At 72.6% G+C, this 461373-nt stretch carries 379 protein-coding genes, 9 tRNA genes and 4 pseudogenes (1 of these 392 only partly in view); 185 read left to right on the top strand and 207 right to left on the bottom strand.

Going from position 1 to position 461373, the window contains the following annotated elements; genetic code table 11:
• Positions 1-15 precede the first annotated feature (15 nt).
• The 5 genes from ACF1AL_RS02485 to ACF1AL_RS02465 all read right to left on the bottom strand — a co-directional run bounded on the left by ACF1AL_RS02485 (position 16) and on the right by ACF1AL_RS02465 (position 6649).
• Positions 16-1281: an NAD(P)/FAD-dependent oxidoreductase gene (locus ACF1AL_RS02485; RefSeq protein ID WP_391695014.1), complete on the bottom strand. Its 1266-nt coding sequence runs from the start codon at positions 1279-1281 to the stop codon at positions 16-18.
• Positions 1282-1425: 144 nt separating this feature from the next.
• Positions 1426-2682, bottom strand: a complete 1257-nt coding sequence (locus ACF1AL_RS02480) for a deoxyguanosinetriphosphate triphosphohydrolase (RefSeq protein WP_386419344.1) — start codon at positions 2680-2682, stop codon at positions 1426-1428.
• Positions 2683-2806: 124 nt separating this feature from the next.
• A complete protein-coding gene (gene acs, locus ACF1AL_RS02475) occupies positions 2807-4837 on the bottom strand; it encodes an acetate--CoA ligase (RefSeq protein ID WP_391819161.1) in 2031 nt (676 codons plus the stop codon).
• Positions 4834-5481 carry an acetate uptake transporter gene (locus ACF1AL_RS02470; RefSeq protein ID WP_384209043.1) on the bottom strand — a complete coding sequence of 216 codons (648 nt, stop codon included), beginning with the start codon at positions 5479-5481 and terminating at the stop codon, positions 4834-4836. Before ACF1AL_RS02470 ends, acs begins: the two co-directional genes overlap by 4 nt.
• 319 nt (positions 5482-5800) lie before the next feature.
• Complete coding sequence (locus ACF1AL_RS02465) at positions 5801-6649, bottom strand: sirohydrochlorin chelatase (protein WP_391695004.1); 849 nt, start codon at positions 6647-6649, stop codon at positions 5801-5803.
• A 161-nt stretch (positions 6650-6810) separates the two neighbouring features.
• Here ACF1AL_RS02465 and ACF1AL_RS02460 point away from each other — a divergent pair, with 161 nt between their 5' ends.
• The gene (locus ACF1AL_RS02460) at positions 6811-7491 is read left to right on the top strand and encodes a vancomycin high temperature exclusion protein (protein ID WP_391825358.1); all 681 of its coding nucleotides are present in this window, start codon (positions 6811-6813) and stop codon (positions 7489-7491) included.
• A 560-nt stretch (positions 7492-8051) separates the two neighbouring features.
• Complete coding sequence (locus ACF1AL_RS02455; RefSeq protein ID WP_391825357.1) at positions 8052-10292, top strand: molybdopterin oxidoreductase family protein; 2241 nt, start codon at positions 8052-8054, stop codon at positions 10290-10292.
• Here ACF1AL_RS02455 and ACF1AL_RS02450 read toward each other — a convergent pair.
• Complete coding sequence (locus ACF1AL_RS02450; RefSeq protein WP_391779918.1) at positions 10279-10710, bottom strand: gamma-glutamylcyclotransferase family protein; 432 nt, start codon at positions 10708-10710, stop codon at positions 10279-10281. The two genes, ACF1AL_RS02455 and ACF1AL_RS02450, sit on opposite strands and share 14 nt — an antisense overlap.
• Before the next feature lie 130 nt (positions 10711-10840).
• On the opposite strand from ACF1AL_RS02450, the gene ACF1AL_RS02445 reads away from it, so the two are divergent.
• Positions 10841-12514, top strand: coding sequence for a M4 family metallopeptidase (locus ACF1AL_RS02445; protein WP_366834647.1), 1674 nt, complete (start codon positions 10841-10843; stop codon positions 12512-12514).
• Positions 12515-12623: 109 nt separating this feature from the next.
• Here ACF1AL_RS02445 and ACF1AL_RS02440 read toward each other — a convergent pair whose 3' ends face one another.
• Both ACF1AL_RS02440 and ACF1AL_RS02435 read right to left on the bottom strand, forming a co-directional pair.
• Positions 12624-13766 (bottom strand): phosphatidylserine/phosphatidylglycerophosphate/cardiolipin synthase family protein, encoded by a 1143-nt coding sequence (locus ACF1AL_RS02440; protein WP_384209030.1) that lies wholly within the window; start codon positions 13764-13766, stop codon positions 12624-12626.
• Between the two features lie 131 nt (positions 13767-13897).
• Positions 13898-14266, bottom strand: coding sequence for a hypothetical protein (locus ACF1AL_RS02435; protein ID WP_391825356.1), 369 nt, complete (start codon positions 14264-14266; stop codon positions 13898-13900).
• A 240-nt stretch (positions 14267-14506) separates the two neighbouring features.
• Between ACF1AL_RS02435 and ACF1AL_RS02430 the strand changes: the two genes are divergently transcribed.
• Together ACF1AL_RS02430 and ACF1AL_RS02425 are read left to right on the top strand one after the other, a co-directional pair.
• Positions 14507-15028, top strand: a complete 522-nt coding sequence (locus tag ACF1AL_RS02430; protein WP_366834644.1) for a hypothetical protein — start codon at positions 14507-14509, stop codon at positions 15026-15028.
• Between the two features lie 116 nt (positions 15029-15144).
• Positions 15145-15768, top strand: a complete 624-nt coding sequence (locus tag ACF1AL_RS02425; protein ID WP_391659413.1) for a class F sortase — start codon at positions 15145-15147, stop codon at positions 15766-15768.
• Here the strand turns inward: ACF1AL_RS02425 and ACF1AL_RS02420 are convergent.
• On the bottom strand, positions 15673-16098 hold the full coding sequence (locus ACF1AL_RS02420; protein WP_366834642.1) for a helix-turn-helix domain-containing protein: 426 nt from the start codon (positions 16096-16098) through the stop codon (positions 15673-15675). The two genes, ACF1AL_RS02425 and ACF1AL_RS02420, sit on opposite strands and share 96 nt — an antisense overlap.
• A 98-nt stretch (positions 16099-16196) precedes the next feature.
• Here ACF1AL_RS02420 and ACF1AL_RS02415 point away from each other — a divergent pair, with 98 nt between their 5' ends.
• The gene (locus tag ACF1AL_RS02415; RefSeq protein ID WP_391694983.1) at positions 16197-17075 is read left to right on the top strand and encodes an NAD(P)-dependent oxidoreductase; all 879 of its coding nucleotides are present in this window, start codon (positions 16197-16199) and stop codon (positions 17073-17075) included.
• A 117-nt stretch (positions 17076-17192) separates the two neighbouring features.
• On the opposite strand, the gene nirD is transcribed toward ACF1AL_RS02415, so the two are convergent.
• The 8 genes from nirD to ACF1AL_RS02375 all read right to left on the bottom strand — a co-directional run bounded on the left by nirD (position 17193) and on the right by ACF1AL_RS02375 (position 30220).
• On the bottom strand, positions 17193-17543 hold the full coding sequence (nirD, locus tag ACF1AL_RS02410) for a nitrite reductase small subunit NirD (protein ID WP_391694980.1): 351 nt from the start codon (positions 17541-17543) through the stop codon (positions 17193-17195).
• On the bottom strand, positions 17540-20179 hold the full coding sequence (gene nirB, locus ACF1AL_RS02405) for a nitrite reductase large subunit NirB (protein WP_391694977.1): 2640 nt from the start codon (positions 20177-20179) through the stop codon (positions 17540-17542). Before nirB ends, nirD begins: the two co-directional genes overlap by 4 nt.
• Entirely contained in the window at positions 20180-21385 is a 1206-nt protein-coding gene (locus ACF1AL_RS02400; RefSeq protein ID WP_391694974.1) for an NAD(P)/FAD-dependent oxidoreductase, read from the bottom strand.
• A gap of 514 nt (positions 21386-21899) precedes the next feature.
• Positions 21900-24194 carry an FtsX-like permease family protein gene (locus ACF1AL_RS02395; protein WP_391825355.1) on the bottom strand — a complete coding sequence of 765 codons (2295 nt, stop codon included), beginning with the start codon at positions 24192-24194 and terminating at the stop codon, positions 21900-21902.
• On the bottom strand, positions 24191-24844 hold the full coding sequence (locus ACF1AL_RS02390) for an ABC transporter ATP-binding protein (protein WP_391695245.1): 654 nt from the start codon (positions 24842-24844) through the stop codon (positions 24191-24193). Before ACF1AL_RS02390 ends, ACF1AL_RS02395 begins: the two co-directional genes overlap by 4 nt.
• Positions 24845-24939: 95 nt before the next feature.
• A complete protein-coding gene (locus tag ACF1AL_RS02385) occupies positions 24940-25359 on the bottom strand; it encodes a hypothetical protein (RefSeq protein WP_391694969.1) in 420 nt (139 codons plus the stop codon).
• Positions 25360-25756: 397 nt separating this feature from the next.
• A complete protein-coding gene (ppdK, locus tag ACF1AL_RS02380; protein ID WP_391825354.1) occupies positions 25757-28504 on the bottom strand; it encodes a pyruvate, phosphate dikinase in 2748 nt (915 codons plus the stop codon).
• Positions 28505-28987: 483 nt separating this feature from the next.
• Positions 28988-30220: an ROK family protein gene (locus ACF1AL_RS02375; RefSeq protein WP_366834712.1), complete on the bottom strand. Its 1233-nt coding sequence runs from the start codon at positions 30218-30220 to the stop codon at positions 28988-28990.
• A 119-nt stretch (positions 30221-30339) separates the two neighbouring features.
• Here ACF1AL_RS02375 and ACF1AL_RS02370 point away from each other — a divergent pair, with 119 nt between their 5' ends.
• The 3 genes from ACF1AL_RS02370 (at position 30340) to ACF1AL_RS02360 (ending at position 36007) form a co-directional block, all read left to right on the top strand.
• A complete protein-coding gene (locus ACF1AL_RS02370; RefSeq protein ID WP_391825353.1) occupies positions 30340-31863 on the top strand; it encodes a hypothetical protein in 1524 nt (507 codons plus the stop codon).
• Between the two features lie 18 nt (positions 31864-31881).
• Entirely contained in the window at positions 31882-33819 is a 1938-nt protein-coding gene (locus ACF1AL_RS02365) for a glycogen debranching N-terminal domain-containing protein (protein ID WP_391825352.1), read from the top strand.
• A gap of 418 nt (positions 33820-34237) precedes the next feature.
• Positions 34238-36007, top strand: coding sequence for a CDP-alcohol phosphatidyltransferase (locus tag ACF1AL_RS02360; RefSeq protein ID WP_391779912.1), 1770 nt, complete (start codon positions 34238-34240; stop codon positions 36005-36007).
• Between the two features lie 10 nt (positions 36008-36017).
• Here the strand turns inward: ACF1AL_RS02360 and dusB are convergent, their stop codons facing one another.
• Entirely contained in the window at positions 36018-37172 is a 1155-nt protein-coding gene (gene dusB, locus ACF1AL_RS02355) for a tRNA dihydrouridine synthase DusB (protein WP_391779911.1), read from the bottom strand.
• Between the two features lie 81 nt (positions 37173-37253).
• Between dusB and ACF1AL_RS02350 the strand changes: the two genes are divergently transcribed.
• On the top strand, positions 37254-38705 hold the full coding sequence (locus ACF1AL_RS02350; RefSeq protein ID WP_391659424.1) for an MFS transporter: 1452 nt from the start codon (positions 37254-37256) through the stop codon (positions 38703-38705).
• On the opposite strand, the gene ACF1AL_RS02345 is transcribed toward ACF1AL_RS02350, so the two are convergent.
• Complete coding sequence (locus ACF1AL_RS02345; RefSeq protein WP_391779910.1) at positions 38702-39613, bottom strand: helix-turn-helix transcriptional regulator; 912 nt, start codon at positions 39611-39613, stop codon at positions 38702-38704. The genes ACF1AL_RS02350 and ACF1AL_RS02345 overlap by 4 nt on opposite strands.
• A 101-nt stretch (positions 39614-39714) precedes the next feature.
• Between ACF1AL_RS02345 and ACF1AL_RS02340 the strand changes: the two genes are divergently transcribed.
• Positions 39715-41145: an MFS transporter gene (locus ACF1AL_RS02340; RefSeq protein WP_366834624.1), complete on the top strand. Its 1431-nt coding sequence runs from the start codon at positions 39715-39717 to the stop codon at positions 41143-41145.
• 102 nt (positions 41146-41247) lie between these two features.
• Positions 41248-42378 carry a serine hydrolase domain-containing protein gene (locus ACF1AL_RS02335; RefSeq protein WP_391779909.1) on the top strand — a complete coding sequence of 377 codons (1131 nt, stop codon included), beginning with the start codon at positions 41248-41250 and terminating at the stop codon, positions 42376-42378.
• Positions 42379-42478: 100 nt separating this feature from the next.
• On the opposite strand, the gene ACF1AL_RS02330 is transcribed toward ACF1AL_RS02335, so the two are convergent.
• Positions 42479-43069 (bottom strand): TetR/AcrR family transcriptional regulator, encoded by a 591-nt coding sequence (locus ACF1AL_RS02330; protein WP_384208993.1) that lies wholly within the window; start codon positions 43067-43069, stop codon positions 42479-42481.
• Between the two features lie 26 nt (positions 43070-43095).
• Positions 43096-44118: an aldo/keto reductase gene (locus ACF1AL_RS02325; RefSeq protein ID WP_391694938.1), complete on the bottom strand. Its 1023-nt coding sequence runs from the start codon at positions 44116-44118 to the stop codon at positions 43096-43098.
• 278 nt (positions 44119-44396) lie between these two features.
• Here ACF1AL_RS02325 and ACF1AL_RS02320 point away from each other — a divergent pair, with 278 nt between their 5' ends.
• Complete coding sequence (locus ACF1AL_RS02320; RefSeq protein ID WP_391825351.1) at positions 44397-44846, top strand: hypothetical protein; 450 nt, start codon at positions 44397-44399, stop codon at positions 44844-44846.
• Positions 44847-44937: 91 nt separating this feature from the next.
• Here the strand turns inward: ACF1AL_RS02320 and ACF1AL_RS02315 are convergent, their stop codons facing one another.
• Positions 44938-46320, bottom strand: coding sequence for a glycine--tRNA ligase (locus tag ACF1AL_RS02315; protein WP_391825350.1), 1383 nt, complete (start codon positions 46318-46320; stop codon positions 44938-44940).
• 185 nt (positions 46321-46505) lie between these two features.
• Between ACF1AL_RS02315 and ACF1AL_RS02310 the strand changes: the two genes are divergently transcribed.
• From ACF1AL_RS02310 to ACF1AL_RS02290, 5 genes are all read left to right on the top strand, one after another.
• Entirely contained in the window at positions 46506-47465 is a 960-nt protein-coding gene (locus ACF1AL_RS02310; protein ID WP_386419327.1) for a metal ABC transporter substrate-binding protein, read from the top strand.
• 20 nt (positions 47466-47485) lie between these two features.
• The gene (locus ACF1AL_RS02305; RefSeq protein ID WP_391779904.1) at positions 47486-48253 is read left to right on the top strand and encodes a metal ABC transporter ATP-binding protein; all 768 of its coding nucleotides are present in this window, start codon (positions 47486-47488) and stop codon (positions 48251-48253) included.
• Entirely contained in the window at positions 48253-49149 is an 897-nt protein-coding gene (locus ACF1AL_RS02300; RefSeq protein WP_366834616.1) for a metal ABC transporter permease, read from the top strand. Before ACF1AL_RS02305 ends, ACF1AL_RS02300 begins: the two co-directional genes overlap by 1 nt.
• Positions 49150-49213: 64 nt before the next feature.
• Positions 49214-49624, top strand: coding sequence for a transcriptional repressor (locus tag ACF1AL_RS02295; RefSeq protein ID WP_366834615.1), 411 nt, complete (start codon positions 49214-49216; stop codon positions 49622-49624).
• 172 nt (positions 49625-49796) lie between these two features.
• On the top strand, positions 49797-50396 hold the full coding sequence (locus ACF1AL_RS02290; RefSeq protein ID WP_386583227.1) for a hypothetical protein: 600 nt from the start codon (positions 49797-49799) through the stop codon (positions 50394-50396).
• A 134-nt stretch (positions 50397-50530) separates the two neighbouring features.
• On the opposite strand, the gene ACF1AL_RS02285 is transcribed toward ACF1AL_RS02290, so the two are convergent.
• From ACF1AL_RS02285 to ACF1AL_RS02275, 3 genes are read right to left on the bottom strand one after another with little or no spacing between them, the layout of a single operon-like run.
• Positions 50531-51367, bottom strand: a complete 837-nt coding sequence (locus tag ACF1AL_RS02285; protein WP_366834613.1) for an isoprenyl transferase — start codon at positions 51365-51367, stop codon at positions 50531-50533.
• A 26-nt stretch (positions 51368-51393) separates the two neighbouring features.
• On the bottom strand, positions 51394-52140 hold the full coding sequence (gene recO / locus ACF1AL_RS02280; RefSeq protein ID WP_386419325.1) for a DNA repair protein RecO: 747 nt from the start codon (positions 52138-52140) through the stop codon (positions 51394-51396).
• 15 nt (positions 52141-52155) lie between these two features.
• Positions 52156-52650: an RrF2 family transcriptional regulator gene (locus tag ACF1AL_RS02275; RefSeq protein WP_384208975.1), complete on the bottom strand. Its 495-nt coding sequence runs from the start codon at positions 52648-52650 to the stop codon at positions 52156-52158.
• A gap of 69 nt (positions 52651-52719) precedes the next feature.
• On the opposite strand from ACF1AL_RS02275, the gene ACF1AL_RS02270 reads away from it, so the two are divergent.
• A complete protein-coding gene (locus ACF1AL_RS02270; RefSeq protein ID WP_391825349.1) occupies positions 52720-54234 on the top strand; it encodes an MFS transporter in 1515 nt (504 codons plus the stop codon).
• A gap of 111 nt (positions 54235-54345) precedes the next feature.
• On the top strand, positions 54346-55854 hold the full coding sequence (locus tag ACF1AL_RS02265; protein ID WP_391825348.1) for an alpha/beta hydrolase: 1509 nt from the start codon (positions 54346-54348) through the stop codon (positions 55852-55854).
• Positions 55855-56074: 220 nt separating this feature from the next.
• Here ACF1AL_RS02265 and ACF1AL_RS02260 read toward each other — a convergent pair whose 3' ends face one another.
• Positions 56075-56515, bottom strand: a complete 441-nt coding sequence (locus tag ACF1AL_RS02260) for a protein phosphatase (protein WP_366834608.1) — start codon at positions 56513-56515, stop codon at positions 56075-56077.
• A 68-nt stretch (positions 56516-56583) separates the two neighbouring features.
• On the opposite strand from ACF1AL_RS02260, the gene ACF1AL_RS02255 reads away from it, so the two are divergent.
• Entirely contained in the window at positions 56584-57111 is a 528-nt protein-coding gene (locus ACF1AL_RS02255; protein WP_391825347.1) for a SigE family RNA polymerase sigma factor, read from the top strand.
• The gene (locus tag ACF1AL_RS02250; RefSeq protein WP_391825346.1) at positions 57108-58046 is read left to right on the top strand and encodes a hypothetical protein; all 939 of its coding nucleotides are present in this window, start codon (positions 57108-57110) and stop codon (positions 58044-58046) included. Before ACF1AL_RS02255 ends, ACF1AL_RS02250 begins: the two co-directional genes overlap by 4 nt.
• Positions 58047-58071: 25 nt before the next feature.
• On the opposite strand, the gene ACF1AL_RS02245 is transcribed toward ACF1AL_RS02250, so the two are convergent.
• The 5 genes from ACF1AL_RS02245 to leuA all read right to left on the bottom strand — a co-directional run bounded on the left by ACF1AL_RS02245 (position 58072) and on the right by leuA (position 64831).
• On the bottom strand, positions 58072-58740 hold the full coding sequence (locus ACF1AL_RS02245) for a response regulator transcription factor (protein ID WP_366834605.1): 669 nt from the start codon (positions 58738-58740) through the stop codon (positions 58072-58074).
• Positions 58737-59951 (bottom strand): sensor histidine kinase, encoded by a 1215-nt coding sequence (locus ACF1AL_RS02240; RefSeq protein ID WP_391825345.1) that lies wholly within the window; start codon positions 59949-59951, stop codon positions 58737-58739. The genes ACF1AL_RS02245 and ACF1AL_RS02240 overlap by 4 nt, the downstream gene beginning before the upstream one ends.
• 57 nt (positions 59952-60008) lie before the next feature.
• A complete protein-coding gene (locus ACF1AL_RS02235; protein WP_386911409.1) occupies positions 60009-62084 on the bottom strand; it encodes an MMPL family transporter in 2076 nt (691 codons plus the stop codon).
• Positions 62085-62224: 140 nt separating this feature from the next.
• The gene (locus tag ACF1AL_RS02230; RefSeq protein WP_366834602.1) at positions 62225-62923 is read right to left on the bottom strand and encodes a TerB family tellurite resistance protein; all 699 of its coding nucleotides are present in this window, start codon (positions 62921-62923) and stop codon (positions 62225-62227) included.
• Positions 62924-63109: 186 nt separating this feature from the next.
• Positions 63110-64831, bottom strand: coding sequence for a 2-isopropylmalate synthase (gene leuA, locus ACF1AL_RS02225; protein WP_366834601.1), 1722 nt, complete (start codon positions 64829-64831; stop codon positions 63110-63112).
• A gap of 366 nt (positions 64832-65197) precedes the next feature.
• Between leuA and ACF1AL_RS02220 the strand changes: the two genes are divergently transcribed.
• Both ACF1AL_RS02220 and ACF1AL_RS02215 read left to right on the top strand, forming a co-directional pair.
• The gene (locus tag ACF1AL_RS02220) at positions 65198-66268 is read left to right on the top strand and encodes a M4 family metallopeptidase (RefSeq protein ID WP_366834600.1); all 1071 of its coding nucleotides are present in this window, start codon (positions 65198-65200) and stop codon (positions 66266-66268) included.
• Positions 66269-66327: 59 nt separating this feature from the next.
• On the top strand, positions 66328-66594 hold the full coding sequence (locus ACF1AL_RS02215; RefSeq protein WP_366834599.1) for a protealysin inhibitor emfourin: 267 nt from the start codon (positions 66328-66330) through the stop codon (positions 66592-66594).
• Positions 66595-66771: 177 nt separating this feature from the next.
• Here ACF1AL_RS02215 and era read toward each other — a convergent pair whose 3' ends face one another.
• The gene (era, locus tag ACF1AL_RS02210) at positions 66772-67725 is read right to left on the bottom strand and encodes a GTPase Era (RefSeq protein ID WP_366834598.1); all 954 of its coding nucleotides are present in this window, start codon (positions 67723-67725) and stop codon (positions 66772-66774) included.
• Positions 67726-67877: 152 nt separating this feature from the next.
• Here era and ACF1AL_RS02205 point away from each other — a divergent pair, with 152 nt between their 5' ends.
• Both ACF1AL_RS02205 and ACF1AL_RS02200 read left to right on the top strand, forming a co-directional pair.
• Positions 67878-69188 (top strand): ammonium transporter, encoded by a 1311-nt coding sequence (locus ACF1AL_RS02205; RefSeq protein ID WP_366834597.1) that lies wholly within the window; start codon positions 67878-67880, stop codon positions 69186-69188.
• Positions 69185-69523 carry a P-II family nitrogen regulator gene (locus ACF1AL_RS02200; RefSeq protein ID WP_366834596.1) on the top strand — a complete coding sequence of 113 codons (339 nt, stop codon included), beginning with the start codon at positions 69185-69187 and terminating at the stop codon, positions 69521-69523. Before ACF1AL_RS02205 ends, ACF1AL_RS02200 begins: the two co-directional genes overlap by 4 nt.
• Before the next feature lie 30 nt (positions 69524-69553).
• Here the strand turns inward: ACF1AL_RS02200 and ACF1AL_RS02195 are convergent, their stop codons facing one another.
• Both ACF1AL_RS02195 and ACF1AL_RS02190 read right to left on the bottom strand, forming a co-directional pair.
• On the bottom strand, positions 69554-69907 hold the full coding sequence (locus ACF1AL_RS02195) for a cytidine deaminase (RefSeq protein WP_384208943.1): 354 nt from the start codon (positions 69905-69907) through the stop codon (positions 69554-69556).
• Between the two features lie 28 nt (positions 69908-69935).
• Positions 69936-70757 (bottom strand): helix-turn-helix transcriptional regulator, encoded by an 822-nt coding sequence (locus tag ACF1AL_RS02190; RefSeq protein ID WP_366834709.1) that lies wholly within the window; start codon positions 70755-70757, stop codon positions 69936-69938.
• A 145-nt stretch (positions 70758-70902) separates the two neighbouring features.
• On the opposite strand from ACF1AL_RS02190, the gene ACF1AL_RS02185 reads away from it, so the two are divergent.
• Entirely contained in the window at positions 70903-72327 is a 1425-nt protein-coding gene (locus tag ACF1AL_RS02185; protein WP_391659440.1) for an MFS transporter, read from the top strand.
• Positions 72328-72611: 284 nt separating this feature from the next.
• On the opposite strand, the gene ACF1AL_RS02180 is transcribed toward ACF1AL_RS02185, so the two are convergent.
• The 6 genes from ACF1AL_RS02180 to ACF1AL_RS02155 all read right to left on the bottom strand — a co-directional run bounded on the left by ACF1AL_RS02180 (position 72612) and on the right by ACF1AL_RS02155 (position 78805).
• Complete coding sequence (locus tag ACF1AL_RS02180; RefSeq protein WP_391659441.1) at positions 72612-72971, bottom strand: MmcQ/YjbR family DNA-binding protein; 360 nt, start codon at positions 72969-72971, stop codon at positions 72612-72614.
• Entirely contained in the window at positions 72968-74278 is a 1311-nt protein-coding gene (locus ACF1AL_RS02175) for a hemolysin family protein (RefSeq protein ID WP_366834592.1), read from the bottom strand. Before ACF1AL_RS02175 ends, ACF1AL_RS02180 begins: the two co-directional genes overlap by 4 nt.
• A gap of 7 nt (positions 74279-74285) precedes the next feature.
• A complete protein-coding gene (ybeY, locus tag ACF1AL_RS02170) occupies positions 74286-74783 on the bottom strand; it encodes an rRNA maturation RNase YbeY (protein ID WP_366834591.1) in 498 nt (165 codons plus the stop codon).
• 14 nt (positions 74784-74797) lie between these two features.
• The gene (locus ACF1AL_RS02165) at positions 74798-75868 is read right to left on the bottom strand and encodes a PhoH family protein (RefSeq protein WP_391825344.1); all 1071 of its coding nucleotides are present in this window, start codon (positions 75866-75868) and stop codon (positions 74798-74800) included.
• A 427-nt stretch (positions 75869-76295) separates the two neighbouring features.
• The gene (locus ACF1AL_RS02160; RefSeq protein WP_391825343.1) at positions 76296-77405 is read right to left on the bottom strand and encodes a carbohydrate kinase family protein; all 1110 of its coding nucleotides are present in this window, start codon (positions 77403-77405) and stop codon (positions 76296-76298) included.
• A 110-nt stretch (positions 77406-77515) separates the two neighbouring features.
• Positions 77516-78805: a glucarate dehydratase family protein gene (locus tag ACF1AL_RS02155; protein ID WP_391694897.1), complete on the bottom strand. Its 1290-nt coding sequence runs from the start codon at positions 78803-78805 to the stop codon at positions 77516-77518.
• A 352-nt stretch (positions 78806-79157) separates the two neighbouring features.
• Here ACF1AL_RS02155 and ACF1AL_RS02150 point away from each other — a divergent pair, with 352 nt between their 5' ends.
• On the top strand, positions 79158-80384 hold the full coding sequence (locus ACF1AL_RS02150) for an MFS transporter (protein ID WP_391825342.1): 1227 nt from the start codon (positions 79158-79160) through the stop codon (positions 80382-80384).
• Positions 80385-80399: 15 nt separating this feature from the next.
• Here ACF1AL_RS02150 and ACF1AL_RS02145 read toward each other — a convergent pair whose 3' ends face one another.
• The 9 genes from ACF1AL_RS02145 to hrcA form a co-directional block, all read right to left on the bottom strand.
• On the bottom strand, positions 80400-81407 hold the full coding sequence (locus tag ACF1AL_RS02145; RefSeq protein ID WP_366834586.1) for an adenosine deaminase: 1008 nt from the start codon (positions 81405-81407) through the stop codon (positions 80400-80402).
• Positions 81408-81427: 20 nt separating this feature from the next.
• Positions 81428-82333, bottom strand: coding sequence for a ribonuclease Z (locus tag ACF1AL_RS02140; RefSeq protein ID WP_366834585.1), 906 nt, complete (start codon positions 82331-82333; stop codon positions 81428-81430).
• Positions 82334-82338: 5 nt separating this feature from the next.
• Complete coding sequence (locus ACF1AL_RS02135; RefSeq protein WP_384208925.1) at positions 82339-82692, bottom strand: histidine triad nucleotide-binding protein; 354 nt, start codon at positions 82690-82692, stop codon at positions 82339-82341.
• A gap of 72 nt (positions 82693-82764) precedes the next feature.
• Positions 82765-83289 (bottom strand): hypothetical protein, encoded by a 525-nt coding sequence (locus ACF1AL_RS02130; protein ID WP_366834583.1) that lies wholly within the window; start codon positions 83287-83289, stop codon positions 82765-82767.
• A gap of 68 nt (positions 83290-83357) precedes the next feature.
• Positions 83358-83750: a VOC family protein gene (locus tag ACF1AL_RS02125; RefSeq protein WP_366834582.1), complete on the bottom strand. Its 393-nt coding sequence runs from the start codon at positions 83748-83750 to the stop codon at positions 83358-83360.
• A 16-nt stretch (positions 83751-83766) separates the two neighbouring features.
• A complete protein-coding gene (locus ACF1AL_RS02120; protein WP_384208920.1) occupies positions 83767-84513 on the bottom strand; it encodes a 16S rRNA (uracil(1498)-N(3))-methyltransferase in 747 nt (248 codons plus the stop codon).
• On the bottom strand, positions 84510-85595 hold the full coding sequence (locus tag ACF1AL_RS02115; RefSeq protein WP_391694886.1) for a nitronate monooxygenase: 1086 nt from the start codon (positions 85593-85595) through the stop codon (positions 84510-84512). Before ACF1AL_RS02115 ends, ACF1AL_RS02120 begins: the two co-directional genes overlap by 4 nt.
• Before the next feature lie 159 nt (positions 85596-85754).
• Positions 85755-86891, bottom strand: coding sequence for a molecular chaperone DnaJ (gene dnaJ, locus ACF1AL_RS02110; protein WP_391825341.1), 1137 nt, complete (start codon positions 86889-86891; stop codon positions 85755-85757).
• A complete protein-coding gene (gene hrcA, locus ACF1AL_RS02105; RefSeq protein WP_391825340.1) occupies positions 86892-87908 on the bottom strand; it encodes a heat-inducible transcriptional repressor HrcA in 1017 nt (338 codons plus the stop codon). It abuts the gene before it with no gap.
• Positions 87909-88061: 153 nt separating this feature from the next.
• Between hrcA and ACF1AL_RS02100 the strand changes: the two genes are divergently transcribed.
• On the top strand, positions 88062-88790 hold the full coding sequence (locus tag ACF1AL_RS02100) for an MBL fold metallo-hydrolase (RefSeq protein WP_391779890.1): 729 nt from the start codon (positions 88062-88064) through the stop codon (positions 88788-88790).
• A gap of 42 nt (positions 88791-88832) precedes the next feature.
• Positions 88833-89645 (top strand): DUF3097 domain-containing protein, encoded by an 813-nt coding sequence (locus ACF1AL_RS02095; protein WP_391825339.1) that lies wholly within the window; start codon positions 88833-88835, stop codon positions 89643-89645.
• Positions 89646-89673: 28 nt separating this feature from the next.
• Here ACF1AL_RS02095 and hemW read toward each other — a convergent pair whose 3' ends face one another.
• The 4 genes from hemW to lepA all read right to left on the bottom strand — a co-directional run bounded on the left by hemW (position 89674) and on the right by lepA (position 97527).
• Positions 89674-90906 carry a radical SAM family heme chaperone HemW gene (gene hemW / locus ACF1AL_RS02090; protein WP_386911418.1) on the bottom strand — a complete coding sequence of 411 codons (1233 nt, stop codon included), beginning with the start codon at positions 90904-90906 and terminating at the stop codon, positions 89674-89676.
• A gap of 401 nt (positions 90907-91307) precedes the next feature.
• Positions 91308-93200 (bottom strand): SpoIIE family protein phosphatase, encoded by a 1893-nt coding sequence (locus ACF1AL_RS02085; protein ID WP_391825338.1) that lies wholly within the window; start codon positions 93198-93200, stop codon positions 91308-91310.
• 319 nt (positions 93201-93519) lie between these two features.
• Positions 93520-95394: an AMP-dependent synthetase/ligase gene (locus ACF1AL_RS02080; protein ID WP_386419394.1), complete on the bottom strand. Its 1875-nt coding sequence runs from the start codon at positions 95392-95394 to the stop codon at positions 93520-93522.
• A 264-nt stretch (positions 95395-95658) separates the two neighbouring features.
• Positions 95659-97527, bottom strand: a complete 1869-nt coding sequence (gene lepA / locus ACF1AL_RS02075; RefSeq protein WP_366834572.1) for a translation elongation factor 4 — start codon at positions 97525-97527, stop codon at positions 95659-95661.
• Between the two features lie 243 nt (positions 97528-97770).
• On the opposite strand from lepA, the gene rpsT reads away from it, so the two are divergent.
• Complete coding sequence (rpsT, locus tag ACF1AL_RS02070; protein ID WP_366834571.1) at positions 97771-98037, top strand: 30S ribosomal protein S20; 267 nt, start codon at positions 97771-97773, stop codon at positions 98035-98037.
• A 245-nt stretch (positions 98038-98282) separates the two neighbouring features.
• Here the strand turns inward: rpsT and ACF1AL_RS02065 are convergent, their stop codons facing one another.
• The 9 genes from ACF1AL_RS02065 to leuS form a co-directional block, all read right to left on the bottom strand.
• Positions 98283-98678 carry a nuclear transport factor 2 family protein gene (locus ACF1AL_RS02065; RefSeq protein ID WP_366834570.1) on the bottom strand — a complete coding sequence of 132 codons (396 nt, stop codon included), beginning with the start codon at positions 98676-98678 and terminating at the stop codon, positions 98283-98285.
• Between the two features lie 180 nt (positions 98679-98858).
• A complete protein-coding gene (holA, locus tag ACF1AL_RS02060; protein ID WP_386583251.1) occupies positions 98859-99848 on the bottom strand; it encodes a DNA polymerase III subunit delta in 990 nt (329 codons plus the stop codon).
• A 319-nt stretch (positions 99849-100167) separates the two neighbouring features.
• Positions 100168-100413, bottom strand: coding sequence for a hypothetical protein (locus tag ACF1AL_RS02055; protein WP_366834568.1), 246 nt, complete (start codon positions 100411-100413; stop codon positions 100168-100170).
• Positions 100414-100454: 41 nt separating this feature from the next.
• Positions 100455-101276 carry an arylamine N-acetyltransferase gene (locus ACF1AL_RS02050; protein WP_391825337.1) on the bottom strand — a complete coding sequence of 274 codons (822 nt, stop codon included), beginning with the start codon at positions 101274-101276 and terminating at the stop codon, positions 100455-100457.
• 4 nt (positions 101277-101280) lie between these two features.
• On the bottom strand, positions 101281-103923 hold the full coding sequence (locus ACF1AL_RS02045) for a ComEC/Rec2 family competence protein (protein WP_391825336.1): 2643 nt from the start codon (positions 103921-103923) through the stop codon (positions 101281-101283).
• Positions 103920-104798 (bottom strand): helix-hairpin-helix domain-containing protein, encoded by an 879-nt coding sequence (locus ACF1AL_RS02040; RefSeq protein WP_391825335.1) that lies wholly within the window; start codon positions 104796-104798, stop codon positions 103920-103922. Before ACF1AL_RS02040 ends, ACF1AL_RS02045 begins: the two co-directional genes overlap by 4 nt.
• Positions 104799-105194: 396 nt before the next feature.
• Positions 105195-106040: a DegV family protein gene (locus tag ACF1AL_RS02035; protein ID WP_384208893.1), complete on the bottom strand. Its 846-nt coding sequence runs from the start codon at positions 106038-106040 to the stop codon at positions 105195-105197.
• Positions 106041-106172: 132 nt separating this feature from the next.
• Positions 106173-106940, bottom strand: coding sequence for a hypothetical protein (locus ACF1AL_RS02030; RefSeq protein WP_391825334.1), 768 nt, complete (start codon positions 106938-106940; stop codon positions 106173-106175).
• A gap of 304 nt (positions 106941-107244) precedes the next feature.
• Complete coding sequence (gene leuS / locus ACF1AL_RS02025) at positions 107245-110118, bottom strand: leucine--tRNA ligase (RefSeq protein WP_391694857.1); 2874 nt, start codon at positions 110116-110118, stop codon at positions 107245-107247.
• Between the two features lie 406 nt (positions 110119-110524).
• Here leuS and ACF1AL_RS02020 point away from each other — a divergent pair, with 406 nt between their 5' ends.
• Positions 110525-111973 carry a cytochrome b/b6 domain-containing protein gene (locus ACF1AL_RS02020; protein WP_391825333.1) on the top strand — a complete coding sequence of 483 codons (1449 nt, stop codon included), beginning with the start codon at positions 110525-110527 and terminating at the stop codon, positions 111971-111973.
• Positions 111970-113583, top strand: a complete 1614-nt coding sequence (locus ACF1AL_RS02015; RefSeq protein ID WP_391819091.1) for an NADH-ubiquinone oxidoreductase-F iron-sulfur binding region domain-containing protein — start codon at positions 111970-111972, stop codon at positions 113581-113583. Before ACF1AL_RS02020 ends, ACF1AL_RS02015 begins: the two co-directional genes overlap by 4 nt.
• Before the next feature lie 112 nt (positions 113584-113695).
• Here ACF1AL_RS02015 and ACF1AL_RS02010 read toward each other — a convergent pair.
• The 10 genes from ACF1AL_RS02010 to ACF1AL_RS01965 form a co-directional block, all read right to left on the bottom strand.
• A tRNA-Ala gene (locus tag ACF1AL_RS02010) sits at positions 113696-113768 on the bottom strand.
• A gap of 125 nt (positions 113769-113893) precedes the next feature.
• Positions 113894-114127: a hypothetical protein gene (locus ACF1AL_RS02005; RefSeq protein ID WP_003976229.1), complete on the bottom strand. Its 234-nt coding sequence runs from the start codon at positions 114125-114127 to the stop codon at positions 113894-113896.
• A 3-nt stretch (positions 114128-114130) separates the two neighbouring features.
• Positions 114131-114304, bottom strand: coding sequence for a zinc ribbon domain-containing protein (locus tag ACF1AL_RS02000; RefSeq protein ID WP_366834560.1), 174 nt, complete (start codon positions 114302-114304; stop codon positions 114131-114133).
• 311 nt (positions 114305-114615) lie between these two features.
• Positions 114616-114688 (bottom strand) — tRNA-Ala (locus ACF1AL_RS01995).
• A gap of 110 nt (positions 114689-114798) precedes the next feature.
• Positions 114799-115482: a histidine phosphatase family protein gene (locus ACF1AL_RS01990; RefSeq protein ID WP_366834559.1), complete on the bottom strand. Its 684-nt coding sequence runs from the start codon at positions 115480-115482 to the stop codon at positions 114799-114801.
• On the bottom strand, positions 115479-115925 hold the full coding sequence (gene rsfS / locus ACF1AL_RS01985; RefSeq protein ID WP_366834558.1) for a ribosome silencing factor: 447 nt from the start codon (positions 115923-115925) through the stop codon (positions 115479-115481). Before rsfS ends, ACF1AL_RS01990 begins: the two co-directional genes overlap by 4 nt.
• 76 nt (positions 115926-116001) lie before the next feature.
• A complete protein-coding gene (locus ACF1AL_RS01980) occupies positions 116002-117750 on the bottom strand; it encodes an LCP family protein (protein ID WP_391825332.1) in 1749 nt (582 codons plus the stop codon).
• Between the two features lie 16 nt (positions 117751-117766).
• On the bottom strand, positions 117767-118468 hold the full coding sequence (gene nadD, locus ACF1AL_RS01975) for a nicotinate-nucleotide adenylyltransferase (RefSeq protein WP_366834556.1): 702 nt from the start codon (positions 118466-118468) through the stop codon (positions 117767-117769).
• A 109-nt stretch (positions 118469-118577) separates the two neighbouring features.
• The gene (locus ACF1AL_RS01970; RefSeq protein ID WP_366834555.1) at positions 118578-118742 is read right to left on the bottom strand and encodes a hypothetical protein; all 165 of its coding nucleotides are present in this window, start codon (positions 118740-118742) and stop codon (positions 118578-118580) included.
• 110 nt (positions 118743-118852) lie between these two features.
• On the bottom strand, positions 118853-119014 hold the full coding sequence (locus tag ACF1AL_RS01965) for a hypothetical protein (RefSeq protein WP_366834554.1): 162 nt from the start codon (positions 119012-119014) through the stop codon (positions 118853-118855).
• Between the two features lie 115 nt (positions 119015-119129).
• Between ACF1AL_RS01965 and ACF1AL_RS01960 the strand changes: the two genes are divergently transcribed.
• A complete protein-coding gene (locus ACF1AL_RS01960) occupies positions 119130-120257 on the top strand; it encodes a M48 family metallopeptidase (protein ID WP_391825331.1) in 1128 nt (375 codons plus the stop codon).
• Between the two features lie 88 nt (positions 120258-120345).
• On the opposite strand, the gene ACF1AL_RS01955 is transcribed toward ACF1AL_RS01960, so the two are convergent.
• The 8 genes from ACF1AL_RS01955 to rfbA form a co-directional block, all read right to left on the bottom strand.
• Positions 120346-121416 carry a hypothetical protein gene (locus ACF1AL_RS01955; RefSeq protein ID WP_391825330.1) on the bottom strand — a complete coding sequence of 357 codons (1071 nt, stop codon included), beginning with the start codon at positions 121414-121416 and terminating at the stop codon, positions 120346-120348.
• A gap of 98 nt (positions 121417-121514) precedes the next feature.
• On the bottom strand, positions 121515-122114 hold the full coding sequence (locus tag ACF1AL_RS01950; protein ID WP_391825329.1) for a hypothetical protein: 600 nt from the start codon (positions 122112-122114) through the stop codon (positions 121515-121517).
• A 138-nt stretch (positions 122115-122252) separates the two neighbouring features.
• Entirely contained in the window at positions 122253-123539 is a 1287-nt protein-coding gene (locus tag ACF1AL_RS01945; protein ID WP_366834550.1) for a glutamate-5-semialdehyde dehydrogenase, read from the bottom strand.
• 80 nt (positions 123540-123619) lie between these two features.
• A complete protein-coding gene (locus ACF1AL_RS01940; protein ID WP_366834707.1) occupies positions 123620-124111 on the bottom strand; it encodes a hypothetical protein in 492 nt (163 codons plus the stop codon).
• Between the two features lie 172 nt (positions 124112-124283).
• Entirely contained in the window at positions 124284-125390 is a 1107-nt protein-coding gene (gene proB, locus ACF1AL_RS01935) for a glutamate 5-kinase (RefSeq protein WP_366834706.1), read from the bottom strand.
• A gap of 504 nt (positions 125391-125894) precedes the next feature.
• Positions 125895-126857: a UDP-glucose 4-epimerase GalE gene (gene galE, locus ACF1AL_RS01930; protein WP_391694837.1), complete on the bottom strand. Its 963-nt coding sequence runs from the start codon at positions 126855-126857 to the stop codon at positions 125895-125897.
• A 62-nt stretch (positions 126858-126919) separates the two neighbouring features.
• A complete protein-coding gene (gene rfbC / locus ACF1AL_RS01925) occupies positions 126920-127525 on the bottom strand; it encodes a dTDP-4-dehydrorhamnose 3,5-epimerase (protein ID WP_366834548.1) in 606 nt (201 codons plus the stop codon).
• 31 nt (positions 127526-127556) lie between these two features.
• Positions 127557-128435, bottom strand: coding sequence for a glucose-1-phosphate thymidylyltransferase RfbA (rfbA, locus tag ACF1AL_RS01920; protein ID WP_366834547.1), 879 nt, complete (start codon positions 128433-128435; stop codon positions 127557-127559).
• 170 nt (positions 128436-128605) lie between these two features.
• On the opposite strand from rfbA, the gene rfbB reads away from it, so the two are divergent.
• The 9 genes from rfbB to ACF1AL_RS01875 all read left to right on the top strand — a co-directional run bounded on the left by rfbB (position 128606) and on the right by ACF1AL_RS01875 (position 141423).
• Positions 128606-129595: a dTDP-glucose 4,6-dehydratase gene (rfbB, locus tag ACF1AL_RS01915; protein WP_366834546.1), complete on the top strand. Its 990-nt coding sequence runs from the start codon at positions 128606-128608 to the stop codon at positions 129593-129595.
• Positions 129592-130473, top strand: coding sequence for a dTDP-4-dehydrorhamnose reductase (rfbD, locus tag ACF1AL_RS01910; RefSeq protein ID WP_391779193.1), 882 nt, complete (start codon positions 129592-129594; stop codon positions 130471-130473). The genes rfbB and rfbD overlap by 4 nt, the downstream gene beginning before the upstream one ends.
• Positions 130470-131738, top strand: a complete 1269-nt coding sequence (locus ACF1AL_RS01905) for a hypothetical protein (protein ID WP_366834544.1) — start codon at positions 130470-130472, stop codon at positions 131736-131738. The genes rfbD and ACF1AL_RS01905 overlap by 4 nt, the downstream gene beginning before the upstream one ends.
• 165 nt (positions 131739-131903) lie before the next feature.
• Positions 131904-132299: a DUF2304 domain-containing protein gene (locus ACF1AL_RS01900; protein ID WP_366834543.1), complete on the top strand. Its 396-nt coding sequence runs from the start codon at positions 131904-131906 to the stop codon at positions 132297-132299.
• Positions 132296-133030 (top strand): glycosyltransferase family 2 protein, encoded by a 735-nt coding sequence (locus ACF1AL_RS01895; RefSeq protein ID WP_386419382.1) that lies wholly within the window; start codon positions 132296-132298, stop codon positions 133028-133030. Before ACF1AL_RS01900 ends, ACF1AL_RS01895 begins: the two co-directional genes overlap by 4 nt.
• Positions 133031-133035: 5 nt before the next feature.
• Complete coding sequence (locus ACF1AL_RS01890) at positions 133036-133932, top strand: glycosyltransferase family 2 protein (protein ID WP_391825328.1); 897 nt, start codon at positions 133036-133038, stop codon at positions 133930-133932.
• Positions 133933-134023: 91 nt separating this feature from the next.
• Positions 134024-136237, top strand: coding sequence for a CDP-glycerol glycerophosphotransferase family protein (locus ACF1AL_RS01885; protein WP_391825327.1), 2214 nt, complete (start codon positions 134024-134026; stop codon positions 136235-136237).
• Positions 136238-136306: 69 nt separating this feature from the next.
• Positions 136307-139876: a CDP-glycerol glycerophosphotransferase family protein gene (locus ACF1AL_RS01880; protein ID WP_391825326.1), complete on the top strand. Its 3570-nt coding sequence runs from the start codon at positions 136307-136309 to the stop codon at positions 139874-139876.
• Positions 139877-139878: 2 nt separating this feature from the next.
• Positions 139879-141423, top strand: coding sequence for a DUF6020 family protein (locus tag ACF1AL_RS01875; protein WP_391694822.1), 1545 nt, complete (start codon positions 139879-139881; stop codon positions 141421-141423).
• A gap of 274 nt (positions 141424-141697) precedes the next feature.
• Here the strand turns inward: ACF1AL_RS01875 and obgE are convergent, their stop codons facing one another.
• The 18 genes from obgE to ACF1AL_RS01785 all read right to left on the bottom strand — a co-directional run bounded on the left by obgE (position 141698) and on the right by ACF1AL_RS01785 (position 168002).
• Entirely contained in the window at positions 141698-143143 is a 1446-nt protein-coding gene (gene obgE / locus ACF1AL_RS01870; RefSeq protein WP_386911427.1) for a GTPase ObgE, read from the bottom strand.
• Positions 143144-143273: 130 nt separating this feature from the next.
• On the bottom strand, positions 143274-143528 hold the full coding sequence (gene rpmA, locus ACF1AL_RS01865) for a 50S ribosomal protein L27 (RefSeq protein ID WP_103784733.1): 255 nt from the start codon (positions 143526-143528) through the stop codon (positions 143274-143276).
• A 14-nt stretch (positions 143529-143542) separates the two neighbouring features.
• Positions 143543-143863, bottom strand: a complete 321-nt coding sequence (gene rplU / locus ACF1AL_RS01860; RefSeq protein WP_028422127.1) for a 50S ribosomal protein L21 — start codon at positions 143861-143863, stop codon at positions 143543-143545.
• A gap of 199 nt (positions 143864-144062) precedes the next feature.
• Positions 144063-148418, bottom strand: a complete 4356-nt coding sequence (locus tag ACF1AL_RS01855) for a ribonuclease E/G (protein WP_391825325.1) — start codon at positions 148416-148418, stop codon at positions 144063-144065.
• Positions 148419-148680: 262 nt separating this feature from the next.
• Positions 148681-149469, bottom strand: a complete 789-nt coding sequence (locus ACF1AL_RS01850) for a TIGR03936 family radical SAM-associated protein (RefSeq protein WP_366834534.1) — start codon at positions 149467-149469, stop codon at positions 148681-148683.
• A 46-nt stretch (positions 149470-149515) separates the two neighbouring features.
• Positions 149516-150694 carry a hypothetical protein gene (locus tag ACF1AL_RS01845; RefSeq protein WP_391825324.1) on the bottom strand — a complete coding sequence of 393 codons (1179 nt, stop codon included), beginning with the start codon at positions 150692-150694 and terminating at the stop codon, positions 149516-149518.
• Between the two features lie 65 nt (positions 150695-150759).
• Entirely contained in the window at positions 150760-151965 is a 1206-nt protein-coding gene (locus ACF1AL_RS01840) for an MFS transporter (protein WP_391825323.1), read from the bottom strand.
• Between the two features lie 146 nt (positions 151966-152111).
• A complete protein-coding gene (locus ACF1AL_RS01835) occupies positions 152112-154073 on the bottom strand; it encodes a TIGR03960 family B12-binding radical SAM protein (RefSeq protein ID WP_366834531.1) in 1962 nt (653 codons plus the stop codon).
• A gap of 70 nt (positions 154074-154143) precedes the next feature.
• A complete protein-coding gene (locus ACF1AL_RS01830; RefSeq protein WP_391825322.1) occupies positions 154144-155643 on the bottom strand; it encodes a CHAD domain-containing protein in 1500 nt (499 codons plus the stop codon).
• A gap of 356 nt (positions 155644-155999) precedes the next feature.
• Complete coding sequence (rodA, locus tag ACF1AL_RS01825; RefSeq protein ID WP_386583265.1) at positions 156000-157196, bottom strand: rod shape-determining protein RodA; 1197 nt, start codon at positions 157194-157196, stop codon at positions 156000-156002.
• Positions 157193-159445: a penicillin-binding protein 2 gene (gene mrdA, locus ACF1AL_RS01820; protein ID WP_391694807.1), complete on the bottom strand. Its 2253-nt coding sequence runs from the start codon at positions 159443-159445 to the stop codon at positions 157193-157195. The genes rodA and mrdA overlap by 4 nt, the downstream gene beginning before the upstream one ends.
• A 143-nt stretch (positions 159446-159588) precedes the next feature.
• Entirely contained in the window at positions 159589-160260 is a 672-nt protein-coding gene (gene mreD, locus ACF1AL_RS01815) for a rod shape-determining protein MreD (RefSeq protein WP_366834527.1), read from the bottom strand.
• 13 nt (positions 160261-160273) lie between these two features.
• Entirely contained in the window at positions 160274-161320 is a 1047-nt protein-coding gene (gene mreC, locus ACF1AL_RS01810) for a rod shape-determining protein MreC (protein ID WP_391825321.1), read from the bottom strand.
• Positions 161321-161494: 174 nt separating this feature from the next.
• Positions 161495-162514 carry a rod shape-determining protein gene (locus tag ACF1AL_RS01805; protein ID WP_103782377.1) on the bottom strand — a complete coding sequence of 340 codons (1020 nt, stop codon included), beginning with the start codon at positions 162512-162514 and terminating at the stop codon, positions 161495-161497.
• A 313-nt stretch (positions 162515-162827) separates the two neighbouring features.
• Complete coding sequence (gene ndk / locus ACF1AL_RS01800; RefSeq protein ID WP_366834525.1) at positions 162828-163241, bottom strand: nucleoside-diphosphate kinase; 414 nt, start codon at positions 163239-163241, stop codon at positions 162828-162830.
• Between the two features lie 66 nt (positions 163242-163307).
• Entirely contained in the window at positions 163308-163673 is a 366-nt protein-coding gene (locus ACF1AL_RS01795) for a DUF4233 domain-containing protein (protein WP_391819067.1), read from the bottom strand.
• Positions 163674-163676: 3 nt separating this feature from the next.
• Complete coding sequence (locus ACF1AL_RS01790; RefSeq protein ID WP_366834523.1) at positions 163677-165191, bottom strand: folylpolyglutamate synthase/dihydrofolate synthase family protein; 1515 nt, start codon at positions 165189-165191, stop codon at positions 163677-163679.
• A gap of 186 nt (positions 165192-165377) precedes the next feature.
• Positions 165378-168002, bottom strand: a complete 2625-nt coding sequence (locus ACF1AL_RS01785) for a valine--tRNA ligase (protein WP_391819065.1) — start codon at positions 168000-168002, stop codon at positions 165378-165380.
• Positions 168003-168113: 111 nt separating this feature from the next.
• Here ACF1AL_RS01785 and ACF1AL_RS01780 point away from each other — a divergent pair, with 111 nt between their 5' ends.
• Positions 168114-169142, top strand: a complete 1029-nt coding sequence (locus ACF1AL_RS01780) for a hypothetical protein (RefSeq protein WP_391825320.1) — start codon at positions 168114-168116, stop codon at positions 169140-169142.
• 79 nt (positions 169143-169221) lie between these two features.
• On the opposite strand, the gene clpX is transcribed toward ACF1AL_RS01780, so the two are convergent.
• From clpX to ACF1AL_RS01755, 5 genes are all read right to left on the bottom strand, one after another.
• Complete coding sequence (gene clpX, locus ACF1AL_RS01775; protein WP_366834521.1) at positions 169222-170508, bottom strand: ATP-dependent Clp protease ATP-binding subunit ClpX; 1287 nt, start codon at positions 170506-170508, stop codon at positions 169222-169224.
• Between the two features lie 191 nt (positions 170509-170699).
• Positions 170700-171380 carry an ATP-dependent Clp protease proteolytic subunit gene (locus ACF1AL_RS01770; RefSeq protein ID WP_366834520.1) on the bottom strand — a complete coding sequence of 227 codons (681 nt, stop codon included), beginning with the start codon at positions 171378-171380 and terminating at the stop codon, positions 170700-170702.
• A 108-nt stretch (positions 171381-171488) separates the two neighbouring features.
• The gene (locus tag ACF1AL_RS01765) at positions 171489-172100 is read right to left on the bottom strand and encodes an ATP-dependent Clp protease proteolytic subunit (RefSeq protein WP_366834704.1); all 612 of its coding nucleotides are present in this window, start codon (positions 172098-172100) and stop codon (positions 171489-171491) included.
• Between the two features lie 392 nt (positions 172101-172492).
• Positions 172493-173872 carry a trigger factor gene (tig, locus tag ACF1AL_RS01760; RefSeq protein ID WP_384204063.1) on the bottom strand — a complete coding sequence of 460 codons (1380 nt, stop codon included), beginning with the start codon at positions 173870-173872 and terminating at the stop codon, positions 172493-172495.
• Positions 173873-174088: 216 nt separating this feature from the next.
• Positions 174089-174165, bottom strand: a tRNA-Pro gene (locus ACF1AL_RS01755).
• Positions 174166-174356: 191 nt separating this feature from the next.
• Here ACF1AL_RS01755 and ACF1AL_RS01750 point away from each other — a divergent pair.
• Positions 174357-174427: transfer RNA gene (locus tag ACF1AL_RS01750), tRNA-Gly, on the top strand.
• A gap of 89 nt (positions 174428-174516) precedes the next feature.
• Here the strand turns inward: ACF1AL_RS01750 and ACF1AL_RS01745 are convergent.
• Entirely contained in the window at positions 174517-175155 is a 639-nt protein-coding gene (locus ACF1AL_RS01745) for an RraA family protein (protein ID WP_391825319.1), read from the bottom strand.
• A gap of 71 nt (positions 175156-175226) precedes the next feature.
• The gene (locus ACF1AL_RS01740) at positions 175227-175421 is read right to left on the bottom strand and encodes a hypothetical protein (RefSeq protein ID WP_026178055.1); all 195 of its coding nucleotides are present in this window, start codon (positions 175419-175421) and stop codon (positions 175227-175229) included.
• Between the two features lie 242 nt (positions 175422-175663).
• Between ACF1AL_RS01740 and ACF1AL_RS01735 the strand changes: the two genes are divergently transcribed.
• Positions 175664-176725, top strand: a complete 1062-nt coding sequence (locus tag ACF1AL_RS01735; protein ID WP_391825318.1) for an acyltransferase family protein — start codon at positions 175664-175666, stop codon at positions 176723-176725.
• A gap of 45 nt (positions 176726-176770) precedes the next feature.
• Here the strand turns inward: ACF1AL_RS01735 and ACF1AL_RS01730 are convergent, their stop codons facing one another.
• Both ACF1AL_RS01730 and ACF1AL_RS01725 read right to left on the bottom strand, forming a co-directional pair.
• The gene (locus ACF1AL_RS01730; RefSeq protein WP_391694789.1) at positions 176771-177217 is read right to left on the bottom strand and encodes an HD domain-containing protein; all 447 of its coding nucleotides are present in this window, start codon (positions 177215-177217) and stop codon (positions 176771-176773) included.
• Positions 177218-177242: 25 nt separating this feature from the next.
• Positions 177243-178430, bottom strand: a complete 1188-nt coding sequence (locus ACF1AL_RS01725; RefSeq protein WP_391694786.1) for a PP2C family protein-serine/threonine phosphatase — start codon at positions 178428-178430, stop codon at positions 177243-177245.
• Between the two features lie 175 nt (positions 178431-178605).
• Here ACF1AL_RS01725 and ACF1AL_RS01720 point away from each other — a divergent pair, with 175 nt between their 5' ends.
• Positions 178606-179868, top strand: coding sequence for a GNAT family N-acetyltransferase (locus ACF1AL_RS01720; protein WP_391825317.1), 1263 nt, complete (start codon positions 178606-178608; stop codon positions 179866-179868).
• A gap of 16 nt (positions 179869-179884) precedes the next feature.
• Here ACF1AL_RS01720 and ACF1AL_RS01715 read toward each other — a convergent pair whose 3' ends face one another.
• Together ACF1AL_RS01715 and ACF1AL_RS01710 are read right to left on the bottom strand one after the other, a co-directional pair.
• Entirely contained in the window at positions 179885-180694 is an 810-nt protein-coding gene (locus tag ACF1AL_RS01715; RefSeq protein WP_391779205.1) for an Fpg/Nei family DNA glycosylase, read from the bottom strand.
• Positions 180695-180928: 234 nt separating this feature from the next.
• Positions 180929-181414, bottom strand: a complete 486-nt coding sequence (locus tag ACF1AL_RS01710) for a ribose-5-phosphate isomerase (RefSeq protein ID WP_366834512.1) — start codon at positions 181412-181414, stop codon at positions 180929-180931.
• A gap of 221 nt (positions 181415-181635) precedes the next feature.
• Here ACF1AL_RS01710 and ACF1AL_RS01705 point away from each other — a divergent pair, with 221 nt between their 5' ends.
• Positions 181636-183132: an amino acid permease gene (locus tag ACF1AL_RS01705; RefSeq protein ID WP_366834511.1), complete on the top strand. Its 1497-nt coding sequence runs from the start codon at positions 181636-181638 to the stop codon at positions 183130-183132.
• Between the two features lie 41 nt (positions 183133-183173).
• Positions 183174-184478 (top strand): FAD-binding oxidoreductase, encoded by a 1305-nt coding sequence (locus tag ACF1AL_RS01700; protein ID WP_391819058.1) that lies wholly within the window; start codon positions 183174-183176, stop codon positions 184476-184478.
• A gap of 9 nt (positions 184479-184487) precedes the next feature.
• Here ACF1AL_RS01700 and ACF1AL_RS01695 read toward each other — a convergent pair whose 3' ends face one another.
• A complete protein-coding gene (locus tag ACF1AL_RS01695; protein WP_366834509.1) occupies positions 184488-185072 on the bottom strand; it encodes a biotin transporter BioY in 585 nt (194 codons plus the stop codon).
• Positions 185073-185507: 435 nt separating this feature from the next.
• Here ACF1AL_RS01695 and ACF1AL_RS01690 point away from each other — a divergent pair, with 435 nt between their 5' ends.
• From ACF1AL_RS01690 to ACF1AL_RS01650, 9 genes and pseudogenes are all read left to right on the top strand, one after another.
• Positions 185508-186719, top strand: a complete 1212-nt coding sequence (locus tag ACF1AL_RS01690; protein WP_391825316.1) for an ROK family protein — start codon at positions 185508-185510, stop codon at positions 186717-186719.
• Positions 186720-186916: 197 nt separating this feature from the next.
• Positions 186917-187960: an ABC transporter substrate-binding protein gene (locus tag ACF1AL_RS01685; protein ID WP_366834507.1), complete on the top strand. Its 1044-nt coding sequence runs from the start codon at positions 186917-186919 to the stop codon at positions 187958-187960.
• A complete protein-coding gene (locus ACF1AL_RS01680) occupies positions 187957-188805 on the top strand; it encodes an ABC transporter permease (protein ID WP_391659531.1) in 849 nt (282 codons plus the stop codon). Before ACF1AL_RS01685 ends, ACF1AL_RS01680 begins: the two co-directional genes overlap by 4 nt.
• Positions 188781-189515: an ABC transporter ATP-binding protein gene (locus tag ACF1AL_RS01675; protein WP_384204032.1), complete on the top strand. Its 735-nt coding sequence runs from the start codon at positions 188781-188783 to the stop codon at positions 189513-189515. The genes ACF1AL_RS01680 and ACF1AL_RS01675 overlap by 25 nt, the downstream gene beginning before the upstream one ends.
• Before the next feature lie 22 nt (positions 189516-189537).
• Positions 189538-190887, top strand: coding sequence for an LLM class flavin-dependent oxidoreductase (locus tag ACF1AL_RS01670; RefSeq protein ID WP_386416740.1), 1350 nt, complete (start codon positions 189538-189540; stop codon positions 190885-190887).
• A 12-nt stretch (positions 190888-190899) separates the two neighbouring features.
• Positions 190900-191828 (top strand): annotated as a pseudogene (locus tag ACF1AL_RS01665) (TauD/TfdA dioxygenase family protein).
• A gap of 142 nt (positions 191829-191970) precedes the next feature.
• Positions 191971-193359 carry an amino acid permease gene (locus ACF1AL_RS01660; protein ID WP_391694768.1) on the top strand — a complete coding sequence of 463 codons (1389 nt, stop codon included), beginning with the start codon at positions 191971-191973 and terminating at the stop codon, positions 193357-193359.
• 116 nt (positions 193360-193475) lie between these two features.
• The gene (locus ACF1AL_RS01655; protein ID WP_384204027.1) at positions 193476-194123 is read left to right on the top strand and encodes a superoxide dismutase; all 648 of its coding nucleotides are present in this window, start codon (positions 193476-193478) and stop codon (positions 194121-194123) included.
• A 226-nt stretch (positions 194124-194349) separates the two neighbouring features.
• Positions 194350-194616, top strand: a complete 267-nt coding sequence (locus tag ACF1AL_RS01650) for a hypothetical protein (RefSeq protein ID WP_391779210.1) — start codon at positions 194350-194352, stop codon at positions 194614-194616.
• On the opposite strand, the gene ACF1AL_RS01645 is transcribed toward ACF1AL_RS01650, so the two are convergent.
• Positions 194603-195247, bottom strand: a complete 645-nt coding sequence (locus ACF1AL_RS01645) for a DsbA family protein (RefSeq protein WP_366834499.1) — start codon at positions 195245-195247, stop codon at positions 194603-194605. The two genes, ACF1AL_RS01650 and ACF1AL_RS01645, sit on opposite strands and share 14 nt — an antisense overlap.
• Before the next feature lie 134 nt (positions 195248-195381).
• On the opposite strand from ACF1AL_RS01645, the gene pepN (ACF1AL_RS01640) reads away from it, so the two are divergent.
• Both pepN (ACF1AL_RS01640) and ACF1AL_RS01635 read left to right on the top strand, forming a co-directional pair.
• Complete coding sequence (pepN, locus tag ACF1AL_RS01640; protein WP_391825315.1) at positions 195382-197958, top strand: aminopeptidase N; 2577 nt, start codon at positions 195382-195384, stop codon at positions 197956-197958.
• Between the two features lie 472 nt (positions 197959-198430).
• Complete coding sequence (locus ACF1AL_RS01635; RefSeq protein ID WP_384204019.1) at positions 198431-199489, top strand: hypothetical protein; 1059 nt, start codon at positions 198431-198433, stop codon at positions 199487-199489.
• An 84-nt stretch (positions 199490-199573) separates the two neighbouring features.
• Here the strand turns inward: ACF1AL_RS01635 and ACF1AL_RS01630 are convergent, their stop codons facing one another.
• Both ACF1AL_RS01630 and ACF1AL_RS01625 read right to left on the bottom strand, forming a co-directional pair.
• Complete coding sequence (locus ACF1AL_RS01630) at positions 199574-200716, bottom strand: serine hydrolase domain-containing protein (RefSeq protein WP_391825314.1); 1143 nt, start codon at positions 200714-200716, stop codon at positions 199574-199576.
• Positions 200717-200824: 108 nt separating this feature from the next.
• Positions 200825-201295: an NUDIX hydrolase gene (locus ACF1AL_RS01625; RefSeq protein WP_391819046.1), complete on the bottom strand. Its 471-nt coding sequence runs from the start codon at positions 201293-201295 to the stop codon at positions 200825-200827.
• 180 nt (positions 201296-201475) lie between these two features.
• Between ACF1AL_RS01625 and ACF1AL_RS01620 the strand changes: the two genes are divergently transcribed.
• On the top strand, positions 201476-204766 hold the full coding sequence (locus tag ACF1AL_RS01620; protein WP_391825313.1) for a S8 family serine peptidase: 3291 nt from the start codon (positions 201476-201478) through the stop codon (positions 204764-204766).
• Positions 204767-204846: 80 nt separating this feature from the next.
• Here ACF1AL_RS01620 and ACF1AL_RS01615 read toward each other — a convergent pair whose 3' ends face one another.
• Complete coding sequence (locus ACF1AL_RS01615; RefSeq protein WP_391825312.1) at positions 204847-205713, bottom strand: hypothetical protein; 867 nt, start codon at positions 205711-205713, stop codon at positions 204847-204849.
• Position 205714: 1 nt separating this feature from the next.
• Positions 205715-206242, bottom strand: a complete 528-nt coding sequence (locus ACF1AL_RS01610) for an RNA polymerase sigma factor (RefSeq protein ID WP_391825311.1) — start codon at positions 206240-206242, stop codon at positions 205715-205717.
• 331 nt (positions 206243-206573) lie between these two features.
• On the opposite strand from ACF1AL_RS01610, the gene ACF1AL_RS01605 reads away from it, so the two are divergent.
• The gene (locus ACF1AL_RS01605) at positions 206574-207590 is read left to right on the top strand and encodes an aspartate-semialdehyde dehydrogenase (protein WP_391694747.1); all 1017 of its coding nucleotides are present in this window, start codon (positions 206574-206576) and stop codon (positions 207588-207590) included.
• Between the two features lie 4 nt (positions 207591-207594).
• On the opposite strand, the gene ACF1AL_RS01600 is transcribed toward ACF1AL_RS01605, so the two are convergent.
• The gene (locus tag ACF1AL_RS01600) at positions 207595-208065 is read right to left on the bottom strand and encodes a DUF1203 domain-containing protein (RefSeq protein ID WP_391825310.1); all 471 of its coding nucleotides are present in this window, start codon (positions 208063-208065) and stop codon (positions 207595-207597) included.
• A 135-nt stretch (positions 208066-208200) separates the two neighbouring features.
• Here ACF1AL_RS01600 and pepN (ACF1AL_RS01595) point away from each other — a divergent pair, with 135 nt between their 5' ends.
• Positions 208201-210774, top strand: a complete 2574-nt coding sequence (gene pepN, locus ACF1AL_RS01595) for an aminopeptidase N (protein ID WP_391825309.1) — start codon at positions 208201-208203, stop codon at positions 210772-210774.
• A 191-nt stretch (positions 210775-210965) separates the two neighbouring features.
• On the opposite strand, the gene ACF1AL_RS01590 is transcribed toward pepN (ACF1AL_RS01595), so the two are convergent.
• From ACF1AL_RS01590 to ACF1AL_RS01575, 4 genes are all read right to left on the bottom strand, one after another.
• A complete protein-coding gene (locus ACF1AL_RS01590; RefSeq protein ID WP_391825308.1) occupies positions 210966-211871 on the bottom strand; it encodes a LysR family transcriptional regulator in 906 nt (301 codons plus the stop codon).
• A gap of 62 nt (positions 211872-211933) precedes the next feature.
• The gene (locus ACF1AL_RS01585) at positions 211934-212857 is read right to left on the bottom strand and encodes a DMT family transporter (protein ID WP_366834487.1); all 924 of its coding nucleotides are present in this window, start codon (positions 212855-212857) and stop codon (positions 211934-211936) included.
• A 29-nt stretch (positions 212858-212886) separates the two neighbouring features.
• Entirely contained in the window at positions 212887-213840 is a 954-nt protein-coding gene (locus ACF1AL_RS01580; RefSeq protein WP_391825307.1) for an EamA family transporter, read from the bottom strand.
• A 273-nt stretch (positions 213841-214113) separates the two neighbouring features.
• Positions 214114-215400, bottom strand: a complete 1287-nt coding sequence (locus ACF1AL_RS01575) for an MFS transporter (RefSeq protein ID WP_391825306.1) — start codon at positions 215398-215400, stop codon at positions 214114-214116.
• A gap of 104 nt (positions 215401-215504) precedes the next feature.
• On the opposite strand from ACF1AL_RS01575, the gene ACF1AL_RS01570 reads away from it, so the two are divergent.
• Positions 215505-216053, top strand: a complete 549-nt coding sequence (locus ACF1AL_RS01570) for a MarR family winged helix-turn-helix transcriptional regulator (protein WP_386911444.1) — start codon at positions 215505-215507, stop codon at positions 216051-216053.
• Between the two features lie 13 nt (positions 216054-216066).
• On the opposite strand, the gene ACF1AL_RS01565 is transcribed toward ACF1AL_RS01570, so the two are convergent.
• A complete protein-coding gene (locus ACF1AL_RS01565) occupies positions 216067-217551 on the bottom strand; it encodes an FAD-dependent monooxygenase (protein ID WP_391825305.1) in 1485 nt (494 codons plus the stop codon).
• Positions 217552-217722: 171 nt separating this feature from the next.
• Here ACF1AL_RS01565 and ACF1AL_RS01560 point away from each other — a divergent pair, with 171 nt between their 5' ends.
• The 4 genes from ACF1AL_RS01560 to ACF1AL_RS01545 all read left to right on the top strand — a co-directional run bounded on the left by ACF1AL_RS01560 (position 217723) and on the right by ACF1AL_RS01545 (position 221316).
• On the top strand, positions 217723-218397 hold the full coding sequence (locus tag ACF1AL_RS01560) for a TetR family transcriptional regulator (RefSeq protein WP_391694722.1): 675 nt from the start codon (positions 217723-217725) through the stop codon (positions 218395-218397).
• Positions 218398-218597: 200 nt separating this feature from the next.
• Positions 218598-218873 carry a hypothetical protein gene (locus ACF1AL_RS01555; protein WP_391819030.1) on the top strand — a complete coding sequence of 92 codons (276 nt, stop codon included), beginning with the start codon at positions 218598-218600 and terminating at the stop codon, positions 218871-218873.
• Positions 218874-220973 carry a 4-alpha-glucanotransferase gene (malQ, locus tag ACF1AL_RS01550; protein ID WP_391825304.1) on the top strand — a complete coding sequence of 700 codons (2100 nt, stop codon included), beginning with the start codon at positions 218874-218876 and terminating at the stop codon, positions 220971-220973. It abuts the gene before it with no gap.
• Between the two features lie 91 nt (positions 220974-221064).
• Positions 221065-221316 (top strand): hypothetical protein, encoded by a 252-nt coding sequence (locus tag ACF1AL_RS01545; protein ID WP_366834479.1) that lies wholly within the window; start codon positions 221065-221067, stop codon positions 221314-221316.
• A gap of 327 nt (positions 221317-221643) precedes the next feature.
• Here the strand turns inward: ACF1AL_RS01545 and ACF1AL_RS01540 are convergent, their stop codons facing one another.
• Positions 221644-222180, bottom strand: coding sequence for an HNH endonuclease (locus ACF1AL_RS01540; protein ID WP_366834478.1), 537 nt, complete (start codon positions 222178-222180; stop codon positions 221644-221646).
• Positions 222181-222513: 333 nt separating this feature from the next.
• Between ACF1AL_RS01540 and ACF1AL_RS01535 the strand changes: the two genes are divergently transcribed.
• From ACF1AL_RS01535 to ACF1AL_RS01470, 14 genes are all read left to right on the top strand, one after another.
• Positions 222514-223611, top strand: coding sequence for a mechanosensitive ion channel family protein (locus ACF1AL_RS01535; RefSeq protein WP_391694716.1), 1098 nt, complete (start codon positions 222514-222516; stop codon positions 223609-223611).
• 269 nt (positions 223612-223880) lie between these two features.
• Complete coding sequence (locus ACF1AL_RS01530) at positions 223881-225092, top strand: ROK family protein (protein WP_384203979.1); 1212 nt, start codon at positions 223881-223883, stop codon at positions 225090-225092.
• A 70-nt stretch (positions 225093-225162) separates the two neighbouring features.
• Positions 225163-226509: an ABC transporter substrate-binding protein gene (locus tag ACF1AL_RS01525; RefSeq protein ID WP_391825303.1), complete on the top strand. Its 1347-nt coding sequence runs from the start codon at positions 225163-225165 to the stop codon at positions 226507-226509.
• A gap of 2 nt (positions 226510-226511) precedes the next feature.
• Complete coding sequence (locus tag ACF1AL_RS01520; protein WP_386911449.1) at positions 226512-227453, top strand: carbohydrate ABC transporter permease; 942 nt, start codon at positions 226512-226514, stop codon at positions 227451-227453.
• Between the two features lie 3 nt (positions 227454-227456).
• Entirely contained in the window at positions 227457-228347 is an 891-nt protein-coding gene (locus ACF1AL_RS01515) for a carbohydrate ABC transporter permease (protein ID WP_391819022.1), read from the top strand.
• Between the two features lie 6 nt (positions 228348-228353).
• A complete protein-coding gene (locus ACF1AL_RS01510) occupies positions 228354-229619 on the top strand; it encodes a 6-phospho-beta-glucosidase (RefSeq protein ID WP_391779225.1) in 1266 nt (421 codons plus the stop codon).
• Positions 229610-230590, top strand: a complete 981-nt coding sequence (locus ACF1AL_RS01505; protein WP_391779226.1) for an N-acetylglucosamine kinase — start codon at positions 229610-229612, stop codon at positions 230588-230590. Before ACF1AL_RS01510 ends, ACF1AL_RS01505 begins: the two co-directional genes overlap by 10 nt.
• A 310-nt stretch (positions 230591-230900) precedes the next feature.
• Positions 230901-232310, top strand: coding sequence for a hypothetical protein (locus tag ACF1AL_RS01500; RefSeq protein ID WP_391825437.1), 1410 nt, complete (start codon positions 230901-230903; stop codon positions 232308-232310).
• Between the two features lie 29 nt (positions 232311-232339).
• Positions 232340-233356 carry a glutamate ABC transporter substrate-binding protein gene (locus ACF1AL_RS01495; protein WP_391819016.1) on the top strand — a complete coding sequence of 339 codons (1017 nt, stop codon included), beginning with the start codon at positions 232340-232342 and terminating at the stop codon, positions 233354-233356.
• 56 nt (positions 233357-233412) lie between these two features.
• Positions 233413-234780 (top strand): hypothetical protein, encoded by a 1368-nt coding sequence (locus ACF1AL_RS01490; RefSeq protein WP_391819014.1) that lies wholly within the window; start codon positions 233413-233415, stop codon positions 234778-234780.
• On the top strand, positions 234777-237257 hold the full coding sequence (locus tag ACF1AL_RS01485; RefSeq protein WP_391819012.1) for a tetratricopeptide repeat protein: 2481 nt from the start codon (positions 234777-234779) through the stop codon (positions 237255-237257). Before ACF1AL_RS01490 ends, ACF1AL_RS01485 begins: the two co-directional genes overlap by 4 nt.
• A gap of 3 nt (positions 237258-237260) precedes the next feature.
• The gene (locus ACF1AL_RS01480) at positions 237261-238856 is read left to right on the top strand and encodes a PP2C family serine/threonine-protein phosphatase (protein ID WP_391825302.1); all 1596 of its coding nucleotides are present in this window, start codon (positions 237261-237263) and stop codon (positions 238854-238856) included.
• Between the two features lie 114 nt (positions 238857-238970).
• Positions 238971-240317 carry a VWA domain-containing protein gene (locus tag ACF1AL_RS01475; RefSeq protein WP_391825436.1) on the top strand — a complete coding sequence of 449 codons (1347 nt, stop codon included), beginning with the start codon at positions 238971-238973 and terminating at the stop codon, positions 240315-240317.
• A gap of 94 nt (positions 240318-240411) precedes the next feature.
• Positions 240412-242100: an FHA domain-containing protein gene (locus ACF1AL_RS01470; protein ID WP_391825301.1), complete on the top strand. Its 1689-nt coding sequence runs from the start codon at positions 240412-240414 to the stop codon at positions 242098-242100.
• Here ACF1AL_RS01470 and ACF1AL_RS01465 read toward each other — a convergent pair.
• Entirely contained in the window at positions 242097-243107 is a 1011-nt protein-coding gene (locus ACF1AL_RS01465) for a methyltransferase domain-containing protein (protein WP_386582999.1), read from the bottom strand. The two genes, ACF1AL_RS01470 and ACF1AL_RS01465, sit on opposite strands and share 4 nt — an antisense overlap.
• 257 nt (positions 243108-243364) lie before the next feature.
• On the opposite strand from ACF1AL_RS01465, the gene ACF1AL_RS01460 reads away from it, so the two are divergent.
• The 4 genes from ACF1AL_RS01460 to ACF1AL_RS01445 all read left to right on the top strand — a co-directional run bounded on the left by ACF1AL_RS01460 (position 243365) and on the right by ACF1AL_RS01445 (position 251204).
• On the top strand, positions 243365-243769 hold the full coding sequence (locus ACF1AL_RS01460; RefSeq protein WP_391825300.1) for a globin: 405 nt from the start codon (positions 243365-243367) through the stop codon (positions 243767-243769).
• 242 nt (positions 243770-244011) lie between these two features.
• Entirely contained in the window at positions 244012-247254 is a 3243-nt protein-coding gene (locus ACF1AL_RS01455) for an FtsX-like permease family protein (protein ID WP_391825299.1), read from the top strand.
• A gap of 1 nt (position 247255) precedes the next feature.
• A complete protein-coding gene (locus ACF1AL_RS01450) occupies positions 247256-250105 on the top strand; it encodes an FtsX-like permease family protein (protein ID WP_391825298.1) in 2850 nt (949 codons plus the stop codon).
• Positions 250106-250238: 133 nt separating this feature from the next.
• Positions 250239-251204 (top strand): ABC transporter ATP-binding protein, encoded by a 966-nt coding sequence (locus ACF1AL_RS01445; protein ID WP_391825297.1) that lies wholly within the window; start codon positions 250239-250241, stop codon positions 251202-251204.
• 260 nt (positions 251205-251464) lie between these two features.
• Here the strand turns inward: ACF1AL_RS01445 and ACF1AL_RS01440 are convergent, their stop codons facing one another.
• The 9 genes from ACF1AL_RS01440 to ACF1AL_RS01400 all read right to left on the bottom strand — a co-directional run bounded on the left by ACF1AL_RS01440 (position 251465) and on the right by ACF1AL_RS01400 (position 264974).
• Positions 251465-252160 (bottom strand): hypothetical protein, encoded by a 696-nt coding sequence (locus ACF1AL_RS01440; protein ID WP_391825296.1) that lies wholly within the window; start codon positions 252158-252160, stop codon positions 251465-251467.
• Entirely contained in the window at positions 252157-252573 is a 417-nt protein-coding gene (locus ACF1AL_RS01435) for a thioesterase family protein (protein ID WP_366834458.1), read from the bottom strand. Before ACF1AL_RS01435 ends, ACF1AL_RS01440 begins: the two co-directional genes overlap by 4 nt.
• Positions 252574-252575: 2 nt before the next feature.
• The gene (gene ettA / locus ACF1AL_RS01430; RefSeq protein ID WP_366834457.1) at positions 252576-254240 is read right to left on the bottom strand and encodes an energy-dependent translational throttle protein EttA; all 1665 of its coding nucleotides are present in this window, start codon (positions 254238-254240) and stop codon (positions 252576-252578) included.
• 315 nt (positions 254241-254555) lie between these two features.
• Entirely contained in the window at positions 254556-256223 is a 1668-nt protein-coding gene (locus ACF1AL_RS01425) for a carboxypeptidase-like regulatory domain-containing protein (RefSeq protein WP_391825295.1), read from the bottom strand.
• Complete coding sequence (locus ACF1AL_RS01420) at positions 256213-257862, bottom strand: hypothetical protein (RefSeq protein WP_391779237.1); 1650 nt, start codon at positions 257860-257862, stop codon at positions 256213-256215. Before ACF1AL_RS01420 ends, ACF1AL_RS01425 begins: the two co-directional genes overlap by 11 nt.
• A gap of 352 nt (positions 257863-258214) precedes the next feature.
• Positions 258215-259609, bottom strand: a complete 1395-nt coding sequence (locus tag ACF1AL_RS01415; protein ID WP_391825294.1) for a TQXA domain-containing protein — start codon at positions 259607-259609, stop codon at positions 258215-258217.
• A gap of 309 nt (positions 259610-259918) precedes the next feature.
• Positions 259919-260380: a single-stranded DNA-binding protein gene (locus tag ACF1AL_RS01410; RefSeq protein WP_391779239.1), complete on the bottom strand. Its 462-nt coding sequence runs from the start codon at positions 260378-260380 to the stop codon at positions 259919-259921.
• A 442-nt stretch (positions 260381-260822) separates the two neighbouring features.
• Positions 260823-262967 (bottom strand): GTPase, encoded by a 2145-nt coding sequence (locus ACF1AL_RS01405; RefSeq protein ID WP_391825293.1) that lies wholly within the window; start codon positions 262965-262967, stop codon positions 260823-260825.
• A gap of 396 nt (positions 262968-263363) precedes the next feature.
• Positions 263364-264974 (bottom strand): dynamin family protein, encoded by a 1611-nt coding sequence (locus tag ACF1AL_RS01400; protein WP_391661792.1) that lies wholly within the window; start codon positions 264972-264974, stop codon positions 263364-263366.
• A 320-nt stretch (positions 264975-265294) separates the two neighbouring features.
• Here ACF1AL_RS01400 and ACF1AL_RS01395 point away from each other — a divergent pair.
• Positions 265295-265367 (top strand) — tRNA-Arg (locus ACF1AL_RS01395).
• Positions 265368-265596: 229 nt separating this feature from the next.
• On the opposite strand, the gene ACF1AL_RS01390 is transcribed toward ACF1AL_RS01395, so the two are convergent.
• The gene (locus ACF1AL_RS01390) at positions 265597-266001 is read right to left on the bottom strand and encodes a hypothetical protein (RefSeq protein WP_391825292.1); all 405 of its coding nucleotides are present in this window, start codon (positions 265999-266001) and stop codon (positions 265597-265599) included.
• A gap of 756 nt (positions 266002-266757) precedes the next feature.
• Here ACF1AL_RS01390 and ACF1AL_RS01385 point away from each other — a divergent pair.
• Positions 266758-268053, top strand: a complete 1296-nt coding sequence (locus ACF1AL_RS01385; protein WP_391825291.1) for a DUF262 domain-containing protein — start codon at positions 266758-266760, stop codon at positions 268051-268053.
• A gap of 12 nt (positions 268054-268065) precedes the next feature.
• Positions 268066-268986, top strand: coding sequence for a HEPN domain-containing protein (locus ACF1AL_RS01380; protein WP_391825290.1), 921 nt, complete (start codon positions 268066-268068; stop codon positions 268984-268986).
• Between the two features lie 444 nt (positions 268987-269430).
• Here ACF1AL_RS01380 and ACF1AL_RS01375 read toward each other — a convergent pair whose 3' ends face one another.
• Entirely contained in the window at positions 269431-270291 is an 861-nt protein-coding gene (locus ACF1AL_RS01375) for an FRG domain-containing protein (protein ID WP_391825435.1), read from the bottom strand.
• 330 nt (positions 270292-270621) lie between these two features.
• Here ACF1AL_RS01375 and ACF1AL_RS01370 point away from each other — a divergent pair.
• Positions 270622-270750: pseudogene (locus tag ACF1AL_RS01370) on the top strand (GntR family transcriptional regulator); the annotation flags it as partial.
• 72 nt (positions 270751-270822) lie between these two features.
• Here ACF1AL_RS01370 and ACF1AL_RS01365 read toward each other — a convergent pair.
• Positions 270823-271365: a hypothetical protein gene (locus ACF1AL_RS01365; RefSeq protein ID WP_391825289.1), complete on the bottom strand. Its 543-nt coding sequence runs from the start codon at positions 271363-271365 to the stop codon at positions 270823-270825.
• A 484-nt stretch (positions 271366-271849) separates the two neighbouring features.
• Complete coding sequence (locus ACF1AL_RS01360) at positions 271850-272467, bottom strand: hypothetical protein (protein WP_391825288.1); 618 nt, start codon at positions 272465-272467, stop codon at positions 271850-271852.
• A 252-nt stretch (positions 272468-272719) separates the two neighbouring features.
• Between ACF1AL_RS01360 and ACF1AL_RS01355 the strand changes: the two genes are divergently transcribed.
• The 3 genes from ACF1AL_RS01355 to ACF1AL_RS01345 all read left to right on the top strand — a co-directional run bounded on the left by ACF1AL_RS01355 (position 272720) and on the right by ACF1AL_RS01345 (position 275215).
• Positions 272720-273703: an alpha/beta fold hydrolase gene (locus tag ACF1AL_RS01355; protein WP_391825434.1), complete on the top strand. Its 984-nt coding sequence runs from the start codon at positions 272720-272722 to the stop codon at positions 273701-273703.
• 83 nt (positions 273704-273786) lie between these two features.
• On the top strand, positions 273787-274746 hold the full coding sequence (locus ACF1AL_RS01350) for a D-2-hydroxyacid dehydrogenase family protein (RefSeq protein ID WP_391825287.1): 960 nt from the start codon (positions 273787-273789) through the stop codon (positions 274744-274746).
• Between the two features lie 172 nt (positions 274747-274918).
• Positions 274919-275215 (top strand): chaplin, encoded by a 297-nt coding sequence (locus ACF1AL_RS01345; protein WP_366834446.1) that lies wholly within the window; start codon positions 274919-274921, stop codon positions 275213-275215.
• A gap of 172 nt (positions 275216-275387) precedes the next feature.
• Here ACF1AL_RS01345 and ACF1AL_RS01340 read toward each other — a convergent pair whose 3' ends face one another.
• The 7 genes from ACF1AL_RS01340 to ACF1AL_RS01310 all read right to left on the bottom strand — a co-directional run bounded on the left by ACF1AL_RS01340 (position 275388) and on the right by ACF1AL_RS01310 (position 280490).
• The gene (locus ACF1AL_RS01340) at positions 275388-276254 is read right to left on the bottom strand and encodes a tyrosinase family protein (RefSeq protein WP_391825286.1); all 867 of its coding nucleotides are present in this window, start codon (positions 276252-276254) and stop codon (positions 275388-275390) included.
• Positions 276238-276756 carry a tyrosinase cofactor gene (locus tag ACF1AL_RS01335; protein ID WP_391825285.1) on the bottom strand — a complete coding sequence of 173 codons (519 nt, stop codon included), beginning with the start codon at positions 276754-276756 and terminating at the stop codon, positions 276238-276240. The genes ACF1AL_RS01340 and ACF1AL_RS01335 overlap by 17 nt, the downstream gene beginning before the upstream one ends.
• A gap of 313 nt (positions 276757-277069) precedes the next feature.
• The gene (locus ACF1AL_RS01330; RefSeq protein ID WP_391825284.1) at positions 277070-277576 is read right to left on the bottom strand and encodes a hypothetical protein; all 507 of its coding nucleotides are present in this window, start codon (positions 277574-277576) and stop codon (positions 277070-277072) included.
• A 271-nt stretch (positions 277577-277847) separates the two neighbouring features.
• Positions 277848-278345 carry a DUF5949 family protein gene (locus ACF1AL_RS01325; RefSeq protein WP_366834442.1) on the bottom strand — a complete coding sequence of 166 codons (498 nt, stop codon included), beginning with the start codon at positions 278343-278345 and terminating at the stop codon, positions 277848-277850.
• Positions 278346-278854: 509 nt separating this feature from the next.
• On the bottom strand, positions 278855-279133 hold the full coding sequence (locus ACF1AL_RS01320; RefSeq protein WP_366834441.1) for a hypothetical protein: 279 nt from the start codon (positions 279131-279133) through the stop codon (positions 278855-278857).
• Positions 279134-279263: 130 nt separating this feature from the next.
• The gene (locus ACF1AL_RS01315) at positions 279264-279956 is read right to left on the bottom strand and encodes a hypothetical protein (RefSeq protein WP_391825283.1); all 693 of its coding nucleotides are present in this window, start codon (positions 279954-279956) and stop codon (positions 279264-279266) included.
• A gap of 294 nt (positions 279957-280250) precedes the next feature.
• Complete coding sequence (locus ACF1AL_RS01310; protein ID WP_361623094.1) at positions 280251-280490, bottom strand: chaplin; 240 nt, start codon at positions 280488-280490, stop codon at positions 280251-280253.
• A 423-nt stretch (positions 280491-280913) separates the two neighbouring features.
• On the opposite strand from ACF1AL_RS01310, the gene ACF1AL_RS01305 reads away from it, so the two are divergent.
• From ACF1AL_RS01305 to ACF1AL_RS01270, 8 genes and pseudogenes are all read left to right on the top strand, one after another.
• On the top strand, positions 280914-282089 hold the full coding sequence (locus ACF1AL_RS01305) for a glycosyltransferase (protein WP_391825282.1): 1176 nt from the start codon (positions 280914-280916) through the stop codon (positions 282087-282089).
• Complete coding sequence (locus ACF1AL_RS01300) at positions 282086-283489, top strand: sugar transferase (RefSeq protein WP_391825281.1); 1404 nt, start codon at positions 282086-282088, stop codon at positions 283487-283489. Before ACF1AL_RS01305 ends, ACF1AL_RS01300 begins: the two co-directional genes overlap by 4 nt.
• Before the next feature lie 6 nt (positions 283490-283495).
• On the top strand, positions 283496-284806 hold the full coding sequence (locus ACF1AL_RS01295) for an O-antigen ligase family protein (protein WP_391825280.1): 1311 nt from the start codon (positions 283496-283498) through the stop codon (positions 284804-284806).
• A pseudogene (murJ, locus tag ACF1AL_RS01290) lies at positions 284803-286569 on the top strand (murein biosynthesis integral membrane protein MurJ); the annotation flags it as partial. The gene ACF1AL_RS01295 and the pseudogene murJ, both read left to right, overlap by 4 nt.
• A gap of 406 nt (positions 286570-286975) precedes the next feature.
• Positions 286976-287758, top strand: a complete 783-nt coding sequence (locus ACF1AL_RS01285) for a polysaccharide deacetylase family protein (protein WP_391825279.1) — start codon at positions 286976-286978, stop codon at positions 287756-287758.
• Complete coding sequence (locus ACF1AL_RS01280) at positions 287755-288957, top strand: glycosyltransferase (RefSeq protein ID WP_391825278.1); 1203 nt, start codon at positions 287755-287757, stop codon at positions 288955-288957. Before ACF1AL_RS01285 ends, ACF1AL_RS01280 begins: the two co-directional genes overlap by 4 nt.
• On the top strand, positions 288954-289625 hold the full coding sequence (locus tag ACF1AL_RS01275) for a lipopolysaccharide biosynthesis protein (RefSeq protein WP_391825277.1): 672 nt from the start codon (positions 288954-288956) through the stop codon (positions 289623-289625). Before ACF1AL_RS01280 ends, ACF1AL_RS01275 begins: the two co-directional genes overlap by 4 nt.
• The gene (locus ACF1AL_RS01270) at positions 289622-290722 is read left to right on the top strand and encodes a GNAT family N-acetyltransferase (protein WP_391779252.1); all 1101 of its coding nucleotides are present in this window, start codon (positions 289622-289624) and stop codon (positions 290720-290722) included. Before ACF1AL_RS01275 ends, ACF1AL_RS01270 begins: the two co-directional genes overlap by 4 nt.
• 7 nt (positions 290723-290729) lie before the next feature.
• Here the strand turns inward: ACF1AL_RS01270 and ACF1AL_RS01265 are convergent, their stop codons facing one another.
• The 4 genes from ACF1AL_RS01265 to ACF1AL_RS01250 all read right to left on the bottom strand — a co-directional run bounded on the left by ACF1AL_RS01265 (position 290730) and on the right by ACF1AL_RS01250 (position 294449).
• A complete protein-coding gene (locus tag ACF1AL_RS01265) occupies positions 290730-292178 on the bottom strand; it encodes a glycoside hydrolase family 26 protein (RefSeq protein WP_391825276.1) in 1449 nt (482 codons plus the stop codon).
• 197 nt (positions 292179-292375) lie between these two features.
• A complete protein-coding gene (locus ACF1AL_RS01260; RefSeq protein WP_391825275.1) occupies positions 292376-293356 on the bottom strand; it encodes a chaplin in 981 nt (326 codons plus the stop codon).
• A gap of 105 nt (positions 293357-293461) precedes the next feature.
• Positions 293462-293695, bottom strand: a complete 234-nt coding sequence (locus ACF1AL_RS01255) for a chaplin (protein WP_366834430.1) — start codon at positions 293693-293695, stop codon at positions 293462-293464.
• Positions 293696-294047: 352 nt separating this feature from the next.
• Positions 294048-294449 carry a rodlin gene (locus tag ACF1AL_RS01250; protein ID WP_366834429.1) on the bottom strand — a complete coding sequence of 134 codons (402 nt, stop codon included), beginning with the start codon at positions 294447-294449 and terminating at the stop codon, positions 294048-294050.
• Positions 294450-294706: 257 nt separating this feature from the next.
• Between ACF1AL_RS01250 and ACF1AL_RS01245 the strand changes: the two genes are divergently transcribed.
• Together ACF1AL_RS01245 and ACF1AL_RS01240 are read left to right on the top strand one after the other, a co-directional pair.
• Entirely contained in the window at positions 294707-295105 is a 399-nt protein-coding gene (locus ACF1AL_RS01245) for a rodlin (RefSeq protein ID WP_391659840.1), read from the top strand.
• Between the two features lie 260 nt (positions 295106-295365).
• Complete coding sequence (locus ACF1AL_RS01240; protein ID WP_366834427.1) at positions 295366-295761, top strand: rodlin; 396 nt, start codon at positions 295366-295368, stop codon at positions 295759-295761.
• Positions 295762-295907: 146 nt separating this feature from the next.
• Here ACF1AL_RS01240 and ACF1AL_RS01235 read toward each other — a convergent pair whose 3' ends face one another.
• The 7 genes from ACF1AL_RS01235 to iolC all read right to left on the bottom strand — a co-directional run bounded on the left by ACF1AL_RS01235 (position 295908) and on the right by iolC (position 307069).
• The gene (locus ACF1AL_RS01235; protein ID WP_391825274.1) at positions 295908-297404 is read right to left on the bottom strand and encodes a von Willebrand factor type A domain-containing protein; all 1497 of its coding nucleotides are present in this window, start codon (positions 297402-297404) and stop codon (positions 295908-295910) included.
• A 210-nt stretch (positions 297405-297614) separates the two neighbouring features.
• Entirely contained in the window at positions 297615-298514 is a 900-nt protein-coding gene (locus ACF1AL_RS01230; protein ID WP_391779256.1) for an ABC transporter permease, read from the bottom strand.
• On the bottom strand, positions 298511-301156 hold the full coding sequence (locus tag ACF1AL_RS01225; RefSeq protein ID WP_391825273.1) for a CocE/NonD family hydrolase: 2646 nt from the start codon (positions 301154-301156) through the stop codon (positions 298511-298513). Before ACF1AL_RS01225 ends, ACF1AL_RS01230 begins: the two co-directional genes overlap by 4 nt.
• 125 nt (positions 301157-301281) lie before the next feature.
• Positions 301282-302718 (bottom strand): APC family permease, encoded by a 1437-nt coding sequence (locus ACF1AL_RS01220; protein WP_391779258.1) that lies wholly within the window; start codon positions 302716-302718, stop codon positions 301282-301284.
• Between the two features lie 409 nt (positions 302719-303127).
• Complete coding sequence (gene mmsA / locus ACF1AL_RS01215) at positions 303128-304630, bottom strand: CoA-acylating methylmalonate-semialdehyde dehydrogenase (RefSeq protein WP_386416833.1); 1503 nt, start codon at positions 304628-304630, stop codon at positions 303128-303130.
• 502 nt (positions 304631-305132) lie between these two features.
• Complete coding sequence (locus ACF1AL_RS01210) at positions 305133-306086, bottom strand: deoxyribose-phosphate aldolase (RefSeq protein WP_391819336.1); 954 nt, start codon at positions 306084-306086, stop codon at positions 305133-305135.
• Positions 306087-306118: 32 nt separating this feature from the next.
• Complete coding sequence (gene iolC, locus ACF1AL_RS01205) at positions 306119-307069, bottom strand: 5-dehydro-2-deoxygluconokinase (RefSeq protein WP_366834421.1); 951 nt, start codon at positions 307067-307069, stop codon at positions 306119-306121.
• Between the two features lie 429 nt (positions 307070-307498).
• Between iolC and ACF1AL_RS01200 the strand changes: the two genes are divergently transcribed.
• A complete protein-coding gene (locus ACF1AL_RS01200; RefSeq protein ID WP_366834420.1) occupies positions 307499-307699 on the top strand; it encodes a MerR family transcriptional regulator in 201 nt (66 codons plus the stop codon).
• 82 nt (positions 307700-307781) lie between these two features.
• Here ACF1AL_RS01200 and ACF1AL_RS01195 read toward each other — a convergent pair whose 3' ends face one another.
• A complete protein-coding gene (locus tag ACF1AL_RS01195) occupies positions 307782-308819 on the bottom strand; it encodes a zinc-dependent alcohol dehydrogenase family protein (RefSeq protein ID WP_391818947.1) in 1038 nt (345 codons plus the stop codon).
• 201 nt (positions 308820-309020) lie between these two features.
• On the opposite strand from ACF1AL_RS01195, the gene ACF1AL_RS01190 reads away from it, so the two are divergent.
• Both ACF1AL_RS01190 and ACF1AL_RS01185 read left to right on the top strand, forming a co-directional pair.
• Complete coding sequence (locus ACF1AL_RS01190) at positions 309021-309260, top strand: heavy-metal-associated domain-containing protein (RefSeq protein WP_366834418.1); 240 nt, start codon at positions 309021-309023, stop codon at positions 309258-309260.
• A gap of 95 nt (positions 309261-309355) precedes the next feature.
• Entirely contained in the window at positions 309356-311611 is a 2256-nt protein-coding gene (locus ACF1AL_RS01185; protein ID WP_391825272.1) for a heavy metal translocating P-type ATPase, read from the top strand.
• Positions 311612-312301: 690 nt separating this feature from the next.
• Here the strand turns inward: ACF1AL_RS01185 and ACF1AL_RS01180 are convergent.
• The 4 genes from ACF1AL_RS01180 to ACF1AL_RS01165 form a co-directional block, all read right to left on the bottom strand.
• Positions 312302-313591 carry a citrate synthase gene (locus tag ACF1AL_RS01180; RefSeq protein ID WP_391659847.1) on the bottom strand — a complete coding sequence of 430 codons (1290 nt, stop codon included), beginning with the start codon at positions 313589-313591 and terminating at the stop codon, positions 312302-312304.
• Between the two features lie 179 nt (positions 313592-313770).
• Entirely contained in the window at positions 313771-316080 is a 2310-nt protein-coding gene (locus ACF1AL_RS01175; protein WP_391825271.1) for an ATP-dependent RecD-like DNA helicase, read from the bottom strand.
• A gap of 49 nt (positions 316081-316129) precedes the next feature.
• Positions 316130-316315 carry a DUF397 domain-containing protein gene (locus ACF1AL_RS01170; protein ID WP_391825270.1) on the bottom strand — a complete coding sequence of 62 codons (186 nt, stop codon included), beginning with the start codon at positions 316313-316315 and terminating at the stop codon, positions 316130-316132.
• An 8-nt stretch (positions 316316-316323) separates the two neighbouring features.
• Positions 316324-317160 (bottom strand): helix-turn-helix domain-containing protein, encoded by an 837-nt coding sequence (locus ACF1AL_RS01165; protein ID WP_391825269.1) that lies wholly within the window; start codon positions 317158-317160, stop codon positions 316324-316326.
• Positions 317161-317364: 204 nt separating this feature from the next.
• Here ACF1AL_RS01165 and ACF1AL_RS01160 point away from each other — a divergent pair, with 204 nt between their 5' ends.
• The 3 genes from ACF1AL_RS01160 to ACF1AL_RS01150 all read left to right on the top strand — a co-directional run bounded on the left by ACF1AL_RS01160 (position 317365) and on the right by ACF1AL_RS01150 (position 319032).
• Entirely contained in the window at positions 317365-317775 is a 411-nt protein-coding gene (locus tag ACF1AL_RS01160) for an ATP-binding protein (RefSeq protein WP_391825268.1), read from the top strand.
• A 33-nt stretch (positions 317776-317808) separates the two neighbouring features.
• On the top strand, positions 317809-318717 hold the full coding sequence (locus ACF1AL_RS01155; RefSeq protein WP_391825267.1) for a hypothetical protein: 909 nt from the start codon (positions 317809-317811) through the stop codon (positions 318715-318717).
• An 81-nt stretch (positions 318718-318798) separates the two neighbouring features.
• Positions 318799-319032, top strand: coding sequence for a hypothetical protein (locus tag ACF1AL_RS01150; RefSeq protein ID WP_391694590.1), 234 nt, complete (start codon positions 318799-318801; stop codon positions 319030-319032).
• A gap of 42 nt (positions 319033-319074) precedes the next feature.
• On the opposite strand, the gene ACF1AL_RS01145 is transcribed toward ACF1AL_RS01150, so the two are convergent.
• Positions 319075-320298 carry a Cmx/CmrA family chloramphenicol efflux MFS transporter gene (locus tag ACF1AL_RS01145; RefSeq protein ID WP_391825433.1) on the bottom strand — a complete coding sequence of 408 codons (1224 nt, stop codon included), beginning with the start codon at positions 320296-320298 and terminating at the stop codon, positions 319075-319077.
• Between the two features lie 186 nt (positions 320299-320484).
• Complete coding sequence (locus ACF1AL_RS01140; RefSeq protein WP_391825266.1) at positions 320485-320820, bottom strand: hypothetical protein; 336 nt, start codon at positions 320818-320820, stop codon at positions 320485-320487.
• Positions 320821-321030: 210 nt separating this feature from the next.
• Between ACF1AL_RS01140 and ACF1AL_RS01135 the strand changes: the two genes are divergently transcribed.
• From ACF1AL_RS01135 to rbsD, 5 genes are read left to right on the top strand one after another with little or no spacing between them, the layout of a single operon-like run.
• Entirely contained in the window at positions 321031-322065 is a 1035-nt protein-coding gene (locus ACF1AL_RS01135) for a LacI family DNA-binding transcriptional regulator (RefSeq protein ID WP_391694586.1), read from the top strand.
• The gene (locus ACF1AL_RS01130) at positions 322062-323591 is read left to right on the top strand and encodes a sugar ABC transporter ATP-binding protein (protein WP_391825265.1); all 1530 of its coding nucleotides are present in this window, start codon (positions 322062-322064) and stop codon (positions 323589-323591) included. Before ACF1AL_RS01135 ends, ACF1AL_RS01130 begins: the two co-directional genes overlap by 4 nt.
• The gene (locus ACF1AL_RS01125) at positions 323581-325542 is read left to right on the top strand and encodes a substrate-binding domain-containing protein (RefSeq protein ID WP_391825264.1); all 1962 of its coding nucleotides are present in this window, start codon (positions 323581-323583) and stop codon (positions 325540-325542) included. The genes ACF1AL_RS01130 and ACF1AL_RS01125 overlap by 11 nt, the downstream gene beginning before the upstream one ends.
• 16 nt (positions 325543-325558) lie before the next feature.
• Entirely contained in the window at positions 325559-326461 is a 903-nt protein-coding gene (gene rbsK / locus ACF1AL_RS01120; RefSeq protein ID WP_366834406.1) for a ribokinase, read from the top strand.
• On the top strand, positions 326458-326847 hold the full coding sequence (gene rbsD, locus ACF1AL_RS01115) for a D-ribose pyranase (protein ID WP_391694577.1): 390 nt from the start codon (positions 326458-326460) through the stop codon (positions 326845-326847). Before rbsK ends, rbsD begins: the two co-directional genes overlap by 4 nt.
• Before the next feature lie 227 nt (positions 326848-327074).
• Here rbsD and ACF1AL_RS01110 read toward each other — a convergent pair whose 3' ends face one another.
• Genes ACF1AL_RS01110 through ACF1AL_RS01100 form a run of 3 tightly spaced genes read right to left on the bottom strand, consistent with a single transcriptional unit; the run spans position 327075 to position 330207 of the window.
• Positions 327075-327875, bottom strand: a complete 801-nt coding sequence (locus ACF1AL_RS01110) for a sugar phosphate isomerase/epimerase family protein (protein ID WP_391825432.1) — start codon at positions 327873-327875, stop codon at positions 327075-327077.
• A gap of 32 nt (positions 327876-327907) precedes the next feature.
• Complete coding sequence (locus tag ACF1AL_RS01105; protein ID WP_391825263.1) at positions 327908-329059, bottom strand: dihydrodipicolinate synthase family protein; 1152 nt, start codon at positions 329057-329059, stop codon at positions 327908-327910.
• Entirely contained in the window at positions 329056-330207 is a 1152-nt protein-coding gene (locus ACF1AL_RS01100; protein ID WP_384203788.1) for a Gfo/Idh/MocA family protein, read from the bottom strand. Before ACF1AL_RS01100 ends, ACF1AL_RS01105 begins: the two co-directional genes overlap by 4 nt.
• Positions 330208-330521: 314 nt before the next feature.
• Here ACF1AL_RS01100 and ACF1AL_RS01095 point away from each other — a divergent pair, with 314 nt between their 5' ends.
• The 4 genes from ACF1AL_RS01095 (at position 330522) to ACF1AL_RS01080 (ending at position 334231) form a co-directional block, all read left to right on the top strand.
• Positions 330522-331571 carry a LacI family DNA-binding transcriptional regulator gene (locus ACF1AL_RS01095; protein ID WP_366834402.1) on the top strand — a complete coding sequence of 350 codons (1050 nt, stop codon included), beginning with the start codon at positions 330522-330524 and terminating at the stop codon, positions 331569-331571.
• Between the two features lie 234 nt (positions 331572-331805).
• Positions 331806-332399, top strand: a complete 594-nt coding sequence (locus tag ACF1AL_RS01090) for a dihydrofolate reductase family protein (RefSeq protein WP_366834401.1) — start codon at positions 331806-331808, stop codon at positions 332397-332399.
• Between the two features lie 71 nt (positions 332400-332470).
• On the top strand, positions 332471-333394 hold the full coding sequence (locus ACF1AL_RS01085) for a GNAT family N-acetyltransferase (RefSeq protein ID WP_391825262.1): 924 nt from the start codon (positions 332471-332473) through the stop codon (positions 333392-333394).
• A 36-nt stretch (positions 333395-333430) separates the two neighbouring features.
• Positions 333431-334231: a sugar phosphate isomerase/epimerase family protein gene (locus ACF1AL_RS01080; protein ID WP_391694563.1), complete on the top strand. Its 801-nt coding sequence runs from the start codon at positions 333431-333433 to the stop codon at positions 334229-334231.
• A gap of 116 nt (positions 334232-334347) precedes the next feature.
• Here the strand turns inward: ACF1AL_RS01080 and ACF1AL_RS01075 are convergent, their stop codons facing one another.
• Together ACF1AL_RS01075 and ACF1AL_RS01070 are read right to left on the bottom strand one after the other, a co-directional pair.
• Positions 334348-334992, bottom strand: coding sequence for a GNAT family N-acetyltransferase (locus ACF1AL_RS01075; protein ID WP_391694560.1), 645 nt, complete (start codon positions 334990-334992; stop codon positions 334348-334350).
• Positions 334993-335005: 13 nt separating this feature from the next.
• A complete protein-coding gene (locus ACF1AL_RS01070; protein ID WP_391825261.1) occupies positions 335006-335944 on the bottom strand; it encodes an EamA family transporter in 939 nt (312 codons plus the stop codon).
• An 86-nt stretch (positions 335945-336030) separates the two neighbouring features.
• Between ACF1AL_RS01070 and ACF1AL_RS01065 the strand changes: the two genes are divergently transcribed.
• From ACF1AL_RS01065 to ACF1AL_RS01055, 3 genes are all read left to right on the top strand, one after another.
• On the top strand, positions 336031-336960 hold the full coding sequence (locus ACF1AL_RS01065) for a LysR family transcriptional regulator (RefSeq protein ID WP_366834396.1): 930 nt from the start codon (positions 336031-336033) through the stop codon (positions 336958-336960).
• A 157-nt stretch (positions 336961-337117) separates the two neighbouring features.
• Positions 337118-338956, top strand: a complete 1839-nt coding sequence (locus ACF1AL_RS01060) for a glycoside hydrolase family 3 protein (RefSeq protein ID WP_391659860.1) — start codon at positions 337118-337120, stop codon at positions 338954-338956.
• Between the two features lie 123 nt (positions 338957-339079).
• Positions 339080-339691, top strand: coding sequence for a hypothetical protein (locus ACF1AL_RS01055; protein ID WP_391825260.1), 612 nt, complete (start codon positions 339080-339082; stop codon positions 339689-339691).
• Positions 339692-339736: 45 nt separating this feature from the next.
• Here the strand turns inward: ACF1AL_RS01055 and ACF1AL_RS01050 are convergent, their stop codons facing one another.
• The 8 genes from ACF1AL_RS01050 to ACF1AL_RS01015 form a co-directional block, all read right to left on the bottom strand.
• Positions 339737-341149, bottom strand: a complete 1413-nt coding sequence (locus ACF1AL_RS01050) for a S28 family serine protease (RefSeq protein WP_366834393.1) — start codon at positions 341147-341149, stop codon at positions 339737-339739.
• An 87-nt stretch (positions 341150-341236) separates the two neighbouring features.
• Positions 341237-341632, bottom strand: a complete 396-nt coding sequence (locus ACF1AL_RS01045; protein ID WP_391659863.1) for a hypothetical protein — start codon at positions 341630-341632, stop codon at positions 341237-341239.
• A 137-nt stretch (positions 341633-341769) separates the two neighbouring features.
• Positions 341770-345501 carry an ABC transporter ATP-binding protein gene (locus ACF1AL_RS01040; protein ID WP_391825259.1) on the bottom strand — a complete coding sequence of 1244 codons (3732 nt, stop codon included), beginning with the start codon at positions 345499-345501 and terminating at the stop codon, positions 341770-341772.
• A gap of 135 nt (positions 345502-345636) precedes the next feature.
• On the bottom strand, positions 345637-348567 hold the full coding sequence (locus ACF1AL_RS01035) for a hypothetical protein (protein WP_391694542.1): 2931 nt from the start codon (positions 348565-348567) through the stop codon (positions 345637-345639).
• Positions 348568-348800: 233 nt separating this feature from the next.
• Positions 348801-349718, bottom strand: a complete 918-nt coding sequence (locus ACF1AL_RS01030; RefSeq protein ID WP_366834389.1) for a serine hydrolase — start codon at positions 349716-349718, stop codon at positions 348801-348803.
• 101 nt (positions 349719-349819) lie between these two features.
• Complete coding sequence (locus tag ACF1AL_RS01025; protein ID WP_391825258.1) at positions 349820-351505, bottom strand: thiamine pyrophosphate-binding protein; 1686 nt, start codon at positions 351503-351505, stop codon at positions 349820-349822.
• Entirely contained in the window at positions 351502-352482 is a 981-nt protein-coding gene (gene speB / locus ACF1AL_RS01020; RefSeq protein WP_363268861.1) for an agmatinase, read from the bottom strand. The genes ACF1AL_RS01025 and speB overlap by 4 nt, the downstream gene beginning before the upstream one ends.
• Positions 352483-352541: 59 nt before the next feature.
• The gene (locus tag ACF1AL_RS01015; protein ID WP_391825257.1) at positions 352542-354002 is read right to left on the bottom strand and encodes a sodium:solute symporter; all 1461 of its coding nucleotides are present in this window, start codon (positions 354000-354002) and stop codon (positions 352542-352544) included.
• A 188-nt stretch (positions 354003-354190) separates the two neighbouring features.
• Here ACF1AL_RS01015 and ACF1AL_RS01010 point away from each other — a divergent pair, with 188 nt between their 5' ends.
• Both ACF1AL_RS01010 and ACF1AL_RS01005 read left to right on the top strand, forming a co-directional pair.
• Positions 354191-355735 carry a PucR family transcriptional regulator gene (locus tag ACF1AL_RS01010; protein WP_391825256.1) on the top strand — a complete coding sequence of 515 codons (1545 nt, stop codon included), beginning with the start codon at positions 354191-354193 and terminating at the stop codon, positions 355733-355735.
• 79 nt (positions 355736-355814) lie between these two features.
• On the top strand, positions 355815-356393 hold the full coding sequence (locus tag ACF1AL_RS01005) for a hypothetical protein (RefSeq protein ID WP_391825255.1): 579 nt from the start codon (positions 355815-355817) through the stop codon (positions 356391-356393).
• Positions 356394-356439: 46 nt separating this feature from the next.
• On the opposite strand, the gene ACF1AL_RS01000 is transcribed toward ACF1AL_RS01005, so the two are convergent.
• Positions 356440-356865, bottom strand: a complete 426-nt coding sequence (locus tag ACF1AL_RS01000; RefSeq protein ID WP_391825254.1) for a DUF3592 domain-containing protein — start codon at positions 356863-356865, stop codon at positions 356440-356442.
• A 160-nt stretch (positions 356866-357025) separates the two neighbouring features.
• Between ACF1AL_RS01000 and ACF1AL_RS00995 the strand changes: the two genes are divergently transcribed.
• The 3 genes from ACF1AL_RS00995 to ACF1AL_RS00985 are packed head-to-tail and all read left to right on the top strand — an operon-like array spanning position 357026 to position 360161.
• On the top strand, positions 357026-358183 hold the full coding sequence (locus ACF1AL_RS00995) for an acyl-CoA dehydrogenase family protein (RefSeq protein ID WP_366834383.1): 1158 nt from the start codon (positions 357026-357028) through the stop codon (positions 358181-358183).
• 35 nt (positions 358184-358218) lie between these two features.
• Entirely contained in the window at positions 358219-359091 is an 873-nt protein-coding gene (gene tesB, locus ACF1AL_RS00990) for an acyl-CoA thioesterase II (RefSeq protein WP_391825253.1), read from the top strand.
• 26 nt (positions 359092-359117) lie between these two features.
• Entirely contained in the window at positions 359118-360161 is a 1044-nt protein-coding gene (locus tag ACF1AL_RS00985) for a cation diffusion facilitator family transporter (protein ID WP_391659869.1), read from the top strand.
• On the opposite strand, the gene ACF1AL_RS00980 is transcribed toward ACF1AL_RS00985, so the two are convergent.
• Positions 360100-360888, bottom strand: coding sequence for a phosphatase (locus tag ACF1AL_RS00980; RefSeq protein WP_366834380.1), 789 nt, complete (start codon positions 360886-360888; stop codon positions 360100-360102). The two genes, ACF1AL_RS00985 and ACF1AL_RS00980, sit on opposite strands and share 62 nt — an antisense overlap.
• A gap of 167 nt (positions 360889-361055) precedes the next feature.
• Between ACF1AL_RS00980 and ACF1AL_RS00975 the strand changes: the two genes are divergently transcribed.
• Positions 361056-361232 (top strand): hypothetical protein, encoded by a 177-nt coding sequence (locus ACF1AL_RS00975; protein ID WP_366834379.1) that lies wholly within the window; start codon positions 361056-361058, stop codon positions 361230-361232.
• A gap of 110 nt (positions 361233-361342) precedes the next feature.
• Here ACF1AL_RS00975 and ACF1AL_RS00970 read toward each other — a convergent pair whose 3' ends face one another.
• Positions 361343-361942, bottom strand: coding sequence for a TetR/AcrR family transcriptional regulator (locus ACF1AL_RS00970; protein WP_366834378.1), 600 nt, complete (start codon positions 361940-361942; stop codon positions 361343-361345).
• A 95-nt stretch (positions 361943-362037) separates the two neighbouring features.
• On the opposite strand from ACF1AL_RS00970, the gene ACF1AL_RS00965 reads away from it, so the two are divergent.
• The 10 genes from ACF1AL_RS00965 (at position 362038) to ACF1AL_RS00920 (ending at position 374873) form a co-directional block, all read left to right on the top strand.
• Positions 362038-363654, top strand: coding sequence for a carboxyl transferase domain-containing protein (locus ACF1AL_RS00965; protein WP_366834377.1), 1617 nt, complete (start codon positions 362038-362040; stop codon positions 363652-363654).
• 11 nt (positions 363655-363665) lie between these two features.
• Positions 363666-365597, top strand: a complete 1932-nt coding sequence (locus tag ACF1AL_RS00960) for an acetyl/propionyl/methylcrotonyl-CoA carboxylase subunit alpha (RefSeq protein WP_391694526.1) — start codon at positions 363666-363668, stop codon at positions 365595-365597.
• Positions 365594-366535, top strand: coding sequence for a hydroxymethylglutaryl-CoA lyase (locus ACF1AL_RS00955; RefSeq protein ID WP_391659871.1), 942 nt, complete (start codon positions 365594-365596; stop codon positions 366533-366535). Before ACF1AL_RS00960 ends, ACF1AL_RS00955 begins: the two co-directional genes overlap by 4 nt.
• Positions 366536-366540: 5 nt before the next feature.
• Positions 366541-367701 carry an acyl-CoA dehydrogenase family protein gene (locus ACF1AL_RS00950; RefSeq protein ID WP_391659872.1) on the top strand — a complete coding sequence of 387 codons (1161 nt, stop codon included), beginning with the start codon at positions 366541-366543 and terminating at the stop codon, positions 367699-367701.
• A 100-nt stretch (positions 367702-367801) separates the two neighbouring features.
• A complete protein-coding gene (locus tag ACF1AL_RS00945; protein ID WP_391825252.1) occupies positions 367802-368851 on the top strand; it encodes an ABC transporter substrate-binding protein in 1050 nt (349 codons plus the stop codon).
• 36 nt (positions 368852-368887) lie between these two features.
• Positions 368888-369742 carry a siderophore-interacting protein gene (locus ACF1AL_RS00940; protein ID WP_391694520.1) on the top strand — a complete coding sequence of 285 codons (855 nt, stop codon included), beginning with the start codon at positions 368888-368890 and terminating at the stop codon, positions 369740-369742.
• 113 nt (positions 369743-369855) lie between these two features.
• Complete coding sequence (gene desA / locus ACF1AL_RS00935; RefSeq protein WP_391825251.1) at positions 369856-371298, top strand: lysine decarboxylase DesA; 1443 nt, start codon at positions 369856-369858, stop codon at positions 371296-371298.
• Positions 371282-372565 carry a lysine N(6)-hydroxylase/L-ornithine N(5)-oxygenase family protein gene (locus ACF1AL_RS00930; RefSeq protein WP_391825250.1) on the top strand — a complete coding sequence of 428 codons (1284 nt, stop codon included), beginning with the start codon at positions 371282-371284 and terminating at the stop codon, positions 372563-372565. Before desA ends, ACF1AL_RS00930 begins: the two co-directional genes overlap by 17 nt.
• A complete protein-coding gene (locus ACF1AL_RS00925; protein ID WP_391694512.1) occupies positions 372562-373104 on the top strand; it encodes a GNAT family N-acetyltransferase in 543 nt (180 codons plus the stop codon). The genes ACF1AL_RS00930 and ACF1AL_RS00925 overlap by 4 nt, the downstream gene beginning before the upstream one ends.
• Complete coding sequence (locus ACF1AL_RS00920; protein WP_391825249.1) at positions 373101-374873, top strand: IucA/IucC family protein; 1773 nt, start codon at positions 373101-373103, stop codon at positions 374871-374873. The genes ACF1AL_RS00925 and ACF1AL_RS00920 overlap by 4 nt, the downstream gene beginning before the upstream one ends.
• Positions 374874-374934: 61 nt before the next feature.
• Here the strand turns inward: ACF1AL_RS00920 and ACF1AL_RS00915 are convergent, their stop codons facing one another.
• Positions 374935-376569 (bottom strand): beta-N-acetylhexosaminidase, encoded by a 1635-nt coding sequence (locus tag ACF1AL_RS00915; RefSeq protein ID WP_391825248.1) that lies wholly within the window; start codon positions 376567-376569, stop codon positions 374935-374937.
• Positions 376570-376631: 62 nt separating this feature from the next.
• Here ACF1AL_RS00915 and ACF1AL_RS00910 point away from each other — a divergent pair, with 62 nt between their 5' ends.
• Complete coding sequence (locus ACF1AL_RS00910) at positions 376632-377507, top strand: DUF4429 domain-containing protein (RefSeq protein ID WP_391825247.1); 876 nt, start codon at positions 376632-376634, stop codon at positions 377505-377507.
• Positions 377508-377538: 31 nt separating this feature from the next.
• On the opposite strand, the gene ACF1AL_RS00905 is transcribed toward ACF1AL_RS00910, so the two are convergent.
• Entirely contained in the window at positions 377539-379104 is a 1566-nt protein-coding gene (locus tag ACF1AL_RS00905) for a fibronectin type III domain-containing protein (protein ID WP_391825246.1), read from the bottom strand.
• A 164-nt stretch (positions 379105-379268) separates the two neighbouring features.
• On the opposite strand from ACF1AL_RS00905, the gene ACF1AL_RS00900 reads away from it, so the two are divergent.
• Positions 379269-379526, top strand: a complete 258-nt coding sequence (locus tag ACF1AL_RS00900) for a hypothetical protein (protein ID WP_366834363.1) — start codon at positions 379269-379271, stop codon at positions 379524-379526.
• A 12-nt stretch (positions 379527-379538) separates the two neighbouring features.
• Positions 379539-381356, top strand: a complete 1818-nt coding sequence (glmS, locus tag ACF1AL_RS00895) for a glutamine--fructose-6-phosphate transaminase (isomerizing) (protein ID WP_366834362.1) — start codon at positions 379539-379541, stop codon at positions 381354-381356.
• Positions 381357-381470: 114 nt separating this feature from the next.
• Here glmS and ACF1AL_RS00890 read toward each other — a convergent pair whose 3' ends face one another.
• On the bottom strand, positions 381471-382022 hold the full coding sequence (locus tag ACF1AL_RS00890) for a hypothetical protein (RefSeq protein ID WP_384203701.1): 552 nt from the start codon (positions 382020-382022) through the stop codon (positions 381471-381473).
• Between the two features lie 148 nt (positions 382023-382170).
• Positions 382171-382698 (bottom strand): universal stress protein, encoded by a 528-nt coding sequence (locus tag ACF1AL_RS00885; protein WP_366834360.1) that lies wholly within the window; start codon positions 382696-382698, stop codon positions 382171-382173.
• A gap of 332 nt (positions 382699-383030) precedes the next feature.
• Between ACF1AL_RS00885 and ACF1AL_RS00880 the strand changes: the two genes are divergently transcribed.
• The 5 genes from ACF1AL_RS00880 to ACF1AL_RS00860 all read left to right on the top strand — a co-directional run bounded on the left by ACF1AL_RS00880 (position 383031) and on the right by ACF1AL_RS00860 (position 386560).
• Positions 383031-383384 carry a hypothetical protein gene (locus ACF1AL_RS00880; RefSeq protein ID WP_391694494.1) on the top strand — a complete coding sequence of 118 codons (354 nt, stop codon included), beginning with the start codon at positions 383031-383033 and terminating at the stop codon, positions 383382-383384.
• A 378-nt stretch (positions 383385-383762) separates the two neighbouring features.
• Positions 383763-384971, top strand: a complete 1209-nt coding sequence (locus tag ACF1AL_RS00875) for a helix-turn-helix domain-containing protein (protein ID WP_391659883.1) — start codon at positions 383763-383765, stop codon at positions 384969-384971.
• A 211-nt stretch (positions 384972-385182) separates the two neighbouring features.
• Positions 385183-385791 carry an oligoribonuclease gene (gene orn, locus ACF1AL_RS00870; RefSeq protein ID WP_366834357.1) on the top strand — a complete coding sequence of 203 codons (609 nt, stop codon included), beginning with the start codon at positions 385183-385185 and terminating at the stop codon, positions 385789-385791.
• Between the two features lie 112 nt (positions 385792-385903).
• Positions 385904-385976: transfer RNA gene (locus ACF1AL_RS00865), tRNA-His, on the top strand.
• A 74-nt stretch (positions 385977-386050) separates the two neighbouring features.
• Positions 386051-386560 carry a GNAT family N-acetyltransferase gene (locus ACF1AL_RS00860; RefSeq protein WP_391694491.1) on the top strand — a complete coding sequence of 170 codons (510 nt, stop codon included), beginning with the start codon at positions 386051-386053 and terminating at the stop codon, positions 386558-386560.
• 144 nt (positions 386561-386704) lie between these two features.
• On the opposite strand, the gene ACF1AL_RS00855 is transcribed toward ACF1AL_RS00860, so the two are convergent.
• Entirely contained in the window at positions 386705-387760 is a 1056-nt protein-coding gene (locus tag ACF1AL_RS00855; protein ID WP_366834355.1) for a LacI family DNA-binding transcriptional regulator, read from the bottom strand.
• A 322-nt stretch (positions 387761-388082) separates the two neighbouring features.
• Here ACF1AL_RS00855 and ACF1AL_RS00850 point away from each other — a divergent pair, with 322 nt between their 5' ends.
• The 4 genes from ACF1AL_RS00850 (at position 388083) to ACF1AL_RS00835 (ending at position 392908) form a co-directional block, all read left to right on the top strand.
• Positions 388083-389420 carry an extracellular solute-binding protein gene (locus tag ACF1AL_RS00850; RefSeq protein ID WP_366834354.1) on the top strand — a complete coding sequence of 446 codons (1338 nt, stop codon included), beginning with the start codon at positions 388083-388085 and terminating at the stop codon, positions 389418-389420.
• Positions 389417-390448, top strand: coding sequence for a sugar ABC transporter permease (locus ACF1AL_RS00845; protein WP_366834353.1), 1032 nt, complete (start codon positions 389417-389419; stop codon positions 390446-390448). The genes ACF1AL_RS00850 and ACF1AL_RS00845 overlap by 4 nt, the downstream gene beginning before the upstream one ends.
• On the top strand, positions 390445-391341 hold the full coding sequence (locus ACF1AL_RS00840; RefSeq protein WP_366834352.1) for a carbohydrate ABC transporter permease: 897 nt from the start codon (positions 390445-390447) through the stop codon (positions 391339-391341). Before ACF1AL_RS00845 ends, ACF1AL_RS00840 begins: the two co-directional genes overlap by 4 nt.
• Before the next feature lie 121 nt (positions 391342-391462).
• The gene (locus tag ACF1AL_RS00835; protein ID WP_391825245.1) at positions 391463-392908 is read left to right on the top strand and encodes a GH1 family beta-glucosidase; all 1446 of its coding nucleotides are present in this window, start codon (positions 391463-391465) and stop codon (positions 392906-392908) included.
• Positions 392909-392919: 11 nt separating this feature from the next.
• On the opposite strand, the gene ACF1AL_RS00830 is transcribed toward ACF1AL_RS00835, so the two are convergent.
• From ACF1AL_RS00830 to ACF1AL_RS00820, 3 genes are all read right to left on the bottom strand, one after another.
• Positions 392920-394386 (bottom strand): cellulose binding domain-containing protein, encoded by a 1467-nt coding sequence (locus ACF1AL_RS00830; RefSeq protein ID WP_391825244.1) that lies wholly within the window; start codon positions 394384-394386, stop codon positions 392920-392922.
• 194 nt (positions 394387-394580) lie between these two features.
• Positions 394581-395957, bottom strand: a complete 1377-nt coding sequence (locus tag ACF1AL_RS00825; RefSeq protein ID WP_391694476.1) for a sensor histidine kinase — start codon at positions 395955-395957, stop codon at positions 394581-394583.
• Positions 395954-396643, bottom strand: a complete 690-nt coding sequence (locus tag ACF1AL_RS00820) for a response regulator transcription factor (protein ID WP_391694473.1) — start codon at positions 396641-396643, stop codon at positions 395954-395956. The genes ACF1AL_RS00825 and ACF1AL_RS00820 overlap by 4 nt, the downstream gene beginning before the upstream one ends.
• A 130-nt stretch (positions 396644-396773) precedes the next feature.
• Here ACF1AL_RS00820 and ACF1AL_RS00815 point away from each other — a divergent pair, with 130 nt between their 5' ends.
• Positions 396774-397301 carry a hypothetical protein gene (locus ACF1AL_RS00815; protein WP_391825243.1) on the top strand — a complete coding sequence of 176 codons (528 nt, stop codon included), beginning with the start codon at positions 396774-396776 and terminating at the stop codon, positions 397299-397301.
• An 18-nt stretch (positions 397302-397319) separates the two neighbouring features.
• On the opposite strand, the gene ACF1AL_RS00810 is transcribed toward ACF1AL_RS00815, so the two are convergent.
• Positions 397320-398189, bottom strand: a complete 870-nt coding sequence (locus tag ACF1AL_RS00810; protein ID WP_384203677.1) for a spermidine synthase — start codon at positions 398187-398189, stop codon at positions 397320-397322.
• Positions 398190-398295: 106 nt separating this feature from the next.
• On the bottom strand, positions 398296-398736 hold the full coding sequence (locus ACF1AL_RS00805) for a hypothetical protein (RefSeq protein ID WP_366834344.1): 441 nt from the start codon (positions 398734-398736) through the stop codon (positions 398296-398298).
• 284 nt (positions 398737-399020) lie between these two features.
• Here ACF1AL_RS00805 and ACF1AL_RS00800 point away from each other — a divergent pair, with 284 nt between their 5' ends.
• Positions 399021-400484, top strand: a complete 1464-nt coding sequence (locus tag ACF1AL_RS00800) for a hypothetical protein (RefSeq protein WP_391825242.1) — start codon at positions 399021-399023, stop codon at positions 400482-400484.
• Positions 400485-400744: 260 nt separating this feature from the next.
• On the opposite strand, the gene ACF1AL_RS00795 is transcribed toward ACF1AL_RS00800, so the two are convergent.
• Positions 400745-401341 (bottom strand): histidine phosphatase family protein, encoded by a 597-nt coding sequence (locus ACF1AL_RS00795; RefSeq protein WP_366834342.1) that lies wholly within the window; start codon positions 401339-401341, stop codon positions 400745-400747.
• A 237-nt stretch (positions 401342-401578) separates the two neighbouring features.
• Between ACF1AL_RS00795 and ACF1AL_RS00790 the strand changes: the two genes are divergently transcribed.
• The 7 genes from ACF1AL_RS00790 to ACF1AL_RS00760 all read left to right on the top strand — a co-directional run bounded on the left by ACF1AL_RS00790 (position 401579) and on the right by ACF1AL_RS00760 (position 407941).
• The gene (locus tag ACF1AL_RS00790; protein ID WP_384203666.1) at positions 401579-402511 is read left to right on the top strand and encodes a phosphatase PAP2 family protein; all 933 of its coding nucleotides are present in this window, start codon (positions 401579-401581) and stop codon (positions 402509-402511) included.
• Entirely contained in the window at positions 402462-403583 is a 1122-nt protein-coding gene (locus tag ACF1AL_RS00785) for a hypothetical protein (RefSeq protein ID WP_366834696.1), read from the top strand. The genes ACF1AL_RS00790 and ACF1AL_RS00785 overlap by 50 nt, the downstream gene beginning before the upstream one ends.
• Positions 403574-405163, top strand: coding sequence for a hypothetical protein (locus ACF1AL_RS00780; RefSeq protein WP_391825241.1), 1590 nt, complete (start codon positions 403574-403576; stop codon positions 405161-405163). Before ACF1AL_RS00785 ends, ACF1AL_RS00780 begins: the two co-directional genes overlap by 10 nt.
• Positions 405160-406503, top strand: a complete 1344-nt coding sequence (locus ACF1AL_RS00775; RefSeq protein WP_391694458.1) for an AAA domain-containing protein — start codon at positions 405160-405162, stop codon at positions 406501-406503. The genes ACF1AL_RS00780 and ACF1AL_RS00775 overlap by 4 nt, the downstream gene beginning before the upstream one ends.
• A gap of 270 nt (positions 406504-406773) precedes the next feature.
• Positions 406774-407139 carry a hypothetical protein gene (locus ACF1AL_RS00770; RefSeq protein WP_366834339.1) on the top strand — a complete coding sequence of 122 codons (366 nt, stop codon included), beginning with the start codon at positions 406774-406776 and terminating at the stop codon, positions 407137-407139.
• Positions 407140-407298: 159 nt separating this feature from the next.
• Entirely contained in the window at positions 407299-407877 is a 579-nt protein-coding gene (locus ACF1AL_RS00765; protein WP_366834338.1) for a bifunctional DNA primase/polymerase, read from the top strand.
• Positions 407868-407941: transfer RNA gene (locus tag ACF1AL_RS00760), tRNA-Lys, on the top strand. Before ACF1AL_RS00765 ends, ACF1AL_RS00760 begins: the two co-directional genes overlap by 10 nt.
• Before the next feature lie 81 nt (positions 407942-408022).
• Here the strand turns inward: ACF1AL_RS00760 and ACF1AL_RS00755 are convergent.
• Entirely contained in the window at positions 408023-409342 is a 1320-nt protein-coding gene (locus ACF1AL_RS00755; RefSeq protein WP_391694455.1) for a M6 family metalloprotease domain-containing protein, read from the bottom strand.
• A gap of 324 nt (positions 409343-409666) precedes the next feature.
• On the opposite strand from ACF1AL_RS00755, the gene ACF1AL_RS00750 reads away from it, so the two are divergent.
• Positions 409667-411511 carry an EAL domain-containing protein gene (locus ACF1AL_RS00750; RefSeq protein ID WP_366834337.1) on the top strand — a complete coding sequence of 615 codons (1845 nt, stop codon included), beginning with the start codon at positions 409667-409669 and terminating at the stop codon, positions 411509-411511.
• Here ACF1AL_RS00750 and ACF1AL_RS00745 read toward each other — a convergent pair.
• The 3 genes and pseudogenes from ACF1AL_RS00745 to ACF1AL_RS00735 form a co-directional block, all read right to left on the bottom strand.
• On the bottom strand, positions 411484-412593 hold the full coding sequence (locus ACF1AL_RS00745; protein WP_384203651.1) for an LLM class flavin-dependent oxidoreductase: 1110 nt from the start codon (positions 412591-412593) through the stop codon (positions 411484-411486). The two genes, ACF1AL_RS00750 and ACF1AL_RS00745, sit on opposite strands and share 28 nt — an antisense overlap.
• 699 nt (positions 412594-413292) lie before the next feature.
• Complete coding sequence (locus ACF1AL_RS00740; RefSeq protein ID WP_391694452.1) at positions 413293-414024, bottom strand: decarboxylase; 732 nt, start codon at positions 414022-414024, stop codon at positions 413293-413295.
• A pseudogene (locus ACF1AL_RS00735) lies at positions 414021-414176 on the bottom strand (decarboxylase); the annotation flags it as partial. The gene ACF1AL_RS00740 and the pseudogene ACF1AL_RS00735, both read right to left, overlap by 4 nt.
• A 176-nt stretch (positions 414177-414352) precedes the next feature.
• Here ACF1AL_RS00735 and ACF1AL_RS00730 point away from each other — a divergent pair.
• The 7 genes from ACF1AL_RS00730 to ACF1AL_RS00700 all read left to right on the top strand — a co-directional run bounded on the left by ACF1AL_RS00730 (position 414353) and on the right by ACF1AL_RS00700 (position 419854).
• Positions 414353-415300, top strand: coding sequence for a D-2-hydroxyacid dehydrogenase (locus ACF1AL_RS00730; protein WP_391694449.1), 948 nt, complete (start codon positions 414353-414355; stop codon positions 415298-415300).
• Positions 415301-415516: 216 nt separating this feature from the next.
• Positions 415517-416431, top strand: a complete 915-nt coding sequence (gene ehuB, locus ACF1AL_RS00725; protein WP_386416998.1) for an ectoine/hydroxyectoine ABC transporter substrate-binding protein EhuB — start codon at positions 415517-415519, stop codon at positions 416429-416431.
• Positions 416428-417129, top strand: a complete 702-nt coding sequence (gene ehuC / locus ACF1AL_RS00720; protein WP_391694446.1) for an ectoine/hydroxyectoine ABC transporter permease subunit EhuC — start codon at positions 416428-416430, stop codon at positions 417127-417129. Before ehuB ends, ehuC begins: the two co-directional genes overlap by 4 nt.
• Positions 417126-417776, top strand: a complete 651-nt coding sequence (gene ehuD / locus ACF1AL_RS00715; protein WP_366834331.1) for an ectoine/hydroxyectoine ABC transporter permease subunit EhuD — start codon at positions 417126-417128, stop codon at positions 417774-417776. The genes ehuC and ehuD overlap by 4 nt, the downstream gene beginning before the upstream one ends.
• Positions 417766-418548: an ectoine/hydroxyectoine ABC transporter ATP-binding protein EhuA gene (gene ehuA, locus ACF1AL_RS00710; RefSeq protein ID WP_366834330.1), complete on the top strand. Its 783-nt coding sequence runs from the start codon at positions 417766-417768 to the stop codon at positions 418546-418548. Before ehuD ends, ehuA begins: the two co-directional genes overlap by 11 nt.
• Positions 418549-418743: 195 nt before the next feature.
• Positions 418744-419502 (top strand): IclR family transcriptional regulator C-terminal domain-containing protein, encoded by a 759-nt coding sequence (locus tag ACF1AL_RS00705; protein WP_366834328.1) that lies wholly within the window; start codon positions 418744-418746, stop codon positions 419500-419502.
• 278 nt (positions 419503-419780) lie between these two features.
• Positions 419781-419854: transfer RNA gene (locus ACF1AL_RS00700), tRNA-Lys, on the top strand.
• A gap of 59 nt (positions 419855-419913) precedes the next feature.
• Here the strand turns inward: ACF1AL_RS00700 and ACF1AL_RS00695 are convergent.
• From ACF1AL_RS00695 to ACF1AL_RS00685, 3 genes are all read right to left on the bottom strand, one after another.
• Complete coding sequence (locus ACF1AL_RS00695; RefSeq protein WP_366834327.1) at positions 419914-420519, bottom strand: lytic polysaccharide monooxygenase; 606 nt, start codon at positions 420517-420519, stop codon at positions 419914-419916.
• A 188-nt stretch (positions 420520-420707) separates the two neighbouring features.
• The gene (locus ACF1AL_RS00690; RefSeq protein WP_391825240.1) at positions 420708-421823 is read right to left on the bottom strand and encodes an SPFH domain-containing protein; all 1116 of its coding nucleotides are present in this window, start codon (positions 421821-421823) and stop codon (positions 420708-420710) included.
• Positions 421824-421863: 40 nt separating this feature from the next.
• Positions 421864-423225: a peptidoglycan-binding protein gene (locus ACF1AL_RS00685; protein WP_391825239.1), complete on the bottom strand. Its 1362-nt coding sequence runs from the start codon at positions 423223-423225 to the stop codon at positions 421864-421866.
• A gap of 189 nt (positions 423226-423414) precedes the next feature.
• Here ACF1AL_RS00685 and ACF1AL_RS00680 point away from each other — a divergent pair.
• The 4 genes from ACF1AL_RS00680 to ACF1AL_RS00665 all read left to right on the top strand — a co-directional run bounded on the left by ACF1AL_RS00680 (position 423415) and on the right by ACF1AL_RS00665 (position 432207).
• Positions 423415-423488: transfer RNA gene (locus ACF1AL_RS00680), tRNA-Lys, on the top strand.
• Positions 423489-423893: 405 nt separating this feature from the next.
• A complete protein-coding gene (locus ACF1AL_RS00675) occupies positions 423894-425948 on the top strand; it encodes a glycosyltransferase family 2 protein (protein WP_391779298.1) in 2055 nt (684 codons plus the stop codon).
• Positions 425945-427879 carry a galactose oxidase-like domain-containing protein gene (locus tag ACF1AL_RS00670; RefSeq protein WP_391825238.1) on the top strand — a complete coding sequence of 645 codons (1935 nt, stop codon included), beginning with the start codon at positions 425945-425947 and terminating at the stop codon, positions 427877-427879. The genes ACF1AL_RS00675 and ACF1AL_RS00670 overlap by 4 nt, the downstream gene beginning before the upstream one ends.
• 107 nt (positions 427880-427986) lie before the next feature.
• Positions 427987-432207, top strand: coding sequence for a trypsin-like peptidase domain-containing protein (locus ACF1AL_RS00665; RefSeq protein WP_391825237.1), 4221 nt, complete (start codon positions 427987-427989; stop codon positions 432205-432207).
• Positions 432208-432235: 28 nt separating this feature from the next.
• On the opposite strand, the gene ACF1AL_RS00660 is transcribed toward ACF1AL_RS00665, so the two are convergent.
• From ACF1AL_RS00660 to ACF1AL_RS00630, 7 genes are all read right to left on the bottom strand, one after another.
• Positions 432236-433231, bottom strand: a complete 996-nt coding sequence (locus tag ACF1AL_RS00660) for a glycoside hydrolase family 6 protein (protein ID WP_366834320.1) — start codon at positions 433229-433231, stop codon at positions 432236-432238.
• 94 nt (positions 433232-433325) lie between these two features.
• Complete coding sequence (locus tag ACF1AL_RS00655; RefSeq protein WP_384203622.1) at positions 433326-433991, bottom strand: class F sortase; 666 nt, start codon at positions 433989-433991, stop codon at positions 433326-433328.
• Between the two features lie 2 nt (positions 433992-433993).
• Entirely contained in the window at positions 433994-434635 is a 642-nt protein-coding gene (locus tag ACF1AL_RS00650) for a hypothetical protein (RefSeq protein WP_391694424.1), read from the bottom strand.
• Between the two features lie 154 nt (positions 434636-434789).
• Positions 434790-435569: an HAD-IIA family hydrolase gene (locus ACF1AL_RS00645; RefSeq protein WP_366834317.1), complete on the bottom strand. Its 780-nt coding sequence runs from the start codon at positions 435567-435569 to the stop codon at positions 434790-434792.
• Between the two features lie 218 nt (positions 435570-435787).
• Complete coding sequence (locus ACF1AL_RS00640; protein ID WP_391825236.1) at positions 435788-436714, bottom strand: PT domain-containing protein; 927 nt, start codon at positions 436712-436714, stop codon at positions 435788-435790.
• 230 nt (positions 436715-436944) lie between these two features.
• Positions 436945-437322: a nuclear transport factor 2 family protein gene (locus tag ACF1AL_RS00635; protein ID WP_366834315.1), complete on the bottom strand. Its 378-nt coding sequence runs from the start codon at positions 437320-437322 to the stop codon at positions 436945-436947.
• A 179-nt stretch (positions 437323-437501) separates the two neighbouring features.
• The gene (locus ACF1AL_RS00630) at positions 437502-438638 is read right to left on the bottom strand and encodes an ROK family protein (RefSeq protein WP_391825235.1); all 1137 of its coding nucleotides are present in this window, start codon (positions 438636-438638) and stop codon (positions 437502-437504) included.
• Between the two features lie 48 nt (positions 438639-438686).
• Between ACF1AL_RS00630 and ACF1AL_RS00625 the strand changes: the two genes are divergently transcribed.
• The 3 genes from ACF1AL_RS00625 to ACF1AL_RS00615 all read left to right on the top strand — a co-directional run bounded on the left by ACF1AL_RS00625 (position 438687) and on the right by ACF1AL_RS00615 (position 441204).
• Positions 438687-439763, top strand: coding sequence for a Gfo/Idh/MocA family oxidoreductase (locus ACF1AL_RS00625; protein WP_391825234.1), 1077 nt, complete (start codon positions 438687-438689; stop codon positions 439761-439763).
• Positions 439760-440257, top strand: coding sequence for a heme-degrading domain-containing protein (locus ACF1AL_RS00620; protein WP_391659920.1), 498 nt, complete (start codon positions 439760-439762; stop codon positions 440255-440257). Before ACF1AL_RS00625 ends, ACF1AL_RS00620 begins: the two co-directional genes overlap by 4 nt.
• A gap of 83 nt (positions 440258-440340) precedes the next feature.
• Positions 440341-441204 carry an LLM class F420-dependent oxidoreductase gene (locus ACF1AL_RS00615; protein ID WP_391825233.1) on the top strand — a complete coding sequence of 288 codons (864 nt, stop codon included), beginning with the start codon at positions 440341-440343 and terminating at the stop codon, positions 441202-441204.
• A gap of 52 nt (positions 441205-441256) precedes the next feature.
• Here the strand turns inward: ACF1AL_RS00615 and ACF1AL_RS00610 are convergent, their stop codons facing one another.
• The 4 genes from ACF1AL_RS00610 to ACF1AL_RS00595 form a co-directional block, all read right to left on the bottom strand.
• Complete coding sequence (locus tag ACF1AL_RS00610; RefSeq protein WP_391825232.1) at positions 441257-442114, bottom strand: fumarylacetoacetate hydrolase family protein; 858 nt, start codon at positions 442112-442114, stop codon at positions 441257-441259.
• Positions 442115-442301: 187 nt separating this feature from the next.
• Positions 442302-443018 (bottom strand): YidC/Oxa1 family membrane protein insertase, encoded by a 717-nt coding sequence (locus tag ACF1AL_RS00605; RefSeq protein ID WP_391659922.1) that lies wholly within the window; start codon positions 443016-443018, stop codon positions 442302-442304.
• A gap of 476 nt (positions 443019-443494) precedes the next feature.
• Complete coding sequence (locus ACF1AL_RS00600; RefSeq protein WP_384203598.1) at positions 443495-443803, bottom strand: DUF6412 domain-containing protein; 309 nt, start codon at positions 443801-443803, stop codon at positions 443495-443497.
• Between the two features lie 141 nt (positions 443804-443944).
• A complete protein-coding gene (locus ACF1AL_RS00595) occupies positions 443945-444478 on the bottom strand; it encodes a winged helix-turn-helix transcriptional regulator (protein ID WP_391825231.1) in 534 nt (177 codons plus the stop codon).
• A gap of 207 nt (positions 444479-444685) precedes the next feature.
• On the opposite strand from ACF1AL_RS00595, the gene ACF1AL_RS00590 reads away from it, so the two are divergent.
• The 10 genes from ACF1AL_RS00590 to ACF1AL_RS00545 all read left to right on the top strand — a co-directional run bounded on the left by ACF1AL_RS00590 (position 444686) and on the right by ACF1AL_RS00545 (position 459005).
• Positions 444686-446152 (top strand): MFS transporter, encoded by a 1467-nt coding sequence (locus ACF1AL_RS00590; protein ID WP_391825230.1) that lies wholly within the window; start codon positions 444686-444688, stop codon positions 446150-446152.
• A 356-nt stretch (positions 446153-446508) separates the two neighbouring features.
• Entirely contained in the window at positions 446509-447525 is a 1017-nt protein-coding gene (locus ACF1AL_RS00585; RefSeq protein ID WP_391818860.1) for an SEC-C domain-containing protein, read from the top strand.
• A gap of 442 nt (positions 447526-447967) precedes the next feature.
• On the top strand, positions 447968-448402 hold the full coding sequence (locus ACF1AL_RS00580; protein WP_391825229.1) for a very short patch repair endonuclease: 435 nt from the start codon (positions 447968-447970) through the stop codon (positions 448400-448402).
• A gap of 277 nt (positions 448403-448679) precedes the next feature.
• Complete coding sequence (locus tag ACF1AL_RS00575; protein ID WP_386915644.1) at positions 448680-451229, top strand: Z1 domain-containing protein; 2550 nt, start codon at positions 448680-448682, stop codon at positions 451227-451229.
• Entirely contained in the window at positions 451226-452254 is a 1029-nt protein-coding gene (locus ACF1AL_RS00570; RefSeq protein ID WP_391825228.1) for a PD-(D/E)XK motif protein, read from the top strand. The genes ACF1AL_RS00575 and ACF1AL_RS00570 overlap by 4 nt, the downstream gene beginning before the upstream one ends.
• Entirely contained in the window at positions 452251-454212 is a 1962-nt protein-coding gene (locus ACF1AL_RS00565; protein WP_391825227.1) for a hypothetical protein, read from the top strand. The genes ACF1AL_RS00570 and ACF1AL_RS00565 overlap by 4 nt, the downstream gene beginning before the upstream one ends.
• Positions 454213-454256: 44 nt before the next feature.
• Positions 454257-455108, top strand: coding sequence for a hypothetical protein (locus ACF1AL_RS00560; RefSeq protein WP_391825226.1), 852 nt, complete (start codon positions 454257-454259; stop codon positions 455106-455108).
• Entirely contained in the window at positions 455105-456925 is a 1821-nt protein-coding gene (locus ACF1AL_RS00555; RefSeq protein ID WP_391825225.1) for a DUF6339 family protein, read from the top strand. The genes ACF1AL_RS00560 and ACF1AL_RS00555 overlap by 4 nt, the downstream gene beginning before the upstream one ends.
• Before the next feature lie 9 nt (positions 456926-456934).
• On the top strand, positions 456935-458287 hold the full coding sequence (locus tag ACF1AL_RS00550; RefSeq protein ID WP_391825224.1) for a DNA cytosine methyltransferase: 1353 nt from the start codon (positions 456935-456937) through the stop codon (positions 458285-458287).
• Positions 458288-458351: 64 nt separating this feature from the next.
• A complete protein-coding gene (locus ACF1AL_RS00545; RefSeq protein WP_391825223.1) occupies positions 458352-459005 on the top strand; it encodes an HAD family hydrolase in 654 nt (217 codons plus the stop codon).
• Here the strand turns inward: ACF1AL_RS00545 and ACF1AL_RS00540 are convergent.
• Positions 458995-460260, bottom strand: a complete 1266-nt coding sequence (locus ACF1AL_RS00540; protein WP_391825222.1) for a transcriptional regulator — start codon at positions 460258-460260, stop codon at positions 458995-458997. The two genes, ACF1AL_RS00545 and ACF1AL_RS00540, sit on opposite strands and share 11 nt — an antisense overlap.
• Positions 460261-460552: 292 nt before the next feature.
• On the opposite strand from ACF1AL_RS00540, the gene ACF1AL_RS00535 reads away from it, so the two are divergent.
• Positions 460553-461236, top strand: a complete 684-nt coding sequence (locus tag ACF1AL_RS00535) for a putative ATP-grasp-modified RiPP (RefSeq protein WP_391825221.1) — start codon at positions 460553-460555, stop codon at positions 461234-461236.
• A 3-nt stretch (positions 461237-461239) separates the two neighbouring features.
• Positions 461240-461373, top strand: partial view of an ATP-grasp ribosomal peptide maturase gene (gene tgmB, locus ACF1AL_RS00530; RefSeq protein WP_391825220.1) — the start only. Its footprint extends 865 nt past the window's final position; the window shows 134 of its 999 coding nt (coding positions 1-134); it begins with the start codon at positions 461240-461242; its stop codon lies beyond the right edge, outside the window.

Genomic DNA, 461373 nt, shown 5'->3' with positions numbered 1-461373 from the left:
GGACCCTCCCGATGCTCAGGACGCGAGGCCGTCCAGCGGGACGTGCGGGTCGGCCAGGGCCTCCAGGTCCACGGCGGTGCCCGAGCGGATCAGCTTCTGGATGGGCTCTGTGACATCCCACACGTTCACGTTCATCCCCGCCAGGACGCGCCCCTCCTTCACCCAGAACGCGATGAACTCCCGCTTGCCCGCGTCCCCGCGGATCACGACCTCGTCGTACGACCCCGGCGGCGCCCAGCCGCTGTACTCCATGCCCAGGTCGTACTGGTCGGTGAAGAAGTAGGGCACCCGGTCGTAGGTGACGTCCTTGCCGAGCATCGCGCGGGCCGCGGCCGGGCCGCCGTTCAGCGCGTTCGCCCAGTGCTCCACCCGCAGCCGGGCGTCGAAGAGGGGCAGCGGGAAGGAGGCGACGTCGCCGGCGGCGAAGATGTCCGGGTCGGAGGTGCGCAGCCGCTCGTCCACCAGGACGCCGCCGCCGTGCGCCCGGTCGGCGATCTCCAGGCCGGCCGCCTCCGCCAGGGCGGTGCGCGGGGCCGCGCCGATCGCCGCCAGTACGTCGTGCGCCGGGTGCTCCTCGCCGTCGTCGGTGCGGGCCGCGAGGACCATGCCGTCCTGGCCGACGATCTCGGTGAGCCGGACCCCGAAGTGGAAGCGGACGCCGTGCTCGCGGTGCAGCTGCGCGAACACGTTGCCCAGCTCGGGCCCGAGCGCGCCGTGCAGCGGCGTCGGCCCCGGCTCGATCACCGTGACCTCCGCGCCGTACTCGCGGGCCGCCGCCGCGACCTCCAGGCCGATCCAGCCGGCGCCGGCGATCAGCAGGTGCCCGTTGTCCCGGCCGAGCGAGGCCAGCACGTGCTTGAGCCGCTCGGCGTGCGCGAGGCGGCGCAGGTGGTGCACGCCGGCCAGGCCGGTGCCGGGGATGTCCAGCCGGCGCGGCTCGGCGCCGGTCGCCAGCAGCAGCTTGTCGTAGTGCACGAGGGTGCCGTCGTCACCGAAGCGGACCGTCTTCGCGCCCCGGTCGATCGCGTCGACGGTCTGGCCGAGGTGCAGCTCGATGTCGTTCTGCGCGTACCAGGCCGGCTCGTGCACGAAGACGGCGTCGCGCTCCTGCTTGCCGAGGAGGTACCCCTTGGACAGCGGCGGGCGTTCGTAGGGGTGGTCGCGCTCGTCGCTGATCAGTATCACGCGCCCGGTGAAGCCCTCCGCGCGGAGCGTCTCGGCCGCCTTGGCGCCCGCCAGGCCGCCTCCGACGATGACGAATGTCTGGTCCGCGTCGACCACTTGATGCCTCCTCGTAAGGGTGCCGCCACAGGGGAGCGTCCCGCACGGAGTGTGATGGGGGAAGAGGGAGTGACCCGATCAGGCCACGGAGGGTCACGTTCGGGTGCGCTGGGATGCGTGTCTACGGCACATGCGCCTCCAGTGTCACGTGTGTCTCGTCAGCCTGGCGTGAAGGGAACAGGCCGAGGCGTCGGTGAGGGAGGCGATCTGGTCGACGATCACCCGTTTGCGCGCCCGGTCGTCGCCGGCCGCGTCGAACAGGGCGCGGAACTGCGGGTCCAGGCCCTCCGGGGCGCGCGAGGTGAGCAGCTCGGCCAGCTCGGTGACGACGACACGCTGCTCCGCGCGCAGCCGCTCCTGCTCGGCGCGCTGCATGACGTACCGATCGGCGACCGCCTTGAGCACGGCGCACTCCAGGCGGGTCTCCCACGGCACCACCAGCTCCGCCGCATACCGGGTGAGCCGTCCGCCGCCGTACGCCTCCCGGGTGGCGCCCTCGGCGGCCAGGCAGAACCGGCCGATGAGCTGACTGGTGGCGTCCTTCAGCCGGGCCTGCGCGACGGCCGTGCCGTCGTAGCCGTGCGGCCACCACTCCTCGTCCTGGAGCCGGTCCAGCGCGGCCGCCAGTTCCGCGGGGTCGGTGCCGGCCGGCACATAACGGCCGATCGCGACGCGGAAGATGTCCTGCCGCTCGGGCTCGGCGTGCAGGCAGCCGGGGTCGATGTGACCGGCGTGCAGCCCGTCCTCGACGTCGTGCACGGAGTACGCCACGTCGTCGGACCAGTCCATGACCTGCGCCTCGAAGCAACGCCGGGTGCCCGGGGCCTCCTTGCGGACCCAGTCGAAGACCGGGCGGTCGTCCTCGTACACCCCGAACTTCACCGAGGCCGGGTCGGTGGGGTGGGCGCCGCGCGGCCAGGGGTACTTGGTGGCGGCGTCGAGGGCCGCGCGGGTGAGGTTGAGGCCGACGGAGCCCTCCTCGGTGAACCGCTTGGGCTCGATGCGGGTGAGCAGCCGCAGCGACTGGGCGTTGCCCTCGAAGCCGCCGCAGTCCTGCGCGAAGTCGTTCAGCGCCTGTTCGCCGTTGTGGCCGAAGGGCGGGTGGCCGAGGTCGTGGGAGAGGCAGGCCGCCTCCACGAGGTCCGGGTCGCAGCCGAGGGCCGCGCCCAGTTCGCGGCCGACCTGGGCGCACTCCAGGGAGTGGGTCAGGCGCGTGCGGGGGCTGGCGTCCCAGGCCGGGGCGCCGTCGCCGCCCGGGGTGACGACCTGGGTCTTGCCGGCGAGCCGGCGCAGGGCGGCGCTGTGCAGGACGCGGGCACGGTCGCGTTGGAACGCGGTGCGGCCGGGGCGTTTCTCGGGTTCGGGGGCCCAGCGTTCGGTGTCCTGCGCGTCGTACGGCATGTCTCGACAGTAAGCGGGGGGTGTGACAAACGGGCGCCTACGCGTCTGCCGAGTTTCGGTTTTCCGTCCCGGCCCGCCGCCGCCGGCCGCGCGGCGGGCGGCGGCAGGGTCGTGTGCGTCGCGCCTACGCCTCCTCTTCGCCGCCCGAGCCGCCCGAGCCGCCCGAGCCCGCCGACGGCAGCCGGTCCCGGATCTCCTCCATCACGGAGGAGTCCGTGAGCGTCGTGACGTCACCGAGCGCGCGGTTCTCGGCGACGTCCCGCAGCAGACGGCGCATGATCTTGCCGGAGCGGGTCTTGGGGAGTTCGGCGACGACCAGGATCTGCCGGGGCCGGGCGATCGGGCCGATCTCCCGGGCGACGTGGGCGCGCAGTTCGGCGGCCACCTCCTCCGCTCCGGCCGGCCCGCCGCCGTCCCCCGGCTCACCCGCCTCCCCCGCGTCGCCGCGCAGGATGACGAAGGCCACGACGCCCTGCCCGGTCGTCGCGTCGGTGGCGCCGACGACGGCCGCCTCCGCGACCTTCGGGTGGGAGACGAGGGCGGATTCGACCTCGGTGGTGGAGATGCGGTGCCCGGAGACGTTCATGACGTCGTCGACCCGGCCGAGCAGCCAGATGTCGCCGTCCTCGTCCTTCTTCGCGCCGTCGCCCGCGAAGTACGTCCCGGGGAAGCGCGACCAGTAGGTGTCGATGTACCGCTGCTCGTCGCCCCAGATGGTGCGCAGCATCGCGGGCCACGGCTCGGTCAGGACGAGGTAGCCGCCGGAGCCGTCGGGCACGGGCTTGCCCGTGTCGTCGACGACGTCGGCCGCGACACCGGGCAGGGGGCGCAGCGCCGAGCCCGGCTTGCAGACGCTCACCCCGGGCAGCGGGCTGATCATCTGGGCGCCGGTCTCCGTCTGCCACCAGGTGTCCACGACCGGGCAGCGGTCGGAACCGATGTGCTTGCGGTACCAGATCCACGCCTCCGGGTTGATCGGCTCGCCGACCGACCCCAGCAGGCGCAGCGACGTCAGGTCGAACTCGGCCGGGACCTCCCCGCCCCACTTCATGAAGGTGCGGATCGCGGTCGGGGCGCAGTAGAGGATCGACACCCGGTACTTCTCGACGATCTCCCACCAGCGTCCCTTGTGCGGGGTGTCGGGTGTGCCCTCGTACATCACGGAGGTGACGCCGTTGGCCAGCGGTCCGTAGACGATGTACGAGTGGCCGGTGACCCAGCCGATGTCCGCCGCCGTCCAGAACACGTCCCGTTCCGGTTTGATGTCGAACACCGCCCAGTGCGACCAGGCGACCTGGGTGAGATAGCCGCCGGTGGTGTGCAGGATGCCCTTGGGGCGGGCCGTCGTGCCGGAGGTGTACATGATGTACAGCGGGTGTTCGCTGTCGAACGCCTCGGCCTCGTGCTCGGAGGGCTGTGCGTCCACCAGGTCGTGCCACCACACGTCCCGGCCGTCGGTCCAGTCGACCTCCTGTCCGGTGCGCCGGACGACCAGGACGCCGCGGACGTCGGGGCATTCGCGCAGCGCCTCGTCGACGGCGGGTTTCAGTGCCGACGGCTTGCCCCGGCGGTAGCCGCCGTCGGCCGTGATCACCACGCGCGCGTCGCAGTCGAGGATCCGGCCGCGCAGCGCCTCGGCGGAGAAGCCGCCGAAGACCACGGTGTGCGGGGCGCCGATGCGGGCGCAGGCCAGCATCGCCACCACCGTCTCCGGGATCATCGGCATGTAGATCGCCACCCGGTCGCCGGTCCGCACGCCGAGCGCCTGCAGCGCGTTGGCGGCCCGGCAGACCTCGGCGGTCAGCTCGGCGTAGGTGATCGTGCGGGTGTCGCCCGGCTCGCCCTCCCAGTGGAAGGCGACCCGCTCCCCGAGACCGGCCGCCACGTGCCGGTCCAGGCAGTTGTACGCCGCGTTCAGGCGCCCGCCGGTGAACCAGCGGGCGAACGGCGCACGGCTCCAGTCCAGCACCTGGTCCCAGGGCCGTGCCCAGTCCAGCCGGCCGGCCGCTTCGGCCCAGAAGGCGAGGCGGTCGGCGTCGGCGCGTTCGTAGTCCGCCGCGGTGGCGTTCGCCGCGTCGGCCAGCTCCGGGGGCGGCGGGAACCGTCGCTCCTCGTGGAGCAGGTTGGAGAGAGTCTCGCCACCTGGGTCGGTCATGCGTGGGCTCCGAACGGACCGCCGTGGTGGGTGCGGTGCGGCCGCAGGCGCTCCCCGAGGTTGGGGAAGACCGGCATGACGGCACGGTGGTATGTGGAGTTGGTGACGCCGGCGAAGGAGGCGTACCAGGCGCACACGGCCGTCAGCAGGCCCAGCCAGCCGCCGGCCTTGACGGTGTTCGGCGACTGCGCGAACTCTGCGACGCACAGGACGACGAACGTCGCGGACAGGGTGACGAACACGGCGAGGATCGCCCCCGTCGTGCGGGTCGCGGCGACCGTCATGTAGATCGTGAAGACCGCCCACACCAGCAGGTACAGGCCCGTGGCCTGGTTGGCGGTGGCCGCCGGCAGTCCCGGTACGACGAACTTCGCGTACGCGGCGTACGACAGCCAGAAAGCGCCGAAGGAGCCGAACGCGGTGGCCCCGAAGGTGTTGCCCTTGCGGAACTCCCACATGCCGGCGAGGAGTTGGGCGAGTCCGCCGTAGAAGAGCGCGAGCGGCAGGACGACCGCGATGAGGCTCTTGTCGGTGATGAGATTCGCGTTGAAGGTGCTGAGAACGCAGGTCGTCGCGGCGAAGGCGGCGAGGCCGAGCGGGCCGGGGTCCGCAATGGCTCCTTGATCGGTGGTCGGGGTGCTCATTTACGCCTCCTCCTGTGATCCTGATCACAAGGATGTGAGATCCATTGTAAACGTCACATAAGCGGATCAGTCGGGCGCGGGGAGGCCTGTTTTTCGGGGGCGGTGTCGGGCGGTTGCCGGGGGTGGCGGGGGGGGGTTCGCGGGGGTGGCGGGGGCCCGGATCGCGGGGGTGGCGGGGCCGGTTCTCGGGGGTGGGGGGAGCTGGGTTTCCGGGGCGGCGCGGCCCGGTTCCCGGGAAAGTGCGGAGGCCGGTTGTCCGGGGTGGGGCAGGCCGGTACCCGGGGGCAACCGGACGCCGGGTTTCCCGGACCGCGGGGTCTCAGGCGGCCGTCGTCTCCGGTGTCGCCAGGGCCTGGTCGTACCGGCGCAGCACCAGCCGGGCCATCGCCGGGTGGGCGCCCAGGGGCCGCGCCGCCAGCCAGGGCGCGGCCTCGGCGCACTCGGTCGCGAACCGGCCGGGTGCCGTGAAGCAGGACGCCACGGCGATGCGGTGGCGGCCCCGCGCCGTCAGCGCCCGGATCGCCGTCCGCACCGTGGGGGTCGCCGCCGAGGCGTAGGCCGGGACCACCGGGACGCCGAGGCGGTCGGCGAGGAGCTGGGCGACACGGCGGGTGTCGGCGGCCGAGTCGGGGTCGCGGGAGCCCGCCGCGGCCAGGACGACCGCGCTGGAACGGCGTTCCGCCCGGGTCGGCTCCGCCGGCCAGCCGGCCTCGGTGAGGCGGGCGTACAGCGTCTCCACCAGGAGCGGGTGCGGGCCCAGGGGGGCCGCCACGCGCGCGCGTACCGGGGAGGCGGCCGCGAGGTCGGGGATGTCCTGCTTGACGTGGTAGCCGCGGCTGAGCAGCAGCGGGACCAGGACGGCCTCCCGGTCGCCGAGGGCGGCGAGGGTGTCGGCGAGAAGGGGCGCGTTGAGTTCGATGTGCCCGAGGTGGACCTCCAGGGCGGGGCGCAGCTCCCGGACCCGGTCCAGCAGGGCCCGGACGGTGCCGAGGGCGCGCGGGTCGCGGCTGCCGTGGGCCACGGCGACCAGAGCGGGAGGGCCCGGGCGGTGCCGGCCGTCGGGGCGGACGAGGCGGAGCCGGCCGGCGAGCTGGGTGCCGATCGCGGCCATCAGGCTCGCCGTGGAGTCGAGGGGGGCATCGTCGCGGAGAGGGTTCGGCGCCGTCATGCCTGGATCCTGGCCGGACGAGGTTGCGGCGCCGTTGCGTGACCGTGACGGCTGTCTTTTCCTGCGGCTCACGGCGGGGGCGGCGCCGGTGTGAGCGAACCGGATCACCCTCGGCCGCGTCCTGAAGGTGCGGGAACGACACGGAGGGGGCCGGAGAAACGATGCGCCGATGGAGACTGCCGCGACTGCCCCGCACCCGGACCGGGCAGCGCCGGCTGGTGCAGGCGGTGATGGCCGGCTGCGTGCTGGCGCTGTCCCCGTCGGCCTGGACGTACGCCGTGACGGGCGACCGGCTGCACACCGCGGCCGACGTGCCGCGCACCGAGGTCGCCGTCGTCTTCGGCGCGGGCCTGTGGGACGGCGAGCCGTCGCCGTACCTCGCGCACCGGCTGGACGCGGCGGCCGCGCTGTACCGGGCCGGGCGCATCGAGGTCGTGCTGGTGACCGGGGACAACAGCCGCGCGGACTACGACGAGCCGGACGCCATGCGGACGTATCTGCGCCGGAAGGGCGTGCCGACCGAGCGGATCGTCAGCGACTACGCCGGCTTCGACACCTGGGACTCGTGCGTGCGGGCCAAGAAGATCTTCGGGGTGGACCGGGCGGTGCTGATCAGCCAGGGCTTCCACATCCGGCGCGCGGTGGCGCTCTGCCAGGCGGCCGGGGTGACGTCGTACGGCGTCGGCGTGGACGAGTGGCACGACGTGACCTGGTACTACGGCGGCACCCGCGAGGTCTTCGCGGCCGCCAAGGCGGCACTGGACGCCCTGGTGCAGCCCGACCCCCACTTCCTCGGCCCGAAGGAACCGGGCGTGGCACGGGCCCTGGCGAGCGGACGGTGACGGGCGCGTCCGCGGGCCGGGCGGGGAGGAGCTGACGCGCAGTGGCCCTCGGGGCGACCGGGCGGGGCGGGTGCCGCCCCCGGTGACCGGGCCGGGCGCGGGACGACCTCAAGGGGCCGGGCGGGCGGGTGCCGCCCCCGCGGATCGGGCCGGGCATGGGGACGACCGTGAGGGGCCGGAGCCTGAGAGGCCTCACCGCGGCCCGGCGCCGCGCCTCGTGGGAGCCGGCCGGGGCACGTGGCGTCTCCGGTGACCGGGCGCGTGCAGGACGTCTCCGGGCGGGCGCAGGACGGCTCCGGGCGCGTGCAGGACGTCTGCGGGCGGCCAGGCGGGGAGCGGCCTCGCCGCGTCCGAGCGGGGCGGATACCGCCTGCTCACGGCGCCCCGGCGCGGCGGCGGCCCGACCGCGCCGAGACCCGGCGGGCGGGTGCCGTCTCCCCGTCACCGGTGGGCGACGGGGGCGCCTCACGGTGGGCGGGTAGGCGTCGGGAGGTCGTCGTCCCGGGCGTGTAACACCAGGTCGTGCGGGGGCGTAACACGGCCCGCGCAGGCTGAGGGGCATGCAGAACACCGCGACGCCCACGCACTGCCCGTACTGCGCCCTGCAGTGCGGGATGAACCTCACGCCGGCCCCCGCGGGGTCCGCGGGGACGGTGGAGGTGACCGAGCGCGCGGACTTCCCGGTGAACCGGGGCGCGCTGTGCGGCAAGGGCCGGACCGCGCCGGCCGTGCTGTCCTCCCGGGTGCGGCTGACCTCGCCGCTGGTCCGCTCGGCCGCCGGGACGCTGGAGGAGGCCTCCTGGGAGGAGGCGCTGGACCGGATCGCCGAGCGGCTGCTGCACACGCGCGTGGCGCACGGCCCGGACGCGGTCGGCGTGTTCGGCGGGGGCGGCCTGACCAACGAGAAGGCGTACGCGCTCGGCAAGTTCGCCCGGGTCGTGCTCGGCACCTCGCAGATCGACTACAACGGCCGCTTCTGCATGTCCTCGGCCGCCGCGGCCGGCACCAAGGCGTTCGGCCTGGACCGCGGGCTGCCGTTCCCGCTGGAGGACATCCCGAAGACCGGCTGCGTGATCCTCGTCGGCTCCAACCCCGCCGAGACCATGCCCCCCTCGATGCGCTACTTCCACGAACTGCGGGAGAACGGCGGCAAGCTCATCGTCGTCGACCCGCGCCGCACGAGGACCGCCGAGCAGGCCGACCTGCACCTGGCGCCCCGGCCGGGCACCGACCTCGCCCTCGCCCTGGGCATGCTGCACCTGGTGGTCGCCGAGGGCCGCACCGATGAGGCGTACATCGAGGAGCGCACCCACGGCTGGGAGGAGGCCCGGGCGGCGGCGATGGCGCACTGGCCGGAGTACGTGGAGCGGATCACGGGGGTGTCCGTTCCCGAACTGCGCGAGGCGGTGCGGATGTTCTGCGAGCCGCAGGCGGCGATGGTGCTCACCGCGCGCGGCCCGGAGCAGCAGTCCAAGGGCACCGACACGGTGGGCGCGTGGATCAACCTGTGCCTGGCGACCGGGCGGGCCGGCCGTCCGCTGTCCGGGTACGGCTGCCTGACCGGGCAGGGCAACGGGCAGGGCGGCCGTGAACACGGGCAGAAGGCCGACCAGTTGCCCGGCTACCGCAAGCTGGACGACCCGGCGGCGCGGCGCCATGTGGCCGGGGTGTGGGGCGTGGACCCCGACTCGCTGCCCGGACCCGGCCGCAGCGCCTACGAGTTGCTGGACGCGCTCGGCGGGGACGTGCGCGCGCTGCTGCTGATGGGCTCCAACCCGGTGGTGTCCGCGCCGCGCGCCGCGCACGTCGAGGAGCGCATCCGGTCGCTGGACTTCCTCGCCGTGTGCGACGTGGTGCTGTCGGAGACGGCGGCCCTCGCCGACGTCGTGCTGCCGGTGACGCAGTGGGCGGAGGAGACCGGCACGACGACGAACCTGGAGGGGCGGGTGCTGCTGCGCCGGCAGGCGGTCGCACCGCCGCCGGGGGTGCGCAGCGACCTGCACGTGCTGCACGGTCTGGCCGCCCGCTTCGGCGTGGAGAAGGGCTTCCCGACCGATCCGGAGGAGGTCTTCGAGGAGCTGCGCCGGGCCAGCGCGGGCGGGCTCGCCGACTACTCCGGGATCACCTACCGGCGGCTGGCCGAGGAGAACGGCGTGTTCTGGCCGTGCCCGGCCCCGGATGCCGCCGTCGTGGACGGGGGCGAGGACGCCGCGCCGGACGCGCCGCCCGAGGACGACCCGGCCGGTGAGGACGACCCGGCCGGTGAGGACGACCCGGCCGGTGAGGCCGACGCCGCCCCGGCGCCGGGTACGGCCCCCCACCCGGGCACGCCCCGGCTGTTCCTGGACGCGTTCGCCACGCCGGACGGCCGGGCGCGGTTCGCGCCGGTGTCGCACCGCCCCTCGGCGGAGGAGCCGGACGAGGAGTACCCGGTGCTGCTGACCACCGGCCGGGTGGTCGCCCAGTACCAGTCGGGCGCGCAGACACGCCGCGTGGACGAGCTGAACACGGCGGCGCCGGGCCCGTTCGTGGAGCTGCACCCGCGCCTGGCGGCCCGGCTGGGCGCGGCCGAGGGCGACCCGGTGGCCGTCGTCTCGCGGCGCGGGCGGGCGGTGGCGCCGGCGCGTCTGACCACCGCGATCCGCCCGGACACGGTGTTCATGCCCTTCCACTGGCCGGGCGCGGGCCGCGCCAACACCCTGACCAACCCGGCCCTCGACCCGACCTCGCGGATGCCGGAGTTCAAGGTGTGCGCGGTGCGCCTGGAGGCGGTGAACTCCGCGCGGGTCACCGGCGGCTGAGCCAGTCCCCGCCCTCGATCGGCGTCCCCCGCGCCCGCAGTCGTGCCGCGACCGCGGGCGCGGCGACGTACACCCAGGCCCGCACCGCTGCCCCGTCGCCCTCCCGCACGGCCTCCCGCGCGATGCGGTCGTACAGGCTGCGCGGGTCGCCCGGGACGCAGTCCTCCAACCGGTCGAGGGCGACGAGCAGTTCGTCGTAGGCGTCCGGCCGCGCGGTCACCAGGGCGCCGCTCACCGCTCCCCCGGGCTCCTCGACGCCGTACGGATACCCGGGCCCCTCGTACAGCATCAGACCGGCCATCGTCGCCGGTTCCTCGCGGACGGTGCGACCGCGCAGGAAGAGCGCGTGGTTCGGCTCGCCGGGGCGCAGGGTGCCGTAGACGAAGAACGGGAGGCGCGGCGGGGTCGGGGAGGTCACAGAAACGATTCTCTCCCCTCACACACCTCCCCGTACGCGCTATGGACATGACATGTCATGGCCTCTTAAATCTGGGTCAGCATCTGCGCCGCCCCCACCCGCGCCCCAGCGCGCCTCCCCGAGGAGACCGATGAGTCGGATACGGCAGCACGACCCGCAGGCCCGCGCCCCCCGCAGCTCCCGCAGATCCCGTCTCGCCGCCGCCGGCGTCGCCGCCGGCACCGCGGCCCTGCTGGCCGCCGCCCTCTCCCCCACCGCACAGGCGGCCGACCGGCCCAGCCGGGCCACCGCGATCGCCCACGCCGCGGACGTCCTGCGCTCCCACGCGACCGCCCTCGGCCTGACCGGTGCCGAGAGGACCACGGTCCGCGACGTCATCGTGGACAAGGACGGCACCCAGCACGTGCGCTACGACCGCACGTACCACGGACTGCCCGTCCTGGGCGGGGACTTCGTGGTCCACCTGGCGCCCGACGGCAGCTACCGCAGCGCCTCCCGCGCGACGAGGGCCACCGTCTCCCTGCCGACCGTCACCCCGAAGGTCGCCGGACCCAAGGCCGCCGACCTCGCCGCGAACGCGCTGCGCGCGGTGAACCTCGGCGAGACGCTGCGCAGGCTGACCGCCAAGCCCGAGTTGGTCGTCGACGCCCTGCACGGCGCGCCGCGGCTGGCCTGGCGCACCAACGCCGTCGCCCAGGACGCCCAGGGCAACCCGGTCGCCCGCACGGTCGTCACCGACGCCGCCACCGGCGCCCAGATCGACGCCTGGGACAGCCTGGAGCACATCAGCGGCGACGGCCAGTCGCTCTACAGCGGCACGGTCGCCCTGGAGACGACCCAGTCCGGCTCGTCGTACCAGCTCAAGGACCCCACCCGCGGCAACACCTACACCGGTGACGCGGCGAACAAGACCGACCTGTGCTTCCTGAACATCTGCTTCAGCCGGGCGCCCTCGACCGTCTTCACCGACGCCGACAACCACTGGGGCACCGGCGCCACCGCCGACCGCGCCTCGGCCGCCGTCGACGCCCAGTACGGTACCAACGAGACCTGGGACTACTACAAGAACGTCCACGGCCGCAACGGCATCGCCGGCGACGGCAAGGGCTCCTACAACCGCGTCCACTACGGCAACGCGTACAACAACGCGTTCTGGGACGACAGCTGCTTCTGCATGACGTACGGCGACGGCGACGGGACCACGTTCGGCCCGCTGGTCGCGCTCGACGTCGCCGGGCACGAGATGACCCACGGCGTCACCTCCAAGACGGCCGCGCTGACCTACTCCGGCGAGTCCGGCGGCCTCAACGAGGCGACCTCGGACATCCTCGGCACGATGGTGGAGTGGTACGCCAACAACTCCTCCGACCAGGGCGACTACCTCATCGGCGAGAAGATCGTGAAGCCCGGCTTCGGCAAGGCCGCCCTGCGCTTCATGGACAAGCCCTCCAAGGACGGCAACTCGGCCGACTACTGGAGCAGCACGGTCGGCAACCTCGACGTGCACTACTCCTCCGGCGTCGCCAACCACTTCGCCTACCTGCTCGCCGAGGGCAGCGGCGCGAAGACCATCAACGGCGTCAGCTACGACTCGCCGACCGCGAACGGCTCGACGGTCACCGGGATCGGCCGGGACAAGGTCGGCAAGATCTGGTACCGCGCGCTGACGGTCTACATGACCTCGTCGACGAACTACGCGGGCGCGCGCACCGCGACCCTGAACGCCGCGAAGGACCTCTACGGCGCGGGCAGCGCCGAGTACAACGCGGTGGCCGCGGCGTGGAGCGCGGTCAACGTGAACTGACCCGGTCCTCCGGGTGCCGTTCCGGCGAGGGGATGCCTCCTCGCCGGAACGGCGGTGTCCGGCGGCCGTCAGAACACGGCCGCCGGACGCGGCAGTCGGGGCGCGGTCGTCAGGAGACGGTCGTCGCGTACGAGCTCAGCAGGTTGAAGTTCTGCACGTACGCGTCGTGCGGGGCGTCGCCCTCCAGGCGCAGCAGCGCCTCGTCGTTGTCCCGCAGGGAGGACTCGTCGAGGTTGTGCGAGCCGGTGAAGGTCCACTTCGTGTCGGGGTGGCCGGCGTAGTTGCCCTCGATCGTGAAGTACTTGGAGTGCACCAGGTAGCCGTCGCTGGTGTTCAGCTTCTTCAGCGACAGGTTGGCGTGGCCCTTGAGGGTGGCCTCGTCGTTGCTGTTGGCGTACACGATCTGCACCGAGCAGCCCTGGGCGGCCAGGCCGACCAGCGCCTGGGCGACGGCGTCGCGGTGCAGGGCGAACGCGGCGACGCGCACGATGGACTTGTGCGTGGAGGTGCCGACGGTCGTGTTGCCCGTGCAGGAGACATTGCCCAGGATGTCCACCACGACGTCCCCCGTGGACTGCGGGAAGAAGTAGTACTTCTCGGTGCCGACCTTGGCGGTCGTGTAGTAGTTGCTGGTGCGCTTCTCCGCCGCGAGGTCGTTGAAGTAGTTGACGTACGCCGTGTACAGGTCGGTGTTGCCGACCACGGTGTAGGCGTTGTTGAAGTACTTGTCCACGTTCAGCGAGGTCTGGTTGGCGGAGGCCTGGATGACCACGTCCTCGGCCACGCCCGCGTCGCCGATGCGGGAGAACGTGAAGAACTTGTTGTGGTTGATCGGGTTGGTGCCGCCCGTGGCGATGCAGGCGCCCTGGCTGCCGCACACGTGCACCCAGGAGGTCGCCGACATGCTGGTGCCCAGCTCGGCCTTGAGGCTCGCCACGGCGGCCGAGTCGGCGTACTGCGCGTCCAGCACGACGCGGATGTCGACGCCGCGCTGGTGGGCGCGGATCAGGGCGTCGGCGTAGTCCTGGTCCTTCAGGGCGTACATGCTGGCGCGGATCAGGCGACCGGGCTGGGTGTTGTCGATCGCCTTGATGATGTGGTCCTTCACGGCGTTCTGTTCGGCCACCGTGCCCTTGGGGTTGTTGAACACCGCTCCCGTGACGACGGGCGCGTCCGTCGCGGACGCGGCACCGGTGGTCGGGAGGAACATGGTGGTGGCCAGAAGGGCGGTCACGAGCAGGCGCTTGCGCACGCGGGGGCTCCTGAAGATCGTCTCGGAGGGGGGCACCAGATGAGACCACACCTCTCCACGTTTTCGCCATGCCCATGACCGTCAGGTGACCGGCGGTGGCCCACGGTGGCAGCGGCCGCCCCGGCGGGGTGTCAGTCGCCGGAGAAGCGGATGCGGTGGTCGCCCTCGGGGGCGCCCACGCACCGGTGCGCCCACTCGGCCAGCTTCTCCAGGGCCGCCGACTCCGCCGGGGTGAGCGCGGCGGTGTCCACACGGGCGATGTCGGTGAGCAGCAGCGCGCACCAGTACGCGTCGAAGACGTGGTCCGCGTACGGGTCGAGACGGGCCAGGGTGGGCAGCCGGTCGAAGCCCTGACGGTACGTGAGCCGTCCGATCTCGCCGTCCTCGATCAGGGAGTCCAGGACCTCGACGGGAGTCTCGCGGCGCCCCGTGCGCCGGCCCGCCCGCCGCGGCGGCCGGGGGCCGGGCGCGTCCTTGACCAGTTCGATGAGGAAGCCCATGCGCGCCAGTTTCGCCCAGCGAGTCCTCACCCGTTCACACCGGTGGGGCACCGCCCATCGGGTGCACTTCGCCCGCACCCTGCCCCAACCCGCTGACCTGCTGAAACGGCGCCGGACCGGGCCTGTGGCGATCCCGGGGGACACCCGTTCGCCGCGTTTTTGACGCCCCCTCAGGAAGCGGGCGCGTCGCACTGCGCCTTACCTCGGAAGGGCAGGGGCAACCGATCGCAAGGAGCACCGATGCGACGCACCGTCCGCGTGCTGACCACCGCCGCCTTCGCCGGCGCCGCCCTGGGCGCACTCGCCGCGCCCGGGTACGCCGCGGACACCGGCGGCCTGGAGGTGTACCCGTCCACCGCGGCGCCGGGCGACGACGTCACGGTGAACACGGCGGCCTGCGGCGACGGCGCCGCCGCCACGGGCGACGCCGGCGCGGTCGGCGCGGGCCGGTTCACCCTCGCGCCCAGCACCCACGAGGGCGAGGCGATCGGGCAGTTCCGGGTGCCGCCGAGCGCCCAGCCCGGGACGTACGAGATCGTCGCCACCTGCACCGAGGGCGGCCGCGTCGTCCGCGGCGACCTGGTGGTGGCGCTGGCCGTGCAGCGCGGGCAACTGCAGCCGCGCGGCAGTGTGAAGACGGGGGTCGGCGGAGCCCTGGGCCCCGACCCCGTGCAGACCGCGGCAGGCGTGGCGGCTCTCGCCGTCGCCGCCGCGGGCGGTACCTGGCTCCTGCATCGCCGGGCGAGAGGCGACGGGATCTGACGGACACCCTCCGCTGTCCGTCCGCCGGTACCGCAGATCCCCTCCCCCTCCGGGTCCGACGCCCCTCGCGGCCCGGAGGGGGGTACGGGGACGACACGCTCACGAGAGGGGTCCTGATGCGCCGGGTCGGCAACACCGCGATAGCGACCGTCACCGCGGCCGCCCTGTGCGCCGGGGCCTGGCTGCTGCACAACGGCACCGCCGGGCACGCCCCGCCGCAGCCGTCGGCCGCCGAGGCGTCCGCCGAGCCCGGCGCCGAGCGGCCCGCGGCGCCCGCGCTGCCCCCCTCCCCGCCCGACCGCATCCGGATACCGTCGATCCGGGTGAACGCCCCGCTGATGGGCCTGGCGCTCACATCGGCCGGCAGCCTGGACGTACCGCCCGCCGACCGCAAGAACCTCGCCGGCTGGTACGAGGCCGGCACCACCCCCGGCGAACGCGGCACCGCGATCGTCGCCGGGCACGTCGACAACGCCGACGGCCCCGCCGTCTTCTACGACCTCGGCGCGCTGAAGCGGGGCGCCGCCATCGAGGTGGACCGGCGCGACGGCAGCACGGCCACGTTCACCGTGGACGCCGTCGAGGTCTACCGGGCCGAGGACTTCCCCGACCAGAAGGTCTACGGCGCCGCCCCCCGTCCCGAGCTACGCGTGATCACCTGCGGCGGCGGCTACTCCCGCACGACCGGCTACCAGGGCAACGTGGTCGTCTTCGCCCACCTCACCGGAAGCCGTCGCTGAGCCCTCCCCCAGCACGTGCTCCTTGCCCCACGCGCCCAGCGGCACCAGCGCGGCGTTCAGCGCCTCGCCCCGCGCGGTCAGCGAGTACTCCACGCACGGCGGCACCTCGTCGAACTCCTCGCGGTGCACGATCCCGTCCGCCTCCAGCTCCCGCAGATGCGAGGCGAGCACCTTCTCCGTCACCCCCGGCACCGCCCGGCGCAGCTCCCCGAAGCGGTGCGCGCGCTGCCCCAGCGCCCACAGGATGAGCACCTTCCACTTGCCGCCGATGACGTCCATGGCCGCGTCGACCCCGCACTGGTACGCCCCCGGCCGCCGCCCGATCGCCATCCCCGTCCCCTTCCCCACCTGGTCGCTTACCCGGGGGTGCGCACCCACAACAAAGTGCGTACTTGAGCGGGCCGACACCCCCCAGCAGCCTTGACGCCATGACCGACCCGAACCGTTCCCCGATCACCCTGCTCGGCACCGGCGCCATGGGCACCGCCCTGGGCCGTGCCTGGCTCGCCGCCGGCCACCCCGTCACCGTGTGGAACCGCACCGCCGCCCGCGCCCAGCCGCTCGCCGCCGAGGGCGCCACCGTCGCCGCGACCGCCGCCGAGGCGGTGGCCGCGAGCCGGCTCGTCGTCGCCTGCCTGCTGGACGACACCTCCGTCGGCGAGGCCCTCGACACCGCCGACCTCACCGGCCGGGACCTGGTGAACCTCACCACCGGCACCCCCGCCGACGGCCGCGCCCGCGCCGCCTGGGCCACCGGGCGCGGCGCCCGCTTCCTCGACGGCGGCATCATGGCCGTACCGCCGATGATCGGCGCGCCCGACAGCGGCGCCTACGTCTTCTACAGCGGCTCCGCCGAGCTGTTCGAGGAGCACCGGGACGCGCTCGCGGTGCCCGCCGGCACGGTGTACGTCGGCACCGACCCGGGCTTCGCCGCGCTGCACGACGTGGCCCTGCTGAGCGGGATGTACGGCATGTTCGCGGGCATCGCACACGCCTTCGCACTGATCCGCAGGGAGGACATCGCGCCGAAGGAGTTCGCGCCGCTGCTGGTCTCCTGGCTCGGCGCGATGGCGCCCATGGCCCTGCAGACGGCGGAGCAGCTGGAGAGCGGCGACTACCGCACCGGGGTCGCCTCCCACCTGGCCATGCAGGTCGCCGGCAGCGCCACGCTGCTGCGCACCGCCGAGGAGCAGGGCGTCGACGCCGGGCTGCTCACGCCCGTCCTGGACCTCATGCGGCGCCGCCTCGCGGACGGGCACGGCGACGAGGGCACCACGGGCCTGGTCGACCTGCTCCGCGCCGGGTGACGCACCGGGACCGCCACGGGGGCGGGGGCGGGTCCACCCCGCCCCGCCCCCGCGCCGTGCGTCATGTCGGCCGTCACGGCGGCCGGCGCGGACCTCCGCGTGCCGCGCCGGCCGTCGTCAGCGGGCGCGGACCTCGTACGCCGGCACCCGGACCGACTCGTCGTCCAGGCACTCGCCCGTCAGCAGGTCGAAACGCTGCTTGAGCAGCGGCGAGGCGACGAAGGGGCGCCCCTGGTGGGTGCCGGTCAGACCGCGCGAGAGGACCGCCGCGCCGGTGAACGGGTCGCGGTTGCCGATCGCGTACAGGGCGCCGGTGCGGTCCTGGAAGACGGCCACCTGACGGCCGTCGGGCAGCAGCGCCGCCACCCCGCGGCCGGGGGTCAGGACGCCGAGGTCGCAGACCGTGAACCAGCCGTCGGCGAGCTGCAGTTGCACCTTGAGGTCGGTGGTCTCGAGTGCCAGGGTCATCGCTGGGCGCTTCCTTCCAGGACGTCGGCGGGGTTGTCGGTGGGCCGCATGCCGAGGGACAGCAGCGGCAGGTCGGGCTTGATCTGGTCGCGTTCGGGCACGAAGGCGACGACCGGGTCGGGGGTGTCCGGGGCGTTGACGAAGGACACGAACCGGGCGAGCTTCTCGGGGTCGTTGACGGTCTCGGCCCACTCGTCGCGGTAGTGCGCGACATGCGCCCGCATCAGCGCCTCCAGCTCGTCGCAGATGCCGAGCGAGTCGTGCACGACCACGTCCCGTACGTGGTCCAGGCCGCCCGGGATCCGCTCCAGCCAGGTGCTCGTGCGCTCCAGGCGGTCGGCGGTGCGGATGTAGAACATCAGGAACCGGTCGATGAGGCGGACCAGTTCGGCGTCGGACAGGTCCTGCGCGAGGAGGTCGGCGTGGCGCGGGGTCGCGCCGCCGTTGCCGCCGACGTACAGGTTCCAGCCGTTGGCGGTGGCGATCACGCCGAAGTCCTTGGACTGGGCCTCCGCGCACTCGCGCTGGCAGCCGGAGACCGCCGACTTCAGCTTGTGCGGGGAGCGCAGGCCCCGGTAGCGCAGCTCCAGGTCGATGGCCATCTTCACGGAGTCCTGCACGCCGTAGCGGCACCAGGTCGAGCCCACGCAGGACTTCACTGTGCGCAGCGCCTTGCCGTAGGCGTGCCCGGACTCGAAGCCGGCGTCGACCAGGCGGGCCCAGATCAGCGGCAGTTGCTCGACGCGGGCGCCGAACAGGTCGATCCGCTGGCCGCCGGTGATCTTCGTGTAGAGCCCGAAGTCGCGGGCGATCTCGCCGATCACGATCAGCTTCTCCGGGGTGATCTCACCGCCGGGGATGCGGGGGACGACCGAGTACGAGCCGTTCTTCTGCAGGTTGGCGAGGAAGTGGTCGTTGCTGTCCTGCAGCGCGGCCTGCTCGCCGTCGAGGACGTACCCGCTCGCGCCGATCGACGGGGCGAGGGAGGCGATGATCGAGCCGACGGCCGGCTTGCAGACCTCGCAGCCGTCGCCGCCCCGGGCGCCTTCCCGGCCGTAGCGGTCGAGGAGGTCCTGGTAGGAGGTGATGCGCAGGGCGAGGACGATCTCGTACAGCTCCTGGCGGGTCTGGGCGAAGCAGCCGCACAGCCCCTTGTCGACCTCGACGCCGGAGGCCTCCAGTTCGTCGTTGACGAGCTGGGTGAGCACCTTCACGCAACTGCCGCAGCCGGTACCGGCCTTGGTGCACTTCTTCACCTCGGGCACGGTGGTGCAGTTGTGCTCGGTGACCGCGCCGCGGATGGTGCCCTTGGAGACGTTGTGGCAGGAGCAGACGATCGCGTCGTCGGGCAGCGCGGACGGGCCGAGCTGGGCGGGGGCGCCCGCGCCGGCCGGCAGCACCAGGGCCTCCGGGGCGATCGGCGGGACCGACCCGGTCAGGGCGCGCAGCGTGCCGTACGCCTCGGCGTCGCCCACCAGGATGCCGCCGAGCAGGGTGCCGTCACGGCCGACGACCAGCTTCTTGTACAGACCGGAACGGGAGTCGGAGTAGACGACGTCCAGGCAGTCCTCGGTGGTGCCGTGCGCGTCGCCGAAGGAGGCCACGTCGACGCCGAGCAGCTTCAGCTTCGTGGACAGGTCGGCGCCGGTGAAGGCGGCCTCGTCGTCGGCGAGGGTCGCGGCCGCGGTCTCCGCCTGCTCGTAGCCGGGCGCGACCAGCCCGTACACCCGCCCGTCCACCGCCTGCGCGCACTCGCCGATCGCGAAGACATGCGGGTCGGTGACGGTACGGCACCGGGCGTCGACGGTGATGCCGCCGCGCTCGCCGACGGCCAGGCCGCAGTCGCGGGCCAGCTGGTCGCGGGGCCGGACACCGGCGGAGAAGATCACCATGTCGGTGGCGATCTCGGAGCCGTCGGACAGCTTCATGCCGGTCACGGCTCCGTCGTCACCGACGAGGACCTCCTGGGTGCCCACACCGGTGTGGACGCTGAGCCCCATGTCCTCGATGGTGCGCAGCAGGGCCGCGCCGCCGCCCTCGTCGACCTGCACCGGCATCAGCCGCGGCGCGAACTCCACGATGTGCGTCTCGACGCCGAGCCCCTGCAGCGCGCCGGCGGCCTCCAGCCCGAGCAGTCCGCCGCCGACGACCGCGCCGCTCTTCGCCGTCTTCGCGTACGTCTCGATGGCGAGGAGGTCCTCGATGGTCCGGTAGACGAAGCAGCCGGTGGCGTCCTTGCCGGGGACCGGCGGGACGAACGGGTAGGAGCCGGTGGCCAGCACCAGCGTGTCGTAGGCGAACACCCGGCCCGACCGGGCCGTGACCTTCCGGCCCTCCCGGTCGACGCTCTCGGCGGGGTCGCCGAGGTACAGCTCGATCCCGTGGTCCTCGATGAACCGCAGGTCGGTCAGCGACAGGTCCTGCGGTGTACGGCCGGAGAAGTACGAGGTGAGGGCGACCCGGTCGTAGGCGGGGCGCGGCTCCTCGCACAGCACGACCACGCGGTGCGTGGCGGTCAGGCCGCGCTCGGCGAGCGCTTCGAGGAAGCGCTGGCCGACCATGCCGTGGCCGACGAGCACGATCGTGGGGGTGTCCGTGCGGGTGTCCGTGGGGGTGGCCCCCAGGGTGGCGGTCATTCAGGAGCCTCCGTCGTTGGTGAGCAGGTGGAGCAGGGGGCCGCCGTCCGTCGGGAGCGGCTCTGCTCCCTCCCAGGCGCGGGCGAGCGCGCCGACGGTGCCGAGTTCGCCGACGAGAACCCCGCCGACCAGGCGGTCGTCGCGGACGACGACCTTGCGGTAGGTGCCGCGGGTGGCGTCGGCGAGCTGCACGACGTCGTCGCCGGGCAGCGGGACGGTCTCGCCGAACGCGGCGAGGTCGAGACCGGTGAGGGTGAGACGGGTGAGGGAACGGGTGCCGGTGTAGCGGGCGGCGGCGTTCCCGCCGATCAACTCGGCGAGCACGTCGGCCTGTTCCAGCGCCGGAGCGGCGAGCCCGTACACGGTGCCGTCGTGCTGCGCGCAGTCCCCGAGGGCGTGGATGTGGGGATCGGACGTCCTGAGCCGGTCGTCGACCAGGACACCCCTGTGCACGGCGAGCCCGGCGTCCTTGGCGAGGCCGGCGCGCGGGTGGACCCCGCAGGCGAGGACGACCAGTTCGGCGTCGAGGGCGAAGCCGTCGGCCATCTCCACGGATCGCACGGCACCTCCGACGCAGCGCACGTCGCGCACACGGCACTCGGTGTGCACCTCGACGCCGAGGCCGGTGAGATGCCGGCGGACGAGTTCGGAGGCGCCGGGGTCGAGCTGGCGCTCCATGAGCCGCTCCCCCTGCTGGGCGAGCACGACCTGGGCGCCGCGGACGGCGAGGGCGCGGGCGGCGGACACGCCGAGGAGCCCGCCACCGATGACGACGGCCTTCACGCCGCGCCGCACCGCCTTCGACAGCCCCAGGCAGTCGTCCATGGTCCGGAAGGCGTGGACCCCCTCCGGCAGCTCGTGACCGGGGGTGAACAGCCCCCGCAGCGGCGGCAGCACCGGGTTGGACCCGGTGGCCAGCACCAGCGTGTCGTACGCGATCCGGCTGCCGTCGGCGCAGCGCACGGTGCGCTCGGCGCGGTCGATGCCGGTGACGCGGGCACGCACCAGGCCGGCGGGCGCCGGGAGGGCGATCACCTCCGGGCTGTAGCGCCCGGCCAGCACCTCGGCGAGCAGCACCCGGTTGTACGGCCGGTGCTCCTCCTCGCCGATCAGCGTGGCGGCCACGCCGAGCTCACCGAGCCGCCGGGCGAACCGCACGCCCGCGAGCCCGGCGCCGATCACCACCACACGCGTTGTCGAGGTCATACCCAGGAGCGTCCGCCCCGGGTGTTTCCCGACGGCATCCCACCTGTTACCCCGACGGAACGCTGCGCTCAGCGGGGGCGGGGGGTGGGTGTGAGGGGGCGGGGGCGCGGCGGGCGGGGGCTGGGGGTCGCTGGGGGCGGTGGTGGGGCTGCGCGGTGCTGGGTGGTGGGGGCCGGGCGACGGAAGAGCCGGGGGCAAGGGGGGTGCTGAGTGGCCGCGGGCCCGGGAGGAGGGGTCTCCGGGCGACGGAGGGGCCGGGGGCTAGGGGGTGCTGGGTGGCGGAGGCGCCGGGGGCGAGGGGTCGCCAGGCGACGAGGGGCGCCGGGCGGGGGTGAGCGGGTACGCCGCGGGCGGTGGGGCCGGGCCGGCGAGAGCGGCCCCACCGCGCGCGGCAGCCCCGGCGAGCCCGTCCCTTCGGGGCGGGGACGGTGCCGGGGCCGCCAAGGACCAGGGCGGTGGCACCCGAGGGACCGCCCTGGGCGTCGAGCCCCGGTACGGGCCGGCCCGGGCGCGGTCAGTCCCGGCGGATCAGCTCGGGATCGATCCGCCGCCCGACGAGGGGCAGGGACCCGAGCGCTGCGACGACCACGGCGCCGAGGGCGCAGGCGATAAGAAGGGGTACGCCCTCACCGTCCCAGAAAATGTCCCCACCCCCCGTGACGAGATAACTGGACTCGGCAGCCTTCCCGGCCCCGACGGCCAGCACGAGCCCGACAGCCAAGGGCACGACCACCTGCGCGACCTGCACGGCCCGCAGCGTCCACGGCCGGGCCCCGAGCAACGCGAGCGCAGTAACCTGCGACCGCCGCTCGACGGCCCGGTCGGCAGCGGCGACCAGATAGGCGGCCACACCGATGACCAGGCCCAGGACCATGCCTACGGCGAGGAGGGTCTTGACGATGGCGACCTGACGCAGCGCATCGACATTGATGCCGATGGGCGTGACCTCGGTGGTTGGGTCGATGCCGCCGATGCCATCCAGGACAGAGCGGACAGTGTCCGCGTCCGAACTGCTGGCGAGTGAGAGGAAGGACCCCTCGGGCCGGAACCCCTTCGGCACGTACGAGGGCGGCAGAAGGACGTCGCCCGTGTCCAAAGGGGCAAGGCCTGGCTCAGCGTCGAAGCGCACCCGCTCGGCTGGCACCGTCACCGTCAGCACACGCAGGTCTCCTTTCTCGTTCCGAAGATGGAACGGGAAACTGTCGCCCGGCTTGTGGTCCTCGTAATCGGGCTCTCGAGGATTCACCAGACGTACCGGACGGCCCTCCACACAGCGCCCGAACTCGGGCACCATGTTCCGAGCCTGTCCGCAGGTGGCGATGACGACATGCATCGACGGCACAAGCCCGTCGGCCTCGCGACCCCACGAATTGGCCGTGACGGCATGCCCCCGAATTCCCGGCAGCTTTTCGAATCCCCTCTGGTGCTCTTGTGTCACCCCGTCGAGGCCGATGCTGTATGCCTGCACCGGTGAGTCGTACCTCGTCACCTGATTCAGTTCGATCAGCACACCCTGCACAAGAGAGGCTGCGAAGACCAGGAGCACCAAGCCCGTCGCCACTCGCAGGGCCCCTCCCGGCTCCACCTCGTTGCGCCGCATGGCGAGCCCCAGCGAGACGGAACGAGTCGAGCGGGCGATCCCTCGGGCGAGGACCTGCGACAGAAGAGGCAAGGCCAGCACCAGGCCCAGGCCGACCAGAGCGACCGCGATCGGCATAAGGATCGAAGAGACCTTGGTGTCTCTCGGCGCATGGCCCGTGGCACCGGCCACGCAGTACCCCGCCACAATCCCCAGCCCCGGCACAAGGGGTAGGAGCCCCCATCGCGTCGGACGCTTGGCCACAGCACTGCGCCGCACTTGGAGGGGGTTCGCAGCCGCGCGACGGGCACCGGCGCGTCCCACGAACCAAGCCAGGGCCGGACAGCCGACCAGACACAGCAGCAGCGTCGTGGCGGACAGGGATCCGTCCGAGGGGTACCACTTGAAACCAGGTAGCCCGACCCGCGCGACGAATTGATTGACGAGCCAGTAGGCGCCGAGGCCGAGAAGGGCACCGCACAATGCCGCAGCCACCGTTTCCGCCGCGTTGACACGCTGTACGCCCTTGCTGCTCAGCCCCAGCAATCGCAGCGCGGCCAAGCGTCGGGCTCGTGCGGCCGCAGAGAGTCGCGCGCAAACCGACAGAAAGACGGCGAGCGGAAGGAGAACCACACCGGCAAGAGTGAAACGCACGATCTCGAGCGCGGACGGTTCCACAGTGGGGTACGGCGCATACGACTTCCCGAAATAGGAAATTCGCCATCCGTCTTTGAGCTCATCCCGGGTGACACCGATGTACGCGTAGAGCTCATCCGGGCTGGAAAGCCCCCGGGCGCCGATCTGCCCGCGCACTGTCCCGGGGAGGAGCTGGGAAAGGCCTGGCTCCCGTTCGAGAGCATCGTGGAGGCGGGGAGAGACGTACAGTTCACCGGGCTTCGGCAACTCAGGCAGGCCGGGGGGCGGCTGCATCGATGCGGTCCCTCGTGCCAGAAAAACACGCGTCATCGGCCGCGCCCCGTACGGGTCCCGCCGCGTGAGCTCGAGAGCGGCCTTGTCACCGGAGCTGCAGTATCCGTCCACCGGCGACTCGCAGCCGGGTTCCCGAGCAGCCTGTCTTGCATCCTGAGCCGCAAGGATGCCGGGGATGGCGAGCACCATGGCCAGGCAGCAGACGCCCACCGTGCCCCCGGCCACCATGAGGAGGAAGCGCACGCGATTCCCGCGACCGCTGCCCAGCAGCAGACGGAGACCCAGGAGGAATTCCCTCAACTCTCCTCCCTAGGAGCGGGGATGAGCATCCCGTCGCGCATGGTGTAACGGGTGTCCGCGCGAGCGGCCACCTGACTGTCATGCGTGACAAGTACGACCGCCGTGCCCTGCGACCGCGCGAGAGTCAGGAACTCCTCCAGCACCGCTTCTGCGTTGGCGCTGTCGAGTGAGCCCGTCGGCTCGTCGGCGAAGACCACCGCGGGCTGGTGAACCAGCGCACGGGCGACGGCGACACGCTGACTCTGCCCACCGGAGATCTGCGAGGGCCTGCGCTGCCGGAGCTCGGCGAGCCCCAGTCGTTCCAGCACCTCACCTGCGGCAGCCAATGCCTGCGATTTCCGCTGCCCAGCCAGGCGCAAGGGCAATGCGGCGTTTTCCTCGACGGTCAACTCTGGGAGCAGTTCACCGTATTGAAAAACAAACCCGAACCGTTCACGCCGCAGTGTGCTGAGTTCCTCGTCATCCAGCTCTGCCAGCGCCCGGCCCTCAAAGCGGACCACACCGCCGACGACCGGCAGCACCCCTGCCATGCAGTAGAGCAGCGACGACTTTCCTGAGCCACTCTGACCGGTGATCGCCATGACTTCGCCACGCCGCACGGTCAGTTCAGCGTTCCTGACCGCCCTGGTTTCACCGTAGTAAAGGTCGATGTCCTTCGCTGACAGGACTTCTTGCGTGCTGATTTCGCCCCCTTGGGCCGGAAGGCCCGAGTGGTCGCACCCGGGCCTTGAAAGTCGGGCCGGCGTTATCCGAGGTTCCGCGTGCGCCGGAATGTGTCGGAGCAGTTGTCCGGGTGCAGACTGCCCCGGTCACGGCAGGCCCTGAGGCGGGCGTCGTTCGTGTAGAGCTCAGCGCCGTCGAAGTTGGAGTGGCGCATGAAGACGGTCCGGCGCTGCTTGCCGTAGTAGCGCACCCAGTCGTGACCCGAGACACGGACCTGCATGTAGACGTTGTGGCCGTCGTTCGCGTTCTCGTCGGCCAGGTACCCCGACCATTCGAACGAACCGTTGTTCTCGTGGGGGTTGTTGAGCCTGTACTGGCCCTTGTGGAACTGCACACCGGCCGATGCCATCGTGGGCAGAGGCTGCCAGGAGGCCGCCATGGCAGCCCCCGCGCCCACGATGAAAGTGCCCGCCGCAAGCACGGCCGCCAATACCTTTTTCATCCCTCGCCTTCCTGCAACCCGGAGCCTGGGTGCGCCGGTGACTACAGAAGGTAATGGGTATGTAACGTGGCGAATCCTTCATCCATCGGACGACCACCACATCAGGTGATTGAGGCTCACAGGTCAACGCCCCTCACCCCGCGCCCCGTTCGGCCTCGGGCAGACGAAAGAGCGGCACCCCCGCACAAGGGTGCCGCTCTTTCTCGTGGGCCGGAGCCGTCGCCGATCGGTGAGGGTCGGGTGACAAGCGGCGGCTCCGGGGTTCGGCCGGCCGTCGGCGGCGGCCGGGCCTCGGTGCCCCGGACAGGAGGGCCCGCGCCCGGCCGGCCACCGGCGGCCGGGGTTCAGCCGGTTCCCGGGGCCGTGGACCCCGCATGGCCCACGGTCCCGGCAGGGATCAGCGGTGGTCGCTGCCCTCCGACTGGGTCGCGGCGCGGCCGGCCTCCAGGCGGGCCACGGGGATGCGGAACGGGGAGCAGGAGACGTAGTCGAGGCCGACCTCGTGGAAGAAGTGGACCGACTCGGGGTCACCGCCGTGCTCGCCGCAGACGCCGAGCTTCAGGTCGGGGCGGGTCTTGCGGCCCGCTTCCGCCGCGAGCTTCACCAGGGAGCCGACGCCGTCCTTGTCGATCGTCTCGAACGGGCTGACGCCGAAGATGCCCTTCTCCAGGTAGGCCGTGAAGAACGAGGCCTCCACGTCGTCGCGGCTGAAGCCCCACACCGTCTGCGTCAGGTCGTTCGTGCCGAAGGAGAAGAACTCCGCGGCCTCCGCGATCTGGCCGGCGGTGAGCGCGGCGCGCGGCAGCTCGATCATCGTGCCGATCGCCAGCTTCAGCTCGGTGCCGGTCGCCGCCTCAACCTCCGCGATGACCTTGTCGGCCTCGTCGCGGACGATCTCCAGCTCCTGGACGGTGCCGACGAGCGGGATCATGATCTCGGCGCGCGGGTCGCCCTTGGCCGCCTTGCGCTCCGCCGCCGCCTCCGCGATCGCGCGGACCTGCATGGTGAACAGGCCGGGGATGACGAGGCCGAGGCGGACGCCGCGCAGGCCCAGCATCGGGTTCTGCTCGTGCAGGCGGTGCACGGCCTGCAGCAGGCGCAGCTCGTTCTCGTGCGGCTCCTGGCGGGACTCCGCCAGCGCCACGCGGACCGACAGCTCCGTGATGTCGGGCAGGAACTCGTGCAGCGGCGGGTCCAGGAGACGGACGGTGACGGGCAGGCCGTCCATCGCCTCGAAGAGCTCGACGAAGTCCTTCTTCTGCAGCGGGAGCAGCGCCTTCAGGGACGCCTCGCGCTCCTCCTCGGTGTCCGCCAGGATCAGGCGCTCGACCAGCTCGCGGCGGTCGCCGAGGAACATGTGCTCGGTGCGGCACAGGCCGATGCCCTGGGCGCCGAAGCGGCGGGCGCGCAGCGCGTCCTCGGCGTTGTCGGCGTTGGCGCGCACCCGCAGGCGGCGCTTGCGGTCGGCGAACGCCATGATGCGGTGGACGGCCTCGACGAGCTCGTCGGCGTCGTCGGCGCCGGCGTGCATGCGGCCCTCGAAGTACTCGACCACGGGGGACGGGACGACCGGGACCTCACCGAGGTACACCTTGCCGCTGGAGCCGTCGATGGAGATCAGGTCGCCCTCCTCGACGACCTGGCCGCCGGGCACGGTCATCCGGCGCCGCTTGGTGTCGACCTCCAGCTCCTCCGCGCCGCAGACACAGGTCTTGCCCATGCCGCGGGCGACGACGGCCGCGTGGGAGGTCTTGCCGCCGCGCGAGGTGAGGATGCCCTCGGCGGCGATCATGCCGTCCAGGTCGTCGGGGTTGGTCTCGCGGCGGACGAGGATGACCTTCTCGCCGGAGCGGGACCACTTGACCGCGGTGTAGGAGTCGAAGACGGCCTTGCCGACGGCCGCGCCCGGGGAGGCCGCGATACCGCGGGCGACCTGCTGGATCTTCGCCTTCTCGTCGAAGCGCGGGAACATCAGCTGGGCGAGCTGGGCGCCGGTGACGCGCTGCAGCGCCTCCGCCTCGTCGATCAGGCCCTGGTCGACCAGCTGCGTGGCGATGCGGAAGGCCGCGGCCGCGGTGCGCTTGCCGACGCGGGTCTGCAGCATCCACAGCTTGCCGCGCTCGATGGTGAACTCGATGTCGCAGAGATCCTTGTAGTGGTTCTCAAGGGTCTCCATGATCTGCATCAGCTCGTCGTACGACTTCTTGTCGAGCTTCTCCAGGTCGGCGAGCGGCACGGTGTTGCGGATGCCGGCGACGACGTCCTCGCCCTGCGCGTTCTGCAGGTAGTCGCCGTAGACGCCCTGGTGGCCGGAGGCGGGGTCGCGGGTGAAGGCGACGCCGGTGCCGGAGTCGGGGCCGAGGTTGCCGAAGACCATGGAGCAGACGTTGACGGCGGTGCCGAGGTCGTGCGGGATGCGCTCCTGGCGGCGGTAGAGCTTGGCGCGGTCGCCGTTCCAGGAGTCGAAGACCGCGCGGATGGCGAGGTCCATCTGCTCGCGCGGGTCCTGCGGGAAGTCCCGGCCGGTCTCCTTCTTCACGATCTTCTTGAAGGTGGTGACCAGCTTCTTGAGGTCGGCGGCCTCCAGCTCGGTGTCGACCGTGACCTTCTTGGCCTCCTTGGCCTTCTCCAGCGCCTCTTCGAAGAGCTCGCCGTCGACGCCGAGGACGGTCTTGCCGAACATCTGGATGAGGCGGCGGTAGGAGTCCCACGCGAAGCGCTCGTCGCCGGCCTGGTCGGCGAGGCCCTTCACGGACTTGTCGGAGAGGCCGATGTTGAGGACGGTGTCCATCATGCCCGGCATGGAGAACTTGGCGCCGGAGCGTACGGATACCAGGAGGGGGTTGTCGGCCTGGCCGAGCTTCTTGCCCATCCGGGTCTCGAGCGCGTCGAGGTGGGCGCTCACCTCGTCACGCAGTGCCGCGGGCTCCTCGCCGCTGTCGAGGTAGACCTTGCAGGCCTCGGTGGTGATGGTGAAGCCGGGCGGGACCGGAAGGCCCAGGTTCGTCATCTCCGCGAGGTTTGCACCCTTGCCTCCGAGGAGGTCCTTGAGGTCCTTGTTGCCCTCGGTGAAGTCGTAAACGAACTTCACGCCCTCAACGCTGTTGCCCGACGCGGGTCGCTGCTGATCTTTGTTTTCCGACACGGGTCTCGACTCCTCGAGGACGCGGTGGCTGCCCTGACGTGGAGGAACATACCCAGATCGAAGGCACCTGGGTACGTCCACTTGCCGGTCATGCGCCCGTAACCAGTCGTCCGCCAGCGGATCGAAAGTCAAGGCTTGGCAAGCAACCGACGCTTGTTGTTTTCACTTCTTGAACGCATCAACACCCGTAGACCGTCGAGAGCGCTCATGTGAGCGGCTTTCGGCACGTCTGATTTTCTCCGATGAACGATCACCTGGTGGCACTCAGTGCCACCCTTTGATGAAGTGCAGTCGCTCTTGATCCGCTCATCTGAGCGCAACCCTTATCAGGGGTGGCGAGAATCACGCTCCCACAGGCGGCGGGATTTCACCATGCGGACGGGCGTCCCCGGCCCGAGAAGCCTCACACCGCCGGCGCCTCACACCGCCGGCGCCTCAGCCCGCCGGCACGTCAGCCCGCCGCCGCCTCAGCCCGCCGGCGCCTCACACCCCCAGCGCCCGCAGCCGCTCCTCCGCCCGCTCCGGCGCGTACAGGTGCTCCACGACCAGCGCCCCGGCGCCCAGCACCGCGGCCCGCTCCCCCAGCCGCGAGGTCACCACCTCCAGCCGGGCGGTGGAGCGCGGCAGCGCCCGCTGGTACAGCAACTCCCGTACGCCGGTGAGGAACGGCGTCCCGGCCAGGTCCCCGGCGATCATCAGCACGCCCGGGTTCAGCAGCGTCACCACCGTCGCCAGCACCTCGCCCACCCGGCGCCCGGCCTCCCGCGCCAGTCCCACGGCCTCCGGGTGCCCCGCCGCCAGCAGGTCCCGCACATCCGAGCCGGACGCCGCCGGCACCCCCGCCTCCGCCAGCCGCCGCGCCACGGCACCGCCGCTCGCGACGGCCGCCAGGCAGCCGTAGGACCCGCACCGGCACAGCGCCCGCTCGCCCCCGGGCACCCGGATGTGGCCGATGTCGCCGGCCCCGCCGTCGATGCCGCGGTAGACGGACCCGTCCACCACCACACCGGCGCCGATCCCCGTCGACACCTTGACCAGGACGAAGGCCGAGCAGTCCGGGTGGGCGGCGCGCTGCTCGCCGTACGCCATGAGGTTGGCGTCGTTGTCGACGAGGACCGGGATCGCCGTGGCCGGAGTGCCGGTGTGGTCGGCGAAGGAACGGGCGAGGCGGCCCGTTATGTCGTAGCCGTCCCAGCCCGGCATGATCGGCGGCTGCACGACCCGGCCCGACTCGCTGTCCACCGGGCCGGGCACGGCCAGCCCGATCCCGCACACCTCCCCCGCGCCGCGCCCCGCGCCGGACAGCAGGCCCGCGAACCAGCGGCCCAGTTCGCCGAGCACCGCCTCGGGCCCGTCCTCGACGACCAGGGTGCCGGTGCGCTCGGCGAGGATGTCGCCGGTCAGCGTCAGCAGGGCCGCCCGCGCGTGCCGGGTGTCCAGGTCGGCGGCCAGCACGACGGCGTGCTCGTCGTCGAACTCCAGGGTGATCGACGGGCGTCCGCCCAGCGGTGAGCCGACCGGGCCGCCGGGGCCCTCGCGCAGCCAGCCGGCCCGAAAGAGCCGGTCCAGGCGCTGGCCGACGGTCGCCCGGGACAGTCCCGTCGCCTGCTGCAGCGCCCCGCGGGTGGTGGCGCGGCCGCTGCGCACCAGTGCCAGCAGGTCTCCGGCACCGGCCTGGTTCCCGCCGCGTCCTGTTCTGCCGGGCCGTCCCGTCATGCGCACCCCCTTGTGCTTCCCCATCGTGCATTACATAGTGAGTTTTGCGTGTTAAATAGACGTAACCCTAGGTGGTCCCGGCCGGCCCGTCCGGCCGCACGACGTTCGGGGAGTCCCGCGTGGATCGCACGGCCCAGCTCACCGGCCCCGGCAGCGGAACCGGCACAGGCGCCGGTACCGGCACCGGCACCGCCCCCGGCACCGGGCGGGAGACCGCATACGATCCGCCGCCCGCCGCCCTTGAGCTGCGCCGCCGGGCCGCCGCCGTGCTGGAGGCCAACTGGACCGGCACCTCCACCGTGCCCTCCCGCCGCCTGTATCCGCACCAGTGGTCCTGGGACTCGGCCTTCATCGCGATCGGCCTGAGGCATCTGTCGCCGTTACGGGCGCAGACGGAGCTGGAAACGCTGCTGGCCGCCCAATGGGGCGACGGGCGGGTGCCGCACATCGTCTTCAACCCCTCCGTCCCGCTCGACGCCTACTTCCCGAGCCCCGACTTCTGGCGCTCCACCACCGCCGGGCGCACCGCCGGCGCCCCGCGCACCGTACAGACCTCCGGCATCGTGCAGCCACCGGTGCACGCGCTGGCCGCATGGCTGGTGCACCGCGCCGATCCGCGACTGTCCCGGGAGCGCGGCTTCCTCGCCCGGCTGTACCCGCGGCTGGCCGCCTGGCACCGGTATCTGCTGCACCGGCGGGACCTGGGCGGCGGCGGGCTGGTGTCCGTGGTGCACCCGTGGGAGCAGGGCATGGACAACAGCCCCTGCTGGGACGCCCCGCTCGCCCGGATCACCCCCGCCCCGGCCCGTTCCTTCCGCCGCGCCGACCTCGACCACGGCGCCGCCGGGGACCGGCCCACCGACCTGGACTACGGGCGGTACGTGCGGCTGGCGGGCGACTACCGGGACCGCGGCTACGCCGACGGGCCGGGTGCGTTCGCCGTCGAGGACCCCGCGTTCAACGCCCTGCTGATCGCCTCCGAGCACGCGCTCGCCCGGATCGCCCAGGAGCTGGGCGCGCCCGCCACCGCCCGGCACGCGCGCGCCGAGCGGCTGACCGGGGTGCTGGTGCGGCGGCTGTGGGACCCGGTGCGGCAGATGTTCCTGTGCCGGGACGTCGCCGGTGGCGGGCTGATCCCCGAGCGCGGGGTGTCCGGGCTGGTTCCGCTGCTGCTGCCGGCGCTGCCGCGCGCGCAGGCCGCCGCGCTCGTCCGCACGCTCACCGGCCCGCACTTCGGGCTCGGCACCACCGCCCGTCTGGTGCCCAGTTACGACCTGCTCGGGGAGTCCTTCGACCCGCACCGCTACTGGCGGGGCCCGGCGTGGTTCAACACCGCCTGGCTGCTGGAGCGGGGGCTGCGGACGCACGGCGAGGCGTCGCGGGCGGACGCCCTGCGTGCGGCGATGCTCGGCCTCGCGGACGCCACGGGTTTCGCCGAGTACACCGATCCGTACACCGGCGCGGCCTGCGGGGCGACCGGTTTCGGCTGGACGGCGGCGCTCGCGCTGGACCTGGCCGCCACGGGCCCCGTGTCGCACGAGCCCGCGTCGCACGGCCCCGGCTCGCACGCACGTCAAAAGCTGGACAAGAGTGCACAAAAGGGCGTGTCCGCGCCGGGCGCCGACGCGTTCCACCAGGGGTGACAAGGGAGGGGACCTGGGATGACGGACCGGCATCATCTGCTCGTGCACGGCGCGACGTTCGCGGCCGTGGGCGACCGGGGCGACATCAGCGGGGTCCGCGGCGGCAGCCGTCCGGACGGGCTGTTCGTGCGGGACGCCCGGCACCTCAGCCGCTGGCAGCTCACCGTCGACGGGGCCGTGCCCGAGGTGCTCACCCCGGTCGCGGACGGGGACACCGCGTCCTGCGTGCTCGTCCCGCGCGGGGGCCGGCAGGAGCCGCCCGCGCACACGCTCTTCCGGGAACAGGCCGTCGGGGACGGCTCGTTCGTGGAGTCGCTGCGCGTGACCAGCAACCGCCCCGCGCCGACCACCCTCCGGCTCGCCCTCACCGTCGACGCCGACTTCACCGACCAGTTCGAGCTCCGCGCCGACCACCGGACCTACGTCAAGGCCGGCGCCGTACGCTCCCGTGAAGTCCTGCCCGACGGCATCGAGTTCACCTACCGCCGCGCCGAGTGGCGGTCCTGTACGACGATCACCGCCGACCCGGCGCCCGACGCCGTGGAGGAGACCGGCACGGGCGCCCGCCGCCTGGTGTGGACGGTGGAGCTCGGCCCGCACGCCACCGCGGAAGTCGTCCTGCGGGTGATCGCCCGCCCGCACGGCGACCGGCGCGCCCGGCGCGTGCCCCGCGACCCGGCCGCCGTGACCCGCCGCCTCAAGGCGCTGGAGGCGGCGTTCATGGAGGGCGTCGCCTTCCCGGCCGGCCGGCCGGAGCTGGCCGCGGCCTGTGCGCGCGGCCTCGCGGACCTCGCGGCGCTGCAGGTGCCGGCGCGCGGACCGGACGGCGAGGACCTGCGCGTGCCCGCCGCGGGAGCACCGTGGTTCCTGACCCTGCTCGGCCGGGACGCCCTGCTCACCGCCCTGTTCACGCTCCCCTACCGGCCCGGCCCGGCCGCCGGCACGCTGCTCGCGCTCGCCGCGACCCAGGCCCGCGAGGGCGGCACGGAACCGGTCGCCCAGCCCGGCAAGATCGTCCACGAATTACGGTACGGGGAGCTCGCGCACTTCGGTCAGGTGCCGTTCCGGCGGTACTACGGCTCGGTCGACGCGACGCCGCTCTTCCTCGTGCTGCTCGGGGCGTACGTCGAGCACACCGGCGACACGCACCTGGCGCGCCGGCTCCAGCCGCACGCCCGCGCCGCCGTCGGCTGGATGCTGGACCACGGCGGCCTCACCTCCCGCGGCTACCTGGTCTACCGCGCCGACCGGGGCGGCCTCGCCAACCAGAACTGGAAGGACTCCCCCGGCGCGATCTGCTCCGCCGACGGCAGCCGCCCCACCGGTCCGGTGATGGCGGCGGGCGCTCAGGGCTACGCCTACGACGCGCTGCGGCGCACGGCGTGGCTGGCGCGCACGGCGTGGGCGGACGAGGTGTACGCGGCGCTGCTGGAGCAGGCCGCCGCCGATCTGCGCGACCGCTTCCAGCGGGACTTCTGGATGCCGGAGCACGACTTTCCGGCGCTGGCCCTGGACGGGGCGGGCCGCCGGGTCGACGCGCTGGCCTCGGACGCCGGGCATCTGCTGTGGTCGGGGCTGCTGGACAAGGAGTACGGCGAGCAGGTGGGCCGGCGGCTGCTGCAGCCGGACTTCTTCTCCGGCTGGGGGGTGCGGACGCTGGCCGCGGGGCAGCCGGCGTACCACCCGCTGTCGTACCACCGGGGCTCGGTGTGGCCGCACGACAACGCGGTCATCGCGCTGGGGCTGGCCCGGTACGGGCTGCACGACGAGGCACGGGAGATCGCGCGGGGCCTGGTCGACGCGGCGGCGGCGAGCGGGCACCGGCTGCCGGAGGTGCTGGCGGGCTACGGGCGGGACGTGCACGGGGAGCCGGTGCCGTATCCGCACGCGTGCGTGCGGGAGGCCCGGTCCGCGGCCGCGCCGCTCGCGTTGCTCACGGCCGTGGGCGGCGTGTGACGCGGGTGCGCCCACCACAGGGGCGAGGACACCGGCCGGGCCGCGCGCAACCGTGTACCGGGCCCAGGACACCACCGGGACGCGGGCAACCGTGCGCCGGGGCGAGGACACCACCGGGCCGCGGGCAACCGTGCGCCGGGGCGAGGACACCGCCGGGCCGCGCGCAACCGTGTACCGGGGCGAGGACACCGCCGGGACGCGGGCAACCGCGTGCCGAGCCGAGGACACCACCGGGCCGCGCGCAACCGCGTGCCGAGCCGAGGACACCACCGGGACGCGCGCAACCGTGTGCCGGGCCGAGGACACCGCCGGGACGCGGGCACCGTTTGCCGGGTGTTTGCCCGGGCTCCTGAACACCGGGCCGGGGCCGGTCGTACGGGAGGGTGTCGTCGGCCACCACCGTTGGAAGGACCCCGGGTTGTCCCAGGACACCAGCACGCGCGAGCGGGAGGCAGCGGCCGAGGCGGACACCGCCCCCGCCCCTTCGGCACCCCGGCGTTTCCCGCGCCTGCCCCATCCGCGCGCCCGGCTCGCCCGGTGGCGCGGACGGCACCCTTCCGCCGCCCGGTGGCTGTCGCTCGCCGTCACCGCGCTCGCCGCGCTGCTCGTGCAGTTCGCCCTGCTGATGCCGAACACGCCGACGGGGCTGCGGCCGGGGGCGTTCGTGCGGCTGCCGGGCGAGGCGATCGTCGGGGCCGTCGTCCTGCTGTATGTGCCGCGGCGGGCGCGGACGGCCGTGGCCGCTGCCGCGGGGGCGCTGGTGGGGTGGCTGGCGGTGCTGGACATGCTGGACATCGGGTTCCAGCAGTACCTCGGGCGGCCCTTCAACGTGATTCTCGACTGGGAGCTGTTCGCCGACGCCCGGTCCTACGTCCGGGACGCCCTCGGCGGTGCGGCCGCGTTCGGGCTCACGATCGGCGCGGTGGTCCTCGTCGTGGCGCTGGTCGTCCTGGTCGCGCTGGCCGCCGTCCGGCTCGCCGGCGCGCTCGACCGGCACCGGGCGCACGCCGTGCGGGGGGTGCTGATCGCCGCCACGGCGTGGATCACCTGCGCCGCGTTCGGGCTGCAGCTCGCCGGGGGCCCGCTGGCCTCGCGGCACACCGCGACCGTCGCCGAGGCGCAGGCGCGGACCGTGCGGGACACGCTGCGCGACGAGGCCGCGTTCGGCAAGGAGGCCCGGGTGGACGCCTTCGGCGACACCCCGCCCGCCCAGCTGGTGCCGGACCTGCGGGGCAAGGACGTGATCTTCACGTTCATCGAGAGCTACGGCCGCAGCGCCGTCGAGGACCCGATCATGGCGCCGGGCGTGGACCGCACGCTCACCGCGAGCACCCAGGCGCTGGCGAAGGCCGGCTTCCACGCCAAGAGCGGCTGGCTGACGTCGGCGACGTACGGCGGCGGCAGCTGGCTCGGCCACTCCACCTTCCTGTCCGGCCTGTGGATCAGCAACCAGCAGCGCTACCGCACGGTGATGGCCAGCGACCACCTCAGCCTGACGAAGGTGTTCGCCAAGACCGGCGCCTGGGACACCGTCGGGGTGATGCCGGGCGTGGTCAAGGCCTGGCCGGAGCAGAAGTACTACGGCCTGGACAAGGTCTACAACGCCTTCCAACTGGGCTACCAGGGGCCGAAGTTCAGCTGGTCGACCATGCCGGACCAGTTCGCGCTGCAGCAGTTCCAGCAGCGCGAGCACGGCCGCAAGCGGGACAAGCCGCTGATGTCGGAGATCATCCTCACCTCCAGCCACCAGCCCTGGGCGCCGATCCCGCGGATGGTCGGCTGGGACCAGCTCGGGGACGGCACGGTCTACGACGCGATCGAGAAGGCCGGGAAGAAGTCCGCGGACGTCATCGCCGACACCACCGCCTCGCGCGAGGAGTACGGCAAGTCCGTCCAGTACTCGGTGACCGCGCTCACCCAGTGGCTGGAGCGCTACGGCACGAAGGACACCGTGCTGGTCTTCCTCGGCGACCACCAGCCGATCGCCCGGGTCAGCGGCAACCACGCCAGCCGGGACGTGCCGGTGTCGATCGTCGCCAAGGACCCGAAGGTGCTCGAGAAGATCGCCGGGTGGGGGTGGAGCGACGGACTGCGGCCGGCGCACACCGCCCCGGTGTGGAAGATGAGCGCCTTCCGCGACCGCTTCCTGACGGCGTACGGGTCGGTGCCGCACCCCTCCCGCGGCTGAGCGGGGCGGGTCAGCCGCCGGAGGTGTCCAGCTCCGCGTCCTCGGTGACGCCCGCGCAGTCGTAGGGGTCCTTCAGCCAGCCGTCGGGCAGGACGACCCGGTTGTTGCCGGAGGTGCGGCCGCGCGGGCCGTCGGCGCCGGCCGGCCAGGGCTGGTCGAGGTCCAGCTCGTCCAGGCCGGCGCGCAGCTCTTCAAGGGTGGAGGTGACGGCGAGCCGCTTGCGCATCTCGGAGCCGACGGCGAAGCCCTTGAGGTACCAGGCGACGTGCTTGCGGAAGTCGATCACGCCCTTGGACTCGTCGCCGAGCCACTCGCCGAGCAGGCCGGCGTGGCGGACCATGACGTCGGCGACCTCGCGCAGGGTGGGCCGGACGAAGTCCTGGGGCCGGCCCTCGAACGCGGCGACCAGGTCGGCGAACAGCCACGGCCGGCCCAGGCAGCCGCGGCCCACGACGACGCCGTCGCAGCCGGTCTCGCGGACCATGCGCAGCGCGTCCTCGGCGGACCAGATGTCGCCGTTGCCGAGGACGGGGATCTCCGGGACGTGCTCCTTGAGCCGGGCGATGGCGTCCCAGTCGGCGGTGCCGCCGTAGTGCTGGGCGGTGGTGCGGCCGTGCAACGCGATGGCGGTGACGCCCTCCTCGACGGCGATGCGGCCGGCGTCGAGGTAGGTGAGGTGGTCGTCGTCGATGCCCTTGCGCATCTTCATCGTCACCGGCAGGTCCCCGGCGCCGCTCACGGCCTCGCGCAGGATGGCGCGCAGCAGGTTGCGCTTGTAGGGCAGGGCGGAGCCGCCGCCCTTGCGGGTGACCTTGGGGACGGGGCAGCCGAAGTTGAGGTCGATGTGGTCGGCGAGGTCCTCCTCGACGATCATGCGGACGGCCTTGCCGACGGTGGCCGGGTCGACGCCGTACAGCTGGATGGAGCGGGGGCGCTCGCTCGCGTCGAAGCGGATCAGCTGCATGGTCTTGTCGTTGCGCTCGACCAGCGCCCGCGTGGTGATCATCTCGCTGACGAACAGGCCCTTGCCGCCGGAGAACTCCCTGCACAGGGTGCGGAAGGGCGCGTTCGTGATACCCGCCATGGGGGCGAGCACCACGGGCGGTGCGACGAGGTGCGGACCGATTCGCAGCGTGGAGTTCACATCAGTCGTGGGCGTGGGCATGGCCCCATTGTCGCGTACGCCCGCCGACAGCACCCAAAGTAATTAGTTAGGCACACTAGCGATAAGGGGTATTCTGGTTCCATGCCCGAGCCGAGCCATCGCCGCAGACTGCTCGTGCTCGCGATCTGCTGCATGAGCCTGCTGATCGTGAGCCTCGACGTCACCGCCCTGAACGTCGCCCTGCCCGCGATGCAGCGCGATCTGCACGCGTCGACGTCCGGGCTGCAGTGGACCATCGACGCCTACACCCTGGTCCTGGCGTCCCTGCTGATGCTGGCCGGCTCCACCGCCGACCGCGTCGGCCGCAAGCGGGTCTTCATGCTGGGCCTGGTCGTCTTCACGGCCGGGTCGGCGCTGTGCTCCCTCGCGCCGAACCTGGACGCGCTGGTGGCGTTCCGCATGATGCAGGCGGTGGGCGGCTCGATGCTCAACCCGGTCGCCATGTCGATCATCACCAACACCTTCACCGACCCGCGCGAACGCGCCCGCGCGATCGGCGTGTGGGGCGCGGTCGTCGGCCTGTCCATGGCCGCGGGCCCGATGGTCGCCGGCGTGCTGGTCGAGTCCGTGGGCTGGCGGTCGATCTTCTGGCTCAACCTGCCGGTCGGCCTCGCGGCCCTGCTGCTCACCCTGCGCTACGTCCCGGAGTCCCGCGCGCCCAAGGCCCGCCGCCCCGACCCGGTCGGCCAGGTGCTGGTAATCGCCCTGTTCGGCGCGCTGACGTACGCGATCATCGAGGCCCCGGCCGCGGGCCTCGCCTCCGTCCTGCCCTTCGCCGCGATCGCCCTGGCCGCCCTGCTCGGCCTGCTCTGGTACGAGCCGCGACGCGACGAACCCCTCATCGACCTGCGCTTCTTCCGCTCGGCACCGTTCAGCGGGGCCACCGTGATCGCGATCAGCGCGTTCGCGGCGCTCGGCGGCTTCCTGTTCCTGTCCACGCTGTACCTGCAGAACGTGCGCGGGCTGAGCGCCCTGCACGCCGGCCTGTGGATGCTGCCGATGGCCGTGCCGACGTTCCTGTGCGCCCCGCTGTCCGGGCGGCTGGTCGGCTCCCGCGGGCCGCGGCTGCCGCTGCTCGTCGCGGGCGTGGCGATGACCGCGAGCGCGGTGCTGTTCGCCGCGTTCGAGGCCGAGACGGCCAACGGCACGCTGTTCCTCGGGTACGTGCTCTTCGGCATCGGCTTCGGCTTCGTGAACGCGCCGATCACCAACACGGCCGTCTCCGGCATGCCGCGGGCGCAGGCCGGGGTGGCCGCCGCGGTCGCCTCCACCAGCCGGCAGCTGGGGCAGACGCTCGGCGTCGCGGTGGTCGGCGCGCTGCTGGCCTCCGGCGTGGGGCACGCGTCGTACCGGGAGGCGTTCGTCTCGGCGGCGCGGCCCGGGTGGTGGGTCCTCGTCGGCTGCGGGCTCGCGGTGCTGGTCCTGGGCCTGCTGAGCAGCGGGCGGTGGGCGCGGTCGACCGCGACGCGTACGGCCGAGCGGCTGGAGTCGGACGAGGTGCGGCAGGTCGTGGGGGCCGTGGAGCGTACCTAGGCCCTGTCCTCGGGCAGGTCGGCTCCGCTCCGCTTCAGGGCGATGGCCTGCAGCTCCTCCAGACGTGCCCGCGTCTCGCCGTCCGCCGGGACATAGCTGACCATGCGCGCGCCGACCTCGGGGGTGAGCCACAGGTCGGTGTGGTCCAGCACCAGGTGGCCCACGTACTTGTTGAGGAACTCCTTGCGCTTGGTGCGGTGGGCGACGACCTCGTGGCGGTCCCAGGCCTCGCGGAAGTCCGGGGACTGGTCGCGCAGCCGCTTGAGGAGCATCTTCCAGGCGGGTTCGCCCAGGTGCCCGGCCATCGCGGCGCGGAAGCGGGCCGCCATCAGCCGCTGGGCCTCCTGCAGGTGCACGATCGAGGACTGCCATTCCGGGTGGGTGTACGACAGGATCAGGCAGTTGCGGTCCTCGGGAGCCACCTCGTCCAGATCGCACATCAGCAGGCCGTAGGTGCGGTTGTAGGCGACGATGTCGTACCGCTCGTTCTGGATGGCCGCCGGGACGGGCTCCAGTTGCTCCAGCAGGGCCCGCACCGCGGGCGTCACCGAGGGGCAGCTCTGCGCCGGGCTCGGGTCGACGGCGCCGGCCAGCTGGAAGAGGTGGGCGCGTTCGGTGGCGTCGAGCTGGAGGGCCCGGGCGAGGGAGTCCAGCACCTGCACGGAGACCTGGATGTCCCGGGCCTGCTCCAGCCACGTGTACCAGGTGACGCCGACCGCGGACAGCTGGGCGACCTCCTCGCGGCGCAGCCCGGGCGTGCGGCGCCGGCGGCCGCGGGGCAGGCCGACCTGCTCGGGGGTGAGGCGCTCACGGCGGCTGCGCAGGAAGGCGGCCAGCTCGTGGCGGCGGATCTCGGTGCCGCGCGCGGCGGCGAGGGCGGGCTGCGTCTCCTGGGCCAGCATGGTCATACTCCCAGGGTGCCGCCTCACGCGTCCTGTTTCCAGGTGGTCGTGGTACCAGGATAAAGACACTCTGGTACCCGTCTGCGCCACGGCGCAGGCTCGGTGGCGTGACCGAGACCATCACTCCACGCCCCGTCCGCTCGGACCCCTCCGCGCCGCCCGCGCTGAGCGGTCCCGGGCTGTTCGCGGTGCTGCTCGCCGCGGCACTGCCCCTGATCGACTTCTTCATCGTCAACGTCGCCCTGCCCACCATCGGCCAGGACCTGCGGGCCGGCGAGTCCGTGCTGGAACTGGTCGTCGCCGGGTACGGCGTCGCGTACGCCGTCCTGCTCGTCCTCGGCGGGCGGCTCGGCGACCTGTTCGGCCGGCGGCGCCTCTTCCTCGCCGGGATGGCCGCGTTCGGTGTGACCTCGCTGGCGTGCGGGCTCGCACCGAACGCGTGGAGCCTGGTCGCCGCGCGCGTCGCCCAGGGCGCCGCGTCCGCGGCGATGCTGCCGCAGGTGCTCGCCACCATCCAGGCGGCCACCTCCGGCCCGCGCCGCGCCCGGGCGATGGGCCTGTACGGCGCGACGGCCGGCCTGTCCATGGTCGCCGGCCAGATCCTGGGCGGCGTCCTGGTCGCCGCCGACCTGTGGGGCACCGGCTGGCGCTCGGTGTTCCTGGTCAACGTGCCGGTCGTGGCCGTCGGCCTGCTGCTGGCCGCGCGGACCGTGCCCGAGACCCGTTCGCAGCGCCCGGAGCCGGTCGACGGCCCCGGCACGGTCCTGCTGGCCGTCGCCCTGCTCGCCCTGCTGGCTCCGCTCACCGAGGGGCGCGCGGCGGGCTGGCCGCTGTGGACGTGGCTGTCGCTGGCCGCGTTCCCCGTGGCGGCGGCCGCCTTCTACCGGGTGGAGCGCCGCGCGGACCGGGCGGGCCGTACCCCGCTGGTGCCGCCGAGCCTGTTCGCGCTGACCTCGCTGCGGCGGGGGCTGGTGCTGATCCTGCCGTTCTCGATCGGCTTCAGCGGCTTCATGTTCGTCGTCGCCGTCGCGCTCCAGCAGGGCGCGGGCCTCGGTCCGGTCGCGGCGGGGCTGGCACTGGCCCCGCTGGCCGTGACGTTCTTCTTCACCTCCCTGGCCGGGCCGCGCCTGGTCGCCCGCCACGGCACGCGGGTGGTGACGGCGGGCGCGGTGCTGCAGGGCGCCGGTCTGGCCCTGATCGCGCTGGCGGCCTGGCGGTCCTGGCCGCACCTGGGCGTCCTGGAACTCCTGCCGGGCGGGGCGGTCGCCGGTGTCGGCCAGGCCCTGCAACTGCCCGTGATCTACCGGGTGGTCCTCTCCGAGGTGCCGCCCGCGCGGGCCGGCGTCGGCAGCGGCGTGATGACGACGACCCAGCAGGCCTCCCTCGCCCTCGGCGTCGCCACCCTGGGCACGCTCTTCCTCTCCCTGACCCCGGCCGCCGGCATGCGCGACGCCCTGATCACGACCCTCCTGGTCCAGCTGGCGGGCGTCGTCCTCACGGGCCTGCTGAGCCTGCGTCTGCCCCGGCAGGTGGGCTGAGCCCCGCGGCGCGCGCGAGGGACGGGACCCGGCGGCGATGACTTCCGGTGGCGGGCGGGGTCGTACCACCCGTAGCTTCCCCGCCCACCGGAAGGCCGAAGGATGAGCAGCACGCTGTACGAGACGCTGCGGCGACGTGTCGACGACGGGACCGTCCCCGGTGCCGTCGCCCTGGTCGCGCGCGGGGACGACGTCGAGGTGGCCGCCGTCGGGTCGGCGGACGCCGCCGGCACGGTCCCGATGGCCCGGGAGTCGATCTTCAGGATCGCCTCGCTCACCAAGCCGGTGATGGCGGCCGGCCTGCTCACGCTGGTCGACGAGGGCCGGATCGCGCTGGACGATCCGATCGCCGAGTGGCTGCCGGAACTGGCGAAGCCGCTGGTGGTCCGCACCCCGTCCGGACCCGTCGACGACGTGGTGCCGGCGGTGCGGGCGATCACCGTGGAGGACCTGCTCGACTCGCGCCCCGGCTGGGGCATCGCCCCGGACTTCTCGCTGCCGGCCGTCCGGGCGCTGTTCGCGGTGCAGGACCACAGCCGCCCGATGCGCAGTTGGCCCGCCCCGGACGAATGGCTGGCCCGGCTCGCCGAGGTGCCGCTGCTGCACCAGCCCGGCGAGGCGTGGCTGTACGGTACGGCGTCCGCCCTGCAGGGGCTGCTGGCGGCCCGCGTGACCGGCAGGACCCTGCCGGAGTTCCTGGCCGAGCGGGTCCTGGAGCCGCTGGGCATGAAGGACACCGCCTTCGAGGTGCCGGCGGCGAAACGGGACCGGTTCACCTGGGCGTACGCGCCCGCGCAGGACGGCACCCTGACGCTCACGGACACCCCGGACGGCGACTACGCGGGCCTTCCGCGCTTCCCCTCGGGCGGCGGCGGGCTGGTGTCGACCGCCGACGACTGGCTGGCCTTCGCCCGGATGCTGCTGTCCGGGGGCGCCGGCCTGCTCTCCCCCACCTCGGTGAGCCGGATGACGAGCAACCACCTCACCGCGGCGCAGCGCGCGGACGTGACGCTCTTCCTGGAGGGTCAGGGCTGGGGCTACGGCGGCCAGGTCGACGTCGACCCCGTCGACCCGTGGAGCGTGCCCGGTCGCTACGGCTGGGTGGGCGGCACCGGGACGACGGCGCACGTGATCCCGGCGACGGGCACCGTCACGATCATGCTGTCCCAGGTGGCGATGACCGGCCCGACCCCGAACACACTCATGCGGGAGTTCTGGCGGGCGTGCGCCTGAGCCCCCGGCGGCGCCGCGTACGGCGGGAGCGCGCGGCGTCCGCCCGAGGCCTCCGCGCCGGCGCGCACAGGGGGAGTCGCCTCCGCCCCGGGCGCCGGGCTCAGCGGGCCGTCAGTCCGCGCACCACCAGGTCCACCACCGTCGTGAAGTCCCCTTGGACGGACGGGTTCTTCCACTCCGCCGCGTAACAGGGGTCGTGGAAGCGGCCGGTGGCGTGGAAGACGGCGCGGGCCGCCGCGGCCGGGTCAGCGGCGGTGAAGGTGCCCGCGGTGACGCCGTCCTCGATGATCCGGGTCAGCTGCGCGGCGAGGTCGGCGATGTGCTCGCCGACGGCCGTGCCGTTCTCGTCGGTCAGCACCGTGTAGGTGGCGAACAGTTCCGGGTCGTCGCCCGCCTTGTGCCGCTTGGCCTCGAACAGGGCGGCGAGCCAGGCCCGCAGCCGCTCCTCGGGGCTGCCGTCGGCGGCCGCGATCCCGGCGAGCCGCTCCGACGTGCGGTCCAGCCACCGCTTGGTGACCGCCTCGCGCAGGGCCGCCTTGGTGCGGAAGTGCCGGTAGACGCTGCCGTGGCTGACGCCGAGCGCGCGGGCCACGTCGACCACGGTGGCCTTGGCGGGCCCGTGGCGGCGCAGCACCTCCTCGGTGGCTTCGAGGATGCGCTCGGCGGTCAGGGTCTCGGTGGGCGGTGCCATGTCATAGACCGTACCCGGGCGCCGGGTCAGCGTTCGCTGTCGAGGTGTGCCATCTGCGCGCTCGGGTAGCGCTCGCCGGCCGCGGCGTCCGCCGGCACGGCCTCCTCGATGGCCGCCAGGTCGGCCTCCTCCAGCGTCACGTCGAGGGCGCCCAGCGATTCGCTCAGCCGCTCGCGGGTGCGGGCGCCGACGAGCGGCACGACGGCCGTGTCGTGGCGCGGTCCTTGGGCGAGCACCCAGGCGATGGCGATCTGCGCGACGCTCACGCCCTTCTGCTCGGCGATCTTGCGCAGGGCCTCGACGAGGTCGAGGTTGTGCTGGAGGTTCTCGCCCTGGAAGCGGGGCGAGTGGGCGCGGAAGTCGTGTGCGGCGAGCTGCCGGTCGCGGGAGAAGTGGCCGGAGATCAGGCCGCGGGAGAGCACTCCGTAGGCGGTGACGCCGATGCCCAGCTCGCGCAGGGTGGGCAGGATCTCGGCCTCGATGCCGCGGGAGATGAGCGAGTACTCGATCTGCAGGTCGCTGATCGGGGCGGTGGCGGCGGCGCGGCGGATGGTGTCGGCGCCGACCTCGCTGAGGCCGATGTGCCGGACGTGTCCCTTCTCGACCAGGTCGGCGATGGCGCCGACGGTCTCCTCGATCGGGACGTCGGGGTCGAGGCGGGCGATGCGGTAGACGTCGATGTGGTCGACGCCGAGGCGCTGCAGCGAGTAGGCGGCGAAGTTCTTCACGGCGGCGGGGCGGCCGTCGTAGCCGCTCCAGCCGCCGTCCGGGTCGCGCAGGGCGCCGAACTTGACGCTGAGCAGGGCCTGTTCGCGGCGGGCCGCGGGCGCGGTGCGCAGCGCCTCGCCGATGAGCATCTCGTTGTGCCCCATGCCGTAGAAGTCGCCGGTGTCGAGCAGGGTGACGCCGGCCTCCAGGGCGGCGTGCACGGTGGCGATCGATTCGGCGCGGTCGGCGTCGCCGTACAGGGCGGACATGCCCATGCAGCCGAGGCCGAGGGCGGAGACCTGGGGGCCGGTGGTGCCGAGGGTTCGGGTGCGTGTCGTCATGGATCCAGAGTGGCACGACAGATGACAGATTTCAATATCTGTCAGTCCATTCTTGTCAGTCACGCCGACACGACCCTCCGGGAGTCGTGAATCCGAGTAAGAGTCATCGGGAGCAGCCACCGCGCCGACCAGGGCATTCGTTCACATCTAGGGCGTTTTTCACCCCTTCCTCACCCTAGGATGCTCGCCTGCGGCGGAGGGCGGGCGAAGGCTGGAGGGGAAGCGTCGAGCCCCGCGGATCTCACCTCGCGGGGAGCGCATCATCGAGGAGACGAAAGATGAAGACCACATTCCGTGGACGCTGCGGCCGTGTGCTCACGGTCGGAGCCCTGGCGGGCGCGCTGGCCGCCGGTGGGGCGACGGGAGCCCTCGCCGCGACCTCGCCGGCCCCCACCCCGCACCACACCATGGCACCCTCCCCGCACCACACCACACACAACAGCACCCACACCATGGCGGCCTCGATCACCGTCAGGTCCACCCGCACCACCGTGAAGACGGGCCACAAGGTGATGTTCACCGGCCGCACCAAGGGCCTGAAGGTCGGCACCACACTGGTGCTCCAGAGCATGCACAACGGCACGTGGAAGACCCTGAACGACCACACCACCGTCAAGAAGGGGAACAGCTACCGCCTCACCGCGTCGTTCACCACCAAGGGCACCCGGTACCTGCGGGTCGCCGCCGGCAAGGTGCACTCCCCGACCGTGACGCTCAAGGTCACCTGAGGTCCCCGAAGAGCCCGCATCCCCCTCCACCCATGCGAGAAGGCCCGCCCCCTGTCGTCAGGGGGCGGGCCTCCACATCGTGCGGGCGGCGTCAGCAGCCGATCAGGCGCGCGGCCAGGTAGCCCTCGATCTGGTCGAGGGAGACGCGCTCCTGCTTCATCGAGTCGCGCTCACGGACGGTCACGGCGTTGTCGTCCAGCGTGTCGAAGTCGACGGTCACGCAGAACGGCGTACCGATCTCGTCCTGGCGGCGGTAGCGGCGGCCGATGGCGCCGGCGTCGTCGAACTCGATGTTCCAGTGCTGGCGCAGCGCCTGGGCCAGGCCCTTCGCCTTCGGCGACAGCTCGGCGTTGCGGGACAGCGGGAGGACGGCGACCTTCACCGGGGCGAGGCGGTGGTCGAGGCGCAGCACGGTGCGCTTCTCCATCTTGCCCTTGGCGTTGGGGGCCTCGTCCTCGACGTAGGCGTCGAGCAGGAAGGCGAGCATGGTGCGGCCGACACCGGCCGCGGGCTCGATGACGTACGGCGTCCAGCGCTCGTTGGCTTCCTGGTCGTAGAAGGACAGGTCCTGACCGGAGGCCTTGGAGTGGGAGGACAGGTCGTAGTCGGTGCGGTTGGCGACACCCTCGAGCTCGCCCCACTCGCTGCCGCCGAACTGGAAGCGGTACTCGATGTCGGCGGTGCGCTTGGAGTAGTGGGAGAGCTTCTCCTTCGGGTGCTCGTACCAGCGCATGTTCTCCTCACGCAGGCCCAGGCCCGTGTACCAGTTCCAGCGCTGCTCCATCCAGTACTCGTGCCACTTCTCGTCCTCGCCCGGCTTGACGAAGAACTCCATCTCCATCTGCTCGAACTCGCGGGTACGGAAGATGAAGTTGCCCGGCGTGATCTCGTTGCGGAACGACTTGCCCATCTGGGCGATGCCGAACGGCGGCTTCTTGCGCGAAGCGACCTGCACCTGGGCGAAGTTGGTGAAGATGCCCTGGGCGGTCTCGGGGCGCAGGTAGGCGACGGAGCCGCTGTCCTGGGTGGGGCCGAGGTGGGTGGAGAGGAGACCCGAGAACTGCTTGGGCTCGGTGAACTGGCCCTTGTTGCCGCAGTTGGGGCAGTTGATGTCGGCCAGGCCGTTGGCCGGGGCGTGGCCCTTCTTCTCCTCGTAGGCCTCCTCCAGGTGGTCCGCGCGGAACCGCTTGTGGCAGGAGGTGCACTCCGTGAGGGGGTCGGTGAAGGTCGCGACGTGACCGGAGGCGACCCAGACCTCGGGGGCGAGGATGACGGACGAGTCGAGACCGACGACGTCCTCGCGGGAGGTCACCATGTAGCGCCACCACTGGCGCTTGATGTTCTCCTTGAGCTCGACACCCAGCGGCCCGTAGTCCCAGGCGGCGCGCTGTCCGCCGTAGATCTCACTGCAGGGGAATACGAAGCCACGGCGCTTGCTCAGGCTGACGATGGTGTCGATCTTGTCGGCGGCCACGGTGCTCTCTTCATTACGACGACGGGCGACGAAGCGAGATGCTTCCAGCGAATGCTTCAGCGTACCGGCGCGGGCTCCCCCTCGACCAAATCGGGGGGCGTCCCGGCCTCGCCCGCCGTCCCGGTCAAGGGCCCTCCCACCCGGCTTGTTGACAACGGTTTCCATATTTGTTGAAAATGACTGTCATGAACGTACGACGACGCCTCATATCCGCCGCGGCGGTCACGGCCACGACCGCCCTCGGGATCGGCACCCTCACCGCCTGCGGCGGCGACAGCGCGGCCGCCGGCGCGACGGACAGGTTCGACGTCGTCGCGTCCTTCTATCCGATGGCCTACCTCGCCGAGCAGATAGGCGGGGGCCACGTGCACGTCACCAGCCTCACCCAGCCCGGCCAGGAACCGCACGACCTGGAGATCAGCACCCGGCAGACCGCGCGCCTGGAGGAGTCCGACGCGGTCCTCTACCTCAAGGGCCTGCAGCCCGCCGTGGACGACGCCGTCGCCCAGTCCGGCGTCAAGACCAAGATCGACGCCGCCTCGCTGACCACCCTGGAGCAGCACGGCAACGAGGTCGGCGGGCACGCCGCGGAGCACGACCACGAGCACGGCGAGGAGAGCGGCGGCCGGGACCCGCACATCTGGCTGGACCCGGTGCGCTACGCCGAGGTCGCCCGCGGCGTCGGCGCCGCCTTCGCCAAGGCCGACCCCGCCCACGCCGCCGACTACACGAAGAACACCGACGCGCTGGTCAAGAAGCTCGACGCGCTGAACACCGAGTTCGCCGACGGGCTGAAGAACACCCGGACCAAGGTCTTCCTCACCACCCACGCCGCCTTCGGCTACCTCGCCGAGCGCTACGGCCTGACCGAGGAGGCCATCAACGGCCTCGACCCGGAGTCGGAGCCCAGCGCCGCCCGCGTGAAGGAGCTGCAGGCCATGGCGAAGGCCGACGGCGTCTCCACCGTCTTCTACGAGACCCTCGTCAGCGACAAGACCGCCAAGACCGTGGCGCGCGACGCGGGCCTGCGGACCGACGTCCTCGACCCGATCGAAGGCATCACCAAGAAGTCCCGCGGCCAGGACTACCTCCAGGTCATGCGGGCCAACCTCACGGCCCTGCGCACCGCGCTGGGGGCGCGGTGACCGACCGATCGGAGACCGGCATGCCCGAGCCCGTCATCGCGCTGCGCGGCGTACGCGCCGACCTGGGCGCGCGGACCGTCCTGCGCGGCATCGACCTGACCGTCCGCCGCGGCGAGGTCGTCGCCCTGCTCGGCGCGAACGGCTCCGGCAAGTCCACGGCCGTGCGCAGCATCATCGGCCAGGTGCCCGTCGGCGCCGGCGAGATCGAGCTGTTCGGCACCCCGCGCCGCCGCTTCCGCCAGTGGTCCAGGGTCGGCTACGTCCCGCAGCGCACCACCGCCGCGGGCGGCGTCCCGGCCACCGTGACGGAGATCGTCTCCTCGGGCCGCCTCTCCCGCACCCGCTTCGGCGTCTTCCGCAAGGCCGACCGGGAGGCCGTACGGCACGCCTTGGAGCTGGTCGGGATGGCGGACCGGGCGGGCGACTCGGTGAACGTCCTGTCCGGCGGGCAGCACCAGCGGGTGCTGATCGCCCGGGCGCTGGCCGCCGAACCCGAACTGCTGATCATGGACGAGCCGATGGCGGGCGTCGACCTGGCCAGCCAGGAGGTGCTCGCGCACACCCTGAAGGAGCAGGTCGAGGCCGGCGCCACGGTCCTGCTGGTGCTGCACGAGCTCGGGCCGCTGGAGCCCCTCATCGACCGCGCGGTGGTGCTGCGCGACGGCTGCGTGCTGCACGACGGCCCGCCGCCCAAGGCCGTCGGCCAGCACGCCCTGCCCGGCCACGACCACGTCCACCCTCACGCACCGGCGGGCACCGAACCGATCCGTACGGGACTGCTGAGCTGATGGACCTCCTGAACTACGCCTTCATGCAGCGGGCGCTGCTCGCCGCCGTCCTCGTCGGCATCACCGCGCCCGCCGTCGGCATCTACCTGGTGCAGCGCCGCCAGGCCCTGATGGGCGACGGCATCGGCCACGTGGCGATGACCGGCGTCGGCCTCGGCTTCCTGCTGTCGGCGTCGCCGGTGTGGATGGCGACGCTGGTGTCCGTGCTCGGCGCGGTGCTGATGGAGCTGATCCGCTGGTACGGCCGGACCCGCGGCGACATCGCCCTCGCGATGCTCTTCTACGGCGGCATGGCCGGCGGCGTCCTGTTCATCAACCTCGCGCCGGGCGGCTCCAACGCGAACCTCACGTCGTACCTCTTCGGCTCCCTGTCGACGGTCTCGCCGTCGGACGTCCGCGCGATCTGCCTGCTCGCGGCGTTCGTCGTGCTGGTCACGCTGGGCCTGCGCCGGCAGCTGTTCGCCGTCAGCCAGGACGAGGAGTTCGCCCGGGTGACCGGTCTGCCGGTGCGGGCGCTGAACCTGCTCACCGCCGTCACCGCCGCGGTGACGGTGACCGTCGCCATGCGGGTGGTCGGGCTGCTGCTGGTGAGCGCCCTGATGGTGGTGCCGGTCGCCGCCGCCCAGCAGCTCAGCCGCAGCTTCGCGGCGACCTTCGCGATCGCCGTCGCGATCGGGGTGAGCGTGACCATCGGCGGCACCGTCACCTCGTACTACCAGGACGTGCCGCCCGGCGCGACGATCGTCCTGCTGACCATCGCGGCGTTCGTCGCGCTGACCGCGGTGGCCACGCCGCTGGCCCGGCGCCGCGCCCGGGCCGCCGCACAGCCCGCCGGGGACCCGGCGGAGTGCGCGATCCCGGCCGGGCGGACGGCGCCCGACGAGATCGGCGTCTGACCGCCTCCCTGCCGGGCTGGCACAATGGCCCGGCAGGGGACGCCGTCACAGAAGGAGGCAACCGGTGACGACCGCTGGACCGCCCGTGAAGGGCCGCGCCACCCGGCAGCGTGCCGCCGTGGCGGCGGCGCTCGACGAGGTGGACGAGTTCCGCAGCGCGCAGGAGCTCCACGACATGCTCAAGCACAAGGGCGACTCCGTCGGGCTCACCACGGTCTACCGCACCCTGCAGTCCCTCGCCGAGGCCGGCGAGGTCGACGTCCTGCGCACCTCCGACGGCGAGTCCGTCTACCGCCGCTGCTCCAGCGGCGAGCACCACCACCACCTGGTCTGCCGCACCTGCGGCAAGGCCGTCGAGGTCGAGGGCCCGGCGGTGGAGAAGTGGGCGGAGGCCATCGCGGCCGAGCACGGCTATGTGAACGTGGCCCACACCGTGGAGATCTTCGGCACCTGCTCGGACTGCGCCGAGACCTGACGGGACCGGACCCGTCGCCGTCGCGGCCTCGGCCGTTCGGCGGGTGCGGGTCCGTCGGGGCTTGCCGATCGTCACTCGCCCGTGTCACCTGACTGCGCCGGAACGTTTGCCGTCGTCCCGGGGCCGGTCGAAGGTGCAGATGCACCTACGGGTCGAGCAACGGGAGTCAAGGATGCGCGCAGTCGCCATACCCGGGTTGGCCGTGGCACTGGCCGTGCCGCTGGTGTTCGCCCCGCCGGCCCGGGCCGCGGCCTCCACCGGCACGGTCGGCCGCTCCGGCGGGACCGTCACCTTCGTGCCGGTGCCCGGCACCAACAGCCGGGTGACCTTCTACGTCGCGAACGACAACGTCCGGCTGCGCGTCTCCGACCCCGGCGGGATCACCGCGGGCGCCGGCTGCACCCAGACCAGCGCCACCACGGCGACCTGCGGGACGGTCGCCGGCGTCACCGGCCTGCACGCCGACGGCGGGGACGGCGACGACCGGCTCGCCGTCGAGTACCTGCTCGCCGTCCCGGCCGACTTCGACGGCGGCCCCGGCCAGGACATCCTCGTGGGCGGCAACGCCGCCGACCATCTCCAGGACCCCGACGGCTGGCCCGCCCCGCCCGTGCGCGCCACGTTCCGCGGCAGCGGCGGCGACGACGTGATCGTCAGCCGCAACGGCGGCTACGACCGCGTCGAGTGCGAGAACGGCAACGACACCGTCACCGCCGACCCGGCCGCCCTGGACCGCGTGACGGCGACCTGCGAGACCGTCGACCGGGGCTGAGACGGCCTCGGCGGCATGGGGCGCTGATCCGGTGGGTCCGGCAGGGCCGACGGTCACCCGGAGCAGGCCCCGTCGTCCCGTACGACGTCCCGCCCCATGTGCTGACCGTGAGGCGGGGTCGTACGGCACGGTGGTCAGCTCTCCTGGCGGCCCTCCATGGCGAGCAGTTCCTCGTTGGGGATCGCCCCGCCGAAGCGGCGGTCGCGGGAGGCGTACTCCAGGCAGGCGCGCCACAGGTCGCGGCGGTCGAAGTCCGGCCACAGCACGTCCTGGAAGACCATCTCGGCGTACGCGGACTGCCACAGCAGGTAGTTGGAGGTGCGCTGCTCGCCGCTGGGCCGCAGGAACAGGTCGACGTCCGGCATGTCCGGGTAGTACAGGTAGCGCTGCAGGGTCTTCTCGTTGACCTTGGACGGGTCGAGGCGGCCCGCCTTCACGTCCTCGGCGAGGGCCTGCGCGGCGTCGGCGATCTCGGCGCGGCCGCCGTAGTTCATGCAGAAGTACAGGGTGAGGCGGTCGTTGCCCTTGGTCTGCTCCTGGGCGACCTGGAGCTCCTTGGCGACGGACTTCCACAGCTTGGGCATGCGGCCCACCCAGCGCACCCGCACCCCGAGTTCGTCGAGGGTGTCGCGGGTCTTGCGGATGAAGTCGCGGTTGAAGTTCATCAGGAAGCGGACCTCGTCGGGCGAGCGCTTCCAGTTCTCGGTGGAGAAGGCGTACAGCGAGATGCTGCCCACGCCGATCTCGATGGCGCCCTGCAGCACGTCCAGCACGCGCTCGGCGCCGACCTTGTGGCCCTCGGTGCGGGGCAGGCCGCGCTCCTTGGCCCAGCGGCCGTTGCCGTCCATGACGATCGCCACGTGGCCGGGGACCAGCTCGCCGGGGAGCTTCGGGGGCCGCGCGCCGGACGGGTGCGGCTCCGGCGTCCTGTACTCACGGCGCTGGCGCCCCAGGAACCCGCGTACGGCCATGTGTTTCTCGTCTCCTTCGGGTGTTTCTACTGTTCCACGTAACGAAGGGAGCGCAGGCCGCGCTCCAGGTGCCAGTGCAGGTAGGCGGAGACCAGTCCGCTGCCCTCCCGGACGTACCGCGGCTCGCAGGCGTCCGCGGTCTCCCAGTCTCCCGTAAGCAGCGCGCCGAGCAGTGCCAGGGCCTGCGGGGAGGGGACGACGCAGCCGGGCACCCGGCAGTCCACGCACAGGGAGCCGCCCGCGGCGACGGAGAAGAAGCGGTTCGGGCCGGGCATGCCGCACTTGGCGCAGTCGCCGAAGCTGGGCGCGTAGCCGTTGACGGCGAGCGAGCGCAGCAGGAAGGCGTCGAGGACGAGGTGCGGGGCGTGCTCGCCGCGGGCGAGCGTGCGCAGGGCGCCCACCAGCAGCAGGTACTGCTGGACGGCCGGTTCGCCCTCGTGGTCGGTGAAGCGCTCGGCGGTCTCCAGCATGGCCGTCCCGGCGGTGTACCGGGCGTAGTCGGTGACGATGCCGCCGCCGTAGGGCGCGATGGTCTCGCTCTGGGTGCACAGCGGCAGCCCGCGCCCGACCAGTTCGCTGCCGCGCGCGAAGAACTGCACGTCGACGTGGGAGAAGGGCTCCAGCCGGGCCCCGAACTTCGACTTGGTGCGGCGGACGCCCCGGGCCACGGCCCGCACGCGCCCGTGCCCGCGCGTCAGCAACGTGATGATGCGGTCCGCCTCACCCAGCTTCTGGGTGCGCAGCACGATGCCGTCGTCGCGGAACAGACTCATGGCTTCATTCTGCCCTCACCGGAAGGCGGGCAGGGGCGCCGAGGGGTCGCGGAGCCAGGCGCGGGCGCGCTCGCGCAGGTCGGCGGGGAGGCGGTCGACGAGATCGGCGACGGTGGTGCGGCGCAGGGAGTCCCGCCAGGCGCGGTCGGCGTCGTCCATGACCCGGGCCACCCCGCACGGCCCGGCACAGCGTGCGGCGGGGATCGCGCAGGCGCCGCGCTGCCGGATCTCGGTGCACACGAAGGAGGGGGCGGTGCCCTCGATGGCCTCGACGACGTCGAGGACGGTGATCCGGCCGGCGGGCCGGGCCAGCCGGAAGCCGCCGCGCGGGCCGGAGGTCGCGGTGAGCACACCCGCCTGCACCAGGGACTTCAGGTGCTTGGCGAGGTAGGCGACGGGGAGGCCGTAGTAGCCGGCGAGGGTCGTGCGCGGGACGGCCTCCTGCTCGTCCGCGTGCGCGAGCAGGACGCAGCAGTGGACGGCCCACTCCACGCCTTGGGACAGCTTCATGACACGGCAGACTACCTTCGGCCGATGATGGGGATTATGGATGTTCGATATCCATGATAAGGATGGATCGTGACCTCGACCACTCCTCCCGTCCGGCTCCCCGCCGTGCCCTCGCCCGCCGAGTGGCGGATGCTCGCCGTGGCGCTGACCGCCACGCTCATGGCGAGCTTCGACCTGTTCGTCGTCAACGTCGCCACCGAGGCGCTGCGCACCGGCCTGCACGCCGGTGACGCCGCCCTGGAACTCGTCGTCTCCGGCTACGGCTCCGCCTACGCGGCCGGCCTGGTCACCGGCGGCCGGCTCGGCGACCGGTACGGCCACCGTCGGATGTTCGTGACCGGCATGGCCGCCTTCACCGCGGCCTCGCTGCTGTGCGGCCTGGCCCGCTCCCCCGGCGAGCTGGTCGCCGCCCGGCTCGCGCAGGGCCTCGCGGCGGCCGTGATGGTCCCGCAGGTGCTGTCCCTGGTCACCCTGCGCTTCCCCGCCGGGCACCGGGGCCGGGCCACCGCCTGGTACGGCGCCGTCAGCGGCATCGGCGCGGTCGCCGGGCAGCTGCTCGGCGGCCTGCTCCTCCAGGCCGACGTGCTCGGTCTCGGCTGGCGCGCGGTGTTCCTGGTCAACGTCCCCGTCGGCGTCGTGGCCGCCCTGCTCGCGCTGCGGCTGCTGCCGCCGCCCGCGCCCGACGCGCCCCGGCGCGGCTTCGACCCGCGGGGCGCGGCCGGCGTCACGCTCACCGTCGCGCTGCTGCTGGCCCCGCTGTCGCTGGGCCGCGAGCAGGGCTGGCCGGCGTGGACCTGGGCGAGCCTGGCCCTGGCGGCCGTGACCGGGGCGGTGACGCTGCGCGGGCAGCGGGCCCTGCGGGCGCGCGGCGGCGAGCCGGTGATCGACCCGGTGCTGCTGCGCACCCGGTCGTTCGCGAGGCCGCTGACGGCGGTCGGCCTGTTCCAGCTCTACTTCGGGGCGTACATGTTCACGCTGGCGCTGCTGCTGCAGGCCGGGCTCGGCGCGCCCCCGTTCACCGCCGCGCTGGCCTTCCTGCCGCAGGCGGTGCTGTTCAGCGCCGCCTCCCTGCTCAGCGGCCGGCTGACGGCCCGGTACGGCACGGCGGTGCCGCTCGCCGGGAGCGCGCTGGCGGTGGCCGGGCTGGCGCTGCTGGCGGCGCAGGTCCTCGCGACCGGGCGGGACACCGGCGCCCTCACGCTGATGCCCGAGCTGGCGGTCGTCGGCCTCGGCAACGGCCTGCTGCTGCCCCCGCTGATCGGACAGGCGCTGTCCGGGGTGCGCGGACCGGACGCGGGCGCGGCCTCCGGCACCCTCAACACCGTGCAGCAGCTGGCCGGTTCGCTGGGCGTGACCCTGCTGGGCACCCTGTTCTTCACCCTCTCCGGACCGGATCTCACCGCCGCCCACCACGGCACGGCGGCCGTGACGGGCGTGTTCATCGCCCTGGTCACGGCGGTGGCACTGCTGGTGCGGGACGGGCGGCGCAGGACCGGCGGACGAGCCGTCCTCGACCCTTCGGACGATGCCCGGGCCCACCCGGGCGCGCGAGAGGTGCCGCGCCGCTTCCCCGAGGGCGCCTGACGTGCCGTATCCGGGGGCCACTTCCTGAAGGGGCGTGCGGGGGTAAACCCCCCTGCACACCGGGCCGTTGGCCGGATGGGGCGGAGGGCGCCGGTGGGCGAGGCTCGTCCCATGACATCGATCAAGCGTCACGCCGCGCTCACCGCCGCCTCGGCCGCCCTGCTGTCCCTCGCCGCGCCCCCCACCGCGACCGCCACGCCCGCCGCCCCCACGGGGCCCTCCGGGGCCGCCGGACGGCAGGCGCTCGCCTGGGGGCCGTGCCCGGGGGCCGCCGCCGGGTCCCGGCAGGAGTGCGCGACCCTCGCCGTCCCGCTGGACCACAGCCGGCCCGGCGGGCCGACGATCGACCTCGCCGTCTCCCGGGTGCGCAGCGAGCGGCCGGGCGCGCGGCGCGGGGTGCTGCTGCTGATCCCGGGCGGGCCGGGGGGCTCCAGCATCGACGACCCCTCGCGCAAGGGGCAGAAGCTGCCGCAGGAGGTCCGGGACGCCTACGACCTCGTCGGGTTCGCGCCGCGCGGCCTCGCCCCCTCGACCGCCGTGGACTGCGGCCTCGACCACGCCGACCTGGCCACCTCCCGGCTGCGGCCCTGGCCGGCGGCGGACGGCTCGGTCGCCGGGAACCTGGACACCGCCCGCCGGATGGCCGACGCCTGCGCCCGCAACGGCGGCGAGCTGCTGCGGCACATCAGCACCGTCGACGAGGCCCGCGACATCGACCGCCTGCGGGCGGCGCTCGGCGAGCGGCGGATCTCGGCGTGGGGCGTGTCGTACGGGACGTATGTCGGCGCCGTCTACGGCCAGTTGTTCCCGCAGCGCACCGACCGGATCGTGCTGGACAGCAACGACAACCCCGACCCGGCCATGGTCTCCCGCGCCTGGCTGGCCGGGCACGAGCAGGGCGTGGAGGACGTGTTCCCCGAGTTCGCGAAGCGGGTGTCGGCGCCGGGTCACCCCCACCGGGTCGCGGACACGCCGCAGGGCGTCCGCGCGGAGTTCCTGCGGCTGGCCGCCGAGCTGGACCGCCGGCCGCTCCCCTGGCCCGGCGCCAACCCCCCGGAGCTGAACGGCAACGTGCTGCGCCAGACCATGCTGGACAGCCTCTACGACCCCGACCGGTTCGACGCCCTGGCCGCGCTGATGACCGCGGCCCGTGCGGGCACCCTGCCGCCCGCGCCGGCCGCTCCGCCGGAGCCGGTGCTGCAGAACGTGGCCGCGGTCGGCGCGGCGACGCTCTGCAACGACGTGGCGTGGCCGGCGGGCCAGGCGGTCTACCAGAAGGACGTGGACGCGAGCCGCAAGGCGTACCCGCTGACCGCGGGAATGCCGCGCAACGCGATGGTGTGCGCCGCCTGGCCCTACCCGCCGCGGCAGGCGCCGGTGCGGATCACCGACCGGGGGCCGTCCGACGTGCTGCTGGTGCAGAACGAGCGGGACGTGGCCACCCCGCTCTCCGGGGCGCGGAAACTCCGCGCGGCGCTGGGCCGGCGCGCCGTCATGGTCACCGTGAACTCCACCGGCCACGACGCCTACCTCGCCAACGGCAACGCGTGCGGGGACGCCACGGTCTCCCGCTTCCTCGCGACGGGCGAGCGCCCGAAGGGGGACGTGTACTGCCGGTGAGCGCCCGCCCGGCCCGGGGCCCCGGCCACCGCCCGTCCGGCGAACCGGCCCCGGACCACCGCTCAGCCCGGGGCCCACCACCCGGGACCCCGCCCGTCCGGCCCCTCAGGCCCCGACCCGGGCACCTGCCGCCGCCTCGGCCCGCCGCTCGGGCCGCGACGCCGGCCCATCCTGCTGCTCAGCCCGGGGGTCGCCGCCCGGACCCTGCCCGTCCCACCCCTCAGCCCAGAAACCGCCGTACGTACCGTCGCTGCCACGGGGTCTCCACCGCGTGGCGGTCGTAGTGGGCGCGCACATAGGCGACGGCTTCCTCGGCGGGGACGCCGTCCAGTACCGCCAGGCAGGACAGGGCCGTCCCGGTGCGGCCCCGGCCGCCGTGGCAGGCGATCTCCACGCGCTCGTCCGCCGCCCGCTCCCACGCCTCGGTCAGGACCGCGCGGGCCTCGGCCCGGTCCGCCGGGAGCCGGAAGTCGGGCCAGCGCAGCCAGCGCGCCTCCCAGGGCACCTCGGGGGGCCGGCGGCCCAGCAGGTAGACGCCGTAGGCCGGGTCGGCTCCGGCGCCGTCGTACGGGCGGCGCAGGCCCCGGCCGCGCACCAGGCGGCCGGAGGGCAGTCGCAGCACGCCCGGGGTGTCCTCGCTCCAGCGCTCCCGGCTCGTCACGGAAAACATTCGACACCGGGCAACCGAATCCGCGCAATCGGTGGTCTGGGGGGCGAGGAGGGTGCTTGATGCAGGCCGAACTGGAGGACCGGTTCCACGACTTCGTCGCCGCCAGGTGGTCGCACCTGGTGCGGACCGCGTATCTGCTCACCGGCGACGCGCACCACGCCGAGGACCTGACGCAGACGGCGCTGGCCAAGGCGTACCGGTCGTGGCGGCGTGTGGCGCGCAGCGACAACCCGGAGGCGTACGTCCGCCGGATGCTCGTCAGCTGCAACAGCGACCGCTTCCGCAAACGGCGGGTGGCCGAGTCGCTGACGTCGGCGCCGCCGGAGCGGGCGGGGCGGGACGAGGTGGCGTGGTCCGACGAGCGGGGGGCGCTGATGACGGCGCTGGCCGGACTGCCGCCCCGGCAGCGGGCGGTGGTCGTCATGCGGTACTGGGAGGACCTGTCGGAGGCTGAGGTGGCCGAGGTGCTCGGCTGCTCGCCGGGCACGGTCAAGAGCCAGGCGTCCAAGGGACTGGCGAAGTTGCGTACATATCCGGGGCTGATGGAGTTCGCCGGCCCGGCCGGCGGGCGGGGAGGCGACAGGTGAACGGCGAACAGCAGGGGCGGGACGAGGACTTCGAGCAGCGGTTGCGGGACCTGCTCGCCGAGGACGCCTCCGGGCTCCGGCCGGCGCCGGCGCCGTACCAGCGGATCCGGCGGCAGGGCGTGCGGGAGCGGCGGCAGCGGGCCGCGGCGGCCGGGGCGGCGCTGGTGGTGCTGACGGCGCTGCCGGTCGGCGCGTACGCGCTGGGCGGCGGCGGCCCCCGGACGGCGGACACGGCCGCGTCGCCCCCGAAGGCCACGGCTCCGGCGAGCCCGGCGCCGTCCGCGTCGGCCTCGCCCTCGGGTCCGGCGGGGCCCGCCGATCCGGCGCGGCAGCTGCTGGACGGGATCACGCTCGCGCAGGCCTCGGACGGGCTGGCCCGGTGCCTGGCCTACGACCGGGCTCACGACTACCGGCGGATGGGCCCGGGGCCGAGCGAGGACCTCGGCGACGCGGCCGGCTACCGGATCATCCTGGCCCAGCGCAGCACCGGCGACTCCAACGCCCCCGGCGACGGCATGTACGTCGTCGCGGTCAAGGAGCAGCCGCGGCAGACCCGGCTGATCTGCAGCGTCAAGGACGGGGAGGCGGCCGGGCTGAACGCCAGCCGGGGCGGCGTCGGCGCGGACGGTGCGGGGCCCGTCGCGGTGGACATCAACAGCGGCAAGCTGTACCAGCAGTCCTTCCTCGACAAGGGCCACTGGAAGCTGCCGTTCCGCTGGGGGATCATCGGCACGGTCCGGCCGTCGGTGGCCCGGGTGACGGTGTCGTACGGCGGCGCCACCAGCGAGGCCGTACTGGACCACGGCTGGTTCGTGGCCAACGGCACCCTGAACCGCCAGATCACCAGGACCCCGCATCTCAAGGGCTACGACGCCGCCGGAAAGCTCGTCTACGACTCCGACCGGGACCCGACGTACGAGAAGACGCTCCCCTAGGCGGGCCGGGTCCCCGCCGCCGGGCCTACGGTGACCCCGATCCCGGTGTCACCAGGCCCGACTCGTAGGCGGTGATGACCAGTTGGGCGCGGTCGCGGGCGCCCGTCTTGCCCATGATGCGGCTGACGTGGGTCTTCGCGGTGAGCGGGCTCAGGCCCAGCGCCTCGGCGATCTCGGTGTTGTTCAGGCCGCGGGCGACCAGCGTCAGCACCTCGCGCTCCCGGTCGGAGAGGCACTCGGGGCCGCCGGCCGCCGGCAGCGCGGGGCTTTGCAGGAAGCGGGCGATGAGGCGGGCCGTCGGCCCCGGGGACAGCAGCGCCTCCCCCGCGGCGACCGTCCGGATGGCGTCGAGCAGGTCCGCCGGGCGGGTGTCCTTCACGAGGAAGCCGGAGGCGCCCGCCCGCAGCGCCTCGACGATGTGCTCGTCGGTGTCGTACGTCGTCAGCACGAGGACCTTCACCCCGGCCAGGTCCTCCTCCGCCGCGATGCGCCGGGTCGCCTCGATGCCGTCCACCTCGGGCATGCGGATGTCCATCACGACCAGGTCGGCCCGGCGGGAGCGGGCCAGCGCGACCGCCTCGCGGCCGGTGCCGGCCTGGCCGACCACCTCCATGTCGGGGGCGGACTCCACCAGCATGGCGAACGCCGCCCGCACCAGGGTCTGGTCGTCGGCGAGCAGGACACGGATGGTCACGCGGCTCCTTCCCTCGGCAGTACGGCACGCACCGCGAAACCCCGGTCCGGCAGCGGGCCCGCCTCCAGCGTGCCGCCCACGCTGCGCGCCCGCTCCCGCATCCCCACCAGGCCGAAGCCCGGCTGGCCGGAACCCGCGCCGGCGCCGTCGTCGGTGACCTCCACCCGCAGGGCGTCCCCCTCCTCGTACACCCGCACCCGCACGGTCAGGTCGTCCCGGCCGCCGTGCCGTACGGCGTTGGTGAGCGCCTCCTGCACGATGCGGTAGGCGGCGGCGCCGACGGCGGGCGGGACCCCGTCGGCCCGCACGGTGAGGTCCACCGCGGCGCCCGCGGCGCGGGCCGCGTCGGCGAGGTCGGGCAGGCCGTGCAGCCCGGGCAGCGGGCCCCGCACGTCCGTGGCGCCCTGGTCGCGCAGCACCTCCAGGGTGGTGCGCAGTTCGCCGCGGGCGGTGCGGCAGGTGTCGGCGATGTCGTCCAGGGCCTTCGCGACGGCCGCCCGGTCCAGGCGGTCGGGGTCGGCGTGCAGGACGTGCGCGGCGACCGAGGTCTGCACGCCGATCAGGGTGATGGTGTGGGCGAGCAGGTCGTGCAGGTCGCGGGCGATGCGCAGGCGTTCCTCGGCGACCCGGCGGCGGGCCTCCTCCTCGCGGGTGCGTTCGGCGCGTTCGGCGCGCTCCGTGATCGCGGCGACGTACTGCCGGTAATAGCGCACGTCGACGCCGAAGAAGAGGACGGCGACGATCCATCCGGAGATCCGCAGCAGTTCCAGGGCCTGGTGCGCGCTGATCGTGACCATCACGGTCAGCGCGACGGTGAGGACCGTGACGCCCGTCAGCACCGTGCGCAGGGGGCGGCCGGTGACGGCGACGGTGTAGAGGGCGACGTAGGAGGCCGGGGTGGGTGGCGCGGGCGCGTTGCCGAGAGCGTGGTACGGCACGACCAGCGCCCCGATCGCCGCCAGCACGAGCAGCGGCCGGCGGCGCCGCCACACCAGGGGCACCTGGGCGGCGAGCAGCAGCGCCCAGCCGAGCGCGTCGGGGCGGCGGCCGGAGTCGGTGAACAGCGCGAGGGCGACGCCGAGGACGGTGGTGGCCGCGGCGAGCAGCGCGTCGTTGCGGGTGGCGTGCTCGGCGGTCTGCGGGTCGCGGTTGATCGCCGCCATGATCCGCTCGCCCGGGCGCGGCCGGGATGGGGTCGTCGTCGCCTGCACGGGTCCATCTTCCGCTAAGGGGCGCCCCTGGGGAGGACGGGACGCCCTGACGGTCGGTCAGACGGGCTGCGCCTCACGCTCGGCAGCCGGCCGGTGCGGTGTCCGGGACATCCGCCCGGGCCACCACACCCTGCGGCCCAGCGCCACGCTCGCGCTGGTCACCAGGTAGGTGCGGACCAGGAAGGTGTCCAGCAGCACGCCGACGGAGATGACGAAGCCGAGTTCCACGAGCTGCACGAGCCCCATGTTCAGCAGCACCCCGAAGGTCGCGGCGAGGACGAGACCCGCCGAGGCGATGACGCCGCCGGTGGTGCGCAGGGCGGTCAGCGCGGCGGCGGCCGGCTCGGCACCCCCGAGCGACTCCTCCCGCATCCGGTGCATCAGGAAGATGCCGTAGTCGACGCCGAGGGCGACGAGGAACACGAAGGACAGCAGGCCCAGGCCCGGATCGGTGCCCTCGAAACCGAACAGCGGCCCGAACACGAGCCCACCCAGGCCGAGCGCGGCACCCCACACGGCGACCACGGCGGCCGTGAGGAGCAGCGGCGCCACGAGCGAGCGCAGCAGCACGACGAGGATCAGCAGCACCGACAGCAGCACGATCGGCACGACGACGAGCCGGTCGCGGGCGTTGGTGTCCTTCAGGTCGAGCTGCTGGGCGCTGGCCCCGCCGACGTACGAACCCGGCAGCCGCTCGCGCAGCTGCTCGATGGTGCGGGTCTCGGCCGCGCTCTGCGGCGGGGCGGAGGCGGTCACCGAGATCTCGGTCCAGCCGGCGCCGCTGCGGGTGACCCGGGCGCCCTCCACGCCGTCGGCGCCGCGGATCGCGGTCAGCGCGGCGCCGGCGCCTGCGCGGGGGGTGAGGACGTCGATGGGCTGCGCGGACCGCTCCGGGTAGGCGGCGGCGAGGGTCTTCATCGCGGTGACGGACTCGGGCGTGTCGACGAAGGAGTCCTGCTGTGTGACGGTGCCGGGCAGGTTCAGCGCGCCGAGGGCGAGCGCGCCGAGCAGCAGCGCGCCGCCGACCAGGACGGTGCGCGGGCGCCGGCCGGCGGAGGTGCCCATGGCCGCGAACAGGGACCGGCGGGTCTTCGGCGTGCTGCCGTAGGCCGGGACGAGCGGCCAGAACACCCGGCGGCCCAGCAGGACGAGCACCGCCGGCAGCAGGGTCAGCATCGCGGCGAGCGCGCACAGCACGCCGACCGTGCCGAGCGGGCCCATGGCGCGGTTGGAGTTCAGGTCGGCGGCGAGCAGGCACAGCAGCCCGGCGGCGACGGTCCCGGAGGAGGCGAGGACGGCGGGGCCGCAGCCGCGCAGGGCGGCCCGCATGGCGTCGTACGGCCGCTCGTGGCGGCGCAGTTCCTCGCGGTAGCGGGAGACCAGCAGCAGCGCGTAGTCGGTGCCGGCGCCGAACACCAGGATCGTCATGATGCCGCTGCTCTGCCCGGACACGGTCGTGCCGAAGACCTGGTGGAGGCCGTAGGCGACGCCCGTGGACAGGTAGTCGGCGATCCCGGCCACGGCCAGCGGGACCAGCCACAGCACCGGGCTGCGGTAGATCAGGATCAGCAGGACGGCGACGACGCCGACGGTGGTGTACAGCAGCGGTCCGCCGAGCGAGCGGTAGACCTGCGCGGCGTCGGTGGCGAGCGCGCCGGGGCCGCCGACCTGCACGGTGAGCCCGTCGGTGCCGTGCGCGACGGCGCGGACGTCGTCGACGAGGGCGTCCCGCTTCTTCTCGTCGGTGCCGGGCTCGTTGCTGGCGACCGGGTACATCAGGGTGGTGCCGTCCCGGGACGGGATGCCCTGCGGGGTGCCGCCGGCGAGGACGTGCTGTCCGGCGATCGTGTCGATCTGCCGCCCGGCGGCGGCCCGGTCGGCGGCGGTGAGCCCGCCGTCGCGGTGGTAGACGAGCACCAGCTGGGTCGTCTGGCCGCCGGGCAGGCGCTGCTGGAGCTCGGCGGCCTGGGTGGAGTCGGCGCTCGCGGGCAGGTAGTCGGTGACCCGGTCGTGCTGTACGCCGGAAAGTTTCGAGGCGAACGGGGAGGCGATCGCGAGGATGGCCACCCACAGCGCGAGCAGCAGCCAGGGAATGGCTCGGCGTCGCGCGCCTGTCGTCTGTGCGGCCCCCATGAGCGGGCCCTCCCTCCGGGACGGATGTCTGGTTGCGGTTCCAGGCTTCCGTCCGGCGGGCGCCGGGTCGTCCGGCGGGAGGGCGAGGTCGCGGCTACTGCCCGGGGAGACCGGGCGGGCGGGTTACTCCCCGGGGAGTATCAGGACGGTGTACGGGCCGCCTCCAGCAGGCGGATGACGTCGTCGGTGGGCAGCGTGAGCGCGGCGCCGACCGTGGCGAGGGTCTCGCGTTCGGCCGGGGTGTAGGGGCCGTCGGCGAGCGCGATGCGGGCGCCGGTGAGGAGGATCGACTCGCGGCCGACGCCCGCGAGATGCGGGGCGAGCGGGTCGAGGGCCTCGTGCAGCTCTATGGCCAGCCCGGCGGTGCAGGGCCGCTCGGCCTGGACGCGGCCGGTGTCCTGGGCGACGGCCTCGACGAGCGCGGCGAGCTGCTCCTCGGTGCAGTCCGGGAAGCCGGCGGCGCGCACGGCGGTCGCGGCGGTCTCCAGCGCCGTACGGGAGGAGGTGCCGCCCGCGGCGAGCACGGCGAGGGCGACGGTGTGGACGGCGTCGCGCAGCATCGCGGAGAAGCGGGTGGTGGTGGGGTGGTCGAGGACGTCCGTGCCGAAGTGGCGGTGGCAGGCGGCGCACTCGACGACCGGCGCGGAGGCGCCGCGCGGCAGGACGGGCAGCCCCAGCAGGGTGAACCGGCGACGGCCGGTCAGGCGCTGGTAGTTGCGGTCGCCGCCGCAGCCGGGGCAGAAGAACTCGCCGTCGCCGACGGGCGTCCAGGCGGTGCGGGTGCCCGCGATGCGTGCCAAAGCGCCGGCACGGCCGTTGTGTCCCCGAACTGGCAGCACGTCGCACCTCCGTAACCCCACGGCAACATCGCCGAGCGCTTGCGTGATGTTAGCCACATCGGTGAGGCGGAGTCAGTACCCCGGACGAGACCTTTCCGTGACCTCGGGGCAAGGATGGCCGATAAACGACGACGCCCCGGCCGCCGTTCCCGGCGGCCGGGGCGTCGAAACTCCCGGTGAGAGGGGTCAGCGCGCGGCGCGGTTGACGGCGGAGACGACCGCCTTCAGCGACGCACGCGTCGTGTTCGCGTCGATGCCGATCCCCCACAGGACCTTGTCCCCGATCGCGCATTCGATGTAGGAGGCGGCCTGCGCGGAGGCGCCCTCGCTCATCGTGTGCTCCTGGTAGTCCAGCAGGCGTACGTCCAGGCCCAGGCCCTCCAGGGCGTTGAAGAAGGCCGAGATCGGACCGTTGCCGGAGCCGGTCAGGACGGTGTCCTCGCCGTCGACGGTCGCCTCGACGGTGAGCGTGTCCACGCCGTCGGTGTCGGTCGTCGACTGGCCGGTCCTGACCTGGATGCGGCCCCACGGGTTCTCCGGGTTGGGCAGGTACTCGTCCTGGAAGACGGCCCAGATCTCCTTCGGCGTGATCTCGCCGCCCTCGGCGTCGGTCTTTGCCTGGATGATCTTGGAGAACTCGATCTGCATCCGGCGCGGCAGGTCCAGCTTGTGGTCGTTCTTCAGGACGTAGGAGATACCGCCCTTGCCGGACTGGGAGTTGACGCGGATGACCGCCTCGTACGAACGCCCCACGTCCTTGGGGTCGATGGGCAGGTACGGCACGGCCCACTCGATGTCGTCGACGGTGACGCCCTTGGCCTTGGCGTCGGCCTCCATGGCGTCGAAGCCCTTCTTGATGGCGTCCTGGTGGGAGCCGGAGAAGGACGTGTAGACCAGGTCGCCCACGTACGGGTGGCGCGGGTGGACCTCCATCTGGTTGCAGTACTCCCACGTGCGACGGATCTCGTCGATGTCGGAGAAGTCGATCTGCGGGTCGACGCCCTGCGAGAACAGGTTCATGCCCAGGGTGACCAGGTCGACGTTGCCGGTGCGCTCGCCCTGCCCGAACAGGCAGCCCTCGACGCGGTCGGCGCCGGCCATCAGCGCCAGCTCGGCCGCCGCCACGGCGGTGCCGCGGTCGTTGTGCGGGTGGACGGACAGGCAGACGTACTCGCGGCGGGACAGGTTGCGGTGCATCCACTCGAAGCGGTCCGCGTGCGTGGACGGCGTCGAACGCTCCACGGTGGCGGGCAGGTTGAGGATGATCTCGCGGTCCGGGCCCGGCTGGTAGACGTCCATGACCGCCTCGCAGACCTCCAGCGCGAAGTCCAGCTCGGTGTCGGTGAAGATCTCCGGGCTGTACTGGTAGCCGAACTCGGTCTCGGGGCCCAGCAGTTTCTCGGCGTACTCCATCACCAGGCGGGTGCCGTCGACGGCGATCTGCTTGATGTCCTCGCGGGAGCCGCGGAAGACCACGCGGCGGAAGACCGGCGCGGTCGCGTTGTACAGGTGGACGGTGGCCCGCTTGGCGCCCTTCAGGGACTCCACGGTCCGCTCGATCAGGTCCTCGCGGGCCTGGGTCAGTACGGAGATCGTGACGTCGTCGGGGATCGCGCCCTCTTCCTCGATGATCGAGCGCACGAAGTCGAAGTCGGTCTGGCCGGAGGCGGGGAAGCCGACCTCGATCTCCTTGTAGCCCATCTTGACCAGCTGGTCGAACATCCGGCGCTTGCGCTCGGGCGACATCGGGTCGATCAGGGCCTGGTTGCCGTCCCGCAGATCGGTGGACAGCCATCGGGGGGCTCGGGTGATGCGCTGGTTCGGCCAGGTGCGGTCGGCGATGTCGACCTGCTCGTAACCGCGGTACTTGTGGATCGGCATCGGGCTGGGCTGCTGGCGGTTCGCCATGGTCGCGTGGGCTCCTCGAATGTTCCGCGAAGGCGGATCCGGTGGCGGCCGACGACGCAACACCAAGCTCCGCGGGGAGGGAGTCGGCCTTTTCCTACAGGCCCTCGCCGCGGCAGCTAAGGAGAAGCAGCCCGAAACGCATGATGCTCCGCAGCCTAGCCGAGCCGCCCCGGACGCGGGGGCGTGTCCCAGTATGCGGGACCGGAAGGACGAAAGGGGCAAAAAGTGCGCTGTGCCACATCCCGCCGGAGGTCGCCCCCTCGCCGTAGCACAGCGTCACCGAACACCGCCGTCACTGTCCCGGTATTTCACCAATCATGGTGGCAGGTAGTGACACGGGCATCACGCAGTGCAAAGGTGCCATGCATGACGACCCACGGGGGCCACCAGCCCGTCTTCTGCACGATCGTCCCGCCGCACGTCCTCGACAGGCTCGCCCGCAACGAGGACCCCGCCCTGTCCGGCCCGGCCCGCCGCTCCCTGGAGCACGACGCCTTCCAGCGCACCCGGCGGCGGCTGACCACGGTGATCGGCGCGCCCGCCGTCGCCCCGCCGGCCGGAGCGCCCGCCGACCAGCCGCACCGCACCATCTACGACGCCCGGCACACCCAGGACCTGCCCGGGACGAAGGTCCGCGAGGAGGGCTCCGAGCCCGGCTCCGACGCCACCGTCAACCGCGCCTACGCGGGCCTCGGCGCCACCTTCGAGCTGTACCTGAAGGCGTACGGCCGCCACTCCATCGACGACGCCGGGCTGCCGCTGGACGCCACCGTGCACTTCGGGGAGGGCTACGACAACGCCTTCTGGAACGGCGAGCAGATGGTCTTCGGCGACGGCGACAACGAGATCTTCCTCGACTTCACCATCCCGGTCGACGTCATCGGCCACGAGCTGACCCACGGCGTCACCCAGCACACCGCGAACCTGGAGTACTTCGGCCAGTCCGGCGCGCTGAACGAGTCGCTCTCCGACGTCTTCGGCTCCCTGATCAAGCAGTACTCGCTCGGCCAGACCGCCGCCGAGGCCGACTGGCTGATCGGCGCGGGCCTGCTCGCCCCGCGTGTGACAGGGGTGGCCCTGCGCTCGATGAAGGCCCCGGGCACGGCGTACGACGACGACGTCCTCGGCAAGGACCCGCAGCCCGCCACCATGGACGGCTATGTGCGCACCGGCCGCGACAACGGCGGCGTGCACATCAACTCCGGCATCCCCAACCACGCGTTCTACCTGGTCGCCACAGCCCTCGGCGGGCACGCCTGGGAGAAGGCCGGCCAGATCTGGTACGACGTGCTCACCGGCGGCGAGCTGAAGGAGGACGCCCTCTTCGCCGACTTCGCGACGCTGACGGTGAAGGCCGCCCGCGCGCGCTACGGCGCCGGGGACGAACTGCAGTCCGTGCAGAAGGCGTGGGAACAGGTCGGAGTGCGGACGCTGTAGCGCGGGGACCGGGGCGGGCCGGGGTGCGGACGCCGCGGTTCCGTACTAGACAGTCCCCCATGCGTATTCGAGTACGGCGCACGGGCGGTTTCGCGGGCATCGAGCGGCAGGGCGAGGTGGACACCGCGGGCCGCCCCGACGCGGCGGAGTGGCAGTCGCTGGCCCGGCAGGTCCTGGCCGAGGGCCGGCCCACGCCACCGGCCGGCGTCCCCGACGGCTTCCGCTACGAGATCACGGTGGACGCGACGACAGTCCACACCGCCGACCCCCACGTCACGGAACCCCAACGCACACTGATCTCCAGGGTGCTGAAGGAAGGGGCGTGAGCTTCGTCCGTAGCTGCGGGCAGTCGTGCCGCTGGGGCGGCACGGGTGGGCGCAGCGGCACCCCGTCAGCGCCGGGCAGCGCACCCAGCGGCGGTCACCCCGACGCCGGGTGCCACGCGCCCCAGGGCACCGCTCCCCACGGCGTGCACCGCACCCGGCGGTACGGCGCACCCGGCGTCAGAAGCCCAGCTTGCGGAGCTGCTTCGGGTCGCGCTGCCAGTCCTTCGCGACCTTGACGTGCAGATCCAGATACACCGGCGTACCCAGCAACGCCTCGATCTGCCGACGCGACTTGATGCCCACGTCCTTCAGCCGCTTCCCCTTGGGCCCGATGATGATCCCCTTCTGGCTGGGCCGCTCGATGTACACGTTCGCGTGGATGTCCAGCAGCGGCTTGTCCGCCGGCCGGTCCTCCCGCGGCAGCATCTCCTCCACGACCACCGCGATGGAGTGCGGCAGCTCGTCGCGGACCCCCTCCAGCGCCGCCTCGCGGATCAGCTCGGCCACCATCACCTGCTCGGGCTCGTCCGTCAGGTCGCCCTCGGGGTAGAGCGCCGGCCCTTCGGGCAGCAGCGGGATCAGCAGGTCGGCCAGGAGGTCCACCTGCTTGCCGGCGGTCGCCGAGACCGGCACGATCTCCGCCCACTCGAATCCCAGCTCCTTGCCCAGCTGGTCGATGGCGATGAGCTGCTCGGCGAGCGCCTTGGAGTCCACCAGGTCGGTCTTGGTCACGATCGCGACCTTCGGGGTCTTCTTGATCCCCGCCAGTTCCTTGGCGATGAACCGGTCGCCGGGCCCGATCTTCTGGTCCGCGGGCAGGCAGAAGCCGATCACGTCGACCTCGGCCCAGGTGGTGCGGACGACGTCGTTCAGCCGTTCCCCCAGCAGCGTGCGCGGCTTGTGCAGCCCCGGCGTGTCCACCAGGATCAGCTGCGCGTCGGGGCGGTGCACGATGCCCCGCACGGTGTGCCGCGTGGTCTGCGGCCGGTTGGACGTGATCGCCACCTTCTGCCCGACCAGAGCGTTCGTGAGGGTGGACTTGCCCGCGTTGGGGCGGCCCACGAAGCAGGCGAAGCCGGCGCGGTGGACTGCCTCGCCCGGCTGCTCGGATGACTGGGTGCGAACGCTCATGGCGTTCATTGTCCCTGATCCACGAGGTCCCGCCGCACGGTGAGGGTTCGGTAACCGTCAGGCAATGAAACGTCACGGAAACACACCCGTACGCACCCGGAAACGCGCCCGGGCGACTCTCTGACGCAGCCCCCACCCCGTTGGAGACGCCCGTGACCCTCGCCGCCGCCTCTGTGAACACCGGCGACACCGCCTGGCTGCTCGCCGCCACCGCCCTCGTGCTGCTGATGACCCCGGGTCTGGCCCTGTTCTACGGCGGCATGGTCCGCACGAAGAGCGTCCTCAACATGCTGATGATGAGCTTCGTGTCGATCGCCCTGGTCACGGTGGTCTGGCTGGCCGTCGGCTACTCCCTGGCCTTCGGCGACGACCTCGGCGGCGGGCTGATCGGCGGGCTGCGGCACGCCGGCATGAGCGGCCTGGGCCCGGACAGCGTCCACGGCACCGTCCCGACCGTCCTGTTCGCCACCTTCCAGCTGACCTTCGCGATCATCACGGCCGCGCTGATCAGCGGCGCGATCGCGGACCGGGCGAAGTTCAGCGCCTGGCTGGTGTTCGTGCCCGTGTGGGCGCTGCTCGTATACGTCCCGGTCACCCACTGGGTGTGGGGCCCCGGCGGCTGGATCGCGCACCGGCTCGGCGCGCTCGACTTCGCCGGCGGCCTGCCCGTCGAGATCACCTCCGGTGCCTCCGGGCTCGCGCTGTGCCTGGTCATCGGCCCGCGGCTGGGCTTCAAGAAGGACGCCATGCGGCCGCACAACCTGCCCATGGTGATCCTCGGCGCCGGTCTGCTGTGGTTCGGCTGGTTCGGCTTCAACGCCGGCAGCGCGCTCGGCGCCAACGGGCTGGCCGCCGAGGCCTTCCTCAACACCCTCGCCGCCGGCTGCACCGGCCTGCTCGGCTGGCTCTTCGTCGAGCACAAGCGCGACGGCCACCCGACGACGCTCGGCGCGGCCTCCGGCGCGGTCGCCGGCCTGGTCGCGATCACCCCGTCGTGCGGCACGGTCTCCCTGCTCGGCGCCCTGGTGGTGGGCCTGGCCGCGGGCGTGGTCTGCTCCTACGCGGTGAGCTGGAAGTTCAAGCTGAACTTCGACGACTCCCTGGACGTCGTCGGCGTCCACCTGGTCGGCGGGATCATCGGCACGCTGCTGATCGGCCTGTTCGCCGAGCGGGCGATGACCGGCGGCGCCGAGGGCCTGTTCTACGGCGGCTCCCTCGCCCAGCTCGGCAGGCAGCTGGTCGCCGTGGTCGTCGTCGCCGGGTACGCCTTCGCGGTGACGTACGGCATCGGCAAGGCCCTCGACAAGGTGATGGGCCTGCGCGCGAGCGAGGAGCAGGAGCACACCGGCCTGGACCTTACGGTGCACGCGGAGACCGCATACGATCACGGCGTCCTGGGCCACGGCGCCCCGGTCGCCCACTCCGTCGTCCCCACCGCCCAGAAGGTCACCCGCCAGGCATGAAGCTCATCACCGCCATCGTCAAGCCGTACCGTCTCGACGAGGTCAAGACCGCGCTGCAGGAGCTGGGCATCCACGGCCTGACCGTGAGCGAGGCCAGCGGGTACGGCCGTCAGCGCGGCCACACGGAGGTGTACCGGGGCGCGGAGTACCAGATCGACCTGGTGCCCAAGGTCCGTATCGAGGTCGTCGTCGAGGACGCGCTGGCCGAGGACGTCATGGACGCGATCGTGCGGGCCGCCCGCACCGGCAAGATCGGCGACGGCAAGGTGTGGGCGCTGCCCGTCGAGACGATCGTCCGGGTCCGCACGGGCGAGCGCGGACCCGACGCGCTCTAGGAGCCTTTCACGGCACGCCCGGGGGCCGTCTCAGCCCGCCGGGACGGTCTGCCGTACCTCTCCGTCCGGGCCCGCCAGCAGCACCGGCGTGCCCGCACCGCCCAGGTCGCGTACGGCGGCCAGGTCGTCGGCGGGCAGGGCGTCCGCCTGCGACACCACCGCGGCCGCCTCCAGCGACGTCGCGCCGGACGCCACCGCCATCGCGACGGCCGTGCGCAGCGCGCTCAGCCGCAGCGAGTCCAGCGCCACGGTCCCGGCGACATACGTACGGCCGGTCTCGTCGCGGACGGCGGCACCCTCGGGCACGCCGTTGCGGGCCCGGGCCGAGCGGGCCAGGGTGACGATCTTGCGGTCCTCGGGGTCGAGCGCGTTGCTGTCGGTCATGTCCCGAGCATACGAACCCGCGAACCGCTCACCCGGCGACGGGGTACATCGTCCCGCGGCGGGCCTCCGGGGAGGCCAGCCACTCCAGCTTCGCCGCGGTGTTCGCCTCCTCCATCGGGGTGTGCAGCACGATCGTCAGATCGGGCCGGGCGGGCACCTTCAGCGCCGTCGACTCGATGACGAGCAGCCCGACCAGCGGATGGTCCAGCTCCTTGCGGATCTGCCCGGCGTCCTCGATGTCCCGCTGCTCCCACAGCCGGACGAAGTCCTCGCTGGCGGCGCTGACTTCGGCGAACACGGCCTGGAAGCCCTCGTCGTCGGGCCGGGCGCTGGAGGCGGCGCGGAACTGGGCGACGACCTTGCGCGCGTTCTCCTCCCAGTTCGTCACCCGGGAGCGGAAGAGCGGCTCGGTGAAGAACTCCACCAGGCAGTTCTGCTGCACGTCGGGCCGCATGCCGAGCACCAGCGCGGCGGCGTCGTTGTACAGCACGCAGTTGTAGTAGGCGTCCATGATGTGCGCCGGGTACGGCATCCAGGTGTCGATCAGCCGGCGCAGCCCGTCGCACATGTCCCGCTTGCCCGGCGCCACTTCGGGCACCGGCGGGTTGAGCCCGGCCAGCAGGTACAGGTGGCGGCGCTCGGCGTCGCTGAGCCGCAGCACGCGCGCCACGGCGTCCAGCACCTGCGGGGAGACGGAGATGTCGCGGCCCTGCTCCAGCCACTGGTACCAGGACACGCCCACCCCGGCGAGCACGGCGACCTCCTCGCGCCGCAGGCCGGGCGTGCGGCGCCGGGGCCCGCCCGCGGGCAGCCCGGCCTCCACCGGGGTCACCCGGGCGCGCCGGCTCATCAGGAACTCGCGCAGCTCGCTCCGCCGTCGGGTCTTCAGTACGTCTGTGGGCACGGACAGATCCCCCTCGCGCTGTCTGGTGGTGCCACCACCACCATAAGCGGCGACTCCCCAGCCGTGTTCCGCACCCGGCAGGCTCCTTGCCATGGCGATCGACACCACCACCACCCAACCCGCCGCTCCGGTCGGCGATCCGCTCGGCGCCCCCCGGCTGTCGACGCGTGACAAGCTCGTCCTGTTCGTCCTGTGCGCGGCCCAGTTCATGGTCGCGCTGGACTTCTCCGTCCTGAACGTCGCGCTGCCCGTGCTGGGCGCCGACCTCGGCATGAGCCCCTCGGCGCTGCAGTGGGCGGTCACCGCGTTCGCGCTGCCGTCCGGCGGCTTCCTGCTGCTCTTCGGCCGGGTCGGCGACCTGTTCGGCCGCCGCCGGCTCTTCCTGGCCGGTCTGGCCCTGTTCGGCACGGCCTCGCTGCTCGCGACGCTCGCCTGGGACCCGGCGTCGTTCCTGGCCGGGCGGGCCCTGCAGGGCCTGGGCGCGGCGGCGATCGTGCCGACCGGCATGTCCCTGCTGACCACGACGTTCCCGGAGGGCCCGGCCCGCGACCGCGCCCTCGGCATCTCCGGCACGCTGCTGTCGCTGGGCTTCACCGTCGGCATGGTGGCCGGCGGCGTCCTCACCGACGTGCTCGGCTGGCGCTCCACGATGGGCCTGCTCACCGTGTTCGCCCTGATCGTGCTGCCGCTCGCGCCGGGGCTGCTGCCCGAGTCCCGCACGCCGCAGCGGCCGCGTCTGGACGTGCCGGGCGCGGTGACCGTCACGGGCGGCCTGCTCGCGGTGATCTACGCCCTGTCGACGGCCGCGGACCACGGCTTCGCCCGCGCCGACGTCCTCGTCGCCCTCACGGTGGGGGTGCTGCTGCTGGCGGCCTTCGTGCTCGTCGAGTCGCGTTCCGCGGCACCGCTGGTGTCGCTGCCGATGCTGCGCCGGCGCACGGTCGCGTGGGGCAACGTGGGCGGTCTGGTCACCTTCTCGATGATGTCCACCGTGGTCTTCGTGCTCACGCTGTACCTGCAGGAGGTGCTGCGTCTGTCGGCCTTCCAGACCGGGCTGGTCTTCGGGGTGCAGGGCGTGCTGTCGGCGGTCGCCGGCACCTTCGCGCCGAGGGTCATCGGCCGGTTCGGCGCGCGCCGCACGCTGGTGGCCTCGCTCACCGGGCAGGGCGTGCTGGTCGCGGCGCTGCTGGGCCTCGGCTCGGGCGGCTGGTCGGTGTGGCTGGCCACGGGGGCGGTCGCCCTGGCCAGCATGTGCCACCTGGGCGCGATCATCTCCTACGGCCTGACCGTCACCTCCGGCGTCCCGGACGAGGAGCAGGGCCTGGCCACCGGCCTGGTCACCTCCACCCAGCAGGTCGGCATCACCGTCGGCATCCCCCTGCTCGGCGTCCTGGCGACGACCGCCGACGACCTCCTGACGGGCGTACGCACGGTGATCGCCCTCGACGCGGCGATCGTCCTGACGGCGGCAGCACTGCTGGCCCTGGGCCTGCGCACCCGCCGCACAGCGGCCTGACGGTACGACGGGGGGCCTACGGGGCGAGGCCGTACGAAGAGCGCGGGAGCCGGGCCGACGAGGGGGTGGCCCGGCTCCCGCGCAAACGGTGTGTCGAACACAGGGGCCGCGGATCCGCTTGCGGCAGCCGCGAGCGGGGTTGCCCGATCCGGTCGAGGGCGACGGCGGCCGTGGCTGTGGGGCAGCCTCGGCCGGGCGGTCGTCAGGCCCGGTCGGCCGCCCTGCCGGGCAGCGGCCGAGGCAGGGCCGACCGGGCGCGGGGCAGGCCCGTCGGGCCGGGTGGGTCAGGGGCGGTCCAGGCGGAGGCGGTCCGCTCGGGGGAGGCCGGCGACCACCAGGTCGTAGGAGTCCTCGACGAGTTCGCGGACGAGGGCGTCGGGGAGATCACCGTCGGCCGTGACCGTGTTCCAGTGGCGCTTGTTCATGTGCCAGCCGGGGACGATCAGGCCCTCGTGCTCGCGGCGGAGCCGGATCGCGTCCTCCGGGTCGCACTTGAGGTTGACCGTCAGGGGCCGCGCGTCCAGCTGGGTCAGCGCGAACATCTTGCCCAGCACCTTGAACACCGAGACCTCGGGCCGGAAGGGGAAGTCCTCCTCGGCCGCGTTGAAGGACAGGCAGACGGCGCGCAGCTCCTCGGGCGTCACTCCGGCTTCTCCTCCTCGCCGTCGGCCTCCTCGGCGGGGGCGACCGGTTCGACCAGCACCGTGACGATCTTGTTGCGGCGCCCGGCGGCGGACTCGGCGGTCAGCCGCAGCCGGCGCCCGTCGGGCAGCTCGACCACGCTGGACGCGCCCGCGATGGGCACCCGGCCGAGGGCCTTGGCCAGCAGACCGCCGACGGTCTCCACGTCCTCGTCGTCGTAGGCCTCCAGCCCGTACAGCTCGCCGAGGTCGCCGATGTCGAGGCGGGCGGTGACCCGGAAGCGGTCGGCGCCCAGCTCCTCCACGGGCGGCAGCTCCCGGTCGTACTCGTCGGTGATCTCGCCGACGATCTCCTCGAGGATGTCCTCGATGGTGACGATCCCGGCCGTGCCGCCGTACTCGTCGATGACGACGGCGACGTGGTTGCGTTCCTTCTGCATCTCGCGCAGCAGGTCGCCGGCGTTCTTGGTGTCCGGCACGAAGACGGCGGGCCGCATGGCCGTGGACACCAGGTCGCCCTCCGCGTCCCGGTTGATGTGCGTCTTGCGGACCAGGTCCTTGAGGTAGACGATCCCGACGATGTCGTCCTCGCTCTCCCCGGTGACCGGGATCCGGGAGAACCCGGAGCGCAGGGCGAGGGTGAGGGCCTGCCGGATCGTCTTGTACCGCTCGATGGTGACCAGGTCGGTGCGCGGCACCATGACCTCGCGCACCAGCGTGTCGCCCAGCTCGAACACCGAGTGCACCATGCGGCGTTCCTCGGCCTCGATCAGCGACTCGGCCTCCGCGAGGTCGACCAGCGCGCGCAGCTCCGCCTCGGAGGCGAAGGGGCCGCGGCGGAAGCCCTTGCCGGGGGTGAGCGCGTTGCCGATGAGGATCAGCAGCGACGGGATCGGGCCCATGACCCGGGCCAGCGGCAGCAGCACGTACGCCGCCGCGGTCGCGGTGTTCAGCGGGTGCTGGCGGCCGATGGTGCGCGGGGAGACCCCGACGGCGACGTACGACACCAGCACCATCACGGCGATGGCCACCAGCAGCGCGCTGGTGGTGCCGGAGAACTCCTGCAGGCAGGCGTAGGTGATCAGCGCGGCGGCGGCCATCTCGCAGGCGACACGCACCAGCAGCGCCACGTTGAGGTAACGGGTGGGGTCGGCGGCGACCTGGGCCAGCTTGGCGCTGCCGCGGCGGCCCGACTTCACGGCCTCCTCGGCGCGGAAGCTGGAGACCCGCGCCAGGCCCGCCTCCGCGCAGGCGGCGAGCCAGGCGACGACGACCAGGGCGATCGCGCCGAGGACGATCTGCGGACTCATGACCGGCTTACGAGACGGTCGGCGCCGGGGACGGCCCGGTCAGCCCCCGCTCGGCCCGCCAGCCGTCCACGATGGCCGCCTGCAGGCCGAACATCTCGGCCTTCTCGTCCGGCTCCTCGTGGTCGTAGCCCAGCAGGTGCAGCACCCCGTGGACGGTGAGCAGCTGCAGCTCCTCGTCCATGGAGTGCTTCGTCGGCGCCTCCGCGCCCTGCTTGGCGGCGACCTCCGGGCACAGCACGATGTCGCCGAGCAGGCCCTGCGGGGGCTCGTCGTCGTCCTTGGACGGCGGCCGCAGCTCGTCCATCGGGAAGGACATGACATCGGTCGGCCCGGGCAGGTCCATCCACTGCACATGGAGCTGCTCCATGGCGTCGGCGTCCACGACGATCACCGAGAGCTCGGAGAGCGGGTGGATGCGCATCCGTGCGAGCGCGTAGCGGGCGATGTCGAGGATCGCCTGCTCGTCGACCTCGGTTCCGGACTCGTTGTTGACGTCGATCGACATGGTGCTGTGAGTGTCTACTTCCCCTTGTGCCCGGACTTGCCCCGGCCGGCCTTGGGCCCGCCGTTCTCGGTGCCGTGCTTGCTGTCGTACTGCTCGTACGCGTCGACGATACGGCCGACCAGCTTGTGCCGGACGACGTCCTGCGACGACAGCCGGGAGAAGTGGACGTCCTCGACGCCGTCCAGGATCTCCTGGACCTGGCGCAGGCCGGACTTCTGCCCGCCCGGCAGGTCGACCTGCGTCACGTCACCCGTGATCACGATCTTCGAGTCGAAGCCGAGGCGGGTGAGGAACATCTTCATCTGCTCGGGGCTCGTGTTCTGGGCCTCGTCCAGGATGATGAAGGCGTCGTTCAGCGTGCGGCCGCGCATGTACGCGAGCGGCGCGACCTCGATCGTGCCGGCGGCCATCAGCCGCGGGATCGAGTCCGGGTCGATCATGTCGTGCAGCGCGTCGTAGAGCGGGCGCAGGTAGGGGTCGATCTTCTCGTAGAGCGTGCCGGGCAGGAAGCCCAGCCGCTCGCCGGCCTCGACCGCGGGCCGGGTCAGGATGATCCGGTTGACCTGCTTGGACTGCAGGGCCTGCACGGCCTTGGCCATGGCGAGGTACGTCTTGCCGGTACCGGCGGGGCCGATGCCGAAGACGATCGTGTGCTTGTCGATCGCGTCGACGTACCGCTTCTGGTTGAGGGTCTTGGGGCGGATGGTGCGGCCCCGCGAGGACAGGATGTTCTGCGTGAGCACCTGGGCCGGGGTCTCCGGCCCGTCGTTCGTCCCGGCGTCGCTCGCCTTGAGCATGGCGATCGAACGTTCCACGGCGTCCTCCGTCATCGGCTGCCCGGTGCGCAGCACCAGCAACATCTCTTCCAAGACGCGCGAGATGAGGGCGACGTCCGTGGGGTCGCCGGCCGCGCTGATCTCATTGCCCCGGACGTGGATGTCGGCCGCCGGGAAGGCCTTCTCGATCACGCGCAGCAGGGAGTCGCCGGAGCCCAGAACGGTCACCATCGGGTGCTGGGCGGGGACGGTGAACTGTGCCTTCGCCTGCCCCTGCGCGGGGGTGTGAGCAGTGGGTGTCTGAGTCATGGGCCGGCGCCGCGCGCCTGCGGTTCCTCCTCGTCACGGCCGCATGGCTTGGAGCGGCCTCGCGATTCCAAGGGTACGACGCCCCACGGACAACACCGAAGGCTTTTCCCTCCGGGGCCGGCCGCACGAACGGCGCCTGCACGGGCGGGTACGGGTACCTGCGGTGCCTGCGGGGTGGGTGCGGATTGCACGCCGGGTGCGCATACCTGCGGTGCCGGTGGGGGTGGGTGCGGATTTCACGCCGGGTGCGGGTGGGTGGGTGGCTGGTCGCGCAGTTCCCCGCGCCCCTTACGTACGTAGCTGCGGGCAGTCGTGCCGCTGGGGCGGCACGGGTGGGCGCAGCGGCACCCCGTACCGCCGGGCAGCGCACCCCACGGCGGTCACCGCAACCCTGGGCACAAGCGCACCCAGAGGCACAGTTACAAGATCACGTCGCGTGGCGGAAGCCGATCGTGGGGACCGCCCGCCGCAGCGGCCAGCACGCCGCCCGTTCCTCCGGCACCAGCCCGTCCAGGAACGCGTACCGCCGCAACGCCGCCGGATCCTGCCCGTCCACCGACCGCACCTTGCGCCACCACGCCCCGATCTCCGCCCACCCCGGCGCCGACAGCGACCCGCCGAACTCCTGCACCGACAGCGCCGCGGTCAGCCCCGCGAAGGCGAGCCGGTCGGCCAGCGGCCACCCCGCCAGCGTCCCGGTGACGAACCCCGCGACGAAGACGTCCCCCGCCCCGGTCGGGTCCAGCGCCTCCACGGCGATCGCCGGCACCTCCGCGGACTCCCCGGTGCGCCGGTCCACCGCGTACGCCCCCTCCGCGCCGAGCGTGACGACCGCGACCGGCACATGCCGGGTCAGCGCGTGCGCCGCCGCCCGCGGGCAGTCCGCGCCGGTGTAGCGCATCGCCTCCTCGGCGTTGGGCAGGAACGCCTCGCAGTGCTCCAGGTCCGCCAGGCCCGCCAGGTCCCACGCCCCGGTGTCGTCCCAGCCGACGTCGGCGAAGATGCGGGTGCCGCGGCTCGCGGCCGTGGCGATCCAGGGGGCGCGCCGCCCGGGCGTGAGGGAGGCGACGGCGGCGCGGGCGTGCGGCGGGTGGTCGGGCGCGGGCTCCTCCGGCGGAGGCTCGTGGCCGTGGGAGACCATCGTGCGCTCGCCCTCGTACGCCATGGACACGGTGACCGGGGAGTGCCAGCCGGGAACGGTCCGCGACGGCGAGAGGTCGATGCCCTCGCCCCGTTCCAGCGCGTCCCAGCAGTACTCGCCGTAGTGGTCGTCGCCGAAGGCGGCCGCGAGGGAGGTGCGCAGCCCGAGCCGGGCGAGCGCGGTGGCCATGTTGGCGACGCCGCCGGGGCTGGAGCCCATGCCCCGCGCCCAGGACTCGGTGCCGCGCACGGGCGCGGAGTCGAGGCCGGTGAAGATGATGTCCAGGAAGACGGTGCCGGTCAGGAAGACGTCCCAGGGCGGATCACCGGCCCTGCGCCGGGCGGCGAGCGGGTCGACCTGGGACCGGCGGTCGCGGTCCTCTCCCATGGATCCCATCGGTCCCATGGCTCCGGTGGACGGGGTCACGGTGCGCTCCCTGACGTGGTGCGGTTCTGGCCAGTTTGCACCACCCCACCGGCAACGCGCCGCCCCCGGCCGCCGGAAGATCACCAGCGGGGCATCGCCGGGGTGACCCATCCGGGGTCGACGGCCCGCATCGCGGCCGCGTCGTCGCGCTCGCGCAGCCGGCCGTCGTCGTCGCGCCACCGGCGGTGCAGGAACGCGAGCCGGTCCCGGTCGAGTTCCACGCCGAGCCCGGGGGCGTCGCTCACCGCGATCCGGCCGTCCTCGAAGGTCAGCCGCTCGGTGAGGACGTCCTCCGCCTGCCACGGGTAGTGGGAGTCGCAGGCGTGGTGGAGGTTCGGCACGGTGGCGGCCACCTGGGTCATGGCGGCGAGCGAGATGCCCAGGTGGGTGTTGGAGTGCATGGAGACGCCGACGCCGAAGGTGCGGCAGATCGCGGCGAGTTGCTGGGTGTTGCGCAGTCCGCCCCAGTAGTGGTGGTCGGAGAGGACGACCTGCACGGCGTCGCGGGCGAAGGCCTCCTTGATCTCGGCGAAGGTGGTCACGCACATGTTGGTGGCCAGCGGCACGCCGGTCCCCCGGGCGACCTCGGCCATGGCGGGCGTGCCGAGGGCGGGGTCCTCCAGGTACTCCAGGACGTCCCCGAGTTCCTGGGCGACCTTCAGCGAGGTCTCCACGGACCAGGCGCCGTTGGGGTCGAGCCGCAGCGGCCGGCCGGGGAAGGCCTCGGCCAGCGCGCGGATCGCCGCGATCTCCTGCTCGGGCGGGAAGACGCCGCCCTTGAGCTTGAAGGAGGTGAAGCCGTGGCGCTCGGTGAAGGCGCGGGCCTGCGCGACGATCCCGGCGGGGTCCAGGGCCGCGCCCCAGTCGTCCGGCTCGGCGGGCACGCCCTGCGGATGCGCCGCCCACTTGTAGAACAGGTACGCGCTGTACTCGACGGCGTCGCGCACCTTGCCGCCGAGCAGCGCGTGCACGGGCAGCCCGAGCGCCTTGCCGAGGGCGTCCAGGCAGGCCACCTCGAAGCCGGAGACGACGGACAGCCGCAGTTTGTCGGCGGTCTGCACCCCGCGCAGTCCGCCGACGTCGACCCGGCCGGAGACCGTCGCGGCGTCCACGGCGATCTCGTCCGCCACCCTGAACAGCCCGTTCAGGTCGCTGACCGGGCGGCCGAGCAGCCGCTGCGCGAAGGGCCGGGCCAGGTCCAGGTACTTGGTGTCGCCGTAGGTCTCCCCGACACCGGTGATCCCGTCGGCGGTCTCCACCTCGACGATCAGCCGGGGCGTGTAGGGCTGGTGGACGCCCTGGGTGTTCAGCAAGGGCGGGTCGGCGACCAGGATCGGGGTGAGGCGGACGTCGGCGATGGTGAGGTTCACCGGGCGGCCCCGTCCGTCGTCCGGCTGCGTGACCCGTCGTCCGTGCGCCGGTCCTCGGCCACCGACCTCATCTCCTCTTGTAGAGGGCGTCCATGTATGCAGACAAAGGCTATGGATGCGAACGGGCAGCGTCAATGGCCCGCCTGGACGACTACCGCTCCCCCAGGTGCGCGAGCGCTCGCCGCTACCCCGCCTCATTCACCCCGAAACCGAACGTGCCGCAGATCACACCGTCCGCCCCGCCTTCCGGCCCCGCGCGCTTGATACAAATCTTGCGCGCGTTCCTGTCCGTCGACGGTCGTCGCCCATCCCCCTTTTCCGTGCCGCTCTTTCGCATGCCCTGGGAACGCCCGTGTCCGCCGCCCGCACCACGCCCTGGCCCCTCGTCGCCCTCTTCACGGCCGGGTACCTCGCCCCCTACCTGCTGCCGACCACCGTCGGCCGCCTCGACTCCGGCCTGCCGCTGACGGCCACTCAGGCCGGCGCCGTCGGCAGCGCCCTGCTGCTCGGCTCGGCGACCGCCGGCTTCCTGCTCGCCTCCCGGGTCGAGCGCATCGGCGCCCGCCGCCTCGCCCGCCTCGGCCTCGCGCTCGCCCTCCTCGGCTACGGCGGCGCGGCGCTCACCGGCCTCGTACCGGCCGTGGTGGCGGGCGCGGTGATCGGCGGGTTCGGCTCCGGCACGATCACCGCCGTCGCCGCCACCGGGATCGCCGCGCAGCGCGATCCGCACCGCACGACCACCCTGGGCCTGCTCGGCGTCTCCGCGCTGGCGGCCGCCCTGTGCCTGACGATCCCTCACCTCGGCCCGGGCCACGCCCAGCCGCTCGCGGCGATCGCGCTGACCGCCCTCGCCGTCTGGCCCCTGACGTCCCGTCTGCCCGCGAGCGCGCCCGCCGCCCCGCACACCCGCCGCGCCCCGGCCACCCGCCTCCCGCACCTGCGGGCCGGTCTGCTGCTGGCCGCCGCGATGCCGTGCTGGTCGCTGGCGCAGAACGCGCTGTGGGGGGTGAGCGGCCGCATCGGCCTCACCCAGGCCGGTCTGTCGGAGTCGGCGGTGGGCGCGGTGTTCGCCGTGGCGCTGGTCGCGGGCCTGCTCGGGGTGACGGGCGCGGGCGCGCTCGGCCCCCGGTTCGGCCGCGTGGCCCCCATCGGCGCCGGGACCGCCCTGATCGCGGGGTGCATCGTCCTGAGCGCGTCGGCGACCGGGCTCACGTCCTTCGCGGCCGGCGAGATCGCCTGGAACACGCTCTACCCGATCGTGCTGTCGTACCTGATCGGCCTGGCCGCCTCGCTGGACCCGCAGGGCCGCTGGGCGGTGCTGGTCGGCTCCGCCTCCTCGCTCGGCACGGCGGCGGGCCCGCTCACCGGGAGCGTGCTGGCCGCGCAGGCCGGTTTCCCGGTCATGGGCGCGGTCCTGGCGGCCGGCCTGCTGGTGGTCGCCGTCCCGATGACGGCGGTCGCGCGGGCGGCCGGCCGGCGTCCGCTGCCGGTGGCCGGGACGGCGGTGGAGACGGCCGTGGTCGAGATCCCCGTGGACAGCCCTGCCCCACTGGCCCGCGAGACGACCCCGGCCTCCTGAGGTGCCGTCCGGCGCCTAGGCCCCGGAGGAGGACGGGAAGACGTACGCCTCGACCTCGGCGAGGTAGCGGGCCCGCCGCTCCTCGTCGTCGTCCAGGAAGGACGCGAGGAAGGAGTTGCGGGCCAGCTCCCGCAGCCGGTCCTCGCCCAGGTGCAGCTCACGGCGTACGGCGTCGAAGTTGTCGCCCGCGTAGCCGCCGAAGTAGGCGGGGTCGTCGGAGTTGACCGTGCACAGCAGCCCGGCGTCGAGCATGGCGGGCAGCGGGTGCTCGGCGAGGACGTCCACGGTGCGCAGCCGCACGTTGGACAGCGGGCACAGGGTCAGCGGCACCCGCTCCCGCACCAGCCGCTCCACCAGCGCGGCGTCCTCCATGCAGCGCAGCCCGTGGTCGACGCGCTCGACGCCGAGGACGTCCAGGGCCTCGGTGATGTACTCCGGCGGGCCCTCCTCGCCGGCGTGCGCGACGCGGCGCAGACCGAGCGCGGCGGCGGCCTCGTACACCTCGCGGAACTTCGCCGGCGGGTGCCCGACCTCGGCCGAGTCCAGCCCGATGCCGGTGATCCGGTCCAGGTAGGGCTTGGCGGCGTCCAGGGTCTGCAGGGCGGACTCGGCGGACTCGTCGCGCAGGAAGCACAGGATCAGCCGGGTGGAGACGCCGTGCCGGGCCTCGCTGGTGCCGAGCGCACGCCACAGCCCCTCGACGACCGTGCCCATGGCCACGCCCCGGGCGAGGTGGGCCTGCGGGTCGAAGAAGATCTCCGCGTGCCGCACGCCCTGCGCGGCGGCGCGGGCGAGGTAGGCGTCGGCGAGGTCCTCGAAGTCCCGCTCGGTGCGCAGCACCGTCATCAGGGCGTAGTAGAGGTCGAGAAAGGACTGCAGATCCTCGAACCGGTACGCCTCGCGCAGGGCGTCCTCGTCGGCGTAGGGCAGCTGGACACCGTTGCGCTCGGCGAGCGCGAAGGCCAGCTCGGGCTCCAGGGTGCCTTCGATGTGAAGGTGCAGTTCGGCTTTCGGCAGAGGCATCGAAATATCGTACGCCGCTGTCACCGACGCTTCGGAACCGGAACCCGCAGCAGATCGTGGGCCACGGTCAGCTCCCCCTCGAACCCGGCGGCCCGCGCCTGCCGCTCGAACTCTTCCGGCTCGGCGTAGCGCTGGCTGAAATGGGTGAGCACCAGGTGCCGTACCCCCGCGTCCCGGGCCACCGTCGCGGCCTGCCCGGCGGTCAAATGGCCGTGCTCCTCGGCGAGCCGGACGTCCTCGTCGAGGAAGGTCGACTCGATGACGAGCAGGTCGCACCCCTCGGCCAGGGCGTGCACCCCGTCGCACAGCCGGGTGTCCATGACGAAGGCGAACCGCTGCCCGCGCCGCACCTCGCTGACGTCCTCCAGTCGCACCCCGTCGAGCACCCCGTCGCGCTGGATGCGGCCCACGTCCGGCCCCTTGATGCCGTGCGCGGCGAGCCGTTCGGGCAGCATGCGGCGCCCGTCGGGCTCGACCAGCCGGTAGCCGAAGGACTCCACGGGGTGGGACAGCCGGCGCGCCAGCAGCGTGTAGCCGGCGGTGGAGGCGATCACCCCGTCCTCGGCCACCGGCGCCTCGGTGATCCGCACGGTCTCCCGGTAGGCGGTGGCGTACCGCAGCCGGTCGAAGAAGCGCTGCCCGGAGCGCGGGTAGTGGGCGGTGACCTGGTGCGGGACCTGGTCGAGGTTGATCCGCTGGATCACCCCGGCCAGCCCCAGCGAGTGGTCGCCGTGGAAGTGCGTGACGCACAGCCGGTTCAGGTCGTGGGCGGCGACGCCGGCCCGCAGCATCTGCCGCTGGGTGCCCTCGCCGGGGTCGAAGAGGAGACCCTCGCCGTCCCAGCGCAGCAGATAGCCGTTGTGGTTGCGGTGCCGGGTCGGGACCTGGCTGGCGGTGCCGAGGACGACCAGTTCGCGGACGGACACGGGGCTTATCCGGGGGGCCAGTTCAGGCCGCGGCCGCCGAGGACGTGGGCGTGCGCGTGCCACACGGTCTGGCCGGCGCCGCTGCCGGTGTTGAAGACGATCCGGTAGCTGTCGAGCTTCTCGTCGTCGGCGACGGCCTGCGTCTCGCGCAGCACGTCCGCGGCCAGCTCGGGCGCCTCGGCGGCGAGGGCGGCGGCGTTGACGTGGTGCGCCTTGGGGATCACCAGGACGTGCGTGGGCGCCTGGGGGTTGATGTCACGGAAGGCGACGGTCGTCTCCGTCTCGCGGACGATCGTCGCCGGGACGGACCCCGCGACGATCTTGCAGAACAAGCAGTCGTCCTGCGGCTCCCCTGCCATGCGTGCCTCCTGACACCGGGTTGATCGCGTACGGAGGCATCGTAGCGAGTGGCCGCGGCGGCGCGGACCGCGTCACTTGCCCTGGACGGGCCAGCAGGTGGGATCGCCCTGGCACCAGATGGTCCGCGTCACGGTCACGGTGACGGTCGGACGCGCCGGTCCGGGCCCGTTCCCGGGAGGCCTCACCGGTGAGGGGGTGGCGTCGCAGTCGCCCAGCCCGCTCACCCGGAACACCTGCCTGCCGCCGACCCGGGCGGTCAGGTCGCCCCGCACACAGGCCCCGTCGACGGCCCGGGTCACCCTGCCGGTGACGGTGATGTCCCGGCCGTCGTTCGTCTGGCCCCGGCAGTCGACGGTGACGACGGTCTGCTCGGTGGCCGAAGGGGTGGCGCCCCGGTTCCCGTAGCCGCCGGTGCAGGTCAGCCACCGCACGTCCACGTGCCGCCGCTGCAGCTCCTTGGTCGCGGTCTGGTCGGTGGTGTAGGCGACGGCGGCCGAGCCGATCCCCCCGACGGGGTCGCAGCCCACGACTCCGCCGACGGCCACGACCACCAGGCCGGCCGCGGCCGCCACCGTCGTACGCGTCGAAGCGCCCATGCAGGGCAGCGTGCCATCACCGCACCGTGAGCGGTAGAGCACATACGGCCACCATGCGGCGCGGGCGGCTATCCGCGCAGCAGCAGCCACTCCTGCAGTTCGACCACGTTGCCCTCCGGGTCCTTCAGGTGGGCGACCCGCATCCGGTCGGTCATCGGGGCCGGGCCGTGCAGCAGGACGGCGCCGCGCGCGGTGATCTCCGCGCAGTACGCGTCCAGGTCGTCGACGCGCAGCACCACCAGCGACCGGTGGCCGGTCGCCGCCTCCCCGAGCTCCTCCAGCACCGCGGCCATCATCGCCCGGTCCTGCAACGCGATCCCGGCCGAACCGGCGGCCGGGCTGAACTTCTCGTACGGCCCGTCCGCCGCGCCGGACTGCGGCTTCAGGCCCAGCACATCGGCGTAGAAGCGGTAGCAGGCGGCGAAGTCGGTGACGAGCAACCGGACTTGGGCGAGTTCCACGCAGTCCCCCCAGGTGTCAGGACCAGCGGCCCGTGCGGCCCAGCAGCAGGGCCGCGGCGGCGGTGCCGGCGGTCGAGGTACGCAACACCGTAGGCCCGAGGACGTACGCCGTGGCACCCGCCTCCTCGAACAGCGCCAACTCGTCGCGGGCGATACCGCCTTCGGGCCCGACGACCAGCACGATCTCCCCCGCGGCGGGCAGGTCCGCGGTGGCGAGGGACGCGCTGACCCGGTCGAAGTCGGAGTGCAGCACGGCCGCGAAGTCCGCGCCGGCCAGCAGCGCCGCGACCTGCTTGGTCGTGGCCGCGTCCGCGACCTCGGGGAAGCGCACCCGGCGGGACTGCTTCCCGGCCTCGCGCGCGGTGGTGCGCCACTTGCCGAGCGCCTTGTGGCCGCGCTCGCCCTTCCACTGCGTGATGCACCGGGCCGCCTGCCACGGCACGATCGCGTCCACGCCCACCTCGGTCATGGTCTCCACGGCCAGCTCACCGCGGTCGCCCTTCGGCAGCGCCTGCACCACGGTGATCCGCGGCGCGGGCGCGGGCTCCTCCACGACCGCGGCCAGGTCGACGACCAGCCGGTCCTTGCCCTCCACGGCGGTCACCGCACACACCGCGTACCGGCCGGCGCCGTCCGTCAGCACGACCTCCTCGCCCGCCTGGAGCCGCTTGACGGACACCGCGTGCCGTCCCTCGGGGCCGTCCAGGACGAAGGGGCCGCGCTCGGCCGGAAAGCTCTCGACGACGAAGACGGGCGCGGTCATCGCACCTCACCCCCGTGGGCGCCGCGCGACAACGCTGTCCGTGCCGCGTCCAGTTCGGCGACCAGCACCTCCACCAGCCGCCCGGCCGGCAGCGCCCGCGCCATGCGGTGCCCCTGGCCCGCCCACAGCGCCATTCCCTGCGCGTCCCTCGCCTTCGCGGCGGCCTTGCGCAGCGGCGCGGTCAGATGGTGGATCTCCGGGTAGGCGGCCGGCGCGTACGGGCCGTGCTCGCGCAGGAACCGGTTCACCAGGCCGCGCGCGGGCCGCCCGGAGAAGGCCCGGGTCAGCTCGGTGCGCACGAACAGCGGGTTGGTCAGCGCGTCCTTGTGCAGCTCGTGCGCCCCGGACTCGGCCGTCGCGAGGAACGCCGTGCCCAGCTGGGCGGCGCTCGCCCCGGCCGCGAGCACCGCGGCGATCTGGCTGCCCCGCATCAGTCCGCCCGCGGCCACCACCGGGATCGACACGCTCTCGCGGACCTGCGCGACCAGCGACAGCAGCCCGACGCCGGACCCGTCGTTCTCCGGCACGTCCCGGTGCGTGCCCTGGTGACCGCCGGCCTCCACGCCCTGGGCGATCACCGCGTCGGCGCCGGAGCGCTCCACGGCCACCGCCTCCTCCGCGGTCGTGGCCGTGACGAGCACGAACGTGCCGACGCGGTGCAGGGAGTCGACGACCTCACGGCTCGGCACGCCGAAGTGGAAGGAGACCACCGGCACGGGGTCGTCGCGCAGCACGGCGAGCTTGGTGTCATAGCCGTCGTCGCGCCCGCTGTCGGGGTCGCCGAGCTCGGTGTCGTACCAGGTGGCCTCGCCGGCCAGCTGGTGCGCGTAGACCTCGACGGCGCCGGACTCCGCGTACTCCGGCTGCGGCATGAAGAGGTTGACGCCGAAGGGGCGGCTCGTCAGGCTCCGCAGCTGCTTGATCTCCTGGTACATCCCGTCGGCGGTCTTGTATCCGGCGGCGAGGAACCCGAGGCCGCCCGCCTCGCAGACGGCGGCCGCGAGAGGCGGCACGGAGACGCCGCCCGCCATGGGTGCCTGCACGATCGGGTGGGGGAAAAGACCGGTCAGCGCGGTGGACATGACGGCATGGTGTCACGTCCCCCGGACAAGTCAGAATCCACCCGTCCTGTTGGCATAGGCCACCGGAATGGGTGGCTCACCCCCACCCGCGCCCGGCGGGCCGAAGGCGTCCTCCACCCCGGCCCACCGCCGCCCGGCACCCGCCCCGCGGCCCGCACCTCACCGCCCGTTGAAGGCGTCCTTCAGCCGCGAGAACAGGCCCTGCTGGCCCGGCTGGAACTGGCCGGTCGGGCGTTCCTCGCCGCGCAGTTTCGCCAGTTCGCGCAGGAGGCGTTCCTGCTCGGGGTCGAGCTTGGTCGGGGTCTGCACCTCGACGTGCACGATGAGGTCGCCCCGGCCGCCGCCGCGCAGATGCGTGACGCCGCGGTTGTGGAGCGGGATCGACTGGCCGGACTGCGTGCCGGGCCGGATGTCGACCTCCTCCATGCCGTCCAGCGTCTCCAGCGGCACCTTGGTGCCGAGGGCCGCCGCCGTCATCGGGATGGTCACCGTGCAGTGCAGGTCGTCGCCGCGCCGCTGGAACACCGCGTGCGGCAGCTCGTGGATCTCGACGTACAGGTCACCGGCGGGACCGCCACCGGGCCCGACCTCGCCCTCGCCGGCGAGCTGGATGCGGGTGCCGTTGTCGACACCGGCCGGGATCTTCACGGTCAGCGTGCGCCGCGAGCGGACCCGGCCGTCGCCCGCGCACTCCGGGCACGGGTTCGGCACGATCGTCCCGAAGCCCTGGCACTGCGGGCACGGCCGCGAGGTCATGACCTGGCCCAGGAAGGACCGGGTGACCTGCGAGACCTCACCACGGCCGCGGCACATGTCACAGGTCTGCGCGGAGGTGCCCGGCGCGGCGCCCTCACCCGAACAGGTGGCGCAGACGATCGCCGTCTCGACCTGGATGTCCTTCGTGGTGCCGAAGGCCGCCTCGTCGAGCTCGACCTCCACCCGGATCATCGCGTCCTGGCCCCGGCGGGTGCGCGAGCGCGGCCCGCGCTGCGACGCCGTACCGAAGAACGCGTCCATGATGTCGGAGAAGTTCCCGAAGCCGCCCGCGCCGAAGCCGCCCGCGCCGGCGCCGCCGGACTGCGAGAGCGGGTCGCCGCCGAGGTCGTAGACCTGCTTCTTCTGCGGGTCCGACAGCACCTCGTAGGCGGCGTTGATCTCCTTGAACCGCTCCTGCGTCTTCGGATCGGGGTTGACGTCAGGGTGCAGCTCGCGCGCGAGCCGCCTGAACGCCTTCTTGATCTCATCCTGCGACGCGTCGCGGCGCACGCCGAGTACGGCGTAGTAGTCCGTGGCCACCTACGACTCCGCCAGGATCTGTCCGACGTACCGTGCCACTGCGCGTACCGCTCCCATCGTTCCCGGGTAGTCCATGCGGGTCGGTCCGACCACGCCGAGCTTGGCGACAGCCTCGCCGCCCGAACCGTAGCCGACCGACACGACGGACGTGGAGTTGAGTCCTTCGTGGGCGTTCTCATGACCGATACGGACGGTCACGCCCGGATCCTTGGCCTCGCCGAGCAGCTTCAGGAGGACGACCTGCTCCTCCAGCGCCTCCAGCACCGGCCGGATCGTGAGGGGGAAGTCGTGCGAGAACCGGGTGAGATTGGCGGTGCCGCCGATCATCAGCCGCTCCTCGTTCTCCTCGACGAGCGTCTCCAGCAGGGTGGACAGGACCGTGGAGACCGTACCGCGGTCCTCGACCTCGAAGGCCTCCGGCAGGTCCTCCACCAGCTTCGGCACGTCCGTGAACCTGCGGCCCGCGACGCGGCTGTTCAGCCGGGCCCGCAGGTCCGCGAGCGAGGTCTCGCCGAACGGCGCCGGGCAGTCCACCATGCGCTGCTCGACCCGGCCGGTGTCGGTGATCAGCACCAGCATCACCCGGGCGGGCGCCAGCGACAGCAGCTCCACGTGCCGCACCGTCGAGCGGGTCAGCGACGGGTACTGCACGACGGCGACCTGCCGCGTGAGCTGCGCGAGCAGCCGCACGGTCCGCGCGACGACGTCGTCGAGGTCGACGGCGCCCTTGAGGAAGTTCTGGATGGCGCGCCGCTCGGGCGCGGTCATCGGCTTGACCCCGGCCAGCTTGTCGACGAACAGCCGGTAGCCCTTGTCGGTGGGGATGCGCCCCGCGCTGGTGTGCGGCTGCGCGATGTACCCCTCGTCCTCCAGGGCCGCCATGTCGTTGCGGACCGTCGCCGGGGAGACGCCGAGATTGTGCCGCTCCGTGAGCGCCTTGGAACCGACCGGCTCCTCGGTGCCCACGTAGTCCTGGACGATGGCGCGCAGCACCTGAAGCCTGCGTTCACTCAGCATCGCGCACACCTCCAGAAAGTCGTTCCCCTCGGCATCTGCCCTGGCACTCTGCGCGTGCGAGTGCCAGACGTCCCCGCCCCAGTGTACGGCGGTGGTGCACGCCCCCGGCAAGGCCGGCCCTGCCGCCCGGTCGGTACGGATAGCGTCGGGGGTATGACGGTTACTTGGGAAGACCTGGGGTGGGAACGGCTGGCGGCCGGGGTGGGACGGTGCCGGCTGCCGGGCTGGGACTGCACGACGGGGCTGGTCCTCGGCGCCGGTACGGCGCTGATGATCGACGCCGGGTCGAGCCTCGCGGAGGGCGCCCGGCTGCGCGCCGAGGCCGAACGGCTCACCGGGCACGGTGTGACCCATCTCGCGTTCACCCACCCCCACTTCGACCACGTCCTCGGCGCGTCCTCGGTCCGGGCCGCCGACGTCTTCGGCGCGGTGGGCATCGACTCGGCGTTCACCCCGCGCGGCCGGGAGGAGCTGCGGGCGGACGCGGTGAGGAACGGACTGGACCCGGCGCTCGCGGAGGAGGCCGCGGCGGCGCCGGTGACGGTCGGTCATCTCGTCAGCGGCGAGTGGACCCTGGACCTCGGCGGCGGCCGCCAGGCGCTGCTGGCCAACGTGGGCCCCGGGCACACCGCCCACGACCTCGTCGTCCTCGTCCCCGGCGAGCGGGAGGTGGTCTTCTGCGGCGACCTCGTCGAGGAGTCCGGGGAGCCGCAGGCCGGCCCCGACGCCGTACCCTCGCACTGGCCGGACGCGCTGGACCGGCTGCTGGCGCTCGGCGGCGAGGACGCGCTGTACGTGCCCGGTCACGGAGCGGTGGTGGACGCCGCGTTCGTGCGGGCGCAGCGGGACGCGCTGGCCGGCCGCTTCGGCGTGTCGCGCTGATCCGGGCGCATTCCGCCGCGGGGTTCTCCTATCGTCATCCGAATGCGGCAGTACTCCCCCGACCTGACCCCGCCCTGGAAGAAGAAGCCGGCGCCGGTGCCCGAGGTGGCGGCCGAGCCGGGCCTGGTGGTGGAGGAGCCCGGCAGCGGCTTCTGCGGCGCGGTGATCCGCTGCGAGGCCGGCACGGTCACCCTGGAGGACCGCTTCGGCAAGCACCGCGTCTTCCCGCTCCAGCCGCGCGGGTTCCTGCTGGAGGGCCGCGTGGTGACGCTGGTGAGGCCCGCCTCGGCCGCTCCGGTACGGCCCGCCCGCACCGCCTCCGGGTCGGTCGCCGTGCCCGGTGCCCGCGCCCGCGTCGCCCGCGCCGGGCGGATCTACGTCGAGGGGCGGCACGACGCCGAGCTGGTGGAGAAGGTCTGGGGCGACGACCTGCGCATCGAGGGCGTGGTCGTGGAGTACCTGGAGGGCGTTGACGACCTCCCGGCGATCGTGGAGTCCTTCGCGCCGGGTCCCGACGCCCGGCTCGGCGTCCTGGTCGACCATCTGGTGCCGGGCACCAAGGAGTGGCGGATCGCCGAGGCCGTGACCAGCGAGCACGCGCTGGTGGTGGGCCACCCGTACATCGACATCTGGCAGGCGGTGAAGCCGTCGGCGCTGGGCATCGCGGCGTGGCCGGTGATCCCGCGCGGCCAGGACTGGAAGACGGGCGTGTGCCGGGCCCTGGGCTGGCCGGAGAACACGGGCGCGGCCTGGCAGGCGATCCTCGGCCGGGTGCGGTCGTACAAGGACCTGGAGCCGGAGCTCTTGGGGCGCGTCGAAGAGCTGATCGATTTCGTCACCGCCCCGGCGGGCTGACGCCCGGTCCCGGCCCCCGCGGACGGTTTCAGTCCACCAGGTCCCGGACCACCGCGTCCGCGAGCAGCCTGCCCCTCAGGGTGAGGACCGCGCGGCCCTCGGCGTACGGCTCGGGGTCGAGCAGGCCGTCGGACAGGGCCCGGTCGGCGGCGCGACGGCCGTCGGGCTTCAGCAGGTCCAGGGGTACGCCCTCGCGCAGCCGCAGCTCCAGCAGGATGCGTTCGACCCGGCGGTCCTCCTCGCTCAGGAGCTCCCGGCCGGCGCCCGGGGAGCGGCCCTCGGCCAGCGCCGCCGCGTAGGCGCCGGGGTGCTTGACGTTCCACCAGCGCACCCCGCCGACGTGGCTGTGCGCGCCCGGTCCCGCGCCCCACCAGTCGGCGCCGCGCCAGTACAGCTCGTTGTGCAGGCAGCGGCCCGCCTCGGAGGTGGCCCAGTTGGACACCTCGTACCAGGCGAAGCCCGCCGCGCCGAGGGTGTCCTCGGCGATCAGGTACCGGTCGGCGTGCACGTCGTCGTCGGTCATCGGGATCTCGCCGCGCCGGATGCGCCGGGCGAGCTGCGTGCCCTCCTCGACGATGAGCGCGTACGCGCTGACGTGGTCCGGTCCGGCGCCGATCGCCGCGTCCAGCGAGGCCCGCCAGTCGTCGTCGGACTCGCCCGGGGTGCCGTAGATCAGGTCGAGGTTGACGTGCTCGAAGCCGGCCGCGCGCGCCTCGGCGACGCATGCCTCGGGGCGACCGGGGGTGTGGGTGCGGTCAAGGATCCTCAGCACGTGCTGCCGGGCGCTCTGCATGCCGAAGGAGATCCGGTTGAAGCCGCCCTCGCGCAGGGTGGCGAGGTAGGCCGGGTCGACGGACTCCGGGTTCGCCTCCGTGGTGATCTCCGCGTCCGGGGCCAGGCCGAACTCGTCACGGATCGCCGCGAGCATCCGCACCAGGTCGTCCGCGGCCAGCAGCGTGGGCGTACCGCCGCCGACGAAGACCGTGCGCACCGGGCGCGGGTCGTCGCCGAGCACCTTGCGGGCGAGGCGGACCTCGTCGGCCAGGGTCTCGGCGTAGTTGTCGCGGGAGGCCAGCACTCCGCCGGTGCCGCGCAGCTCGGTCGCGGTGTAGGTGTTGAAGTCGCAGTAGCCGCAGCGGGTCGCGCAGTACGGAACGTGCAGATAGAACCCGAGCGGCCGGCCGGCGGCGCCGGCGAGCGCGGAGGCGGGCAGCGCGCCGTCGTCGGGGACGGGCTCGCCGTCGGGGAGTGCGGAAGGCATGTCTCCCATTGTCCAGGACGGACGACGGTACTCCGTCCGGAGCACCGGGAGGGCAAGGCGTCAGCCGCCTGGCGGCACCGGGGAGGGCCGGTCGTCACTCCGCGCCGGGCACCGAGGAGGGCCGGTCGTCACTCCGCGCTGGGCACCGGGGAGGGCCGGTCCTCACTCCGCGCTGGACACCGGGGAGGGCCGGTCCTCACTCCGCTCGGCGCAGCGGAAAGGGCCGGTCGTCACTCCGCGCTGGACACCGGGGAGGGCCGGTCCTCACTCCGCTCGGCGCAGCGGAAAGGGCCGGTCGTCACTCCGCGCTGGGCACCAGGGAGGGCCGGTCCTCACTCCGCTCGGCGCAGCGGAAAGGGCCGGTCGTCACTTCGCTCGGCGCACCGGGGAGGGCAACGGGGTCACTCCGCCTGGAGGACCAGGAGGGCCATGTCGTCGTCCGGTGGGCGGGTGCCGAAGTCGTGGACCAGACGGCTGATCCGCTCGGCGATCAGGTCGGCGTCCAGGCCCACGCAGTCGGCGAGGGCGTGGGCCAGCCCGTCGCCGTCGTCGAACTGGACGGAGCCGTTGCGGCGCTCGGTCACCCCGTCGGTGACGCACAGCAGGGTGTCGCCGGGCAGCAGGTCCACCGTCTCGCTCGCGTACGTCTCGTCCTCGACGACCCCCAGCAGGGTCTGCGGGGCGGCGGCCGTGCGCACGCTGCCGTCGGGGCCGAGGATCAGCGGCAGCGGATGCCCGGCGGAGGCGAGCGTGCAGCGGACGCCACCCTCGTACGGGGTCAGCTCGCCGTAGAGCAGGGACAGGAAGCGGGTCTGCGGGCCGTCGCCGGGTGCGACGGGGCCTGCGAAGGCGCGGGCGGCGGCGTCGGCGGCCTCGGTGGCGTCGTCGAGGAGGAGCTGGTTGAGGCGGTCGAGGACGTCGGCGACCCCGTAGCCCTCGCGGGCCAGCAACCGCAGCCAGGGGCGGGCGAGCCCGATCACCACGGCGGCCTCGGGACCCTTGCCCTGGACGTCGCCGACGGCGAAGCACCAGCGGCCGTGGCCGGCCGGGAAGACGTCGTAGAAGTCGCCGCTGGGGCCGCCCTTGTCGCAGGGCTCGTAGACCAGCGCGGTGCGCACGCCGGGGATCTCGGCGACCGCGCCGGGCAGCAGGCCACGCTGCAGGACGGCGCTGATGGTCGCCTGACGGGCGTACTGGCGGGCGGCGCCGATGGCGAGCGCGACGCGTCGGCTGAGGTCCTCGACGAGTCCGGTGACCTCGTCGGGGAAGCGGAGCAGCCCGGCGCGGCCGATGACGAGGGTGCCGAGCGGGCGGCCGCCGGCGACCAGGCGATAGGCGAGCGCGGCGCCGTGCGGGCCGAGCGCGGCGCCGGGCCAGGGGTAGGGGCGCGGGCCGGGGGAGGTCACCTCGGGCGGGCGCGGCGGCTCCTTCTCCAGGGCCTGGCGCAGCTCCTCGACGAGGTGCTCGCCGCTGTGCCACACGCGGGCGGGCCGGGCCGGCGGGCCGCCCGCGCCGGTCCAGCCGCGGCCGGTGACCTCGTCCTCCAGCCACACCGCGCACCAGTCGGCGAGGCGCGGCACCACGAGCTGGCCGGTGAGGGAGGCGACGAGGTCCTCGTCGAGCTGCCCGGCGAGCAGGTCGGAGGCCTCGGCGAGGAAGGACAGGGCGCCGCGGCCGAGCCAGTCGCGGTCGCCGTCGGCGCCGCGCGGCTCGGGCGCGAGGATCCCGGCGAGCCGCAGCGTGTCGCCGAGCACGGGGTCGTCGTGCGCGATCCGGTCGGGGGCGGTGAGCCCCTCGTGACCGGCGGCGTCCTCGCCCGCGGGGGTGAGCCGCGCCCACACGGTCTTGGCGGTACGGCGGTAGGTGACGCCCCAGGACTCGGCGAGCGCGGCGACCAGGCGCAGGCCGCGTCCGTACTCGGGGGTCTCGGTGTCCGCGTCGGCGTCGCGCGGGGCGCGGGCGGGGTGCCGGTCGGTGACCTCGACGACGACGGTGCCGGTGCTCTCCAGCCGGCAGGACAGTTCGACGTCCGTGCCCGCGTGCACGACGGCGTTGGTGACCAGTTCGCTCACCAAGAGGGCGATGTCCTGCGCCAGGCGCTCGGTGAGCCGGTCGGCGCCGGGCAGGGCCAGGCCGGTCCACTCGGTCAGCGCGGCGCGGACCAGGGCGCGGGCGGAGCCGGGCGCGAGCGAGCTGCCGGGCAGGGTGGTGTGCGCCCGCGCCCGGTCGTCGGCGTGCGCGGGCGCGGCGCCGGTGAGCGCCTCGGTCTCGCGCTGCGTCGGAACGACCCCCATCGACAACTCCCCGAGCAGTCCGGCTGGATACGTTGCGGTCGATGCCGACAGCGTGACAGACCGGACCGGCGCATAAGCGGGGAGTTACCGAACTGGGTCGCGATGCGTGAGATCCGAGGTACCGGAGCGCTCGGATCCGGACAGAAAGGGTACGGATTCGAGCATTCCGCGTTCAGAACCGTCCGTGGCTGGACTATGCCAGACACGTCCGGGGTGCACGGGCGTCAGCCCCGTGGCCCCGCGCGCCGTGCGCCACGGGACCACGAGGCCAGGAGGGCTGCCGCGGGGCGGGGGGCCTGGGGGGCCGGGGGGCCGGGGGTTACTTCTCCACCGTCCCCGCGTACATCTCGTCGATCAGGTGCTTGTACTCGCGCTCGACGACCGGGCGCTTCAGCTTCAGGCTCGGGGTGATCTCGCCGTGCTCGACGTCGAGGTCGCGGGGCAGCAGACGGAACTTCTTGATCGTCTGCCAGCGCTGCAGGCCGTCATTGAGCTGCTTGACGTAGCCGTCGATCAGCTCGACGGTCTGCGGCGCGGCGACCACCTCGGCGTAGGCCTTGCCCTCCAGGCCGTTGTCCTTGGCCCAGTCGAGCAGGGCGATCTCGTCCAGGGCGATGAGGGCGGTGCAGTAGTTCCGGTCGGCGCCGTGGACCAGGATGTTGGAGACGTAGGGGCAGATCGCCTTGAACTGGCCCTCGACCTCGGCCGGCGCGACGTACTTGCCGCCGGAGGTCTTGATCAGGTCCTTCTTGCGGTCGGTGATGCGCAGATAGCCGTCGGGCGACAGCTCGCCGATGTCCCCGGTGTGGAACCAGCCGTCGCTCTCCAGCACCTCGGCGGTCTTCTCGGGCAGCTTGTGGTAGCCCTGCATGATGCCGGGGCCGCGCAGCAGGATCTCGCCGTCGTCGGCGATGCGGACCTCGGTGCCGGGCAGCGGCTTGCCGACGGTGCCGGTGCGGTAGGCCTCGCCGGGGTTGACGAAGGAGGCCGCGGAGGACTCGGTGAGGCCGTAGCCCTCCAGGATGTGGATGCCGGCGCCGGCGAAGAAGTAGCCGATCTCGGGCGCGAGCGCGGACGCGCCGGAGACGCAGGCGCGCAGCCGGCCGCCGAACGCCTCGCGGATCTTGGAGTAGACGAGCGTGTCGGCGACCTTGTGCTTGGCGGCGAGGCCGAAGGGGGCGGTGCGGTTGCCGGTGCGGCGGAAGTTGTCCTGGGTGACCTTGGCGTACTCGCGGGCGACCTCGGCGGCCCACTGGAAGATCTTGTACTTGGCGGCCCCGCCGGCCTTCGCCTTGGCGGCGACGCCGTTGTAGACCTTCTCGAAGATGCGCGGGACGGCGGCCATGTACGTCGGCTGCACGACCGGCAGATTCTCGATGATCTTGTCCACGCGGCCGTCGACGGCGGTGACGTGGCCGACCTCGATCTGGCCGGAGGTGAGCACCTTGCCGAAGACGTGCGCGAGCGGCAGCCACAGGTACTGCACGTCGTCCGGGCCCACCAGCCCCGTCGCGGCGATCGCCTTCGCCATGTACGCCCAGTTGTCGTGCGGCAGGCGCACGCCCTTGGGGCGGCCGGTGGTGCCGGAGGTGTAGATGAGGGTGGCGAGCTGGTCGCGGGTGATCTTGCCGACCCGCTCCTTGACCAGCTCCGGCTCCTGGGCGAGGCGGGCGGCGCCGCGCCGCTCCAGGTCGGCGAGGGTGAGTACCCAGTCGTCGCTCTCGACACCGGCCGCGTCCAGCACGACCACGTGCGTGAGCTCGGGCAGCTCGGCACGCTTCTCGCGCGCCTTGGCGAGCTGGGCGGCGTCCTCCGCGATGAGGACCTTGCTCTCGGAGTCGGAGAGGATGAACGCGGACTCGTCGGCGTTGGTCTGCGGGTAGATCGTGGTGGTGGCCGCGCCGGAGCACATGATGCCGAGGTCGGCGAGGATCCACTCGATCCGGGTGGAGGAGGCGAGCGCGACGCGCTGCTCCGGCTGGACACCCAGCTCGATGAGGCCGGCCGCGATCGCGTGGACCCGCTCGGCCGCCTGCGCCCAGCTCAGCGACTTCCAGTCGTCCGGCCCCTCGCCGGAGGCCGCCGGTACCGGATACCGGTAGGCCTCGGCGTCCGGCGTGGCCGCCACGCGCTCCAGGAAGAGGCCCGCCACGGACGGCGGACGGTTCTCGATCAAGGTAGTTGCGTCGCTCACGACATCCTCCGGGGCCCGCGACAGTGCGGCTGGCGCGACAGTGCGGCTGGTTCCTACCCACGAGACGTTGTTTAACTCGCGAGTAACTATCGGGCAGGGACAGAGTAGAGCCCGACCGCCGCCTGCGTAAGGGCTGACGCCCGGTCGTTTCCCCGTCGTTCTCCACGGAGGTGACCGGCAGGAACGGACAGGGGCCCGGCGTACTTTCGCACGTCGGGCCCCTGTGTGACCGGATTTGCCGCGGTGGCGGGCGGTAACCGGCGGTTACTTCTTGCCCTTGGCCGATGCCCCGCTGTCATCGCTGGACAGGACCGCGATGAAGGCCTCCTGCGGAACCTCCACGGAACCCACCATCTTCATCCGCTTCTTGCCTTCCTTCTGCTTCTCCAGCAGCTTGCGCTTACGGGAGATGTCACCGCCGTAGCACTTGGCGAGGACGTCCTTGCGGATGGCGCGGATGGTCTCGCGGGCGATCACCCTCGAGCCGATGGCGGCCTGCACCGGCACCTCGAAGGCCTGCCGCGGGATCAGCTCCTTGAGCTTGGCGACGAGCCGGACACCGTAGGCGTACGCCTGGTCCTTGTGGGTGATCGCGGAGAACGCGTCCACCTTGTCGCCGTGCAGCAGGATGTCGACCTTGACCAGGGAGCTGGTCTGCTCGCCGGTGGGCTCGTAGTCGAGGGAGGCGTAGCCGCGGGTCTTCGACTTCAGCTGGTCGAAGAAGTCGAAGACGATCTCCGCGAGCGGCAGCGTGTAGCGGATCTCGACACGGTCCTCGGAGAGGTAGTCCATGCCGAGCAGGGTGCCGCGCCGGGTCTGGCACAGCTCCATGATCGAGCCGATGAACTCGGTCGGCGCGAGGATGGTGGCCCGCACGACCGGCTCGTAGACCTCGTTGATCTTGCCTTCGGGGAACTCGCTCGGGTTGGTGACCGTGTGCTCGCTGCCGTCCTCCATGACCACGCGGTAGACCACGTTGGGGGCGGTGGCGATCAGGTCGAGCCCGAACTCGCGCTCGAGGCGCTCGCGGATCACGTCCAGGTGCAGCAGACCGAGGAAGCCGACGCGGAAGCCGAAGCCGAGCGCGGCGGAGGTCTCCGGCTCGTAGACCAGGGCGGCGTCGTTGAGCTGCAGCTTGTCCAGGGCCTCGCGCAGCTCGGGGTAGTCCGAGCCGTCCAGCGGATACAGACCCGAGAAGACCATCGGCTTCGGGTCCTTGTAGCCGCCGAGCGCTTCGGTCGCCCCCTTCGCCTGGCTGGTGACGGTGTCGCCGACCTTGGACTGGCGGACGTCCTTCACACCGGTGATGAGGTAGCCCACCTCGCCCACGCCGAGGCCGTCGGCGGGCAGCATCTCCGGCGAGTTGGTGCCGATCTCCAGCAGCTCGTGGGTGGCGCCGGTCGACATCATCTTGATGCGCTCGCGCTTGTTGAGCTGGCCGTCGATGACACGGACGTACGTCACGACACCGCGGTAGGAGTCGTAGACCGAGTCGAAGATCATGGCGCGCGCGGGGGCGTCCTTGACGCCGACCGGGGCCGGGATCTCGGCGACGACCTTGTCCAGCAGCGCCTCGACGCCGAGGCCGGTCTTGGCGGAGACCTTCAGCACGTCGTCGGGCTCGCAGCCGACGAGGTTCGCCAGCTCCTCGGCGAACTTCTCGGGCTGCGCGGCCGGCAGGTCGATCTTGTTCAGTACGGGGATGATCGTGAGGTCGTTCTCCATCGCCAGGTAGAGGTTGGCGAGGGTCTGCGCCTCGATGCCCTGGGCGGCGTCGACGAGGAGGATGGTCCCCTCGCAGGCGGCCAGCGACCGCGAGACCTCATAGGTGAAGTCGACGTGCCCCGGGGTGTCGATCATGTTGAGGATGTGCGTGTTGCCCGGGTCGTGGGTGGGGGCCCAGGGCAGGCGCACGGCCTGGGACTTGATCGTGATGCCGCGCTCGCGCTCGATGTCCATCCGGTCGAGGTACTGAGCACGCATCTGCCGCTGCTCGACCACGCCGGTCAGCTGGAGCATCCGGTCGGCGAGCGTGGACTTGCCGTGGTCGATGTGCGCGATGATGCAGAAATTGCGGATCAGAGCCGGGTCGGTACGGCTCGGCTCGGGCACATGGTTAGGGGTCGCGGGCACGCAGGGTCCTGTCTCTTGAGGCGCCTTATGCCTCGGGTCGGATCGATACGTAGCTTCCATGGTCCCACGGGTGGGGCGCGGCGACCGGTTTGGGCCACTCGAAGGGCCGCTGGTAGTGTAGGGGGCTGTGTCTCATGCCCTCTCAGCGCGAGGCACGTCTCCGAGAAATCACCTGGCACGGGTCCGGGGGTTCCGTCACGGAATCCTCCCGGCTTTCGTGCCTGAACCTGAAAAGGCTCATTCGTGGCGAACATCAAGTCCCAGATCAAGCGGATCAAGACCAACGAGAAGGCCCGGCTGCGCAACAAGGCCGTCAAGTCCTCTCTGAAGACCGCGATCCGCAAGGCCCGCGAGGCCGCTGCCGCGGGTGACGTCGAGAAGGCCGTCGAGCTGCAGCGCGCCGCCGCGCGTGCGCTGGACAAGGCCGTCTCCAAGGGCGTCATCCACAAGAACCAGGCCGCCAACAAGAAGTCGGCGCTGGCTTCCAAGGTCGCGTCCCTCCAGGGCTGAGTTCCTCCTTTGATCTGACGGGTCCCGCTGCGGGACCCACGTCGCCGGAGGGACCCGAGCGGGCCCTCTCTCATCCGCTCCCGTCCGGCACCCCGAGCCTGTTCGCGGCCTGCGTTCGCCACGCGGGAACGGGCTCAACCGCTTCATCCGACGGCCCCGTCGCCTCGCCCTTCCCCAGGGCGGGCGGCGGGGCCGTCGGCGTGCGCGCAGGCGTCACGCCGTTTCGGGGTCACGCCGTTTCGGGGTCACGCCCAGAAGTCGTTGTCCTGGTCGAGATCCATGCTGCACTGGTCGAGGTCGCTCGCCTTGTCCCCGACGATCCGGAAGACGAGGACCTCGTCCGTGTCCATCCGCTTGCCGTTGCGCTCCGCGGTGGTGTGGTGCAGGGCGACCGCGTGCCCCCGGCCGTCCACGAAGACGTCGCGCAGCTCGACACGCATGGTGCCGTTCGTCTCCTGCATGAGCCGGCCGTACATCTCGATGATCGCGTCCTGGCCCTTGTAGTCGCCCGCGAGCATGTGGGTGCCGGGTACGTGCTGCGTACAGTCGGACGTCATCAGCTGCCGCAGGGTGTCCATGTCGCCCTGCGAGAAGGCGTCATAGCCCTTGCGGACGAGTGCCGCGTGCGGGTGTTCAGCCATGGCGATCGCCACCTTTCCCTCTCCGGCGATGTGGCTGATACGCCGATTGTCCTCCGCGAGGGAAGGGTTCGCGCTTTCGAGGGACGGGGCGCGGGGCGCAGTGGGGCTCGGGGTCCCGGGGCGGGGTCGCCGTGTCGAGGACGGCCGGGCGGTCCCGCGGCGGGGTGAGGCGCCTCGTCGTCAGCCGCGGCCTCGGGAGCGGGCGGCCCGGGCGATCGTCACGACCGCCTTCTCCAGGGCGTACTCGGGGTCGTCGCCGCCGCCCTTGACGCCGGCGTCGGCCTCGGCCACCGCGCGCAGGGCGACGGCCACCCCGTCCGGGGTCCAGCCGCGCATCTGCTGCCGCACCCGGTCGATCTTCCACGGCGGCATGCCCAGCTCACGGGCCAGGTCGGCGGGACGTCCGCCGCGCGCGGAGGACAGCTTGCCGATCGCCCGCACGCCCTGTGCCAGCGCGCTGGTGATCATCACCGGGGCGACCCCCGTGGCCAGCGACCACCGCAGCGCCTCCAGCGCCTCGGCCGCCCGGCCCTCCACCGCGCGGTCGGCGACGGTGAAGCTGGAGGCCTCGGCCCGGCCGGTGTAGTACCGCCCGACGACCGCCTCGTCGATCGTGCCCTCCACGTCGGCGGCCAGCTGGGAGACGGCCGACGCCAGCTCGCGCAGATCGCTGCCGAGCGCGTCGACCAGCGCCTGGCACGCCTCGGGCGTCGCCGAACGCCCCACGGCCCGGAACTCCTGCCGCACGAACGCCAGCCGGTCGGCCGGCTTCGTCATCTTCGGGCAGGCGACCTCGCGCGCCCCCACCTTGCGGGCGGCGTCCAGCAGCCCCTTGCCCTTGGCGCCACCGGCGTGCAGCAGCACCAGCGTGATCTCCTCGGCGGGCGCCGAGAGGTACGCCTTGACGTCCTTGACGGTGTCGGCCGACAGATCCTGCGCGTTGCGGACGACCACGACCTTGCGCTCGGCGAAGAGCGAGGGAGAGGTCAACTCGGCGAGCGTGCCCGGCTGCAACTGGTCCGGGGTCAGGTCCCGCACGTCCGTGTCGGCGTCGGCGGCCCGGGCGGCGGCCACCACCTCCTGCACGGCACGGTCCAGCAGCAGGTCCTCCTGACCCACGGCGATCGTCACCGGGGCGAGGGGGTCGTCATTCGCAGTCTTCCTGGCCATCGCCCCAAGCATGGCACGGGCCACCGACAACGGGGGTCATGGCCAGGGGGGGGAACGGGCGGGGGCGGGGAGCCGGGGGGCCGAAGGGCGGGGGGGTGGGAGCCCGGGTTGCGCCCCGGAGCGCGTAGGCCGGAGCGCGGAGGCCGGGGCCCGGAGCGCGGAGGCCGGGCCCGGAGCCCGGGGCCGGGACCCGAGAGACCGGGGCCGGGACCCGAGAGACCGGGGCCAGGACCCGAGAGACCGGGGCCGGGACCCCGGAGGCCGGGCCCGGGGCCCGGGGCCGGAGGTCTTGAGGCGCCGCGCCCCGGCGGGGTGGCGACTACGGCTCCTCGCGCCAGCCCTCCCACTCCCCCGCGAACGCGTCCAGCTCCGCGGGGTCGAGGCGTTCGGTGTCATCCCTCAGCAGCACCAGCCACTGGGCGTCCTCCGCGTCGTCCTCGCCGGCCAGCGCGTCGCGGACGATCCGCGGCTCCTCGTCGAGGGGGAACCGCTCGCCCAACACCTCCGCGGCCTCCTCCGCCGCGTCGCGGTCGGGCAGCACCAGCACATGTCTCACATCGCTCACGTGCCCATTTTCCGACAGCCCCGCGGACGGCCCGACGCCGGTCAGGCCTCGGGCACCTCCTCCAACGCGATCCCGAACACCTCCCGGTACGTCTGAAGCACCTCCGCGTCCTCGCCCAGCTCCCTCACCTCCCGCGTGCCGTCGGCCGCCGTCGTGGTCAGCCGGCGCCCGCTGAGCGTCACCCGCCCGCCGTCCTCCGTGAGCCGTGAGCACACCAGCGACCGTACGAAGTGCGAACGCGGCGACGTGCTGTGCCACCAGGCCCCGGTGACGAAGTCGTCGAGCACCCGCGGCCGCACCTCCAGCCGGTACTGCGGACGGCCCTCCCGCAGCACGTCCAGGTCGGCCGCCCCGCCCGGCGGCTCGGCGCCCCCGCGCGCCCCGGCCGCGTCCGGTTCCGCCTCCGCGATCCGGAACACCCCGCCGGGGTCCGCCTGCTCACCGCGCTCGGCGAACCGCAGCGGAAGGTGAGTGTGTGTCCCGAACCCGACGTCGGCCAGCCAGTCGCCGCCGTCCACCGTGCGCACCCGCAGCGCGAGGTGGTCGTACGGGATGCCGGGCCGCTCCCCGTCCCCGTACACCCGCGCCGCGAGCAGCGTCACCTCGAAACCGAGCGCCGTCAGCAACGCCCCGAACGCGCCGTTCAGTTCGTAGCAGAAGCCTCCCCTCCTCGCCCCCACGACCTTGTCCACCAGCCGCTTCTCCTCCAGCACGATCTCCTCACCGAGATGGATCGAGAGGTTCTCGAAGGGCACGGTGCGCAGATGGCGCAGATGCAGGTCCCTGAGGGCGTCGTCGGTGGGCCGGGCCGGGCGCCGCGCGCCCAGCCGACGGAGATAGGCATCGGCCTGTACGGAGTCCATGCCCTCAGTCTGGCGCCACCCGCAGCCGCGCGTCGGTCCCCGGCCGCCCGCCCGACCCCAGCACCGCCAGGGACCCGTCCCGGTCGGTCCGCAGCACCGTCGCTCCCTGGGCCTTCAGGGCGTCCAGGGTGACCGGGGCGGGATGGCCGTAGGGGTTGTCCGCGCCCACGGACACGAGCGCCAGCCGCGGGGCGGCCATCCGTATCAGGTCCGGGTCCTGGTGGGCGGAGCCGTGATGGGCCACCTTCAGCACGTCCACGCCCCGCAGGGCCGCGGCGGCCGGCGAGCGGTACAGCGCCTGCTGCGCCGGCGGTTCGAGGTCCCCGAGCATCAGCACGCGCAGCCCGGCCGCGCGCACCAGGAGGGTGACACTGGCGTCGTTCGGGCCGTCCGCGGCCGGCGCCGGCCCGGGCGGCGGCCACAGCACCTGCCAGGACAGCCCCGCGACCCGCCGCACCTCCCCGGCGGCGGCCCGGGTGAGCGGGATGTGCCGCGCGGCCGCCTCCCTCCGTACGAACGCCACCTGGTCCGCGGGTTCCTCGTAGCCGGTCGTCTCGATCGCCCCCACCGTCCGGCCCCGCAGCACCCCCGGCAGCCCGGCGACATGGTCGGCGTGGAAGTGGGTGAGCACGACCAGCGGGATCCGGGTGATGCCGAGGGTGCGCAGGCACCGGTCCACCGGCCGGGGGTCGGGCCCGGCGTCCACGACCACCCCGCTGCCCGCACCCGCCGCGAACACCGTCGCGTCGCCCTGGCCCACGTCGCACATCACCAGCCGCCAGCCCGGCGGCGGCCAGCCAGTGATCACCCGGGTCAGCGGCACCGGCTGCGTCACGAACAGCACCAGCAGGATCCCGCACGCCGCGCACACCCACGGATGGCGCAGCAGCCGCCGCCCGGCGCACACCGCGAGCACCACGGCGAGCGCGAGCAGCAGCGCCCCCGTCCAGCTCCCCGGCCAGTCCACGCCCCCGCCGGGCAGCGCCGCCCCGGTCCGCGCCACGGCGGCGATCCACCCGGCCGGCCAACCGGCGCACCATGCCAGCGCCTTGGCCACCGGCATCGCGAGCGGCGCCGTCGCCAGCGCGGCGAAGCCGAGCACCGTCGCCGGGGCCACCGCGACCTCCGCGAGCAGATTGCAGGGCACCCCGACCAGGCTCACCCGCGCCGACAGCACCGCCACGACCGGCGCGCACACCGCCTGGGCAGCGCCCGCGGCCGCCAGCGCCTCGGCCAACCGCGGCGGCACCCGGCGCCGGCGCAGCGCCTCGCTCCACCTCGGCGCGACCGTGAGCAGCGCCCCCGTGGCCAGCACCGAGAGCAGGAAGCCGTAACTGCGGGCCAGCCACGGGTCGTACAGCACCAGCAGCAGAACCGCCGTGGCCAGCGCCGGGATCAGCGATCTGCGGCGCCCGGTCGCCAGCGCGAGCAGCGCGACCGCGCCGCAGGCCGCCGCGCGCAGCACGCTCGGATCGGGCCGGCACACCACCACGAAGCCCAGGCTCAGTCCCGCCCCGAGCAGGGCCGTCGTGCGCAGCGGAAGCCCCAACCGGGTCGCCAGCCCCCGGCGTTCCGCCCGCTGGGCCAGACCCGGCGGGCCGAGCAGCAGCGCGAGGAGGATCGTGAAGTTGGCGCCCGACACGGCCAGGGTGTGGGTCAGGTCGGTGTCCTTGAACGCCTCGTCCAGCTCGGGCGTGATCCGCGAGGTGTCCCCGACGACCAGCCCGGGCAGCAGGGCCCGCGCGTCCGCCGGCAGACCGTCGGTCGCCGCCCGCAGACCGGACCGCAGCCGCCCCGCGAGCCGTTGCGCCGCCGAGGGCTCCCCGACCACCCGCGGGGCTCCCGGGTTCCGTACCCGCAGCACGGCGGCGATCCGGTCCCCGCCCCGCAGGGGCGGAGCGAGTTGTCCGGTCACCCGGAGCGTGGTGGACGGCAGCAACTCCAGCCAGGGGGAAGGGCTGGACGCGCCGCCGAGGGCCGGGGTGGAGGCGCCCGATCGCGGTGTCGGGCCGTGGGTGGCCGACGGCCGTCTCGCTCCTCCCGTGGCCGTCACGATCAGCAGCACCGGCGCCCGGGTCGTCACCCGCCGCCCGGCGGTCCGCTCCACCGTCCGCACCTCCGCCTGGATCGTCACCGAGGGCGCGGTGACGTGGTCGCCCCGCACCCGGGGACGGGCGAGCCGCGCGTCGGCGGTGACCACCACGTCGGCGGTCACGGTGGCGTACTGCCGGGCCAGCACCGGCACCGGTCCCCGGCGTACGTCCGCCCCGTGCAGTCCGGCGGAGGCCGCCGCGGCGGCGACGCACAGCAGGACGCCGGCGGACGTCGCCCTCACCGCACGCCGCGCCACGAGCAGCCCGACGCCCACGAGCAGGCAGACGGCCGTCACGCCCGCGATCACCCACGGCGGTGCGTCCAGGCACACGGCGGCCGTCGCCCAGGCCGCCAGCGCCGGAGGCACCAGCCGCAGGTCGACCGGCCCCTCCTGCCGGGGATGCGCGTCCCCGAGCCGCTTCCCGGACGCGGCGTGCACCGGGTGGCGGAACTCCCCCACCGGGACGCCGTGCTCCGGGACGGGGACCGGGACGCCGTCCGCCGGGGTGCCGGACGTGTCACCCCGGAATCCACGGGTGCCGGGCGCGTTCACGGTCGCACCAGCTCGCGCAGGTCGGCGAAGCGGCGGTCGCCGATGCCGTTGACCTCACGCAGTTCGTCGACCGAGCGGAAACCGCCGTGCTGGGTGCGGTAGTCGACGATGTGCCGCGCCAGCACCGGACCCACCCCGGGCAGGGCGTCCAGCTGGTCCACCGTGGCCGTGTTGAGCGACACCGGCGCCACGGGTGCCGCACCGGGCGCACCGGCCGCCCCACCGACGGGACCGCCCAGGCCCGTGCCGCCCGCTCCGGCCCCGGCGACCGGCGCGGGTTCGCCCACGACGACCTGCTCGCCGTCCACGAGGAAGCGGGCCCGGTTCAGGCCGTGCAGGTCGGCGCCGGGCCGTACCCCACCGGCCGCGCGGAGGGCGTCGGCGACCCGGGACCCGGCCGGCAGGCGGTGGATGCCGGGCTCGCGGACCTTGCCGCTGACGTCCACGACGATCCCGGCAGCGGCGGTCGTCGCCGGGCCCGGCACCCCGCCCGCCACACGGCTGTCGGGTGTCGGCGCCTCCTCGACCCGGGGAGCCGCCGCGCGCACCACCTCGGGCGCGCTCACCGTCTCGGTCCGGCCCGTCCAGAAGTGCTGCACGGCGAGAGCGGCGGCGACGACGAGCAGCACGGTGAGCGCGACGACACCGCGACGCTCCACTCCGCACCGCGCCTGCAGCCACACCGGCATCCGCTCGCGCACCGCCGGCCCGACCCACCAACGCCGGCGGCCACCAGCCCTCTCGACCACGTCGTCCTCGACCGCACTGTCCTCGACCGGGCTGTCCTCGACCGCCTTGGACTCGACTTCGACGTGCGGCCCGTGCGCCCCGCCATCCCCGGCCTCGCCCCGCCGCCCGTCCGGCGCCCGAGCCACGGCCTCCCCCGGCGAACCAAATAAACCGAGGGAACCAGGCGAACCGAGTGAACCCTGCGAACCGGGGGGAGCAGGTGACCCGCCCGAACCCGACAGAGCCCCCGACTCCCGTCCCCCAGCCCCGCCTTGGCCGAAGAGCGTCCCCGCGCGCCGGTGCAGTTCCTCCGCCAAGGCCTGTCGCCTCCGGTCGTGGATGCGGGAGGAGGGGCGGCGGTGACGGACCCGGCCGTCGGAGGTCAGGCCCCGGCCGGGACCGCTGGTCGCATGAACGCTGCGTGTACGTGATCGAAGTGCCATGCGACGAGCATGGGCGATCCCGCCGACCCGCGATGATCTTGGTCGAATCCGGTGGACGACGGCCCGCTTGTGGACAACTCCACCACCCTCACGGGTGATTCACCGCGGCGAGACCACGACCCCGAGCAGCCCCGGCCCCGTGTGTGCCCCGATGACCGCGCCCACTTCGCTGACATGGAGGTCGGCCAGCCCCGGCACGCGTCCCCGGACCCGTTCCGCCAGGGCGGAGGCGCGGTCGGCGGCGGAGAGGTGGTGGACGGCGATGTCGACGGGCGCGCTGCCGGCCCGGTCGGCCACGATCTCCTCCAGACGGGCGATCGCCTTCGACGCCGTGCGCACCTTCTCCAGCAGCTCGATCCGGCCGCCCTCCAGTTGCAGCAGCGGCTTCACCGCGAGCGCGGAGCCCAGCAGCGCCTGCGCGGTCCCGATCCGGCCGCCCCGGCGCAGGTAGTCGAGGGTGTCGACGTAGAAGTAGGCGGCCGTGCCCGCGGCCCGCTTCTCCGCGGCCGTGACGGCCTCGTCGACGGTGCCGCCGCTCTGAGCGGTCTCGGCGGCGGCGAGCGCGCAGAAGCCGAGCGCCATCGCGACCATGCCGGTGTCCACGACCCGTACCGGCACCGGTGCCTCGCGTGCGGCGGTGACGGCGGCGTCGTAGGTGCCGGACAGTTCGCCGGACAGGTGGAGGGAGACGATGCCGGTGGCGCCGGAGGCGGCGACCTTGCGGTAGGTCTCGGCGAACTGCCGGGGGCTCGGGCGCGAGGTGGTGACGGACCGTCGCTTCTGCAGGGCCTGGGCGAGCGAGCGGGTCGAGATCTCGGTGCCCTCTTCGAGGGCCTGGTCGCCGAGGACCACCGTCAGCGGCACCGTGGTGATGCCGTGCCGCTCCATCATCCGGGGCGGCAGGTAGGCCGTGGAATCGGTGACGATCGCGACATGGCGGGACATGAGCTGGAGGTTACCTGCCGTAGTGCCCTGGCGGCAGCCCGGCCCCTTGCACCTGGGAATGCCTTGACCGAATCCGATCGCGGCGATCGCGGCCGGGGCGCCGGACGGTCGCCGCCGCGCGGTCGCTCACGCTCAGGTGGTGCTCTCGGGGCGCGGCCGCTTCTGCCAGGGGTAGGAGGGGCGCGCGGCGGGCGGGCCGAGCGCGGGCCGGGCCGGCTCCTGGGCCTCTCGGGCCGTCGTCTCGGCCGCCCGGGCCGTGGGTTCGGCGGCGGCGTCCTGGTCCGGCCAGGTCTGCCGGCCGTCCCCTTGGGCGGTGGGCGCCTCGGGCCAGGAGGCCGGCGGGGGTGTGCCGGGCGCGGCGGTCCAGTGCCGCAGGGCACCGGTCTCGACGTCGATCTGCGCGCTGAGCGCGTCGAGGTCGTCGTCGGCGAGGTGACGGGCGCGGTCGCGGGCGGCCCAGCGCAGGGAGTCCGCGGAGTGGACGATGCGCTCGGTGCGTTCGCGCAGCTGGGGCAGGCGCTCGGCCAGCGTGGCCCGGTCGGGTTCGGACTCCAGGCGCCTGAGCTCGTCGTCCAGCTCGTGCCCGTGCGCGCTGAGCCGGTCGAACAGGCCGAGGGACTCCTTCAGGGAGGCGTCCTCGGCGACGCCCGCGTGCAGCGCGTCCTGGGTGGCGCGCATCGAGGTGCGCAGCTTCAGCCGGAGTTCGGCGATCTCACCGGCCGGTCCCGGCCGGCCGAAGGACTTGGCCCGCAGGGTGTGGTCCTCGACCGTGCGGCGGGCCTGGGTGAGCGTGCGGTCCACGCCGCGTTTGGCGGCGCCGACCGCCTTCACGGTCGCGTAGGTGCCGAGGGCCACGAAGAGCACGAAGAGCAGGGCGAAGACTGCGATCACTGCTTCCACGACGCTCCTCCTCGGCCCGCTGCGGCGTCTGTCGACGCCCTGTCCCGCGTCGGCGCGCCTGTCGACGCCCCTTCCCGCGCTGCGGCGCGTCACGCGCCACGTCTCCACGGTAAACGCACCGGGCAGGCCCGGAGTTCCGGAAGAACCCCGAGCCTGCCCGCAGAAGACCCCGGCGTACCCCTAGGGGACGCCCCGGAGCGCGCACGGCGCCCGCCGTCGGCGCCTCACGCCGTCACGCCGTCGGCGCGTCACGCCGGGACGCCGTCACCCCGGGACGCTGTCACGCCGGGACGCCGTCGCCCCGTCACGCCGGGACGATATTCACCAGCTTCGGCGCGCGCACGATCACCTTGCGGATGCCGGCGCCGTCCAGTGCCGCGACGACCTTCTCGTCGGCCAGCGCCACCTTCTCCAGCTCCTCCTCGGAGATGGCCGGCGGCACCTCCAGGCGGGCCTTGACCTTGCCCTTGATCTGGACGACACAGGTCACCGTCTCGTCCACGACGTACGCCGGGTCGGCGACGGGGAAGTCCTGGTGGACGACGGAGTCGGTGTGGCCCAGTCGGCGCCACAGCTCCTCGGCGATGTGCGGGGCCAGCGGCGCGACCAGCAGCACCAGCGACTCGGCGACGGTCCGCGGCACGGGCCGGCCGGCCTTGGTCAGGTGGTTGTTCAGCTCGGTGACCTTGGCGATGGCGGTGTTGAACCGCATGCCCTCGAAGTCCTGGCGGACGCCGTCGATCGCCTTGTGCAGGGCGCGCAGCGTCTCCTCGTCGGCCTCGTCGTCGACGACGGTGACCTCGCCGGTCGCCTCGTCGACGATGTTGCGCCACAGCCGCTGCAGCAGCCGGAACTGGCCGACCACCGCGCGCGTGTCCCACGGCCGGGAGACGTCCAGCGGGCCCATCGCCATCTCGTACAGGCGCAGGGTGTCCGCGCCGTACTCGGCGCAGATCTCGTCCGGCGTCACCGCGTTCTTCAGGGACTTGCCCATCTTGCCCAGCAGGCGGCTGACCTTCTCGCCCTGGTAGTACCAGTCGCCGTCGCGCTCCTCCACCTCGGCGGCGGGCACCGCGATGCCGCGGCTGTCGCGGTAGACGTAGGCCTGGATCATGCCCTGGTTGAACAGCTTGTGGAACGGCTCGGCCGAGGAGACGTACCCCAGGTCGTACAGGACCTTCGACCAGAAGCGGGCGTACAGCAGGTGCAGCACCGCGTGCTCCGCGCCGCCGACGTACAGGTCGACGCCGCCGTGCGGCTTGCCCTCGCGCGGGCCCATCCAGTACCGCTCGATCTCGGGGTCGACCAGCTGCTGGTCGTTGTGCGGGTCCAGGTAGCGGAACTCGTACCAGCAGGAGCCCGCCCAGTTGGGCATGGTGTTGGTCTCGCGGCGGTACTTCTTCGGGCCGTCGCCCAGGTCCAGGGTGACGTTGACCCAGTCCGCGTTGCGCGACAGCGGCGTCTCGGGCTGGGTGTCGGCGTCGTCCGGGTCGAAGGTGCGCGGGCTGTAGTCCTCGACCTCGGGCAGCTCCAGCGGCAGCATCGACTCGGGCAGCGCGTGGGCGACGCCGTCCTCGTCGTAGACGATCGGGAAGGGCTCGCCCCAGTAGCGCTGGCGGCTGAACAGCCAGTCGCGCAGGCGGAAGTTGACGGTGCCCTCGCCGATGCCGCGGGACTCCAGCCACTCGGTGATGCGCGCCTTGGCCTCGACGACGCCCAGGCCGTCCAGGGTGACGCCCTCGCCCGAGGAGTTGACGATCGTCGCGTCGTAGGAGACGAACGCGTCGTCCCAGGTGGCGGTGTCCTCGCCGCGGCCGTCGGTCGGCGCGACCACGCAGCGGATCGGCAGCTCGAAGGCGCGCGCGAAGGCGAAGTCGCGGCTGTCGTGCGCCGGGACGGCCATGATGGCGCCGGTGCCGTAGCCCATCAGGACGTAGTCGGCGATGAAGACGGGGACCTGCTCGCCGTTGACCGGGTTGGTCGCGTAGGCGCCGATGAAGACGCCGGTCTTGTCCTTGGCCTCGGCCTGCCGCTCCACGTCGGACTTGGCGGCGGCCTGCGCGCGGTAGGCGGCGACGGCCTCGGCGGGCGTGGCGTGGCCGCCGGTCCACACCTCGTGGGTGCCCTCGGGCCAGGAGTCCGGGGTGAACTTCTCCACCAGCGGGTGCTCCGGGGCCAGCACCATGTAGGTGGCGCCGAACAGGGTGTCGGGGCGGGTGGTGAAGACGGTGATCTTCTCGCCGTCGATGGGGAACTCGACGCGGGCGCCCTCGGAGCGGCCGATCCAGTTGCGCTGCTGCAGCTTGATGGCCTCGGGCCAGTCCAGCGCGTCCAGGTCCTCCAGCAGCCGGTCGGCGTAGGCGGTGATGCGCATGTTCCACTGGCGCAGCTTGGCCTTGAAGACGGGGAAGTTGCCGCGCTCGGAGCGGCCCTCGGCGGTGACTTCCTCGTTGGCCAGCACGGTGCCCAGGCCGGGGCACCAGTTGACCGGCGCGTCGGAGGCGTAGGCCAGCCGGAACTCGCCCAGGACGTCGGCCTGCTCGACGGCGCTCAGCTCGCTCCACGCGCGCGTGTGGCCGGGGACGGGCCGCTCACCGGACTCGAACCGGGCGACCAGCTCGGAGATCGGGCGGGCCTTCTTCGCCTCGTCGTCGTACCAGGAGTTGAAGATCTGCAGGAAGATCCACTGGGTCCACTTGTAGTAGTCCGGGTCGATCGTGGCGAACGACCGGCGCTTGTCGTGGCCCAGACCCAGCCGGCGCAGCTGGGCCTTCATGTTCTCGATGTTGGCCTCGGTGGACACGCGCGGGTGCGTGCCGGTCTGCACGGCGTACTGCTCGGCGGGCAGGCCGAAGGCGTCGAAGCCCAGGGTGTGCAGGACGTTGTGGCCGGTCATCCGCTGGAAGCGGGCGAAGACGTCGGTGGCGATGTAGCCCAGCGGGTGGCCGACGTGCAGTCCCGCACCGGAGGGGTACGGGAACATGTCCATGATGAACTTCTCGGGCCGGGCGGCGGTCCGCTCGTCGCCCGCCAGGTCGCCCTTGGGGTTGGGCGCCGCGTACGTGCCGTCGGCGTCCCAGAAGTCCTGCCAGCGTGCCTCGATCTCGGCGGCCAGGGCGGCCGTGTAGCGGTGCGGCGCGGCCGCCTCCGAAGAGGCGGCGGGGTTCGTCTCGCTCATGATCCTCAAAGCTCCATCGATCGTCTCTGCCTGGCGGCTTCCTCACCCGGAAACGAAAAATCCCCTCGCACAGGAGGGGACGCCGCGCCGATTCCGACCACGTTCTCTCACCGGCGGTCGGGACTGATCAGCGCGGCTCGCTAAGCAGAAGGCGTACGGCACGCATGGCGCCAGGGTACCGCACCCCTTGAGCAAGCCGCGACGCGCTTCCGTACGAGTGGGCGGACCACCGTACACACCGACCGAAGGCCCTGGATTACCCGGCGTAACAGCCGCTAAGGGACATCACAACAAGCCCATTGTCCTTTGATAACAGCGCAATAACCGAAACCTCGTACCCGTCGGTATGACGCCACCTAGAGTGCGGCAACGGGACCGCTTTCCCGAACTGCTCGGAGTTGCCCCCATGAACCGTCGTCGTAGTACCCCCTCGCTCCCCCGGCCCGGCCGCTCGGCCTACGGGGTGGCGTCGGCCGTCGTCCTGCTCCTCATCCCCGTGATCGTGCTGGTGGGAGGTGACCGGGTCCGCGACTTCCTCAACTTCGGCGCGGGCGTCCTCTCGCTCGTCTCGCTCAGCTGCTCGGTGATCTGGGGCCTGGTCGCCCAGGACCGCATCCTGCTGGGCACCCGCCAGCGGATCGTCGGGCAGGCGGTGCACCGGACGACCGCGGTCGCCTCGATCGCGTTCCTGCTGCTCCACATCACCACCAAGCTCGCCCTCGACCACACCGTGCTGATCGCCGCGGTGATCCCCTTCTCGCTGGGCGTCACCGGCAGCGCCGGCCTGATCGGGCTCGGCTCCGCCGCCGGACTGCTGATGATCTTCGTGGGCATCACCGGGGCGCTGCGCTCCACCTTCGCCTCCCCCGCCCCGGTCGCCGCCCGCTGGCGCGCCATGCACATGTTGGCCTACCCGGCCTGGTGCGCCGCCCTGGTCCACGGCCTCTACGCGGGTCGATCCGCCAAGCCGCTGTTCGTGATCCTCTACGGCACGGCCCTGCTCGGCGTCATCGCCGCCCTGGCGCTGCGCGCGGCCCCGCGCCCGGTCAAGCGCCGGGTCGCCGACACCCTCGCCGGCTTTCTGGGCACGGACGAGCGCGCCGCCCGCGAGGAGCTGGAGGCGAGCCGAGCCCGGGTGACGGAGGCGGCGGGCCGGGTCCCCGCGGCGGCGGGCGCCTCAGCGCTGCCCGGCTACGACATCCCCCGGCAGCGCACGGCCGAAGCGGCCGCCCCGGCACCCGAGCCCGCCCGGCCCGAGCCGGCCGGCGGTTTCGCCGCGGCCTACCGTGCCGTCTCCGCACGCGCGCGTGCGTCGCAGCAGCCCACCGGCGACCAGGACTACGTCACGGCCCAGTCGCCCACAGTCGGCCAGCCCTTCGCCACCGGCCAGACCTTCGCCACCGGCCAGACCTTCGCCACCGGCCAGACCTTCGCCGCGGACCAGGCCTTCGCCGCCGGGCCGTCGTACGCCGGGGAGTACGCGCAGGGCGGCGGCGCGCCCGGGGGCCCGTTCGAGGCGCAGCCCACCCAGGCGATGCCGCGGGTGGACGGCGGCGCGGGCGCCACCGGCAGCTGGCCGATCCCGTCCCCGCCGCCGGTCGGCGAGGCGCCCCCGTCGGCGTACGACCCGCTCACGGACACCGGCTACACCGTCCCGGCCTACGGCGGCGGCAGCGGCGCGGGTTACGCCGGACGTGACCTGTACGACACCGGTGAGACATATCCCGGCCCCGGCGCGTACAACCAGAACGACACGTACACCAGTGGTCCCGCCACGGAAACCCTCCCCGGTGCCGCCTATGAGGCGCCGGGTTCCGGCGAGCCCTGGAACACGCCTTCCGGAGGCTACAGGTGAACGAGGCCCTGCCCGACGTCCCCGAGGTCCGCGTGGTCGGGCTTCCGCAACTCACGTCGGGTTTCGACCTTGTCGAGCGACTCGATCTCCCGATGCACCTGAAGGTGCACGGGCCGCTCGAACCGCTGGGCGGCGAGCAGCTCGCCCAGCTCGCCGAGCGCATCAACCTCAGGGGCCGCGGCGGCGCGGGCTTCCCCTTCCACAAGAAGCTGCGCTCGGTCGCCGAGTCGGCGATCCGCCGCGGGGTGCGGCCGGTCGTCGTCGTCAACGGCAGCGAGGACGAACCCGCCTGCCGCAAGGACACGGTGCTCATCAACCGCGCCCCGCACCTGATCCTGGACGGTGCGCTGCTGTGCGCGGAGGCCCTCGGGGCCCGCACGCTCGTGGTGGGGGTCACCCGGGAGTCCACGCAGCGCTCCATGGAGGCCGCGCTCGCCGAACGCGGCCTGAGCAACGGCCGCCGCTCGGCGCTGCGCGCCCGTGTGCAGCGCAACCCGGTGCGCATGGTCACCGGCGCGGCCGCCTCCCTGATCCGCTCGATCGACGGCGGCCCGGCGATCCCGCCCGGCCGCAAGATCAGCGCCTCGGTCAGCGGCGTGGGCGGCGCCCCGACCCTGCTGTCCAACGCCGAGACGTTCGCCCAGCTCGCGATCGCCGCCCGCATCGGCCCGGAGCGCTACGGCAACACCGGCCTGTACGACGAGCCGGGCACCGTCATGCTGACCGTGTCCGGCGCGGTGGCGCGCCCCATGGTGATCGAGGTCCCCACGGGCGTCCCGCTGCGCTACGTGCTGCAGCTGGCGGGCGCGCCGCCGGTGCCGCAGGGTGTGCTGACCGGCGGCTACCACGGCAAGTGGATCGACGCGGCGACCGTGAACGAGGCGATCGTCTCACGCAACTCCCTGGACGCGGTGGGCGGTTCATTGGGCGCCGGGGCGATCCTGCCGATCAGTCAGGAGACCTGCCCGCTGGGCGAGTCGCTGCGGGTGGCGCAGTGGCTGGCCGAGGAGAGCGCCGGCCAGTGCGGCCCCTGCTACCTGGGTCTGCCGGCCGCGGCGCGCGGCATGGAGGACATCCTGAACGGCGGCGGCCCGGCCGCCCTGGAGGCGCTGAAGCAGGTCGCGAAGAACGTCAAGCGGCGCGGGGCGTGTTCGCACCCCGACGGCTCCGCGATGTTCCTGGAGTCGACGATCAAGGCGTTCACCGACGACCTCGCCGCGCACGTCCTCGGCAACGGCTGCGGACGGCCCGTGCAGGGCGTGCTGCCGCTGTTCGAGGGGGGCAGGGCCCCGACGGGCATCCCGGGCGGCGGAGCGGCCGAGGAGACCGGTCCGAGCCGGCAGAAGATCTACGTGGACTGGACGCTGTGCCGAGGGCACGGCCTGTGCGCGGACATCCTGCCGGAGGTGTTCCAGCTGGGCGCCGACGGCTTCCCGACGGTGGCGCAGGCGTCGGTGCCGCGGTACGCCGAGGCGAAGGCCCTGCGGGCGGTGCGCCGTTGCCCGGCGCTGGCGCTGCGCATCGAGGAGGACACGCGCGCGGAGTCCTCCTCCCGCGTCAACCTGCCGGTGCTGTCGCAGGGGCGGGGCCGGCGAGCGCTCGGCCGCTGAGGCCCGGGGGGGGGAGGCGGTCCGCGGCGGCCGCCTCCCCCGCCCACCGGCGTGACGTAGGCAACACGACGAGGGCGGGCCATCCTCTCGGATGACCCGCCCTCGACTGCTGTGGAGCTAAGGAGAATTGAACTCCTGACCTCCTGCATGCCATGCAGGCGCTCTACCAACTGAGCTATAGCCCCTTGCTTGGTTGCCGCCCGGTTTCCCTCTCGGTTCCCCCGGCGACGACGTAAACATTACAGGTCCGGGGGGTGCAGCGCCAAATCCGTTTCCCGCGCGCCCCGCTCGGGGGCGTACGCCCGATTTGTCAGGCCGTGACGAAGGAGTAGAACCGTTTGAGCGTGCAGTGTTCCTCGAGCAGCCGGCCGTAGATCGGCTCGCCCTCCAGCTCGCGGTACGTCTCGATCGGGTCGCCTTTTATGATCAGCGCCCGCGCACATTCCTCGCACCAGTACTGGTAGTCCGGGTTCACCGGTTCCATGTCGCGGACGATCGGCGTACCGCTGCCGCACCAGTCGCACTTCCGCCTGTGGGCACCCATCGGTCAGCTCCAGCTGTGGCCGCAGGCCGTGCACACGTACCTGATCCCGCCGTTGTCGCCGAGGACTTGGGCCACGTGCGCGGAACCGCAGGAAGGGCAGCTGAGCCGGGTCGCCGTACCCCGTGTCCAGCCGGCGTCGAAGAGGTCACCGACCTCTTCGCGGATGCTCGCAGGCATCACCACTCCCTCCCGTCGGGCCGCGCCCCCTTCCGGCCGTTTGATTCTGCCACGGCCGGACCAATACGGTCAGCGACGCCGTCGTACCGGTCCGGACACGGCACCCACCCCGGCCGGCGGGGCGAACGCGCGCGTGTGTGTGAGAAGCGCTTCACCAGAGCTATACGCCTCGCGGCGCCGACCGACTCAAGCCGCGGGGCCACAAGCGTGCACGTCGTGACGTCCCGATACCCGGAACATGAAAAATCCCGCCCCCAAGGGGACGGGATCTTCATCAACCGATCACTGACATCCGGCCGGATGTCGATCAGTGGAGCTAAGGAGAATTGAACTCCTGACCTCCTGCATGCCATGCAGGCGCTCTACCAACTGAGCTATAGCCCCTGGCCTTGTTCTTCCCGCTCGGCGGGGCGAACAAGAAGAACTTTAGCCTGCGACCTGCCGGAAAGTGAAATCCGGGTCCCGGGCGCCGCGGGCGGCGCCCGATCCGGCGGTCAGTCGTCGTCGCCGAGGACCGGTTCCGGCAGGGTGCCGGCGTTGTGCTCCAGCAGCCGCCAGCCGCGGGCGCCCTCGCCGAGCACGGACCAGCAGCAGTTGGACAGCCCGCCCAGGCTCTCCCAGTGGCGGGCCTCCAGGCCGAGCAGCCGGCCGATGGTCGTGCGGATGGTGCCGCCGTGACTGACGACGACGAGCGTGCCGTCCTCGGGCAGCTTCTCGGCGTGCCGCAGCACGACCGGGGCGGCGCGGTCGGCGACCTCGGTCTCCAGTTCGCCGCCGCCGCGGCGGACGGGCTCGCCGCGCTTCCACGCGGCGTACTCCTCGCCGTGGCGCGCGACGATCTCCTCGTGCGTCAGGCCCTGCCAGACCCCGGCGTAGGTCTCGCGCAGGCCCTCGTCGTGGGTGATCTCCAGGCCGGTGAGCGCGGCCAGCTCGGCGGCCGTGCGGGCGGCCCGCTGCAGGTCGGAGGAGATGATCGCGTCGGGGCCCAGCGAGGCCAGCAGGCGCGCGGCGCGGCGGGCCTGGGCGACGCCGGTGTCGGTGAGCGGGACGTCCGTCGAGCCCTGGAAGCGGCGCTCCACGTTCCAGGAGGTCTGGCCGTGCCGCCACAGGATGACGCGGCGGCCGCGGCCCGGCTCGCGGCCGCCCCGGGAGCCGGTCCCGGCGGCGGGTGCGGTCATCGCCACTCCCCGTCGGGCTCGGCGGCCTCCTCGGCGGCCTGCTGCTTGGCGTGCTCCTCGGCCTTGCCGCGGGTGGCGCGGGCGTCCTCGGGCAGGTCGAGCTCGGGGCAGTCCTTCCACAGACGCTCCAGCGCGTAGAAGACACGCTCCTCGCTGTGCTGCACGTGGACGACGATGTCGACGTAGTCGAGCAGGACCCAGCGGGCCTCGCGGTCGCCCTCGCGGCGCACGGGCTTGGCGCCGAGTTCCTTCTGCAGGCGCTCCTCGATCTCGTCGACGATCGCCTTGACCTGGCGGTCGTTGGGTGCGGAGGCCAGCAGGAAGGCGTCCGTGATGGACAGGACGTCGCTCACGTCGTAGGCGATGACGTCGTGGGCGAGCTTGTCCGCGGCCGCCTGGGCGGCGGTGTTGATCAGCTGGACAGAGCGGTCGGTTGCGGTCACTACAGGGCTTTCCGTCGGCGGTCGTTTGCCTTCAAGGGTCTCATGACCGCCGACGGCGCCCCGGGTGATTAAAGGATCACCCCGAGGGCGGGTAGTCGCGGCCGAGGACGACGGTGACGTCCGCGTTGCCCGTCACCGTGCCCCGGGTCACCGCGCCGGCGGGCAGGCCCAGGGTCTTGGCGACCTCCGTGGCGTCGTCCTTGTGGGCGGCGTCGGCGTACAGGACCTGCGTGGTCGCCCGGGACGGGGCGGTGCCGCCGCCGACGAAGGTGAAGCCGCCGTTGAGCAGCGCGACCCTGGCCTTGTCGGTGTCGCCCTTGTCGCCGCCGGCGTTCTGCACCGAGACGCGGACGGCGGAGCCCTGGTCGGGGCTCTTGGCGGTGCCGCCGAGGACGTCCTTGACGACGCTGTCCGCCGCCTGGGCGCTGAGGGTGCCGTCGCCCTGCACCGGCAGCAACGCCGTCTTGTAGTCGCCGCCCTTGGCGAGGTCGGCGAGCTTGGCGAGGAAGGTGCCGAGGTCCTTGTCGGTCAGGGACGGGTCCAGGATCTGCTGGAGCGTCTGCACGGTGACCGTGGCGGCCTGCGGGTCGGACGACATCTTGCGCAGCACGCCCTGCATGACCTGCCCGAACCGCTGCAGCTGCGCGTTCTGCGCCTCGCCGGCGGCCCGGTAGGTGGCGTAGGCGACGGCCATCTTTCCGCTGAGGGTCTGCCCGGAGCCCTTGTGGACGAGCGGCGGGCCGCCCTTCTTCTTGGCGTCCGGGTCGGGGACGTCGGCGTCGGTGTCGACCTCGATGTTGCCGACGACGTCGACGAGGTTCTGCAGGTAGGGGGTGTCCAGCCGCCAGGTGCCCTCGATGTCGGTGCCGAGGACGGTGTCGAGGGCGTCGCGGGTGCCGGAGGAGCCGTCGGCGTCGACGGACTTGGCGAGGGTGGTGGTGGAGCCGTCGTCGTCGGTCAGGGCGAGGTTGTTGGGCAGCAGGACGGTGGTGCCCTGCCGGGTGGTGGTGTTGTCGACGAGCAGCGCCGTGGCGGTGCCGCCCTTCTTGGTGTCGTGCAGGTGGACGACGACGACGTCGCGTTTCTGCGCGGCCGCGGCGGTGCGGCCGCCGGCGGACTTGGTGTCCGAGGAGGACAGGCCGGGCAGCTTCCCGGCGTACCAGAGCCAGCCGACGCCGCCGACGGCGACCAGGGCGAGGACGACGGCGAGGGCGGTCAGGCGGCTGCGGGCGCGGCGCCGGGCCTCCTCGCGCCGCTCGGTGCGGTTCTCGGTGAACTTCAGCCAGTCGATGACGTCCTCGGAGTCGTCGTCCGGCTCCTCGACGAAGGCGAACTGCCCGGTGTCGTACTCCCCCGCCGGCCGCTCCTCGGGCTCGGGCTGCCAGGCGTCGGCCCCGTCGGCCGGGCCCGCCTGCTGCGGGATGTGCGCGGTCTGCTCGGCGACGCGGGCCTGCTGCCCGGCGACCCGGGGCTGCTGCCCGGTGGCCGCGCTCTGGCCGTAGGGGTCGTACGGCGTCGTGGGCGCGGCGCCGGTGCCGTGGCCCGCGTAGGGGTCGTACGCCTGGGGCTGGGTGCCGGTGGCGTACGGGTCGTAGCCGTACCCTTGCGCCGCGTAGGGGTCGTAGGGCGTCTGCGGGGGCTGGGGCGGGGCGGGGACCTGCCGGTAGACCGGCTGTCCGTAGGCGTCGTAGCCGACGAGTTCGTACTGGCCGTACGGGTCGTACTGGTTCTGCCGGCCGTACTGGTCCTGCTGGTCGTACTGGGGGTGCTGGTCGTGCTGGTCGCCGCCGTGGCCGCCGTGTCCCGCGTCGTATCGGTCGTTCACCGGTGCCCCTCTCGGCTCACTCGCCGCGGTACAGCTCGCGCTTGTCGATGTAGCGCACGACTCCGTCCGGCACCAGATACCAGATGGGTTCGCCCTTGGCGACCCTCGCCCGGCAGTCGGTGGAGGAGATGGCGAGCGCGGGCACCTCGACGAGCGAGACGCCGCCCTCCGGCAGTCCGGGGTCGTCGAGGTGGTGGCCGGGCCGGGTGACGCCGACGAAGTGCGCGAGGGAGAACAGCTCCTCGGTGTCGCGCCAGGTCAGGATCGCGGAGAGGGCGTCGGCGCCGGTGATGAAGAACAGGTCCGTGTCGGGGTTGAGGGCCCGCAGGTCGCGCAGGGTGTCCACGGTGTAGGTGGGGCCGCCGCGGTCGATGTCGATACGGCTGACGGAGAACTGCGGGTTCTCGGCGGTCGCGATGACCGTCATCAGGTAGCGGTCCTCCGCCGGGGAGACCGTGCGGTGGCTCTTCTGCCACGGCTCGCCGGTCGGCACGAAGACGACCTCGTCGAGGTGGAACTGCGCGGCGACCTCGCTGGCGGCCACCAGGTGGCCGTGGTGGATCGGGTCGAAGGTGCCGCCCATGACGCCGAGGCGGCGCTTGCCCGGGTTGACCGGGCCGTGGCCCGGGGCGCTCAGGTGCGCGAGCGGCGTCCGGCCGCGGTGCGGGCCGCCGGCCGTCTCGTGCGCCGGACCGGTAGGCATGTCCTGCTCTCCCATGCGTGCAGACCCTACCGGCCCGGCCTGAGGGCTCCGGCCGCCCGTTCCCCGAAGGGGCCGCGGCGGCCGTCGCCGGGACGGGCCGGGGCGGCCGGGCGCGGGGCCCGGATCAGCGGTCGCGGTTGAAGCGGGTGGTGATCCACAGAAGGAGCAGCAGGATGGCGAGGGCGGAGCCACCGGTGACCGCGGGGTCGAGACTGTTGTGGTTTCCACCGTGCTCCCCGCCCTCGGCGGCGAGGGTGACGAACTGTGCAGCGGCGCTGTGGATGCTCATCTTCGGCAGGACCTAACGCGTGTGGGCGGGATAAGGACGTCGGCTCATCGTATGCGGGGCGGTCGCCGGCGATCACCCCGACTCCACCGTTGGGGAACCTTCGCAGGTCCTCAGTCGTCCTTGCGCTTGTAGCCCCGCAGCAGGAACCACCCCATCAGCGCGCACCCCAGGATCATCACGATCAGGACGACCCGGAGCAGATTGCCGCCCCCTTGGTGCTGGACGGCGCTCGCGGCCTCGGTGAGCCAGTCGGCCCGGGGGGTGTGCTCCATGGCGTGGAACTCCTTCGCTGTAGTGCCCGTCCACGGTAACTCCGCCTAGGCTGGGCTCTGCTTCGGGGGCGCACCGGGCCGCGGCGCGGCCCCACCGACGCACATGGGGGATCACATGTCCGACGACGGCCACGAAGACACCGGGCGCGGAAGCGTGCCGAGCAGGCGGCGCAGGCGGTTCCCGGGGATCTCCTCGCGCGCCTACGAGCATCCGGCCGACCGGTCCGCCCTGGTCGCGCTGCGCAAGCTGAGCGGCTTCGACACGGTGTTCAAGGCGCTGAGCGGGCTGCTGCCGGAGCGGAGCCTGCGGCTGCTGTTCCTGTCCGACTCCGTGCGGGTCTCGGACCAGCAGTTCGCGCACCTCAACGACATGCTGCGGGACGCCTGTTACATCCTGGACCTGGAGAAGGTCCCGCCGATGTACGTCGCCCAGGACCCGCAGCCCAACGCGATGTGCATCGGCCTGGACGAGCCGATCATCGTGGTCACCACCGGTCTGGTGGAGCTGCTGGACGAGGAGGAGATGCGGGCGGTCGTCGGGCACGAGGTGGGGCACGCGCTGTCCGGCCACTCCGTGTACCGCACGATCCTGCTGTTCCTGACGAGCCTGGCGGTCCGGGTGGCCTGGATCCCGCTGGGCAACCTCGCGATCATGGCGATCGTGACGGGGCTGCGGGAGTGGTTCCGCAAGTCGGAGCTGTCCGCCGACCGGGCGGGCCTGCTGGTCGGGCAGGACGTGCAGGCCTCGATGCGCGGCCTGATGAAGATCGCCGGCGGCAACCACCTGCACGAGATGAACGTGGACGCGTTCCTGCAGCAGGCCGAGGAGTACGAGTCGGCGGGCGATCTGCGCGACTCGGTGCTGAAGATCCTGAACGTGCTGCCGCGCTCGCACCCGTTCACCACCGTGCGGGCGGCCGAGCTGAAGAAGTGGGCGCAGTCCCGGGACTTCCAGCGGATCATGGACGGTCACTACGCGCGGCGCACCGAGGACAAGGACACCTCGGTGTCGGACTCCTTCCGGGAGTCCGCGGCGCACTATGCCAACCACGTCAAGACGTCGAAGGATCCGCTGATGAAGCTGGTCAGCGACCTCGCGGGCGGTGCGGGCGACCTGGGCGGCCGGGTGCGGCGCGGCTTCAGCGGCTTCACCAGCCCGCCGCCGCCCGGCGACCGCGCGTCGAAGGACGCACCGCCGAAGGACGCGCCGCCGAAGGACACCCCGCCCGGCGAGGAGGACTGACCGGGCGGACCGTGGCGGTGTCGCGCCGCCGGGGTCACACCCAGGTGTCGCGCCGCCCGGGTCACACCCAGCTATCGCGCCGCCCGGGTCACACCCGGGGCTGGGCGCTGGTGGCGAGGGTGCCGCACAGGGCGGTGGCGCTGCCGGTCGCGTACGGGTCGGTGCCGGCCGGGCCGCCGGACTTCGCGGTCTGCCCGGCCAGCAGCGGGTGCAGGCGGTCGGTGGCGTCCTCGGCGCAGGACAGCGGGCCCGCCTGCAGATACGAGGCGACCAGCTGGGCCTGGTGCAGCCGCAGGTCGTCCCGGTCGAAGCGGAACTGCAGCTGACGGCGCACGGTGAACAGGGACGCCTGCGCGTGGCCGCCGGAGCCGGTGGGCCGCAGGGCGTAGACGAAGGTGTGGTCGGCCGTGACCTCCAGGGTCGCGGCGTCGGTCTCGGCGGCCGTCAGGGTGCCCTGGACGCGGATCTTGGAGTCGGCGAGTTCGGCCTGGGAGGGGTCGAGGCGGACCATCCAGCCGGTGGGCGCGTGCCGTCCGTCGGCGGCCGGCCGGCGGAAGCTCTGGTCGAACTGGTCGAGCTGGTCGGTGTCGAGCAGGACGCGCACGGGGCGGACCTGCTGCCCGGTGAGCACCTCGGGGTAGAGCGAGGAGCGGACGAGGTAGTCCTTGGCGGTGGTGAGGGCGGCCACGACCTGGCTGTCGGAGAAGTGCGCGGTGCTCTGCGAGGCCGGCAGCGGGATGCCCTCGGCGCCGATCCGGAACTGCGCGGCGGGGCTGTGCGCGTACAGCTGGTCGGTGTCGGCCGTGCCGGGGACCTTGCCCTGCGGGGCGAGCGGGATGACGGTCATGCGCAGCGGGTCGGGGGGCCGGCGGATCGCGGCCGAGCCGTAGGGGTGCCGTACGCCCATGTAGACCGCGGTGCCGAAGGCGACCGCGACGAGCAGGACCAGCAGCAGGGCCTGCCGGGACAGCCCGCGGTGCAGGGGCGGGCGGCGGCGCACGGCGGGAGTGTGCTCGGCCATGCGCTCCTCGGCGGAGTACTCCTGGAGGCGGGCAGCACGAACGAACGACTCGTCGAACACGACGGATCGGTACTCGTCCTCTCCACCACCGGGGGCGCCCTCGGGTGTCCCCTCGGGTGGCTCTCCAGGCCCGCCCATATATTCAGAGTAGGTCTCCGGCACGCGCGGTAAACGCCCTGGTACACGTCAACTTCTGACAGCCTCTCACCGGCCGCCGGGGGCGTTCGGCCGGTCGGTCAGGGCGTGCGCGGATCGGCGGGCACCGCCGGGTGGGAGTAGTCCGCGGAGGCCGAGGGAACCGCCGGAGGGCTCTGTTCCAGGCCGGTGGACGCGGGCGGCGGAGCCTGGTCCCGGTCACCGGCGGAACCGCCCCGGTAGACCGCGGCGAAGGCCAGCGCGACCATGCCGATGCCCATCACGAGGGCGAGCATCCAGGCGACGGGCCGGTGCCAGCGCACCTGTTTGGCGTACGGCCCGAAGAGGCGGTGGCGGTCGTCGAAGAAGGTGGGGTCGTCCAGGTCGTCGACGTCGGGATCATGGCCGAAAGCGCCGCGCCCGCCCGGGCCGTGGTCGTCGTAGCCCTCGCCCCGGTGGTGGGCGCGGCGGGCCTCGGCCTCGGAGGCCTCGGCGCGGGCCTGGGCGGCGGCGAGGAGGCGTTCGACGGCCGTCGGTTCGTGGACGGTGGCCGCCCGGACGAAGGCCTCGTCGAACACCACGGAGGCGAACTCTTCGTCCGACACCCCGCGGTCGTGGTCGTCGTCGGGCTCCCAGCCGTCAGGGAACGGCGTACCCCCCACGTCCTCCGGCACGGATCCAGAGTAGACCTGGGGGGTCAATTTGGGCAGACGGTATGGAAATTCGTCCGGCGGGCGGGGTGCCGTTCAGGCCACGCACGGAAAGACCGAGGGGCACATGCCGTCCGCATATGCCCCTCGTCCGGTACGGCCCCGCGGGCCGCGTACGACCGCCGTGGCTCAGCGCCGGATGTGCCCGTCGCCCGTGACGATGTACTTGGTGCTGGTGAGTTCCGGCAGGCCCATCGGGCCGCGCGCGTGAAGCTTCTGCGTGGAGATGCCGATCTCGGCACCGAAGCCGAACTGGCCGCCGTCGGTGAACCGGGTGGAGGCGTTCACGGCGACCGTGGTGGAGTCCACCAACTGGGTGAATCGGCGGGCCGCCTGCTGCGAGGTGGTCACGATGGCCTCGGTGTGACCGGACGTCCACAGCCGGATGTGCTCGACGGCCTTGTCCAGGGAGTCCACCACGGCCGCGGCGATGTCGTACGACAGGTACTCGGTCTCCCAGTCCTCCGCGGTGGCCGGCACCACGGTGGCGCGGGACTCCTTGGCGTACGCCTGCACCCGCTCGTCGGCGTGCACGGTCACCCCGGCGTCGGCGAGGGCGTCCAGGGCGCGCGGCAGGAACTCCGCGGCGATGTCCTGGTGGACCAGCAGGGTCTCGGCGGCGTTGCACACGCCGACCCGCTGCGCCTTGGAGTTGATCAGGATGTCCACGGCCATGTCGAGGTCGGCCTGGGCGTCGACGTAGACGTGGCAGTTGCCGGTGCCGGTCTCGATCACCGGGACGACGGACTCCTGCACCACGGTGTTGATCAGCGAGGCGCCGCCGCGCGGGATGAGCACGTCGACCAGGCCGCGGGCGCGCATCAGCTCGCGCACGCTCTCCCGGCTCTCGCCGGGCACCAGCTGGATCGCGTCGGCGGGCAGCCCGGCACCGCCGACGGCGTCGCGCAGCACCCGCACCAGGGCGGTGTTCGACTGGTACGCCGAGGAGGAGCCGCGCAGCAGCACGGCGTTGCCGGACTTCAGGCACAGGGCGGCGGCGTCGACGGTGACGTTGGGGCGGCCCTCGTAGATGATCCCGACGACGCCGAGGGGCACCCGGACCTGGCGCAGGTCGATGCCGTTGGGCAGGGTCGAGCCGCGCACCACCTCGCCGACCGGGTCGGGCAGCGCGGCCACGTCGCGTACGTCGGAGGCGATGGCGCGGACCCGCTCCGGGGTGAGGGTGAGCCGGTCGACCATGCCCTCGCTCATGCCGTTCTCGCGGGCCTTGGCCACGTCGAGGGCGTTCGCCTCGACGATCTCGCTCGTACGGACCTCCAGCGCGTCCGCGACGGCGAGCAGCGCGTCGTCCTTCTCGGCCCGCGGCAGCGGCGCGAGCGTGGCGGCGGCCGCCTTGGCACGGTAGGCGGCCTGGCTGACCGGGGACATCGAGTCGTACGGCGAGAGCGTGGTCATGAGGGAAGCGTAGTGCGGCCGGCCGGGCCGCTCACCGCGCGTTTCACACCCCGAGACGGGATCAACCGTCCCGGAGCATCTCAAAACGGCTGGACCCCGACACGGGAGGCGGGTGGCGGTCCGTACCCCTCGGCGACGCGCTGGTGGTAGGTCTCGCGGTCGATGACCTCCAGGCCGACGATCTCCCAGGCCGGCAGCCCGGCGGTGCGGCGGTGCTCGCCCCACAGCCTGAGGGCGACGGCGGCCGCGTCGTGCAGGTCGCGGGCCTCCTCCCAGTACCGGATCTCGGCGTGGTCCGCGGCGTATCTGCTGGTCAGCAGGAAGGGGTGGTCGTGCGCGAGCTGTTCGAGGGCGCGGCGCAGCTCGGGCAGCGGGGCGGGCTCGCCGGAGACACTGAGGGTGACGTGCCACAGCCGGGGCAGGTCCTCGGGCGGCGTCTCCTGCCGCTCGCCGGCCGTGACGGACGACAGGGCGCGCTCCTCACCGGCCGCCCGGGGTGCGCGGCCGCCGCCCGCCGCGCCGCCGCCCGCGCCGCCGCGGGATGCCGCCGCCCCGGGTCGCACTCGTCTCACGACGGCCACGACGGCCTCCTTCGCCCAGTGCTCGTGCGGATGTGTCCCTGAGACAAGGATGGGTGCCTCACCCAAAGTCCAGCAGGCCGCACGGCTTCGCGGGGCGGTTTTGCGGAACGTCGCCCGCGGAAGCGGACGTTTCGACCCCGGTTACGGGCACGTTCGACCCGGTTTACGGCTGCAGCAACACCAGGTCGTCCCTGTGTACGACCTCGCGTTCGTACGCCGGGCCCAGCTCGCGGGCCAGTTCCCGGGTGGAGCGGCCGAGCAGCCGGGGGATCTCCTTGGCGTCGAAGTTGACCAGGCCGCGGGCCACCGGCTTCCCCTGCCGGTCGCGCAGCTCGACCGGGTCGCCGGCGCTGAAGTCGCCGTCGACGGCGGCGATGCCGGCCGGCAGCAGCGACGTGCGGCGCTCGACGACCGCACGGACCGCGCCGTCGTCCAGGGTGAGGGAGCCCTGCGGGGTGGAGGCGTGCTGCAGCCACAGCAGCCGGTCGGCGGAGCGGCGGCCGGTGGGGTGGAAGTAGGTGCCGGTGTCGCCGCCGCCGAGCGCGTCGGCGGCGTGCACGGCGCTGGTCAGCACCACCGGGATGCCGGCGGCGGCCGCGATCCGGGCCGCCTCGACCTTGGTGACCATGCCGCCGGTGCCGACGCCCGCCTTGCCGGCGCTGCCGATCTCCACGTGCGCGAGGTCCTGCGGGCCCTTCACCTCCGCTATCCGGGAGGTGCCGGGCTTGCTCGGGTCGCCGTCGTAGACGCCGTCCACGTCGGACAGCAGGACCAGCAGGTCGGCGTGGACGAGGTGGGCCACCAGGGCGGCGAGGCGGTCGTTGTCGCCGAAGCGGATCTCGTCCGTGGCGACGGTGTCGTTCTCGTTGACGATCGGGAAGGCACCCATCGCCAGCAGCTTGTCCAGCGTGCGGGAGGCGTTGCGGTGGTGGGTGCGGCGGCTCATGTCGTCGCTGGTCAGCAGCACCTGGCCGACGCGGACGCCGTAGCGGGCGAAGGAGGCGGTGTAGCGGGCGACGAGCAGGCCCTGGCCGACGCTGGCGGCGGCCTGCTGGCGGGCCAGGTCCTTGGGGCGGCGGCGCAGGCCGAGGGGGGCCAGGCCGGCGGCGATGGCGCCGGAGGAGACCAGGACGATCTCCTTCTCGCCGCCGCTGCGGTGCTTGGCGAGCACGTCCACGAGGGCGTCGACGCGGTCGGCGTCCAGGCCGCCGGCGGCCGTGGTCAGCGAGGAGGACCCCACCTTGACGACGATCCTCCGGGCGTCGGTCACGTCCTGCCTTGCCACTGCCACCTGCGCCGTCCTCACTCGCTTCCTCGGGCCGCGTCTGTGGGGCGCGGCGTGCCGGGAAGGAAAATCTACGCGAGCTTGGGGGGTGGGTGCGCGGGTGTTTCGCAGCGTGGACCTGCGGTGCGGGGCGGGGGGTGAGCGCCGTGGGGTGCGGTGGCCCTCGTTGTGCGGCGCCCGGCGTTTTGGTGAGCGCCGTGGGGTGCGCTGCCCTGCGGTGCCGGTTGCCCGGTGGCTTCGTGGACGCCGTGGGGTGCGCTGCCCGGCGGTGCCGGTTGCCCAGTGGCTTCGTGGACGCCGTGGGTGCGCTGCCCGGCGGTGCGGGGTGCCGCTGCGCCCACCCGTGCCGCCCCAGCGGCACGACTGCCCGCAGCTACGGCGGATCGGATGCCCGTGGCTGCGGACGGTGACTCGGCCGCTGCTGGGTGGGCGCCGGTCCGGCGGCGCGAGTGCCCGCAGCTACCTGGGGAGTGGCCCCGTGACTTGCGGTCAGCGCTGGGTTGTTTTTCGGGCTTGCCAGGCTGAGGTGATCATGCTGGGGACGTCGTGGTGGGGTTTCCAGGGGAGGTCTGTCATCAGGCGGTCGGCCGTGGCGACCACCTTGGGGGGGTCGCCGGGGCGGCGGTCGGTGATCTGCGGAGGGATGCCGTGGCCGGTGATCTCGCCGATGAGGTGGATCATCTCCCGGACCGAGACGCCCTCGCCGCGGCCGACGTTGTAGACGAGGTCGCCGGCGCCCGAGGCGAGCCGGCGGGCGACGGCGAGGTGGGCGTCGGCCACGTCGGCGACGTGGATGTAGTCGCGCACGCACGTGCCGTCGGGCGTCGGATAGTCGTCGCCGAAGATCAGCGGCGGCAGACCGGCGTCGAGCCGCTCGAAGACCATGGGGATGAGGTTGAACACGCCGGTGTCGGCGAGCGCCGGCTCGGCGGTGCCGGCGACGTTGAAGTAGCGCAGGCACGCCGTGGCCAGGCCGTGGGCGCGGCCGGTGGCGCGCACCATCCACTCGCCGGCGGTCTTGGTCTCGCCGTAGGGGCTGAGCGGCGCGAGCGGGGTGTCCTCGGTGACGAGTTCCGTGGGCGGTGTGCCGTAGACGGACGCGGAGGAGGAGAAGAGGAAGCTGCGCACTCCCGCCGACACCGCGGCGTCCAGCAGGATCTGAAGCCCCGTCACGTTCTCGCGGTAGTAGAGGAGGGGCTTCTCGACGGACTCGCCGACCGCCTTCTTCGCGGCGAGGTGCACGATGCCCTCGACCGCGTGCTCGCGCAGCACACGGTCGAGGAAGGCGCGGTCGAGCACGCTGCCGCGCTCCAGCGGGACCTGCGGCGGCAGCCGGCGCGGGTCGCCGCTGGAGAGGTCGTCCACGACGACCACCGGCTCACCCGCCTCGGTCATGCTCTTGACGACGTGGGAACCGATGTAGCCGGCACCGCCGGTGATCAGCCAGGTCATCCGCGCACCCTAACAGCCGGGTGTCTGCGCACCGTAAGCATGCGTGAACCGAACGTGAGCGCTCAGTCGCGCTCGGCGAGGGACGCCCGGAACGCCAGGCACTCCTCGTACACCGGCAGGATGCCCGCCTCGCGCGCCTGCTGGAGCGTCGGTCCCTGGGCGTCCTTGGCGGACAGCTCGGGCTCGCCCTCGACCGGCCACTCGATGCCGATCGTCGCGTCCAGCGGGTACACCGTCCGCTCGCGCTGCGGGGCGTAGCCCTCGGAGCACAGATAGGTGACGGTGGCGTCGTCGGTGAGCGCACAGAAGCCGTGGCCGAGTCCCTCGGAGAGGTAGACGGCCTTGCGCTCCTGGTCGTCCAGGCGGACGGCCTCCCACTGCCCGAAGGTGGGCGAGCCGACCCGCACGTCGACGATGACGTCGAGCACGGCGCCGCGCACACAGGTGACGTACTTGGCCTGCCCGGGCGGCACGTCGGCGAAGTGGATGCCGCGCACCACGCCGGCGGCGGAGACGGAGAGGTTGCCCTGCTTGAGGTTCAGCGGGTGGCCGACGGCCTCGGCCATGCGCTCGGCCTTGTACCACTCCAGGAACAGTCCGCGGGCGTCGCCGTGCTGCTGCGGGACGAACTCCCACGCGCCCTCGATGCCGAGGGGGTTGACCTTCATGACGTGTGTCCCCTTACTTCTTCGCCGGCTCTCAGGCGCGACCGGACTCGTGGTCGAGCAGGTCCAGGAGGTAGTTGCCGTAGCCGCTCTTGGTCAGCGGCTCGGCCAGCTCGCGCAGCCGGTCGTCGTCGATGAACCCGGCGCGCCAGGCGGCCTCCTCCAGGCAGCCGATCTTCATGCCCTGGCGCTCCTCGACGACGCGGACGTACTCGGAGGCCTGGACGAGGGACTGGAAGGTGCCGGTGTCCAGCCAGACGGTGCCGCGGTCGAGGACGGAGACCTGCAGCTCGCCCCGCTCCAGGTAGTAGGCGTTGACGTCGGTGATCTCCAGCTCGCCGCGGGCGCTGGGGGTGAGGTTCCGGGCGATCTCGACGACCCGGCTGTCGTAGAAGTACAGGCCCGGCACCGCGTAGCGGGACTTGGGGTTCTTCGGCTTCTCCTCGATGGAGCGGGCGCGCCCGTCCTCGTCGAAGTCGACGACGCCGTAGGCGGTCGGGTCGGAGACGGCGTGCGCGAAGACGACGCCGCCCTCCGGGTCGGAGTACTTGGCGAGCTGCCGGCCGAGGCCGACGCCGTGGAAGATGTTGTCGCCGAGGATCAGCGCGACGGGCTCGTCGCCGATGAACTCCTCGCCGATGACGAAGGCCTCGGCGATGCCGTTGGGCTTGTCCTGCGTGGCGAACTCGATGTTCAGGCCCCAGTCGGAGCCGTCGCCGAGCAGCCGCTCGAACTGGGGGCGCTCGTCGGGACCGGTGATGACCAGGATGTCCCGCAGCCCGGCCATGACCAGGGTGGACAGCGGGTAGTAGATCATCGGCTTGTCGAAGACCGGCATCAGCTGCTTCGACACCGCACGGGTGATCGGCCACAGACGGGAGCCGGTACCACCGGCGAGCACAATTCCACGCATGGGCACGCAGCCTACGGCAGGCGGATGACCGCCCCGGCCATCCACTGGGTGAGACGGGGGTGAGAACGGCCACGGAACGGCGGCCGAACACGCATCCAACCAGGACCCAACGGGCACCCAGCCGGCACCGAACGGGAGGCCTCACGGCTGCGCCTAGGATAGTGGGCCTTATGAAGATTCTCGTCACCGGCGGCGCCGGATTCATCGGTTCACAGTTCGTGCGCGCCCTGCTTCTCGGAGAGCTGCCCTCCGGCGAGGGTGCCCAGGTCACCGTGCTGGACAACCTGACCTATTCCGGGAACGAGGCGAACCTCGCCCCGGTGGCCGGCAAGAGCGGCTACACGTTCGTGCACGGCGACATCCGCGACTTCGCGACCGTCGACGACGTGATGCGCGGCCAGGACGCGGTGGTGCACTTCGCCGCCGAGTCCCACGTGGACCGCTCGATCATGGACGCCTCGCCGTTCGTCACCACGAACGTGCTGGGCACGCAGGTATTGCTGGACGCCGCGAAGCGGCACGGCGTGGGCCGGTTCGTGCACGTCTCCACCGACGAGGTGTACGGCTCGATCGCCGAGGGCTCGTGGACCGAGGACTGGCCGCTGGCGCCGAACTCCCCGTACTCGGCCTCCAAGGCCGGCTCGGACCTGCTGGCGCTGTCGTACCACCGCACGCACGGCATGGACGTCGTGGTCACCCGCTGCTCCAACAACTACGGGCCGTACCACTTCCCCGAGAAGATGATCCCGCTGTTCACCACGAACCTGCTGGACGGCAAGAAGGTCCCGCTGTACGGCGAGGGCCTGAACGTGCGCGACTGGCTGCACGTGTCCGACCACTGCCGGGGCATCGAGATGGTGCTGCGCGGCGGCCGCGCCGGTGAGGTCTACCACATCGGCGGCGGCACCGAGGTCACCAACAAGGAGCTGACCGGGCTGCTGCTTCAGGCATGCGGCGCGGGCTGGGACATGGTCGAGCACGTCGAGGACCGCAAGGGCCACGACCTGCGCTACTCCCTGTCGATCGCCAAGATCCAGGAGGAGCTGGGCTACAAGCCGCTCGTCACCTTCGAGCAGGGCCTGGCCGACACCGTGCAGTGGTACCGCGACAACCGCGCCTGGTGGGAGCCGCTCAAGGAGAAGGCGGCGCTGACGGCATGACCCGGGTCCTCATCACCGGCGCGGCCGGCATGCTCGGCCGTGATCTGACCCACGTCCTCGGCGGGCGCGGGCTGCACGTAAACGCGGTGACGCGGCACGGGCTGGACATCACCGACGCCGACGCGGTGCGCGCGGCCGTCGCCGGTCACGACGTGGTGGTCAACGCCGCCGCGTGGACCGACGTGGACGGCGCCGAGACCGAGGAGGCCGCGGCCACCCGCGTCAACGGCGAGGGCCCCCGGGTGCTCGCCGAGGCGTGCGCCGGCAGCGGTGCCGTACTGATCCAGGTCTCCACCGACTACGTCTTCCCCGGCGACGCCACCGAGCCGTACCGGCACGACGCGCCCACCGCGCCGGTCAACGCCTACGGCCGCGGCAAGCTGGCCGGTGAGCAGGCGGTGACCGAGCTGCTGCCCGAGCGCGGCTATGTGGTGCGCACGGCGTGGCTGTACGGCGCGCACGGGCGCAACTTCGTCGCGACCATGCTGAAGCTGGCCGCGCAGCGCGACACCGTGGAGGTCGTCGACGACCAGCGCGGCCAGCCCACCTGGACGGTCGCGCTGTCCCGGCAGATCGCCGACCTCGCCGAGGCCGCCCTGGCCGGGCGGGCCCCGGCGGGCGTCTACCACGGCACCGCCTCGGGCACGGGCACCTGGTTCGACCTGGCCCGGGCCGCGTTCGAGCTGACCGGTCTGGACCCGGAGCGGGTGCGGCCGACGACGTCGGAGAAGTTCGTCCGGCCGGCCCGCCGCCCCTCCTACAGCGTGCTCGCGCACGAGCGGTGGGCCGAGGCGGGCGTCGCGGTGCAGCCGCACTGGCGGGAGCAGCTGGCCGAGGCGCTGAAGGTGATGGCCGGCGAGGAGCGGACGCGCGCGTGAGCCTCCTCGACCGCATCACCACGGCACTGCCGCAGGGCACCGCGTTCGTCGGCGCCGGCACCGCGGTGCTCGGCGTCGCCAGCTATGTCCATCTCGCGGCGGCGGGCCACACGCTCGCCGTCGACGACATGGCGAGCTTCTCGGTGCTGTGGACGGTGGTGTTCTCCATCGGGCTTGGCCTGTTCTTCCCGGTCGAGCAGGAGATCACCCGGATCGTCGCCGCGCGTGTGGTGCACGGTGACGGGGTGCTGCCGGTGCTGCGGCGCGGCGCCGCGCTCTCCGCGAGCCTGCTGGCGCTGGTGCTGGTGCCGCTCGTGGCGTTCGCCGGCTGGATCGCCGACCTGTTCTTCCACGGCGACACCAGCCTCGTGTACTCCCTCGCCGGTGCCTTCGCCGCGCTGGCGGTGGCCTACGTGACGCGCGGCATCCTCGCCGGACTCGGCCGCTTCCAGGCGTACGGCATGCAGCTGGGCCTGGACGGGGTGCTGCGGATCGTGCTGTCGGGGGCGCTGGCGGTGGCCGGCGTGACCTCGCCGTTCGCGTTCGCGGCCGTACTCACCGTGGCCCCGCTGCTGGCCGTACTGGCGACGCTCAAGCCGGTGTTCCAGGGGGCGAAGCCGGGGTCGCAGGCGCACTGGCGGGAACTGATCGAGCACCTCGGGCTGCTGGTCGGCTCGACCCTGCTCGCGCAGCTGCTCGTCAACATCGCGGTGATCAGCACCAAGGTGATCTCCACCGACGACGACGCGCTCGTCGCGGCGTTGCTGTCGGCGCTGGTGCTGGCCCGGGTGCCGCTGTTCGTCTTCGGCGCCTTCCAGGTGTCGCTGCTCGCGGGCCTGTCGTCGGCGGCGGCCGAGGGGGACACGCAGGGTTACCGCCGGCTGCTGCTGCGGGCCGCGTCGATCACGGCCGGGCTCGGCGTCGCCGGCGGACTGGGCGCGGTCGCGCTCGGACCCGCGATGCTGCCGACGGTGTTCGGCGCCCCCGATGTGCTCGGGGCCACGGACTTCGCCTGGCTGTCGGCCGGTACGACGCTGTACATGCTGGCCATGGTGCTGGGACAGGCGCTGCTCACCAGTAACGGTGCGCGACTGCAGTTGCTGTCCTGGGTGCTGGGCACGGCGGTGCTGATCGGGGTCACGCTGAGCCCGCTGGACCTGCGCACACGGGTCGAAGTGGCCTATACGGCAGGGTCACTGACGGTGGCCATCTGTATGTCACTCGCCATTCGCGCTCGTGTAAGCTACCGCCCGGTGCGCTCATAGGGTGACCGCCATTTCATCACTCTTCGTAACCGTCCCTCCGCGTGCAGCGGAGTTCCGGTCGGGTGGGTCCCTCAGCAGCCGCTATCCCCTGGTACACCCCTGGAAGAGTAGACAGGCCCTTTCCATGAGTCGTCCGATACACCGGAGTGCGGTATGCAGTTGTGGATGCTGACTTCGGTCACCGGAGTCGTCCTCGTCACGTGCATCGTGGAGCTGCTGCGGCGCCGCAAGCTCAAGGAGAAGTACGCGTTCCTGTGGGTGCTCACCGGACTGGTGATCATTCCGCTCGGGTTCTTCCCCTCGGGTCTGGACTCGGTGGCCCGCGTCGTCGGGGTCCGTTCCGGCGTCAGCCTCATCCTGTTCCTGAGCGTGGTCTTCCTCTTCATCGTCTCGCTCCAGCTGAGCTGGGAAGTCGGACATCTGGAGGAGGAGGGCCGCACCCTCTCCGAAGAGGTGGCGCTGCTCCGTATCGACGTCCAGGAGCTGCGGTCCCGTCTCGCCGAGTCGGAGACCCCCTCCGCGTCCTCCGCTTCCGCCGCCGAACAGGGGGAGACCAAGTGATCGACGGCAAGCGCGTTTTGATCATCATGCCCGCGTGGAACGAGGCGGACGGCGTCGCCGACGTCATCAAGGAGGTCCACGCCACCCTCCCGGGCGCCGACGTCCTCGTCGTGGACGACGGCTCCGCGGACGAGACCGCCGCGGTCGCCCGCGCGGCCGGCGCGACGGTGCTGAAGCTGCCGTACAACCTCGGGGTGGGCGGCGCCATGCGCGCCGGGTACAAGTACGCCCACGACCGCGAGTACGACGTCGCCATCCAGGTCGACGCCGACGGGCAGCACGACCCGCGCAACGTGCCCGAGCTGCTCGCCCGCCTCGACGCCGGCGCCGACCTCGTGATGGGCGCCCGGTTCGCCGGCACCGGCGAGTACCAGGCCCGCGGCCCGCGCCGCTGGGCGATGCTGGTGCTGGCGTTCTGGCTGTCCCGCATGGCGCGCACCAGGCTGACCGACGTCACCTCCGGCTTCCGGGCCTCCAACCGCGACCTGATCGACGTGTTCGCCCGCTGGTACCCGGTCGAGTACCTCGGCGACACCGTGGAGTCCACGATCGCCGTGATCCGCGCCGGCTACCGCGTCGAGCAGGTGCCCGTCGCGATGCGCCCGCGCACCACCGGCACCCCGAGCCAGTCCCCGCTGAAGGCCACCCTGTACCTGGGCCGCATCGGCATGATCCTGCTGCTCGCGTTCAGCCGCCGCTCGGTCCTCAAGCCCGCCCGGAACGGGAAGTGACGCGCGTGCGGACCGTGGACATCATGCTGCCGCACTACGGCGACACCGCCCTGATGCAGGCAGCCGTGCAGAGCGTGCTGGACCAGACCGACAAGGACTGGCGGCTCACCGTCGTCGACGACGGCCGCGAGCCGGGCGTCCCGGAGTGGTTCGCCTCGCTCGGCGACGAGCGCGTGCGCTACCTGCGCAACGAGCAGAACCTCGGCATCACCCGCAACTTCCGCAAGTGCGTGGAGCTGGTGGAGTCGACGCACTTCACCATGCTCGGCAGCGACGACCTGCTGCTGCCGACGTACGTCGAGACGATGCGGGCGGCGGTCGAGGCCGTCCCGGACGCGGCGATCTACCAGCCCGGCGTCGAGGTCATCGACGAGCACGGCAACCCCTCCACCTCGCTCGGCGACGAGGTCAAGCGGCGCCTGTACGCGCCCAAGCACAACGGCCGCCGCCTGGTGCTGTCGGGCGAGCCGCTGGCCGCGAACCTGCTCGGCGGGAACTGGCTGTACTTCCCGTCGATCCTGTGGCGCGCCGACGCCGTCAAGGCGGTCAACTTCCGCGAGGACCTCTCGGTCATCCAGGACCTCGCGCTGATCATCGAGCTGATCCGGCGCGGCGAGAAGCTGGTCGTGGAGCCCACCCCGGCGTTCCGCTACCGGCGCCACTCCGGCAGCCTGTCCTCGGCGGAGGCCGTCACCGGCGCCCGCTTCGGCGAGGCCGTACGGTTCTTCAACGAGGTGGCCGACGAGCTGGACCGCCACGGCTGGCCCAAGGCCGCCCGGTCCGCGCGGCGGCACCTGTCCATGCGGCTGCACGCCCTGACGATGCTGCCCGGCGCGCTGCGCCACAAGCAGTCCGACGCCACGCGCCGTCTGCTGAGGTACGCCCTGACCAGATCCGAGTGACGTCCCGCCCCGGGGCGGGCGGCTGCCCGCCCCCCACTCCCGCCCCGCGGCACCGCGCCCCGCTTCCCCCCTCCGAAAGCGCAAAGCCCACATGATTCCCACGCAAGCCCAGGACAGCGCCACGCCCCGGTTCAGCATCGTCGTGCCGGCGTACGGGGTCGAGGCCTATCTGCGCGACTGTCTCGACTCGGTGCTCAGCCAGTCCTTCACGGACTTCGAGGTCATCGCGGTCAACGACGCCTCACCCGACGCGTGCGGCGCGATCATGGACGAGTACGCGGGCCTGGACTCGCGCGTGGTGGCGGTGCAGCTGGAGCAGAACGTGGGGCTCGGCCGGGCGCGCAACGCCGGCATGGCCCGCGCCCGGGGCACCTATCTGATCTTCCTGGACAGCGACGACACGCTGCTGCCCGGCTCCCTGCAGGCCATCGCGCGCCGCCTGGAGGAGACCGGCGACCCCGAGCTGCTGGTCTTCGACTACGAGCGCACCTACTGGGACGGCCGGGTCTCCCCCAACGCCAAGCGGTCGGTGCTCTCCGACGGCCCGCGGGGCGCCTTCCGCCTGGACGACCACCCCGATCTGCTGCAGCTGCTGCAGGTCGCCTGGAACAAGGCCTACCGCCGCGACTTCGTGGAGCGCTGGGGCTTCGAGTACCCGGCCGGCTACTACGAGGACACCCCGTGGACGTACCCGGTGCTGGTGGCCGCGGAGACGATCGCCCTGCTGGACCGGGTGTGCGTGCACTACCGCCAGCGCCGCCAGGGCTCGATCCTGTCCTCCTCCAGCCGTAAGCACTTCGACGTCTTCGACCAGTACGACCTGGTCTTCTCCTTCCTCGACCAGCACCCGCAGTTCGACCACTGGCGCGGACCGCTGTACGAGCGCATGACCTTCCACCTGGGCGTCATCGAGCGGATGCCGGGACGGCTGCCCGCCGACGCGCGCGCCGAGTTCCGCGCCCGGCGGCTCGACGCCGAGCGCGCCCGCCGCCCCGAGGGCTACCGCGCGCCGAAGACCGCCTCGGCCACGCCGGCCAGGCGCCGCCTCGCCCAGCGGCTCCCGGGACGGCTGCGTCCCGTCGCGCGCCGCGCCTACCGCGCCGCCCGCCGGCTGAAGAAGCCGGTGCGCTCGGTGGTGCTGCGGGCGTACTACCGGGGCCAGCGGATGCTGCCGGTGCGCAAGGACACCGCCGTCTTCGCCGCGTACTGGAACGCCGACTACGCCTGCAACCCGGCGGCCATCCACCAGAAGCTGCTGGAGCTCGCCCCGCACGTGAAGACCACGTGGGTGCTCAAGCCGGGCGCGCGCAACACGCCGCCGGCCGGGACCACCGTGGTGCGACCGGGCTCGTGGGGCTTCTGGAAGGCGATGGCCCGCAGCAAATACTTGGTCAACAACGTCAATTTTCCGACGCTGGTCGTCAAACGACCGGGTCAAATCTTCGTACAGACCCATCACGGCACGCCGCTCAAGCGGATGGGCGTGGACCTCGTCGACTACCCGATCGGCCAGGCCGATCTCGACATGGAGACGCTGATCAAGCGGATCGACCGCTGGGACTACAGCATCTCCGCCAACAGCTTCACCACCGCGATCTGGAACCGCGCCTACCCGGCCGAGTACACCTCCCTCGACTACGGCTACCCGCGCAACGACGTGCTGGTCAACGCCACGGAGGAGGACCGGGCGCGGGCCCGCGCCAAACTCGGTCTCGCCGCGGGGCAGAAGGTCGTGCTGTACGCGCCGACCCACCGCGACTACCAGGCCGTGCCCAAGCCGCTGCTGGACCTGGAGCACTTCGCCGAGCGGCTCGGCGACGGCTTCACGGTGCTCGCGCGCGTGCACTACTTCAACCTGGGCACCGGCCCGGGCGCCGCGGACGGCTCGCCGGTCGTCGACGTGAGCGGGTACCCGTCGGTGGAGGAGCTGTACCTGGCGGCAGACTGTCTCCTGACGGACTACTCCTCGCTGATGTTCGACTACGCGCTGCTGGACCGGCCGATCGTCCTGTTCGCCAACGACTGGGAGGTGTACCGGGCCACCCGGGGCACGTACTTCGACATTCACGTAGAGTCGCCCGGCCACGTGGTGGAAACCGAACAGGACCTCCTGGACGTCTTCCTCACGGGGCGCTGGTGCGACGACACCTCCGCCAAGGCGCGCGCCGAGTTCCGCAGGCGGTTCTGCGAGTTCGACGACGGCCGGGCGGCGGAGCGTGTGGTACGCAGGGTTTTCCTGAACCAGGAGGACGTCCCGCCGGTGACCCTTCCGGCGGAGCGTCCGAGCCGCATCGCGCGGGGCTAGAGCTACCGTGTCCGGCGGGTCCGGTCACCGCCGGACACTTACGAACCTGAGAAAGGCGCAGTACCGCAGATGCCTCCCCGTCTGTCACTAGTCGTTCCCGTGTACAACGTGGAACTCTTCCTCGACGAGTGCCTGCAGTCGATCGCGGACCAGACGTTCACCGACTGGGAGGCAATCGTCGTGGACGACGGCTCCACGGACGGCAGCCTGGCGATCGCCGAGAGGTGGGCGGCGAAGGACGACCGGATCCGCGTCGTCGCGCAGGAGAACAAGGGCCTCGGCCCGGCCCGCAACACCGGCGTGGCCCACCTGTCCGAGGGCACCGAGTTCCTCGCGTTCGTCGACAGCGACGACGTCGTGCTGCCCGACGCCTACGAGCGGTGCATCGCCAGCCTGGAGGCGTCCGGCTCGGACTTCGTCAGCGGCAACGTCAACCTGCTCAAGGCCGGCGAGGTCCTTCCCTCCCCGCTGCACGAGAAGCGGCTGCGCACCGACCGCACCCGCACCCACATCAGCCGCGACAAGAACCTCGTCTACGACCGCACCGCCTGGAACAAGGTCTTCCGCCGCTCGTTCTGGGACAGGCACGCCTTCGAGTTCCCCGGCATCCTCTACGAGGACGCCCCGGTCACCCTGCCCGCGCACTTCCTGGCCTCCGCGGTCGACGTGCTCGGCGAGCCGATCTACCTGTGGCGCCAGCGCACCGGCGGCGCCCCCTCCATCACCCAGCGCCGCACCGAGCCGGTCAACGTCCGCGACCGCATCCGCTCCTGCGACCGGGTCAGCCGCTTCCTCGCCTCCCAGCCCGGCGAGGAGTACGTCGCCCACAAGCGCTGGTACGACGAGATCTTCATCACCGACGAGCTGCCGCTGTTCATGGGCGTGCTCGACGAGGCCGGCGACGAGTTCCGCGAGCTGTTCATGAGCGGCGCCGCCGACTTCCTCAGCCGCGTCGACGACGCCGTCTTCCCCCGGCTGCCCGTCGCGCTGCGGCTGAAGTGCCACCTGATCGGCGAGGGCCGCCTCACCGAGCTGATGGAACTGCTCGCCTACGAGCGTGAGACCGGCCGGGCCGTCCCCGTGGTCCGCCAGGGCCTGCGGCACTTCGCCGACTACCCGGTGCTCGACCGCGGCAAGAAGCCCGTGCCGCGCTCGGTGCTGCGCGTCGACAACGACTTCTCCGCCCGCGCCCGCGCCGAGGCCCTGGTCTGGCGCGACGGCAAGCTGCACATCGAGGGCCACGCCTACATCCGCAACCTCGCCGCCGAGCGGCCGCAGCGCACCGCGCTGCGCGTGCTGATGCTGCGCGAGGTCGGCAGCCGCCGCACCGTCCTGGTCAAGCCCGGGCAGGCCCGCGCGCTGCGCGCCACGCAGACCTCCGGCCAGTCGCTGCACAACTACGACTGGTCCGGCTTCACCGCCGACCTGAACCCGGCCAAGCTCAAGGCGCGCGGCGGCTGGCGGGACGCCGTGTGGCGGCTCACCGTCACCACCGTCCAGCAGGGCATCGTGCGCCGCACCCGGCTCAAGGCCGGCGAGACCGGCAGCGCGCAGTCCCCGTCGCCGTTCTGGGTGGACAAGGACGTGCGGGTCGTGCCGTACATCTCCGACGAGCACCTCTACCTGCGGGTGGAGCGGGTGCGCGCGCGGCTGACCGGCCACCGGGCCGAGGACGGCCACCTGGTGCTGACCGGCACGCTCGGCCACGACGCCGCCACCGGTGACGCGCCGCTCACCCTGCGCCTGACCCACGGCACCTCCGAGGCGACCCTCGACCTGCCGGTGCGGCGGGAGGCCGGCGGGACGTTCTCCGTGCGGGTGCCGCTCGCCGAGCTGGACGTCGAGGGCCGCGACAGCCAGAACCTGCACCAGTCCGACAAGTGGGCGGCCGAGCTGGCCGTCGGCGGCAAGCGCCGCTTCCCGGTCGCCGTGGACGCCGCCGAGGGCGACCTGGGCCGCCAGCACTCCGTGGACGGCCTGCCCACCGCCGCCTGGGGCGCCCGCGCGATCGCCGTCACCAGCGACGGCACCGGCCGCCTGGTGCTGCGCACCCAGCCCGTGCAGCCGATGGCGGGCGAGATCTCCGTCACGCCCGAGGGCCGCATCGCGTTCACGGCGACGCTGCCCACGCACGTCGACGAGCCGGTCGAGATCGTCGTACGGCACAGCCGGCACGCCGAGGAGCACGCCTACCCGGCGACCGTCGCCGACGGCCGGCTGACCGCCGAGTTCCTGCCCGTGCCGGACAGCATCAGCAAGGTGCCGCTGCGCCAGGGCCGCTGGTACCTGTTCGCCCGCACCGGCGATTCCCGCGTCGAGGTGCCCGTGCGGGCCGTGCCGTCCGCGCTGGACGCCCTGCCCGTCGACTTCACCGTGCGCGGCCGGGACTACACGCTCACCCACCGCTTCTTCGACCGGCTGCTGATCGAGGCCGCCTCGGACCTCGCCCCGGGCGAGGTCGGCTGGTTCCGCCAGCGCGAGCTGCGCACCAAGGTGTACGCGCACGCCCGCACCGCGCCGCTCACCGACACCGTGCTGTACGCGTCGTTCTCCGGCCGCCAGTTCTCCGACTCGCCGCGCGCGGTCTACGAGCAGCTGCTGCGCCAGGGCGCGGACCTGGAGCACGTGTGGGTGGTGGAGGACCTGCGCGCCGAGATCCCCGAGGGCGTGAAGGTCATCCGGCGCTGGAGCCGCGAGTGGTACGAGGCGCTCGGCCGCAGCCGCTACATCGTCACCAACACGCACCTGCCGCACTGGATCCGCCGCCGGGACGGCCAGGTCATCGTGCAGACCTGGCACGGCACGCCGCTCAAGCGGATCGGCCACGACATCGACAGCGTCCAGTTCGCCGACCGCAAGTACCTGCAGAAGGTCGCCGAGGAGACGCCGAGCTGGTCCTTCCTCATCTCCCCCAACCGGTTCTCCACGCCGATCATGCGGCGGGCGTTCCAGTTCGAGGGCGAGATCCTGGAGTCCGGCTACCCGCGCAACGACGTGCTGCTCTCCGGCGAGACGGAGGAGCTGGCCAAGAGCGTGCGCGAGCGGATCGGCCTGCCGGCCGACAAGAAGGTCGTGCTGTACGCGCCGACCTGGCGCGACGACCAGTTCTACCGGGCCGGCAACTACAAGTTCGACATGCGCCTGGATGTGAAGAAGGCCGCCGAGCGCCTCGGCGACGACCACGTCCTGCTCGTGCGCAAGCACTCGAACATCGTCGACGCGGTGCCCGGCGCCGGCGACGGCTTCGTCTTCGACGTGTCCAGCTACCCGGACATCGCCGAGCTGTTCCTGATCACCGACGTGCTGGTCACCGACTACTCGTCGCTGATGTTCGACTTCGCGAACACCGGCCGTCCCATGCTGTTCTTCACGTACGACCTGGAGTACTACCGCGACCAGCTGCGGGGCTTCTACTTCGACTTCGAACAGAAGGCCCCCGGTCCACTGCTGCAGACCTCGGACGAACTCATCGACGCGCTCGCCGACATCGAGCGGATCAGCGGCTCCTACACGGACGCCTACCGGGAGTTCAAGGACGTGTTCTGCGATCTCGACGACGGCCACGCCGCCGAGCGTGTGATCTCCCGGATGCTGGAACTCGCGCACCCCGACCAGTCCACCGAGCCCGCGGAGCGTTGAGAGTGCCCACGATCCCCAGAGCCGTCGCAGAGCGCCTGGAGCGCATCCCGGCCCGTCGCCGGATGCCCCTGGCCGTCTATGCCGTCACGCAGGTCATCTTCCTGCTGTGGTGGGCGGCCTTCTACCCGGGCGGGATGAGCTACGACTCGATCGCCTACGTCTGGCACGTCACCACCGGGCACTGGATGTCCAACCACTCGGTGGCCTACGACGGGCTGGTCTGGCTCTCCCTGAACATCACCGGTGACCTGGCGCTGCTGACGTTCGCGCAGAGCGTCGCCATGGCCGCGGCGCTGGCGTACGTGGCGATGACGCTGCGCCAGTTCGGCGTGCCGGGCAAGTGGAGCGCGACGGCCACGATCGCGGTGGCGGCGCTGCCGTCGATCGGCTCGTTCACCATCTTCGTGTGGAAGGACGTGCCGTTCGTCATCGGCTCCGTGGTCGCGTTCGGCGCGGCCGGGCGGCTGGTCGTGCGGCGGATGCGCGGCCGGCAGGCGGTGCGCGACAAGGCGTTCCGCAACGACGTCGCGATGCTGTTCACCGGCTTCCTGGCGATGGGCCTGTTCCGCAACAACGGCCTGCTCGTCGCGGTCCTCGCCGCGCCGGTGCTGCTGCTCGTGCTGCCGAGGATGCGCCGGGCGATGCTCGTCGCCACGGTCATCCCGGCGGTGATCGCCGGTGTCCTGCAGGTCGCGATCTACCCCGCGCTGGGCGTGATCACCCCGACCAAGGACCAGGTGTACGCGATGAACTACGCGGACATCGCGGTGGTCTACGGCAAGGCCCCGTGGACCTTCTCCAAGTCGGACAAGGCACTGATGGCCAAGGTGGCGCCGCTGTCCCACTGGAGCGGCCGGGCGGCCAACTGCTACAACGCCGACTGGGCGATGCAGAAGCCGATGAACCGCAAGAAGGCCGCCGAGTACAACGACCAGCTGATGGACCTGTGGATGCGGGTCCTGCAGCGCACCCCGGACCAGATGATCGGGGCGCGGCTGTGCCGCTCCCACATCGCCTGGTCGCCGTTCCCGGGTCCCGCGGACAAGATGGGCCAGACGCTGATCAGCGCCCCGTCCGTGCCGAAGAACCTGTTCGGCTGGGCCGACTGGAACCAGGACATCAAGCACAGCGAGTACCGGCCCGTCCTGAAGATCCGCCCGCTCAGCGACTCGCTGCACAAGCTGGCGTTCTTCTCCTGGAAGGCCAGCAAGACGCCGCAGCTGCAGTGGCTGCTGTGGCGGGGCGCCACCTGGTGCTACGCGGCGTACGCGATCTTCCTGACGTTCTCCCGCCGGCAGCGCTCCTGGGCACCGCTGGCCATGATGTCCATCCCGCTGGCGCTGCAGCTGACGGTGGTGGCGGCCAACCCGGCGCCGCTCGCCCGGTACATGTTCGCGCCGCTGTTCCTGGGCATCCTGACGCTGCCCCTGATCGCCGCGAAGCCGCGCTTCGGCCGGCAGGACGGGGGCAGGCCGGACCCGTCGGGCCCACCGGAGCAGGCGGACGAGCCGTCTGCGGCGGACCGTGACCCGGAGCCGGTGGCATAAGACGCCCGCTCGTCGAGAAGGGCCCGCCCGCATCTCCCCTCGGGGAGGCGCGGGCGGGCCCTTTCGCCGTCTCGTGCTGCTCGTACCTGTCCTGGCCCGCACCCGTACCCGCCGGGCGGTGTGGGTGCCGTGCGCCGTGCTGGGGCTGCTGGGTGCCGCGCCCGGCGTGTCGGGCGACGGCCTGCTCGGCGCGGCTCGTCAAGCGCTGAGCCTGCGGCAGTACGTGCAACCGGGCGGCGGCTTTCGTCCGCCGCCGCCCGGCATCGACCTCTGTTTAGAACGGGTCGAAGTCGTCGAACTCGCGCTCCGCCTCGTCCCGTTCGGCCTGGCGGTCCCTGCGGCGCTGGGCCGCGGGACGCGGGGCGTCGAAGCGGTGGTCCTCACCGCGCCGGCCGAGCATCTCGGCGCCCGCCATCGCGGTCGGCTCCCAGTCGAAGACGACCGCGTTCTCCTCGGGGCCGATGGCGACGCCGTCGCCGGAGCGGGCGCCCGCCTTCATCAACTCCTCTTCCACGCCGAGGCGGTTGAGCCGGTCGGCGAGGTAGCCGACGGCCTCGTCGTTGTTGAAGTCGGTCTGGCGCACCCAGCGTTCGGGCTTCTCGCCGCGCACCCGGAACAGCGGCTCGCCGCCGATGTCCTCACGAGTGACGGTGAACCCGGCGTCGTCGACCGCCTTGGGCCGGATGACGATGCGGGTGGCCTCCTCCTTGGGCTTGGCGGCACGCGCCTTCGCCACCAGGTCGGCCAGCGCGAACGACAGCTCCTTCAGGCCCATGTGGGCCACCGCCGACACCTCGAAGACGCGGTAGCCGCGCGCCTCCAGGTCGGGGCGCACCATGTCGGCGAGGTCCTTGCCGTCGGGCACGTCGATCTTGTTGAGGACGACGATGCGCGGACGGTTGTCGAGGCCGCCGTACTGGCGCAGCTCCTCCTCGATGACGTCGAGGTCGGAGACGGGGTCGCGCTCGGACTCCAGGGTCGCCGTGTCCAGCACGTGCACGAGCACACTGCACCGCTCCACGTGGCGCAGGAACTCCAGGCCCAGGCCGCGGCCCTGGCTGGCGCCGGGGATGAGGCCGGGGACGTCGGCGATGGTGTAGACGGTGGAACCGGCGGTGACCACACCGAGGTTCGGCACCAGCGTGGTGAACGGGTAGTCCGCGATCTTCGGCTTCGCCGCGGAGAGCACCGAGATCAGCGAGGACTTGCCGGCGCTCGGGTAGCCGACCAGCGCCACGTCGGCGACGGTCTTCAGCTCCAGCACGATGTCGCGCAGGTCGCCGGGCTCGCCGAGCAGCGCGAAGCCGGGCGCCTTGCGGCGGGCGGAGGCCAGCGCGGCGTTGCCGAGGCCGCCGCGGCCGCCCTGCGCGGCGACGTAGGAGGTGCCGTGGCCGACGAGGTCGGCGAGGACGTTGCCGGCCTTGTCCAGGACGACGGTGCCGTCCGGCACGGGCAGGACCAGGTCCTGGCCGTCCTTGCCGGAGCGGTTGCCGCCCTCGCCGGGCTTGCCGTTGGTGGCCTTGCGGTGCGGGGAGTGGTGGTACTCCAGCAGCGTGGTCACGGACTGGTCGACGGTGAGGATCACGTCGCCGCCGCGGCCGCCGTTGCCGCCGTCCGGGCCGCCGAGCGGCTTGAACTTCTCACGGTGGACGGAGGCACAGCCGTGGCCTCCGTTACCCGCGGCGACATGCAGTTCGACGCGGTCCACGAAGGTGGTCATGGTGGGGTGCCTCCAGAAACGTACGAGAGTCTCGTGGTACGAGATGTCTTCGGTGTAACACGCGAAAGGCGGACCCGCCTTCCCGACCGGGAAGTGAGGTCCGCCTCGCGAAAGCTTCCGATCAGCCGACTCAGGCGACCGGAACGATGTTCACGACCTTGCGGCCACGGAAGGTGCCGAACTGCACCGAACCGGCCTGCAGGGCGAACAGCGTGTCGTCGCCGCCGCGGCCGACGCCCGCGCCCGGGTGGAAGTGGGTGCCACGCTGGCGGACCAGGATCTCACCCGCGCTGACGACCTGACCGCCGAAGCGCTTCACGCCGAGCCGCTGGGCATTGGAGTCGCGACCGTTCCGGGTGGACGATGCGCCCTTCTTGTGTGCCATTTCTCCTCAGTCCCTTACTTCGCGGCCGTGGGGATCGACGTGACCTTGATCGCCGTGTACTGCTGGCGGTGGCCCTGACGACGGCGGTAGCCGGTCTTGTTCTTGTAGCGCAGAATGTCGATCTTCTGGCCCTTGTGGTGGTCCACGACCTCGGCCTGGACCTTGATGCCGGCCAGCACCCACGGGTCGCTGGTCACGGAGTCGCCGTCGACAACGAGCAGGGTCGAGAGCTCGACCGTGTCGCCAACCTTGGCAGTGGAAATCTTGTCAACCTCAACGATGTCGCCGACAGCAACCTTGTGCTGGCGACCACCGCTGCGCACGATGGCGTACACGCGGATCTCACTCTCTCGCTCGGGGAACGGCACCCCCGCAGGCCAGCCGCCCGCCATCGCGGACGACCTCTCCCGGTCAGCCGTGTGCCCGGGAGGAAGAGGTTTACGGGGATGTGGCGTGCTCATGGGGCACGCCGACGGTCTAGGTTACGGGGCCCGGCCCGCAAGGGTCAAACCGGGCCCCGTGTGACCTGATCGGTCAGGACTCGTCGGCGGAGGCCGAGACGGACGGGGCCGTCTGCTGCGCCGCCGCGGTCTTCTTGGCGGTCGTCTTCTTGGCCGCCGCCTTCTTCGTCGTCGTCTTCTTGGCCGCGGTCTTCTTCGCGGCCGTCTTCTTGGCCACCGTCTTCTTGGTGGCGGCCTTCTTCGCCGTGGCCTTCTTGGCCGCCTTGCGGGCGGTCTTCTTGGCCGGGGCGGCCTCGGCCTCCTCGGCGGCCGGCGCGTCGGCGGCGGCCTCCTCGGGAGCGTCGGCGGGCGCCTGCGGCTCCGCGGCCGGCAGGACCACGACGGCGGCCTCCACCGGTGCGGTCGGCGCGGTCGCCTTGCGCACGGCCCGGCGCCGCGGACGGGCCGGAGGGGCGGGCTCGGCGGCGGCCTCGGCGGCCGGGGCCTGCGCCTCGGCGGCCGGCTCGGCCGGCGCCTCGACGGGCTTGGCCTCGGCGGGCGCGCTCTCCGCGACCGTCACCACGGCCGCCTCGGCACCGGCGGGCGAACCGGCCGGCGCGGACACCCGGCGGGTGGCGCGACGGCGGGTACGGCCCTGCGGTGCGGGCTGCTCGGCGGCCGGCGCCTCGGGCGCCGCGACGACGGCGTCCTCGACGGCGGCGGGCTCGGCCAGCGCCTCGGCGGCCGGCTCGGGCCGCACGGGACGCTCGGCCTCCTGCTCGGCGGTCACCGCCTGCGCGGTGGGCGCCTGCGGCTCGGTCTCCCGCGCCTTGCGGGCCTTCGGCTCCTGCGCCTTCGCCCGCTCCGGCCTACCGGACTCCGCCTCGGGAGCCTCTGCCTTCGGGGACTCGGCCGGGGCCTCCGACCTGGGCGCGCCCGCCGGGGCGGACGCCCGGCGGCTGGAGCGGCGCCGGGTGCGGCCACCGCGGGACACCGCGGCCTCTGCCTCGGCGATGCTGCTGTACAGCTCCTCGTCCGGGGCGAAGGCGGGCTCGGGCAGCGCCAGGGGCTCGGCGGCCTCCGCGGCCACCTCGGCCTCGGTCTCGGCCTCCTGCTCGGCGCTCGGCGCGGTCCGCACCGACGCCTCGGCCACCGCCTCGTGCTCGTGGTCGTGCTGCTCGGCGGCGCCGGCCCGCGCGCGCTTCTTGCGCTTGCCGCCGCCGTTGGAGCTCGCCTGGTCGAGGTGGACGATGACACCGCGGCCGTTGCAGTGGACACAGGTCTCGGAGAAGGACTCCAGCAGGCCCTGGCCGACGCGCTTGCGCGTCATCTGCACCAGGCCCAGCGAGGTCACCTCGGCGACCTGGTGCTTGGTGCGGTCGCGGCCCAGGCACTCCAGCAGACGGCGCAGCACCAGGTCCCGGTTGGACTCCAGCACCATGTCGATGAAGTCGATCACGATGATGCCGCCGAGGTCGCGCAGCCGCAGCTGGCGCACGATCTCCTCGGCCGCCTCCAGGTTGTTCCTGGTGACCGTCTCCTCGAGGTTGCCGCCCTGACCGGTGAACTTGCCGGTGTTGACGTCGATGACGACCATCGCCTCGGTCCGGTCGATCACCAGCGAACCGCCGCTGGGCAGCCAGACCTTGCGGTCGAGCGCCTTGGCGAGCTGCTCGTCGATCCGGTACGTCGCGAAGACGTCGACCTCGCTGGTCCAGCGCTGCAGACGGTCGGCGAGGTCCGGGGCGACGTGCGCGACGTACCCGTGGATCGTCTGCCACGCCTCGTCACCGCTGACGATGACCTTGGTGAAGTCCTCGTTGAAGATGTCGCGCACGACCCGGACGGTCATGTCCGGCTCGCCGTACAGCAGCGTGGGCGCGTTGCCGCCGTTCTTCGCCTTCTTCTGGATGTCCTCCCACTGCGCCTGCAGCCGCTCGACGTCACGGCGCAGCTCGTCCTCGCTCGCGCCCTCGGCGGCGGTGCGCACGATGACGCCCGCGTCCTCGGGGACGATCTTCTTGAGGATGGTCTTCAGCCGGGCCCGCTCGGTGTCGGGCAGCTTGCGGCTGATGCCGGTCATCGAGCCCTCGGGCACGTACACGAGGTAGCGGCCCGGCAGGGAGACCTGGCTGGTCAGACGCGCGCCCTTGTGGCCGATCGGGTCCTTGGTGACCTGCACCAGGACCGACTGGCCGGACTTGAGCGCGGACTCGATACGGCGCGGGCCGTTCGCCATGCCCAGCGCCTCGAAGTTGACCTCGCCGGCGTACAGCACGGCGTTGCGGCCCTTGCCGATGTCGATGAAGGCGGCCTCCATCGACGGCAGGACGTTCTGCACCTTGCCGAGGTAGACGTTGCCGACGTACGAGGTCGACTGCTCCTTGTTGACGTAGTGCTCGACGAGCACGCCGTCCTCCAGGACGCCGATCTGCGTGCGGTCGCCGTGCTGGCGGACGACCATGACGCGCTCGACGGCCTCGCGGCGGGCCAGGAACTCGGCCTCGGTGATGATCGGCACGCGGCGGCGGCCCTGCTCGCGGCCCTCGCGGCGGCGCTGCTTCTTGGCCTCCAGACGCGTGGAGCCCTTGATGGACTGCACCTCGTCGGACGGCTCGCTCTTCTCGCGGGCCGGGCGCGGCTCGCGCACCTTGACGACGGTGCGCTCGGGGTCGTCGGCGGACGGCTCGGCCTCGGTGGAGCTGTCACCGGCGCGACGGCGGCGGCGACGGCGGCGACGGCTGCCCGCGGTGGAGCCGGACTCCTCGCCCGTGCGCTCCTCGGCGGCTTCCGCGGCCTCTTCGTCGTCTTCCTCGACCTGCTCGGCGGTGTCCTCGGCGTCCTGCGCGGCCTGCTCGGCGGCGAGCTCGTCGGCGTCGCCCTCGGCGCCGTCGGCGGAGTCACCGCGGCGACGGCGACGGCCACCGCGGCGGCGGCGACGGCGGGAACCGGTCTCCTCGCCGTCCTCGGAATCGGCGGCGTCCTCGGCCTGCTCGTCGGCCTCCTCCGCCTCCTCGTCGGCGGCGGCGGTCTCCGTCTCGACGGGCGTCTCGGCGGTGCGCTCCGGCTCCTCGGCGGCGCCCCGGCGACGGCGGCGACGGCGCGAGCCGGCCTGCTCCTCCGCGGGCTCCGCGGCCTGCGCGGGCTCCTCGCTCTCCACGGGCCGGGCCTCGGCGGCCGCCTCGGCGGCGGCGCGCTCCGGGGTCTGGAACATCGGCTCGGTGAACACGGGCGCCTGGAAGACGGCGACCGCGGGGCGCGCGGGGCGGCGCGGCGAGTCCTCGGACTCGGCGGCGGTCTGCGCGGGCGCGGCGAACCCGGTCGCCGCACGGCGCTCGACCCGGCGGCGGCCACGGCGCGGCGCGCCCTCCTCGGCCTGCTCGGCGGCGGGGGCCTCCTGCGCGGGGGCCTCGCCCTTCGCGGCACGGGAGGCGGGCTCGCCGACGCCGGCCACGGCGGCGGCCTCGGTGTCGACACCGGCCACGGGGGTCTCGGCGGTCACGGGCGTCTCGGTGGCCTCGGCGGGGGCGCCGGCGGGCGCGGACGAGCGGCGGGTGACCCGGCGACGGGAACGGCCCTTGGGGGCGGCCTCCTCGGCGGGGGCCTGCGCGGGGGCTTCCACGGCGGCGGGAACGGCCGTCTCGGCGGGCTGCTCCTCGCGGGCGGCGGCCGGGGCGGCGGTCTCGCCGGCCTCGGGAGTCTCGGTGGCCTCGGCGGCGGCCGGGGCGCCGGCGGGCGCGGAGGCACGGCGGGTCGCGCGGCGCCGCGTACGGCGGCCGGACGCGGCCTCTTCCTCGACGGCGGGGGCGTCCTGCGCGGCGGGAGCCTCGGCCGCACCGCTGTCGGCGGCGGCAGCGGGCTGCGCGGCCGGGACGACGGTCTCGGCGGCCTCCGCGGCGGCGGGGGCGCCGGCGGGCGCGGACGCCCGGCGGGTGACCCGGCGACGGGAACGGCCCTTGGGAGCGGCCTCCTCGGCGGGGACCTCCGCGGCGGGCGTCTCGGGCGCGGACTCCGTCACAGCGACCTCACCGGTCTCGTCGGTCTCTTCGTCCTCGTCGGTCTCCTGCGCACCGGCGGCAGCGGCGGGCACCACCGTCTCGGCGGTCTCCGCGGACGCGGGGGATCCGGCGGGCGCGGAGGCACGGCGGGTCGCGCGGCGCCGCGTGCGGCGGGCCGGAGCGGCCTCCTCGGCGGCCTCGGTGTCCAGGGCCGGCGCCTCGGCGACGGCGGCCTCCTCCTCGGCCTCGGCGTTCACCGCGGCGGTGACGGCCTCGGGGGCCGTGGCGGCCGGTATGGCCGGCTCGACCGTCTCGACGGGCGCGTCGGAGGTGGTGCGGGCCGGCGGTCCGGCCGGTCGGGAAGCGGCACGGCGCCGACGACGCGGCGGCAGGGTGTCGCTCGGAGTGTTCTGTTCTTCGGAACCCTGGGTGGGTTCGGTCGGCTCGAGCATGCGGGCGTATCTCCCGTCAGGCTCCCGGGCGCCGCGCCTGGTCCGGCGTCGATCGTGACGATCGATCGCCGCTGACGTCCGCGGCTCGCGCGGTGCGCGGTGCCGCCGTCCGGGGCGCGGGCGCCGCTCGGGAGCTTTCTGTGTCCTGTCTCGCCGGTTCCGTACGCCTTGTCGCGTACGGCCTGGCGAAAGTCTTCTGGTCGGTGCGCTGCCCGACCCAGGTGGCTCCCGAGTACGAGGGCGGCGCTTACGACGTCCGTCCCTACGCGGAACCTTCCGGCGTCGGCGCCGTCGCGGCGGCAGCCGGCGCGGCCGTTGTCAGGGCCGCTGCTGCCTCGCGGTCGGGCGCGAGCGGGTCGGTCACCGTGCCGGTCTCTTCATCGAACAGCCCCTGCGCCAGCCTGGTCACCGCTGCGGGGACCGGCGGCGCCAGGTCGGCCACGGCGCGGAGACCGGACAGGACGTCGTCGGGTCGTACGGCAGGCGTCACGTGCCGAACAACCAGCCGCAGTATCGCACAGGGCTGGTCGCTCGGCCTATCAGCCGTCGAACTGAGCGTTTCGGTGGCCTCCAGGCTCACGACGGCCGGGCGGGCGTCGAAGGTGCGCATGCCGTTCTTGGTCAGGCGCTGGACCTCGACGGTCTCGGCCGTGGTGAAGGCGTCCACCGCGCGGCGCGCGTCGGCCGGGTCCACGCCGTCCAGCCGCAGCTCCCACACGGAAGCCGTGAGCCGGTCGGCGAGCCCGGACGTGTGCGCCTCGACCGCCTCGATGACGTCGAGCCCGGTGGGCAGCGACTCGTCGAGGAGGACGCGCAGTTGCTCCGGGTCACGCGGCTCGGTGAGCGCGATCTCCAGGTACTCCGCCTCACTGCCCGTGCCGGTGGGTGCGGCATTGGCGTACGACACCTTCGGATGCGGCGTGAACCCCGCCGAGTACGCCATGGGTACGTCGGCGCGGCGCAGCGCGCGCTCGAAGGCGCGCTGGAAGTCGCGGTGGCTGGTGAACCTCAGGCGGCCGCGCTTGGTGTAGCGCAGTCGGATGCGCTGCACCGCGGGTGCGGGCGGCGGGCCTTCGGGCTGTCGCTTGCCCAGTGTCCTAGTCCTTCGTGAGAGCGGTCGTACGTCTATCAAGAGTACGTGTCTCGTGGCCCGCGGGTTCCCGCCGGGCCACCGCCTCCCTCGGACGAGGGTCGCCGAACAGGGCCCGCCTCAGGTCGGCCCGGGTCTGCCGCGCCGTCTCCCGGGCCGCGGCGAGCACCTGCCGCACGGCCCGTCCGGCCCCGCGGGCGGCCTCGGCTGCGGGCCGCAGGACGGCGTCGCGCAGCACGTGCCCGACGGGGGTGAGCACGCTGCGGTACACCCAGCGCACGGGCTCCACGAGGGTCCACCGCAGGAGATAGGCGAGGAAGCGGCCCACGGCGAGCGAGATACGCCCGGCGATCCGCCACGCGTGCCCGAGGGCGGCGCCGGCCTCGCGGGCGACGACGGCGAGGAGACGTCCGACGGGCACGAGCACCCACCGCCACACGGCGAGCGCCGGCAGCACCAGGAGCACCCGGGTGATCCAGTACAGGCCGGTCCCGGCCCCCGTGACGAGCATCCCCAGCGCCCACACCACGCCCCGGGCGCACCAGGCGACCGCCCGCCCCGCCGGGACGAGCACCCAGGTGTACAGCCAGGCGGCCGGGACGACGACCAGGTACCGCACGAGCCACACCACGGGGACGACGACCAGGTACCGCACGAGCCAGGCGAGCACCGCGTACGCCCCGGCGCCGAGCGCCGCGAGCACCAGCCCGATCCCGCGCAGCACCCACAGCACCCCGTGCCCCACCGGCGTCAGCACGCGCGCGTACAGCCACGCCAGCGCCCAGCCGATCCCCGACGCCACCCACGCGATCCCGGCGCCGAGGCCGCGCGCCGCCCACGACAGGGCGTGCCCGACGGGTGTGAGCACCCGCCGGTACAGCCACACCGCCGGCAGCACGAGCAGCGCGTTCAGCAGCCAGGCGAGCCCCTTGCCGAGCGGCACGAGGACATGACGCCACAGCGCCACGAACGGCCACACGAGCAGGGCGCGCGCCAGCCACAGCAGGGCCCGGCCGAGCGGCCGCAGCACCGCGTCCCGCAGCACCCGGCCGGCGACGACCAGCGCGTCCCACACCATGCGCACCGGCACGACCAGCACCAGCACGACGATCCGCACGGGCAGGCGGACGGCGACGACCAGGCACCCCTCGGGCTCCCGCCGCGGCGGCGGCTTCTCCAGCTCCATGCCTGACAGGACGCCGCAGAGGGCCGTACGGATGCACGAGGGCGGGAGGACCGCCGGGCCTCCGGTCAAGGACGGCGCACCGGACGGCCCCGGGACGAGCGTCCCCCGGCGACGAAGCAGCCGGCCACCGCCACGCCGGCGCCGAGAAAGAGCAGGGTCCGGTAGCCCGCCGCGTGCACGAGGGGCCCGCCGGCGGCGCCGGCCAGGGAGAGGCCCACGAAGAGTGCGCTGTTGTTCCAGGACAGCACGGCGGTCGCCCGGCCGGGGAACAGGTCGACCAGGTGCCGCTGCTGGGCGGGGAAGAAGCCGTAGGCGGCGCACGCGAACAGGCCCAGCGCGCAGGCCAGCGCCCAGGTGACCGGGAACAGCAGGGCCACGGCGGCCTCCAGCACCGCCGTCAGCGCCAGCGCCGCCCGGGTGATCCGCACCGCGTCACCCCGGTCCGCCAGCCGGCCCCCCACCTGACCGCCCACGACGGCGCCGACGCCGTACACGACCAGCAGCCAGGTGACGGCGGTGGCCCTGCCGTCGGCGTGCAGCGCGATCGCCAGGAACGTGTACAGCGTGTACACGGCGAAGGCCCACAGGGTCGTGACCGCGACGGCCCGCAGCGCGAGGCCCGCACCGGAAAGCCCGGCCCGCGGGGGCGCCCCGGCCGGGGCGACGGGCGCCGGGGCGGGCCGGGCACGCCAGACGACGGCGTGCGGGAAGGCCAGCAGGAAGGTGCCCGCGGCCAGGATGACGAACGCGGCCTGCCAGCCGACGTACCGCCCCAGCAGCGAACCGGCCGGCGCGCCCACCCACAGCGCGGTCAGCAGTCCCGATCCCACCACGGCCAGCACCTGCGCCCGGTTCTGCGGCCGCGCACGGGTGCTGACCAGGACGTACACGGTGGGACCGGTCGCGGCGGCCGCGGCCCCGGCGACCACGCGGGCCGCCAGCAACATCCCGAAGCCGGGCGCCAGCGCGGTGCCGACGTTGGCCGCCGAGAACAGCACGAGCGCCACCACCAGGACCATGGCGCGGTCCCGGCGGTCGGAGAGCCGGCCGGCCAGGGGCGAGGCGACCACGTAGGCGATCGAGAAGGCGGTGACCAGCAGGCCGGTGCTCGCCGCGGAGAGGGAGAACGCCGCGGCGATGTGCGGCAGCAGCGGCGCCACCACGAAGAGGTCGGTGCCCACCAGGAACTGCGTCAGCCAGGCCAACACGACCGGCCCGGCGGACAGAGAGCCCACCACGTCCCCCGCCGGCTCCCCCCGGGACGACCACATGATCCGACGCTAGATCCCCACCCCCATGCCGGCCAGCGGGACGCGGACGACAGGGTGCACGGCACTCCCCCGCCGCCCGCGAACGGCCGAGCCCCCTGCCCACGCGGGGCAAGGGGCTCGGTCGGGTGTCGGGTGGGGTGGCGGCGTCAGTGGGTGTGGCCGCTGGCGGCGGGGGTGGGGGCGGCGTTCTTGACCGTCAGGGGCAGGAGCTTCTTGCCGGTCGGGCCGATCTGGATGTGGGTGTCCATCGCCGGGCAGACGCCGCAGTCGAAGCACGGGGTCCAGCGGCAGTCCTCGACCTCGGTCTCGTCGAGGGCGTCCTGCCAGTCCTCCCACAGCCAGTCCTTGTCGAGGCCCGAGTCGAGGTGGTCCCAGGGCAGGACCTCCTCGTAGGTGCGCTCGCGGGTCGTGTACCAGTCGACGTCGACGCCGTAGGGGGCCAGCGCCTTGTCGGCGCACTGCATCCAGCGGTCGTAGGAGAAGTGCTCGCGCCAGCCGTCGAAGCGGCCGCCGTCGTCGTAGACCGCGCGGATGACGGCGCCGACACGGCGGTCACCGCGCGAGAGCAGGCCCTCGACGATGCCCGGCTTGCCGTCGTGGTAGCGGAAGCCGATGGAGCGGCCGTACTTCTTGTCGCCGCGGATCTTGTCGCGCAGCTTCTCCAGGCGGGCGTCGGTCTCCTCGGCGGACAGCTGCGGCGCCCACTGGAACGGGGTGTGCGGCTTGGGCACGAAACCGCCGATCGACACCGTGCAGCGGATGTCGTTCGACTTCGACACCTCGCGGCCCTTGGCGATGACCCGCGTCGCCATGTCGGCGATCTGCAGGACGTCCTCGTCGGTCTCGGTGGGCAGGCCGCACATGAAGTACAGCTTCACCTGCCGCCAGCCGTTGCCGTACGCGGTGGCGACCGTGCGGATCAGGTCCTCCTCCGAGACCATCTTGTTGATGACCTTGCGCATGCGCTCGGAACCGCCCTCGGGGGCGAAGGTCAGACCGGAGCGACGGCCGTTGCGGGTCAGCTCGTTGGCCAGGTCCACGTTGAAGGCGTCGACGCGGGTGGAGGGGAGGGAGAGGCCGATCTTGTCGTCCTCGTAGCGGTCCGCGAGGCCCTTGGCGATGTCGCCGATCTCGCTGTGGTCCGCGGAGGACAGGGAGAGCAGGCCGACCTCCTCGAAGCCGGTCGCCTTCAGGCCCTTCTCGACCATCTCGCCGATGCCGGTGATGGAGCGCTCGCGCACCGGGCGGGTGATCATGCCGGCCTGGCAGAAGCGGCAGCCGCGGGTGCAGCCGCGGAAGATCTCCACGGACATGCGCTCGTGCACCGTCTCGGCCAGCGGGACCAGCGGCTGCTTGGGGTAGGGCCACTCGTCGAGGTCCATGACCGTGTGCTTGGACACGCGCCACGGCACGCCGGAGCGGTTCGGTACGACACGGCTGATCCGGCCGTCCGGGAGGTACTCGACGTCGTAGAACTGCGGGATGTACACCGCGCCGGTCTTCGCCAGGCGCAGCAGCACCTCCTCGCGGCCCCCGGGGCGGCCCTCGGCCTTCCACTCCTTGACGATCTTCGTGATGTCGAGGACGGCCTGCTCGCCGTCGCCGATGACGGCGGCGTCGATGAAGTCGGCGATCGGCTCCGGGTTGAAGGCGGCGTGCCCGCCCGCCACGACGATCGGGTCGTCGAGCGTGCGGTCCCTGGCCTCCAGCGGGATGCCGGCGAGGTCGAGCGCGGCGAGCATGTTCGTGTAGCCCAGCTCCGTGGAGAAGCTGAGGCCGAACACGTCGAACGCCTTCACCGGCCGGTGGCTGTCCACCGTGAACTGCGGCACCCCGTGCTCACGCATGAGCTGCTCGAGGTCCGGCCACACGCTGTAGGTGCGCTCGGCGAGGACGCCCTCCTGCTCGTTGAGGACCTCGTAGAGGATCATGACGCCCTGGTTGGGCAGGCCGACCTCGTACGCGTCCGGGTACATCAGCGCCCAGCGGACGTCACAGCTGTCCCAGGGCTTGACGGTGGAGTTCAGTTCGCCGCCCACGTACTGGATCGGCTTCTGCACATGCGGGAGCAGGGCTTCGAGCTGCGGGAACACCGACTCGACAGACATCGGGGGAACCTTCGTGAGCTGACAGGGGTGACCATCAAGCGTAACCCGGTCGGCGGCGTCCTCCGTACGCTCACAGGTCCGCCCCCGCATCGATCCGCTTCCACAGGCGGGGCAGCTCCCGCTCGGCGGCCGCCGCCCGGGCCTCCTCCCTCCCGTACAGCAGCCCGTAGGTGAACGCGTCCTCGCCCGCCGCGTGGGCCACGACGGACAGCTCCCGCAAGGTGTCGCGGGCCATGACGCTGTCCTGGTGGTCGCCGAGCAGGCCGGTCAGGGACTTCATGGACGCGGCCAGCGAGCGGGCGGGTCCGCCGAGGGCGGGAGCGGCGGCCTCGGCGGCGTACCGGGTGCGCTTGGCCTTCTTGCGGGCCTCGTGCAGCGCGCCGTCGCGGTCGCCACCCGGGGGCAGGTCGAGCGCCGCGGCGACCAGCCGGGAGACGCGGGCGAAGTCCTTGCGCACGGCCGCTCCGAGCACCGCCTCCGGCTTCTTCGCGGCCTTCTTGCGCAGCGGCGGGTCGGCGAGCAGCGCGTCGAGGGTGTCGAACAGGGCGAGCGTGCGGGCGGAGTCGAGCACGGCGACGAGATGGCCGCGGGTGTGGCTGTGCCGGGCCCCGGCCCAGGTGGTGAGCCGCTCGCGGACGGGTCCGTGGACCAGGCCGGGCGGGAGGTCGCCGAGGGCGGCCGTCAGGCGTTCGGCCAGGACCTCCTGGTCGCGGTCGGCGCCCAGTTCGCCCGCCAGCCACTTCAGCTCGGCCGCGACGGGATCGGTGACGGCGCGGTCGAGGACGGCACCGAAGGTGCGGAAGGTGCTGCGCATGCGGCGGGTCGCCACCCGCATCCGGTGGACGGCGTCCGGGAGATCGCGGCGGACGGCCGGGTCGCACTCGACGATGGCGTCGCGCTGCGTGCGCAGATAGGCGAGGAGGTGGTCGCCGGCCGTCACGGGCTTGGCGGGTACGGGTGTCCGCGCCCCGACGCCGCCGGTCTCCTGAAAGGCGCGGGCCAGCTTCGAGGGGGACGCCGACGGCTTCACGCCTGCCTTGCGCAGCTGCTTGTCGACCTTGGCGAGGAAGGCGGGGTCGCCGCCGTCCGCCAGCTCCACCTCGATCTCGGTCCACCGGGCGGTGCCGCCCGCCCGGTTCAGCCGTTCGGCGTGCACCTCGTCCACGCTCGCCTCGGCGAGTAGGGTGCCGGCGGCGTCGACCAGATGGCGCACGTCCCGGGAGCTGCGCAGCCGCACCACCGGGACGAGGGGGGCGCCGCGGGTCCGGGAACGGACCAGTGCGGCGAGCTCGTCGGGCACGGTGTCGGAGAGCGGCGCGCGGATCTCGTCGCGCACGTGGGGCGCGATCGGGAGCTTGAGATGCCAGCCGGCGTCGGAGCCGCCGGTGCGGCGGCGCAGGGTGACCGAGGAGCGGGCGAGGCGTTCGTCGGCGGTGTCGTAGTACGTGGCGTCCAGCTCGACGAGGCCCTTGTCGAGGACGGCCGCGACCCCGGCGACACCGGTCAGGTCGGGCAGACCGCCCTTGTCGGATGCGTACTTGCGCTCGATCTCGCGCTTCGTCTCCGCCATGACCTGAATCTAGTGCCCGGCACGGCGTGACGGCAGTGGGCCGTACGCCGTGCCGGTGCGGCCCTGCGGCTCTGCGACCCTGGCTGTGCGTGCGCCACCCCGATGCGGTCCTGGCTGCTGTGCGTGCGCCACGCCCGAGGCGGAACGGCGGGCCGGCCGCACCCGCCGAGGCGGCACCGCCAGGCTCACGCACCCCCGCCGAGGGGGCGCCGTGGGCTCGCGCACCCCGCGAGCCGAGGCGGCACCGCCCGGCTCAGGCACCCCACCGAGCGGGCGCCCCGGGCTCACTCACCCGCCCAGGGGCACCGCCGACCTCCCGTACCCCGCGACGCCGCGGCCCGTTCGTCGCCGAAGGCCTACGCCGACATCGGTCTCTGGACCTTGATCGACTGCAGGAGTCCCACCGCCACCCACACCGCGAACATCGACGAGCCGCCGTAGGAGACGAACGGCAGGGGCAGGCCGGTGACGGGCATGATGCCGAGCGTCATGCCGATGTTCTCGAAGGCCTGGAAGGCGAACCAGGCGACGATCCCCGCGGCCACGATCGTGCCGTACAGCTCCGTGGTCTCCCGGGCGATGCGGCAGGCCCGCCACAGCACCACACCGAGCAGCACGATGATCAGGCCCGCGCCGACGAAGCCCAGTTCCTCACCCGCGACGGTGAAGACGAAGTCCGTCTGCTGCTCGGGCACGAACTGGCCGGTGGTCTGCGAGCCGTGGAAGAGCCCCGCGCCCATCAGTCCGCCGGAGCCGATCGCGATGCGGGCCTGGTTGGTGTTGTAGCCGACACCCGCCGGGTCCAGGTCGGGGTTGGCGAACGCGGCGAAGCGGTTGATCTGGTACTCGTCCAGGATGTGCAGCTGCCAGATGGCGACGCAGCCGATCGCTCCGGCGAGGAGCAGGCCGAAGACCCAGCGGTTGGAGGCGCCGGAGGCGAGCAGCACGCCGAGGATGATGGCCACCATCGCGAGCACCGAGCCCAGGTCCGGCATGAGCAGCAGGATCAGGCAGGGCACGGCCGCCAGCCCCAGGGACTGGGCGACGGTGCGGTGGTCGGGGTAGAGCTTGTCGCCCGCGTCCACCCGCGCGGCCAGCAGCATCGCCATGCCCAGGATGATCGTGACTTTGAGGAACTCGGCGGGCTGGATGGAGAAGCCGCCGATGACGAGCCAGTTGCGCTGGCCGTTGATCGTCGCGCCGAGCGGGGTGAGGACCACCAGCGCCAGCAGCACGGACAGGCCGTAGAGGATCGGCACGATGTTGCGCAGGGCGCGGTGGCCGAGCCAGAGCGTGGCGATCATCAGGGCGAGCCCGATGCCGAGGTTCATCAGGTGCCGCAGCAGGAAGAAGTACGGGTCGCCCTGGTTGAGCTCGGTGCGGTTGCGGGTCGCCGAGAACACCAGCAGCGAGCCCAGCAGGGACAGCGCCAGGGCGGCCAGCAGGATCGGCCAGTCGAGCCGCCGGGTGAGCGAGTCACGGGCGAAGATCCTGGTCCAGCCGGCCCGCTCGGGGCCGTACCCGGAGACGGAGAAGCTGTTGGCGCCGGTCATCGGGGCATCCTCCGGCTTCCCCGCCTGCGCGGTCGTCTGCGGGTGTTGCGGTTGGCGCCGGTGGTCGGCGAGGTGGTCGCCGGGGGCTGCTGGGCGTCGCCGTTGGTCGGGTTGTCCTTCTGCGCGGCCTCGGCGTCCTTCGCCGGGTCGCCGGCGATCTTCGGGGCGGCGATGGTGCCGTCCGTGCGGACCTTCGGCAGGCCCTTCTGCGGCGTCGGCAGCAGCGCCTTCTTGTTGTCGATGGAGCCGTCGGCCTGCACGCCGTACAGGGCGCTGTAGATGTTGCGCACGGCCTCACCGGAGGCGCCCGAACCCGTACCGGCCTGGGCGATCGTCATGATCACCGTGTAGTCCTTGGAGTACGTGGCGAGCCAGGACGTGGTCTGCTTGCCGTAGACCTCCGCCGTACCGGTCTTGGCGTGCAGCTCGATCTTGTCCTGCGGCCAGCCGTTGAACTTCCAGGCGGCCGTACCGCGGGTGACCACGCCGGCCAGGGCGTCGTCCATGCCCTTGAGGGTGGCCTGGCTGATCGGCAGCTTGCCGGTGACCTTGGGCTTGATCTCGGTGACGGTCTTGCCGTCGGGGCTGATCACGGCCTTGCCGATGGTGGGCGCGTGCATGGTGCCGCCGTTGGCGAGGGCGCCGTAGATCACGGCCTCCTGGATCGGGGTGACGAGGGTGTCGCCCTGGCCGATGGAGTAGTTGATCTCGTCACCGGCGCGCATCTTGTTGCCCTCGAGGCAGTTCTCGTAGGCGATCTTCTGGACGTAGTCGCCGTCCTTCTTGCCGCTCTTGCACCAGGCGTCCTTGTTGGCCTTCCAGTAGTCGAGCTTCCACTGGCGGTCCGGGACGCGGCCGGTGACCTCGTTGGGCAGGTCGACGCCGGTCTCCTTGCCGAGGCCGAACTGGTGGGCGGCCTTGAAGAAGAAGTCCCGCGGCTGGCCCTTCTTGGGGTTGATGCCGCCGTCCCGCTTCCACTCGTTGTGCGCGAGGCCGTAGAAGACGGTGTCGCAGGAGACCTCCAGGGCGCGGCCGAGGGAGATCGGCCCGAAGTTCTCGCCCTCGAAGTTGTTGAAGACCTGGCCGCCGACCGAGTAGGAGCTGGTGCAGGGGTAGCGGCCGTCGAAGTCGTAGCCGGCCTCGACCGCGGCGGCCGTGGAGACCACCTTGAACGTCGAGCCGGGCGCCGCCTGACCCTGTATGGCCCGGTTCAGCAGCGGGTAGTCGGAATCCTTGCCGGTGAGCCTGGCGTAGTCCTTGGAGGAGATGCCGCCGACCCAGACGTTGGGGTCGTAGGTCGGGTTGGAGGCCATGGCCACGATGCGGCCGGTCTTGGCCTCCATCACCACGACCGCGCCGGAGTCGGCCTTGTAGTTGGTGCCGGTGATCTTGTCGAACTGGCCGCGGGCGGCCTTCATCGCCTCGTTCAGCTCGTACTCGGCGACCCGCTGCACACGGGCGTCGATGCTGGTGACGAGGTTGGCGCCGGGCTCGGCCGCGTCGGACTGCGCCTTGCCGATGACCCGGCCGAGGTTGTCCACCTCGTAGCGGGTGACGCCGGCCTTGCCGCGCAGCGCCTTGTCGTACTGGCGCTCCAGGCCGGAGCGGCCGACCTGGTCGGAGCGCAGGTAGGGCGAGTCGGTGTCCTTGGCCTTCTGGATCTCCTCGTCGGTGACCGGCGAGAGGTAGCCGAGGACCTGCGCGGTGTTGGCCTTGCCGGGGGCCGGGTAGCGGCGCACGGCCTCGGGCTCGGCGGTGATGCCGGGGAAGTCCTCGGCGCGCTCCCGGATCTGCAGGGCCTGCCTGGGGGTGGCCTCGTCGGTGATCGGGATGGGCTGGTACGGCGAGCCGTTCCAGCAGGGCTGGGGGGTCTTGGCGTCGCACAGCCGGACCTTCAGCATGACCTCCTTGGGGTCCATGCCGAGGACACCGGCGAGCTTGGTGAGCACCGCCTTGCCGTCGTCCTTCTGCTTGAGCAGGTCGGTGCGGGAGGCGGACACGACGAGCCGCGTCTCGTTGTCGGCGAGGGGCACGCCGCGGGCGTCCAGGATCGAGCCGCGCACGGCGGGCTGGACGACCTGCTGGACGTGGTTGCCGGAGGCCTCCTTCTGGTACTCGGCGCCCTCGCGGATCTGCAGGTACCACAGGCGGCCGCCGAGGGTGCCGAGCAGGGAGAGGACGAGGATCTGGATGACGACGAGCCGGGTCTGGACGCGGGGCGTCCGCCCGGTCTCCGGGATGTTGGTCACTGCGGCGCTCTCCCCCTCTCAGGACGCGTACGACGGGATGTGCACGGACTGCGAGCATCTGCGCACGAGAAGTGAACGATCGGCCCTCGCACGCCGGTTCCCCTGGCGTTCACCCGTACCGGTGAACTCGAACTCCCCGCCGCTCACAGCCGCTTGACCCCCTTGATGCGTCCCGCCCGGGCCCCGCGGGCCCGGGCCGCCTTCACCCGCAGCCCGTTGCGCTGCCCGCCGATCTTCAGTCCGGTGCCGCCCGCGACCCAGCCGGAGGAGATGTCCGCGGCCTTCGTGGTGGAGCCGGTCTCGGCGAGCGGGTCGTTGTCCGCGCGGCGGGCCAGCGCCATGACGCCGGGCACCACGAACGGCGCCAGCAGCAGGTCGTACAGGGCCGCCGTGAACAGCAGGCTCGGCAGGCCGACGTGCCGGGCGGCGGTGTCGCCGACGAGGGCGCCCACCCCGGCGTACAGCAGGGTGGAGCCGATCGCCGCGGCGACCACGGTGACCATGGGGCCGGTCGCCGACTTCAGCCGGCCGTTCTCCGGTTTCATCAGCCCGGCGGCGTAGCCGGTCACGCACAGCACCAGCGCGTAGCGGCCGGCCGCGTGGTCGGCGGGCGGGGCGAGGTCGGCGAGCAGGCCGGCGCCGAAGCCGATGAGGGCGCCGCCGACGTGGCCGTAGACCAGGGCGAGGCCGAGGACGGTCAGCAGCAGCAGGTCGGGGACGGCGCCCGGCAGGTGCAGGCGGGCGAGGACGCTCACCTGCACGACCAGGGCGACGACGATCAGCGCCGTGGCGAGCAGGATCCGGTTGACGCGCATCGAAAGTCAGCTCCTACTGCAGCTCTTGGCCGTCTTGGGTCTGCCCGCCGTCCGACGGTGGTCCGGTCTGCACGTCGGTGGCCGGCTGCTCGCTCAGCTGCGGCTGCGGCTGCTGCTGCCCGTTCTGCAGCCGCGGGTCGCCGGACGCGGTGGCGCCCGGGGTGACGGTGACGGTGACCGTCGGCGTGGGCACCGGCTTGGGCTTGGCCGGCAGCACGGTGTCGCGCGGGTCCTTCTTCGGGGCCTCGACGACGACGCCGACGATGTCGAGCTTGGTGAAGCCGACGAACGGCGTGACGTAGATCGTCCGGGTGAGGCCGCCGTTGGAGGGCTCGACGCGGGAGACCGCGCCGACCGGCACGCCCGGCACGAACGGCTTGTCGGACTGCGAGCCGAAGGTGACGAGCCGGTCGCCCTTCTTCACCTCCGCCTTGGCGTTCAGCAGTTCCACGCGCAGCGGCCGGTCGCCCTGGCCGGAGGCGAAGCCGAGTTCGTCGCTGCCCTCCATCCGGGTGCCGACGGTGAAGTCGGGGTCGTTGGCGAGCAGCACGGTGGAGGTGTTCGGGCCGACGGTGGTGACGCGGCCGACCAGGCCGTCGCCGTTGAGGACGGTCATGTCGCGCTGGATGCCGTCGTTGGCGCCGACGTCGATGGTGATGGTCCAGGAGAAGCCCTGGGCCGCTCCTATGGCGATGACCTGGGCGCCCTTGATGCCGTACTGGCCGGCGCCGGCGATCTTCAGCATCCTGTCGAGCTGTCCCAGCCGGCTGCGGGTGCGGTCGTCGCTGCCCAGCTTGGCCTTGAGGGCGGCGTTCTCCTTCTCCAGCGCGGCGAGCCGGTCGTGCCGTTCCCCGGAGTCGCGGACCGCCTCGACGGCGTTGCCGACCGGGTTCACCGCCGACGACACGCCGTTCTCGATCGGACCGAAGACCGCGGCCGCGGCCTGCCGGGCACCGTCGACCGGGGAGTCCTGCCCGCCGCGGATGTCCACCGTGATCAGCGCGAACGCGATGGCGATCAGCAGCACCAGGAGAAGCCGGCTCTCTCGTGTGTCCCTCACGTGCGGCGGCCGTGCCCTTCCTCATTGGAATGTGTGCAGGGGTCGGATGCTGTGTTCAGCTGTGCGGAGGCGTATGGCGGATGTGCGGAGGCGTATGGCGGAGCTTATGCCTCCGTATCAACGATCCGCCGTACGAGAGGAGATCATCTCGTACGGCGGAATCGAAGCGTTACGTCATCGGCGCGGCGCGGCGTCCAGGACCTGCTGGAGCGCCTCGAACTCCTCGACGCACTTGCCGGAGCCCAGCGCCACGCTGTCCAGCGGGTCCTCGGCGATGTGGATCGGCATGCCGGTCTCCCGGCGCAGCCGCTCGTCCAGGCCGCGCAGCAGGGCGCCGCCGCCGGTCAGGACGATGCCGCGGTCCATGATGTCGCCGCTCAGCTCGGGCGGGCACTTGTCCAGCGTCGTCTTGACCGCGTCGACGATCGCGTTGACGGGTTCCTCGATCGCCTTGCGCACCTCGGCGGCCGAGATGACGACGGTCTTGGGCAGCCCGGAGACGAGGTCCCGGCCGCGGATTTCGGTGTGCTCGTCGGTGTCGAGGTCGTACGCGGAGCCGATCGTGATCTTGATCTGCTCGGCAGTCCGCTCACCCAGCAGAAGGCTGTACTCCTTCTTCACGTGCTGGATGATCGCGTTGTCCAGCTCGTCGCCCGCGACGCGGATGGACTGTGCGGTGACGATGCCGCCGAGCGAGATGACCGCGACTTCCGTGGTGCCGCCGCCGATGTCCACCACCATGTTGCCCGTGGCCTCGTGGACCGGCAGGCCGGAGCCGATGGCCGCGGCCATGGGCTCCTCGATGATGTGCACCTGGCGGGCGCCGGCCTGGGTCGACGCCTCGATGACCGCGCGGCGCTCGACGCCGGTGATGCCCGAGGGCACACAGACGACGACCCGCGGACGAGCCAGATACCGCCGCTTGTGGATCTTCAGGATGAAGTAGCGGAGCATCCGCTCGGTGATCTCGAAGTCGGCGATCACGCCGTCCTTGAGCGGACGGACGGCAACGATGTTGCCGGGCGTGCGCCCGATCATCTTCTTCGCTTCGGCGCCGACCGCGAGGATGCCACCGGTGTTGGTGTTGATCGCGACGACGGACGGCTCGTTGAGTACGATCCCACGACCCCTGACGTACACCAGCGTGTTGGCGGTCCCGAGGTCGACAGCCATGTCACGGCCGATGAACGACATTGAGTTCCCCATGAGGATTCGTCTGGCCTTCCCACGAGCTTTTGAGGGCTTTTCAGGTCGGCGAGGTGGGTGCTGTGACGTGAAGGCTTCCATCGTAGACGCGCCTGCACGAACACGGCGTGAGGGTCTTCGCCATTGTCATCAGAAGCGACGGCGCCCCGCTTGTGGAGACGTGCCATCGGGGGCATCCGTTCCCCCGATCGGCGCGGCATATGCCAAAGGACGGCCGAAATCGTCCGGCCGTCCCTGGTCGGGCACGGGGAATGAGCTGACGTGACGTCAGAAAAATCCCCGGAACATCCTCGCGGAGCGCTCAGGCGCGGCCCGGGAAGAAGATCTTCACCTCGCGCTCGGCGGACTCCTCCGAGTCGGACGCGTGGATCAGGTTCTCGCGCACGATCACGCCGTAGTCGCCCCGGACGGAGCCCGGCTCCGCGGCGATCGGGTCGGTCGGACCCGCCAGCCGGCGCACGCCCTCGATCACCCGCTCACCCTCGACGATCATCGCCACCACCGGGCCGGACGACATGAACTCGACCAGCGGCTCGTAGAACGGCTTGCCCTTGTGCTCGCCGTAGTGCTGCTCCAGCGTGTCGGTGTCCAGGGTGCGCAGCTCCAGCGCGGTGATCCGCCAGCCCGCCTTACGCTCGATACGGCTGATGATCTCGCCGGTCAGGCCGCGCCGGACGGCGTCGGGCTTGAGGAGGACGAGGGTGCGCTGGGTCACGGGAGGACTCCTTCTTCCTGCCAGGTGTGCGGTGGGACGAGATTACAGGGCGTGTCCGGCCGCCCGTCACGCAGCGTCAGGCGTGGAGGAGCCGCCCTGCGCGCTCTGCGCCGCGAATCTCGCCTTCGCCTCGTCCACCTTGCGGCCGAAGTGCACCGACGCCCACCACAGGGCGGCGAACACCGCGCCCATGAAGAACATCAGCGGCACCACGAAACCCGACGCGATCAGCGCGATCTGCAGCGCCCAGCCGAGGGCCACGCCGCCGGGCCGGGTCACCATGCCGCACAGCAGCACGCTGAGCAGCATCGCGATGCCGCACACCGTCCACACCGTGCCCGTGGTGAGGTCCGGGTCCTTCATGGCGACCAGACCGGCGAACCCGATGACGAAGAACTCACCGATCAGCGTCGAGGAACACAGCGTCCGCATGACTCACGCACTCTTCCCGAGAAGCAGCCGGGCCTCGCCGACCGTGATGACGGAACCGGTCACGAGCACCCCGCCGCCGGCGAACTCGCCCTCCTCCTCGGCGAGCGTGATCGCGGCCTCCAGCGCGTCCGGCAGGCGCGGCTCGACCTGCACCCGCTCCTCGCCGAACACCTCCACGGCGATGCCCGCCAGCTCGTCGGCGTCCATCGCGCGGTGGCTGGAGTTCTGCGTGATCACGACCTCCGCGAAGACCGGCTCGAACGCCTCCAGCAGCCCGCGCACGTTCTTGTCGCCGCTCGCGCCGACGACCCCGATCAGCCGGCTGAACTGGAACGCCTCCCCGACCGCCTCGGCGGTCACCCGCGCGCCCGCCGGGTTGTGCGCGGCGTCCAGCACCACGGTCGGCGAGCGGCGCACGACCTCCAGGCGGCCCGGCGAGGCCACGGCGGCGAACGCCTTGCGGATCGTGTCCACGTCCAGCTGCTCCTGGCGCTGGGCGCCCACGCCGAAGAACGCCTCCACGGCCGCCAGCGCCACCGCCGCGTTGTGCGCCTGGTGCGCCCCGTGCAGCGGGATGTAGACGTCGGTGTACTCGCCGCCCAGGCCGCGCAGCGTGAGCAGCTGCCCGCCGACGGCGACCTGCCGGGAGACGACGCCGAACTCCAGGCCCTCACGGGCCACCGTCGCGTCCACCTCCACGGACTTCTTCAGCAGCACCTGCGCCGCGTCCACCGGCTGCTGCGCCAGGATCACGGTCGCGCCCTGCTTGATGATCCCGGACTTCTCCCCCGCGATCTCGCCGGGCGTCTCGCCGAGCCGGTCGGTGTGGTCCAGGTCGATCGGCGTGACGACGGCGACGTCACCGTCGATGACGTTCGTGGCGTCCCAGGAGCCGCCCATGCCGACCTCGACGACCGCCACGTCCACGGGCGCGTCGGCGAAGGCGGCGTACGCCATGCCGGTGAGCACCTCGAAGAACGACAGCCGGTACTCCTGCTGCCCGTCGACCATCTCGACGTACGGCTTGATGTCCCGGTACGTCTCGACGAACCGCTCCGCGGAGATCGGCGCGCCGTCCAGGCTGATCCGCTCGGTGATCGACTGCACGTGCGGGCTGGTGTAGCGGCCGGTGCGCAGCTCGAACGCGCCGAGCAGCGCCTCGATCATGCGGGCCGTGGACGTCTTGCCGTTGGTGCCGGTGATGTGGATCGAGGGGTACGAGCGCTGCGGCTCGCCGAGGACGTCCATCAGCGCGGAGATCCGGGCGACCGACGGCTCCAGCTTGGTCTCGCCCCAGCGGGTGGCGAGCTCGGCCTCGACCTCGCGCAGCGCCTTGTCGACCTCGGGGTCCTCGGGGCGGGCCGGTACGTCCGGCTGCGGCGGACCGCCCTGGGTGCGCAGGGTGCGGCTGCCGGCCTCGATGACCGCGAGGTCGGGGTCGCGGGTGGTCTCGGCCTCGACGATCTCTTCGAAGCTGTCGAGGGGGTCGGGCTGGTCGGTGCCGGGGTTTTCGCTCACGGGGTTCAGTCTACGGACGGGTGCTGACAAAGGGTGCGGGGGCTTGTGCGCCTGCGGAGGGGGTTGCTGGTCTCTTCTTTGCGGGTGCGGGTCGTCGGGGGCTGGTCGCGCAGTTCCCCGCGCCCCTACGGTGGCGAAGGCCCCGGCGCCTCATACACGCCGGGGCCTTCGTCGCCGTGGAAACCGCTATGCCTGCGGCAGCCTCTCCAGCTGGGCCTGGATGCGGGTGATGTCCTCCTCCGCCTTGGCCAGGCGGCCGCGGATCTTGTCCACCACGTTGTCGGGGGCCTTCGCCAGGAACGCCTCGTTGCCGAGCTTGGCCGTGGCCTGGGCCTTCTCCTTCTCGGCCGCCGCCAGGTCCTTCGCCAGGCGCTTGCGCTCCGCCGCCACGTCGATCGCGCCGGACAGGTCGAGCGCGACCTCCACGCCCGCGACCGGCAGGGTCGCCGTGGCGGTGAAGGCCTCGCCCTCCGGCTGCAGGCGCAGCAGCTGGCGGATGGCCGCCTCGTGCGCGGCGAGCGGAGAGCCGGCCAGGGCCAGGCGGGCCGGGACGCGCTGGCCGGGCTGGAGGCCCTGGTCGGCGCGGAAGCGGCGGACCTCGGTGATGACCTGCTGGAGGGTCTCGATCTCCCGCTCGGCGTCGGCGTCGCGGAAGCCACTGTCCTTCGGCCACTCGGCGATGACGATCGACTCGCCGCCGGTCAGCGTGGTCCACAGGGTCTCGGTGACGAACGGGACCACCGGGTGCAGCAGCTTCAGGGTGACGTCGAGGACCTCGCCGAGGACGCGCTTGCTGACCTCGGCCGCCTCGCCGCCCGCCTGGAACGTCGTCTTGGACAGCTCGACGTACCAGTCGAAGACCTCGTCCCACGCGAAGTGGAACAGGGTGTCGGAGAGCTTCGCGAACTGGTAGTCGTCGTAGTAGGCGTCCACCTCGGCGACGACCGAGTTCAGGCGGGAGAGGATCCAGCGGTCGGTCGGGGACATCGCCGACGCGTCCGGCAGCGGGCCCTCCACCGTCGCGCCGTTCATCAGCGCGAAGCGGGTGGCGTTCCAGATCTTGTTGGCGAAGTTGCGCGAGCCCTGGACCCAGTCCTCGCCGATCGGGACGTCGACGCCCGGGTTGGCGCCGCGCGCCAGGGTGAAGCGCAGGGCGTCGGAGCCGTACTTGTCCATCCAGTCCAGCGGGTTGACCGCGTTGCCGAAGGACTTCGACATCTTCTTGCCGAACTGGTCGCGGACCATGCCGTGCAGGGCGATGGTGTGGAACGGCGGGGTGCCGTCCATCGCGTACAGGCCGAACATCATCATCCGGGCGACCCAGAAGAAGAGGATGTCGTAGCCGGTGACCAGGACGGAGTTCGGGTAGAACTTCGCGAGCGACTCGGTCTGCTCGGGCCAGCCGAGGGTGGAGAACGGCCACAGGCCGGAGGAGAACCAGGTGTCGAGGACGTCGGTCTCCTGGTGCCAGCCCTCGCCGGTGGGCGGCTGCTCGTCGGGGCCGACGCAGACGACCTCGCCGTTCGGGCCGTACCAGACCGGGATGCGGTGGCCCCACCACAGCTGGCGGGAGATGCACCAGTCGTGGAGGTTGTCGACCCAGTCGAAGTACCGCTTCTCCATCTCCTGCGGGTGGATCGCGACCTTGCCCTCGCGGACCGCGTCACCGGCGGCCTTGGCGAGCGGGCCGACCTTGACCCACCACTGCATCGACAGGCGCGGCTCGATGGTGGTCTTGCAGCGCGAGCAGTGGCCGACGGAGTGGACGTAGGGCCGCTTCTCGGCGACGATCCGGCCCTCGGCGCGCAGCGCGGCGACGATGGCGGAACGGGCCTCCAGGCGGTCCAGGCCCTGGAAGGGGCCGTGGGCGGTGATCACGGCGTGCTCGTCCATGACCGCGAGCGCGGGCAGGTCGTGGCGCTGGCCGATCTCGAAGTCGTTCGGGTCGTGCGCCGGGGTGACCTTGACGGCGCCGGTGCCGAACTCGGGGTCGACGTGCTCGTCGGCGACGACCGGGATGCGGCGGCCGGTGAGCGGCAGCTCGATCTCGCGGCCGACGAGGTGCCGGTAGCGCTCGTCGTCGGGGTGGACGGCGACGGCGGTGTCGCCGAGCATCGTCTCCGCGCGGGTGGTGGCGACGACGATCGCGTCGTCCCCGTCGCCGTACTTGATGGAGACCAGCTCGCCGTCGTCGTCCTGGTACTCGACCTCGATGTCGGAGATCGCGGTCAGGCAGCGCGGGCACCAGTTGATGATGCGCTCGGCGCGGTAGATCAGCTCGTCGTCGTAGAGCTTCTTGAAGATGGTCTGGACGGCCTGGGAGAGACCCTCGTCCATCGTGAAGCGCTCACGGGACCAGGCGACGCCGTCGCCGAGGCGGCGCATCTGGCCGGAGATCTGGCCGCCGGACTCGCTCTTCCACTGCCAGACGCGCTCGACGAACGCCTCACGGCCGAGGTCGTGGCGGGACTTGCCCTCCTTGGCGAGCTCGCGCTCGACGACGTTCTGGGTGGCGATGCCGGCGTGGTCCATGCCGGGCTGCCACAGCGTCTCGTAGCCCTGCATCCGCTTGCGGCGGGTGAGGGCGTCGATGAGCGTGTGCTCGAAGGCGTGGCCCAGGTGCAGGCTGCCGGTGACGTTGGGCGGGGGGATGACGATGGTGTACGGCGGCTTGTCGCTCGCCGCGTCCGCCTCGAAGTAACCGCGCTCTACCCAGCGCTCGTACAGCGGCCCCTCTACATCGGCCGGCGCGTACTGGGTCGGCAGTTCGGTGGTGGGCGCTGGTGGCTGCTGCTGAGCGTTCTCGGTCACGGCGCTCAGTTTAGAGGCGTCACCGCCCTGTCCCGAAACGCGATTCTTCTGTAACGGTCACCACCCCGGTGCGGTGCGTGAGGCGGGCCTCGGCCAGGATGGCGCATACGCATGAGCATCTGGAGGGGGAACCCCGTCATGAGCTACAACCAGCCGGGCCCGTACGGCGGCCAGCCCCAGCAGCCCGGTCCGTACGGCCAGCAGGGCCCTTACGGCCAGCCGGGACCGTACGGCCAGCCGGCGCAGCCCGGGCAGCCGCAGGCCCCGCAGCCGGGGTACGGCCAGCCGGCGGCGCCGCAGCCCGGGTACGGCTACCCCCAGCAGCCGCCGCCCCCGCAGCAGCAGCAGCCGTACGGCTATCCGCAGCAGGGCCTGCCGCCCCAGCCGGCCCCCTACGGCCAGCAGCAGCCTTACGGCCAGCAGCCCTACGCCGGGATGCCGCAGCCGCCGGCCCCGGCGGGCGGCAAGAAGAAGACCGGCGTGATCATCGGCGCGGTGGCCGTGGTCGCGGCGCTCGCGGTCGGCGGCTACTTCGCCCTGGCGGGCGGCGGGGGCGGGGGCGCGGGCGGCGGTCTGAAGGACGACGGCCCGCACAAGCTGGTCACGCCGGCCACCGTGATGGGCAACTACCAGCGCATGGGCGAGAACCAGGAGCCCGAGGACGCCTCGACGAGCGACGCCAAGGACCTGGCCAAGGGCGGCATCACCGACGCCAAGGGCGTCCGCGCGCTGTTCTCGACGGTCGACATCAACAACCCCGACGTGCTCAAGGACCCGGTCGCCATCGCCACGTCCAAGGCCGTGACCTTCATGGGCCTGTACGGCAAGGTGCAGGACCCGGACAAGGCGGTCGACCTGGCCTTCGCCGGCCTGAAGAGCGATCCCGAGAAGAAGCTCACGTTCATCGGCACCGCCGAGTCCGTGACGCCCGACGGGCTCGACGGGGCCGTGATGAAGTGCCAGCAGGCCCAGGCCAAGAACCCCGCCACCGGTGCCACGGACACCCAGTACCTGTGCATCTGGGCGGACTACAGCACGATCGGCATGGCCGTGCCCGCCGCCGGCGGCAAGGGCGTCGACCTCGCCACCTCCGCGAAGGTGACCGCCGACCTGCGCAAGGACGTCCGGGTCAAGGCCTGACGTCCGGCGCCCGGTGAGGGCGTGCCAGCTCAACGACGAAGGGGCCCCGGTCGGTTGACCGGGGCCCCTTCGCTCGTGCTCACGCCGACTTCTGCTCGCCGGTGCCGCGGCCGCGGGCCTCGCGGGGGATCAGGGTCGGGTTGACGTTGGAGTGGACGACGTCGGCGGTGATGACGACACGGGCCACGTCCTTGCGGGAGGGGACCTCGTACATCACCGACATCAGCACCTCCTCCATGATGGCGCGCAGGCCGCGCGCGCCGGTCTGGCGGAGGATGGCCTGGTCGGCGATGGCCTCCAGCGCCTCGCGCTCGAAGTCCAGCTCCACGCCGTCGAGTTCGAACAGGCGCTGGTACTGCTTGACCAGCGCGTTGCGGGGCTCGACGAGGATCTTCAGCAGGGCCTCGCGGTCGAGGTTGTGCACGCTGGTGATCACCGGCAGACGGCCGATGAACTCCGGGATCATGCCGAACTTGACCAGGTCCTCCGGCATGACGTCCTCGAACTGGTCCTTGGACTCCAGCTCCCGCTTGGAGCGGATCGTCGCGCCGAAGCCGATGCCCTTGGCGCCGGCCCGGGACTCGATGATCTTCTCCAGGCCCGCGAAGGCACCGCCCACGATGAACAGGACGTTCGTCGTGTCGATCTGGATGAACTCCTGGTGCGGGTGCTTGCGGCCGCCCTGCGGCGGAACGGAGGCCGTGGTGCCTTCGAGGATCTTCAGCAGGGCCTGCTGCACGCCCTCGCCGCTCACGTCACGCGTGATCGACGGGTTTTCGCTCTTGCGGGCGACCTTGTCGATCTCGTCGATGTAGATGATCCCGGTCTCGGCCTTCTTGACGTCGTAGTCGGCCGCCTGGATCAGCTTGAGCAGGATGTTCTCGACGTCCTCGCCGACATAGCCCGCCTCCGTCAGCGCGGTCGCGTCGGCGATCGCGAACGGGACGTTCAGCATGCGGGCCAGGGTCTGCGCGAGCAGCGTCTTGCCGGAGCCGGTGGGGCCCAGCAGCAGGATGTTGGACTTGGCCAGCTCGATCGCGTCCTCGCGGCTGCTGCCGCCGCCGTTCTCGCCGGCCTGGACCCGCTTGTAGTGGTTGTACACCGCGACGGAGAGGGCCTTCTTGGCCGCCTCCTGGCCGACCACGTACCCCTCGAGGAACTCGTAGATCTCGCGGGGCTTGGGGAGCTCCTCCCAGCGCACCTCGCTGGTCTCGGCGAGCTCCTCCTCGATGATCTCGTTGCAGAGATCGATGCACTCGTCGCAGATGTACACACCGGGGCCTGCGATGAGCTTCTTGACCTGCTTCTGGCTCTTGCCGCAGAACGAGCACTTGAGCAGATCGCCGCCGTCACCGATGCGTGCCACGGTGTGCTTCCCCTTCGCCTGGGAGACGCCTGGACGTCGAAGTCCAGCGGCTCCTGGTGCTGCCTTATGTCCGACGGTACCTTGCCGGGCCCCCCGTTCGGGCCCCCCTTGGCACGGTTCACTTCGATGTGCGCGATGCGCGCACCGTGCCAAGGGGCGGCAGACGATACAGGTCCAGTGCCCGATGAGGGTCAGCGGACCGCCGCGTTGTTCATCTTCCGGGTGGAGATGATCTGGTCGATCAGGCCGTACGACAGCGCGTCCTCGGCCGTGAGGATCTTGTCGCGCTCGATGTCCTCGCGGATCTTCTCGATCGGCGTGGTGGAGTGCTTGGCCAGCATCTCCTCCAGCTGCGAGCGCATCCGCAGGATCTCGTTCGCGGCGATCTCCAGGTCGGAGACCTGACCGCGGCCGGTCTCGCTGTAGGGCTGGTGGATCAGCACGCGCGCGTTCGGCAGGGCCATGCGCTTGCCCGGCGTACCGGCGGCGAGCAGGACGGCCGCGGCGGAGGCCGCCTGGCCCATGCACACCGTCTGGATGTCCGGCTTCACGAACTGCATCGTGTCGTAGATCGCCGTCAGCGCCGTGAAGGAGCCGCCGGGGCTGTTGATGTAGACCGAGATGTCCCGGTCGGGGTCCATCGACTCCAGGCACAGCAGCTGCGCCATGACGTCGTTGGCGGAGGCGTCGTCGATCTGGACGCCGAGGAAGATCACGCGCTCCTCGAAGAGCTTCGCGTACGGGTCGTACTCGCGGATGCCCTGGGAGGTGCGCTCCACGAAGCGCGGGATGACATAGCGGGATTCGGCCGTGGGGCCGGTGTACTCGGCGCGCGTACGGTCGTAGATGCCGCTGCCGGGGAAGTCGTTCACGGTGTCTCCTGGAAAGGGCTGGGGCGGTGGCTGGGGCGGTCGCGGGGGCCGGTGGCCCTCAGGGGCCATCCGGTGCCGTACGGGCGTTGCAGGGGCCTTGGGGGCCCGTTACGAGCCCGCCCCGGTGCCGCCGCCGCCCGGCATGCCGGCGGCCGTGGCGATCACGTCGTCGATCAGGCCGTAGTCCTTGGCCTCGTAGGCGTCGAACCAGCGGTCGCGGTCCGAGTCGCGGGTGATCTGCTCGACCGTCTGGCCGGTGTGCAGCGCCGTGAGCTCGGCCATGCGCTTCTTGGTGTGCAGCAGCCGCTCGGCGTGGATCTTGATGTCGGAGGCCGAACCGGCCAGGCCGGCGGACGGCTGGTGGATCAGGATCTCGGCGTTCGGCAGGGCGAAGCGCTTGCCGGGGGTGCCCGCGCTGAGCAGGAACTGGCCCATCGACGCGGCGAGGCCCATGGCGATCGTCACCACGTCGTTCTTGATGTACTGCATGGTGTCGTAGATCGCCATGCCGGCCGTGATCGAGCCGCCGGGGCTGTTGATGTACAGGTAGATGTCCTTGTCCGGGTCGGCGGCAAGGAGCAGCAGCTGTGCGGTGATCTTGTTCGCGATGTCGTCGTCGACCGGCTGGCCGAGGAAGATGATGCGCTCGTTGAGCAGCCGGTTGTAGACATGGTCGCCGAGGCCACCGCCGATGGAAGGCTCGCCGGCGGCGGAGGGCATCAGATTCGTCACGTATCCACCTGCTCGTCTTACGACGGCGCCGGGCCGTCTCACGTTTCCCTGCGGGGCTGGAGCCGTTTCGACGACTCCACTGCCCTCGTATTCATGGACCCTAACGCGCGGGTCCCTTCGGGGAATCCCGGGAATGGGGGTGTTCGCCGGGGGCGTAGCGCGGGGGCCTCCGGCGGATGGGCCGTTTCGGTTCGTGGCGGGTGGCGAAGGCCGTCGCCGGGCCGCGGGTCGTGTGGGGCTGATCGCGCCCACGCGGCGGAGCCGCATGTCGATACAGCCCCGCGCCCCTTGAGGCCGCCCCCCCGGCCGGGATGCGGACGGGCCCCCGGGAAACGTCCCAGGGGCCCGTCGTGCGTGCGTCAGAGGTGCCGCGGGGCTGCTCAGCCCTCGGTCTTCTCCTCGGTGGAGTCGGTGGCCTCGGCCGCGGCCTCGGTCTCCTCGTCCTCCTCGTCGTCCAGGTCGATGACCTCGCCGTTGGTGTCCTTCACCGTGGCGGCCTCGACGACCAGGGCCAGGGCCTTGCCGCGGGCGACCTCGCCGACGAGCAGCGGCACCTGGCCACCCTCGACGACGGCCTGGGCGAACTGGTCGGGCGACATGCCGGAGGAGGCGGCACGGCGCATGAGGTGCTCGGTGAGCTCCTCCTGGTTGACGTTGAGCTTCTCGCGCTTGACGAGCTCGTCGAGCACGAACTGGGTCTTGATGCCCTTGACCGCGGCCTCGCGGGTCTCGGTCTCGAACTCCTCGGCGGTCTTGCCCTGGATCTCCAGGTACTTGTCGAGGGTCAGGCCCATCTGACCGAGCTGGTGGTGCTCGAGGTTGTGCTTACGGGTGTTGATCTCGTCCTCGAGGAGCTTCTCGGGGACCGGCACCTCGACGAGGTCCAGCAGCTTCTCCAGGACGCGCTCCTGGGCCTGCGTGGCCTGGTCGAACTGCTTCATGTTCTGCAGGCGCTTGCGGCTGTCCGCCTTCAGCTCCTCCAGGGTGTCGAACTCGGAGGCGAGCTGCGCGAAGTCGTCGTCCAGCTCGGGCAGTTCGCGGGCGGCGACCTGGGTGACCTTGACGGTGACCTCGGCCTCCTTGCCGGCCGCGGAGCCGCCCTTCAGCTCGGAGGTGAAGGTGGCCTCCTCACCGGCGGACAGGCCCTTGACGGCGTCGTCGATGCCGTCGAGCAGCTCGCCCGAGCCGATGGTGTAGGAGACGCCGTTCGCGACGCCGTCCTCGAGGACCTCGCCCTCGACCTTGGCCTGAAGGTCCACGGTCACGACGTCGCCGTCCTCGGCGGCGCGCTCGACCGGGGTGGTGGAGGCGAACCGCTCACGCAGCTGCTCCACGGACTTCTCGACGTCCTCGTCGGTCACCTCGACGGCGTCGACCTCGACCTCGATGGAGGAGAAGTCCTCGGGGAGCTCCAGGGCGGGACGGATGTCGACCTCCGCGGTGAAGTTCAGCGTCTCGCCGTCCTTCAGCTCGGTGATGTCGACCTCGGGCTGGCCCAGCACGGAGAGCTCGGCCTCGTTGACCGCCTCCGTGTAGAACTTCGGAAGCGCGTCGTTGACGGCCTCCTCGAGCACGGCGCCGCGACCGAACCGCTGGTCGATGACCCGGGCCGGGATCTTGCCCTTGCGGAAGCCCTTCACCGTGACCTGCTGGTTGATCTTCTTGTACGCCGCGTCGAGGCTGTCCTTGAGCTCCTCGAAGGGCACCTCGACAGTGAGCCGAACCCGAGTCGGGTTCAGGGTCTCCACGGCGCTCTTCACGGTTCGGTCTCCTTGTGGCTGACTTCTCGGTTTCTGCCGGGGCCAGAACGGCTCCGGCGGATTTCGCCGCCCGGGAGGACTGCAGTGTGAGACACACGGGCGCGCAGCTTGCATAGTAACCGCAGCCGCTGAACGGCCCAAAAGGCGATCACCCGAGTCGCCCGCGCCGCGATCACGCAGGTGACCGGGCGCGTGATCGCGCAGGTGGTGGTGCAGTGGTCGGGGTGGCGGGATTTGAACCCACGGCCTTCCGCTCCCAAAGCGGACGCGCTACCAAGCTGCGCCACACCCCGTCTGGTGCGACACGTAGGGTACATGCCCGCAGGCAGAACGGCTGCCGCAATCACGCGCGCGTACGGGGACGCCGGGGGCGCGGAGCGCGCGTCCGGGGGCGCGCACGCGGCAAGGGGTGTGCGGTGAGGGGTGCCGACCCGCTACGATGCCTTGCAGTGCCGCGGCCTTCCTGGCCTGCGGCGCGATGTGTGCGGGCGTAGCTCAATGGTAGAGCCCCAGTCTTCCAAACTGGCTACGCGGGTTCGATTCCCGTCGCCCGCTCTGACAGCACTCAGGCCCGGGTGAGACGGGGTTTCCCCCGCCTCACCCGGGCCTGAGTCGTTCCCGGCGCCGTGGCCGTGGCCGGCGCCTCAGTCCTCGTAGCCGTGCTCGGCGAGGATCTTGTCGATGCGGGCGCGGTGGGACGCCTCCCAGGCGTCCAGGGACTGCGCTGCTTCCTCGGCCAGCCGGGCGCGGGCGGCCGCCAGCACCTGCTCGCTCCGGGCGGCGGGGACCGCCACCACGCCCTCCTCGTCGGCGACCACGACGTCGCCGGGGTGCACCTGGACGCCGCCGCAGCGCACCGGCACGTCGAGCGGGTCGACGGCCTGCTTGGTGCCCGGGATCGGGATGACGCCGCGGGCGAAGACCGGGAAGCCGAGGCCGCGCGCCTCGGCGACGTCGCGGATGACGCCGTCGAGGACGAAGCCGGCGACGCCCCGGCGCCGGGCGACCGCGCAGACGTTGCCGCCGGCGAGGGCGTGGTCGAGGTCGCCGGACTCGACCACGATCACCGAGCCGGGCGCGGCGCGGTGGATGGCGGCGTGCAGCATGAGGTTGTCGCCGGGGCGGCACCGCACGGTGAACGCCGGACCGGCCAGCCGCGGCATCGGGGACCACAGGGGCCGGATGCCTATGTCCATCACCTGCTCCCGCCCGACGAGGTCGGCGAGCGTGGCCGGGGGGATGTCCGGGAAGCCGGCGGCAAAGGCGGCGGTGTCGGTCGTCATCCGATCAGCCTGCCCGGCAGGTATCTCGACGTCAAGATAGTTCCGGTGCCACGGAGCCGGCGGAAGAGAGCTCAGAAGCTGATCGAGTTGATCGTTTCCGCTATCGAGTTGAGGAAGCGGTTGATCGAGGGGGCCATCCCGGTCGAGGCGAGGAAGAAGCCGAAGAGGATGGCGACGATCGCGGGCCCCGCCTTGATCGACCCTCCCCGGATCAGCACCACCAGGATGATCGCCAACAGCAGCACCACTGACAGTGAAATGGCCACAACAGATCACACCCTCGGTCGGTCCGCTCTCCCGGCCCGGGGGTGCTACCCCACACACCCCCGCCGGGAACCATCGTGCCACCAACCGTGCCCCGTGGCGCGGGACGTGACGCGCCGTCGGCCGGATCGGCGAGGGGCCGAACACCGGTGCGCAGCCTGCCCATTTAGGGCAGTTTGAGGGCGATTATCCAGGACATTTCGGGCTGTTGGCCCTGCGCTGGAGGGGCGTTAGGGTGCCTCGAATGGTCAAGCAGCGCGACGCCTTTTTCGACAACGCCAAATATCTGGCCATCGTGCTGGTCGCCGTCGGGCACACGTGGGCGCAGATGATGGACCACAGCCGTGCCGTGGAGAGCGCGTACCGGGTCGTGTACACGTTCCACATGCCGGCGTTCGTCCTCGTCTCCGGCTATTTCTCGCGCGGGTTCGACATGCGGCCGGACCGGCTGCGGCGCCTGGTCACCGGCGTCGCGGTGCCGTACGTCGTCTTCGAGACCGCGTACGAGCTGTTCAAGGACGTCGCGGACCGGCCCGACACCGAGATCAGCCTGCTGGACCCCAGCTATCTGATGTGGTTCCTGGCGGCCCTGTTCATCTGGCGGCTGACCACGCCGCTGTGGAAGGTGATGCGCCATCCGCTGCCGGTCGCCGTGGGCGTCGCCGCGCTGGCGAGCCTGAGCCCCAGCATCGGGCAGGACTTCGACCTCCAGCGCGTCCTGCAGTTCCTGCCGTACTTCGTGCTCGGCCTGTGCCTGCGGCGCGAGCACTTCCAGTGGGTGCGCCGGCGCTCGGTGCGGATCGCGGCGGTGCCGCTGTTCGCCGTCGCGTTCGCGGCCGCCTGGTGGTCGGTGCCGCGGATGAACGGCGGCTGGTTCTACCGCCAGTCGGCCGCGCAGGACCTGGGCGCGCCGTGGTGGTGCGGCCCGGTGATGACGCTGGCGATGATGGTCTGCACGCTGCTGCTGACGGCGGGCTTCCTCGCCTGGGTGCCGGGGCGCCGCCTGTGGTGCACGGGCCTCGGCGCGGGCACCATCACCGGCTATCTGCTGCACGGATTCCTGGTGAAGTTCGCCGTCTACCGGGGCTGGTTCGACCAGGACTGGGTGTACCGCCCGCTCGGCGTGCCGGCGTTGACGGTGCTCGCGGCCGCCGTCGTCACCGCGCTGTGCACGCCGCCGGTGCGGCGCGCCCTGCGGTGCGTGACGGAACCGCGGATGGAGTGGGCGTTCCGCCCGGACCCCGCGGCACAGGCCCGCGCCCGCGAGCGCATGCCGGCGGCGGAACCGGAACGGGTCGGCGCCTAGAGCCGGGAGGCCCCGGCAGCTGGGCGGGACCCGGGCCGGACGGGGTCAGGCCGGTTCCGTCAGGCCCAGCAGGGCGCGCATGCGGGCGTACTTCTCGGTGAGCCGGGCGCGGGTCGCCGGGTCCAGGACGGCGAGGCGGGCCGGGTCGGCGTTGTGCGCCAGGTCCGCCTCCTTCACCAGCAGCGCCCCGTCGGTGGCGAGGATCCGCCCGGCGTACTCCTGCGGGCTCTCCCCCGCCCGCTTGGTCAGGGCGCGCACGATGTCCTTGGTACGGCGGCTGAGGGCGGCGTCGGCCAGCCACTGCTCGGAGAGCGCGTCGTCCTCGACGGCGTCGTGCAGCCAGGCAGCGGCGATCTGCTCGGCGTCGCCGCCGCGGGTCCGTACCCCTTCCGCGACGGCGTGCAGGTGCTCGGCGTAGGGTCGGCCCGCCTTGTCGGTCTGGCCGGCGTGCGCGGCGCGGGCGAGGGCTTCGACGTCCGTCAGGGTCAGCAACGGTCCTCCAGCGCGGTGGGTGGCGTCAGGGTGCCGGGGACATCGACGAGGCCGTCGGGCCCTCGCGGCAGATCAGGAGCAGGGCCCGGTCGTCGTTGACGTCCTTGGCGACGGCCTCGATCAGGTGCCAGGCGGCGCCCTGGAAGCCGGCGGCGACATAGCGGTCGGCCTCGCCGGTGAGGCGGTCGATGCCCTCCACGATGTCCCGGTCGGAGGTCTCCACCAGACCGTCGGTGAACAGCATCAGCACGTCGCCGGGGCGCAGGGTGCCCTTGACCGGGTCGAACTGGGCGCCGTCGTACACGCCCAGAAGCGGGCCCTCGGCGGCCTTCTCCTCCCAGCGGCCGCTGCCCGCGCTCAGCTGGAGCCCCGGCGGATGGCCCGCGGAGTACAACTCGTAGTCGCCGGAGTCCAGGTCGAGGACCAGATGGATGGAGGTGGCGAAGCCCTCCTCCCAGTCCTGGCGCAGCAGATAGCCGTTGGCGGCGGGAAGGAAGGCGTGCGGGGGCAGCGAGCCGAGCAGCCCGCCGAAGGCGCCCGACAGCAGCAGGGCGCGCGAGCCGGCGTCCATGCCCTTGCCGGAGACGTCGGTGAGGACGACCTCCAGGGTGCGGCCCCCGTTGGTGCGGGCCGCGACGACGAAGTCGCCGGAGAAGGACTGGCCGCCGGCCGGGCGCAGCGCCATCTCCTGGTGCCAGCCGCGCGGCAGCGGCGGCAGCGTGCTCTGCACCCGGATGCGTTCACGCAGGTCGAACAGCATGGTGCCGCCGCGCCGCCAGGGCACGCCGACCCGGCTGCGGAACTGGGCGATCAGCAGTCCGACGAACCCGCACGCGGCGACGACCAGGACCACACCGGGGGTGACCCGGCTCGGTCCCTCGGTGTACGGGCCGAGCCACACCGACTCCACGATCAGCGCGGTCGCGGCGGCCGCGTACAGGCCGAGCAGGCTCGCCGGACGCAGCACCAGGCCGCCCGCGACGATGGGCAGCACCAGCGCGGCCGGTGAGAACCACACCGAGTTGGCGAGGGTCAGGGCGGCTATGAGCGGGATGGTGAGGAAGAGACCGGCCAGCGCGATCCAGTCGGAGCCGTCGCCGCGGAAGTAGTCGACGGCGGCCCGGCGCACGCCGACGCGGGCCCGGTGCCACTGCATCTTCCACCGGGCCGGGAACGTCTCGGCCGCCGTGCGCCGCTCTCGTCGAACTGCCATTGGTCGGTGACCCTATCCATCGGGCCGGGCGCTTGGCACGGGAGGTCCCACTTGTCCCCCGTCCGAGGCCCCTTTTCTCAGGGCGTTCTCAGTGAACGGCACGGAGGCCGGGCGCGGGGCGCGGAGGGCGGAAATTCCCTCGCCGGTCCGGGGCGGGCCCTGATAGGCATGGCCCATGGCGAGCGGCGCGAAGGAGACGACGGAGTCCGGCTACGCCCTGCGGGAGCTGCTGCCGCGGGACTGGGAGCGGTGGTACGGCACGCTGCTGCGCGCGTTCGGCGGGGCGGAGGAGTCGGAGCAGGAGCGCGCGCTGTGGCGCGAGCTCAGCGAGTACGAGCGCTTCCTCGGCGTCTGGGACGGCGACGCGGTGGTGGGCACGGCGGGGGCCTTCTCCTTCCGGATGACCGTGCCGGGCGGCGCGCCGGTGCCCGCGGCGGGCGTCACGGCGGTCGGGGTGGCCGCGACGCACCGGCGGCGCGGGGTGCTGACCGCGATGATGCGGCGGCAACTGGACGACGTACGGCGCCGGGGGGAGCCGCTGGCGGTGCTGACGGCGTCGGAGCCGGCGATCTACGGGCGGTTCGGGTACGGCGCCGCGAGCTTCCAGCTCGCCGCGGAGATCGACACGGCACGGGTGACGCTGTCCGTGCCGGACGGGACGGACGACGTACGGCTGCGGTACGCCGAGCCGGCCGAGGTACTGGGCGCGTGCGAGGCGGTGTACGCCCGGCTGGTGCCCACCCGGCCCGGCATGCTGGCGCGGCACCGGCCCGGCTGGGAACGGCTCGGGCTGCTGGACCCGGAGAGCGAGCGGGACGGGGCGTCCGCGCTGCAGTGCGTGCTCGCCGAACGCGACGGCGAGATCGTGGGGTTCGCCCGGTTCCGGGTCAAACTGGGCTGGGGGGCCGCCGGGCACGACGGCACAGTGACGCTGCAGGAGCTGTACGGCCTCGACCCGGCGGCGCAGGCCGCGCTGTGGCGGTTCCTGTACGACATCGACCTGACGTCGACGCTGGTGATGCGGGGGCGGCCGGTGGACGAGGCCTGGCAGTACCAGGTGTCGGACATCCGGCGCTGCCGGCTGCGCATGCGGGACCAGTACTACGTGCGGCTGGTGGACGTGGGCGCGGCGCTCGCGGCGCGGACGTACCGGGCGCCGGTGGACGTGGTGCTGGAGGTCTCCGACGCGTTCTGCCCCTGGAACGAGGGGCGTTGGCGGCTGAGCGGGGACGCGAAGGGGGCGTCCTGCGAGCGGACCCGGGACGCGGCCGATCTCGCCCTGTCGGTACGCGAGTTGGGGGCGGTCTACCTCGGCGGCGTGCCGATGGCCGCGCTGGCGGCGGCCGGGCGGGTGCGGGAGCTGCGGGACGGGGCGCCGGCGGAGGCGTCGCTCGCGTTCGGGTCCGAAGCGGCGCCGTGGCTGCCGCACGGGTTCTAGACGACGGCCCCGCCCGTCAGCCCCGCTGGCAGGTGGGGCACCAGAAGAGGTTGCGGGCGGCCAGCTCGGCGGTGCGGATCCCGGTGCCGCACAGGTGGCAGGGCTGGTTCGCGCGGCGGTAGACGTAGACCTCGCCGCCGTGGTCGTCCACGCGGGGCGGGCGGCCCATCGCCTCCGGGGTGTGCTCCGGGCGGACCGTGTCGATGCGGTTGGCGCGGACGCCGTCGTGCATGAGCGCCACCAGGTCCGCCCAGATCGCCTGCCACTGGGCGGGGGTGATGTCCCGGCCCGGGCGGTACGGGTCGATGCCGTGCCGGAAGAGGACCTCGGCGCGGTAGACGTTGCCGACGCCGGCGACGACCTTCTGGTCCATGAGCAGCGCGGCGATCGTCGTGCGGCTGCGGGAGATCCTGCGGTACGCCTGCGCGGGGTCGGCGTCCGTGCGCAGCGGGTCGGGGCCGAGGCGGGCCTGTACGGCCTGCTTCTCGGCGTCCGTGATCAGGGCGCAGGTGGTGGGGCCGCGCAGGTCGACGTACGACGTGGCGTTCGCCAGGCGCAGGCGCACCGTGTCGGTGGGCGGGGGCGCGGGGGCGTCGCCGAAGGTCACCTTGCCGAAGAGGCCGAGGTGGATGTGGACGTGGGCGCTGTCGCGGAAGCGGAGGAAGAGGTGCTTGCCGTGGGCCTCGGTGGCGGTGAGGGGGGAGCCGGTGAGGAGGTCGGCGGCGTCGGAGAACTTGCCCTGGGGGCTCGTGACGTGCACGTTCGTGCCGAGGAAACGGGTGGCGTAGTCCTGGGCCAGGCGGTGGATCGTGTGCCCTTCCGGCACGGGTGAGTTCCTTCCGGTACGGGTCGCTCCGCGGGCGGTGCGGGTCGCTCCGCGGGCGGTGCGGGTGGGGGTGGGCCCGCCGTTCCTGGGGCTCCGCCCCAGACCCCGCCAGGGGCTCCGCCCCTGGACCCCGGGGAGTTTCCCACCCACCCACCCGTCTCGGTCGGGCAGAAGGTGCCCTCGCGGGGCTCCGCCCCGGACCCCGGGTGGGGCCGGGGCCCGGGGGCGGTGGTGCTACTGCTGCGGGTGGTGGGGCGGGATCGGGGGGAGGTCGCCGGTCGTCTCGTAGCTGGTCAGCATGTCGATGCGGCGGATGTGGCGCTCGTCCTCGGAGAACGGGGTGTTCAGGAAGACCTCGACGAACTTCGTCGCCTCCTCCTGGGTGTGCATGCGGGCGCCGACCGCGACCACGTTGGCGTTGTTGTGCTGGCGGCCGAGCGCCGCCGTCTCCTCGCTCCAGGCGAGGGCCGCCCGCACGCCCTTGACCTTGTTCGCGGCGATCTGCTCGCCGTTGCCGGAGCCGCCGATCACGATGCCGAGGGAGCCGGGCTCCGCCGCCGTGCGCTCCGCGGCGCGCAGGCAGAAGGGCGGGTAGTCGTCCTGAGCGTCGTAGATGTGCGGACCGCAGTCGACGGGGTCGTGACCCGCCGCCTTCAGCCATTCGACGAGGTGGTTCTTGAGTTCGAAGCCGGCATGGTCCGAGCCGAGATACACGCGCATGGGATGAGTGTGACATGCGGGCGCGCGGGCAGCAGGACGGGGTGCGGCCGCCACGTAGCGTGTAGGTCACGCTACGAAACCTCAGGGAAAGCTCAAATAACAATCCGGAATCAAAGGTTTCCGAATTCCGTTACCTCGGATTCACTGGTCCGGCTCGTACATCGCTCGTACGGGAGATGGATCAGAAACGATCACACGCGGCGCAAAGGAATTCCGTCCCCATGACCTCGCAGCCGTCCCTGACGCAGGCCGGACACGGCCAGAAAAGCCCCGGCGCCCCCGGCGATCCCGGGTCCGGGCTCCAGGCAGGACTCAAGAACCGTCATCTGTCGATGATCGCTATCGGCGGTGTGATCGGCGCCGGGCTCTTCGTGGGCTCCAGCTCCGGTATCGCCACCGCCGGCCCCGGCATCCTCCTCTCCTACGCCCTCGTCGGCACGCTCGTGGTGCTGGTGATGCGGATGCTGGGTGAGATGTCGGCCGCCAACCCGACCTCCGGGTCGTTCTCCGCGCACGCCGACCGCGCGCTCGGCCCCTGGGCCGGGTTCTCCATCGGCTGGCTGTACTGGTTCTTCTGGGTCGTGGTGCTCGCGGTCGAGGCGACCGCCGGTGCCAAGATCCTCGAAGGATGGATACCGGCCGTGCCCCAGTGGGGCTGGGCCCTCATCGTCATGGTGGTGCTGACCGCCACCAACCTCGTCTCCGTCGGCTCCTACGGCGAGTTCGAGTTCTGGTTCGCCGGCATCAAGGTCGTCGCCATCGGCGCCTTCATCGTCATCGGCGCGCTCGCCGTCTTCGGTGTGCTGCCGGGCGTGCACAGCGACCAGGCGGGCGTGTCCAACCTGACCGCCCACGGCGGCTTCCTGCCCCACGGGCCCGGCGCGATCCTCACCGGTGTGCTGCTCGTCGTCTTCTCCTTCATGGGCAGCGAGATCGCCACGCTCGCGGCCGGTGAGTCGGAGGACCCGCAGCGGGCCGTGACCAAGTCCACCAACAGCATCATCTGGCGTATCGCCGTCTTCTACCTCGGCTCGATCCTCGTCGTGGTCTGCCTGCTGCCCTGGGACAGCAAGGCGATCGCGGAGAAGGGCTCGTACGTCGCCGCGCTGGACTCGCTCGGCATCGCGCACGCCGGTCAGATCATGAACTTCATCGTGCTGACCTCGGTGCTGTCCTGTCTCAACTCCGGCCTGTACACGGCCTCCCGCATGGCCTTCTCGCTCGGCCAGCGCGGCGACGCGCCGAAGGCGTTCGCCCGCACCACCGGGCGGGGCGTGCCGCAGACCGCGATCCTGGTGTCGGTGGCCTTCGGGTTCGTCGCGGTGTTCTTCAACTACAAGTTCCCGGACACCGTCTTCCTCTTCCTGCTCAACTCCTCCGGTGCGGTCGCCCTGTTCGTGTGGCTCGTCATCTGCTTCTCGCAGCTGCGCATGCGGAAGATCATCCAGGCGGAGGCGCCGGAGAAGCTCGTCGTGAAGATGTGGCTGTACCCGTACCTGACCTGGGCGTCGGCGGCGCTGATCGTCTTCGTGCTGGGCTACATGCTCACCGACACCGAGCACGACGGCCGGGAGACGGTGCTGCTGTCGCTGATCGTCGCGGCGGTCGTCCTCGTCATCGCCGTCGTCAAGCAGAAGGTGCTGGGTGCCCGGGCCGCCGCGGCCGTCGCGGCGCCGTCCGCGACCGACGACAAGGTCACCTCCGACACGCGCGGATAACCTGACGGCAGCTGTCAGGTTGTGCGGCCAGCATCGGCCGTATGGACTTCTCCACCGACCTGACCCCGCTGTCCGTTCTCACGCCCGGCGACCCCGCCTACGACGCGGAGGTCGCCGGGTTCCAGACCGGATTCACCCAACGGCCGGACCTCGTCGTCGCCGCCTCGTGCGCCGGCGACGTGGTCGCGGCCGTTCGGCATGCCGCCGCCCGGAACCTTTCGGTGCGGGCGCAGTCGACCGGGCACGGGCTGCCCGGTGCCGTCGAGGGCGGGATGCTCGTGACGACCTCCCGCATGGACGGGGTGACGATCGACGCGGCGGCCCGCACCGCGCGGGTGGAGGCCGGGGTGCGCTGGGGGCAGGTCGTCGCGGCGGCCGCACCGCACGGGCTGGCCCCTCTGAACGGCTCCGCGCCGTCCGTCGGCGTCGTCGGCTACACCCTCGGCGGCGGACTGGGCATCCTCGCCCGCACGTTCGGCTACGCCGCCGACCATGTGCGCTCCCTCGACGTCGTCACCGGCGACGGCCGGCCGCGCCACGTCACCCCGGGCGACGAGCTGTACTGGGGGCTGCTCGGCGGCGGGCACGGCCTCGGCATCGTGACCGCGCTGGAGATCGGGCTGGTGCCCGTGACCACGCTGTACGGCGGCGCGCTCGCCTTCGACGGGCGCCGGGTGGACCCGGCGGCGGCACTGCGCGCGTACGAGGCGTGGACGCGGACCGTGCCGTCCACGCTGACCTCGTCCTTCGCCGCCGTCCCCTATCCGGACCTGCCGGCCCTGCCGCCGCATCTGCGGGGGCGGTACGTGGTGTCGGTGCGGGTGGCGTACACCGGCGACGACGGGGAGCGGCTGGTCGCGCCGCTGCGGGAGATCGGGCCCGCGCTGTCCGACTCGCTGCGCGTGCTGCCGTACACCGACAGCCACACCATCCACAGCGACCCGGACGTCCCGCACGCCTACCACGGGGACAGCGCGGTCCTCGGCGAACTCGACGTGCGGGCGGCCGCGGAGGTGCTCGCCCGGACCGGACCGGATGCCGGCGGGCCGATGTGCGTCGTGCAGATCAACCATCTCGGCGGAGCGCTCGCCACGCCCGCGCCCAACGCCGTGCCGTGGCGCGAAGGGCGCTTTCTGCTGCGACTGCTGGCCGTGGGCGACCGGGAGGCCGCCCGCGCCGTACTCGACCCGGCCTTCGCCCTCCTCGCCCCGCACACCCTCGGCCGCTCCCCCAACTTCGCCTTCGGCACGCAGGACCGCACCGAGGGCCTGCACGACGCCGAGACGACGAAGAGGCTCGCCGGGTTGCGGTCGTCCTACGACCCGGCGAGCCTCTTGCGGAACTAGGGGGTGTCTTCAGTCGCGGTTTGCGAACTTCCAGGCGGTGGGCAGGACGCCCATGGCCAGGGCCGCCTTCAGGGCGTCGCCGAGCAGGAACGGGGTGAGGCCGGCCGCGATCGCCTCGGTGGCCGTCATGTGCGTGGCCAGGGCCAGGTACGGCACGCCGACGGCGTAGATGACCGCCTCGCCGAGGATCATCGTGCCGGCCGTGCGCCAGACGTTGCGGTCGGCGCCGCGGCGGGCCAGCGCGCCCACCACGGTGGAGGCGACCAGCATGCCGAGGACGTAGCCGAAGGACGGCATGCTCGCGCCCGAGGCGCCCCCGGCGAACCACGGCACGCCCGCCATGCCGGCCAGCGCGTACAGCGCGAGGGCGAGGAAGCCGCGGCCGGCGCCGAGGGCGGTGCCGACGAGCAGGGCGGCGAAGGTCTGGCCGGTCACCGGGACCGGGGAGCCGGGCACCGGGACGGAGATCTGGGCCGCGAGGCCGGTGAGCGCGGCGCCGCCCAGCACGAGGGCCGCGTCGCGGACGCGGGAGGAGGGGAGCAGATCGGCGAGGACCTGACCGGTGCGGGCTGGGGTGGCGGCAGCGGTGCTCATGGGGACTCCGCGGGGTCGGGACGGCTGGGACATCGTGACGCTATCCCAGCGTGCTCGAGCGGATCACCATCAGCGCTCGACAAAGGCCGGGACCGCGGCTTGGTGGGCTTCGTACAACGCGAGGTGACGACACGTCGTCCGGCGTGACACCGGTCACGCAGGCAGTGCCGTCTTCCTCACCTCGCCGCGGTCCGGCGGACTGTGGGGTCCCGCCAAACGACGTGCGGCGCCCTGGCCGGAACGCGGGGTCAGGGCCTACGCTTTCGGCCATGGTTGCCCAGGCCCGGTACTTCTCGTCGCGTCGCCATGTCGACCTGCGGCGCGTGGGCGCGGCCATGTGTCGGCGCCCGGTCTGAGGCGGGCGGGAGCGGCGGCTTCGGCGCGTCTCGGCACGCGGACCCCCGACGACCCCCTCCCCCGAGGAAGCGCATCGCCATGCCCCGTACCGCGGCACCCCCTTCCGTCCTGTCCACCTCCCCGGTGCCCCGGGTCGCCGATCGCGACCGGCGCCGTACGAGCGCCAGTGTCGTCCTGCGGTCCGTGCTGGAGCACGGGCCGGTCGCGCGCAGCACCATCGCCCGGCTGACGGGGCTGTCCCCGGCGTCGGTGACGGAGTACTGCGCCCGGTTCGCCGAGGCGGGGCTGATCCGGGAAGCGGAAGCGCCGCGGCGCTCCGGCGGGGTGGGGCGGCCGCACGTGCCGGTGGATCTGGACACCGGGCGGTTCCTGGTGGCGGGGGTGCACATCGCCGTGCCGTACACGACGGTGGCGCTGCTGGATCTGCGCGGCCGGGTGGTGCTCCGGCGGGAGTGGAAGCACGAGGGGACCGAGCCGGGCCGGGTGCTGGCGCGGGCCGCGGAGGGGCTCGCGGCGTTGCGCGCGGCCGTGCCCGGGCGGCGCACGCTGGGCGTCGGGGTGGCCGTCGGCGGCTGGGTGGACCGGGAGACGGGCACGGTGGTCGAGCATCCGCTGCTGGGCTGGCGGGAGGTGCCGGTGCGGGAGGTGCTCGGCGCCCGCACGGGGCTGCCGGTCCGGGTGGACGGGCACGCGCGGGCGCTGGTGAACGCGGAGCGGCTGTTCGGGCGGGCCCGGGGCGCGGGCAGCCTGCTGCACCTGTTCGTGGGCAACGTGGTCGACGCGGCGTTCGCGACGCACGACGAGGTGCACCACGGGCCGCGTTCGGCGGCCGGGGCGATCGCGCATCTGCCGGTGCCGGGCGGCAGCGAGCCGTGCGCGTGCGGCCGGACGGGCTGCCTGCAGGCGGAGCTGGGCGAGCGGACGCTGTGCCGGCGGGCGCGCGCGGCCGGGGTGATCGGCTCGGCGAACCCGATGCATGTGGTGGCCGCGGCGGCGGGCGGGGACCCGGTGGCCCGGCGGCTGCTGGTGGAGCGGGCGCGGGCCACGGGCCGGGCGGCCGGGCTGCTGCTGGACGTGCTGAACCCGGAGACGGTCGTGGTGACCGAGGTGGGTGTCCTGCACTTCGAGGACTGCCTGGCCGCGCTGCGCGACGCGGTCGGTCCGACGCGTGCCGCGGATGTGCTGCCGACGAGTTTCGCCGCCGATTCCGTACTGGCGGTGGCGGGTGGTTCGGTGGCGCTGGACGCCGTGTTCCGGGACCCTTTGGGCACCTGGCCTGAGGGTATTTAATTCAGAAACTCCGAATGTTGACAGGGCTCGCTCATGGCCGGGAACATGCTGGTCATGAGCTCCTTCACCAGCTGTCGCACCTTCTGTTGCTGACATATTGCCGCGCATGAAGCGCGTGTTTCCCGCTGTGTGAGTTCTTCTTTCCCGGGCCCTATTTCCCGGACATTCTGCTGTCATTTCCTCCTGGGAGTCCTCCCGTGCACCGTCGTACCTTTCTCTCGTCCGTGCTGGGCGCGTCCGCCGCCGTGGCGGGCCTCAGCGGCTGCGCGGACGGCCAGGCCGCCGCCGACACCGCGAAGGCGGCCACCGAGCCGCTCGCCACCACGGTCCCGGCCGGCACCAGCCTGAAGATCGCCTCCTATCTGGGCCAGCAGCAGCTGCAGTTCAAGCTGGCGAAGCTGCCCGAGCTGCCGTTCACCGTGTCCCACTGGCTCAACATCGGGGCCGGCCCGGACGTCATCAACGCCTTCCGCGCCAAGTCCCTGGACCTGGCCAACAACGCGGGCATCCCGCCCATCCAGGCGCACTACCAGGGGTTCGCGGCGAAGATCGTGGCGATCGACGTCACCCGCAAGCCCAACTACCTCTTCGCCACCAAGCCCGGCAGCGACATCCGGACGGTGGCGGAGTTCAAGGGCAAGCGCCTCGCCTTCTCGCAGGGCCAGGCCCAGGGCGTCGTCCTGCTGCGGGCGCTGAAGCAGGCCGGCCTGTCCTACGACGAGGTCACCCTGGTGCCGCTGACCAGCAACCAGTTCCTGACCGCGCTGCAGTCCGGGCAGGTCGACATCGCCCCGCTCGCCAACAACCAGGCGCCGGCCTATCTGAAGCAGTACGGCTCCAAGGGCGCCCACACCATCCCCACCGACGTCGTCGACCTGCTGAACCTGCTGTGGGCGCCGCAGTCCGTGCTCAACGACCCGGCGAAGGCCGCCGCGATCGCCGCCTACATCCCGCACTGGGCCAAGGGCCAGGTCTGGGCGTACGAGCACCCGGACGTCTGGGACGAGGAGTTCTACGTCAAGACGCAGAACCTGAGCCTTCAGCAGGCGCGGTCCATCACCGCGCTGGCCAACAAGCCGCTGTTCCCGCCGAGCTGGGACGAGGCGATCCGGTGGGAGCAGGAGACCGCCGACCTGCTCGCCGAGGGCGGCTTCGTGAAGAAGTTCGACGTCTCCTCCCTCTTCGACCACCGCTTCGAGCCGCTCGCCGCCCGGGCCGTACCCGAGGAGTACCGGAAATGACCACCGTGACCACGACGACGCCCGCCGTCCGGGCGGCCGCGGCCGGGGAGCTCCCCCCGGTCCGCAGGCGGCGCCGGCTGGCCCCCGGCAGGCGGCTGCCCGCCGCCCGGCTGATCGGCCCGCTGACCGTGCTCGCCCTGTGGACGGCGGCCTCGGCGGCCGGGGCCCTCGACCCCGGGGCGATCCCCGCGCCGTGGACGGTGCTGCGGACCGCCGGCCGGCTGTGGACCGACGGCACCCTGCCCACGGACGTCCTGACCTCCCTGAAGCGGGCCGGCGCCGGCTTCGCGATCGGGCTGACCGCCGGGGTGCTGCTCGCGCTCGCCGCCGGGCTCAGCCGGGCCGGTGAGGCCCTGATCGACGGGACGGTCCAGCTCAACCGGGCGATCCCGACCCTCGGTCTGATCCCGCTGTTCATCCTCTGGCTGGGCATCGGCGAGACCTTCAAGATCGCCATCATCGCGATCGTCGTCTACATCCCGATCTATCTGAACACGCACGCCGCGCTGTCCGGCATCGACAGCCGCTTCGTCGAACTCGCCGAGGTGCAGGGCCTGTCCCGGTTCACCTTCGTGCGCCAGGTCGTGATCCCCGGTGCGCTGCCCGGATTCTTCGTGGGGCTCCGGCTCGGCGTCACCGGCTCCTGGCTCGGCCTGGTGGTCCTGGAGCAGATCAACGCGACCTCCGGCCTCGGCTATCTGATGTTCCAGGCGCAGAACTACGGCCAGTCCGACGTCATCCTGGTCGGCCTGCTGATCTACGGCGTCTTCGGCCTGGTCTCCGACAGCGCGGTCCGTCTCGTCGAACGGAGGGTGCTGTCATGGCGCCGCACACTGAGCAACTGACCCGGCCCGCCGTCCGGCTGCGCGGCCTGACCCGGTCCTTCGCCGGCCGTACCGTCCTCGACGGCGTCGACCTGGACCTGCCCGCCGGGCAGTTCACGGCCCTGCTAGGGCACAGCGGTTCCGGCAAGTCGACGCTGCTGCGGGCGATCGCCGGCCTGGACCACGGGGTGAGCGGCGAGGGGGAGCTCACCGCGCCCGAGCGGGTCTCGGTGGTCTTCCAGGACGCGCGGCTGCTGCCCTGGCGGCGGGTGCTGGACAACGTCCTGCTCGGGCTGGACGGCAGGGACGCCGAGGACCGGGGCCGGGCCGCGCTGGCCGAGGTGGGCCTCACCCACCGCGAGCAGGCGTGGCCGGGCGAGCTGTCCGGCGGTGAGGCGCAGCGCGCCGCCCTCGCCCGCTCCCTGGTGCGCGAGCCGGAACTGCTGCTGGCCGACGAGCCGTTCGGCGCGCTGGACGCGCTGACCCGGATCAGGATGCACGGCCTGCTTCGCGACCTGTGGCAGTCCCACCGGCCGTCGGTGCTGCTGGTCACCCACGACGTGGACGAGGCGATCGTGCTCGCCGACCGGGTGCTGGTGCTCGAAGCGGGCCGGATCGGCCTCGACCTGACCATCGACCGTCCCCATCCGCGCTCCTACCGCGACCCGCTGCTCGGCGCCTACCGCGAGCGCCTGCTCGCCGCCCTCGGCGTCACGGAGGACCACGCATGACCCGCCGACCCAAGGACCAGCGATGACCGCACGACAGCTGCATCTGAACGCGTTCCTGATGAACACCGGCCATCACGAGGCCTCCTGGCGGCTGCCGGAGAGCGACCCGTACGCGCACGTCGACCTCGCGCACTACGTGCGGCTGGCGCGCACCGCCGAGCGCGGCGCCTTCGACTCCCTCTTCCTCGCCGACGGCCCGCAGCTGTGGAGCAATCTCGCGCAGCGCCCGGCCGGCGCCCTGGAACCGCTGACCCTGCTGACCGCGCTGGCGACCGCGACCGAGCACATCGGCCTGATCGCCACCGCCTCCACGTCCTACAACTCGCCCTACAACCTGGCGCGCAAGCTGGCCTCGCTGGACATCATCAGCGGCGGCCGGGCCGGCTGGAACGTGGTCACCACGGCCGGGGCGGAGGCCGCCCGCAACTTCGGGCTGGACGCGGAGCCCGCGCACGCCGAACGGTACGCCCGGGCCGCGGAGTTCCTGGACGTGGCGCTGAAGCTGTGGGACAGCTGGGAGGACGACGCGGTCGTCGCCGACAAGGCGGCCGGCGTCTGGGGCGACGACGGCAAGATCCACCCGGCGCGCCACCGGGGGACGTACTTCAGCGTCGCCGGCGCCCTCAACGTGCCGCGCACGCCGCAGGGCTACCCGCTGCTCGTGCAGGCCGGCTCCAGCGAGGACGGCAAGGCCTTCGCCGCCCGCTACGCGGAGGCCGTCTTCACCGCGCAGCAGACCCTGGCCGACGCGCAGGCCTTCTACGCCGACCTCAAGGCCCGCACGGCGGCGGCCGGCCGCGACCCGGAGCACCTGAAGGTGCTGCCCGGCATCGTCCCGGTGCTCGGCTCGACCGAGGCCGAGGCGCGGGCGGCGGAGCGGCTGCTGGAGGACCACATCGTGCACGACCACGGGGTGGCCCGCCTGGAGAGCCTGCTGCACCTGGCGCCGGGCACCCTGGAGCTGGACGCGGAACTGCCCGGCGACCTGCCGCCGGAGGACGCCATCGAGGGCGCCAAGTCCCGCTACACGCTCGTGGTGGAGCTCGCCCGGCGCGAGAGGCTCACCGTGCGCCGGCTGATCGGCCGGCTCGGCGGCGGGCGCGGGCACTTCACCGTCGCCGGGACGCCCGAGCAGATCGCCGACGTGATCGAGACGTGGTTCACGCGCGGCGCCGCCGACGGCTTCAACGTCATGCCGCCCGTGCTGCCCTCCGGTCTGGACGCCTTCGTCGACCACGTGGTGCCGATCCTGCGCGAGCGCGGCCTGTTCCGCGCGGAGTACGGACCGCGCCGCACCCTGCGCGAGCGCTACGGGCTGCCGCGCCCCGCCAACCAGTACCTGACCCCCGCCCCCGCCCCCGCCCTCGTCTGAAAGGACCCCGGCATGTCCCTGGAGATCACCAAGGTCACCGCCCGCATCGGCGCCCGTGTCAGCGGCGTCGACCTCACCCGGCCGCTCGCCGCCGAGGAGGTCACCGCGATCCGGGAGGCCCTGAACACGCACAAGGCGCTCGTGTTCGACGCGGGCGGCCTGGACGACGCGGGCCAGCAGGCCTTCGTCCGCCACTTCGGCGACCTGACCACGGCCCACCCGACGGTCGGCGCCGTCGAGGGCGCCCCGAACGTGCTGCCCGTGGACAGCGAGCGGGGCCGGGCCAACCACTGGCACACCGACGTCACCTTCGTGCTGAACCCGCCGCAGGCCACCAGCCTGCGCTCGGTCACCGTCCCGCCGTACGGGGGCGAGACGCTGATCGCGAACGCGGCCGCCGCCTACCGCGACCTGCCCGAGCCGCTGCGCCGCCTCGCCGACACGCTGTGGGCGGAGCACACCAACGACTACGACTACGCCGTACCGGAGGAGGACATCGACGAGGAGAAGGCCGCCCAGCGCGCCCAGTTCACGTCGATCACGTACCGCACCGCGCATCCCGTGGTCCGCGTCCACCCTCCCCCAAGCTCTCGGCTTCGCTCGAGCAGGGGGGACCCCCACCCGGCGAGCGGGGGCTGTTCATCGGCGGGTTCGCGCAGCGGATCGTGGGCCTGTCGGCGGGTGAGTCGCGCAAGGTGCTGGACCTGCTCCAGGCGTACGTCACCCGGCCGGAGAACGTGCTGCGCCACCGCTGGGCGGAGAACGAGCTGGTGCTGTTCGACAACCGGATCACCCAGCACTACGCCATCGACAACTACGACGGGCTGCCGCGCCGGCTGCACCGGGTGACCGTCGCCGGTGAGGTGCCGGTGGGCATCGAGGGCAAGGAGAGCTACGCGATCGAGGGCGACGCCTCGCACTACACACCCGTGGCGGCGTAGCGGAGCCGCTGCTGCCGGGTGACCGGAAGCTCACCCTCCGCACAGGGGGTGTCCGGATACTGGGCGGTCCCTTCGCGTCAGCGGACGGGCCGCCCAGACTGGCGGGGTTTTGCCCGCCTCTTGCATCGGGAGAGCCGCGCCCATGCCCAGCAGCACGACCACGGACACCCCGCCGCAACACCAGGACGGCGGCACCCTCTCCCACGGCCTCAAACAGCGCCATCTGTCGATGATCGCCCTCGGTGGCGTGATCGGCGCGGGCCTGTTCGTGGGCTCCGGGGAGGGCATCGCCGCCGCCGGCCCGTCGATCGTGATCGCCTACACGATCTCCGGCCTGCTGGTGATGCTGGTGATGCGGATGCTCGGCGAGATGTCCGCCGCCTATCCGTCCTCGGGCTCGTTCTCGGCGCACGCCGAGCGGGCCATCGGCCCCTGGGCCGGCTTCACCGCCGGCTGGTCGTTCTGGGTGCTGCTGTGCACGGCGGTCGGCCTGGAGGGCATGGGCGCCGCGCGCATCGCGCAGGGCTGGCTGCCCGGCACCCCGCAGTGGATGTGGGTCGCCCTGTTCATGGTGGTCTTCTGCGGCGCCAACCTGGCCGCCGTGAAGAACTTCGGCGAGTTCGAGTTCTGGTTCGCCGCCCTGAAGGTCGGCGCGATCGCGCTCTTCCTGATCCTGGGCGTGCTGGCCATCACTGGCGTGCTGCCGAACGTCGACGCGCCGGGCACGTCCAACCTGTCGGACTTCATGCCCCACGGCAGCGAGGGCCTGCTGGTCGGCCTGCTGGCCTCGGTCTTCGCCTACGGCGGCCTGGAGACGGTCACCATCGCGGCCGCCGAGTCCCAGGACCCGGTCCGCGGTGTCGCCTCCGCCGTCCGTACGGCCATGTGGCGCATCGCGATCTTCTACATCGGCTCCATGGCGGTCGCCGTCACCCTGGTCCCGTGGGACTCCAAGGAGGTCGTGGAGAAGGGCCCGTACGTCGCCACGCTCGACCACCTGGGCATCCCCGGCGCGGGCCAGCTGATGAACGTGGTGGTCTTCGTGGCCCTGCTGTCCGCGATGAACGCCAACATCTACGGCTCCTCGCGCATCGCGTACTCGCTGGTCCAGCGCGGTCAGGGCCCCAAGGCGCTGGCGAAGCTGTCCGGCGGGGTGCCCCGGATCGCGGTCCTCACCTCCTGCGTCCTCGGCTTCGTCTGCGTGCTGCTGAACTACTGGCGCCCGGACGACATCTTCAAGTGGCTGCTGAACATGATCGGCGCGGTGATCCTGGTCGTGTGGATCTTCATCGCCGTCTCCCAGCTGCTGCTGCGCCGCCGGCTGGAGCGCGAGGCGCCCGAGAAGCTGGTCGTGCGCATGTGGGCCTTCCCGTGGCTGACCTGGGTCGCGCTGGCCGGCATGGCCGCGATCTTCGTGCTGATGGCCCGCGACCCGGCCAACCGCGTGCAGCTGTACTCGACCGGCGCGATGACGCTGGTCCTGGCGGCCGCCGGCTACGCCTGGCAGAAGGCGCGCGCCTCCCGCGACTGACGGCGCCTGCTCCGGCTCCTTCCGCGACAAGCCCCCGTGTGATCCACACGGGGGCTTTTTGCTGCTAGCTTGTTATTGCGACTTACTTGCAATAAGAGCTCGGAGGGGACTTCCGCATGCCCGTCTACACGCTGCCCGACCTGCCGTACGACTACGCGGCGCTCGCCCCCGTGATCAGCCCGGAGATCATCGAGCTGCACCACGACAAGCACCACGCGGCCTATGTGAAGGGCGCCAACGACACGCTGGAGCAGCTGGCCGAGGCGCGCGAGAAGGAGTCCTGGGGGTCGGTCAACGGCCTGGAGAAGAACCTGGCCTTCCATCTGTCCGGGCACATCCTGCACTCGATCTACTGGCAGAACATGACCGGCCCGAAGGAGGGCGGCGGCGAGCCGCTGGCCGCCGACGGGGTGGGCGAGCTGGCCGAGGCGATCAAGGAGTCCTTCGGCTCCTTCGCCGGCTTCAGGGCCCAGCTGTCCAAGGCCGCCGCGACCACGCAGGGCTCCGGCTGGGGCGTCCTCGCGTACGAGCCGCTGAGCGGCCGGCTGATCGTCGAGCAGGTCTACGACCACCAGGGCAACGTCGGCCAGGGCGCCACCCCGATCCTGGTCTTCGACGCCTGGGAGCACGCCTTCTACCTGCAGTACCGCAACCAGAAGGTGGACTTCGTCGAGGCGATGTGGCAGGTCGTGAACTGGCAGGACGTCGCCCGCCGGTACGCCGCCGCCAAGGCCCGCACGGACGTGCTGCTGCTCGCGCCGTGACCGCGGCCCCGGATGCTCCTGCCTCGTGATCGTCTTCTCACCCTTCACGCGGCAGGCGGAAAAAGAGGGAGGCCCTTGCGCGGACGGGACGCGCAAGGGCCTTCTTCGTCACGGCCGACCGGGAAAACGCGGGCGCGGCGTCGCGGTTCGACTGGGCAACGCCGGGCGCAGCGGGCACATTGGGAGACCACGGCGGACGGGTCCGCCGGTCCCCGAGGAGGCGCTGATGGCGTACGTGCGGTGCCCGAGCCCGACCTGCAACGACCGGATCCAGAAGTTCCGGGACCTGGCCGGGGAGGAGATCGCGGCGGCCGGGAAGGCCCTCGCCGACCAGCTGGACGGGGAGGCGTTCGTCGCCCGCGCCTTCCACCGTTGCACGGCGGAAGGCTGCCGCCGGGTGCAGCGCAAGACGCGGTACCGGGTGGGCGGCTATCTGCCGGAGGAGTTCGCGCACCCCTCCGGCAGCGGCGCGGCGGAGACTACAGGTTGCTGAAGTCCGGGCCCTTGGTGCGGGTGCGCTTGATCTCGTAGAAGCCCGGGATCGAGGCCACGGCGAGGGTGCCGTCCCACAGGCGGGCGGCCTCCTCGCCCTTCGGGGCGGGCGTGACGACCGGGCCGAAGAAGGCGATCTGCTCGCCGTCGGAGCCGGGCACGGCGATCACCGGGGTGCCGACCTCCTGGCCGACCAGGTCGATGCCCTCCTTGTGGGAGGCGCGCAGCTCCGCGTCGAACTCGAAGTCCTCCTGCTCGGCGTACTCGATCAGCTCGGCGGGCAGGCCCGCGTCGGCCAGGGCGCCGGCGATCGCCTCCAGGGTGGGGCCCTCGCCGTTGTTGTGGAAGCGGGTGCCGAGGGCGGTGTAGAGCGGGCCGAGGACCTCGGAGCCGTGCTTCTGCCAGGCGGCGGTCACCACGCGCACCGGCTGCCACGCCTTGGTGGCGAGCATCTCCCGGTACTGCTCGGGCAGCTCGTCCAGCTTGTCCTCGTTGAGGACGGCGAGGCTCATCACATGCCACCGGACCTCGATGTCGCGGAGCTTCTCCACCTCCAGCACCCAGCGGGAGGTCATCCACGCCCAGGGGCACAGCGGGTCGAACCAGAAGTCGACGGGGGTCTTCTGCGACATGTCTCTCCTTAGCGAAGCCTTTCCCAGGGCAACGCCACCCGGCGCCCCGGCCATTCCCGGCGATCCGGCGTCAGGGGCGCATGGCAGGATCGGTCCTGTCAGCCGTAGTCACGACACACGAGGGAGTGCCGCCCGTGCCCGGTGAGAATCTGTCCCGCGACGAGGCCCGGGAGCGGGCCGCGCTGCTGTCCGTCGACGGGTACGAGGTGTTCCTCGACGTACGCTCCGCGGTCGGTGAGCACGAGGGCGAGGGTGCGCGCACCTTCCGCTCGGTCACCACGATCCGCTTCCGCTGCAACGAGCCCGGCGCGTCCAGCTTCGCCGACCTGATCGCCCCGCGCGTGACCGCCGTCTCGCTCAACGGCCGCGACCTGGACCCGAGCGAGGTCTTCGACGGCTCCCGCATCCTGCTGGACGACCTGGCCGAGGAGAACGAGCTGGTCGTCGACGCCCAGTGCGCCTACTCGCGCACCGGTGAGGGCCTGCACCGCTTCGTCGACCCCGAGGACGGCGAGGTCTACCTCTACACCCAGTACGAACCGGCCGACTCCCGCCGGGTGTTCGCGAACTTCGAGCAGCCCGACCTCAAGGCGCCGTTCCGCTTCGAGGTGCGCGCGCCCGAGGGGTGGACGGTGTGGAGCAACGGGGCGGGCGAGCGGACCGACGGCGTGTGGCGGTTCGCCGAGACCAAGCCGATCTCGACGTACATCACCTGTGTCGTCGCCGGCCCCTACCACTACGTCACCGACTCCTACGAGCGCGTCCTGGCCGACGGCAGCACGCTGCGCATCCCCCTCGGCGCGATGTGCCGCAAGGGCCTGGCGAAGCACTTCGACGCCGACGACGTGTTCCTGGTGACCAAGCAGGGCCTGGACTTCTTCCACGAGCACTTCGACTACCCGTACCCCTTCGGCAAGTACGACCAGGCGTTCGTGCCCGAGTACAACCTCGGCGCGATGGAGAACCCGGGGCTGGTGACCTTCCGCGAGGAGTACATCTTCCGCGGGAAGGTCACGCAGGCGTCCTACGAGGCCCGGGCCAACGTCATCCTGCACGAGATGGCGCACATGTGGTTCGGCGACCTGGTCACCATGGAGTGGTGGGACGACCTGTGGCTGAAGGAGTCCTTCGCCGACTTCATGGGCGCGTTCTCGCTGGTGGGGGCCACCCGCTTCACCGACGGCTGGATCACCTTCGCCAACCGCCGCAAGGCGTGGGCATACCGCGCGGACCAGCTGCCCTCCACGCACCCGATCACCGCGGACATCCGCGACCTGCAGGACGCCAAGCTCAACTTCGACGGCATCACCTACGCCAAGGGCGCCTCGGTGCTCAAGCAGCTGGTGGCGTACGTCGGGCAGGACGCGTTCCTGGAGGGCGCCCGCCGCTACTTCAAGCGGCACGCCTACGGCAACACGCGCCTGGGCGACCTGCTGGCGGTGCTGGAGGAGACCTCCGGGCGGGACATGGGCGCGTGGGCGCGGTCCTGGCTGCAGACGGCCGGGGTGAACACGCTGACCCCGCAGGTGCTGCTGGACACCGAGGGTGGCCGGATCGCCGAACTGGCGGTGGTGCAGGAGGCCGCCGAGACCCACCCCGAGCTGCGGCCGCACCGGGTGGCGGTGGGCCTGTACCGGCGGGAGGGCGACGCCCTCGTGCGCTACGCCCGCGCCGAGACGGACGTCGAGGGCCCGCGCACGGTCGTGACGGAGCTGGCCGGGGCCGAGGCCCCGGAGCTGGTGCTGGTCAACGACGACGACCTGACGTACTGCAAGATCCGGTTCGACGCGACCTCGCTGGACACGCTGAAGGAGCGGCTCGGCGAGATCACCGATCCGCTGGCGCGCGCCCTGTGCTGGTCGGCGCTGTGGAACCTGACCCGGGACGCGCTGCTGCCGGCGCGGGAGTTCATCGACCTGGTCCTGCGCTTTGCGGGCCGCGAGTCCGACATCGGCGTGCTGCAGATGCTGCACGCGTGGGCCCGCTCCGCGCTGACGCACTACGCGGCCCCGGACTGGCGGGAGACCGGGGCGGCACTGCTGGCCGAGGGCGCCCTGCGTGAGCTGCGCGCCGCGGAGCCGGGGAGCGAGCACCAGCTGGCGTGGGCGCGGTTCCTCGCCACGGTGGCCTCGCGGGAGGGCGACCTGCGGCTGCTGAAGGCGCTGCTGGACGGCACCGAGAAGATCGACGGCCTCGACGTGGACCAGGAGCTGCGCTGGGCGTTCCTGGAGCCGCTCGCCGCGCACGGGGTGGCCGGCGAGGACGTGCTGGCCGCCGAGCTGGCGCGGGACGACACCGCCTCCGGCAAGCGGCACCAGGTGCGGTGCCTGGCCGCCCGTCCCTCGGCGGCGGTCAAGGCGCAGGCCTGGGCGCAGGTCGTGGAGTCGGACGCGCTGTCCAACGCGCTGACGGAGGCGACGATCGCGGGGTTCGCGCAGCCGACGCAGCGGGGGCTGCTCGCGCCGTACGCGGAGAAGTACTTCGCGGCGATCGAGCGGGTGTGGGGCGAGCGGTCGATCCAGATCGGGATGGACGTGGTGTCGGGGCTGTTCCCGTCGCTGCAGGACTCCTCGGCGACGGTGGAGGCGGCGGACGCGTGGCTGCGTGCGCACGCGGGGGCCGCGCCGGCGTTGCGGCGGCTGGTGCTGGAGGCTCGTGACGACCTGGCGCGGGCCCTGCGGGGTCAGGAGCGGGACGCGTCGGCGGGGTGACCCCAGGGTGTGCTGCACCCCCGGTGGTGGACGCCGTGGGGTGCGCTGCCCGGCGGTTCGGGGTGCCTCCCCCAAGCACTCCGTGCAGGGGGTACCCCCAGCGCCCACCCGTGCCGCCCTGGGGGTCCCCCCTGCTCGAAGAGCTTGGGGGAGGCACGACTGCCCGCAGCTATGGCGACAGGGGGTGACTGCAACCCCCAGGGGCGCGGGGAACTGCGCGACCGGCCACCGCGCACCCGCAGACGTAGCACGCACGGAACCCCCCGGCTTTGGCCAGCGCCTTAGCGTCCCGTAGTCGTTACGGAATTCAGGCAATCGGAACCGTAACCCCTGGTCCCACCCGAACGGACCAGGGGTTTTCCGTGCCTACTCGGCATCCGAACACCCGTCCTTTAGCTCCGCCTTGTCCGGATTTGTCGACGAGCGTGTAACAGCGGTTAAGGGAGGGATCGGGCGCGGGAATCCCCGGGACATGAACCACAACACCCCGCTCCCCCCGGCCACCCCCCGCCCCCTGCGCCACCTGCCCGACGCCCACCGCCGCGTGCTGACGGTCGCCCAGCTGCGCGCGCACGGCGTCAGCACCGCCGAACTCACCGAGCAGTGCCGCCCCGGCGGTTCCTGGCAGCAGCTGCTGCCCGGCGTGGTCCTGCTGCACCCCGGCCCGCCGACCACCGACGAGCGGCTGCACGCGGTGCTGATGTACGCGGCCCGGGAGTCGGGACCGGCGGCCCCGGGCGTGCCCGTGCAGCCGGGCGCCGGGGACGCGCACCGCCCGCCCGCCTACCCCGAGGCGATGATCACCGGGCTCGCGGCCCTCACCCTGCACGGCTTCGCCGCCACGCCCCCGCTGCTGTCGCTGGAGAAGATCGACGTCCTGGTGCCGCGGCTGCGCCGGCTGCGCTCCACCGGTTGCGCCCGGATCGTGCGCACCACCGTCCTGCCGGACCCGGAGGAGGTCACCGGCGTCCCGGTCGCCCCGGTGCCGCGCGCCCTGGCCGACGCGGTGGCCGGGCTGTCGGACGCGGGCGTGGTGCGGCGGCTGCTGACCGAGGCGGTGCGGGCCGGGCACTGCGAGGCGGCCTCGGTGGTGCGGGAGCTGAACGAGGCGCGGCTGCTGAGCCGTCCGCACGTGGTGGACGCCGTGGACCTGCTGGTGGCCGAGGGCCGCTCGATCGCCGAGGACCGCCTGTACACGATGGTCCGCGAGCACGGCCTGCCCGACCCGGTGTGGAACGTGGACCTGCGGCTGCCCGGCGGCCCGCACCTGGGCGGGGTCGACGCCTACTGGCCCGAGCAGGCGGTGGCGATCGAGCTGGACACCCGGGCGCCCCGGCAGGACGACGACGCGCTGTGGTCGGAGTACGCCCGCAAGCGGGAGACGCTGGAGCGGCTCGGCATCACCGTCGTCCATGTGACGCCGAGGAAGCTGCGGGACGCGCTGGAGCAGCAGGCCGCGGTGGTCCGTACGGCGCTGATGGCGTCCGCGGACCGCGATCCGGCGGCGTATGTCGTGGTGCTGCCCCGGTAGGACGGGGTACCAGGGCAGGGCACGAGGAGGGGACGGGAGGGGCTGCCGGCGGGGAGTCGGCGGCCCCTCCCGCTTGAGGGGGCGTCAGCCGCAGAACTCGGCCTCCAGGACGGCGTCGGTGTCGCCGGCCCAGTCGCCGTTGAGGTTGAACGCCACCGCGTGGCGGCCGTCGGCGGTGGTGGCCGCGACCGAGGTGGAGCCGTGGATGCCGCCGTCGTGGCCCCAGACGTGGACGCCGCAGCTGAGTTGACGGTCGATCAGAGCGAGGCCGTACCGGGCGTTCGGGGCGCCCTCGACCTCGACCGTCGTCTTCATCTCCTTCAGCTGCGCGGCCGGGAGCAGCCGGCCGCCGAGCAGGGCGCGGTAGAAGCGGTTCAGGTCGGCGGAGTCGGAGATCATCTCGCCGGAGCCGTACGCCAGCGCCGGGTTCAGCTCGGTGACGTCGTAGGTGGGGCCGGTGGTCTCCCGGGAGAGCTTGCCGTAGGCGCGGCTGCTGGGATCGGGCAGGGTGGGGCGGGTGCCCGGCACGGAGGTGCCCGTCAGGTGCAGCGGGGCGATGATCCGGCGGCGGATCTCCTCGCCGTAGCCGCGGCCGGTGACCTTTTCGACGATCTGCGCGGCGAGCAGGTAGTTGGTGTTGGAGTAGTGCCAGGAGGCGCCCGGCGCGAAGTACCGCTCGTGGGACAGCGCGATCGCTAGGAGCTGCTGCGGGGAGATGCGGTCGAAGCGGTGCGCGTAGAAGCCGTCCTTGCTGAAGTAGGTCTCCAGGACGGCCGGGTCCTCGGTGTAGTCGTACACGCCGCTGGTGTGGTTGAGCAGCATCCGCACGGTGATCTTCGAGCCGTCGTAGCCGTTCGTGTCGAGCACCCCCGGCAGCCACTTCTCGACGGTGTCGTCGAGCGACAGCCGCCCCTCCGCCTCCAGTTGCAGCAGCACGGTGGCGACGAACGTCTTGGTGATGGACCCGACGCGGTAGCGGTCGGCCGCCGAGCGGGGCGCGCCGGTGCGCAGGTCACCGGTCCCGGCCGTGGTGCTCCAGGTGTGCCGTCCCTGCGCGGCCGTGAGCGTCACGCCGGGCACGCCCAGCGCGACCTGGGCCTGCACGGCCTTGCGGGTGGCGTCGTGCCGGTGACCGCCGCCGGAGGCCGCCGCCGTCGCCGCGGGCGCGGCCAGCGCCAGGGCCAGCAGCGCGGCCGCCGTACCCGCCAGAGCCGAACGTGCTCTCATCTCTTCCCCCTTCAGGGTGCCGGGTCACCCCCGTGATGATCCCGGTCGCGAAGAGGGACCCGTTCACCGGGGCCCGGGGTTGACCGGGCGGGGAGGGTTGAGCGGGTTTCAGCCGTTCTCGACGGGCGGCACGAAGACGCGCCCGGTCGGCGGCCGTTCCCGCCACAGCCGCAGGCCGACCTCGACCATCCGGGCGCGGCGCAGCCCGGGCACGGCGTCCAGGGCGTGCCAGGCGGCCATGTCGGTGGAGCCGCCCGTCTCGAAGCGCAGGGTGCCGCCGGTGACCCGGGCCGTGTAGACCAGGCGCAGGCCGTGGTGGTCGACGGGGCGGCGCAGGCCGCGGCGGGCGAAGAGGCGGTGGGAGGAGTGCACGCCGAGCAGGGCGGTCACCTCGACGTCGTAGCCGGTCTCCTCGGCGAGTTCGCGCACCACCGCGTCGCAGGGGTCCTCACCGTGCTCCACCCCGCCGCCGGGCAGCACCCATTCGGGCGTGCCGTCCAGCCCCGGCGAGCGGGCGAGCAGCAGCTCTCCGTCCCGTACGCACACGGCGTAGGCCGCCACCCTCGATCTGCGTCGCACGCGTGTCCTCCATAGCGGGTTTTCCCCATACATCCATTTCGATTCGGTCAACTCTCCCCAAACAATCGGACCTTGCGTAAAGCTGTCCGATCATCCGGGATCGCACTCCGGACGACCCTCGACCTGGACCGATCGGTCCCGGTCGGTCCTCGCACGCTCCTTTACCGACAAGGGATGCCGATGACCCTCATCCCCCAGCGCGACCCGATACCGGGCGCGAGACGCGTGGCGCGCATCGCCGTGGCCGCCGGCGTGGTGGCCGCGCTCTGCGCCGCCGGGCCGATACCCCTGGCGCTCGCCGCGGACGGCGCCACCACCACTGTCCCCGCCGCCGACCCGGGTGTGAAGTCCGCCCACGACAAGCTCGGCGCCGACGACGCCGATCTGCTCGCGGAGGCCAAGGCCGACGGCGACAAGACGGTCACCATGATGATCGCGACCGCGCCCGGCCAGACCGAGCAGGTCGCCGAGAAGCTGGACGCGCAGGACGGTCTCGTCGGCCGCACCTACGACAAGCTGGGCTACGTCCGCGCGACCGTCCCGACCGGCAAGGCGGACGCGGCGATCGCCGCCGCCGCGAAGCTGTCCTCGGTGCACGCGATCGACCTCAAGCAGGAGATCCCGCTCGACGACCCGGCGCCGAACGGGCAGTCCGCCAAGGGCTCGGCCGGCACGGTGACGTACCCGGGGCCGGGCAAGGACACGCCCGCCGAGAACCCGTACAACCCGTCCTTCGAGACGGGCGCCGTCGACTTCGTCAAGGAGCACCCGAAGGCCGACGGCCGCGGCATCACCATCGGCATCCTCGACTCGGGCGTGGACCTCGGCCACCCCGCGCTGCAGAAGACCACCACCGGTGAGCGCAAGATCGTCGACTGGGTCACGGCGACCGACCCGGTGGTGGACGGCGACGGCACGTGGCGGCGGATGACCACCAAGGTCGGCGGCCCCACCTTCACGGCGGCAGGCCAGACCTGGACCGCGCCCGCCGGGAACTACGCCTTCAACCTGTTCAGCGAGGCCGCGACCGCGGGCGGTGACGCCAAGGGCGACGCCAACCGCGACGGTGACACCACCGACACCTGGGGCCTGCTGTACGACGCGGCGGCCGGCACGGTCCGCGTCGACCTGAACAACAACCACGACTTCACCGACGACACCCCGATGAAGCCGTACAAGGACGGCTTCCAGATCGGGTACTTCGGCACCGACAACCCGGCGACCGATGTCGTCGAGCGGCAGCCGTTCGTGGTGGAGATCCGCAAGGACGTCACCTACAACTCCTCCGGCGCCAAGGCCGACTACGTCAACATCGGCGTGATCGAGTCCGAGCACGGCACGCACGTGGCCGGCATCACCGCCGCCAACGGCCTGTTCGGCGGGAAGATGAACGGCGCCGCCCCCGGCGCGAAGATCGTCTCCTCGCGCGCCTGCACCTGGAGCGGCGGCTGCACCAACGTCGCGCTCACCGAGGGCATGATCGACCTCGTCGCCAACCGCGGCGTCGACATCGTCAACATGTCCATCGGCGGCCTGCCGGCGCTGAACGACGGCAACAACGCGCGCGCCGAGCTGTACACGCGGCTCATCGACACCTACGGCGTGCAGCTGGTGATCTCCGCGGGCAACTCCGGCCCCGGCGCCAACACCATCGGCGACCCCGGTCTGGCCGACAAGGTCATCTCGGTCGGCGCGTCCATCTCCAAGGAGACCTGGGCCGCCAACTACGGCTCGGTCGTGGAGAAGAAGTACGCGATGATGCCGTTCTCCTCGCGCGGCCCGCGTGAGGACGGCGGGTTCACGCCGACCCTGACCGCGCCGGGCGCGGCCATCAACACCACCCAGACCTGGCTGCCGGGCTCCCCGGTCGCCGAGGCGGGCTACTCCCTGCCGGCCGGCTACTCGATGCTCCAGGGCACCTCGATGGCCTCCCCGCAGGCCGCGGGCGCGAGCGCGCTGCTGCTGAGCGCCGCCAAGCAGAAGGGCATCGCCCTCACCCCGGCCACCCTGCGCACGGCGCTCACCTCGACCGCCGACCACATCAAGGGTGTGCAGGCGTACGAGGAGGGCGCGGGCCTGATCAACATCGTGGACGCCTGGGACGCCATCAAGGACGGCGCCACCGCCCACGACTACACCGTCAAGGCCCCGGTCGACACCGCGATCGACTACGCGCTGAAGACGCCGGGCTTCGGCACCGGCCTGTACGACCGTGAGGGCGGTCTGAAGGCCGGCCAGAAGAAGACGTACGACATCACCATCACCCGTACGTCCGGCCCGGACAAGGCGCTCCGGCACGAGCTGCACTTCGAGAACAACGCCGACCACACCTTCAAGATCCTCGGCGACGACGAGGTGAAGCTGCCGCTGAACCAGCCGGTGACCGTGAAGGTGCAGGCCGCCCCGAAGTCCGCCGGTCTCAAGAGCGCGATCCTCGAGGTCGACGACCCGCGGACGGAGGGCGTCGACAAGCAGATCCTGTCGACGGTCGTCGTCTCCACCCCGGTCGCCTACACGTTCACCAAGTCGGCCTCGGTGCAGCGCAACAGCACCCAGTCGTACTTCGTGACCGTGCCCGAGGGCGCCAAGTCGCTGGAGGTGGCGATCGGCGGGCTGAAGGACAAGAGCCAGACCCGGTTCATCGCCATCCACCCCTACGGCACGCCGGTGGACAACACCTCCACGCCGTACTGCTACAACAACTACCTCGACGGCAACGGCTGCAAGCCGGACGTGCGCTCGTACGCCGACCCGCAGCCGGGCGTGTGGGAGATCGAGGTCGAGGCGCGCCGCACCTCGCCGCTGCTCGACAACCCCTACACGCTGGACGTCGCCGTCCTCGGCGCCGCGTTCGACCCGGAGACGGTCACCGTGCCCGAGGCGAAGGTCGGCACGCCGGTCGCCGCGTCCTGGAACGTGACCAACAAGTTCGCCGCGCTGGAGGGCAAGCTCGTCGGCGGTCCGCTGGGCTCCGCGAAGACCGCCCGCCCGTCGATCAAGCAGGGCGAGACGCAGACCACCACGGTCGTGGTGCCCGAGGGCGCGAAGTCGCTGAACGTCGCCATCGGCTCGGTCTCCGACGCCTCGGCCGACCTCGACCTGACGGTCAAGGACGCCTCCGGCAAGGTCGTCGGCCAGTCCGCCGACGGCGACTCGGAGGAGGCGGTCTCGCTCGCCGCTCCGGCCGCCGGCACCTACACGATCGAGGTCGCGGGCTACTCGGTGCCGGCCGGCACCACCGCCTACGACTACCGTGACGTGTTCTTCTCCGCCTCCCTCGGCACGGTCTCCGTGGACGGGGCCGCGCCGGTGAAGCTCGGCACGGGCGCGAGCGCGTCGGTGTCCGCCACGGTCACCGCTGCGGCGGCCGCACCGGAGGGCCGCGAGTTCTTCGGCCAGGTCCAGCTCGTCGACGCGCGCGGCACGGCCGCGGGCGCCGGCAACGTGAAGATCGAGAAGGTCACGTCGTAGTCGTCCGTACGACGGTGGGGGCGGGCGTCCGGGAACGGGCGCCCGCCCTTCGTCGTGCCGGGGGCCGGGGCGTCCCGGCGTCAGGGGCAGGCCGCGGTGGTGGCACCGGACAGGCCCCCGGCCAGCCAGTCCCGCTCCTGGGCCATTTCCTGCGGGTCGACGACCCAGGTGTCGGGCACGTCGGCGTTGCGCGGGATGCCGACGAGCGCGTGGTCGCCCTTGGCGGGGCGGGGGTCGAGGAAGTCCTCCCAGGTGAAAGTGATGTCGGCGGGGGCCGTGGCGGGTTTGTAGGAGCGGGTGACGTGCAGCGTGACCCGCCGCTGCCCGGACTGCCGGCCCGGCGCCACGGCGGTGACCGTGCCCTCGACGACCAGCCGGGCGCAGGCCAGGTAACCGGCGGCGCTCTCCCTTGCCGCGCCGGCACCGGTGTCCGCCTTGGACGAGGCGCCGTCCGCGGTCTCCCCGCCCGGGGCGGCCGCGAGCCGGGCCAGGCCCAGGGCAGCGGAGACGGCTACGGCGGTGACCAGGGTGGCGAGAGCCACGGGGTGCCTGCGGCGGGCTCGGGGGCGGGTTCGGGTGCGGTTTCTATCTGCGGGTGCGTCGTGGCTGGTCGCGCAGTTCCCCGCGCCCCTGGGTGGGGTGCGGTGGCCGTCGGGCGCATGACTGGGGCGTGTTCGGTCTTCGTCTGCGGGTGCGTCGTGGCCGGTCGCGCAGTTCCCCGCGCCCCTGGGTGGGGTGCGGTGGCCGTCGGGCGCATGCGTGCCCAGTGGGGCGTCGGCCAGGGTGTTGCCGAGGTGCTTCAGGTGGGTGCGCAGGAGGGTCACGTCGGCCTCCGCTGCCTGGTAGGCGGCGAGGAGGGACGGGTCGGTCACGGCCTCGTCGGGCAGGCCCTCGCCGGTGAGGACCGCCATCAGGGGGTCCGGGCCGTCGTCGTGTTCGGCGGGCATGTCACACCACCTCGTCCTCGTGCAGGCGGGATCGCAGCGCCCGTACCGCCGTGTGCAGGCGGCTCTTGACGGTGCCCTCGGGGATGCCGAGCTGTTCGGCGATGGTGCGCACCGGCAGGTCGCCGTAGAAGCGCAGGACGAGGATCTGCCGTTGGGCGTCGGGCAGCTCGTCCAGACCGCGGGCGACGGCGAGGGAGAGCACGCGGGACTCCTCGCCGCCGCCGGAGGGCTCCCGCAGCGCGGCCAGGCGCTCGCCGAGGCGTTCCTGGCGGCGGCGGGCGCGGTGCCAGTCCATGGCCAGGTTCGAGGCGACGACGGCCGCCCACGCGGAGACGTCCCGCGGGCTCTCCTCGCCCTTCGCGGCGCGCTCCAGCAGCCGCAGGCGTACCTGCTGTACCCCGTCCGGCAGGTCCGCCTGCGGCACTCCCCCGAGTGCGAGCACCGCCCGCACCCGGCGCTCCTGGTCCGCGTCCAGCGGGTCGTCCCCGGCGTACGGCGCCGGGGCGCGCCGGGCCCTTCTGCGCAGCACAAGCCCCCCTCTCGACCGATCGCCCCTATGACGCGGCCCGGTCCCGGAACGTTCGGCCCCGCGTGCGGCACGCCCGAGAGGCGTACGTCACACTCCGTGTGGGCGGGGGGCCATCGGGCAGGCGAGCTTGCGGTGCGGGAGGCCCGCGGGATGAATTTCTCCAGCTCAGCCGGGGTGGACGCCGAATGTCCGGAATCGTTCGACGGTCCGGGGCGTTCCATTCCGCGGGCACACCGCGCAAAGAATTGGACAGGCGGACCGGGGTCGGCCGCATGATGGAAAAGCCTCGGCCATGTGAGCCTCGGCCAAGTGTGAGAGACAGGGAGACGCCGTGAGGGTCGGAATCGTCGGAGCCACCGGACAGGTCGGCACGGTCATGCGCAGGATCCTCAAGGAGCGGAACTTCCCCCTCACGGAGCTGCGCCTGTTCGCCTCGGCCCGCTCGGCCGGCTCGGTCGTCGACGGCATCACGGTCGAGGACGCCTCCACCGCCGACTACTCCGGCCTGGACATCGTGCTGTTCTCGGCGGGCGGCGCGACCTCCAAGGCGCTGGCCGAGAAGGTCGCCGCGCAGGGCGCCGTCGTGATCGACAACTCCTCCGCCTGGCGCAAGGACCCCGAGGTCCCGCTGGTCGTCGCCGAGGTCAACCCGCACGCGCTGCGCAACCGCCCCAAGGGCATCATCGCCAACCCGAACTGCACCACGATGGCCGCCATGCCGGTGCTGCGTCCGCTGCACGCGGAGGCCGGCCTTCAGGCCCTGGTCGTCGCCACCTACCAGGCGGTGTCCGGCTCCGGTCTCGCGGGCGTCGCCGAGCTGCACGGCCAGGCGCAGAAGGTGATCGCGGACGCCGACCAGCTCACCCACGACGGCGAGGCCGTCGACTTCCCCGAGCCGGGTGTCTACAAGCGCCCCATCGCGTTCAACGTGCTGCCCTTCGCCGGGAACCTCGTCGACGACGGTCTGAACGAGACCGACGAGGAGCAGAAGCTGCGCAACGAGTCCCGCAAGATCCTGGAGATCCCCGAGCTGAAGGTCTCCGGCACCTGCGTGCGCGTCCCCGTCTTCTCCGGCCACTCGCTGCAGGTCAACGCCCGCTTCGCCCGGCCGATCAGCCCGGAGCGCGCGGTCGAGCTGCTCAAGGACGCGCCCGGCGTGGAGCTGTCCGACATCCCGACCCCGCTGCAGGCGGCGGGCAAGGACCCCTCCTACGTGGGCCGCATCCGCCAGGACGAGACCGTCGAGAACGGCCTCGCCCTGTTCATCTCCAACGACAACCTCCGCAAGGGCGCCGCGCTGAACGCGGTGCAGATCGCGGAGCTGGTCGCGCAGGAACTGAAGGGCTAGCGACCTAGCCCCTGCGGACCTCGTAGTAGAAGCAGCCGTACTCGACGGCCCGGACGTGGACGAGCGCCACGGACGGGTCGTCGAACGCTTTGTGCAGGGCTTCCTCGAAGCCGTCCGTCACCAGTTCCCCGCCGAGGATGCGCCCGTCCGCGGAGTAGCGGCGCAGCACCCGGTGGGCGTTGGTGAAGGGGAGTCCGTCTCCCTGCGGGCCCGCGCACTCCTCGGCGTGGACGAAGACCGGGCCCTGCTCGTCGTAGGGCCCCGGCGCGGCGCCCGTCTCGGCGGCCCAGCGGCGCAGCGGGGCGTACGAGACGAGGGCGATCCGCTCTCCCGGCCGACTGTGGCGCAGGCAGCAGCGCAGCGGGGAGCCGCCCTCCTCGTCGGTGACCGGGACGGGGGTGCGCCCCGCGTCGTCGGCGGTGCGCAGTTCCTTGAGGACTTCGGGGGCGATGGGTCGTGCGGTGCAGGTCGTCATGTGCTCCAGGCTCGCGCGCGCGGGGGCCCGGCACCGGCGGAATCCGGACGCCGTGCTCGCGGTGCCGGATCATCGCCGCGGACGGAGCTGACGTGGAAGGATGGCGCCACCGACACATCACGAGGAGATGACCGCGTGCCTGGCACAAACCTGACTCGCGAAGAGGCGCAGCAGCGGGCGAAGCTGCTCACCGTTGACTCGTACGAGATCGATCTCGACCTCTCCGGCGCGCAGGAGGGCGGCACCTACCGGTCCGTGACCACGGTGCGCTTCGACGTCGCCGAGAACGGGGCGGAGTCGTTCATCGACCTGGTGGCGCCCGCCGTCCACGAGGTGACCCTCAACGGGGACGCGCTGGACCCGGCGGAGGTCTTCCAGGACTCCCGGATCGCGCTGCCGGGACTGCTCCAGGGCCGCAACGTCCTGCGCGTCGTCGCCGACTGCGCGTACACCAACACCGGCGAGGGCCTGCACCGCTTCGTCGACCCGGTCGACGACCAGGCCTACCTGTACACGCAGTTCGAGGTGCCCGACGCGCGGCGCGTGTTCGCCTCGTTCGAGCAGCCCGACCTGAAGGCCACCTTCCAGTTCACCGTGAAGGCGCCCGAGGGCTGGACCGTCGTGTCGAACTCGCCGACGCCGGAGCCCAAGGACAACGTCTGGGTCTTCGAGCCGACCCCGCGCATCTCCACCTACATCACCGCGCTGATCGTCGGCCCGTACCACTCCGTGCACAGCGTGTACGAGAAGGACGGGCAGTCCGTGCCGCTCGGCATCTACTGCCGGCCCTCGCTCGCCGAGTACCTCGACGCCGACGCGATCTTCGAGGTCACCCGGCAGGGCTTCGACTGGTTCCAGGAGAAGTTCGACTACGCCTACCCGTTCGCCAAGTACGACCAGCTCTTCGTGCCCGAGTTCAACGCGGGCGCCATGGAGAACGCGGGCGCGGTCACCATCCGCGACCAGTACGTCTTCCGGTCCAAGGTGACCGACGCGGCGTACGAGGTGCGCGCGGAGACGATCCTGCACGAGCTGGCCCACATGTGGTTCGGCGACCTGGTCACCATGGAGTGGTGGAACGACCTGTGGCTGAACGAGTCGTTCGCCACCTTCACCTCGATCGCCTGCCAGGCCGCCGCGCCGGGCTCGAAGTGGCCGCACTCGTGGACCACGTTCGCCAACTCCATGAAGACCTGGGCGTACCGGCAGGACCAGCTGCCCTCCACCCACCCGATCATGGCGGACATCCGCGACCTGGACGACGTGCTCGTCAACTTCGACGGCATCACCTACGCCAAGGGCGCGTCGGTGCTGAAGCAGCTCGTCGCCTACGTCGGCGAGGACGAGTTCTTCCGCGGCGTGCAGGCGTACTTCAAGCGCCACGCGTTCGGCAACACCCGCCTGTCCGACCTGCTGGGCGCGCTGGAGGAGACCTCCGGGCGCGACCTGAAGACCTGGTCGAAGAAGTGGCTGGAGACCGCCGGCATCAACGTGCTGCGGCCGCGGATCGAGACGGACGCCGACGGGGTGATCACCTCCTTCGCCGTCCGGCAGGAGGCGCCCGCGCTGCCCGCCGGCGCCAAGGGCGAGCCCGTGCTGCGCCCGCACCGCATCGCGGTCGGCTTCTACGACCTCGACGAGGCCGGCAAGCTGGTGCGCGTCGAGCGGGCCGAGCTGGACGTCGACGGCGAACTGACCGACGTACCGCAGCTGGCCGGCAAGCGCCGCCCGGCGGTCGTCCTGCTCAACGACGACGACCTGTCCTACGCCAAGGTGCGCCTGGACGAGCAGTCGCTGGCCGTCGTCACCGAGCACCTCGGGGACTTCACCGAGTCGCTGCCGCGCGCGCTGTGCTGGGCGTCGGCGTGGGACATGACGCGCGACGCCGAGCTCGCCACCCGCGACTACCTGTCGCTGGTGCTGTCCGGCATCGGCAAGGAGTCCGACATCGGCGTGGTGCAGTCGCTGCACCGGCAGGTGAAGCTGGCGATCGACCTGTACGCCGACCCGGCCGCGCGGGACGCGCTGCTGAGCCGCTGGACCGACGCCACGCTCGCCCACCTGCGCTCCGCCGCCCCGGGCAGCGACCACCAGCTGGCCTGGGCGCGGGCCTTCGCGGCGACCGCGCGCACCCCGGAGCAGCTGGACCTGCTGGAGGGGCTGCTGGACGGCTCGCAGGCGGTCGAGGGCCTGGTCGTGGACACCGAGCTGCGCTGGGCGTTCGTGGAGCGGCTCGCGGCGGTGGGCCGTTTCGACGAGGCGGAGATCGCGGGCGAGTACGAGCGGGACAAGACCGCGGCCGGTGAGCGGCACGCGGCGACCGCGCGGGCCGCGCGTCCGACCCCGGAGGCCAAGGCGGAGGCCTGGGCGTCGGTGGTCGACTCCGACAAGCTGCCGAACGCCGTGCAGGAAGCCGTGATCGCCGGGTTCGTGCAGACCGACCAGCGGGAGCTGCTCGCGCCGTACGCCGAGAAGTACTTCGCGGCGGTCAAGGGCGTGTGGGAGTCCCGCTCGCACGAGATGGCCCAGCAGATCGCGGTCGGGCTGTACCCGTCGGTGCAGGTGTCGCCCGAGACGCTGCGGCTGACGGACGAGTGGCTGGCCTCCGCCGAGCCGAACGCCGCGCTGCGGCGGCTGGTGTCGGAGTCCCGCGCGGGCGTGGAGCGGGCGCTGCGGGCGCAGACCGCGGACGCGGCGCACGCGGGTTAGCCGGCCTGGGGGTGCCTGTCCCTGCGGGGCCGGGCACCCCCTCCCCCCGGTCCTTCTTCGTCTGCGGGTGGGTGGGTGGCTGGTCGCGCAGTTCCCCGCGCCCCTGGGGGGGGGTTGCAGTGCCCCCTGCCTGCGTAGCTGCGGGCAGTCGGGAGGCACCCAGTACCGCCGGGCTGCGCACACCACGGCGGTCACCCAGGCGCCGGGCGCGCCTTGCGCAAGGCGTCCAGGACCCGTCGTACCGGCGGCGCCTCCTGCGCACCCCGGCGCACCGCCGTCACCACGTGCCGCACCGGCCGGTCCTCCGTGAGCTCGCGCATCGCCACCGCCGAAGGCCCTCGCACCGCCGCCATCCGCGGTACGAGCGCGACCCCCATCCCCGCCTCCACCATCGCCAGGATCGCCGTCCAGCCGGACGCCGCGTGTCCCTGGACGGGGCTGAATCCGGCCGTCTCGCAGGCGGTGCGCGTGATGTCCGCCCAGGGCCCGCTCCCGCCGAAGATCCACGACTCCCCCGCGAGGTCGGCCAGCCGCAGCACCGCGGCCCCGGCGAGGGGGTGGTCGCGGGGCAGGGCGACGTCCAGCGGATCGGCGAGCAGCGGCGCCACATGGAAGCGGGGGTCGCGTGCCGTCGGCGCGTGCGCCGCGAGGGACAGCGCGAGATCGACCTCCCCCGCGGCCAGCAGGTCGTACGCCTCCGCCGCCTCGGCCTCCCGCACCCGCACGCTCACCCCGGGCGCCGACTCCCGCAGCGCCCGCACGGCCGGTACGACGAGGGCGGGCACGGCCGTGGAGAAGGCGCCGACCCGCACCTGCCCGGCCTCTCCCCGGACGTAGGCCGCCAACTCCGCGTCGGCCCGCTCCAGTTGCTCGAACACCGCCTCCGCGTGCCGCAGCACCAGCCGTGCCGCGCTCGTCAGCCGCACCCGGCGCCCGTGCGCCTCCAGGAGGGGCACGCCGAGCTGCCGGGCGAGGTTGCTCAGCTGCTGGGAGACGGCCGACGGGGTCATCCGCAGGGCCTCGGCGGTCGCGGTGACCGTGCCCTCCTCCCGCAGGGTGCGCAGGATCTGCAGTTTCCGGATGTCCCACTCGGCCATGGCGGCAACCTATCCGGCCGCCCGGGGACACCGTGCCCGGCGTGCACGCCGCGGCGGGGTCCTCAGGCGCGGGAGCGGGACGCCGCGCCGAGCATCACCCCGCCGAGGATCAGCGCCATGCACAGCACCTGCCACACGCCGATCGCCTCGCCGAGCAGCGCCCAGGACAGCAGGGCCACGCACACCGGCTGCAGGTAGTAGACGACGCCCGCGCGGGTCGGGCCGACCAGTGAGATCGCCTTGTTCCAGGCGAAGAAGGCGACGGCGGAGGACGCCACGCCGACGTAGAGGAGCGGCAGGACGGTGCCGGGCGCCGGGGAGAAGCCGCCCTGGACGGCCAGGCTCGCCGCCTGGGCCGGCAGCAGCATCGCCGTACCGAGGAGGAAGGTCGTGAACAGGAAGGCCGTACCGTCCAGGCCGGCGGGACGGCGGCGCAGCAGCGCGCTGTAGGAGCCGAAGCAGCAGGCGGCTGCGATCATCCACAGGTCGCCGGCCGAGAAGGACGCCACACCGCCGTGCCCGACGAGCAGGACGACGCCCGCGCAGGCGGTGAGCAGCCCGGCGACGCGGCGCGCCCCGAGCCGGACGCCGCCCGCGCGCTCCCACACCGCCATCAGCACCGGCGAGGCGGCCATGATCATGCCCATGTTGGCCGCGGGGGTGGTCACGCCCGCCTGGTTGACCAGGGTGTTGTAGACGGTGACGCCGAGGAGCGAGGCGAGCAGGCAGTAGCCGAGGTGGCGGCGGATCAGCGTGCGCTGCCGCCAGGCGCGGCGGGCGCCGAAGGGGGCGACGGCGGCCAGCGCGATCACCCAGCGCCAGAAGGCGTGCTGCACGGGCGGCACGCTCTCGCCCAGGGCCCGGGAGGTGACGAAACTCCCCGACCAGACGACGGTGGCCAGGGCGGCGAGCGCGATCCCCAGGGCGGCGGCCCTGGGGATCGCGGAGGTACGGGACGGGTGGGCGCGGGTGACGGCGACGGTCACGAAGCTCCTCTCCTGAGCTGGGATCGCGTCTACCGTCGCAGCACGGGATCTGTCACGTCCATCGAATCTTTCTGAGCGTTTCTTTCAGGAGATGTGAACGATTCGCCGGGTGTGACGCGGGGCGCTGCGGCGCCGAGCTGGCCCGCCACCGTCGCGGTGAACGCCAGGGCCATGCCGGTCAGTTGCAGCGGGGTCAGGCTCTGGCCGAGCACCGCCCAGCCGACCAGTGCGGCGGTCAGCGGGGAGAGCGGGCCGAGGAACGTCACCTGGGTGGCGCTGAGCCGGCCGATGCCGCGGAACCACAGCCAGTAGCCGACGGCGGTGTTGGCGAGCGCCAGGTAGAGGTAGCCGGCGGCGGCCCGGCCGTCCAGGGCGGGCGGCGCGCCCTCGACGAGGAGGGCGAGCGGGGCGATCAGCAGGCCGCCGGCCGTCAGCTGCCAGCCGGTGAGCGCGAGCGGGCCGACGCCGTCCGGGCGGCCCCACTTCTTCGTCAGGACCGTACCGGCCGACATGGACGCGGTGGAGGCGAGCGCGGCCAGCACCCCGAGGGTGTCGAAGGCGCCGGCCGCCTTCAGCACGACCAGGCTCACGCCGGACGCGGCCGCCAGGCCGGTCAGCACCGAGCGGGCCGTCGGCCGCTGGCCGAGCAGCAGCGCCGACAGGGCGACCACGAACAGCGGGCCGACCGAGCCGACGACGGCGGCCATCCCGCCGGGCAGCCGGTAAGCGGACAGGAACAACAGCGGGAAGAACGCGCCGATGTTCAGCGCGCCCAGCACGGCCGCCTTGCCCCACCAGGCGCCGCGCGGCAGCACCCGGGTGAGGGCGAGCAGCAGCAGCCCGGCGGGCAGGGCCCGCATCAGGCCGGTGAACAGCGGGCGGTCCGGCGGCAGGAACTCGGTGGTGACGGCGTAGGTGGTGCCCCAGGAGACGGGGGCGAGGGCGGTGAGCAGGACGGTGGCGGAGCGGGGGCGGCTGGTCATGGGGACCTTCTTCGGGTGACGCCTCGGGAGGGGGCGGGGGGCGGGGGGCAGGTGGCTGGTGGGTCGTCCGCCTCCGTCCGGCTAGGGGGCCGGTGGATGGCCGGGTCGGCCGGGTTGGCCGGATCGAGGGCCGGTGGCTGGGCGGGTCGTTCGGCTCGGGCCCGGTGGGGGCGGCCGTCCGGATCGGGAGCCGGAGGGTGGCTGGGCGGTCCGGCTGGGGGCCGGTGGGTGGCTGATCCGTCGGGGCGGGCGGGGGTGGCCGGGCCGTGCGGGTCAGGCCCGGGCCGCTACCGGAGTCGTGGCGGGGGTGGGGCCGCCCTGGGCGACGGGGGCCGGGAGGGGCCGGACCGCGTCGGCGGGCAGGCGGTGCTCCACGCGGATCAGCAGGGCCGCGGCGAGGGCCGAGGTGAGGACGAGGACCGCCCAGGGCAGCCGGCCGTCCGCCGCGAACAGGGTGGTGAACAGCGACGGCGCCACGGCCTTGGCCAGCGACCAGGACACCTGGTAGGCGGCCATGTAGCGGCCGCGCGCCTCCTCGGGCGCCGCCGAGACGGCGAGCACCTCGGCCGCCGGGCTGTGGATCAGCTCGCCGAGCGTGTAGAGGACGATGACGGCGGTGAGGGCGGCGCCGAGCACCGCGCCGGAGGCGGGACGCACGGTGCCCAGCACGATCTGCGCGGCGAACGCCGCCGCGAACAGCGTGCCGCCCAGCGCCGCGGCCCGGGTCCGCCGGGCGCCGGCCCGCCGTACCCGGCTGCCGACGTACACCCCGGCGAACGCGCACAGCACGGTGTTGACGGTGAACGCCGCGCCGGTGAGCGCCGCGGGCGCGTGCAGCCACTCCAGCAGGAACAGCGGGAAGAGCACGGAGAGCGCCGAGTAGCTGAGCGCGTTGAGGAAGTTGGCGCCGGTGACGACGAGGAAGGGCCGGTCGGACAGGACCAGCCGGTAGCCGGCGCGCCGCCGGGCGGTGGCGGACCGTACCGGCTTCAGCGGCCGCAGCAGCAGTGCGGCCAGCGCGAACGACAGGGCGTTGCCCCAGGCCGTGTAGGTGTAGCCGGTGGGGCCCGCGAAGGCGATGACCAGGGAGGCGAGGAGCGCCCCGGCGCCGTTGCCGCCGTTCTGCAACGCGCGCGTGGCGGCCTGCAGCCGGTCCCGGTCCGCCCCCTGGGCCACCTCTCCCACCAGGGACTGCTGTACGGCGGGGAAGGCGCGGTCGGCCGCGGCGGTGACCAGGGCGACGGCGGCGAACGCGGGCAGGGCGTGCGCGAAGGGGTACAGCGCGAACCCGGCGACCCGCACGCCGTACAGCACGTACTGCACGCGCTTGGCGCCGTAGCGGTCGACGGCCGCGCCGGCGAGCGGCAGGGCGGTCAGGCCCACGAGGCCCGTGACGGTGAGGACCGCTCCGACGACGGTGAACGGCAGCCCCGTCACGTAGTGGAAGAACACCAGGGTGAAGGGCACGTACATCCCGGTGCCGACACCGTTGACGGCCGCGGCGACGGGCAGGGCCCACCGGCCGGGTGTCCCGGCCGCTGACGGTTTCGTGGTCCGCATCGCTCCCCCTCGTTAGTAGCTCGATGGAAAGTAGCTTAGCTCCAAGCTACTTATAGTCAAGCTACTTTCTTGCGGCCGACCCAATCGGTGCGGATACTCGGTCCATGAGCTCCCAGCCGCGCCCCCAGCCCCCGGCCCCGCAGCCCCCGGCCCCCCGGGACCCGGTCGACACGATCATCGAGCAGTGGGCCACCGTGCGCCCCGACCTCGACACCCGCGCGATGGAGGTCTTCGGCCGCATCTACCGGCTCGCGCGCACCATGGGCGACCGCATGGAGAAGGCCTACGCCCGGTTCGGGATCTCCCGCGGCGAGTTCGACGTCCTCGCCACCCTGCGCCGCGCCGGCGAGCCGTACACGCTCTCCCCGCGCCAGCTGTCCGCGACGCTGATGCTCACCACCGGCGGCATGACCGGCCGCCTCGACAAACTGGAGCGCGCCGGCCTGCTGCGCCGCTCCCCCGACCCGCACGACCGCCGCGGCCTGCAGGTCACGCTGACCGACGAGGGCCTGCGCCTGATCGACGAGGCCGTCGGCGCGGGCCTCGCCGTCCAGACGGAGGCCGTGACCGCCGCCCTGGACGACGAACAGGCCGGCCATCTGGCCGACCTGTTGCGGGAGTTGCTGGCGGGTACCGAGCGCTCGGGGCACTGACCGCCCGGCGCGTTCAGCCCACGTGCGCGGCGAGGGCGGCTTCGACGGCCGCCGGGTCCGCCGCGTCCGAGGCCCAGGCCACATGGCCGTCGGGGCGGACCAGGACCGCCGTACGGCGCTCGCTCGCCCAGCGCTCCACCGCGAGGCGGTCCTTGCGGGCGCCGGCGTCCCGCGCCTCGGCGGTGATCAGCACGAACCGGCCGCCGCGCAGCGCCTCGTACAGCCGGCCGCCGCCCGCGAGGCGCACGTCGGGCACGCGCGTGCCGGTCAGCCGGTGGGCGCCGCGCGGCGCGGGGTAGCGGTAGCCGATCCCGGTGATCTGGCCGACGGCGCGGCGGCGGGCCGGTGCCGCGTGGTCGAGGACGGCGGTCACCGCGGCGCGCAGGGCGAGCGTCCAGGGGCGGTGGGCCATGGCGAGGCGCACGATGCCGCCGCTGCTGCGGAGCACGGCCCGGCCCACGGGGTGGCGTTCGGCCTGGTAGGTGTCCAGCAGTTGCTCGGTCGCGTGCCCGTGGAGCACCTGCGCCAGCTTCCAGCCGAGGTTCGCCGCGTCCTGCAGCCCGGTGTTCATGCCCTGGCCGCCGGCCGGGGTGTGGACGTGCGCGGCGTCCCCGGCGAGGAAGACCCGGCCCACGCGGTAGGCGGGCGCCTGGCGCTCGTCGCTGTGGAAGCGGGACATCCAGCGGGCGTCGTGCATCCCGTAGTCCCGGCCGAGCGCGAGCCGGGTGATCTCCTTGACCTCCGCCAGGTCCAGGGGGGCGTCGTCGGGGACGTTGCGCCGGCGGTGCCAGCCGATGACCCGGTAGTAGCCGTCGCCGAAGGGCGCGAGGAAGGCGAACGCGTCGCCCACGGCGTTGACCGTGAGCAGGTTCTCCGGCTCCTCCGCCAGCCGTACGTCCGCCAGCACCACCGAGCGGATCACGCTGTGTCCGGGGAAGTCCAGGCCGACCGCCGTCCGCACGGCGCTGCGCATGCCGTCGGTGCCCACGACGTACGCGGCGCGGATCTCCTCGGTGGCGCCGTCGGCCATGCGGACCGTGGCCCTCACGCCGTCCGCGTCCTGGGCGAGGCCCGTCAGCTCGGTCTCGTGGCGGAAGGCGACGCCGGCCGCGACCGCGCGCCGCTCCAGCACCTTCTCCACCTCGTACTGCGGGAGGACGAGCAGGTGCCGGAAGCGGGAGGGCAGACCGGCGAGGTCGACGGTGAGGCGGCCGAAGAGGCGGAGGCGGTCGAGGGGGCGGCCGACGGCCTCCAGCTCGTCGGCCAGCCCGCGGGCGTCGAGCTGCTCCAGGGTGCGGGCGTGCAGGACGAAGGCGCGGGAGAGGTTGCTGATCTTGCGGGGGCGCTTCTCGACGAGGGTGACGGGGATGCCGGCGGTGGCCAGGTCGCCGGCGAGGAGCAGGCCGGTGGGGCCGGAGCCGACGACGAGGACGTTTCCGGTGGTGTCGCTGGTGTGCTGCGTACCGGTGGTGCCGTTGTTTCCCGTGGTGCCGTTCATGAGGGCCTCCTGGGTGCCGGCGCCTGGTGCCGACCTGTGCCTGCCGTCTCGGTCAACGCTTGCCATCTCGTGGTCAACGCTTGTTGGCCAACGCTCGTTGACCACCGTAGAGCTGGGGCGGGGCGATGTCAACGCTTGTTGGCCAACGCATGTTGGCCTAGGCTCGTCGGTATGGCAGCAAGCACCTCCTCCGGCGCAGGCGGGGGCGACGCGCCCCGCCCCGCCCGATCCGCCACCGCCCGATCCGCCACCGCGCGCCCAGGCACCCCGCACCCCGGCACCCCGCGCCCCGCCGGCTCCCGTTCCGACGCCACCCGAGGAGCGATCCTCACGGCCGCCCGCGAGCGCTTCGCCGCCGACGGCTACGAGCGGGCCACCATCCGCGCCATCGCCCGCGACGCCCGCATCGACCCGTCGATGGTGATGCGCTACTTCGGCTCCAAGGAGGGCCTGTTCGCGGCGGCCGTCGCGCTCGACCTGCGGCTGCCCGACCTGACCGGCATCCCCCGGGAGGAGGTGGGGAGGGCCCTGGTGCGCCACTTCCTCGGGCTGTGGGAGGAGAACGAGGAGCTGACCGCCGTCCTGCGGGTCGGCGTCACCAACCCGGCCGGCGCCGAACGGCTGCGCGGCATGTTCCGCGACCAGCTGCTGCCCGTCGTCCGCCAGGCCTGCCCCGACCCCGAGCAGACCCCCGCCCGGGCCGCGCTGGTCGCCGGGCAGCTGCTCGGCCTCGCGCTCACCCGCTACATCCTGCGCCTGGAGCCCGCCGTCGCGCTGGCCCCCGAGGAGATCACGGCCTGGCTCGCGCCGACCGTGCAGCGCTATCTCACCGCGGCGCATCCCTGACGCACGGTGCGTGAGCGGCCGGAGGGCGGCCGGGGGCCGTAACATCCTCTTCGTCCCCGTCTGCGCCGTATGGCGTCCGCGGACAACGTGACGAGATGCGGGTCGTTCGTTTCGGGGACGTCTGCCCTCGCGCCCACGGGGTAGGGCTGCCCTGACCCGTGGAAAAGCCGCACCTCGGCACTTGCGACAAGGAGGCCCCCGTGGCCGCTTCGGCACATCTTCTGCTCTCGGCCCTGTCCAAACCCGGGCTTCAGGCCGCCGTGCCCCGCCCGGCGGCGGCCCCGGACATCGAGTCCGACGCCGCCCTCGCCTGCGTCTTCAGCGCCGAGAGCGCCTGCATCGAGGCCCCGCTGACCAGCGAGCCGCCGCTGCCCGACGCCGAGCCCCTGACCAGCGAGCCGCCCCTGTCCGACGCGGCCCCGCTCACCAGCGAGTCCGACGCGTTCTCCTTCGACGACGGCACCACGAGGCCGTAGATGACCGCACCCGCGCCGCACGCCGCCGCCCCGGACGACGACCTCGCGCGCCTCGCCGCACTGCACGGCGTGGTGCCCTCCTACCAGCCCTCCGCGGACCGCACGGTGGCCGCGTCGCCGGCCGCGCTGGTCCGGGTGCTCGGCGCGCTCGGCGTGGACGCGGGCAGCCCCGAAGCCGTGACCGCCGCGCTCGCCGCGCGCCGCCGGGAGCTGACCGAGCGGCTGCTGCCGCCGACCCTGGTGAGCTGGGGCGGCGCCGCGCCCGAGGCGCTGGCGGCCCTGCCCGAGGGCACCCGGCTGGAGATCACCACCGAGCAGGGCGAGTCCCGCGCGGGCACGGACCAGGCCGGCCTGCCGGACGGGCTCCCGCACGGGGTGCACCGGCTGACCGCCACCGCGCCCGACGGCCGCAGCACGCGCGCGCACCTGATCGTGGCCCCGCCCCGGCTGCCCGCGCCGCCGGAGCGTTCGTACGGCCTGCTGGTGCAGCTGTACTCGCTGCTGTCGCGGCGTTCGTGGGGCATGGGCGACCTCGGCGACCTCGGTGAGCTCGCGGCCTGGGCCGGGCGGGCGCTGGGCGCCGGATTCGTGCAGGTCAACCCGTTGCACGCGGCGGTGCCGGGCGCGCCGACCGATCCGTCGCCGTACCGGCCGTCCTCCCGCCGCTTCCCCGACCCGGTGCATCTGCGGGTGGAGGACGTCCCGGAGTACGCCTACGCCGGCGACGGGGGTGTCCTGAGCGACCTGCCGGCCCGGGCGGCCCAGCTGCGTGAGGCCGTGCTGGACAAGGGCGCGCTGATCGACCGTGACGCGGTGTGGGAGCTGAAGCGGGCGGCGCTGGAGGTGGTGCGGCGGGTGCCGCTCGGCCCCGGCCGCCGGGCCGCCTACGCCGACTTCCTCGCCGAGCAGGGGCAGGCCCTGGAGGACCACGCCACCTGGTGCGCGCTGGCGGAGGTGCACGGCTCGGACTGGAGCCGCTGGCCCGAGGGCCTGCGCGATCCCCGGTCGGCCGAGACGGCACGCGCGCGTGCGGAGCTGATGGACCGGGTGGACTTCCACAGCCACCTCGCCTGGCTGACCGACGCCCAGCTGCGGGCCGCGCAGCGGGCGGCGCGCGACGCCGGCATGGGCGTCGGGGTGGTGCACGACCTGGCGGTCGGGGTGCATCCGCAGGGCGCGGACGCGTGGGCGCAGCAGGAGTTCTTCGCCGCGGGCATGTCGGTGGGGGCGCCGCCGGACGCGTTCAACGCGCGCGGGCAGGACTGGGGGCTGCCGCCGTGGCGGCCGGACCGGCTGGCCGCGTCGGGCTACGCGCCGTACCGCGACCTGCTGCGGGCGCTGTTCCGGTACGCGGGGGCGCTGCGCATCGACCATGTGATGGGGCTGTTCCGGCTGTGGTGGGTGCCGCAGGGCGAGCCGCCGACCGAGGGCGCCTACGTCCGCTACGACGCGGAGGCGATGCTCGCGGTGCTGGTGCTGGAGGCGTCCCGGGCCGGCGCGGTGGTGGTCGGCGAGGACCTCGGCACGGTGGAGCCGGGGGTGCGCGAGGCGCTGCGCGAGCGCGGGGTGCTGGGCACGTCGGTGCTGTGGTTCGAGCGGGACTGGGCGGGCGACGGGCATCCGCTGCCGCCGGAGAGCTGGCGCGCGGACTGCCTGGCGACGGCCACCACGCACGATCTGCCGCCGACCGCGGCGCGGCTGACGGGCGAGCACGTGGACCTGCGCGACCGGCTGGGGCTGCTCACGCGGCCGCTGGAGGTGGAGCGGGAGGAGGCCTCCGCGGACACCGGGGAGTGGCTGGCGCTGCTGGCCCGGCTGGGGCTGCTGCGCGGCGCGGGCGGCTCGGACGCGTCGTCGGAGGAGGCGGAGATCCAGGCGGTGCACCGGTTCCTGCGGCGTACGCCGGCCCGGCTGGTCGGGGTGTGGCTGCCGGACGGCGTCGGTGACCGGCGGCCGCAGAACCTGCCGGGGACCTGGGACCAGTACCCGAACTGGCGGCTGCCGATCGCGGACGCCACGGGCCGCCCGGTGACCTTGGAGGAACTGGCCGCCTCGCCCCGGCTGCACGCCCTGATCGAGGCGGTGCGGCAGGAGTCGTGAGCGCCGCGCGGGGCCCCCTGCGTTCCCCCCTGCGGGCCCCGTACGGCACCCCGGGCGCGCGGCCCGCTGAGGCGTTCGCTACTTTGGCACCGTGGACAAGAAGAACGCCCTGCGCGCCGGCGCCCTGGCCGCCGGTACGACGCTGATGATGCTGCTCATGTCGTCCCCCGCGCTCGCGCTGACGCGTGACGACGGTGACGACCCCGGCAAGGGCCTCAGTGTCGGCGAGACGCTGGGTCTGTACGTCTTCACCCCGCTGGTGATCTTCGCCGTGATCACGGGCCTGGTGATGGTCCTCGACCGTTCCAAGATTCGTGTGACGAAGCCGAAGGCGCGCGCCTGACATCGCGCGCCCCCCGCTGGATCCCGTCGTCCGAGGAACCCGGCCCGCTGCGTGCGGGGCCGGGTTTCTCGCCGTGTGCGGCGGGTTTCTCGCGGTGTGCGGCCGGGTTTCTCGCCGTGTGCGGCCGGCCGGGCGCGCGGCGGCACGACCGGGTGCCGCCGGACGGCACGCCGCTTCGCCGCCACACGGCACGCCGCTTCACCGCCGGACGCCGGCGGCGAACCCGTGCCGCCGGGTGCGGGACCCGTGGCACCGGGCGCCGGACCGTGCCGCCGGGCGCCGGGCCGTGCCGCGGGGCGACGGGCCGGCCGGGCGTCCGGGCCGGGGTCAGGCGGAGATGCCGTCGATCCGGGCCAGGGCGTCGTCCGCTCCGAACGGCTGCAGATAGGGCAGCCAGCGCGGGTCACGGTGGCCGGTGCCGATGATGCGCCAGGCAAGTCCGGTGGGCGGTGCCGGTTTGTGCCGCAGCCGCCAGCCCAGTTCGAACAGGTGGCGGTCGGCCTTGATGTGGTTGCAGCGGCGGCAGGAGGCCACCACGTTGTCCCAGACGTGCTTGCCCCCGCGTGAGCGCGGGATGACGTGGTCGACGCTGGTTGCGACGCCACCGCAGTACATGCACCGGCCCCCGTCACGGGCGAACAGCGCCCGGCGGGTCAGAGGAACGGGCCCCCGGTAGGGAACCCGAACGAATCGCTTGAGCCGGACCACGCTGGGTGCGGGGACGGTGACGGTTGCGCTGTGCAGAAAGGCGCCGGACTCCTCGAGGCAGACAGCCTTGTTCTCCAGGACGAGGACGAGCGCGCGGCGGAGCGGTACGACGCCGAGTGGCTCGTACGACGCGTTGAGGACCAGGACATGCGGCACGGGTGCCTCCTTGGGCGTCGGCGGCGCGTGGCTCGCGCCGGGACGATCTGCAGTCAGTCTCCCCTCATGCCTGGTGGCGGCGCCACCATGTCCCGGTAACGGGCTGGGAGTGTTTTCGACCACATCTGGAGCATCCCCCGGCGTGCGCCCCCTTCAAGCCCAGGTGAGCACCGTCTCTCCTTGGCGCATCCGGCGGGTGCACACACAATGCCCCGTTAGTGTGGTGCTCCTGTCCCCCCGGTGACCTTTCCGTGACCTTGACCGGGCCGTGGTCCCGTGCCGGGACCGTGCTCCCCTGCCGGGGGCAGACCGCTGCACCTGGAGGTATCCGCCGTGTCCTTGTCCGCCGTCCTACTGGCCGCCGGCCCCTCGCCCTCGCCGTCTCCGTCCGAGACGCCGTCCGTGACGGTGCCCACGCTCCAGGACGCCCAGGAGAGCGCGACGAACGCGGCGAGCTGGATCGAGCAGAACTGGTCGACCTGGCTGGCGATCGGGCTGCGCGTGCTGCTCATCCTGGTGATCGCGGCGGTGCTGCGGGTGGCGGTGCGGCGGGCGATCACCAAGCTGATCGACCGGATGAACCGCACGGTCCAGGCGGTGGACGGCACCGCGCTGGGCGGGCTGCTGGTGAACGCCGAGCGCCGCCGCCAGCGCTCGCAGGCGATCGGTTCGGTGCTGCGGTCGGTGGCGTCGTTCCTGATCCTCGGCACGGCCGCGCTGATGGTGCTGGCCACCTTCGACATCAACCTCGCGCCGCTGCTGGCCTCCGCCGGTGTGGCGGGCGTGGCGATCGGTTTCGGCGCGCGCAACCTGGTCACGGACTTCCTCTCCGGCGTGTTCATGATCCTGGAGGACCAGTACGGCGTCGGCGACACGATCGACGCGGGCGTCGCCTCGGGCGAGGTGATCGAGGTCGGGCTGCGGGTGACGAAGCTGCGCGGCGACAACGGCGAGATCTGGTACGTCCGCAACGGCGAGGTCAAGCGCATCGGCAACCTCTCCCAGGGCTGGGCGACGGCCGGCGTCGACGTCACCGTGAAGGCGTCGGAGGACCTGGACCGGCTGAAGGCCACGCTCGACGAGGTCGCGGAGAAGATGGCCAAGGAGGAGCCCTGGAACGAGCTCCTGTGGAGCCCGGTGGAGGTGCTCGGCCTGGACAGCGTGCTGCTGGACTCCATGGTGGTGCGGGTCTCCGCGCGGACCATGCCCGGCAAGTCCGTGGCCGTGGAGCGGGAGCTGCGCTGGCGCATCAAGCGGGCCTTCGACGCGGCCGACATCCGCATCGTCGGCGGGGCGACGGCGCCCGTGGACGAGGACACGGCGCCGGACCCGTCGGCCGCGGTCGCCGCCCCGTCGGCGCACGCCAGCTCCACCTCCCCGCAGGCCCAGGCGGCCACGCCGCTGGTGCCGCCGCCGAGCACGTCGAAGTAACGCGACGCGGCACTCGCGCGCCCGGCCGGGACGCGCCCCTGAACGCCCGCCCGCGCCGCCTTGGAGCGGCCCGGAGCGCATGCTCCCGTACGCCCCCGCAGGTAACGACTCCGTTGCCGCGGGGGCGTCGGCTATTGACGCCCCCTTCGCGGCGGGCTTACGTTCCTGCCCGACGACAGGAAACTTTCCTAACAGTGATCGAGGCGGAGTGGACAGCCCGACCCGCTCACTGGAAGGCTGTTCCGCTGGAAAGGCAGGTGTCGCATCGCATGGCAGGAACCGCCGGTACGCCGGGCACTCCGCGCGTGCTGCGCGCCATGAACGACCGTGCCGCGCTGGACCTGCTGCTGGAGCACGGCCCGCTCTCCCGCACCCGCATCGGCAAGCTCACCGGCCTGTCCAAGCCCACCGCCTCCCAGCTGCTGGCCCGTCTGGAGGCGGCCGGACTGGTGCTGGCCACCGGCACCGACGAGGGCCGCCCGGGCCCCAACGCCCAGCTGTACGAGGTCAACCCGGCCGCCGGCCACGCCGCCGGACTCGATGTCACCCCCGGCCGCATCCTCGCCGCCGTCGCCGACATCACCGGCCGCACGGTCGGGCGGTTCGAGCTGCCCACGCCCGGCCGGCGCCCGGCGCAGCCCGTCGCCCGGCAGGTCACCGACGCCCTCGAAGGCGCCGTCAAGGCGGCCGGGCTGACCCGCGACGACGTGCGCCGGGTCGTCGTCGGCACCCCCGGCGCCTTCGACCCCAACACCGGCCGCCTGCGCTACGCCTCGCACCTGCCGGGCTGGCACTCGCCCACCCTGCTCGACGAACTCGCCGCCGCGCTGCCGATGCCGGTGGAGTACGAGAACGACGTCAACCTGGTCGCCCTCGCCGAGCAACGCCTGGGCGCCGCCCGCGACCACGGGGACTTCGTGCTGCTGTGGAACGAGGAGGGCCTGGGCGCCGCGCTGGTCCTCGGCGGCCGGCTGCACCGCGGTTTCACCGGCGGCGCCGGAGAGGTGGGTTTCCTTCCGGTCCCCGGCACCCCGCTGGTGCGCCAGGTGAGGAAAGCCAACAGTGGCGGCTACCAGGAGCTGGCCGGCGCCCAGGCCGTCCCCCGGCTGGCCCGCGAGCTCGGCATGGGCGACGTCCCCTCCGGGCCGCACGCCGAGGCCGCGGCGACCCTCCTCGCCCGGGCCGCCGCCGAGGACACCGTCCTGCACCAGCTGCTGCTGCGCACCTATGCCACCCGGCTGGCCACCGGTCTCGCCTCGCTCGTCTCCGTGCTCGACCCCGAACTGGTCGTGCTGTCCGGCGCCGTGCTGACCAGCGGCGGCGAGGCACTGCGCGCCCTGGTGCAGGACGAGCTGGAGGAGCTGGCCGCCTCCCGGCCCCGGCTCGTCGTCGGCGAGGTCACCGACCACCCCGTGCTGCGGGGCGCGCTGGAGCGCGCGCTGACCGTGACCCGCGACGAGGTCTTCGACACCTCGCGCTGAACCCCCTACCCGCCTCTCCTCCTTTCCCGCTCTCCCCGTATCGCCCACCCCGTCCCAGGGAGACTCCGCCATGCCCACAGCCCTGCCCGAGCGCGCCCGAAAAGCGGCTCTTGCCCTGAGCGCGTCCCTCGCCCTGCTCGCCGCCGCGGCCTGTACCGGCCAGTCCGGGGCCGGCGCGAGCGACGACCCGTCGAAGGAGACGACGATCAACTTCTGGCACGCCTGGAGCGCGCCGAACGAGGTCGAGGCCGTCCGGGCCCTGGTCGCCGGCTTCGAGAAGGCGCACCCGAACATCCACGTCAACGTCGTCGGCAACATGACCGACGACAAGATCAACCAGGCGCTGCGCGCCGGCGGCACCAAGGCGCCGGACGTGATCTCCTCCTTCACCACGAACAACGTGGGCAAGTTCTGCTCCTCGGGCGCCCTGGTCGACCTGAACCCCTTCTTCCACAAGGCGGGCATCGATCCGCAGCGCACCTTCCCCAAGGCGATGAACGAGTACACGCAGTTCCAGGGCAACCGCTGCGCGGTGCCGCTGCTCGGCGACGCCTACGGCCTGTACTACAACAAGACGGCGTTCGCGAAGGCCGGCATCACGGCCCCGCCGAAGACGTGGTCGGAGTTCGAGGCGGACGCCCGGAAGCTGACCGTCCGGCAGGGCGACACCTACCGGCAGTTGGGCTTCATGCCCAACTACCACGGCTGGGAGTCCACCACCGAGCACTACCTCGGCCAGTTCTCCCCCACCTACTTCGACCGGAACGGCAAGTCGAACCTCGCCGAGGACCCGGCGTTCGAGAAGGGCTTCACGCTGCAGAAGCGGCTCGTCGACACACTCGGCGGCTTCGCCCGGCTGGAACGGTTCCGGGCCACACTGGGCGACGAGTGGGGACCCAAGCACCCCTTCCACACCGGTCAGGTCGCCATGCAGCTCGACGGCGAGTGGCGGCTCGGCATGGCCCTGGACGCCAAGCCGGACTTCGAGATCGGTGTCGCCCCGCTGCCCGTCCCCGACGACCAGGCCGCCCAGTACGGCAAGGGCTACATCACCGGCACCATCGCCGGCATCGCCGCCACCAGCACCCACCGCAACGCCGCGTGGGAACTGGTGAAGTACATGACCTGCGACACCGACGCGGTGGTGGGCTTCTCCAACGCGATCCACAACGTTCCCTCCACCCTGGCCGCCCTGAAGTCGCCGAAGCTCCGCTACGACCCGCGCTTCAAGACGTTCCTGGACATCGCCGCGAACCCCGCGTCCACGACCACGCCCGCGTCCGTCAACGGCGGCCAGTACCTGGTGACGATCCAGCAGTTCGGCTACGACTACGAGAGCGGCAAGGTCACCGACCTCAAGGCCGGGCTGCGGCGGACGGCCGAGCAGATCGACACCGACATCGCCCAGGCGCAGTAGCGATGAGCACCCTCACCCTGGCCTCCAAGCGCCGCCGGGCCGCCCTGCGCACCTTCGCCTTCCTGTCGCCCTGGCTGATCGGGTTCGCGGTGTTCTTCGCCTATCCGCTGCTGTCCACGGTGTACTTCTCGTTCATGCACTACGACGGCTTCCGGCCGCCGGCGTGGAGCGGGACGAGGAACTGGTCGTACGTCTTCGGGCACTACCCGCTGTTCTGGCCCGCCCTGCGCAACACGCTGTGGCTGGTGCTGGTCATGGTGAGCCTGCGGGTGGTCTTCGGCCTGGGCGTCGGCCTGCTCATCACGAAGATCAAGACGGGGACGGGCGTCTTCCGCACCCTGTTCTACCTGCCCTACCTGGCCCCGCCGGTCGCCGCGACCATGGCGTTCGCGTTCCTGCTCAACCCCGGTACCGGGCCGGTGAACTCGCTCCTCGGCAAGGCCGGCATCGCGGCGCCCGGCTGGTTCAACGACCCGGCCTGGTCCAAGCCCGCGCTCACCCTGCTCGCGCTGTGGGGCATCGGCGACCTGATGGTGATCTTCATGGCGGCGCTGCTGGACGTGCCCGCCGAGCAGTACGAGGCGGCCCAGCTGGACGGCGCGTCGGCCTGGCAGCGGTTCCGGTACGTCACCCTGCCGAACATCTCCCCCATCGTGATGTTCGCCGTGGTCACCGGCGTGATCCAGACGATGCAGTACTACACGCAGCCGCTGATCGCCGGGAAGGTCGCCTCCGGGGTGATCCAGGGCGCGGGCACCCAGTTCGAGCCCGGCTACCCGGACAAGTCCACCCTCACCCTCCCCCAGCTCGTCTACAACCTCGGCTTCCAGCGCTTCGACTACGGCTCCGCCTGTGTCGTCGCCCTGGTGCTGTTCGCCCTGTCGATGGTGTTCACCGCGTTCCTGATGCGGCGCCGCGGCGGTCTGATCCAGGCAGGTGACTGACCCATGACCCAGGTACTGGACCCTCCCGTGAAGGTCGCCGTCCGCCCCGCCGCGCAGCGCACCGCCCGGCGCCGCGCCCTGCTGCAGTGGATCGCGGTGCACTCCCTCGGCGTCGCCGCCGCCCTGTTCTTCGTCCTGCCGTTCGTGTTCGTCTTCCTCACCTCCCTGATGAGCGACAGTCAGGCCCTCAGCCGTGACCTGGTCCCGCACACCTGGGAGTGGGGCAACTACCGCAAGGTCCTCGACACTCCCGGCTTCCTCACCTGGTGGAAGAACACCCTGCTCTACGCCGGACTGGGAACCTTCCTGACGGTCGTGTCCTCGATCCCGGTGGCGTACGCCCTCGCCAAGTTCCGCTTCCGCGGCCGCCATCTGGCGCTGATGCTGGTGATCTCGATGATGATGCTGCCGCCGCAGGTCGTCGTCATCCCGATGTACCTGTTCTGGGCGAAGCAGCTGGATCTGTCCGGCACGCTGTGGCCGCTGATCATCCCGATGGCGTGCGGCGACGCGTTCTCCGTCTTCCTGCTGCGGCAGTTCCTGACGACCGTTCCGAACGAGTACCTGGACGCGGCGCGGGTCGACGGCTGCGGCGAGCTGAGGACCCTGCTGCGGGTCGTGCTGCCGATGGCCAGGCCCGGCATCGCCGCCGTCGCGCTCTTCCAGTTCTTCTACGCCTGGAACGACTACTTCGGCCCGCAGATCTACGCCTCGGAGAACCCCGGCGCCTGGACGCTGAGTTACGGGCTGGAGTCCTTCAAGGGCGCGCACCACACCGACTGGAACCTCACCATGGCCGCCACCGTTCTGGTCATGGCCCCCGTGATCGTCGTCTTCTTCTTCGCGCAGAAGGCGTTCGTCGAGGGCGTCACGCTCACCGGAGTGAAGGGTTAACCGCATATGAAACTCACCGTGGTAGGGGGCGGCTCGACCTACACCCCCGAACTCGTCGACGGCTTCGCACGCCTGCGGGACACCCTGCCCGTCGAGGAACTCGTCCTCGTCGACCCGGCCGCCGAGCGGCTGGAGCGGGTGGGCGGACTGGCCCGCCGTATCCTCGCCAAGCAGGGCCACCCGGGCCGGGTCGTCACCACCGCCGACCTCGACGCCGGCGTGGACGGCGCGGACGCGGTGCTGCTGCAGCTGCGCGTGGGCGGGCAGGCGGCCCGCGAGCAGGACGAGACCTGGCCGCTGGAGTGCGGCTGCGTCGGCCAGGAGACCACCGGCGCGGGCGGCCTCGCCAAGGCGCTGCGCACGGTGCCGGTCGTCCTGGACATCGCCGAGCGGGTGCGCCGCACCAACCCGCACGCCTGGATCATCGACTTCACCAACCCGGTCGGCATCGTCACCCGGGCCCTGCTGGAGGCCGGTCACAAGGCGGTCGGGCTGTGCAACGTGGCGATCGGCCTGCAGCGCAAGTTCGCCGCCCACCTGGGCGTCACGCCCGCCGAGGTGCACCTGGACCACGTGGGGCTGAACCACCTCACCTGGGAGACCGGGGTGCGCCTGGGCGGCCCCGAGGGCGAGGACGTGCTGCCGCGGCTGCTCGCCGGGCACGGCGACGCCATCGCCGCCGACCTGCGCCTGCCGCGCCCGCTGCTGGACCGCCTCGGCGTCGTCCCGTCGTACTACCTGCGCTACTACTACGCCCACGACGAGGTCGTCGGCGAACTGCGCACCAAGCCGTCCCGGGCGGCCGAGGTCGCCGCGATGGAGCGGCAACTGCTGGAGATGTACGCCGATCCCGCGCTGGACGAGAAGCCGGACCTGCTGGCCAAGCGGGGCGGCGCCTACTACTCGGAGGCCGCCGTCGACCTGGCGGCGGCGCTGCTGGGCGGCGCCGGCAGCCCGTACCAGGTGGTGAACGCGCGCAACCAGGGCACGCTGCCGTTCCTGCCCGACGACGCGGTGATCGAGGTGCAGGCCGCCGTCGGTCCCAAGGGCGCCGCCCCGCTGCCCGTGCCGCGCCTGGACCCGCTGTACACGGGCCTGATCGCGCACGTCACCGCGTACGAGGACCTCGCCCTGCAGGCGGCACTGAAGGGCGGCCGCGACCGCGTCTTCCGCGCGCTGCTCGCCCACCCGCTGATCGGGCAGTACGCCCAGGCCGAGACCCTCACCGACCTGCTGATCGCACACAACCGGGAGCACCTTTCGTGGGCCTGACGGGGGGCGTCCTCGCCATCGACGCCGGCAACAGCAAGACCGACGTGGCGGTCGTGGCCGTGGACGGCACCGTCCTCGGCACGGCCCGCGGCGGCGGGTTCCGGCCGCCGGCGGTCGGGGTGCGCGCGGCCGTGGACACGCTCGCCGAGGCGGTCGGCGAGGCCTGCGCGCGGGCCGGCGTCGAGGCCGTCGACCACGTCTCGGCCTGCCTGGCCAACGCCGATCTGCCGGCGGAGGAGGAAGAGCTGGCGGCGGCCCTGCACGCGCGCGCGTGGGGCGCCTCGGTCGAGGTGCGCAACGACACCTTCGCGATCCTGCGGGCCGGGGTCGCCGAACCGTGCGGGGTGGCCGTGGTGTGCGGGGCCGGCATCAACTGCGTCGGCATGCGCCCCGACGGCCGCACCGCCCGCTTCCCCGCGATCGGCCGCATCTCCGGCGACTGGGGCGGCGGCTGGTTCCTCGCCGAGGAGGCGCTGTGGCACGCGGCGCGCGCGGAGGACGGGCGCGGCGAACCCACCGAGCTGGCCCGCACCCTGCCCGCGCACTTCGGCCTGGAGTCGATGTACGCGCTGATCGAGGCCCTGCACCTGGGGCGGGTGGCGCACGCGCGCCGGCACGAGCTGACGCCGGTGCTGTTCGCCACGGCCGCCGCCGGTGACGGGGTGGCCCGCCGGATCGTGGACCGGCTCGCCGAGGAGGTCACCACGATGGCGGTGGTCGCGCTGACCCGCCTGGACCTGCTGACGGATCAGACGCCGGTGCTGCTGGGCGGCAGCGTCCTGGCGGCCGGTCACCCGCAACTCGACGACGGCGTACGGCGGCTGCTGGCCGAGCGGGCGCCCAAGGCCCGGGCACGGGTGGTACGGGAGCGGCCGGTCCTCGGAGCGGCCCTGCTGGGCCTGGACCGGCTGAACGCGGACCCGCGGGCGCGGGAGCGGCTGCGGGCGCACTTCGCGCGGGGCGGGGGCTGAGCGGGGACGACACGTGCGCGTACCCACGCAGGGGTGACGGCCCGTCACCCCAGGGTGACGCCGGGGGAACCGATCCGGTTCCCCCGGCGTATTCATGGGCAGGGGCAGTTTCGGGACAGGGCAGGGGCGGGACATCCGGGCGGCGGGCCGCGCACCACGCTGCGATCCGATCAAGATCGGGTGACGGGCTGGTGCGGATACCGGCCCGGGCGGCGATACTTGCGCAGACGGATGACCATGGGGGAGGTCAGCAGTGACATCACCGCAGCAAGGCAGCGCGGCGCCACCACCGAACCCCGGCACGCCCACGATGCCGGCGATCCCCTCGCAGCCGTCCGCCCCGCCCCCCGCGCCCGCGTCCGCGTCCGGCTCGCTCGCGCAGGCCCCCGGCTCCTCCGCCCCGGGCCGCCCGCCGCGCCGTACGGCCTTCGCCGAGGGCGTGGAGCGGCTGCGGGCCGCCGCCGTCACCGAACCGGGCCGGCTGCGCACCATCGGCGCCGTACTGGCGCTGCTCGTCGTCGCGTTCGGCGCGGTCACCGCCTGGCAGGTCACCGAGCGGGCGGCCGCCGCCGACGACGTCCTGCACAAGAGCCGCCCGCTGAGCGCGGCCGCGGCCGACATCTACCGCGCGCTCGCCGACGCCAACACCGCTGCCTCCAGCGGGTTCCTGGCCGGCGGCCAGGAGACCAAGGCCTCCCGCGACCGCTACGAGCAGGACATCCGCACGGCCGCCGCCGGCCTGGTCACCGCCGCCGGCAGTTCCGACCCCGGCTCCCCGGCCGCCGCCACCATCACCCGGCTCAACCGGTTGCTGCCCGAGTACAAGGGCCTGGTCGAGCGGGCCCGCACCTACAACCGGCAGGGCTTCCCGGTGGGCGGCGCCTACCTCAGGTACGCCAACGAGAAGATGCAGCAGCAGATGCTGCCGGCGGCCGAGGACCTGTACACCAAGGAGAACGAGCGGCTGAACGCCGATTACGCGGACGCCACCCCCTACCCGTGGGCGGCGATCGCGCTGGGCGTGCTGGCGCTGGCCGCGCTGGGCTGGGCCCAGCACCGGCACTACCGGCGCACCCACCGCGTCCTCAACCACGGCCTGGTCGCCGCCAGCACGGCCGCCGCGGTGGTCCTGCTGTGGCTGGTCGTCGGCCACAGCGTCGCCCGCGCCGACCTCGACGCCTCCCGCGCGAGGGGCGTGCGCTCCCTCAACGTCCTCCAGGACGCCCGCATCGCCTCGCTGAAGGCGCGCGGCAACGAGAACCTCACCCTGGTGGCGCGCGGCGCCGAGACCACCAAGGACGGCAAGGACCTGTACGACTCGTCGTTCCGCAGCGACATGGCGGCGCTGGACAAGAGCCTGGCCGAGGCGCGCCGGCTCGCCGACGACCGGGCCGGCGCGCAGCCGGTGACCGCGGCCGTGGCCAACATGGCGGAGTGGAACCGGCGTCACGACGCGGCGCGCGGCCAGGACGAGGCCGGGGAGTACCAGAAGGCGCTGGACGGTGTGATCGGCGCGAAGGGCGCCACCGGCGAGTGCTTCGACAGCGTCGACGCCCACCTGGCCACGGCGCTGGCGCACGAGGAGAAGGAGTTCCGGCAGGCGGCCGGCGACGGCCTGGACGCGCTCGGCGGCCTGGCGTGGGGCGCGGCGGTCCTCGCCGTGCTGGGCGCGGCCGCCGCGGTGCTCGGCATCGGCCGCAGGCTTTCGGAGTACCGATGAGGGGCGCACCGGTGGAAGGGGGCGTGACGATGCGACTGCGAGTCCTGCGGGCCAGGCTCAGGGGCTGGGGCGGGGTCGGCGCGATGGCGGCCGTGTGCGTCCTGGCGCTGGTGTGGGCGCTGCTGCTGCCGCTGACCCAGCGCGGCGGCGACGTCCCCCGGGCGGGCGGCTCCTCCCGGGTCGCCGTCGGCACGCAGGCGCGCGCGGGCACCTGCACGGCGCCCGAGCAGCAGACGCTGGCGCCCTCGGCGGCCGACGGGCCCACGATCGCCCGGATCAAGGCCAAGGGGAAGCTGGTCGTCGGCGTCGACCAGAACAGCTACCGCTGGGGCTACCGCGACCCGAACAAGCAGGGCGCGCAGCTGGAGGGCTTCGACATCGACCTGGTGCACGCCATCGCCCGGGACCTCCTCGGCGACCCCGACGCCGTGCAGTTCAAGGCCATCCCCACCAACCAGCGCATCCAGGCGATCCAGGACGGCGTCGTCGACATGGTGGTGCGCACCATGACGATCACCTGCAAGCGTCTGACGGACGTCGCCTTCTCCGCGCCGTACTTCCGCACCGGGCAGCAGGTCCTCGCGTCCAAGGACGCGCCGATCACGGGCTACGACGCCTCGCTCGCCGGCAAGAGGATCTGCACGGCGGCCGGTTCGACGGCGTACACGACGCTGGAGGAGGATCGCAGGACGGGCCGGCTGCCCGCCTCCGCCGACATCTCCACCACCGTCCCCAACCAACTGGACTGCCTGGTGCGGCTGCAGCTCGGCGAGGTGGACGCGGTGGTCACCGACGGCGCGCTCGCCGCCAGCCAGGCCGCCCAGGACCCGACGGTCGAACTGAAGGGCCGCGCCTTCACCACCGAGTACTACGGCGTGGCGATGAAGAAGGACGCGGACGATCTGGTACGCCGGGTCAATCGCATCCTGGTCGCCTACCGGGCGAGCGGCTGGCAGGCGTCGTACGACGCCTGGCTGTCGGCGACACTGGGGAGGGACGCGACGACGTCCAGGCCGCCCGCGCCGCAGTACCTGCGGACGAGCTGACCCACGCGACAGGCACGAGCAGGAGCAGGAACCCACACAGCAGCGAGAGGTGATCGATGGGCGTCACGGACCCCGCCGGGCCGGTGATGGACCGGGACGAGGTGGACCGTGCGCTGGCGCGGCTCGGCCAGGAGCACGAGGCGATCGAGACGTCGCTGCTGGCCCTGCAGGACCACGCGGGCCGCAGGCTGCTGGAGGGCGCCGAACTGACCGGCGTCACCAAGGAGCGCTGGATCGCCACGGAGGCGTCGATCACGCTGCTGTGGGCGTACTTCGACGCCTACACGGCCGCGTTGCGCAACGCCCGCGAGATCCGCTCCCGGCGCCGCTGGTCCAGCCGCGAGGACCTGGTGGAGCTGACCGAGCTGCTGCGCGGCGAGTCCGTGACCGTCTCCGGCGCCGCGGCCGCCACCGCCAACGCGCCGACCCTCCACGGCGGTTCCGGGCTGCTGAGCGAGCGGTTCTCGCTGGCGGCGCTGGTGGACCGGATGAACGAGCTGTACGCCTCGAGCCTGGACATGGTGGTCGCCGCCGACGCGGTGTGGTCGGCGCTGCCCGCCCGCATCGATTTACTCGCCGCCGAACTCCAGCGCACCCGGCAGCTCGCGCACTCCGTCGGGGTGCGCCCCGGCGAGCACCCGGCCGGCGACGACCTGGAGCGCATCACGCGCACGCTGACGAAGCTGCGCGAGGAGGTGGTCAGTGACCCGCTGGCGTACTGGCTTCCCGCGCAGGGCAGTTCGGCGCCCGGCGGGGGCCGCCCCGACACCACCGTCTACGACCGTGAGGCGCGCGCTCTGGAGGAGGTGCGCCGGGAGATCGAGGCCGTGCTCACCGTCCGGCAGGACGCCGAGAAGCGGCTGGTGCGGCTGCGGGACGTGCTCTCCCGCGCGGACCGCACGCTCGCCGAGGCCCGTACCGCGCGCGGCGAGGTGCTGGCGAAGATCGCGGCGACCGAGGTGCCGGTGGTCAGCGGCCCGCCGACGGTGCTGCAGGAACAGCTGGCCACGGCCGCCGAGTACCGCCGGCAGGCGCAGTGGCACCGCCTGTCGCCGCTGCTGGAGTCGCTGGAGCAGCGCGCGGAGGACGAACTGCTGCGCGCCCGCGAGTCGCTGACCGCGGTCACCGCGCCGCTCGCGGTGCGCGCGGAGCTGCGCGGCCGGCTCGACGCGTACAAGGCGAAGGTGGCCCGGCACGGGCTGGCGGAGGACCCGCTGCTGGTCGAGCGGTACGAGAAGGCGCGCCGCATGCTGTGGAGCGCGCCCTGCGACCTGCGCGCCGCCGAACAGGCGGTGCTGCGCTACCAGCAGGCGGCCGCCGAGGCGCTCGCCGCGCCGCGCGTGCCGCAGCAGCAGAACGGGCCGGCGCAGGGCGGTCCGGAGCAGCGGGGCGGGCCGCAGGACGTCAGGGGGGAGTCGTCATGAGCCGTGCGGGACAGGCCTGTCAGCGGCCGGGCTGCGACGGGAGCTACGAGGACGTCGGCGGCGGCGAGCTGTACTGCGACACGTGCGGGCTCGCGCCGGTGGTGTCCTCGCAGGGCCTGGTCGGCTCGGCCCCGACCGGGATCACCGCGGGCGGCCGGGGCTCCAAGGGCTCCGCCGGCAGCCGCAGCGCCCGCAGCGGGCGTACCTCCTCGCAGTCGTCGAAGTCGCGGCGCTCGGTGTCGGGCCGCCTGTCGCGGTCCCTGCCGGGCACGTCGGCCGGCCGCTCGGTGTCGGTGCGCAGCTCCGGTTCCGGTGCCGCCTCCTCCGGCCGCTCCCGCCTCGGCGCGGGCCTGGTCACCGTGCCGGCCGTGCCGCGGCCCGACCCGCGCGCGATGGTGCTGGACAACCCGGAGGTGCCCGAGCGCAAGCGGTTCTGCTCCCGCTCGGACTGCGGCGCGCCGGTCGGCCGGGCGCGCGGGGAGCGGGCGGGCCGCACCGAGGGCTTCTGCACCAAGTGCGGTCACCCCTACTCGTTCGTGCCGAAGCTGAAGGCCGGGGACGTGGTGCACGGCCAGTACGAGGTCGTGGGCTGCCTGGCGCACGGCGGGCTCGGCTGGATCTACCTCGCCGTGGACCGGGCCGTCGCGGACCGCTGGGTGGTGCTCAAGGGCCTGCTGGACACCGGCGACCAGGACGCGATGGCCGCCGCGATCTCCGAGCGGCGTTTCCTCGCGGAGATCGAGCACGCCAACATCGTGCGGATCTACAACTTCGTCGAGCACCTCGACCAGCGCACCGGCTCCCTCGACGGCTACATCGTCATGGAGTACCTGGGCGGCAAATCCCTCAAGGAGATCGCCAACGCCCGCCGCACACCCGACGGCCGGCGCGACCCGCTGCCGGTGGAGCAGGCCTGCGCGTACGGCATCGAGGCGCTGGAGGCGCTCGGCCACCTGCACAGCCGCAACCTGCTGTACTGCGACTTCAAGGTCGACAACGCGATCCAGACCGACGACCAGCTCAAGCTGATCGACATGGGCGCGGTGCGCCGCATGGACGACGACGAGTCCGCGATCTACGGCACGGTCGGCTACCAGGCGCCCGAGGTCGCCGACGTCGGCCCGTCCGTGGCGAGCGACCTGTACACCGTCGGGCGGACGCTGGCCGTCCTCACCTTCGACTTCCAGGGCTACACCACCGTCTACGCCGACTCGCTGCCCGACCCGGACACCATCGAGGTCTTCCGCCGCTACGAGTCCTTCTACCGGCTGCTGGTGCGGGCCACCGACCCCGACCCGGCCCGCCGGTTCGCCTCCGCGCAGGAGATGGCCGAGCAGCTCACCGGGGTGCTGCGCGAGGTGGTGTCGCTGCAGACGGGCCGGGCGCGGCCCGCGCTGTCGACGCTGTTCGGCCCGGAAGTGAAGGTCACCGACACGGAGTTGTTCCCGCGCCTGGAGGGCGAGGTGTCACGGCTCGGGGCGCGGGCGCTGCGCGGCCGGCGGGCCCCGCAGACCCCCGCGGCGAGCGCCGCCGCGTCCCTGGTCAAGCCGGTGCACACGCCGTCCGCCGCGCTCGCGCTGCCCGTCCCGCACGTCGACCCGGGCGACCCGAACGCCGGTTTCCTCGCGGGCCTGATGACCTCCGCGCCGGCCGAGCTGCTCCACGCGCTCGCCGCCGCGCCCGCCCCCTCGGTGGAGACCCGGCTGCGGCAGGTGCGCGCCTGGCTGGAGAACGGCGACTTCGACGCCGCCCGCACGGCACTGGACGCGCTGGAGGACGAACGGCCCGACGACTGGCGGGTGGTGTGGTACCGGGGCGTCGCGGCCCTGGTGACCGGCGACTTCGAGCACGCCGCCCTCGCCTTCGACGCGGTCTACGACGCCTTCCCCGGCGAGATCGCGCCCAAGCTGGCGCTGGGGCTGTGCGCGGAGGTGCTGGGCCAGCTGGACAACGCCGCCGAGTACTACCGGCTGGTGTGGGCGAGCGATCCGAGCCATGTCAGCGCCGCGTTCGGCCTGGCGCGGGTGCAGTTGGCGGCCGGTGACCGCGCCGCCGCCGTGGGGACGCTGGAGTCGGTGCCGGAGGCGTCCATCCACTACACCGCCGCCCGGGTGGCGGCGGTCCGCGCCCGGCTGCGGCAGCGGACGCCGGCCGCCGGCGACAGCGCCTTCCTGGACGATCTCACGGCCGCCGCCGCGCAGGTCGAGGCGCTCCAGGCGTACGGCCTGGACCCCGGGCGGCGCGAGCAACTGGCCACCGAAGTGCTCGGTTGCGCCCTGGACTGGATACTCTCCCAAGGCCAGGGCGGCACGCCGGCCGCCCGGCGGGTGCTGCTCGGCAGCGAACTGGACGAACGCGGGCTGCGCTTCGGACTGGAGCGCTCGTACCGCACGCTGGCCCGGCTCGCGCCCGGCGGCGAGGAGAGGATCGACCTGGTGGAACGTGCCAACCGTTACCGCCCCCGGACGTGGGTGTAGTTGATGTCGCAGATGCCCCAGCAGGCAGCCCTGTCGAACTGCCCGAGCTGCGCGGAGCCGCTCGAGTCGGGCGACCGTTTCTGCGGTGCGTGCGGATACGACCTGTCCGCCGTGCCGGCGCCGCCGCAGGACCAGCCGACGATCGCGATGCACGGCGCGGCGCCGGGGCGGCCCGGCCCGGGTGCGGCGCCCGCGTGGCCGCACGCGGCCTCACCGGACGGCTCGGGCACCCCACCGGCGGTCCATCTGCCGACCGACCTGCCCGGCACGGACTCCGGGGGCGGCGAACTGCCGCGCCAGGCACCGCAGTCGCCCCCGCCCCCTGCCGCACCGGGTCACGTTCCCGGGACGCCTGCCACGCCGCCCGCCGCTCCGGCTCCGGCTCCGGCTCCGGCTCAGGGGGCGCCCGGCGCACCGCCCGCCGTACCGGCTCCCGGGGCGCCCGGCGCGCAGCCCGCCGTACCGCCGCAGGCGTCGTCCGCCGGCGCCGGCGTACCGCCGCAGCCGCCCGCCGCTCCCCCGGCGGCCCCGGCCTCCGCCGTGCCTCCCGCGCCCGCCGCGCCCGGGGCGCCCGCCGCCGGCGTCCGTTTCGACCGGCCCGGTGGGTCCGGTGAGCCCGACGAATACGCGTTGCAGGCGCCCGATCCGCGGGTCGCCGCCGAGGCGGCCGCGGCCGCGGAGGAGGCCTCCGTGTGCGTGGCGTGCCGGGCCGGCCGGGTGGACAGCGACGGCTACTGCGAGAACTGCGGCCACGCCCAGCCGCGCGAACGCGACCACATGGAACAGGAGTGCGGACCGGTGGCCGCCGTCAGCGACCGCGGGCTGCGCCACCACCGCAACGAGGACGCGTTCACCGTCGGCCACACCGCGCTGCCCGACGGCTCCCCCGCCGCCGTGGCGATCGTCTGCGACGGCGTGTCCTCCGCGACCCGCCCCGACGACGCCTCCCTCGCCGCGTCCCGCGCGGCCGGCGAGTCGCTGCTGGCCGCCCTGCCGCGCGGCACGCACCCGCAGCAGGCGATGCACGACGCGATCGTGGCCGCCGCGCACGCCGTCAACGCGCTGGCGGACGAGCCGGAGACGGCCCGCGAGCACGCCCCGCACCAGAACGCGCCCGCCTGCACCCTGGTCGGCGCGGTGGTGACGAACGACCTGCTGGTCGTCGGCTGGGTCGGCGACAGCCGCGTGTACTGGGTGCCGGCCGACCGCACCGCGCCCCCCGCCCGGCTCACCGAGGACGACTCCTGGGCGGCGCAGATGGTCGCCGCCGGGCTGATGAGCGAGGCGGAGGCGTACGCCGACGAGCGCGCCCACGCGATCACCGGCTGGCTCGGCGCGGACGCCTACGAGCTGGAGCCGCACACCGCCGGCTACAAGCCGGACCGGCCCGGTGTGGTCGTCGTGTGCACCGACGGGCTGTGGAACTACGCGGAGGCGGCCGAGGAGATGGCCCGGGTGGTCCCCCTCGACGCCGCCGTGCGCCCGCTGCACGGCGCCCAGGTCCTGGTCGGCCACGCCCTGGACGGCGGGGGCCACGACAACGTAACAGTGGCCGTCGTGCCGTTCCCCGCGCCGCCGCAGGGGGCAGGATCGGCCTGAGGCCGCGTACCGGACCACCGGGGCCGGCCTCGTACGGGGAAGCTCGCGGGCCGGAGGGGACCGGTCCGCGTCCGGTCCACACCCGACGGGTGTTCGAGGGGGATGCGAACAGGCATGGCCAATTTCTCGAAGTCCACGGTGCCGCAGTTCTCGGTGGACGTGTACCAGAACGAGTACCTGCCGGAGGGCGGGCGCGAGGTCAACGCGATCGTCACGGTCACCGCGACCGGCGGGGGCACGGTCGGCGGCGCGGTGAGCGCACCGCACCTGTTCGGCGCCGGGCAGGGGCCCTCCGCGGCGGTGGCGGTCATGGTCGACTGCTCCGGGTCGATGGACTACCCGCCCGCCAAGATGCGCAACGCCCGCGAGGCGACGGCCGCCGCGATCGACACCCTGCGCGACGGGGTGCACTTCGCGGTGATCGGCGGCACGCACGTCGCCCAGGAGGTCTACCCGGGCGGCGGGCGGCTCGCGGTCGCCGACGCCACCACCCGTGAGCAGGCCAAGCACGCGCTGCGCCGGCTCGGCGCGGGCGGCGGCACGGCGATCGGGACCTGGCTGCGGCTCGCGGAGCGGCTGCTGTCCTCGGCGGACGTCGCCATCCGTCACGCCATCCTGCTCACCGACGGCCGCAACGAGCACGAGTCGCCCGCCGAGCTGAAGGCCGCCCTCGACCACTGCGCCGGGCGGTTCACCTGTGACGCCCGGGGCGTGGGCACCGACTGGGAAGTGAAAGAAGTCACAGGGATCGCCTCCGCCCTGCTCGGCACGGCCGACATCGTCGCCGATCCGGCGGGCCTGGCCGCCGACTTCACGCGGATGATGGAGACGGCGATGGGCAAGGAGGTCGCCGACGTCGCGCTGCGGGTGTGGACGCCGGTGGGCACGACCATCAAGTTCGTCAAGCAAGTCGCACCGACCGTGGAGGAGTTGACCTCCCGCCGCACCGAGGCCGGCCCGCGCGCCGGTGACTACCCCACCGGGTCCTGGGGCGACGAGTCGCGCGACTACCACCTGTGCGTGGAGGTCCCGGCCGCGAACATCGGCCAGGAGATGCTGGCCACGCGGGTGTCCCTGGTGATCCCCCAACCCGACGGCAGCGCGCAGAACCTGGGCGCGCAGGGACTCGTACGGGCCGTGTGGACCGACGACATGGCCGCCTCCACCTCCCTCAACCCGCAGGTCGCCCACTACACCGGGCAGGCCGAACTGGCCCAGGTCATCCAACAGGGGCTGGATCTTCGCAAAGCGGGCGATTTCGATGGAGCAACGGCCAAACTGGGCCGGGCCGTTCAGCTCGCGAGCGCCTCCGGGAACGCAGATACTGCGAAACTGCTTGCGAAGGTGGTGGACGTGGTCGACGCGGCGACCGGTACTGTGCGACTGAAGGCGAAGGTCGCGGAGGCGGACGAGATGACGCTCGAAACCCGATCGACAAAGACCGTTCGGGTGAAGAAGTGACTCGCCGACGACCGTCGGCGACCACGGACGACCACTGACGACCGCCGCCGACCACTGATGACGTGACCCAGCAGGAACGAAGGGACGCACCGACATGCCGACCTGCCCGAACGGACACCAGTCGGGTTCCGACGACTGGTGCGAGGTCTGCGGTCACCGCATGGCCGGTGCCGTACCTCCGCCCCCGCCTCCCCCGCCGCCGGCCCCCGGCGGCGGCTACGGCTTCCCGCCGCCCCCGCCCGGCGCCCAGCAGGGCGGCGCACCGGGCGGCCGGCCCGACGGACGCCACCTGTCCGCGGTGCCCGACGCCGAACCGGAGCTGTGCCCGCAGTGCCGCACGCCGCGCGAGGGCGGGGCGCCGTTCTGCGAGGAGTGCCGGTGGAACTTCCTGACCAACACGGCGACCACCTACACCCCGGCCGCCCCGCCGCGCCCCGCGGCACCGGCCGCGCCGCGCTTCCCGCAGCCGCCCGGGCCGTCCTACGGCGCGGGTGACTCCTTCGACTACCAGAGTTCACGCCCGTCCCAGGTCAACCGGCCGGCCGAGCCGATCCCGCCGGGCCCGCCGTTCGGCGGCGAGCCGTCGGGGCCGGGCGGACCCGGTGGGCCGGGGGCGCACGGTGGTCCCGGTGGTCCCTTCGGTTCCGGTGGCCCGGGTGGTCACGGAGGTCCGGGTGCGCCCGGCGGTCCGGCTGGTCCCGGTGGCCCGGGTGGCCCTGGCGGGCCCTTCGGCGCGGGTGGTCCGTCCGGGCCCGGCGGTCCCGGTGGCCCGGGTGGACAGGGTGGCCCCGGTGGGCCGTTCGGTGCCGGTGGTCCGTCCGGGCCCGGCGGTCCCGGTGGTCCCGGTGGTCCCCTGACGCACGGCGGTCCCTCCGGTCCCGGTGGTTTCGGTGGTCCGGGCGGCCCGGGTGCCCCCGGCGGACCGAACGGTCCCGGTGGCCCGGGCGGCCCCGGCACCCCCTCCCCCTTCGGCGGCGACCCGTCCCGCCCGGTCCCGCCGCCGCCCGGCCCGACGCCGCCCGCCGGTCCCGGCACGGCTCCGGGTGCCCCGGGCGGTCCCGGCGGCCCTGGTGGTCCCGGTGCCCCGCAGGGTTTCCAGCCCTCGGCGTTCCCGCAGAGCGCCGGTCCCTCGGCGCCGCCCGCTCCGCCGGCCCCGTCCGGGCCGTCGTTCGGCGGCGGTGAGGACGACTGGGTGATCTCCCCGCCCTCGGGCCCCGGTGGCCCGGGCGGTCCGGGTGGTCACGGCGGTCCCGGTGGCCCGAGCGGTCACGGCGGTCCCGGTGGTCCGGGCGGCGCGCCCGGCGGTTACGGCTACCCGCAGCCCGGCGCCACCCAGGCCCCGCCCGCTCCCGGCTTCCCGCAGCAGCCGCAGGCGCCGGCCACCTGGACGGCGACGATCGGCCCGGACCGCGAGTACTTCATGGCGATGATGCAGCGCTCCGGCCCGGAGGCCGCGGGGCTGAACCTGCCCGCGTACTCGCCCGAGCAGCAGCGCACGCTCACCGGCAACCAGGTCACCATCGGCCGTCGCCGCCACTCCACCGGCGAGACGCCCGACATCGACCTGTCGGTGCCGCCGGAGGACCCGGGCGTCTCGCACCAGCACGCGGTCCTGGTGCAGCAGCCCGACGGCACCTGGGCGGTCGTCGACCAGAACTCGACGAACGGGACGACGGTCAACGGGTCGGAGGAACCGATCCAGCCGTTCGTGCCGGTCCCGCTGCAGGACGGCGACCGGGTGCACGTGGGCGCCTGGACGACGATCACCATCCGCCGCGGCTAGCCGCCGCCCGGCAGCGGCCGGCCGGACTCCGGGAGGGGCCACACGTACGGCCCCTCCGGGTCGTCCAGCCACGCCCACGCGCGCTCGCCGCCGACCGTGAGGCCGTAGCGCTCGCGCGTCGGCATGCCTTCGCGTTCCCACAGGGCGCAGGCCTCCTCGGGGTCGAGGCTGCCGCGGGTGAGGGCGAGCAGGAAGCGGAACAGCTCGCTCTCCCGGGCCCGGCGCGGCAGTCCCGCCAGGTGCGGGGGCTGGGCCATGGGCCGGGGTGCGCCGCGCAGCGGCACGAAGTAGGCGGGCGTGGCGAGGAAGCGGCCCTCGGCGTGATGGGGGCCGCGCACGTCGAGCGCGGCCACGCCGGTGGCGAACGGGGTGACGATCCGGCCGCCGGCACGGCACTGGGTGAGCCAGGCGCCCGGGATCGCGGGCAGCGCGCAGGTGGCGATGATCCGGTCGTAGGGGGCGTGCTCGGGCACCCCGCGGGCGCCGTCGCCGGTCACGACGACCGGGTGGTGACCGGCCGCGTCGAGGTGCCGGCGGGCGGACTCGGTGATGTCCGGGTCGAGGTCGATCGTGACGACGTTCTCGTCGCCGAGCCGGTGGGCGAGCAGCGCGGCGTTGTAGCCGGTGCCGGTGCCGATCTCCAGCACCCGGTCGCCGTCGCCCGGCCGCAGCGCGACCAGCATCGCCGCCATGAGGGACGGCTGGCTGCTGGAGGACAGCAGGACGCCGTCGCGCAGGCGGGTGGCCAGGGGCTCGTCGGCGTAGGCGCCGCGCAGCCAGCGCTCGCGGGCGGCGGGGTCGGGGTGCTCGCCCCAGCGGCGCTCGTAGCCGCCGAGGCCGACGACGTGGTAGATGGGCACGAACAGGTGGCGTGGGACCGCCGCGAACGCCTTCCGCCAGCGGGTGTCCCCGGCAAAGGCACCGCTCAGCTCGATCTCCCGCACGAGCGCCTCCCGCGCCTGCCCGGCAAGCTCCGCGAGCCCCTGATCACCCCCATGACCACCCATGCCTCCACTGTGCGGCCCCCACCCGCCCAAGGCGAACGCCGCAGCTCCCCGCCGGGGCGGTTCCGCCGGGGTCGGTCCGGATCGGCGGCTGTGCCGGGGTCCGCCCGGCCGCGTCCGGCGGGCGCCGGTCCGGATCGGCTCCGCCGGGTGAGTCATGGTCGGCTTCGCCGGGGTCCCGACCGGGCGCTCCGCGCCGGCTCGCCTACCCCGGTCCTAAGACTTCCGGCCTCGGTCGGCGCGTCTGAGACCATGGGGACGTGACAGAGATTCGGCGCGGCACGCTTCAGGAGCAGACGTTCTACGAGCAGGTCGGCGGGGAGGACACCTTCCGCCGGCTGGTGCACCGTTTCTACCAGGGGGTGGCCGAGGACCCGCTGCTGCGGCCGATGTACCCCGAGGAGGACCTCGGCCCGGCCGAGGAGCGGCTGACGCTGTTCCTCATGCAGTACTGGGGCGGTCCCACGACGTACAGCCAGCGCCGCGGCCACCCGCGGCTGCGGATGCGGCACGTGCCGTTCACCGTGGACCGCGCCGCGCACGACGCGTGGCTGAAGCACATGCGGGTCGCCGTGGAGGAGCTCGGCCTGTCCGAGGAGCACGAGCGCACGCTGTGGAACTACCTCACGTACGCCGCGGCCTCGATGATCAACACCCCGGACTGACCGGACCGACGGGACCGCCCGCACCGTCTGCACCGCAGGCACCACCTCCACCGCCTGCACCGACGGCAACCCCGGCACCGAGCTGAGCCCCCGCTCCCGATCCGGTTCCTCCCGCATTCCGGTCGTACGACGCCGGATTCCGGTCACAATCCGGTCAAGCTGCGTTCACAACCGCTTACCCCGGCCCGCGCGCTCTGACAGCATCGCCGAGAGGTCTGGACAACAACGGCGGGGGGCCGGGGGTGGCGGGGTTCGGGGGGCTGTCGGGTTTCGTGCTGCTGCGGGCCCGGGCGCACCGCGTGCTGCTCGCCGCGGCGCTCCTCACCGTCCTGCTCACCACCTCCGTCCTGGCCGGCCTGACCGCGTACGCGGGCGCGATCGGCGACGCCGCCCTGCGCCACGCGCTGGCCGAGCCCGCCAACGCCGCCGACGCCGCGCTGGTCGTCAAGGCCGACGTCCCCGCCGCCCGGCGCGCCGCCGCCGGCACCGCCGTACGACAGGCGGCGCGGACCGCGTTCGACGGGCTGCCGGTGAGCGTGCGGACGCTGGTGCGGTCCGGCCCGTACGCGCTGCCCCGCTCGTTGCAGCCGCCCGCCGAGCGGTCCGGGGACCCCGATCTGACGCACTTCGCCGCGCTGGACCCCTCGCAGATACGGTTCACCGACGGCCGGGCCCCCCGCGCGGGCACCCCCGACGTCGAGGCGGCGCTGCCCCAGGCGGCCGCGCGCCGGCTGAACCTGCGCCCCGGCACCCGCCTCACCCTCGCCGACCGCTTCGGCGGCAGACCGGTGACCGTGCGGATCACCGGCGTGTACCGGCCCGCCGACGCGGCCGCCCCGTACTGGCGGCTGGACGACGTCGGCGGCCGCGGCGTGAAGAAGACCGACTTCACCACCTACGGCCCGCTGCTCGCCGACCCCCGCGTGCTGGCCGGCACCACGGTCAGCGCCGGGCCGTCGGCCTGGGTGGTCTCCGCCGACTTCGCCACCCTGACGACCGCCCGCATCGACGCGCTGCGCTCCTCGGCGGCCCATGCCGGCGCCGCCGTCCACCGGGCCCCGGAACTGTCGGGCGCGACCACGGCGGTCACCTCGCTGCCGGGCGTCCTGGACCGCACCGAGCGCTCGCTGCTGGTGTCCCGTTCGACGCTGCTGATCGTCGCGCTCCAGCTGGCGCTGCTCGCCGCGTGCGCGCTGCTGCTGGTGGCCCGGCTGCTGAGCGCCGAACGCGCGGCCGAGACCCGGCTGCTGCTGGCCCGCGGCGCCTCCCGCGCCCGGCTCGCCGGCCTCGCCGCGCTGGAGGCGCTGCTGCCGGCCGTCCCGGCGGCGCTGTGCGCGCCGCTGCTCGCCGGACCACTGACCCGGCTGCTCGCCGCGCGGGGCCCGCTCGCCCGGATCGGGCTGCGCCTGGACGTGCCCGCGGCCGGCACAGCCCAGGTGTGGCTGGTGGCCGCGGGCGTCGCGCTCGGCTGCGCGCTCGCCGTCACCGTGCCCGCGCTCGCCGCGAGCGGCCGGCGGACGGGACGGGCGCGGCCGCTGCCCGGCGCGGTCCGGGCCGGCGCCGACCTGGGGCTGCTGGTGATCGCGGGCGTCGCCTACTGGCAGCTGTCCGCCCGCGGCGCCGTCAGCGGCGACCGCACCGGCGCCCTCGGCATCGACCCGCTCCTGGTCGCCGCGCCCGCGCTGGCCCTGCTCGCCGGGACCGTGCTCACCCTGCGGCTGCTGCCGCCGGTGGCCCGGCTCGCCGAGCGGCGCGCGACCGGCGGGCGCGGGCTGGCGACCGCGCTGGCGGGCTGGCAGTTCAGCCGCCGCCCGATGCGCGGCGCGGGCCCCATGCTGCTGCTGGTGCTCGCCGTAGCGCTCGGCATGCTGGCCATCGGCCAGGGCGCCTCCTGGGACCGTTCGCAGCGGGACCAGGCCGACTTCCGTGCGGGCGCCCCCGTGCGGGTGAGCGCCGCGGGCGATCCCGGCCCGGCCCGCACCGAGCAGCTCGCCGCGCTCCCCCGCGTCACGGCCGCCGCGCCCGCCGTACGGACCGCTCTGCCGCTGTCGGACAACCGGACCGCGACCGTGCTCGCCCTGGACACCGCGCACGCCGCCGGCACCCTGCTGCTGCGCGACGACCTGGCCGACCGGCCGGTGCGGCCGCTGCTCGCGGGCCTCGCCCCGGCCCGGCCGTCGGCCGGCGTGACCGTCCCCGCCGGCACCGCCCGGCTGCGGCTGACCGCGACCCTGCACGGCTCCGACCCGGAGGGCGGCGCCGACGTGACGCTCACCCTGGAGGACCGCTGGGGCGTGCCGTACCAGCTGCCCTCCGGCCGGCTGCCCGCCGACGGCCGCCCGCACCCGCTCGTCCCCGACCTCGGCGGCGCCCGCGGCCCGCTCACCCTCACCGGGGTGCAGCTGGTCATCGCCCAGCCTCACGGCGTCTCCGAAGAGCACCGGCTGTCGCTGGACGAGCTGACCGCGACCGGCACCGACGGCACCGCCCGGCGGCTGGCCCTGCCCACCGCCTGGACCGGCGTCTCGCGCGCCGACGGCGCCGCCGCCGGCCCCGACGACAGCGCCCTGCCGACCCGGCCCCGCCTGGTGTCCGGCGCCCCGCCCACCGTCACCTACTCCACCGGCCACCTGCCGGCCGGCGACCGCTGGCTGTCCGGCGCGGTCACCGTCCGGCTGCGGGTGGCACAGCCGGCCACGCCCGAGCTCACCGGGGTGGCCACCGACCGGTTCCTCGCCGCGACCGGCGCGCGCACCGGGCAGCGGGTGGACGCCGTCCTCGGCGGGGTGAGCGTGCCGGTGCGGATCGTGCGCACGGTGCGGGAACTGCCCACCACCGCGGACGCCGAGGGCGGCGGCGCGCTGCTGGTGGACCTGCGCGCCGTCGACCAGGTGCTGCAGGCGCGATACGGCGCGAGCGTCACGCCCACCGAGTGGTGGCTGGCGACCGGCGCCCCGGCCGAGGTGGCCGCCGCCGTGCGGGCCTGGCCCGACATCGACCCCGGTCAGGTCGTGGTGCGCGCCGAGCTCGCCGAGGAACTGCGCGACGACCCCTTCGGCGCCGGCCCGGAGGCCGCATTCGCCGCGGCGGCCGTGGTCGCGGCGGCGCTGGCCGCGGTCGGCTTCGCGGTCAGCGCGGCCGGTGCGCTGCGGGAGCGGGACGCCGAGTTCGCGGTGCTGCGCGCGCTGGGCGCCCCGCGCCGTCGCCTGGCCCGCATGATCGCCGCCGAGCACGGGGTGCTGGTGGTGCTGGCGCTCGCGGTCGGCGCGGGGCTCGGCACGGTCCTGACCCGGGCGGTGATCCCGCTGATCCTGCTGACCTCCGAGGCGACCCGGCCGCTGCCCGAGGTCCTGGTCCGGCTGCCCGCCGGGCAGGTCGCCGTCCTCCTCGCGGCCGTCGCCGTCGTCCCGCTCGCCGTCTCCGCGGTCCTGTCGCTGCGCCGCGCGGACCCGGCGTCGGCGCTGCGGGAACAGGGAGGTGAGTGAGATGCCGGCGAACCGTACGCCGTCCGGCCCCCGCCGGACGCCCGCAGAGCCGCCGAACGGCCGCCGGGTGCCGGCCGAGTCCACGAACGGCCGCCGGGTGCCCTCCGGTTCCCCGACCGGCCGCCGGGCACCCCGCGTCCCCGCGCCCTGGATCCGCACCCGGCTGCGGGCCGCCCCCGGGGCCGCCGTGGCGCTGACGCTGCTGGTGGCGCTGACGGCCGCGCTGGCCGCCGCGTTCCCGCGTGCCGTCGACCGCTACGAGGACGGCGGGCTGACCCGCGCCGTCGAGCGGGCCACCCCCGGCCGCAGCACCCTGTGGGTGACCGCGCCGGTGCCCGAGGGCGCGGGCTCCGTGCAGGAGCTGGAACAGGCCCTGCGCCCCGGCCCGTTGAGCACCCAGTACCGCAAGATCCTCGCCACGGTCCGGGCGCCGCTCGCCGTGGACCGCGCCGAGTCGACGTACGGGGCGCGCACGTTCGAGGAGCTGGAGGTGCCCGACGCCTGGCTGCCGCGCCCCAACGGCCTGCCCGCGCGCGTGTTCCTCGTCGCCCAGGCCGGCCTCGCCGAGCACGGCCGGCTGCAGGCGGGCCGGCTGCCCCGCGCCGGCGGCACGGTGACCGCGGCGACCACCGAGGTCGAGGGCGCCGTCACCACGGAGACCGCGAAGGCCCTGCACGTGAAGGTGGGGTACGTGCTGCACGTGCCCGCCGTCCGGCGCGCCCCGCTCACCGTCCGTATCACCGGCATCGTCGAACCCCGCACCCCGCGGGGCGCCTACTGGTCGTCCGACGGCCTGCTGCGCAGCCCCACCCTCAAGCCCGTGCCCGGCGACGGCGCCGACCCGATGCGCTACTGGCTGGGCACCGTCCTGCTCCCGCCGGACGCGGCCCCCGCGCTGCTCGGCGCGCGCGGAGCCCCGATGCGCTACTGGCAGTTCGCGCCCGACACCGAGGCCCTGCACGGCCGGGACGTGGCCGCGCTGAAGTCCTCGGTCGCCGCCCTGGAGGCCGGTCCCGCCCTGCGCGAGATCCGCACCGCCGTCGACCCGGAGGCCGGCGCCGACACCGACCTCGACCGGATCCTCACCTCCTACGACGGCCTGCGCTCGGGCGTCGCCCCGCTCGTCGCCGTCGCCGCGTTCGGCACCGGCACGGTCGCCGCCGTCATCCTGGCCATGGCGGGCGGTCTCGCCGCCGACCGGCGCCGCACCGAACTGGCCCTGCTGCGCGCCCGCGGCGCCTCCCTGCGCGGGCTCGCGGGACGGCTGTTCGCCGAGACGGCCGTCGTGGCCGTGCCCGCCGGGGCGCTCGGCCTGGCCGCCGCCGTCCTCGCCGTGCCCGGCGGCCGGCTGCTGCCCGCCCTGGCCGCCGCCCTCGCCGTCACCCTCGTCGCCTGCGCCGCCCTGCCGGTGCGGGCGGTCGCCGCGCACCGCGTGGTCCGCGTCCACACCGGCCGCCAGGACGTCACGACACGGCGCCCCTCCCGGCGCCGTACCGTCGCCGAACTCACCGTGCTGGCCGCCGCGGCCGCCGCCGTGGAGACGCTGCGCCGGCAGGGCGGCGACGGCGGGCAGCTGGTGGCCGCGGCGCCCGTGCTGGTCGGGGTCATCGCGGCGCTGGTGCTGGTGCGGCTCTACCCGTGGCCGCTGCGCCGGCTGGCCCGCCCGGCCGGCCGGCTGCGCGGCCTGGTCGGCCCGCTGTCCCTGGCCCGCGCCGGCCGTTCCTCCGCGTCGGCCGTCCTGCCCCTCCTGGCCCTGCTCACCGCGTTGACCACCGCCGCGTTCGGCGGCTCGGTGCTCGCGGGGGTGGGCGAGACCCGCGACCACGCCGCGCTGCTCGCGGTCGGCGCGGACGCCCGTGTCGAGGTGCAGACCAGCAGCTTCCTGCCGGCCGGGCTGGCCGAGCGGGTGCGGCGCGTGCCCGGAGTGCGGGACCTGACCGAGGTCAGCATCTCCTACCAGGCCACGGCCGCCGACAACCCCGCCTCCCTGCCGGTGGCGGGCGTCTCCCCGGCCGGCTACGCCGCGCTGACCACCCGCACCGGCCTCGGCCCGGTCCCGGCGGCCGACCTGCGCGCCCCGCAGGCCTCCGGAGCCGTCCTGCCCGCCCTCGCCTCCCCGTCCGTCGCCCGCACCTACGGCACCCGGCCCTTCCCCGTCCGCCTCGACGACGGCAGCACGATCACCGTGCGCGTCACGGCCGTACGGGAGCGCACCCCGGCGGTGCCCGGGGACAACTTCCTCGTCGTGGACCGGGGCGCCCTCACCCCCGAGGCCGCCCGGCCGGCGGCGCTGCTGCTGACCGGCGACCGCATCGACGCGACGGCCCTGGAGCGGACCGCCGGCCCCACCGCGAGCGTCCGTCTGCGCTCCGCCGTGCGCGCCGGGTACGTCGACTCGCCGCTGCAGTCCGGCGCGGAACGCGTCTACGGGGCCGCGGTCGCCGCCGGTGCCGGGTACGCCGTCCTCGCCCTGCTGCTGTCCCTGCTGCGCGCGGCCCCGGAACGCACGGCGCTGCTGGCCCGGCTGCGGACGATGGGCCTCACCCGCGCCCAGTCCCGCCGCCTGCTCGTCCTGGAGTCCCTGCCCCAGGCCGTCCTCGCCACCGCCGGCGGCGCGCTGACCGCCTGGGCGGCGATCCGTCTGCTGTCCCCCGGCATCGACCTGACGACGATCGCCCTCGCCACCAGCCCGGCCGCGAGCGCGACGGCGGCCCTGCACACCGACGCCCTGTCCCTGGCCGTCCCCGCCACGGCGGTCCTGGCGGCGGCGGTCGGCGTCGCGGCCCTCCAGGCCTGGTGGACGGGGCGCCGGGGCGCGGTACGCGAACTGCGGGTGGGAGACGCCCGATGAGCCGACGACCCGAGGTCCGATACGACGACGACGGCTGCGGGCGACCCGGGCGGCACGGCTGCGGGCAGTCCCGCCGCCGTGGCGGAGCCCTCCCGCGCACCGCACCCCCGGACAGCCTTCCAGGAGACGCCGGATGACGACGAACCCCACCCTCAGCGACCTCGCCGACAAGGCCGCGGCCGCCCGCAGCGCGCCCGCCTACGGCCACGACGCCCTGATCAGCTGCGACCGTCTGGTGCGGATCTTCACCGCCGACGGAGTGGAGGTGCAGGCGCTCCAGGGCCTCGACCTCCTCGTCCGCGAGGGCGAGCTCATGGCCCTGGTGGGCGCCTCCGGCAGCGGCAAGTCCACCCTCATGAACATCCTCGCCGGCCTGGACACCCCCACCGCCGGCGCCGCCCGCGTCGCCGGCCACGACCTGCTGGCGATGACCGCGAAGGACCGTCTCGCCTACCGCCGCGAGGTCGTCGGCTTCGTCTGGCAGCAGACCTCCCGCAACCTGCTGCCCTACCTGACGGCGGCCCAGAACGTCGCCCTGCCGCTCCAGCTCAGCGGCAACCGCGCGCACGCCCGCCGCCGCGCCCGCACCCAACGGGCCCTGGAACTGCTGGAGCTGCTGAACGTCGCCGACTGCCGCGACCGCCACCCGCACCAGATGTCCGGCGGCCAGCAGCAGCGGGTCGCCATCGCCGTGGCCCTCGCCAACGACCCGGCGGTCCTGCTCGCCGACGAACCCACCGGCGAGCTCGACTCCGGCACCGCGGAACAGATCTTCGCGGCGTTCCGCACGGCCAACGAGCACCTGGGCACCACGATCGTGATCGTCACCCACGACCAGGCCGTGGCGAGCGAGGTCCGCCGCACGGTCGCCATCCGGGACGGCCGTACGTCCACGGAGGTGCTGCGGCGCAGCGAGGTGGACGCGACGACCGGCCACGAGACGGTGGTCGCGCGGGAGTACGCGATGCTGGACCGCGCCGGCCGCCTGCAACTGCCCGCGGAGTACACCCGCGCCCTCGGCATGCGCGACCGGGTGGCGCTGGAACTGGAGAGCGACCACATCGGCGTCTGGCCGGACGACCACGACGCCGAGAAGTAAGCCGCCGTGCAAGAACCCCCGGCGGGCCGCGGCGACGAGCGCCGGGCAGCGGTGCGGCGAGCACGGCGGGGCTGCGGCGACGGGTGACGAGCGCTGGTGCGGCGAGCACGGCGGGGCTGCGGCGACGGGTGACGGTGCGGCGAGCGCGGCGGCCCGCGGACGGGCCTCGCCGTGGCGTACCGCGGACGGGCCTCGCCGTAGTCGCACCGCAGACGGGCCTCGCCGTGGTCGTACCGCAGACGAGTGGACCCGGGAGAGGGTCAGCGCACGCTGACTCCGAGCGCGCCCAGCCCCCCCAGGGTCCCGGGTCCGGCCGTACGGACGGCGACCGACCCGTAGGGCGTGCGCAGCCGCAGCCACGCCCCGGAGGAGAACAGCGCCGGCTCCGGCGCGCCCTCACCGGCCCGCAGGAACCCCAGCGACTGCGCGGCGTGCACGGCCCGCACCGGCAGCCGGGTCTCCCCGACGGTGCGGGACCAGATGTCGCGCCCGATGCGGTCGAGTTCGGCGCGGGTGCGTGCCTCCTCGGTCAGCTCCTGCGTCCGGGTGCGGAACTCGGCGACGGCCGCGCCGACCAGCGCGCGCAGCTCGGCCACCCGCGGCAGCCCCGGCTCGCGCCGCCAGCCGCCGCGCGGGGGCAGCACGCCCGCCCACGGCGGGCCGGTCACCGCGGCCGGCACGGCGGCCGTGGCGCCCGCCTCGTCGACGGACTCCAGCAGTTCACCGGCGGAGACGGTGACGTCGAGGGTGATGTCCAGCCCGTTCTCGTACGGCTTGGCCAGCCGCACCGCGCGGATCGCCAGCACCTCGAACGACGGGGGCCGCCCGAACACGGCCAGCGCGGTGCCGGCCGCCTGCAGGCGCACCGCGGCCGACCGGTCGTAGTGGAGCAGCCGGGAGAGGAAGGCGGCGAGGTCCGCCGCCTCCGTCTCGTCGGCGAGGTGGAGCACGGTCATGCGGCGCCGGCCCCCCGCTCGGCCGCGTCGTCCATGTACTCCTTGAGGAACGCGCGCTCCTCGTCGGTGATACGGCGCGGCCGCTGCGCCTCGAAGTCGAACGGCACGATGACCGTCGAGGCGCGCACGTAGACCAGGTCGTCGTCCTTCACCTCGTAGGCGAGGGTGAAGGACGCGGCCCGTATCTCGGTGACCCACAGCTCGATGTCCACGGGGCGGTGCCGGTGGACGAGCTGCCGCTTGTAGTCGATCTCGTGCCGCGCCACCACGGACCCCTGCCGGAAGTCCTTGTCCGGGCGGAACAGGAAGTCGATACGGGCTTCCTCCAGGTAGCGGAGGAACACCACGTTGTTGACGTGGCCGTACGCGTCCATGTCCGCCCAGCGCAGCGGGCAGCGGTAGAGATGCCGCAAGATCAGCCCCGGGTCAGCTTCTTGTAGGTGGCGCGGTGCGGACGCGCGGCGTCCGGGCCGAGCCGCTCGATCTTGTTCTTCTCGTACGACTCGAAGTTGCCCTCGAACCAGAACCACTTGGAGTCACCCTCGTAGGCGAGGATGTGGGTGGCGACGCGGTCCAGGAACCACCGGTCGTGGGAGACGACGACGGCGCAGCCGGGGAACTCCAGCAGCGCGTTCTCCAGGCTGGAGAGCGTCTCGACGTCGAGGTCGTTGGTGGGCTCGTCGAGGAGCAGCAGGTTGCCGCCCTGCTTGAGGGTGAGCGCGAGGTTCAGGCGGTTGCGCTCACCGCCGGAGAGCACACCGGCCGGCTTCTGCTGGTCCGGCCCCTTGAACCCGAAGGCGGAGACGTAGGCGCGCGAGGGCATCTCGACCTGGCCGACGTTGATGTAGTCCAGCTCGTCGGAGACGACGGCCCACAGCGTCTTCTTGGGGTCGATGTTCTCGCGGCTCTGGTCGACGTAGGAGATCTTGACCGTGTCGCCGACCTTGATCGAACCGGAGTCGGGCTCCTCGATCCCCTGGATCATCTTGAACAGGGTCGTCTTGCCGGCGCCGTTCGGGCCGATCACACCGACGATGCCGTTGCGCGGCAGGGTGAAGCTCAGGTCGTCGATGAGGACCTTGTCACCGAAGGCCTTGGTGAGGTTGTCGACCTCGACGACGACGTTGCCCAGGCGCGGGCCCGGCGGGATCTGGATCTCCTCGAAGTCCAGCTTCCGCATCTTGTCGGCCTCGGCGGCCATCTCCTCGTACCGCGCGAGACGGGCCTTGGACTTGGCCTGCCGCCCCTTGGCATTGGAGCGAACCCATTCGAGCTCTTCCTTGAGGCGCTTCTGCCGCTTGGCGTCCTTCTGCCCCTCGACCTTGAGACGGGCGGCCTTGGTCTCCAGGTACTTGGAGTAGTTGCCCTCGTAGCCGTGCAGACGGCCGCGGTCGACCTCGCAGATCCAGCCCGCGACGTTGTCCAGGAAGTACCGGTCGTGGGTGACGGCCACGACGGTGCCCGGGTACTTGGCCAGGTGCTGCTCCAGCCAGTTCACCGACTCGGCGTCGAGGTGGTTGGTGGGCTCGTCGAGCAGCAGCAGGTCGGGCTGCTCCAGCAGCAGCTTGCACAGCGCGACGCGGCGCTTCTCACCACCGGAGAGGTTGGTGACGGGCCAGTCGCCGGGCGGGCAGCCCAGGGCGTCCATGGCCTGCTCGAGCTGGGCGTCCAGGTCCCAGGCCTCGGCGTGGTCCAGCTCCTCCTGGAGCTTGCCCATCTCCTCCAGCAGCGCGTCGGAGTAGTCGGTGGCCATCAGCTCGGCGATCTCGTTGAACCGGTCGAGCTTGCCCTTGATCTCGGCGACGCCCTCCTGGACGTTCTCCAGGACGGTCTTCTCCTCGTTGAGCGGAGGCTCCTGGAGGAGGATGCCGACCGTGTAGCCGGGCGAGAGGAAGGCGTCACCGTTGGACGGCTGCTCCAGCCCCGCCATGATCTTCAGCACGGTCGACTTACCGGCGCCGTTCGGGCCGACGACGCCGATCTTCGCTCCGGGGAGGAAGTTCAGGGTGACGTCGTCGAGGATCACCTTGTCGCCGTGCGCCTTGCGCGCCTTGCGCATGGTGTAAATGAACTCAGCCAAGAGAAACCGTCCGGCAGCTTGAATCTGGCAGTGGGCAGATACACCCCATCTTGCCGTACGGCCACCCTTGGGCGGAAACGCGTATGCCCCGGGCGCCCTGACCTGGGGCTTCGCGGCTGCGCGCGGCGGCTCGTCCGCCGCCGTCGGTCGCCTCGGCCGGCCTCGGGCACCCTCGCACGGTCCAGGGACGGCCCAGCCGGACCGGCCCCGGCCTCATGCCCGCCGGCGCATGGGGAAGCGTGGTCGGAACCGGCGGAGGGCCGGCGCCGAAGGGCGGCACCCCTGTGCGGGTGCCGCCCTTCGGGCGTGTTCGCGTCAGCGCACGTCGACCCAGTCCTGGCCGCTCGTGGACTGGAGGTGGGTGGCGTCACCGGAATAGCGGACCTGGTACCAGCCGTCGGCGGACGCTGCGGTCCTGACCGAGACGGCTCCGGTCGACGTCGACTTGCCGGTCGCGACCTGCTTCCACGTGGACTTGCCCCACTGCTTGAACCAGACGCTCACCGGCTGGTTCCCCAGACCGCGCCAGGCACCGCCGGTGTAGTGCTGGAGCGAGGCCGTCACGGTGATCGCGGAGCCCTTGCGGACGGGGTCCGGGGAAGCCTTGAGGCTCTGCACCCGGCTGTCCGTGCGGGACACGTGGAAGGGCGCGCTGACGGACTCGGCGTAGTAGTCGTTCGCCACGTGGCGGAGGCGGAACCAGCCGCCCTTGCTCGACGTACCGATCGTGAAGGACAGGCGCAGCCCGGAGTAGAAGTCCGCCGACGCGATCCTCTTCCAGCCGGTCGTGCCGTCCGGGGACTGCTCCAGGAGGACCGACTGCCACGACGAGGTCGACGACCACGCCTCGTACGGGGAACGGAACTCGCCGGTGACCGCAAGCCGCGCGTCGGGCCCGAGCCGGTAGGCCGTCACCTTGGTACGGGAGTCCCAGGGCAGGGCGAGCTTCCCGTAGGCGTAGAACTCCAGGAACGGGTCGGCCGAGGCGACCGTCCAGCCGGACCAGTCTCCGCCGCCCTGGTAGTCCCTGCCGGGCGCGGCGATCAGCTGCACCCTGAAGCGGCCCTCGGCGTCCGTGCGGACGGTCTTGGCGAGACCGCCGCCGAGCCGCGCGGACACCGGGGTGTCCGCCAGCGGGATGCCGTTCGCCTCCGGGTCGGTGACCTGGCCGGTGATCGTGACGGTCTCGCCGGAGGCCGCACGGGTTTTGTCGGCCGTGGCGGTGACCACGGCCCGCTTCGCCTCGATGCGGGCGTCCGCGTAGTACGTCGCGGTGCCGTGCACCTCGGCGCTGTTCTCGGTGAACGACGCCATGTACCAGTCGTAGCGCCGCTCCATCGGCACCGGGGCGCCGGCGAACGCGCCGTCGGCGTCCGTCACCGCGGAGCCGAGCGGCGTGTCCTCCCCCGAGCGCGCGTACGACACCGTACGACCGCCCAGCGGCACCACGTCGCCCGAGCCGGGCTGGATGCCGACGAGCCGGCCGGCCGGGTGGGTGTTGCGGTCCAGCCAGGTCGGGGAGCCGAGGGTGAAGCCGTTCAGCCAGGGCCTGAGGGTGAAGTCGAGCGTGCCCGCGTTCGTCCGCGTCACCGTGTTGCCCAGCGAGTCCGTCGCTGTGACGTCGATCGCGTACGCGCCGAGCGACGGCAGGGTGCCGCCGTCCTCGGTCAGCTTCAGCACGGCGTCCTGTGGGAGGTCGAAGTGGCCACGGCGCGCGGGGTCCTCGCTCAGCGCGGGTATCTCGGCGAGGACGGTGTCGCCCTGCCGGACCTTCGCCGAGACGGAGGTGACGGTGGCCTGCGGCGCGTCGGTCCAGGCGGTCACCTGGAAGGCGCCGCGCTGGGTGTCGTCGGTCACGGCACGGCCGACGCCCACCGGGCTGGTGGCGGGGACCGTGTCGGCGAAGGCCGGGCCGGCCGCCACGCCCAGGGTGAGCGCCGTGACGAGGGAGACGGCGGACAGCCGCCGGAGGTCAGAGCGCATCGACATAGATCGTCCTCGACTCGCTGTAGAAGTAACCGGACTTCTCCTGCCACCCGAGGGCCCAGGTGCCGTCCCCGTAGTTCTCGGTGCTGACGCTGAAGTTGCCGGAGGAATTGGTCGGGATGTCCTTCTTGACCCAGTACCAGTTCCGGTCGCCCTTGGGCTTGTAGTAGAGCGTCACGCGCGCGCCCGGCATGGCCTTCCAGACGCCGCCCGTCTTCTGCTGCACCAGGCCCTTGACGGTCATGCGGGCGCCGGTGCGCGGACGGGACGGGTTGACGGTGACGTTGACGATCCGTGTGGGGATGCGGGAGAGCCGGACCGGCTTGCTCGTGCTGGTGACGAAGCGGTCCGTCTCCGGGTGGTAGACCCGGTAGAGGGCGTTCTCGTACCCCTGCACTCGCAGGTCGTACCAGCAGCTCGCACTGACCGGCTTCGAGGTCATCTGGCGCCAGGTGCGCCCGCCGTCCACGGAGACCTGCAGGGCGACCCAGTCCGGCTTCGTGTCGCACGACCTCCTCCCGTCGCCCAGCAGCCCGCGCAGGATCACCTGGCCGAACTGGTCCAGTGACTGCGTGGTGGAGGTGTACGCGAACTGCTGCGGCACCGCGAGCGGCGCCACATCGGTCGGCCGGTCGTTGCCGTTGCCCCAGTACACGGAGGGGCGCAGACCGGTGTACGCGCCCGTCGTCGAGTACTGGGCCCGGGCCGCGTAGGAGAAGCCGCCGTCCTCGCGCGCGGAGCCGGAACCGATCTCATTGCGCAGGGCCGGGTCGTACGACAGCGGCTGGGTGCCGGTCGTGACCACCGGCGCGCCGGCGAAGCCCCGCCAGCCCTCGTCGGTCAGGCGCTCCACACGACCGGAGATCACCACGTCGGTGCCCGCGTTCACACGGTATTTGCTCGCATCGGACGTGATCCGGTACGAGAGCTTCTCCACGCCCACGGCCGGCACCGGGCGGGCGTCGTCCGGGTCGACATCGGGCGTCGAGGGCTGCACGACCGCGCTGCCGCCGGTGATCTCGTCGTCCGCCCTGAACGGCAGGGCGAACGTGCCGTCCGCCGCCGTTGTGCCGGTGACGATCGTGCTCCTGAGCGTGGAGAAGGCATTGCGCAGGTTCAGCGTGACCTTGACCGGGGTGCCCGGGGCGGCGGGCATGCGCTCGCCGGTGGCCGGGTTCCAGGTCGTGGCCCGGCCGCTCAGCACGACGTCTCGGTGGTCGTAGTCGGTCGTCTTGCGGTCGAAGGCGACCGAGCCGACGCCGGTGTGCAGCTTGTAGCCGTAGGACCCGCCGGTGAAGCGGGTGACGACACCGCCCGGGAGGCGGTAGTCGACGGCGAGCGGATAGTCGCCGAATGCGGTGCCCTCGGGCAGCTTGAGCGGCGCGTCGGTCGTCCAGGAGTTGTACGCCGACGCCGTCAGTTCGTCCGTCTCGGCGAGGACGGGCGCGTCCGGGGCGCCGGAGGCGAGAACGCTGACCTTCACCCACAGGGCGTTGCTCGGCAGACCCGTCAGGGTCAACCGGCCGTCGTCCAGGGTGGCGGTGCTGGTGACGGTCGTCGCGTAAGCGGCCGGGGCCGCCACGACGGCGGGCAGGGCGACGCCCGCCGACAGTGCGAATACGGTGGCCGCGCGCACGAGGGCAGGCGGCAGTGTGCGCGTCGAGCGCATCCGAGGGACCCCCCACAGGTCGAAAGGAACGCGGGCGCGTGGATGGCGCGAACCGCGTGGCAGCACGATAGCGCCTGTTGATTGAACGCGTTCAAGCAATTCCCCGGCTGCGCTGCGCGTTGCCGGCCGTCGTCCGGGTCGCCGCACGGCAGGCAGGCGCCATGGCACAGTGCCGTGCGTCTGTGCCGCCCGGCCCTCCCCGGGAGGACGGCGAGGGCAGGGCGGCGGAGAGCAGGGTGCCGGTGGTGAGGCGGTACGTGTCCTTCGTGCCGCCTCGTGCCCGGCGCCGGCCTGTTTCGCCGGCGCCGGGGCGGCCCCGTCAGCCCTGGTCCGCCTCGCGGCGGCGGAGGAGGATCAGGACCGCGCCGCCTATCACGACCAGGCCGATCGCGGAGCCCGCGATGACGGGGGTGAGGGCGCCGCCGCCGGTCGCGGCGAGGTTGGTGCCGGTGGCGCCGGTGGTTGCGGTGGAGCCGCCCACCGTGGCCGGGCTCGGTTCGGCGACCGTCTGGGTCGTCACGGCCGGCGCGCTGCCGCGGGTCCTGCAGTCCAGGACGCCGGTGAAGCGCCGGCTCAGCCCCGCGGGACCGGTGATCGTGACGTCGTAGGGCTGGTCCTCCTGCAGCGGCATCGTCACCGTGCGCGAGGCGCCGGCCGGGACGGTGTGCTCGGCGCCCATCAGCTCGAAGGTGAACGGCTCGTCGCCGCGGTTCACGGCGGTGATGTCCACCCCGCCCTTGACGCAGTCCTCCTTCGCCGACAGCGCCGGTATCGGCCCCTCGGCGGCCCAGGCCGCGCTCGCCGTGACCGACACGGTCGACTCGCTGGAGCCGGCGAGGATCTGCGTCTGGCTGCGGCTGTCGGAGGTGAACGCCCGGCCGACGGGCACCGTCGTGGAGGCCTGCACGGTCAGCCGGGCGGACCCGGCCGCCGCGTCCTCGGGCACGGAGAAGAAGAGCTGCGTGCCGTTCGCCGCCGCGGTCACCGGCTTGCCGTCCTTGCCGACGATCCGCACCCCGCTCATCCCTGCGTCGGCCGGCGGCGACACGGCCACGCCGGCCGCGTCGGTGTGCACGGTCACCGGGCCCAGCAGCGCACCGGGGTGCCCGGAGACCGCCGGCGGGTCCAGGGTCACCGAGGCCGCCGGCTCGGGAAGATCGCGCGCGCTCTTGAAGAGGTGGTCGGCGAGCTGTTCGGCCTGCGGGTCGACCGCGTCGACGTGCGCGCCGTCCGAGTAGCGCCAGATGGCCACCTGGGTGCCGGCCGCCGCGTCCTGCTCGGTGAGGCCGCCGTGGATGCCGGCCTCCTCGGCCAGCGCCGCCAGGTCGTTCACCTGCGGGTAGGAGTGCTGCAGGATCCAGCGGATGCGCCCCGCCTGCTTGTTCGCGCCGAGGGACGTACCGCTCCACGGCGTCTCGTGGTACTTGGCGTCGCGCTGCGTCGGGTTGTACAGGTCGACGCAGTACGTCTGCAGGGTGCCGCCGCCGTCGACGGACATCTCGAACAGGCCCGCGGAGACCTGCTGGTCCTGGCCGCCGTCATGGATGACCGCCGCGCCGAACGTCTTCAGGCCGCCCATGGTCGCACTCGCGCCGGAACGGCTCTGCGCCGTCTCGTCGGCGGCGGCCGGCCGAGCGGCGGTCAGCGCCCCCGCCGCGACGAGCCCGGACACCAGTGCGGCGGCGGCGAGCCGGCTCGTTCCTCGCCCGCGCACGGACCGCGCCGTGAGCGCGGCGAACGAACAAAACACAGCAATTCCCCTTCGCGCAGGACCCGTTGACGTGGGGGGTTCGCGGTCCCACCAGCAGAATCGGGAGCCCGTGAGCTCTCCCGCATCCTAGGGACGCGGTCACACCGGTCATCACCGGCCCCTTGCCAGGCCCCTGATCCGACTCGTAATCGTTATCGCGGACACCGCCCGCGAGCTGGGCTTATCGACAAATCCACCGGATTCTTCGGTATGCATGTGCCGATAAGCCGCAGTCGTCATCGCCGGGCGCTTCCCGGCATCCGAAACGTGACGTCACGTCACCGCCGCTGCCTCGGGCTGCCGTTGGGGATCGTCCTGTCGCGGTGTCTCCCACTGGGGTTCGGGCCGCCCCGGCTGCGCGACGGCCGCCTCGGGCCGGTTCGGCCGTTTGAACGCGGAGGTGCCCCGCGCCAGGTCGTGACCGATCGCCACCGCGTCGATGTCGGCGGAGGTCCAGTTCGACTGCCCCTCCCGCACCTCCGTGCGCACCTTCAGCCGGCCCTGCACGACGACCGGGTCGCCCACGTTCAGCGAGGCCGCCGCGTTCTCGGCGAGCTGCCGGTGGGCCCACACGGTGAAGAAGTTGGTGTGCCCGTCGGTCCAGGCGTTCTTCTCCCGGTCCAGGTAGCGCGCGGTCACCGCCAGCCGGAAGCGCGCCGACGCGCCCGACGACAGCTCCCGGAACACCGGCTGCGTCGCCACGTTGCCCACCGCGCAGATCATCGTCTCGTTCATCCTCGGGTCCCCTCCCGGATACGCCGACGGGCCCGTCCCGTACGGCTGCGTCTGGCCGCGGCGGCGAGGTCGTACCGCATACCGCCGCGAGTGCGACGACCGCGTGCGTCATGCCGCCGCCTGTGCGATGACCACGTCCGTGGTGGTCACCGCAGGCGCGACGACCGCGTGCGCCTTGGTCATCGCGGGTGCGGCGACCGCGTCCGTCGTGGTCGCCGCACCGCCAGACTGCCTCCGTCGGGCCGGGCCCGCTGAGCGCTGTGGATCAGCTCCGTGCTGTGGAGAACTCCGCCACCCTCACGGGTGAATCGTCGTCCTCCGGCAGGTCACCCACCCCCACCACAGGGCTCCTCACTCCCCCCCCCCCCGGCCCCCATCGCCGGGCTCCTCACTTCCCCGAGCCCCACCGCCGGGCTCACCGATCCACTTGGACGAGACCGGCTCACCGACTCGCCCCCACCCCCACCCCCGTGACCCGGGCGTACTGCTCGCGCACCTCCCGGTACCGCAGCAGCTCGGCGGCGAGCGGGTCGAGGACGCGGGCCCGGCCGCAGGCGCCGGCCGCCTCTCTCAGCCGCCGTTCCGCCTCTTGCCCGTACCGCCGGGCCGGGCCGCGCGCCGCCATCCGGCAGCCCCACTCGATGAGCGGGCCGCCGACGATGCCGCAGAGCATCAGCAGCACCGGCACGCCCAGGTTCGGCGCCATCACCCCGACGATCTGCCCGGCCAGCCACAGCCCGCCCACGATCTGAAGAAGCGTCATGCATGCCTGCGCCAGCACCGCGACCGGCCACCAGCCCGGACGCGGCGGCCGCCCCGGAGGCAGCCCGGCCCGCGCCGCCAGCTCGTCCAGCGCCTCCGGCAGCCCGTGCGCGCCGCGCACCGCCGCCTCCCGCACCGCCTGCGCCCAGGGCGCGGGCAGCCCGGCCGAGGCCCGGTCGGCCACGGTGCGCACCGCGTGCTCGACGCGCTGCCGGGCGGTGGCCTCCTCGTCGGGCTGCGCCCGCAGCGGCAGCCGGCCCGTCGGGGGTTCGCGCCGGTCGTGGTACCAGCGCCACAGCCGCAGCCACGGCGTCCCGCACGCCCGGTTGGCGTTGCGCAGCCAGGCCCGCTCCGCCGCCTCCCCGGCCGCCGTGGCGCCCACCGCGTCCGCGAGCCGCGCGGCGAACTCCTCACGCGCCTCCTCGCTGAGCCCCGGCCGCCGCCGGTTGGCGTACACGGGCCGCAGGCCGTCCGCGGCGGCGTCCACGTCGGCGGCGATACGACGGGCCGCGGCCCCCCGCTCGGCCACGAACTGCCCGAGCGACTCCCGCAGGTCCCCGACCCCGTCACCGGTCAGCGCGGACAGCGCCAGCACGGTCGCGCCGGGTTCGCCGTACTCGCCGAGGGCGATGCCGTCCTCGTCGAGCAGCCGCCGCAGGTCGTCCAGGACCAGGTCGGTGGCCTCGCCGGGCAGCCGGTCGATCTGGTTGAGGACGATGAACATCACCTCCGCGTGGCCCGCCATCGGCCGCAGATAGCGCTCGTGCAGCATCGCGTCGGCGTACTTCTCCGGATCGACCACCCAGATGACCGCGTCGACCAGCTTCAGGATGCGGTCCACCTGCTCGCGGTGCTGCACCGCCGCCGAGTCGTGGTCGGGCAGGTCGACCAGGATCAGCCCGCGCAACTGTTGCTCGGAGTCCGGATTCTGCAGCGGGCGGCGGCGCAGCCGGGGCGGGATGCCGAGCCGTTCGATGAGACCGACGGCGCCGTCGCTCCAACTGCACGCGATGGGCGCGGCGGTCGTGGGCCGCCGTACCCCCGTCTCGGAGATGGGCACCCCGGCGAGCGCGTTGAACAGCTGCGACTTGCCGCTGCCGGTGGCGCCGGCGATGGCGACGACGGTGTGCTGCCCGGACAGCCTGCGCCGCGCGGACGCCTCGTCGAGGACCCGGCCCGCCTCGGCGAGGGTGCGGTTGTCCAGCCGGGTACGGGACAGCCCGACGAGTTCGCGCAGCGCGTCCAGCCGGGAGCGCAGGGGCCCGTCGTACGCCAGCGGCGTGACGGTCTGCGGCCCCGGCGCGCGGGGCTCCAGGGGCGCCTGCTCGGCGGTGAGCCCCTCGGTCACCCGCCGCGCGATGAGCCCGTCGTCCCAGACCCCGGCGGCGTCCTCGTCGGACGTGCCGGCGCGGGCCTTCACCCGGTCGTCGGAGGGGGCGGAGTCCTTCGTACGGCTGTCAGGCGCACGGTTGTCAGGCGCAGGCGCGTCCTTGGTGCGGCCGTCGGGCGCGGCGGCGTCCTTCTTCGTACGGTCCTCGGAGTGCCCGGAGGCCTTCTTCGTACGGTCGTCGGAGGCGCCGAAGGTCTTCGTGCTCGTACGGTCGTCGGAGGCGCCGGGCGTCTTCGTGCTCGTACGGTCGGGTGAGGCGCCGGGCGTCGTCTTCGTGCCCGTACGGTCCTCAAGGGGCCGGTCGCTGCCGGTGCGGCCGCCGGGCACGCGTGCGTGCTGGGCGCCGCCGGAGGGCACGCCGTCGCCGGGACCGCCGTCGGCCGCCGGAAGAGCCGTAGGGGTCTCCGGCCGCTCCTGGTCACTCACAGGCTTCACATCAGCCTCGACGGCCTCAGCGACCGCAGTACCCCCACCCGCTTCGGAAGCGCCACCCTCGCTGCTGCCGCCTACCGTCCGCGTCCCCTCCCCCGCGTCCTCGGCTCCCGAGCTCCCCGCCCCCGAGCCTCCCGTGGTCTCCCGCTCGGCGGCCGCAGAGTTCACCGCCTGCTCCCCTCGGCGCTCGTCGTCGTCCACGGCCCTCTCCACTGTGTGGTCCGGATGATCGCGGTGATCAAGGTCATGAGCGTGATCAGGTTGATGAACTTGATGGCCTGGATGAGGTTGATGGGGTTGATGGGGATGACCGAGGAGCCGGCGGTGATCGGTCTGCTCGGTGTCGTTGCCGTGGTTCCGGTCCGTGTCGTGGTCCTGGTCAGTGACGGCGGCCACCGGTCACCTCTCCTTCTGCAGTACGGACAGCGCGGCGATGAGTTCGGCCTGCGGCTCTGCGTGGACGTCGAGTTCGTCGAGCGGGGCGAGTCGCCGCTCGCGCTCGGTGTGCAGGACGCGGTCCACGTGCTCGGTGAGCAGACGCCCGCCCCGGTCGCGCAGCCGCAGCGCGCCGTGGGCGCCGATCCGCTCGGCGAGGCCCTCGCCGGCGGCGCGTGCCCGCCGGCCGCCGAGGAGGGCGGTGGCGACGAGCGCGGCGATCATCTCGGGGTCGGGCGCGGGGCTGCGTTCCAGCTCGCGGACCTCTTCCTCGGCGTACTCCTCGAGCTCGCGCCGCCACCGCCGTACCGCGAGGCCGATGCGGTGCTCGGCGCTCTCCAGGGCGTCGTCGTCGCCGGTGAGGCCGGGGGCGTCGGCGGCGGGTTCCTTGCGCCAGGCGTCGTCGATGCGCTCGTCGGCGGCGGTGACGGCGCACAGCAGCAGCGTGGCGAGGCTCTCGACGAGGGCGTCGAGGAGTTCGCCGGCGGTGCAGTCGAGGGGGAAGGCCCGCCAGCGTTTGAGCGCGTCGCCGGCGAGGACGGCGCCGGACTGCAGGCGGTTGCGTACGCGCGCGTGCTCGGTGTCGTAGGCGCCGTCGACGGCGGCGGTGAGGCGCAGGGCGGCGGCGTACTGCTGGGCGGCGGCGCTGGCGAGTTCGGGCATGCGGGACTTCAGGGAGTCGAGGATGCCGTGGGCGGTGCGGGCCATGACCTGGGTGCGGGCGGCCTGGTCCTGCGTCTGGTGCACCAGCCAGGTGCGCAGCTGAGCGACGGCGCTGGCCGGGAGGAGGCCCGCGCCCCAGGCGGACTCGGGCAGTTCGGGCACGGTGAAGCGGGGCACGTCGCCGAGGCCCGCCTTGGTGAGGAGGGCGCCGTACTGCCGGGAGACCTCGGAGACGACCTGGTGGGGTACGCGGTCCAGGACGGTCACCAGGGTGACGTCGTACTCCTTGGCGGTGCGCAGCAGGTGCCAGGGCACGGCGTCGGCGTAGCGGGCGGCGGTGGTGACCATGACCCAGATGTCGGCGGCGCAGATCAGCTCGGCGGCCAGGACACGGTTGTCGGAGACGAGGGAGTCGATGTCGGGGGCGTCGAGGAGGGCGAGACCGGGCGGCAGGGTGTCGGCGGTCTCGATGCGCAGCACGCGCGCGGGGCTGTCGCCGGGCATGAGCAGGTCGTCGTCGCCGGGCTCCTGGTGCGGCACCCACACGCGGGTGAGGTGGGGCAGGATGCGCATGCCGCTGAACCAGTGATGGTCCTCCGGATGGCAGACCAGCACCGGGTTCCGGGTCGTCGGCCGCAGTACGCCCGCCTCGCTGACGCGTCTGCCCACCAGGGAGTTGACGAGCGTCGACTTGCCCGCGCCGGTGGAGCCGCCCACGACGGCCAAGAGCGGCGCGTCGGGCCGCCGCAGGCGCGGCACCAGGTAGTCGTCGAGCTGCGCGAGCAGTTCGTCGCGGTTGGCACGCGCGCGTGGCGCTCCCGCCAGGGGTAGCGGAAAGCGTGCGGCGGCGACACGGTCGCGCAGGGCGGAGAGTGCGTCGAGCAGCTGAGGCCGTACGTCCAAGGTCACCACATGCGAAGAATGCCCAATTTTAGGGGAATTCTGAAGCATATGGGCATGTCTGCGCGCCGATAGGACACAAGGGACGGAAGGGATGACCGGGACATGAGCACAGCCCAGGCATAACGAGTGCACAACACCGGGGCCGCAAGGTGCCAAAAGCGCTGCACGATTCGCACCTGCCTGCGATTATCGGGACCGCTTCACCGAACCTCCACACCGAGCCACGGAGGCGAAGCGACAGGGTCAAGGAACCGGGAGCCCTATCCTTGTCCCCGGCAACGTCAGGGTTCGGCCCACACCCGGGCACCACGACAGAGGCCACACACCAGGCCCCCGTAGCTCAGTGGATAGAGCAGGCGCCTTCTAAGCGCTTGGCCGCAGGTTCGAGTCCTGCCGGGGGCGCACGTCTCCGCCCTCCCTCTGGGGAGGGCTTTTTGCTGGTCAGGGCGGGTGCCGGGTGGCGTGACGAAGCCCTGGACGCCCCCTCGATGATCAAGGGCGGGATCCGGGGCTGTACGGCTGTCACCGGGTTTTCGCGGGTGGCTCTGTCGAATACGTGTCGAAGTTTTGGGCCGGGATCAGCCGGCGCCGGGTACCTCAGGGAGATCGCCCGCGGCTTCAAGCCGCCGCTTCAGGTCCGGCAGCTGCCCGTCGACACATCGGGCGTACGTGGCGAGGAGCACAGCCACACTGTTCCGGCCCACTCAGCGACCTGGGCGGGCGGGATCCCGTCGTTGAGCCACTTCGTCAGCCGCGTGTTGCGGTTGTCGTACACGCGGCGCCCGGTGGGCGACTCGTAGACGTGTGGGGGCAGTACGGCCTTGCGGGCGCTGCGCCACGCCCGACGGATGACGGATCCGGCGAGGATGCCGCCGGACTCACCCTGGAAGAGCAGATCACCCGACTGGAGCTGTTCGTCCTCGATGTGCTGCCGCAGGATCCGAGTCAGGGCCGGGTGCCCCGGCACGGTACGCGTCTCGCCCTCCGCCCGGCCTTCCAGGTCGCATTGCTCGTGGATCTCCCCGGTGTGGTCCACTGCTTCCCGACCTCGGGAGCTGCCGTGTGGATGAGCAGCTCCCTCGCACCACTGGCGCCGGTGTCCGACTCCGGCAGCATCACTGCTTCCACGTGCAGGCCACGGATTCCTCGGGTTGTGGGCCGCAGTTGTACAGGGTGGAGAAGAAGGCGTGTAGCCGCTTTCCGCCGCGCAGCTGGCGTCGCATCAAGTCGATGATCGCCGCCGCCTGCTCGGGATTCAGCAGTGACTGCTTGTCGACAGCGTTTTGGACTCCATGCTGATCGGCGACGGAGCAGCGATGGCCGTGCACAGCATGGAGGAAGACCCGCCTTCCCGAGTCCCGGGGCGCAAGGACCGCTCGTGGAGTGGCCCTGGCAGCAACTCAGTCGTCAAAGCTCCCTCGGATGGGCCATCGAGACCCGAACACAAGGCCCAAGAGGCCGGCGTACCGGCCGGTCGAGCTGTACTTCGCCCTGTGGGACGAGTACAGACGACGACCCCAGCCGACGGCGGGATAAGACTTTCTCTACTTCATCAAGGCGGCTCGCTCCGCTCACCGCGGGTGGCCCGGCCCCCGGCCGGGCATGCGCTCCTGTCTCCGCCCCGCGCCAGCCCGGCCGGCGCCCGAGCCACGCGCCCAATCAACCACCTGCTGCCAGCAAAGGTGACCGTCACCGCTGGGGAACGGCTCTACGCCCTCTCCTGTCTACCTTCCGACCTCAGGCCGCTGCCTTATCCTTGGCTCACCTTGACCAGCGCCACGAGAGGGCCCTGATGACGGCGGAGCAGGACCAAGAAGCAATGCGGCACCTGGTAGACAGGCAGCGCACCTCCCTGCTCGACGGGGAACTCATTGAGAAGCGTCTCGCTGAGCAACGTCGCGCGGGGCGCCCCTCGGACGAGGAAATCAACGAACGCTATGACCGTGGCGAGATTCGGATCGTCACCGAGCAAGCTCGTTATCCTTTGGAGTCCATCACTGGCCTTCTTGAATCTGGCAACTACAAGCTCGATCCGGACTACCAGAGGCGACACAGGTGGACAGTAGGCCAAAAAAGCAGACTGGTCGAATCGTTCATTATGAATGTACCAGTTCCACCAATCTTTCTCTACGAATATGATTTCAATCGATATGAAGTAATGGATGGCCTTCAACGCCTTACGGCACTGAAAGAGTTCTATACAAACTCATTCGAGTTGGCCGGATTGGAATACTGGAACGAGCTCGAAGGGTTGCGCTACTCCCAGCTGCCATCAAGAATCAAGGATGGAATCAGTCGACGCTACCTTTCATCGATTGTTCTACTTAAAGAGACAACACATGGCGGCCAGGATCCGGAGCGCCTTAAAAGGTTCGTCTTCGGTCGAATCAATACCGGTGGCGTTCAGCTATCGCATCAAGAAGTGCGGAATGCTCTATATGACGGCCCCATGAATGCCCTTTGCAAAGAACTTGCCGAAACACCTGCCCTGCGACGCCTTTGGGGAATTCCAGAGAATGTCGAGGAACTGGTTGGAGTCGCAGCCGCAAGCGAAGAGCAGCTGGAAAACTTGACTGATTTGCCCGTGGCAGAACTAGGTGAAGCGGCCGAGATTCCACGGGCATGGCGTGAAATGACAGACGTGGAGCTCGTACTTCGATTCTTCGCCAACCGACAGCGACTGATCGTCTATCGTGATAACATCCGCGACTATCTCGATGCATATCTTCGAGCCGCGAATGATTTCGAGCCCCAAATGCTCGCACGCCTCAAGGTCATCTTTCTTGAGACGATCAATCTCGCTGAGGAAATTTTCGGCGAGCAGGCTTTCCGGCGGTATCGAGTGCGCAGTTGGACTACCGTTCCCTACGTTTCAATCTACGATGCCGTTATGAATGTGCTCTCTCGACTGCTGGAAAGGAAGGTAGAGCTAAGGGCGAGACGAGAAGATATTCGTGACGGTCTTCCTCAGTTCTATCAAGATCATTCGCGCGTATTCAACCTTCGCGGGCAGAAACGTCCAGACCTAATGACTCGCGAGATCGAGCTGGAGAAGTACCTGCGTAGCTTCATTGACGCAGAAGACTGACCCAGAATGTACATGAATCCAGCATGGCGCCGCTGTTCGATGCGCTTCGATGAAGTCCGACAATTCATCGATGCATCCATTCAAGCCCTGCGCCAAGGGCAGGGACCCGCAGTCCGCTCCGATTTCTACGGGGCTTGGGTTCTGATGACCTACGCATCTTGCCAGTATGCCCTAGACGAAATCGGACAGGGCTGCATGGGGTTCCTGGGAAGTCGACACAAGTACGCTCGGTCAATGCCGGATTTAGTGTTCAAAAATCACGAAAGGTTGACGCTCGATACAGCTCGCCGCATGACAGACGGAGATGCGCAAACTCGCTCTCAAATCAAGCAGGCACTGCTCGAAATATATTCAGCCAAGTGGTCTGCTAATTCATCTCTCCTCAAGATGGACCGAAATGTTTGGCCATCCAACGTGCGAGAGTGGCTGAGGCGCATTGGCGTTGAGGAACGGGATATGTCGTGGATGAATGATCCTGCATCCTCTGGGGCTTCTGATACATATTCCTCGCGGCTGGCCGAACTGGTGGAGGAGCGAAATCCTATTGCGCACGGCCAGTCTCCGCAACGAGTGCTCTCCGCTGCAACCATGAAGTCATGGCTTACGGAGTGTGAGGATTTCATGGAGAACTGCGCAATGACAGTTGAACTCCACCTATCGCGGCACCACGTTGCGCGAGTTCCTCGCCTGGGTGTGCTAGATCGCAAACTCAAGTTGAGCAACAAGACGGTTCCGATGATTGTGCTTAATCATCAGGTACGAGTGGGCGACCATGTTCTTCTCGGTTCACAGTCAGAGCGAAAAAAGGTAGCGAAGGTCACAAGCATCATGTGTGACGGAGCGACCTTTACCGAATTGCCTGCCAGACACGAGCGAGTGGCTATTGGGCTAAGTAAGCCGCATCAAGGTTCCGGACTTTACCTCACTCCTTAAAGATCAGGAACGACATGATGGCCCTATCTCAGAGCCTTCCGGAGCAAGCGGTCCGAGTCGTCTCCGAAGGTCGGCCAGCACTGCTTGCCTGCCCTGACAGACCCAACGGAGCTCTGTGACTGAGGCCTGGTGGGGTGCCCGGGCACGCGTCTGATCCATCGGCGCACCGCTGTTCGCGGCTGACTGTGGTGGGCTGACGACCGAAGCGCTCCGGACTGGTCCCCAGTGTGATCAGGGCTCTAACGTCGCGCCGTTACAGGTCAGCGCTGTATGCACAGAACCTCAAGCCGAAAGCTCATGCCTGCCTCATCGTGCTCCGTGACGGCGGCTCAGGAGCTGCAAGGCAGAGCGCAATCAACGCGTTTCACGAACTCGGGGTCTGCGGCGAGGGAATAGAGCGGACCAGCATGGCGCCCCCCCTCACTGCCGAGGCTCTCCGGTGACTCACTTATGCCCCGGACGAAGGACCGGACGGAGGTGCTTGCGACGCTCACTATCGACAAGTCCGGCCCTGACCGCGTCTCTGAATCCTTGCACGTCGGGAAAAAGAGTCCGCATGCTTCGATTGAAAGTTCCTTCAAGATACGTGACCATCGACCTCTTCACGCCGGCAGGAATGCTCAAGACCGCAAATGGTAGCCGATTGGGGCGTCCTTTAGCCGTCGGGCAACTCGGATCAAAGAGACACCGAAAGGCGTCCACTCCTGGTGGCGCAAGGGCTCCCGGAATAGGTATTCCGTCGACACCATCAATGTCTGTCCGGGTAGGAACTGCGCCGGAAATAAAGAACCCTTCCTGAGCTTGCATGCGGGCATCCTTAAATGTGGGACGCAGAATGAAAGGAAGCTCTTCCTCGATAGAGCGCCTCAGTGCTGAAGCCAGGGTCAAGGGCCTTCCATCCGCATACGCCTCCTCAGAGTACGTAAAGGTGTTGTACTGCGGAAAGTCCGTAATGTCGAAGGCGAACAGCGCCCCATCAACATCAGGGGTGGACGCTGACTGGCATGCAAACCAAAGGGCGGTCAAGGGGTTGCTCGTAACGTCCAGAAGACGCGTCGGCACTCCATAATGTTGCAGAATTGCCAACAAATGGAAATCTGTTGGCCTACTCACCTCGAGGCCAATTCCCCATTTCCTCGCCTCTTGCAGAAGTAGTTCCTCGCGGGTCCTTACTTGATCCTCACGGGGCAGTGTAAGGGCTGCTCGCCTGCCTCCACCGATCGTGAGCGACCTCACCAGGGAGGAGTTCACTCTGTAAGTCCGAGAAACGACGCCGCGCCAGGCATAGCGTCGCTCCTTAAACATTCCGATCCTGCTAACGGCCCGCATCAGCTCGTCCTGAGTTTTGACGCGGTACCCCCATCCACTCGTATCCCATCGAGGATCGACATTCATGTGACACCTCGAAAGCCAAGCTGGCGATCTTTTGTGACAGGGAAGCGCCCTGTAACTAGCATTGCGCCGTACCACACTCCTCGCTACTCAAGCCCTCCTCCCGTTCGTCTCGCTCGCTTGATGTCAGGGCTGGGTTGGAAGGGTCGGGGCATACGTCCGGGGGCCAAGGTGGGCCTGTCTAGCCCAGCAGCGTCGGCTTGCAGGGGCCAGCCCGGCGGGTCCGATCGACACTTCCCGGACCGCGCCGCGCTCGTCACGCACATCAGGCGGACGTACTACAGCGACGACGGGCGACCGGTGGAGACGGCGGACATCGTGGTGCCCGCGGCTCACTGCGAGATCGTCTACGAGATCCCGATCAACCGTTAGCCGAGGCCAGAAGGGCGATATCTGGCATCCACGACTGACATCACCATGGCTGACGGCGCAAGTCCCCGATCCTCACGCCCCATACGTGAGGTCCTTGCCGCCACTGGCCTCGATCAGCCAAGACAGCGAACCGCTGCCGAAGGGCCAACCTGTGGTGGCCACCTCGACCCAGCCGTTGCGTGGCCCGTCCGACCCCGCGTCCCACCACCACCAGCTGCGGTCGTCGCCCATACCCTCCCCAGTGGGGTCGAAGTAGTAGAGCCAGCCGGACAGCGTCCAGGGACCTCGACTGTTGTCCGCCTTCTCCTCAGGCGTCATGGCCCGCCACTTCCGGAGCCAGGCCCGGGCGTTGAATGACTGGCTAGTCCCAGACTCCGCGGGCTCCGGCGCACAGCGCTGTACGAACCACGCCGGCAGCAGCTCCGGCCAGCGCTCGAAGGCGGGCCAGTCATCCGTCCGCTCGACGACACAAGTCATCACGGCACGGGCATCCGCGATGACTTGTGCCGGATCTTCAGCGGTGAACTGGGCCCGCACCAGAAACGGCCTCTGCTGGCTGTCATCAGCTGCAAGACCACACCGGAGCCGCCGAAGCTCGCCTTTGACGATGTCCACGGCGGAGAAGTGTGCCCTGCGGCCAGCTTCGCCGCATGCGAATTGCCAGTCGAATGCGTGTCGAAAGTCCAGACGATGACTCGCGCGGCGAGGTAAGAGCAGCAGGTCAGCGATGGGGTGGCGCATTACCCACCAAGCGCCTTCTAAGCGCCTGGCCGCAGGTTCGAGTCCTGCCGGGGGCGCGCGTCTCCGCCTTCCCTTCCGGGGAGGGCTTTTGCTGGTCAGGGTGGGTCTGGACTAATGCGGCGAGCGCTCGACGGCCTTTCGGCGATCAAGGGCTGGGTCCGGGGCAGTACGGTCGGCAGCGGGTCTTCGCGGGTTGCTGGATCGGATGCGCGTCCACGTGCGGGCCGGGCGTCAGCCGGCGCCGGGCAGCTCCGGCGGGTCCCGGAGCCCGGGCCGCCGCGGCAGGTTCGACGGCTGGCCGTCGGTGCATCGGATGCACCCGTCGCGTGGAGTCTCGCCGTGCGTGACTGGTGGGGCTTCAGCACGGGCGGTCAGTCGTGCCCAGGGGGATGAGTTCGGTGCCGTCCAGCACCTCCGCCACGGCCTGCGGCGCACCGCGCATGTGGAAGTAGTCCCACTGGGCGCGGCGGATCACCTGGTCCGGGTGGCCGAGCGCGCGCAACACGTCCCAGTGCAGGGCCTGGGCCCAGACGTAGCCCGGGTCGCCGTCGACGTCCATGTCCTCGACGTCGATCGGGGTGTCCGCGAGCGCGGAGGCCAGGCGGTGGCCGTCCACGGGCCCGGCGGCGAAGTCCAGGAACGCGGCGGGGTCGGCGCCCAGGGGCGTGTCGTCGGCGGTCTCGTCGTCCCGGACCGGCCAGGAGTCGTAGCGGTGGGCGCGCCGCCCGCCCCGCCAGACCTCCAACTCCAGCCGGTCGCCGTCGTACTGGAACGCGGCCAGGACGGGGGCGCCCAACTCGGCGCTGAGCGGCCCGGCGAGCGCGAAGACGCCGTTGCCGGGGATGGAACGGTCCGGATGGACGAGGCAGAAGCTCGACCCGGCGGGAAGTGCGTAGCCTGCCGCGCAGACCTCGCGCACGACGGGGGCCGCCTGTTCGAGCGGCACTGGAATCAGCATCGTGCCGTATGTGGACACGCCCTCACCTCCTGGGACGCGGTGACACTATGTGGGGGTCAGGGCGCGCGGCAAAGGAAATTCGCCTGCTTCGGACCCCGGCAACCGGGCCCGGACGGTCACCGTCGCGGCCGGGAGTGAAGGGCAGGGTGCCCGGCGGTGCCTCGCGCGCTCGGACGGTTTGCCGGATCGGCAAATGCGCTCGGCCTCGAGGCCTCGGGCTGACGATGATCGGTGGTGCAGCAGACTCGCCCCGCGTTCCCGGAGGAGACCATGGCCCCGCACCTCACGTCCCTCGTTCACCGTGTGGTTCCCTCACCCGCCGGGCGGGTGCATCTCGTCGAGCAGGGGGACGGGCCGCTCGTGCTGCTCGTCCACGGGTTTCCGGAGTTCTGGTACTCCTGGCGGCATCAGTTGCCCGCGCTCGCGGCCGCCGGGTACCGGGCTGTTGCCGTCGACGTGCGGGGGTACGGGCGTTCCGGCAAGCCGGCCGATCCGCGGGCGTACCGGATGCTCGACCTCGTCGAGGACAACGTCGCCGTGGTGCGGGCGCTCGGTGAGGAGTCCGCCGTGGTCGTCGGGCACGACTGGGGTGCCACCATCGCCGCGCACTCCGCCCTGCTGCGGCCCGACGTGTTCCGTGCCGTGGGGATGCTCAGCGTGCCGTACACGCCGCCGGGCGGGCCGCGCCCGAGTGACGTGTTCGCCGCGATGGGCGGGGACGAGGAGTTCTACGTCTCCTACTTCCAGGAGCCCGGCCGCGCCGAGGGCGAGATCGAACCCGATGTCCGCGGCTGGCTCGCCGGCTTCTACGCCGCGCTGTCCGGCGACACGCTGCCCGCGCCCGGCGCCCCCGACCCTCACTTCGTCACCAAGGGCGGGACCCTGCGCGACCGGTTCCCCACCGGCCGGCTGCCCGGCTGGCTCGGTGAGCCGGAACTCGACGTGTACGCCGCCGAATTCGAGCGCACCGGGCTCACCGGCGCGCTCAACCGCTACCGCAGCATGGACCAGGACTGGGCGGATCTCGCCGCCCACGCCGGCGCACCCCTCACCCAGCCCTCGCTGTTCGCCGGCGGCACCCTGGACGCCTCCACCACCTGGCTGTCCGACGCGATCGACGCCTTCCCGGTCACCCTGCCCGGCCTGGTCTCCTCCCACCTCCTCGACGGCTGCGGGCACTGGATCCAGCAGGAACGGCCCGACGAGGTCAACACCCTCCTCGTCGACTGGCTGCGCGGCCTACCCGCGCAGTGATCACGCGCGGGACGGGTCCGGTCCGGGGCCGGGGCCGTCACTAGCATGGGCATGACGTGCCGCCGATCCGATCGGGAACCACCGTGCCCCTGCGCTGCGCCGTGCTCGACGACTTCCAGAACGTCGCCACCGACCTCGCCGACTGGTCACCCGTCGCCGACCGGGTCGAGGTCGTCTCCTTCGGCACCCACTTCGCCGACGAGGACGCCCTCGCCGCCGCCCTGGCGGACTTCGAGATCGTCGTCACCCTGCGCGAGCGCGTGCCCTTCCCGGCCTCGCTCCTCGCCCGGCTGCCCCGGCTGCGGCTGCTGATCGCCTCCGGCATGCGCAACAGCGTCATCGACTACGCGGCCGCCGCCGAGCACGGCGTCACCGTCTGCGGCACCGCCAGCTCCTCCACCCCGCCCGTCGAGCTGACCTGGGCGCTGCTGCTCGGCCTCGCCCGCGGCATCGTCGAGGAGAGCGGCGCCCTGCGTTCCGGCGGGCCCTGGCAGTCCACCGTCGGCGCCGACCTGCACGGCAGCCGGCTCGGCCTGCTCGGGCTCGGCAAGATCGGCAGCCGGGTCGCACAGGTCGGGCTGGCCTTCGGGATGCGGGTGAGCGCCTGGAGCCAGAACCTCACCCAGGAGCGCGCCGACGAGGTCGGCGTCGAACGCGCCCCCTCCAAGGAGGAACTCCTCGCGAGCAGCGACTTCGTCTCCGTCCACCTCGCCCTCGGCGAGCGCACCCGCGGCCTGCTCGGCGCCGCCGAACTCGCCCTGCTCAAGCCGACCGCCTACCTGATCAACACCTCCCGCGCCGCCATCGTCGACCAGGACGCCCTGCTCGCCGCCCTGCGCGAGGGCCGGATCGCCGGGGCCGGGGTGGACGTCTTCGACGAGGAGCCGCTCCCCGCCGGCCACCCGATGCGCACGGCCCCCCGCCTCCTCGCCACACCCCACCTGGGATACGTCTCCCGGGCCAACTACCGCACGTACTACGGCCAGGCCGTCGAGAACATCCAGGCCTACCTGGCCGGCACCCCCGTACGCCTGCTGCCCTGACCGTCCGACCCGATCACCTCACCGGGCGGTCCCCCGGCGCCGTCTGCCGGAACCGCCTGTTCAAAAAGGGTGATAGGGCCGTGTACGCCGTGACCCCGCGTCAACAGCCGCGTTGAACGGACAGTGCGGCGGGCGATCCGCCGCCGTGCTCACCGATTCAGAAGGAGATGGGATGTCTCGCATCGCGAAGACGGCCGCCGTCACGCTCGGCACGGGTGCCATGGTGCTCGGCGGGGCCGGCCTGGCGCTGGCGGACGCGGGCGCCGGTGCCGCGGCCGTCGGTTCGCCGGGTGTCGTTTCGGGCAACGTCGTCCAGGTCCCCGTCCACGTCCCGGTCAACCTGTGCGGGAACACCGTCAACGTGATCGCCCTGCTGAACCCGGCGTTCGGCAACACCTGCGCCAACGTCAGCGACCACGACGGCGGCCACGACGACGACGGCAAGGGTGGCGGCGGCTACGGCAACTGACGTCGCCTCGCCTCTCTTCCCCGAGAGTTCCCCCGAGAGCCCCGGCACCTCGAGCGCCGGGGCTCTCCCCGTGTGCGGACGCCTGCGCCGGGCGCATGTGCGGACGCCTGCGCCGGGCGCGTACGCCTGACCCGCGCGGGCCGATCAGGCCCGTGGCCCCCGCCCCCGCCGGTCAGACGTACCGGTAGATCCGGCTGACGTCCTCCAGCGAGTCCGGTGTCACGTCCCACGGCGGCAGCTTCTCGTGGCGGGCCACGACCCGGCGGTACTGCGCGGTGCCGGGGGCGGGCGGCCGTTCCGGCTGGTAGCGGACACCGGGGTGGCGCTGCTGCCAGCGCGTCCACTGCAGGTCGATGAAGGCGTGGTGCAGCCAGAAGACGGGGTCGTTGACGGAGGCGCCGCCCAGCATCACGCCGCCCACCCAGCGGTGCACGCGGTTGTGGGTGCGCCAGGAGGCGCTGCCCCGGCCGGTGCCCCAGCCCTCCAGCTTGTTGCGGAAGCCCCGGGTGACCGTGGAGTCCCACGGCGCGACGTCGTAGACGGGGTCGTTCAGCGCCGCGTCCAGCTCGGCCCGCGTGGGCAGGTCGATGGGGTCGCGGGCGCGGCCCAGGTCACGGGTGAGGAACCGGCCGTCGGTCACGTTCTCCCGGATCGTCCAGTGGCCCTGGCGGTAGGCGAACGGCCCGGTCGTCACCTGCTGGTCCCAGCTGCGCCCGTTGCCGCCGAGCAGGTCGTCGCTCCACGGCACGGACCGGGCGCTGCGCAGCCGCGTCCAGTCCCAGTACGGCACGGTCACGGCGTCGTCGATGCGGCGCAGCGCGCGCTCCAGCTCCAGCACGAACTTGCGGTGCCAGGGCAGGAAGGACGGCGCCATGTGGGCCGTACGCAGGCCGTTCTCGCCGTCGGAGGTGTAGTACTCGATGTGCATCCGCACGAACTCGTCGTACTCGCCGCGGCGTTTGAGGTCCAGCAGCGCGTTGACGAAGCGCCGCTTCTCCCCCGCCGTCAGCGCGCTGACGTCCTTACGCGTGTACGCCATGCTCTCCCCCCATGTGCTCATGACCGCCGTGGCCGCCGTGGCCGCCGTGCGCCAGGGGGGTCGCGCGCAGCTGCTGCCCGGGGCCGAGCGCGTCGACCGCGGCGCGGGTCGCCTCCAGCGGGGTCGGGTACGAGCGGTAGTGGTCGACCATGCTCAGCCAGGTGCCGTCGGCGCGGCGCATCAGGTGCAGCGGGCGTCCGTCGACGGTGACCTGCCACTGGGCCGCGTCGCCGCTCGCGCCGGCGGCGAGGGTGCGCGCGCCGTCGACCTTGACGCCCTGGATGCGGCGGCCGCGGTAGGTCTCGTCGAAGCCGGTCTCCCCGTCGCCGTCCCCGCCGCCGTGCCGGGGCCAGGCGGCGAACGCCGGGGTGAACGCCAGCGCGACGGCGGGCACGAGCAGTCCGCGCAGCATCTCCCGCCGGGTGCCGTGCACGGGTCCGGGTCTGGCCGGCGCCGCCGCGCTCTCGCCGCCCACGGTGACTTGGCCGACGCTCACGACCATGCTGTGCTCCTCGTCGCTCCGGGGTGCCGGCGGCGGCCGCTCCTCGGCGCGCCCACGGCTCCGCTCCGCTGTGTCGTCACCGCTAACCGCCGCGCGGCCGCCCGGGTCACCACCGGCCGCCCATCCGGCTCATACGACACTCGTACGACGCCCAGGTGACTCGTACGACGCCCGCGTGATCCGTACGACTACGACGCCCACGTGAGCCGTACGACTACGACGCCCACGTGACCGCACGGCGACGGGCCCGGGCGGAACACGTCCACCCGGGCCCGTCCGACGACCGCGGCACACCTGACGTTCGGATGTACGGCTACAGCCCCGGGCCGAGGCCGAGGCCCGCCGTGGGCACCGTCTGCAGGACCGGGGTGATGATCCCCGCCTCGGGCAGCTTCGGCTGCGGCAGGCCGAAGGCGCCGCGCGGGGCGGTGAGGGGGGCGTCCAGGGTGGCGCCGGGGCCGAGGGTGCGCAGGTCGGAGGCGGGGGCGTCGAGGCCGACGTGGTCGAAGTCGCCGCCGAGCAGGTGCGGCAGCGGGGCACGCAGCCCGGCGCCGGGCAGGCCGGCCGTGACGGGCAGCTGCGGGATCACCCGGTCGGGGAGGAGCCGGCCCTCGACGTAGCGCGGTCCCTCGGGAGAGCCGGGCTTGGGCAGCGGCAGCTCGCCGCCGACCTCGGGCAGCTCGACGTGGAGGGACTTCTCCACGCCCTGCAGCGGCAGGGGGACGGGTACGGCGTCCGCCGCGACGGCGGGCGCGGCGCCGGCCGCGGCGGCCACGCACGTGAACACGGCGGCGAGGGTTCCTCGGGTGGTCGACTTCATCTGGGGTACGGGCCCTTTCAGGAGTTCGGGGGCTGGGCGTGCGTACCGCTCAACGAGCCGGAAAACGGGGCGAGGGCACAATTCCCCCGGCTGCCGCAGTAGTAGGACGGCCGCATTGTCGGCTCGGCCGCCTGTCACACCGGCGCTCACGCCGGTCTTCACGCCGCTCCTCACGCAGGGCCCTCACGCCGTCCCTCAAGCCGGCGGTCGCTCCGGCCGTCGCACCGAGCCCAACGCCGACCGAAGGGTCTGTCGCCGCGGGAGCCGTCCGTCACCTGCGGACGCTGCGGGTGGGCAGGACGAGGTGGGCGGCGGCCTCCAGGGTCTCGTCCGCGCCGGCGAACGCCGCGAGGGCCTCCGGCTCGACGGCCTTGCCGGGCTCGGCGTCGGGCCACGCGCGCGTGGTGAACACCAGGTAGGCGAAGCCGCGGGCGGAGGCGGCGGCGAGCCACTCCGGCGGCGGGGCGCACTGCGCGACGAGCGGGGGCAGGGTGACGACGGCCGCGCCGGACTCGACGAGGAGGCTGACCGGCAGGCTCGGCCGGGCGTTGCCGTCGACCAGGTCGCCGCCGACGGTCAGGCCGTGGCCGGCGAGCAGCCGCTCGATGGCGGCGGCCGTGCCCTCGGGGCCGTCCTCGGTGTCGCCGAGGGAGTAGACGAGGAGGTAGGGCATGTCGGCGCCGTCGGGCGCCTCGCCGCTCCAGGGCATCATCACGAGGGTGCCCAGATCGGCGGTGCGGAAGGGGGCTTCGCTTGAGGTTGAAGTCACCGCGCGACCATATCGGCGGGTCTTTCCCCCGCCCGGCCCTCTCTCACCCGACCGGACGACGCCCCGGGGGTGCTCCACACGATCGAGGGACGCGCCTCGAACAGGCCGACCACGGGCACGAGAACGGGTGCGAAGGCCGCGCGCGGCGGCGAGTACGGAAGCCGGTGTGAACACCGGGCGCAGCCCTGAGCCCGAGCGCGGACACGAACGCCGGGCGCAGCCCCAGCGCCGGAGCGCGGACACGAACGCCGGGCGCAGCCCCGGGCCCGAAAGCCGACAGGAACGCCGGGCCCAGCCACCGGCCCGAGCGCTGACACACCCGCGAGGCCCAGCCCCAAACCCGACAGCAGCCACGACCGCCGGGCCCCGCCCCAGACACCACCGCCGGGCCCCGCCCCGGACAATACCGCCGGGCCGGGCCCCGCCACGACCGCCGGGCGCAGCCCCCCCGTACGCGCGAGGGCCGGTTCCGCGTGGTTGCGGATCCGGCCCTTCGGGGGTGTGCCGGCTCAGCCGCCCAGCGGCAGTCCGCCGAGCAGTCCGGTCTTGTTCAGGGTGGTGGTGGCGCCCTTCACCGTGTTGAGCGCGGAGTCCTTGTTCTCGGTGTCCAGCGCGTCCGACTGGTGCTTGAGCGGCATCACGTCGATGGGACCCTTGGTGAGCGAGTTCACGGCGCCGTTGAGGCTGGTCGGCGTGAGGTCGGCGGTGTTGTAGGCGAACGCGGGGGCGGCGGCGCCCGCGAGGACCATCGAACCGGCAACGACCGCGGCAGCCTTCAGGGACTTCATCGTGTTCCTTTCGTCGGCAACTCACGTCGCCTCAGGGAATTCTGACGCCGTGCCTAACGATCGCCCCCGGGCCCGGAAACCGGGTGCGGGCAAATTTCCGGGCCGCCCCCGGAAATCACACCGGCCGGAGTTACGACGCGGACGGCGCCACGACGGCCGGTGTGAGGGGCGCCGGGAGGGTCGACGGGCCGGTCGCCGGGAGCGGCGCGGGCAGCGTCGTCGCCGTGGTCAGGCCGGACGAGGTGGAGACACCGACGCCCTTGAGCGTGGCGTTGACCAGGTCGACCAGGCTCGTCGCCAGGCCGCTCGCCGCGGTGCCCGCCTGGGTGGTGTTGAGCGAGGTCGTAGCCTTGACCAGGTCGTCGATGGCCTTCTGCAGGGCGGCGAGCGCGGCGTCGGTCGTGCCGGCGGCGGGCGTCGCGGCGGCCTCCGGGGTGGAAACGGCGGGCGTGGTCGGCGTGGCGGGCGTGCTCGGCGTCGTGGTCACCGTGGAGTTGGAGGCCGGGACGGAGGTGGAGGCCGCGGGGAGGGACGCCTGGACGTCGGCGAGGGCGTCCTGCACCACGTCGTTGACGTTCGCCGCCTCGTCGGTGTCGAGTTGGCCGGCGCCGGAGGCGAGGACGGAGTCGAGCAGGTCGGTGACCGGCTTCAGCAGCGCGCCGAGGTCGAGCAGGGTGTCCGCGTCGGGGGCGGGCGCGCGGGACGCCGCACGGGTGCCCTCGGGAGAGGCGTCGGCCGCCAGGGCGGCGGGGGCGGCGAGGCCGAGGGCGAGGGTGGCGCAGAGTGCGGTGGACGCGGCACTCCGGACGGACAGACCACGCATGGGGGGTTCCTTTCGAGGGGCTCGAACGGGCGAGGGTTCTCGAGCCCACCGTGCGAGGACCGACTACGTCGCGCAACTGCTCGAATGCGGACAGCGATCACCCGATCGCCGCAGCGCCGCCGCATCGGTCGCCCCGTCGGGGCCGTCCGCCCAGGTGAGGCGCCCTCGTCGGCCGGTCAAGGTCCGACACGCCACCCGTGGCCCCCTCCCCCATTCGGGGCACACCCTCACGCACATGCGGACCGGCCGCTCCTCCCCGGGGGAAGAGCGGCCGGTCTGAGGGTGCGAACGACGTCAGTCGTTGACGCAGGTGTTGCCGAAGGCCGGGTTCAGCAGGCCGATGATGTCGACGGTGTTGCCGCAGACGTTCACCGGGATGTGGATCGGAACCTGGACGACGTTGCCCGAGATGACGCCGGGCGAGCCGTGGGCGGCGGCACCAGCGCCGGCGTCGGCGGCGGCGACGCCGGCACCACCGGCAACGGCCGCGACGGCGGCGGAGGTCAGGACCAGGCCCTTCGCGATACGCGACATGGAGAGGTGCTCCTTGGGTTGAAACAAAACACCCGGGCGATTGCCCGGCGCTGTGTCAACGCCTGGCGTCGCCGGGAGTTGTGCCGCCAAAGGGGTGATGCGCGCGTGGCGAGGTTCACGGTTCCGACACACTTGCCGGGTTTCTCCGGATTAGTCCGGATGGCAACTAGAGTTGCGGACCTCCCGAGGCGCCCGGCGGGGCGTCCCCCCGCCATGGCGCTCTCCGACCACCTGTGCGAACAGGACCGCCCATGCGTTCGATCTGGCCAAGGGGTTGCGGCGCGGTGGTGACCAGCCGGCCCGCCGGCTCGTTTCCCAGCGGGACGCGGCGTGGGCCGAGGCGCTCTTCGTCGCCGTCGACCATCGGCAGCAGACGCGTTCCCGCCCGTGACGAGGACCACCCCTGAGCGAGGAAAGCGCGCCATGCACCAGTCAGCCACCGCCCCCCGGGCCCGCGTCCTGCATGTCACGCAGCCCGTGGACGGCGGTGTCGCCCGGGTCGTGACCGACCTGGCCCGGGCCCAGCTCGGCGCCGGCCTCGACGTGACGGTGGCCTGCCCCGACGGCCCGCTCACCGCCGTACTGCGCGACCTGGGCGCGCGGGTGCGGACCTGGCGTGCCACCCGCTCGCCCGGCCCCGCCACCGCCGCGGAGGCACGCGGTCTCGCGCGGCTGGTGGCGGAGGTACGGCCGGACCTGGTGCACCTCCACAGCGCCAAGGCCGGGCTCGCCGGGCGGCTGGCCGTGCGCGGCCGGATCCCGACCGTGTTCCAGCCGCACGCCTGGTCCTTCGAGGCCGTCGGCGGGCCGGTGGCCGCGCTGTCGCTGGCCTGGGAGCGGTGGGGAGCGCGCTGGGCGTCCCGGGTGGTGTGCGTGAGCGAGGCGGAGCGCGCGCGGGGTGTTCGCGCCGGGGTGCGCGGGCGCTGGGTGGTGGTGCCCAACGGCATCGACCCCGACCGGTTCCCGCCGGGCGAGCCGGGCCCGGCCCGGGCGGCGCTGCTGCCCGGTCTCCCGGCGTCGGCCCCGCTCGTGGTGTGCGTGGGACGGCTGTGCCGGCAGAAGGGGCAGGACGTCCTGCTCGCCGCCTGGGACACCGTCAGCCGCGAGGTGCCCGGCGCCCGGCTGGCGCTCGTCGGCGACGGGCCCGACGGCGCCGCGCTGCGGGCGCGCGCCCCGCGCTCGGTGGTGTTCCCCGGCGCGGTCGCCGACCCGCTGCCCTGGTACCGGGCCGCCGACCTGGTGGTGCTGCCCTCGCGCTGGGAGGGCATGGCCCTCGCCCCGCTGGAGGCGATGGCCTGCGCCCGGCCGGTGGTGGTCACCGACGTCGACGGCGCCCGCGAGAGTCTCCCGCCCGCGCTGCCCGGCCCCGGCCCGGTGCCGCCCGCGGACCCGGCGGCGCTGGCCCGCGCCGTCACCGCGCTGCTGCGCGACGCCCCGCTGCGCGCGTCGCTGGGCCGGCGAGGGCGCCACCACGTCCTGTCCACGCACGACGTGCGGCACACCGCCGAGGCGGTCGCGGAGGTCTACCGCGACCTGCTCGGCGGGGTGCCCGCATCCCGCGTCGTGCCCTCCGAGTGCAGGGAGTCCCTCCAGTCGTGACCGCGGAAAGCACCGTTCCCCCGCCCGGCGCGCACCCGTACGCGCCCGTCACGGTCCGGCCGCGGCCCGCCGACGGCTTCCGGTTCCCGCTGCGCCGGCCGCCCGCGCGGCGCGCCTCGCCGCTGCCGCTGCTCGCCGCCGACGCCCTCGCCGCGCTCGCCGGGGCGCTCGCCCTCACCGGGGCGCAGCAGCGGCCGCTGACGGCCGCCGCGCTGGTCGCCGTGACCCTGCTGCTGCGCCCGCGCGGAAACAGCTGTGTGACGGGCGTCCTGGACGAACTGCCCGCCGTGTGCGGCCGGATCGCGGTGGGCTGGCTGGCGCTGGCCGCCGCCGTCGCCGCGTACCGGCCCGAGCACGCGCTGCCCGCCCGGGCCCTGCTGCTCGGCTTCCTGCTGCAGTGCGGGGCCGTCTGCGCGACCCGCGGCACCGTGCACTGGCGGCGCCGCGCCGCGCTGCTGCGCCGCCCCCGCCCCGCCCTGGTCGTCGGCCCCGCGCCGGCCGCGCAGCGGGTGGCCGCCGCCGTGCTGCGCCATCCGCGCTGCGGGGTGCGCCCGGTGGGCGTGGTGGCCGAACAGCCGGGCGGCGGCGAGGGGTTGCCGGTGCTCACCACCGGCGAGGAGGTGCAGCGGGCGCTGATCCAGAACGGGGTGCGCGACGTCCTCGCCGTCCACCCCGCGGTGCGCACCGGGCAGGCCCCGCTGCTGCGGGCGCTCGCCGAGTCGGGCTGCACGGTGTGGGAGCTCGACGCCGACACCCCGTCGTACGGGGCGCCGCAGCAGCTCGCCGGGTTCGCCTGCCGCCGGCTGCCGCTGGACGCGCCGCGCCCGCGCGCCGGCAAGCGGCTGCTGGACGTCCTCGTGTCCGGGGCGCTGCTCGTCCCGGCCGGACCGGTGCTGCTGCTGTGCGCGGCCGTGCTGCGGCTCACCGGGGGACGCGGGGTGCTGTTCCGGCAGGAGCGGATCGGCCAGCACGGGCGGCCCTTCACGCTGCTGAAGTTCCGGACCCACCGCCCCGTGGACGCGCACGAGGCGGCCACCCGCTGGAGCGTGGCCGGCGACGACCGGATGAGCCCGTTCTGCCGCTTCCTGCGCCGCACCTCGCTCGACGAGCTGCCGCAGCTGTGGAACGTCTTCCGCGGCGACATGAGCCTGGTCGGCCCGCGTCCCGAACGCCCCTACTTCGTCGCCCGGTTCAGCCGGACCCATCCCGGCTACGCCGCCCGCCACCGCATGCCGGCGGGCCTGACCGGGCTCGCCCAGATCCATGGGCTGCGCGGCGACACCTCCATCGAGGACCGGGCCCGCTTCGACAACGCCTACATCGACAACTGGTCGCTGTGGCAGGACGTGTGCATCCTGCTGCGCACCGCCGCCGCGCTGCTGCGCCCGAGCGGGAGCTGACCCGTCATGAGTCTCGCGCTGCCGCAGCCGCTGCGCCCGCCTGCCTCCCCGGTGTGGGCGGCCGTCGCCGTGCTCGCGCTGCTCGCGCTGCCGCAGAACCCGGACGCCGAGGGCGGCGCGGGCCCGGCCGACGCCGTGTCCGCGCTCGTCGTCCTGCTGTGCGTCGTACGGCTGCTGCGGCAGCGGCGCCGGCCCCTGTCCCGTACGGCCGCGGTGGTGCTCGGGATGCCGGTGGCCGGGGTGGCGCTCGCCGCCCTGCACGCCGCCTCGCCCGGTGCGGGGATCAGCGGTCTCGGCCGCTATCTGCAGATCTTCGTGCTGGTGCCGGGCGCGGTGCTGCTGCTGATCCGCGACCGGCGCGACGCGCGGCTGCTCGCCTGGGCGCTGGTCGCCCTCGCCCTGTGGCAGGGCGCCGTCGGGGTGCACCAGTACGTCACCGGCACCGGCGCCTCGTACCAGGGCGAGGACGTGCGCGCGGTCGGCACGTTCGGCCCGCAGGACGTGATGGGCATGGCGACGGTGGTCTCCCTCGGCCTGGTCGCCGCCGTCGGCCTGGCCCTGGGCCACTCGGAGGTACGGCAGCGGACGGCCGCCGGGGTGTGCGCGATGGCCCTGCTGCTGCCGCTGGCGGTGTCCTTCAGCCGGGGCGCGTGGATCGCGACCGCGGTGACCTGCGCGGTGCAGCTGGTGCTGGCCGGGGTGCGGCGGGCGCTGAAGGTGGCCGCGGCCGTGGTGGCGGCCGGGGTGGTCCTGGTCGGCGGGTTCGGCGTCGGCTCGGCGATGCTGCAGGAGCGGATCAGCAGCATCACCCGGGTCACGGACGCGCCGGACCAGTCGGTGACGGACCGGTACACGATGTGGGCGGCGGCCGTCGACATGTGGCGCGAACACCCGCTGACCGGCGTCGGGTTGAAGGGGTTCCCCGACCACCGCGACGCGCACGCCTCCCTCGCGCTGTCCTCCGGCAGCGACACCGAGGGCGCGGGCGCGGCCTTCCGCCGCCAGCCGCTGCTGTCCCCGCACAACATGTATCTGCTGGTCCTCGGCGAGCAGGGCCTGCTCGGGCTGCTCGCCCTGGCCGGTGGCTGGCTGGCCGTGCTGGTGTGCGCGCTGCGCCGGCTGCTGCGCACCCGGCGGCAGGGCGCCCCCGCTCTGGACTGCGCCCTGGTCGCGGTCGGGCTGCTGCTGTGGCAGCTCGTCGACTTCGTGTACGCCGACATCGGCGGGCCCTCGACCGTCCTGACCGCGGTGTGCCTGGGCCTGGCGTCCTGGTGGGCGCTCGCGGCCCCCACCGGGCAGGGGGCCGGCCCGCGATGACGGTCACACCCCCACCGGTCCCGCGCGCGAACGCGCCCTCACGGACGCCGGCGCCCGCGACCGGGGCGGAGGTCCCGGCGCCCGGTCCGGCGCCCGGCGCGGAGGCGTGCCCCCCGCCGACGGGACCGGCACAGGCACACGCATCGGCACCGGCACACGCACCGGCACCCGCACCACTCCCCGGCGACGATCACCTCACCCCCGTCTCCCCCCGCTTCCTCGCCCGTGCCGCGCTCGTCACGGCCGCGCTCTCGGTGGCCGGGGCGTTGCTCGGGCTGGTGCGGGACCAGGCGCTGGCGCGGTTGTTCGGGGCCGGGAGCGACACCGACGCGTTCCTCGTCGCCTGGACCGTCCCGGAGTTCGCGGCGACGCTGCTGATCGAGGACGGGCTGGCGTTCGCGCTGGTGCCGGCGTTCAGCATGGCGCTCGCGCGGCGGGCGCGGGGCGCGCCCGGCGACCCGGTGCGCGCACTGCTCGCCGCCACGCTGCCCCGGCTGGCGCTGGCCTTCACCGCGACCGGCGCGCTGCTCGTCGTCACCGCGCCCTACGTCGTCGAGATTCTCGCGCCCGGCCTGCCCGACCCGGCACTGGCCGCCGGCTGCGTCCGGCTGACGGCGACCTGTGTGCTCAGCTTCGGCGTCGCCGGGTACTGCAGCGCCCTGCTGCGGGCGCACCGCCGCTTCACCGCCCCGGCGGCGATCTACGTGGCCTACAACGCGGGGATCATCACCGTGATGCCGCTGCTCGGCGGCCGGCTGGGCGTGCGGGCGGCGGCGGCCGGCGTGGCGGTCGGCGGCTGCCTCATGGTCGTCGTACAGCTGCCGTCTCTGGTACGGCAGTTACGGCGACGGGGGGTGCCGCAGGTGCCCGGCGAGGTGGGGGCCGGATCGCAGCCCGTGGCGCTCGCGCTGTTCGCGAGCGTGCTGCTGTTCGCGCTGTGCCGGCAGTCGCAGGTCCTCATCGAGCGCTACCTGGGCTCCACGCTCCCCGCCGGGGCGATCTCCCACCTGAACTACGCGCAGAAGGTCGCGCAGATCCCGATGACGCTGTCGGTGATGCTGTGCACGGTCACCTTCCCCGTCGTGGCTCGCGCGCTGGCCGACGGCGACACCGAGCGGGCCCGCGGGCGGGTGGAACGGGACCTGGCGATGGCGACCTGCCTGGTGCTGCTGGGCACGGCGACCGTGGTGGCCTGCGCCCCGCAGATCGTCGCACTCCTCTTCCAACGCGGCGCGTTCACCGCCGGCGACACCGCGGCGACGGCCGGCGTGATGCGCGTGTACGCGCTCGGGCTGCTCGGCCAGACCCTGGTCGGGGTGCTGGTCCGCGCCTACTTCTCGGCGGGCCGCGCCACCTGGTACCCGGTCACGGCGATGGCCGCTGGGATCGCGGCGACCGGGTGGCTGGGCGCGGCGAGCGTGGGGGCGTGGGGGGTGCGGGGCATCGCCGCGGCCAACGCCTGCGGCATCACCGTCACCGCCGTGCTGCTGCTCGCCGGGGCCGGGGCCCGCGGGGTGCCGCTGCGGGCCGGGCCCGTCCTGCGCGAGCTGGCCCGGCCGCTCGCGGCGGCGGCGGTGGCGACGGCCGCCGGGGCGTACGCGGCGCGCGGCCCGGAGCCGGCCGTGGCCGGCCTGGCCGCGGGCGGGGCGACGGTGGCCGCCGTCTTCGCCCTGCTCTGCCTCGCCCTGAACGCGCAGGGCTGCGCCGGGGCGCTGCGGGCCGCCGGAGGCGCCACCCGCCGCGCCGCGCGCAACGCCGCCCGCGGCCGCGCGGGCGCCACCTCCCGAACCACCGCACCGGGCACGGCACCCGGCGAGCAGCCAAGCCCCGCCGAAGGCCACGCACCCGAACCCACCACAAACACCACCGAGAGCCGCACGCCCGACCCCGCGACAAGCACCACCCAGAGCGGCACGCCCGATCCCACCGCAAGCACCACCCAGGGCCCCGCACCCGCCCCCACCACAAGCACCACCCAAGGCCGCACGCCCGCCGCCACCACAAGCACCACCCAAGGCCCCGCATCCGCCCCCACCACGAACACCGCCCAAGGCCCCGCACCCGCCCGGACCGAAGGCCCCGCCCCCGAGCCCACCAGCAGCCCCACCGAAAGCCCCGCCCCCGACCCCGTACGAAGCTCCGTCCGTCCCGCTCCACGGAGGATCGACGATGGCCGCACCCGTTGACCACACCACCCGGGGCGTGCGGGTCGCCCCGGGCCCGTTCCCCTGGGTGGCGATGTACCACTCGGTCGCCGACTGCCGCGACGACCCGTACCGCATCACCGTCACCCCCGACCGGCTCGCCGCGCAGTTCCGCTGGCTGCGCCGGCACGGGCTGCGCGGGGTGTCGCTGGCCGACCTGCTCGCCGCCCGCGCCCGTGGCACCGCCCGCGGCCTGGTCGGGCTCACCTTCGACGACGGGTACGCCGACTTCGTCGAGCACGCCCTGCCGCTGCTGGCCCGCTTCGGCTTCGGCGCCACGCTGTTCGTGCTGCCCGGCCGGCTCGGCGGCGACAACGCCTGGGACCCGCTCGGCCCGCGCAAGCCGCTGCTGACCGCCGAGGGTGTGCGGCGCGCGGCGGCCGCGGGCGTCGAGATCGGCTCGCACGGCCTGACCCACGTGGACCTCACCCTCGCCGACGACGTCACCCTGCGCGCGGAGACCGCCGCGAGCCGTGCCCTGCTCACCGAGGTGACCGGCCGGGACGTGCGCGGCTTCTGCTACCCCTACGGCGCCGTGGACGGCCGTGCCGTGGCCGCCGTCCGCGCCGCCGGGTACGGCTACGCCTGCGCCATCGACCCCGGCGCGCTGACCGGCCCGCACGCCCTGCCCCGCGTCCACGTCGGCCAGCAGGACACGGCGATGCGGCTGTTCCTCAAGCACCGGCTGCACCGGCTGCGGCGCCGGCCCCTGTCCCGCCAGGTCACCGCCCGCGAGGGAGCGCGATGAAGGCCCTGCACATCATCACCGGCCTCGGTGTCGGCGGCGCGGAACAGCAACTGCGGCTGCTGCTGCGGCACCTGCCCGTCGCCTGCGACGTCGTCACCCTCACCAACCCGGGCGCGGTCGCGGACGGGCTGGCCGCCGACGGGGTGCGCGTGATCGACCTCGGCATGGCCGGCAACCGCGACCTGGCCGCGCTGCCCCGTCTGGTGCGGCTGATCCGCGCGGGCGGCTACGACCTGGTCCACACCCATCTGTACCGGGCCTGCCTGTACGGCCGGATCGCCGCCCGGCTGGCCGGGGTGCGGGCGGTCGTCGCCACCGAGCACTCCCTCGGCGACACGCAGATGGAGGGCCGCCCGCTGTCGGCCGGTGTGCGGGCGCTGTACCTGGCCGGGGAGCGCCTCGGCGCCGCCACCGTCGCCGTCTCCCCCACCGTCGCCGCCCGGCTGCACCGCTGGGGCGTGCCCCCGGCGCGCGTCACGGTCGTGCCCAACGGCATCGACGTGGACCGCTTCCGCTTCGACCCGGTCCGGCGCCTGGCCGCCCGCCGCGCGCTGGGCCTGCCGCCGGACGCCTATGTCGTCGGCGGCATCGGGCGGCTCGCCCCCGGCAAACGCTTCGACGTCCTGGTCCACGCCCTCACCCGCCTGCCCGGCGACTGCCGGCTGCTGCTGGCCGGCGGCGGCCCGCAGGAGGGCCCGCTGCGCCGCGCCGCGCACGAGGCGGGCGTCGCCGAGCGGGTGGTGTTCGCCGGTGAGCGGCCCCTGCTCCCGGACGGCGGTCCCGGCCCGGATCTGCCCTCCCTGGCCTGCGCGATGGACGTGCTGGCCTCGCCGTCGCCGGAGGAGGCGTTCGGTCTGGCCGTCGTGGAGGGCCTGGCCTGCGGTCTGCCCGTGCTGTACGCCTCCTGCCCGGCCCTGGAGGACCTGCCCCCGCACACCGTGCCCGGGGCCCGCCGGGTCCGGGGCGGCGCCGAGGAGTTCGCGGCGGCGATCGCCCGGGTGCGGGCGCAGGCCCCGGCCCCGCGCCTCGCCCCGGAGGCCGCCCGCCACTACGCCATCGGCCGCAGCGCCGCCCGGCTCATGGACGTGTACACGGCCGCCCTCGCCCGTACCGCCCCGCCCCCTCGCACGCATGCCTTCCCCCTTCCCCGTCCGTCCGACTCCCGCAGGAACTCCGCGCAGAAAGCCGGCCCGTCATGACCGACACTCCCGCCCGCAGGCACCGCCGTCCCCTCCTCGCCCGGGTCCGGGCGCTGCCGCCGTGGGCGCTGCTCGCGGCCGGCGCCGTGACCGGCGGGCTGCTCGGCGGGGCGTACGGCGTGCTGACGCCCGCTCAGTACACGGCGACCGCCTATGTCGTCGCCGTCCCCACCGGCCAGGCGGACCCGGCGTCCGCGCTCGGCTTCGCGCAGGCCTACGGCCGGGTCGCCACCCAGCTCGCGGTGCTCGGCGACGCCCAGGGCGCGGCGGGGGTCCCGGTGCGGGAGCTGCAGCGCAGTGTGCAGACGGCGACCTCGCCGGACGCGCCGATGGTCGCGGTCACCGCGACCTCCTCCCGGCCCGCGCTGGCCGCCGGCATGGCCAACGCCGTCGCCGCCGCGCTGACCCGGCACGCCAACGGCGCCAAGGCCACCACCCATGTCGAGTTGCAGCAGTTCGCCCGCGCGCTGAAGCCGGCCGACCCGTCCTCGGCCTCCCCCGCGCTCACCACGCTGGTGGGGGCGAGCGCGGGCGGGCTGCTCGGCGGGCTGGCCCTGCTGGTGCGGCCCCGCCGCGAGGGAGACGGCGAGGACGACGGCCGGGGCGACGCGCGCCCGGCGTCCGTGCCGAGCCCGGCCCTGGCCGCCGAGGCACGGGGACCGCGGTGACCCTCACGCCCACGCAGGCGCCCCCGGCGTACCGCACCGAGGTGATCACCGACGAGGCCGCCTTCGCCGCCCTCGGCCCGGCGTGGACCCGGCTGCACCGCGCCTGCTCGACCGCGACCCCGTTCCAGGCGCATCCCTGGCTGCACTCCTGGTGGTGCTCCTACGGCCGGCCGGGCCGGCTGCGGCTGCTGCTGGTGCGGCACGGCGAGGATTTGGTCGCCGCGGCCCCGCTGACCGCCGTCCGCCGGCCGCTGCCCGCGCTGGTGCCGCTGGGCGGGGCGATCTCCGACTACGGCGACGTCCTGGTCGACGACGAGCACGCGGATGCCGCGCTCACCGCACTGACGGGGCTGCTCGCCTCGGCCGCCCGCACGGCGCTGATCGACCTGCGTGAAGTGCGGCCCGGCGGCGCGGCCGAGCGAATCCTCGACCGCTGGCCGGGTCCGCGGGCGCGGCTGCAGGACTCCCTGTGCCTGGAGCTGCCGGCCGTGCCGCTGGCCGAGCTGGTGGCGCGGCTGCCCTCGGCGAAGGCGCAGCAGCGGGTGCGGGCCAAGCTGCGCAAGCTGGACGCGCTCGGCGTGCGGCGCCGGGTCGTCGCCCCGGAGGAGGTGGCCGGGGCGCTGGGGCGGCTGCTGGCGCTGCACCGGCTGCAGTGGCAGGGCCGCCGGGTCACCGGCGAGCATCTGCGGCCGCGGTTCCACGAGCACCTGGTGCGCGCGGCCGGGCCGATGGTGCGCTCCGGGGACGCGGTGGTCACCGAGTTCCTGCTGGACGGCGAGGTGGTCGCGGTCGATCTGACGCTGCTCTCGCCCGGCCTGGCGGGCGGTTACTTGTACGGCGCCCACCCGTGCCTGCGCGAGCGCAAGGCGGACGTGGCGGTGATGCTGCTGGACGCCTGCGCGGGGCACGCGGCGGGACGCGGGACGCTGAGCCTGCTGCGCGGCGACGAGCCGTACAAGCGGCACTGGCGGCCCGAGCCGGTCGTCAGCCGGCGGCTGCTGCTGGCCCGCCGGCGCACCGCGCCGCTGCTGGCGGCGGCGCTGGCCGAGGCGGCCGCGCGGCGCCGCGCCAAGGAGCTGCTGCGGCGCCGCGGCTGAGGTGGTGTCAGCTCCGGCGGGACCACCAGTCGACCTTGACGCACAGCTTCCCGCCGAGCCAGTACTCCACCCAGTCACCGAGGTCGAGCGGCGAGCAGTTCTTCGGCTTCGGCGTGGTGGGCGTCGCCGGGGTCGTCGGCTTCGTGGGCGTGGCCGGTGTGCTCGGGGCGGTGGGCGTCGTGGGCTCGGCCGGGGTCGTGGGCGTGGCCTGGCCGGAGAGTGCGGACCGGTAGACCTGCGCGGCGCGCGGGTTGCCGGAGCACTGCCACACGCCGTGCGGGCAGTAGTCGGTCAGCGTGTTGTACACCGGCTTGTGCTCGGCCATCCAGGCCAGCATGCGGCGCATGTACTCGGGGTTGTCGCCGTTGCGGAACAGGCCCCACTCCGGGTACGAGATCGGCTTGTGGTGGGCCTTGGCGAAGTCCACGTGCGCCTGCAGGCCGTAGGGCTCTTGGACCTGCTGCTGGAAGGTCATGCCGGACGGCTGGTCGTAGGAGTCCATGCCGACGATGTCGACCGTGTCGTCGCCGGGGTAGCACTCGGTCCAGGGCACCGCGTCCCGGCCGCGGCTCGGCGCGAAGTCGAAGCGCAGCCGCTGACCGGGCACCGCCCGCATGGTGGTGACGATCCGCCGCCAGTACGCCTTCCACGCCTGCGGGTCGGGGCCGCAGCGGTGGGTGTAGGTGATGCCGTTCATCTCCCAGCCGAGCACGATCACCGTGTCGGGCACCTGGAGCTGCACCAGCCGCTCGGCGAGCCGGCGGAAGTGGTGGTCGTACTGCCCGGCGGCGCCCTGCCGCAGCAGCCGGCGGACCTCCGCGTCGTGGACGCCCTCCTCGTTGCGCTCCAGCATCGGCACATTGAGGACGAGCGTGCGGTCGGCCCGCTGCTTCCGCCAGTCGGCCCAGACGTCGAGGAAGCCGGGCGGGCCCTCGATATTGCGCCAGCGGTCGCCGGGCAGGTACGTGTGGCCGACGCGGATCTCCGTGCCGCCCAGCCAGTCGCTGAGCGCGGCCATCCGGGCCACCCCGCGCGGCCCGTAGTCGAGGTAGGCGCCGAAGGCGGGGGCGAGCGGGGCGGGGGTCTCGGCCCCGCCTGACGACGGGGTCGGCGAGGCGGGCGAGGTGCCCGGAGTGCTCGGCAGGCTGGGCGGCGTGATGGGCGTGGGCGGGGCGGCCGGCGTCAGCGCGATGTCCGGGGTGCCCGGCGCCTTCGGGCCGGCCGGTGTCGTGGAGCCGGCGGGGGTCGTGGAGCCGGCGGGGGTCGTGGGGTCACCCGGTGTCGCCGGGCCGGCCGGGGTCGTCGCCGTGGGGGGAGGGGCCGGGTCGGCGGCCCGGGCGGCGGCCTTCCCGCCGGCGGCGAAGCCGGGGCCGGAGGCCAGGACCGCGGACGCGACGGCCGCGGCCGCGATGACCGCCGTCCGCCGGCTCCGGGTGCGTCGCTGCTGTGGGGCCATGCCTGCTCCTCTCTCCACTCGCGCACCGCCGGCCGGGCCCGGCTGACGAGCCGTGAGTTACTGACACTCAGTCATACGAGAGGACGATGTGCCACCGAGCCGCCGCGGACGGGTGAGCCGCTCCCCCGCACAGGTGACCCTCCGGCACGCGAAGGCCCCGCACCCGGAGGACGGGTGCGGGGCCGGGGCGGAGCGCGTCAGCGGTGGGACGCGGAGCGGCCCCTGCGGTAGAGGATCACACCGCCCGCGATCAGCGCGGCGCTGACCCCGGAGGCGGCCAGCATGGCGGCGCTGCCGGTGTCGGGCAGGCTCGGGTGATGCCCGTGGTGCCCGTTCCCGCCGTGGTGGCCGGGCGGCGTGCTGTACGGCGGGGTCGTGTGCGCCGGAGGCGTGGTGTACGGCGGGGTGGTGTGCGGGGGCGGCGAGGTGTGCGGCGGAGGCGACGTGTGCGGCGGCCGGGTGGTGGGCGGCGGCGACGTCGGCGGCCGGGTGGTGGGCGGCGGGGTGGTGTGCGGGGGCGGCGAGGTGTGCGGCGGCGGTGACGTGTGCGGGGGCGGTGACGTGTGCGGCGGAGGCGAGGTCACCGGCGGGGTGGTGTGCGGCGGGGGCGTGGTGTACGGCGGTGACGAGTGGTCGCCGTATCCACCGCCGGGCGTGTCCCCGTACCCCCCGCCCGAGTGGTCGCCGTAACCGCCACCCGAGTCGTCGTCGCCGTAACCGCCACCGGAGTGGTCGCCGTAGCCCCCGCCCGAGTCGTGGCCGCCACCGGGCTGCTCGCCGTGGCCGGGCTTGTTCCCGTGGCCGACACCCGGTACGGGCGGCACGTGGATTCCGCCCGGCACGTGCACCGGGCTTCCGCCGTCCCCGTCGTCCCCGTATCCGGAGTCGTCGCCGGACGGGTTGCCGTGCGCGCGCGAGGAGGCGGAGGAGGTGTGCGCGGCGTTGGCGCAGGAGTTGCCGAACGCGGGGTCGAGTGCGGCGATGACGTCGATGGAGTTGCCGCAGGCGTTCAGCGGCACCTCGATCGGGGCCTGGACGCTGTTGCCGGACAGGGCGCCCGGCGAGTGGCGGGCCGCCCCGGCCGCGTGCCCGTCGGCGAGGGCGGGACTTCCGTACAGGGACAGAATGCTCGTCGCGGCGGCGGCAGCGACCAATCCCCTGCTCAGGCTCTGTCGCAATGTCGTGGTCTTCCTGCTGGGAGATGTGGGAAAAGCCGGCCTTGGCACGTGAAGCGGGTCCCAAGGCCGGCTTTGTCACAGCCGAGTGGCTGAGGTGTCCGATCGTCAGTCGTTGACGCAGACGTTGCCCGAGGCCGGGTTGAGCAGGCCGATCAGGTTGATGCTGTTGCCGCAGGCGTTGATCTGCGCGTTGATCGGCACCTGGACGACGTTCCCGGACAGGAGACCGCCGGAGTTGACGGCGGCACCCTCCGCCTCGGCACCGCCGTCGGCGAACGCGGGGGCGGCAGCGCCGAGGGCCAGCACCAGGCCGGCGACGACAGCAGCACACTTCTTCATGGAATATCCCTTCTCTGCGGTCATGCACCGTGTCGGCCGGCCCTTTCGGGCATAACCGAGCGAGCACAGTCGGAACGGCTCGCACCATGACCTGCAGGCTGCAGAACCAGAGATAGACATCCGCTGAATCGACGGAACGTGTGCCGCCGGGTAATTCACTCGAATACCTTCCGCAATGGACACGCCGGAACCACGCGTGCACCCGTGTGCGGGAGGCGCGGCAGGAAGGGCGGGGCACAAAAACACCCCGCCGCCGCGGCGAGGAGAAGAGGGTGTGGCGCTCCGGACGGGCCGCGTCCGGGTGCCCGCGGGGAGGATGCGGGCGGCCCGGACGCGACGCGTCGGCGCGGGGTCAGCCGTTCGCGGCGAGGACCGAGATGTCGTCGGCGACGTGCGACAGCGGGTCGTCGCTCTTGGCCTGGGTCGAGTTCTCGGCGCACTCCTGGAACTGCGGCGCGGACAGGACCGGGATGTCCTGGACGCCCACGTTGGCGATGATGCCCACGATGTTCTGGACGTCGGCCTTGGCCGGCAGACCCACGCAGAGCTTGTTCAGGGAGCTCTGGACGAGGGTGGCCTGCGGGCTCATCTTGCCCTTGGTCACCGAGTTGCCGAACGACTCGGCGGCGCCGTTGCCGCTCGCGGACCACGTGGAGTTGCCGTCGCCGGTGGCAAGCGCCTGGGGGGCTGCCGCGGTCGCGATTCCGGTGACCGACGCGGCGACCGCCGCCGCGGCCATTGCCTTCTTCAGCATTTCGCTTTCCTTTCCTGGCCCCTGGCCAAGACGCAACTACCTGCCCCCGCATCAACCCGGCCGGGACGGTTTGGTTGCGGGTGTTCACCCGATCGGCGCGTTCGGGCTTGCGGAATTCACGGAAAACCGTCAGGGGCCGGTGCGCCGCGCCGGGGCCGCAGTGTGGGCCATCGGAGTGAATGGCAGGAACCAAGCCCGCCGGGCGGAGTTGACCAGGGCGCTCCGGTGGACGGGGTTTCTTCAGAAGGGACAAGCAAGTGATCAAGAAGGTACTGGCTACCGCCGCGGTCGCCGCCTCCGTCGTCGGCGCATCCGCTGCCATGGCGCCGCAGGCCCTCGCCCACGGCGACGGCAACGGCACCTGGTCCGCCAGCGGCAACGGCGCTCAGCAGTCGTTCGGCAACTCGGCCACCTACGGCAACATGAGCCCGCAGATGGCACTGATCCAGGGCTCCTTCAACAAGCCCTGCATCGGCCTGCCGGCCAAGGCCGACGTCCAGAACATCCTCGCCCTGGTCAACGTCGGCGTGCAGGACATCCCGATCCTGTCCTCGCCGCAGTACCAGCAGTGCGTCGAGAACTCCACGCAGGCCAAGGGCGACGACTCGCTGTCGCACGTCCTGGACGACCTCGCGGTCCTCGCCGAGAACGGCTGACCGGCCCCGTCCTCGGCCACCGGGGCCCGCCTTCCGGGTCCCCCGGGCCGGCTTCGCCGGCCCGCCAGCGAGCCGCCGGTCCTTCCGGCGGCTCGCTTCGTCGTCGTCCGGGGGAGCTCGCCGATGCCCCGGCCGGGCGCGTACGGCGCCCCGGAGTGCGCTACTCCAATCGGGGCACAAGCCGCAACCCGGACGCCCTGTCAGACGTTGACGATCATGCAGCTCCTCCCCTGGAGTCCGCTTTTTCGAAGGGAAAGAACATGAAGAAGCTGTGGGCCACCGCGGCTCTCGCCGCGACGCTCGCCGGTGTGACGGCGGCGACCGCCCCCCAGGCCCTCGCCCACGGTGACGGCGACGGCACCTGGTCCGCCAGCGGCAACGGCGCCAAGTCGGAGTTCGGCAACTCGGCCACGTTCGGCGAGCAGAGCCCGCAGCTCTCGCTGGTCCAGGGCTCGCTGAACAAGCCCTGCATCGGCCTGCCGGCCAAGGCCGACATCCAGAACATCGTCGCGCTGGTCAACGTCGGCGTGCAGGACATCCCGATCCTGTCCTCGCCGCAGTACCAGCAGTGCGCGGAGAACTCCACGCAGGCCAAGGGCGACGACTCGCTGTCGCACGTGCTGGACGACATCTCGGTGCTCGCCGAGAACGGCTGATCGCCACCACGCCTCCGCCAGACGGCGGGTCACCGGGTTTCCGGCGGCCCGCCGTCCGGCGTTTCCGAAGGGCGGCGGCGCGCGTCCCCCGCCGTGTGTGCGTCCGCGTCAAGCGATCGCCCGTCCTCGCCGTGCGTGCGTCCGCGTCAGGCGGTCGCCCGCTCGATGGCCTCCTCCAGGCCGGCCACGTCCGGGTCCTCGGTGCGCCGGGCCAGCGCGGCCGCGTGCCGTACCAGCGCCTCGGGCGTGGGGGCGCCGGGCAGGCGGCGGTGACGGTCGTCCCCGGAGCGCAGCAGGTCGGCGAAGTAGGCGGCCGCGGCGGTGACCTGGAAGCGGTCGCCCGCCTGCCAGACGCCGGGGCGCAGGGCGGCCGTCTCCAGCTGTCCCGTCGCCTCGTGCGGGGCGCGGGTCCGCGGGTCGAGCCAGCGGACGGTCGCGGTGGCCAGGTGGCCGGCGGCGCCCGGCCTGAGCCGCACGGCGTACAGGGCGGTCACGGTGTGGCCGGGCCCGACCTCGCCGCCGTCGACGCGGTCGTCGCGGAAGTCCTCGTCGGCGACCCGCCGGTCGTCGTAGCCGGCCAGGCGGAACTCGGCGACCGTCCGCGGGTCGAAGGCCACCTGGGCCTTGGCGTCACGGGCGGTGAGGTCGACGTTGCGCGGGAGCTGCTCGCAGAAGACCCGTCGGGCCTCCTCGGTGTCCGACACGTACGCCGTGTGGCCGTCGCCCCGGTCGGCGAGGCGTTCCATCAGGGCGTCGCCGTAGTCGCTGCCGACGCCGACGCCGAACAGCGTGATGCCGTGCTCGCGGCGGGCGCCGGCGATCTTCTCCAGGATGGTGCCGGGGTCGGTGTCGCCGGTGTTGGCGAGCGCGTCGGAGACGAGGACGACCCGGTTGGTGGCGCCCTCGCGCAGGCCGTCGACGGCGGTGGCGTAGCCGGTCTCCACGCCCGCTCCGAGGTTGGTGGACTCCTGCGCCTCAAGACGGTCGATCGCGTCGTGGACGCTCGCGCGCCGGCCGCCGAGCCGGGTCATCGGCAGCACGCGTTCGGCGGTGTCGCTGAAGGTGACCAGTGCGACCGAGTCGTCGTCGCGCAGCCGGTCGGTCATCGTGTCGAGGGCGGCGCGGGCGAGGTCCAGGCGGCCCGGTTCGGCCATGGAGCCGGAGACGTCGACGACGAAGGTCAGGGCGGCGGGCGGGCGTGCGGTGTCCGGGGCGGCGAGCCGGGTGGCGAGGCCGACCCGGAGCAGGGACCAGTCGCCCTCGCCGGTGCGGGCCCCGTCGACGGTCACGGTGAAGCCGTCGCCGTCGGGGCGCGGGTAGTCCTGCCGGAAGCTGTTGACGAACTCCTCCGGGCGGACCTCGGCCGGGTCCGGGCGGCGGCCCTCGGCCAGCTGCCGGCGGGCGTAGCCGTAGGAGGCGGTGTCGACGTCCAGCGCGAACGTCGACAGGTGGTCCGAGGGCTCACCGGGCCGCTCGCTCCGCTCGTCCTGCGGTTGCGCCGGGGCCGGGAAGCCGCCGTGGTGCGCCCCGTCGGCGCTGCTCCGGCTGCCGGTGTCCGCGCTGCAGCCGGTGAGCAGCAGCCCGCCGGCCGCGGTGAGGGCGAGCAGTGCGCCCGTCACCCGTCGTGTGCCGTACCTCTCCATCTCCCGAGCCCCCAGTCCGTGTTGGCGTCGCCGACTCGTGTGACTGTGACGCCGCGGGGGGCCGGAACGTGCGGGACGGGGCGTTGCGGATGGATTGCGATGCGGCCACGGCGGCCGCCCGCCGTGACCGGTGGGTGATCCTCCGGTGATCCTGGGGGCCCGCCGTGACCGGTGGGTGATCCTCCGGTGATCCGGCCGGTCCCCGGTGGCCTAGCTGACCACGTCCTTGCGGGCGAAGCCGCGGTAGGCGAGGGCGAACAGCACCAGGGCGTAGGTGACGGACAGGGCGCTGCCCTGGATCATGCCGGACCACTCGGGGCGGGGCTGGACCGCGTCCGCCCAGGCGAACTGCCAGTGCGCGGGCAGGAAGTCCCGCCAGTGGCCGAGGGCGGTGACGGCGTCCAGGACGTTGCCGACGATGGTCAGCCCGACCGCGCCGCCGACCGCGCCGAGCGGGGCGTCGGTCTTGGTCGACAGCCAGAACGCGAGGCCGGCGGTGACCAGTTGGGAGACGAAGACGTACGCCACGACGACCGCGAGCCGCTGGGCCGCCGTGCCCGCGTCGAGCGCGCCGCCGGTGGGGATCTGCAGGGGCCCCCAGCCGTAGGCGGCGGTGCCGACGGCGAGCGCGACCAGCGGCAGCAGCACCATGGCGGCGAGGCTGAGGCCGAGCCCGACCAGCAGCTTGGACGTCAGCAGACGGGCCCGCGGCACCGGCGCGGCCAGCAGGTAGCGCAGCGAGGACCAGCTCGCCTCGGAGGCCACCGTGTCCCCGCAGAACAGGGCGACCGGGACGACCAGGAGGAAGCCCGCGGAGACGAAGAGGTTGACGGCGGCGAAGTTGGCGCCGGAGGCGGTGGCGGTGTCCATCAGGGTGATCTGGCCGTTTCGCGCGCCCGGGTCGCCGCCGACGGCGAAAGCGACGACCAGCACGAACGGCAGCAGGGCGAGGATCGCACCCATGACGAGGGTGCGGCGCCGCTTGAGCTGGCGGACCAGTTCGACGCGCAGCGGCAGGGTGCGGCCGGGGCGGTAGCCGGAGGCGGTGGCGCGGCTCGCGGCGCCCGGGCCGCCCGCGGCGCTTCCCGGGCCCTCGGTCAGCGTGCTCATGCGGAGCCTCCGATCAGCGTGAGGAAGGCGTCTTCCAGGCGGCGGTGGGCACCGACGGAGGTCACCGGCACGTCGAGCCGGACCAGTTCGGCGACCAGGGCCTGCGGGGTGCCGTCCGGGCCGAGGCGGACGAGGAGTCCGTCGTCGGCGCGCAGGGCGGAGGCGACGCCGGGCAGTGCGGCCACCTTCTCCACCACCACGTCCCGCACGGGTGCGGCGGTGCCGACGAGCAGGGTGTCGCCGGAGCCGACGATCTCGGCGGTCGCGCCGGCCTGCACGAGCAGGCCGCGGTCCATGACGACGAGGTGGGTGCAGGTCTGCTCGACCTCCGCCAGCAGGTGGCTGGAGACGATCACCGTGCGGCCGGCGGCGGCGTAGCGGATCATCACCTCGCGCATCTCGCGGATCTGGGGCGGGTCGAGGCCGTTGGTCGGCTCGTCGAGGATGAGCAGGTCGGGCAGGCCGAGCATGGCCTGGGCGATGGCCAGGCGCTGGCGCATGCCCTGCGAGTAGGTGCGCACCGCGCGGGCCAGCGCGTCGCCGAGTCCGGCGATGGCCAGGGCCTCGTCGAGGTGGGCGTCCTCGGGCGGGCGGCCGGTGGCCCGCCAGTACAGTTCCAGGTTCTCCCGCCCGGACAGGTGGGGCAGGAAGCCGGCGCCCTCGACGAAGGCGCCGACCCGGGAGAGCACGGGCGCGCCGGGCCGGATCGCGTGCCCGAAGACGCGGATCTCGCCGCCGTCGGGCCGGATCAGGCCCATCAGCATGCGCAGGGTGGTGGTCTTGCCGGCGCCGTTGGGTCCGAGCAGGCCGAGGACCTGGCCGCGTTCCACGCGGAAGGACAGCTCGCGCACGCTGTAGCGGTCGCCGCCCGCGTACTTCTTGCTCAGGCCGGTGATCTGCAGCGGCACGTCGGCGAGCGCCGGGTCGGGCGCGGGGGCGGCGGTGCGGCGGCGGGCGGTGAGCAGCAGGGCCAGGGCGACGACGGCGCCCGTGAGGGGCAGCCACCACACCCAGGACGGCAGGGGGGCGGCGGCGGTCGTCACGCCGGGCGCCGTGGGCACGCCGAGGTCGCCGCGCAGGGAGACGGTGTACGTCGCGGGGGCGGCCGGGGAGGCGTAGCCGAGGTCGGTGGAGGCGAGGACGAGGCGCAGCCGGTGTCCGCGCCGCACCTCGTGGTCGACGGCGGGGAGGGTGAGGGTGACGTCCTTGCCGGCGCGGGCGCCCTCGATCCGCACGGGGGCGACCAGCTGGGCGGGCAGCACCGGGCGGGCGGTGCCGGGCCCGACGTCGTAGACCTTGCCGAACAGCACGGCGTCGTCGCTCGTCGAGCTGACGTGGATCGCGACGGTCGGGGTGCCGGTGACGGTGAGGTCGCGGGGCAGCGGGGCCGACTCGTAGGCGGCGTACTGGCCGGGGAAGTCCAGGGAGACACCGAGGCCGAGGGAGGACAGCTGGGCGAGCCCGGTGCCGCCGCCGAGGCCGGGCAGGGCGGAGACGGCGGGCGGGGAGGCGCCGGCCGGGTTGTCGACGCGCTGGGTGCCTCCGGTCAGCGGCACCTCGCGCGTGCCGGCGCGCAGGCCCGGGTAGGCGGTGGCGCTCGCGCCGCGCAGCTGGGCGGTGCCGTCGGTGGAGTCGACGCCTCCGGTGCGGGTGACGCGGAAGGCGGGTCCGGTGTCGGTGCCCTTGTCGCCCTTGAGGTAGCGGTCGAACCAGGCGGTGACGCGGCTCTCGACGCGGGCGGTCTCCAGGTTGCCGCCGTCGTGGCCGCCCGCGATCCAGTCGACGTCGACGGGGGCGCCGTTGGCCCGGATGGCGCGGGCGGCGGCGTCGGCCTGGCCGAGCGGGAAGAGCGAGTCGCTCTGGCCCTGCACCAGCAGCGTGGGCACCTTGATGCGGCCGGCGACGGCGGACGGCGAGCGCTCGGTCAGCAGTTGCCGCGCCTGCGCGTCCGGCCGGCCCGATTCGGCGACCCGCTGGTACATCCGGCACAGCGCGGGCTCGAACCGGGCGCAGCCGCCGCCGGTGGAGAAGAACACGCCGGTCCACAGCTTCTTGAACACGCCGCCCGGGAAGAGGGCGTCGGCGAGGTTCCAGTAGGTGATCGCGGGGGCGATGGCGTCGATCCGCTGGTCGTACCCGGCGGCGAGCAGGGCGATCGCGCCGCCGTAGGAGGCGCCGGCGATCCCCACGCGCGGGTCGCCGGGCTTGTCGAGCCGCACCTGCGGCTGCCGGGCCAGCCAGTCGGTCAGTGCCCGGACGTCGGCGACCTCGCCCTTCGGGTCGTTCAGGCCGATCCGGCCGGTGGATCTGCCGAAGCCGCGCGCGGACCAGGTCAGCACCGCGTACCCGTCCCGGGCGAGGTGCTCGGCCTGCTGCCTGACGTCGTCCTTGCTGCCGCCGAAGCCGTGTCCGAGCAGGACGGCGGGGCGGCGGCCGGTGCCGGCGGAGGTGAAGTAGGAGGTGTCCAGGCGGACGCCGTCGACGGCGAGCACCTGGTCGGTGCGGTGCACCGGGGGCGGGTCGTCGGAGGCGACGGCCGTCCAGGTGCCGGCCCCGGCGAGCACCACGACGGCGGCCCCGGCGGCCAGCAGCCGCCGGGGCCCACGCAACAGTCCGCGCCACCGCGGCCGGCGGAGATCCATGCGTCAACGGTACGGGCCGCCACCGGCGACGGCGGCAGCCCAGGGGGTGAGGCCCGGCCCCTCCTCCGGGAGTACGGCACGGCCGCGGCGTACCGCGGCCGTGGTAGGCGGGGGGGCTTGCGGCCTCAGGCCTGGGCGCCCTGCGCGTCCAGCGCCTCCTCGGCGTCCTGCGCGTCCTCGGGGATCGACACCAGCCAGCGGGTGTCGCGGCGCGGGCGCAGGTAGAGCGCCCAGTACAGGGTGGCGACGGCGGTGATGCCGCCGGTCCACAGCAGGTACGTGGTGTCCTGCTCGATGAGGATGTACGCCAGGACGGCGATCAGCAGGACCGGCATGGCCGGCCACAGCGGCATCCGCCAGGCGGAGCGGGTGCCGTGAGTGCCGCGGCGGGAGAGCAGGGCGGCGATGGCGACCAGCAGGTACAGGCAGGTGACGGCGACGCCGGTGACGCCGTAGAGGGTGTCCAGGTTGACGAAGCAGAGGAAGGCGCCGGGGACGCCGACGACGAGGGTGGCGACCCAGGGGGAGCCGAAGCGGCCGAGCTTGGACAGGGCGTTGTTGACCGGCGTGGGCCAGGCCTTGTCGCGGGCGGAGGCGAACAGCACGCGGGAGTTCTGGATGACCATGACGATGCCCGCGTTGATGATCGCGAGGGCCACGCAGAGGCTGACGAAGGTGCCGACGGCGGAGTTGCTCCAGGCGATGACCATGCTGGACAGGTCGCCGCCGGTCAGGGCCGTCAGGTCGTCGGCGCCCAGGGTGATCGCCACGACCGGCACCAGGATGACGAGGCTGGAGATGGCCAGGGTGGCCAGGACGGTGCGGGCGACGCTGCGGCGCGGGTTCTCCAGCTCCTCGGAGAGGTAGATGGCGGTGGAGAAGCCCTGGGTGGCGAAGAGGGCGATGGCGAGTCCGGACAGGACCATGACGCCGGTGACCGCGTCGACGTGGGCGTGCTCGCCGGCCACCTGCAGGCTGCTGACGAGGCTGCCCGCGCCGCGGTGGGCGTGGCCGAAGCCGAGCACCGCCACGAGGCCGGCCGCGACGACCTCCAGCACCAGGAAGATGCCGGTGATCCAGGCGTTGGCGCGCAGGTCCAGCAGGCCGGCGAGGGTGGCCGCGATCATCACCGCGGCGCCCGTCATGGACGGGTCGAGGTGGACGATCGGGGCGAGGTAGTCGGCGGTGCCCATCGCGATGACCGGCGGGACGATCATCACCACCAGCAGGGACATCACGAAGGCGAGCCAGCCGGCGAGCCGTCCGGCGAGGGAGGAGACGATCGCGTACTCGCCGCCCGCGCTGGGGATGAGGGTGCCCAGCTCGGAGTAACAGAAGGCGACGGGGATGCACAGCAGCGCGCCGATGGCGAGACACAGGGCCGTCGCGGTGCCGAGGCTGGAGAACAGGTCCGGCACGATCACGAACAGCGTGGAGGCGGGCGTGACGCAGGACAGGGTCAGCAGGGTGCCGCCGACCACTCCGATCGAGCGCTTGAGCTTCTGGGGCGCGTCCGGTGACTGAAGGACGGCGGTCTCGACGGGGCGGAGCGTGTCGGTCATGCGGCGGTTCCGATCGACTCGTGCGGCATCAATGGGGGGCGGGAGCGCTATCGCCTCCGGCGGATCGTCGTACGTGCTCGTTCATCCACTCCCGGCGCTGAATGGAACCCCGACGAAAACCGCTGCGTCAATGGCCGATTACCTTCGGATTCCGCACTTGCGGAAGGGGTGGCTCGACATCGGTTTCCCAGGCTGTGACGTCCTATTGGCGGTCCCGTCAAGACGCTTCACATGCTGACCTTGCTTTCCAAGGTCATCCAGCCGAAACCCCTTCGTCACCCGATTCGTCCGGGGTAAACGGGAACCGCAGCGAACGTGTCAAAAAAATGTCAGGCCGTCCGGTATCCGGACGGCCTGACGAGGTGCTGCGGGGAGAGCGCGCGGGGGCCGCGGGGCCCCCGCCGCGTGCTCAGTGGTTGCGCGGGAAGCCCAGGTCCACGCCGGCCGGGGCCTCGGAGGGGTCGGGCCAGCGGGTGGTGACGACCTTGCCGCGGGTGTAGAAGTGCGTGCCGTCGTTGCCGTAGATGTGGTGGGCGCCGAACAGCGAGTCCTTCCAGCCGCCGAAGGAGTGGTAGCCCACCGGCACCGGGATCGGGACGTTCACGCCGACCATGCCGGCCTCGATCTCCAGCTGGAAGCGGCGGGCCGCGCCGCCGTCCCGGGTGAAGATCGCGGTGCCGTTGCCGAACGGCGAGGCGTTGATGAGCGCCACGCCCTCCTCGTAGGTCTCCGCGCGCAGCACGCACAGGACGGGACCGAAGATCTCGTCCTGGTAGGCCCTGGCGCTGGTGGGCACCTTGTCCAGCAGGGACAAACCGATCCAGTGGCCGTCCTCGAAGCCGTCCACGGTGTAGCCGGTGCCGTCCAGGACGACCTCGCAGCCCTCGGCGGCGGCGCCCTCGACGTAGGAGGCGACCTTGTCGCGGTGCGCCTTGGTGATCAGCGGACCCATCTCGGACGCCGGGTCGTTGCCCGGGCCGATCTTGATCTTCTCGGCGCGCTCGCGGATCTTCTCCACCAGCTCGTCGCCGATCGAGCCGACCGCGACGACGGCGGAGATGGCCATGCAGCGCTCACCGGCGGAGCCGTAGGCGGCGGAGACGGCCGCGTCGGCGGCGGCGTCCAGGTCGGCGTCCGGCAGGACCAGCATGTGGTTCTTGGCGCCGCCGAGCGCCTGCACCCGCTTGCCGTGCGCGGAGGCCGTGGTGTGGATGTAGCGGGCGATCGGGGTGGAGCCGACGAAGGACACCGCCTTGACGTCCGGGTGCTCCAGCAGCCGGTCCACGGCCACCTTGTCGCCGTGCACGACGTTGAACACGCCGTCCGGCAGACCGGCCTCCGCGAGCAGCTCGGCGATGCGGACGGACGCCGAGGGGTCCTTCTCGCTCGGCTTGAGCACGAAGGTGTTGCCGCACGCGATGGCGATCGGGAACATCCACATCGGCACCATCGCCGGGAAGTTGAACGGCGTGATGCCCGCGACCACGCCCAGCGGCTGCCGGAGGGAGGCCACGTCGACGCGGGTGGCGACCTGGGTGGACAGCTCGCCCTTGAGCTGGACGTTGATGCCGCAGGCCAGGTCGACGATCTCCAGGCCGCGCGCGACCTCACCGAGGGCGTCGGAGTGCACCTTGCCGTGCTCGGCGGTGATCAGCTCGGCGATCTCGTCGCGGTGCTCGTCCAGCAGCGCCCGGAAGCGGAACAGGATGGTCGTGCGCTGGGCCAGCGAGGACTGGCCCCAGCTGAGGAAGGCGTCCTTGGCCGCGGCGACGGCCGCGTCCACCTCCTCCACCGACGCGAAGGCGACCTTCGTGGTGACCTGGCCGGTCGCCGGGTCGGTGACCGGACCGTAGGTGCCCGACGTGCCCTCGGCGGTCTTTCCGCCGATCCAGTGGTTGACGATCTTCGTCATGCCCAGTAACTCCTTCGCAGATGGCGGCGTCGGGTCGAGACGTGCCGTGGGTAGTGCTCGTGTGCCGTGACCGCCGACGGCCGGTTCGCGGTCGCGGTCGCGTCACTCCTCCATCCCAGCAGGCCCGGGCGGGCGGCGCGCCCGACACTGTGTCTGCCGTTCAGGTGCCGGTGTAGACACATGGGTGCGGACACGGGTGCGGACGGGGGACGGTCGGCGGGGACCTCCGGCGCGGGGCCGTGGCGGGCGGGGAGTCGTCGCTCGCACTTCGCTCCTGCCAGGGCGAAGCGGCCTCCCGCGCCGGAGGCGTTCGGTGGGCTTCCCTCACCCGCGGTGACGGGCGCTGACTGCACGGTACAAGCAGCCGGTGACACGAGGGAGGGGATCGCCGCCCGGACGGCCGCCGGGGCGGCGGTCAGGGCGGTCGCCGGGGTGGCGGTCACGGCGGTGATCACGGCGGTGGCGGTCATGGCGGCGGTGGCGGTCATGGCGGCGGTGGCGGTCATGGCGGTGGACCCGGCAGCAGGGCGACCGCCGCGTCCACGGCGGCGGCCACGTCGTCGTCCGGCGGGTACAGCAGGGAGCGGCCGACCATCAGGCCGCGCACGGTGGGCAGCCGCAGCGCGCCGCGCCACTTCTCGAACGCGGCGGCCCGGTCGTCCTCGTCGTCGCCGACGTCCCCGCCGAGCAGTACGGCGGGCAGCGTGGAAGCGGCCATGACCTCCGGCATGTCGTCGGGGTCGTCGGTGACCGGCACCTTCAGCCAGGTGTACGCCGAGCTGCCGCCGAGGCCCGAGGCGATGGCGAGGGAGCGGATCACCGCCTCGGCGGACAGGTCGTTGCGCAGCCGGCCGTCGGCGGTGCGGCGGCTGATGAACGGCTCCACGAAGACCGGGAGCCGGCGCGCGGCCATCGCGTCGACGGCACGGGCGGCGGCCTCCAGCGTGGCGAGGGAGCCGGGGTCGTCGTAGTCGATGCGCAGCAGCAGCTTGCCCGCGTCGAAGCCGAGCCGTTCGATGTCCTCGGGCCGGTGGCCGGTGAAACGGTCGTCGAGCTCGAAGCGGGCGCCGGCCAGGCCCCCGCGGTTCATCGAGCCCATGACGACCTTGCCGTCCAGCGCGCCGAGCAGCAGCAGGTCCTCCAGGATGTCCGCGGTGGCCAGCACGCCGTCGACGCCGGGGCGGGCGAGCGCGACGCACAGCCGGCGCAGCAGGTCGGCCCGGTCGGCCATGGCCATGCGGCGGCCGCCCACGCCGAGCGCGCCGCGGGCCGGATGGTCGGCGGCGACGATCATCAGCCGGCCCGTCTCGGCGAGCAGCGGCCGGCGCGCCCGGCGGGCGGCGGCCTCGGCGATCGCCTCCGGGTGGTGGCTGCGGACGCGGACCAGTTCGGCCACGTCGATCTCGACGCCGCGGACGGCCGGGGCTCCCGCCCCGCCCGCGTCCTCGTAGGGCACCTCGTGGGCCGCGCCCCCGACCCTGCCCGCCCTCACCGGACGGCTCCCGCGGCGAGCGCGGCCTCGACTTCGGCGGGGGTCGGCATCGCGGAGGAGCACTCCAGACGGGAGGCGACGATGGCGCCGGCCGCGTTGGCGTGGCGCATGGTGGTCTCCAGGTCCCAGCCGGCGAGCAGCCCGTGGCACAGGGAGCCGCCGAAGGCGTCGCCGGCGCCGAGGCCGTTGAGGACGTTCACCGGCAGCGGCGGGACCTCGGCGGTGTCGCCGTCGCGGTGGACGGCGAGGACGCCCTTGGGTCCCTGCTTGACGACGGCGAGCTCCACCCCGGCCGCCAGCAGCGCCCGGGCCGCCGCGTGCGGGTCGCGGTGGCCGGTGGCGACCTCCACCTCGTCGAGGTTGCCGACGGCGACGGTGGTGTGGCGCAAGGCTTCGGCGTAGTAGGGGCGGGCGGCGCCGGGGTCGGCCCAGAACATCGGGCGCCAGTCCAGGTCGAAGACGGTGGGCCCGCAGGCGGCGCGGTGGGCGAGCGCGGTCAGGGTCGCGGTGCGGCTGGGCTCCTCGCTCAGGCCGGTGCCGGTGACCCAGAAGACGCCGGCCGAGCGGATCGCGTCGAGGTCCAGCTCGTGGGGGGCGATCTCCAGGTCGGGGGCCTTGGGGCGGCGGTAGAAGTAGAGCGGGAAGTCGTCCGGCGGGAAGACCTCGCAGAAGGTGACCGGCGTGGGCAGTCCGGGCACGGGGGTGACCCAGCGGTCGTCGACGCCGAAGCCGCGCAGCGCCTGGTGGAGATAGGTGCCGAAGGGGTCGTCGCCGGTGCGGGTGATCACGGCGGTGCGGCGGCCGAGGCGGGCGGCGGCGACCGCGACGTTGGTGGCGGAGCCGCCGAGGAACTTCCCGAAGGTGGTGACCTCCGCCAGCGGGACCCCGGTCTGCAGCGGGTACAGGTCCACGCCGATCCGCCCCATGGTGATCAGGTCGTACGCCATCGGCTTCCCTCCGTGTCCCCGGCGCGCCCCCGTGTCCGGCGCCGTCCCGGCTCTCCCCGGCTTTGTAGTCCCGGACGCGAAGCCCTGTCAATGTTTTGTCCGGACATTCGGACGAGATTTCGCCGACCGTGCGAGCGGTACGGCGCCGTACGGCCCAGCCGCCGGGCCGCACCCCCGGCCGCGGGCCCCGGTACGCCGCGCCGTCGCGCCCCGCGTACGCCTTTGCTGCACGCGTGTCACAAACGCCCCGGTCGTGTCACACATGTCGCGTGTACGCGGGTCTTGCGTCACACCCGGTCGACAGGCCCTGCCCGTGCGCCGCCGGCGTCGTTCACCACGCGGACGCTTGGTGATCGCCAGCGCAGCGCCCGGCTCCCCCGACGGCCGCCCGACGGCCGCCGCCGCGGCGCGCGCAGGGAGGTGCAACACATGACCGACCGAAGGCTCTGGTCGTACAAGGAGATCGCGGCGCACATCAAAGTGCAGCCGGACACGGTGCGGTCCTACCGCAAGCACGGGCTGCTGCCGCCGCCCGACCACGTGGAGAGCGGCAAGCCCTACTGGTACGCCGAGACCGTCCGGGCCTGGGTGGCCGCACGGCCGGGCAACCGGGGCCGCCGGACGGACTGACGGCCCGGGCGGCCCCCGCCGCCCTCCGGTCCCCGCATCCGCTGTGCCCCGCCCGCGTGGCGGGGCACAGTCGTGTCCGGCCTCAGGGGGTGATCACGGTGACGCCCGCGCCGGCCGCCGTGCCCATCGCGGCGAGCGCCGCCGGGGCGTCCGCCAGCGGGATGGTGGAGGTGACCAGCAGGTCGGGGCGCAGGGTGCCGGCGCGGACCAGTTCGAGCATGGCCGGGTAGGTGTGCGCGGCCATGCCGTGGCTGCCGAGCAGTTCCAGTTCCAGGGCGATCGCGCGGGCCAGGGGCACGGGGGTGGTGCCGTCGGCCGAGGGCAGCAGGCCGACCTGGACGTGCCGGCCGCGGCGGCGCAGGGAGTGGACCGAGGCCGCGCAGGTCACCGGCGAGCCGAGGGCGTCCAGCGACAGGTGTGCGCCGCCGCCGGTCAGCTCCCGCACGGCGGCCGCCGTGTCGGGCACGCTCGTGGCGTCCACGCACTCCGCCGCGCCGAAGGACCGCGCCAGTTCCAGGGCGCGGGACGAGACGTCGACCGCCACCACGCGCGCGCCGGCGGCCGCGGCGATCATCACCGCGGACAGGCCGACGCCGCCGCAGCCGTGCACCGCGACCCACTCCCCGGCCGCGAGCCGGCCCTGCTGCACCACCGCGCGGAAGGCGGTGGCGAACCGGCAGCCGAGCGAGGCGGCGGTGGCGAAGGACATCTCCTCCGGTACGGCGACCAGGTTGACGTCGGCGTGGTCGAGGGCGACGTACTCGGCGAACGACCCCCAGTGGGTGAAGCCGGGCTGCGTTTGGCGTTCGCACACCTGCTGGTCGCCGGCCGCGCAGGCGGGGCAGCGGCCGCAGGCGCAGACGAAGGGCACGGTGACCCGGTCGCCGGGGCGCCAGCCGGTCACCTCGGCGCCGACCGCCTCGACCACGCCGGCGAGCTCGTGCCCGGGGACGTGCGGCAGGGTGATGTCGGGGTCGTGGCCCTGCCAGCCGTGCCAGTCGCTGCGGCACAGGCCGGTGGCCGCCACCCGCACCACCACGCCGTGCTCGGCGGGCGCGGGGTCCGGCACCTGCCGTGCCTCGGCCGGCTCGCCGAACCGCTCGAACACCACCGCGCGCATACGCCCCTCCGCACCTGTTGCGACCGTCCGGGACGCACGCTATCCCCCGGCGCGGGGCGGGCCGTGCGGGGTACCCGGGGCGGATGACGCGCCGCCCGAGCCCCCGATGATGGCGTCATACCCCCTAGGGGTATAAACTCGGAGACGTGGGCGCCCCCGTGGGCCCCACCGACCGCACACGCCTCGACGAGGAGTAACGACATGACCGCCCACACCGACACCCCCGGTTCCGTCACCACCGTCTACAAGGTGAGCGGCATGAGCTGCGGACACTGCGAGGGCTCCGTCTCCGCCGAGCTCTCCGAGCTCCCCGGTGTCACCTCGGTGCAGGCCGTCGCCGCGACCGGCGAGGTCACCGTCGTCTCCGCGGCCCCGCTGGACGAGGAGGCCGTGCGCGCCGCCGTGGACGAGGCCGGCTACGAGCTGGTCGGCCAGGCCTGAGCGCAGCCCCCACCGCACCGTCGCGACCGGGCCGTACCGAACCAGCCGATACTGGTTCCGTACGGCCCGGTCCGTTCCCCAGGAGTAGTACGGACATGTCCAGCACCGCCCCGGCCACCGCCGGCCCCGCGACCGCCGAGAGTTCCGAGACCTCCGAGGTCGAGCTGCTCATCGGCGGGATGACGTGCGCCGCCTGCGCCGCGCGCGTCGAGAAGAAGCTCAACCGGATGGACGGCGTCACCGCCACCGTGAACTTCGCGACGGAGAAGGCCAAGGTCGTCTACCCCGCCGGGACCGAGGTCGCCGACCTGATCGCCACGGTGGAGAGGACCGGCTACACCGCCGAGGAACCCGCGCCGCCGCGCACCGAGGAGACGGCGGAGCCGGGGACGGAGCAGGACCCGGAGCTGACCTCCCTGCGGCAGCGGCTGCTCGTCTCCGCCGTCCTCGCCGCGCCGGTCGTGCTGCTGGCGATGGTGCCGAGCCTGCAGTTCGACAACTGGCAGTGGCTGTCCCTGACGCTCGCCTCGCCGGTCGTCGTCTGGGGCGGATGGCCCTTCCACCGGGCCGCCTGGACCAATCTGCGGCACGGCGCGGCCACCATGGACACCCTGGTGTCGGTGGGCACGGCGGCCGCCTACGGCTGGTCGCTGTGGGCGCTGTTCCTCGGCGACGCGGGCATGCCCGGCATGCGGCACGGCTTCGACCTCACCCCCACCCGCGGGGACGCCTCCTCCACGCTCTACCTGGAGGTCGCGGCGGGCGTCACCGCGTTCCTGCTGCTGGGCCGCTATCTGGAGGCCCGCTCCAAGCGCCGCGCCGGGGCCGCGCTGCGGGCGCTGATGGAGCTGGGCGCCAAGGACGTGGCCGTGCTGCGCGGGGGCCGCGAGGTGCGCGTGCCGGTGGCGCAGCTGGCCGTCGGCGACCGGTTCGTGGTCCGGCCCGGCGAGAAGATCGCCACCGACGGGACGGTCGTCGAGGGCTCCGGCGCCGTCGACGCCTCGCTGCTGACCGGCGAGTCGGTGCCGGCGGACGTGGGCGTCGGGGACGCGGTGACCGGGGCGACCGTCAACGCCGGGGGCCGGCTGGTCGTCCGGGCCACCCGGGTGGGCGCGGACACCCAGCTCGCCCGCATGGCCAGGCTGGTCGAGGACGCGCAGAGCGGCAAGGCGGAGGTGCAGCGGCTCGCCGACCGGGTCGCCGGGGTCTTCGTGCCGGTCGTCCTGCTCATCGCGGCGGCCACCTGCGGCGGCTGGCTCGGCGCGACCGGGGACGCGACCGCCGCGTTCACCGCCGCCGTCGCCGTGCTGATCATCGCCTGCCCGTGCGCGCTGGGGCTGGCCACGCCGACCGCGCTGATGGTGGGCACCGGGCGGGGCGCCCAGCTCGGCATCCTGATCAAGGGCCCGGAGGTGCTGGAGTCCACCCGCCGCGTGGACACCGTCGTCCTGGACAAGACCGGCACGGTCACGACGGGACGGATGACCCTCCAGGAGGTGTACGTCGCCGACGGCGCCGACGAGAAGGAGGTGCTGCGGCTCGCGGGCGCCCTGGAGCACGCCTCCGAGCACCCTCTCGCCCGCGCGATCGCGGCCGGCGCCGAGGAACGCGCCGGTGCGCTGCCGGGCGTCGAGGACTTCACCAACGTGCCCGGGCGGGGCGTGCGCGGGCGGGTGGACGGGCGTGAGGTGGCCGTGGGGCGGCTGTTCGACGCGCTGCCGCTGGAGTTGGCACGGGTGCGGGAGGAGGCCGAGCGGGGCGGGCGTACGGCCGTCGTCGTCGGCTGGGACGGTGCGGCGCGCGGGGTGCTCGCCGTGGCGGACGCGGTGAAGGAGACCAGCGCCGAGGCCGTCGCGCGGCTGCGCGGGCTCGGGCTCACGCCGGTGCTGCTGACCGGGGACAACCGGACGGTCGCCGAGGCGGTGGCGCACCAGGTCGGGATCGACCAGGTGATCGCCGAGGTGCTGCCCGAGGAGAAGGTGGACGTCGTCCGGCGGCTGCAGGGCGAGGGGCGGACGGTCGCCATGGTGGGCGACGGCGTCAACGACGCGGCGGCGCTCGCCACGGCCGATCTGGGGCTCGCGATGGGCACGGGGACGGACGCGGCGATCGAGGCGAGCGATCTGACGCTGGTGCGCGGGGATCTGCGGGTGGCGGCGGACGCGATCCGGCTGTCGCGGCGGACGCTGGCCACGATCAAGGGGAACCTGGTCTGGGCGTTCGGATACAACGTGGCCGCGCTGCCGCTGGCCGCGGCGGGGCTGCTGAACCCGATGATCGCGGGTGCGGCGATGGCGTTCTCGTCGGTCTTCGTGGTCACGAACAGCCTGCGGCTGCGGGCGTTCCGGTGACGTGCCGACCGGGGGTGCGGTGACGTGCGTGATGAACGGTCTGTGACGCGTTCGTCACAGGGGAAGGGGGCGGCCCCTCTGGAGTCCGGCGCGGCACTCACATAAGCTCTTCACAAGCCTCGCGCATCATCCTTACGCGGGGGCGCCGGTCGTCGTATCGGGGCTCTTGCGCATCTAACGGACAGATGCAAGAGACGCAGATCACAGTGATGTGAACGTAACCATCGAAGGGGTTCGAAGGTCTAAGTTGGCGATGTCAGAAAGCGTCTTGGGGGGCGCCGACTGACATCTGGAGTCGTCTTGGGGGACTTCTCCAGAGCTGCGTTGCCGGGACGCGTACACCGGGAAGCTTTGAGCGGCCCTCCCAGCGTGTGCCGTCCCGGCACACATCACTGGAGCACGGCGAGCTCGCTCGTCGTGCTCGACACAGCGATTCAGGCGCTGTCCTCATAAGCGCCCGGCCCGGATCCCGTGGGGGGAATCCGCACCGGGACACGGGAAGGCGCCCTGGTCGTCGGCCCGTGGGGGGACCGACGCACCAGGGCGCCTTCTGCTTGCCCCGACCCCGCGCACGAGCCTCGCCGGCGCCCAGGGACGGCCGCTCACCTCGCCCCCGGCCCGGCCCCGACACGGGTGTGCCCCGCACCCGGCGTCGCCGGATACGGGGCACAACGAACCGCAGACTGCGACTCAGCGCTCCTCGACGGGAACGAAGTCGCGCTCGACGACGCCCGTGTAGATCTGGCGGGGGCGGCCGATGCGGGAGCCCGGCTCCTTGATCATCTCGTGCCACTGGGCGATCCAGCCCGGCAGGCGGCCGAGGGCGAACAGGACCGTGAACATCTCGGTCGGGAAGCCCATGGCCCGGTAGATCAGGCCGGTGTAGAAGTCCACGTTCGGGTACAGCTTGCGCTCGGTGAAGTAGTCGTCGGAGAGCGCGTGCTCCTCGAGCTTGAGCGCGATGTCCAGCAGCTCGTCGGACTTGCCGAGCGCGGACAGCACGTCGTGCGCGGCGGCCTTGATGATCTTCGCGCGCGGGTCGAAGTTCTTGTAGACCCGGTGGCCGAAGCCCATCAGGCGGACGCCGTCCTCCTTGTTCTTCACCTTGCGGATGAAGGTGTCGACGTCGCCGCCGGAGTCGCGGATGCCCTCCAGCATCTCCAGCACCGACTGGTTGGCGCCGCCGTGCAGCGGGCCCCACAGGGCGTTGATGCCGGCCGAGATCGACGCGAACATGTTGGCCTGCGAGGAGCCGACCAGGCGGACCGTGGAGGTCGAACAGTTCTGCTCGTGGTCCGCGTGCAGGATGAGCAGCTTGTCCAGCGCGGAGACGACGATCGGGTCGAGCTCGTACTCCTGGGCGGGGACCGAGAAGGTCATGCGCAGGAAGTTCTCGACGTACCCGAGGTCGTTGCGCGGGTAGACGAAGGGGTGGCCGATCGACTTCTTGTACGCGTAGGCCGCGATGGTCGGCAGCTTGGCGAGCAGGCGGATGGTGGAGAGGTCGCGCTGCTTCTCGTCGAACGGGTTGTGGCTGTCCTGGTAGAAGGTGGACAGCGCGGAGACGACCGAGGACAGCATGGCCATCGGGTGGGCGTCGCGCGGGAAGCCCTTGTAGAAGTTCTTGACGTCCTCGTGCAGCAGCGTGTGCCGCGTGATCTCGTCCTTGAACGCGGTGAGCTGGTCGACCGTCGGCAGCTCGCCGTTGATCAGCAGGTAGGCGACCTCCAGGAAGGTGGAGCGCTCGGCCAGCTGCTCGATGGGGTAGCCGCGGTACCGGAGGATGCCGGCCTCACCGTCGAGGTAGGTGATGGCCGATTTATAGGCGGCGGTGTTGCCGTACCCGCTGTCCAGGGTCACCAGACCGGTCTGGGCGCGCAGCTTCCCAATGTCGAAGCCCTTGTCGCCGACGGTGCTGTCGACCACCGGGTAGGTGTACTCGTTGCCGTCGTACCGCAGTACTACAGAGTTGTCGCTCACGTCTTCCCTCACCGACGTTGTGCCTCATCTTCGAGGTTGCCCTGACTGTCTCTACCATCCCCCATTTGGCTCAGGAGAGTGCACTCGGGGTCGACCATTGGGCTTATCGGCGGCACTCAGTGCCGCCAACTTGCACATCCTGCCCCCTTCCCTGCCCTTCTGGAAGTGCTCTGTGACCTTCACGACTCATTTGATCGATCATTTTTTACGAGGGGGCCCCTGACGTCCGGCGAGCCGCCCCGGAGGCGGAAGTCCAGGGCCGTGCACCGCCGTCCGGCGGACACCGTGCGCACCGCCTGGCCGATCGCCTTGCGCGAGCCGACGAGGACGACGAGCCGCTTCGCCCGGGTCACCGCCGTGTAGAGCAGGTTGCGCTGCAGCATCATCCAGGCGCCGGTGGTGACCGGGATCACCACGGCCGGATATTCGCTGCCCTGCGAGCGGTGGATGGTGACCGCGTAGGCGTGCGCCAGTTCGTCCAGTTCGTCGAACTCGTACGGGACCTCCTCGTCCTCGTCCGTGAGCACCGTCAGGCGCTGGTCGACCGGGTCGAGCGAGGTGACCACGCCCACGGTGCCGTTGAAGACACCGTTCTTCCCTTTTTCATAATTGTTGCGGATCTGGGTGACCTTGTCGCCGACACGGAACACCCGCCCGCCGAACCGCTTCTCCGGCAGGTCGGGCCGCCCCGGGGTGATGGCCTGCTGGAGCAGACCGTTCAGCGCGCCGGCGCCCGCGGGACCGCGGTGCATCGGAGCGAGCACCTGCACGTCCCGCCGCGGGTCGAGCCCGAATCTGGCCGGAATCCGACGGGCCGCCACGTCCACGGTGAGCCGGCCCGCCTCCTCCGTGTCGTCCTCGACGAAGAGGAAGAAGTCCTTCAGCCCGTCGGTGAGCGGATGCTGCCCCGCGTTGATGCGGTGCGCGTTGGTGACGACGCCGGACTGCTGCGCCTGGCGGAACACGCGCGTGAGCCGCACGGCCGGGACCGGGCCGCCGTCGGCGAGCAGGTCCCGCAGCACCTCGCCCGCGCCCACGCTGGGCAGCTGGTCGACGTCCCCCACGAAGAGCAGGTGCGCCCCCGGCGGGACGGCCTTGACCAGCTTGTTGGCGAGGAGCAGGTCCAGCATCGACGCCTCGTCGACGACCACGAGGTCAGCGTCCAGGGGGCGGTCACGGTCGTAGGCGGCGTCCCCGCCCGGCTTGAGCTCCAGCAGCCGGTGCACGGTGGAGGCCTCGGCGCCGGTCAGCTCGGCCAGCCGCTTGGCGGCCCGCCCGGTCGGCGCGGCCAGCACCACCTTGGCCTGCTTGGCCCGGGCCAGCTCCACGATCGACCGCACGGTGAAGGACTTGCCGCAGCCGGGACCGCCGGTGAGCACGGCGACCTTCTCGGTCAGCGCGAGCCTCACGGCCGCCTCCTGCTCGGGCGCGAGCTCGGCGCCGGTGCGGGTCCTCAGCCACGCCAGCGCCTTGTCCCAGGCGACGGTCGCGAACGCCGGCATCCGGTCCTCGTCCGCCCGCAGCAGCCGCACCAGCTGCGAGGAGAGGGAGAGTTCGGCGCGGTGGAAGGGCACCAGGTACACGGCGGTGACGGGCTCCCCGCCGTCCGGCGCGGGCACCTTCTCCCGTACGACCCCGGGGTCGCCGCCGTCCTCCGGCACCCGCGCCAGCTCGGCCAGGCACTCGATGACGAGCCCGGTGTCGACGCCGAGCAGCTTGACGGCGTCGGAGATGAGCTTCTCCTCCGGCAGGTAGCAGTGCCCCTGGTCGGCGGACTGCGACAGGGCGTACTGCAGGCCGGCCTTGACCCGCTCCGGGCTGTCGTGCGGGATGCCGACCGAGCGGGCGATCTTGTCGGCGGTGAGGAAGCCGATGCCCCACACGTCGGCGGCCAGCCGGTAGGGCTGCTCCTTCACGACGGAGATCGACGCGTCGCCGTACTTCTTGTAGATGCGCACGGCGATGGAGGTGGACACCTCGACGGTCTGGAGGAAGAGCATGACCTCCTTGATCGCCTTCTGTTCCTCCCAGGCGTCGGCGATCTTCCGGGTGCGCTTGGGCCCCAGGCCCGGCACCTCGATCAGCCGCTTCGGCTCCTCCTCGATGACCCGGAGCGTGTCCGTCCCGAAGTGCTGCGTGATGCGGTCGGCGAAGACCGGCCCGATGCCCTTGACCAGCCCGGACCCCAGGTAGCGCCGGATGCCCTGGACGGTGGCGGGCAGCACGGTCGTGTAGTTCTCGACGTGGAACTGCTTGCCGTACTGCGGATGGGACCCCCAGCGGCCCTCCATCCGCAGCGACTCCCCCACCTGGGCGCCGAGCAGCGCGCCGACGACGGTGAGCAGATCGCCGGCGCCTCTGCCGGTGTCCACCCGGGCGACGGTGTAGCCGTTCTCCTCGTTGGCGTACGTGATCCGCTCCAGCACGCCTTCGAGCGTGGCGAGCCGCGCCTGCGCTCCGCCGTGCCGCGTCCCCTCCTGCTGAGCCATGATCCGACGGTACCGGTGGGGTATGACAGCGAGCGGCCCGGCGGCGGCCTCAGCTCGGCCGGGCCTCCTTGAGCGCGCGAAGGAACGCGGCGAAGGCGGGGGCGGGGAAGGTGAGGGTGGCGCGAGCGCGGTCCTTGGTGTCGCGGACGGCGGTGTGGGTGCGGGTGGTGGCGATCTCGACGCACTCGTTGCCGTCGCCCGGTCCCGAGTAGGACGACTTCCGCCATCTGTCCATGGGGTTGCTCACAGCTCCTTCGCCAGCCTGTGGATGAATGCACGCGACTGTTCGGGGTCGAGTGACGCCGCCTCCACCTTACGGAAACCTGTTCGGTACGTGTTGAGCTGAGCCTCGGAGTCGATGAAAGCCGCACCGTGCAGCGCGTCACGGACGACTGTGTCCAGCTTGGGCAGGGGGCCGCCCACGTACGTCATGGTGCTGGACGCGCTGGCGAAGCCGTCCAGGTCGAACGGAATGACGCGCACGGTGATGTGGTCTGCCTCCGAGAGTTCGAGGAGCCGGTCGAGCTGAGTCCGCGCGGTGGCACGATCGCTGACCCTGATCCGCAGCGCCGCCTCATGAATCACGGCTTCGTACGGGACCACGATGGCCTGACGCGCCCTCCGGTGCTGGATGCGCAACTCGATCTCTTCGCTGGTCAGTTCCGGCAACCGGGACGAGAAGACGGCACGCGAATACTGCTCGGTCTGCAACAAGCCCGGCACGTACAGGATGGCCACGTGGCGCAGGAACCGGGCGTGATACTCCAGCTCGGAGAGGTCCAGAAAAGACGTGGGCAGCAGACCCCGGTACTCCTCCCACCAACCGCGTGTGCGATCGGTCGCCATGGCCACCAGAGCGTCGATGAACTCCTCGTCGGTACAGGCGTAGTGAGACGCGAGGCGCCGGAGCCGCTCCTCGCTCATCCCGGTGACCCCGGACTCAATCTGACTGATGTGCACGCGGTTCACGCCCAGCAGCCCTGCTGCCTGAACCGCAGAAAGGCCAGCCGCCTCGCGGAGTCTGCGCAACTCAAGCCCCAGGCGCATCTGACGCGCGGTCGGTTCGCGCCGCAGGACCATCGCCACTCCTCGGTTGAACACCCCTGCCGATGAGGCTCTTTCGGGGTCAGATTACGGGATCGGCTTGCCGCGCATTACGCGTAAGCCCTACCGTCGGTGACGCACCGCACACGCAGCGGAAGTGCACCGTGCCGTCCTGCCATGACGTGCGCGGCGATGCCACCGTGCGTGAAATTCCCTTCGACTGACCGGAGTTGACGACCCATGCCCGAAAACGAGACGACCTGGGACTACACGCTCTACGTGCCCAACGACCACAGAGCCGTGACCGTCTGTCGCCGCACTCTGCGGCTGATCCTGACGCTGCACGGACTCATCGGCCTGGTCGACACCGCGGAGCTGCTCGCGGCGGAGCTGGTCTCCAACGCCGTACGGCACACGAAGGGGCCGGCCGCGCTCAGGGTGCGCCGTACGCGGGAGGGGACGGTGTGGATCGGGGCGTGGGACACCGACCCCGCGCCGCCCGACCCGCCACGCCCGTGGGACCAGGCCCTGCGGGAGGAGGGCCGGGGCCTGGGCCTGGTCACGGCCTGCGCGGACGTGTGGGGCTGGCAACCGTCGTCCCGCTTCGGCCACCGGGGCAAGTACGTCTGGTGCGAACTCACGGCGGCGTAGCTCGTTGATCACGTCGTATCGAAAGGAGAGCTGATGGTCGGCTCGTCGCACGAGGCCCTGCACCGGATCTTCCAGAAGGACCCGGCCTTGCTGACCCGGGCCTTACAGCGGGTGCTGCACGTGCCGTTCCCCGAGCCCCGGGAGATCGCTGCACTGAACGTGGACCTCACGGAGATCGAACCGGTCGAGCGCCGGGTGGACACGCTGCTGCGGGCGGAGACGGACGAGGGGACGTATCTCCTCGTGGTCGAGTCGCAGGGGAAGGCGGACGACCGGAAACGGGGAAGCTGGCCGTACTACTTGTCCTACCTCTACGAGAAGTACCGCTGTGAGCCGGTGCTCATCGTGATCACACAGAGCAGCGCCACAGCGAAGTGGGCATCGCGCCCGATCCGGCTCGGGTTCCCCGGCTGGGACTCCTTGACGGTACGGCCGCTCGTCCTCGGCCCGGACAACGTCCCGGTGATCGCCGACGAGCGGCAGGCCGAGCGGGACGTCCCCCTTGCGGTGCTCTCGGCGATGACACACGGGCGTGGTCCGCAGGCCCCGGCCATACTGGAATCGCTGGCAACCGCCCTGCGGACCATCGACCCGGACAGTGCCGCGGTCTTCGTGCAGTTCGTCGACTCGTGCCTGACCGACCCTCAGGCGAAGCAGATGTGGAGGGACCTGATGACGGCGATCCAGTACTTCTGGCGGCACCCGCTGGCGGAGCAGGTGCGTGCGGAAGGGCGGGAAGAGGGACGGGAAGAGGGACGGGAAGAGGGCCGCATCGAGGACCGGCGGCAGATGGTCCTCAACATCCTGGAATGGCGCGGCATCCCCGTGCCCGACGACGCCCGCGAGCGAGTCGACACCTGCACCGATCTCGACCGGCTCGAAGTCTGGGCCCAGCGCGCCGTCCACGCCACGGACGTTTCGGAGTTGTTCTCGGGGAACTGAGGGCGACTGGTCACAGTGGGCCGTGAGCCTTGAGACTCACGGCTGACTGGTCCTCAGGCCAAGCAGATGTGGAGGGACCTGATGACGGCGATCCAGTACTTCTGGCGGCACCCGCTGGCGGAGCAGGTACGCGAGGAGGGGCGGATTCAGGATCGGCAGGAGATGACCCTCCGCATTCTCGAATGGCGTGGCATCGAGGTGCCCGACGCCGTTCGTGAACGCGTGAACGCCTGCACCGATCTGGACCAGTTGGAGGTCTGGGCGCAGCGTGCCGTGCGGGCCGTCGACGCGTGGGAGCTCTTCGGGGAGGCGTAGGCCGGTGGCCGCCGGGGGCCACCGGCCGGTGGGAGGCCGGGGTCAGCCGATGCTGACCCCGTCGGCGGACGACTCGTGTTCCGGGGCCCCCGACGGGGTGGACCGGTTCACGATCCGGGACGGGGTCCGGGTGAGGCGCAGGGCGATCGCGACCGTGGCCAGGGCGACGACGGTCATCGCGGCGCCGGCCCAGGCGGGAGAGGCGTAGCCGAGGCCGGCGTCGATGACCGAGCCGCCGAGCCAGGGGCCGCCGGTGTTGCCCAGGTTGAAGGCCGCGGTGGTGGTGGCGCCGGCCAGAGTGGGCGCGGCGCCCGCGACGTTGAACATGCGGGCGTTGAGGGCGGGCGCGGTGTAGAACGCGGACACGCCGAGGAGGAAGGTCAGCGTGATCGTGGCGACGGGGCTGGAGGCCAGCAGCGCGAGCGCCACGAGGAAGACGGTGGAGGCGGTGATGCCGCTGAGCAGCACACCGAAGAGGTGGGCGTCGGCGACCCGGCCGCCGATGTACGTGCCGATGAGGGCGCCGATGCCGAACAGGGCGAGGACGGCGGAGACCCAGCCCGCGTCGAGGCCGGAGACGTCGGTGAGCAGCGGGGCCAGGTAGGAGAAGGCGCAGAAGACACCACCGGCGGCGAGGGCGGTGATCAGCACGGACAGCAGCACCTGCCGGTCGCGGTAGATCACCAGCTCGCCCTTGAGGCGGGGCCGGTTCTCGGGCACCGGGATGTGCGGGATGCGGGTGACGACGCCGACGAGGGCGATCGCCGAGGCGGCGGCGACGGCCCAGAAGGCGGAGCGCCAGCCGGCGTGCTCGCCGAGGAAGGCGCCGGCGGGGACGCCGAGGACGTTGGCGATGGACAGGCCGCCGATCATCACGGCCATGGCGCGGGCACGGGCCCCGACGGGCACCATCGCGATGGCGACGGCCGCCCCGACCGCCCAGAACCCGGCGCAGGCGAGCGCGCTCACCACCCGGGAGACGAACAGCACCGCGTAGTTCGGCGCGAGCGCGCCGGCCACCTGGCCGAGCCCGAAGAGACTGATCAGCGCGACGAGCGTGGTCTTGCGCGGCAGCCGCAGGGTGGCGACGGCGAGCAGCGGGGCGCCGACCACCATGCCGATGGCGAAGGCCGAGATGAGCAGTCCGGCCCGCGGGATGGAGACGTGCATGTCCTCGGCGATGGGCGGCAGCAGCCCGGAGAGCATGAACTCGCTCGTGCCGAGCGCGAAGACGGACAGGCCGAGGATGTACACGGCGAGCGGCATGCGGGCGGACGGCGACGGGGACGCGTGCGGTGCGGCCGGGGGCTCGGCGGGGCCGGGCGGCGTGGGGTCGGCGGAGGAAGAGGACATGACATGGGCAACCGGCCCTTTGTGCCTGTCATTCCTCCGTGGGCGAACATCTCGCGATGTGGGCCGCCGGCCTCGGTGGGAGGCGGGCGGCCCGGCGCGTCACGCCGGCTGGAGCACGCAGGTGCCGACCACGTACCCGGTGATGCCGTTCTTCGTGACCTTGACCCAGCGGGTGCTGGTGATGCCGCAGGCCGTGTAGGAGCCGCCGTAGTACATCTGGCACGGGGACGAGGCGGTCTCGCCCTTGTTGAGCTGGCCGAGCGCCGTGCCGCCGGTGCTCGTGCGGTCGCGGATCAGGACCGTCTCCAGGGCCTTGGCCGTGCAGCTCGACGCGGTCGCGTTCGTCTGCGCCACGGCGGGGGTGCCGGCGACGACGGCCGTGCCCACGAGGGCGGCGGCCGTCAGGGACGCGCCGATGAGGCGGCTGGTGCGCATGGGGGGCTCCTTCGGATGTGGCGCGGGCATGCCACCCGCGGCCTTCGGCAGCAGCCTAGATCGACACGTCCCCGGATCACGATCCGATTTCGGGATCCCGTCAGGGGGTTGCCCGCGGGCCGTGTAATCGATTCCAATCCCCTCGGCACGGTCGTGTAATCGATTCCACGACCTTCCCATGTTCCCGAGTTCCACAAGGAGGTGGACGGCATGGCGAGCATCAAGGACGTCGCCGCCGCGGCGGGGGTCTCCGTCGCCACGGTCTCGCGCGTCCTGAACGAGCACCCCTCCGTCAGCGACGACGCACGCACGCGTGTGCTCGCCGCCGTCCAGACGCTCGGCTACCGGCCCAACGCCGTCGCCCGCTCGCTGCGCACCGACACCACCCGCACCCTCGGGCTGGTCATCAGCGACGTGCTGAATCCTTACTTCACCGAGCTGGCCCGGTCCGTCGAGGAAGAGGCACGCGCGCTCGGCTACAGCGTGATCATCGGCAACGCCGACGAGCGGCCCGACCTCCAGGACCACCACGTACGGACCCTGCTCGACCGGCGCATCGACGGACTGCTCGTCTCCCCCACCGACGGCGGCTCCCCGCTGATGCTGGACGCCGCCCGCGCCGGAACCCCGATGGTGTTCGTCGACCGCTGGATCCCCGGCGTCGACGTGCCCGTCGTCCGGGCGGACGGGCGGCAGGCCGTACGGGACCTCGTCGCGCATCTGCACGGGCTCGGGCACCGGCGGCTCGCCATCATCGCGGGCCCGGCCGCCACCACCACCGGCCGCGAGCGCGTCGGCGCCTTCCGCGAGGCCCTCGCCGCCTACGGGCTGCCGCTGCCCGACGCCTACATCGGGCAGGGCGACTTCCAGGCCGAGAGCGGGCGACGGGTCACCGAGGGGTTCCTCGACCTGCCCGAGCCGCCCGAGGTCGTCTTCGCCGCCGACAACCTGATGGCGCTCGGCGCGCTCGACGCCGTACGCGCGCGTGGCCTGCGGGTGCCCGGGGACATCGCGCTCGCCGCCTTCGACGACATCCCGTGGTTCGTGCACACCGACCCGCCCGTCACCGCGATCGCCCAGCCCACCGGCGAGCTGGGACGCGCCGCCGTGCGCGCGCTGGTCGACCGCATCGAGGGGCGGCCGCCGCGATCCGTGACGCTGCCCGCCCGGCTCGTCGTGCGCCGCTCGTGCGGCGAGCCTCCCCACCCCCTACCCCCCTCCCCAGTGCAAAGGAGCACGCCGTGAGCGACCCGGACGAGTTGCTGCGCATCGAGGGCATCAGGAAGGTCTTCCCCGGCGTCGTCGCGCTGGACGGCGTCGACTTCGACCTGCGCCGCGGCGAGGTGCACGTGCTGCTCGGCGAGAACGGCGCCGGAAAGAGCACCCTCATCAAGACGCTGTCCGGCGCCCACACCCCCGACGCCGGGCGGATCCTCGTCGACGGCGAGGAGGTGCGCATCCACGGGGCGCAGGCCGCCGAGCGGCTCGGGATCGCCACCATCTACCAGGAGTTCAACCTCGTCCCGGACCTGACCGTGGCCGAGAACATCTTCCTCGGCCGTCAGCCCCGCCGCTTCGGGATGATCGACCGGCGGCGCATGGAGGCCGACGCCGAGGAGCTGCTGCGGCGCGTCGGGGTGAACGTCTCGCCCCGCGCGCGGGTGCGCGACCTCGGCATCGCCCGGCTGCAGATGGTCGAGATCGCCAAGGCGCTCAGCCTGAACGCGCGCGTGCTCATCATGGACGAGCCGACCGCCGTGCTCACCTCCGAGGAGGTCGAGCGGCTCTTCACGATCGTGCGCCGGCTGCGCGAGGACGGCGTCGGGATCGTCTTCATCACCCACCACCTGGAGGAGATCGCCGCCCTCGGCGACCGGGTCACCGTCATCCGCGACGGCAGGTCCGTCGGCCAGGTGCCCGCCTCCACGCCGGAGGACGACCTCGTACGGCTCATGGTGGGGCGGTCCATCGAGCAGCAGTACCCGCGCGAGCGCGGGGACCGGGGCGCGCCCCTGCTGGCCGTCGAGGGGCTCACCCGCGACGGCGTCTTCCACGACGTCAGCTTCGAGGTGCACGCCGGGGAGGTCGTCGGCATCGCCGGGCTCGTCGGCGCCGGACGCACCGAGGTCGTGCGGGCCGTGTTCGGCGCGGACCCCTACGACCGGGGGGCCGTGCGCGTGGCCGGCGCCCCCGTCCGGCGGGGCGACGTGGGCGCCGCGATGGCCGCCGGGATCGGGCTCGTGCCGGAGGACCGCAAGGGGCAGGGGCTGGTGCTCGACGCCTCCGTGGAGGAGAACCTGGGCCTGGTCACCCTGCGGTCCGCCACCCGCGCCGGGCTCGTCGACCGCAAGGGGCAGCGGGAGGCGGCCGCGCGGATCGCCGGGCAGCTCGGGGTGCGCATGGCCGGGCTCGGCCAGCAGGTGCGCACCCTGTCCGGCGGCAACCAGCAGAAGGTCGTCATCGGCAAGTGGCTGCTCGCCGACACCCGGGTGCTCATCCTCGACGAGCCGACGCGCGGCATCGACGTCGGCGCCAAGGTCGAGATCTACCAGCTCGTCAACGAGCTCACCGCGCAGGGCGCCGCCGTCCTGATGATCTCCAGCGATCTGCCCGAGGTGCTCGGCATGAGCGACCGGGTGCTGGTGATGGCCCAGGGCCGGATCGCCGGCGAACTCGCCGCCGACGAGGCCACCCAGGACGCCGTGATGGCGCTCGCCGTCAGCAACCCCACGAACGACACGACGGAAACGGAGGCCAGCCGTGGCCACTGACACGCTCAAGAGCACAACGAGCGCCGGCGGGGCCACGGGCGGCCTGCGCCGCCTGCTCCTCGACAACGGCGCGCTCACCGCGCTGATCGTCCTCGTCGTCGCGCTGTCCGCGCTGTCCGGGGACTTCCTGACCACCGACAACCTGCTCAACGTCGGCGTCCAGGCGGCCGTGACCGCCGTCCTCGCCTTCGGCGTCACCTTCGTGATCGTCTCCGCGGGCATCGACCTGTCGGTGGGATCCGTGGCCGCGCTGTCGGCGACCGTGCTCGCCTGGAGCGCCACCCGGCACGGGGTGCCGGTCGCCCTGGCGGTGCTGCTCGCCGTCGTCACCGGCCTCGCCGCCGGGCTCGTCAACGGCTTCCTCGTCGCGTACGGCAAGCTGCCCCCGTTCATCGCCACGCTCGCGATGCTGTCGGTGGGGCGCGGTCTGGCGCTGGTGATCTCCGGGGGCTCCCCGATCGCCTTCCCGGACTCCGTCTCGCACCTCGGTGACACCCTCGGCGGCTGGCTGCCGGTGCCCGTGCTGGTGATGGTCGTGATGGGCCTGCTCGCGGCGTTCGTGCTGGGGCGGACCTACATCGGCCGGTCGATGTACGCGATCGGCGGCAACGAGGAGGCCGCGCGGCTGTCCGGCCTGAAGGTGCGCAAGCAGAAGCTCGCCATCTACGCCCTGTCGGGGCTGTTCGCCGCCGTCGCCGGTGTGGTGCTCGCCGCCCGGCTGTCCTCGGCGCAGCCGCAGGCCGCCGACGGCTACGAGCTGGACGCGATCGCGGCCGTCGTCATCGGCGGGGCGTCGCTGGCCGGCGGCACCGGCAAGGCCTCGGGCACGCTGATCGGCGCGCTGATCCTCGCCGTGCTGCGCAACGGCCTCAACCTGCTGTCCGTCTCCGCGTTCTGGCAGCAGGTCGTCATCGGCGTGGTCATCGCGCTGGCGGTGCTGCTGGACACCGTGCGGCGCAAGGCCGGCGCGGCTCCCGTGTCCGGCGGCGGCTCCGGTGGAAACCGGGGACGGCAGGCGGCGACGTACGGGCTCGCGGCCGTGGTGACGGTGGCGGTCGTCGGCGCGACCTCCTTCCTGCACGACTCCGGCTCCTCCGCCGCGAAGCCGAGGATGGGCCTGACGCTGTCCACCCTCAACAACCCCTTCTTCGTGCAGATCCGGGCCGGCGCCGAGGCGGAGGCGAAGAAGCTCGGCGTGGACCTGACCGTCACCGACGCCCAGAACGACGCCTCCCAGCAGGCCAACCAGCTGCAGAACTTCACCAGTTCCGGACTCGGCGCGATCATCGTCAACCCGGTCGACTCCGACGCGGCCGGCCCGGCGGTACGGTCCGCCGGCAAGGCGGACATCCCGGTGATCGCCGTGGACCGCGGCGTCAACAAGGCGTCCGTGGCGGCACTGGTGGCCTCGGACAACGTGGCCGGCGGTGAGCTGGCCGCGAAGACGCTCGCGGAGAAGCTCGGCGGCCACGGCACGATCGTCATCCTCCAGGGCCAGGCGGGCACCTCCGCCGCACGGGAACGCGCCGCCGGCTTCGCCCGGGGACTGAAGGCCTACCCCGGCATCCGGGTCGTCGCCCAGCAGCCCGCCGACTTCGACCGCACCAAGGGCCTCGACGTGATGTCGAATCTCCTCCAGGCCCACCCGGACGTGCAGGGCGTCATCGCCGCCAACGACGAGATGGCCCTGGGCGCGGTCAAGGCGCTCGGCGCGAAGGCCGGGCGGTCCGTCCAGGTCGTCGGCTTCGACGGCACGCCGGACGGGCTCGCCGCGGTGAAGGCGGGCACGCTGTACGCGTCCGTGGCGCAGCAGCCGACCCAGCTGGGCAGGATCGCCGTCGACAACGCGCTGAAGGCGGTGCGGGGCGAGAGCGCCAAGGACGCCGGACAGACGGTGAAGGTGCCGGTGAAGGTGGTCACCCAGGAGAACGTGGCCGGGTTCACCGGCTGACGGCGGGAGTCAACTGATGTACGACTACGACCTGCTGGTCGTGGGGTCGGCCAACGCCGACCTGGTGATCGGCGTGGAGCGGCGTCCGGCGGCCGGGGAGACCGTCCTCGGCTCGGACCTGTCCGTCCACCCGGGCGGCAAGGGCGCCAACCAGGCCGTCGCGGCGGCCCGCCTCGGCGCGCGCACGGCGCTGCTGGCGCGGGTCGGCGACGACGCGTACGGCCGGCTGCTGCTGGACTCGCAGCGGGCGGCCGGGGTGGACACGGTGGGGGTGCTGGTCGGCGGTGCGCCGACCGGGGTCGCGCTGATCACCGTCGATCCGTCCGGGGACAACAGCATCGTGGTGTCGCCCGGCGCCAACGGGCGGCTCACCCCGGCGGACGTACGGGCCGCGAGCAGCCTCTTCCAGGCCTCCCGGGTGGTGTCGACGCAGCTGGAGATCCCGCTGGAGTCGGTTCAGGAGGTCGTGCGGTCCCTGGCGGACGGCAGCCGGTTCGTGCTCAACCCGTCGCCGCCCCGGCCGCTGCCGCGCGAGGTGCTCGACGCCTGCGATCCGCTGATCGTCAACGAGCACGAGGCGAAGGTGATCCTCGGGGACGCCGCCGCCGGGGACACCCCGGAGGACTGGGCGCGCATCCTGCTCGCCAAGGGCCCCCGCTCGGTGGTGATCACCCTGGGCGCCGAGGGCGCGCTGGTGGCGTCCGCGCGGGGCATGGACCGGGTGCCGTCGGTGAAGGTGGACGCCGTGGACACCACCGGCGCGGGCGACGCGTTCACCGCGGCGCTGGCGTGGCGGCTGGGCGAGGGCGCGTCGCTGGCGGAGGCGGCGGCGTACGCGGCACGGGTCGGGGCGGCGGCCGTCACCCGGCGCGGCGCGCAGGAGTCGTACCCGACGGCGGACGAGGTGGCCGCGCTGTGAGGAAGGCGGGCATCCTCAACCGCCATCTCGCCGGGGCGCTCGCCGAGCTGGGCCACGGGCACGAGGTGCTGGTGTGCGACGCGGGCATGCCGATCCCGGCCGGGCCGCGCGTGGTGGACCTGGCGTTCCGGGCCGGGGTGCCGTCGTTCGCCGAGGTGCTGGACGGGCTGCTCGCCGAGCTGGTGGTGGAGGGCGCGACGGCGGCGAGCGAGGTCCGCGCCGCGAACCCGCAGGCGGCGGAGCTGCTCGCGGGGTGCTTTACCGAGCTGGAACTGATCCCGCACGAGGCGCTCAAGGAGCGGTCGGCGTCGGCCCGCCTGGTGGTCCGCACGGGCGAGGCACGGCCGTACGCGAACGTGCTGCTGCGGTGCGGGGTGTTCTTCTGAAGGCTCGGGGCCCGCGCCGGGCCGCGAGCGGTCCGCCTCGGGTCCTGAACGTCTTCGAGGGGCCCGGTCCGTCGACCGGGCCCCTCGGCTTTCCCCTCCGTATCAGAACCCCCCGAGATCCCCCCCGGGTCCCCCTCCAGAAGTCCTGACGCCGTGTATGACCGGCCAGGTAGCGGAAGGGTTGTACGCACTTCCCGAACTTTTTCCCGCGGGCCCGCCGGGCTCCGCTAGCGGATCGCGTGCGTCACGAACCGCTCGGCCGTCTGAGCCAGGACCTCCCGGCCGTCACGGGCCCACAGGCCGTCGTTGAACAGCTCGACCTCGATCGGGCCGGTGTAGCCGGCCGCCTCCACGTAGCCCTTCCACTCGCGCATGTCGATCGCGCCGTCGCCGATCTGGCCGCGGCCGTTGAGGACGCCCTCGGGCAGCGGGGTGGTCCAGTCGGCGAGCTGGAAGGTGTGGATCCGGCCGCTCTCACCCGCCCGGGCGATCTGCGCGGGCGCCTGGTCGTCCCACCAGATGTGGTACGTGTCCACGGTCACCCCGACCTGGTGGGCGGGGAAGCGTTCGGCGAGGTCGAGCGCCTGGGCGAGGGTGGAGACCACGCAGCGGTCCGAGGCGAACATGGGGTGCAGCGGCTCGATGGCCAGCTTCACGCCGTGCTCCTCGGCGTAGGGGCCCAGCTCGGCGAGGGCGTCGGCGATGCGCTCGCGGGCGCCCCGCAGGTCCTTGGAGCCGGCCGGGAGACCGCCGGAGACCAGGACCAGGACGTCCGTGCCGAGGGCGGCCGCCTCGTCGACCGCGCGCCGGTTGTCCTCCAGCGCCTTCGCCCGCTCGGCCGGCTCGATCGCGGTCAGGAAGCCGCCCCGGCACAGCGTCGTCACCGTCAGGCCCGCGTCCCGGACCAGTTTGGCGGCCGCCTCCAGGCCGTACGCCCGGACCGGCTCGCGCCACAGGCCGACCTTGTCGACGCCCAGCTCCCCGCAGGCCGCGGCGAGCTCGGGCAGCGACAGCTGCCTGACCGTCATCTGGTTGATGGAGAAGCGGGACAGGTCGTCGGTCACTGGGTCACTCCGTACAGCGCGAGCAGGGTCTTCATCCGCTCCTCGGCCAGCTTGGGGTCCGGGAACAGGCCGAGGGAGTCGGCGAGCTCGTAGGCGCGGGCGAAGTGCGGCAGGGAGCGGGCCGACTGCAGCCCGCCGACCATCGTGAAGTGGGACTGGTGGCCGGCCAGCCAGGCGAGGAAGACCACGCCGGTCTTGTAGAAGCGGGTCGGCGCCTGGAAGAGGTGGCGGGACAGCTCGACCGTCGGGTCGAGCAGGGCACGGAAGCCCGCCGTGTCGCCGGTGTCCAGGACTCGGACCGCCTCCGCGGCGAGCGGGCCCAGCGGGTCGAAGATGCCGAGCAGCGCGTGGCTGAAGCCCTGGGCGTCGCCGGCGATCAGCTCCGGGTAGTTGAAGTCGTCGCCGGTGTAGCAGCGCACGCCCTGCGGCAGGCGGCGGCGCAGGTCGACCTCGCGCCGGGCGTCCAGCAGGGAGACCTTGATGCCGTCGACCTTGTCCGGGTGGGCGGCGATCACCTCCAGGAAGGTGTCCGTCGCCGTGTCCAGGTCGGACGACCCCCAGTAGCCCTCCAGCGCCGGGTCGAACATCGGGCCCAGCCAGTGCAGGATCACCGGCTCGGCGGCCTGGCGCAGCAGGTGGCCGTAGACCTCCAGGTAGTCCTCGGGGCCCCGGGCGGTCGCGGCGAGCGCGCGGGAGGCCATCAGGATGGCCTGCGCGCCCGCCTCCTCGACGACGGCGAGCTGCTCCTCGTAGGCGGCGCGGATCTCCGCGAGGGTGCCGCCGGTGATCTGGTCGGTGCCGACCCCGCAGGCGATCCGGCCGCCGACCGCCTTCGCCTCGGCGGCGGAGCGGCGGATCAGCTCGGCCGCGCCCGCCCAGTGAAGGCCCATGCCGCGCTGGGCGGTGTCCATCGCCTCGGCGACGCCGAGCCCGTGCGCCCACAGATGGCGGCGGAAGGCGAGGGTGGCGTCCCAGTCGACGGCGGCCGGCGCGTCGGGCGTGACGTCGGCGAACGGGTCGGCGACGACGTGCGCCGCCGAGAAGACCGTGCGGGAAGTGAGGGGCGTGCCGGGGGTGACGGCGAGCGGTTCGGTGCGCGGCTCGTACGTCCGCAGCACCCCCTGGGCGCCGGGCAGTCGGATGGTCACAGCGCGATCTCCGGAACCTCGATACGGCGGCCCTCGGCCGAGGACCGCAGGCCCAGCTCGGCGAGCTGCACGCCGCGGGCGCCGGCGAGCAGGTCCCAGTGGTAGTCGGCACCGGCGTAGACGTGCTGGAGGAAGAGCTCCCACTGCGCCTTGAAGCCGTTGTCGAACGTGCCGTTGTCGGGGACCTCCTGCCACTGGTCGCGGAAGACCTCGGTGGCGGGGATGTCCGGGTTCCACACCGGCTTGGGGGTGGCGGAGCGGTGCTGGACGCGGCAGTTGCGCAGGCCGGCGACGGCGGAGCCCTCGGTGCCGTCGACCTGGAACTCGACGAGTTCGTCGCGGTGGACGCGGACCGCCCAGGAGGAGTTGATCTGGGCGATCGCGCCGCCGTCGAGCTCGAAGATGCCGTACGCCGCGTCGTCGGCCGTCGCGTCGTAGGGCTTGCCGTTCTCGTCCCAGCGCTGCGGGATGTGGGTGGCGGTGAGGGCCTGCACGGAGGTGACGCGGCCGAACAGCTCGTGCAGGACGTACTCCCAGTGCGGGAACATGTCGACGACGATGCCGCCGCCGTCCTCGGCGCGGTAGTTCCAGGAGGGGCGCTGGGCCTCCTGCCAGTCGCCCTCGAAGACCCAGTAGCCGAACTCGCCGCGCACCGACAGGATCCGGCCGAAGAAGCCGCCGTCGATCAGGCGCTTCAGCTTCAGCAGGCCCGGCAGGAAGATCTTGTCCTGGACGACGCCGTGCTTGACGCCCCGGGCGTGGGCGAGGCGGGCCAGCTCCAGGGCGCCGTCCAGGCCGGTGGCGGTGGGCTTCTCGGTGTAGAGGTGCTTGCCGGCCGCGATGGCCTTCTTCAGGGCCTCCTCGCGGGCCGAGGTGACCTGGGCGTCGAAGTAGATGTCGATCGTGTCGTCCGCCAGGGCGGCGTCCAGGTCCGTCGTCCAGTGCTCCAGGCCGTGCTTTTCAGCGAGCGCTTTCAGGGCGTGCTCGCGGCGGCCGACCAGGACCGGCTCGGGCCACAGCACGGTGCCGTCGCCGAGGTCGAGCCCGCCCTGCTCACGGATGGCCAGGATCGAGCGGACCAGGTGCTGGCGGTAACCCATGCGTCCGGTCACGCCGTTCATGGCGATACGCACCGTCTTGCGTGTCACGTCAGTCCCTTCGTGGGCGCCGGGCGCCCCGGTCGGTTGCCGGCCCGGCGGGTGGGGCCGGTGCGGCGAGCGCGTTCAGCGGCTTGCGCGGCGAGCGTGTACGGCTGGGGCGTACGGCAAGCATGGACAGCAAGCGCTTTCTATGTAGTAAGAAGCTAGCCTCACCACGGTGGTCTCTACAAGACCGCGGCGCTTTCGACTTGTTCGAGGGGGCGAACAAGTCGGGGCCCTGCCCTTAAGGTCTGCTCGGAACCAGGAGCAGGACCTGGCTGTCTACGACGGCGTACGACGATGCGCGACCGGAGGACGACGAGATGACGGTGACCCTGGCGGACGTGGCCGCCCGCGCGCAGGTCTCCCCCGCGACGGTGTCGCGCGTGCTGAACGGCAACTACCCGGTGGCCGCGTCCACGCGGGAGCGGGTGCTGAAGGCCGTGGACGAGCTGGACTACGTCCTGAACGGGCCCGCGAGCGCGCTCGCCGCGGCCACCTCCGACCTGGTCGGCATCCTGGTGAACGACATCGCCGACCCGTTCTTCGGGATCATGGCGAGCGCGATCCAGGGCGAGATCGGCGGGCCGGGCGGGCGCGCGGGCGGCGAGAGACTCGCCGTCGTGTGCAACACCGGCGGCTCACCGGAGCGGGAGCTGACCTACCTCACCCTGCTCCAGCGGCAGCGGGCCGCGGCCGTGGTCCTCACCGGCGGGGCCCTGGAGGACGCGGGGCACCGGGCGGCCATGGCGGCGAAGCTGCGCAAGCTGACGGAGGCGGGGACGAAGGTCGTGCTGTGCGGGCGGCCGCCGGTGGAGGACGCCGGGGCGATCGCGCTCACCTTCGACAACCGGGGCGGCGCGCGGCGGCTCACCGAGCACCTGCTCGGGCTCGGGCACCGCAGGCTCGGGTACATCGCCGGGCCCGAGGAGCGGACGACGACACGGCACCGGCTGGAGGGGCACCGCGAGGCGCTGGCCGCGGCGGGCGTCGAGGAACGGGCCGAGTGGACCGTGTACGGGCGCTACGACCGGCAGGCCGGCTACGAGGCCACGCTGGAGCTGCTGCGGCGGGAGCCGGGGCTGACGGCGATCGTCGCCGCGAACGACTCCGTCGCGCTGGGGGCGTGTGCCGCGCTGCGGGAGTCGGGGCGGCGGATTCCCGAGGACGTGTCCGTCGCCGGGTTCGACGACCTGCCGTTCAGCATCGACGCGGTGCCGTCGCTGACGACGGTGCGGTTGCCGCTGGCGGAGGCGGGGGCCCGGGCGGGACGGATCGCGATGGGCCGGGAGGAGGCTCCGCCCGGGGGGATCGCGGTGGTGCGGGGGGAGTTGATGGTGCGGGGGTCCTCCGGGGGGCCGCGGGTTCCCTGAGCGGGGGGCGGTGCGGGTCGTTGCCGGGTGCGGGTCTCGTCGTGGCTGGTCGCGCAGTTCCCCGCGCCCCTGGGGGGTTGCAGTCACCGTAGCTGCGGGCAGTCGTGCCTCCCCCAAGCTCAGTGCCGCGTTTGCGGGCGTGTCACGTGTTGCGGGGTGGGTTTCGAGGCGCGTAAATGGGCCACCTACGTGGCATATCGCCCCGATACCGGCAGCGCACCGAGGCAGGCATCCATGCGTACCGTGGCCAGCGAGTTCATCAGTCTCGACGGTGTCGTGCAGGCGCCCGGAGAGCCGGAGGACACCGACGACGACTTCGCGCACGGCGGCTGGTCGCAGCCGTATGTCGATCCGGAGATCGTCGCGGGCGCGTTCGAGGCGGTGCTCGCCAAGGCGGACGCGCTGCTGTGCGGGGAGCGGACCTGGCAGGCCATGGCCACGCTGTGGCCGGAGCGGGCCGGGGAGATCTTCGCCGACCGGATGAACACGGTCCGCACCTACCTCGTCTCCGGCACCCTCCAGGAATCCGATCTGCCCTGGCCGAACATGCGGCTGATCCCGGCCGGTGAGGCCATGGACCGGATCGACGACCTGCGGGCCACACCGGGCGGCGACCTGCTGATCGTGGGCAGCCCGCGGCTGGTGCGCTCGCTGCTGGCCGAGGGGATGCTCGACGAGCTGGTGCTGACGCGGATGCCGGTGCTGCTGGGCGGCGGCATGTCGATCTTCCCGGCGGACGGGGTGCGGCGGCCGTTCCAGCTCGTGTCGACGGTCACCGCCAGGACGGGCGCCGAGGTGTGCGTCTACCGGGCCGTGGCGCAGGACTAGGGGGTGGACGTACGCTGGACATGTCTGACTGAGTCAGAGATATCCGTCGTATCGCGTCTGCGGGGCCGGCCATGACCGTGCAGGATGTTCGTTCCTTCAACCGCTTCTACACCCGCCTGATCGGCGCCCTCGACTACGGACGCCACCTGTACGCGCCGTACACCCTCACCGAGACCCGCGTGCTCTACGAGCTGGCGCACGCGCCCCGGACGGACGCGGCGGATCTGCGCGGGCAGCTGGCGGTGGACGCCGGGTATCTGAGCCGGATCCTGAACCGGTTCGAGCGGGACGGGCTGATCGAGCGGGGACCGTCCGAGGCGGACACGCGGCGGCGGCGCGTCGCGCTCACCGAGCGGGGCCGGGAGGCCGCCGGACTGCTCGACGAGCGGGCGCGGGAGACGGTCGGGGCCCTGCTGGCCGGGGTGCCGGCCGGGGAGCGGGACCGGCTGGCGCGGGCCATGGCCGCGATCCGGGAGATCCTCGGCGAGCGCCGGCCGCCGTCGGCCGAGGACGTCGTGCTGCGCGGGCCCCGACCCGGTGATCTCGGGTGGATCGTGGAGCGCAACGCGGCCGTGTACGCCGCCGAGTACGGCTGGAACACCGAGTACGAGGGGCTTGTCGCCCGGATCGTCGCCGGCTTCGCCGAGAACCACGATCCGCGGCGGGAGCGGGTGTGGATCGCCGAGCTGGACGGACGCCGTGTGGGCTGCGTGATGTGCGTGCGCGACGACGCCCCGGCGACGGCCCGGCTGCGCCTGCTGCTGGTCGAGCCGGAAGCCCGCGGGCTCGGCATCGGCGACCGGCTCGTCACGGCGGTCGCCGGCTTCGCGCGGGACGCCGGCTACCGGGAGCTCGTGTTGTGGACGAACGACGTGCTGGCGGCGGCACGGCGGCTCTACCAGCGGCATGGGTTCGTCCTGACCGCCGAGCGGCGGCACCGGTCCTTCGGGAAGGATCTCGTGGGGCAGGACTGGCGACGTGAGCTGCGCGCGTGACGTTTGAAGCGGGGCGGGGCGAGTAGGGTCCAGAGCATGAAGCTGGCGTTCTCCACCCTCGGTGTGCCCGGTCTGCCTCTTCCCGACGTGCTGCGGCTCGCGTCCGCCCACGGCTACCACGGCGTGGAGTTGCGCGCCCATCCCGAGGAGCCGGTGCATCCGGGGCTCCCCCCGGCCGAACGGGCTGACGCGGCCGCCGCGTTCAAGGCGTCCGGTGTGGAGCTGCTCGGCCTCGCCGGGTACGCGCGCGTGGCCGCGCCCGGCGACGACGGGCCCGTGCTGGAGGAGATCCGCGCCCTGCTGGAGCTGGCCCGTGACCTCGGCGCGCCGTACGTGCGGGTCTTCCCCGGCGGCGGCACCGATCAGTCGCGGGAGGAGGCCGACGCGACGGCCGCCCGGCGGCTCGGCACGGCCGCGGAGGACGCCGCCGCGCTGGGCGTACGGATCCTGCTGGAGACCCACGACTCGCACCGCACCGGCGCCGACGTGATCCGGGTGCTCGGGCCCGTCGGGCACGGCAGCGTGGGCGCGCTGTGGGACGTGATGCACACCTGGCTGGGCGGGGAGGAGCCGTCGCAGACCTATGCCGCGCTCGCCCCGCATCTGGGATATGTGCAGGTCAAGGACATCGCCTCCGCCGAGGACACCACCCCGCTGGCGCTGGGCGCCGGGGTGCTGCCGCTCGGCGAGGTCGTCGAGGTGCTGTCGCGGCACGGCTGGGACGGCTGGCTGTGCTGGGAGTACGAGAAGCGCTGGTACGAGGCGGCGCCGCCGCTGCCGGAGCTGCTGGACGCGGGGCGGCGGCATCTGGCGCGGCTGCTCAACGAGTCCGCCTGACCAGCCTGGTGGGACGTCTTCCGCGGCTGCTCGACGAGTCCGCCTGACCGGCCTGGTGGGACGTCTTCCGCGGCTGCGGGGCTGCGCTGCCCCGGCCGGGGTGAGCGGGCCCCGGCTCATCGCACCGGCGTCGCCCGTCCCCCGGTGAAGCGCGCGACCCGCTGCTCCAGGCGGGTGCGGCGGTCCGGCCATTCGTCCGCGGTGATCGAGAAGATCGCGGAGTCGCGGAGGCGGTCGTCCTCGCCGGGGGCCCAGGAGCGGGACCAGTTGCGCAGGACGCCCTCGAAGCGGGCGCCGACGGACTCGATGGCGGCGCGGGAGCGGGCGTTGCGGGCGTCGGTCTTCAGGTCGACGCGGGCCACCGCCCACTCCTCGAAGGCGTGCCGGAACAGCAGCAGCTTGGCCTCGGCGTTGATGCCGGTGCCCTGCGCGGAGGCGGCGAGCCAGGTGAAGCCGATCTCGACGGCGTCGAGCCGGTCCTCGTCCCGCCAGCTGCGCGGATCCCAGTACGAGGTGGCGCCGACGACCCGGCCGGTCGCGCGGGACACCTGGGCGTAGGGGGCGAGCCGGCCGGCCGCCGCGCGGGCCAGCTGGGCGTCGAGGTAGCGCTCGATCTCGTCGGCGCGCGGCACCCAGGTGAACGCGTACGTCTCCCGGTTCTCCTCGGCCGCCTCGGCCAGTCCGGCGGCGTGCCGGTGCTCCAGCGGCTCCAGCCGCACCAGCGTGCCCTCCAGAACCGGGCCGTTCAGCGTGAAGCCCACCCCGCGCCCCCTCTCACTCGCCTGCCGCGCTCCCGACGAGCGCCGAGTCTTCCTCAGCCGGGCGCGGGCGTCGAGCGGAATTCCCGGTGCCCCGCCGCCGCGCGGGCGCCAGGGACGTCAGGGCCACCCCGCCCACCAGCAGCGCCGCCGCGCACCAGCGCAGACCGCTCACCGGCTCGCCCAGGAACAGCGCCGCCGACGTCATGCCGAAGACGGGCACCAGCAGGGAGAACGGCGCGACCGTGGACGCCGGGTGGCGGCGCAGCAGCCAGCCCCAGGCGCCGAAGCCGAACACCGTCGTCACCCACGCGACGTAGACGACCGTGCCGGCGCCCTGCCAGTCGAGGGCGCGCAGGGCGTCGTAGTCCCGCGACGGGCCCTCCAGGAGGAGGGAGAGCGCGAGGAGGGGCAGGACGGGGACGGTGCTCACCCACACCATGAAGTTCAGCGCGTCGGGCGGGGCCGCCTTGCGGGTGAGCACGTTGGACAGGCCCCAGCACGCGGCGGCCGCGACGACCAGCGCGAACGCGGCGAGCGGGCCCGAGGTGCCCTCGTCGGCGGCCGCCACGGCGATCCCGGCGAGCGCCACCAGCATGCCCAGCAGCCGGATGCGGGTGGGCCGTTCGCCGAGCGCCACGGCGGCGATCAGGGCCGTGAACACCGCCTGGATCTGCAGCACGAGCGAGGACAGGCCGGCCGGCATCCCCGCGTCCATCCCGACGAACAGCAGCCCGAACTTGGCCACCCCGAGGACGAGTCCGACCGCGACGACCCACCGCCAGGCCACCTTGGGCCGGCCCACGAAAAGGACCGCGGGCAGCGCCGCCACCAGGAAGCGCAGGGCGGAGAAGAGCAGCGGCGGGAAGTGCCCGAGGCCGATCTCGATGACGGTGAAGTTCACGCCCCAGACGGCCGCGACGAGCGCGGCGAGGGCCATGTGTGCGGGTCGCATGCGTCGAGGATCACGGCCGGCGACCCTTCAGCACCAGCGATGATTCCTGCACGGTTGGATGTAGCAACGCTGAAGGGAGACCTCCCGTGCTCGATCTGCACCGGCTGCGCGCCCTGCACGCCGTCCATGTCCACGGCAGTGTCGCGGCGGCCGCCGCCGTGCTCGGGTACACGCCGTCGGCCGTGTCGCAGCAGATCGGGAAGCTGGAGCGGGAGACCGGCGCCGCGCTGCTGGAGCGGGACGGGCGGGGTGTGCGGCTCACCGCCGAGGCGCTGCATCTGGCAGCCGCGGCGCGGGAGTTGCTGGCGATCGTGGAGCGGGCGGAGACCGAGCTGGAGGAGCGGCGCGGGGTGCCGGCGGGGCGGCTGGCGATCGCCGCGTTCGCGTCGGCCGCGCGGGGGCTGCTGCCGGGCGTCCTGGCCGATCTGGCGGCCCGGCACCCCGCGCTGGACGCCCGGCTCAGCGAGGTCGACCCGCATCTGTCGGTGGACCTGGTGGCCCGGGGCGCGGTCGACGTGGCCGTGGCGCACGACTGGGACATCGCCCCGCTGCCCTCGCCGGCGGGCGTGGAGCAGGCGGTGATCGGCGACGACCTGTGCGATCTGCTCGTACCGGCGGACCATCCCTTCGCCCGGCGGGCGGCGGTGCGGCGGGCGGACCTGGGCGGGCAGCGGTGGATCTGCCAGCCGCCGGGCCGGGTCTGCCACGACTGGCTGATGCGCACCCTGCGCGCGGCCGGGCACGAGCCGGAGGTCGTCCACCAGGCCGACGAGAACCCCACCCTGGTCGCGCTGGTCGCCGCCGGGCTGGGCATCGCGCTCATCCCGCGGCTGGGGCGGGGGCCGTTGCCCGAGGGGGTGGTGGAGGTGCCGCTGGATCCGCTGCCGGTGCGCCGGCTGTACGCGCTGTGGCGCACGGGCGCCACCGGCCGGCCGTCGATCGCGGAGACCGTGCGCACGCTCCAGGACCACTGGCCGAGGGTGTCGGCCCGGCCGGACCCGGCGGAGCGACGGTGAGCCCGAAACGTGCGGTGAGCAGGGATCGCTGACTGCCCCTCAGATGCGCACGGACGACGGCGGCGTGCTGCGCACCGTCTTGACTGGCAGAAACTTCCCGGATATTGGTGGCCTCTCGGAAGTTTCCTTCAGCGGTTCTCCTCCGGAAGGAGCGCACGTGCCCGACACCCGCACGGACAGCACGGGGAACACCGCACGACCCGCCAGACGCACCGTCCTCGCCGCGACCGCCGCCCTGACCGCCGCCCTCGCGGTCGGTCCGGCCGCCACCGCGGTCGCCGCCCCGCACGACGACAGGAAGCTGCGCGCCCTCATCTCCCGGATGTCCCTGGAGGAGAAGGTCGGCCAGCTCTTCGTCATGCGGGTCTACGGCCACTCGGCCACCGCCCCGGACCAGGCGGACATCGACGCCAACCTCGCCGAGATCGGCGTGCGTACGGCCGCCGAGCTGATCGAGAAGTACCGCGTCGGCGGCATCATCTACTTCGTGTGGGCGCACAACACCCGCGACCCGCAGCAGATCGCCGATCTGTCCAACGGCATCCAGCGTGCCTCCCTGAGCCTGCCGCGCGGGCTGCCGGTGCTCGTCTCCACCGACCAGGAGCACGGCATCGTCTGCCGCGTCGGCAAGCCGGCCACACTGTTCCCCGGCGCGATGGCGATGGGCGCGGGCGGCTCCCGCTCCGACGCGCGGGCCCTCGGCCGGATCTCCGGCGCGGAGCTGCGCGCGATCGGCATCCGGCAGGACTACTCCCCCGTCGCCGACGTGAACGTCAACCCGGCCAACCCGGTCATCGGGGTGCGCTCCTTCGGTGCCGACCCGGACGCGGTGGCCGCGCTGGTCGCCGCCGAGGTCGCCGGGTACCAGGGGTCGGGGGTCGCGGCGACCGCCAAGCACTTCCCCGGGCACGGCGACACCGCCGTCGACAGCCACTACGGCTTCCCGGTCATCACGCACAGCCGCGAGCAGTGGGAGACGCTGGACGCGGTGCCGTTCCGGGCGGCGATACGGGCCGGCATCGGATCGATCATGACGGCGCACATCCAGTTCCCGGCGCTGGACCCCTCCGGCGACCCGGCGACCCTCTCCCGTCCCATCCTCACCGGCATCCTGCGCGAGGAGCTGGGCTACGACGGGGTCGTGGTCACGGACTCGCTCGGCATGGAGGGCGTGCGCACCAAGTACGGCGACGACCGGGTGCCGGTGCTCGCGCTGAAGGCGGGCGTGGACCAGCTGCTCAACCCGCCGAACCTGGACGTGGCGTGGAACGCCGTCCGCACCGCCGTGCTCACCGGTGAACTCACCGAGGAACGGCTGGACGAATCGATCCTGCGCATCCTGCGGCTCAAGGCGCGCCTCGGGCTCTTCGACGCGCCGTACGTCAGCCACGCGGGCGTGACGCGCACGGTCGGCACGCCCGCCCACCTCGCCGCCGCCGACCGGATCGCCGAGCGGACGACGACCCTGCTGGTCAACGAGGGCGGGCTGCTGCCGCTGAACCGGCGCGAGCACCGCAAGCTGCTCGTGGTGGGCGCCGACCCGGCGTCCCCCTCGGGCACCACCGGCCCGCCCACCGGGGTCCTCGCGGCCGCCCTGACCGAGCTGGGCTTCACGGCGACCGCCCTGTCCACGGGTACGGCGCCCTCGGCGGCCACGATCGACCGGGCCGTCGCCGCGGCCGCGGACGTGGACGCGGTGGTCGTCGGGACGTACAACGTCACCGCGGGCAGCAGCCAGCGCACCCTGGTGCGGCGGCTGCTCGCCACGGGCAAGCCGGTGGTGGCCGTCGCCGTGCGCAACCCCTACGACGTGGCCCAGCTGCCCGAGGTGGCCGCCTACCTGGCCAGTTACTCCTGGACCGATGTGGAGCTGCGCGCCGCCGCCCGGGTGATCGCCGGACGGACCGGCCCGCGCGGGAAGCTGCCGGTGCCGGTGATGCGGGCGGACGACCCGACCCAGGTGCTGTACCCGATCGGGCATGGTTTGTCGTATTAGCGCTACGTTCGCTCCTCCGGCGCACCCCCCTCACCCGGCCCGAAACACCCCACGCGTCTGGCGTGCGCCCGCGCCCGCGGGCCACGCTGGACGCGGGGGCGGTGGGGGCGGTGGGGGGTGGCGATGCGCTGGATCGTGGGGGCGGGGTGCGCGCTGCTGGCGGTGGCGCTGGCCGGATGCCAGCGGCCGGCCGGCGGGGAGGGACCTCCGGGCGGGCGGCCGCCGACGCCCGTCGGGTCGACGGTCGGCTACGGCGCGCAGTTCCTGGGCGTGGGCGAGTGCAGTTCGTTCGGCACGACGCGCTTCACCGAGGTGCCGTGCGACGGCGAACGCGCGGCCGCGCGGGTCGTGGCGCGCTACGACGGCGCGGTGGGCGACGGCCCGGCCTGCCCGCCGGTCACCGACTTCGTGCTGCACATCAGCGAGCAGCGGCCCTCCGTCGACGAGGACGGCGACGGGGCGGTCCCGCAGGGGTACGCCTGCATGCGCAACCTCCAGCCGCCGCATCCGGGCGACCCGGGCCGGGGCGGCGGGCCGCGCACGATCGTCGGCGACTGCGTCTACGGCGTGGCCCGCGGCCAGGTCCGCGAGACGGCCTGCGACGGCAGCGGCCGTCACGCGCCGCAGTACCGCGTGGTGCGGGCCGTGGCCGCGCGGGCGCAGTGCCCGGCGTCCACGGCCCTGTACGTGCAGCTCGGCGGGGCACAACCGGTCGGCTGCGCCCGCCGCTTGTGACCGGCGGGCGCGGTGGCGGTCCGCGCCGCGCCCGCCGGTCACGGCCTACGGGCGCAGCGCGGGTTCGCGCTCCACGTCCCGTACGTCGAGGCGGCTGTCGAACGCGGCCAGCGGCTTGGCCTGCGCGGTGCTCTGCTGCACACCGGCCCACGCGAGGATGCGGGCGGTGGCCAGCTCCTTCTGCGCGGGCACCAGGCCGGCCACGTTGGCACCGTGGTTCATGCCGGGCGCGGTGAAGACGTAGGAGTCCTTGGCGCCCTTGTCGACGCGGAAGCGCTCGCTGCCCCACGGGTCGTTCTGGCCGTACACGAAGAGCATGTGGCGGGCCTCGTGCCGCACCCAGGTGTCGACGTCCCGCATCACCCACGGCTGGAAGCGCATCGGGATCTCGCGCGGGACGAAGTTGCGCGGCGGCTGGTAGCCGTAGCGGATGTAGCGCTTCTCGATGTGCGGGAAGCGGATGGTGGGCGCGCCGAGCTGGGTGCCGGCCTGGTAGTAGTACGGCGTGTAGGTCTCCAGGCCCTGGTCGGTGTAGGCGGAGAAGCCGGAGATCTCGTCGACCGAGTTCCAGATCTCGTCGTCGCTCGCCGTGGCGGCGTTCGCCGGGATGGTGTCGCAGTCGGAGAGCAGGCTGTACTGCCAGAAGCCCCACACGTAGTCCAGGACGACGGCCTCGTAGGCGCGGTCCAGGGAGCCGATGGTGGTGAAGGTGTAGCCGTTCTCGGCGGCGTACGCGGCGTACTTCTTCTCCAGCGGCTCGCGGCGCACCAGCGCCTCGCGCTGCACGGCGTTCAGCTTGTCGCGGCACTCCTCGGTGCCGACGGAGGCGAAGAAGCGGTCGTAGGCCGAGTCCTCGTCGTTCACCACGTCGTTGGGGGCGACGTAGGCGACCACGCCGTCCATGTCGCGCGGGTAGAAGCGCTCGTAGTAGGTGGCCGTCATGCCGCCCTTGGAGCCGCCGGTGGCGATCCAGTTGCGGGAGTAGATCGGCTTCAGGGCCTCGAAGACGCGGTGCTGGTCGCTGGCGGCCTGCCAGATGTCGAGCTTGGACCAGTCGGCCGGGGCCGGGCGGGACGGGGTGAAGTAGCGGTACTCCAGGGAGACCTGGTTGCCGTCCACGATCTGGGTGGGTTCGCGGCGGGACGGGGTGGTGGAGACGTTGTAGCCGCCGGTGTAGAAGACGGTCGGGCGGCTGACGTCCTTGTGCAGCACGGTGATGCGCTGCTGGAACGTGCCGGCCGAGGGGTGGCGGTGGTCCACCGGCTGGGTGAAGTTGAGGACGAAGTAGCGGTAGCCGGGATACGGCTTCTCCTGGATCAGGCTCACGCCCGGTATGGAGAGCAGCCGGTCCTTGATGTCCTGGCTGCCGGAAGCGTCCGCGGCGGTGGCCGCGCCCGCCGTGCTCAACGTGCCTATGAACACGGTGAACGCCAGCAGCCATCTGAGCGCCTTGCGCATGCACCCTCCCTGTGAGTCAGATGTGCGCCGGAAGCTATCGGAGCAACATCGTTTCCACCAGGGGGAGTTAAAAAGTGGGGAAACGGTTCAGCACAGGATCCAGCCGGAGTCGGCCGATCCGCCGCCCACGGAACCGGTGACGCGGACACAGCGGTGACCGGCGTGCACCGTGACCGGTCCGGCCCGCTCGACGAAACGGCCCCGGTCCACGACGGGCCGGCTGCCGCGCGCCTGCACGCTCACCGACATCACCTGCCGGGGACCGGGCCGCCGGGGCACGGTCAGGGCGCAGACGTAGCCGTCGTTGCGGTACACCTGCACGGTCCCGGTGGTGAAAGGCAGCGATGCCACCTTGCGGCCCGCGCAGTGCGTGGGCGCGGCGGCGGCCTGGGCGCTGCCGGGCGCGGCCAGCGCGCACAGCGCGGACGCCGTCAGCACGCCCAGTCCGAGCGCCGTACGGCGCCGTATCCCACCCCAGTCCACAACGGTCCCTCCCCTGCCTTCGGGCGACACAAAGCGTACGGGTGTACGGACGCAGGACATGTGTCGGATGGTTGCACGACCGTCAAGGACCCGATGCGCGGGGCGGGGTGGGCACGGGGCGGGGGCGGCGCCCCGGGTCAGCGGGACGCGCCCACCGGCTCCTCCGGCTCGGCCTCGCCGATGAACGTCCGCCACAGCCGGGCGTAGTGCCCGTCGCGGGCGAGGAGTTCGTCGTGGGTGCCGTCCTCCGCGACCCGGCCGTGGTCCATGACCACCACGCGGTCCGCCCGCGCGGCCGTGGTGAGGCGGTGGGCCACGACCAGGGTGGTGCGGCGGCCGGCGAGCCGGTCGGTGGCCTGGTTGACCTGGGCCTCGGTCGCCAGGTCCAGCGCGGCCGTGGCCTCGTCGAGCAGCAGGATGTCGGGGTCGACCAGCTCGGCGCGGGCCAGCGCGATGAGCTGCCGCTGCCCGGCGGACAGGTTGCGCCCGCGCTCGGCGACCTCGTGCAGATAGCCGCCCTCCAGCGTGGCGATCATGTCGTGCGCGCCGACCGCCCGGGCCGCCGCCTCCACCTCGGCGTCGCTCGCGCCGGGCCGCCCGTAGGCGATCGCGTCGCGGATCGTGCCGGGGAAGAGGTACGCCTCCTGCGGCACGACCCCGAGCCGGTGGCGGTAGGAGGTGAGGTCCAGGTCCCGCAGGTCCGTGCCGTCGACGGTCACCCGGCCGCCGGTCGGGTCGTAGAACCGGGCCACCAGCTTCACCAGCGTGGACTTGCCGGCGCCGGTCTCGCCGACGAAGGCCACCGTCTGCCCGGCGGGGATGCGCAGGTCGATGCCGCCGAGGGCCTCCTCCCCGTCGCCGTAGGCGAAGTGGACGTTCTCGAAGGCGATCTCGCCGCGCAGGGACGGCACCTCAAGCGGCTCGCGCGCCGTCTTCGTGGACGTCGGCTCCCGCAGCAGCTCCTGGATGCGGCCCAGCGACACCGTCGCCTGCTGGTAGCCGTCGAAGACCTGGGAGAGCTGCTGGACCGGCGCGAAGAACAGGTCGATGTACAGCAGGTACGCCACCAGTCCGCCGGTGGTCAGCGTCGCCGCGTCCACCCGGCCCGCGCCCACGGTCAGCACCGCCGCCGCGGCCGCCGACGACAGGAACTGCACGAACGGGAAGTAGACCGAGATCAGCCACTGGCCGCGGATGCGCGCCTGCCGGTAGCTGTCGCTGCGCTCGGCGAACCGCCGCCCGCCGTCCCGCTCGCGCCGGAACGCCTGCACGATCCGCAGGCCCGCCACGGACTCCTGCAGGTCGGCGTTGACCACCGACACCCGCTCACGGGCCAGCTCGTACGCCTTCACGCTGGCCTTGCGGAAGAAGTACGTGCCGACGATCAGCGGCGGCAGCGTGGCGAAGACGACCAGCGCGAGCTGGAGGTCGATCACGAGCAGCGCGGCCATGATGCCGAAGAACGTGACCACCGAGACGAAGGCGGTGACCAGGCCCGTCTGCAGGAACGTCGACAGCGCGTCGACGTCCGTGGTCATCCGGGTCATGATCCGCCCGGTCAGCTCGCGCTCGTAGTAGTCGAGGCCGAGCCGCTGGAGCTGGGCGAAGATCTTCAGCCGCAGCGCGTACAGGACGCGTTCGCCGGTACGGCCCGTCATCCGGGTCTCGCCGACCTGCGCCGCCCACTGCACCGCCACCGCCAGCAGCGCCAGCAGCGAGGCCGACCAGACGGCACCCAGCGCCATCTTGGTGACACCGCTGTCGATGCCGTGCCGGATCAGCACCGGCAGCAGCAGCCCCACCCCGGCGTCCACGGCGACCAGCCCCAGGCTGACCAGCAGCGGCAGCCCGAAGCCGCGCAGCAGCCGGCGCAGGCCGTAGGAGTCCTCCGGGCGCACCGCGCGCGCCTCGTCGACGTCGGGGGTGTCGGTGGCCGGCGGCAGTGCCTCCACCTGGGCGAGCAGCTCGGGGGTGGCCGGGGTGCCCGCCGTCGCCGCGTCCCGGGGCTCGCGCTCGCCCGCCCACAGCCGGGGCGTGATCCCGCGCTCGGCGTCGAACTCGGCGTCCAGCTCCTCGCGCACCGAGGTGTCCTCGGCGGCCGCGGCCGGCCGGGTGTGGCCGGGCGAGACACCGCCCAGCTCGTCCGGGTCGGTGAGCAGGCGCCGGTACAGGGCGCAGCGCTCCTGCAGCTCCTCGTGGGTGCCGACGTCGGCGAGCCGGCCGCCGTCGAGGACGGCGATGCGGTCGGCGAGGTTCAGGGTGGAGCGGCGGTGCGCGATGAGCAGGGTGGTGCGGTCCCGCATGACCTCCTTGAGCGCCTCGTGGATCTCGTGCTCCACACGGGCGTCGACGGCGGAGGTCGCGTCGTCGAGGACGAGCAGCCGGGGGTCGGTGAGCAGGGCGCGGGCGAGCGCGATGCGCTGGCGCTGGCCGCCGGAGAGGGTCAGCCCGTGCTCGCCGACCGTGGTGGCGTAGCCGTCGGGGAGCTCCTTGATGAAGCGGTCGGCCTGGGCGGCGCGGGCGGCGGCCTCGATCTCCTCGTCGGTGGCGTCGGGGCGGCCGTAGGCGATGTTGGCGCGGACGGTGTCGGAGAAGAGGAAGGAGTCCTCGGGGACCAGGCCGATCGCGGCGCGCAGCGACTCGAGGGTCAGCTCGCGCACGTCGTGGCCGCCGACGAGGACGGCGCCGTGGGTGACGTCGTAGAAGCGCGGCAGGAGCAGGGAGAGGGTGGACTTGCCGGAGCCGGAGGAGCCGACGACGGCGAGGGTCTCGCCGGGCCGGATCTCGAAGCTGAGCCCGTCGAGAACCGGGCTGGTCTTGCCGGGGGCACGGTCGTACCCGAAGGACACGTCGTCGAACTCGACCGTCGCCGGGGCGTCGGCCGGCAGCTCCTTGGTGCCGTCCTTCAGGGTCGGCTCGGTGTCGATCAGCTCCAGGACGCGTTCGGTGCCGGCGCGGGCCTGCTGGCCGACGGTGAGGACCATGGCGAGCATGCGGACCGGGCCGACCAGCTGGGCGAGGTAGGTGGAGAAGGCGACGAAGGTGCCGAGCGTGATGTGGCCGCGCACGGCGAGCCAGCCGCCGAGCGCCAGCATCGCGACCTGACCGAGCGCGGGCACGGCCTGCAGCGCGGGGGTGTAGCGGCTGTTGAGCCGGATGGTGCGCAGCCGCCCGGCGTACAGCCGGCGGCCGACCTCGCGCAGCTTGCCGGTCTCCTGCTCCTCCTGCCCGAAGCCCTTGACCACCCGCACGCCGCTGACCGCGCCGTCGACGACGCCGGCCACGGCCGCCGCCTGGGCCTGGGCGTACCAGGTGGCGGGGTGCAGCTTGGAGCGGCTGCGCTTGGCGATCCAGTACAGGGCGGGGGCGACGGCGAGCGCGACGAGGGTCAGCGGCAGCGACAGCCAGGCCATGACGACCAGGGAGATCAGGAACAGCAGGACGTTCCCGAGGGTCATCGGCAGCATGAACAGCAGGCCCTGGATGAGCTGCAGGTCGCTGGTGGCGCGTCCGACGACCTGCCCGGTGGACAGCTCGTCCTGGCGGCGGCCGTCCAGCCGGGAGATCGTGGCGAACATATCGGTCCGCAGGTCGTGCTGGACGTCGAGGGCGAGCCGGCCGCCGTAGTAGCGGCGGACGTAGGTGAAGACGTAGACGAGGAGGGCGCCCGCGATCAGCAGGCCTGCCCAGGGGGCCATACGGCGGCTGTGGTCGCCGATCACGTCGTCGATGATGACCTTGGTGATCAGCGGGACCACGGCCATCACGGCCATGCCGCCCAGGGAGGAGCCGAGGGCGAGGACGACGTCCCTGGGGTACCGCCAGGCGTAGCCCCACAGTCGACGTGCCCAGCCCCGTTGCGGTGTCACTCCGTGCCTCCCGATGGTCCTTCTCTACCGGAAGGCTGCAACGCCCGCGGGCTGCGATTTCATCCCCCCGCAACAATCGGCGTCGGCGGTCGGGTGGTGCGTGTCCCGCCCCGGCGGGGCGCGCCTGCGGTCTCCTCAGCGCTTGCCGGCCGCTCGGACCGCCTCGCCGACCGCTGTCGCGGGGGGAACCGTGTTGCGCCATCGCTGGTAGTTCATGGCGCGCACCGCCTGGGCGCCGACGTGGCGGCCGAGCTCCGTATAGGCGTCGAACTTGTCGACGCCGAAGAACTGGTCACCCAAGGCGTCATAGGGGAAGAGCGGGTGGGCGGCTGCGTACCGCTGGAGTTCCCAGGGCAGCGTCCGGTCCAGGGTGGCCTTCCCGATCACCAGCGTCCCCTTCTTGCCGCGGTCCTCGGGATAGGTGAAACTCCCGGTGATCACCGCCGTCTGCGCCATCCTGGCGCTCAGCCCGTGCGCCGCGCCGTTGCCTGCCGAGCCGTTCGGGGAGGCCAGGTCGGGGGTGTCCAGGTGCACTTCGACACCCAGCGTGTCGTACGCCAGGATGATCGACTCGGAAATCGATTCCGCGAAGGCCTGGCGATCCGTGCTGGCGTCGAAGCAGTAGATGTTCTCGCAGCGGTGACGGAAGAGTTCGGTCAGGCCCAGGTACTCGTAGTGCCCGCCGTCGGTGACGAAGATCAGCGGGTGGTTGCGGGGGTACACCCCGAAGATCTCACGGAGCAGATAGGACATACGGCGCCGTTTCGGCACGTGGGGGAGGTTCCACTCGTCGGCCCTCTTCCACTGCATCGCCGCGATGTAGGACGGGTTGACCAGCCACGTCCCCAGACGGGCGTTCGTGAGGGCGAGGATGACGTTCGCGGGACGGCTGTAGCGCCCCATGGCAGAGGAGAACGCGGCGCCGGACACGGCCATGGCCGTCTCCACCGTCAGGTCCCTCTCATACCGTTCGAGTTTGCGGTTCAGCAGGTTCCGCACCTGTGCCACACGCGCCCAGTCACCCGCTGGGCCGCCTATGTAGTCGTGCGAGAAGGTGAAGGGGATGGCTCCCCGCCCGGGCTGTATGTCGGCCGGATCGCTGGAGTGGGCGGAGGCACAGTAGATGACTTGAGGGAAGCGGCCTTCGACCGGTCGATAGTCGTCCAGGAAAGCGCGCGCTTCATGCCCGTCCGAAGCGTCGGGAACCGAGAGCGCCGCGAACAGGCGGTCCCGGTAGAAGGTGTGCAGGCCGAGCGAGGTCTCGTCGACGAAGTAGTACAGGACGAGCAGAACAGCGGTGCACAGCACCGTGAAGAGCCAGTTCGGCATCCAGGTGATGTCCAGGTGCGGTGTCCCTCGATTGAGGCGCAGAGCACTCCATGGCGCCTCGTCCGCCGAGGCGTGCGCGGTGACACCGAAAACCTTCAGGTAGACGATCACCACCATGGCCAGTCCCCCATACACGGCGAGCCACTGGGCCGCCCGCTTGCCCACGTCCCCGATCCGCTGGAGGGCTTTCAGACCCGTCTGCACCTGCTTCACGGCCGTTTTGATCTCCGTCTTGCGGCTGCTCAGCAACCCCACGATGCCGAGAGCGGTGGCGAGGACGCCCGCTATCCCCCCTTGCACGGCGGTTCGCGGGTGCACCTGTCCGTGCGTCGACGTGGCGGCCCACGGTCCGTGCACACTCAGCCACACGACAATGGGAACCAGGGCACCGGTCACGATCAGAACACCGACGGCGAGAGCGAGTCCCTCGGCCACGTGTGTGCAACGGCCCCCCGCCCCGCGCCTCGCCTCCGCGGCTGTCGTGTCGCCACCGCGTCCGCGGCGGTACACGGCAATGATCCACAACAGGGCCACGAGGGCAGCCAGGCACACGGTGGGTGCGATCATCGGCCACGCCGGCGACCAGGGCTCGTCGAACACGCCTTGCCGGCCGGCCATGTAGTAGAAGTGCCCGGCCCACCGTCCGGCCGTGTACGCGAGGGCGGCAAGGAAGAAGGCCGAGAGGAGGGCGCCCCTGAGGACGACGAGAACGGCCAGCGCCCATTCATCGGCCGTCCGCGCGATGTAACTGGCATGCCGGCGCAGGTAGTCACACCTTGTGGAGCCGGGCATGATCAGGGGCCTGCAACTCGTGGCGTCGGGCAGATCATGACGGGCGAACTGCATGGCTGCAGCCATGTAGGACCCACCGGACACCGAGGCCACGTATCTGACGTCGCAGAACTCCGAGGGAGTGCCCGCTTTTCCGGTCCCCCTCTCCTGGAGGGCCTGAAGAGCACCGAGGGAGAACGTCGCAGATCGGATTCCGCCGCCCGAGAGGCTGACCCCGGTCCCCCCGGCCTCGCGGTCCGGAGGTATCACCGAGTTCTGGTACCAGTACTCCTGAGCGGCTTCCGGAGCGGGCCGCTCAGGCCTGGAAAACTGGTACTCATCGGGTACAGCAGCCGTCCGCTTCGTATCGCGGTCATGGAGGCGGGGGTGCCAGGAGAGCCAGACCCTCACGATCGTGGTGCCCGCGCCCGTCAGGCAGACAAGTGCGGCGGGCGGCATGAGGGAATAGATGAGGAAGGCGGTTGCCTGCATCCAGAAGGAGGCACCCGACCCTCCTGAGCAAATTTGGTAATCGCTGCTCGGCAGGGGGTGGTAGCAGTGCGGTCTTGCATGAAGGAGGGAAACGTCCTGGACCACGTGCACGACGGCAAGCAGGACCAGCGTGGCGGCTGAAGCCAACCCGATGCCTCGCGTTCGGGAGGACCGGAACACCGCCCTTCCGAGAAGTCCCCCAGCCGCCAGAAAGACCGCTCCCGCATAGAAGACGATGTTCCACCACGTGAAGGCGAAGCCGTGGTACAGGGCTTCGCCCAGCGCATCGGGGGCGTTCACTTCCGCACTGATCGTTGAAGCAGTGCGGGCGATGTGGAAGACGATGCCGCCCAACCCCACCACCACCGCCACCACCGCGACGGAGAACGCCGTCTTCCGACCGAGCACGTCCGTCCCCGTGTACTCCGCCCTGGCTCGGGTCTGCCCAGGCCGGAAGAGCTGCTTCAGGCTCACGGCATCGTCCCTTCGCCGTGCGAGCTGAAAACCCGGTCGAGACAGGGAACGTCTCCGCACTGACCGCCTGGGACGGGCGACGATGCTTCCCTGACTCACCTCGGAGAGCGGCATCCGCCTCGTCTTTCATTCTGCGACTCATCTTCCCCGAGCGCACACCGGTCACCGGGGGCAGCGCGGGCCGGTCACCGCGGGTGGGTGCGGTGACCGGCGGGAGAGCGCGCGGTGGAACGTCAGCCCTGCGGCGGGACGGCGACGAACGCCTCGCTGGGCCGGCTGGTCGGCGTGTAGCGGGCGGTGGCGGCCGGCACCAGGTCCTTGTGGATGGCCTTGGCGACGTTCTGGATGGTGGTGACGCCGTAGCTCATGGTGCTGTTGTCCTGCGTCAGCACGGTGATCGTGTAGTCGTGGCCGGCGCCGTTGAAGGTGCCCAGGCTGTGCACCCGCCAGCCGTGCGTGGCCCGCTGCAGCCAGCCGTTCTTGACGTGCACGGCGACCTTGGAGGGCGCGCCGGCGGGCGTGCCCCAGCGCTGCGAGGAGACGACCTGCCCCATCAGCTTCAGGATGTAGGCGCGGGAGTTGTCGCTGAGCACGCTGTTGCGGGCGGTGACCAGCTTGAGGAGCTTCTGCTCGTCGTTGACGTTGATCTGGGTCAGGCCCCAGTAGCCGCCGCTGCCCGGCGTGGTCCTCGTCATGCCGGCGGCGGCGAGGAAGCCCTTGATCTTGCTCATGCCGAGCTGCTTCCACAGCGCGCTGGTGGCGTTGTTGTCCGACTTGGTGATCATGGCCCGGGTAAGGCTGACCTCACGGTCGGTCAGATACCGGTTGTGCTTCTTGGCGTCCCACAGCAGCGTGGCGAGCACGGTGACCTTGACGGTGCTCGCCGAGTCGAAGGAGCTGGTGGCGCGCAGGGTGCACGTGGTGTTGGTGGAGCGGTCGTAGAGCCCGATCGCGACCGTGCCCTTGCGGCCGGCGAGCGCGCCCGTGATGTCCTTCTTCAGCTTGGCGGCGAGGCCGGCCTTGGCCGACGTGCAGCTGACGGTCGGTGTCGCGGCGGCGGCGGGCGTGGCCGCGACCACGACCGGTGCGAGCAGGCCGGTGCCGACGGCGGCGGCCAGCAGCCGGCCGCGCCTGGATATCCCCTGAGTCATGCCCGTGTTGACGCACGAGTTCGCCCGAATGGTTGTACGGGCCGCCGATCCCGCCGGACGGGCGGTGACTCAGGGGCGGGTGAATCCCCGTCAGCTCCCCGTCAGCCGAGGTGCGTCGGCGCGAACATCCGCAGGACGGCGGGGAGGACGACCACGCAGGGGCCCGGCGTCGTGAGCGCCTTCGCCAGGTCGGCCTCCAGGCTCTCCGGCGAGGTGCGCACCCCCGGCACCCCGAACGACTCCGCGAGGGACGCGTAGTCGGGGCGGGCCAGTTCGGTCGCCGTGGCCTGGCCGAAGGCGTCCGTCATGTACTCGCGCAGGATGCCGTAGCCGCCGTCGTCGACGATGAGCCAGGTGACGTTCAGGTCGTACTGGCGGGCCGTGGCCAGCTCGGCGATGGAGTACAGGGCTCCGCCGTCGCCGGAGACCGCGAGGACCGGGCGGGTCGGGTCGGCCGCCGCCGCGCCGAGGGCCGCCGGGAAGCCGTAGCCGAGGCCGCCGGCGCCCTGCGCGGAGTGCATCGCGTTGGGGGCCTTGGCGTCGAAGGCGGACCACGCCCAGTAGGCGAGGATCGTCATGTCCCAGAAGGAGAGCGCGTCGGCGGGGAGCGCGCGGCGCACGGACGCGAGCACCTGCTGCTCCAGGGTCAGGCCCTGGGCGTCGATGCGCCCGCGGACCTTGGCGAGGAGCTCCCGGGCGCGCTCGGGGGCGCTCGGGTCGGGGCGCTCGGTGACGGTCTCCAGGAGGGCCTGGAGGGCGAGCCGGGCGTCGGCGTGGATGCCGAGGGCGGGGTGGTTGGACTCCAGCTTGCCGAGGTCGGCCTCGATCTGGACGACCCGGCCGCGCGGCTTGAACGTGTGGTAGTTCGAGGAGAGTTCGCCGAGGCCGGAGCCGACGACGAGCAGGACGTCGGCGTCCTCCAGGAAGTCGGTGGTGTGGCGGTCCTCCAGCCAGGACTGGAGGGAGAGCGGGTGCTCCCAGGGGAAGGCGCCCTTGCCGCCGAAGGTGGTGACGACGGGCGCGTTCAGCTTCTCGGCGAGCGCGCGCAGCTTGCCGGAGGCGTCCGCGCGGACCACTCCCCCGCCGGCGACGATCGCGGGGCGTTCGGCGCGCGAGAGCAGGTCGGCGGCGACGGCGGTCAGTTCGGGGCGCGGGACCAGCTCGTCCGGGGTGGCGTCCAGGGCCGTCACCACCGGCAGATGGGTCTCGGCGAGCAGGACGTCCTGCGGGATCTCCACCCAGACCGGGCCGTGCGGGGCGGTCAGCGCCGACTTCCAGGCCGCGGCGATCGCGGACGGGATCTGCGACTGGGTGCGCACGGTGTGCACGGACTTCACGACGCCGCGGAAGGAGGCGGCCTGGTCGGGCAGTTCGTGCAGATAGCCGTGGCGGCCGCCGCCGAGACCGGCGGTCGGGATCTGGCTGCTGAGGGCGAGCACGGGGGCCGAGGCGGCCGCCGCCTCCTGCAGCGCGGCCAGGGAGGTGAGGGCTCCCGGGCCGGTCGACAGCAGCAGCGGGGCCGCCTCGCCGGTGATGCGGCCGTAGGCGTCGGCGGCGAAGCCCGCGTTGTTCTCCACGCGCAGGCCGACGTACCTGAGGTCCGAGCGGCGCAGGGCGTCGAACATGCCGAGGGCGTGCTGGCCGGGCAGGCCGAAGACGGTCGTCGCGCCGAGCCCGGCCAGGGTCTCCACGACCAGGTCTCCGCCGTTGCGCCCGGCGGGCGGGTTCAGTGCGGCCTCCGTCTGGGCGGCGGTCGGACGGAGCTCCAGGTCGTGGTCGTGGGTCACTTGCCCTCGTTCTCCTTGCGGGCGGCCGCGATCTGGCGGCTCATGATGGTGGTCAGTTCGTACGCCGTGTGGGAGGCCGCCACCGAGGTGATCTCGGCGTGGTCGTAGGCGGGGGCCACCTCGACGACGTCCGCGGAGACCAGGTTGCAGGAGGCCAGGCCGCGCAGGATCTCCAGCAGCTCGCGGGAGGTCATGCCGCCGGCCTCGGGGGTGCCGGTGCCGGGGGCGTGGGCCGGGTCGAGGCAGTCGATGTCGATGGAGATGTACAGCGGGCGGTCGCCGATGCGCTGGCGCAGCTGGTCGGCGATCTCGTCGGCGCCGCGGCGGTAGACGTCCGCGGAGGTGACGATGCCGAAGCCCATCTTCTCGTCGTCGGTGAGGTCCTGCTTGCCGTACAGCGGGCCGCGGGTGCCGACGTGGGAGAGCGCCTCGGTGTCGAGGATGCCCTCCTCCACCGCGCGGCGGAACGGGGTGCCGTGGGTGTACTCGGCGCCGAAGTAGGTGTCCCAGGTGTCGAGGTGGGCGTCGAAGTGGAGCAGGGCGACGGGGCCGTGCTTCTTCGCCACCGAACGCAGCAGCGGCAGGGCGATGGTGTGGTCGCCGCCGAGGGTCATCAGGCGGGCGCCGGTGCCGAGCAGGTCGTCGGCGGCGGCCTCGATGGTGTCGACGGCCTCGTTGATGTTGAAGGGGTTCACCGCGATGTCGCCGCCGTCGGCGACCTGCGCGAGGGCGAACGGGGAGGCGTCCTGCGCCGGGTTGTAGGGGCGCAGCAGCCGGGACGCCTCGCGGATGGCGTTGCCGCCGAAGCGGGCGCCCGGCCGGTACGAGACGCCGGAGTCGAACGGCACGCCCACGACGGCGACGTCGGCGCGGCCGACCTCGTCGAGGCGGGGCAGCCGGGCGAAGGTCGCGGGGCCGGCGTACCGCGGGATGCGGGACGAGTCGACGGGGCCGCGGGGCGTCTCGTTGCTGCTCATGGTGAACTGCCTTCTTTCCTACGCTTCTTCGCGTATGTACTGCTTGGTCCTTCCCGACTCTACTGGTGAGCCGGGACCGGTTCGGACACGGGTTCGGGGGCCCGGCCGGCCAGGCGGTCGCGCCAGGCGGCCAGGACGGCCTCGTCGGTGGGCTTCGTCGCGAGGGAGACGACGACGTAGGCGGCGAGGGAGGCCAGCAGGCCGTAGTAGACGGGCTCGTTGGCGAGGATGCCGTAGCCCGCCATCAGGCCGATGACGGCGAGACCGCCGACGATCACCGCGGCGAGGGCGCCCTGCACGGTGCCGCGCTTCCACAGCAGACCGCCGAGGATCGGCACGAGCAGCCCGCCGACCAGCAGGTTGTAGGCGACGGTGAGCGCCTCGACGACGTTGTTGAGGGCGATGGCCGTGCAGATCACGCCGACGCCCATGATCAGGATGAAGGCGCGGTTGCCCTTGACCTCGTCGTGCTCCTCGCCGGAGCGCTTGACGATGCCGCGCAGCCGGGACCAGATGTCGTTGTTGGCGACGGTGGCGCAGGCGATGAGCGCGCCGGAGGAGGTGGACATCACCGCGGCGAGGGCGGCGGCGAGGACCAGGCCGCGCACGCCGATGGGCAGCTCGTCCTTGACGATGGTCGCGAAGGCGTCGTCCGGGCTGCCGAGCTTGGGGTACATGACCTTGGCGGCGGTGCCGATGACGGCGCCGGCCAGGGCGTAGACCAGGCAGTAGGTGCCGGCGACGGTGCCGCCGTAGCGGGCGGTCCTGTCGCTGCGGGCGGTGAACACGCGCTGCCAGATGTCCTGGCCGATCAGCATGCCGAAGGTGTAGATCAGCACATAGGTGAAGATCGTCTCGCCGCCGATGCCCAGCGGGTCGAAGTACGAGGTCGGCAGCTTGGCCTTCATCTCGGAGAAGCCGCCCGCCTTCACCACGGCGATGGGCAGCAGCAGGAGCAGCACGCCGATGGTCTTCACGACGAACTGGACCATGTCGGTCAGCGTGATGGACCACATGCCGCCGAGGGTGGAGTAGGCGACGACGATCGCCCCGCCGAGGATGATCGCGACCGTGCGGTTGAGGTCGAACAGGACGTCGAAGATCGTGGCGTAGGCGATGGTGGAGGTCACCGCGAGCATGAGGGTGTACGCCCACATGACGACGCCGGAGATCACGCCGGCCCGGCCGCCGTAGCGCAGGTCGAGCATCTCGGAGACGGTGTAGACCTTCAGGCGGGCGATGCGCGCGGAGAAGAACACCGACAGGGCGAGCAGGCCGACGCCGATGGTGAAGACCATCCAGGCGCCGGAGAGGCCGTACTGGTAGCCGAGGCCCACACCGCCGATGGTGGAGGCGCCGCCGAGGACGATGGCCGCCATCGTGCCCGAGTACATCGCGGGCCCCAGACGGCGGCCCGCCACCAGGAACTCGCTCTTGGACTTGGCGCGGCGCATGCCCCACCAGCCCATGGCCAGCATGCCGGCCAGATAGAGGACGATGACTGTGTAGTCGACGGCCATGGGGCCTCCTTCACGCGCTCTCGGTGGCGTGTCGTGCGGGGACGGAAGAGGACTCGGCAGCGGTTCGCGGGGACATCCGCCCGTACCCGCGGCCACCGGTTCTGCTCTGACACTAGGTGGCCGAAAAGCGACTGCGAAGTGTACGTTTCCTCCATTCGTACGACCGGGGGGTGGAGGGAGTGCACACCATGCCGGAGCCGGCGGTCCCCCCTACGCCACCCGTGCCCCTCACCTCGCTCCTGGCCCGCGAGGACCTCGCCCTGCGGCAGATCGCCGGGCCCCGGGACGCGGGTGTCACCATCCACTGGGCGCACACCTCCGAGATGGCCGACCCCTACCCGTACCTGCTCGGCGGCGAGCTGCTGCTGACGGCGGGCGTGCACATCCCGCAGGCCGCGGGACCGGACGAGAGCCTGAGGGGCCACGACGGGAGCCTGGGGGACCACGACGCGAGCCTGACGGACTCCGACGAAGGCCTGGGGGACTCCGACGAAGGCCTCGGGGGCTACTTCGACGCCTACGTCTCCCGGATCGTCGAGGCGGGCGGGGCCGCGCTCGGCTTCGGCGTGGCGCCCGTGCACGACACGGTGCCGCGCGCGCTGGTCGAGGCGTGCGAGGCGCACGGCCTGCCGCTGCTGGAGGTGCCGCCGCAGACCACGTTCTCCGGGGTGGCGCGGGCGGTGTGGCAGCTCATGGCGCAGGCCCGCCTCGCCGAGCTGCGCCGGGTCACCGAGGCCCAGCAGTCCCTGGCGGCCGCCGCGGCCCGCCCCGACCCGGTACCGGCCGTGCTGCGCCAGCTCGCCCAGCGGGTGGGCGGCCGGGCGGTGCTGTACGGCCCGGACGGCGCGCGGATCGCCGAGGCGGGACGGGAGCAGCCCGAGGAGGCCATGGCGCCGCTGGCCGAGCTGGCCGCCGTGGTCACCCACCGCTCCACCACCACCGCCACGGACACCGCGGCCGGCGTCCACCTCGCCGCGTACGCGCTCGGCGCCGGGCAGGGCTTCGCGCTCGGCGTCGCCGCCCCGCAGCGCGACCCGGCCGACCACACCATCGCCTCCGTCGCCGCCGTGCTGCTCACCCTCCTCACCGGCGAGCACCAGAGCGGCACGGGGGCGGCCCGCTCCTCCGCCCTGGTGCGGCTGCTGCTCGGCGCGACGCCGGAGGAGGTGGCGCCGCTGGTGGGCGCGGGACGCGCGGTCGTCGTCCACGCCCGCCCCGAGGCGCAGTCCGCGGACGCGATGGCCGCCTCCGCGCTGGGCGCGGCCCTCGGCTCCCCGCTCGTCGACCTGGCCGACGGGACCGTACGGGTCCTGGTCGCCGCCGACCGGGAGGTGGACGCCCACCCCGGCTGGACCCTCGGCGTGAGCGCCCCCGCCGCGCCCGCCGACTGGCCGGCCGCCGACGCGCAGGCGGCCCGCGCCCTGGCCCGCGCCCGCGCCACCCGCACCCCGCTGATCCGCCACGGCGCGCGCCCCGCCCTGACGGACCTGTTCCCCCCGCAGGAGGCGGCGGCCCACGCCCGCGCCCTCCTCGCCCCCCTGAACCCGGTCCTCATCGAGACCCTGCGCACCTGGCTGTCCCTCCACGGCAGCTGGGACCGCACCGCCGTCGCCCTCTCCGTCCACCGCAACACGGTCCGCCAACGCGTCGCCCGCTGCGCGACCCTCCTGAACACGGACCTGGACGACGCGGACGTACGGATGGAACTTTGGTTCGCTTTGCGGCAGGTGTAGGGGACCGCGGGGCCGACGGCGGCCGGTGACGGCGGCTGGATCTTTCCTGTGGGGTTCCGGGCGTGGTCTGATGCGCGGAGTGATCAGCGAGGGGGGGATCGTCGTGGTCGGTGTGGGGGTTCGGCGGGGGGTGGTCGTCGTCGCGGCCTTGGGGTTGCTGACCGGGGCCGCCGAGGGTGACCGGGTCCGGGACTGGGCGCAGGGGCGGGCGCTCGACGGGACGGGCGGCGTCGTCGGGTTCGAGCACGCGCGGGTCGGCGGGGAGTACTGGGTGAGCCTGCCGTTGCAGGCCAATGTCAGCGGGGAGCCGCTCACCGTGCTGCGCACCGAGTGGGTGGGCGTGCCGCAAGGGGTGCGGGTCGTGGGGTACGGCGTCGTCGGTGTTCGGGAGATGGGCGGGTACACCCTTCTCGTCGCGGACGACGCCTCGTTCGCGCAGGACAACCCGGGGGTCCGGGTCCACGAGCAACGGCCGGTCCCCGTCCCTGCCCATGGCCGCGCCGACTCGTACGTGCTGGCCCGCGTCAAGGTGACCGGCCCCGTGCAGGACGATCTCGCCGGCTACCGGGTCTGGTACCGGCAGGGGTCGGTCGTCTACCGGCAGGATCTGCAGTGGAAGGCCGCCCTGCGGCTGCGGCCCGAGGACGAGGGGTTCTGATCCCGCGCGCCGCCCCGGCCCCGGGGTCACGCGGGTCAGCGGGTCGTCAGAGCGTGAGGGCGCGGATCAGGAGTACCGCGAGTGTGGCTGCCACCAGCCCGGCGCCCAGCGCGGTGAAGAGTCTGTCGACCGTCGCCGTGTCCCAGCCCTGGATCGTGAAGCGGGCCGGGTTCGTCGGGTCGTAGCGGATCGTGACCTCCGCGCCCGGGGCGAAGCCGGGGGTGACGCGGCCTCGGCCGAAGCGGGAGCGGTGCGTGCACGGGGAGCCGTCCTCGGTCGTCCAGGTCGCCACCGGGTGGTGGTACCTCGCCCCCTCGTCGCTGCGGTGGATCTCGTGGCGGACGATCCTGCCCCGCGTGATGACGCCCCGCTCGCGCAGGGCGGCGGCGCGGCGCAGGCCGTAGAGGCCGAAGGCGAGGAAGACCGCTCCGATCGTCAGGGGGATCAGCGAGAAGAGCCATTCGGGTCGCATGGTCTCAGCGACGTCCGCGCGGGGGTGCCGGTTGCCCCCGAGGGGCAGTCCCGGGCGTGACGAGCGTTACGACCTCTCCCCTCTGGACGCGTCTGGCTACTCGCCGGTACCGTGAGGATGAGCAAGCGCTTAGACAGTCGACGTACGTGGAGGTGGCGCCGTGCGCCGTACCTTGTTCAACGAGGATCACGAGGCGTTCCGGGAGACCCTCCGCGCCTTCATCGAGGCCGAGGTCGTCCCCGTCTACGACGAGTGGTTCGCCGCCGGCCAGGCGCCGCGCGACTTCTACTACAAGCTCGGTGAGCTGGGCATCTTCGGCATCAACGTGCCCGAGGAGTACGGCGGCGCCGGCCTGGACAGCCACAAGTTCGAGGCCGTGCTGTACGAGGAGACCGCCCGCGCGGGCGTCCAGTTCGGCGGCTCCGGCGTGCACGTGCTGCTCGCCCTGCCGTACATCAAGATGCTGGCGACGGACGAGCAGAAGAAGCGTTACCTGCCGAAGTTCGTCACCGGCGAGGAGATGTGGGCCATCGCCATGACCGAGCCGGGCACCGGTTCGGACCTGGCCGGCATGAAGTCCACCGCCAAGCTCTCCGAGGACGGCACGCACTACGTCCTCAACGGCGCCAAGACCTTCATCACCGGCGGCGTGCACGCCGACCGCGTCATCGTCTGCGCCCGCACCGCCGCGCCGACCGCCGAGGACCGCCGCCACGGCATCTCCCTGTTCGCCGTGGACACCAAGTCCGAGGGCTACTCGATCGGCCGCAAGCTGGACAAGCTCGGCCTGCGCACCTCCGACACCGCCGAGCTGGCGTTCGTCGACGTGAAGGTGCCCGTCGAGGACCTGCTGGGCGAGGAGAACAAGGGCTTCTACTACCTCGGCCACAACCTGGCCTCCGAGCGCTGGGGCATCGCCTTCGGCGCCTACGCGCAGGCCAAGGCCGCCGTCCGCTTCGCCAAGCAGTACGTGCAGGAGCGCACCGTCTTCGGCAAGCCGGTCGCCCACTTCCAGAACACCAAGTTCGAGCTGGCCGCCTGCCAGGCCGAGGTGGACGCCGCCGAGGCCGTCGCCGACCGCGCCACCGAGGCGCTGGACGCCGGTGAGCTGACCCCCGCCGAGGCCGCCTCCGCCAAGCTGTTCTGCACCGAGGTCGCCCACCGCGTCATCGACCGCTGCCTGCAGCTGCACGGCGGCTACGGCTACATGAACGAGTACCCGATCGCCCGCCTGTACGCGGACAACCGCGTCAACCGCATCTACGGCGGCACCAGCGAGATCATGAAGACGATCATCGCGAAGGACATGGGCCTGTAGGACGCCGGAAATCACTGGCCGGTACAACTACTGCCATGAGCCAGGCACTCCAGGATCTCCTCGATCTGCTCGACCTCGAGCGGATCGAGGAGAACATCTTCCGCGGCCAGTCCCGCTCCGCCGTCGTCCCCCGCGTCTTCGGCGGGCAGGTCGCGGCCCAGGCGCTGGTCGCCGCCGGGCGGACGGTCCCCGCGGAGCGGCTCGCCCACTCGCTGCACGCGTACTTCCTGCGCATGGGCGATCCGGGCGCGCCCATCGTCTACGACGTCGAGCGCATCCGCGACGGCCGCTCCTTCACCACCCGCCGCGTGGTCGCGATCCAGCACGGCCGGCCGATCTTCTCCCTGTCCGCCTCCTTCCAGGCGTACGAGGAGGGGCTCGACCACCAGGCTCCGATGCCGCCCGCGCCCGACCCGGCCACCCTGCCCACCTCGCAGGAGCGGCTGCGCGGGTACGAGCACCTCGCCCCGGAGGTCGTCGAACGCTTCCTCAAGGCGCGCCGGGCGATCGATCTGCGCTATGTCGACGAGCCGCCCTACGGCCGCTTCGGCGCGCCGCGCGAGCCGCACTCCCAGGTGTGGTTCCGCACCAACGGCAAGCTCGACGACGACCCGCTGCTGCACGTCGTCCTCGCCACCTACGTCTCCGACATGACCCTCCTCGACTCCGTGCTGCTCGCGCACGGGCGCGGCGGCTGGGCCGTCGGTGACGTCGTCGGCGCCTCGCTGGACCACGCCATGTGGTTCCACCGGCCCTTCCGCGCCGACGAGTGGCTGCTGTACGACCAGGAGTCCCCGTCGGCGTCCGGCGGCCGGGGCCTGGGCCAGGCGCGGATCTACACGCAGGACGGGCGGCTGGCCATCTCGGTGATCCAGGAGGGCGTCGTCCGCGTTCCCCGGGAACACTGACGCCCGACGCGGGAACACTGAGGGGCATGGCCCCCGAGCAACAGCAGCAGTCGCAAGCCGAGCTTCCCCGCGCCCAGTCCGGCGGCGGCGAGTCCACGGTCACCGTGATCGTCGCCGCCCTCGCCAACCTCGGGATCGCCCTCGCCAAGGCGGTCGCGGGCGTCATCAGCGGCTCCAGCGCGATGCTGTCGGAGGCCGCGCACTCGGTCGCCGACACCGTCACCGAGGTGCTGCTGCTCACCGCCCTCAAACGCAGCGAGAAACCCGCCGACGAGGAGCACCCCCTCGGCTACGGGCCGGAGCGCTACATCTGGGCGCTGCTCGCCGCCGTCGCCACCTTCGTCGGCGGTGCCGTCTTCTCCCTCTACGACGGCGTCCACACCCTCCTCGCGGGCGAGGAGCTCGGCGATCCGCTCGTGTCGTACATCGTGCTGCTCGTGGCCTTCGCCCTGGAGGGCTTCTCGCTGCGGACGGGCGTGCGGCAGGCCCGCGGGGAGGCGGCGCGGCTCGGCGTGCCCTTCCGGCACTATCTGCGGCGCACCCCCGACACCGCCGTGAAGGCCGTCGTGCTGGAGGACTCCGCCGCGCTGATCGGCCTGCTGCTGGCCGCGGGCGGACTGCTCGGCGGGCAGCTGACCGGGTCGGGCGTGTGGGACGCGGTCGCGTCCCTGTGCATCGGCGTGCTGCTGCTGTACGTCGCCTTCGTGCTGGGCCGCTCCAACGTCGAGCTGCTGATCGGGCGGCCGCTGCCCGCGCCCATGCGGGAGCGGATCCGGGCCGAGCTGCTGGCCGTGGACGAGATCGAGGCCGTACTGGAGCTGACCACGCTGGTGCAGGGGCCGCGGGAGGCCTTGGTGGCGGCGAAGGTCGACTTCCGGGACGTGTCCACGGCCGGGCAGATCGAGCGGGCCTGTGAGCAGGCCGAACGGCGGCTGCGCGAGCTGCTCCCGGCGATCGGCAGGGTCTACCTGGACCCGACGCCGGGCAGGCTCGCGCCGGTCGAGGGGCTCACGCCAGGCCGGCCTGGTCCAGCAGATACGCCGTCATCGGGTCGTAGTGGCGCGGGCTGACCACGTGGTCGTCGAGCGGCACCGTCACCTGCACGGTGCCCTCGGCCTCGGCGAGGAAGAGCGCCGGGTCGTTGCAGTCGGCGTACCCGACGGAGTCCACGCCGTGCTGCCCGGCGTACCCGGCCCAGCCGTGGTCGGCGACGACCAGGTCGGGCAGCGGGCGGCCCTCGCGCTCCAGGCCGGTGAGGATGGCCCGCATCGGCTCCCCGGAGTGGGTGTGCCACAGCGAGGCCCCGTGCTCCAGCACCGCCACGTCCGCGAACTGCATGACGTAGCCCTCCTCCGTCTGCAGCCCCTCCGGGATGACGACGATCTCGCAGCCGGCGGCGCGCAGCGCGGCGGCCGTGGCGCGGTGCACGTCGAGCAGGCCGCCGGGGTGCCCGGTCGCGAACAGCACCCGCTGGCCGCCGTCGGCCGCCTTGCGCAGCCGCGCCGCCATGCGCTCCAGGGCGTCGACGGTCAGCTCGGGGTCGATGGTGTCCTGGCCGTGGCGGTACTCGGGGTCGTCGTTGACGCCGGCCCGTTCCGCCATGACCGCGAGGACGTCCTGCTCGTCGCTCCAGCGGTCGCCGAGCTCCAGGCCGAGCCAGTAGTGCCGGTTGCCGTTCGCCAGTTGCCGGTAGTGGGAGAGGTTGTTCTCACGGGGGGTGGCGACGTCGCCCGCGATACGGGTGCGGACGAGGTGGGCGACGAGTTCGGCGCGGCTGGGTGTCCCGGGTATCGGCATGGTCACCATTGTGAGGCAGATCGCTGCGCGCGCCGACGGCATCCCGGGGGCTGGGACCGGGGTCACGTCGGCGGACCTCCGCGAGGAATCCCGTCCGGGACCGTGCGGGGCGTGGGATTCACCGGGGGCGGGGTACTCGGGCGACCCGCGGAAGGAGTGATGCGCGTATGGCGAGCGGCGACGAGTTCTACTCCCGGGACCGGCCCGAGAGTCCGAGTCTCGAGGAAGACCGGCCGCGCGGCGGTGGTCCCGAGGACCGGCCCCGCACCGGCCACCGGCACGTCTGGGTCTGGTGGGTCCTGATCGCCGCGGTGATCCTGATCCTCTTCTTCCTCTTCATCTGAGCGCTCGTTCCGAGCGGTCCATCCGAGCGGCGCCCCCGCCCGCCGACGGCGGGGCGCCCCGCACGCGTCATGCCCTCGTCCCCCGCCCCGGGGGCGGGGGCATGCGCGTGTCAGCCGTTCGCCTCCGCCGCGGCGAACGCCCCCCGCGCCATCCGGTGCAGCAGCTCCGCCGTGACGCCCCGGCCGGGCAGCGTGCCGCCCCGGCCCAGGTGCGGGGTGGAGTTCAGCAGGCCGAAGACCGAGTGGACCGCCGAGCGGGCCGCGGCCTCGCCGAGCCCCGGGTACACCTCCCGGACGACCTCCACCCACAGCTCGACGTACTGCCGCTGCAGCTGGCGGACCAGCTTGCGGTCGCTGTCGCGCAGCCGGTCCAGCTCGCGGTCGTGCAGGGTGATCAGCGGGCGGTCGTCCAGGGCGAAGTCGATGTGGCCCTCGATCAGGGAGTCCAGCAGCTCGCCGGCCGGCACCCCGTCCGCCTCGGACACCCGCCGCTTCGCCCCGGTCAGCAGCCGGCCGCTGATGCCGACCAGCAGCTCGGCGAGCATCGCGTCCTTGCCGGGGAAGTGCCGGTACAGGCCGGGGCCGCTGATGCCGACCGCCGCGCCTATCTCGTCCACGCCGACGCCGTGGAAGCCGCGTTCGGCGAACAGCCGGGCGGCCTCCTTGAGGATCTGCTCGCGGCGGGTCGGGGCGTCGGTTCTCGTGGCCATGCCCGTAATTCTAGACAGGCAGGTTAGCGGTCGTTAACCTGAAGGAAATGGTTAACGCTCATTAACAGTGATCGCTGGGTGAGGGGACCGCAAGGATGCAAGAGGCACCGGAGCTGACGAGCGCGGCCGACCCCGCGTCGGAGGCCTGGCAGGCCAACGAGGAGGCGCACCGCGTCCTCGTCGAGGAGCTGCGCGGCAAGCTGGCCGCCGCCCGCTTGGGCGGGGGTGAGAAGGCGCGGGCACGGCACACCGCGCGCGGCAAGCTGCTGCCGCGGGACCGGGTGGACACGCTGCTCGACCCGGGCTCGCCCTTCCTGGAGCTGGCGCCGCTGGCCGCCGACGGGATGTACGACGGGCAGGCCCCGGCGGCCGGGGTGATCGCCGGGATCGGGCGGGTGGGCGGACGCGAGTGCGTGATCGTCGCCAACGACGCCACGGTCAAGGGCGGCACGTACTACCCGATGACCGTCAAGAAGCACCTCAGGGCGCAGGAGGTGGCCCTCGACAACCGCCTCCCCTGTGTCTACCTCGTCGACTCCGGCGGCGCCTTCCTGCCCATGCAGGACGAGGTCTTCCCCGACCGCGACCACTTCGGGCGGATCTTCTACAACCAGGCCCGGATGTCCGGCGCCGGGATCCCGCAGATCGCGGCGGTGATGGGCTCGTGCACGGCCGGCGGGGCGTACGTCCCGGCGATGAGCGACGAGGCCGTCATCGTCCGCAACCAGGGCACGATCTTCCTGGGCGGCCCGCCCCTGGTGAAGGCCGCCACCGGTGAGGTCGTCACCGCGGAGGAGCTGGGCGGCGGCGAGGTCCACTCGCGCGTCTCGGGCGTCACCGACCACCTCGCGGAGGACGACGCGCACGCCCTGCGGATCGTGCGGAACATCGTCGCCACGCTGCCGGCCCGCCCCTCCCCGCCCTGGGAGGTCGTGCCCGCCGCCGAGCCCAAGGTCGACCCCTACGGCCTGTACGGCGCCGTGCCCGTGGACTCGCGCACGCCCTACGACGTGCGCGAGATCATCGCCCGGATCACGGACGGCTCCCGGTTCGCGGAGTTCAAGAGCGAGTTCGGGCAGACCCTGGTGACCGGCTTCGCGCGGATCATGGGGCACCCGGTCGGGATCGTCGCCAACAACGGCATCCTGTTCTCCGAGTCCGCCCAGAAGGGCGCGCACTTCATCGAGCTGTGCGACCAGCGCGGCATCCCGCTGCTGTTCCTGCAGAACATCTCCGGCTTCATGGTCGGCAAGGACTACGAGGCCGGCGGCATCGCCAAGCACGGCGCCAAGATGGTCACGGCCGTGGCCTGCACGCGCGTGCCGAAGCTGACGGTCGTCGTCGGCGGGTCCTACGGCGCGGGCAACTACTCCATGTGCGGCCGGGCGTACTCGCCCCGCTTCCTGTGGATGTGGCCCAACGCGAAGATCTCCGTGATGGGCGGCGAGCAGGCCGCCTCGGTGCTCGCCACCGTCAAGCGCGACCAGCTTCAGGCGCGCGGGGAGGACTGGCCCGCCGAGGACGAGGACGCGTTCAAGGCGCCGATCCGCGCCCAGTACGAGCGCCAGGGCAACGCCTACTACGCCACCGCCCGCCTGTGGGACGACGGCGTCATCGACCCGCTGGACACCCGCCAGGTCGTCGGGCTCGCCCTGACCGCCTGCGCCAACGCGCCCCTGGGTGACCCCCAGTTCGGCGTCTTCCGGATGTGAGGAAGGGACCCGTGTTCGACACCGTACTCGTGGCCAACCGGGGCGAGATCGCCGTCCGTGTCATCCGCACCCTGCGGTCGATGGGCGTGCGCTCCGTGGCCGTCTTCTCCGACGCCGACGCGGACGCCCGGCATGTCAGGGAGGCCGACACGGCGGTCCGGATCGGTCCGGCGCCGGCGGCCGAGAGCTATCTGTCCGTCGAGCGGCTGCTGGAGGCCGCCCGGCGCACCGGCGCCCAGGCCGTCCACCCCGGTTACGGCTTCCTCGCCGAGAACGCCGGCTTCGCGCGGGCCTGCGAGGAGGCCGGGCTGGTCTTCATCGGCCCGCCGGCCGACGCGATCGCGCTGATGGGCGACAAGATCCGGGCGAAGGAGACCGTGCAGGCGGCCGGTGTGCCGGTCGTGCCGGGCTCCAGCGGCAGCGGCCTCAGCGACGAGGAACTGGCCGAGGCGGCCCGGGAGATCGGCATGCCGGTGCTGCTGAAGCCGTCGGCCGGCGGCGGCGGCAAGGGCATGCGGCTGGTGCGCGACGCCGCCGCGCTGGCCGACGAGATCGCCGCGGCCCGCCGTGAGGCGCGCGCCTCCTTCGGCGACGACACGCTGCTGGTGGAGCGCTGGATCGACCGGCCCCGGCACATCGAGATCCAGGTGCTCGCCGACGGCCACGGCAACGTGGTGCACCTCGGGGAGCGCGAGTGCTCGCTGCAGCGCCGCCACCAGAAGATCATCGAGGAGGCGCCGAGCGTGCTCCTCGACGAGGCGACCCGCGCCGCGATGGGCGAGGCGGCCGCGCAGGCGGCCCGCTCCTGCGGCTACCGGGGCGCGGGCACGGTGGAGTTCATCGTGCCCGGCGGCGACCCCTCGCAGTACTACTTCATGGAGATGAACACCCGCCTGCAGGTGGAGCACCCGGTCACCGAGCTGATCACGGGCCTGGACCTGGTGGAGTGGCAGCTGCGGGTGGCGGCCGGCGAGCCGCTGGGCTTCTCGCAGGAGGACGTCCGGCTCACCGGGCACGCCGTCGAGGCCCGGCTGTGCGCCGAGGACCCGGCGCGCGGCTTCCTGCCCTCCGGCGGCACGGTGCTGCGGCTGCGCGAACCGCAGGGCGACGGGGTGCGCACCGACTCCGGGCTGAGCGAGGGCACCGAGGTCGGCAGCCTGTACGACCCGATGCTGTCCAAGGTCATCGCCTACGGCCCCGACCGGGCGACCGCGCTGCGCAAGCTGCGCGCGGCCCTCGCGGAGACCGTGACGCTGGGCGTGCAGACCAACGCGGGCTTCCTGCGGCGGCTGCTGGCGCACCCGGCGGTCGTCTCCGGCGACCTGGACACCGGGCTGGTCGAGCGCGTGGTGGACGACCTGGTCCCCGCCGACGTGCCCGAGGAGGTCTACGAGGCGGCGGCGGCCGTACGCCTGGAGGCGCTGCGGCCCTCCGGGGAGGGCTGGATCGACCCGTTCTCGGTGCCGAGCGGCTGGCGGATGGGCGGCACGCCGAAGCCCGTGTCGTTCCCGCTCCGGGTCACCGAACCCGTCGAGTACACCCCGCGCGGCACCCACACCGTCACCGAGGACACGGTCGCCGTCACCCTCGACGGGGTCCGGCACACCTTCCACCGGGCCGCGGACTGGCTCGGCCGGGACGGCGACGCCTGGCACGTGCGCGACCACGACCCGGTCGCCGCGTCCCTGACCCGCGCCGCGCACGGCGGTGCCGACTCGCTGACCGCGCCGATGCCGGGCACGGTGACGGTGGTGAAGGTGGCCGTCGGCGACGAGGTGACGGAGGGCCAGAGCCTGCTGGTGGTGGAGGCGATGAAGATGGAGCACGTCATCTCCGCCCCGCACGCCGGCACGGTCGCCGAACTGGACGTCACGCCCGGCACGACGGTCGCCATGGACCAGGTGCTGGCCGTGATCACCCCGCGCGAGGAGGCGGAGCGGTGACTGCTCCCGGACTGCCCATGACCGTGCCGGCCGCCGGGCTGCCCGCCCGGGTCCGCATCCACGAGGTCGGCGCCCGCGACGGGCTGCAGAACGAGAAGACGGCCGTGCCGACCGAGGTGAAGGCGGAGTTCGTCCGCCGCCTCGCCGACGCCGGCCTGACCACGATCGAGGCGACCAGCTTCGTGCACCCCAAGTGGGTGCCCCAACTGGCCGACGCCGAGCAGCTGTTCCCGCAGGTGGCCGGTCTGCCGGTGGACCTGCCCGTGCTGGTGCCCAACCAGCGGGGGCTGGAGAGGGCGCTCGCCCTGGGCGCCCGCCGGGTCGCCGTCTTCGCCAGCGCCACCGAGTCCTTCGCCAAAGCCAACCTCAACCGCACCCTCGACGAGTCGCTCGCCGTGTTCGCCCCGGTGGTGCGGCACGCCAAGGACGAGGACCTGCACGTGCGCGGCTATGTGTCGATGTGCTTCGGCGACCCCTGGGAGGGCCCGGTCCCCCTGGACCAGGTCGCCCGGGTCTGCACGGCGCTGCTGGACATGGGCTGCGACGAGCTGAGCCTCGGCGACACCATCGGGGTGGCCACCCCCGGCCATGTGCGCGCCCTGCTGTCCCTGCTGAACGAGCGGGGCGTGCCGACCGGGGTGATCGGCGTGCACTTCCACGACACCTACGGCCAGGCCCTCGCCAACACGCACGCGGCCCTGGAGCACGGGGTCACCACGATCGACGCGTCCGCCGGCGGCCTCGGCGGCTGCCCGTACGCCAAGTCCGCCACCGGCAACCTCGCCACCGAGGACCTGGTGTGGATGCTGCACGGCCTCGGCATCGACACCGGGGTCGACCTCGGCCGCCTCGTCGCCACGAGCGCATGGATGGCCGAGCAGCTGGGCCGGCCGAGCCCGTCCCGTACCGTCCGCGCTCTCTCCCACAAGGACCAGTGATCCGCATGGACTACCGACTCTCCCCCGAACTGGAAGAACTCCGGCGCACCGTCGAGGAGTTCGCGCACGACGTGGTGGCGCCGAAGATCGGCGACTTCTACGAGCGGCACGAGTTCCCGTACGAGATCGTGCGGGAGATGGGCCGCATGGGCCTGTTCGGGCTGCCGTTCCCGGAGGAGTACGGCGGGATGGGCGGTGACTACCTGGCGCTGGGCATCGCGCTGGAGGAGCTGGCCCGGGTGGACTCGTCCGTGGCGATCACGCTGGAGGCGGGGGTGTCGCTGGGCGCGATGCCGATCCACCTGTTCGGCACCGAGGAGCAGAAGCGCGAGTGGCTGCCCCGGCTGTGCGCGGGCGAGATGCTGGGCGCGTTCGGCCTGACGGAGCCGGACGGCGGCTCGGACGCGGGCGCCACGCGGACCACGGCCCGCCTGGACCCGGACACGGACGAGTGGGTGATCAACGGCACCAAGTGCTTCATCACCAACTCCGGCACGGACATCACGGGCCTGGTCACGGTCACCGCGGTCACCGGCCGCAAGCCGGACGGGCGGCCGCTGATCTCGGCGATCATCGTGCCGTCCGGCACGCCCGGCTTCACGGTCGCCGCGCCCTACTCCAAGGTCGGCTGGAACGCCTCCGACACGCGGGAGCTGTCCTTCCAGGACGTGCGGGTGCCGGCCGCCAACCTGCTGGGCGAGGAGGGCCGCGGGTACGCGCAGTTCCTGCGCATCCTCGACGAGGGCCGCATCGCGATCGCGGCGCTGGCGACGGGGCTGGCGCAGGGCTGTGTGGACGAGTCGGTGAAGTACGCCAAGGAGCGGCACGCCTTCGGCCGGCCGATCGGCGCCAACCAGGCCATCCAGTTCAAGATCGCCGACATGGAGATGAAGGCCCACACCGCGCGTCTGGCCTGGCGGGACGCGGCCGCCCGGCTGGTGGCCGGGGAGCCCTTCAAGAAGGAGGCGGCGCTGGCCAAGCTGCACTCCTCCACCGTCGCGGTGGACAACGCCCGGGACGCCACGCAGATCCACGGCGGCTACGGCTTCATGAACGAGTACCCGGTGGCCCGGATGTGGCGCGACTCCAAGATCCTGGAGATCGGCGAGGGCACGAGCGAGGTGCAGCGCATGCTGATCGCCCGGGAGCTGGGTCTGGTGAGCTGACGGCGCGGGGGCGCCCTCTGGACAGGAACTGAGGTTAGGCTAACCTGACCTTCGAACCTGTCCGGCGGGCGCTCCGCCCCGTTCGAAAGCAGTCATACCCATGTCCAACGCCCGAGCCACCCACCTCACCCGTCGCGGCATCCTGGCCGCCGGCGGCGTCATCGGCCTCGGTGCCGTGCTCGCCGCCTGCGGCGACGACGACGCGAAATCCGGGGGCTCGGGCAAGGGGACCGCCGCCGCCAAGTCCGGCCCCTGGTCCTTCAAGGACGACCGCGGGCAGACCGCGAAGGCCGACAAGGTGCCCTCGCACATCGTCGCGTTCACCGGCGCCGCCGCCGCGCTGCACGACTACGGCGTCGAGGTGGCCGGCGTCTTCGGCCCGACGAAGACCAAGGACGGCAAGGCCGACGTCCAGGCCGGCGACCTCGACGTGAACAAGGTGACGGTCCTCGGCAACGAGTGGGGCCAGTTCAACATCGAGCAGTACGCGGCGCTCCAGCCGGACCTGCTCGTCTCCACGATGTTCGACAACGTCGGCACCCTCTGGTACGTCCCGGAGGAGTCGAAGAAGAAGATCGAGGCCGTCGGTGCCCCGACCGTCGGCATCTCCGTCTTCGACCGGCAGCTGACCGAGCCGCTCGCCCGCATGCTGGAGCTGGCCAAGTCCCTCGGTGGTGACGTGACTTCCGCGAAGGTGACGCAGGCCAAGAAGCGGTTCGAGGACGCGGCGGCCCGGCTGCGCGCGGCGGCCAAGGCCAAGCCGGACATCAAGGTGATGGCGGGCTCCGCGAGCCAGGACCTGTTCTACGTCTCCGGCACCGACCTCTCCATCGACCTGGAGTACTTCAAGGCCCTCGGCGTGAACTTCGTCGAGCCGCCGGAGAGCGCCAAGAAGCAGAGCGGCGGCTGGTTCGAGTCGCTGAGCTGGGAGAACGTCGACAAGTACCCGGCGGACATCATCATGATGGACAACCGCACCTCGGCGATCCAGCCGGCCGACATCACCGAGGCGACCTGGAAGAAGCTGCCGGCGGTGAAGGCGGGGCAGGTCGTCTCCCGCAACCCCGAGCCGATCCTGTCCTACGACAAGTGCGTGCCCCTGCTGGAAGGGCTCGCCGAGGCCCTCGAGAAGGCCAAGAAGGTCAGCTGATCCCTCTCCCGTCCTGAACCCCCCTCAGGAGTACCGATGACGACGGCCGTAGCCGCCCCGTTCCGTTTCTTCTCCCTTCAGGTCGTGCGGACGAGGCGGCTCGGGCCGTCGCTGGTCCGGGTGTCGTTCGCCGGGGACGACCTGGACGCCTTCGACTCGCTCGGGCGGGACCAGTCGCTGTCGCTGTTCCTGCCGCATCCGGGGCAGCCGGCGCCCATCGTGCCCATCGAGCTGGGCGACGGCTGGTGGCAGGCCTGGCGCGAACTGCCCGACGACGTGCGGGCCGTGATGCGGTCGTACACCCTGCGCGCGCTGCGGCGCGACGCCTGGGGCCGGACGTGCGAGATCGACATCGACTTCGCGCTGCACGGCGTCGAGCCCGGCGCCGCCACGCCCCCCGGTCCCGCCTCCCGGTGGGCCGCCCGGGCCGCGGCCGGCGACCGGGTACTGCTGCTCGGCCCGGCGATCGCCGACAACCGCGCCGTCCGCTTCCGGCCGCCCGAGGACACCGACCTCGTCCTGATGTGGGGCGACGAGACCGCCGTGCCCGCCGCGACCGCCGTCCTGGAGTCCCTGCCGGCCGGCACCCGGGTGCGCGCCTGGCTGGAGGTACCGCACGCCGGCGACATCCAGGACGTGGCGACGCGGGCCGACGCCGAGATCACGTGGCTCGTACGGCACGACGGGGCCCCCATGGCCGTCGACGCCGTACGGGCCGCCCCGCTGCCCGCCTCCGCGCGGCCGTACGTGTGGCTCGCCGGGGAGTCCGGCCGGGTCAAGGAGCTGCGCCGGCACTTCGTCGGCGAACGCGGCGTCGACCGGCGGCGGGTGACGTTCGCCGGCTACTGGCGGCAGGGCATGACCGAGGAACAGCTCCGCGCCGCGGAGTAACCGCCCCGACGTGACCGCGGTCACGGCACAGCCATGTCTGCGATCGATCAACTTAGGTTAGGCTAACCTAAATTCACTCCCCGCACGGACTGTCCCCACCGGAGGACCCCCACATGCGCTCGCACCTGCTCAATGACCTCACCGCGGAGCACTACCGCCGCTCCGTGACCGAAGGAGTCGAGCGGGTGGCCGCCAAACTCGCCACCACCGACCGTCCGTTCACCGGCGTCACCGTCGACGACCTCGCCCCCCGCATCGAGGGCATCGACCTGGACGCGCCACTGCACGACACCACGGCCGCCCTGGACGAGCTGGAGGACGTCTACCTCCGCGACGCCGTCTACTTCCACCACCCCCGCTACCTCGCCCACCTCAACTGCCCCGTCGTCATCCCGGCCGTGCTCGGCGAGGCCGTCCTGTCCGCCGTCAACTCCTCCCTCGACACCTGGGACCAGTCCGCCGGCGGCACCCTCATCGAGCGCCGCATCGTCGACTGGACCGCCGCACGCGTCGGCCTCGGCCCGGCCGCCGACGGCGTGTTCACCTCCGGCGGCAGCCAGTCCAACCTCCAGGCGCTGCTGCTCGCCCGCGAGGAGGCCAAGACGGACGACCTGGCCCGGCTGCGCATCTTCACCTCGGAGGCCGGCCACTTCAGCGTCACGAAGTCCGCCAAACTCCTCGGCCTCGGCCCCGAAGCGGTCGTCACGATCCCCGTCGACCACGACAAGCGCATGCGGACCGTCGCCCTCGCCCGCGCACTGCAGCGCTGCCGCGCGGACGGCCTCGTGCCCATGGCCGTCGTCGCCACCGCCGGCACCACCGACTTCGGCTCCATCGACCCGCTGCCCGAGATCGCCGAGCTCGCCGCGCAGTACGGCACCTGGATGCACGTCGACGCCGCCTACGGCTGCGGACTGCTGGTCTCCCCCACCCGGCGCGGACTGCTGACCGGCATCGAGCGCGCCGACTCGGTCACCGTCGACTACCACAAGTCCTTCTTCCAGCCGGTGAGTTCCTCCGCCGTGCTGGTGCGCGACGGCTCCACCCTGCGGCACGCCACCTACCACGCCGACTACCTCAACCCGCGCCGCACGGCCGCCGAGCGCATCCCCAACCAGGTCGACAAGTCCCTGCAGACCACCCGCCGCTTCGACGCGCTGAAGCTGTGGCTGACCCTGCGCGTGATGGGCGCCGACGGTGTCGGCCGGCTCTTCGACGAGGTCTGCGACCTGGCCCGGGAGGGCTTCCGGCTGCTCGCCGCCGACCCGCGCTTCGACGTGGTCGTCGAGCCCGCCCTGTCCACCCTCGTCTTCCGCTACGTCCCGGCCGCCGTCACCGACCCGGCCGGCATCGACCGCGCCAACCTGTACGCCCGCAAAGCCCTGTTCGCCTCCGGGGACGCCGTCGTCGCCGGCACCAAGGTCGCCGACCGCCACTACCTGAAGTTCACCCTGCTCAACCCCGAGACCACGGCCGGCGACATCGCCGCCGTGCTCGACCTGATCGCCGGCCACGCCGAGCAGTACCTGGGAGAGTCCCTTGACCGCGCTTGCTGAATCCCGCTCCCGCACCTACGACGTGGTGGGGATCGGGCTCGGGCCCTTCAACCTCGGCCTGGCCTGCCTCACCGAACCGATCGCCGAACTCGACGCGCTGTTCCTGGAGTCCAAGCCGGACTTCGAGTGGCACGCCGGCATGTTCCTCGACGGCGCCCACCTGCAGACGCCGTTCATGTCGGACCTGGTCACCCTGGCCGACCCGACCTCGCCGTACTCGTTCCTGAACTACCTCAAGGAGCAGGGCCGGCTGTACTCCTTCTACATCCGGGAGAACTTCTACCCGCTGCGCGTCGAGTACGACGCCTACTGCCGCTGGGCGGCGAACAAGCTCAGCAGCGTCCGCTTCGGCACGACGGTCACCGAGGTGACGTACGACGAGAGCGACGAGCTGTACGCCGTGCACACCGCCGCGGGGGACACCGTCCGCGCCCGCCACCTGGTCCTCGGCACCGGCACCCCGCCGCACCTGCCCGAGGCCTGCCGCGGCCTGGGCGGCGACTTCCTGCACAACTCCCGCTATGCGCGGCACAGAGCGGAGCTGCTGAAGAAGGAGTCGATCACCCTGGTCGGCTCCGGCCAGTCCGCCGCCGAGATCTATCACGACCTGCTCGGCGGGATCGACACCCACGGCTACCGGCTGAACTGGGTCACCCGCTCCCCGCGCTTCTTCCCGCTGGAGTACACCAAGCTCACCCTGGAGATGACCTCCCCGGAGTACATCGACTACTACCACGCCCTGCCCGAGGCGACCCGCTACCGGCTCACCGCCGAGCAGAAGGGCCTGTTCAAGGGCATCGACGGCGACCTGATCGACGCGATCTTCGACCTGCTGTACCAGAAGAGCCTGGCCGGCCCGGTGCCGACGCGGCTGCTCACCAACTCCTCGCTGGAGCACGCGACCTACGAGAACGGGACGTACACGCTCACCTTCCGCCAGCAGGAACAGGGCAAGGACTTCGAGATCGCCTCCGACGGCCTGATCCTGGCCACCGGGTACCGCTACGTCGAGCCGGAGTTCCTGAAGCCCGTCCGCGACCGGCTGGTCCGCGACTCCCACGGCAACTTCGACGTCGCCCGCAACTACGCCATCGACGTCACCGGCCGGGGCGTCTTCCTGCAGAACGCCGGCGTCCACACCCACAGCATCACCAGCCCCGACCTGGGCATGGGCGCGTACCGCAACAGCTGCATCATCCGGGAGCTGCTCGGCACCGAGTACTACCCGGTCGAGAAGACCATCGCGTTCCAGGAGTTCGCCGTATGAGCACCGCAGAGGCAAGCACCTTCGCCTTCCGCCCCCTCGACCCCCTCAAGGACGCCGAGCTGGTGCACTCCTGGGTCACGCATCCCAAGGCCGCGTTCTGGATGATGCAGGACGCGCGGCTGGAGGACGTCGAGCGGGCCTACATGGAGATCGCCGCCGATCCCCACCACGACGCGCTGCTCGGGCTGCGGGACGGGGTGCCGGTCTTCCTCATGGAGAAGTACGACCCCGCCCACCGCGAGCTGGCCGGGCTGTACGACGCGCGGCCCGGGGACATCGGCATGCACTTCCTGACCCCGCCGACGGACACGCCCGTGCACGGGTTCACGCGGGCCGTCATCACCGCCGTCATGGCCCATCTCTTCGAGGACCCGGCCGTCGAGCGGGTCGTCGTCGAGCCGGACGTGCGCAACACCGCCGTCCACGCGCTGAACGCGGCCGTCGGGTTCGTGCCCGAGCGCGAGATCCGCAAGCCGGAGAAGAAGGCCCTGCTCAGCTTCTGCACCCGTGAGCAGTTCGAGAAGGCGGTGACCCCATGACCCTCGCCGACGCCGTGGCCCACCTGACGCCCGAGCTGTGGGACCGCGCCAACCGTCAGCTGATCCGCAAGGCGCTCGCCGAGTTCGCGCACGAGCGGCTGATCACGCCCGAGCCCGACGGGGCGGACGGGTATGCCGTCCGCAGCGACGACGGCCTCACCCGGTACCGGTTCACCGCCGTCCGCCGGGCCCTCGACCACTGGCAGGTCGACGCCGACTCCCTGTCCCGGCACCGCGACGGGGCCGAACTGCCGCTCGATGCGCTGGACTTCCTCATCGAGCTGAAGGGCTCGCTCGGGCTGAGCGACGAGATCCTGCCGGTCTATCTGGAGGAGATCTCCTCCACCCTCTCCGGCACCTGCTACAAGCTCACCAAACCCCGGGTCACGGCCGCCGAGCTGGCCCGCGGCGACTTCCAGGCCATCGAGACCGGCATGACCGAGGGCCACCCCTGCTTCGTCGCCAACAACGGGCGGCTGGGCTTCGGCATCCACGAGTACCTGTCGTACGCCCCCGAGACCGCGTCCCCCGTCCGGCTGGTGTGGCTGGCCGCGCACCGCTCGCGGGCCGCGTTCACGGCCGGTGCCGGCATCGAGTACGAGTCCTTCGTCCGGCAGGAGCTGGGTGAGGCGACGGTCGCGCGGTTCGAGAAGCGGCTGACCGACCAGGGCCTGGACCCGGCCGACTACCTGCTCATCCCGGTCCATCCCTGGCAGTGGTGGAACAAGCTGACCGTGACCTTCGCCGCCGAGGTGGCCCGGGGACACCTGGTGTGCCTGGGCGAGGGCGACGACGAGTACCTGGCGCAGCAGTCCATCCGGACCTTCTTCAACGCCTCCCGTCCGGAGAAGCACTACGTCAAGACGGCGCTGTCCGTGCTGAACATGGGCTTCATGCGGGGCCTGTCGGCGGCCTACATGGAGGCGACCCCGGCCATCAACGACTGGCTGGCGCGGCTGATCGCCGACGACCCGGTGCTGAAGGAGACGGGGCTGTCGATCATCCGGGAGCGGGCGGCCGTCGGCTACCGGCACCTGGAGTACGAGCGGGCGACGGACCGCTACTCGCCGTACCGCAAGATGCTGGCCGCGCTGTGGCGGGAGAGCCCGGTCGCGTCTTTGGAGGACGGCGAGCAGCTTTCGACGATGGCCGCCCTGCTGCACGTCGACGACGAGGGCCGCTCCTTCGCGGGCGCACTGATCGAGCGGTCGGGCCTCGCGCCCACCGAGTGGCTGCGGCACTACCTGCGGGCGTACTACACGCCGCTGCTGCACTGCTTCTACGCCTACGACCTGGTGTTCATGCCGCACGGGGAGAACACGATCCTGGTGCTGCGCGACGGCGTGGTGCGGCGGGCGATCTACAAGGACATCGCCGAGGAGATCGCGGTGATGGACCCGGACGCGGTGCTGCCGCCGGAGGTAGCGCGCATCCGGGTGGAGGTACCGGAGGACCAGAAGCTGCTGTCGATCTTCACGGACGTCTTCGACTGCTTCTTCCGCTTCCTCGCTGCGCTGCTCGCCGAGGAGGGGGTGCTCACGGAGGACGCCTTCTGGCGCACCGTCGCAGAGGTCAGCCGGGAGTACCAGGAGGCGAACCCGGCGCTCGCCGACCGCTTCCGGCGGTACGACCTGTTCGCCCCCGAGTTCGCGCTGTCCTGCCTCAACCGGCTCCAGCTGCGCGACAACCGGCAGATGGTCGACCTGGCGGACCCCTCCGGGGCGCTGCAGCTGGTGGGTACGCTGCGGAACCCGATCGCCGGGTTCTGAGCGGCCGAAGACGGGCGGGCGCCCCGGTGTACGGTCCACCGGGGCGCCCGTCGGGCTGTGCTCAGGACGCCGGCCAGGGCACCTGGGGCGACTTGTGGTAGGTGATGCCGAGGGCGTCCCAGCGGGGGCCCTGGGCGGCCAGGCGGGTCCGGTAGGCGTCCCAGTCGTGGGTGGCCTGCGGCGACCAGCCCAGTTCGGCGACGCCGGCCACGCGCGGGAAGGCCATGTACTCGATGTCGGCGGACTTGGTGAGGGTCTCCGTCCACATCGGCGCCTCGACGCCCCTGACGGCCGAGGCGGGGGCGCCGGGCAGATAGGCGCCGGGGTCCCAGTCGTAGGACCTGCGCACCTCGACGTAACCGGCCCAGGACAGGCCGAGCTTGGTCTTGCTGTCGTACTTCATGTCGAGGTACAGCCGGTCGGCGGGCGACAGGATCAGCCCGGTGCCGTGCTGCGCGGCCTGCGCCACCTGCGCCTTCTCGGCGGCACTGGTGGAGTCCAGGCCCCAGTACTGGGCGAGAGCGCCGGGGGCGGGAGTGGCTCCGGTGAGCTGGTGCCAGCCGATGACCGTCTTGCCGTACTTGGCGACGATCGGCTGGACGCGGTTCATGAACGCCACGTAGTCCTCGTGGCTGGTGGAGTGCGCCTCGTCGCCGCCGATGTGCAGATAGCGGCCCGGGGTGAGCGCGGCCAGTTCGCGGACGACGTCCTCGACGAAGGTGTAGGTGACCTCCTTCGGCACGCACAGCGAGCTGAAGCCGACGCTGGTGCCGGTGTACAGCGGGGGCGCGGTGCCGTCGCAGTTCAGTTCCGGGTACGAGGCGAGGGCCGCGTTGGTGTGGCCGGGCATGTCGATCTCGGGGACGACCTGGAGGAAGCGGGAGGCGGCGTGACGGACGATCTCCCGGTAGTCGTCCTTGGTGTAGAAGCCGCCGGGGCCGCCGCCGACCTGGGTGGAGCCGCCGTAGGTCGCCAGGCGGGGCCAGGAGTCGACGGCGATGCGCCAGCCCTGGTCGTCGCTGAGGTGCAGATGCAGGGTGTTGATCTTGTAGAGGGCGAGTTCGTCGATGTACCGCTTGACCTGGTCGACGGTGAAGAAGTGGCGGGAGACGTCGAGCATGGCGCCGCGGTAGGCGTAGCGCGGGGTGTCGGTGAGGGTGCCGCCCGCGATCAGCCAGGGGCCCGGCTGGCGGGTGTCCTTCTCGACGGCGGCGGGCAGCAGCTGACGGAGGGTCTGCACGCCGTGGAAGAGACCGGCCGCCGTGCCCGCGGTGAGGGTGACGCCGCGCGGTCCGCTCTGCAGCCGGTAGCCCTCCGCGCCGTACTGACCGGGCGTCAGATGCAGCCGGATGGCGTTGCCGCCCTCGTGCACGACGGGCAGCGGATAGCCGGTGGAGGGCCGCAGGACACCGGCCAGGTAGGCGGCGACCCGCTCGGCCGCCGGGTCGTCGTCGACGCGCAGGACGGTGCCGGCCGTGATGCGGTACGGCTGCCCGCCGGGGCTGACCGACGCGGGGGCCGGGACGACCTGGCCGAGGGGGGTGGCCCGGGCCGCGGGGGTCTGCGGGGTGGCCTTCGGGGCGGTCGCGCCGACGGTGAGGGCGCCCGCCGCCGTCAGCAGCAGGGCGCCGAGGACCCGGGCCGTGCGGGTGGCCCGGGTCCGGTGCCGGGGAGTCGTGCTGTGGTGCCGTCTCACATGCGCTCCCTTCGGAAGTGGTTGAGACCACTGTCCCGCAGATCCGGTGAAACAATCCCCGCATGGCGGAAATCATCCAGAAGGACGGCACGTGGGCGTTCGACGGCGACGCCCTGCGGCTGACGCCGGGGCGCGACAAGTCCGTCGGCCTGCTGCGCAGAACCCTGGGCGAACTCGTCGTGCCGCTGGACGCGTTGGCGGGGGTGTCGTTCGAGCAGGGCAGGAAGTCGGGGCGGCTCAGGCTGCGACTGCGGGACGGCGCCGACCCGCTGCTGCAGGCGACGGGCGGCCGGCTCACCGAACCGCACGACCCCTACCAGCTGGTGGTCGAGCCCGACCGGTACGGCGTGGCCGAGTACTTCACCGAGGAGGTGCGCAGCGCCCTGCTGCTGGACGAGGTGCCCTCCGGGCCGGTCGAGAAGTACCTGCTGCCGGGGCCGCCGGTGCCGCTGTCGGTGGCGGCGGGGGACGGCTCGGCGAGCTTCGACGGGGAGCGGGTCCGCCTGGAGTGGAACTGGAAGACGGAGGACGCGAAGGCGGCCGCCGGTCCGCGCACCCTGGCCGTCGAGGAGATAGCGGCCGTGGAGTGGCTGCCGGCGGTGGGGCTGGAGAACGGCTGCCTGCGGTTCACGGTGAAGAACGCGCCGACCGAGGCCCCGCCGAAGTACGACCCGCACGCGGTGGAGCTGTGGGGGTTCAAGAAGGACCCGCTGATGGCGCTGGTCGCGGCGGCGGTGCAGGCGCGGCTGCCGCACCCGTCCGCGCCCGCGGACCGGCCGGAGACCGAGCCGCCGGCCGCCGGGCCGTCCGCGGCCGCCGCGGACGACACCGACGTGCTGCTGCGGCGGCTGCGGGAGCTCGGGGAACTGCACCGCACGGGGGTGCTGACGGACGAGGAGTTCACGCTGGCCAAGCAGGCGGTCCTCAAGCGCATGTGACCGACGACCGCCTGCCGGCGCCGCGCCGGGGCTACTTGGCGCGGCGGGCCACCGTGAAGTGGTCGATGCGGTCGCCGGTCTCGGCGATGCCCTGCACCTTCAGGGTGGTCCAGCGGCCCTTCGGCGCGGGCTCGACGTCCACGCGCAGGAAGGAGTAGTTCAGGTAGCGCACCCGGGACCAGGCGACGGTCTCGTTCTGCTTGCCGCCCTTGAGGTTGACGAAGGAGGCGACGGAGTCGACCTCGTGCTCGTGGCCCTCGTAGGAGTCCGGCGCGCTGAACGCGTACAGGCTGCGGCCGGCCGCGCCCGCGGTCACGTACACCACGCCCTCGGTCTCGGGGTAGGCCGTGCCGCCGATCGGCAGCTTCTTGGCGACCTTGTCGCCCTTGATGACGTCGGTGCGCTCGTACTGGTGGTTGTGGCCGTTGATGACCAGGTCGACCTGGTACTTCTCGAACAGCGGCACCCACTCCTGGCGCACGCCCCCCTCCGAGGCGTGCGCGGTGGAGGTGCAGTAGGCGCAGTGGTGGAAGAAGACGATGACGAAGTCGATGTCCCTCGCCGCCCGGAACTTCTTCAGCTGGCCCTCGAACCACGTGGTCTGGGTGCCGCCGGAGATGCCGAGGTTGGCCGGGATCTCGTAGGAGACGTCGTTGGGGTCGAGCGAGATGATCGCGGTGTTGCCGTAGACGAAGGAGTAGACGCCCGGCAGGTTCTTCTTGTCCGGCCCGTTGTCGGGCAGGGTGAAGCGGGCCTCCTCGCCGCCGTAGCCGTTGGGCGAGTACCAGGCCTCCATGTCGTGGTTGCCGTACGACACCATCCACGGGACCTGCTTGGCGACCGACTCGGTCTGGTACAGGAACTGGTCCCAGGTACGCGCGTCGAAGCCGGTGTCGGTGGTCTTGCCCGCGCCGGACGGGTCGCCGTAGGCGATGTCGCCGGCGTGCAGGTGGAACGCCGGGTTCTGGCCGAGGATCAGGGCGTCGTTGGCCAGTGCGTGGTAGCTGACGCCCTGGTCGCCGAAGGCAGTGAAGGTGAAGGGCGCCTTGTGCGCGGGCGCGGTGGTGAAGGTGCCCAGGGTGCCCAGCAGATGGGACTCGGCCGGGTCGAAGCCCTCGTGGCCGACGCCGTAGTAGTAGGTGCGGCCGGGGCGCAGGTGGGCGAGCTGGGCGTGCAGGTAGTACTGGGTGTGGTCGCCGCTCGCGCCGACGCCGGCCGGGGTGTACAGGGTGCGCACCTCGGCCTCGATCTTGCGGGAGAGGTCCCAGGGGTGCGCGCCGATCCGCACGAACGGCTTCTTCACGGCGACCGGGACCTGCCAGGAGATGGTCATCTCGGTGCGCGGGTCGTTGCCGTAGGCGAGGTGGCGGCCGAAGGGGGCGACCAGGGCGCCGTCGACGGTCTCGGTGGCGGGGGCGGTGCGCTGGGTGGGCACGGCGGCCTGTGCGGAGGCACCGGTCACGAACGCGCCACCGACCACGGCGCCCAGGGTGACCGCGCCGCCGCGCATCAGGGTGCGGCGGGAGAATCTCGACCGCAGGTACTCGTGCTGCTCGGCCATGCTCATGCGGTCCGCGAGCTGGTCCGGTACGCCCATGCGAGGAATGTCCATGGCGTCTGAAACTCGTCGGCCCAGGCAACGGGAATCGGGACGTCGGATGGACAGCCGCCGAACAGCCGCTCATGAGAGTTTCAACAGGCACTTGCCCGAAATCGGGCAGGATTCTTGCGAAACCCCGGCCGGTACCCCAGGATCATCGGGTGCACGACGAACTCGTAGATCATCTGACGCGGACGACGCCCCTGAACCGGGGCGAGGCGCTGCGGGTGATCCAGGACGTGCTCGCGTTTTTCGACGAGACGACCGAGGAGTACGTCCGTCGCCGCCACCGTGAGCTCCAGGCCCAGGGCCTGGTGAACACGACGATCTTCGAACGGATCGCGGCGGACCTGAAGTATCGCGCAGTGGCGCCGCCGGAGCTCTCGCTCCGGCAGTTGCGCCGCATCGTCTACGGCTGAGGAAATCTATCTATGTGCGGCATCGTCGGATACATCGGGAAGCGTGACGTCGCTCCCCTCCTGCTGGAGGGCCTGCAGCGCCTGGAGTACCGCGGCTACGACTCCGCGGGCATCGTCGTCACCTCGCCGAAGACCTCCGGCCTGAAGATGGTCAAGGCCAAGGGCCGGGTGCGCGACCTGGAGGCCAAGGTCCCGGCGCGCTTCAAGGGCACCACCGGCATCGCCCACACCCGCTGGGCCACCCACGGCGCCCCCTCCGACGTCAACGCCCACCCGCACATGGACGCCGAGGGCAAGGTCGCCGTCGTCCACAACGGCATCATCGACAACGCCGCCGACCTGCGCCGCAAGCTGGAGGCGGACGGCGTCGAGTTCCTCTCCGAGACCGACACCGAGGTCCTCGTCCACCTCATCGCCCGCTCCCAGGCCGGCAAGCTGGAGGACAAGGTCCGCGACGCGCTGCGCCTGGTCGAGGGCACCTACGGCATCGCCGTGATGCACGCCGACTTCAACGACCGCATCGTCGTCGCCCGCAACGGCTCGCCGGTCGTCCTCGGCATCGGCGAGAAGGAGATGTTCGTCGCCTCCGACATCGCCGCCCTGGTCGCGCACACCCGCCAGATCGTCACCCTCGACGACGGCGAGATGGCCACCCTCAAGGCCGACGACTTCCGCACCTACACCACCGAGGGCACCCGCACCACCGCCGAGCCCACCACCGTGGAGTGGGAGGCCGCCTCCTACGACATGGGCGGCCACGACACCTACATGCACAAGGAGATCCACGAGCAGGCCGACGCCGTGGACCGCGTGCTGCGCGGCCGCATCGACGACCGGTTCTCCACCGTGCACCTCGGCGGCCTCAACCTCGACGCCCGCGAGGCCCGCCGCATCCGGCGCGTGAAGATCCTCGGCTGCGGCACCTCGTACCACGCGGGCATGATCGGCGCCCAGATGATCGAGGAGCTGGCCCGCATCCCCGCCGACGCCGAGCCGGCCTCGGAGTTCCGCTACCGCAACGCGGTCGTCGACCCCGACACCCTCTACATCGCCGTCTCCCAGTCCGGTGAGACCTACGACGTCCTCGCCGCCGTCCAGGAGCTCAAGCGCAAGGGCGCCCGCGTCCTCGGCGTCGTGAACGTCGTCGGCTCGGCGATCGCCCGCGAGGCCGACGGCGGCATCTACGTGCACGCCGGCCCCGAGGTCTGCGTGGTCTCCACCAAGTGCTTCACCAACACCACGGTCGCCTTCGCGCTGCTCGCGCTGCACCTCGGCCGCACCCGCGACCTCTCCGTGCGCGACGGCAAGCGGATCATCGAGGGCCTGCGCAAGCTGCCCGCGCAGATCGCCGAGATGCTCGCGGACGAGGACGAGATCAAGAAGCTGGCCGAGGAGTTCGCCGAGGCCCGCTCGATGCTCTTCATCGGCCGCGTCCGGGGCTACCCGGTGGCCCGCGAGGCCTCCCTGAAGCTCAAGGAGGTCTCCTACATCCACGCCGAGGCCTACCCCGCCTCCGAGCTGAAGCACGGCCCGCTGGCCCTCATCGAGCCGGCCATGCCGACGGTCGCGATCGTCCCGGACGACGACCTGCTGGAGAAGAACCGCGCCGCGATGGAGGAGATCAAGGCCCGCAGCGGCCGCATCCTCGCGGTCGCCCACCAGCACCAGGAGAAGGCCGACCACACGATCGTCGTCCCGAAGAACGAGGACGAACTCGACCCGATCCTGATGGGCATCCCCCTCCAGCTCCTCGCCTACCACACGGCCAAGGCCCTCGGCCGAGACATCGACAAGCCCCGCAACCTGGCCAAGTCGGTGACGGTGGAGTAACCACGACGCACCCGCAGAGGCCACACAACGGAACGGGCCCCCCGGTGACGCCAAAGTCACCCAGGGGCCCGCTCACGTTCGCCGGGGAGCCGCCCACTCCCCAGCCGGCGGCAGCTACCCGGTGGCCGTCACCCCCCGGCCCGCCGCCCGCCGCGGAAGCACCGTCGGCCAGTGCGCGAGCGCCGCCGTCGCCGCGTACCACGCGACCGCGCCGGAGGCGACCGCCACCCAGCCGCCGGCCTTGGTGAGCACGGAGCTGTCGGCGAAGGCCGCCACGGCCAGCACCAGCATCGCGAGGAAGAGCAGCCCGTACATCGCCTGCCCGAGGCTGTCGCCGCCCGCGAGGGTCAACGTGAGGGCGACCAGGGCGAACAGCAGCAGGAACAGCCCGGCGGCGTTGGCGGAGCCGTGCTCCGCGACGGCCCAGGTGAACCACAGGGCGCCCAGAGCGACGTAGGCCACGCCGGCCGCGCCGTCGCGCAGGGCGAGCAGTCCGACGAGGAAGAGGGCAACTCCGCCCACGTAGTGGGCGACTGACATGGCGTCGGACGTCGCCACGCCGTCGATGACACCGGTCGTGCCGAGGCCGAACGCCAACAGGGTGACGCCCAGGGCGAGTCGGCCGGCGACCGTGGTGGTGCTTCCCGCAGAGACGACGTTGTCCACGGCGGGCTCCCTTCGTGCGGTGTGCGGTGGTGCGGTGACCGGTATATGCCCTTCACAACCGCACAAACACCTGGAACGCGTGAGTAACTTCACACAGCGCACAGGGAGATGGACGCGCAGTGACCAGCGCGACCGAAGGGACGAAGGCTCAGGGAATGACGATCACGGGCCGCTTCGCCCGCTTGGCGAGGCGCCCGGCGACGGAGCCGAAGATACGGCCGACGATGCCGTGCGTGGAGCCGACGACGATCGCGTCGGCCTCGTACTCCTGCCCGACCTCTTCCAGTTCGTGGCAGATGTCCCCGCCGCGCTCGACCAGGATCCACGGCACCTCGGCCAGGTAGTCCGCGCAGGCCAGCTCCAGCCCCAGCACCTCGGTGCGGTGGTCGGGGACGTCGACGAACACGGGCGGCTCGCAGCCGGCCCACACCGTCGTCGGCAGCCGGTTGGCGACATGGACGATGATCAGCCCCGAGCGGGACCGCTGCGCCATGCCGATCGCGTACGCCAGCGCGCGCTCACTGGACGTCGAGCCGTCGAAGCCGACGACCACACCGTGCTTGAAGGCGGGATCGCAGGGATGGCGCGCCTCTTCCGCCGCCTGGGGCTCCGTCGCCGACGGGTCGGCGACCGGCCGCTTGCGGTCCGCGGGTTCGAAGAATTCGTGACCGGCCATGGCTGTCTCGGCGTAGTGATCCTTTATGGGGGACGACAGTGTGCGGCGGAGCTGTGTCCGGGAAACATCTTCCCAACCCCATACCCCCAAGGGTACGGCGGCACGCCTCCTTAGCCCAGATCCCGCGGCAGCGCAGCGGGGTTCCCCGGAGCATGCACGAGCGGACGCCCGTAACGCAATGGTTGCTGCCCCGTACAGGCGGTTCGCACGGGATTCAACTGACGCCGGCCGGACGATCGTCCCGCTGCCGCCACTCGGTGACCATCCGCCGCCGGGCGGTGACCGACGCGTCGAACAGGCGTTGAACCCGGTGATCGACTCCAGGAGGCACCGTGCCCGCAAGCCGTACCGAGGACTCCGTGACCGACGTCGTCCGCTGGGCGGCCTTCAGCTGCGTCCTCGTGCCCGTGGTGCTTCTCTGGTACGGCACGTCGCTGGGCGGCGCCACCGGCACCGCGCTGGGGCTCGCCGCCGTCACCGCCGTCTGCCGCGCGCTGCTGCGCCGCTCGGAGCGGTGCGCGGCCCGGCCCGGGGCCGCCGGCGGACCGGAGGCGGGGGCCCGCCCGGAGGCTTCCCGGACGCCGCCGCACCGGGGGCGGCACCAGCGCACGGGGGCCGGGACGCACCGCGGTGGACGCCGTTCCGTGCCCCCGGCGCACACGGGGGGAAACACACCGGTCGGCTGACCGGTTTCCGCGCACGCACCCGTCTCTTTTCAGCCAACTTCTGGATCCCGCCCCCGCACCCCTCCGGACACCCCCCACCCCCCGTTCGACCTGCAAGGAAAGGGTCTCCGGGCACCCGCGCACCCTACGTGGATTGGCCACCGCCACGAGGCGCACTTCCCTGCGCCCTCCCCGAGTGCAACGCTTCGTGATCGAATGCTTTACGCCAAGTTGTCATGTCGACAATCCACGGGGTGGCGAACCGGTCACCGCGGCTTGGCGGGACGCAGTAGATTCGATCTTGACTGTCTTACGGCGGGGGACTCGTGCAGGACCGAGGGGAAACGTGCAGGAGCGACACAACCGAGGAGCCGCGACCACCGAGGGGGGCTTAGCAGGATGAGCCACGACTCCACTGCCGCGCCGGAAACCGCGGCCCGGAAACTGTCCGGGCGCCGCCGCAAGGAGATCGTCGCGGTGCTGCTGTTCAGCGGCGGCCCCATCTTCGAGAGTTCCATTCCGCTGTCGGTGTTCGGGGTTGACCGCCAGGACGCCGGCGTTCCGCGCTACCGACTGCTGGTGTGCGCGGGCGAGGAAGGCCCCCTGCGGACCACAGGAGGCCTGGAACTCACCGCACCGCATGGCCTGGAGGCGATCTCCCGCGCCGGCACGGTCGTCGTGCCGGCCTGGCGCTCGATCACCTCGCCGCCACCGGAGGAAGCGCTCGACGCACTGCGCCGGGCGCACGAGGAGGGTGCCCGCATCGTCGGGCTGTGCACCGGCGCCTTCGTGCTCGCCGCGGCCGGCCTGCTGGACGGACGCCCGGCGACCACCCACTGGATGTACGCGCCGACGCTGGCCAAGCGCTATCCGTCGGTGCACGTCGACCCGCGGGAGCTGTTCGTCGACGACGGCGACGTGCTGACCTCCGCCGGTACGGCGGCCGGGATCGACCTCTGCCTCCACATCGTGCGCACGGACCACGGCAACGAGGCGGCCGGCGCGCTCGCCCGGCGCCTGGTGGTCCCGCCGCGCCGCAGCGGCGGTCAGGAGCGCTACCTCGACCGGTCTTTACCGGAGGAGATCGGCGCCGACCCGCTCGCCGAGGTCGTCGCCTGGGCGCTGGAACACCTCCACGAGCAGTTCGACGTGGAGACGCTGGCGGCACGCGCGTACATGAGCCGCCGGACCTTCGACCGCCGGTTCCGGTCGCTGACCGGGAGCGCGCCGCTGCAGTGGCTGATCACCCAGCGGGTGCTGCAGGCGCAGCGGCTGCTGGAGACGTCGGACTACTCGGTGGACGAGGTCGCGGGCCGCTGCGGCTTCCGCTCGCCGGTGGCGCTGCGCGGGCACTTCCGGCGGCAGCTGGGGTCGTCCCCGGCGGCGTACCGGGCCGCGTACCGGGCCCGGCGTCCGCAGGGCGACAAGCCGGGCGAGGGCGAGGCGCCGCAGCCGGCGGTGCAGACCGCCGGGACCGGCGCTGCCGGGGGCGGACACCCCGGGGCGCCCACGCCGGTGCCGGCGCATCCGGATCCGGCGGTGCCGTTGCAGGCGCGGCGCACCCCGGTCGGAGCGCTGTCCCTGCCGGGCCAACGCAGCGGCTCCTGAACCCGGGGTTCGCGTAGACCGAGGGGTCCGTGGGGAGAGGCCGCCCCACGGACCCCTCGGCATTGCAAGCCGGCGGTGACTGCAACCCCCAGGGGCGCGGGGAACTGCGCGACCAGCCCACCACCCACCCGCACCCGGCAACGACGCAGGAACCGTGGAGCCGCCGCACCGTCGGGGACCCACGCGCCCGCGTCCCCGTAAGGTGAGACACATGAACGATCGCATGGTGTGGATCGACTGCGAGATGACCGGCCTCTCGCTGTCCGACGACGCGCTCATCGAGGTGGCCGCCCTCGTCACCGACTCCGAGCTCAACGTGCTCGGTGACGGCGTGGACATCGTCATCCGTCCGCCGGAGCGGGCGCTGGAGACGATGCCGGAGGTGGTGCGTCAGATGCACACCGCGTCCGGGCTGCTCGACGAGCTCCCGAACGGCACGACGCTGCAGGACGCCGAGGAGCAGGTCCTCGCCTACGTCCGGGAGCACGTGAAGGAACCCGGCAAGGCCCCGCTGTGCGGCAACTCCGTCGGCACCGACCGCGGCTTCCTGCTGCGCGACATGCCCACCCTGGAGGACTACCTCCACTACCGCATCGTCGACGTCTCCTCCATCAAGGAGCTGGCCCGCCGCTGGTACCCGAGGGCCTACTTCAACAGCCCGGAGAAGAACGGCAACCACCGCGCCCTCGCCGACATCCGCGAGTCCATCGCCGAGCTGCGCTACTACCGCGAGGCGATCTTCGTGCCGCAGCCCGGCCCCGACTCCGACACCGCCAAGGCGATCGCCGCCAAGCACGTCCTGCCTGCTCAGCAGGGCTGACGGGGCCTCCCGAGGGGGCGCCGCGAAAGCCGTGCGCGAGCACCCCTTCGGACCCTGTACACTTTTTCTCGGCCGGTCGGGGAAACGAAAGAATCCCGAGCCGCCGGTCATGGTGGGTGTAGCTCAGCTGGTAGAGCACCTGGTTGTGGTCCAGGATGTCGCGGGTTCGAGTCCCGTCACTCACCCTGTGCAGTCAGCCGGTGACCTTCGCGCAAGGTCACCGGCTGACTGCGTTTCACCTCCGCTCCAGGAGCCGTCGTTGCCGTCGCACGCCGAACCCCTCGCCACCGCCCGCCTGGACCTCCTCCCGCTGCGGCCCGAGCACGCCACGGAGATGGCCGAGGTGCTGGCCGACCCCGCGCTGCACACCTTCATCGGTGGCGCACCGCTCGACCCGGCGGCCCTGCACGCCCGCTACACCCGCCTCGCCGCCGGCTCCCCCGACCCGGCCGTCGTGTGGTGCAACTGGGTGCTGCGGCTGCGGCAGGAGGACCGGCTCGTCGGTACGGTGCAGGCCACGGTGACCCCGGCGGCCGCCGAGGCCGAGATCGCCTGGGTGATCGGCACGCCCTGGCAGGGCCACGGGTACGCCGGCGAGGCCGCCCGCGCCCTGGTGGCCTGGCTGACCGGCCCGCCGGCCCCGATCCGCACGGTCGTCGCCCATGTGCACCCCGACCACCACGCCTCCGCGGCCGTGGCCCGCGCGGCCGGCCTCTCCCCCACCGACGAGGAACACGACGGCGAACGCCGCTGGCGCCTGGCCCTGTAGCCCACGGCGGGGAAACGGGACCCGGCCACCGCAGGAGCGCCCGCTCTCCAACGGGACCCGGCCACCGCAGGAGCGCGCCCGCTCACGACGGCGCCCGCGCCACCTGTACGGCGGCCCCGGGCGGCCGGCGCGGCCCGCGCGCCCTCACGACGAGGCCCGCACCACCAGTTCCGTCGCCAGGACGACCCGGCGCCGCTCCAGGCCCCGGGACACCGCCGGACGGCGATCCGCGATCTCCGTCAGCAGCAGATCGATCATCCGCCGGCCCATCTCCTGGATCGGCTGGCGCACGCTCGTCAGCGGCGGCTCCATGTGCCGGGCGATCGCGGAGTCGTCGTAGCCGACCAGGGCCACGTCCTCCGGGATGCGGCGCCCCGCCTCCCGCAGCACCTGCCGGGCGCCCGCGGCCGTCACGTCGGAACCGGCGAACACCGCGTCCACCTCCGGGCAGCGTTCGAGCAGCCGCGTCATGGCGCGCCGTCCGCCCTCCTCGGTGAAGTCGCCGGACTCGATGAGCCGTTCCTCGACCTCGCGCCCGGCGTCGCGCAGAGCGTCCCGGTAGCCGTCGACGCGCCGCTGCGCGCCGTAGACGTCGAGCCGTCCGGTGATGTGGGCGATGCGGGAGCGGCCGCGGTCGAGGAGGTGCTCGACGGCCTGGCGGGCCCCGCCGTAGTTGTCGGAGTCCACCGAGGGCAGGCTCTCGGCCGCCGAGCGCGGGCCGCTGATGACCGCCGGGATCTCCAGCTGGCCCAGCAGGTCGGGCAGCGGGTCGTCGGCGTGCACGGAGACCAGCAGCACACCGTCGACGCGGTGCGCGGCCAGGTACTGGGCGAGCCGCTGCCGCTCCCGGTCGTTGCCTGCGAAGATCAGCAGCAGCTGCATCTCGGTGTCGGTCAGCTCGGCGCCGACACCGCGCAGTATGTCCGAGAAGTACGGCTCGGCGAAGAAGCGGGTCTCCGGCTCGGGCACGACCAGGGCGATCGCGTCGGTGCGGTTGGCGGCCAGGGCGCGGGCGGCGGTGTTGGGGACGTAGCCGAGTTCGGCGACGGCGGCCTCGACGGCCGCGCGGGTGGCGTCGCTGACCCGGGGCGAGCCGTTGATCACCCGGGACACCGTTCCCCGGCCGACACCGGCGCGCGCGGCGACCTCCTCGAGGGTGGGCCGGCCCCCGCTCCGTCCCCGCGCTCCGTGGCCTGCCATGGGCTCCGCCTCCCGCCGTCGTCATCCCGCTGGCCTGGAATCTAACAGCCCGGCCACCGGAGGTGACCGGCCCGTGACATCATCAACGGAACTCCTGGTTCCAGTTAACAGCCCGATAACTGAACGCATTTCTCGGCGTCCGCTCCCTTGACACCCCCGCACGAAGCCACGACTCTTCAACACATCACCTGTGGGAGCGCTCCCACGGTACCTGACACATACATGTCCCGCACGTTCCCCGCCCGAGCCGCAGCGAGCACGAACGGGCCCAACACGATGCAGTTGGCCGGGGGGTCGGCACGTCAGGCAACAGGAGGACGCAATGCGCACGAGTACCCGCCGGTCCCACCGGCTGACGGCTTTGACGGCCGTCGCCGTACTGGCCACGGGACTGCTGGCAGGCTGCGCCAGCGACGACGACTCGTCGAGTGCCGACAACGGCAACGGCTCAGGCGGAGGGGGGAACTCCAAGGGCAAGATCACGCTGTCCGTCGGCACCTTCGGGGTCTTCGGCTACAAGCAGGCCGGTCTGTACGACGAGTACATGAAGCTGCACCCCGACATCGTCGTCAAGGAGAACGTCACCACCAAGACCGACGTCTACTGGCCGAAGGTGCTCACCCGCCTGCAGGCCGGCTCCGGCACCGACGACGTCCAGGCCATCGAGATCGGCAACGTCACCGAGGCCGTCCAGACCCAGGCCGACAAGTTCGTCGACCTCGGCAAGGAGGTCGACAAGTCGCAGTGGCTGGACTGGAAGAACGCCCAGGCCACCACCAAGGACGGCAAGCTGATCGGGCTCGGCACCGACATCGGACCGATGGCGGTCTGCTACCGCAAGGACCTCTTCGCCAAGGCCGGCATCGAGACGGACCGCACCAAGCTCGCCGCGCTGTGGAAGGGCGACTGGAACAAGTACGTCGACCTCGGCAAGCAGTACATGAAGAAGGCGCCGAGCGGCACCAAGTTCGTCGACTCCGCCTCCTCCGTGTACAACGCGGTCCTCGGCGGCGAGACCGAGCGCAACTACGACAAGGACGGCAACGTCGTCTACGACAAGTCCACCGGCGTGAAGAAGGCCTGGAACGCCGCCATGGGCGTGGCGACCAGCGACATGTCGGCCAAGCTGAAGCAGTTCGACAAGCCGTGGGACCAGGCGTTCGCCAACGGCACCTTCGCCACCGTCGCCTGCCCGGCCTGGATGATCGGGTACATCCAGGAGAAGTCCGGCCCGGCCGGCAGCGGCAAGTGGGACGTGGCGGCGGCCCCGACCGCGGCCAACTGGGGCGGCTCCTTCATCGGCGTGCCGAAGGCGAGCAAGCACCAGAAGGAGGCCATCGAGCTGGCGAAGTGGCTGACCGCGCCCGAGCAGCAGGCGAAGGTCTTCGCCAAGCAGGCGAGCTTCCCGTCCGCCCCGGCGGCGTACGCGGGCCTGAAGCCGCAGCCCGACACCCTCGCGTACTTCTCGAACGCGCCGCTGACGCAGATCTTCTCCGACGCGGCCAAGACCATCCCCGCGCAGCCGCTCGGCCCGAAGGACAAGCCGATCGACACCGCGATCTGCGACATCGGCATCGTCCAGGTGGAGCAGAAGGGCAAGACGCCCGAGCAGGGCTGGGACGCGGCCACCAAGGAAGTCAAGGACGTGCTCGGCCAGTGACCAGCTCCAAGCAGGCTCTCGCGCACCCCGCGTCGAGCGCCGAGGCCGCGCCCGGCTCCCAGCCGGGCGCGGCCCGGGGCGCTCAGGGTCGCGGTACGCGGCCGTCCGGGAACGGTTCCTGGCGCAGCCGGCTGTACCGCTGGGACATGAAGGCCGCGCCGTACGCCTTCATCTCCCCCTTCTTCGTGATCTTCGGCGCCTTCTCGCTGGTGCCGCTGCTGTACACCGCCTGGTACTCGCTGCACCACGTCCAGCTGTCCAACCTGGACGGGCAGAGCTGGGCGGGCCTGGAGAACTACAAGTCCCTGCTGTCGTCGGAGTTCTTCTACAACGCGCTGGAGAACACCTTCACCATCGGGCTGATCTCCACCGTGCCGCAGCTGGCGGCCGCGCTGTGGCTGGCGCATCTGCTGAACTTCCGGCTGCGCGGCTCGACCGTGTGGCGCGTGGTGATGCTGACCCCGTACGCCACCTCGGTGGCGGCGGCGACGCTGGTGTTCGCGCTGCTGTTCTCGCCGGAGAAGAACGGCATCGTCAACTGGGCCCTGGATCTGGTGGGCGTGGGCCCGGTCGACTGGCACGAGTCCGACTGGGGTTCGCAGTTCGCGGTGTCCTCGATCGTCATCTGGCGGTGGACGGGCTACAACGCGCTGATCTACCTGGCGGCGATGCAGGCGATCCCGGCGGACCTGTACGAGTCGGCGGCGATCGACGGCGCGAACCGCTGGCAGCAGTTCCGCAACGTCACGATCCCGATGCTGCGGCCGACGATCCTGTTCACCGTCGTCGTCTCCACCATCGGCGCGACCCAGCTCTTCGGTGAGCCGCTGCTGTTCGGCGGCGTGAGCGGCTCCAAGGGCGGCTCGGAGCACCAGTTCCAGACCCTCGGCCTGTACATGTACGACCAGGGCTTCATCATCGGCAACCTCGGCAAGGCGTCCGCGATCGCCTGGTCGATGCTGCTGATCCTGCTGGTCGTCGCCGCGATCAACCTGCTGGTCTCCCGACGGCTGAGGAAATCCCAATGACCACCAGTGACCTGACCCTGCCCCGGACGACGGCGTCCGGCAAGTCCCCGCGCCGCCGGGTGATGGGCGCGGGCAAGCAGCTGCACGCCGGCCCGGTCACCTATGCCGTGCTGGTCGTGTTCGCGCTGGTCTCGCTCGCCCCGCTGGTGTGGACGGCGATCGCGGCCTCGCGCACCAACACGCGCCTGGCGCAGACCCCGCCGCCGCTGTGGTTCGGCGGGAACCTGTTCAAGAACCTCCAGACGGCCTGGGACCAGGCCGGCCTGGGCACCGCGATGCTGAACACGACCTTCGTCGCGGCGACGATCACGGCCGGCACGGTGCTGTTCTCCACGCTGGCCGGGTTCGCCTTCGCCAAGCTGCGGTTCCGTTTCTCCACCACGCTGCTGCTGCTCACCATCGGCACGATGATGATCCCGCCGCAGCTGGCCGTCGTACCGCTGTATCTGTGGATGACCGACCTGCACTGGGCGAACCATCTGCAGACGGTGATCCTGCCGACCCTGGTCAGCGCCTTCGGTACGTTCTTCATGCGGCAGTACCTGGTGCAGGCGCTGCCGACCGAGCTGATCGAGGCGGCGCGGGTGGACGGCGCGAGCAGCCTCCGGGTCGTGTGGCACGTCGTCTTCCCGGCGGCCCGCCCGGCGATGGCCGTGCTGGGGCTGCTGACGTTCGTGATGGCCTGGAACGACTTCCTGTGGCCGATCATCGCCCTGAACGGCGACAACCCGACCGTGCAGGTGGCCCTGAACCAGCTGGGCACCGGTTACATCCCCGACGACTCGGTGATCATGGCGGGCGCGCTGCTGGGCACGCTGCCGCTGCTGCTGGCCTTCCTGCTGTTCGGCAAGCAGATCGTCGGCGGCATCATGCAGGGCGCGGTCAAGGGCTGACCGCGCGGACGTCCTGCGGGGGCCGGGTCACCGCCGCCTCGGCCCCTCCTCGCCCCTTCTCCTCACCCGTCGGTCTCCATGACCACCAAGGTCTTCCACGACCACCTTTGGGAGCGCTTCCATGTCTGTTTCCGTGAACGCCGTGAACCCGGCGCCTCCGGTGACGTTTCCGCCCGGCTTCCTCTGGGGCGCCGCGACCTCCGCGTACCAGATCGAGGGGGCGGTCCGGGAGGACGGCCGCACCCCCTCGATCTGGGACACCTTCAGCCATACGCCGGGCAAGACGGCCGGCGGCGAGACCGGTGACATCGCTGTCGACCACTACCACCGCTTCCGCGAGGACGTGGCGCTGATGGCGGAGCTGGGCCTGAACGCCTACCGCTTCTCCGTCTCCTGGCCCAGGGTGCAGCCCACCGGCCGCGGCCCGGCCGTCCAGCGCGGCCTGGACTTCTACCGCCGGCTGGTGGACGAGCTGCTCGCCCACGGCATCAAGCCGGCCGTCACCCTCTACCACTGGGACCTGCCGCAGGAGCTGGAGGACGCGGGCGGCTGGCCGGAGCGGGACACCGCCTTCCGGTTCGCCGAGTACGCCCACCTCGTCGGCGAGGCGCTCGGCGACCGGGTGGAGCAGTGGATCACGCTGAACGAGCCGTGGTGCGCCGCCTTCCTCGGCTACGGCTCCGGCGTGCACGCGCCCGGCCGCACCGACCCGGTGGCCTCGCTGCGCGCCGCGCACCATCTGAACCTGGCGCACGGCCTGGGCACCACGGCGCTGCGGTCGGTGATGCCGGCCCGCAACCAGGTGGCGATCAGCCTCAACTCCTCGGTGGTGCGGCCGCTTTCGCAGGAGCCCGCCGACCTCGCGGCCGCCCGCCGCATCGACGACCTGGCCAACGGCGTCTTCCACGGCCCGATCCTGCACGGGGCGTACCCGCGCACCCTGCTGGAGGCCACCGCCTCGCTCACCGACTGGTCCTATGTCCGAGAGGGCGACCTGGCGGCGATCCACCAGCCGCTGGACGCGCTCGGGCTGAACTACTACACGCCCGCCCTGGTCTCGGCCGCCGACCCGAACGCCCCGGCGCCGCGCGCCGACGGCCACGGCGCCAGCGAGCACTCCCCCTGGCCGGCCGCCGACGACGTGGCCTTCCACCAGACGCCGGGCGAGCGCACCGAGATGGGCTGGACGATCGACCCGACCGGCCTGCACGAGCTGATCATGCGCTACTCGCGCGAGGCCCCCGGGCTGCCGCTGTACGTCACCGAGAACGGCGCCGCCTACGACGACAAGCCCGACTCGGACGGCCGGGTCCACGACCCGGAGCGCATCGCGTACCTGCACGGGCATCTGTCGGCGGTGCGCCGCGCGATCACCGACGGCGCCGATGTGCGCGGCTACTATCTGTGGTCCCTGATGGACAACTTCGAGTGGGCCTACGGCTACGGCAAGCGCTTCGGCGCGGTCTACGTCGACTACGTGACGCTGGCCCGGACCCCGAAGTCCAGCGCCCTGTGGTACGGCGAGGCGGCCCGCACCGGGTCCCTGCCGCCGGTGCAGGCCGTCTGACCGGCCGAGGGTCAGTTGTAGGCCGCGAACGCCTTGGAGAAGGCGGACGGGTCCTGGGCGATGGAGCTGCAGGTGGCGTCGGCGGAGGGCTTGGGGCCGCCGGCGCAGGCCTTGTCGCGGGTGGCCGACCACATCGACAGCCAGCCCAGGCCCTTGGACTTGGCGAAGTTCACCAGCTGGGTGGCGTCGTCCACCTTGAAGACCTCGGAGGAGACGTCGTTGACGCCGATCATCGGGGTGACGGCGACCGCCTTCCAGGCCGCGCTGTCCGACAGGCCCAGCACCCCCTTGATCTGGGCCTGGGTGGCGGTCGCGGCCTGCTCGGCGTAGGTGCCCATGTCGCCGCTGTAGGCGGGGCCGTAGTCCATCGCCATGATGTTGACGGTGGAGAGCCTCACGCCGTTGGACCGGGCGTTCGCGAGCAGGTTCACGCCGTCCTGGGTGAGGCCCTCGGGCATGACCGGCAGGGTGAAGGAGACGTCCAGGCCGGGGTGGCTCTGCTGGAGCTTGGCGATGGCCTGGGCGCGGCGGGTGTTGGCGGCCGTGTTCGGCAGCGCGCCGCCCTCGACGTCGAAGTCGACCTTGGTGAGCTTGAAGGCGTCGACGGCCTTGCCGTAGGCCGCCGCGAGCGCGTCGGCGGAGGAGCAGGACGTGGCGAGTTCGGTGCCGGAGGCGCCGCCGAAGGAGACACGGACGTCGCCGCCCTTGGCGCGCAGGGCGCCGATCTGGCCGGCCACGGCGTCGGCGGTGAGGTCGGTGACGCCGCCCCACTTGGGTGTGCAGCCGCCGCCGTCGGTGACGAAGGCGAGGTTGTAGTTCTTCACGCCGGTCGCGTCGGCGTTCCCGAGCAGGTCGAACGCCGGGTAGAGGGAGGTGTCGACGTAGGGCGCGAAGCCGGCGGAGGTCTGCGTCCCGGTGCCGCTGGTGGGGGTCGGGGAGGCGGTGGGGACGGCGGTCCGCGTGGGCTCGGCGGTCGGCGTGGGGGTGGCCGTGGGCTTCTGGGTGGGCGTCGGTTCCTGGGTGGGGCGGCCGCTGGGCTCGGGGGTGGCGCCGCCGTCGGCGGAACACGCGGCGCCGTCGATGCGGCAGCCGGCCGGGTCCGCGGTGCCCTCCACGACGAAGCCGACGGTGGCCGACTCGCCCGCCTTCAGGCCGTCGGTGTCCCACTTCGGCGGCTTCACGGTGACGTGCTGTCCGCTCACCGTCGACTCGCCGTTCCACAGCGAGCCGAGCCGGGCCCCGGCCGGCAGGTCGAACTCCAGGGTCCAGGTCTTCTCCGCCTGGCCGCTGTTGTTGGTGACGACGTACTGCGCGGTGTAGCCGGTCGACCAGGTGCTGGTCTTGGTGTACGCGGCGTTCACGCCGGCCGCGTTCGCCGTGCCGGTGAGCAGGATCGCGCCGCCGGCGGCCACGGCCGCCGCCACCAGGGCGCCTATCGCCTTGTTCCTGCTGCTGATCCTGCGCCGGTGCGTGCTCATGCGTGCCTGCCTTCGCTGTTCACGGGGGGTGTGGTGCGGCAGCACGCTAGCGAGCCGGAATCGGACAAACGTCCTGATACAGACGAGCGTCGGCGTTCTTAGGGTGCGCTTAAGGAAGGGATCGGGGACGGTTAAAGGTCGAGACCAATTTCGGGTGCTTCGGCGGTTCGGGAGGTGAGGGTCCGGTAGTGACGTCAGCGGGGGACGAGCCGCCGGCGCCGCCGTACGCTCCCCCGGTGGCCGCGGCGGCCGGGCGTGCCCCGGCGGCCGTCCAGCTGGATCCAGATCCGCACCTCCGTGCCGCCGAGCACGGAGGACCCGATGCGCACGTCCCCGCCGGTGGACTCCGCGAGGCGGCGCACGATGTCCAGCCCCAGCCCGGTGGAGCCGTCGCTGCCCGAGCCCTGGCCGCGGGCCATCGCCGCCTGCGGGTCGGGTATGCCGGGCCCGGCGTCGGAGACCAGCACGATCACCGCGTCCTCGCCGTTGTGCACGTCGACCGCGAAGGCCGTGCCCTCCGGGGTGTGCCGGAAGACGTTGCCGAGCAGGGCGTCCAGCGCGGCGGCGAGGTCGGCGCGGGCCACGGGTATGCGCACCGGGCGGTCCACACCGGCCAGCCGCCACTTGCGGCCCTCGTCCTCGGCGAGCGCCGACCAGAACTCCATCCGCTCCCGCACGACTTCGGCCGCGTCACAGCCGGCGCCGGGACCCGCGGCCGCGGTCTGCGGCTTGGCCTCGCGCGCGGTGCGGATGATGGTGTCGACCTCGCGCTCCAGCTGCGCCACGGCCGCCCGGGTCTGCTCGGCGGCGGGCGTGTCTCCGAGCGAGGCCGCGTTCAGCCGCAGCACGGTCAGCGGGGTCCGCAGCCGGTGCGACAGATCGGCGGCCAGCTCCCGCTCGTTGGCGAGGAGCTGGACGACCTGGTCGGCCATGGAGTTGAACGCGACCGCCGCGAGCCGCAGTTCCGTCGGCCCCTCCTCCGGCACCCGCGCGCCGAGCTGCCCCTCGCCCAGGTCGTGCGCCCCCTCGACCAGCCGCCGCGCGGGGCGGACCATCCTGACGCCCAGCCGGTCGGCGACCGCGACGGAGCCCACGACCAGCGCGATCCCGACCCCGGCGAGCACCGCCCAGGCCGTGCCCACGCCGTTGCTGACCTCGGCCTCCGGGACGTACACCTCGACCACGACCGTGCCGAGGCTGAGCGCGACGGGCTGCAGCAGCACCGAACCGCCGGGCACCTGGGCGGTGGAGGCGCGGCCCAGTCTGCGCACCGCCTCGATGTCCTGGGCGGTGGCGCGCCGCCGGCCGAGGTCGAGGGCGGGCTTGCCGTCGCCGGCCGGCAGGTGGATCGCCATGCCGTCGTCCGTGCCGGCGGAGGCGACGACCCGCTCCAGCTGCTCGCGGTCGGTGGTGATGGACAGCGCGGGCACCACGACCGCGGCCTGCCGCTCGGCATTGGAGAAGGCGCGGTCGCGGGCCAGCTCCTTGACCACGAGGCCGAGCGGAACGGCGAAGGCGACCACGACCATCGTGGTGACCGCCAGGCACACCCGCACCAGCGCCCACCTCATCGCGGGGGCTCCAGCTTCACCCCGACCCCGCGCAGGGTGTGCAGATAGCGCGGGTTGGCGGCGGTCTCGCCCAGTTTGCGGCGCAGCCAGGACAGATGGACGTCGATGGTCTGGTCGTCGCCGTAGGACTGCTGCCAGACCTCGGCGAGCAGTTCCCGGCGGGGGACGACGACGCCGGGACGGCCGGCCAGGAAGGCGAGCAGGTCGAACTCGCGGCGGGTCAGGTCCAGGCGTACGCCGTCCAGTTCGGCCTGGCGGCGCAGCGGGTCGACGGTGAGCCCGCCGACGCGCAGCACGGTGGAGTGCGGGGCGTCCGGGGCGCCGGCGCGGGCCCGGCGCAGCACGGCGGACATCCGCGCCGACAGGTGCTCCGGGGAGAACGGCTTGGTGAGGTAATCGTCCGCGCCCGCGTTCAACAGCCGTACGATCTCCGCCTCGTCGTCCCGGGCGGTGGCGATGATGACGGGCACGTCGGTGATGCCGCGCAGCATCTTCAGCGCCTCGGAGCCGTCCAGGTCGGGCAGTCCGAGGTCCAGGATGACGACGTCGAAACCGAAATGGGCGACCTCGCGCAGCGCCTCCAGCGCCGTGCCGACGCTGCGCACCGTGTGGGCGGCGTCGGTCAGATGCCGGATGAGCGCCGAGCGTACGAACTGGTCGTCCTCGACCACGAGCACACTTGCCATGCGCCGCACCGTACGCCATGCGCCGGACGCCGGCGGGGAGCTGTGGACAACTCCGCGCCTGGGGACAACCCGGTGCCCTCTGGGCCGGAACCGTGCGACGGGAGTGACCGGTGAGGCAGTATGGCCCGCGATGCGCAGAGGACTCGTTCACGTACTGGCGTGGTCGCTCGCCACGGGCGCGGCGGTCACGTTGTCGTGGTGGGGCGTGCACACGGTGATGGCGGGCACCGCGTACGACCCGCCGCGCGCCCTGCCGATCACGGCGGCGAAGGCGACCACGCAGGACGCCCGGCCGGGGGTGTCCGCGACGGCCCGTCCGGCGTCGCCGACCGCGCGCCCGACGACCCCGTCGCCGTCCGCCACGCCCTCGCCGAGCCGGCGTTCGCCCACCGCCTCCCCCACCCCGTCGACCCCGCCGCCGTCCTCGTCCGCCTCGGGGCACATCCGCAGCTACGACTCCAAGGGCGGCCGGGTGGTGTTCGACATCGGCCCGTCCGACGCGTCCCTGGTGTCGGCCACCCCGAACTCCGGCTGGTCGATGCAGTGGTGGAAGACGGAGTCGTGGATCCGGGTGGAGTTCTCCTCGGGAGCGGACCGGGTGTCGGTGTTCTGCACCTGGCACGACGGTCCGCCGCGGGTCGAGGTGGGCACGTACTGAGGCTCGGCGCCCCGCGGTTCAGCGGAACACCGACGGCGGTGGTGCCGGGGAGGCGACCGCGGCCGCGTCCGTGACGGGGGCGGCGCCGCCGGTGAAGTCCCGCAGCGCCTTGCCGTGCTCGACGCGGGCGGGGTGCGGGTCGGAGGCCGCGCGACGGGTCAGCTCGGGCACGGGCAGCGGCAGGTCGGAGGCGACGAGCACCGCGTTGCCGAAGCGTTTGCCGCGCAGCACCGCCGGGTCGGCGACCAGCGCGAGCTCGGCGAACCGGGCGGCGGCGGTGGCGATCTGGCCGCGCAGATGGGCCAGCGGCGGGCCGTCGGTGAGGTTGGCCGCGTACACGCCGCCGGGCCGCAGCGCCCGCCGCACCTCGTCCAGGAACTCCACCGAGGTGAGGTGGGCGGGGGTGCGGGCGCCGCTGAAGACGTCGGCGACGACGAGGTCGGCCCAGCCGTCCGGCACCTTGCCGAGGCCCTCGCGGGCGTCGGTCGCGCGCACCCGGACGCGGGCGCCCGCGTCCAGCGGCAGCTCGCGCCGGACGAGCCGGACGAGGGCCGCGTCCCGCTCGACGACCTGCTGGGTGGAGCGGGGGCGGGTGGCGGCGACGTAGCGGGCGAGGGTGAGGGCGCCGCCGCCCAGGTGCACGGCCTGGACCGGCTTGCCGGGCGGGGCGGCGAGGTCGACGACATGGCCGAGGCGGCGCTGGTACTCGAAGGAGAGGTACGCCGGGTCGTCGAGGTCGACGTGCGACTGCGGGGCGCCGTCGACCAGCAGCGTCCAGGCGCGCGCCCGGTCCCGGTCCGGCACCAGTTCGGCGGTCCCCCCGTCGACCTGCTCCACGACGGCCTCGGGCGCGGCCTGCCGGCGCCGGGGGTTCCTGGACTTGCCCATCCCGCCATTATCGGCCGCACGGGGGACGACCTCGCTCACGCGTCCGAGGTCGGGCGTCCGAGATCAAGCATCCGAGGTCAGGCGTCCGGCGCCACGGTGGCGGCCGTCAGCGGCAGCTGTCCGCCGCCTCGATCAGGCGGGCCGCCTCGCCCAGGGCGCGGCGCAGCACCGCCGGGTCGGTCGCCCGGTCGTCGCCGCCCGGCGGGAGCAGCCAGTCGGAGCCCTCCACCGGCGGCTCGGGCGCCAGGCGCAGACCGCGGCCGTCGGTGCCGGTGCAGGTGCTGCCGGGGACGTCCCAGCCGGCCGCGGTGCCCGGCGGCACCAGGAAGCCGAGGGTGTCGCCGCCGCCGTCATGCAGGACGGGGCCGACGGCGTCCGAGGCGCCGCGCCGCAGGATGTCCACCGCCTCCAGGCCCTGCCGGGCCGGCACGGTGACGAGGTCGCACGCCCCGCCCGGCAGGGCGCCGCCGTCCGGTCTTGGTGCCCCCGCCGCCGGCGGGGCGCCCGGTGACGTACCCGGTGCGATGCTCTGGCTGGTCGTCTCCATCCCGGCCTCCACCACGGAATTCCCCAACGCCTCTTGTGGCCTGCTGCGGCCCACCGGGTTCAACGCGCCGGTGCGTCAAGGGCTACGGCGGAAGTCCGCCGCAAAGGATGGCAGTTCATGGCAGATCGTGGGTGGGATATCCGGTTTGTAGCCAAACACAGCGTGGCGGACCGGTCACAGCAGGTACGTTCTTGCCGCCGGACAACAGGGTGATCACCCCGACATTCGAGGCACGTCACCCCGTGCCCGGCATGGTTCGACGGTTCGCACGAGAGGACCCGGCCATGGCGTCGTCAACGGTGAACGCTGCCCACGCGTCCCGGCCCGACCGGCCGGCGCGGCCCAACCTCGTCTTCCGGCAGCTGCGCGGAGCGCGCTCGCCGGCCGAGTTCGCCGCGCTGGTGCGCCGGGCCGCCCGGGAGATCGGTGAGCGGGTCAGCTGTGACGCGCGCTACATCGGCCGGGTCGAGGCGGGCGAGATCCGCTGCCCCAACTACGCCTACGAGCGGGTGTTCCTGCACATGTTCCCGGGCCGCACGCTCGTGGACCTGGGCTTCGCCCCCCGGTCGGCCGTACGCGGGCGTGCGGCCCGGCCGCCGGCCGCTGAATCGGGCGGGGGCGTCGAGCCGTATGACACGCAGGACCCGCAGGACCCGCAGGACCCGCAGGACCCGCAGGACCCGTACGACACGCACCACCACGACCACGAGGAGAGCGACGTGCTGCGTCGCGCATTCATGACCGGATCGGGCGCCACGGTGGCCGCCGCCTCCCTGGCCCCGCTCGGCCTCGCCCCGGCCGCCTCCGCGGCCGCGATCCCGCACGCGCGCCGGACCGTACGGCGGGCCGGGGCCGGCGAGGCCAGCGCCCTGGAGGAGGCCGTCCGCAGGATCCGGCTGCTGGACGACCGGCACGGCGCCGACGGCCTCTACCGGCGTGCGGCCGCCCCGCTGCGCGCCGCCTACGCGCTGCTGGACGCCGGGGCGACCCGGCAGGTGACCGCCGACCGGCTGCACGCGGGCGCGGGCGAACTGGCCATCTCCGTGGGATGGCTGGCGCACGACTCGGGGCGCTTCGAGGACGCCCGCTCGCACTACGCGGAGGCGCTGGCCACCGCGCGCGTGACCGGGGACGAGGCGCTGGAGGCGCACGCCTTCTGCAACATGGCCTTCCTCGCGCGCGACGCGGGGCGGCCGCGGGAGGCGGTGCGGGCGGCGCAGGCCGCGCAGCGTGCCGCCCGGCCGCTCGGCTCGCCCCGGCTGATGTCGCTGCTGGCGCTGCGGGAGGCCGGCGGGTGGGCGGGGCTCGCGGACCGGTTCGGCTGCGAGCAGGCACTCGGCCGGGCGCAGGCGCTGTTCGAGCGGGGACCGTCGGACGCCGACCCGGAGTGGATGAGCTTCTACGGCGAGGCCGAGCTCGCGGGGCTGGAGGCGCAGTGCTGGTCGGCGCTCGGGGACTGGGACCGGGCGGCGCGGCAGGCGCGGCGCGCGGCCCGGCTGCAGGATCCTCACTTCACCCGGAACACGGCGCTGTACACGGCGGAACTCGCCGACGACCTCGCGCGCGGGGGCCGTCCCGACGAGGCCGCGGCGGCGGGGCTGACGGTGCTGGGCCTGCTGGACCAGGTGCAGTCCTCCCGCATCCAGACCATGCTCGCGGGCACGGCGCGCGTGCTGCTGCCGCACCGGCGGGCGTCGGGAGTCGCCGAGTTCCTCGAACGCCACGCGTCCGCTCCGCGGATGGCGTGAGGGGTTCCAGTGCGCGGTTCCAGTGCGCGTTTCCGGTGCGCGTTTCCGGTGCGTGGTTCCAGTGCGCGGTTCCAGTGCGCGTTTCCGGTGCGCGTTTCCGGTGCGCGGTTCCCGTGCGCGGTTCCCGTGCGCGGTTCCGGTGCGTGGTTCCGGTTCGCGTGCGCCTGCGGGCGCGTCGTGGCCGGTCGCGCCCGCGCGGCGGAGCCGCACGGTGAGCACAGCCGCGCGCCCCGCAAGGCGCAGGCCCCGCTCGGCCCGCGTCAACCCGCCAGGTGGCCCACGTCGTTCCAGCTCTCCAGGGCCGGCTCGCCGTAGGCCCAGCCGAGGATCGACAGCGACGTCGGGTTGAGCCGGATCCGCGCGGCGAAGTCCAGCGGCAGCCCCAGCCAGCGCGCGGCGATCGACCGCAGGATGTGCCCGTGCGCGAAGACCAGCACGTCCCGCTCGGCCGAGCGCGCCCAGGCGACCACCTCGTCCGCCCGCGCGGTCACCTCGGCGAGGGTCTCGCCCCCGGGCACCCCGTCGCGCCAGATGAGCCAGCCGGGCCGCAGCGCCTGTATCTCGGCCGGCGTCAGGCCCTCGTAGGCGCCGTAGTCCCACTCCATGAGCGTGTCCCAGCGGGTCGCCCGCTCGCCGAAGCCGGCCAGGTCGCACGTCTCACGCGCGCGTGCCAGCGGGCTGGTGCGGACCTCGACGCCGGGCAGGCCGTCCAGCGGTGCCCGGTGCAGCCGCTCGCCGAGCAGCTTGGCGCCCCGCCGGCCCTCCTCCAGCAGGGGGACGTCCGTCCTGCCGGTGTGCCTGCCGGACAGCGACCACTCGGTCTGTCCGTGCCGTGCCAGCAGGATGCGCGGTGCCATGCGAGGGACCTTTCCGAGGAGAGCGGGAGATGTCCTCCATCATCGCGCACACCGGTCACGGGCAACCCGGCGGCCGGTCGCGGCGTCTTCCTGGGCCGGGGGCGGCCCGTACGGGACGCCGCCGACGCCGTAGAGTGACTCCCCCGCATCAGCCGGGTGATCCCGGCGAGAAGACCGTGAGAAGGCCACGACAAGGCCGGCGAAACAGCAGTGAGCAGAAGGGGGAGGGCGAATCGGATGCCGCAGACCGAGTCACCAGGCATCGAGGCGGCCCCGCGGACCCGGTTGCGCTGGTGGACCGAGCTGCCCCTGATCCTGCTGGTGTACGGCTGCTACTCGGCCGGCCGGCTGCTGGCGCGCGGGGACGTCTCGGACGCCGTCGACCACGGCCTGGCGATCCTGCGGATCGAGAAGTTCCTGCACATCAACGCCGAGCACCCGCTCAACCGGCTGTTCACCCGCAACCCCTGGCTCGGCATCCCGGCCGACTTCTGGTACGCCTCGCTGCACTACCTGATCACGCCCGCGCTGCTGGTGTGGATGTTCCGCGCCCACGCCGCGCACTACCGGGCGGCCCGCACCTGGCTGATGACGTCCACGTTCCTCGGCCTGATCGGCTTCACGCTGCTGCCGACGTGCCCGCCGCGCCTGCTGGCCGCCGGGCACGGCTTCGTCGACACGATGGCCCACTACAGCTCCTACGGCTGGTGGGGCGGCGAGGCCAGCGCGCCGCGCGGCATGGGCGGCATGACGAACCAGTACGCGGCCATGCCGAGCCTGCACGTCGGCTGGGCGCTGTGGTGCGGGGTCATGCTGTGGCGGTTCGGCGGCACCCGGGCCACCAGGATCGCCGCGGTGGTCTACCCGCTGGGGACGACGCTGGTCGTCATGGGCACCGCGAACCACTATCTGCTCGACGCCGTCGCCGGTGTCGCGGTGATGGGGATCGGCCTGCTGCTCGCGCCGGCCGTGATGCGGCTCGCGGACCGGGCGCGGGAGCGGTTCGCGCCCGGCACTTCCGGCGCTCCCGCCTCGATTGTCAGTGGCGGATGCGAGACTTCGGCGGGTGAGCGAATTCCACGGCAGCGCGCAACGCGGCCCGGAGCCGACGCCGAGCCGGGTGCCGCCCCCACGGACACCGGGGACGGCGCTCCGGCAGCGGCTCGCTGAGCTGCGCGGACCCGACGTACCCGCCCGGGCGCTGGACGCCCGCGCCCTCGCGGCGCTGGCCGCCAACCCGGGCTGCCGGCGACGCGCGATCCTCGACGGCGCCGGGGTGGACAAGGCGGCGCTGGCGAGCGCGCTGGGCGCGCCGTCGGCGTTCGGGCAGTCGCAGTTCGCCCTCACCCGCGGCAACGCCTTCGAGGCGAAGGTCAAGGCCGACGGCGGCGCGGAGCTGCTGCGGCTGGTGCGGGAGAAGCTCGACCCGGCCGCCGAGGAGCCCGAGCGGACCTATGTGCCCGATCTGACGGCCTCCGGCCCCGAGGGGCGTACGGCGCGTACGGCGCTGGCGCTCAGGGAGGCCGTCGAGGCGGGCGGCTGGACGCTGCTGGACCATCCGATGCTGGCGCTGGAGGTCGCCGGTTCGCCGGCGTTCCTGGAGCCGGACGCCGTCGTGGTGCACCCGGACGGCAGCTGGACGGTCGTGGAGATCAAGTCCTTCCCGATGCTCGACGGCTCCGCCGACCCGGCGAAGGTGGGCGCCGCCGCCCGCCAGGCCGCGGTGTACGTGCTCGCGCTGGAGGAGGTCGCGAGCCGGCTGCCCTCCCCGCCGCCGGTGCGCCACCGCGTGCTGCTGGTGTGCCCGAAGGACTTCTCCAACCTGCCCACCGCGGCCGCCGTCGACGTGCGCAAGCAGCGCGCGGTGACGGGGCGTCAGCTGGCGCGGCTGACCCGGATCGACGAGATCGCGGACGCGCTGCCCGAGGGGACGTGCTTCTCGCCCGCGCTGCCCGCCGAGGAGCTGGCCGAGGCCGTCGAGTCCGTCCCGGCGACCTACGCGCCGGAGTGCCTGGCCGCCTGCGAGCTGGCCTTCCACTGCCGCCGCCGGTCCCGGGAGGCGGACGCGGTGACCTCGCTGGGCCGGGCCGTGCGCGCCGAGCTGGGCGGGCTGACCACCGTCCCCGAGGTGCTGGCGGCGGCCCGCGGCGAGGCCGGGGACCCGGACGACCCGGCGGTGGCCGCGCTGCGGCGGGCCGCCCGGCTGCGCGCGGAGGCGCTCGAGGAGGCCGGATGTCGCTGATCGCCACCCTGGCCCGGCTCGAGGCAGTCAGCAGCGGCCGCGCCCAGCGCGCCGCCACCGTGCGCCACCGCCATCTCTCCGACCGCCCGCTCGTCCTGGTCCCGCTCACCACGGCCGGTGAGGCGGGCGCCCCGCTCGGCGCGCTGGTCGGCACCGACCGGGACGCGCCGCGCCTGCTGGTCGTACCGCAGCCCCGCGACCGCGATCTGCGCTTCGCGTTCCTCGCCGAGCTCGCCGACGTCGTGCTGCCGTACATCGAGTCCTACGCCGACGCGGTGGAGGCCGCCGAGCGCACCGAGACCGACCCGGAGACCGGCAAGCGGGTCAAGGTCGAGGTGGACCTGTGCGCCGACGCCCCGCAGCTGATCGTGCCGAGCCGGGCCGGCGTCGACTTCGTCCGCCTGCTCGGGCGGTCGATGCGGTTCCGGCGTACGGCGGAGCAGGAGCCGGAGACGCCGTATCCGGCGCCGCCGCGGGTGCCGCTGCTGGGACGCTGGTTCACGCACTACGCCGAGCGGGCGCGGGTGCCCGGCTCGTCGCTGCTGCAGGCCCTGACGGAGCTGCTCGCCCTGCACTGGGCGACCGGGCAGTCGGGGCTGGAGGACCAGCATCTGGGGGCGCTGCTGGCGTGGATCGACCCGCCGGAGGGCGTCTCGGGCGCCGAGGCCGCCCTCGAAGCGGAGCTGGCCCGGGACGAGCGCGGGCAGCTGCGGTGCCCGCCGGCCGGCCCGGCCACCGACCCGGCGTTCGACAACAAGCTGCTCGCCCCGGCCATCGAGCGCTACGACCGCACCCGCACCGCGCTGGCCGCCGCCGAGGACGGCCTGGAGGCCGACGAGCGGCTGGGCGCGCTCACCCGCGCCGAGCGGGAGATCCGGGACCTGGTCGAGCGGGTCACGCTGCCCACCTGGGAGAAGATGTGGCGGGGGCTGGACCTGTTGCGCGCGCTGCCGGAGGGGGCGCATGTCGAGGAGCGGTGGACCCGCGACCGCTGGTCGTTCACCGGGCACCGGGACCGGGTGCTGGCCGGTGAGCCGCCGCAGCCGCGCCGCGACGACGCGGTCACCGCGGCGAACAAGCTCGCGGCGCGCGAGCGGGAGCAGGCCCGGCTGGAGGCGCAGCAGGCGCTCGACGACCCGCTGGTGATGGCGGGGCGGCGGCTGGCCGGGGAGGCGTTCGCCGGCGAGGTGACGGACGTGACCATGGCGTACAGCGAGGGCAAGCGGCCGAGCCCGCGCCCGCTGGTGACCGTGCGCACGGACGACCGGCCGCATCTGGGCGAGCGGGCGAAGGTGTACCGGTCGCTGGGCGGGCGGCCGCAGACGGCGGAGTTCGTCCGGGCCGAGGAGGAGGGCCTGTTCGTGCTGCGGATCCTCGACAAGATGGGGCGCGGCAAGGAGCCCGAGGAGGGGTCGGTGCCCGAGAAGGGCGACCGGGTGTGCTTCACGCTGTTCGAGCACGAGCAGCGCGGCGGCGCGAAGCTGCCCGACCCGGAGGACACCCCGTGGACGCACGGCGGGCCGCCCGGCGAGCCGGCCGCCGAGGCCGCCGATCCCGTCACCGAGGAGGACGTGCTGTGAGCGTGACCGAGACGGCCCTCGACCCGGGGGCGGCCGCGACCCGCGCCACGGACGCGATCCTCGCCGACACGCTGCACGGACCCGCGCGCGGTGTCGTCGTCGACTCCCCGCCCGGCGCCGGCAAGTCCACGCTGGTGGTGCGGGCGGCGCTGGAGCTGGCCGGGGCCGGGCGCCCGCTGATGATCGTCGCGCAGACCAACGCGCAGGTGGACGACCTGGTGCTGCGGCTGGCCGAGAAGGACCCCGAGCTGCCCGTCGGCCGGCTGCACAGCAGCGACAGCGACGCCTACGACCGGGCCCTGGACGAGCTGCCGCAGGTGCGGACCTCCGCGAAGGCCGCCGATCTCGCCGGCCTGCCGGTGGTGCTGTCCACGGCGGCGAAGTGGGCGCATGTGAAGGTCGACGAGCCGTGGCGGCACGCGATCGTCGACGAGGCGTACCAGATGCGCTCCGACGGTCTGCTCGCCGTGGCGGGGCTGTTCGAGCGGGCGCTGTTCGTGGGCGACCCGGGCCAGCTGGACCCGTTCGCGATCGTGGGCAGCGAGCAGTGGGCGGGCCTGTCGTACGACCCGTCGGCATCGGCGGTGACGACGCTGCTCGCGCACAACCCGGACCTGCCGCAGCACCGCCTGCCGGTGTCCTGGCGGCTGCCGGCGTCCGCGGCGCCCCTGGTGTCGGACGCCTTCTACCCCTACACCCCCTTCCGCAGCGGCACCGGCCCGGACGACCGCCGGCTCACCTTCGCGGTGCCCTCCGACGGCTCCGGCCCGGACCGGGTGATCGACGAGGCCGCGGTGTCCGGCTGGGGGCTGCTGGAGCTGCCCGCCCGGCACACCCCGCGCACGGACCCGGAGGCGGTGCGGGCGGTGGCGGCGGTCGTACGGCGGCTGCTGGACCGCGGCGGTGCGGCGGTGTCGGAGCGTTCGCCCGACCCGTCCCCGCTGACCGCCGACCGGGTCGCCGTCGGCACCGCGCACCGCGATCAGGCGGCGGCGGTCCGGGCGGCCCTGGCCGAGCTGGGCGTGGCGGACGTCACCGTGGACACGGCGAACCGGCTCCAGGGCCGGGAGTACGACGTGACGGTGGTCCTGCACCCGCTGTCCGGCCGCCCCGACGCCACGGCCTTCCACCTGGAGACCGGCCGCCTGTGTGTGCTGGCCTCCCGCCACCGGCACGCGTGCATCGTGGTGTGCCGCGCGGGCGTGGACGCCCTCCTCGACGACTACCCGTCGACGGAACCGGTCCAGCTGGGCACCCTCGTGAAGTTCCCGGACGGCTGGGAAGCGAACCACGCGGTCCTGGCGCACCTGCGCGAACACCGCGTGACGTGGCGGCCGTGACGCCGGTGACGTCGGCGGGTGCGCGGGTCTGTGGGCGGGCGCGCGGGTGCGTGGGCGGGCGTGCGCGCCGGTCCGTGCGCGGCGGGAACATCGTGGGGCTCGGGTGGCTTGATATCTCGGGGGTCCGAGGGGTCTGCCGTCTCGCCGTGGCCCCTGTCCCCTGTGTTCCGCGCGCCGAGGCCCCCTTGCGGGCGCGCGGGAGAATGGAGGGTGGCCCATCCGAAGGCGGCGCCCTCCGTGACGTACGCCCCCGTAGGAGAAGGAGAAGACATGGCGGAGCCCACGCCGCGTCGCAACGAACCGCGGCTACGCCCCGCGCCCCTGCTCTTCGAGCCGATGGCGGCGGCCGCCGACCCGGAGCACTTCTTCGACCTGGAGTCGATCGACGACCCACGCAGGCTGCTGGACCGGGCGACGGAACTGACGCACGCCTTCCGGGCCGCCGCCGACCGGGCCGTGGAGTTCCAGGCGATCGCCGCGGCCCAGCTCGCCGACCCGCGCCGGTTCGACCGGCTGACGGCGGCGGACATCGCCGAGCGCGCCGAGTGGACCGAGGACTACGCGAAGAAGATGGTCGAGTTCGGCCGCGACCTGCTGCGCGGCGGCGACGGGACGAGCCCCTCCGACCCCGTCTGAAGCGACCCCTGCCCCCCTCGCGGTGAACGCCTCCGTCCGCCGTCCGGGCATATGCCAGGTGACCGCGAAGCGGGCAAGATACCCCCTGCCCCCTCCCCGTGTCCCGATTTCCCGCAACCCAGTGCAAGCGCGTCCTCACGCCCGGTAGATGTAGAAGGCATGAGCAGTACGTGCCTTGTCACCCACGACGGCGCCCACTGGCTGGCCTCGGCGGGAACCTATCCGCGCAGCACGCTCGCCCTCTGGGAGGAACGGCCGGACGCCCCGGTGGTCCTCCCGTGCGGCACCGCCTTCGACGTCGTCGGCGCCCCCGCTCTCTTCGGGCGCCGCATGCTGGACCGGCTGTGGGACGAGGGTCCGGGCTCCGGCCCGGTGGCCGTCTTCCGCGGCCGGATGCTGCTCTTCGCCGCCCCGGGCACCGCCCAGCGGCTGCCCTCGCTGCTGGAGTGGGAGGAGTGGGGCGCGGACGGCGGCCGCAGCGGCCGTACGGACGGCATTCCGCCCCTGATCTGCCACGGAGCCGGCGACGCGGTGACCGTGCCGCCGGTGTCCTCGGCCACGGCGGGCACCTCCGCGACCCGCTGGCTGGTCGCCCCGGACACCCGCCACCCCTGGCTGCCGGGCCCCGAGGTGATGCTGTGGGCGGCGGTGCGGGCGGCCCGGGAGGCGGTGCGGATATCGATTTCACCTCCCGCCGACCAGGATGCTAAGGTCTACGACGTCAGCAGGCGCCGCTAGCTCAGTTGGTTAGAGCAGCTGACTCTTAATCAGCGGGTCCGGGGTTCGAGTCCCTGGCGGCGCACGTTGACGATGGCGAGTGATGTTCGCGGAGAACGCGAACGGCACTCGCCATCGTTGTTTTTGCGCGGCTGCGCCGCGCACGTCAGCCGGTCGTCGCCCCGGGGGTGATCACGACCGTCCACGCGCCGGAGGCCGTGCGGTCCTCGACCTCCACCCGTACGCCGTCGCCGGGCACCGTGAAGCTCTCGCCGAGGGAGACCGGGGCGTCGGCGAGGGCCGGGTAGACGGAGTCCTCCCAGCACGCCTCCGTGCGCGGATGGGCGTCGATCACCTGGACGGGCCCCTGCCCGGACTCGGCGCCGCTGTGCACCCGGTACACGAGCACCCCGGCCCGGCAGGCCAGGCTGTCGTTGCCGACGGGCTCGCGCGCCTCGAAGGCGAGCGCGCTGTCGGGGCCGGTGCGCACCACGGCGAGTTTCAGGCCGTCGCCGAGCCCGAAGGCCGGCGCGCCCGCGGCGCCCGGGACGGGCACGCCGGGACCGGCGGCGAGCGGCTCCAGGGTGAGCCGGGTGGGGCGCCGCACGCACATCACCTGGCGCGGTTCGAGCCAGCCCAGCTTCCACTTGTGCCAGCCGAAGAGGTCCGGGGCGAGGCCGAACTGGCTGCCCATCATGTCCCAGTCGCCGACGTAGGTGTCCCAGTCGCCCTTGCCGTCGGCCGGGCGGTGGTAGAGGTCGGGCAGGTCGAAGACGTGCCCGGTCTCGTGGGCGAGCACCAGCCGGTCCGGCGGATGGCGTTCGAAGACCGTCACCACGCGGCGGATGTCCGTGCCGTCGGCCCGCAGCGGGGTGTCCAGGTTGACGACCTTGGTGGCGTCGGAGTCGACGCCGGGCGCGTCCGGGTCGGCGACGAAGTAGACGACGTCGTAGCGGGAGAAGTCGACCTGGGGGTCCGCGGCCGCGAGGGCGTCGCGCAGGTAGAGGGCGCGCAGGGCGGGGCTCCAGTCGCGCTGTATCCGGTACGTCGTGGACGGGCGGGGCATGCGGATCCAGTGCTTCAGCGGGTGCGCGGTGAGCGTGAACCGGCCGTAGGAGGCGCGCCGGTAGTAGTCGCTGGTGGCGGGGAAGTGGTCGGCGGCCAGTTCGGCGGGGGTGGTCAGCGGGGTGGCGTCGGGGAAGGACAGGAACACCATCACCGCGTTCAGGGCGCGGGTGGGCCGCGCGTAGGCCGCGTTCCAGGTGTCGACGCCCTCGGAGTGGTGGGCGTCGGTGCGCTGCAGGGCGCACGGCTCGGTGGAGAAGGGCTCGGCGACGGAGGGCGCGCTGAGCAGGGAGGTCGCGGCGAGCGCGGACATCGTGGTGAACACGGCGGCGGTGCTGCGCAGTCGGGGCGGTTCCAGCGCCCGGCCCAGGCCCCTGCGGGTTCTGCGGCCCAGTCCTCTCAGGGTGAGCTGACGCGACAAGGGGACCTCCGGGTGCGGTTCACGGGACGCCGCACTCAGCCTTGTCTGATTGGTTGTCGTATGTCCTGTTCATCTGACCCGGACGAGTGAGACGCGCCCGGGACGACACCCCCGAAGCGCTCACGGAACGTCACATTCGGTCGGGGGTCCTCTCACCCCGCCCACCTGCGAACAGAAACGATCCGCCACCCGGTCCGCCACCCCGCGCGGACCCCCGGCGGACCGCCCGCACGGACGCAATGGCTGGAACGGCCCGGGGCCAGCCTCTATGATCGGCACACTTTCCTGCGCGGACCACGAGCGAGTGCACTGCGGGAGCGAGCGGTGAACGGAACGTCCGAAGGGTCGACACCCGCGGCAGACGCCGCCGGGTCCGTCGTCACAGAGAGTGACCGAACCGCCCCTGCCCGTGCCGACCCGCCCTACCGCTCCGCCTTCACGGCCGCCCCGCTCGCCATGGCCGTCGTGGACCGCGACGGCCTGGTCGTCGACGCCAACGACACCCTCGGCGCGCTGCTCGGCGGCGAACGGGCCACCCTGACCGGGCAGGCCGCCTCCGATCTGCTCGACCTCGCCTCCGACGCCCGCACCTGGCACGCCTACCGCGAGGTGCTCGACGGCCGCCGTGCCCGGCTGCGCTGCACCCGCCGGCTCAAGCACCCCGACGGCCACTCGCTGTGGGCGCAGGTCACCGTCAGCCCGCTGCCCCCGGGAGAGGAGGGCGTGCTGCTGTCGGTCGCCGACATCAGCCTGCGCCGCGAACTCCAGGCGAAACTGCGGCACTTGCAGATGCACGACCCGGTGACCCGGCTGCCCAACCGCACCCTGTTCTTCGAACGGCTCTCCACGGCGCTGGAGTCGGCCGCGCTGGAGACCGAGACGTACGAGACGGGCGGCACCGGCCGGATCGGGCTGTGCTACCTGGACCTGGACGGCTTCAAGGCCGTCAACGACACCCTCGGCCACCGCGTCGGCGACCGGCTGCTGGCCGCCGTGGCCGAGCGGCTCACCCGCTGCGCCGACGCGGCCGGCTACGGCAGGACCAGCGCGCCGCTGGTGGCGCGGCTCGGCGGCGACGAGTTCGCGCTGCTCGTGGAGGACTCCACCGGCACCGAACAGCTCGCCGACCTCGCCGAGTCGGTGCTGAAGGCCCTGCAGGAACCCTTCGACCTCGCGGGCCAGCGGCTGTCGGTGTCGGCGTCGATCGGCGTGGTCGAACGCCAGGCGGCGGGCACCACGGCCACCGGGCTGATGCAGGCCGCCGACACGACGCTGTACTGGGCGAAGGCCGACGGCAAGGACCGCTGGACGCTGTTCGACCCCGAGCGCAACGCCCACTTGATGACTCGTCAGGCGCTCGCGTCGACGCTGCGGCCCGCCATCGAGCGCGGGGAGTTCGTGCTCGACTACCAGCCGCTGGTGGGCATGGCGGACGGCCGGCTGCACGGCGTGGAGGCGCTGATCCGCTGGAACCATCCGCAGTTCGGGCTGCTGCCGCCGAATCGGTTCATCGGACTGGCCGAGGAGGACGGCTCGATCGTGCCGCTCGGCCGCTGGATCCTGGCGACGGCCTGCCGCCAGGCCCGGCGCTGGCAGCTGGAGAACCCGGACGAGCCGCCGCTGTTCGTCAGCGTCAATGTGGCGGTCCGGCAGGTGTGGGACTCCGACCTGGTGGCGGACGTGGCGCAGACCCTGAACGAGACGGGCCTCGCCCCGCACCTGCTCCAGCTGGAGCTCACCGAGTCGGCCGTGATGGGCTCGGCGGGCCGCCCGCTGCAGGCGCTGAAGGCCCTCAGCGACATGGGCGTGCGCATCGCCATCGACGACTTCGGCACCGGCTACTCCAACCTCGCCTACCTCTCCCGGCTGCCGGTGAAGGTGCTGAAGCTGGACGGCTCCTTCGTCCGCGGCTTCCGCTACGACGATCCCGCCGCCCACCCGAGCCCCGCCGACGAGGTCATCGTCGAGGCGATGATCCAGCTCGCGCACCGGCTCGGGCTCACGGTGACCGCCGAGTGCGTGGAGACGTCCGCGCAGGCCGACCGGCTGCGGCTGATCGGCTGCGACACCGGGCAGGGGTGGCTGTACTCCCGCCCGGTGCCGCCGGATCGTATCTCCGCGCTGCGGGGAGCGCCGGAGGCTCAGGCCGACGTGGTCGGGAAGCCGTAGGCGTCCGCGATCAGCGCGTAGGAGCGCAGGCGTACGTCGCCGCTGTGCGCGTTGGCGGTGATCATCAGCTCGTCGGCGCCGGTGCGCTTGCGCAGGTCGTCCAGGCCGGTGCGCACCGCGTCGGGCGTGCCGTGGACGACGTTGCCGATCCAGGAGGCGACGAAGTCCTCCTCCGCCGTGCTGAACTCGTGCGCCTCGGCCTCCTCGGGCGTCGGCACCAGGCCGGGGCGGCCCGTGCGCAGCCGCAGCATGTTCAGCGCGGCGGCCCGCACCTGCCGGCGGGCCTCCTTCTCGTCCTCGGTGGCCAGCGCGGAGACGCCGATCAGGGCGTACGGCTCGTCGAGGACGTCCGAGGGGCGGAAGGACTCCCGGTACAGGTCCAGGGCCGGGAGCGTGTTGTGCGCGGAGAAGTGGTGCGCGAAGGCGAACGGCAGGCCGAGCATGCCGGCGAGCTGCGCGCTGAAGCCGGAGGAGCCGAGCAGCCAGATCGGCGGCCGGTGCGGCGACTGCACACCGCCGGGCGAGGTGGCCTGCACGGGGCCCGGCACGGCGTGGATCCTGCGGTAGGGGTGCCCGTCGGGGAAGTCGTCGTCGAGGAACCGGGTCAGCTCGGCGAGCTGCTGCGGGAAGTCGTCGGCGCCCTCGCCCAGGCGTTCGGTGCGGCGCAGGGCCGCGGCGGTCGCCCCGTCCGTGCCGGGCGCGCGGCCGAGCCCCAGGTCGATCCGACCCGGCGCCAGCGCCTCCAGCGTGCCGAACTGCTCCGCGATCACCAGCGGGGCGTGGTTGGGCAGCATGACGCCGCCCGAGCCGAGGCGGATGCGGGTGGTGTGGGCGGCGAGGTGGGCGAGGATCACGGCGGGTGAGGAGGAGGCGACGCCGGGCATGGAGTGGTGCTCGGCGACCCAGTACCGGTGGAAGCCGCGCTCCTCGGCGAGGCGGGCCATCTCCACGCTGGTGCGCAGCGCGTCGGACGCGGTGCGGCCGGCGCCGACGGTGACCAGGTCCAGCACGGACAGCGGAACGGGGGCGGTGCCTTGGGCGGTGCCCCTGATCTCGTCACCGGCTGAGTCGACTGTGGTCACGGGGCCTCCAGGGGGCGCAGTACGGGTTCGCTACCGCGGGCCTTAACGGGAGGCAGTCCCCGGTTATTCCCCGGGGCTCGGCCCCTGACCCCGGCCGCGTTCGCCCGACGGGCGGGCAGGACGTGCCGCCGCGGGGCTCCGCCTCGGACCCCGGGGGGTGTTTTCCCACCCACCCACCCGATCGGTAGGGACGAAGGCCCCGCCACGGGGCTCCGCCCCGGACCCCGGAGGGTGTTCTCCCACCCACCCACCCGATCGGTAGGGACGAAGGCCCCGCCACGGGGCTCCGCCCCGGACCCCGGAGGGTGTTTTCCCACCCACCCACCCGATCGGTAGGGACGAAGGCGCCCTCGCGGGGCTCCGCCCCGGACCCCAGTGGTGTTCGCCCGCGGGGCGGGAAGAAGGTCCCGCCCCGCGGGGCTCCGCCGCGGACCCACGGCGGCCTTCGTCGGCGGTGCGGGGTACGGGGCCCTTGCGCGGGGTGTCCCCGTAGTAGGGGACCTCTGCGGCACGGGTGCGCTGCCCGAGGTGCGGGGCCTTCTGCCCAAGTGAGTCGGGTGGGTGGGTGGGAAACGCCCCGGGGTCCAGGGGCGGAGCCCCTGGCGGGGGCCGGGGCGGAGCCCCGGGGCGGGACTTGCGCGACGGAGCGGTGAAACCACCCAGGGCCGTCCCTGAACGTGCACGCCGGCGGAGCCCCTGTCAGGCTTGGACTATCGGTTCGCGGAGGAACAGCGTGCCCAGGGACGGGGCGTTCACCCGGCGGTCGGCCAGGCGCAGGCCCTCCCAGACGGTGACCTGGTTCGCCGTGAGGACAGGCTTGCGCAGTTCCTTCTCCAGCAACGGCACGTGCGCCGCCGTATGGAGTGCCGTGTCCGGGAGGAGGACGGCGTCCGCGTCGGGGTGGTCGGCCGCGCGGGCCAGCGCCAGCACCTCCGCCTCCCCCCACGTCCCGGCCTCCGTCGCCGTGACGGTCCCCGAGGCGCGCACCCCGGTGACGTCCAGGCCGCCCGCCCGCAGGAAGTCCGCGAAGAGGTCCGCCACGTCGGCGGGGTACGTCGCGCCGACGGCGACCCGCCGCGCCCCGACCTCCCGCGCCGCGTGCACGAAGGCGAACGACGTGGAGGAGGCCGGCAGCCCGGCCGCCCGGGCCAGCGCCCGCACCTGCTCGTGGGCGCCCTCCCAGCCGTAGACGAAGCTGCCGCTGGTGCTCGCCCACACCACCGACTCCGCGCCGGACAGCCGCAGCTGCTCCACGCCCGCCGTGAGCCGCTCCGCCGCGCCCATCCTGCGCAGCGCGTCCACCCGGTGCGTGTCCTCGTCGATGTCCGTGTGGACCAGGTCCACCCGGATGTCACTGCCCAGGAGCTGCTCGATGCGCGGGTAGTCGTCCTCGGCCGAGTGACCCGGGTAGAGGAATCCGAGTGCGGTCATGTTCGCCCTTCCTGCTGTTCCTGCGGTTCGTCCGGCAGTACGGGGGGCCACGCGCGTGCCGAGAGATCGGTCGGCGCCTGGTACGGCCCTACCGCGCGGGTACCCAGCCGACGCGGCGCGGCCCACATCGTCACTTGGTTGGCCGAGATCACCGCGCTGTCGGGGCCGCCCAGGAACGTGGCCTCCGGTCAGGGGCACCACCTCACGGTGGGAGACGGCAGGGCAACGCATCGTAGGCGCGGCCCTGTTGACGACGGCGGGTTCCGGTGCGAGCGTGGTCCGTCCGCGCATGTCAGACGCCAGATCGCCGACCCCGGAACGGTCGTCCATGACCCTGCCCACCCTGCTCGTCCTCGACGCCGACCCCCCGCCCCGGCTGGGCCGCCTCACCGGGCAGGCGCGGATCGTGCACACCGACGCCGGCCGTCTCGCCGAGCGGCTGCCCGAGGCCGATGTGCTGCTGGTGTGGGACTTCGCCTCCACGGCCGTCCGGGACGCCTGGCCGGGCGAGGGACCGCGGCCGCGCTGGGTGCACACCGCGAGCGCGGGCGTGGACCATCTGATGTGCCCGCAGCTGGCGGAGTCGGACACCGTGGTGACCAACGCGCGCGGGGTCTTCGACCAGCCGATCGCCGAGTACGTCGCCGCCCTCGTGCTGGCGATGGCGAAGGATCTGCCGGGCACGCTTCGGCTGCAGCGGGAGCGGCAGTGGCGGCACCGGGAGTCGCGGCGGGTGGCCGGCACGCGCGCGTGCGTGGTCGGCTCCGGGCCGATCGGGCGGGCGATCGCCCGGCTGCTGAAGGCGCTCGGCGTCACCACCGCGCTCGTGGGCCGCGCCCCGCGCACCGGCGTGTACGGCCCCGACGATCTGGACCGTCTGCTGTCGCGCGCCGACTGGGTGATCTGCGCGGCGCCGCTCACCGAGCAGACACGGGGCATGTTCGACGAGCGGCGGTTCGGCGTGATGCAGCCGTCGGCCTGTTTCGTGAACGTGGGCCGCGGGCCGCTGGTGGACGAGGAGGCCCTGGCGCGGGCGCTGGCGAGGCGGTGGATCGCGGGGGCGGCGCTGGACGTGTTCGCGCAGGAGCCGCTGCCGGCGGACAGCCCTCTGTGGGGGGTGCGGGACCTGATCGTCTCGCCCCACATGAGCGGCGACACGGTCGGCTGGCGCGACGAACTCGGCGCCCAGTTCCTGGACTTGTTCGAGCGCTGGGCCGCGGGCCGGCCCCTGATCAACGTGGTCGACAAGCGGCGCGGATACGTACCCGGGCACTGACACCGCAACGCAGGCGGACCCCGGCGAAGGAGAAACTGCGGAGATATCGGGGAATTCGGGGTGACGTCGGGTTTTCCGGGGTTGGTCCGGTCGCGGCATGTCCCCATAAGCCCTGTAACGCAGCACATTTGACGCTTGACCAGGGACACTTCCCGTAGCGATCCGCCAGGAAAACCATGGCGCATGCATCGCTTCGTCTTGGGTAGCAGCGCCGCCATGGCTCCACCACTCGGTCACGCAAGACATGGTGCACACAGAACCGGACCCGCTCGCCGGTCGCTGCTCGCGGGGGTGGCGGCGGTCGGCGCGCTGGGGGCCGCCGGCTGCTCGCGCGTCGCCACCGCCTCCACCAAGCAGGGCGGTGACCTGCTGCGACGGCTGCGCGCACAGGGCGTCGTACGGCTCGGGATCGCCGGTGAGATTCCCTTCGGATACATCGACAAAAACGGTGAACTCACCGGTGAGGCACCGGAACTGGCCAAGGTGATCTTCCGCCGGCTCGGGGTGGAGAAGGTACAGCCCGTGCCCACCGAGTTCGGCTCCCTCATACCCGGGCTGAATTCCCAGCAGTTCGATGTCGTGGCCGCCGGAATGTATGTCAACCCCGAGCGCTGCGCCCAGGTGATCTTCGCGGATCCCGACTATCAGATGCTCGATTCCTTCATCGTCCGCAAGGGAAATCCGAAGGGCCTTCACACGTATCGCGACATCGTCGAGAAGAAGGCGAAGTTCGCGACCGGCACGGGGTACGCGGAGATCCAGTACGCCGTCGAGGCGGGCTACCGGGAGAGCGACATCCTCATCGTCCCGGACCAGGTGGCGGGGCTGAACGCGGTCGAGGCGGGCCGCGTGGACGTGTTCGCGGGGACGGCGCTGACCACCCGCGAGGTGGTGAAGAAGTCGGCCAAGGCGGAGGCGACGAAGCCGTTCGCGCCGCTGGTGAAGGGCAAGCCGCACGTCGACGGGGGCGCGTTCGCGTTCCGGCCGACCGAGACGGGACTGCGGGACGCGTTCAACGCGGAGCTGCACAAGCTGAAGAAGAGCGGCGAACTGCTGCGGATCCTGCGGCCGTTCGGCTTCACGCGGGCCGAGATGACCGATCTGACCGCGAAGGAGCTGTGCGGCGGATGACCCCGGGACTGTGGGAACTCGTACTGAACGGCGTGTGGGTCACGCTCCAGCTGCTGGTGCTCAGCGCCCTGCTGGGCGCGGTGGTGGCGTTCGCCGTGGGCATCGCGCGCACCCACCGGCTGTGGATCGTCCGCTTCCTGGCGGGCTGCTACACGGAGGTGTTCCGCGGCACCTCGGCGCTGGTGATGATCTTCTGGGTGTTCTTCGTGCTGCCGCTCGCCTTCGGCTGGCAACTGGTGCCGCTGTGGGCGGGCACGCTCGCGCTCGGGCTGACCTACGGCGCGTACGGCGCGGAGATCGTGCGCGGGGCGCTGAACTCCGTCGATCCGGCGCAGCGTGAGGGCGGGGTGGCGCTCGGGTTCACGCCGGCGCAGCGGATGCGCAAGATCCTGCTGCCGCAGGCGGTGCCGGAGATGATCCCGCCGTTCAGCAACCTGCTGGTCGAGCTGCTCAAGGGCACGGCGCTGGTGTCGGTGATGGGCATGGGCGACCTGGCCTTCAGCGGCAACCTGGTCCGCCTCGCGCTGCAGGAGAGCGCGGAGATCTACACGTATGTGCTGCTGATCTACTTCGTGATCGCGTTCGCGCTCACGCGGGCGATGCGTGCCCTGGAGAAGCGGCTGAAGGCGGGAGTCGGCAGGGCCCCGCAGCCGAAGGCGGACCCGGTGCCGGTGTCCGAGGGAGTGGGTGTCGCGTGACCTGGGACTGGAGTGCCGTCAGCGGCTTCATGCCGCATTTCCGGGACGGGCTGCTGGTGACCGCGCAGGCGCTGGTGCTCGGCTCGCTGATCTCCTTCGCGCTGGGCCTGGTGTGGGCGCTGCTGATGCGCACGCCTACCCGGTGGGTGCGCTGGCCGGTGGGCGTGGTCACGGAGTTCGTGCGCGACACGCCGCTGCTGGTGCAGCTGTTCTTCCTCTTCTACGTGCTGCCGGAGTGGGGCGTGACGATGTCCGCGCTCACCACGGGCGTGGTCGCGATCGGGCTGCACTACTCGACGTACACCATGCAGGTCTACCGGGCCGGCATCGAGGCGGTGCCCGCCGGGCAGTGGGAGGCGGCGACCGCGCTGAGCCTGCCGCCGGTGCGCACCTGGACGGCGGTGATCCTGCCGCAGGCCGTGCGCCGGGTGGTGCCCGCACTCGGCAACTACGTGATCTCCATGCTCAAGGACACGCCGATGCTGATGGTGATCACCGTGCTGGAGATGCTCGGGCAGGCGCGGCTGTACTCCCAGCAGCACTTCCAGTTCACCGAGCCGCTGACGGTCATCGGTGTCGCCTTCATCGTGATCTCCTCCCTCGCCTCCCTTCTCCTTCGCACCCTGGAGCGACGCCTTGTCCGTTGACACCAGCAAGCAGCCGGCCACCACGCCCGCCCCTCTGGCGCCGCTGGTGCGCCTGGAGCGGGTCACCAAGCGGTTCGGGGACCACACCGTCCTGGACGACCTGAACTTCTCCGTGGACGCCGGCAAGCACGTGACCCTGATCGGGCCGTCCGGCTCCGGCAAGACGACCATCCTCCGACTGCTGATGACGCTCACCAAGCCCGACACCGGCACGATCACGGTCGACGGCGAGCAGCTGTTCCCGGCGAGCGAGCGGCAGTGCCGGGAGGTGCGCAAGAAGATCGGCATGGTCTTCCAGCAGTTCAACCTGTTCCCGAACATGAGCGTGCTGCGCAACATCACCGAGGCGCCGGTCACCGTGCTGGGGCTCGCGAAGGACGAGGCGGAGCAGCGGGCGCGGGAGCTGCTGGACCTGGTGGGGCTCGCCGACAAGTGCGACGCGCGGCCCACGCAGCTGTCCGGCGGGCAGCAGCAGCGGGTGGCGATCGCGCGGGCGCTGGCGATGCGGCCGAAGGTGCTGCTGCTGGACGAGGTGACCTCCGCGCTGGACCCGGAGCTGGTGGCCGGGGTGCTGGACGTGCTGCGGGACATCGCGCGCTCGACCGACATCACGATGCTGTGCGTGACCCACGAGATGAACTTCGCGCGGGACATCTCCGACCAGGTGCTGATGTTCGACGCGGGCCGCGTGGTGGAGGCGGGGCCGCCGGAGCAGATCTTCAACGACCCTCGGCAGGAGCGCACCCGCGAGTTCCTGAGCGCGGTGCTCTGATCGCGGCGCGTGCCCGGGCCATCACTCCAGGTCTGCGCCACGGGTGATGACCCGGACATATGCCAGGTGCCCGGTGCCCCTGACAGCGGGGGCGGAATCTCGCCAACACCCCCTCCACGCAGGGCTCTTGCCCGTTATCGTGGAGGGGATCCGGGCCCCGGATCACGGCCTGAAAGCGACCGCAGGGGAGACACCGTGGCGCTGATGAACGAGCCGACCGCGCCGTACAGCGCGGCCCAGGACGCCCTGCGCGTGCTGGAGACCGTGGCGCGGCACACCGCCGGCGTCACCGACGCCCAGCTCGCCCGCCGCACGGGCGTCCCCGCCGAGCGGCTGACCCCGCTGCTGCGGATGCTGCGCCGCGAGGGATACGTCGAGCAGATCGCCGGCGGCGCCTATGTCACCGGTGACGCGCTCGCCCGGCTGGGCTCGGCCGAGGGGCGGGAGGAGGCGCTGCGGGCGCACCTCCAGCGCACCCTGGACCGGCTGCGGGACTCGGTGCGGGCCGCGGTCTACATCAGCCGGTACGTCGACGGCGAGGTGCGGATCACCCAGTACGCCGCCGGGCCGGGCGCTCCCCCGGTCAACGAGTGGGTCGACTTCCGCGAGTCGGCGCACGCCCACGCCGTCGGCAAGAGCCTGCTCACCCAGCTCGACCACAACGGCCGCCGCGACCACCTCTCCCGGCACAAGATGGCCCGCCTCACCTCGCGCACGATCACCAGCGACAAACTGCTGCTCTCCCGGCTGGAGGCGCAGCCGCCGACGGTGCCGGTGCTGGATCTGCAGGAGTACGCGGTGGGCACGGTGTGCGCGGCCGTGCCGATCACGGCCGGCTCCTCGGTGGGGTGCCTCGCCCTGTCGATGCCGGTGGAGCACGCGCACCGCCTGCGCAGGGCCGCGGACGCGCTGAACCGCAGCGCCGCGCCGGTCCTGCTGTCGCTGGCGATCTAGGTCCCGCCGTCCGCCCGGGAGCCCGGACCGAGCGAGCCCGTGCCGCCGACTCGGTGGGCCCGCACGGCCGACTCGGGGGGGGTCCGTGCCGCCGACTCGGGCGGGTCCGTGCCGCCGACTCGGGCGGACCCGTGCCGCCGACTCGGGCGGACCCCTGCCCGTCCCGGAGCGGGCCCGGGCGGGTGGTCACGAGCACCCCTGAAGACCAGGTAGTATTTTCTTCGTCGCCGCCCGCGGGGCCAGGAAAACGCCTGGTGAAACGGGTCGGCGGGAGTCATGCGCCGCTAGCTCAGTTGGTTAGAGCAGCTGACTCTTAATCAGCGGGTCCGGGGTTCGAGTCCCTGGCGGCGCACAGAAGAAGGGCCCCTCGCTCCGGCGGGGGGCCCTTCGGCGTACCGGTCGCGGCACGTCTCAGAACGTGACGTCCGAGCAGGCGTAGAACGCGTTGCCGGTGTCCGCGATCGTCCATACGGCGAGGATCACGTGGTGGCCGCTGAGGCCGGTCGGCAGCGTGCCGCTGTGGGACAGGGTCGACGGCGGGCGCTGGCCGCCGTAGGGGACGGTCAGGAACGGGGTGAGGTTCAGGTCGGAGCGGGTCAGGTTGTGGTCCTGGTTCCAGCCCTGCCTGGTGACGTAGTACTTGAAGTCGGTGGTGGCGTGCATCGCCGTGAACTGCCACCGGAAGGTGTAGCTCTGGCCGCCGGTCACCTTCGTGGCCGGCCAGGCGCCGCCCGACGGGGTGCGCGGGCGGTCCAGCTGGGCGAAGCGGGTGTTGCCGCCCGAGCAGAGCTGTCCGTCGGCCGGTCCGGCGGCGGGGAAGCCCTTCGGGCCCTCGACGCTCTGCGGCTCCCACTGGATGTCGCCGCAGTTGCTGACGGTGCCGAGCTGGCAGAGCTTCTGCCGGCTGACGGGCAGGTCGGTGTAGCCGTGGCTGCTGGCGCCGCCGGAGGAGAGCGCGAGGGCTCCGGTCGTGGCCAGCCCCACCACGGCGGCGTACAGCTTGGTCCTGGTGCGCATGCTGCCGCTCCTGGGTGTGGGGAGTTCAGTGAGCCGTGCAGGTAGGTCTAGACCAAGTCCGAGGTTATTGCTGATCGTTGAACATGTCCATACCAATCGCAGGCCTCGCCGCCCCGGCGTTCTCACCCGGCTCGCCGGCTCTCGCCCCGTCCCGTCGGCCTTCACCCGCCGGCCCCCGCCCCGCCCCGTCAGCTCTCGCCGCGGCCCGCGCAGAACGCCACCGTGAGGTCCTTCACCAGCGCCTTGCGCTCGTAGTCGTCCAGCGCCACCAGGCCCCGCACGGTCAGCCGGGTCACCGTGTCCTCCACCGAGTCGACCACCGAGCTGAGCACGGTCGCCCGGTGCCGCGCGTCCAGCACCGCGAGCTGCCGGCGCTGCATCACGGCGGCGACCTCCGGGGCGTACTCCACCCGCACCGGCCGCACCGAGAACACCTCCAGGCCCACCGGGGCGACGTCCGCCGCGACCAGCCGGGTCAGCGTGTCGCCGGTCGCCTCCCCGGCCGCCCGCCCGGTGCCGGGCAGGTCCACCGGGACCCGGGCCAGCGCCGCCTCGACGCACTCGCGCAGATACGTCTCGTGGTCGTCCACGCCGAGCGCGGCCCGCGCGGTGTCCCGCACCCGCCACACCACCAGCGCGACCACCCGCAGCGCCACGCCGTTGCCGTCGGCGGCCGGCATCGGCTCGCTGCGCCAGTGCCGCAGCCGTACGTCCACGCGGCGGCGCAGCAGCAGCGGGTTGACCCACAGCAGGCCGGTGCGCCGGACCGTGCCCCGGTAGCGGCCGAACAGGCCGAGCACCCAGGCCCCGCCGGTGCGCCCGCGCGCCAGCCCGCCGAAGCCGAACAGGGCGAGCGCGCCGGCTCCCGCGTACGCCCCCCACTGCGCCGGTCCGAGCCCGGCGCCCGGCGTCAGGGGCAGATGCGCCGCGCGCGCGGCGAGCGTGGGCAGCAGCCCCGCCCACCAGGTGGTGGCCGCGCACCCGGCCACCCCGCACACCCCGGCCAGCACACCGGCCGCGCCGGGCAGCACCCGGGCCCGCCGCTCGGTCAGCTCGGGGTCGGCCCGCGGCACCGCCGGGCGCGGCGCGGCCTGGACCGGGCGGCGCACGCGCGGCTGTTCGCCGGTGCCCTGCCGGCGCGCGACGACGGTGGGCCGCACCGGCACCGGCTCGGGGTCCGGGTCGTCGCGGAAGAGCAGATGGACGGGGATCTCGGTGGTGGCCTCGTTCTGGATCAGCCGGGCCGGGCGGGACGCGGTGGCGTCCGCGCTCCCCTCCGACTCGGGTGTCGTGGCCGTACTCATGCGTGCCTCCAACCGCTGCGGGTGGGTGTGGTCGCCGGCGTCACCGGAAGAGCCGCCGCCAGGTCTCGGGGCCCGGGTAGCCGTCGGCGTTCGTGCCGCGCCAGCCCTGGGCGAGCTGGAAGGCCTCGACGGCCCTGCGGTCCGCCTCGCTCCAGCGGGGGCCGGGGCCGGTCGTGTAGAACCTGCCGAAGCCCTTCTTCACCAGCTGCCTGCCGAGCTGGGTGACATGGGCGTTGTTCGCGCCCGGCCGGAACCGGTCCACGCCCGGGAACGGCGGGACGGCGGGCGCGGGCCGGGGAGGGGTACCAGGCTTGGCCGGGGTGGGCGGCTTGGCCGGGGCCGGGGGTTTCGCCGGGCCGGGCGTGCCCGCCGGCGGGATGTCCTTGCCGGTGCCGGAGACCAGCAGCGCCCAGGTCAGCGGGCCCGGCAGTCCGTCCGCGCCGGAACCGGTCCAGCCCTGCGCCTGCTGGAAGGCCTGCGTGGCACGGCGGTCGGCGTCCGTCCACACCGGTCCGGGGCCGGAGGTGTAGAAGCGGGCCCCGCCGCGGCTGACGAGCAGCTGCCCCAGCCGGGTGACGTGGGCGTTGTTCGCACCGGCCCCGAAGAAGGAGGCGCCCGGGAACGCGGTGGCGCCCGGCGAGGCGGTGCCCGTGTCCGCGGGGGCGCCGGCCGCGCCGTCGGTGACGCCCTTGTAGCGGTAGGGCAGGTACCGGGAGCCGTTGCTCCAGTACGGGTAGGGGGTGACCTGGCGGCGGGCGGTGGGCCGGGTCTGCTCGTAGGCGACGTAGTAGGTGTGCGTGTAGTCCGTCCAGCCGCCGAAGATCACCACGTGGGACCCCTTCTCGGGGTCGGCCGTGTTGTGGAACAGCAGGATGTCGCCCGGCTGGAGCTCCTCCTTGGTGATCGGCTGCGCGACCTGGCCGAGGCTGCCGGTCCACTCGTTGCCGGGCAGGTGCCAGGCCATCGACACGAAGCCCGAGCAGTCCTGGCGGTACCCGTCCGGCCAGTACGCGTACATGCTGTACGGCACCTGCGCGGCCACCCACACCTTGGCCCGGTTGATGATCTCCGTCCGGGTGATGGGCGGGGTCCTCACCACGGCACCCGGCTTGGCGGGCCCGCCGGCGGCCCCGTGCAGGGGGGCCTTGCCGCCCTGCGGGGTCTGCGGCTCGTCGGCCGCGGGGACACCGGGAGCGGCCGGGCCGGCCTGCTGGTCCGGGGCCTGGGGGGCGGCCAGGGCCGGGGTGGCGGTGAGGGTCGTGGAGGCGGCGGCCGCGACGATCACCACGCGGTGCGCGGGAGTGGGGCCGGGGGGCGGGGTGGGGGGCGGGGTGAGCCGGGCGCAGCCGGGGCAGCCGCAGTCGCTCGTGGGATCGATTTCCTCGAAGGCCGGACGCTTCATGCGATCTGCCTCACACTCCGGTCCGCTGTGTCCAGGGCTGTACACGTTGATCAGTTTCCCAACCGTCTTGCCGAGACGCATGGTGACGGTCCGAATGATGTACTACTTTCTCATTTAATGACATAACGGACACGGGGTTCCTGGTCAAAGGCACCCTCGGACGTCCTGTAGAGTTAACGACGTCAGCAGGCGCCGCTAGCTCAGTTGGTTAGAGCAGCTGACTCTTAATCAGCGGGTCCGGGGTTCGAGTCCCTGGCGGCGCACCGACCAAAAGGCCTCTCGCTTCGGCGAGGGGCCTTTTGCCGTTCTTCTCCCGCACCTCCCCCACAGGCACCACAATGAGCGCCTATGACCGTAAACACCGCGTTTCGCGTCTTGCGATCATGCTGAACGGCGTAGAACCCTGTTGGTGCAAGAAGCTGCGGATACACGGCACTTGGGGGGCTGAGGGCCGGTTGCGCGGATTCACGGGGAGGAGGGGGCCCCGTTCACAGGGCTGATGCCGAGGGGGGCATCATGCAACCGGAACGCTGCCTTTCCATGTCTATAAGGTGGGGCGACGTGGGGACAGCGGCCCACCACTGACCCATCCGTGACGGTCGAGGGGGACCCGAGCGGATGAACAGACCGACAGACACGCGGTGACCAGCGTGTTGGGGGGATGACTCATGACGTCTTCGCCGACGGGTGCCCGGAACGCCCCGGACCCGTCACAGACCACTCAGCTCAGGGTGCCGGGACACCGGATGAGCACCACCGGAACCTTCCGGCGGATCAGGAAGACCCTGCCGAGATACGACTACGAGCACTACAGCAGGCTGGCCGGGCCCCTCACCCAGCCCGATCCGCACAAGCCCTACACGGTCCAGTACCGCTCGCTGATCTCCCAGGAGCCGCACCGCATCCGGGTCGCCCTGATGCTGGCCGCGGCTCCCCTGCTCTCGCTGGTCCTGCTGTTCTGGCTGCTGCAGCCCGAACACTGGACCGAGCGCGACTACCCCGCCTTCGACTTCCTGCCCGCGCTCGACGTCGTCATGCTCGTCTCGATCGGCCTGATCGAGTTCTTCCGCTGCATGAACGTGCTCTCCAACGCGCACGCCACGCTCGTCGCCCGCGACCCGATCCCGGTCGTGCCCGAGACCGGCACCCGCGTCGCCTTCCTGACCTCCTTCGTGCCCGGCAAGGAGCCGCTGGAGATGGTCACCAAGACCCTGGAGGCGGCCGTGAAGCTGCGCCACCGGGGCCTGCTGCACGTGTGGCTGCTCGACGAGGGCGACGACCCCGAGGTCAAGGCCGTGTGCGAACGGCTCGGCGTGCACCACTTCTCCCGCAAGGGCGTCGCGAAGTGGAACCAGGCCAAGGGCCCGCACCGCGCCAAGACCAAGCACGGCAACTACAACGCCTGGCTGGACGCGCACGGCGACGACTACGACTTCTTCGCCTCCGTCGACACCGACCACGTGCCGATGCCCAACTACCTGGAGCGGATGCTCGGTTTCTTCCGCGACCCGGACGTCGGCTTCGTCATCGGCCCGCAGGTGTACGGCAACTACGACTCGTTCGTCACCAAGGCGGCCGAGTCGCAGCAGTTCCTCTTCCACGCGCTCATCCAGCGCGCCGGCAACAAGTACGGCGCCCCGATGTTCGTCGGCACCTCCAACGCCGTACGCATCAGGGCGATCAAGCAGATCGGCGGCCTGTACGACTCGATCACCGAGGACATGGCCACCGGCTTCGAGATGCACCGCGCGAAGAACCCGGCCACGGGCCGCAAGTGGAAGTCGGTCTACACCCCGGACGTGCTCGCCGTCGGCGAGGGCCCGGCCGCCTGGACGGACTTCTTCACCCAGCAGATGCGCTGGTCGCGCGGCACCTACGAGACGATCCTCAAGCAGTACTGGAAGGGCTGGGGCACGCTGCCGCCGGGCCGGCTCTTCAACTACACCATGATGATCATCTTCTACCCGATGTCCGCCCTGAACTGGATGCTCGCGGCGCTCAGCTGCGCCCTGTTCCTGGGCCTGGGCGCCTCGGGCGTGAACATCGACCCCACCGTGTGGCTGATGCTCTACGGCAACGCCTCCGCGCTGCAGATCGGCCTGTACATCTGGAACCGGCGCCACAACGTCTCCCCGCACGAGCCGGAGGGCTCCGGCGGTGTGGCCGGCATGGTGATGTCCGCGCTGTCGGCGCCGCTGTACGCCAAGGCGCTGATCGACTCCCTGCTGCGCCGCAAGAGCAAGTTCGTGGTGACGCCGAAGGGCGACTCGGCCAGCCCGGACACCTGGTTCGGCACCTTCCGCTACCACTGGTACTTCATCGCGATCTTCGGCGGTTCCATCGCCGCGGGCCTGGCGCTCGGGCACTCCCACCCGGCGATGATCATCTGGGCAACGTTCGCCCTGCTCATCACCGCCACGCCGATCTTCGTCTGGCGTCACGAGCTGCGGCAGGCCGCGAGGAAGCCGGCCGCCCACGCGGCGGACCGCCCGCAGGACGCGGTCCCGCCGGCACCGGCCCACGGGGTCCCGGCCCACGGGACACCCGCCCACGGCGTCCCCGGCCACGGGACACCGGCCCAGGGCACCCCGGCGCACGGGGTGCCGGCGCAGTACGCGCCGCACGCCCCCGCCCCGCGGCCCCAGTGGGCCGAGCCGGGCTCGGGCGGCAACGACCAGACCATGCAGATCGCCCTTGGTGGGCTGGGGGGACGTAAGGAATGAACGACCGTGCCGGCCGCCGCCGCGCCCGTCGACTCGCGATAGGCACGGCGGTGGTCCTCGCGCTGGCCGGGATGAACGGTCCGTGGCTGTACCGCTTCAGCACCGCCAAGTACCACGACTACGAGATCAACAAGCCGGAGTACAAGGCGGAGAACGGCCACTGGGACATCATCGAGTTCCCGAAGGAGTACCGCCAGAACACCATCCACGCGGCGCTGCTGCACACCGGGAAGATCCTGCTCGTCGCCGGGTCCGGCAACAACCAGGACAACTTCGACGCCAAGAAGTTCGACACCCGGATCTGGGACCCGGTCAAGGGCACCATCAAGAAGGTGCCCACGCCGAGCGACCTGTTCTGCACCGGCCACACCCAGCTGCCCAACGGCAATCTGCTGATCGCCGGCGGCACCAAGCGGTACGAGAAGCTCAAGGGCGACGTCACCAAGGCCGGCGGCCTGATGATCGTCCACAACGAGAACCCGGACAAGCCGATCACGCTGCCCGCGGGCACCACCTTCACCGGCAGGACCAACGGCAAGACCTTCGTCTCCAAGGACCCGGTCCTGGTGCCGCGCGCGAAGAAGGTCTTCGACAGGACCGGGAAGTTCCTGCGCAACGACCCCGGTCTGGGCCGTATCTACGTCGAGGCGCTCAAGAGCGGGCAGAAGTACGAGACCGGCACCCAGGACAACTACCGCATCCAGGGCCTGACCGGCGCCGACGCCCGCAACACCTACGGCATCGCGCAGAAGCTCGCCCTGGACAAGAAGGACTTCCAGGGCATCCGCGACGCCTACGAGTTCGACCCGGTGGCCGAGAAGTACATCAAGGTCGACCCGATGAACGAGGCCCGCTGGTACCCGACGCTCACCACGCTGAGCGACGGCAAGGTCCTCAGCGTCTCCGGCCTCGACGACATCGGCCAGCTGGTCCCGGGCAAGAACGAGATCTTCGACCCGAAGACCAAGACGTGGACCTACACCAGGACGGTCCGTCAGTTCCCCACCTACCCCGCGCTGTTCCTCATGCAGAACGGCAAGATCTTCTACTCGGGGTCCAACGCGGGCTACGGCCCCGACGACGTGGGCCGTGACCCGGGCATCTGGGACGTGGACTCCAACAAGTTCACCAAGATCCCGGGCCTGAGCGACCCGAACATGATGGAGACGTCCGGCACCGTGCTGCTGCCGCCCGCGCAGGACCAGCGGTACATGGTGATCGGCGGCGGCGGGGTCGGCGAGTCCAAGCTGGCCAGCAACAAGACCCGGATCGTCGACCTGAAGGACCCGAGCCCGCACTTCGTGGACGGGCCCACCCTGGAGAAGGGGACCCGCTACCCGCAGTCCTCGATCCTGCCCGACGACACCGTGCTGGTCTCCGGCGGCTCGGAGGACTACCGCGGCCGCGGCGACTCCAACATCCTCCAGGCGCGGATCTACGACCCGAAGGCCAACGCGTTCAAACGGGTCGCCGACCCGCTGGTCGGCCGCAACTACCACTCCGGGTCGATCCTGCTGCCCGACGGGCGCGTGATGTTCTTCGGCTCCGACTCGCTGTACGGCGACAAGGCCAACACCAAGCCCGGCACGTTCGAGCAGCGCATCGAGATCTACACGCCCCCGTACCTCTACCGGGACGCGCGGCCCGACCTGTCCGGCGGCCCGCAGACCATCGAGCGCGGCGGCTCCGGCACGTTCACCTCGCAGCACGCCTCGACGATCAAGGAGGCCCGGCTGATCCGGCCGAGCGCGTCGACCCATGTCACCGACGTGGACCAGCGCTCCGTCGCGCTCGACTTCACGGTGTCCGGCGACAAGGTGACGGTGACGGTGCCGAAGAACCGCAACCTCGTCCAGTCCGGCTGGTACATGCTGTTCGTGGACGACGACCAGGGCACCCCGAGCAAGGCCCAGTGGGTGCGGGTGCCCTGAACTCGCGCCCCTTGGCGTGAACCGGCCTTGACCGGCGGCCGGTGCCTGGTGTGATCTCGACAGGCACCGGCAACACCTGAGGTCAACGGCGCTGGGGGAGACGGGAGATGGCCGAGTCGACCGCTTCGGACACGGTGGCCGACGAGGTCCTCGCCGCCGCGACCGTCCGGATCGCGGACGGGGACGGGCACATCGGCGGCCTGGGCGTGCTCATCTCCCCCACCCTGGTGCTGACCTGCGCCCATGTCGTCCTCGGCGCGCTGAAACTGCCCCTGACCAGCCCCGAGCCGCCCGGCGTCCCCCTGCGGCTGCGGCTGGCGCTGCACGACGGCGAGGAGACCGGTGCCGCCGTGCGCGACTGGGTGCCGGTCCGCGCGGACGGCAGCGGGGACGTCGCCGTCCTCGCCCTCGACCGCCCGCTCACCGGGGCCCGGCCCGTGCTCATGGCCGCGCCCCGCGACGTGTGGGACCACCGGGCGATCGTCTTCGGCCTGCCCCGCGACGACACCGGCGGCGGCTGGCACACCGCGGTGCTGCGCGCCCGCACCAGCACCGGCCGGCTGCAGATGGCGCCGGCGGACGCGCAGTCCGACCCGATCCAGCGCGGCTTCAGCGGCTCCCCCGTGTGGGACCGGGAACTGGGTGCCGTGGTCGGCATCGTCGCCTCGGTGTCGTCCCCCGCGCGCGGGCAGAGCTTCTGCATCCCGACCCGGACGGTGCTCGCCGAACTGCCCGCGCTGGCCGACCTGCTCGCGCCCGCCTCCCCGTTCCCGGGACTGCGCCCGTTCACCGAGGCCGACAGCGCCCACTTCTTCGGGCGGGACGAGGACGTCGACGCCCTCACCGCCCTGCTGTGCCCCGACGGCACGCCGGAGGGCTGCGTCACGCTGACCGGGCCGTCCGGCTCCGGCAAGTCCTCCCTGCTGCTGGCCGGCCTGGCGCCGCGGCTCAGGGAACGCGGCGTGGAGGTCACCGTCCTGCGCGCCGAGGGCGACCGCCCGGAGCCCGCCGAGGTCACCGCCCTCCTCGGCCGGACCGCCGGCCGCGGCCTGGTCCTGGCCCTCGACCAGGCAGAGGCGCTGCTGCTGCGCCCCGAGGACGAGCTGCGCCCCCTCGTCGACGCGCTCCTGGACGCCTGCCGCCGCCCCGGCGTGGGCGTCCTCGTCGTCCTGCGGGCGGACTTCCAGGACGCGGCCCTGCGCCACCCGGAGCTGAGCCGGCTGCTCGGCGGCGCCCCCGCCCACCCGCTCGGCGTGATGACCCGCGAGCAGCTCACCGAGGTGGTCCGGCTGCCGCTGCGGTCCATCCCCGGGGTGGAGTACGACCCCGGGCTCGCCGAGCGTCTCGTCGAGGACGCGGCGGGCCGGCCGGGCGCGCTGCCGCTGCTCGGGTTCGTGCTGACCACGCTGTGGGAACGGCAGGTCGGCGGCCGGCTGCGGCGGGACACCTACCGGGAACTCGGCGGCGTCGGCGGGGTGCTCAGCAGCCGGGCCGACTCGGCCTGGCGCCGGGCGCTGCGCGACGCGCCGCCGCAGGTCGCGGCCGGTCTGCTGCGGGCGCTGATCCAGCTCCCGCCGGGCGGCACCACGCCGCTGCGCGCCCGGCTCGCGCGCCGGGACGCCGGCGAGGAGCGGTGGGCGATCGCGCTGAGGCTGGCCGAGGCGCGGGTGCTGGTGCTGGGCGCGGACGCCGAGCGGGGCGAGACGGTGGAGCTGGCGCACGAAGCGCTGATCGAGCACTGGCAGCCCCTCGCGGAGCAGCTGGAGAACGACCGGGCGTTCCTCGCCTGGCGCGACGAACTGCGCTACGACCGTGCCCGCTGGTGGCGTGCGGGACGGCCGGAAGGCGCTCTGCCCGAGGACCCGGCGCTGTCCACCGCCGTGCAGTGGCTGGAGGAGCGCGGCGACGAACTGACGCAGGAGGACCGGGAGTTCATCGCGGCCGGGGTGGCGCTGCGGGAGCGCAAGCGGCGCGAGGCGGCACGGTCCGAGCGGCGCCGGCGCCAGCTGCGGTACCTGGGGGTCGTCGTCACCGTCCTGGCCGTCGTGGCGGCGTCGGTCGTCTCCGTGCTGTATCTGAACCTGCTCACCCAGCAGCGGCGGCTGGCCTCCGACCGGCTCGCCCAGCAGGCCGCCTCCCTCGACGACGTCTCCGTCGTCACCTCCTCCCTCTTCTCCGCCGCCGCCTACCGCACCGAGGACCGCCCGGACGCCCGCACCTCGCTGCTGGCGCAGTACCTGCGGATGCGGGACGTGGAGCGGGTGGCGCTGGAGGGGCGCGGGGAGGTGGCGGACGTCGCGCTCACCGAGGACGGCGAGCAACTGTACGCGCGGTTGAAGGACGGCCGGCTGCTGCACGTGGACCTGCGCAAGAAGCCCCGCGCCGATCCCGCCCAGCAGACCAAGCGCGGCGACAACGAACACACGGCGGTCTCCCCCGACGGGCGGATCCTGGCCCGGGCGAGCGACTGGGGGCTGATCTCGCTGGGCGTGCGCACCGCACCCGGCGCCGGCAAGCCGCGGACGGTTCCCCTGCGCACGGTCGACGACGTCAAGAAGAACCCGCGCGGTGTCCACGACCTGCGCTTCGACGCGACCGGGCAGCGCATCCTCGCCGCGATCCCCCGTGAGGGCGTCTTCGTCTGGCGCACCGACACCGCCCGGCGCACGGGCCGCACCCTGGTGCCGCCGAAGGGCTGGGACGCGGCGCAGGCCTGGTTCGGCGCCGACGGCACCGTGGTGGCGCGGATCGTGCCCTCCGGCGCGGACGCGGACGACGAACGCGGCCGGCTGCTCGTGTGGGACCTGGCCCAAGGCACGGTGCGGCAGCCGTGGGGCGAGGAGGCGACGGCCTCCGCCACGGTCAGCGGCAACGGGCGGACCCTGGTCACCTGCACCCGGCAAGGGGTGCTGGAGGCCTGGCGGCTGGGCGCCTCGCCGCACCGGTTCCAGAGCTGGAACAACAGCGTGCTCCCCGGCCTGTGCCCGCTGTACACGCCCCGGCTCGACGCCTCCGGCCGCTATCTGATCAACCCGACCGGACGGATCGGCGCCGACCTGGGCCGGCTGCGCTTCCTCGTCCTGGACCTGGAACAGGGCTGGCCGGCCACCTTCGACACCCCGGCCGCCGCCCCCGAGGACCAGAACATCACCGGGCGCCGCTTCGCGCCGGCCGTCGCCCTGGCCGGTCCGCCCGGCGATCTGCGGGCCGCCGTCGGGGTGGGCGGGAGCGTGGTCACCGTACGGGTCAGGCCGCCGACCCAGTTCGACAGCAACGCCCTGCTCAACCGGGTCCGTACCCCGGACGGGGCGCACCGGCGGATGGCCGTCGTCGACTCCACCTTCCGCGGGCTGCAGTTGTGGGACCTGACCGGGCGGCGGCTGCTCGCGAACGTGCGCGCTTCCCGGCCACTGGCGGCCTGGCCCGCCGCCTTCAGCCCGGACGGGCGGCGGATGCTGACCCTCGCGTCGGACCAGCGCACGGTCCTGTCCTGGCGGATCACCGCGACACCGGGCGGTCCGACGACACTCACCGAGGAGCACGTCCTCGAACTGCCCGCGCCGCCCGGCCTCACCGCCTCCGGGCCGGATCCGCTCACCGGGCTCACCCCGTCCTGGGTCAACATGGCCTTCCTGGACGACGGCCACGCGATGATCTCGGCGCTGTCGTACGTCTCGCGCTGGCGGCTGGACACCGGGACCGTGGACGGCAGGACCTACCAGCCTCCGGTGCAGGAGCGGGCGCAGCTCGCCAACGAGGCGGCCGCGACGTTCGCCGCCGCGATCCCCGGCACCGCGCGGGCGGTGATCCGGACCCCGGACGCCATCGTCAGCTACGACTTCACCACGGGCGAGTCGACTCCGTGGATCCGCAGGGACGACTCGGACCGGTCGGTGCAGGCGGTGAGCCTCTCCCCGGACGGCAAGCTGCTCGCCGTGCAGCACTACGGCGGCGAGGTGCGCCTGTGGGACGTCGAGAAGAAGAAGGACCTGCCGAGGCTCACCTACAACGGGGTGTACTTCATCGGCCTGTTCCTCGGCGACCGCCTGCTGCACACCACGGGCACCAGCGGTGAGCAGCGGGTGTGGGACGTCAGCGGCGGCCAGGAGGCCTACCGTTACTACGTCGGCTACGGTGCCCGGATCTCGCCCGACGCCGACGGCAAGGCGCTGACGATCGTCGACGGCTCGCGCGTGTCCGTCGTACCGCTCGACCCGGAGCAGTGGGCGGCGCGGCTGTGCACGCTGGTGGAGCGGGGGATGACGGACGGCGAGCGGAAACTGGCGCCCGCGGGAAGCCGGACCGACGACGTGTGCCCGGGCGGCTGACCGCCCGGTCCAGGCGTGAACGCGCCGTTCAGTTGCCGCCCTTGGCGAGTTTCAGGGCGTAGTCCGCCCACCACTGGCCCGCCTTGGGGCCGCCCTTGCACTCGCCGTCGGACTCGCCGGGCCGCTTCACCCACAGGTAGGCGTCGACGAGCGGGTCGGCGGTCTTGACGGTCGGGGGCTCGCCGAGCGCGCGGCCCGGCGGGTTGCACCAGCGTTCGTTCGCGTCGCCGCCGGTGTAGGGGCCGTTGCCGTTGCGGCTGGTGTCGACGACGAAGTGCTTGCCGCCGGTCTTCGCCGACAGCTGCTTGCCGTAGGCGATCGAGTCCTTGGTGGAGTAGAAGTTGGACACGTTGACCGCGAAGCCGTCGGCCCGGTCGACGCCCGCCCACTTCAGCGGCTCGACGACCTGGTCGGGGTGGCCCCAGCCGGCGTTGCCCGCGTCCAGGTACACCTTGGTGTTCTTCAGCGACTTCAGCTTGGCGATCGCGCCCTTGAGCAGGTCGTAGCGCTCCTCGTGGAACTCGTCCGGGGTGCAGCCGTCCACCAGGTGCAGCACGGCGTCGGGTTCCAGGATCACCGTGGCGGTGCGGTCGCCGATGCCCTTGGCCACGCCGTCGATCCACGCGCGGTAGGAGTCGCCGTCGGCGGCCCCGCCCTGCGAGTACTGGCCGCAGTCGCGGTGCGGGATGTTGTACAGCACCAGCAGCGCGGTGCGGCCGGCCTTGTCGGCGGCCTCGGTGAAGCCGCGCGCCTCGGCCTCGGGGTTCTCCGGGCCGATCCACTCGCCGGTCGGCTGCTCGGCGATCTTGCGGATCCGGTCGGCCTCGGCCTTCTTCCCGTCCTTGAGGTACGCCGCGACCTGGCGGGCGGCGGTGCCGTCCGGGTTGACCCAGAACGGGTCGGCCTCCTTGGGCTGCTGGGTGATGTCCGCGCCCGCCGCCTTGTCGTCACCGCCCCCGGAGGAACAGCCGGCGATCAGCAGCGCCGCCCCCAGTGCCGCTGCCGCCCCCCTCATGCGGTACATCCCACTCCCCCTCGCACCGACCTTGTTCCGCGCCCAATCCTGGCATACGACCCGCGACGCCCACGAGGTCGTCCGGGCGCCGGTCGACAGGCTGTTACAGCCGGGCGCCGGTCAGGTACGCGGACACGATCACGTTCGCCGTGTAGCTGCGCGTGGCCCGGTCGAAGGTGCCGCCGCAGGTGATGAGCCGCAGTTCGGCGCGGCCCGGCAGACGGGGGCCGTAGGCGCGGCGGGCGTCGAAGTGGTCGCGCGGGACGACCTCCACGTCGTCGACGGTGAACTCGGCGACCCGGCCGTCGGCGCGCACCACGCGCACGGTGCGGCCCGGCTTGAGGCTGCTGAGCTTGTAGAACACGGCCGGCCGGGTCTCGGTGTCCACATGACCCACCATCAGCGCCGTCCCGGCCGCACCGGGTGCCGCCCCGCCGGTGTACCAGCCGACCACGGCGGCCTGGTCGAACGGCGGCGGGTCGATGGCGCCCTCGGCGTCCAGGCCGCGCCCCACGACCGGCGCCTGCACGCCCAGGTCGGGGATGTCGATGCGCTGCGGCGCGGCGCCCTTGAGCGGCCGGGCGGCCGGGGGCAGTTCCGCGAGCGGGGGACGCCCGGCGGCGGCCATGTCCCCGGTGGTCGGCGCGGACAGGCCCTGCCGTACGTCGCTGACCTTCATCCCCCACAGCCACAGCCCCAGCAGCAGCACTGCCCAGGCGACGCCGGTGACCAGGCGCGCGGTGCCGGAGGAGCGTTCGGTGTCCGCCATGGTCAGTGCGTCCTGCGGCGGGCGAGGCCGCGTGCCGCGACGGCCGCCGCGGCGACCCCGGCCAGCACCAGGCCCATGACGGCGTGCGCGGTGCCCGGTCCGTCGGCGTGGGTGCCGGCGGCGGTGACGCGTGCGGTGTTCTCGGCGGTCAGCCGGGCGGTGCCGCCGCCGCCCGCGTGGACGGGGGCGATCGGCGAGGCGGGGACCCGCGGGGAGGCGGGGGCGAGGGGCGAGGCCGCCGCGGTGGAGGGTGCCGGTTCCAGGGTGGCCGGTGCGGTGGGCCGCGCGCCGGGCCGCACGACGGTGATCCGCCCCTTGACCGTGACGTCGGCGCAGGTGATCTTCACGTCGTAGGCGCCGGGCGTCAGGGAGGAGCGCACCTTGGTCTCCCCGGCGAGGGTGCCGTCGGCGCCGGCCAGGTGGGCGTCGGCGACGAAGGCGGCGGAGACGGCGGTGGCCGTGCCGCTGGTGCACCCCCGCACGTGCAGCGACACGTCGGCGCCGGGCGCGGGCGAGGACGGCGTCACCGAGACCCCGCCTCCGTCCGCCGCGTACGCCGCCGGGGCGAGTGCCCCGTACGCCGCCGGGGTGAGCGCCGCGCACACCGCCGCGCCCGCACAGAGAGTGACTTTCAGTGAGCCCATCGTGCACCTCCAGTTATCTGGAGGCTCCCCGCCGGGACCCGCCCCCGCATCCGCAGGGGCGGCGATGTTGCTCCGTCCGGGTGATGTTCGCGCCGCCCGGGGTTAGGTGACCGGGGCCGGGTGGCCGGGGCAGGGGAACGCCCGGTGATCGGCCCTAGACCAGGTCCACCAGGTCGGCGATGGAGTCGACGACGTGCGAGGGCCGGTAGGGGAAGTTCTCCACCTGCTCGGGCCGGGTCAGGCCGGTGAGCACCAGGAACGTCTGCATCCCGGCCTCCATGCCGGCCAGTACGTCGGTGTCCATGCGGTCGCCGATCATCGCGCTGGACTCGGAGTGCGCGCCGATCGCGTTCAGGCCGGTGCGCATCATCAGCGGGTTGGGCTTGCCCGCGAAGTACGGCTGCTTGCCGGTGGCCTTGGTGATCAGCGCGGCCACCGCGCCGGTCGCCGGGAGCGGGCCCTCGGTGGACGGGCCGGTCTCGTCGGGGTTGGTGCAGATGAACCGGGCTCCGTCGTTGATCAGCCGCACGGCCTTCGTCATGGCCTCGAAGGAGTAGGTGCGGGTCTCGCCGAGGACCACGTAGTCGGGCTCGTGATCGGTGAGGATGTAGCCGATGTCGTGCAGCGCGGTGGTCAGGCCGGCCTCGCCGATGACGTAGGCCGATCCGCCGGGGCGCTGGTCGTCGAGGAACTTCGCCGTGGCCAGCGCCGAGGTCCAGATGTTCTCGATCGGCACGTCCAGGCCCATGCGGGTCAGGCGGGCGTGCAGGTCGCGCGGGGTGTACATGGAGTTGTTGGTCAGCACCAGAAACGGTTTGCCGGACTCGCGCAGCTTCTTCAGGAAGGCGTCGGCGCCGGGGATCGGGACGCCCTCGTGGATCAGTACACCGTCCATGTCGGTGAGCCACGACTCGATGGGCTTGCGGTCTGCCATGTGCTGCGTCTCCTGGCGTACGTACGGTCCAAAACGGGCTGGGCGCCGGAACCACGGCGTACCGACGCCCCCAGCCTAATCAGCCCCGGCTGATCCGTACCCCGTCGATCACCGGGTATCGGTGGCGCCGGTCAGCTGCCGGTCGCGGACTTCCAGGCGACGACGTAGGCGATGAGGTTCTTGTCGAGGTCGGCCCGTTCCTGCCCCGCACGCCGGGGTCAGCGGCGTCTTCGCAGCGCCAGGAGGGCGGCGCCGGCCAGCAGCAGCGCGACCGTCGCGGCGAGGGCACCGTCGGCGATGCCGGTGCGGGCGAGTTCGTCGGCGGAGAGCACGCCGGTGGGGGCGTCGGTGGAGCCGCCGGTGGGCGCGCCCGTGGGGGTGCCCGTGGGCCCGACCGACGGTACGGCGGTGGCGGGGCCGGTGTCGGGGGCGACGGCGGCGCCGCTGGGCTCCCGGTCCCGCGCCGGGCGCGAGGCGTTCCGTACGGTGAAGCGGTAGTCGTTGGACTGGCCCACCCAGTCGCCGTCGTCGTCGTGCCGCCGGACGACCGCGGCCTCGGCGGTGACCTCGTTCGCCACGGCGTCCTTCGTAAACGCGAGCCGCACCGTCACCGTGAGCGTGCGGCGCGGCCCGACGCTGAACCCCGGAAAACCGTCCGTCTCGCCGAACGCGCCGACCAGTTCGTCCTCGTCGGTCGTCTCGAACTTCACGGTCCGGGCGCGCGCGCCGTCGTCGAACTCCAGCCGCGGCTGAGCCGCCGTCAGCGCGCGCCGCTGGTCGACGAGGACGACGACCGGGTGGACGGCGGTGCAGGTGCCGCCGGTGGTGTTCGTCAGGTCCAGGTACCAGACGCCGTAGCCGCCCCCGGCCTCGTACGCCGTGGGGCCACCGCGGATGCGGGCGCGCAGGGGGAAGTCCGGGGAGTCGTCCCCACCGGAACAGGCGGGACCGGCGGCGCGGGCGGGGACGGCGCGCACGGCGGCGGGGTGCAGGGGGCCGACGGCTGCGTGCACGGGGGTGGCGTGCAGGGCGCCGGCATGCCCGGGGGCGGCGTACGCCGAGCCGGCGGGGGCCGATAACGGCAGCAGGGGCAGCAGCAGCGCGGCTGCCGCCGCGGGGACACGGGTGAGCGGGAACAGTCGCATGATCACATGAGCGTGGTGCACGCGGCGGGCCCGGCGGCGCAGGCGTGCCGCACGGGCCCTCGAACGGCGCAGGAGAGCCATCCGACCGGTCGTGACCACGCGGTCGGCGCCGTGACGGCGGCTCGGGAGACGGGTGGCTCAGGAGGCCAGCGAGGATACGGGTGGCTCAGGAGGCCGGCGGCTCAGGAGGCCGGCGGCTCAGGAGGCCGGCGACTCAGGAGGCCGGCGACTCAGGACGCGGGCGGCTCGATGTCCCCCGCGAAGACGATGACCTGGTCGATGAGGCTTCGGCGCAGATGGACGACGTCCGTTCCCTTCAGGCGGGGGCCTCCGTCCGGTGTGGTGAACACCCACTGGTACCGGGCCCATTCGCCGGGCATGTCCACGGCCGAGCAGCGCACCATCGTTCCGGCTCCCGCCGGGTGGCGCCGGATGTCCAGCACGAACCGCTCGACCGCCTCGATCCCCTCGCTGCGGCCCAACGGGCCCCAGAGGACGACGTCCGAGGTCAGGGCCTGGGAGAGCAGGGCCGTCACATAGCTGTCGTCCGAGGCGTTGAACGCGGAGATGAACGTGTCGATCGCGGACCGCGCGGTCTCTTCCTGCATGCACCAGTAATACCAGCCGCTCCACAGGCCAGGGCACCACGCGTCCCACCGCCCGCACACCGGTCACCGCACCACACCTCCCGCCGCCCGCACACCGGTCACCGCACCACACCTCCCGCCGCCCGCAGCACACCGGTCACCGCACCACGCCTCCCGCCGCCCGCGCACCGGTCACCGCGCTACGCGTCCCGCCGGCCGAACAGCGGCCCAAGCACCAGCTGTCCCGCTCCCGCCGCGACGCCCCACTCCCCTCCCCCGGCGACCCGTACCGGCACCGCGCCGCCGGGGGTTCCCTCGCGCTCCGCCCGCTCGCGCAGCACCTCCGCGACCCCGTGCACGAAGGTCTCCGCCGCCCCGGTGACCACGCGTCCGCCGAGCAGGACGCCGTCGATGTCCAGCAGGCCCACGAGGTTGGCCGCCCCGGCGCCCAGGACCCGTGCGGCCTCCGCGGTGCGTCCGCGCCGTACGGCTCCCAGGCACAGCACCTCGATGCAGCCGCGGTTGCCGCACCCGCACACCGGCCCGTCGAGCTGGATCACCTGGTGGCCGAACTCCCCCGCCCCGGTCCGCGCCCCCCGGTGCACGACCCCGCCGATGACCAGCCCGGCGCCGAGGCCGGTGCCGACGTGGAGGTAGGCGAAGGAGCCGCCCTCCCCGGCGACGGCGAGGCCGAGCGCGGCCGCGTTGGTGTCCTTGTCGACGACGACCGGCAGCCCGAGCCGCCCGGCGAGCGCGTCGCGCAGCGGGAAGCCGTCCCACTCGGGGAATCCGGTGACCCGGTGCAGCACGCCCCGCACATGGTCGAGCGGCCCGGGCAGCGCGACGCCCGCCCCGAGCACCGACCCGGCCGGCACGGCGGCGGTGAGCGGCCGTACCGCCTCCTCCACGCCGTGCAGGACCGCCTCCGCTCCCGCCCCGAGGTCCAGCGGGGCCCGGCGCCGCCCGACGACCGTGCCGGTGAGGTCGACCAGCACCGCGCGCAGTTCGTCGCGGTCCAGGTGGACGCCGACGGCGTGTCCGGCGTCCGGCACCAGCCGCAGGACCGTGCGCGGTTTGCCGCCGGTGGAGGCGCGCCGTCCCGCCTCGGCGGCCAGCCCCTGCTCCCGCAGCCGGGCGGTGATCTTGCTGACCGCCTGCGGGGTCAGTCCGGTGCGCTCGGCGAGTTCGAGCCGGCTGATGCCCTCGGCGCCGGCCGTGCGCAGCAGGTCGAGCACGAGCGCGGTGTTGTGGCTGCGCAGCCCCAGCAGGTTGACGCCTCCCCTGCTGTCGCCGTGCTCGCCCTTGAGTCCACCGTTCGTACCGCTCACAGCTCCCATTGTCCCCGCCGCTTGCACTTTGGCAACAGCGTTGCGAAAGTGGGGGCTATGACAGGTACGACAGGCACCCCCCTCCGCGTGGGCCTCATCGGCTACGGCCTCGCGGGCTCCGTCTTCCACGCCCCGCTGATCGCCACCACCGACGGCCTCGCCCTCGACGCCGTGGTCACCTCCCGGCCCGAGCGGCAGGAGCAGGCCCGCGCCGAGCACCCCGGCGTGCGGACCGTGGCCACGGCGGACGAGCTGCTGGAGCGGGCCGGCGACCTCGACCTGGTCGTGATCGCCTCCCCCAACAAGACCCATGTCCCGCTCGCCACCGCCGCCCTGGAGGCGGGCCTGCCGGTCGTCGTCGACAAGCCGATCGCGGGCACCGCCGCCGAGGCGCGCGCGCTCGCCGCCCTCGCCGAGGACCGCGGGCTGCTGCTGTCGGTCTTCCAGAACCGCCGCTGGGACAACGACTTCCTCACCCTGCGCAAGCTGCTCGCCGAGGGCGCGCTGGGCGACGTATGGCGCTTCGAGTCCCGCTTCGAGCGGTGGCGGCCGCAGCCCAAGGGCGGCTGGCGGGAGTCCGGCGACCCGGTGGAGATCGGCGGTCTGCTGTACGACCTCGGCAGCCATGTCGTCGACCAGGCGCTGGTGCTGTTCGGGCCGGTCACCCAGGTGTACGCCGAGGCGGTCGTGCGGCGCGCCGGCGCCGAGGCCGACGACGACACCTTCCTCGCGCTCACGCACGCGAGCGGCGTCCGCTCCCACCTGTACGTCTCCGCCACCACCGCCCAGCTCGGCCCGCGCTTCCGCGTGCTCGGCTCGCAGGCCGGCTACGTCAAGTACGGCCTCGACCCGCAGGAGGCGGCGCTGCGCGAGGGCCGCCGGCCCGGCGCCGGCTGGGGCGAGGAACCGCAGGAGCTGTGGGGCCGCGTGGGCGCCGGGGAGTCCCCGGTGACCGGCGGCGGCCGCACCGAACCCACCCTGCCCGGCGACTACCCGGCCTACTATGCGGCCGTGGCGAAGGCCCTCACCGGCGACGGCCCCAACCCGGTGACCGCGCGGGAGGCGGCCGACGCCCTCGACGTACTGGAAGCGGCCCGCAGGTCGGTCCGCGACAACGTGGTGGTGACGCTGTGACCGGTGGACCGACCCCCAAGTTCACGCCCGAGCTGACGCCGAGCGTCGAGGAGCTCCAGGCTCAGGAACGCCGCCTGGTGTTCCGGCAGTTCACCCACGACGACGCCTGGGCGCTCGGTTCGCTGCTCGTCTCGATGGCCCGCGAGCGGCAGGCGCCGGTCGCCATCGACATCCACCGGGGCGGCCAGCAGCTCTTCCATGCCGCGCTGCCCGGCTCCACGCCCGACAACGACGCCTGGATCGCCCGCAAGCGCCGGGTCGTCGAGCGCTACGGCAGCGCCTCCTACCTGGTCGGCGCCCGCTTCCGCGCCAAGGGCACCACGTTCGAGGAGTCCTCCCGCCTCGACCCCGACCGCTACGCGGCGCACGGCGGCTCCTTCCCGATCACCGTCGAGGGCGTCGGCGTGATCGGCGCGGTCACCGTCTCCGGTCTGCCCCAGCTGCAGGACCACCGGTTCGTGGTGGAGGCGCTGGAGGAGTTTCTGAAGATCTGACACGCGCCGGGATTAACCCGGGGATCCCTCCGGTTGGGACTGGCCGTAGACGTGATGATCACGCAGCCCGCCCGGAGGGACCCATGAGCACGGTGCAGGACAGGATCGGCCGGTACGGCATCTGGAGCGTGGGCCTGCGCTCGGACGACCCGAGCCGGCGCGGCGAACTGGCCGAGGCCGCGGCCGAGTTGGAGGACCTCGGCTACGGCGCCCTGTGGCTCGGCGGCAGCAGCGCCGTCGGGCACGCCGAGCCCCTGCTGGCGGCGACCGGGCGGATCACCGTCGGCACCAGCATCCAGAGCATCTGGCAGCACACGGCCGCCGACACCGCGGTCCGCTTCGCCGGGCTGGAGCGGGACCACGCCGGCCGCTTCCTGCTGGGCCTGGGCGTCAGCCACGCCAAGCTGGCCTCGCAGTACCGCAGGCCCCTCGCGGCCCTCGCCGCCTACCTCGACGAACTCGACGCGGCCGGGGTCCCCGCCGAGCGCCGCGTGCTCGCCGCGCTCGGCCCGAAGAACCTGGAGCTGGCCCGGGACCGCGCGGCCGGCGCGATCCCGTACCTGACGACGGTGGAGCACACCGCCGAGGCCCGCCGGACGCTCGGCGGCGCCGCGCTGCTCGCGCCGGAGCTGAAGGTCGTCCTGGAGACCGACCCGGCCCGCGCCCGCGAGCTGGCCCGCGGCGCCCTCGCCGTCTACCTGGGCCTGCCCAACTACACGAACACCTTCCTGCGCCTCGGCTTCACCGAGGACGACCTCGCCGGCGGCGGCAGCGACCGCCTCCTCGACGCGGTCTTCGCCTGGGGCGACGAGGACCGCATCCGTGAGCGCGTGGAGAGCTACCTCAAGGCGGGCGCCGACCACGTGGCGCTCCAGGTGGTGACGGGCCGCGACAGGGAGGACCTGCCGCGGGAGGAGTGGAGGCGCCTGGCTTCGCTGCTGGGGTGAGTGCGATTCCCGGGTCTTCCCGCCCCCAGGTTCCCCGGCCCCCGCAGCGCGCTCAGGCGTCCTTCAGCTCCTGACGCTGCCGCCCGAGCCCGGAGACCTCCAGCTCCACCACGTCCCCGGAGCGCAGATAGGGCTTCGGCTCGGGCTGCCCCATGGCGACCCCGGCGGGGGTCCCCGTGTTGATGACGTCGCCCGGGTACAGCGTCATGAACTGGCTGACGTACCGCACGACCTCCCCGACCGGGAAGATCTGCTCGGCCGTCGTCCCGTCCTGCTTCAGCTCGCCGTTGACCCACAGCTTCAGGGACAGCGCCTGCGGGTCGGGGACCTCGTCGGCGGTCACCAGCCACGGCCCGAGCGGGTTGAACGTCTCGCAGTTCTTGCCCTTGTCCCAGGTGCCGCCGCGCTCGATCTGGAACTCCCGCTCCGACACGTCGTGCGCCACCGCGTACCCGGCGACATGCGCGAGCCCCTCCTCGGCCGACCCCAGGTAGCGGGCGGTACGTCCGATGACGACCGCGAGTTCGACCTCCCAGTCGGTCTTGGTGGACCCGCGCGGGACGAGCACGGTGTCGTTCGGGCCGACGACCGTGTCCGGCGCCTTGAAGAAGACGACCGGCTCGGCGGGCGGCTCGGCGCCGGTCTCGCGGGCGTGGTCGTGGTAGTTCAGCCCGATGCACACGATCTTGCCGATGCGGCCCAGGGGCGGGCCGATACGCAGGCCGTCCGCGTCCAGCGCGGGCAGCTCACCGGCCTCGGCCGCCGCCCGGATCCGGCCGAGGGCCGCGTCGTCGGCGAGCAGCGCGCCGTCGATGTCCCCGACGAGCTCCGACAGGTCCCGCAGGATCCCGTCGGCGTCGAGCAGCGCCGGACGCTCGGCCCCCGCCGTACCGACTCGCAGCAGCTTCATATGGTCCTCACCATCTCCCTCGATCGCGGGCGCCCGGCCGATGGGTGCCGCCGGGTGCGGCCGAGGCTCGGCAGCCATCGGAGGACTTGGCCGATCCTCCAAGAGGGGGTTCCACTCCGCAAGACCCGGTTCACGTACTGGACCGTAGGGTGCGGTCCGGTTCGCACGGTCCGGTGCGCGCTCGCGCTCAGCGGTAGAGCACGGCACGTTCCACCGAGCTCCACGCCGTGCTGGTCACGACGTACAGCGCGGCGGCCAGCGGGACGACGGCGACCGTGACGAGGGTGAAGAAGGACATGAACGGCATGGCCTTGGTGACCGCGCCGAGCCCCGGCACCTGCCGGCCGTCCCCGGCCGCCGGCACCGGGCTGTTCTCGGCCATCGTGCGCCGGGTGCGCCGGAAGTTGACGACGGCGACGACGGTCACGACGGCGAACAGCGCCAGGTAGACGAGCCCGGCGCCGCCCAGCGGGCCGCCGTGCGCCAGGGCGTCCGCCCACCGGTCGCCGAGCGGCGCGGCGAGCAGCTCGTGGTCGAGCAGCCCGTTGGCCTCCCCGCCGATCGTGGTGTTCGAGAACAGGTGGTACAGCAGGAAGAACGCGGGCACCTGCAGCAGGCTGGGCAGGCAGCCGGACAGCGGGGAGACCTTCTCCTCGGCGTGCAGCTCCATCACGGCCTTCTGCAGCTTCTGCGGGTCCTTGGCGTGCTGCGTGCGCAGCTCGGCGATCCTCGGCTGGAGCGCGGCCCGGGCCTTCTGCCCGCGGGCGGCGGCCCGGGACAGCGGGTGGACCAGCAGCCGGACGAGCATCGTGAACAGCACGATCGCCGCGGCGGCCGCGGAGGCGTGGAACAGGGGCTGCAGCAGCTCGGCGAGCCGCTCGACGAGATGGGCGAAAACGGACATGGGTGAGTGGCCCTCCGGGGTCACGTCGTGCCGGAACGATGGGGATGGGTGCGCGGCGTGACGACGTACGCGGGGGGCTCCGCCGGTGGGTGGTCGCCGGGGCGGGGCGCGCCAGGGGGCAGCTCTGGGGTCGCCGGGTGGCAGCTCTGGGGTCGCCGGTGGCGGTGCCAGGGGTTGCCGGGTGGCGGGATGCCGGGGCGGGCCTGGGGTCGCCGGGTGGCGGGACGCCGGGGGACGACGGGCTGCCGCCGGGTGCCCTGAACGCCGGTGGGCGACAGGCCGCCCGGTGGCGGGACGCCGGTGGGCGACGGGCCGCCGGTGGCAGCGCGCCAAGGGGCGGCCGGGGTCGCCGTACGGCGGTGGTCACCGGTCGGCGCTGGTCACCGGACGGCGGTGGTCGCCGGCAGGCGGAGTCGCCGGGTGGCGGGGCGCCGAACGGCGAGCGGAGTCGCCGGCAGGCGGGTGGCGGGAGAGCCCTACGCGATGGTCGCCGGGAGGGCGTGGCCGGGTGCCCGGGGCCGGCGGCGGCCGGGCGCGTCGGGGTCGCGCTGGGGCAGGAAAGCCGTACGGCGGGCACGGTCGCGTATCGCCGTGCGCACCCGGGTGGGCGGCACGGTGGGCACGCTGCGCGCGGTGACCCAGGCGCACACCGCGAGCGCGGAGCCCGCGGCGGCGGTCGCGGCGAGGGCGACGGTGGCGGTGAGGCTGCCGGTGTCGAGCAGGGCGACCTGCAGGACGAGGAGCAGCAACGCGGCGGCGGGACGCAGCCTGGCCCAACCGTCCATCGGCGATCCCCCCCTCGTCGTACGACTCGCTTCTTCAAGTCGCTTCTTCAGGTCGCTTCTTCAAGCGGCCCGGCGGCCGTTGACACGGACCTGTGTCGACACAGACCTGCGGTGAAACAGACCTGCGTCCCTACAACCCGGTTATACAGGATCCGGTTCCAGGGGCTGCAGCAGCCTCCGGGGCCGGAGCAGGGCCCGGCTGACCGGATCCGCCGGGTCGCGGTCGAGTCCCGGCCCCGGCTCCATGACAACGTCCGTGACCGGCACGATGGTTCCGCAGTCGGGACATTCGCCGTACGGACCGACTTCCCGCGCGGTGCCGCAGGTCGCGTGCCGGAAGAGCCGCAGCGGCTGCTCGCCGTAGTGCTCGCGGCCCCACAGGCCGAGGGAGCGCAGGGTGGGCCACAGGGCGATGCCGCGCTCGGTGAGGACGTACTCGTCGCGCGGCGGCGACTGCTGGTAGCGGCGCTTGTCGAGGATCCCTTGCTCGGTGAGCGTCTGCAGGCGGCCGGCGAGGACGGCGCGCGGGATGCCGAGGTGGACGAGGAAGTCGTTGTAGCGCCGGACGCCGAAGAAGGCGTCGCGGATGACGAGCAGCGTCCACCGCTCGCCGACGACCTCCAGCGCGCGGGCGATGGAGCACTCCTGTGTCGCGTAGTCCTTGCCCAGTGCCATGAGGCCACTGTACCGATTTTTCCGCTCGTAGGTTCACTCACCGAACCTTGACTGTTAGGGTGGCCACAACGGGTAGGTTCAGTGACCGAACCAACCGCGCCGCAGTTCTCGTACCCGACCGCACGCGCCCTGAAGCCCTCGGACCCGGAGGCCCGCCGCAGGCCGGCGCACGGCCCGTGCCGGGACCGAACCGGAAAGGAACCGGCCATGCCCAGCCCCGACCCCACGGCTCAGGCCGCGACGGCCCCCGCGCCACCGCCCGCGACACCGGCACCGGCACCGGCACCGGCACCGGCCGTAACGGCCCCCGCCTCGTCCGCGCCCGAAACCCCGCCCCGCGACGCACCCGCCCGTCCGCGCGCGACCCTCGCCCTGACCAGCGCGGCGACGGCGATCGCGCTGATGACGTACACCGCGCCGATGGTGACGCTCCCCGACACGGCCGCCGACCTGCACACCCCGCTCTCCGCGCAGGCCTGGCTGCTCAACGGCACCCCGCTCGGCCTCGCCGCCCTCCTCCTGGTCGCCGGCAGCCTCGCCGACGACTACGGCCGCCGCCGGATCTTCACCGCCGGCACCCTGGCGCTCGGCCTCACCACGGCCCTGGGCGCGCTCACGACGTCCACATGGCTGTTCACGCTGGCCCGGGTGGCGCAGGGCGCGGCGAGCGCGGCGCTGCTGGCGAGCAGTCTGGGCCTGATCGTGCACGCGTTCCCGACGGCGCGGGGGCGGCTGCACGCGACGGGCGTGTGGGGGGCGTTCGTCTCCGGCGGCATCGCGGTCGGCCCGCTGGTCGCGGGCGCGCTGCCGAACTGGCGGGTGGCGTACGGCGTCCTCGGCGCGGCCGCGCTGGTGACGGCGGCGCTGTCGGCGCGCGCGCTGACGGAGTCGCGGGCCCCGCGGGGCGGGCGGCCGGACCTGCTCGGCGCGCTGACCTTCGGCCCGGCGCTGGTGTGCCTGGTCGCCGCCCTCACCCTGGGCCGGGACGGCTGGCTGCGCGCCCCGGTCGGCCTGTTGCTGCTGGCCACCGTCGCGCTGCTGGCACTCTTCGCCGTCGTGGAACGCCGTACGGCCACGCCCATGATCGACCTGGGTCTGCTGCGCCACCCGCGCTTCCTGGCGTCCTCGGCGGGCGGGCTGTTCACGGGCCTGGCGGTGATCGGCCTGTTCAGCTACCTCCCGGCGCTGCTGCAGCAGACGCTGGGGATGTCCGCGATGGCGACGGCGTGGCTGTTCCTGCTGTGGTCGGGCCTGTCCTTCGTCGTCGCGCTGCAGGCGCGGCGCCTGGCGGGCCGGGTGCCGCCGCGCCTGCAGCTGGCGGCGGGCTTCGTGCTGCACGCGGCGGCCGCGCTGACCATGCTCGGCGCGCTGTCGGCCGGCTCCTGGCCGCGCCTGCTGCCGGGACTGCTGGTCGGCGGGATCGGCAGCGGCCTGCTGAACGCCGCGCTGCCGCTGGTCGCGGTCGAGTCCGTCCCGCCGCAGCGCGCGGCGATGGGCTCCGGCGCCCAGCAGACGTTCCGCTACATCGGCTCGTGCGCCGGCGTGGCCCTCACGATCGCGCTGGCGACCTCGGCGGGCAGCCTGCCGGACGGCGCGGACGTGGCCCTGCTGGTATCGGCGGGCCTTGCGGCGGCCGGTGCGGTGGGCGTGGGGGTCTTGCGGGAGCGGGCCTGAGGACGGGTGCTGCGGGGCGGCGGAGGAATCCGGTGCGCTGGCGGGAGCGGGCCTGAGGGCGCGGGGCCGCGGGGCCGCGGGCCCGCGGAAGATCCCGGTGCCCTGGCGGGAGCGGGCCTGAGCGCGCGGGACCGCGAGGCGACGGAGGACCCGCGTGCCTTGCGGGAGCGGGCCTGAGCGCGCGGGGCCGCGAGGCGACGAGGGATCCCCGCGCCCTGCGGGAGCGGACCGGAGGCCGCAGGGCCGGGAGGCGACGGAGGAGCCGGGGGCGCAGGCCGCCCCGGGCTGCGGAGGTGCGGTGATACCGCCCGGCGGACCCCTCACTTTCGTCACCGCTGGGCAGTACGGTGTCCACCATGCGCTCCGACACGCCCGCCGAGAACGTCGACCACACCGCCGAAGCGGCACGCCTGGAGCGGACCGCCGGCCTGTACCCCGAGGACGCGGAAGCCCTGCTGCTGCGGGCCGCGGCCCACCTGGAACTCGCCGGCGACCGCCCCGCCGCGACGACCCTCTACGACCGCCTGCTGACGTCCGGGGAGACCCTGGAGAACCCCCACCTGGTCCGCGCCCTGAAGGCGTCCAACCTGTGGGAGTACGACCACGAGGCCGAGGCCCGCGCCATCATCGAGGGCATCCGCGTCGCCGCCCCGCGCGACCCGGCGCCGTGGGTGATCGTCGCGGAGGCCCTGGAGTCCCACGACGAGCTGGAAGCGGCGCAGGACACCTTCACGCAGGCCGCGCACCTGCTGCTCCCGCAGGACGCGGAACCCCCGTACGCCGCGCGCCCGCTGCTCTTCGGCCGCCACCGGGTGCGCCGCATGCTGGGCCTGCCGCACGACGACTGGGACACCCTGGCGGACACCCTGAACACGGCGACGGTCCCCCTGGACGAGCTCCACGACCCCAAGCGCGTGTGGTCCCTGGGCTCCTCGAACCCGGCGGAGCTCCAGGCGGAGATCTCCCGCCTCCAGGCGGAACTGGGCACGTACCGCGAGGCGCTGTCCCGCCCGTTCCCGGTGGCCATCCTGCACTGGCCGGCCGAGGAACTGGCCGAACTCGTCGCCGACTACCCGGCCCTCGCCGAGGAGTACCCCTCCTACGAGGCCCACCTGGCGACGACGGAGGCCTCGCTGCGGGAACTGTCCGCCTCCGGCACGGCCAACCTGGGCATCGTCACGGGCACGGTCCCCTCGTACGAGGCCTTCGCAGCCTCCGAGGGCACGACCCCCACAGACGCCACCCTCCTCCCCCAGTACGCCACCACCCTCGCAGCCCGAGGCCGAGCGATCCCGTGGCCCCCGGAACGGACGGCCCCGTGCTGGTGCGGCTCAGGCCGAACATACGGCGAGTGCCACGGCACCGACGTCTGACCCGCCCCCCGACGAGCAACAGGGCGGCGGAACAGCGCCTGTCGGACAACCAGCCCTGTCTGACCGCCGCCCCAGGGTGCCGGTGGCCGGCCGGAAAGAACCGCACCGGTCGAGCAGACGTAAGGGCCTCTTGTCGGCGCTTCCTGCAGTCGCCATGCCGACCCGGCGTGCATCCGAGACGCCGACGCGCCCCCATCCACCACCTCACTGACCCGACCAAGCCCCGCTCTCCCTGAGGCCGCTCGCTCGCTTCTCCCCCGCGCTGGAGCGGGCCGGGTCAAGGGTGGCCCGGAGGGCCATCGCCGAAGGCGACGCACAGCGTCCTTGGCGCGGTCCGCGGAAGCGCGACAATGCCCCGGAAGCGAGCGGCCTCACGGTGCCGGCAGTCACCGGTCGACGAGCTCCGTACCCAACACCGACGGTCCGCCGGCAAAATGCTTATGTGTCGCACGCCGTCCCTTCGTCCCCCGCCGTATCCGCCCGCATGAGCCGCCAGGCCTCCCGGGATACGGCGCCGGAGGTCGCGGTTCGAAAGCTGCTGCACGCTTCGGGGCTGCGCTACCGCGTCAACGTACCGGTGCCGGGCATGCCCCGCCGAACCATCGACATCGTCTTCTCCAAGGCGAAGATCGCCGTTTTTCTCGACGGCTGCTTCTGGCACGGCTGCCCCGAGCACGCGACGCACCCCAAGGCCAACGCGGCATGGTGGCGAGCCAAGCTCGACAAGAACATGGCTCGCGACACCGAGACGACCTCCCATCTGACCGCAGAAGGATGGACTGTGCTGCGCTTCTGGGAGCACGAATCCGTCGATGAGGTCGCCCACAAAATCGAAACTGTCGTCGCCTCCAGGCGCGCGACCGCCACAGACTCGTGACGCCAGAGACGGGAGACTCGACACCCATATGTCCACTTCTGTTGAACATCGGATTGGTTTATCCCGCCGGATAACGACACGAAAACCTCCCCCAGGGTGTCCAGCGAGGTTGTTGTTTCATCTACCAACGACTCTCGACACCGAATAATGTGTAGGAGTCGTGAACGACGGGGGGCCGGTCGGCGTCCCGTGCCGCTGACCCATGCGTCGACGCAGTCGGTCGCTGGAAGCTGCGGGCAGTTGACTGGACGAACGAGAGCGGGGGGCTGTCGACCCAATGACCGAAGATTTCGACGCCATGTACGAGACCTTCCAGGCGTTGCTGGAGTCCTTCCCTCCGTCGGAAGCGGTCAAGCGGCTGGAGTTGCTTGGTGTCGAGCAGCACGTGATTGAGAAAATCCGTGAGCGGCACGAGCAGCAAACCCTCCGCATCAAGGAACTCGAAGAGCCGCACGCGGTGGTTCTCGGCAACCGCGACACCTGGTACACCGGCCCTCAGGCCAAGGACAAGTGCTGGCCGGCGATCGCGAACCTGCTCCGCAAGGACGGATGGCCGGAAGAGCCCGCAATCCGTGACCTCGACGAGTCCTCCACCCGCGTGGTCTCCTTGCTCAACCATCCAAAGGAGAAGGCCTTCTCCACTCGAGGCCTGGTCGTCGGATACGTGCAGTCCGGTAAGACAACCAACTTCACCTCGGTGATGGCCAAGGCAGCCGACCGCGGCTACAAACTCTTCATCGTCCTGGCCGGCATCCACAACGGACTGCGACGCCAGACGCAAGCCCGTCTGGTGCAGCAGTTGGTGGAGCCCAACCCGTCACTGTGGTCGCAACTGACCGGCCTGGACAAAGACTTCACACCCCAGGAAAACCCTGCCGCGTACTTCGGCAAGAACAACAAGACCCACGTCCTGTGCGTGGTGAAGAAGAACGCGACCGTTCTCCGCAAGCTTGCTCGGTGGCTGAACCAGGCATCGGACTACCTCAAGGATTGCCCCGCCCTGATCATCGACGACGAGGCGGACCAGGCCACCGTGGCCACCAAGTCGATCAACCCCTTGATCCTCAGCCTCATGAGCAGCCTGCCACGGTCGGCCTACGTCGGATACACGGCGTCCCCGTTCGCCAACCTGCTTATCGACCCGAGTGCGGAAGACCTGTATCCGCGCGACTTCGTCGTCAACTTGCCCAAGCCCAATGGTCACTTCGGAACGGAGGTCCTCTTCGGGCGCTACGCCCTCGACGGCGAGGACGAAGACGACGTCGACGACGGCTACGACATGATCCGCTCGGTCCCGCTCGACGACGTGCCCTGCGTTCGTCCGGAGACGAAGGCCGACGTCGACGGGTTCGAGCCGGTCATCACCGACACTCTGCGCGGGGCGATCGAATACTTCTGGTTGGTGACGGCAGCCCGCCGTGTCCGTGGGACGGGAAACCCTCACAGCACGATGCTGATACACACCAGCGTCAACACGTCGGTCCACAACAGCTTCAAACGGCCGCTCGAGCACCTTCGGAATCGCACACTCGGCGCGCTCGACGACCAGACCGTTCTTGCACGTCTGCGCACTTTGTGGGATGAGGAGACCGCTCGTGTCCCTGCCGAGGACTTCGGTGAGACCAAGGTTTCATTCGACTCGCTTCTGACCGTGTTGCCCGGAGTGCTGCGCGACTGCCGCGTCATCATGGACAACTCCAGCAGCGAGGACCGCCTCGACTACGAGAGCGGCCCGGTGGTCGCGATCGCGGTCGGTGGCAACACACTGTCTCGAGGCTTGACTCTCGAAGGGCTCGCGGTCAGCTACTTCGTTCGCGCGGTTTCGGCGTACGACACTCTGCTGCAGATGGGACGCTGGTTCGGTTTCAGAAACGGGTATGCGGACCTTCCGCGGATCTGGATGACCGACGAGCTCGCGGAATGGTTCCGCCACCTCGCAACGGTCGAGACCGAGATGCGACGAGACATCGACCTCTACATGACCGAGGACGAAACCCCTCTCACGTTCGCCGTTCGCCTGCGCACCCATCCCGCCCTGCGGGTCACCGCCGCCGCCAAGATGCGTTCTGCTGTCACTGCGGCATCCTCGTACGGCGGCAGGCGCATTCAGACGCACTACTTCCGGACCGATGCAGAATGGTTGAGCGGCAACATCTCGGCCGCCAAGGCTCTGGTCGGGGCCTGCATCAAGAGTGCCGTGCGCCTGGAGGAACGTCCTGTCGAGGGTCGTTACGTGTTCCGTGACGTGCCGTACGGTGTAATCACCGACTTCTTGGCTTCCTACAAGTTCCACGACAAGTCGCCGGAGAACGACCCCGACCTGATAAGCGCGTACATCAGAAAGCGGGTCTCCGTGGCGGGTTCCCTGCGTCGCTGGAACGTGGCCATCGTCGGTAACCCTGCCGGAGAGCCATTCTCCTTCGCACCCAATGTCACGGTGGGACGCGCGGTTCGAGCTCGCCTCGACACCAACTCAGGGGCCGGGACTGTCGACATCAAGACTCTGATGAGCCGCCGTGACGCGGCTGTCGACTTGGACGGCGACACGGCAAAACTTAAGGAGGAGGACATCATGGCGGCCCGTCAAAAGCATCTTCCCAACACGGGTCTCCTCGTCCTGTACCCCATCGACAAAACGTCGGAGCCGAAGCCTCCCAAGAAGACGCGTAAGCCTTTGAACGCGGAGGAACACGTCATTGGTGTGGGCCTTGTCTTTCCGGAGCCGCAGCAACAGGACAGCACTGTGGAGAAATACATCTCCGCCGACCTGTCGGGTGTCCGCATCGAGGACGAAGACCTCAGCCTCCTCGAAGGTGAAGACGCGTGAGCAACGAGCCTCTTCGGACGGTCGTGGAGGAACTGTGGTCCGCCCTTGAAGCGCGGGCGACCACGGGTGAGCACCGTCTGCGCGTGGCCCACCTACCTGTCGTCACGAACGACGGTCCCCTGGCTGCGGCCGTGGACCACGAAGGCAATCGACACCTCCTGGTTCCCATGGACACGCATCGCAAGGTGCGCTCCGGTCTCGATGGTCCAGTGCTGCACTTGCGCAAGAGGCCGTTGGAGGACGAGGAGACCTATCAGACCTATGCGGACCTGGGTTGCCTGCGCGGGGACTTCAATGATCTCTTCACAGGTCTTTGCCTGGACGTCTTGAGCGCGGCCACGGAGCTGCCCGGCAACCCGGTCAAGGCCCTCTACCGAGTGTTGGACCGGTGGAAGGCACTCTTCCAGACGCACGGTCCGACTTTGGGCCCCGAGCAGCTCACCGGCCTTTTCGCCGAGTTGCTGCTTCTCAGCGAGCTTCTGAAACGAGATCCCAGCGCTCATCGCCTGTGGCTCGGCCCGAAGGGGCACCGTCACGACTTCTCAACCGGTAGCGCTGCCGTCGAGGTGAAGGCCGGAACTGAAAGCAGTGGCAGGAAAGCTCGTATACACGGGCTGGACCAGCTCGAAGTACCCGTGGACGGAAGCCTCTGCCTGGTGTGGTTTCGTCTGCACCGTCTGACGACGGCAACAGCCAATGGCCTCGGCTTCGTGGATCTGGTCGAGCGAGTGCTCGACCAGTGTGACGACGAAACGACGCTGCTGAGCCTTCTTGCGGAAACCGGCTACCGCCACTTTGAGGCCGACCGCTACCGCGAAACGCGCTTCGCAGTTGCCGAACAGACCTGGTACCAAGTGGGTCCCGACTTCCCCGGGCTCACACGAGGCGCGCTGGTTTCTGCGGGCGTTCCAGTCTCTGTCTTGGACGTGGAGTACACCATCGACCTCTCCGGGGACACTCCCGTACCGATGAGCCCGGACGAGGTGTCGCAGACGATCGACCACATGATCGAGGAGTCGGCGTGACGCAGCCCCGCTGGTACTCCCAGCCCTACCCGCCCGAAGGCGCGAGCGCTGCTGAAGGCATCCGCAATCAGCTAGGGCGCCCCGAGCTGGACCTGCTCACCATCCTGGTCCGCGAGTCGGCCCAGAACAGTTGGGACGCGCGTTCGGCTGGCTCGCTCCAACCGGTCGACTACGGCATTGACATGTGGACGGTGGGCCCCGCACACGCACCCGCCTGGAGGACGCTCCTCCTGGCCGGCGCTCCGACGAATGTTGATCGTTTCCCGCTCAACGACACCTTCAGGCGGGGGCCGATTCGGGTCCTGGCGGTCTCCGACCGGGGGACTCGCGGCCTCGGTGGTCCGACACGCGCCGACGCCGCAGTCGGGCCGGAGCGTGACTTCGTTTCGTTCATCCGTAACATCGGCGAGCCGCGGGACACGGCACTCGGCGGCGGCACCTACGGATTCGGCAAGGGAATCTTCTACTTGCTGTCCAAGGCCGGGACAGTATTGGTGCACTCCCGCTGTCGCACGCCGGAGGGCGGAATCGAGACTCGTCTCATCGGCTGTGCGCTGTGGAAGAGCTATGTGCCCGAGACCGGAGGCCGGTACACCGGCCGGCATTGGTGGGGTGACACCTCCGGGGACGTAGTCGAGCCGTTGGTCGGGCACGAAGCGGAAGCCGTGGCCCAGCGTCTGGGCCTGCGACCGTTCGCCGTTGACGAAACGGGAACGAGCGTGGTCGTCATCGACCCCAACCTCGACGAGATGGAACCTGCCGAAGCCGCCGACTATCTGGCGGACACCATCGCGTGGCATCTGTGGCCCAAGATGATCTCGTCGGATGGCAGGCCGCCCGCCATGCGCTTCTCGGTCACGTGCGACGGCATCGACCATCCCATACCCGACCCTCGTACGACGCGGCCTCTCAATATGTTCGTCGCGGCGTACGAGAGGATGACCGGTCCGCAGGGGCAGGACCTCGCCTGTTGGAAGCCGCGTAAACATCTGGGCCGACTGGGACTGGTCAAGCGAATAGTGCCACCACTCGAGCCGACGCGTGCCCAGCGCATGCTGAACATCGAGGACCTGATTCATCACGTGTGTCTGATGCGCCCGGCAGAGTTGGTCGTGACCTACCGCCCAGGTCCCAAACCGCCGAGCTCCAATCAGGGTTATGCAGGTGTCTTTCGGGCTGATGAATCCATGGACGAGGTCTATGCGAAGGCCGAGCCGCCCACTCACGACGCGTGGAACCGGCACTCACTCGATCGTCCGGAGAGCACGTATGTGCAGAGCACGTTTCGTCGCATCGACGAGGCGCTGAACGGTCTGCTGTCTCTGACGGGGAACGCCCGGCCCGGTTCCAGCAACGTCGCACTTGGTGCCGCCAGCTCTCTCTTCTCCGGGTTGGTCGGCGGTGCATGGGGAATCGGCGGAGCCACCGACTACTCGAAGCCCGGCAGCACTGCCACGCGACGGACGGTCAGCGACGACGTGGAGGAGGTCGTACCCGCCTCGCAAGGACATGGATTGACGGAACGGGGAACCGGCGCGCCCACGGGCGGGGCCAACGTCCACACGGCTGGCGGCGCCGGGGCGCTCACTGTTGCATCGGGCGATGGCTCAGTAACCCGCCGACGGCCACGTGTGCAATACGTCGGCGACCCGTATTACGACGACCGGGGAGACACCTCCGTGCTGGTCCAGGAGTTCCGACTGCCCACTCCCGGTCCTCAGCTGGTCCGCATCGACCTGGCCGTCACCCTGCCGGGTACGGGTGGCCGGGAGACAGACCCGCCCATCGGGGCGAGCATGCCAGAACTCGTCGGTTGGGAGGACGAGACGGGACTCCTGCACTCTGGTGACCCGTACGTGATCGAGGGCGGAGACTCGGTCTGGCGCGCCTTGGTGCGACCGGCCCCTGACACGATGACGGAGATCGGCATCAAGGTCGAGGCGGTGAAGGCGTCGTGAGCCGACGGGTTCTTCCGTATCGGTCTCCGGCCGAGGACGTCGTCATGGCCCAACCGTGGCGCCTGGTGATCGACGACATCGACATCGACCTTCCCGAGGCGCTGCCCGACTGGGACTACCAAATGGACCTGCACATACGCAGGGCCGTGCGCGTCGATCTCGACCGCGCCCGGCAGGAATCGGGCCTCCCGGCGGGCACGGTGCTCACGTTGGCAGCCGTGTGGACCGCCACCGGTTCCAATCTCAGCGGACCGGCTCAACAGGTCAGGTTGGCCGAAGCCGGCACGGCAACAGTCGAACTCGATGTGCGGCTGATCGGCGCCGATCTGGGCGGTCTCCTCCTTCTCGACACCGCGCTCCTGCTCGCCGAGCGCAGGACGGACGGTAGACCCTCCTCGCCCCGCCGAGCCGGGTCCGTACTGTGGAGCGACCGGGCGGCACTGCGCCTACAGGGGGACGCCCCACAGTTCCCCATGGCCGTGATCGACTTCGCGAAGACGTCGTTCCCGGACAGCGCGGCGTGGCATCTCCAGATCAGTGGGGGCCTCGAGAGCGCAACGATGGGCTCGCTGCTTCTGCTCGTCAACGAACACAACGTCGTCACCTCGACGGCCTTTCAGAATGCGGCGAAGCCACGCCCGATCGATCGGGTCGTGCTTTCCGCGGTCTACGCGGATGCCGCTCGCATCATGATCGAACATGCCCTGGCTCACGACGACTTCACCGAAGACGCCGACTTTCCCGAGGGTTCTCTGGGCGCGACCCTGCTGAGCCTGTTCGACCAGCTCTTTCCTGGCCAGTCGATCACTGACGTCCGGCTGCGCCACAGGCAGTCACCGGCCCTGTTCGCTTCAGATCTGCAAGCGGCCGTCAAAATCTTCGAGGTGTCTACATGAGCTTCCTTTACCCGCGGCTGCTCGCGGAACAGGCCGGCCCCCTCTTCGACGAGTACGGGAAATTGACCGTAGCCGAACTCTCCCAACGCGTCGCCCTGACTCACGAGTCATCGGTATACGTGGCCACCGGTGGCGATCGGGTGCCTCCCGACCGGTTGCGCGAACTCCGCGAAGGGGTTCTCGACCTTGCAAAACGCGCAGGATTCCCCGAGGAGTCGGACCGGACTCGCAATGCGGATTTCGACTTGCAAGTGGCCGCCATGCTCCATGGAGAAATGGGCATGGTCCCCGCAGAGGCGGCGTCAAGGGACGTCTGGGCGTTTCTTGCCCTGATCCTGCTGCCGGACGTCGCCTTCTGGCGTTATCCCAGCCCCCCGAAGGACCGGATCCTCGGTACGGATCTGACCCGCCATGTCTTCGGCCGGTTGTGGTGGCGTGCGCAACTCGTGCGCTCCCCCGGAGAAACGGAGCCCTACGAGGCACTCAAGATCCTCGGCGAGGCGGCGTTCGATCAGATCTACGCCCGGCGCGCGGCACTGGGCGGCAGTCCGCACTTGGTTCGCGCCATTCTGCGGGTCTGGAAGGACCTCGACCTCAGGGGACTCAACGAGCGCGACACACTCCGAGATTTCCTCAAGCGGCTCCTCCGCCTAGCGCCTTTCGTGATGTTCGACGGCGTCGACGAACGAGCTCTTGTCTGCGAGCTGCGTGCGGTGGCCCAGGAATCGATCGACGCTCAGCGCGGTGGCCCCTCGCCTTCCTCGACGCCGCCTGTGGAACCCTCTCGATCACAGAGCTCCTCGCCGGTGCGCGCAAGCAGGATCGGGGGCAACGCACGTCGTGCCGGAGCAGACCCTGACACTGAACGCCGGTTCAGGTCTCTCGAGATATGCGCCGGCGCCGGAGGGCAGGCACTCGGGCTCGAGCGTGCCGGATTCGACCCGGTGCTATTGATGGACAGCAAAGCCGATGCCTGCTTCACCATTGATCGGAATCGACCCCACTGGGACGTGGTGTGCATCGATGTCGTCGACTTCCGTGTGGACATGCGACCGGACGTGCTGGGCGTCGACCTTGTCAGCGGGGGGCTGCCTCGTGTGAAGTCGCCGGCCACTGTGGCCCGAGCCGAGGACACCACCGAGCGAATGGTGCTGCGTGCAGCGATCAGCCTGGCGTGCGAAGTCAAGCCCAAGGCAGTGCTCTTCGAAAATGTCCCAGATCTTGTCGAAAGTCCGGAGTTCGAATCAGATCGCGCCTGGATCGAAGGTGAATTGAGCAGAGTCGGCTTTCGTTCCACCTGGAAGGTGCTCAACGCGGCCGATTTCGGTGTACCGCAGAACCGGAGCAGCGGCTTCCTTGTGGCCCTGCAAGTGGCCTATTTCGCCGCATTCGCATGGCCTCTCCCCAGTGGCGACCCCGCGCCGACCGTGGGCCAGGTTCTCGGCACCTCCATGTCCTCTCGCGGTTGGCCCGGAGCGGAGCAATGGGTCAGGCTTGCAGATCGGGCTGCGCCGGCACTCGTTGGAGGTTCGGACCGTCGAGGAGGGGCCGATCTGGGCCCGACCGGCAGCAAGAAGGCCTGGGCCGCACTAGGGGTCAACGGAAACAGCCTGGCTGACGAGCCGCCCGGTGCCGACTTTCCTGCTGGTGACCACCCCAAGTTGACTGTCGAGCAGGCAGCGATGATCCAGGCCTTCCCCGCGGACTGGGAGTTCGCCGGTGGCAAGACGTCTCGATACCGTCAAGTGGGCCACGCGATGCCCCCGCCCTTGGCCACCGCTGTGGGACACGCCGTGGCAACCGCTCTGCGCAGCTAAGATCTAGCCATGCGTACGCCCCGTCCCGCTGCTTCTGAACCCATCACAGTCGTTGATCTCTTCAGCGGCTGTGGGGGCTTCACCCAGGGATTTCATGAGTTCCGTCCGGCGGACGCAGTCGACAACGTCCCCGTCTTCCGCAGCATCGCAGCCGTCGAGCACAACCAGGCTGCGGCGGCGACATACGCTGCGAACTTCGGAGAGCTCCGACCGGACGAGCGGCTTCCGTCGGCTCGCGTCCACGTCGGCGACATCGAGGCTTGGGAACCGACCGCAGAGGCCAGGGAGGCCGAGGTCGTCGTTGGAGGTCCGCCCTGCCAGGGTTTCTCGGCCCTGAACCGCCTCAAGAAGGGCAGTGAACGCAACCGGCTGTGGGAAGAGTACGTTCGTGTCGTCGCGGACATTCGACCCAAAGTCTTCGTCATCGAGAACGTCGACCGGTTCCTCAAGTCCGACGAGTTCGCAAACTTGCTGAGCGAGGTGGCACCCGGCGGGCGACTCGCCGATTACCAGCTCGTCGATCCGCCGGGCCACGTACCAACCGACAGCACGGAAGAAAAGACCAAGCGCTATCTGCTCAATTCTGCAGATTACGGTGCAAAACAGGCAAGACGCCGAGCCATCGTCATCGGTGTCCGCCGCGACGTCGACAACGGGCGCACGATGACGTATCCGGTCCGGACACACGTCCGGCGGCCCAGGAAGACCCTGTCGGTGCCCTCCCAGGTCCTCGACGGTTTGGATGCAGGCATCCAGTACTGGGAAGCAGTCGACACCATCTTCACCGAGTCGGCGCGTCGCGAGATCCGCGGGACTGAACTGCCGGACAGTAAGGAATTCATCCCCGAAGTCAACTCGGTCCTCCCTGGAATCTTCACCACAGGCGACCTGCACTTCCGACGCAACCCGGAGGCCCTTTCAAGGGCCCGCTATCGCGCCATCCCTGAAGGCGGAAACCGTAAGGACCTGCGGAACAAGTGGTACACGGTGGACGAGACCGGAAGAATTCGGCTCTTCGACACGCCGAACCCACCGGGTGTCAGGACGCGGGTCGACTACCTTTCCACGGAGAGCTGGGACAATCACAACACCGGTACCGGCGACGTCATGGGACGCCTTCGTCTCGGTGAGCCCTCCGTGACTATCCGGACCGAATTCTACAAACCGGAGAAGGGCCGTTACCTCCATCCGAGAGAGAATCGGCCGATCACTCACTTCGAGGCCGCCCGTATACAGGGTTTCCCTCTGGATTTCCGTTGGTGCGGGACCAAGACGGAGATCGCCACCCAGATCGGCAACGCCGTTCCCATTCCCCTCGGCAAGGCACTTGCAGCCGCGATTCACTCGTTCCTTCGGGGCTGAGCCTCGAGGACGGACAGTCGTACGGACAACGGGATGACTCGGCAGACTCCGATACTCTCCCTCCATGATTCACGCAGTCGTCTTCGACGTAGGTGAGTGTCTCGTGGACGAGACCCGGGAGTACGGCACTTGGGCCGACTGGCTCGGCGTCCCCCGGCACACCTTCCACGCGATGTTCGGGGCCGTGATCGCGCAGGGGCGGGACTACCGGGAGACATTCCAGGAGTTCAGTCCGGGTTTCGACCTGTACGAGGAGCGGGAGAAGCGGGCCGCCGCCGGGCAGCCGGAGACGTTCGGGGAAGAGGACCTGTACTCCGATGTCCGGCCTGCGCTGCGGCGGCTCCGGGACGACGGACTGTGGCTCGGCATCGCGGGCAACCAGACGGTGCGTGCCGGCCGGATCTTGCGAGAGCTGTTCGCGGACGACGTCGATCTGATCGGTACCTCGGATGACTGGGGGGCGAGCAAGCCGGACCCGGAGTTCTTCAAGCGGGTGGCCGACGCCGTCCCGTTCGACGCGGGCGAGATTCTGTACGTCGGAGACCGATGCGACAACGACATCCGCCCTGCCGGCGAGGCAGGGATGCACACCGCGCTTGTGCATCGCGGGCCCTGGGCCACGATTCAGTGGCACAGCGCGCAGGCCAGGGAGCTGCCGACCTTCCGTGTCGAGAGCCTCGCTGAACTGCCTGACCTGATCGGTGACTTCAACGGGTGAGAGCACTCACCGTGGTGCACCAGTTGTAGAGGCGGTCGTCGAGGTCGCGGACGCAGCGTTCGTGCTGGTGCGGAGCGAGGGCGCGGCGGACCTCCCGTACCCGGTCCATGCCGGTGGCGTACCAGGTCTCGGCCAGTTGGTCGAGGGCACGGCTCGCGTATCCGCAGGCCTCCTCCGGCCTGCCGGCCGCCGCCTCCACCGCCGCGAGGTCACCGTAGACCACGGAGCGCTGCTTGCCCTCCGACGGCATCAGCGCGTCAAGGGCGGACAACAGGGTCTCACGGGCCTGCGGGAGGTGGCCGGCGATCAGCTGTGTGTTGCCCTTGAAGGCGGCCAAGCGGGCCGGGGAGAACCAGTCCATCCACTCCGGTGACGGATGCTCCGTGCCGGCCGCCAGGACGTCCTCCGCGTGCCTGATCAAGTTGAGTGCCGTGCGGGTGTTGCCGCAGCGCGTCTCGCACTCGGCTTCCACCGCATCCAGCCACGCCAGGAATTCTGCCGAGGCAGCGGCACGGCGGGCGTAGGTGCGGGACGCGATCATGCGCTCCGCGACCGCCTCACGGTCGCCCACCCATCCCGGGACGAACGCCATGTGCGCGATGATCGCCGCGCCGAGCAGCGGGTCGTCCGCCTCCCCGGCGGCCTGCAGGGCCAGGACGAGCGTGTGGTTGGCCGTGTCGGGTTCGCTGAGGTCGAAGAACTCGATACGGCCCGCGAGGAGGTATGTCTCCGCGAGCGCCGTCGCGATCGTACGGCGGGTACCGTCAGCCGATTCGGGGAGCAGACCGCAACCGAGCGCCGCATGGGCGAGAACGGCGGGATGCAGCTGCGTCGGTGCCACCGACCAGTAGAGGCGGCGGTGGGATCGGGTCACTGCCAGATAGTCGACACCTGCGGTGGCCGGTTGCTGTGCGGTCGCCGCTCGCCCGAATGCCGCTGCCGGGACAGCAACGGTCGCGGTGCGCGCACGGGGTGAACGGCCGGGCCTCGGTCCCTCGACTCCCCAGGGAGGCGTGAAGCCCAGGTCTTCCATGCTCTGGCCGAGCAGGTGGACGAGGACGCGCTGGCAGTCCGGCTGCGGCCAGGGCGGATTGTCGGATTCCCACCGCCGGACCTGCCGGACCCCTACGGAGAGTCCCCGGATGCCCAGGTGCCTGGCGTGCTCGGTGAGCGCGTCGGCCAGATGCTGTTGCGAGTTGAAGCCGGCTGCCACGCGCGCGGCCTTGAGCCGGACGTTCCCTGCCGGTCGGGACACGGCACACCTCCTGATGACGGCTGCTCTCAACCCTCGCACAGGACGTCCGCTCTGCGTCGCCATTTCACGCCTACGAGGTCAACTCCGTCCTCTGCATGTCCCCTTGGGGTCCTCTGGAGGTCCTTGTAGGCGACAAGCCTGTGCTCGACGCTGAATGCCCTCACTGAATGCAGGAGCGACAGGAGGCACCCCTGTGTACACCCAGAGCGCTTTGAACAGGTCGATTGCGGAGTGGCTTGCCCGGGCCGACCCTGCACCGGAACAGGCCCGAAGGGAGTGGGAGACCCAGGGCGTGGCCTTGCTGCCCCTCGGCGAGCGGTTCGCAGCCGTACGCATGGCAGCCGAGGTCGTCCACGCCGGCGTGGGAAGCCAGCAGCACGCCGAAGTGGTGGTGGCGCTCGGCGCATTACTGGACGGAGCGGTCATCCATGACACCAGGTGCTCGGGCGGAACCTACTACGCCCTCATCCAGGCCCGTGCGGCACTCACCTGGCCCCACGACCGCGTCACCGGGTGCCTGGGCAGCGGCACCTATCTCGGCGTGCCGCGGCCCGACCGGCAGCAGCCTCCTGGAACGTACTGGGCGGTTCCGCCCCGCTACGAGGGCGACCTGTGCGCCCCGGAGTCCGTCGTCGCCCTCGTGAAGACCGGCCGGTCCCGGCTGGCCGAACCGCCCGGCCGTTACTCCGGCACCGGCGGGGAGGACGGCGTAAACGTGCCGGCCGGCCACGCACCGTGGGCCCTCCGTCTTGTGTCCGACCGGCTTCCGGTGTCTCCTCCCGCGTACGCCACCGTGGTACTGGACTCGGTCACCCAGACCGCCCGCTACACGGACGCGTCGGGTGACGTCGTGGAGATGGGGAAGCACGGCACGTCCCGCACGACCGGTACCGCCTCGGTGTCCGGTGGCGGCGACGGGCAGACGCCTCAGCCGCAGACGCAAGACGACAACACCACGGACTACGAGTCGGACTGACCAATGAACCCGACCGTACTCGTCCTCACATCGCTCGAGGACGTCACTGCCGACCGGGTCGTCGAGGCCCTGAACGCACGAGCGGTACCAGTCGTCCGCGCCGATCCGGCGGACATCGGGCGCGAGCTCGCCTTCGG

The organism is Streptomyces sp. NPDC014801 (assembly GCF_043082085.1).
Lineage (GTDB): Bacteria > Actinomycetota > Actinomycetes > Streptomycetales > Streptomycetaceae > Streptomyces.
Note: the sequence above shows the minus strand (reverse complement) of the source record. Positions and strands in the feature narration are given on the sequence as shown.

Bases quoted from the DNA above. Each gene is read 5' to 3' on its own strand.
- ACF1AL_RS02480 (WP_386419344.1), bottom strand. From the start codon at position 2,682: ATGCCGTACGACGCGCAGGACACCGAACGCTGGGCCCCCGAACCCGAG.
- acs (WP_391819161.1), bottom strand. From the start codon at position 4,837: ATGACCGACCCAGGTGGCGAGACTCTCTCCAACCTGCTCCACGAGGAG.
- ACF1AL_RS02470 (WP_384209043.1), bottom strand. From the start codon at position 5,481: ATGAGCACCCCGACCACCGATCAAGGAGCCATTGCGGACCCCGGCCCG.
- ACF1AL_RS02465 (WP_391695004.1), bottom strand. From the start codon at position 6,649: ATGACGGCGCCGAACCCTCTCCGCGACGATGCCCCCCTCGACTCCACG.
- ACF1AL_RS02460 (WP_391825358.1), top strand. From the start codon at position 6,811: ATGCGCCGATGGAGACTGCCGCGACTGCCCCGCACCCGGACCGGGCAG.
- ACF1AL_RS02455 (WP_391825357.1), top strand. From the start codon at position 8,052: ATGCAGAACACCGCGACGCCCACGCACTGCCCGTACTGCGCCCTGCAG.
- ACF1AL_RS02445 (WP_366834647.1), top strand. From the start codon at position 10,841: ATGAGTCGGATACGGCAGCACGACCCGCAGGCCCGCGCCCCCCGCAGC.
- ACF1AL_RS02435 (WP_391825356.1), bottom strand. From the start codon at position 14,266: ATGGGCTTCCTCATCGAACTGGTCAAGGACGCGCCCGGCCCCCGGCCG.
- ACF1AL_RS02430 (WP_366834644.1), top strand. From the start codon at position 14,507: ATGCGACGCACCGTCCGCGTGCTGACCACCGCCGCCTTCGCCGGCGCC.
- ACF1AL_RS02425 (WP_391659413.1), top strand. From the start codon at position 15,145: ATGCGCCGGGTCGGCAACACCGCGATAGCGACCGTCACCGCGGCCGCC.
- ACF1AL_RS02420 (WP_366834642.1), bottom strand. From the start codon at position 16,098: ATGGCGATCGGGCGGCGGCCGGGGGCGTACCAGTGCGGGGTCGACGCG.
- ACF1AL_RS02415 (WP_391694983.1), top strand. From the start codon at position 16,197: ATGACCGACCCGAACCGTTCCCCGATCACCCTGCTCGGCACCGGCGCC.
- nirD (WP_391694980.1), bottom strand. From the start codon at position 17,543: ATGACCCTGGCACTCGAGACCACCGACCTCAAGGTGCAACTGCAGCTC.
- nirB (WP_391694977.1), bottom strand. From the start codon at position 20,179: ATGACCGCCACCCTGGGGGCCACCCCCACGGACACCCGCACGGACACC.
- ACF1AL_RS02400 (WP_391694974.1), bottom strand. From the start codon at position 21,385: ATGACCTCGACAACGCGTGTGGTGGTGATCGGCGCCGGGCTCGCGGGC.
- ACF1AL_RS02385 (WP_391694969.1), bottom strand. From the start codon at position 25,359: ATGAAAAAGGTATTGGCGGCCGTGCTTGCGGCGGGCACTTTCATCGTG.
- ACF1AL_RS02375 (WP_366834712.1), bottom strand. From the start codon at position 30,220: ATGACGGGACGGCCCGGCAGAACAGGACGCGGCGGGAACCAGGCCGGT.
- ACF1AL_RS02365 (WP_391825352.1), top strand. From the start codon at position 31,882: ATGACGGACCGGCATCATCTGCTCGTGCACGGCGCGACGTTCGCGGCC.
- dusB (WP_391779911.1), bottom strand. From the start codon at position 37,172: ATGCCCACGCCCACGACTGATGTGAACTCCACGCTGCGAATCGGTCCG.
- ACF1AL_RS02350 (WP_391659424.1), top strand. From the start codon at position 37,254: ATGCCCGAGCCGAGCCATCGCCGCAGACTGCTCGTGCTCGCGATCTGC.
- ACF1AL_RS02345 (WP_391779910.1), bottom strand. From the start codon at position 39,613: ATGACCATGCTGGCCCAGGAGACGCAGCCCGCCCTCGCCGCCGCGCGC.
- ACF1AL_RS02335 (WP_391779909.1), top strand. From the start codon at position 41,248: ATGAGCAGCACGCTGTACGAGACGCTGCGGCGACGTGTCGACGACGGG.
- ACF1AL_RS02330 (WP_384208993.1), bottom strand. From the start codon at position 43,069: ATGGCACCGCCCACCGAGACCCTGACCGCCGAGCGCATCCTCGAAGCC.
- ACF1AL_RS02325 (WP_391694938.1), bottom strand. From the start codon at position 44,118: ATGACGACACGCACCCGAACCCTCGGCACCACCGGCCCCCAGGTCTCC.
- ACF1AL_RS02320 (WP_391825351.1), top strand. From the start codon at position 44,397: ATGAAGACCACATTCCGTGGACGCTGCGGCCGTGTGCTCACGGTCGGA.
- ACF1AL_RS02310 (WP_386419327.1), top strand. From the start codon at position 46,506: ATGAACGTACGACGACGCCTCATATCCGCCGCGGCGGTCACGGCCACG.
- ACF1AL_RS02305 (WP_391779904.1), top strand. From the start codon at position 47,486: ATGCCCGAGCCCGTCATCGCGCTGCGCGGCGTACGCGCCGACCTGGGC.
- ACF1AL_RS02300 (WP_366834616.1), top strand. From the start codon at position 48,253: ATGGACCTCCTGAACTACGCCTTCATGCAGCGGGCGCTGCTCGCCGCC.
- ACF1AL_RS02290 (WP_386583227.1), top strand. From the start codon at position 49,797: ATGCGCGCAGTCGCCATACCCGGGTTGGCCGTGGCACTGGCCGTGCCG.
- ACF1AL_RS02285 (WP_366834613.1), bottom strand. From the start codon at position 51,367: ATGGCCGTACGCGGGTTCCTGGGGCGCCAGCGCCGTGAGTACAGGACG.
- recO (WP_386419325.1), bottom strand. From the start codon at position 52,140: ATGAGTCTGTTCCGCGACGACGGCATCGTGCTGCGCACCCAGAAGCTG.
- ACF1AL_RS02275 (WP_384208975.1), bottom strand. From the start codon at position 52,650: ATGAAGCTGTCCCAAGGCGTGGAGTGGGCCGTCCACTGCTGCGTCCTG.
- ACF1AL_RS02265 (WP_391825348.1), top strand. From the start codon at position 54,346: ATGACATCGATCAAGCGTCACGCCGCGCTCACCGCCGCCTCGGCCGCC.
- ACF1AL_RS02255 (WP_391825347.1), top strand. From the start codon at position 56,584: ATGCAGGCCGAACTGGAGGACCGGTTCCACGACTTCGTCGCCGCCAGG.
- ACF1AL_RS02235 (WP_386911409.1), bottom strand. From the start codon at position 62,084: ATGGGGGCCGCACAGACGACAGGCGCGCGACGCCGAGCCATTCCCTGG.
- leuA (WP_366834601.1), bottom strand. From the start codon at position 64,831: ATGGCGAACCGCCAGCAGCCCAGCCCGATGCCGATCCACAAGTACCGC.
- ACF1AL_RS02220 (WP_366834600.1), top strand. From the start codon at position 65,198: ATGACGACCCACGGGGGCCACCAGCCCGTCTTCTGCACGATCGTCCCG.
- ACF1AL_RS02215 (WP_366834599.1), top strand. From the start codon at position 66,328: ATGCGTATTCGAGTACGGCGCACGGGCGGTTTCGCGGGCATCGAGCGG.
- era (WP_366834598.1), bottom strand. From the start codon at position 67,725: ATGAGCGTTCGCACCCAGTCATCCGAGCAGCCGGGCGAGGCAGTCCAC.
- ACF1AL_RS02200 (WP_366834596.1), top strand. From the start codon at position 69,185: ATGAAGCTCATCACCGCCATCGTCAAGCCGTACCGTCTCGACGAGGTC.
- ACF1AL_RS02195 (WP_384208943.1), bottom strand. From the start codon at position 69,907: ATGACCGACAGCAACGCGCTCGACCCCGAGGACCGCAAGATCGTCACC.
- ACF1AL_RS02190 (WP_366834709.1), bottom strand. From the start codon at position 70,757: ATGAGCCGGCGCGCCCGGGTGACCCCGGTGGAGGCCGGGCTGCCCGCG.
- ACF1AL_RS02185 (WP_391659440.1), top strand. From the start codon at position 70,903: ATGGCGATCGACACCACCACCACCCAACCCGCCGCTCCGGTCGGCGAT.
- ACF1AL_RS02175 (WP_366834592.1), bottom strand. From the start codon at position 74,278: ATGAGTCCGCAGATCGTCCTCGGCGCGATCGCCCTGGTCGTCGTCGCC.
- ybeY (WP_366834591.1), bottom strand. From the start codon at position 74,783: ATGTCGATCGACGTCAACAACGAGTCCGGAACCGAGGTCGACGAGCAG.
- ACF1AL_RS02165 (WP_391825344.1), bottom strand. From the start codon at position 75,868: ATGACTCAGACACCCACTGCTCACACCCCCGCGCAGGGGCAGGCGAAG.
- ACF1AL_RS02160 (WP_391825343.1), bottom strand. From the start codon at position 77,405: ATGGGATCCATGGGAGAGGACCGCGACCGCCGGTCCCAGGTCGACCCG.
- ACF1AL_RS02145 (WP_366834586.1), bottom strand. From the start codon at position 81,407: ATGCCTCTGCCGAAAGCCGAACTGCACCTTCACATCGAAGGCACCCTG.
- ACF1AL_RS02135 (WP_384208925.1), bottom strand. From the start codon at position 82,692: ATGGCAGGGGAGCCGCAGGACGACTGCTTGTTCTGCAAGATCGTCGCG.
- ACF1AL_RS02130 (WP_366834583.1), bottom strand. From the start codon at position 83,289: ATGGGCGCTTCGACGCGTACGACGGTGGCGGCCGCGGCCGGCCTGGTG.
- ACF1AL_RS02120 (WP_384208920.1), bottom strand. From the start codon at position 84,513: ATGACCGCGCCCGTCTTCGTCGTCGAGAGCTTTCCGGCCGAGCGCGGC.
- ACF1AL_RS02115 (WP_391694886.1), bottom strand. From the start codon at position 85,595: ATGTCCACCGCGCTGACCGGTCTTTTCCCCCACCCGATCGTGCAGGCA.
- hrcA (WP_391825340.1), bottom strand. From the start codon at position 87,908: ATGCTGAGTGAACGCAGGCTTCAGGTGCTGCGCGCCATCGTCCAGGAC.
- ACF1AL_RS02100 (WP_391779890.1), top strand. From the start codon at position 88,062: ATGACGGTTACTTGGGAAGACCTGGGGTGGGAACGGCTGGCGGCCGGG.
- ACF1AL_RS02095 (WP_391825339.1), top strand. From the start codon at position 88,833: ATGCGGCAGTACTCCCCCGACCTGACCCCGCCCTGGAAGAAGAAGCCG.
- hemW (WP_386911418.1), bottom strand. From the start codon at position 90,906: ATGCCTTCCGCACTCCCCGACGGCGAGCCCGTCCCCGACGACGGCGCG.
- ACF1AL_RS02085 (WP_391825338.1), bottom strand. From the start codon at position 93,200: ATGGGGGTCGTTCCGACGCAGCGCGAGACCGAGGCGCTCACCGGCGCC.
- ACF1AL_RS02065 (WP_366834570.1), bottom strand. From the start codon at position 98,678: ATGGCTGAACACCCGCACGCGGCACTCGTCCGCAAGGGCTATGACGCC.
- holA (WP_386583251.1), bottom strand. From the start codon at position 99,848: ATGGCCAGGAAGACTGCGAATGACGACCCCCTCGCCCCGGTGACGATC.
- ACF1AL_RS02050 (WP_391825337.1), bottom strand. From the start codon at position 101,276: ATGGACTCCGTACAGGCCGATGCCTATCTCCGTCGGCTGGGCGCGCGG.
- ACF1AL_RS02035 (WP_384208893.1), bottom strand. From the start codon at position 106,040: ATGTCCCGCCATGTCGCGATCGTCACCGATTCCACGGCCTACCTGCCG.
- leuS (WP_391694857.1), bottom strand. From the start codon at position 110,118: ATGAGCGAGACGAACCCCGCCGCCTCTTCGGAGGCGGCCGCGCCGCAC.
- ACF1AL_RS02020 (WP_391825333.1), top strand. From the start codon at position 110,525: ATGAACCGTCGTCGTAGTACCCCCTCGCTCCCCCGGCCCGGCCGCTCG.
- ACF1AL_RS02005 (WP_003976229.1), bottom strand. From the start codon at position 114,127: ATGGGTGCCCACAGGCGGAAGTGCGACTGGTGCGGCAGCGGTACGCCG.
- ACF1AL_RS02000 (WP_366834560.1), bottom strand. From the start codon at position 114,304: ATGCCTGCGAGCATCCGCGAAGAGGTCGGTGACCTCTTCGACGCCGGC.
- ACF1AL_RS01990 (WP_366834559.1), bottom strand. From the start codon at position 115,482: ATGACCGCACCCGCCGCCGGGACCGGCTCCCGGGGCGGCCGCGAGCCG.
- nadD (WP_366834556.1), bottom strand. From the start codon at position 118,468: ATGGGAGAGCAGGACATGCCTACCGGTCCGGCGCACGAGACGGCCGGC.
- ACF1AL_RS01970 (WP_366834555.1), bottom strand. From the start codon at position 118,742: ATGAGCATCCACAGCGCCGCTGCACAGTTCGTCACCCTCGCCGCCGAG.
- ACF1AL_RS01965 (WP_366834554.1), bottom strand. From the start codon at position 119,014: ATGGAGCACACCCCCCGGGCCGACTGGCTCACCGAGGCCGCGAGCGCC.
- ACF1AL_RS01960 (WP_391825331.1), top strand. From the start codon at position 119,130: ATGTCCGACGACGGCCACGAAGACACCGGGCGCGGAAGCGTGCCGAGC.
- ACF1AL_RS01955 (WP_391825330.1), bottom strand. From the start codon at position 121,416: ATGGGCGGGCCTGGAGAGCCACCCGAGGGGACACCCGAGGGCGCCCCC.
- ACF1AL_RS01945 (WP_366834550.1), bottom strand. From the start codon at position 123,539: ATGACCACGCTCTCGCCGTACGACTCGATGTCCCCGGTCAGCCAGGCC.
- galE (WP_391694837.1), bottom strand. From the start codon at position 126,857: ATGACCTGGCTGATCACCGGCGGTGCCGGCTACATCGGTTCCCACGTC.
- rfbC (WP_366834548.1), bottom strand. From the start codon at position 127,525: ATGAAGGTCAACCCCCTCGGCATCGAGGGCGCGTGGGAGTTCGTCCCG.
- rfbA (WP_366834547.1), bottom strand. From the start codon at position 128,435: ATGCGTGGAATTGTGCTCGCCGGTGGTACCGGCTCCCGTCTGTGGCCG.
- rfbB (WP_366834546.1), top strand. From the start codon at position 128,606: ATGAAGATTCTCGTCACCGGCGGCGCCGGATTCATCGGTTCACAGTTC.
- rfbD (WP_391779193.1), top strand. From the start codon at position 129,592: ATGACCCGGGTCCTCATCACCGGCGCGGCCGGCATGCTCGGCCGTGAT.
- ACF1AL_RS01900 (WP_366834543.1), top strand. From the start codon at position 131,904: ATGCTGACTTCGGTCACCGGAGTCGTCCTCGTCACGTGCATCGTGGAG.
- ACF1AL_RS01885 (WP_391825327.1), top strand. From the start codon at position 134,024: ATGATTCCCACGCAAGCCCAGGACAGCGCCACGCCCCGGTTCAGCATC.
- ACF1AL_RS01880 (WP_391825326.1), top strand. From the start codon at position 136,307: ATGCCTCCCCGTCTGTCACTAGTCGTTCCCGTGTACAACGTGGAACTC.
- obgE (WP_386911427.1), bottom strand. From the start codon at position 143,143: ATGACCACCTTCGTGGACCGCGTCGAACTGCATGTCGCCGCGGGTAAC.
- rpmA (WP_103784733.1), bottom strand. From the start codon at position 143,528: ATGGCACACAAGAAGGGCGCATCGTCCACCCGGAACGGTCGCGACTCC.
- ACF1AL_RS01855 (WP_391825325.1), bottom strand. From the start codon at position 148,418: ATGCTCGAGCCGACCGAACCCACCCAGGGTTCCGAAGAACAGAACACT.
- ACF1AL_RS01845 (WP_391825324.1), bottom strand. From the start codon at position 150,694: ATGGAGCTGGAGAAGCCGCCGCCGCGGCGGGAGCCCGAGGGGTGCCTG.
- ACF1AL_RS01840 (WP_391825323.1), bottom strand. From the start codon at position 151,965: ATGTGGTCGTCCCGGGGGGAGCCGGCGGGGGACGTGGTGGGCTCTCTG.
- ACF1AL_RS01835 (WP_366834531.1), bottom strand. From the start codon at position 154,073: ATGTCTGTCGAGTCGGTGTTCCCGCAGCTCGAAGCCCTGCTCCCGCAT.
- ACF1AL_RS01830 (WP_391825322.1), bottom strand. From the start codon at position 155,643: ATGGCGGAGACGAAGCGCGAGATCGAGCGCAAGTACGCATCCGACAAG.
- rodA (WP_386583265.1), bottom strand. From the start codon at position 157,196: ATGACCGGCGCCAACAGCTTCTCCGTCTCCGGGTACGGCCCCGAGCGG.
- mreD (WP_366834527.1), bottom strand. From the start codon at position 160,260: ATGCGCGTCAACCGGATCCTGCTCGCCACGGCGCTGATCGTCGTCGCC.
- ACF1AL_RS01805 (WP_103782377.1), bottom strand. From the start codon at position 162,514: ATGTCGTTCATCGGCCGTGACATGGCTGTCGACCTCGGGACCGCCAAC.
- ACF1AL_RS01795 (WP_391819067.1), bottom strand. From the start codon at position 163,673: ATGCGGACGCTGTGTTCCTCGACGCTGATCGGTGAGTTCTTCGTCATC.
- ACF1AL_RS01780 (WP_391825320.1), top strand. From the start codon at position 168,114: ATGAGCATCTGGAGGGGGAACCCCGTCATGAGCTACAACCAGCCGGGC.
- ACF1AL_RS01765 (WP_366834704.1), bottom strand. From the start codon at position 172,100: ATGCCCTCCGCCGCCGGCGAGCCTTCCATCGGCGGTGGCCTCGGCGAC.
- ACF1AL_RS01745 (WP_391825319.1), bottom strand. From the start codon at position 175,155: ATGACGACCGACACCGCCGCCTTTGCCGCCGGCTTCCCGGACATCCCC.
- ACF1AL_RS01735 (WP_391825318.1), top strand. From the start codon at position 175,664: ATGGTCAAGCAGCGCGACGCCTTTTTCGACAACGCCAAATATCTGGCC.
- ACF1AL_RS01725 (WP_391694786.1), bottom strand. From the start codon at position 178,430: ATGGCAGTTCGACGAGAGCGGCGCACGGCGGCCGAGACGTTCCCGGCC.
- ACF1AL_RS01720 (WP_391825317.1), top strand. From the start codon at position 178,606: ATGGCGAGCGGCGCGAAGGAGACGACGGAGTCCGGCTACGCCCTGCGG.
- ACF1AL_RS01710 (WP_366834512.1), bottom strand. From the start codon at position 181,414: ATGCGCGTGTATCTCGGCTCGGACCATGCCGGCTTCGAACTCAAGAAC.
- ACF1AL_RS01705 (WP_366834511.1), top strand. From the start codon at position 181,636: ATGACCTCGCAGCCGTCCCTGACGCAGGCCGGACACGGCCAGAAAAGC.
- ACF1AL_RS01700 (WP_391819058.1), top strand. From the start codon at position 183,174: ATGGACTTCTCCACCGACCTGACCCCGCTGTCCGTTCTCACGCCCGGC.
- ACF1AL_RS01695 (WP_366834509.1), bottom strand. From the start codon at position 185,072: ATGAGCACCGCTGCCGCCACCCCAGCCCGCACCGGTCAGGTCCTCGCC.
- ACF1AL_RS01690 (WP_391825316.1), top strand. From the start codon at position 185,508: ATGCCCCGTACCGCGGCACCCCCTTCCGTCCTGTCCACCTCCCCGGTG.
- ACF1AL_RS01680 (WP_391659531.1), top strand. From the start codon at position 187,957: ATGACCACCGTGACCACGACGACGCCCGCCGTCCGGGCGGCCGCGGCC.
- ACF1AL_RS01675 (WP_384204032.1), top strand. From the start codon at position 188,781: ATGGCGCCGCACACTGAGCAACTGACCCGGCCCGCCGTCCGGCTGCGC.
- ACF1AL_RS01670 (WP_386416740.1), top strand. From the start codon at position 189,538: ATGACCGCACGACAGCTGCATCTGAACGCGTTCCTGATGAACACCGGC.
- ACF1AL_RS01660 (WP_391694768.1), top strand. From the start codon at position 191,971: ATGCCCAGCAGCACGACCACGGACACCCCGCCGCAACACCAGGACGGC.
- ACF1AL_RS01655 (WP_384204027.1), top strand. From the start codon at position 193,476: ATGCCCGTCTACACGCTGCCCGACCTGCCGTACGACTACGCGGCGCTC.
- ACF1AL_RS01650 (WP_391779210.1), top strand. From the start codon at position 194,350: ATGGCGTACGTGCGGTGCCCGAGCCCGACCTGCAACGACCGGATCCAG.
- ACF1AL_RS01645 (WP_366834499.1), bottom strand. From the start codon at position 195,247: ATGTCGCAGAAGACCCCCGTCGACTTCTGGTTCGACCCGCTGTGCCCC.
- ACF1AL_RS01635 (WP_384204019.1), top strand. From the start codon at position 198,431: ATGAACCACAACACCCCGCTCCCCCCGGCCACCCCCCGCCCCCTGCGC.
- ACF1AL_RS01630 (WP_391825314.1), bottom strand. From the start codon at position 200,716: ATGAGAGCACGTTCGGCTCTGGCGGGTACGGCGGCCGCGCTGCTGGCC.
- ACF1AL_RS01620 (WP_391825313.1), top strand. From the start codon at position 201,476: ATGACCCTCATCCCCCAGCGCGACCCGATACCGGGCGCGAGACGCGTG.
- ACF1AL_RS01615 (WP_391825312.1), bottom strand. From the start codon at position 205,713: ATGCCCGCCGAACACGACGACGGCCCGGACCCCCTGATGGCGGTCCTC.
- ACF1AL_RS01600 (WP_391825310.1), bottom strand. From the start codon at position 208,065: ATGACGACCTGCACCGCACGACCCATCGCCCCCGAAGTCCTCAAGGAA.
- ACF1AL_RS01590 (WP_391825308.1), bottom strand. From the start codon at position 211,871: ATGGCCGAGTGGGACATCCGGAAACTGCAGATCCTGCGCACCCTGCGG.
- ACF1AL_RS01580 (WP_391825307.1), bottom strand. From the start codon at position 213,840: ATGACCAGCCGCCCCCGCTCCGCCACCGTCCTGCTCACCGCCCTCGCC.
- ACF1AL_RS01575 (WP_391825306.1), bottom strand. From the start codon at position 215,400: ATGCGGACCACGAAACCGTCAGCGGCCGGGACACCCGGCCGGTGGGCC.
- ACF1AL_RS01570 (WP_386911444.1), top strand. From the start codon at position 215,505: ATGAGCTCCCAGCCGCGCCCCCAGCCCCCGGCCCCGCAGCCCCCGGCC.
- ACF1AL_RS01565 (WP_391825305.1), bottom strand. From the start codon at position 217,551: ATGAACGGCACCACGGGAAACAACGGCACCACCGGTACGCAGCACACC.
- ACF1AL_RS01560 (WP_391694722.1), top strand. From the start codon at position 217,723: ATGGCAGCAAGCACCTCCTCCGGCGCAGGCGGGGGCGACGCGCCCCGC.
- malQ (WP_391825304.1), top strand. From the start codon at position 218,874: ATGACCGCACCCGCGCCGCACGCCGCCGCCCCGGACGACGACCTCGCG.
- ACF1AL_RS01530 (WP_384203979.1), top strand. From the start codon at position 223,881: ATGGCAGGAACCGCCGGTACGCCGGGCACTCCGCGCGTGCTGCGCGCC.
- ACF1AL_RS01525 (WP_391825303.1), top strand. From the start codon at position 225,163: ATGCCCACAGCCCTGCCCGAGCGCGCCCGAAAAGCGGCTCTTGCCCTG.
- ACF1AL_RS01520 (WP_386911449.1), top strand. From the start codon at position 226,512: ATGAGCACCCTCACCCTGGCCTCCAAGCGCCGCCGGGCCGCCCTGCGC.
- ACF1AL_RS01515 (WP_391819022.1), top strand. From the start codon at position 227,457: ATGACCCAGGTACTGGACCCTCCCGTGAAGGTCGCCGTCCGCCCCGCC.
- ACF1AL_RS01510 (WP_391779225.1), top strand. From the start codon at position 228,354: ATGAAACTCACCGTGGTAGGGGGCGGCTCGACCTACACCCCCGAACTC.
- ACF1AL_RS01500 (WP_391825437.1), top strand. From the start codon at position 230,901: ATGCCGGCGATCCCCTCGCAGCCGTCCGCCCCGCCCCCCGCGCCCGCG.
- ACF1AL_RS01495 (WP_391819016.1), top strand. From the start codon at position 232,340: ATGCGACTGCGAGTCCTGCGGGCCAGGCTCAGGGGCTGGGGCGGGGTC.
- ACF1AL_RS01490 (WP_391819014.1), top strand. From the start codon at position 233,413: ATGGGCGTCACGGACCCCGCCGGGCCGGTGATGGACCGGGACGAGGTG.
- ACF1AL_RS01485 (WP_391819012.1), top strand. From the start codon at position 234,777: ATGAGCCGTGCGGGACAGGCCTGTCAGCGGCCGGGCTGCGACGGGAGC.
- ACF1AL_RS01480 (WP_391825302.1), top strand. From the start codon at position 237,261: ATGTCGCAGATGCCCCAGCAGGCAGCCCTGTCGAACTGCCCGAGCTGC.
- ACF1AL_RS01475 (WP_391825436.1), top strand. From the start codon at position 238,971: ATGGCCAATTTCTCGAAGTCCACGGTGCCGCAGTTCTCGGTGGACGTG.
- ACF1AL_RS01470 (WP_391825301.1), top strand. From the start codon at position 240,412: ATGCCGACCTGCCCGAACGGACACCAGTCGGGTTCCGACGACTGGTGC.
- ACF1AL_RS01465 (WP_386582999.1), bottom strand. From the start codon at position 243,107: ATGGGTGGTCATGGGGGTGATCAGGGGCTCGCGGAGCTTGCCGGGCAG.
- ACF1AL_RS01450 (WP_391825298.1), top strand. From the start codon at position 247,256: ATGCCGGCGAACCGTACGCCGTCCGGCCCCCGCCGGACGCCCGCAGAG.
- ACF1AL_RS01445 (WP_391825297.1), top strand. From the start codon at position 250,239: ATGACGACGAACCCCACCCTCAGCGACCTCGCCGACAAGGCCGCGGCC.
- ACF1AL_RS01440 (WP_391825296.1), bottom strand. From the start codon at position 252,160: ATGACCGTGCTCCACCTCGCCGACGAGACGGAGGCGGCGGACCTCGCC.
- ACF1AL_RS01425 (WP_391825295.1), bottom strand. From the start codon at position 256,223: ATGCGCTCTGACCTCCGGCGGCTGTCCGCCGTCTCCCTCGTCACGGCG.
- ACF1AL_RS01410 (WP_391779239.1), bottom strand. From the start codon at position 260,380: ATGAACGAGACGATGATCTGCGCGGTGGGCAACGTGGCGACGCAGCCG.
- ACF1AL_RS01385 (WP_391825291.1), top strand. From the start codon at position 266,758: ATGACGGCGGAGCAGGACCAAGAAGCAATGCGGCACCTGGTAGACAGG.
- ACF1AL_RS01380 (WP_391825290.1), top strand. From the start codon at position 268,066: ATGAATCCAGCATGGCGCCGCTGTTCGATGCGCTTCGATGAAGTCCGA.
- ACF1AL_RS01375 (WP_391825435.1), bottom strand. From the start codon at position 270,291: ATGTTTAAGGAGCGACGCTATGCCTGGCGCGGCGTCGTTTCTCGGACT.
- ACF1AL_RS01355 (WP_391825434.1), top strand. From the start codon at position 272,720: ATGGCCCCGCACCTCACGTCCCTCGTTCACCGTGTGGTTCCCTCACCC.
- ACF1AL_RS01345 (WP_366834446.1), top strand. From the start codon at position 274,919: ATGTCTCGCATCGCGAAGACGGCCGCCGTCACGCTCGGCACGGGTGCC.
- ACF1AL_RS01340 (WP_391825286.1), bottom strand. From the start codon at position 276,254: ATGGCGTACACGCGTAAGGACGTCAGCGCGCTGACGGCGGGGGAGAAG.
- ACF1AL_RS01335 (WP_391825285.1), bottom strand. From the start codon at position 276,756: ATGGTCGTGAGCGTCGGCCAAGTCACCGTGGGCGGCGAGAGCGCGGCG.
- ACF1AL_RS01330 (WP_391825284.1), bottom strand. From the start codon at position 277,576: ATGAAGTCGACCACCCGAGGAACCCTCGCCGCCGTGTTCACGTGCGTG.
- ACF1AL_RS01320 (WP_366834441.1), bottom strand. From the start codon at position 279,133: ATGAAGTCCCTGAAGGCTGCCGCGGTCGTTGCCGGTTCGATGGTCCTC.
- ACF1AL_RS01315 (WP_391825283.1), bottom strand. From the start codon at position 279,956: ATGCGTGGTCTGTCCGTCCGGAGTGCCGCGTCCACCGCACTCTGCGCC.
- ACF1AL_RS01310 (WP_361623094.1), bottom strand. From the start codon at position 280,490: ATGTCGCGTATCGCGAAGGGCCTGGTCCTGACCTCCGCCGCCGTCGCG.
- ACF1AL_RS01305 (WP_391825282.1), top strand. From the start codon at position 280,914: ATGCACCAGTCAGCCACCGCCCCCCGGGCCCGCGTCCTGCATGTCACG.
- ACF1AL_RS01295 (WP_391825280.1), top strand. From the start codon at position 283,496: ATGAGTCTCGCGCTGCCGCAGCCGCTGCGCCCGCCTGCCTCCCCGGTG.
- ACF1AL_RS01285 (WP_391825279.1), top strand. From the start codon at position 286,976: ATGGCCGCACCCGTTGACCACACCACCCGGGGCGTGCGGGTCGCCCCG.
- ACF1AL_RS01280 (WP_391825278.1), top strand. From the start codon at position 287,755: ATGAAGGCCCTGCACATCATCACCGGCCTCGGTGTCGGCGGCGCGGAA.
- ACF1AL_RS01275 (WP_391825277.1), top strand. From the start codon at position 288,954: ATGACCGACACTCCCGCCCGCAGGCACCGCCGTCCCCTCCTCGCCCGG.
- ACF1AL_RS01265 (WP_391825276.1), bottom strand. From the start codon at position 292,178: ATGGCCCCACAGCAGCGACGCACCCGGAGCCGGCGGACGGCGGTCATC.
- ACF1AL_RS01255 (WP_366834430.1), bottom strand. From the start codon at position 293,695: ATGAAGAAGTGTGCTGCTGTCGTCGCCGGCCTGGTGCTGGCCCTCGGC.
- ACF1AL_RS01250 (WP_366834429.1), bottom strand. From the start codon at position 294,449: ATGCTGAAGAAGGCAATGGCCGCGGCGGCGGTCGCCGCGTCGGTCACC.
- ACF1AL_RS01240 (WP_366834427.1), top strand. From the start codon at position 295,366: ATGAAGAAGCTGTGGGCCACCGCGGCTCTCGCCGCGACGCTCGCCGGT.
- ACF1AL_RS01235 (WP_391825274.1), bottom strand. From the start codon at position 297,404: ATGGAGAGGTACGGCACACGACGGGTGACGGGCGCACTGCTCGCCCTC.
- ACF1AL_RS01230 (WP_391779256.1), bottom strand. From the start codon at position 298,514: ATGAGCACGCTGACCGAGGGCCCGGGAAGCGCCGCGGGCGGCCCGGGC.
- ACF1AL_RS01225 (WP_391825273.1), bottom strand. From the start codon at position 301,156: ATGGATCTCCGCCGGCCGCGGTGGCGCGGACTGTTGCGTGGGCCCCGG.
- ACF1AL_RS01220 (WP_391779258.1), bottom strand. From the start codon at position 302,718: ATGACCGACACGCTCCGCCCCGTCGAGACCGCCGTCCTTCAGTCACCG.
- mmsA (WP_386416833.1), bottom strand. From the start codon at position 304,630: ATGACGAAGATCGTCAACCACTGGATCGGCGGAAAGACCGCCGAGGGC.
- iolC (WP_366834421.1), bottom strand. From the start codon at position 307,069: ATGGCGTACGACCTGATCACCATGGGGCGGATCGGCGTGGACCTGTAC.
- ACF1AL_RS01200 (WP_366834420.1), top strand. From the start codon at position 307,499: ATGACCGACCGAAGGCTCTGGTCGTACAAGGAGATCGCGGCGCACATC.
- ACF1AL_RS01195 (WP_391818947.1), bottom strand. From the start codon at position 308,819: ATGCGCGCGGTGGTGTTCGAGCGGTTCGGCGAGCCGGCCGAGGCACGG.
- ACF1AL_RS01190 (WP_366834418.1), top strand. From the start codon at position 309,021: ATGACCGCCCACACCGACACCCCCGGTTCCGTCACCACCGTCTACAAG.
- ACF1AL_RS01185 (WP_391825272.1), top strand. From the start codon at position 309,356: ATGTCCAGCACCGCCCCGGCCACCGCCGGCCCCGCGACCGCCGAGAGT.
- ACF1AL_RS01175 (WP_391825271.1), bottom strand. From the start codon at position 316,080: ATGGCTCAGCAGGAGGGGACGCGGCACGGCGGAGCGCAGGCGCGGCTC.
- ACF1AL_RS01170 (WP_391825270.1), bottom strand. From the start codon at position 316,315: ATGGACAGATGGCGGAAGTCGTCCTACTCGGGACCGGGCGACGGCAAC.
- ACF1AL_RS01165 (WP_391825269.1), bottom strand. From the start codon at position 317,160: ATGGTCCTGCGGCGCGAACCGACCGCGCGTCAGATGCGCCTGGGGCTT.
- ACF1AL_RS01160 (WP_391825268.1), top strand. From the start codon at position 317,365: ATGCCCGAAAACGAGACGACCTGGGACTACACGCTCTACGTGCCCAAC.
- ACF1AL_RS01155 (WP_391825267.1), top strand. From the start codon at position 317,809: ATGGTCGGCTCGTCGCACGAGGCCCTGCACCGGATCTTCCAGAAGGAC.
- ACF1AL_RS01150 (WP_391694590.1), top strand. From the start codon at position 318,799: ATGACGGCGATCCAGTACTTCTGGCGGCACCCGCTGGCGGAGCAGGTA.
- ACF1AL_RS01145 (WP_391825433.1), bottom strand. From the start codon at position 320,298: ATGCCGCTCGCCGTGTACATCCTCGGCCTGTCCGTCTTCGCGCTCGGC.
- ACF1AL_RS01140 (WP_391825266.1), bottom strand. From the start codon at position 320,820: ATGCGCACCAGCCGCCTCATCGGCGCGTCCCTGACGGCCGCCGCCCTC.
- ACF1AL_RS01135 (WP_391694586.1), top strand. From the start codon at position 321,031: ATGGCGAGCATCAAGGACGTCGCCGCCGCGGCGGGGGTCTCCGTCGCC.
- rbsK (WP_366834406.1), top strand. From the start codon at position 325,559: ATGTACGACTACGACCTGCTGGTCGTGGGGTCGGCCAACGCCGACCTG.
- ACF1AL_RS01110 (WP_391825432.1), bottom strand. From the start codon at position 327,875: ATGACGGTCAGGCAGCTGTCGCTGCCCGAGCTCGCCGCGGCCTGCGGG.
- ACF1AL_RS01095 (WP_366834402.1), top strand. From the start codon at position 330,522: ATGACGGTGACCCTGGCGGACGTGGCCGCCCGCGCGCAGGTCTCCCCC.
- ACF1AL_RS01090 (WP_366834401.1), top strand. From the start codon at position 331,806: ATGCGTACCGTGGCCAGCGAGTTCATCAGTCTCGACGGTGTCGTGCAG.
- ACF1AL_RS01085 (WP_391825262.1), top strand. From the start codon at position 332,471: ATGACCGTGCAGGATGTTCGTTCCTTCAACCGCTTCTACACCCGCCTG.
- ACF1AL_RS01080 (WP_391694563.1), top strand. From the start codon at position 333,431: ATGAAGCTGGCGTTCTCCACCCTCGGTGTGCCCGGTCTGCCTCTTCCC.
- ACF1AL_RS01070 (WP_391825261.1), bottom strand. From the start codon at position 335,944: ATGCGACCCGCACACATGGCCCTCGCCGCGCTCGTCGCGGCCGTCTGG.
- ACF1AL_RS01055 (WP_391825260.1), top strand. From the start codon at position 339,080: ATGCGCTGGATCGTGGGGGCGGGGTGCGCGCTGCTGGCGGTGGCGCTG.
- ACF1AL_RS01050 (WP_366834393.1), bottom strand. From the start codon at position 341,149: ATGCGCAAGGCGCTCAGATGGCTGCTGGCGTTCACCGTGTTCATAGGC.
- ACF1AL_RS01030 (WP_366834389.1), bottom strand. From the start codon at position 349,718: ATGACTCAGGGGATATCCAGGCGCGGCCGGCTGCTGGCCGCCGCCGTC.
- speB (WP_363268861.1), bottom strand. From the start codon at position 352,482: ATGAGCAGCAACGAGACGCCCCGCGGCCCCGTCGACTCGTCCCGCATC.
- ACF1AL_RS01015 (WP_391825257.1), bottom strand. From the start codon at position 354,002: ATGGCCGTCGACTACACAGTCATCGTCCTCTATCTGGCCGGCATGCTG.
- ACF1AL_RS01010 (WP_391825256.1), top strand. From the start codon at position 354,191: ATGCCGGAGCCGGCGGTCCCCCCTACGCCACCCGTGCCCCTCACCTCG.
- ACF1AL_RS01000 (WP_391825254.1), bottom strand. From the start codon at position 356,865: ATGCGACCCGAATGGCTCTTCTCGCTGATCCCCCTGACGATCGGAGCG.
- tesB (WP_391825253.1), top strand. From the start codon at position 358,219: ATGAGCCAGGCACTCCAGGATCTCCTCGATCTGCTCGACCTCGAGCGG.
- ACF1AL_RS00985 (WP_391659869.1), top strand. From the start codon at position 359,118: ATGGCCCCCGAGCAACAGCAGCAGTCGCAAGCCGAGCTTCCCCGCGCC.
- ACF1AL_RS00980 (WP_366834380.1), bottom strand. From the start codon at position 360,888: ATGCCGATACCCGGGACACCCAGCCGCGCCGAACTCGTCGCCCACCTC.
- ACF1AL_RS00975 (WP_366834379.1), top strand. From the start codon at position 361,056: ATGGCGAGCGGCGACGAGTTCTACTCCCGGGACCGGCCCGAGAGTCCG.
- ACF1AL_RS00970 (WP_366834378.1), bottom strand. From the start codon at position 361,942: ATGGCCACGAGAACCGACGCCCCGACCCGCCGCGAGCAGATCCTCAAG.
- ACF1AL_RS00965 (WP_366834377.1), top strand. From the start codon at position 362,038: ATGCAAGAGGCACCGGAGCTGACGAGCGCGGCCGACCCCGCGTCGGAG.
- ACF1AL_RS00950 (WP_391659872.1), top strand. From the start codon at position 366,541: ATGGACTACCGACTCTCCCCCGAACTGGAAGAACTCCGGCGCACCGTC.
- ACF1AL_RS00945 (WP_391825252.1), top strand. From the start codon at position 367,802: ATGTCCAACGCCCGAGCCACCCACCTCACCCGTCGCGGCATCCTGGCC.
- ACF1AL_RS00940 (WP_391694520.1), top strand. From the start codon at position 368,888: ATGACGACGGCCGTAGCCGCCCCGTTCCGTTTCTTCTCCCTTCAGGTC.
- desA (WP_391825251.1), top strand. From the start codon at position 369,856: ATGCGCTCGCACCTGCTCAATGACCTCACCGCGGAGCACTACCGCCGC.
- ACF1AL_RS00925 (WP_391694512.1), top strand. From the start codon at position 372,562: ATGAGCACCGCAGAGGCAAGCACCTTCGCCTTCCGCCCCCTCGACCCC.
- ACF1AL_RS00920 (WP_391825249.1), top strand. From the start codon at position 373,101: ATGACCCTCGCCGACGCCGTGGCCCACCTGACGCCCGAGCTGTGGGAC.
- ACF1AL_RS00910 (WP_391825247.1), top strand. From the start codon at position 376,632: ATGGCGGAAATCATCCAGAAGGACGGCACGTGGGCGTTCGACGGCGAC.
- ACF1AL_RS00905 (WP_391825246.1), bottom strand. From the start codon at position 379,104: ATGGGCGTACCGGACCAGCTCGCGGACCGCATGAGCATGGCCGAGCAG.
- glmS (WP_366834362.1), top strand. From the start codon at position 379,539: ATGTGCGGCATCGTCGGATACATCGGGAAGCGTGACGTCGCTCCCCTC.
- ACF1AL_RS00885 (WP_366834360.1), bottom strand. From the start codon at position 382,698: ATGGCCGGTCACGAATTCTTCGAACCCGCGGACCGCAAGCGGCCGGTC.
- ACF1AL_RS00875 (WP_391659883.1), top strand. From the start codon at position 383,763: ATGAGCCACGACTCCACTGCCGCGCCGGAAACCGCGGCCCGGAAACTG.
- orn (WP_366834357.1), top strand. From the start codon at position 385,183: ATGAACGATCGCATGGTGTGGATCGACTGCGAGATGACCGGCCTCTCG.
- ACF1AL_RS00855 (WP_366834355.1), bottom strand. From the start codon at position 387,760: ATGGCAGGCCACGGAGCGCGGGGACGGAGCGGGGGCCGGCCCACCCTC.
- ACF1AL_RS00850 (WP_366834354.1), top strand. From the start codon at position 388,083: ATGCGCACGAGTACCCGCCGGTCCCACCGGCTGACGGCTTTGACGGCC.
- ACF1AL_RS00840 (WP_366834352.1), top strand. From the start codon at position 390,445: ATGACCACCAGTGACCTGACCCTGCCCCGGACGACGGCGTCCGGCAAG.
- ACF1AL_RS00835 (WP_391825245.1), top strand. From the start codon at position 391,463: ATGTCTGTTTCCGTGAACGCCGTGAACCCGGCGCCTCCGGTGACGTTT.
- ACF1AL_RS00830 (WP_391825244.1), bottom strand. From the start codon at position 394,386: ATGAGCACGCACCGGCGCAGGATCAGCAGCAGGAACAAGGCGATAGGC.
- ACF1AL_RS00825 (WP_391694476.1), bottom strand. From the start codon at position 395,957: ATGAGGTGGGCGCTGGTGCGGGTGTGCCTGGCGGTCACCACGATGGTC.
- ACF1AL_RS00820 (WP_391694473.1), bottom strand. From the start codon at position 396,643: ATGGCAAGTGTGCTCGTGGTCGAGGACGACCAGTTCGTACGCTCGGCG.
- ACF1AL_RS00815 (WP_391825243.1), top strand. From the start codon at position 396,774: ATGCGCAGAGGACTCGTTCACGTACTGGCGTGGTCGCTCGCCACGGGC.
- ACF1AL_RS00810 (WP_384203677.1), bottom strand. From the start codon at position 398,189: ATGGGCAAGTCCAGGAACCCCCGGCGCCGGCAGGCCGCGCCCGAGGCC.
- ACF1AL_RS00805 (WP_366834344.1), bottom strand. From the start codon at position 398,736: ATGGAGACGACCAGCCAGAGCATCGCACCGGGTACGTCACCGGGCGCC.
- ACF1AL_RS00800 (WP_391825242.1), top strand. From the start codon at position 399,021: ATGGCGTCGTCAACGGTGAACGCTGCCCACGCGTCCCGGCCCGACCGG.
- ACF1AL_RS00795 (WP_366834342.1), bottom strand. From the start codon at position 401,341: ATGGCACCGCGCATCCTGCTGGCACGGCACGGACAGACCGAGTGGTCG.
- ACF1AL_RS00790 (WP_384203666.1), top strand. From the start codon at position 401,579: ATGCCGCAGACCGAGTCACCAGGCATCGAGGCGGCCCCGCGGACCCGG.
- ACF1AL_RS00780 (WP_391825241.1), top strand. From the start codon at position 403,574: ATGTCGCTGATCGCCACCCTGGCCCGGCTCGAGGCAGTCAGCAGCGGC.
- ACF1AL_RS00770 (WP_366834339.1), top strand. From the start codon at position 406,774: ATGGCGGAGCCCACGCCGCGTCGCAACGAACCGCGGCTACGCCCCGCG.
- ACF1AL_RS00765 (WP_366834338.1), top strand. From the start codon at position 407,299: ATGAGCAGTACGTGCCTTGTCACCCACGACGGCGCCCACTGGCTGGCC.
- ACF1AL_RS00740 (WP_391694452.1), bottom strand. From the start codon at position 414,024: ATGACCGCACTCGGATTCCTCTACCCGGGTCACTCGGCCGAGGACGAC.
- ACF1AL_RS00730 (WP_391694449.1), top strand. From the start codon at position 414,353: ATGACCCTGCCCACCCTGCTCGTCCTCGACGCCGACCCCCCGCCCCGG.
- ehuB (WP_386416998.1), top strand. From the start codon at position 415,517: ATGGCTCCACCACTCGGTCACGCAAGACATGGTGCACACAGAACCGGA.
- ehuC (WP_391694446.1), top strand. From the start codon at position 416,428: ATGACCCCGGGACTGTGGGAACTCGTACTGAACGGCGTGTGGGTCACG.
- ACF1AL_RS00695 (WP_366834327.1), bottom strand. From the start codon at position 420,519: ATGCGCACCAGGACCAAGCTGTACGCCGCCGTGGTGGGGCTGGCCACG.
- ACF1AL_RS00690 (WP_391825240.1), bottom strand. From the start codon at position 421,823: ATGAGTACGGCCACGACACCCGAGTCGGAGGGGAGCGCGGACGCCACC.
- ACF1AL_RS00685 (WP_391825239.1), bottom strand. From the start codon at position 423,225: ATGAAGCGTCCGGCCTTCGAGGAAATCGATCCCACGAGCGACTGCGGC.
- ACF1AL_RS00675 (WP_391779298.1), top strand. From the start codon at position 423,894: ATGACGTCTTCGCCGACGGGTGCCCGGAACGCCCCGGACCCGTCACAG.
- ACF1AL_RS00670 (WP_391825238.1), top strand. From the start codon at position 425,945: ATGAACGACCGTGCCGGCCGCCGCCGCGCCCGTCGACTCGCGATAGGC.
- ACF1AL_RS00665 (WP_391825237.1), top strand. From the start codon at position 427,987: ATGGCCGAGTCGACCGCTTCGGACACGGTGGCCGACGAGGTCCTCGCC.
- ACF1AL_RS00660 (WP_366834320.1), bottom strand. From the start codon at position 433,231: ATGTACCGCATGAGGGGGGCGGCAGCGGCACTGGGGGCGGCGCTGCTG.
- ACF1AL_RS00655 (WP_384203622.1), bottom strand. From the start codon at position 433,991: ATGGCGGACACCGAACGCTCCTCCGGCACCGCGCGCCTGGTCACCGGC.
- ACF1AL_RS00650 (WP_391694424.1), bottom strand. From the start codon at position 434,635: ATGGGCTCACTGAAAGTCACTCTCTGTGCGGGCGCGGCGGTGTGCGCG.
- ACF1AL_RS00645 (WP_366834317.1), bottom strand. From the start codon at position 435,569: ATGGCAGACCGCAAGCCCATCGAGTCGTGGCTCACCGACATGGACGGT.
- ACF1AL_RS00640 (WP_391825236.1), bottom strand. From the start codon at position 436,714: ATGCGACTGTTCCCGCTCACCCGTGTCCCCGCGGCGGCAGCCGCGCTG.
- ACF1AL_RS00635 (WP_366834315.1), bottom strand. From the start codon at position 437,322: ATGCAGGAAGAGACCGCGCGGTCCGCGATCGACACGTTCATCTCCGCG.
- ACF1AL_RS00630 (WP_391825235.1), bottom strand. From the start codon at position 438,638: ATGGGAGCTGTGAGCGGTACGAACGGTGGACTCAAGGGCGAGCACGGC.
- ACF1AL_RS00625 (WP_391825234.1), top strand. From the start codon at position 438,687: ATGACAGGTACGACAGGCACCCCCCTCCGCGTGGGCCTCATCGGCTAC.
- ACF1AL_RS00615 (WP_391825233.1), top strand. From the start codon at position 440,341: ATGAGCACGGTGCAGGACAGGATCGGCCGGTACGGCATCTGGAGCGTG.
- ACF1AL_RS00610 (WP_391825232.1), bottom strand. From the start codon at position 442,114: ATGAAGCTGCTGCGAGTCGGTACGGCGGGGGCCGAGCGTCCGGCGCTG.
- ACF1AL_RS00605 (WP_391659922.1), bottom strand. From the start codon at position 443,018: ATGTCCGTTTTCGCCCATCTCGTCGAGCGGCTCGCCGAGCTGCTGCAG.
- ACF1AL_RS00600 (WP_384203598.1), bottom strand. From the start codon at position 443,803: ATGGACGGTTGGGCCAGGCTGCGTCCCGCCGCCGCGTTGCTGCTCCTC.
- ACF1AL_RS00595 (WP_391825231.1), bottom strand. From the start codon at position 444,478: ATGGCACTGGGCAAGGACTACGCGACACAGGAGTGCTCCATCGCCCGC.
- ACF1AL_RS00590 (WP_391825230.1), top strand. From the start codon at position 444,686: ATGCCCAGCCCCGACCCCACGGCTCAGGCCGCGACGGCCCCCGCGCCA.
- ACF1AL_RS00585 (WP_391818860.1), top strand. From the start codon at position 446,509: ATGCGCTCCGACACGCCCGCCGAGAACGTCGACCACACCGCCGAAGCG.
- ACF1AL_RS00575 (WP_386915644.1), top strand. From the start codon at position 448,680: ATGACCGAAGATTTCGACGCCATGTACGAGACCTTCCAGGCGTTGCTG.
- ACF1AL_RS00560 (WP_391825226.1), top strand. From the start codon at position 454,257: ATGGCCCAACCGTGGCGCCTGGTGATCGACGACATCGACATCGACCTT.
- ACF1AL_RS00555 (WP_391825225.1), top strand. From the start codon at position 455,105: ATGAGCTTCCTTTACCCGCGGCTGCTCGCGGAACAGGCCGGCCCCCTC.
- ACF1AL_RS00550 (WP_391825224.1), top strand. From the start codon at position 456,935: ATGCGTACGCCCCGTCCCGCTGCTTCTGAACCCATCACAGTCGTTGAT.
- ACF1AL_RS00545 (WP_391825223.1), top strand. From the start codon at position 458,352: ATGATTCACGCAGTCGTCTTCGACGTAGGTGAGTGTCTCGTGGACGAG.